We start from the raw sequence: 461,373 nt of genomic DNA, 5'->3' as shown, positions 1-461,373 counted from the left end.
CCCTCGACCGGTATTTAAAAGAAGCCGAGGAGTATTATTTACTTAAAGCAATGAAGATACACGATGAAAATATAACTAAAACAGCTCAGGCTCTTGGGATGAGCAGACAAAATCTGCAATACCGTTTGAGGAAATTAAAAAATGGGAGATAGGCTAATTGCCTACTCCCATTTTTGCGGATATTACGTCTAAGCTTCAGGCGGCCCTCCGCTTTTGTTTTAATACCCAGATCGATCAATCCAGTCTTTCAGTTTGTCTTTAAGTGAATTGAAACCTTCTGAATCATGCTCTTTAACTTTGTCTTGTAACGATTTTCGGGGGCGTTCGGGTTTTTGGAAATTGCTTGGCGGTTCTTGAAGTGCACGGATCGATAAACTGATTTTACCGGCAGCCTGATCGACTTCCAGTATTTTGACTTCCACTTCGTCTCCTACAGTTAGATAATCATTGATATCCCGGACGAATCCGTATGTGATTTCCGAAATATGAACAAGACCCTGTGTCTTGTCATCAAGTGCGACGAATGCGCCATATGGCTGTATGCCCGTCACTTTGCCAGTCAACTCTTCCCCCACTTCATAATTTCTTCCCATTTGAAACAGCTCCCAATCATTTTGGTATCGAATCTGCCTATACGGCCATCCGCTATTATACCATAAATAGCCCTTTCACAGCAAAATTACCGGGCGGTTAATTGGAATATTTTCCTGTATCTTGACCCTATTTATTTATCTTCCTGCAACCTTTTTCTCAACTCATTTTCTAACGTGAAATATTGGTATTTATTTAGAGTAGAAGCAGCCCATCCAGAGTTCTCCATTTCCTCGATGATCTCTTTCATCAATTGAGCAGATGGCGAGTCATCCCCGTGCGCTGCAATACTTTTCCATACTTCCCTGTATTCCTCTTTGACAGAGTCTGTTGTATCGTAAATATCGAGGTACCCGCCCATTCCAATGATCATATACATAACTGAGGTATACGAATTAAAAACCATCGAATGAAACTCGTGGCCTTCCGCTTGAAACAACCCCTTTTCAAGCTGCAACAATAAATCAGCTTGCTCCTCAACTGTCCATTCATGGATATCAACCATATCAGCCATTAAAATGGAAATATAAATGCCTACGTCTGGATGCAAATTTTCTTGAAGGGTTTTGGAAAGATTCGAATTACCAATTGCCGGATATACATATATATAACCCGCCCGCGCCGGAGCGCTCGAATCACCCTTGAATACAATGCCCAACGCTTCCATGCCATTAAGCGTTTGCTGTAGTTCTTCAGGAAGATCTGATATATTCGCATTCAAGGTATCCCAATCAAATCCTCCCTCATCATTCCTTCCACTCTCGAGAATGGACATTTCATATTGTGTTCCTATATGCATATAGGATCTTAATAAAGAACTCATTTTAACGATATACTCATCTATAAACTCTTCACTTTTCTCATGATCATTAAATAGGGGATTTTCAGATAAATTCTTCACCATTTCAGAAGGTATCAAGAGCTCCTGCATCAGTATGTCAAATTCGATTTCCACGTGTCTTTTATCGAATTTGCCTGTGCTGTCAAACTGATCCTTCAAGTCAGCGATCAACCAGTCAAATTTCCTTCTTGTATTTTCACCATACTCCTCCGAATATACGTCTCTCCTAATCACTTCGTAAGTAGGTAGACCTGCCAATTTTTTATTCCGATCTAACTCTTCGCTGAAAGCATTTGTGGATTTTTCAATGAACTTTTCCAAGGATGACTGTTGGTACGCTTCACTTTTAGTTACTGTCATAACCAACAGCATCATAGCCAATATACTAACCCCAATTCCCCATAACAGCATGGGCCTTTTCCTTTTAGGTTTGTCCTCTGTCATTTTGTTTTCAAGGGAAGTTGATTCTATATTATTCGAGTAAAATATATTCATTTCATTATGCATTGCTGGGAGTCTTTGATAGGACAAATTCAAGAACTCAATTTTCTTTTCCAAGTTAGGTTCTGATAGATAATTAAATGCTTCATTGATGGCTAACTCCACTTGTTCGTCTGTCTTTCCTACGAAATCCACTATCTCAACAGTTGACTTCCCATGGAAATTAGACAGAATGAAAGGGATTCGAAGCTCTGATGGTATGCCTATAATTCGGCGGTGCAACTTGTTGTCTTCCTCGAACGGGAACAGCCCTACCTGTTGTTCATCCGACTGAATTTCGTTGAGCTTCTGTATTGCACTTTCAAAAAGATACTTTTCCTGTATCTGATCTGTTGTCAGTTCTCCAAGATTCCGATATAAGTCTTTAAAAACAGATTCAGCTACATATCCGGCTTCTTTTTGACTAACCCCATACTGAACTGCAAAAAGTTCAATCGGACGAATTTTTATGTTCATCCATTCCTTAAATGCCTCACTATCCCCAAGTATCACCTTATCTTTCAAGTTTTCCACCCCTCCCCCTACCTCCCTATGTCACTCATTTCTTAACGGACCAGATTTCTTCCACCTTCTCACCCAACAATATCGTAATATGGGATTCAATATCATAATTAGTTGATTTCCAATTGTTTTTTTCCAATTCTCCTACGACTTCTTGCATAACTTGCATAGACGGACTTGATTCATCCATTGATGCAAAAGACTTCCAACCCTCTCTGAACTCCTGTCTTACCGAATTATTTGCATCGTATATGCCGGGATATTGATAGATTCCTAAAATGCTATAGACTAACCAACTGTACCGGGAATATAAAACATCTTTTAAAGCATCATTTGCTGTTGTCTTCGGCAATTCCTTTTCAATATAATTAAGCGCGTCAATTTTTTCTTCCATCGTTCCACTACCATACATAACACCCAAACTTTCTCCAGAAAGCAAATAAACGTAAACATCCATATCCGGATGCAAGTTTTCATTAAGATTTTTTAAAGTCTCAGGTGTGCCAAACTGCGGGTAGATCAAAACTACATCCTCAATGCCGCCTAAGAAAAAGAATTGAGTTTCCATACCCTTAATCGCGTTTTGAAGTTCAATTGGATAATCGTCGATTTTCTCAAGAAACAGGTCTCTGTCAACCACTCCATCTGCATTCAGGTCAGCCGACATAATAATATCTTCATAATTATTGTATATGACTTCCATATAGGAGCTCGACAGCTGTTCCACTTTACTCGTAAGTTCTTTCATAAATTCATGGCTTTGATCACGATCTTCCGTCAATGGATTGTTTCTTAACTCCTCAATCATTACGGAAGGCAATCTTGATTCATCCAATAGCTTTTGATAATCCTGCTCGGCGGCCTTTTTATCGATTTTCCCCGCTTTTTCAAGTTGTTCATTCAGATTTCCAATTTGCCTAGCAAACGCTCTTTGGGGCTCGTCTCCAAATAGATCAAGAACATGGTACACGGTATCTTCCGCTGGTTTCTAAACCCCATTAAGGTGTATCGGTCGTCGATCTTTTGTTCAAAGGATGCTTTCAATTCCTCGATGAATTTTTCGGAAGTTGAGTATTGGTAGGCATCACTTCTTATGACTGAAATGAATAAAAGCCCTATGAGTACGGCAACACCTGTACCCCAAAGAAGAAATGGCTTTCTTTTAATTACCTTCGTTTTCGTTTCTACAACAGAGTTAGACGGGGGCTCTATACTTTTTGGTTTGTAGATGTTGTCTTCTATGTAGATAGGCAACAGACGATGATAGGATTTATTCAAGAACTCCAGTTTCTTTTCCAAGTTTGACTCATTTAATGAGTGATTTGCCTCTTTATCGAACGTTCGACTTGCTGCTCGGGTTGGTCCAGAATTGAAGCAATTTCCGGGATGGATTTATGGTGAAAGTTGAATAGGATAAGAGGTACCCTTAGTTCCGGCGACAAGTTGACTATATGGCTGTGCAATTCATTGTCTTCTTCAAAGGGGAATAAACCCTCTTTTGAATCATCAATCTGTAAGCCTTCTAACTCTATCAATGCGCTTTTGAATAAAGCATTTTCGTCTAACTGATCCTCAGTTAAATCTTCAAGGCTATGATACAAGGTCCTGAATACAGTTTCAGTCACTGCTCCTGCTTCTTTTAAAGTAACCCCAAAGGAAATCGAAAAACGCTCAATCGGCCGTATGTATACATCCATCCACTCTCTGAAAGCATCTTGATTCCCTTGTAAGATTCTATGTTTTAAGTCTTCCAATTCCATCCCTACTTCCATTCGCAAAATAAAACTCCCTTAAGTATACCAAATTGACAGAAAAAAGACTGCCGTAATTGGCAGTCTTTTTAGTCTCCATAGTTATTCAAAAGGATTGAACTTCACACGCCAGCCTTCTTCCGTCCAAAACATATGGAGTTTCATTTCTGAAGGAAGATTAGGGTATAACTCTGTATCGACTGTAAGCGTTGCAACACCTGGCCAGTTCCCATTTTCGTCTTGTTCCAGACCTTGGAACGAAGCTTTTACATACATTCCATCTTCATAAGGTGGGGATTGAGAATATTTTTCTGGATTTTCCAAGTAAGTTTCCTTCTCGACTATTTCCGACCCTTCTCCTTGGAAAAATAATTTGTATTGAACTTCATAGTTACCCCTACTTAACGCATAGAAATATGCACCGACCATATCCAATGCACCTATTCCGTTTAAATACTTCATATCGTAATTTGGATTGTTTATTGATCTGTGTGTATACTCCCCGGAGTTTAATAAATCCCTGAATCCAATTTCAGGGCTCATTTGATAGGACGGTAGGGTTTCCATAAACCCTGAGTACACTTCCCAAATGCCTTCTTCATTAAAAATCATTTGCACTTCCCTATCAGAGCCGGTAAAGGAAAGATGGCTACGAAATTTCAAACCCTCGCGATAGACAGTATTTTGATCAAACCTGACTTCTGTAGCGTTTCGGAAGTGGGAGAACCCTTTGCGCCAATTTTGCACATAGTCATCGAGTTCGATTTCTCCATAGTTACTATACATTACACTTTCACTATACAAATGATACATCGTTTCCGGATCATCCATTTCGTTTGCGTAATCGAAAATCCCTAACACGTGAATCGGCGATGCTCCTTTTAATACAGACTTGTCATATGATTTCTTAAAGTCCTCATACAATGCATAAACTTCATTCCAAAATGACTCATTCGGGAATTGAATCGTTTCACTCTTGAAATCAGGTCTTTCCCCATACATGTAATACTCCAATTGACCTTCACGAGCCAGGGTAATAGCATCTTTTAATGCATCGTACGAAAGTGAATTCCAGCTCTCAGATTCCCTCCAACCCGATGCCTCCATCTCTTTGACGATTGGTTGCATAACATAGGTTAGGGGACTCACATCACCAGTCGCCGCCATTCCGCGCCAAACATCCTGATAATCCGGAAGAAGAATACCATCTTCGTCGAAGATTTTCGTATATTCGCTGCCTTTCACCAAGTCATTGAAAATGGTGAGGTAATACGATTCCAATACAGGATATAAAGAGTGGTCCTGTTCCACATTTATGAGTGTTTGTTCCATCCTTCCTAACTTATATGCCATTTCATTAAGCGGATATTGAAGTATCGGGCCATACATATATGGCTCTTCAACCATCATTTGAATATAAGCGTCTGTATGATGATGCAAATTGAAAGCTAAATCAGAATAATAAAAATAGTAATTGTTATGCCGGGTCCTAATTTCCCCGGAATATTTCTCTGTATGCAGTCGAATCGACTGATCCCGCATTGTTCCGATAATATTTTGGAGTTGCTCTGGGAAACTTTTGGTGCTTAATAACATGATCTCGGCTTTATCGACATGTGGTCCTACTTCATATGCATCAATAGCTTCTTTATTCTCTTTTAGGATTTGATCATAGATTTCAATGAGCATCTGAATTTTTCTGCGATACTCACCCAAAAAGGTGATGCTTCCCTGTTCATCGTTATTAAGGCTGTTTGCTTTCAAATCCTTCAGCATTTCTGAAGGTAACTTCAATTCCTCTATTGCACGATTATAAGTCTCTTCAAGAGGTGTTTTTTCCGTTCCTTCGCTTACCATTTCAAGATAACTTTCGTTTTTCAATAAGTTAATCGTGCTATCTGCGAAGCTAGCATAATGCTTAAAGAAAACTTCATCCAACTTCACCATTTCCCGGCGTTTTTCACGTTCTTCTTCGTATTGCTTTAACAAACTCTCGATATATTCATCCGTAACCGGTGTTTGGATAACTTCCTCATCGGATTTCTGTTTCTGATCTAATACATATCCTGCTCCAATGATTCCTATAATGAATATGCTTGCGATGCCCATTGCCCAGATTGTGAGATGCTGCCTAAACCCGCCATTGGAGGATTTTTGCTTATTGGATTGCGGGACCTTCTCTTCATCAATCTTCTTGAAAACTTCATTCGGATCAAAAGAGGAAGGAACACGATCATATGACTTTTTCAAAAAATCCATTCGTTTTTCAAACTGATCATTGTCCATGCGGCACACCCCCATTCAAGCTCATTTCTTTTTTCAAGGCGTCTTTCGCTCTGAATATCCGGGTCTTTACTGTCGATAAGGTTAAATTCAATACGTCTGCAATTTGTTGGTAAGATAATTCTTGGAAATAAAATAGGATAAGAGGAATCCTGTATTTCTCATCAAGCCTGAGAATTGATTCATGCAATTCACGGTCTTCTTCAAAAAGGAGGACCTGATGCTCGGCCGATTGATTACCAGTCTGCTTCCCTTCCCTTTTTAACCGCTCCTCTTTCGCTGTTTCCCTTCCCTCTTTACGGTAATAATCCCGTGCTGTATTTAACGTGATTTTATATAACCAAGTCGTAAAACGTTGTTGATTGAACTGTGGCAGGAACCTGTAAAGTTTTATAAACACTTCCTGCGTAACATCCGGAATATCATCAATACGCACACCACATTGGTACGCGAATTTCGACAGTCCGATAATGTATATCCATCAATTGCGCAAATGCAGCCCGATCCCCATTTTGTGCGCTCGTTATCAAATCCGCCTCATCCATTTCTCACCCTCGCCCTCTATTCCCTTCTGATGATGATACGATAGGTACCTCTTAAATGTTTCAGATAAAAAAACCGAATCTACAAGTTCGTAGATTCGGCACTGTTCAGACGATGTATTTCGCCTCGTATTTTACGGCTAATAATTTATATGATATTTGCATGCATTTCTCAATCGGAATCCAAATTGCGTAGGAATGTTCATAAATATCGCGGATTCGTTTCGCAAGATCAGTAGGATGATCAAGCACTTCTAATTCCACTAGGACATTGGCTATCTCAAGCTCATACGCTTTTCTGCCAGCATTGAAAGGATCCCATTCTTCAAGTAGTGTGATTGCTTTTTTATTCATTTCAATTGTTTGCACGACAATTCACCTTATACTTATTTTTTTCTGTTGTTTCGTTTATGATAGCATAGTAATGTAAAAGAAAAAAGGAAATGAGGGTTTTTTTCATGAAAGAGTTTGAACAAGTGATTGATCGCAAACAAACACGATCCGTAAAATGGGGAAATATGGAGGCTGTTTATGGAGTAGAAGATGCTTCAGATATTTTACCTATGTGGATTGCCGATATGGATTTCAAGGCACCGAACCAGTTATCGCAGCGATGCAAGAGCGGTTGGATCACGGTGTTTTTGGTTACTCGTACATATGCAGCAAATGTAAAGATGCAGTACGATCCTGGCTATCTTCCCGCCATGGATGGGAAACAGAAAATGACTGGATGCTTTTCCATCACGGAGTAGTACCTGCAATTGCGACTGTGATTGAAACGTTTACGAAAGTAGGCGACAATATTTTAATCACTACACCGGTCTATCCGCCATTCTTCAATGTTCCAGGTCATCAAAGTCGGAATATCGTTGAATGCCAGCTGAGAGAGGATAATGGAAATTACTCAATCGACTTTGAAGCATTCGAGAAGAGCTTGCAGCAAGATGTAAAAGTGTTCATCTTATGTAATCCGCATAATCCTGCGGGTGTCATTTGGACTGAGGAAGAGTTGCGTACAATTCTTCGCCTATGTAAACAATATGACGTATTGATCCTTTCTGATGAAATCCATGCCGATATCGTTCTTCCTGGATTTAACCATATTCCGCTTGCAAAGCTTGCTGAAGAAGAAGGCGGCAAAGTCATCACTTGTGTAGCACCGACTAAAACGTTCAACTTGGCGGGTGTACAAGCTGCGATTATGATCACGAAGGAAGAAGAGTTAAGAAATGCATTGCAACAAAATGCATTTGCTCATGGACAAATGGAATTGAATGCATTTGCTGCATCCTCCCTGGTGTCCGCATACACAGAGTGTGAGCCATGGCTTGAGAACCTGCTTGAAATTATTTCTACTAATATGGATTATGTCATTGATACATTACCTGCGGCTGTTCCGGGGATTTCTATTCAAAAGCCACATTCCACTTACTTATTATGGATCGATTATCGTGGGACTGGGCTTTCTGAAGAAGAAATGATGGACAGGCTGTTGAATAAAGGAAGACTGGCACTTGAACCAGGCACGAAGTATGGTGAAGCAGGCCGTGGATTCCTACGCATGAACGTCGCTACTCCGCTTGCTATCGTTAAGGAAGGCGTTGAAAGATTTATTAAGGCAATGCAATAATACATGAAGACGGATCCCCTGTGGATTCCGTCTTTTTTTGTTTGAATGACGTCTTTCGAGCTCAAGCGGCACTTCGTTGAGCGTTAGAACAACTTTCTTGAGCGCCGAACCTCTTTCTTGAACGCCAAACCGCTTTCTTGAGCGCGAGAAACGATTTCTTGAGCGCCAAACCACATTCTTGAGCGCGAGAAATGATTTCTTGAGCGCGAAAGTTTCCAAGCACAATTAAAAAAGACATGATCCACATCGGATCATGCCTTCAAGAATTAAAGATTATCTTGTTGCTGTTCTTTTGCTTCGCGACGTTCGCGAAGGATGCGTTCTTCCAGTTCGCGTGTCTCCGCTTCCTGTTTTTTCGAGGTCCGTTTGATCCACATAAATGTGAATGCAAGAAGAATCATGAAAAAGACAAAGGAAATTGCTGCTGGAATATACTCGGATTTATCTTCTGGAAAGTAAAGGAACGGCATTAATATAACGTTCATTTACGTACACTTCCTTACTTATCTAATTATTCCCGGTCTAATTATTTCTGGATGATTTCGATTGATTCGATTGAAATTTCTTCAACAGGCTTGTCTCCGCGAGTTTCCGCATTGGCAATTTTGTCAACTACGTCCATACCTTCAATCACTTGGCCGAATACTGTATGTTTTTGGTCAAGATGAGGTGTACCACCATTTTTTTCATACGCTTCAGCAATTTCTTCTGGCCATCCGCCTTGTGTCAATTGAGCGGCTGACGCAGGTGGATTGGAAGCTTGTACGATAAAGAATTGGCTGCCGTTCGTATTTGGACCAGCATTAGCCATTGATAAAGCTCCTCTTAGATTGAAAAGGTCCATCGTGAATTCATCTTCGAATGAATTTCCGTAGATGCTTTCCCCGCCCATTCCTGTTCCAGTCGGGTCTCCACCTTGGATCATGAAATCTTTAATAACACGGTGGAAAATGATTCCGTCATAATAACCGTTTTCAGCGTGTGTCAAGAAATTCTCAACTGTTTTTGGTGCTTTTTCAGGGAATAGCTTAATCTTGATTGGACCCATAGTCGTATTCATAACGACAAGTGCTTCGTTTGCAGCAACTTCATTAGATAATTGTGGATACATAATTGTGTCCTCCTCTTGACCTTTATCGCTTTGATTACAAGCAACGAGCATGAGAGCCGAGAAGATTGTAAGCAAAGCAAGTGTGATCTTTTTCATTTTCATTCACCCTGAAACAGTTTACCATATCCATATTTTTTTTTCGATTGATAAGCACACCACTTCCTTCGTCACTCGAAATGTTCTATAATAGAAAATTATACAAGGAATCACATCCTTCTAAAGCGATCAAGCAATTGCCAGCATCACGGTATATAAAAGAAAGCAGGTTTCTTAGATGAATATTCAAAAACGAAATTTCATTATCATATGGCTTGCCAACTTTTTAGTTGCCGGTACGATGACAATGATCATGCCTTTCCTCTCTTTATACATAGAGACATTCGGGGATCATTCCGATGCCTATGTCCAAAAATGGGCCGGACTCATTTTTGGTGCAACGTTCATTACGGCATTAATCATGTCGCCGATTTGGGGTCGAATTGCAGATAAATATGGCTTTAAGCCGATATTGCTTATTAATGGATTCGGGATTGCCACGTCCGTATTCTTAATGGGATTTGTCGATTCAGTGGAAACATTCTTTCTTTTACGCCTCCTAAATGGTGTAGTTACAGGCTTCATCCCTACTTCACTTGCATTCGTATCTTCACAAACAGCAAGAGAAGAAGCTGGCAAGAAGTTAGGAACTTTGCAAATGGGAAGTGTGACAGGGACGTTATTCGGTCCGGTGTTAGGCGGATTGATGGCGGATGCATTCGGTTTTCAATATACATTCATCATTACATCATTTTCAGTTGCCGTAGCGGCGCTGATTGTCCTATTTGGAATTAAAGAGCAAAAGAAAGTAAAGAATACGCGAGTAATCCAATATTCCCGTAAAGCGATTTTAAGCGGACTTCTTCATCACCGATTGATGTTTAACGTCATGATTGTGACAGCATTGATCCAAATCGGGAACTTTAGCATTCAGCCACTTCTATCCCTTTACGTAGCTGGTTTAACGGATTCGAATGATGTTGCCTTCCTTGCTGGACTAACATTTAGTGCTGCGGGTGTTGGAAATCTCCTGTTCGCAAGGAAGTGGGGGAAGATGGGAGATGAAATTGGATATGAAAAAGTGCTTGGTGCACTCCTCCTCCTCTCTTTCATCTTCATTATTCCACAGGCGTTTGTCTCATCCATTTGGCAACTGATGATTTGCCGGCTATTATTTGGTATTGCAGTTGGGGGGATGATCCCAATTACCACTGCTTTAGTCAGACGTGAAGCCCCGATTGATATCCAAGGAGAAGTAATGGGTTACAATACAAGCTTCCGTTTCCTTGGCAATATCATTGGACCAATGTTTGGTGGGATTATTAGTGGTTACATCGGAATATCGTCCGTCTTCTTCCTTACAGGCGCGCTATTCTTAATAGGCTTTGGTTTCCTATACTATGCAATAAAAAAACCAGTCCAGGACTTCGAGGATTTTCTCGCAGATGAGGCAAAGAAAACGAATCTATAATATCAGCACATTTCCCAAGCGGAAATGTGCTATATTTTTTTATAGGGGGGATCTTATGAAACAATTCACTGGCTTCTTATTTATAATTGTACTGATTCCCCTACTATTGGGCATTCAGCAAGCCATTGCAAAAGAATGGGACAAATCACATCACTTGAAAGATAAAGTAAATGAATCGATTGAACTCACTGAACCCACCTTAAAAATGCCGATATCGATAACGGATCGGAATGGATTGGTCTTTGCGGAAGAGTATGTCGAATGGAGATATCCACTTGCGTTGAACCAGATACCTGACTTTTTAGTAGATTTATTTTTGGAAAGTGAAGATAAAGGCTTTTTTGAACATAGAGGCTATGACGTGGCTGCAATTGTAAGGGCTTTTGCGGTGAATACAGCTAATGACGACTTGCAACAAGGTGGTTCAACAATCACACAGCAACTTATTAGGATCAGATTCCTGACGACTGAAAAAACATATGAACGTAAATTCAAGGAATTACTTTATGCAGCAGAATTGGAAAAACAGTCGACGAAAGATGAAATTCTCGAAATGTATTTAAACGAAATGTTCTTTGGCAATCAAGTTTATGGAATCGGGGCCGCCGCCACTTATTATTTCAATCGCCCCCTCGATGAATTGAGTCAAGCAGAAATGGCATTCATCGCAGCGATTCCAAACAATCCATCCCGATATAACCCGATAGTGTATTTTGATAGAACAAAAAAGCGGCAAGAGCTTCTTTGTCACAGCTTGCTAAAAGCGGTGCAATAACAGAAAAAGAGGCGGAATTATGTAAGAGTGAGACCATTACGCTTGATTTGAAGGAAAAGCCAAATCGATTTTCAATGTATAGCTCTTATGTGCTTAACGAACTTGAGGAATTAGTCGGCAGATCAGAAGGTTTTTGGGAATCTATTGAACTTGCGGAGAGCCTCGAAGAAAAACAAGTGCAGATGAATGCTTTAAAAAAGCGTACCGCAGAAGTTGTTGCGAAAGGAGTCCGTATTGAAACGGCTCTTGATTCACAAAAACAAAAGCATAATGAAATTTCGCTTTCTTCCCTTCTGACAACGAAGGGAATACAAGCGGAGCGGTTGTGATCGATAATGAAACAAGAGAAATTGTAAGTATATATGGAGGGAAAGGATACCAGAAGGCCGATTTCAACCGAGCATTCCAAGCGGTGCGTCAACCAGGTTCCGCGATAAAACCATTGCTCGTCTATGCACCATTTCTTGAAAGTGGACCTTACAACGAACACACACAAATTGATAGCAGTAACCTTTGCATCGCTTCCTATTGTCCGAAAAATATTGGGGGCTTCAGATATGGTATGACAACGGTAAAAGAAGCATTCCGTTACAGCCATAACACAGCAGCTGTCAGGGTGTTCAGTACAGTCGGGATCGAAAATGCCTTCGCCTATTTAAAACCAATTGAATTTAACCATGTGAACGAGGCAGACCACACATATCCAGCAGCACTTGGCGGTTTTCAAAGAGGCGTGACTCCACTTGAGCTTGCTTCCGCCTATACAAGTTTCATCGATGGGACATACGAAAAGCCCCATGCCATAAGAAGGGTTGTAGATCGCGATGGAAACACTCTTTATACATGGGAGAATAAAGCAGAGAAAGTCTGGTCACCCTCAACCGTTTCCACAATCCGTAACCTATTGGAGGATGTTGTTTTAAACGGAACAGGTCAAGGCATCACCTACAGAAGCAACTACACAGGTGCCAAAACTGGAACAACCGACCACTATAAGGATTTATGGGTCGCAGGCATGAACGACCACTACACAACAGCCGTATGGATTGGCTACGACAAACCAGCCTCCATCCAACGCCTAAGCAACCAAAAAATCCATTTGAAGGCATTTAATGAGTTAATGAGAGAGTAATCAAAGGCCGTTCTATTTGAGCGGCTTTTCTACATAACAGGCAAACTCGCAAGAATCCCATTATATAATTTTAAAAGGATATAAATAATAACTGACAATAAAGTCCCCCACACAATTATCTCAAAAAACAACAAACCTACCGTACGCGAGAGGGTCATGAATTTACTAAGTTTAAAAACCATATATACAAAATAAACAAATGTCGTCAAAAGAAAGATGATCAAAAGCACCTGAATCGATTGAACTCCTGCCACCGAAGCGAGCGCACCAAAAAAATAAATTAAATTACCGCTTTTTGCTTCACTATACGACTCCCCCACTGCATCCTTTGAAAAAAACAGCATTGCCGTCTCATGAATCGTCTCCGCAATTAACTTCAACGCCGAGAAAATCATAAAAAAAGCAAGCGAATAAATGACAAGAAGAAATAACCTTAGCTGTGAATCGGTTAAAAACTCCCTCATCCCAGCATAAAGTCCAATTTCCCCAAAAAGTTTAATAGATGTACCAACCATAAAGACACCGAAAGTCAAACTGAAAAGGGTAATCGTCAAAAATGGCAAATACCCAAACAGGTATGGATTCCTCATTTGGCACCCCGAATGTAAATATTTTATCATTCCCTATAATATAGGAAGTGAAACCAAATTCGCAACAAAACTAGTTTGTTACCTATGCATTCCCTGTGATTTTACGTTATACTTTTAAACAATGTGTAGAATAATGATTCTTTTATTGGAAGGAGGATTTACTTGGAATTTGTATTTTTGATTTTCCTGCCGATCTTGGCGGCCTTATTTATCCCCACACTTTATAAAAGGATAAAAGGCATACATACTGGTTGGTTCGTACTTCTTGTACCTGTTCTGTTATTCGCTTACTATACAACGTTTATCAGAACCACAATGGAAGGTGGACATGCAGTTTCCGAAGTGCAATGGATTCCTTCCCTCGGCATCTCTTTTGTTTCTTATATCGATGGATTAAGCTTACTGTTTTCGTTGCTTATTACAGGGATCGGGGCATTGGTAGTCCTGTATTCCATCTTTTATCTCGATAAAAACAAAGAGAAGTTAGGGAACTTTTACGTCTATCTTCTACTGTTCATGAGCGCGATGTTAGGTGTTGTTCAATCGGATAATGTCATTTCGCTCTATCTATTTTGGGAATTGACATCCATTTCATCATTTTTACTTATTGGTTATTGGTTCACTCGTGACGGTTCACGGTTCGGCGCATTGAAATCGATGATGATAACTGTGTTCGGTGGGTTGATGATGCTTGGGGGATTCATCCTTCTTGGCATTATGGAGGAACGTTCTCCATCCGAGAGCTCATTGCAAGCTCATCCACATTTGTCGGACATGAGTTTTTCACTCTAGCACTTGTCCTCGTTTTACTTGGAGCGTTCACGAAATCTGCACAATTCCCGTTCTACATCTGGCTTCCGGACGCGATGGAAGCGCCTACACCAGTCAGCGCTTACTTGCACTCGGCCACGATGGTAAAAGCGGGACTTTATCTTGTAGCGCGTTTCACGCCGATTTTCGCTGCTTCTGAAGTTTGGATTTGGCTTGTGACGGGCATTGGATTGCTTACGTTGTTCTGGGGATCCATATTCGCTGTCAAGCAGACGGATTTAAAAGCTATTTTAGCCTTCTCCACTGTCAGTCAATTAGGGTTGATCATGTCACTGTTAGGTGCAGGGGCCATCACAATGCACACGAATGAAGACATCTTCACCTTTGCGATGTTTGCAGCAATCTTCCATTTGATCAACCATGCGACATTTAAAGGTAGTCTCTTCATGATTGCCGGTATCGTCGATCATGAAACTGGACAAGGGATATCCGGAAGCTTGGTGGGTTGATGAGCATTATGCCAGTAAGCTTTACCGTCGCTTTCATCGGCTCGATGTCAATGGCGGGTCTTCCACCATTTAACGGTTTCCTAAGTAAAGAAATGTTCTTACAATCCATGTTGGCAATCCGCCATTTTGAACTCTTCAATTTTGCGACTTGGGGAGTGATCTTCCCGGTTATCGCGTGGATTGCAAGTGTATTCACTTTCATTTACAGTTTCTATTTTGTATTTAAGACCTTCGCTGGAAAGAGGAAAGACGCACCGCTTCCACATGAGCCTCATGAAGCACCGGTTGGGATGCTTATCTCCCCTGTGATTCTTGCTACACTCGTTGTCGCTATCTTCTTCATTCCGAATGTTGTTGGGAAATGGCTTGTAAAACCGGCTGTTATGGCAATTCAGCCTTATCAATATTCCCATCCATCGGAAGTGGGCATTCATGTCTCCGCTTGGCACGGTTTTGCTTCGGTCGAGTTATGGATGACGGTTGGAATTATTATTATCGGTGGACTTCTCTTTTTATCTTTATCGAAATGGCAGAAGGTTTACGCTATCCAGCCTGAATACTTATCATTGAATTCACTATATGATGCATCAATGATCTTCAGCGAAAAAGGGATGAATCGACTGTCACGGTTCTATATGACTGGCCTCATCCGTACGTATTTTCTATATATTTTTGCGTTTATATCCGTTACGACAATAGCAGTCCTTTTTATTCAAGATGCATTTGTCGTTGACATGAACAGTTTTTCAAAGGTCAGTGCATATGGGGTAGTTAACGCCATCATCCTTTTACTCGCTGTCGTTTTCGTTTTACTTTCAAAAACAAGGCTCGGTGCAATCATTTCGCTTGGGGCTGTAGGCTATTCGGTCGCTCTGTTCTTCGTCATATTCAAAGCGCCTGATTTAGCACTTACACAATTGGTCATTGAAACAGTATCGGTTGCTTTGTTCCTTCTTGCGTTTCAGCATTTGCCAAAGCTTTCAGACCACGGTGAGAAGAAAAGCAATAAAGTAGTGAACGCGATTATCGCTCTTGGAATTGGTGTCACTGTAACATTGGTCGCATTGTCTTCCCACTCCAATAAGCTCGTTGCTTCGATATCACAGTATTATAAGGATACTGTCGCGACTGAAGCTGGAGGGGGCAATATCGTCAACGTTATTTTAGTGGATTACCGTGGTTTTGATACATTATTTGAAATTGCTGTTTTGGCAATTGCGGGGATCGGCGTCTTAGGCATGATTAAACTGCGACTTGCAAGAAAGGAGAATCCAGATGAAAACAAATGATGTCATTTTACAGACGACAACTAAAGTGGTGTTTTTCATCATCTTCTTGTTCTCCATTCATATCTTTTTTGCAGGTCATTACACTCCTGGCGGCGGCTTCGTCGGGGGCTTGCTGACGACGGGGGCAATCGTTCTCCTATTGCTTGCATTCGATTTGAAGACGGTACAAAAAGCATTGCCTTTCAATTTTACAATCATGACTGGAATCGGCTTGCTTTTAGCCCTTGGAACTGCGGCGGGGGCAATATTTTTCAATGTCCCGTTTTTCACGCATGCATTTGATTACTTCACCCTTCCTTTATTCGGTGAAACCTCCTTGCATACAGCGATGGTGTTTGACGCTGGAGTCTTTCTTGTCGTAGTTGGATCAGCGATCACAATCATCCAATCGATTGGAGGAGATTCGTAATGGAATTGTTAATGGCCATCTTAATCGGGGTACTGTTTACCGCTGCTGTTTATTTGATCCTATCAAGAAGTCTTTTGAAAATTGTCATCGGTACCGGGTTATTAAGCCATGGTGCCCATCTTCTTATTCTAACGATGGGTGGTCTCGGTGGAGTCTCCCCTCCAGTATTAGCCGATGGAGTTACAGATTTTGCTGATCCATTACCGCAAGCACTCATCTTGACGGCAATCGTTATCAGTTTTGGAGTGACGGCCTTCATTCTTGTTGTGGCTTATAGAGCTTATGCAGTCCTTAAAACTGGTGACCTGAATCATATGAAAGGAAATGACGAACATGATTAACCTACTATTATTCCCAATCATTATTCCTTTCCTTTTCGCGATTCTATTATTGTTTTTCAAAGAAAACGTAGGGATTCAACGAATTTTGACGGTAATCGGTGTCGTTCTTGGATTGATCTCATCATTCTATCTGATGTTAACCGTCAAGACTGAGGGTGTCCAAGCTATTACACTCGGAAGCTGGCCTGCACCATTCGGTATTTCAATGGTGTCCGATATGCTTTCAGCGTTACTTGTGACGACAACCCTATTAATTACACTATTTGTCGTATTATACAGCTTTACATCGATTGGAAAGGAACGGGAACGCTTCTTCTACTATCCAGGAATCCTATTCATGGTGACCGGTGTGAATGGTGCTTTTACAACAGGTGATATTTTTAATATGTTTGTCTTTTTCGAGGTGTTGCTCATTGCTTCATACCTTCTTATCGTCCTTGGTGGTGAGAAAAAGCAATTACGCGAATCTATCAAGTACATACTTGTTAACGTCGTTTCCTCTGCATTATTCGTAATTACAGTCGCTTATCTATACTCCGTCGTCGGAACGTTGAACATGGCGGATATTTCGGTGAAAATAACGGAAATCGGGCAACCGGGCATAGTAACCGTCATTGCAGTTCTTATGCTTATCGTCTTTGGAATAAAGGGATCGATTTTCCCTCTTTATTTCTGGCTTCCGGGTTCTTATGCAGCACCCCCTATTCCCGTGCTTGCCTTGTTCGGTGCTTTGCTTACGAAAGTCGGAGTATATGCTATTATGCGGACATACACTTTGTTTTTCACTCATAACACGGGCTTCACCCATGAAATTCTGATGGTTTTATCCATCCTTACAGTTATCGTCGGGTGCATCGGAGCACTCGCCTATTTCGACTTGAAACAGATCATCATATACAACATAGTGATTGCCGTAGGTGTTATTCTTTACGGAGCTGCCCAAATGAATGAAGCAGGTATTTCCGGAGCCATTTACTACCTCATTCATGACATGCTCATTAAAGGGGCTTTGTTCCTTTTGATAGGAATCATCATTTATGTAACAGGCACATCCAATTTGCGTAAAATGGGTGGATTGATGAAAACGCATGCTTCTTTAGGGTGGTTTTACTTGATTGCCGCATTTGGTTTAGCCGGCATCCCCCACTGAGTGGATTCATTGGTAAACTTTTAATTGTACAAGGTGCATTCCAAGCAGGAAACGTTTGGGGCAGTATCATCATTCTTGCTTCCAGCCTAATCGTGTTGCTATCTGTCATGAGGATTTTCATCTATGCGTTTTGGGGAAAGCCTGTGGAGTTGCCTCGAACCAATCAAAAGTCTTATGCACGAATGATGGTTCCTGCAATCGTATTAGTCCTGTCAATCTTCTATGGGGTAGGCACAGAATGGCTTGTCCCTTACATGACAGACGCTACAGACGTATTATTAAACCCATCCATCTATATTGATGCGGTCTTAAAGGAGTGAGCTCAATGGCATTTCAAATTTTATTGAACTTTTTCATCGCCGTCATTTGGATGTTCATGAACTCCTCATTGACCGCGACTACGTTTATCATCGGGTATTTGATAGGTTTGATTTTAATCATCATTACACGTCGTTTCTTCAACTCAAGGCTCTATGTCTGGCGGCTATGGTCGGCGGTTAAGCTGGCTCTTCTTTTCTTGAAAGAGTTATTGCTTTCTAATATTTCGGTACTACTCCTTGTCCTACGTCCGAAATTGAACCTCCGTCCATGATATTCGCATTGCCGACAGAATTGGAGCATGAATGGGAAATAACGTTATTATCAAGCTTAATCACATTGACACCGGGAACAATCGTGCTTCACGTATCTAACGATCAGCGGATTCTTTATATTCACGCGATCGATGTAGAAGATGTTGATGAAGCCATCGATTCAATTAAAAATTCATTTGAAAAAGCAATTTTGGAGGTGAGCCGCGCATGATGACTTTCATATGGGTCAGTCTGATCCTCGTAGTCTTATCAATGGTCGGAATCATGTATCGTGTATTCCGTGGTCCTTCGATACCTGACCGACTTATCGCGCTTGACGGGATCGGCGTCATGCTCATTTCAGCAATTGCGCTACTTTCAATTCTTTTTGAAACAACCTTTTTCATCGATGTTATTTTGCTGATTGCAGTCATGTCATTTATCGGTACTGTATCATTCTCCAAGTTCATCGAGAGAGGAGAGATCATTGAACGTGATCGTAATCGCTAATATTCTCATCGTCACAACAATCGTTGTCGGTATCATTTTCACAATCGTTACAATGATTGGCATTCTCCGTTTACCGGATGTGTATACACGAGCACATGCAGCTTCTAAAAGTGCTACACTCGGTGTTCTAAGCATATTGCTTGGTGTTTTCTTGCACTTTTGGTTGAAGGAAGGGCATTTCAGTATCCAGCTTCTATTAGGGATTCTATTTTTATTTATCACATCACCGGTCGGCGGCCATTTAATGGGACGCGCTGCGTATATGTCGGTGTCAAACCTACTGATGAGACTGTCGATAATGATTTGAAGGAAGCTGTCGAAGAAGCAAAGAAGAAGAACTTGCAACGATTGAAAGATTAACATAAAAAACACACCCGGCATTTTCCATTTAGGATTGCCGGGTGTGTTTTTTAATACGGAAATCCGTATGGAGGATAGCCGTAATACGGAGGGTAACCGTAACCGCCACCATAACCAAATGGATAAGAATTTGGATAAAACGGCTGGTTATATCCATAAGACGGGGAAAGCGCACCTCCAAGGAAACCTCCAACTAACCCCCCTAAAAATGGTGCACCAAAACCAAAACCAAATCCTGGACCAAAAAAGCCAACATGTCGTCCAAACCCTCTTTGTCGTGACATCTTTATCCCCCTTTCTCACCTATCCTATTCAAGACGGGCGAAGTGTCGGGGATGAATGCCTATTATTCGCTTAAACCTTCATTATCCGCCATTCGTTCAACGATTGTCGCAAGTGTACGAACCATTACACCCGTAGCACCTTTCGGACCAAGATCATGAGCTGCAGATGCATCAGAAGTTCCCGCGATATCGAGGTGGATCCACGGTGTGTCTTCAGCAAATTCCCCAACAAATCCTCCACCGAAAATCATATGCCCATCACGGCCCGGTGAATTGTTAAGATCAGCTACATCACTTTTTCGGATACGTTTTTTATCACTTTCTGTCAAAGGAAGTCTCCAAACGAATTCTCCAGTTTCCATTGAAGCTTGCATGAACTCTTCAAAGAATTCCTCATTATTCGTCAATGCTCCTGTCTTATCATTACCTAAAGCGACGATAACACCACCCGTAAGCGTTGCAACATCAATTAGATAGTTTGCTCCGGATTGCTTCGCATACGTTACAGCATCGGCAAGAACGAGTCGTCCTTCAGCATCCGTGTTCAACACTTCAATCGTTTTTCCGCTAAGCGATGTAATCACATCATCCGGTTTGAAAGCTTCACCCGACACCATATTGTCTGTCGCGCCAATAACAGCGACGACATTTTTCGCTGGACGTAGCTCACCGATAATGTTCATTGCGCCTAGCACTGCTGCAGCGCCACCCATGTCGCCTTTCATACCAACCATACCCTCACGCGGTTTCAGTGAATAGCCGCCAGTGTCGTATGTGACACCCTTTCCGACTAAACCGACAACGTCTTCCCACTGATCAGTACCAGCGTATTTCAATACAATCAACCGAGGCTCTTCAACGGAACCTTTATTGACAGCAAGAATGGCACCCATTCCTAACTCTTCCATCTCTTTTTTACCTAATACTTCAATTTCAAAATCGTATTTCTCGGCAAGTTCTTTTGCGTAGTCAGCCATTTTAGTTGCTGTCAGCATATTCGGTGGCATATTGACGAGATTACGGGCTTCATTCACTGCATTCGAGTAGACACTTCCTACTTCGAACGCTGCCTTCAATTCTTCTTCTTCGGCTTTTGATAAGAATGCCACCGACTCTAATGCAACATCTCGCTCGTTTGAATCTGTACGGAATCCTTCGAATTTATAAGATCCCATACCGATACCTTCTGCCGCAGCGAAGACGACATCATCGCAAGATAGGTCTTCATTTGTAAATGGTGCTGTCCAAATGCTTACAGAAGATACTTTTGAAGCTTTCAGTTCTTTCCCTACCGCAGCGAAGACTTGGCGCAGACGGTCTTCAGTCAATTTTTTAGTGTTTCCTAAACCGATGAAAAATGCTCGCTCATATGTACCTTCGTTGAGTGCAGGCATTTTCACGATTGTTTTGAAATCCGACTTGATATCCCCTGACTTAATCCAATCCATCAGACGTGGGCTGAAAGAATTTGCAAGGGTATCCCATCCTTCAACATTTTCGGGTGATCTGGAACCCCAACTAATAGTACTTCACTTTTTAGATTATTAAATTCAGGTTCAATAAATGATGCTTTCATTTGACTACCTCCCTGTTTTCATACATCCTCTATTATATACTAACAAGCCCTATAGCCAATAATAATAATTCGAATTCCGTATTATCTATTATCCAAATCGCTTGTTATGGTATACTAACAATACATTTTCATTTTTTAGAAAAGGAGTGGACTTCATGGCCCTATTGCAAAACACTCCGCTCCTTGCGGCATTATTTGCGATATTTTTCGCTCAGTTTGTGAAGATCCCGATTCATTTTCTTTTTACAGGGAAGTTGGATTGGAAATTGATGACGTCGACAGGCGGGATGCCAAGCTCCCATTCAGCCGCAGTATCGGCATTAACTACGGCAATCGCCTATGAAGTTGGGTTGGGATCACCATTATTTGCAGTATCCGCCATCTTTGCTGTCATCGTCATGTTCGATGCGACTGGAATTCGTTATCAAGCCGGGCAGCAAGCTTTGATCATTAATCAGATGCGAGTGGACTTTCAGACTTTCGTCACAGAAATGAAAGGCTGGCCCCAAAAAGATGGACAGCAGAAGATAATGGAATTGAAAACACTGTTAGGCCATAAACCGAGTGAAGTATTTGCAGGATTAGTGACAGGGATTCTTATTTCAGTCGTCACTTACTCATTTATCGTCTAACAAGAAAGCATAACTATTCACTTTTGGAATAGTTATGCCTTTTTCTATTTTCTATCCTTGCTATGTTTTAATGTACACAACAAATGAGCATTAGATTTAGGTGTATTAATTCGCAAACTGCTCTTTAATACTTACTACAAAACCGTCTTTAACTTCAACCCAGAATACAACTCTATTAGTTCCCACGCTGTCTAAGAATTCCATGAATTCTTCTTTTTTTTGTTGTACTGTAATTTCTATCTTCTCCTTCTTTATAAAATGAAAGAGATTCAAGTTTCACAAAACTATATTCAGTGTCTTCAGCTATCTTATAAGATACTGTGTCTGTGCTTGGATTATTTATATAATATCCATTCGGCATGTCAGATCGAGACAATTTTAACTCTTTTATTCGGTCTTGGTTTTCATCTGTTATCCATTCAACCTCATCTAAATAAAGTATATCTTCCTCAATGTCTATGTGACCGATATACAAATCCGGATTGGTGTTATTCACATCGGTCTGATTACAAGAGAATAATACCAAACTTACTAAACCTAAAGTTAATAGAAGAAATACTTTTTTCATTTTCTTACCTCCACTATTTTATTTTTTCTGAATATTAATATTAAAAATAAGGTACGAAAATCGGTGTGATTTCGTACCTAATTTATGTTGCTAATTCATTTTTTGTGATTCAAACGGGAACGTCACCACCCCCGCTTTAGTTTAAAACATTCGATAACCTTGTTTTCGCAGTAGTTTCATAACAAACCCAGAAATGATTGCGCCTACTAGTCCACTGGCAAGGATAATAATATCTGCAGCATGCAAGGATACGAGTTTATCGCCTAAGAGTCCGAATGCATAGCCTGGTTTCGTAAAGTACTCGAAGAATCTCACTTCATCGATAATAAGTATTACGACGATTGGGTAAATGATAGCCATTAGCCAAGTCATACGAAGTAACATATTCAATAGGAAGCCGATCCCAAAAACATTACCATAAAAATTATTATAGATAAAACGAAATGCGTTAATGTCATTGTTCCCAAATTGTATACCCCCATTTTCCATTAATCATTTTACAGGAATGGATACAAGCTTTCAATAATATAAGGCCATTTCAACAATTTGTTGGAATTGCGTTCCTTGAAAAAACACCTGCCATGATTGGCAGGTGTTTACTTTTGTTCTAGGGTGTTAATTATTTAAGTAAATTGAATTTACCTTTTTTAAGTGTTAGTCCAACGCCGCCAATCATGAATAGGGAACGGTTATCAACCACTTTTTTCATGAATGAAGCTTTTTTACCCATCAATTTTTTGCCGAAAGCGACACCGATTGCATCGTCATCCCCTAAAGAAGCAATGCTTCCTTTAATATCAGGAGTAAATTCAGCCGTTGGTTGGCCTTTCATCAATGCAATGATGTTATTCGCACACATATCACCTTGCTGCATAGCAATTTGTGCAGTCGGTGGGTATGGACGGTTGACTTCTTCATTGATCATCAATGCGCAGTCGCCGACGATGAATACGTCTTTTTGTCCAGGAGCACGAAGATCTTTATCTACTTTAACACGCGCACGCATGTTTTCAATTCCAGTTTGTTCGATTAGACGGTTGCCTCGTACACCTGCCGCCCAAACAACAGTACCAGCTTTGATGAATTCAAATTCATCTTCGCCTTTTTTAATCTTAACGCCTTCTGGAGTTGCTTCAACAACTGGCGTACCAATTGAGAATTCGATTCCTTTTGCTTTCAATTGTCTAACAGCATAGTCAACAAGCTCAGGATCGAAGCCTGGTAATACCATAGGAGCAGCTTCTACGCAAATGACGCGTACTTTTTCAGCGGGTACATCATATTCCTTACAAAGTTCTGGTACACGGTTTCCAAGTTCACCAAGGAATTCAATTCCAGTGAATCCTGCGCCACCAACAACAATTGTCAATCTGCTATCGTCTCTTTCTTCATCAAGTGACCATGAAGCGAATTGATATTCAATATGATCACGGATATGACGTGCAGCATCTACGTTAGCAATAGACAATGCGTATTTGTCCAAACCTGTAATGCCAAATGTTTCACCTTCGAAACCTAATGCAATTACAAGATAGTCATAAGTATGCGTACCGACATTTGTTGTGACAACCTTGCCTTCAATATCGATTGCTTGAACTTCAGCTTTAACAAATTTAACTTTTCCTGGATTGATGACATCTTTAATGTCATAACGGACTTGCTCAGGAGAAAGTGTTCCTGCAGCCGCTTCATGCAACCAAGTGGACTCATAATGGTAATCATTCTTGTTGATAAGTACGATATCAGCCTCGTCAGCGCCAATGGATTTCTGCAAGTTGACAACTGTGGATAAGCCACCGTAACCCGCACCTAATACTAAGATTGTCGGTCTTTTCACGAAAATCGAAACCACCTTTGAATTTATTATGTGCCGGGTCCGATGTAAATCGGGTCAAACGTCGATTTGCTCAGTCCTGGCATTTGTCTCTATTTCGACAAACTTCTACTATACAATAGTAGCCCTTTTGATAAGGCTTTTCAATACTTTTTTATAATATATTTCAATGCAAATAATAATAAAGACCCTCTTTCAGCCAAGTGAACAATTTAGTTCAAACGGATGAAAGAGAGTGCTGAAAATCAATCACATGATTGAGGTGTCCCAACTTTTTTAGCAGTTCGGAATGACGTCCCGCAACCGCAAGAAGCAATGGCGTTTGGATTATCAATTGTAAAACCGCCGCCCATCAGAGATTCCTTATAGTCGACTTTAGTTCCCTCTAAAATTCCAGCATCGTCTTTCGCTACGACAACTTGAATTCCATGCTGGGACATTAGGAAATCGTCTTCGGATTTCACTTCCTCAAATCCTAAACCGTATGTCAGTCCGCTGCATCCCCCGCCGTTGACGGCGACACGTAGGAATGATCCTTCCTCACCATTATGCTTCATCATTTCCTTAACGCGATACGCCGCAGCTTCAGTAATTTCAACGTATTGTGTCATTTACATCCACCTTCCCGCTTTTTAACTATTATATCAATGTTTTTACCACTAACGCAATCTTATTTACTTGGTTCGGATCGAAATAGGGTATACTTTAAACAAAAAGGGGTGACACGAAGTGGAAGTAAGTTCCTCGTTTGTTAGAGAAATGGTGTGCTTGAATTGTAAAGAGAAATTCACTACAACAAAAATCCGATCACGCTATGTTCGTGTTGTGAAGCACGAAAGCGACTTCAAACCTATCTATCAAGACCTATCGGCGTATCCGATTTTATATAATGCAGCGGTTTGTCCACATTGCGGATTTGCATTTACGGATGACTTTTCCCCATATTTTGCAGATGGAGTTAAAGATGAAATTAAAGAGTCCATCACGTCACGTTGGAACAGTCGTTCATTTGGTGAGGAGAGGACAATTGAAGAGGCGATTGAAGCGTATAAGCTTGCATATATAAGCGCTTCGATTAAGAAAGAGAAATCATTGACGATTGCAGGGATAACTCTTAGAATCGCATGGCTTTACAACGACTTGAAAGATGTTGAATCCGAAATGCGGTTTAAAAAAATCGCACGTGATTTATATACGCAGTCCTATACAGAAGGTGATTATGTTGGAACGCAAATGTCCGAAACACGAGTAATATACTTAATGGCAGAGCTGTCACATCAAATTGGTGATAATGAGGGTGCTGTCCGGAATTTTTCACGTGTCATCGAAAGACAGCGGACTTCAATTGAGCCAAAACTTATTGAAATGGCGAAGGAAAGATGGCAGGAGATCAGGGAACAAAATCAGCAAGAAAAAGTTAGAGCGGACTGAATATCTTCAGCCCGCTCCTCTTTTGCAGTATCCATTAAAAGACTTGCTCTACTTCAACTACTCCTGGTACTTCTTCAAGCAATGCTCTTTCAATACCGGCTTTCAATGTGATTGTCGAACTTGGGCACGTACCGCAAGCACCTAAAAGACGAAGTTTTACGACTCCCTCATCAATATCAACAAGTTCACAGTCTCCCCCATCACGTAGGAGGAATGGTCGCAATTTATTTAAAACTTCTTGTACGGGTTCCATCATAGCTGTATCTGTCATTGTTTATTTCTCCCCTTTCTTTATACTTATTATAAGGTAAGTGCTACTCATAACACAAATGAATTATACCCGAATAACGTTTTCCTCTATTATCGAACCGTTTCATTCATCTATATCAACATGCTTATCACCACTGTTATTTCCCGACCGTATTTCCATCATTTCTGAGATAGTCACAAATCTAAAACCCCGTTCCTGAAGTACAGGCAATATGTTCGCCAATGCTTTTACAGTTTGTTCACGATTTCCGCCACCATCATGGAAAAGCACAACATTGCCTTCCTTTGCCCCGTCTAAAACGAATTTAGTTATTTTATCTACACCGGGACTTTTCCAATCCATTGTATCCAAATGCCAAGACCACATGATGACCTTATAGCCCTCATTTACGACAGCATCTATCATATCGTCAGTATAGTTGCCCTCGACCGGTCTAAATAATTTTGTTGACTGTCCTGTAATTGAAAATATGGTATCATCGGTCTGCTTGATTTCCTCCAGTAAATTCGGTACGTTCTTCTTCTTGTGGTGACTGTATGTATGATTTGCCAATTCATGTCCTTCTTCATACATACGTAAAACAACTTCCGGATTCTTCTCGGCATTCGCTCCGAGGATGAAGAACGTTGCCTTCGCGTCGTACCTATTCAATAAATCCAGTATTTCGCGAGTATACTTTCTGTGAGGTCCATCATCAAATGTAAGTGCAATCACCTTTTCTTCGGTATTTATATCCCATAATATTTGCCCGGATTGCTCATAATATTTTCTGCCCCTATCGGCAAACGTATGTTCAAGTATAACAAACAGAAGTACAACAAATATAAGTAGTGAAATATACTTCTTCATGGATAGACACACTCCTTGGGCAGTTCTTGTTTTACCATATTGTTTGTTGTTTTTCGATAAAGATGTATGCATAAATGTTTTTTGTTCTGATTGCAAAACTAGTGAATATTGATAAACTGATAGGTAGCGGGTTTAATGTAAAACCTCATCGAGAATGGGAAGGAGTTATGATCATGGAAAAGCAGAAACAAAAGGTAAAAATCGAAATTTACGGGGCAGATATCGTTTGCGCTAGCTGTGTCAATGCACCATCTTCAAAAGATACATACGAATGGTTGCAAGCTGCGATTACGAGGAAATATCCAGGACAGCCTTTTGACATTGATTATATTGACATTGAATCTGAAATTGCGGATTCCGAACAGAAAGACATCGCCGAACAAATATTGAATGATGAGTATTTTTACCCTCTGGTACGTATCGAGGATGAAGTAATTGGTGAAGGCTATATTCAGTTGAAACCTGTTTTTAGCGCACTTGAAAAGCGCGGATATGTGGAGCAAGCATAATTCCTATTGATAATATTTTAATGTAAATGAGAAAAAATTCCCTTCCCCGATGAATTCGAGGGAGGGATTTTTCTTTATCATCCAGCTTCGGGCGGCAACTGCTCGGGTCATAAGTCAAAGATACTACGTGGCAAAGACCGCCACTTCGTATCTTCGCCTTATGCCTGTCGCAGTTAGACGCCACCCTACGCTTTTGAATTACCCATTATGCCATTTGTACATCCAGAGTACTCCTGATTTCAATAAACGGGCTATCCGGCCTGTTACGGTTCGATCCGCAAGATAGGCAAATCCTTGTTTTTTTCCTAAGGAACCCATGAAGCCCTTCAATTTGATTTCCGGCATTTCTTTCGGCAATGGTTCTTTACTCCATACAAGGCGTAGTACCCGTACAATCTGTTCTGCCTGTTCTTCAGCAAGTTGTGCACTTGGTGCGTGTGGCAATGCAGCAATATCTCCAACAACGTACACGTCTTCGTAATCTGGGATTTGATGGTATTGATTCAACACGACGCGACCTCTATTTTTCTCTACATCCAATTCACGTACAATAGACACTGCTTGAATTCCAGCGGTCCAAACTACTGCGTCGACTTGAATACTTTCTTCATGATTGTAAAGGATATTTTCTTCGACCTTCGTAATGTTTGAATTGGAAATAACATCAACTTCGTGCTTGTCAAACCAATCCTTTACATAATTGCTCAGTCTTTCAGGGAAATCTTTTAAGATCCGTGGTCCACGATCAAATAATTTAATCTTCAAGTCTGGACGGCTTTCGCGCAATTCACTTGCCAGTTCAATACCGCTCAATCCAGCACCGACAATACCGACCGTCGCCCCTCCTCCAAGACCTTGAAGCAACTTGTATGTGCTACGTGACTTACCGATTGTCTGGATGCTGCTTGTGTATTCCGCAGCCCCAGGAACGTCATGATAATTATCTTCACAACCAAGACCAATTACAAGTTCATCATAAGGAACTTCTTCGCCATTACCAAGGCTGATTACCTTATCATCCAATTTAATGGCCGAAATTTCACCTTCTACGATATTTAGTCGTTCATGGGATGGTAATGCAACACGGATTTCCGAATCTGGAACCGTCCCTGCAGCCAATGCATAGAATTCCGTCTTCAAGCTGTGAAATGGAGTCCTGTCCACTAATGTAATTTCTACGTCGCTTGGCAGTTCTTTGTTTAGTAGACGAAGCAAAATTCGCATATTACCATACCCTGCACCTAATAAGACAAGTTTTCTCATTATTTTCTCCTTTTAAGCAACCATTTTCCGACATGTTCTCACTAAGATTATATCAGTTTGTGAGATTTTTCACAATAAGACATCCCAATTGACGGCGGGTGAAAAAGAGAGTAGCATGCCATGTAGGGTGAGGTGATCGCAGTGAATCCGATCGTAGAATTCTGCATGAGTAATCTTGCAAACGGTTCACAGAAAACATTGGAAGCATTAGAAAAGGATCCAAATATAGATGTTCTTGAATATGGTTGTCTTAGTTATTGCACATTATGCGCTCGAGGCTTATACGCTTTAGTTAATGGAGAAGTCGTTGAGGCGGACACGCCTGAGGAATTGACGGAAAAAATTTATCAGTTTATTGAGGAGAATCCGTTGTTTTAAAGCACAAAAGGGCTGTACAGAAAGTCAGTAAAACTGACCGTCTGTGACAGCCTTTTCAAATTACAAAATGAACAGTTTAAAACCGTTGATTTGCGTTCCAGCCGGACGCTTTCCGGAGGGCGTGCGGTGAACCAACCCGTTTGCAATTTATAGCGAATATCTTCTATTCCAGTCACTTAAATTCTTAAATAGGTAAGTCGGTTGCTGGGCTTGTTCCTTCACCACATCAGCGCTTGTCACTCCACCCTCAACATGGGCTGTGTCGATTCCGAAACGAATGCCTGCTTGGATGTCTGTGCCGTAATTATCACCGATCATGATTATTTCTTCTTTTCGAAAGCCCTTTTGTTGGATGAAATGAAGCAAATGCGGTTCTGGCTTTCCTACATATGTAGCTACTTTATCTGTCGTCGTTTCAAGAAGTTTAACAAAAGAACCATTCCCCGGGACAAGTCCTTTTTCCGTCGGGAATGCTTTATCCCCATTCGTTGCGATAAATTCTGCGCCAGCGCGTAGTGCCAAACTGGCCTCCGCCAATTTTTCGTAGGTGATTCCACGGTCGATACCGACGACTACAACGTCCGGACTTTCCGTTGTCAGTTTAAACCCTTCCGCCATTAGTGCAGCCTGAAGCCCCTCTTCACCGATCATCATTACGGATGCCCCGTCAAAATGTACCTTGCAATATTTCGCCGCTGCGATTGCAGATGTCATTATTGAATCAGTTCCCGTTTCAATGCCAAGTTGAAGCAGTTTCATTTGGAACTGCTTTGGTGTTGCGGAGGAATTATTCGTAACATAGAAAGGTTCAATCCCTCTACTTTGAAGGTCATGAATAAAGTCTAATGTCTCTGGTATTACTTCGTTCCCCTATATACCGTTCCATCAAGGTCAAGGCAAATCGCCTTATATCGATCCTTTGTCATTACTCCGTAGGGCTGAACGCTGAAACCGGGCCGAGTTCATTCTCCAAGTAATAACGGACCTTTTCTGGGAATGCTCTAATGGCTTCTTTTGTTTCATTCAATACCGTCTCAACTTCTTCATTGTCAACTTCAACAAACTCACGTACAATCATCGTTCTAAGTCCAAGAACCTTTTTAAGCGGCTCGGACATTTCAGCTGTAATGACTTTCTCGTCTTCCATAATATCGATAATATCATCGTAGCTACCAGGATCCCGCATGATGAATCCGTCAATCATTGAGTTTCCGACATCAATGATCGACTCAACCACTGTATGGGCAATGCGTTGGAGAGCCAATTCATAGACTTTGTCAGTATTCCATTTTTGATGCCCTTCAAATAACTCCAAAAGGCTTTCCATGTATGATAATGCTTCGTTGATTTTATTGCGATCGATAAAGTACAAATTCGTTCCCTCCCGATTCTAAACTACCAATCCATCATATCATAATGTGCATACAAATGAACCGCCAAGTATACACGATTGTGTACACTTGGCGGCTCGATTTCCTATTCCTGTTCAGAGGGCTGATTTTTCACCTTGCCCACTTTCCGTAAGACAAAATAGGCACATCCGAAATTACAGTATTCATAAATATAATCTTGCAATGTACTTATTTTCGTTTCATATGTCGCTTTTGAATTACGATCCTCAAAAAAACCTTTCAACCGAAGTTGACCATATCCCCAGTCACCTAAAATATAATCGTATTTTGACAACACGTCACTATACCTAGCAATTAAGGCTTCTTCATTGAAACCGTCACGGTATTCCTTCACCATTTCATATTCATATTCATTGATTGTTATCATCAACATCACCGCCATTTCAACTTTTACAGATAACTAATCTATATGCAGGAAAGTAAGCTCATTCATTCTTAAAATCAAAACAATCGCTTCTGCCAATGTATCATATATTCTGACTTCCAACAACTATTGATTCGCCTAGTTCAGTCAGCCCTGTCTAAAAAAACCCAAAAGAAAAGCAACCATTTAAGGTCGCTTTTCTAAGGAATTAAATTAACGGTTCTCTAACGTTAGGCTCTGCTTCTTGATTTGGACACTGCCCAAAATATGCTTCCCGCTAATCCTCCCCAAATGATGAGGATTCCTACTACCATCATGAATATCGCTCCACCGCTCATATTGAATCCTCCTTATCGATTGTCATAGTCTGTTGAATCCGATGTTTTTTTATTCCATTTCAGTGCAGTGAAGATGACGGCCATAACGATTGCGAATAGGGCGACCATCCAACCCGTTGACATGATGAAGGCATCTGAATACCCTTCGTAGTTTCCAATTACGTTCCCTGCCGCATCTTTATGCTGTTTGAAAAGGTTGATGCGTAAAAGGTCGAACATCATATAACCAAGAACAGCAGGTGTGATGAACCTCAAGCACACTTTCCAAAGTGTTCCAACTTGTATATCGGAGATCTCATTTGCATGCTCTCCAAATACATCAAGCTTCTTGAAGACCCATACGATAAGGACTACTTCTACTAAGCCGATTGCAGCTACCCCGAATTGGTTGATGAAGTAGTCAGCTACGTCTAAGAAGTACAATCCTCCCGCGTTGCGAAAAGCAAAGAGATGACAGCAGCAAGCCCGACTCCAAATAAAACTGATTTTGTTCTGGAGATATTGAATTTCTCTGATAACCCTGCGATATATGTCTCACAGATTGAAATGAGCGATGTAAGCCCTGCGAGAACAAGGGATAGGAAGAACAAGGCCCCGAATATACCATTCATTCCTGGCATTTCATTAATGATTTGCGGGAACACAACGAATGCCAAACCGACACCAGCCGAAGCAACATCCGAAACAGCTTCACCTGCTTGTGTCGCCATGAATCCAAGCGCTGCAAAAATTCCAATACCAGCCAATAACTCAAATCCTGAGTTTGCAAAACCAGTTATGAAAGCGTTGTTCGTAATATCCGATTTTTTTGGTAGATAGCTCGAATACGTGATCATAATAGCAAACGCGATCGATAGACTGAAGAAAATATGCCCATATGCTGCTACCCAGACCGTGGAATCCGCCAACTTGCTTAAATCCGGTTTAAAGAAGGCATCCAACCCAAGCGCCGCACCTTCAAGTGTTACAGCACGTATAACAACAAGCAGGAATACAATGACAAGCAAAGGGATGAAAATTCTATTCGCCAATTCAATTCCTCGTTTTACCCCTGCTAAAAGAATGATAAACGCAATCGCCCAAACAAGGACTAACGGAATGAGTACACCTGGGACGAGCCCACCGACATCTCCTGGATTATCGGCTAAATTCAATACTGTTCCAAACAGGAATCCTCCTGTATCATCACCCCACGCCAAATTGAAGGAGTAAACCGTGTACTTGACGGCCCAAGCGATGATAACTGCATAGTACGTAGAAATTACGAATGATACGAAAATCCCCCCAGCCAGCCCAACCATTCAGCACCTTTTCCTTTCATCCGGAAAAATGATAGAGGTGCCGAACCACGATACTTGTGACCTATCGTGAATTCCAAGATTAAGATCGGGATACCGGCAGTTAAAAGTGCAAATAAATACGGAATGAAAAATGCCCCGCCACCGTTTTCATACGCAACATAAGGAAAACGCCAGATGTTTCCCAAACCAACAGCCGAACCAACCGCAGCCATCACGAACCCGGCCCTTGTACCCCACTGCGAACGCTGTCCCATAACAAATCCCCCTTCACATGTATTCTATGAATCTTTACCACTTTCAGACTATTATAATCTTATAAATCAGTATAACCGCTCAGAACTAGAGCGATATCCTAATAGTTATAATAATCAGTAATATAAATTATGTTTGTTAAACTCGCTTTATACTTGTTTGGAGAATACAAAAAAAACAGGTGAAGGAAAAAATCCTTCACCTGTTTTTTACTTTGTTAAAGAAGTCATGTTCACGTCTGATTTACCACGTTTTGATGCCCAAAAAATGAATAACGCGGCTGTTACGATAATAACAGTACCTAATCCGATCCAAACCGATCCTGTAAGTCCAAGGATGAAATAACCGATTATAGAAATCCCTGCAGCAATCAGTGCATATGGAAGCTGAGTGGAAACATGATCTATATGATTTGAACCCGCTCCGGTCGATGATAAAATTGTCGTATCTGAAATCGGTGAACAATGATCGCCGAATACAGAACCCGCAAGGACAGCCGACAATGCAGGAAGAAGTAACTCAGGCTCGGCATTGATCATAATCGTTCCTGCAATCGGTAAAAGGATACCGAATGAGCCCCATGATGTTCCTGTCGAAAAAGCCATTAAACCTGCTAAAACAAACATAATTACTGGTAGAAAATGTACTGGTACATTCGACTGTTCAACGGCATTTGATAAAAAGAGTCCTGTTTCGAGAATTCCAATCAAATGAGTTAATGCCCAAGCAAATATTAAAATGAGAATGGCTGGCATCATCGCTTTCATACCGCTGACAAATGCCTTGCCAAGCAATCCATAAGAAGCCGTCTCATTTTTCCCCATTTGGGACAAATAAAGAATTGCTGCTAAAACAGATGCGGTAATACCGCCTGTCATTAATGACAACGGAACATCTGTATTTTCGAAAATCGTCCAAACGCTCATGGAACCGCCAATACGGAAGCCAGTCCAAATCATCATGCCTAAAGTCACGACAACAAGTGTAATAATTGGAGCAATCAAATCCACAACACTTCCGTATGAGTGAACCGGGAAATCCTCTTTCAACTGACCTGGAATCTCTTTTTCGGATCAAATAATTGACCTGATTCCTGTGCAATCGTTTCATGCTTTTTCATCTCAAAGAAATCAATGTTCGACCAAGCGAAGAAAAATACCATGGCCAATGTTGCAACTACATAGAAATTCATCGGTGCCATCATTAAAAATGCAGATAAAGGCGAATAGCTAACTGCCGCAGTCGTACTAAAAATTAAAGCGAGTTGGCCAATCAGGAATGCTCCCCAACTTGAAATAGGTGATATCACGCAAATTGGAGCGGATGTTGAATCGATGAAGTATGCTAACTTCGCTCGTGAAATGCGATGCTGGTCCGTGATTGGACGTGCAATTTGGCCAACAGCCAATGCATTAAAATAATCATCGACAAAAATTAGTATACCTAAGAACACTGTCAGAAGCTTTGCGCCTCGTCGCGTTTTAATGCGGCGTGTTGCCCATTCAGCGAACGCCCTGCTTCCTCCAGACAAACTGACAAGTGCTGTAATGATCCCAAGTAGCAGAATGAATACCATTATATAAATATTATAGGTATTCAATTCACCATCTGCCCAAAATGAAACAATCATGGCTGTCCAAAGATTTTTTAACGTCTCAATCGGTGTAAAACTTGCTACTAATAATGCTGCCGTCAAAATTCCCGACCCAAGTGATATAAGAACCCTTTTTGTAACCAATACCATAATAATTGCCACGAGTGGCGGTAAAATTGAAACCCAAGTGCCTATCATACTAACTTCCTCCAATTTTTTTGAATTGAAGAACAAGGTAACGAGCAAAAGCGAAGGGCGCACACGTAAGTCTATGGTGAAACTGTTTAACGGCGCTCTATGCCGTATAGCATAACCAATTTATGACTTTTGTAGTTAGCGCCCCAGCTAAAGTAAAAAAAACCGACAGCCTATATACACTTTGAAAGTGTGAAAGGCGCCGGCTTATTCTACGATTCGTTTGAAAGATAATCTAAGATGTTTTATCTAACGTACGATCTGTAGCTCATCATGCAATTTCGCATGACAGTGCCATTCCTATTCGAAATGACCCAGCAGAAGTGGATCGGCAATCCAGTTTCTACTTCGGCAAAACTTCCTTTCACGGGCGGTCATTGATGCCAATCTAACGTCCGTTACTAATAAGTCTTGCAGCCTCTACCCAATCGGTGTTCCTCTTGTTTTACAAGCTTAACAGCTTGACGAGATCTTTTCAAGGACTTTTTATTGGCCTCCTCCCTTACCTGGGAAAGGAATCTCTATTTGTGGGGGATTTCCGCTTCCACCGTTATAGATTTGCGGGATAGGACTTTGAAGCAATCCGATTGCCACTGGAATCCTTTGCTGCACTACAGTTCTTTGAGTAGCCAATGGGACTATGATTTGGACATTTACCGTTACTAATACATTCACTTCGACGATTGCGTTATTAATGCCAAATTCTGTAACTAATGTCTCTACATCTGTCTGAACCTCTCCAATGACATGAAACTTGATCGGAATTTTTGGTCCGAAGTTTCCAAGCATTGGCATATCCAATGCCTGACCTAACGGAACAAAGAATACTACTCCACCATCTTTCTCCATCTTATCGGGGTCGTATTCGATATCTTCACTGAGTGGCAGCATTTCCAAATTTCCGTTTTCCGCCATTTCTAAATGGGACTCGATTAACCCTTGTATTTCGGCCATTGTTCTTCTGATGATTTCGGTATTCAATGTATTCGTCACCATTCCAGAAGATTCAGTTGGAACATTTTGTATGATTTCATTCGTATCATAGATAACTGTTGAACGTGATTTGATAGCCTGTGTTATGACATGTGCAGCTATTCTTTCAGTTTGAGTTTCCGCATATAAAGTATAAATCGGAGTGAGCTTTGAATTGACGTAGTAAACAAAGAGGACGATAGTGAGTACAATTGCCGGCAAAATAATCGGAAACCATCTGCGTTTCCGCCGTGGACCACCACGATGTTGTGGAGTTCGGTGACGATTTCTCCTATAGTATTTGTGAGGCGCTTGCCCATAAAATCTCAAAACGACCCCTCCTACATGATATTATGCAGTTTAGGGGCCGTTCATGCTTGACTAAGATTCATTTTGATGGTCCGTCATGCTCAATTTATCTGACGCTTTCTGCTTTCCATACCAGCTTACAAGATCTCGGATCAACTCTGGCATATAATATTCCTTTTCTGCTTGTTGCAATGACGGAAAGAAGAAACCAAACGTGAACATATCAAGGGTTGCAAGCTTGTATGTTTCGCCGGAGACTACTTGCCTATTGCCAGCAAAGAGTTCACCTTCGTTGTTTTTGTATAATCTTTCAAAAATCATCTTCCCCATAAGAGTACCTCGGAAACCAAGGCCCTTAATTTCCATCTTTGGCCAATCTGCGTTTTGGGCAAGGTTGTAAATCTCAAGTACTTCACTTCCGTCAAGTGTGATTACACACGGATTGATCGGATGGGGTAGCATTGAATGCAACTTGCGCTTCGTCACCCATCCCTTTTCAAGGCTACTTAAAAAAATACCCGCATTGAACATGGCGCAATCCGCATCCGTATATTCAATCATTGCTCTGCCAAAAAATGATGAAAGGGAGCTTGCTTTGAGTAACTGCTGTTTTAGAGGTTCGGCATTGTAAAACACCTTTTCCTCCATCGCCTCGTTTCCAGCATTGATCAACGCATTGACGTCTTTTATATCCTCTTGTCGTCGCTCCATCTTATTGACATGAATGACTTCTGCCTTTTTTCCAATGACGCATTTAGATTCGTCCAAGGATATTGTAATATGGCCTACATATTCCGCAAATTTTCCAGTTGCCGCGAGTAGCGTTTCATTCACAAGCTCGCCTTCCATAAATAAATGATGGGTGTGCGCCCCTAATATGATATCAATTTGTTCGCACTCTTCAGCTAACAATCTATCCTCATATACCCCTAAATGGGATAAGCAGATGATGACATCCGTTTCATCTTGGATTTGATGTACAATCTTCCGAACTGATTGTCTGGGCTCATCAATCTGCCAGCCAAGGCGCCGATAGAATTCCGAATACATCGCTGTAGCACCTATAACTCCAATTCGGATACCTTTTTCAGTTTCATAAATATGATAAGGCTCCAACCATTTTGGAGTCGAACCATCCGTTTCCTTCAAATTGCATAGGATTACGTCAAAATCCGCGCCTTCATAAAGATTGGTTAATGCCTTTTTTGACATCGTAATCCCTTCATTGTTACCAATTGTCACTGCATCGTATCCCGCATGGTTCAATAAAGCAATATTCCCTTTGCCAATCGTTCCTTCCGTGAAAGGATGGGAACGGTCAACATGGTCACCAATATCAAATAGATAATAAGCTTCATTCTCCGCTTCATGCTTTTCCCTCGCAGACCGGAGAAATCTACTAATTTGAGGCCAACTATCGAAATGGCTGTGGACATCATTCGTATGATAAATATGAATTGTCTCCAAAGAGTTTTGCATTGTTTATCCCCAAATTCCTTCAATAATCGATCTTATTCCGAATAACAATAGCATGATCCTTAAAACGAGAACTAATGTATCTGAATTCATCTTCTTATTTAACTTCGTTCCAATCATTCCGCCGATATAAGCGCCCGGTATGACCGGAAGAGCATAGAGCCAAGGGACATGCCCTAAGGAAATATGGGTGGCGGAGTTCGCGATCGCTGATAGGAATACGATGAACATTGACGTCCCCACTGCAACATGTGGCGGGAATAAAAACAATAGAATCAGTGCAGGTACAATCATCGTTCCTCCACCAATGCCGAATAGGCCAGAAGCGAAACCGATGATAAATGTTAGGATTAGGGCAAACCAGATTGGATACCCATACACATGAGAATCTCCATTCTTATCGATAAACGTAATCGGTTTGCCGTGTTCTACAAACCATTTGATCGGTTTCAAATATTTACGGGATAGCAACAGGATGGAAAGGACTATAAGCAAAATGCCGAAGTATAGATTAAATGATTGCAAATTAATTCCTTTATTCACAAACGCCCCGATTATTAAACCTGGTATAGAACCAGCGAAAAAGATCCATCCCGTCCGGAAGTCGACCGTCTTCCCTTTCATATGCGAAAGGGTTGAAGAAAGGCCGTTGAATATCATCATAATAACCGAGATCCCGACTACGCTTTGCGGAGTGATGCCTGGAATCCAACCAAGGTTAATACCAACTAATAATGTCAACGGAACGAGAATCGTACCGCCCCCAAGCCCGACAATCGAACCCATTATGCCCGATATCGCACCAATAATAGCCAACAATACATACGCCATACTTATTCCTCCTCAAAAAAGTCAAGCTGCTTAGGTGTAAGTGCTTGGAAATCAATGCCCATCATTTTTTGAAAACGTTTGGCGTTCTCAGCTGCATGGCCACCAGAATTATTATTGAAGACGACAAATACATTCTTCGCTTCATTCTTTAATTTATTGACTGCCTGACGGATTTCATCCAATTCACTATCTGAATAATTATAGAGATACCGGACTTTGCGCCAAGCCTCATTATCTCCTGTCGTGTTGCGCCAGCCATTTACATTTCTTCCATGCAGGCGGATAAGCACTTTATCGTTGCGAGTTGTTTCTGCAACAAGAGGAATACTGCCAATTCCTGATTGCGGCTCATCACAAACGGAATGAATGAAATTAAGCTCTTTAAGAAAGTCAAGCGTCTTTTCCTGCATGGATGGCACGTACCATGATTGATGGCGGAACTCGATTGCCACGTCGTACCCTTCCAATTGGGTTCGAATGTATCTGATTTGGTTTACATTTTCTCTTATGCAATCAAACCAAGGTGGAAATTGTACGAGAATCATAGCAAGCTTTTTAGAAGCCCTCATCGGATTGATGGAAAGCTTGAACTGCTTGAACATTTCTTCAGGATTGGCGTATGGCAGTCTTCCCGTTGATGCCCCGTCATCCCTTGATACGCTTTTACGATGAATTGAAAGTCATCGGGAGTTTCATCAATCCATTTACGGATATTACGCTCGGGTTGAATGGCGTAAAAAGATGCGTCTAACTCAACGATTGGAAAATGGGAGCTATAATCAATCAGTTTTTCACTTTTCTTGGAGGTCGGCGAGTAAACGTCCGGATGGTCGCCCCATCCTGTTAAACCGACTTGTATCATATAATCCCTCTTTTCCTTTCGCAGATGAATATTTTCATCATATCATATGTCTTAGGCGCGAATCTGCCATTTTGCATCATGGTTTTGTAGAGGGGGAATGCTTTGAGCGTGTGGGGGGTTTACTTGAGCGCGGGGCACGCCTTCTTGGGCGCGGGGCATGCTTTCTTGGGCGCGGGGCACGAGTTCTTGGGCGCGGGCCATGCTTTCTTAGGCGCGGGGCATGCTTTCTTGGGCGCGGGGCACGAGTTCTTGGGCGCGGGCCATGCTTTCTTAGGCGCGGGGCACGAGTTCTTGGGCGCGGGGCATGCTTTCTTGGGCGCGGGACATACTACTTTGATCAAACAAAAAGGCAGCCAAAGTTGGCTGCCTCATAATGGAGAGTATTACATTTCTCCGCTTAATTTCACTAAAATCTTTGCTTGCGTTTTATCATTCGTCAGAGCTTCGAAGCCTTTATCAACGATATCTTCCAACTCAATTTCAGAAGTGATAACGCCATGTGGATTCAACTGCCCTGTACCGATTAAGTCAACTGTTTGTTGAAATGTAGTTGGCGTATAAGCAATGGTTGATGTCACTTTAACACCCGTGTTCGTCAACTGCATTGGATTCCATTCAATCGGACGAGCAAAGATCGATACGATCACCATTGTACCGCGAGCACGTGTTGCGTCGATTGCTTGTTTGAATGTCGGTGCAACACCGGCAACTTCGAAGGACACATCCACGCCATCAGGTACAACGTCTTTAATAGCTTGTACAGGATCAACTTGTCCTGAATTGAAAACATGTGTTGCGCCAAGTTCTTTAGCTTTTTGCAAGCGGTCTTCAGATAGATCGAATGCGAAGATCTTACTTGCACCCGCTGCTTTAGCCGCAATAATTGTCAACAATCCAATCGGGCCAGCACCAAATACTGCTACTGTATCCCCGAATTGCATATTACCTTCTTTAACTGCTTGTACAGCTACTGCCGTAGGTTCAACTAATGCACCATCTTGCAACGTCATTCCTTCTGGCAATTTATAAATAAAGCTTTCACCTGCGTTTACATATGTAGCAAAACCACCGTCTGACCCTAAACCGATAAATTGGAAGCCATCATATGCATCCACATCTTCATGTTTATTACCAAATGTGTACATTGGGTTTACAGCAACACGATCTCCTACTTTGACCGAAGTTACGTCTTTCCCTACCTTTTCGACAACACCAGCAAATTCATGCCCCATTGTGAGGGGTGCTTGTTGTCCTGTTAATTGATGAGGTTCATTAACCGGAATAAACACCGGGCCCTCTTGATATTCATGTAAATCTGAACCACAAATACCTGCCCATGCTACGCGCACTGTCACCTCATTGTCTTGCAAGGGTTTCAGTTCACGTTCTTCCACACGGATATCTTTCTCGCCATACCATACTGCTGCTTTCATACTTCATACCTCCTATTTTTTGGTGAAAAATCTACTGCGATGTTTCTAAAATAGAAATTGAAGAACCGAATTAAAATATCTTTAATTCAAGATAATTATATCAATTAATCTATAACAATACAAAGAATATGATTTTAGGAAAGTAGTCTATTTTATGGAAGCTATTATGAAATTTTAACAGTATGTAAATAAAAAAACCGCCTGCAATGAGGCGGTTTGATTGTTTCTTTATTATCCGATAGAACCTTCCATTTCGAACTTGATAAGGCGGTTCATCTCTACTGCGTATTCCATTGGCAATTCTTTTGTGAATGGCTCGATGAAGCCCATGACGATCATTTCAGTAGCTTCAAGCTCAGGAATTCCACGGCTCATCAAGTAGAAGAGCTGCTCTTCCGATACTTTCGAAACTTTCGCTTCGTGCTCGAGTGAAATGTTATCATTCAGGATTTCGTTGTATGGGATTGTGTCAGATGTCGACAATTTATCCATGATCAGCGTGTCACACTCGATGTTTGCACGTGCACCATCTGCGCGGCGGCCGAAGTGAACGATACCACGGTATGTTACTTTACCACCATGTTGAGAGATTGACTTCGAAACAATTGTTGATGAAGTATTCGGTGCCAAGTGCATCATTTTCGCACCAGCGTCCTGATGTTGTCCTTTACCAGCAAGCGCGATGGACAATGTCATTCCACGTGCGCCTTCGCCTTTAAGGATACAAGCCGGATATTTCATCGTCAATTTCGAACCGATGTTACCGTCAATCCATTCCATTGTAGCATTCGCTTCACAAACCGCACGTTTCGTAACAAGGTTATAGACGTTGTTTGCCCAGTTTTGAATCGTAGTGTAACGGCAGTAAGCATCTTTTTTGATGATGATTTCAACGACTGCACTATGAAGGGAGTTCGTCGTGTAAACTGGTGCTGTACATCCCTCAACATAGTGAACGCTTGCGCCTTCGTCAACAACGATTAGCGTACGTTCGAATTGACCCATGTTTTCCGAGTTGATACGGAAGTAAGCTTGAAGCGGTGTGTCCAATTTGACGCCAGGTGGTACATAGATGAATGAACCTCCAGACCAAACTGCAGAGTTCAACGCAGCAAACTTATTGTCTGTATTCGGAATGACAGTTCCCCAATACTTTTTGAACAGCTCCTCGTTTTCACGTAATGCTGAGTCTGTATCTTTAAAGACGATTCCCATGTCTGTGAGTTCTTCTTTCATGTTGTGGTAAACAACTTCGGATTCGTACTGTGCAGAAACACCAGCGAGATATTTTTGCTCAGCTTCAGGAATACCCAATTTGTCAAAAGTGCGCTTGATTTCTTCAGGCACTTCATCCCACGAACGCTCTGTCGCTTCGGAAGGTTTTACGTAATATGTGATCTCATCGAAGTTCAATGAACCTAAATCTCCGCCCCATTGAGGCATCGGTTTGCTGTAGAAGATTTCAAGGGATTTTAGACGGTAGTCCAACATCCATTGAGGCTCTTCTTTCATGTTCGAGATTTCTTCAACAATTTCACGTGTCAAACCACGTTCCGAACGGAAAACAGATACGTCCTTATCATGGAAACCATATTTGTAATCACCAATTTCAGGCATTTTTTTAGCCATCATTATTCCTCCGTTCTTACATTTGTCTTACCCGGCCAAATCGCTTTGCATTAACCGACAATCGATTTCAGAATCATTGTTCGGATTCTTCCGTGACCCCTTTTTCCATTGCCTTCCATGCGAGCGTTGCACATTTGATGCGTGCAGGGAATTTAGCGACACCAGAAAGTGCCTCGATATCGCCAAGATCCATCGAATCATCGATTTCTTTCCCGAGCATCATATTTGAAAACAGTTGTGCATACTTTTTCGCCGTGTCCAGGTCTTTGTTCTTGACGATCTGCGTCATCATCGAAGCGGATGCCATCGAAATAGAACATCCTTCCCCTTCAAACTTCGCATCGCGTACAATGCCATCCTCCACTTTTAGTGTCAAATGGATGACATCCCCGCACGTCGGGTTATTCATGTCGATTGTGACATTGTTTTCTTCCAGTACACCTTTGTTCCGTGGATTCTTGTAATGATCCATGATGACTGAGCGGTATAGCTGATCTAATTTATTAGTTGACATTACTCAAAATACTCCTTTGCAATGCGGAGTCCTTCTACGAGACGGTCTACGTCTTCTTCTGTGTTATAAACATAGAAGCTTGCTCGGGCCGTTGCAGAACATTCAAGTCGTTTCATCAAAGGCTGTGCGCAATGATGTCCGGCGCGAACTGCAATTCCATTCATATCAAGAACCGTAGCCACATCATGAGGATGGACATTGCCAAGATTGAATGTAACGATTCCTGCACGTGCTCCGGGATCTTTAGGACCATATATTGTTAGTCCTTCGATTGCCGACATTTTTTCCATTGCAATTGCTGCAAGTTCGTGTTCATGCCGTTCAATCTGATCCAAGCCGATCTCTTCTAAAAAGTCGATGGCGGCTCCGAGACCAATAGCACCAGCTATAATCGGAGTGCCTCCTTCGAATTTCCACGGAAGTTCTTTCCACGTAGATTCGTAAAGGCCTACGAAGTCGATCATTTCTCCACCGAATTCAACAGGCTCCATTTTATTCAACAACTCTTTTTTACCATATAGGACACCGATTCCAGTTGGCCCACACATTTTATGGCCGGAAAAAGCGAGGAAGTCACAATTCAATTCTTGAACGTCAAGCTTCAAATGAGGTGCAGCTTGCGCACCATCGACAACCATGACTGCACCATGCGCATGAGCAATCTCCGTAATTTCCTTAATCGGATTCATTGTGCCAAGCACATTGGATACGTACATGATTGAGACGATTTTCGTGCGATCAGTGACTGCTTCACGCACTTTATCAAGTGAAATAGTGCCGTCCTCTTCAAGATCGACATATTTCAAAACTGCGCCTTTTTCCTTTGCCAATTGCTGCCACGGGATGATATTGGAATGGTGTTCCATATGTGTGATGACGATTTCGTCACCTTCGCCAACATTCGCGCGTCCATAGCTTTGGGCAACCATATTGAGGGCAGTTGTTGTGCCTCGCATGAAAATGATTTCCTGCGTCGATTTCGCATTGATGAATTTACGGACCTTTTCACGAGCCCCTTCATAATGATCTGTCGCTCGGTTGCCTAATGTATGAACACCGCGATGGACGTTAGCGTTATCCCATTTGTAATAGTCATTGAGAGCATCAATGACTTGCTGCGGCTTCTGAGAAGTCGCAGCACTATCTAAATAAACGAGCGGGTGCCCGTTGATTTCCTGGTCAAGTATCGGGAAATGTTTGCGGATGTCTTTGCTGAGCATTAGCGCACTTTCCTTTCAATTACCTCCGTCAATTGCTTCTTAACACCTTCGATTGGCAATTTGCTTACTACTGGTGCAAGGAAACCATGGATGACGAGGCGTTCAGCTTCTTGTTGTGAAATTCCTCGGCTCATCAGGTAGAACAATTGAAGAGGATCTACACGGCCAACTGATGCCGCGTGTCCTGCTGTAACATCATCCTCGTCGATCAAGAGGATTGGGTTCGCGTCTCCGCGAGCTTTTTCACTAAGCATCAAGATACGAGATTCTTGAACGGCGTTCGATCTTGTAGCGCCTTTAGCAATTCTGCCGATACCATTGAAAATTGAAGAAGCTGCTTCTTTCATGACGCCATGCTTTAGAATGAATCCATCTGTATCAAGTCCCCAGTGGACGATTTCAGATGTGAAGTTCTGTTTCTGGTTGCCTCGGCCTACAACAACTGTTTTCAAGTCGCTTGAAGAACCGTTTCCGACAAGATGAGTGATGTTTTCTGAAATTGTATCACTGTCATTCATCAAGCCCAATGCCCATTCAATGCGGCTGTTCGGCCCAGTGATGCCTCGGCGGTTTACGTAAGTCGTAACCCCTTTAGCAAGAACGTCCACAGCACCATAGATGACTTTCGCATTGTCCTCCGTAAATACTTCAGCGATGATGTTTGCTTGTCCAACAGCTTCGTCAACAGTAGACAGGTAGTTTTCCACGTATGTAACAGAGCTGTTAGCATCTGCAACGATGATAACGTGGTTGAAAAGTGATGCTTGTGCATCGTCATGCAAGAATAGAACTTGTAGGGTTCTTCTACAACTACATTTTTCGGAACGTAGACGAATACACCGCCGTTCATCAATGCTGCGTGTAGTGCAGTAAGTCTATGTTCATCAACCTTAACGCCGTCCGACATGTAGTATTTCTTCAATAGGTCAGCGTGGTCGCGAGTAGCCGTGAAAATATCTGTTAATACAACACCTTTTGCTTTCAATTCATCTGAAAGTGAAATGAATGCCGGTGTATTATTATGTTGAACATAAATGTTCTTTTGGTCATCACCGACAAGTTCTTTCGCTTCATCCGGCAGTTCCGATAATGAAGAGAAAGTTGAACTTTCCACTGCATGTACAGGGAACTCAATGAAATTCCATTTGTCGATCTTTGTTTTATCTGGTTTTGGCATAGGAAGCTGTTCCACTTTCGCTAACGCATTCGTGCGGAATTCTGCCATCCAATCGGCTTCATTCATGTTTGCGGAGAAAGAGCGGACGTCCTGTTCGGTCAATGCCATTTTTGTTTCAACCGTCATTTTGAATCGTCCCCTTTCTTAAGCTTCTTGTCCAACTGTTTCGTCTTCGATTCCAAGTTCTTCTTTAATCCAGTCATAACCGCTCTCTTCAAGTTGTTTAGCAAGCTCAGCTCCGCCTGATTTAACAACTTTACCTTGCATCATTACATGTACAAAGTCCGGTGTGATGTAGTTTAGAAGACGTTGGTAGTGAGTGATGATTAGGCAACCGAAGCCTTCACCGCGCATTTCATTGATTCCCTTTGAAACAACTTTCAATGCATCGATATCAAGACCGGAGTCGATTTCATCAAGTACTGCAAATTTTGGTTTCAACATCATCAGTTGAAGGATTTCATTACGCTTCTTCTCTCCGCCTGAGAACCCTTCGTTCAAATAACGTGTTGCCATATCTTGATCCATTTCAAGGACTTCCATTTTGTTGTCCAATTCACGGATGAATTTCATTAATGAGATTTCGTCGCCCTCTTCACGTCGAGCATTGACTGCTGAACGCATGAAGTCAGCGTTTGTTACACCTGTGATTTCACTTGGGTATTGCATCGCAAGGAAAAGGCCTGCCTTCGCACGCTCATCAACTTCCATTTCAAGAACATCTTCGCCGTCAAGCGTAACAGATCCAGAAGTGACTTCGTATTTAGGGTGACCCATGATTGCGGATGCGAGAGTTGATTTACCTGTTCCGTTAGGACCCATAATCGCGTGAATTTCACCTGTATTAATAGTTAAATTGACGCCTTTCAATATTTCCTTACCTTCAATTTCTACGTGAAGGTCTTTGATTTCCAAAGTTGCCATTCCAATACCTCCAATATGATAAAGATGAACGGTTTTTTCCATTCTCTAATTAGTATCATTCTAATTTTAGCTCATTCAGGGCAACCTTGCAAATAATTAAGAACGATTATCATTTATATAGGGGTTCAACCTATTACCTACTGTTCTTATTGAATAGAAAATGAATCTTCTATTTTCAATTATATCCAATTCATTGAGAATCAAATACGCACTCTTAATTGAAAATGCCGCCACATAAGGTGACGGCATTTCATTTATCATTTTTCCGTTTTTGGCGTGAATCGGTCTACAATCATTGCCAATGCCCCGTCACCTGTGACGTTTGTAGCCGTTCCGAAACTATCTTGCGCCATATACAAAGCAATCATTAAAGCTACCATTGACTCGTCAAATCCAAGCATTGTGCTAAGAAGTCCGACCGCGGCCATGACGGCACCCCCTGGAACTCCTGGTGCTGCAATCATCGTGACTCCAAGCATAAGGATGAACGGGAAATAGCTGGACAAGCTGATATCCATGCCATTCATGAGCATAACACCGATGGAACATGAGACTAGTGTGATCGTACTCCCAGAAAGATGTATAGTTGCAAATAGTGGAACCGTGAAATCAGTAACGCGTTCAGACGCTCCTGTCTTTTTCGCCTGTCTTAATGTGACCGGAATCGTAGCTGCAGAAGATTGCGTTCCGATGGCCGTCATATAGGCTGGTGCCATTGTTTTCATCAGCATGAAAGGATTTTTCTTTGTAAGAAACCCGCCACTGTATATTGAATAGTCAACATAAGCAAATGCAAGGCGATGATCATGATGAAAACAACTGAGAATACGGAAAGAACCTTCGCAACTTCTCCACTGTATGTCATATTGAGGAATATACCGAAAATGTGAAACGGCAATAATGGAATGATGACGAACGAAATTACTTTTTCAATTAATACATGGAGTTCTTCAAAGAATGAGAGCATCGATTTGCTGTTGATGGAGGCCATTCCTATTCCAAATACGAATGCTAACAACAACGCTGACATAACCCCCATCACTGGAGTCATTTCCAGATCAAAGAAAGATATCGCCTGGGCCTTTCCAACATTTTCAACGGATTTTGCCCCAAACCCGTTAATGAAATTCGGCAGAAGTGTCTTTGCTGCAAAAAACGCAAGAATTCCCGCAAAGACTGTGGAAGCATATGCAAATACTGTTGCTAATCCCAATAACTTCCCTGACCCACTTCCAAGTTTCGCGATACCAGGAGCGATGAATGCAATAATAATCAATGGAACAACAAAGTTAAGAAATCCTCCAAAAATCATATTAAACGTCGCCGCTAGACGGACAAACCAATGAGCGAAACCTTCGTGTATTGCTGGAAGCAACATTCCCAAACCTATTGCAAGCCCTATGGCTATAATGATTCGCCATATGAGTCCTATTTTTCTATTCATCCAATGTCCTCCTCAAAAACACATTTGTGTTCTAAAATAATAAAACTACTTTAACATAATAGAGAAGGAATAGGAATGTATTTTTATTAAAAAATAAAAAAAGACTGGCAGTCATCCATAGGGATTTGCCAGTCTTTGTTAGTTATTTATTTTACAGGTACGACAGAGCCGGACCATTCTTTCAACATGAACTCCTGGATTTCTTCGGACGTCAACACTTCGACGAGTGCTTTGATTGCAGGATTGTTTTCATCACCAGAACGAACCGTAATGACGTTTACGTAGGGTGAATCCGTTTTTTCAATAGCAATTGAATCTTCAAGAGGGTTCAAGCCCGCATCGATTGCATAGTTAGAGTTGATCAAAACAGCATCGCCTTCATTATTATTGTAAAGAGTTGGAAGTAATGCTGCTTCGTAATCCGGCTCAAACAGTAGGTTTTTCGGATTGTCCACAATATCTGTAAGTTCCGCTTTCACTTTATCAACACCCTCAGCAAGTGTGATCAAGCCATTTTCCTCAAGCATTTCAAGCACACGACCATGATCCGAAACTGAGTTGCTCATAAGGATCGTCGCACCGTCCGGCAATTCAGCTAATGATTTATATTTCTTCGAATAAACACCCATCGGTTCGATATGGATTTCTCCCGCATTGACAAAGTCGTAGCCGAAATCAGCCATTTGACTGTCCAAGTAAGGGATGGTTTGGAAATAGTTCGCATCCAATAGACCCGATTCCAAGTCCTTGTTCGGCAATATATATTCCTGATATGTTTCGATTTCCAAGTCGAAGCCTTTTTCTTTTAATAACGGCTTCACTTTTTCCAAAATAACGGCATGTGGTGTATTGGAAGCGCCGACGACGATTTTCGTCTTCACCTTTTCTTTATCTTTCGCTCCGCATGCTGCCAGAGCGAGCACGAGAACCGTTAATAATAATGCGGATAATATCTTTTTCATTATTCTTCTCTCCATTCTTAGATGTTTTTTATAATTATCAGGCCAAGCCCGCAAATTAACGTTTGTCCAATTTCTTCACGGCGAAGTCGCCAATTATTTGGATGATAAATACGATAATCAAAATAATAACTGTTGCAACAATCATCACATCAGTGCGGCTTCGCTGGAACCCTTCGTAATATGCGAGATTTCCGAGCCCGCCTGCGCCGATAACTCCAGCCATCGCCGTATATCCGACAAGCGCAATCGCAGTTACCGTAATTCCGGATATGAGGGCAGGCATCGATTCGGGAAGCAATACTTTGAAGATAATCGTGCTTGTTTTTGCACCCATCGATCTTGCAGCTTCGATAACGCCCCTATCAATTTCACGCAAGCCAATCATGACCATTCGCGCATAAAACGGTGCAGCCCCGATAACAAGTGCCGGGATGGCCGCTTCCGGACCGCGCATCGTCCCAACGAAAAGTGTTGTGAATGGAATCAGTAGAATGATCAAAATGATGAAAGGAATCGATCGGAAAATATTGACGAACGCTCCCGTGATGCCATACACCAATTTATTTTTCCAAAGCTGGCCAGGGCTCGATAAGAATAGAAGTACGCCAAGTAAGAGCCCGAATATGAACGTATATAAAGTGGAGATTCCGGTCATATATAACGTTTCAACTGTTGCCTCCCACATTTTATCCCAGTTAACGTGTTGAAATAAATTTTCATTCATTGGTGATCACCTCTGTCTGCACACCTAATTCATGGAGATAGGCAATCGCCATATCAACATCCTTTTCATTACCTAAAAGCTGTAAAATAAGCGTGCCATAAGCGCCGCCTTTAGTCTGGGATATATTCCCTTGTACGATATTCACGTCAATGTCGAATTTCCGAATCAAGCTTGCCAACACAGGATGCTCTGTCTTCTCTCCGACAAATGCAAGTTTGATGAGCGTGCCTCCCGGTATATGTGCGAGTACCTGTTCAGTACCAACAGGCTCGGTCACTTGGGAAACAAACCGTTTTGTAATTGGCTCCTTCGGTGATTGGAAAACTTCAAGAACAGATCCAGTTTCAACGACATTACCTGCTTCCATGACAGCTACTCGATGGCAAATTTTCCGGATGACATGCATTTCATGTGTGATTAATACAATTGTCAATCCAAGCCGTTCATTGATGCTTGTCAATAAATCAAGGATAGAATCTGTCGTTTCGGGATCAAGTGCGGAAGTAGCTTCGTCGCAGAGAAGAACTTCAGGGTCATTTGCCAATGCTCTTGCAATGCCCACTCGTTGCTTTTGCCCACCGGATAATTCGGAAGGGTAGGCATTCTCTCTTCCCTTTAAACCGACCAAATCAATTAACTCATTCACTCTTCTTTCACGTTCAGCCTTTTTAATTCCCGCGATTTCAAGTGGGAAGGAAATGTTCTGTTTGACAGTGCGAGACCAAAGTAAATTGAAGTGCTGAAAGATCATGCTGATTTTCTTCCTTGCATTCCTTAGCTCCCGGGCATTTACGGAAGACATTTCATAACCTGCAATCTTCACCGTTCCTGAGGAAGGCTTTTCGAGTCCGTTCAGAAGTCGGATCAAAGTACTCTTTCCCGCTCCGCTATACCCGATGATGCCGAAGATTTCACCTTCCGCGATATCCAAATTCACTTTATCAACAGCGATAATAGCATTCGAGCCATTGCCGAATTGTTTATTTACACCCTGTAAATGAATCATGTTTTCACCTCTATATAATCTTAACCAAAAATAAAAGCCTTTCTGCAGACAAGCAGAAAGGCATAACGTTATATTAAAAGTAAACGTTCATCCAATCTCTCATCTATCAAAGCAAACGCTTTGCGTGACTTGGCACCATTTCACTTTCGTGACGGTTGCCGGGCTTCATAGGGCACTTCCCTCCACCTCTCTTAATAAGAGCGACGATATTCAGTTAAGTTAATAGATATATTTATAACATGGACGACTAATAGGGTCAACCTATTTGTTCAAGAAGATAGGGAACGGATTGGAATGCGTAGATTTTATGGGTCACTTTTCCATTCTCTTGAATCAATAGACAAGGTACGCTTTCTATTTCGTAATCAATGGCAAGGTCTTCTATAAAGTTCAAGTCTGCTTTGCCAATTGGCAGGTCCGGTTTCATAGCGGATATGACTTCGACCATAATGGAAGCGACCATGCAAGTTCCACACATTGGTGTATATAGATAAAACACGGATTTAGAGGATTCTTTTTTACTTTTTTCCCATTGTTCGATTGTCCAATTTTCGATAGTTGACATGTTTTCACCTTCAAAGTAAGAATTCGGGATGCACTTCAAAGTTTTCAGCGATAAGAATCGCGGCGAGAGTGCGGTAAGGGGTTGTTTCGACTTGGCGGTAGACACGTTCTGTGTAGAGATGGATTGCTTCAGGATATGCCCTTTTGAATAGTGTTCGGATTTTCTCTCCGGATTCGTCAGCGTCAAAAAAGATGTATAGGTCGCAGTCTTCATACGGCATGAGCATTTCTTCGATGCGATAGGGGCTGACTGTACCATTTGTGCAAATGATGTCTATCGGTTCTGCCAATACTCGTTGAAGTCTTTTTCGGTCTGATCCACCTTCGACTATTATGACTTTATTTGAATCCATCTCCTCACCGCCTTCTATAATAGTTTATCCACATCCCTTTAAATTATTGAATCAAAAAAAGCGCTGTATGGCCAGCGCTTTGGGAAATTACTCTCCATCAGTCATTTTTTCATAGTCTTCAGCTGACATTAACGCGTCAAGTTCTGAGTCGTTAGAAGCTTCGACTACGATCATCCAAGCGCCTTCATATGGAGATTCGTTCACCAATTCAGGGCTATCTTCTAATTCTTCGTTCACTTCAACTACTTTACCGCTAATCGGAGCATACAATTCAGAGACAGTTTTAACGGATTCAACGCTGCCGAATGGTTCGTCCGCTTTTACTTCATCTCCAACTTGTGGTAGTTCAACGAAAACGATATCGCCAAGCTCAGCTTGTGCAAAATGCGTAATACCGATACGATATTTACCGCTTTCATCTTTTACCCATTCATGTTCCTCGGAATAACGTAAATCTTTAGGTGTGCTCATCCCGTACCCCTCCATAAATATACATTTCGTTAGTTGTTTCTTTCTACTCAATTCTCACATATTTCAATGATAAAGACAAGTGAGTTATTTCGTACTCCATACATCCCCAAACTGTGCTTCATTAAAGCCTACAGTCACTTTGGAACCGTCTGTTACAATCGGTCTTTTAATGAGCATTCCATCTGTGGATAAGAGTTGAATTTTTTCATCATCTGTCATGTTGGAAAGTTTGTCCTTCAAATTCAATTCTCTATATTTCATCCCACTGACATTAAAAAACTTTTTAATGTCCAGGTCTGAATTTCCGATCATAGTTCGAAGCTCTTCTTCAGTTGGTGGATTCTCGGCAATATTAATATCTTCGAATTCCAATCCGTTGGTTTCCAACCACTTTTTTGCTTTTCTACAAGTCCCGCATTTCGGATAACCGTAATAAGTTATTGTCATATCGTAACACCTCCACATTTTCTCCAGTATAACAGAGAATCCACCCAGGGATGAAACCCCTGGGTGGGTTGGAATCATACGATATATTTTTCAGCGTCGATCAATTTGACAGATGCTTCGCGTTTCTTCGCGATGATATTGTAAGGATTTGAACGAGTCAATTTACGAAGCGCCGACAGCATCATACGTTGGTTATCCCCATCTACGGAAGCAAGAAGAGTTTCCTTTGCATCCTTTTCGATTGCTTCGAATGCCTCTTGGCAGAAAATTTCTGTATAAAGGATTTTTTGTTGTTCCTTCTCTTCGCCGTTTTTGGCAATTGCTTTTTCCGTACGCAATAGTGCGGATTCCATTGCAAAGACATTGTTTGCGATGTCAGCAATATTTACAAGAACTTCTTGTTCTTTGTCGAGGCTCGTGCCGAAACGTTGTGCTGCCATTCCAGCTGCAAGTAAGCCGATCTTCTTCGCGTTTTTCACAAGTACCTTTTCTTGTGCAAGTGCTTCGTCGCCAATTTCTTCAGGCATCATCATGAGAAGTTCTTCTTGTAGGCTTTGCGCTTTTTCAAGTAAAGGCAATTCGCCTTTCATCGCTTTTTTCAAGAAAGTTCCCGGGACGATCATGCGGTTGATTTCATTTGTTCCTTCAAAGATGCGGTTAATACGGGAATCGCGGTAAGCACGCTCAACTTCGTATTCTTGCATAAAACCGTAACCGCCATGCAATTGGACCGCTTCGTCCACAACATAGTCAAGCACTTCGGAACCGACAACTTTGTTGATGGAGCATTCGATAGCGTATTCAGCGATCGATGCCGCAACTGCTTTACCGTCTTTTTGTTGTTCAGCAGTCATTTGGCTATTGCGCTCTTCGAAATAACCGACCGTACGGTAAATCAAGCTTTTCAGCCGCATAGATTTTCGATGCCATTGTCGAAAGCTTTTCTTTTGTAAGGTTGAATGAAGAGATCGGTGTTTTAAACTGTTGGCGCTGATTCGCATACGTAACCGCCAATTCAAATGCACGTTTCGAACCGCCGACTGTTCCTACGCCCAATTTGTAACGGCCGATATTCAAAATGTTGAATGCGATAATATGCCCTCTGCCGATTTCTCCAAGTAAGTTTTCAACAGGAACTTGTGCATCTTGAAGGATCAACGTACGTGTGGAGGATGATTTGATCCCCATCTTCTTCTCTTCTGCGCCGACAGAAACGCCAGGGAATTCTTTTTCAACGATGAAGGCAGTGAATTTGTCGCCATCTACTTTCGCATAGACAACGAATACATCCGCGAATCCAGCGTTCGTGATCCATTGTTTTTCGCCGTTCAATACGTAGTGAGTACCTGCTTCGTTCAATTTTGCTGTTGTTTTCGCACCAAGTGCGTCTGATCCGGATCCTGGCTCAGTCAATGCGTAAGCAGAGATTTTGTCGCCTGTGACGGAGTTCGGCAAGTACTTTTTCTTTTGTTCTTCGTTTCCGAATAGGACGATCGGGAGTGTGCCGATTCCTACGTGTGCACCGTGAGTGATGGAGAAGCCGCCCGCTACGGACATCTTTTCAGAGATCAGGGCTGAAGAAATCTTGTCGAGGCCTAAGCCGTCGTATTCTTCAGGTACGTCTGCTCCAAGAAGTCCAAGGTCTCCAGCCGATTTTAGTAGTCTGACAGAGTGTTCGAATTCATGGTTTTCGAGCTTTTCGACGACAGGGAGTACTTCGTTTTTGACGTAGTCCTCTGTTGTTTTAGAAATCATTTTTTGTTCGTCGGAGAAGTCCTCGGGTGTGAATACGCGTGATGCATCGATGTCTTCGATGAGGAATGCTCCTCCACGGATAAAATCTTTTGTTTGTAATTCAGTCATTGAAATTCCTCCTTTGATAAAATAAAATTCCTATTCTTATAGCATTTCAAATACGCCCGCCGCTCCCATTCCGCCGCCGATACACATTGTGACGACGCCGAATTGTTTGCCTTGGCGTTTTAGTTCGTTCATTAGACGAAGTGTCAATACTGAACCTGTTGCGCCTAATGGGTGGCCGAGGGCGATGGCTCCGCCGTTGACGTTTACTTTATCTATGTCGAGGCCTAAGTGACGTATGACTTGTAGGGATTGGGATGCGAATGCTTCGTTTAATTCCCAAAGGTCGATGTCGTCGATTGATAGTCCCGCAAGCTTTAATGCTTTTGGAACGGCTTCGATTGGGCCGATTCCCATTACTTCAGGTGGTACGCCGCCTACTGCGAATGAACGGAATTTGGCGATTGGCTTCAGGCCTTTTCCTTCAGCGACTTCGCGGTCCATGACGAGGACTGCTGCCGCGCCGTCGGATGTTTGGGAAGCGTTGCCCGCAGTTACGGATCCTTTCACTGAGAAAGCAGGGCGCAATTTCGCCAATACTTCCATTGATGTGCCGTGGCGGACGCCTTCGTCCATTTCGAATGTGAATGTTTTTTCCTCGTATTTTCCTTTTTCATTCACAAAACGTTTTACGACTTCGACAGGGACGATTTCGTCGACGAATTTGCCTGCTGCAATTGCGGCTGCCGCTTTTTCATGTGAGCGTACAGCGAAAGCGTCTTGGTCTTCGCGGCTTACGCCGTATTTCATCGCCACTTGTTCAGCTGTATGACCCATCCCCATGTAATATTGCGGTGCTGTTTCGGCCAATTTGAAGTTTGGTCTAATCGTGTTCCCCATCATTGGAACCATACTCATTGACTCGACCCCACCAGCAATGATTGCTTCGGAATGTCCTAACATGACCCGCTCAGCTGCATAGGCGATTGATTGAAGGCCTGATGAACAGAAGCGGTTTACCGTAATAGCGGGTGTTGTGTCTGGCAACCCAGCGAGGGCACCGATATTACGCGCGATGTTCATTCCCTGTTCCGCTTCGGGCATTGCACAACCCATTATTAAGTCATCTATTGGTCCATCATATCCATTTGCACGTTTCAAAGTTTCTTTAATCGCGAGTGCCCCTAAATCGTCCGGGCGCACGGTCGCAAGGCTTCCGCGTCCCGCTTTTCCGACCGGTGTTCTCGCACCTGCTACAATTACTGCTTCACGCATTCGACTTCCTCCTTTTTTGCTATCTATCTAAATCTGTGGCAAATCAGTTGCGCAATGGCTTCCCTTTAAGGAGCATATGCTGCATCCGCTGTTGGGATTTCGGTTCCTGTACAAGGCTTAAGAACGCTTCACGTTCAAGATCCAACATATATTGTTCATCGACAAGTGTTCCAAAAGGCACTTTCCCGCCAGATAAAACAAATGCAAGCTTTTTAGCTATTTTCAAGTCATGGTCGCTAATGTACCCGGATAGGTACATGCCTTCCGCTCCAAGGAGCATCGTTGCATAACCGGAATCACCTGTGACTGGGATTTTTGCTTTTTTAGGCGGTGTGTAGCCGCTTTCGTACAATGCAAGTGCCGCTTGTTTCGCGTCATAGATTAGATGATCTGGATTGACACTGATGCCATCTGCGAAATCGAGGAAGTTATTCTCTATCGCTTCTTCAGCGGATGTTGAAACTTTTGCCATCGCAATCGTTTCAAACACTTTATTTGCAACAAACTGGTAGTCTACTTGGACACCGTTCGGCAAACCTTTCAGATGCTTGGAATAAAGATTGACGTTTCCGCCACCCCCAGGAATGAGACCAACGCCCGCTTCAACCAAACCGATATACGTTTCCATTGACGCTTGAATATGGGCTGCAGGCAAGCAGACTTCAGCACCACCGCCAAGTGTCATTTGGAACAGTGCAGCAACAACCGGTTTACGGCTATATTTGATTTTCATCATTGAATTTTGGAAGGAACGGATAATGAAATCAAGTTCAAAGATATTATCGTCTTGTGCTTCCATCAAAATCATGCCAAGGTTTGCACCTACACAGAAGTTCTTACCTTGATTCCCGATGACGAGACCTTTGTAATTCTTCTCCACTTCGTCAATTGCAAAATTGATCATCTGGATGATATCCGGGCCGATTGCATTCGATTGGGAATGGAACTCAAGCAGCGCAATTCCATCGCCAAGATCGATAAGACTTGCGCCAGAATTTTTCTTAATGACGCCGTGCTTCTTCTTATAACGTTTCAAGTCAATCGCTTTTTCATTGACAGGCACAGACATATATCCGTCACCGTCGTAGAAATAAAGCTCTCCCTCTTCTTCTTTATAGAAAGATTCAAAACCGTTATCGAGCATGGTTTGAAGGAATGCAGGGATTGTATCCCCTTCTTCCTTCATCTTTTCAACCGATTTTGCAACGCCGATCGCATCCCAAACCTCGAACGGACCTTGCTGCCAGCCGAAGCCCCATTTCATCGCATTGTCGATCGCAACGATATCATCTGCAATTTCACCGATTAGACCTGCTGAATAGCGGAGTGTCGGTGAAAGGATGCTCCAAAGGATTTCCCCTGTACGGTCTTTTGCATAGACAAGCGTCTTCACTTTGTTCGCAAGTCCCTTTTGCTGTTTCGCCATTTCAATTGAAGGCGTTTTCATTTTTTTCGTCGGACTGTATTCGAAAGTCTTTGGATCGAGTTCAAGAATCTCTTTGCTTTCCTTCAGGTAGAATCCTTGCTTCGATTTCGCACCAAGCCATCCGTTATCGATCATTTTCTTCATGAATTCCGGAAGCTCGAATACTTTTTGTTCCTCGCCTTCCGTCTTGTCGTATGCGTTTTTAGCGACATGCATGAACGTGTCAAGTCCGACAACATCAAGTGTACGGAATGTTGCTGATTTTGGACGGCCGATCAGAGTCCCTGTTACCGAGTCGACTTCACCGATCGAGTAGCCACGTTTCTCCATTTCACGTAGTGTGACAAGTAAACCGTACGTTCCGATTCTGTTTGCAATGAAGTTCGGAGTGTCTTTTGCTACAACAACTCCCTTGCCTAATCGATTTTCACCGAATTGAAGCATGAAGTTCAGTACTTCCGCATCCGTCTTTTTCGTTGGAATCACTTCAAGCAATTTCAAATAACGCGGTGGGTTAAAGAAATGTGTACCAAGGAAGTGCTTTTGGAAATCCTCGGAACGGCCTTCCGCCATTGCTTCGATGCTGATTCCTGAAGTGTTCGAAGTAATAATTGTGCCCGGTGTACGGACCGCATCTATTTTTTCATATAACGCTTTTTTGATTTCAAGATTTTCAACGACAACTTCGATGATCCAGTCAACGTCTTTTAATCTTTCCAAGTCATCTTCAAAGTTGCCTGCTTCAATGAGCGTTAGGTTCTTTTTCGTTGTTAATGGAGCTGGCTTCTGTTTCAAAAGCTTTTCCATTGCAGTCATTGCGAATTTATTACGCACCGACTTATCATTCAACGTAAGACCTTTTGCTTCTTCCTGCTCAGTCAATTTGTTTGGAACGATATCCAACAGAAGTACAGGAATTCCGATATTCGCGAGATGGGCTGCAATACCAGATCCCATTACGCCTGAGCCTAATACTGCCGCTTTCTTAATTTGATATGACACTTTAGAAGCCTCCCTTTTCGTCTTGAATGAACACTCATTCATTTTATAGGTAAAAAAAATAGAACCTCTCTATCTATTAGTCTAAAACATTCCAGTCGTTTCTGCAATATTAAAATGTTGCGAAAATGGTTTTTTTATAGTTAATAATCTGTCCCGGGCATTTAATTACCCTAAAGTCACGATATAATTGTAAACTAAATATGTGGAATTACGAACTACACGCTAAAAATATAGCAGCAAAAGGAGTGCAATTAAATTGAAATCAATTAAGACTGTAGAGCAATTCAACGAAGTTATTAACGGAGAAGGCAAAGCACTTATCAAATTCCAGGCTGGCTGGTGTCCTGACTGCACGCGTATGGACATGTTCATTGACCCGATTGTTAAGGAATACGATATGTATACATGGTATGACGTGAATCGTGATGAATTGCCTGAAATCGCGGAGAAATATGATGTAATGGGAATTCCAAGCTTATTGATTTTCGAAAATGGCGAGAAGAAAGCTCATTTGCATAGTGCAAACGCGAAAACTCCAGATCAAGTAACGGATTTTCTTGAGACTGTAGAATAAAGAAATGCGGAAGGCGCTTGATCAGATGCGACAGGCATAAGGCGAAGATGCGGAGTGGCGTTTTTTGCCACATAGCAGCTTTGACTTATGACCCGAGCTTCTAACGCCTGTAGCTGGACAACGCCGAGTCTGGAGTGCAGCAAATGAGTTCTATTAAAGGATTTCAAGGAAAATCCCAATACGACAATGACATTGATGTACGTTTTCGCCCTTCTGCTTGTGGCCCTGTAACAGCATATACGATTCTTCGCTACCATAAAAACGAAACGACAAATGACAGTATCGATCATCTCTATCGCTTACTTGGCGGGACGAAAATTGGACTGTTCAAATGGCGGTTCGTTAGACGGTTGCGCAAGTTGCTTGGTCCTGAGTGGATTGTTGTAGATTGTGGTATCGAGGGGCTCAAGAAAGAAATTGACGAAGGTCGCCCAGTCGCAGCCAAATTCGATAAATGGTTTTCATTCCATTGGTTCGGCAAATTTGTTTTCGATTATCACTGGGTGCCTGTCATCGGTTTTAAGGAAACTGCAAATGGCATCATGCTGATTGTCCATGATAATGGTGGGCGGAATCGGGATAGTCGGGTTCGTGAGATTGCCTATGAATCGCATAAAGACATTCTTTCGTTTGTAAAAATAGAGAAAACCACTGTCGCTTAGACAGTGGTTTTTGTTTGTTCAGGAAAAAGTGAATTCAGTTGTCGAAGGATCATTGAATAGCCATGTTGTTCCAACTCCTCTCTTAATTCAGAAGAAGAGAAATCAGGCAAATTCAGTGCTTCTATCGGATCCTCGAAGTCTAATTCGCAATGGATTTGGGCTAATTTTTTCGAAAGGTGAAGCATTTCGAGATCGGCTTCAATCTTTTTCCTCATACCTGGTGCGAGTTCATGTAAGGATTCAACGACTTTTTCGACAGTCTCGTACTCTTTGATCAGCTTTAAGGCTGTTTTAGGACCGATGCCTTTTACGCCCGGATACCCATCACTCGCATCCCCTGTAAATGCTTTTATCTCGACGAAGCGATGTGGAGGAATTTCATATTCTTCGATAAAACGCTGTTCATCATAAATATCATAAACATTATAGCCTTTTTCATGAATGCAATCTTCACACCAGGCCGGAGCAGTTGTAGCAGATCCTTATCACCTGTAACGATAGTGATATCCGCCTTCCCTTCCCACTCGCAAACAAGCGAACCGATCAGATCATCCGCTTCCATCCCTTTTATTCCATAATTCTTCCAACCAATCAATTCGGATAAATCACGCGTCATATCGAACTGTGGCAGAAGTTCCGGCGCCGGTTCAGGACGGTTCGCTTTATACCCATCGAATAAGTCATTTCTAAATGTATGTGCACTCATATCCCAACAAACCGCAATATGCGTTGGGTTGAAAATAGAAGCGGCCGTCAATGCATGACGTCCAAATCCTTGCACGCCATTCGTCGGAACACCATCCGCGTTCGGGAAGAAATGTCCCATTGCGGAAGTCGCGAAGAACGATCTGAATAAAACGGCCATGCCATCGATGAGCAATATATGTGGCTTATTGTCCAATATTTTGTCCTCCCTCTCGTTATCTCTTATATCCACGTGCATTCCAATAATCTAATCATATCAAAATTCATGTGTGGAATGAACAGATACTCTTGGATTTGTTGAATGAGAAGTATTTCCATAGTAATAGTTGAATACCAGTTAAACAAAACTCTTCAATTGTTCTACTAAAAACTCTAAATCCTCAGGATAGACGTGGTGAATAGTTTTTATTTCTGATAATGACTTCCAATCAGCTTCGACAATAATTTCATCAGGATCATTAATTCCACTGCTTTCACCGATCTTTTCCACCCTAAAATAATATGTCTTTACCTTTATATCTTTAATGGTTGTTTCTTTAACTCTTAATTGTTCGATGACTTTCACGTCATATCCTGTTTCTTCTTTAACTTCTCGAACGCAACATTCCTCTGGACTCTCGCCTTCTTCAATACCACCAGAAGGTATTGCCCATCCCTCTGACTCGAAACTTTTGACCATTAGTATTTCCTTGTGTTCATTGATACAAATACCAGCTGATCCTGACCAGCTTTTCATTCTTATACTCCCCCATCTGAAAACTTTATTCAACTAACCTACCGCGTTAGTTGAATAAGAAAAAAGTGTAGTTTAAGCTGCTCAATGTTCTTCAAGTAAAGCACCCGTTACTTAGGATAATCATTACATCATATTTGGAATAAATACTTTCATAAATAGGAAGTAGCCTAGAGCACCAACGACTAAGGCAATAAGGATTATTACAATCGGTAAAGTTTTAGTTTTCATGGTTTCCACCTAATATAATTTTAGTTTAACAAGAAAAAATATCCTTCTAAACAGCTTAATAATCTTCAAGTAAAGCACCCGTTAGTTTAAGATGGTCCTCTATTTTACACTCTCTTTAATTGCTTAAATGCATAAAACTTCATGATACTTTAACTGATGAACTAGGGTTTTTCACTAAACTTTTCACCTTGTGAATACTCCAAAGGGCTAAGGTTACCGTTATAGCTGAAATTATGTATTGCAGATAGGTCGCCATTTCTTGTGTACCTTGTGAGTTAGGGTTCGGTGTATACATTAGTGTTAAAATAACTCCTTGTAACACATCAGCTACCCCTATTGAAATCAGTACAACAATGAATATCCCAATAATTTTCTTCATTTTTTCTTCCTCCTATTCATTAAGCTTACGCGGAAACTTGAGTTTTTCTACAAAATTGTAAGGAACGTCATTTTGAATAATACTCTTAATAAGATCATTATAAGGAGCACTAGTTCCATTCGCATGAACTTGAGTATTATATACTTTTACATTCTCGATATCTAAATATTTATTTGAAATTGTCATATGAGAAATGATTTTTTTTGTATGTTTAATAATTCTCTCGTTGTCTTGACTTACTCCTTCTATTAAATGAATTAAGTTCAATTGTTCAAGCTCTTTATCAAGCTCATGTCTGTAAAAATAGTTAAATACCCTAATAATTTAGTCTCTCTTCCGTCCCAATAGTCAGTAAAGTTTTCCTGATTGTTAACCCCACCAATTAAGAAAAATTCAATGTTTTCATTCCTGAATGTTCTATTAAAGAAAAAAGACTCATACTCCCTCATAAATGACACTCCTTATAAATCTTGGGTAATTGCTTAGCTGATGATCGGTCCTATATTATACGAATGACAAATAAAACGGTTTCACAATCTTGGGACCCTCTTCAACTAACCTGCACCGTTAGTTCAATAAAATTACTTACTATTATTATGCAGTTCAAATGACTCTTCAAAGTCATCCCATTTACATGTACTTTGATAACTGCATCTTCATGTACTTTTCCCCCGCCTATCCAACTTCCTGAAGCCGAAAATATTCCTGACAATGGGGGTTCCGTGAACACTTCTGTGCCACTCCCATGACCACTATTGGTTTCGTAGTAGTATTCAAGTTTTTGTAATGAAGACAACTCTTCTAAAGAACCTTTGTATTTTAATATAAACCTAAAGTCATGTTCGTTCGAGTAAGTCCTTTGCCCGTCTTTTTCTCCCCATGTTTCTTTTCCATTGTAGGTGTATTCTGCTTCCCAATGCTTACTTTCCCCACTAAATAAATAATCGTTGTGCGTAGTCTCTGAACAAGCTGTTAAAATCAGTATTGAAAATATTAATAAAATGCATATTTTCTTCAACTTAACACCCCCCAAAAAAATTGTGCTGTATTAATAACTATTTCGACACATCTCCAAAAACACCTCGCTCTTAAACTAACCTGCCCCGTTAGTTCAAGAAGAAAAGCTTTACTCCTTCTTGAAGTAAAGCTACCCGTTAGTTGAAAAAGACAGCCCTACAAATCAAAGATTAATTCTCTGATATCAATCTTACAAATTCAGCGTAACTTGGGAGAGAGTCCGAATCAGGAATTTCGTTATAGTAATAGTTTTTGAAGACTCCAACTATCTCTAGTTGACCATCCTCAGGTAACGTATCTAATTGGTCACCTAATGCTTTTCTTAACTCTTCACCATTGTTAATATCAAAGAAAATACTTCCTCTTTCAAATTCCCAGAGTGTATGTGGCATGGACTCCAAATTCTCATTGACCATAAAGGAATAATCATTACCCTGACGAATTATGGTGCCTTTAACTTCAAATTCACCCGTGAATTTAATAAAATAAGCTATCGCGTCATTAATTGCCTCCGTTTTTATATCTGATACGATTAAACCAGCGATTTGGTTATTAACTTTTACTTGATCGGGTGAAAAGATGTTTGCTGTATCAGAGATGGTACGAGTATTCGAAACGGGAAATTTTAATACCCTCTGATAACGATTAATTAATTCTTTTTGCCTTTCATTATCGAATTGTAATGAAGTTATTTTATTAGTTAATTGATCAACCTTCCTAGATCCTTCTAACCCAGCTATCTTCAAATCTAATTCTAATTCCTCGTTAACTTCCGATAATCTTGCTATTTCTTGCTGTAATTCTTCATTTTCTACCTTTAATTCTTCATTTTCTTGTTTTAGATTATTATCAGATCCGTTATTAGAACATCCACTGATGATCAATATAGAAAGTAAGATAATCGTATATCTATATTTCATGGACAACCCTCCCAGTTTAAAAAAATTCCATTATCCATTCGTGTGGCTTGTAAAAGTACCGTTTCCAGCTTCCCCTTCTGCATATTCAATCGAATAATAGACCTTGTAATATTTCCTTATTCAACTAAACTGCTCCGTTAGTTGAATAAGACAAAGGTGCGGTCAAAGCTCAACGATCTTCAAGTAAAGCTACCCGTTAGTTTAATAAGAAAACAACTAAATTCTTTTTCTTTTCCCCAATCTTCTTATATAAAGAGATGCGAGAATATAAAACCGATAGGGATAGTAACCCAAATTAAAAAGTTGTTCAATTTAATTTTAAAAAAAGAAGTATTTTCTAATTTTACTTTGGAAAGATTCTCCACAGCAATAGTACCCCAATAGCGCAAATCGGTAAGATTAAAAGGAATTCTGGATGTGATGAAGTCAGATGCACTTTGAATATATCGTTACAAAATAGACATAAAATATAGAATTCAGAATAATATGCATATGATACACTGAGTTTATAAGGACCAATTTACAAGAAAGAGGGATTTTATATGTCCGAAAGCAAACGATTTATAAAAGATGTTCCTGTTAGGGATGTGAAATTTTCCGTTATAATACCTGCTCACAATGAAGAAAAGTACTTAGGGGAATGCCTAGAATCAATTGCAAAGGCCGCACAACCATATAAAAATCAAGTTGAAGTGATTGTTGTGCTAAATCGTTGTACGGATAAAACAGAGGAAATTGCAAAGTCATACAATTGCGTGACATTGGAAAATTACGATAAGAATTTATCCAAAATTAGAAATGCAGGGGCCGCACTAGGAAAAGGTGAAATCCTGATTACAATTGATGCTGATACTCGAATGACAGAACATTTGTTATCTGTGGTTGAAAAGCATTTAGCATCCAATCAATACATTGGGGGAGGCGTGAATGGAAATCTCGAAAGAATATCCATAGGTATAGTGGTTTCTACCATGCTACTAATTGTTCCCTTACTGTTCAAGTATGGTTTTATCTCTGTAGGAATTTTTTGGTGCTATAAAAAAGATTTTCAGGCAATTAAAGGTTTTAACGAGAATATGCTAATGGCAGAAGATGCTGATTTTGCAAAGCGATTAAAACAATGGGGTAAGAAAAATGGTAAAAAATATGGAACGATTAAGAATGGAATGATTACTTCGTGCAGACGATTTGACCATTATGGGGACTGGGTTTTACTTAAACGACCTGATATGATTTTAGCTTATCTCAAGGGCAATAATCACAAGGCAGCTAATGAAGCCTATTATGAAGATCAAGCAAGATGATAATGAAGTAAACTCAATTGCTTATATTCCAGATAATAATTCTCTGCTTGAAGGCAAGATAACGCAAACAAAAAGCAGATAATAAAACAGACGACAAATATAGTTGTCTGTTTTTTATTGTGTCCATTTTTATATCGTTCTTCGTCTGCTATTCGGTGTATTTTTTTATCTCGTTTTTTATCTTTTGTCATTCCTTTCCTCCTTAATCCAGTAGTTTTAAGTTGTATTTTTGCACATATTTCATTTTCTCATCAAATCTTCTTATTGAACTAACCTGCTCCGTTAGTTGAATAAGACCTATCTTCTAATTTATATAATCTCTTAACTTAATGGACCGTAAATTTCAATGAATTTCCCGCTGTAAGCATCTATAACTACGGTAGGTTCTTTTCCATTATATATAACCGTGATTTCCCATTTATATCTATTAAAAAAACGACCTTCACGTTTAATTAAGTTAGCGATAATATTTTCTGGAGTAACTTTCAATCCTACATCTAGATTTGCCTTTTCCCAACCTTCTGGTGGATTTTTAAGGATTTCTTCAGCTCTTTTTGTTGCTTCATACGTTGTCAGAATGGGTTTTTCATAAAAAAATGTAAAAGTCACCACTGACAATAGTAATATTAGTAAAGCATATATCAAGATATTCTTTTTCATGAAATAGCTCTCTCCTTTTTAGTCATAGAACTTCCCTAACACAACATCCCTTTGGACTTCAATACCACCAGAAGATACTAACTGTCCCCTGACTCGAAACTTTTAACCGTAAGCATTTAGCTAAGCCCCCTTTAATTAATAACTGCTTATTCAACTAAACTGCTGCGTTAGTTCAATAAGCACATTGTGCCTTCTTAGGAGCCCAACAATCCCAAAAAAGTATACTACCAGCAGTTAAGAAACTATCAGTAAAGACCGTCAGTTTAAACAACTCTTGTGAATAGATATACTTTCTGCTTTACTTATATTACTTTCTTTATTATTCGAACTAAGTATTTCGCACCAAAGTATGATAAAGGAATACCTAAAAACAAGACAAGATAGCTCATAAAATGACTATTAAAAAAGTAAAAAAGTATTCATTTGACAAGTAAGCAGCTAGTTTAAAATATTGAAGAAAAAGTATGATTACTAATGCTACAAAACCTGCTTCTCTCATCATTAATTTATTTTCGTTAACCTTCCCCTTGTTATTCCAGTTTTCTTCCATAACCGAAACCACTCCCATTCCGAATGATTCTACCCGCACTAACTTCCGTTCGTTGTAAAAACAGCACTAACATCTATACGTTCTTCACGCAGAATAAGTTTCATTAATCAGAAATCTTAAATAACAACAAAAAAGTGTTCAAGTCGATGATCACTTTTTGGAATTTGCAAGTTTTTCAAGTCTGCGTAATTTCGATAGGTACAGCAAATATTTTTTCATCATTTTCATTATATAAAACTGTATTGAATGAGTGATGTAGTACCTAAAACAGACCAGCACATATGTAACATGGTAAACCTTTTTGGACACCTTAAGTGTTGTTAGGATAGGTATTTAAGTTTCACATGGTAAACTAATTGCAACTTGACAGTTGGAGGAGTCATCATGTCACCGAAGCACCGTTTTGAAAATTTAGATCACGTGAAAACGACGAAGTCATTCGCGGACTTTTGGCGTTGGCAGAAGGAACGCTGGGCGAAGAAAATAGTAAAGGATCTAAGCCTCCAAATCGAGCAAGCGCCCTACAAGGAAATTGAAAAACTAAACAGCAATCGGAAGGATATGTCCATCACATGGATCGGGCACGCTACATTTTTAATACAGATGAACGGCCTCAATATGTTGACGGATCCAGTCTGGGCGAACCGTTTGGGCTTTCAGAAACGACTGACAGCACCAGGAATCGCATTACAAGATCTGCCTGAAATCGACGTCGTTTTCATCTCCCATGGGCATTATGATCACTCCATCTATTTCGTCGGGGACACAGGCTATTTCCGTGGATTCAAAGAGATTGCCGAAAAGTTCAACATCCAAACAGTGCTCATGTCGATCGGCGCCTATGAGCCGGAGTGGTTCATGAAAGAGAGCCATATTACCCCGGAAGACGCTGTACATGCCTTCTTGGAGTTGAATGGACAGACATTCATTCCCTTGCATTATGGCGCTTATTATTTGGCGGATGACACCGGCCCGGAAGCAATGGAAAGATTGGATGCGGAGTGGAAGAGGTTACAATTGGATACTACTCAATTAAAGAAATTACTTATCGGGGAAACTTGGTGGATATGAGTGAAACCACAAAAAAGTGATCAACTTTGATCACTTTTTTTAACGTATCACAACAGTCACCATGAACATAAGATAGACGCTCATTACAAATAGACAGCTAAAAACAAAAGATACAATGATCGATGCTCTTTTGAAAAACGATAGGAGCATTAATCCGAAAAATAATATGGAGATGAAAAATAAACTTACTGTATTTACATTCACAACAAAGCCAATCGTGCTCTTGGCAGTGATGACTCCATCATGAAACAGACGAAATAACGGCGACACAGCATCCGCCGTCAAATAATTGCCGTGAGGAGGTGCTTGAAGTGAAAAAATAGCTGTAATCACAAAAATTACAAACAAGATAATACCTTCTACACGAATCCACGGAATCGGGTTAAATGCAGCATCTTTTGTAATCTTATATTTCACAATGAACCCATTCACCAATGCATAAAAAACAACTGGCAGCAGAAACAAATGCTTGATGAATAATCCCTGTCCATAATTAACCATCCACGAATCAGTGTACCCATCCACCATTGTATCCATCAAGAGCAAACCACTAAAGCCCGTCGCGAATAAACAGCCAAAAGCGACAATGGAAAACCAGCTTAGATAAGCAAGCCAGTTTTTATGATTGGCGGAGCACCAACCGACAATAAGTAATATCCCGACCCAAATGCTGACAGCCGCCAGATGGATAAAGTGGCTCGTAATTCCGACAGCAGGACGAATTGTACTTACATGACTTGACCAAGCAATCGTTACCATCAATCCAAATGTCAGTATGGCTCCTAATATTGTTAAGCTGCTCGTTTCAGTAGATCTTGCAAAAACGATTACTAGGACTAGAATAATGGATCCAAGAAGGGTAAAATCCCAGGCAGTGCCAACTGTATAAGTTGTTAACACAATTTTTAACGCTTCAACGAAACCAAGCCTTGGAGCGATAAATAACGTAATATCAAGCACAGGAATAAACGCAAAAACAGGTAGCGTCGCAGCACTAACAAGTAACAGCCGTTTTGAAATCTTTAGCTCAGGACGATATTTGCTTGGGACGAGCAGGAGTATAAAACTTCCTGCTAATACCGCAAAGCATACATATAATAATGTCTGACTAATCATCACTACGATTTCCATTTATTATTTCTTTCTTTTCGTAAGCAAGAAGAAACCACCTGCTACAATGACAACCAAAAGAACAAGTAGAATAACAGTCATAGAGGGTGATTCTTTTTCCTCGACTTCGTCCGCTGCAGCTCCACTTTCTTGCTCTTCTGTCGTTTCTTCAGCTGATTCAGTTGTTTCAGCCGGTTCTTCAGTTACTTCTTCTTCCACAGTTCCAGAAACAGGCGCATTCACTTTGAATGAAAATTCGCCTTCTAATGGATGCCCGTCTACACTAATAATACTCCAGTTCACTTGATAATCGTCATTTGGGAATGGCTCAGCAACAGTAGCTGTCAACGTCCCCTCGCCTATAATAATATCTTGTACTTCAATTGCTTCCCCACTCGTCGTTGTTACATCTATAAAACTGCCTTGTTCAATTTCACCGTCAAACTCCAGTACAATTTCCTGTAATGGCTCCGTGACAACTTCACCATCTGCTGGATTCGTTCCACTTAAATGAGAATGAGCAAACGCACTAGGAGAAATAGTCATTGCTAGTAAAAGTGCTGTTGCTGCAGTAAGAATATGCTTCAAAATAACTCCTCCTAAATTGTTAATAGCATTACTAAATTCCAACTATTATCTTACAATAATTAAGTGAGTTTGTGATGAAGTTAGTAGGGCTATATTATATATATGTATAAACAATGAACATTAAAAAACTCATCCGAACTATACGACTAGTCAATTTCGTTCAACTAAGTCTAAACAATTATCTTCTATTCCATTCAATGTTCATCCATTCTATTGTTCTCTTGAAAAGAATCACTACCTCGAAAGTAATTCTGAAATACATGAAAATTTAGAGAAGAGATAGAGATTTTGCGCTAAAATTGATTCGAGGAAGACGCAGCAATTTGTTGCATAAACGAAGAACGTAATTGTAATTTCAGCATTAGGAGGGGTTTTATTGAAAGCTGCAATCGGAACAATGGTTGGCTTCATCTTTCTTAGTCTCGTGGTTTTACAAATTATTTTTCAGTATTTCCTAGGTCCAGAAGGATGGGATTTGTTCCCGATTTATTCAGGACTAATTCTACTAGTGGGCTTATAGTTTTTTGTACAAAGATCGTGTTAGAAGAAATAGATGGATTAATACAAAAGAAAGCTGAAGAGATTTCAAAAAAGTAATAATACAGCTAATTGCTATGGAGGAAAAAGTAATTCGGCATTCATGGCACAGGTGTAATAGTAACGGGTTCGGTTGACGGGGAGGTATATTTCAAGACTGAAAAAAAATCTATTTAAAAGTAAAAACGCTCAATCTGAGCGTTTTTCAGCGTAATATTTTAATATCCTTTTTGAACTAAAGCACCTCGTTAGTTGAATAAGCAAAAGTCACTAAAACGTTTCAAAACATCATCAACTGTCATATCTGGAAGTAAATTTAACAAATGTTTTAATAAAAGCTCTGAGAACTTCACCTAGTTCATTCTTTTTACTAAGCCAAATATAGTGTTCAGCCCCTTTAATTTCGATATATCTAGAATTACTAATAAGTCTGGAAATCTGCCTAATTGACCAAGAAGGACGAATATCATTTTCTGCATAAATAAACAATGAGGGTATTTGAAGTTGTGAGATATCCTTTAGTAACAGTGGTTTTTTAATGAATGCTCTCCAAGAATTAATCAGCGAACGATGAACCATCACATTAGCCTCATACTCAAAATCTGGTTTCAATTCACCAATTTCTTCTTTTTTTCGATTATAGACATCCTTCCAGTCCCTATCATTTTGTACTCCAGTTCCCGATATGGATACATATCCTAAAATAGACTGAGGAAATACCAATGAGTAAGCTAAACCTAAATCAGCTCCCCAAGAGTGACCAATTACCACCCACTTTTTAAACCCGTACTCTTTACGAATTCTTTCCATATCTTCAAGACAAGATTCTAAATCATACCCGTTTCCATCGTAATCGGAACGACCACAACCTTTAGGATCAAACATTATAACCTCACAAATATCATCAATAAGAAAAGACAATGGTTCTAAATAATTACTAGATCCAGGTCCCCCACTTATTAAAATGACTGGAAGACTGCCTTTCCCTCTTTTTTCAGTCCATATCCTTCCATTATCAACTGTAATGTATTTTTCAACCACCAATATCACCCTTTGTTATCTGCTTTAAGAACTCTACTTAGATAAAAAGAACCCCTTCTTCAACTAAACTGCCCCTTTAGTTCAATAAGGAAAAATACTTTACTTCTTCTCTAAGTAAAGCACCCGTTAGCTTAAGAAGATTTCTTTAATTTACATTATTTTTATTGTCTATCTTGGTGGAAAACGTAGTCATCAAAACCATGAAAACAGGTAATAAACTCCATAAAAAGAATCCCCATTGGTGTGTGATTAAAGTTAATACTAAGAAGAAAGCAAGTGCTACAATTGAAATATAAACAGAACGCTTTTGGTATTTCTTCACCTTGAACACCCCTTTTTAAAAAACTTAAATATTACATATTCAATTTAACATCTCTTATTCCATTAACCCGCTTCGTTAGTTCAATAAAAGTGCCAACCCAGAATATTAGAAAATCACCCCTTCCACACAACATTTTACATATATTAAATTATTCAACAGAATCTTAAAAAAACCTTCTTATTCAACTAACCTGCCTCGTTAGTTTAATAAGAGCAAGGACGCTTTGTGCCCCGTAAATATAAAAAAATTAACCCATCCACATCGCCCAAACAAAAAATGAAAACAAAGAGATTGGCAGCCCTATTAAGGTAAATACAGTAATGCACGCAAGAAGATATACCCCTTTAAGTTTAAGGATTTTTAATACTAAAACAGGTGTAACTATATACAATGCAATACTAAGGAAAGTTACAATCGTAATAACTGTTTTTAATTCAATGGTTGGGTAACGGTTATTCAAATAATAAGATATATCTTGACCGTAAATCCCTAAAATAGTTGCAAATATAAGACTGATGATTGCACCGATAATCACCAAGGAATTATTAACCTTTACCTTCATATCCTCATTCCTTCCTTTTGAAAGCACTCCGCCAATATGAATTCATGTTAAACACCATTCTTCAACTAAACTGCCCCGTTAGTTCAATAAACAACAATTGCGCCCGTTTTGGAAAATAGGAAAGTTCATTAACCCTCTACAATTGCATAGTATTTCAAGATTTCCCCTTCTGATTCCACGAGTAAAATAGGACCTTCTTTTTCTATTGTTGAAAAAATCTTTGCACCAACAGGTAGCTTATTCGACATTTCATTTTCAAAGTTTGTATCTGTATCACTTCTTTTTTTGATTTCCCTACTTGCTCGCCTTTTGTTAAAGTTAGTTCTTCAACCCAATCAATTCCAGTCTTATAAATCACACCCTCGAACTGAAATATATCGGCTTCAGGGTCTAATGTTAAAATCTCTTTCGCATCAGGATTTCCAGTACTATGAACATCTAATTCACCTGTACCTGATGAATTAGAACATACAAAAGCAGTTAATATTATAAAAATAACCAAACTAAAAAATAGTCTTGTACTCTCACGATATCCCTCCTCATACCATTAGACCGATTAAGGCAAAATAAGTTACTGATTTATTCTAATAACCTTTTTCAATCGTTAGGATGCCTCACTTATCTTTGAATTTATCATTCCATCGATTAAAGATATCAATTAGAATATCGCCTTCTATTTTAGTAGTAAATTGTTTTAAAAAAGTCGTTGACATCTTGCTACTGGAGCTAAGATTATTAACGGGAGACTTTGGAGTTACGATGGAGGATGTTAAGAGGTTTTCGATTGTGTATCCTAGTAAAAAGGTTACTACGGCGTATCACTGAGGACATCCCATTCAAATTTTCAAAGAAGAAAATAATGCATTTCAATTTGCTTTGAATCATAACAATCACCTTTTAACATCGTTTGAGTCAGATCCAACTCAACTTCAGAATACGGAATTGGTAGATCAAGTAAAAAACCATCTGTTTCGATTGGGAGAATTCCATAACCATTATCATCGTAAAGAAAAACTCTTCTTCCCTATTTTAGAACGCTACGGACACGTTGTACCAACGAGAGCAGTATGGGAAAGGGATGACCAAATTCGCGTCCTATATCAAGGCTTAAAAGGACAGGTTGCTCAACTTCCCGATGTGATATTTTCACGAGTTCGAAAGAAATATGATGCATTTGAACAGGAATTCAAAGAAATGATTCTCTATGAGGAGGAAATCATATTACCAATCCTAGAAAAATTTAGCGAAAAAGATTGGATAGATATTAAAAACGAAAGTTATGCATTCGGCTATGCGTTAATTGAGGCTCCGAAAGAAAAATGGGTTCCTGAATCCGAAGAGTCAATTGTAGAAGCAAAATTACGTAATCAGACGGCAAGTGATGCAATTTTTAGTCAAACCTTTAAATTTGGCGGAGGTTACTTAACACCGGAAGAAGCAAATCTTATTTTGAACAGTTTGCCATTGGAAATCACATTTATTGATAAACAGGGATTGTTTAAATACTTTAATGAAATGACGGAAGCATCGGAAATGATGCTGGTACAACCCCAAGTTCGATTGGCCGTCATGTGGCCAATTGTCATCCACCCAAAAGCTTGCGGAAAGTGATGACAGTTATCCGCGATTTAAAAACAGGGATACGGACTTCTGAAAGCATGTGGTTCAAAAAGAAAGATCAGTACATTCACCTTACTTATAAAGCGATATTTAACAAAGAAGGGGAATTTTTAGGGTATTGGAATATGTCCAAGATATTCAGCATTTCTTCGAATTGCCAAGCAAGGTGAAAACAGGACTTAGTGAGATTGATTTTGAGTAATAAAAAACATCATGTCTGCCCTCGATGAAAGGGAGACATGATGTTTTTTAGGCTTTCAAATAATCGGCTATCTTTTCAATATCCGGTCCAAAAATCCGGTCTTCATTAATCGGAGCTACAATTTCCATAAGACCATCCAATTCCCTGCGTGTGTTAGGTGCCATTTTATCAACCCCGCGGTATACGCAGCCAGTCATTGCGCATAGTGCTTCGATAGCAAGGACGTTTCTTGCATTCTTTATAATCTGCCCCGCATGTCTTGAGCCGATTGTTCCCATTGATACATGATCCTCTTGGTTGCCTGAAGACGGAATTGAATCGACGGATGCAGGATGTGCCAATGTTTTATTTTCCGAAACAAGGCTTGCTGCCGAATATTGTAAAATCATGGCACCCGATTGCAAACCTGGTTGCGGGCTAAGGAACGGTGGCAATCCTTCATTTAATTGTGGATTTACGAGACGCTCAATGCGGCGTTCAGAAATATTCGCAAGTTCTGCCATGCCGATTTTCAGGAAATCCATTGCGAATGCAATTGGCTGTCCATGGAAGTTTCCACCGGACACTACGACGTCCCCGTCTTCAAAAATAAGTGGATTATCCGTTGCAGCATTCATTTCAATCTCTAATTTTTCTTTTACGTATGACAATACTTGCCAACTTGCCCCGTGAACTTGTGGGATGCAACGGATGGAATAGGCGTCCTGGACACGTTTTTCACCTTGAGTAGTCGTCAGTTCGCTTCCCTCTAACCAATTCAATACGCGGGCAGCAACATCTACTTGCTCCTTATAACCGCGCGCCTCATGGATAGCAGGATGGAAGGCATCCGTAATTCCGTGCAAAGCTTCCATTGTCATGGCGGCAATCCATTCGCTATCATACGCGAGTTTTTCCGCTTCCAAGTAATTCACTACGCCTTGAGCAGTCATCGCTTGTGTTCCGTTAATCAATGCGAGGCCCTCTTTTGCCTCAAGGATAATTGGGTTAATACCTAACTCCTTCCAAACCAATTCGGCGGGAATTTGTGCGCCATCTTGCCAAACGAACCCTTCTCCTAATAGGACTAAGGCCAAATGAGATAGCGGGGCAAGATCCCCAGAAGCTCCAAGCGATCCTTGCTGAGGGATAACCGAATGGATTCCATTATTTACCATAAATGCAAAACGCTCAAGCACTTCGACACGAATTCCGGAAAATCCTTTCAACAGCGCATTTAGACGTAAAACGATCATTGCCCGGGAAACTATTTCAGAAAATGGCTCCCCTACCCCGCATGCATGAGAGCGAATAAGGTGAAGCTGCAACGCTTTCGTATCCTTTTCATCAATCTTCACATCACTGAATTTACCGAAACCAGTATTGATACCGTATACAGTTTTGTCATTTTCTACAATTCTTTCAACCGCTTCCCTGCTCTTTTTCACGCGTTCCAATGCATCCGTATTTAATACCACTTTTTCCCTTTTATATAGAATTGCTTCCATCTGTTCGAGAGTAAGAGAAGCTCCTGTTAATTCGATCATACCAACCATCCTTCCGCCTCTAAAAATACGCTTACTATGTTCATCGTACACGAAAAGGAAACGAGTTTGTCGATTTTTACGAAATTTGTTCTATGGTAATGTGCTGTTGTTTTAGTGTGATGACGTGTTGAAAAATGGTGAAACTATATATTCCGGAAAGAGTTGCTTTGGACGCGAAAGAACATACTTTGGACGTGGACCGGTGAACTTTGGACGGAGGGGGACTCACTTTGGACGCTGACTGATAAAAAGGGGCCATCCAGACAACATCCTGGCAGGCCTCTATAAGTTATTTGATTTTGATTTTTACGTCTCCTTTAATATAGGAAGGATACGCGTGCAAAGGAAATGTCAAAGGGTTTTTAAATTCCACGTCTGGAAGCTCCAGTCCAAAGTAATTAACATCGTCAGAGCCGGGACGATAGGTTCCGGACATCTGAGAAAGCGCTTTGCCTTCTGCGTCATAAAAAGTTGAAAACGGATCATGATAGTACCCTTTTCCGCCTTTCAGTTCAATTTCCAAATGCGAGCCATGGATTTTTAAGTTACTGAATCTCTTATCATTCGGTTGTTTCAAAATTTCTTTTGTTTCAGTGTCGATGATCAATTCAGCTTCGTCTTTATCCATCGCCATCAGCTTGTTGAACTGGAGGTAAAGATGCTCGGTATCTCTGAAATAATTACTTTGCAAGAAGTAGCTAATAACAGCGGAATCCTCACTCCAGCTTGCCGTTGATCCGTTTTTGATAGCACTCCATACTTCACCTTTTTCATCCAAAATGCGCAAGTCTTCGAATCCGAAAATTTTCTTTGTATTCTTCGCATCATATTCTACTTCGACAGCTGTTTTTATAGGTCCAATCGTTATTGAGTGGATGTGGATTTTTTGTCCATCGACGACAACCGTTTTGTTAACCGCATAATGTTCTTTTTTAACGGGCTTCAATTCCACTTTGAATGGAATTTGTATTGTATCTATTACCTGTTCACCGTTAAACTCCCCAGTAATTTCATATTCCAAAATCATTTCTTCGGTCGGTACTGGACTCTCAAATTTTATCTCAGTCGTATTGGTCGCTAACAAGTCATTTTTTTGATTCCACACCGTACTAAAGAATTGCCCATTTGGAATCTCTTTCCCATTGCTATCCAGTATCCGATATCCACTTAGATAACTCTTAGGGTACTTTTTATTATTTTCGATTTTGGAAAAGACGATTAAACTCGTTTCATCGGTAATAATGCCTTCGAGTGTCACTTTCATGCTGTCTGTTTCGCCGGTCGTTCCGATCATTTGGTAATGCTCATTTTCAATTGCCATTTGAATCCCTTTATTATCTTGAATTAGTTCAATGATCCCTGACAGTCCGGGGATTGACGACAGAGCATTTGCAAAGGCGGGTGATACTCGGATAGATGTGACAAAAGCGAGAATGAGAACCGCGGCGATAGCTGTAGACCATATACTACGTTTCATGAAGCCACGTTTTTTGTTTGTATGATTCCGTTTAGCTGCTTCAAACCCGATTTGTATAGCTTGATCTAATCGATCAGCAGGGACTTCCCTTTTCTCAACTTCCTCTTTCCACTTCTTCAATTTTCTTTCCTCTTCCATCAAGTTGATTCCCCTCCTTCCCATCAAAAAATGTACGCAATAATTTGACCGCCTTGTATAATCTTGTTTTCACGGTTCCCTCCGGAGTTGACGTCATATCGGCAATGTCTTTTATTTTAATGTCATGCAAATATTTGAGATGCACTAATTGCCGATCTTTTTCCGATAAATGACTAAGCGCCTCTTCCACTTCCATATAAGTGAAGTCATCGCTGATTCCTTTTAATTCGCCGATGCTTTCATCGAACACATAACGTTTCCTTTTTTGAAGGACGTCATGGCAATGGTTCATCATGATCCGGATAAGCCATGTCTTAGCATATTCAGGCATACGTAAAGTTTTTATTTTTTCATAGGCACGATATGTCACTTCTTGTACCGCTTCAAGCGTATCTTCTTCATTTTTCAAGTAGGCGAGCGCTGTTCGATATAGCGACTCTTTATGAATGGAGATTAATTGTAAAAACGCTCATCATCCCCATGTATTGCTTTTTCAGCAAGTTCTATCTCTGTCAATTCCCCACCTCCAATTGCCCTCTATACATTAGACCCTTAAACACAAAAAAAGTTTTCATACCCAAGAGTCCAACCCATTTCTTTTATTGTGACATAGGATATGGGGAAGTGCGTGAAAGGAGAGAAATAATGACGAATAGTCACGAAGATGAGTTATGGTACCCAAAATTACCTGAAGGATATACGGGAGGGGCACAAGATATGAATGGATATGGAATGGACGGATGGATGCCTGGAGCTGGAATGCCGAATTATGGAATGGGCGGAATGCCAGGGATGGGAATGCCCAATTATGGAATGGGCGGAATGCCAGGGATGGGGATGCCGAGTTATGGAATGGGCGGAATGACAGAGATGGGGATGCCGAGTTATGGAATGGGCGGAATGCCAGAGATGGGGATGCCGAGTTATGGAATGGGCGGAATGCCAGGGATGGGGATGCCGAGTTACGGTAATGAGTGGAGTCAAGGAAACAGCAGCGCATTTCAGCCAATGCCAGGATTTCCAGGTGGCGGGTTTCCTGGAGGTGGATTGCCTGGAGGTGGATTGCCTGGAGGTGGATTCCCTGGGGGTGGATTCCCTGGAGGTGGATTCCCTGGAGGCGGATTCCCTGGAGGCGGATTCCCGGGGCAAGGTGGAGGGCATCAGCAATCACCAACTTCACCACCGCCGGGCCATACACCGGCCTACCCAAGTGCATCGCTTTTAAGGGTTGACCCAGGTGCAATTAGAGGCTGCCTATTTAGATATACGTATGTATGGACGTCCAGAAGAAATGGTTTCTGGTATTACCCAACATTCGTAGGTCGTACTTCGGTCGCGGGATACCGTTGGAGCCCAAGCCGAAGAAGATGGGAATTCTTTGGAATTGACTTAAATCGTATCGATCAGTTTACTTGTTTTTGATGAATGAAAAAGGAATCCTTTCTAATGAAGGATTCCTTTTTCTTTTTATTTCACCCGAATGCCACGTCTAAGATCATCATGACTGCAAAACCGATCATTAGGCAAATTGAAGCGAGGTCTTTATTCCCGTTTTCCTGAGAACCTGGAATGACCTCTTCGACTACGACAAAGATCATCGCTCCAGCTGCAAAACTTAGGGCAAATGGAAGTAGTGGTTGCATCGTTGTAACGGCTAAGACGCCTATCACAGCTGAAAAAGGCTCAACCGCGCCTGACAACTGTCCATAGAAAAAGCTTTTCCTGCGAGACATACCATCCCTGCGAAGCGGCATGGATACTGCTGTCCCTTCCGGAAGGTTTTGGATTCCAATGCCGACAGCCAATGCGATTGCCGCAGCGATTGTAGCCGATGGCATTCCGGCCGCCACTGCACCGAAGGCAACTCCGACCGCAAGCCCTTCGGGAATATTATGAAGCGTAATAGCAAAGACAAGAAGCGTGCTACGTCTTCTGCCTGCGGGATTTATCCCCTCTGCATCTTTCATGGAAGAGCCTGGGTGTAAGTGCGGAATAATCGCATCCGCCAGCCATAGAAATAGGCCGCCCAATAAAAAACCAGCTGTTGCCGGAAACCAGGATGGAAATGGTCCATTTTCCGCCATTTCAATCGAAGGTGAAAGCAATGACCAAAAACTTGCTGCGATCATGACACCGCCTGCAAAGCCTAACATCCCATCCATAAACTTTTGATTGACTTTCTTTGTTGTAAACACCAAGGCTGCCCCGATAGCGGTCATTCCCCAGGTGAATAAGGTGGCAATTATTGCCTGTTTAATTGGACTAAGTCCTATAAAATAATCTATCATCATGATTCTCCTTATTTCTACAAGGTTCTATATATTATAGCTATTATATGTGTGATGTTTCCCTTGTGCAATATTTTAATCAAAAAATAAAATATTGCAGTGGAATGAATGGGAAGTTTTTGGGCGGGAACGAGAACTATCTTGGCGTAAGGAGAACTCTTTGGGAGAGAATGAGAACACTCTTGACGAAAAGGAGAACTCTTTGGGAGAGATTGAGAACACTCTTGACGAAAAGGAGAATTCTTTGGGAGAGAACGAGAACTCTTTTGGCGTTAATGAGAACTTATCGCATAAGAACGAGAACTCTCTTGACGAAAAGGAGAACTCACCACGGTCGGAGTTTCAGTTCACAAAATTAAAACCGCGTATTTACATCCCAAATATTATTTCTCCAAAACGTTCCATGGTATTATTAAGAAATGAACGTTTCATAGAGAATGATCCTTAAGGAGTGAAGTATTTTGGATAAAAAAGAGAGACAACTCTTTAATTACTATTACAATAAATTTGCAGAAAGACACTTTGACGAAAAGGACGTCTTGAGCTTTTTATTATTTGTAAAAAATGATGTACAAGATAATAAAGTGATGAAGGAACTTGGAGATTTTATCGTACATAGGGAAAATAATACGGGGTATATCAAAGAGTTTTTCGAGGACTGCAAGGAGATCATTAACAATCTTGGAAAAGGAAAGCCTAAAAAGATTGAAACGATGTTCTCTTTTAAAGAGATACGAAACGGTTTCAACAATTTATTCATCGAACATGGGTTAGAAAAGCTATCACATGATGTCATTAACGATCTTCTTTTATGCATTATTTCGTTGCTTCAAAACGTTAAATTGGTATCAGGAAGCTTACAGAAAGAAGTAGGTCATCTAAGTTTTGCGGCATCCAGCAAGGAATTATTTTTAATGGGCAATATGAAGGTCTTGCATAAAGGACGTTTCATACCAGTGACATTCCCTGTTTTGTCAGTGAAAAACATGTATGAGAAAGTCAAACCGCAAGACGAGAAAGACACCCCGTATCTATTTGATGACCAAATTATTGATGTTATCAACAGTGATGGAGAAATGATAATCACATTTCCTACATTATAATACCGTTAGGGAGCCAATTTGATTGGCTTCCTTTTTGTTTGTAAAGGTACCTGTGCACGACACATTTATGACAATTCTATATAATGTATAAAAATACTTAAAGTTGACATGCAAACGGCATAAAATCAGTCTTTCCATTTCTTTTTTATACACTTTCAGTGAATTTTCTTGATTGTGTTTGGCACAGGTACCTTAACATCGGTACCTTAACATCAGCATGTATACATTCGGTAGAATATGAGGGAATTCTCTATATTTGTCGGGAGTCAGGCATGCATTAATGGTAGACTGAATATACAAAATAAATGCGAGTTTGCTATATGGGAGGTGAAACGTTGAAAATCGTTATTGCGGGTGGCACCGGTTTTATTGGGAATAAATTAATAGACTTATTTCTACAGGAAGGCCATGAAGTGATTGTTCTAACGAGGAAAGTAAGACCCTCATCAAACAATTTGTCATATGTAGTTTGGCTTGAAGACAATACAAGTCCTGAAAAGGAAATTGGAAATGCCGATGTGTTCATTAACTTGGCTGGCGTTTCGATAAATGACGGAAGATGGACGGAGAAACATCAAAAGCAGATCTATGACAGCAGGATGGTCGCGACATATGAGCTGCTGAGGATCATTTCCGAAATGCCTCAGAAACCATCCGTATTTATAAACGCCAGTGCAATTGGCATTTACCCTGTATCTCTCAATAATGTGTATACGGAAGATTCGACTGACATGCCTGATGACTTTTTAGGCAGAACAGTTCATGATTGGGAGAAAAAGGCGAAGCGCGCAGAGGAATTCGGGATACGCACGGTCTTCATGAGATTCGGAGTCGTGTTAGGAAATGACGGCGGCGCACTGCCTCTCATGGCATTGCCGTATAAACTATTTGCGGGCGGGACGGTTGGATCGGGAAAACAGTGGGTTTCATGGATACATGTCGTTGATGTGGTCCGCGCGATTTTGTTCGCGGTTAGAAGTGAACGGTTGCGAGGTCCCGTAAATGTCACAGCCCCCTTCCCTCTAAGAATGAAAGAATTCGGCAAAACGATTGGCAGCGTATTAGGCCGGCCACATTGGATTCCCGCACCATCAATCGCTATGAGAATGGCATTGGGACAAAAGAGCAAATTGGTCCTTGAAGGTCAAAAAGTATTGCCGAAAGTGTTACTTGAAAAGGGATTTGATTTTGAATTTCCAAAGTTAGAGTCAGCTTTGAGGGATTTATTGACGTAAAATTGTAAAGTACCTGTGAAGGGGGAACGCCCCCTTCTTCTTTTCATACTGAAAGAAACCACCAAAAATCAGAAAGTCTTCGTCATAAAAACCTGCGATACTGGCGTGTTTTCGAAACCGTTTGAAACCAAAAATGAAACTACACGGCCATCCCCTTTTAGGAAGTTGTAAGTTGTACGGGTAATCGGTTGATCATATTCCAATGCGTGAGCAAGAAGTTTGTTGAAAGCATCTTCATTCCCATTTTCCTTTACCTGAAACAACGTAATGCCTTCCGCTTCATTCCCAAACACAGATTTCTTACGGATCAAACAAGCAGCCTGCACAGCTCCATTCTTTGTAATCAATACAGCTTCCCCACCTATTTTCGGTGTGCCACTGACATCGGTTTGCCAAGGGACAATGCCAGGAAATAAATCTGAGCCAATAGCTTGAGCCGATGGAATTCTTATCATTTCATAACCGTCAAGGCTTGGTAACTGGCTGTTTACAACACCGTTTGAACGTAAAAAGAGCAATTCATCCTCTATTTTGTAGCCACACTTTTCATACAAAGAAATGGCTGGCTTATTTTCAGAAAGCGCTTCTAAAGTCGCTATAGAAACATCACATTCGTTTAGACGTTTTTCCGCTTCCTCCATTAAGGGGTAACCAAGCCCCCTCCCCTGTATTCCGGGATAATGCCCGTTCCACCATTCCAGGAAATCTTTTGACCATCCACTTCTCTTATTCCTTGAAGCACGAAGCCGATTGGGTCCGCTCCGTCATATGCAACGACGGATAACGCCGGAGATAAGCCATCATTACCAAAACGGCCTACGAATGTATCCAAAGATAAATTCATTGGCATTATATATCCTTCAAACCCACGATTAAACAGGTCATGCGCTTTTTCAAAGCTTAACGAAGAAATCAATTTATACGAGATGTTCATGGCTTCCCCAGATTTTTTTATTTTCAAAACGAAGTTAAACATACCGGCTTTGTAGTAGGCATAAACCACCGATCCAACTGTTTTGCCGGCCAATTATTCACTTCCACTTTTCCATATTGGACTAACTGCTCCATGCTGACACAGCCCATCCACCAGGAACTTAAATCTGAAACAGCAATGCTCAAGTCAACGTCTTCAATAGAATCGAAGGATTTTTCAATGCTCCAAGTATCTTCACTGAATGTTAACTGGTACCTACCGTTTTGCTCCTGAATAAACGAATCCTTGAGAAATATGGAAATGGTTACAGGGCTTTCAGGTCGATTCAATGAATTAAAGTTAGTTTGTTGTACAAATGACTCGATTGAGCTAATTCTATACATGATTCCCGTACCAACAGTTCCGATTTCATGATACACACTTGGAATCAAACGATTGCTATCGTTTCGAGGATCATCAAAATGATAGATAAGTGATTCATCATGCGTCCGAACATACACACGATCCACTTGATCCTGTTGTGAATGAATCCAAGTACACATATCGACGAAAGCACTTGGCTTCGTCCATACCCATTCAAGGATATTCATATCATGGTGAAGAAAATGACTATCTTTCACAGGTTGCAACGTATATGCAAGTGCACCAACTAATGCATCCCCTTCATACACTCCTGCATAATGGGAAACTTTTTTCTTAATTACGTTTCGTTCATGCCAAGTCCGCTCCATCATTCCATGATGCATAGATACAAATTCATTGTAGACAGCAACAATCTTTTCTTCTTCGGCCGCAGACAACATGACCACTTTTTTTCGATCACCACTGTTTGGGAAACTTGCAGGCTTCAATTTATATTGGTAGCGAGTTGGTCCATATCCGTATCCCATCTTTTGATAAAAAGAAGTATTAAAAGGGTATAACGATACAATCCCGACATTTTCTTGCCTTGCAAGCTCGTGAAAATGTTGCAACAACTGTTTCGCTATACCTTCTTTCTTATGGAAAAAATGAACCGCTACCATGCCAATTCCCCAAATACGAACAATTTCTCCGTTAACATTCCCATTAAGTTTATGAAGTTTGTATAACCCTAACAACTCATTTTGTTCATTAAATAACCCGTAGAATTTCAAGTTATTTTGAGATTCAATTTCGATAGTAAGACGCTCAATAAATGCTTTCTGAGCTTCCTCACCCGATAGTTGCATCCCTGGATAAGCCATTGCCACGAGAGAAGCCGCTTGTTCTAAATCACTTTTAGTTAATAAACGAATCACATACATCCCCCTTCTAAAATTATAAATCTTAGAATTGTGCGAGTAAACAGCTTTAGCTAAAGAGTCGGGTTAGTTGAAGAAACACGTTTTAGCAAATCTGGTCAAATTGTTGAATAACACCGGAATAACGCCGGGGGAAGAAATACAGATGCTTATTAATCACTCCTCATAAATTTGTCCCTATTGAACAAAATATATTACGGGACCAGTGCTACTTAGAACATAGCACTTCACCATAAAAAAACGAGGGAGTGAAATTAAGTGACTGATTTTAACAAACGCAAACCTAACGATAACGATACTGGCAAGGCAGCAGGAACAGGTGTAGGTGCATTTACTGGGGATACTATGGCTACTGCTCTTGATCCATTTGGTACTGCTGCTGTTTCTGATTCTGACAAAGCGCCGGACAACAAGGCGAGGGAAGGTAACGTCGATGACAATAAAGATGGCCCCAAAACCAGAGATAAATATTAAGTAAAGTCATCCTTTAACCGTGGATCATGGTATGTGCAACGGACTTCCTAAATGGGAGTCCGTTTGTAAAGGTATCTGTGCATGACACATTTATGACAATTCGAAGAAATGCATAAAAATACCCGATGTAACTATAGCGTTATTGTCATTTCGGGATTTCCATTTCTTCCTTATGCATTTTCGTTGAATTTTCTCTATTGTGTATTACACAGGCACCTTTACAAATTGTATAAAAATACCCGATGCAGCTATGAAGTCATTGCTACATCGGGATTTACATTTCTATTTTCATTCAATGCACTGTTCAGCAATCAATTGATATGATTTATGCTTATCTTTCGGAGAATAAGTAATGGTAACGATCATGATTTCATCTGCAAGCACACGGGATTTGATCTCCATAAGTTTGCTTTTCACTTTTTCCGGATTCCCGATAATCATTTTACTTTTCGCTCTTTCAATTGACTCCTGATCACCCATGTTTAATTGAAATTCTTTTGCTTTTTCGATAGAAGGAACACCTTGTTTCCCTTCGCCATTCTCTCTTTGCAGGCCCCAAACAATAGAGCTTAAAGCAATGTCTTCTGCTTCTTGTGTAGTTTCTGCGCAAATTACTGTTAAGGTCATAATGACATAAGGTTTCTGGCCATTTTTTCTAGGTTGAAATGAATCACGATAGTGTTGAATGATTTCTTCACCGTTATCATCGCTCATAAATTGTCCGAAGCAATAGGCTAAACCATTTTCCGCTGCAAAACTTGCACTTTTTTTACTGGTCCCTAACATCCAAAGTTCAGGACTAATTTCCGGCAATGGAGAAGCCTGTAATATGGCGTCTTCATTATCTACGTATTTAATTAATTCCTTTACTAAATCAGGCATTTTATAAACATGTTGTAAATAATTGTCGGATAATGCATTTGATGCTTCAGCCGGGCCGCCCGGTGCCCTCCGATCCCCACATCAATCCGATTTGGAAAGAGGATGGATAACAAGTTATACGTTTCTGCTACTTTATACGGTTTATAATAGGGCAATAACACAGCTCCGGAGCCAATTCGTATACGTTTTGTATTTGCACCTATATACCCTAACATCACTTCCGGTACGGAACACGCAAGTCCCGGCAATGCATGATGTTCAGCAATCCAATAACGTGAATATCCGAGTGTATCCCCGAGCCGTGCTAAATTCATGGATTCTTGAAGTGCCTCTTGGGCAGTTTGATTTGTCGATATAGGAGATTGATCTAAAATGCTTAATTTCATAATATGAACCTCTCCTTTTTTAGTTCTCCACTTCTTTTAATGTTAGTTTATATTCACCAACATTTCCTTTTTCATATAAATTTGTTATGGATGTTGAATATTGTTGGATCGTTCCACGGAATTCAATCTGTTTCTCTGGCACCTTAACATCAAATGTTCCTTTATAAAGGAGTGTTGTAATATCATGATACTCTTCATTTGTCACATTAAAAGTTACTGAAATCCAGATTTTATTTTCTTTCTTTTTCTTTTCAAAATGTGAAATTTTGATTATCGTATCATTTAGTCGAATTTCCTGAACCACTTCATCAAACTCCTTTAATCCATAAACGCGCCCACTCTATGAATTTCGATTGATTCATTTAATTTCACGGTACCATTCAAAGAATTACCCCTGAAAAACTCCCTTTTAATACTTCTATCCCTTCCTGGTTTGTGCATATAAAGAACGTACTTATAGACGTTCGGTTTTTATTTTCCTGCCATTCGTATTCCTCGATTTCCACTTCACACTTGATTGTATCACCTGTAAATACAGGTCTTAAAAACTCAAAATTCATCGTCCGGGCTAACACGTTTGCATCTCCACCAATTTTCGTCGGTAACGTTGCTGTAAGTAGCCCTTGGATTACAAGTCTTCCTTGTTCATCCGGGGTAATGTGATGTTCCCCTTCATCACAGGAAACTTCCGTGAATAATTCAACATCCCTCACTGTAAAAGTACGTTCAAACGTGATGATATCCCCTATTTTTAATGACATATATCTCCCCCCTATTCAAGGCCGTCGTTCCTCGAAAAGAACTCAAACAATAAATTCCAAAGGTCCGATGATTGTAATAATTATAACGCAAGTTGTCACAATTGCCATAACTCAAAAAGAGCAACCCGCTTACCTTCAAAAGGTATTTCGGGTTGCTCTTTTCATATTTAATGCGGCAGAAATGCCAATTGATAAAAGAATAGAACTGCGAACACATATACCAGAGGATGGACGACACGCCATTTCCCTGTTACAACCTTCAAGATCGGATAAGAGATGAATCCTAACGCAATCCCTGTTGCAATACTTGACGTAAGCGGCATGCTTAAAATGATCAAAAATGCAGGGAAAGCTTCATCGATTTCATCCCATTTAATCCTCGCAATGGCCCCCATCATTAAACTACCTACGATAATCAATGCAGGTGCGGTAATTGATGATAAACCTGAAACCGCACTAACAAGTGGTCCGAAAAACGCTGCAACGATGAAAAGAATCGCGACAGTCACCGTAGTGAGCCCAGTTCGCCCTCCTGCAGCAACACCTGCTGAAGATTCAATATAAGCGCTTGTAGGAGTCGTTCCGAACATAGAACCAGCAGTAGCTGCCACAGAGTCTGCAAGGAGTGCTTGTCGAGCTCTCGGCATTTTATTATTCTTCATTAACCCTGCTTGCTGTGCAACACCGATCATCGTTCCAGTCGTATCAAAAATCGTCACCATTAGGAATGAAAAGACGACCGGGAACAGCATATGTTGCCATACATCCGTGAAGGCAGTGAATGGATTGGAAATAATGAGCCCTTCCGGAAGTGACGGCATTTGAACGAACCCTTGGTCGAACGAAAGATGTCCTGTGAAAAAGGCGACCACTGCCGTAATGATCATTCCAAGGAACAATGCCCCGTGCACCCTCAATGCCATCAGAATAAGCGTTACAGTAAGTCCAAGCAAAGCAAAAAGCACAGTTGGTGAATGAAGATCGCCTAACGCAACAAGATTGGATGGATGAGCTACGATCATTCCAGCTTGTCTCATTCCTATAAAGGCGATAAACAAGCCAATCCCAGCGGTAATACCATGCTTTAAGTTCTCAGGAATGGCTTCTATCAATACTTTCCTAAAAGGAGTCAACGATAAAATAACAAAAATGAGACCCGCCACGAAAACTGCTGAGAACGCTGTTTGATATGTAAGTCCATTCGTTCCGACGACAGAATACGCAAAATACGCATTCATGCCCATTCCCGGCGCAATCGCAATCGGATAGTTAGCAGCAAGTGCCATCCATAAAGTCCCGATGACAGTTGCGATAATTGTCGCAGTGAACACCTGATCGAATGGGACACCAGCGTCTTTTAATATGATTGGGTTGACAATCACTATATAGACCATCGTAAAAAAGGTCGTGAAGCCTGCAAGGACTTCCGTTTTTACAGTTGTATTGTTTTCTTGTAATTTAAACACAGAGAAACTCCCCCAAAGACGAACATTATTTAATTACATTCATATATTATTCGTTTTTGAAGGATTTGGCAAGTGTTTTATTTGAAAAGGTAAAAAGACTGTAGCAAACATAAAATGTTTGCCTACAGTCTATTTTTTATTAACTCCAACTTTGGAGTTCTGTTACCCTTCTCTTTTTAGATGTAAGAAATCACTAACTACCTTTACAAATTCATCTCTTGGATACTTCTTATATAAGTCGCTTGCTAATCGAATCGGGTCGCCAAAAAAGTATCTCTCATATTGGGTTTGCCTTGTTCCAAATGAACTCATTGTCAGATCCCAAGCTAAACGAAATATTTGTACTCGTTCCTCCGCTGTCTTCGTTGCCCCTTTAAGATAAGAATTTAGGTCCTTTCTAATACTAGAATGAAATGATTTTTCGGTTGGCAATGCAATCATTCCACTCGCTCCAAGCAGCTGGATAATTTCAGTAAAACGAGGGTAGATTTTAGGAAAGATGTTACCAGCAACTTGAAGCGGGAAAATTTCTGGCCTCATAAACCCCCATTCATCTAATTCCGCGTTATTCTCCGCTTTCTCCAATAAGGCTTTCATCGTTTCTAAACCAATGATGATTTCCGACATCTTTTCTTGGATATGTTGATATCCGCTAATATTAATCGTTTCGATAAGAAGTTCAGCAATCCCTAAGATGAACTCTGTTTTTACAATTTGTCTAGTCAACACTTGGTGCTTAGCAAAAGGATGGAACGAGCTTTGAATAGGGAATTCTTCGGCTACCTCCGCATTGTTGTAATAAAATACCCTGCTCCAAGGTACCAATACATTGTCAAAGACAACGATAGAATCCATTTCTTCAAACCGCGAGCTTAATGGATGATCAAAAGAAGATTGGCCTCCGATGAATGTATCCCGACAAATAAACTTTATTCCTTTCGTGTTAGAGGGGATAGAAAAAGCAAAAGCTTCATCTTCATTAAATAGAAATTTACCTACACTAAATACTAAAACTTCATCTGTTAGCCCCCCTTGCGTAGCTAGAAGGCGGGCGCCTTTAACGAAAATTCCTTCTTCATTTGTAGCAACAATTTTTGCAGCGATTGGCTCATCGGTATTTTCAATGTAAATTTGAGAACGGTTCACTTGCGGCGAAATAAATGTATGTGTAAACGACAAGTCATTTTCCCTGGCAAATTCATAAAAAGCTTGTAGATTATTTGGAAAACAATTTTCCTTATTTTTTAAAAAGGGTACTGAAGAAGCAAAGCTCGTCAAAACTGTGTTCAAATAATCTGGACTTCTTCCCATGGTACCCATTGAATACTTAGCCCAATGTTCAGTCATTTTTCTTCTTCTAATTAAGTCCTCTTTTGTTTTCGGCTGCAAATAGGAAAGACCAATCATTTCTCCTGAAACTGGAGAGATGAATGTCATTTCATCTTTTATTTCCGGGTCATGCTGCAAGTCATAAAGAGCCGCTTTCGACTGAATAAGTCCCTTAAAGGCAGGATATTCAGAGAGCGGCCCCTCAATTTTTTCACCGTCATACCAAATTTCATTATTTAGCAGATTTAATCGGGTAATATAGTCATTTCCATTAATAGCGCCCATGTTTCACTCCCCAATGTTAATCGATATGTAATAAGAAGTGTTCGATCATAGAATTACTGTATGTGAAGTGAGCATGCTAATATTCCTTCTTTGACGAATGGCCAACCATGAGAAGTTCAATGACCTTTTCTTCAATTAGACAAGGTCCAAAATAGGAGGGTTGCCCATAGACTAAGAGTGGAGGTGAAAAAAGAGTGAATCAAAGTTCCATGCAGACTTCTACGAGTACAGAAGTCTTAAATGAAATATTAAAAGCGATCGATGGTGAGTACACTGCAATTGCCTGCTATGAGTTATTAGCGAACCAAGCTCCAAATGACGAGATGAAAAAACGCATTCTTGAAATCAGAAATGATGAAATTAGACACTACACAACCTTTTGGTATCTTTATATTTCGTTAACAGGTAAGCAACCTTCTCCCAAAATGACAAGACAATGTCCTTCCGATTTCAAAAGCGGAGTTCTGCTGCATTCAAAGATGAACAAGAAACCGTTGACTTCTATCACGAAGTCGCGAGAAGTACCGATAACCCAATTGTTAGACGCTTTTACACATGCCTCAGCCGATCAACAAAATCATGCGGTTTGGTTTTTATACTTTCTGAATAACCTGTAATACCGATAGCTAGCCGAATTTCATGTCGACTAGCTTTTTTCTTAATTCTTTAATGGAAAAAGCATGCAAGGAGTCCTCTTTTGATTTTTGATAGTCCGAAATAAATAAAAAATGAAAGTCGACAACTGTTGTTTAGTCGACTTTCATTTTTTTGTCTCTTTATATTTCTCTTCTATTATTACTTTTTAGACCTAACCGCTAACGGCGCATTTCGCATAATCGGATATGTGATTAACAATGCAATCAGACTAATCGTAACCACAAAAAAGAATATCGCTGAGTCACTCAGATCCTGGGCAACTACCCATTTCCAAAATGAAAAGTTGATCAGTCCGCTGTATTGCAAAAGCGTACTGACGATTATCAATACAGTCATCCAAATGACACTTCTTTTCAAACCGAGTCGATGATAGATTGCATAAAACAGAAAAGCGAAGGAGAAAAGAAAAATTCCTACCATGAAATCCATTAAAAAATAGGATAGAAAAGTATACTCCCGATGTAAAAAGGTTCCTGGATGCAGGATGTGAGCCGCTACATTCCATCTCTCATAAAATGTTAAGAGAATCCATTGAAAGACATTTAAAATAAAGGTGACAACAAGGACACTTGCCAACCCTATTGCATAAAACGTTTTCAGCAAATTGGTCCTTGTACTTCCCATTCCGATTGCGACAGGGAAAATGGTTTTGAAGCTATTCACGGCAAACAGCATAATGAAAAAATAGGTTGGTCCTGAGATAGCAGCGATCACCTCTTCACCTAAGTTAAAGAAATATCCAACGGTTAACCAGACTAATAATATAGGGATTGTAATATACAAAATCAGCAGCTGTGCGAAGGCAAATCGTGCATCTTCATAAACAATCCTGAATGTCCCGCTGTTTATGTTCATTGGGCCACCTCAATTCGTTTTTCTGTTCGATTTACTAAATAATCATGCAGGGAGGCTGGTTCAATCGTTAGACCATTGGCCATTGCAAAATGCTTCCATTCACTCGTAAACGGCTCATCAAGCATGACTTTCATTTTCGTACCTATTACTTGTTGCTCCAACACAGTATGCGACTGGATAATCGTTGAAAAAGCATCCTTCTCCCCGCTTAACCATATGCCTTTTTCCCGCATCGTTTCCATTGGTTCATGGAAGAGAACGTTGCCATCATGAATCACGACCAGCGCTTCACATAGCGTTTGAATTTCTTCGATATTATGTGAGGATAATAAAATAAGCCTTGGATTCTCTTCATAACTATCCAATAATACTTTGTTAAATTTCTTTTGCATCGCAATATCTAACCCGTTTGTAGGTTCGTCAAGTATCGTGATATCTGCATTGCTGGCCATACCGATGATGAATTGCAGCGCCGATTTCATACCTTTAGATAGCCCAGACACATGTTTCTTTTCATTCAAATTAAAAATGGATAACAGCTTTTTCGCAAAATCCATATCAAAATTCGGATTGTAATAATTACCAAAACGTAATGCATCTTTTACTTTCCACATCTTACTGAATGGATGATCTTCTTGCATATAACATAGATGATTATTTGTTCGATCATCGTTATAAGGGGTAAATCCTTGTATATTGATCTCACCCTGATTTGGTTTTAAATGGCCGGCTAACAACTTCATGAGGGTTGTTTTCCCAGAACCGTTCCGCCCCCAAAGTCCAACGATGACTTTCTCATGCTCTATCAAAGAAAAGTCATGCAATACGTCGGTTGTATGATATCTGAAATGAACTTGATTGACTTCTATCATGATTGTGCCTCCTTTTCAATTAATTGGATGATTTTTGGACATCCATCCCCAAGCGAGCCCCTTCCTCTAACAAAGGGGTTATATAATTCTGTCGAAATTGTTTCTGGCGTTCCTCTACTATTTTCTGATAAGCTCCTTCACTTACAAACATACCGATACCTCTTTGTTTATAAATAAAAGCATCATCCACTAAAGTTTGAAGCCCTTTTCTCACGGTTGCACGATTAATAGTGTAAAAGCTGGATAATTCATTTTCAGAGGGCAATTGTTCTCCTTCTTTTATATGACCTTCCACGATTTCATTTAATATAATTTGTGCAATTTGTAGAAAAAGTGGTTGATTTTCATCTAATGATGGCTTCAACGTTTCACCTCCAGATTCATCGGCATGGTTACTTGTATACTCGACTATACAAGTATATTATATGTCAATCTTGTTGTAAAGATACACAAAAATAGCCCTGTGAATTCGATTGAATTCACAGGGCCATTTTTCTTTCTCCACATATCTTCGACTCATAACCATAACGAAAGCCTTCTAAAATTTCTCCAATCCCTCTCCTTGCCCATCTATAACCCCCCTTACCTTAGCCGTCCAATTCACCATGAAGATGCCGATGAATATACATACACCGCCAAGTAATACGTTCCACTTCATCGTTTCATCCAAAAATAACGACCCTGTAAGAACGCCGAAAAATGGGGCTAAAAAACAAGAATGCACTTGTTTTGCCAGGGTCGCCTTTTTGGAGAAGGTAAAACCACACTGCAAATTGTACAATGGAAGCCATTAATGCCAGCCATAAAAGAATAGTGATCGATATGGCGTTAATTTGAAACGAAGGCTTCTCCAATAGAAAACTTCCGACGAACAGAATCAGACCACCAATCAACATTTGATAAGCCGTTAAAATCCACGTATTGATTTGAGGCCCCCACTTTTTAATCAGCAGCGTGCCAATAGCCCATGAAATGGCTGACAGTATACCAAAAAGAGTTCCTATTTGAACGTCCATTTGCGCGCCTAAAGTAATGAATACGCCTACAAAACCCAAAATAACACCGGTCCATTGCCGCCAATTATACGTCATTTTCATGAAAAACGTTCCAAATATGACAACCAAAAGTGGGTTCGTAAATGTTAATATAGATGATTGCCCCGCTGTGATTGTTCGCAAACTGACGAAAATACATCCCATGACACATGCTGTTTGAAAGAAACCGATCAGCGCTATTTTTATCCAATCCGACAACTGCTTAGGATGAACGATTCTTAAAGATTTCACAATAACCGCCATAATGACCCCTGCTATAAGGAACCGTAGTGCAACCAACATGATTGGTGTAGCATATATCAATCCGATCTTTCCGATTGTAAAGGCTGAGCCCATTAAAGATGTTGTTAAGATGACAAAAAATCCAAAAAGCCACTTATTCATAAGGGCAGTCTCCTTCGTCCCTCATTGCTGAAAATTGGTAAAGTTCTTAAATCGAGTATAACACTTTAGGCCGTCTGAAGTCCCGCACTCAAATTATCGGTCGCTCACCGTTAACGAGAAGATACTCAATTTCTTTAATTTCTAGTCCGAAACCTCAATAACAATGTATACTTTTAGAAAGGAGAAGTGATGTTGTCATGTGTTTGATTAATTTCCATGTCCATGATCATCCGATCTACCACTTGGTCGTGGCTGCGAACCGGGACGAGTTTTACGAGCGACCGACTGCACCGGCGCATTTTTGGGTGGATAAGCCTGATTTATTGGCGGGCAGGGACTTATCGCAAAAAGGAACATGGCTCGGCATTACTAAATATGGACGATTTGCTGCACTGACCAATTATAGAGATCCTTCTGAACAGAAGAAGGACGTTCGGTCTCGCGGTGAAATCGTGACTGATTTTCTCGAATCCGATATAACAGCCGCTGAGTTTCTGAAATCTTTACAACAGAAGCGTTCGGAGTATGCGGGTTTCAACGTGATTGCCGGTACTGCGGATGAGTTGTTTTATTACTCGAATATCGAAAATGATGTGAAGAAGATATCACCTGGGACACATGGGTTGTGCAATCATTTTCTCGACACGCCATGGCCGAAAGTCGTAAAAGGGAAAGCGAATCTACGGAAGCTTGTTGAACAAAATCGTGTAATTCAACCTAATGAACTGTTTGATTTACTGCAAGATGCCGAGCCGTTTCCGGAAGAGCAACTTCCAAATACGGGGGTCGGTGAACAACTGGAACGGGTGCTATCTCCCTATTCATCAAATCCGAAGGGTATGGCACTCGCTCCTCAACAGTCCTGCTCATTGATCATGAAAATAACATCACTTTCGTCGAACGGACGTATCGAGAAGGAGAATTCGTGGAAGACCGTACGTTCAAGTTTTAAATAGACCTTTGCAGGGAAAGAATGGACCCTTGCGAGAAAGAATGGACCCTGACAGGGAAAGAATGGGCCCTTGCGAGAAAGAATGGACCCTTGCGGTGAATGAATGAGCTCTTACCGCAAATAAACGATCCCTCCGAATAATAAAAGATTTCGCGGTATAAGGTAGTTTTTTTTAGGAATGTATCAGTGCATTAGGCTATAAAAAGTGATACTATTTGATGAGCAAAGGATTTTCCATGCAACAGGAGGATACAAAATGAGTAACGAAGATAATTTTTGGCTTGATCTACCGAAGCCGTTTTTCATATTAGCACCAATGGAAGATGTCACAGACGTCGTGTTCCGTCACGTCATCAGTGAAGCAGGACGACCTGATGTATTTTTCACCGAGTTTACGAATACAGAAAGCTATTACCATCCTAACGGAAGAGAAAGTGTTCGCGGCCGTTTGATGTTCACAGAGGATGAACAGCCAATTGTCGCTCATATTTGGGGCGATAAACCTGAGTACTATAAACAGATGAGCATCGATATGAAAAAACTTGGTTTCCGCGGCATCGATCTCAATATGGGCTGCCCGGTACAAAACGTAGCGGCAAACGGAAAAGGTGCCGGATTAATTCGACGCCCCGAAGTTGCAGCTGAAATCATCCAAGCTGCTAAAGCAGGTGGATTGCCGGTTAGTGTCAAAACAAGGCTCGGCTATATTGAAATCGACGAATGGCGCGATTGGTTACGACATATCTTGGAGCAAGACATTGCAAACCTGTCCATTCACCTTCGCACAAGAAAAGAAATGAGCAAAGTGGATGCACACTGGGAACTGATTCCTGAAATTAAAAAGTTACGGGATGAAGTCGCTCCAAATACTTTGTTAACGATCAACGGCGATATCCCTGACCGTGCAACAGGGTTAAAATTAGTGGAGCAATACGGCGTTGACGGTGTCATGATCGGCCGTGGCGTTTTCACAAATCCTTTTGCTTTTGAAAAAGAACCAAAGGAACATAGTGTGAAAGAATATCTCGATTTACTGCTATTGCAATTGGACTTGCATGATAAATATTCAACTGAAGCAGAACCACGTCCATTCAAACCACTTCTACGCTTCTTTAAAATCTATATTCGTGGATTTAGAGGCGCTGCTGAGTTGAGAAACGATTTGATGAATACGAAAACGACGGATGAGGTCCGACGCATGTTGAAGGAAGTTATGGAGAAGGAACTGGATTTAAATTGATCATAAAAAAGAGGTTGAAAAATGAGTTCATTTTTCAACCTCTTTTACTTTTTCTTTGTAAAGGTACCTGTGCACGACGCATTTATGACAATTCAACACATTGTATAAAAACATCTGAACTAACTACACAAAGATTGATACACGTGTATTTCCACTTCTTTTTCATGTATATTCGATGAATTTTCTTGATTGTGTGTAGCACAGGTACCTTTACATTTTTCGACAAAGAAAGCCCTGCACATCTTATTTGATGTGCAAGGCCAGTTTAGTTCTTAACTATATTTATATCTCGTCCATTTTCTTACATCACCAGCAATTACGTCTGCGATTAACTTCCCTGCATCGGCATCTAAAGTCGTTATTACGGTTAATATCTCTGTCTCGATCAACTTCATTGCGACGCATAAAATCGTTGAATCGATCAATATCATTGCGTCGACCAAATTCATTACGACGATCAAATTCATTGTCAAATCTGTTATCCCGTTCAGACCTTACTCTACGGCACTCACAAATTAAATCTACATCTCGTCTGCGTCTATTATTGTCAAAGCACATATGTTTTCACCCCAATCATCGCATAATAAGCTGGCCAGCTCTTACCTTAATATATGGATGAGTGAATCAATTGGAATGGACAAACAATATAGTTATAGAATCTTTATTTAAATTGTATTGTAAAGGTGCCTGCGCACTACACACAAAAACCCACCATTCTTTGATAAAATGTAATTAGTTCTTAATTGAAATGATGTGAAGGATTAATTAATTTGGGTACCTGTTTTGGGGTACCTATTTTATTTACCACAAAATAATACAGGAGGTATTCATGATATGCCTAACACCTTAAGCAACACCCTTTTTACGGTTCCACCACCTTCAAGAACATCGTACCGATACGTTCAGGTAATCTTCTTCGACCACTTATTGACGGGGAACCCGCATTTCGCCGTGTTTGTGAGGCAATCGAACAAGCAAAGCAGAGTGTTTGGGTTACCGTCACTTTCATGTGGGCAACATGCCAGATGCCTGACGGTAGAGGCACTCCGCTCGATGTTCTGAATCGGGCAGCTGACCGCGGATTGGATGTGCGTGTAATCTTTTGGCGTCCTGACGCTGAGACCGCATCATTGAAAACAAATGCATTCTGGGGAGCTCCGGGGCATTTTGATAAGTTAATTGAAAGCGATTCATCAATCCGAATTCGCTGGGATCGAGCGCAGCCCGGCTATTGTCAACATCAGAAAAGCTGGCTGATTGACGCAGGCACTTCATCGGAGACGGCATTTTTAGGAGGCATTAATCTGAATCCGAATTCTGTAGTCTCCCCCGGCCATCAAGGCAAAGGGCAAAACCACGATGTATACGTGGAACTTAAGGGGCCTTCGTGTGTCGATGTCCACCATAATTTCGTACAGCGTTGGAATGAATCAAGCGAAAGAAATCTGACTGACGGACATTGGAAGGCTGATCGCAATCACGATCTACCCTTCCCTACCGCTATTCCTGAGGAAAAAGGAAAGGCACTCGTTCAGATTCAACGGACGATTCATAGCGGCCGGTATGTGAATGGGCAAGCTTCACCTAACGCAAATGATTTTGACATCGAGGCCGGTGAACAATCGAATTTCGAACAATATTGCACTGCGATTAAAGCTGCACGCAGCTCGATCTATATGGAGCATCAACATATCGACGTTCCTGAAATCGTCTCGCACTTGCGAGATGCCTTACAACGTGGCGTAGAAGTAGTAGTGGTCTTGCCCGCTGAAGGAACAATGACTGAGGAATTGGCCTCCCTTACCGCTTTCAATAACTTTACAATGGCGGGCATCGCTGGATTAGGTGATGACGGCAAGAGGCACCCGGTTTGGATTCACTCCAAACTGATGCTTGTTGACGGTGAATGGGGAACTGTTGGCTCATGCAACCTCCACCGTTTTTCGCTTTTCGGCAACTGCGAGATGAATGTTGCTTTTTGGGATCAAGAGATGGCGCAGACACTACTTTCCGAACTGCTTCAAGAGCATATAGATTACGATGTTTCCGAACTGGACCATCTCACCGCATTGTGGCTTTTCGCAAAGACAGTCCATGACAATCGACGACTCTATGAAGAAGGAAATTTGAGCTATCAAGGGATTGCCTTTCAACTGCTTCCAACAGCTTCGGATGACCCCGTACATAATAAACTGATTTATAGGGATAGAACGGTGTTTGAATAAATTTAATGCGAATTGCCCTGAAGGGTTTTATCAATGGAAACTCGAAATTATTACTATAGTAAGCCATTAATAAACTTGGGGGGAAATGTATGAAGGTGCTTATTTTGGGAGGAACTCGTTTTTTAGGTAGAGCTTTGGTTGAAGAGGCTTTGAAACGAGGACATGAGGTCACTTTGTTTAATCGCGGGAACAACTCTGACGTGTTTCCTAATGTGGAGCAGTTGACCGGGGATCGAAATGGGGATGTGTCGCAACTTGAAAATCGAAAATGGGATGTCGTTATGGACACATGTGGAATGACCCCGATTCAAATCAAAAAAATTGCTGATGTGCTTAAGGATAACGTCGAGCATTTGACGTATATCTCAAGCATCTCCGTTTATCCAGATTGGATTCCCCTCAATATTGCGGAGGATTATCATGTGCATTCCATTCCGCCGGAAGATGTTTTGAAGAAAATCGAAAAGGGAGCCGTATCCCCTTACGAATATTACGGTGGGGATGAAAGTGGCTTGCGAAGTGGAAACCGAAAAGCATTGGCCAAATCAGGTTTTGAATGTGCGAGCCGGGTTGTTAGTCGGTTCATATGACTATACGGATCGTCTCCCCTACTGGGTTCAGCGTGTAGCGCAAGGCGGAACTGTGTTGGTCCCGGGCCGTCCGGATCGTGCTGTACAATTCATTGATGTAAAAGATATGGCGGCGTGGGCGTTAACTATGGCGGAAAATAGGAAATCGGGAACGTTCAATGTTACGGGGCCAGGTTATGAATTAACGATGGAAGAGTTTCTGAATACATGCAAAGCCGTCACAGGAAGTGATGCCGAATTCGTCTGGGCAGATGAACAATTCATGATGGATCAAAAGGTGCAACCATGGACGGAAATGCCTTTATGGATTCCCGAGGAATTCGCGTTAGGAGGTGCATCCGAACCGTGGAAAGGCAGTTCATTTATCAGTATAAAGAAAGCTGTCGAGGATGGACTTTCCTTCCGCCCACTTGAAGATACAATCTCCGATATTTACCAATGTGTGCAAGCAAGACAGGACGAAGATTGGAAAGCTGGAATTTCACGGGAACGGGAGCAGGAACTCCTTGAGGCTTGGCAACCTGCTAACAAACAATCGGAAGTATTCTAAAAAGTCAGTTGCAAACCCTCCTCCCCCTGTGTACAATGGTGGCGAGAGGAGCGATTGCATAATGGGCATAAGGAATTTAAAGCACCACCTGTAATGAAATAAAAATTACAGGAGGAATTTACATGACGACAAACCAATGGGTCATCCCCTTTTACCAAAAACAATTTGAATGGTTACAAGATATAGAAGATGAAATGACAGGCTACATGCAAAAAGAAGCTGATACGATTGAAGAGCAAATCGGAGTAAAATTCAAATCGATGCTCGATATTGGAGCTGGCATCGGCAGTATCGCACGGACTTTAGACGCGCGGGGCATTGCAATGACGACGCTGGAATTAGTTCCTGAATTGGTCGAAGCAGCTAAACGTCGTTCATCAAAAACAATTGATATTCATTTAGGCGATTTCTACACACACGAGTTTGCCAAGCAATTCGACGTCGTGAGCTATTTCGATGGCTTCGGCATTGGTTCAGACGACGATCAACTTACACTTCTGAAACGAATGAAAAACTGGGTGACAGATGACGGCACCATAATCATCGATATTTACAACCCGAATTACTGGCGTAACATTGCAGCTGGTAAAGCAATGAAAATCGATGTTGCAGAGAGGATCTATTCATTCGACGAAGTTGGCTGCCGAATGGTGGATAGCTGGTGGCACAAGGAGAAGCCCGATGAAATTGTCACACAATCGCTTCGTTGTTATACAATCGATGAAATAAGCACTATGTGCAATAAAGCAGGATTAACAATCATCGGTATCTTTCCAGGCGGAGCCATGGATTTCGACAATGGGGCATACGTGGAAACAGCAACGTTGTCCACTTGTCTTTCCTATCGGATTAAATTAAAAAAGAACCTTTAACCTGGCGCATTAAGTGATTGAAATCTGCAGGTTCCCTAACGGGGCAATAATCCATCCGATTCGAATTAACACCTCGGGGATGGATTATTTTTTATGTTTTTTTCGGGGTACCTTAAGGTTTCACCGTTTTTTATATGCAAGAACTGTAAATATTTTCGATTGTTTGTTACACAGCCTTCACAATTATAATTCCCTGAAAAACAAGGATTTCCCTTATCAATAATAGAAATATGTAGGTATACAAAAATAAGAGATATGAAGATTTACACCTTCTAAAAGACAGGAGTGTTTATCAGTTGGCAATTTTGAATTCAAATTCCCAATACATAAGAGCCGTGCGCCTGAAGCACGAAGGGATACCGCACGGAATATTTCCGTTCACCCTTCCATTCGTCCGTAACTTGCACGAATTAGAGCTTCATCCGAACATCACATATGTAATAGGTGAAAACGGGATGGGTAAGTCTACGTTGCTGGAGGGAATCGCGATTGCTTATGGATTTAATCCTGAAGGTGGGACATTGAATTTTAACTTCTCAAGTTTTAATTCCCACTCGAAACTCGATGAGCATATTCGTCTTGTCAAGGGGACGGAACGGGCGAGGGATCATTTTTTCTTCCGAGCAGAGACGTTTTATAATGTGGCTACGAATATCGAGGAGCTTGACCAGCAACCCGCATATGGACCGAGGATCATTGATTCGTTCGGAGGTGTATCCCTTCACGAGCAATCTCACGGTGAGTCCTTTTTGCTGTGTTCCGGGAACGGTTTAGGGGGAACGGCTTATATATTTTGGATGAACCCAAGGCTGCACTGTCCCCTTTTCGGCAAATCGCATTGCTTGCGCGGATCAATGAACTTGTAACGGAAGGGTCCCAGTTCATTATATCCACTCATTCACCCATTATCATGGCCCACCCACTCTCCAAAATTATTCAGATTACAAAGGACGGAATTGATGAAACGAAGTTGGAGGAAACGGAGCATTACTCCATCATGAAGCAGTTTTTCGACGACCGGGACCGTTTGTTGTATCATCTTTTTCAAAATGAGTAATGGAAATGTGGCTGTTGCTCCCTGACATTTTCTCGAAAGTAACAATCCTGCTTACTCGGACGTTAGCAGTGAATTGTTACTTTTTTTACTGCAATGGTTTTATTGTCCGGAATGTTCTACTTTTAATTAAGATAAAAATAGTTATTCAAACCTTAACGTTACCAATTCTCATAGATTGTGTCTAAGTAGTAGTAGATAAAGAGAGGTGAGCGATTTGTCCGGTGAGAGTTGGTTTAATGAATATGTTGACGCCGTCTACAGCTATATCCTGATGCTTGTGAAGGATTCCCATACCGCTGAAGACCTGACTCAGGAAACATTTGTGAAAGTACTTGCAAATGAACAGCAGTTCAAGGGGGACTCCTCCGTCAAAACATGGATTTTCCGGATTGCATACACAACAACGATGAACCATTTTAGAAAGAAGAATCCTTTGACGTATTACTTCGATGTGCACGTACTTGATTCCCAGAGGCATAATGCTTCCGCAGAAGAAACCGTACTTCTGAATACACAGCATAAACAATTTTACGAGGCGCTCAATCGATTGAAAAAGAGCTATCAGCAAGTAATTATTTTGCGGAAAATCCAAGGGTTTTCCACGAAAGAGGCATCATCCATCCTCAATTGGTCGGAAGGAAAAGTGAAGATGAGTTTACTAAGGGCACTACAAGCATTCAAAAAGGAATTGGAGAAAGGTGGTTTTTCGATTGAAACATTTATCAGATGAGAATATCTCAAAAGAATTGGAACAGCTTGGCGAAGCATTTCGGCCTTCTTCCGTGCAAAAAGAAAAAATGCACCGGTATATTTCCACTCAGACACGTCCGAAGAAACCGTTTCATGTTCGTAAATTGCTTCCGACTCTTCTCTCGGTTATCGTTTTATTTTCGGTAGGCTTCGGTCTGTATATCGGTCTTGGGGAATCCGAGTCGGCGAATGTTACGTCCTCTTGGGATCAATTAGCAATGCAACAATTAAGCCACACGAGTGCCACAAATTACACACTAATATTTGACGGATCTACGCTGACGATTGAGGATTATTATATTAATAATCCCGAATTAGCGGCAATGTTTACTTTTAAATTTAAGGAACCCCTATTAGTGGCTGGCACGTACGAAAATTACACCGTAAAGCAAAAAGGGGATACGTTTACAATCAAGGTCAGTGGAGAAGGTGGATTCACTTACAAATTGGAGAAAAAGGGTCCACGAATCTTCGTCGGTGAAGACGGTATTGAATTCCATACCTGGAGATATTTGGAAGAAGTAATTAATGATATGACCACCCCTGAACGTTTGGATATTGCGACACAGTCAGAACACACATTTTTAATTGAATGGGGCTCGGATACAATGGATCGAGGAGACCATGACTTCGAAACCCACGAACACGGTAAGCTTGTCGTTTCAACCGATTTCAGCGAACTTAAGCGTGGGCAGCCGGTCTACTATCATATGCCCCCTTCTGAAATTGCAAAAAACTCGGCTATTCCCGAAATGTATATCGGTAGAGTTGTCGGTTTACCAGGTGAAACTGTAGAAATTAAAGGCGGTCAAGTGTATATTGACGGGAAAAAGCTCGATACGTTTTACGGAAAAGCAACAGTGCGGGGCATGGGTGAAGAAGAATATTTTAGGACGGCTCCTAAAAGAAACCTTGCACAGTCCTGGAGGGACTATTTCAATATGGATGTGGCAGCTGTCACTGTGCAGGAAAACACAGTCTACCTCTTAGTTGATCATTGGTGGCGCGGCACGGATAGCCGTGACTTCGGACCTTTGCCGATCGAGAAAATTGAGGGTATCATACTTGGGTATGAAAAGTGAATTTTTGTCGGTACCTTAATGATTCCGACACGACTTTCATATAGTAGAAAAAGTCTTGTAGGAAAAGAGGCACCTGATTGATAGAAAAAGCATTGTTAATGATTATTGCTTTACGGATTTTCTCCGGCAGTGTGGATATCGCCGCCGCCCTGTTGATGTACAAGTTCAATGATTTGGAAAAGGCTTTTTACATCAACACATTATTGGCTCTTGTCGGACCTTGTATATTGATCATCACCACCGCCATCGCATTATTCGGTCTTGCTGAAAAAATCTCTCTCACACGGATGATTTGTCTTTTTGCTGGAATCACGCTAATTCTTATCAGTTTGAAATCTGACTAAAAACCTATTAAAAACAGCCATTGGAATGAATATTGTTCCAATGGCTGTTTTTAATCGTATTATTAATATTTTCGAAAAAAAGTTATTTTACGACAAATCAAATTACGTGGTAAAATAAATTGAATTTAATTCCAAAAGGAAGTGTAAACCCTACAACAAGAACCGTTAACAATTAAACCCATTACCCAAAACCGTATTTGTTTTGAAAATTAAACAGTTTAAGAGGTGTTTTAAGTTGATAACGGAGTATAAAGACCAAACTATATTTAATCACGTTGGAAGTAAGATTATTACAGATAGAGAGATTGACATAGTCGCTAGATTAGAGGAGCCATTGATAGTTGTTTTAGGAAATGTGTTAAGTGCCGAAGAGTGCGATGAACTGATCAACTTATCTAAGGACAAAATGGACCGTTCAAAGATTGGAACGACACGCGAAGAAAATGAGGTAAGAACAAGTAGCAGCATGTTTATTGAGGAAAGCGAAAACGAATTTGTTGTTAGAGTCGAAAATAGAATCTCAATTATTATGAATATACCTATTGAGCATGGAGAAGGCCTTCAAACCTTCGGTATACTCCAGGCCAACAGTATAAAGCTCATTATGATTTCTTTTCATCAACAAACAAAGTGATAAACAATAATAGAATTAGTACGCTCGTTATGTACTTAAATGATGTTGAGGAAGGTGGAGAAACCTTCTTCCCCAAGATGAATTTTTCAGTATCACCTAAAAAAGGTATGGCAGTCTACTTCGAGTACTTTTACAACGATCAAAATTTAAACGAATTAACTTTACATGGTGGAGCGCCAGTTATAAAAGGAGAAAAGTGGGTCGCAACACAGTGGATGAGAAAACAAAAAGTAAGGTGAAATAGTAAAAACTCCAGTGCCTTTATGCTGCACTGGAGTTTTTTATACTTACAAATACGTATCCAAAAATTCTCGGATGGCGCGATAGCCTTTAATTTGGTTTTCGCGTTTTGTAAAGCCATGTCCTTCATCTTCAAAAATGATGTACTCAACAGGAACGCCATTTTCCTTTACCTTTTCGACGATATCATCAGACTCGACTTGCAACACTCGCGGGTCATTTGCGCCTTGCAAAACGATGAGTGGCTTGTTAATCTTTTCAGCATGGAAAAGAGGCGAAATACTACGGATATATTCGGTCTGCTCATATGGATCGCCAATCTTTTTGTATAACAATTCACGCGCCGCTTCCCACCATGGTGGAATGCTCTTCAGCGTTCGCTCCCAGTTGGATACCCCAAATATATTGACCCGACTTCGAACGAATCAGGTTGGAATGCAAGTGCAGCAAGCGTCATAAAACCGCCGTAACTTCCCCCGATAATCCCGATTCGATTTTCATCGATCCGCCCTGTCCCAATTAAAAACTTCTTCCCTTCAATACAATCGGCCAAGTCCACTTCACCATGTTTCAAATCGGCTGCCTTGAAAAATGTTTTCCCGTAACCAGAACTCCCCCGGTTATTTACTGCAAGTACCGCATAGCCGTGGTTCACCAAATACTGGATCATCGGGCTGAAATCGACTGTCGACTGGCCACCTGGACCACCGTGCACCCAAATAAGTGCGGGCGCCTTTTCACCATCTTCAAGATGAGGCTCATAATAAATTGCAGGGATTTCAAGTCCGTCGAATGAAGGGTAATGAACAACCTTCGCATTCACAAGGTCATTCTCGTCAATTTCAGGATTAAGAGTATCCGTTAAGCAACTTAATTCCTTTGCTTCAAAATCGTAGACATACAGATTAGCTGGAGCTGTTGAGCGGTTTACTAAAAACGCCATATACCGTTCGCTTTTGGAAATGGACAACCCGCTAATTTGGCCTTCCGGGAAATTTGCTATCTCAACAGACTCCCCTGTTTCCGATTCGATAACTTTCACTTCGATTTTCCCGTCATTATTTACATAATAGTAAAGGTATTTATGATTAGGGGAAAAGCGGGCAGTTAAGATATCCCAGTTTTCTTTCGCGACAACCTCGCTGTTTCCTGACGTGAGGCAAAGTCGTTTTACGTACTGAAACTCATGGTCTTCATCTGTCAGATAGTATAAATGAGCAGAATCCAAGTCAAATGCGACTGGTTGATATTGAACATCACCATCATGTTCCGATAAATGTTTTACACCATCTTCTTCTGTGTAGATAAACATATCCGAATCATTCGATGTCCGCGGCTTGTGTAAGGCAATATATTTTTATCATGTGAAATCGCTGAAACATAATAGCCTTCTTCATTTTTAAACAATAAAGTTGGTTTTAGCGATTCAATATCCATTTCATACAAATCCATAAAACGCGGATCCCTTACATTTGATTCATAGAAAAAATGCTTATCATCCCGGCTCCAACGTTGAAACTCCGCTTTTTCTTCTTTGCCTGGAGTAAGATCGACACTTGTCCCATCTTCTGCTTGCATATATAGATGTGTTATTTCATTCCCGCCTTGATCACTTCTGTACATAAAATTACGTCCATCGGGAAAATAACCAACCGGTATCATAAAATTATCCTGTGAGTTCGTTAATTGTTCGACATCGTTTCCTGTACGGGATACTGCATACGTATTGTAGACACCCGAGCTATCACTACCAACTAAAATCTTTTCGTCATCCGGGGATATCGATACCCCTACAAGCCTTTCACAACTGATGAATTGTTCAATAGAATACTTTTTCTTTACACCAATCATTTCTTCGCCCCTTTTCCCTTTTTCAAACTACACCCCACTAATATAGTAAACTATTTAGACTACTATGACAAATTTCAGTACAAGTCATTAGCATTAATTATCTGCATTTATCTACGCAAATTGATGCTTACAATTTCATTATTCGTTCCAACTCGCATCGGCATCCCCCAGGTCCCGACGCCCGATGATACGATAACATGCGGACTGGTTGCGTTCTTTTGATAATGTCCATAATCTACTTCAAAAATTGCATTTGTTATTAAGCTGCCGGAAATAGTTGCCCTCTATGCGTATGACCGGCAAGCAATAGATCGATTTTGTCTTCATATAATTCAAGTTTGGATGGTGTGTGATCCATAACAATAATAGGTAAATCTATATCATTAATCGACGTTAAAATTTCCATTATATCTTTCCGTTGTAACCCACCGAAACCTCCTATTGGCGATGGATCTACCCTTCCGACCAATATAAATTTGTCATCAATAATCACATGTTCATCATTAAGAAGCGTTATATTGCTTTTCTCAAGGAAGCGAACCATTTCATCAAAGGTATCTCCCCATCATGATTTCCCAAGCTAACATATACACCATATTTTGTCTTAATATTTTTTAGTAATTCAATGGCTTTTTCAGGATTTTTAATTGCGTTATAATCGTCGTTAAATAGATCTCCAGCTATCGTAACAATCTCGGGTTCAAGTAAATTTATATTCTCAACTATGCTTTCAAGACGTTTTTCGGAATTAACAGCACCGAGATGCAGATCGCTTATCAAGACCATATTGATGTCTTCCGGTAAACGATCCCCTTCCATTTGAATATCGTAGGAAACATGTTTAATCTGAGTTGCATTATAGATGCCATAGCTGACGATGCTTGTAGTAAGTAAAAACACCGCCAAGCCCGCATAAAGATGGATACTTCGCGGCATAGGTTTTGGAATTAATTTCAACAGACTTCCAATAAATAAAATCAAGTTGGCCATGAGAATAAATAGGAGGAGATATGCAAAAACCCCCATCCAATAAGCGCTAATCCAACCTAATACACTCTTAATGCCTGAAGGTAACGGTAAAAAAGCGAGTATGATAGAAGAAGCGATGAATATGTAAATACCTGTGTACAGCTTTGGCTTTATATTAGGAAAAACCAAACGAAGCCATTGATAGGTTTTTCTTGCGATATAATAATTTGCACTTCCATAGATAGAAATAATAATGATAAAAGCGAAAACCACACCAACCATAGCAGCACTCCCCTTCCGTACAACATTTTTCCTCTAATTTCATATCCCATTTTAACAATTTTTTCTTTATTCTGCCAAGTAATCTTACTTTCCAGCCTTATAGTATATATAATTGAAATAAACAAGAAATTTTAATCTGATGGACGGTATAGATAATGCCTTATCTGGAAGGGGGAAAAGTCATGTTTATGAAAAAAATGTATTTACTCTTCGTTTTGTTAGTGTTAGTCGCCTGCTCAAATGATCCGCCAATTGGTGAAGTGAAACATACAGAAGAGAACAAACAACATATTGATGTGGATGAAGACGCGTGGGAAAATGACTTCACATATACTCCGGAAGGTCAGGAGGCAGGATTATCAATTCTTATACCGACTACAAGTATGTTAAACGCTAGTCGGACGTTTACACTTACTGGAATGGTTGATCCTGCCAAGATTAAACATGAGGAGATTTTGATCGAACTCAAGAAGGATGGGTACCTTTGGAAGGATGTCCTTTTAGTTGTAAACGGTGAATTCACGTATGATATCCCTCTATTTTTCGGTAAAGGTATTCATGACTTGGTTGTCTATGTTCCAGATAAGGAGTATGACGATTATTTTCAAGTCGGAACTTCAATGCAAATCGACAATGGCTCCGACTATTGGGACGACATCCATTATAGCCCGACTTATGTTACGCGCGGTATCAATTTTGAATCCCCTTCCACTGGAGGCAACGAAGCCAACTTAACTTATCGTATTAAAGGATCCATAGATATGGATGCGCAAGCTGCAAAAGAGACAACCCATTTAGTAGTAACAACAAGTAAAAATGACGATTATGCGGATTACATTATTCCCGTCGAGGATTATAAATTTGATGATGAAATCTATTTACGATTTGGACCGGGAAAATACTTTGTGACTGTGGGTGTCGCAAAAAAAGAGGAAACAAATCGTGCAATCCCTGTATATAATCAGGTTGCACAATTCATAGTGGAAAACACTTCCGCCGAAGATCTCCGTGATTTATTGCCATCTAGAGGAGTTCAATCCGATGCACCTGAAATCATTGCCCTTTCAAATGAACTCATAAAGGATTCAATGTCGGATCGTGAAAAGGCAAAAGCGGTTTACGAATATACAGCGAAAACAATTTCTTATAATACCGGGAAACTATATTTCATTGGCAATCAATGGGACGATAGCGCCTTAAAAACGTTAAAATTCAAAACAGGGATTTGTGTAGATTTTGCTTACCTTGCCATTGCCCTACTTCGTGCAGCCGAGATGGAAGCAAGGTATGTAGTAGGAACTGCAGGATTCGGAGATGATCGTGAAGGACACGCTTGGGTGGAAGTAAAAGTGGATGGTGAATGGCTAACAATGGATCCTACATGGGGCTCTGGATATATCGACTACGGCCGTTTCGAGCCCGAGTATACGGAGGATTATTTTGATCCTACAGAAGAAGTATTCAGCAGTCATGTAAAAGAAGGTGTGGCTTATTAAGTGATAGTTTCGTTAGGAGGGATTCGTATTAAAAGATATATTCCTATTTTGTTATTACTGCTTTCTGCATTCGTCTCTGCATGTAGTCAAAACGTAGAGGATACGGAAGAGTATTACGGGTTTATTGGCGGTGGCAAAGCAATGGGTTATGAGTTCACCATTACAAAAGAAGAACTTGGCTCCTTCCTTTGGGAGATTGGTTATAAAGGTGATCTAATTGTACTTGAAGAAGACGAAAGTAATATTGACGATTTGCTAAGTTATGCGAATGCTATACATGATGTGGAAGCAACGTACTCAACAGTCTTTTATTCAGTAATCTACTTTTTGCTTGTTGCGGCGATTTTCTTGTTTCTTTTCGTGAAGAATAGAAAAGTCCTAAAAAGTGGAGGTGCCATCGCTATTGTTCTTGCAGGCGGAATTTCATTGTATTTTGCACTTGATACATCAATAGACTTGAACAGAGCAATGCAAGAAGCAAAACTTTATTATTTGAGGTTAGTTGAGTGAGTGTGAAGAAAGCGGGCGGTGTATGTCAATCAAAAAGAGGTTGAAAAACGATATCATTTTTCAACCTCTTCGAGTTGTTGTAGTTGAATTCCAGCTTATTTATTGTTTTTGATATAATCCATGCCTTGATCTGTGATTGCTAAAATTAGATGGTCCGTGCCTTGCCCGCTATCTGTCGCATACCCCGCTTCAAGAAGGTGATCAATCGCTAACTTGCTGTTTAGATCAGCATTCAACATTGCTTTCGGTAAGTTATAACTTCCACCGTTAGTGGCAAAGTGATAGTCATAAAGACTTTGCAAAAGTACATCTGATAGTTTCTTTACTTCTTCATTCATCAAACAAATCTCCCCTTTCTATTCCCCATTCTTCAAAAAGCTGCAATATCCCTCTATTATTTCGCTTTTGTTAAGGTACCTGTGCATGAAACATTCATGTTTATTCAGACAATATGTATGAGTATGCGTAAAAAAATTATAAAGAGCGATATAGAAGGTTTTCAATTTAATATTTATACAATTGTAGTGAATAAACTAAATAGTGCCCTGCACAGGTACCAAAAAAACCATTACCAAATATTACCACGTTGCCTATAGTACTGAATAAAAGTATACTATGTCACGTGACATGAATTATCAAATCAATTAAACTATTAAAACTGAATTGCGGGGATCCGGGAAACAAGTTATACTATTATCTATCGGTGATGGGCAAACACTTCAGATTTACGATTAATTGCCGATAAGAGAATGGATAAAGTAAAATCTATTACGAAGGAAGCTAAATCACAATGAAATATTTAAAACATCATCTTACGGTCATACATATAGGGGCAGAAAAATGAAAAATACGTCTTTATTACAAGAAGAAAAAAGAGCTACTGTTATATTCTTATGGTTATTTTATATTGTATTTTTCTTATATGATATTTTTTATTACAATCTTTTTCCTTTATTACCATGGATGGCGGATGCCGTACCTGATACAGTATGGTATTTTTTAAGTTTCATTAAGCATTTAATCATGATCAGCTTGATCCCTGTTACGATCTATTTCTTTAGAAAAGGCAATCCAGGGAAGGCAAAATATATTGTCGTCATTGCTTATTTAGTAACGAACCTTGTATCGGATATATATTATTACTTTGGCAAGGCAGAATCCTATTCAAGTGGGAACCTCGTAGAATTAATTATTATATTATTTTCACCTATTTTCATTAATAAACGATTTTTTTATCTCGTTACATCTGGAGTAATCCTAAAATACATATTGGTAGGCTTATTCATACAAGATCCTGTCATATTATTTCCAGTTATCATTGTCATCGTATTATCAGGGATTGCTTACATCCTTCTTTCTCGAATCTTAAATTACGTGAAAGCATTAAAGTTCTCCTATGACGAGCAACTGGTTGGAATGGTAAAGGGAGTTATCGCCACATTGGAGTTAAAAGATCCTTATACGCGCGGACATAGTGAGCGTGTGGCTGAATATGCAATGAGTCTTGCAAAGGCAACGGGGAAAGTAAATGAATCCGAATTAAATTCATTTTATTATGCATGTTTATTACATGATATAGGAAAAGTTAATATTCCTGATGCAATACTGGCGAAACATGGTAAACTAACAGTGGAAGAATATGATGTTATTAAAACCCATCCAGTTGTTGGGGCAAAAGCAATTGAAGATGTCGAAGGAATTGCTGATCATATCGCCGTCGTTTATCACCACCATGAAAGATGGGATGGCAAGGGCTATCCAGCAGGACTCGTAGGGGAAGAAACACCTTTTGTTGCCAGGATTACAGCTGTTGCTGATGCCTTCGATGCAATGACTTCAACAAGGTCCTATCGACCGGCGCTTCCTTATGAAGAAGCTTATAAGCGAATTTTGGATGGAAAAGGATCCCAGTTCGATCCTGAATTGGTGGAAGTTTTTAAACAAGTGTTTCCAGATTGGATAACAATCTCTAAACAATATTTTAAAAATCATACACCAAAGGAGGGGCACAAACATGAAAATCCGTAAACTTAAACAAGTTAAAGTAACATGCTGGTGGTGTTTCCTATTTCCAAAATATTAAGGAATCCGACAAATGGGATGCTATCGTGAATAGCATCCTATTTTCATTTTAATAGGCGGTGGTGTTTGGTTTGAAGATAACGTTACAATCACAATTCACGCTTTATCCTTTAACCATTCGAATAGATAAGAAGAATTATATCGTTGAAGAACCTGTTTCTGGTGATTTTTTTGAAATGCCAGCGATTTGTATTGATGCAATTGAAAGGATAAATAGTGGCCAAACTTTAGGTGAAATCGAACTAATTCTACGGGAAAACTATCCGGATGAAGACGTCGATATGATGGAATTTGGCGGACAGCTTATCGATTTAGGTTTAGTTCAAGAGGTAGATGGAGAGAAAATCCCTCAGAAAAAGGAAATCCAGAAAACAGGTGGATTTACGTGGATCCCTTCATCTGTTGGACGATTCTTTTTCAATGGGTTTTCGAATAAAATTTATATCATTTTATTATTAATCAATATTTCACTTATCGTGTGGAATCCTAAGCTATTCCCCCATTATCAAGATATATTTTTATTCGATTCGATGATGTTGAATATCATCACATACATGCTGATATCCCTCGTATTAATCATCATTCATGAGTTCGGACATATTTTGGCGATACGATCCTATGATTTACCGGCAAAATTAGGTATTGGCAACAGGCTTATCTTTGTCGTTTTTGAAACAGACTTAACTGCTGCTTGGAAACTGAAGCCAAGGCAAAGAAATATCTTATATTTTGCTGGAATGTCTTTTGAACAACTATGTATGTTAATCGCACTTTCAATACAACTTCTCTTTCCAGAAGCGAATGCTATTGTTATAGGTATTTTAGGTATAGTTGTCTTCGATATTTTCATAAAAACCTTATACCAATGCTGTTTCTACATGAAAACGGATGTCTATTATTTTGTTGAAAATAGTACAGGATGCTATAACTTGATGGAAAATGGGAAACAGTATTTAAGCAAATGGCTGCCATTTTTGAGAAGTGATTCGACTGATACAGAGGCTTTCGATGGAGAGCAAAGAGTTGTTCGTATGTATAGCGTATTTTATCTCATTGGCATTTTATTAACGCTTAGTCTGATTGTCTTTTACTTCCTACCCCAGGCTTATTATGCGTATTCACAAGTATTCTCGAATTTGCTTTGGTCTACGACTCCATCAGCCTTTTGGGATGCCATAGCATTTCTTGGACAAACAGTCATTCTGTTAGGGTTATTCATATACTCTAAATTTAATAAAGGATGAAGTATCCACCACTTGAGTGAATACTTCATCTTTTTTTGTGTTTTTGGAGATCGGGACATTCATCCACTGCACTAAAGCCCATCCCCTTACATATTAATAGATATGGTGGGCTAAAAATCAGTTGAAAGGGGATTTCATGGAAAGAGGTAACAATCCAAAGGAAGAGCAGCTTGAACAGTTCAAGGTCAATAACTATGGAAAGAAAATGACAACAAACCAAGGGTTGAAAGTTTCTGATGATGAAAATTCTTTGAAGGCAGGCGTACGTGGGCCGACATTGTTAGAGGATTTCCATCTTCGTGAGAAGATTACCCATTTCGACCATGAGCGGATTCCAGAAAGGGTTGTCCATGCGAGGGGCTTTGCTGCTCACGGCGAATTTGAGTTGTTAAGATCCATGAAGGAATTTACAAGGGCGAAATTCCTTCAGGACGTTGGATCCAAAACTCCAATATTCATCCGTTTCTCAACCGTTGTCGGCAGCAAAGGATCCGCTGATACGGTAAGGGACGTACGCGGGTTTGCCATTAAGTTTTATACGGAGGAAGGAAACTTCGACCTCGTCGGAAATAATATTCCCATCTTTTTCATTCAGGATGCGATCAAGTTCCCGGATTTCGTGCATGCCGTGAAGCCTGAACCGCATAATGAAATTCCGCAAGCTTCATCTGCCCATGATACTCTCTGGGATTTTGTAGCAAATAATCAAGAAACTGCCCATATGATGATGTGGCTTATGTCAGATCGGGCCATCCCAAGAAGTTTCAGGATGATGCAAGGTTTTGGTGTCCATACATTCCGCTTTGTCAATGAGGACGGGAAAGCGAAATTCATAAAATTTCACATCAAGCCGCTTTTAGGTGTCCATTCGCTCGTCTGGGATGAAGCGCAAAAGATTGCCGGGAAGATCCGGATTTCCATCGACGTGACCTTTGGGAAAACATAGAGCATGGAAATGTCGTTGAGTATGGAATCGGTGTACAGATGATCGATGAAAAAGATGAGTTCATGTTTGACTTTGATATTTTAGATGCGACGAAGATTTGGCCAGAGGAAATAGTGCCCGTCCAGATGTTTGGCAAAATCACTTTAGATCGGAATGTATCAAATGTCTTTGCAGAAACGGAACAAGTCGCAATGCATCTTGGCAATATCGTGCCAGGCATCGATTTCACGAACGACCCGCTCCTGCAAGGAAGATTGTTCTCATATTTGGATACCCAACTGCTTCGTCTTGGAGGACCAAATTTCGCCGAAATTCCAATCAATCGCCCGGTATGTCCGTTCCATAATAATCAGCGGGATGGGTTCAGTCGCCAACGAATCGATGTCGGGCAGGTCGCCTACCATAAAAATTCACTCGCTGGAAATACTCCGTCTACTTCCAGTTGGAAAGAAGGGGGCTTTGTCCATTACGCCGAGAAGGTTGAGGGACGCGTCATTCAAGCGCGAAGCGATTCATTCCAAGACCATTTTTCGCAAGCTCGTCTTTTTTGGAACAGCATGACGAAGCCGGAAAAGGAACATATTACAGATGCCTTCATTTTCGAAGTCGGGAAAGTGAATTCGGCAGATGTCAGGCAGCAAGTTGTCGATATGTTCGTCAATGTGGATGTGGGATTGGCAACGGCAATTGCTGATGCGGTTGGTGTCAATCGCCCAAAGGTCAGCAAGTAAATGTTACAGCATCCTCTCCAGCCCTTAGCCAATCAAATACGCCAAGATATCCATACACACTCAGAGTCGGAGTGTTAATTGGCAGCGGGTTCAACGGTAATGAAGTGAAAGCAGTCGTCAATACATTATTTGAGAATGGCGTCGCAGTCGACATTGTCGGTGAGCATTTAGGCAGCCTTATGGGTGCCGATGGAGTGAAAGTCGTGTTAAATAAAACTTTCCTAACGACTTCGCCCGTCCTTTTCGATTCGTTATATGTTGTCGGCGGAAACGCTAAGAATCAAGCGAAATTCAAAAGCGATATTGAAGAATTTATCAATGAAGCATACCGTCATTACAAACCGATTGGTGTAGCTTCGACTGGGGAACCCATTTTCAACCAATCGATTGCGAAAATAGGACCTGGCATCGTAATCGCATCTCAGGCTGGAGCTAATTTCCCTGCTGATTTCATCCAAGCGATCACACAGCAGCGCTTTTGGGACCGTAATATCTATACCGAATGAAGGATTGAGCCATTAATGTAAAGTCTGTTTTTTATTCCAACCTTTTTGATCCAATCGATAGATCACCGCTGCCAATTGGGCTCTGGAAATAGGGTCATTGATTCCAAATCTTCCATCGCCGAATCCAGCCATAATTCCTTCTTGCCTCATTGTCTCGATTGCTATATAGGCCCAGTAGTCTTTGCGGACATCACTGAATGATTTCAGATTATTAGCTGCCGGCTCGGAATAAAAACCGGCATTGTAGAATATTTGTGCCATCTGTGCCCTCGTTGCATCCATTTTAGGCGAGAAATAGTCACTGCCTGTACCATTCATGAGTTTGTGTTGTGCAACCAAGACGACTGAATCATGTCCCCAAAAGCTTGTAGGTACATCTTTAAAGTGGATTGGTTCAGTTGTTTTGGTCAATCCTAAGAAATTACCAATAATTTTGGCTGCTTGCGCTCTTGTCAGACTATCGTTCGGTTTGAAAGTTCCATCATTGAATCCGTCAATCCAACCATTCTCTGACAAAAACTCAATCTCTTTTTGTGCCCAATGACCATGGATATCTTTGAACGTTCTTTCGTCATGCTCGTACAAATTCCATTCATCCATGATTTTGCCAACTGCGTTTCGATAGTAATCCCCACCAAGATGATTGTAACCTGCAGTCGCAATATCATATATGTATTGTTTGGATGCGCGTTCGTAATTCCAGCCTTTGTTTAAATTGTTTTCATAGTTTGTTTTCGCAAACCCGTATCTTTTATTTAGAAGAAATGTTCCCCCTAAGTAATCAACCGCTTCTTTACGGCTTGAAAACATGCGATACCAGTTATCTACTCTATTTGTTTCGTCATAGATAATCCGATCCACTCCAAAGTCGGATAACACTGGGACTGTCCCATTGTTTTCATCAGGTTGACCTTTCAGTTGCCACCCTTTATTGGGATTCGTTACCCATATTTTTATTCCAAAAATATTATTCGCATTGACTGCGATTCTCGTCGTCCCATATCCGCTCTCAATCACTGCCATTCCGATTATCGCGCTTGCAGGAATGCCCCATTTGGCACTAACTTCCTTTGCGTAATTCGAAATTTCATTGATAAAATTCACCCGGTCATTCATAGACGGATTGTATGTCGGCATGTAAGCATTGCTGTTTCTACCCGCTTCCTTATTTTCGAAAGGTAAGAAATTATTCGGTTTCGGAGTTGGAGTTGGATTCGTACTCGGAGCCGTGCCCGGTTCTGCAATCACCATCGCCGCGTTGATCGACAAAAATAGTAGAATGCCAATCAAAATTTTTACGATTCTTTTTGTCATTAACACAATACTCTCCTTACTGCTATTCTCGGAAATGCAAAATATATATATCTATTGTTTCCTGCGTCCCTATTATAATAGAAACACAGTCGCTTCCGAGCCGTTAAATAAAACCAGTGCCGGGTAGATATTCCAGTATGGTTTGGAGGTACCTGTTTTTTGAAGGGATATGAAGGTACCTGTGCAATAAACATTTATGTTTATTCAGTCAATTTGTATGAATATACACCCATGTTTTACAAAAGTTAATTTAAGAACATTTGTGTTTTATGTTTATACATTTGTAGTGAATAAACGGAATAGTTCCCTGCACAGGTACCTTTACAATTCCTTTACAATTACAAAAGGCCTTCCCGCTGAAAACGGGAAGGCCTTATTTTATTTACTATAGATAACTTCTGTTGCAGGGTTTCTATCGTTGGATAGGATTTTGTTATTATTTTTATCTCTGAATATCTTATATTCATTGAATCCTCTTGGCAGTTCGACTCGGACGTCAAGGGTGTCTGCCCAGAACATTGGATCGACTTTGATGCTATCTCTTTGATTTGGCTTTTTATAGATAATATTGTTGGTCTGTTTGGAAGAAGTGTACGTTATTTTTGCTTCTTTTGCGTGAATCGTTACTCCGTTCGTTGCTCCGACTCCACCCAATACATTGTTAGTAAAGGCAATATTTCCATCGAGGATCAGTTTTTCTTTTGTTTCTTTTTTAACGGGATTCCCTACATAGATTGCGGCTAAGGTGGAGTCTGTGAGTGTTGAGTTTGATAGTGCCAATGAAGCTCCGTTTCCGTTCACTTCGATTAGGTGATCGTTCATGTCTTTTCCTGCGGTGAAGTTCAGGTTGTCAATGACTACAGTTGAGCTGATCAAAAGTCCTTCAGCATTCTTTTTCGGGTCCCCTTTTGAGTTAAGGGTGATCGTTTTCCCATTCCCGTTAATGGAGACGGCAGCATTCAAATGGAATGGTTTATTCGTTGTGAAGTTATTGGCTATGTTCATCTTTGGAGTATACTTATCTGTTATTGTTTTACTAAGTTCCGTGAAGGCGTAAGTTAGCTCCAGGTCATTGTCAATGTGGTAATAGCTGTTTTGTATTTTCGTATATAGATTAAAATCGGAAAGTTTGAAATCAAAGTTCCCTTTCCCCTCGGTCCAAAATGCAGGGGCTGGTACACCTTTAAATTGATCATTATGCTGATTACTTTTACCATTAATAATAATTTTGCTATTAACCCGATCCGCAATGAGATGTATGCCGCCAAGTTGATTATTCACTGTGTCAACGTTTGTTAAATTAACGGTTGTCGGGGAGGAAGTTTTAGATGTATATACTTGCAAGCCGCCTTTAGTCGAATTGGCTAATTTCACTTTATTCAACGTAACGAGAGACGAATTGTCTGTTACGATATTGTAGCCTGCGAAGTCCGTAACTTCGGTATTCTCAAACGTAACAGAATCCGAATTGACAAGAACTCCATGACCTCGTGTACCGGAATGTCCGACCAACTTCACATTCTGCAATTTTGCATTCTTAGCATTTTCATCAAATGTAATCGCAGCTTCTTCAGCTTTGTATCTAAATCCATCGGCAACTTTAATCGTCGCTCCATTGATCGCTTGAATCTTTACATTTGGATAGTTTATATTCACGGATTTCGTGATCGTGATATCTCTACTAATCAATATTTCTGGTACCTTCAAAGAGATTGCTCTCTGTAATTCGGTTTCATTCGTCACGTTGCCTGTAGGAACGGAAATCTTCGACCCCGCAATGGATGTATACGTTCCCTTAGCTCCTGACACTGACAATGTCGAGTTGTTCAAGAAAGTTAATGTATCGTCAGTGAAATCAGTATCTACTTCCAAGCCCAAGCTACTGACTCGGTAAGTGATTTCAAATACTTTGTTCTTTAAGCGGATATCTTCATAGAATGTAACCGTCTTGTAGTTGCCGCTCGAAGTGACTGTCGAGTAGGCGGTGGAATAGTTGTTCCTTCCTTCACTCCATGAGAAAGTCCCCGCTTGACCGTTCGTGTAGGTGCCGTTATTGATCGACAGATTTGTCAGTTCGAGTGTTTGGTTTGTCTTGACGTCCCCGTCGTACATCGGAGTTTTCGTTGTCATCTTATACTTCGTAGGGTTTTGGTCAAATGTCATGGAGATGAATCCATTGCCGTCCATAGTTGCGGTTCGAATCGTAATGTCATAGACGACTGGCGGCACATAAGGAGGCGTGCGATCCGGATTTAAGACCCCGTTAATTCGTTCTATTCGGTACATTGCTGAATCATAGTTACGGATGACATTTCTAATAGATGTGTTCCAAGGAATGAGGACATTGGACACCCAAGTTTGCGTGCCTACGTTCACATAGCCGTCTCGTGGAATGTCTAACACCGAGATGGTACCTGATGCATTAATTGTCACAAGGCGGTTTGTCAGGATGTTGACACTTGTAAACATGCCTGCTCCATTCAATGTCACGTCCCTTGTCGTTGCGACTGAAACCTTAGGGACATTTGAGTAGATTGCCGCTTCTGATACTGAGCCTTCTACTGAAACCTCATTGACCCGAGCAGTATCATTTGTTCTGAGCGTACCATTTGCCTTCATTGTGAAGGATTGTGCGAATGATCTGTTCGAGAGTATGAAGTTCGTGTTGGATTTGGATAGCAGTACTGTATTCAAAGTGGAGTTATTGAAAGTGAAGTTTAGAGTGCGATTAGTGGGTGTGGTGTAGTCGTTAAATGTCGTGGAGCCTTTAATGTACAATGAATCTCCAGTGAAATAATTTTGCGTTCCGGAATTGAAGCTGACGTTTTTATTAACAATCAAATCCCTGACATTGAGGTAATCGGCATTGATAATCAGATTGCCATCCAAGGTTGCAGTGTTTCCGTACAATGTGATCATGTTAGATGAAGTTCCTGAGTTCCTGAGTTCAATTGTTGTGATGGACGTGATGGTACCTTTATCATGCTCAAAAGTAACTTTTGCGTTTTTTAAGGCATTGGAGTTTTGGGATGAAAAGAAGTTGCGTAAAGTTGTTGGAATGTCGTAATAGCCCTTATCCGTTTGCAGCGTATACCCATTGAACGTTGAAATCGTCGCATTCACAGTTTCCGTCCGCTTCTTGGCCAATTCGCTTCGGTGTACAAACATCGCCATTTGCCCGCGATCTACATTTTGGTTTGGTGCAAATCGGGTCGGCGTGATTCCGAACGTGATTTTATTGTCAATTAAGGACTGTAAATAAACAGCGTAATAGGCATTTGCAGAGACATCAGAGAATTTCGCTGTACGTAGTGGTTGCTTTTCAAACCCATATGCAATAGCCAAGATCTTCGCCATCTGTCCACGGGTCAACGGGTCATTCACCCCGAAATTACCATTCGAGTACCCATCAATGACGCCTGCCTCGTGAAGTGCCGCAACGTACTTGTAAAATCCGTGCGTTGTCGGGACGTCATGGAAACGCGGATTCTTCACATTCTTTAGATCCAAGTCCAATGAAGTCGCCAAAATCTTCGCGGCCTGGCCGCGGGTCACCATTGCCGAAGGTCTGAACGTCCCATCATCAAACCCGTGAATAATACCTTTTCCTGATAGATACATAATAGACTCATAAGCGACATGATTTGTTGGGACATCCTTAAACGACGTCGGTGCAGCAGAAACGACAACAGGTGCAACAATAGCACTCGTCACCACAGCCGCTGACGTCAACAGTTTAAAATTTTTATGGTTACTGACCAAACAGTTACCTCCTCATTTGTTCAATTCACAGATTAGACGACGGCAGGAAGTAAAAGTTTCGGGAGGTTTTCTCTATCTTTATGGAATGTATCGTAAGTATTAGAGGACTCTTTCTATGGGAAGTCGGCGCGGTTCTAAGGGAACTCCGGCACCTTCTATGGGAAGTCAACGCGGTTCTATGGGAAGTCAACGCAGTTCTATGGGAACTCTTGCACCTTCTATGGAGGTTGGCGCGGTTCTATGGGAACTCTTGCACCTTCTATGGGAGGTTGGCGCGGTTCTATGGGAACTCTTGCCTCTCCTATGAGAAGTCAGCGCGGTTCTATGGGAACTCCTGCCCATTCTATGGGAAGTCAGCGCAGTTCTATGGGAACTCCAGCACCTCTATGGGAAGTTGGCGCGGTTCTATGGGAACTCTTGCCTCTCCTATGGGAAGTCAGCGCAGTTCTATGGGAACCCCTGCACCTTCTACGGGAACTCCTGCCCCTTCTATGGGAAGTCAGCGCAGTTCTATGGGAACTCTGCCCCTTCTATGGGAACTTCGGTGCCTTCTACGGAGGTCAGTCAATCTTGGGCAATCCTTTTCACCTGTGTACTCAATACTTTTGTATGTTCATCGCGTCCACCACCAAAAAGGGGCTAACCAAATAAAGTTATTTGGTTAGCCCCTTTTTAAATTAATGGATATTACGTTTACCGAAATTTCCTCCTCGTACTTCAGCGACTTCATAAACAGTAACGAAGGATTTCGGATCAATTTCGAGAATGATTTCTTTCATCTTACTATCTTCCAATCGGTTGATAATACATGTGATTTCCTTGAACTGTTCACTGGAATACGCACCTTGAACGATGCTTATAGTCGAACTACGACCAAGGCGGTCACGTATGGTTTCCACCATTTCTTCCGGCTCGCTCGTAATGATTTTATACATTTTGGAACCGCTCAAACCTTCCTCAACGATACTGATCACTTTCGTAGCAATATAGTAAGCAATTGCGGACAGGAAAGCCCCTTGAAGGCCGAAAACAATCGAGACAATGGCAAAAACAAAAACATTCAAAAACAGGATTAAGTCGCTTGTTCCAAACGGCATTCTGCGCGAAATCAAGACAGCTAACATATCAATACCGTCAAGTGCGCCCCCGTTACGCAGCGCTATCCCCATTCCGAGACCGAGGATAATTCCACCGACTACCGTGACTAATAGCGTATCCCCTTGAATAATTGTAGGTACGTGGTGCATCATGCTCGTGCTGACTGCGAGGGTTGCAATTCCCAACACAGAGTAGAGTGCAAAGCTTTTTCCAATCTGTTTATAGCCTAAAAAGACAAAAGGAATATTTAGAATCGCGATGAGAATTCCTAATGGAAAACCGAATAATTGCGAACCAACGATGCTAAGACCTGTTACGCCTCCGTCGGATACTTTATTTGGGATGAGCACAGATTCTAATCCGTAAGCAGCAATGATTGCACCAATCATAACCATTGCACCTCTGAAAAGAACCCTTAAGATTGTTGTTTTTTGTTGTGGTTTATTCATATAGTGTATCCTCTTCTTGGTCGTTTGCTCTATTCTACACTATTCATTATTCCATTGTCAGTTCATTTCCCTTGAACGCTTTCAATGATACCTTTACAACAATAGTGAATGAGCGGAATAGTTTATCGCTCCAACTATTCTTTTGATATCAAATAATTACTCCCCGCCATTTGTTTGCACTGCTTTTTTACTTTACTTCCTTCCTTCGCTAACTCATATGTAGATTGAAAATGACTTTTGAAAATAACTGCGATTGAAATAGTCATTAAAGGAAACAATTCATCTTTTCCATGTCGATTTTTAGAACCAATCCATCCAACCTCTACATCATCCTGCGTGTAAAAGCGAGTGATCGTAGCATCGAACTGTTCAATAATTTGTTCACTATACGGAACACACTTTTCTGACGATGCAACAATAATAAAATCATCGCCTCCAATATGTCCTATGAAATCGTGGGGGACACGATTTCCTCCAATAGATGAGCAAGATGCATGAGCACTTGATCACCGTTTTCAAAACCGTAAACATCATTGTACGGTTTGAAATTATCGAGGTCCAAATAGAGGATACCGTAACGATCCGTCGAATCAATACAGAGTTGTAGCTGTTGTTCAATCAATACATTTCCAGGCAACTCAGTTAAGGGATTCATATGTTTTGCAACATTAATTTCGATTTCCATCGACTTTTCCAGTAATTCCTTAACTGTTACAATTCCATAATACTGTCCATCTTTCGTTATCGTAATGAAATCATAAAGACGGTTCGAATCCCTCATCATTGCAAGTTTAGCAACCATATGAATTGGGGTATTCCTATCCACTTGTAAGAAATTCGTATCCATGATTTCATGTATCTTCCTTTTATTGTATAAACTATACCCATATGTACCACTAATTTTATAATGCAATTGATTTCTGGTAATCACACCAACCAATCGATTTTGATCAACAATGCAACAGCCTGGTAATGTACTATCTTGATCCATCGTTGACTTTACTTCGTCAACTAATGTTGTGACACCAAGAGTTGGCAAAGGGGTAGAAATATTGCCGACAGATGTATCCGTTTTTCGATTCAATGATATATACCGTTTACACTTGTTTTCCACTACAATGATTTCAACTAAGTCATCCCTTATCGGCAGAAGGACAGATTTAGGCTTCTGAATGAAATACCCTTGTCCATATTCGACACCTAAATCGATTAACTTGCATAATTCCTCTTTCGTTTCAATTCCCTCTGCAATAATACTTATTTGAGAAAGATCTGCAAACTCACATAAACTCTTCACAAGCGACTGTTTTATTGCATCGCTGTCTATTTGTCTTATTAACTTCATATCCAGTTTCATGAAGTGGGGATGGATATCTGTAATGATATTCAAGCCTGAATACCCTGAACCTACATCATCGATTGCGATTTGGTAAAGTTGTTCTTTGTAATGATCTACAGTTTTTTTAAAATGGAATAACTTTGAAACCGCTTCTTTCTCTGTGATTTCGAAAACGATTTTATTAGCTTCGAATTTATAACGACTTAAATATTCTCTTGTAAACCCTTGTCTGAACTTCGGGTCACTCATAATATTAGGATTTACATTTAAGAACAATTTGCCTTGCGAGTGAAGCATATGGGCAGATTCCAATGCTTTCGCACGGCATAGAAATTCCAATTCCCAAAGCTGATCATATTCCATTGCATAGGAAAATAACTTCTCAGGATTTTGCAATGGTGTATTTGAGGGACCCCGACTAAGCGCTTCATACCCTAATAGTTCTCCGTCCTTCAAAGAAATAATCGGTTGGAACACTGTTTGGATGTCCTCGTTTTTAATGGTACGGTTAAACAATTCTCTCAAATGCTCTTCCTTTAACCTGATCAACAGTATTCTCTCCATTCAATAGTTCATTACTATCATTATAGTTCAAGTGAATAGTTCTATTATCCGAGAGAAGTAAAATAATTGTAAATTCTTTGTAAAGGTAGCATTTAATATAGCGTTATATTTCATATAAAAGATCAAGCCCTGAAGTTTCTATACGTAAACTTCAGGGCTTGATTAAAAATTTCTATGGAATTAAAACACCTTAATATGATAAGCATCCAATACGAATTGCGGGATTAAAAATCTTGCGGTCATTAACGGATCCACCACCTGACTAATTTGTGCCTGTCCCACAGCACTCATCAGCATAGCTGCCTCTTCAAGGCTTAAATCCGTGTGGCGCTCAAGGAAATGGACCGCCTGCTTCGTTGACTCTTTTACAGCCTCGTCCAAAATCTCTTTTGAAACAATGAATGAAAGTCCTTCTGCATATTTAACGATTGGATGTTCAATCGTTTGTTCCTTCACAACCTCAACTTTCAGAACGGCCGAACCAGCAATCTCGACCCCCGTGCCGCTAATTTCCCCATCTCCCATTGCTCCGTGAAAATCACCTAAGGCAAGTAACGCACCATCGACAAATACCGGTAAGTATAAGACGGATCCTTCTTTGATAACGGTCGTATCCATATTCCCGCCATGCGATTCCGGCGTACCACATGGAATGTCTACATGTTCAGGTGCAACACCAATTACGCCAATCATTTTAGTGATAGGAAATGAAAGTTTATCATTAAAAACGACTTGATCATCTTTGATTTGAACAATTTTCTTCGTCATTTCAGTGAACTCATCGCCCAACATTCCGAGATCCGGCCCCGCAAGAAGTACTCCTTGGTCGTCAATATTGATCTTTTCAATCGTAACCTTCAGCGTATCCCCTTTCCTTGCCTCATTCACGTAAATAGGACCCGTTGCCGGATTGATATGATTCCAATCAATTCCCGAAATCATATCTTCTTCCCGCGGATTTGATTGGATAAAGCATCCAACGTTTCAACTTCAATCGTTTCGCCGCTGTCAATAAAAAGAGCTGGTTTGTTATTCTTGGAAAACGCAAATATCGTATTATTTTTTGCCGATAGTTTTTTCATCAATCTCCCTACTTTCCTAAACGGTATTGTAATTCATGGCAAAACGCCAATAATATAAACGGACCTTCTAAATTCATTTCGAACTGAATGCCGGTTGTCAGCTAAACAAGTCAAAATGAGAAGTATCATTAAATTTATTCACAACGTTTTGCTGATAACTATTTTGACTCAGAACAGTAATACCACCTACAGACGAGGAGAAATATGCATTCACAATCATTTCTGGTTCGAATTTCATCCACCAAGCAAGTATGTATCCTAAAGTTCCCCCATGCGTGACAATCACGAGGTTTTTATCCTTTTCCGACTCATATATCCTATCCATGCAAGCGCAAACTCTGGTATAAAACTCTCGCCAGCTCTCGCCGTCTTGAAACTCGCGATAATCTAAATCAAAACCACTCTTCGTTCGCGGGTTTTTATTCGCTCTTGCCCAATCCTTAGTTTTACCTGCTGCGACACCTGTATTTATTTCTCGAAGTCCTTGATCATGAATGACCTCTCCCCTAACTGCGATCCGACTATCTCCGCGGTTTGAGAGGCTCTCAATAAGTCAGATGAATACAGGTTAAAATCGTTTTTATCGACCACTTCTTTTAATTTCTTCCCAATCATTTCTGCTTGTTTTCTCCCCAATTCAGTTAAAGGAGTATCTGTCCAACCACCTGACATATTATTTACATGATGCTCCGATTGGCAATGCTGAATCAAGATTATCTCGCTCATTCCCATTTCCCCCTATAAATCATTTATCACGCCTTTTATGGAAGCCAGTTTCCATTTAATATACTTAACGGCTCACCTACATCAGAGGCGCAATACGGTTATTGGCTCGTTGTCGCAGATTTCGCCGTTGTCACGGAAGCCAAAGCTTTCATAAAACTGCTTGGCGGCGAAGTTATCAAACCCATATGGGATCCAGCAGTAACTTGCAGGCCCAGCAGGAAAGGTACGGATAAATTCCAAGATTTTTTTCATAGCTTCCCTACCGTAGCCCTGCTTCTGATATTGCTTGTCAATCATCAATCGTAAGATGCAATAGCTGTCATCTGCAATTGACGGGAGTTCATATCCGGTGATTCCATAAGTTATCATAACAAAACCGACCGGCTGCTCATCCGCGTAAATGGCGAACGGAAATGGATGTCCCCCATTGAGTGCGAGGACATAACAGGAAGCCACGCTTGAAAGATTGGACGCAACGAAGCGGCGTTGTTCTTCTGAAACTTCTAGATTAAACACAGCACGACGGTTTTCCAACGTAATTTTTCTAAGTGTTATCATACAGGACTTCACCCTTCTGAAGTTTATTTCAATTGCAATTCTAAAACTTGTAATGTCCCCATAAGGTTCTTTAATAAACCTATCCTTTAATTTTGAAGCACTACGTTGTAGGCAGTTACGTCAATGTATCTATTTTTCAACTATTACAATAATATCACACAACATAAAAAAGGTTCCTTTATTTTAGAAAGATTACTATTTATCCATTCGCTGCCCCAACCCGTATGCTAAAATAAATAAAATTGTTAGTTAAAGGAGAACCCCCCCATGCCTGTCTACAACAAACTTGTACGTGACTTGATTCCAAATGTAATAGCATTAGATGGTAAAACATGTGTCACTTATAGATTGGACGACCCGCAGTATATTACAGAAGTGAACAAAAAAATGCATGAGGAATTAGCGGAATACGAAGGAGCTATGACATCTGATGACGCTGTTGAAGAATTGGCTGATTTGTTGGAATTGATTCACTCGGCGGCGAAGTTTCACGGCGTGACGGTGGAAGAACTGGAAGCAGTTCGTGCGGAGAAAGCAGTTAGACGCGGTGGTTTTGAGGAACGGATCTTTTTGGTGGAAGTAGAAGATGAATACGTTTGAAAAAAATCCATCCTAACTGAGCTCTGACTCAAGGATGGATTTTTAGGTATGAACGTAAAGTTGACAACGATTAATGTTGGGACTAAGAATCAAAGATTTTCCTTCTTTACTATCTTCTCAAGCTCAATTTGGAACTTTTTTGTTTCTTCCGGGTTGTTTACTACTTTCTCAATATCCGTTTGTTCCACAAGGTTCCTTACTGAATAATTCAGCCGGATTAAAGCACTATTGTACTTCTCCTTGAACCATGACTCTTTACGTAGTATCTTAAATTTCTTGATAACTGTTCTATTTTTCTTAGTTGGAATTGACATTACAATTCCTTCAAGCAAACTACCAATTAATTCTGCCATTTACTTTTCCCCTCTTTACACTGACTCTCTTTATTGTAACAAGTATTAAACTAAAAAAGACACCTAATGCATTATTGGTGAAGGTAACAGATTCCGGAATAATTCTAAATTCAATGAGTACCTGACACCACATCGGTTAGGTCTATAAGTTCCTTATCGTCTGGTGGCATGAAAAAGTTTGCGGGGACAACATAATCATCTTGTAGTTCCGTAACAATCGATTGGGAAATTAAATCCCCATTTAAATAAACCTCCACTTTCATTTCCACTTTCGTCTTAACATCGATCCAATACTTGCTTACATAACTATCAGAACCACTGAATTCCCGTTCGTAATAGTAAGTGACTCTTCCGTTAAAATCAATGATTTCGGAGACTGTTAGTGTATCCACTTCCAACAGCAGTTTTGGATCCATTTCATATGTACCATCTTCACGTGGTTCATATTGGATGAAGTGACATACGGGTGATTCTTCCGAATATGTGTAAATAATTTTATCTTTATCATCAAAAACAGTAATTGAAGTTTCATTGTTTTGCGTGTAGAATTCTTTGAAATCACCGTTGGAATAATACTTAGTTATCTCCTGAACCCCGGCCATATTTTCAGCAACCATCTTAAACATATACCTGTCTTCAAACTTCGGCAGCATAATTGCATTATATAAATTAGCTCCGGTCAAGCCATCCAACGGGTCGGTTACGGTGGATTCTGGTGTTTTTTTCGTAGTTTGTGTCGTTGTGGGATCTGTGGTCTCATGATCAATAGGTAAACTTCCCGAATTACAACCAGGTATCAAAACCATTGTCATGATTAACAGTAATAGGATGAATCGTACTCTTTGCATTTTCATAAATGCACCCCTTTTTTCGAACTCTGGACTAACAAACATACTATTATTGTATGTCATGAAGGGTACCATCGTCTTAAACAATTAAGACCCTGGTATTTTGATTATACTTCCCATAGGGATACTGTGACTTCCCATAGAACGCTGCCGACTTCCCATAGACCTGCCGCGTGTTCCCATAGAACGCTGCCGACTTCCCATAGACCCGCCGCGACTTCCCATAGAACGCCGCCGACTTCCCATAGACCCGCCGCGACTTCCCATAGAACATTACCAACTTCCCGTAGACTGCTATTACCATAGATCCCCACGTATCCCCATAGAACACATCCTACCTCCCACGGCCTCACATGAAAAATCCCATAGAAAGACTCATTGAAGTTTAATTGAATAGTGTGATAAATTATATATAAGACTTTTCTGAAACTTGTACTTCAGAAAAGACCGGGTGATGTGCGGAAACACAGCACCCGTACCCAATATACAAATCAATTCAAAATTTGATTAGACACTAATACATTACATATAAAAATAATCCATTCTATTTGAGTATTACTCAAGGATGGATTATTTTTCTGTTTTAATATAAATCTTGCATGAATGTGGACTCAATTAGATAAATGGGTATCTAAAATACCGGCCAATTTCTCTTTAACCGTTTCGGTCGTTACGATGCAGTAGGCACTTGATAACTTGGTCTTGATTTTCAACTCATACCCGCTGTTCACTTTAGGAGAGTAGCCCATAAAATAGCGAACTCTATTAAAATTAATTCCATTTAGTCCAAGCTCTTCCTTCTAAACTGCATACTTTAAAGCATTAAGTTAAGGAGGTGATTATAGTGATTAAGGTAATTGATTACCAAGCAGCACAACCCTTTCGTAGGTTTACTCCAAGTAGACCAACTACGATTCCTCGTTCACCATTAAGGCTTTCATTGGCAACTATTCGAATTAGGATTCCCAGTGGTGCAACTATTAATCGTGTAGAATTAATTGCGACAGTAGGCGTGCATGGGGTTACAGGCACATCCCAAATTTTGTTTAGAATCTTCAGGGACGGAAGAGAAATCTTCAATACCCAAGTAGGGATAGAATCTGATTCTGAATCAGAAGTAAACTATGTAGAAACATTCCAAGCAATAGATTTTAATGTTGGACAAGGTACACATGTTTATCAAGTAACTGCACAAAATTTGACTAGTGGGACAGAGCTGCAGTTGTAGGCCCTGTTTCCTTTAGTGGCTTAGCAACTACTCATAAGGGGTAATGCTATTGTTAGGGTGTACTTGGCCTTAAAGTAGGCCAAGCACACCTTTTGATATCTTTTGTGTGATAAAATAATCCATCCTTGAGTTAGTCACTCAAGGTTGGATTATTTGTGGTTCCTATTACTTTTTCAATACCTCTAATGAATTAATATAATTAGAATTGGAAATAATGAGTAGAAAGTTAAGGAGCTGATACTCATGGTAAGTAGGTATTTTGAAGATAAAAAAGTATATTGCTATATCTGTCGCAAGATCACCTCTTTCACTCAAAAAGACTTACATAATAATAGTGGAGTCGAAAGTCATTGCAGTGAGTGCTTAGAGGTTTGGTTTGAATGGCAAAACAAAGCGGTCGAGAGAGAGATGATCAAGTGGATTAACTATAATAGCACCAAGTTTTCTCTTAAGAGATTAATGAATGCGGAAAAGTAAATGCTGTAAGTCAATAGCTGATGGGTCTTAAGTCCCTAAATGACAATATATCTCGGGAAATGATCGATATATGCTGGGAAATGATCGATATCCTTCTGAAAGTGATCGATATAACGCGGGAAATGATTGATAACCCTTAGGAAATGATCGATATAAATTTCTATATGGTGAATCGACAAGTATTTCGAATGAATCAATAATAAACTTACAATATAATGTTTGTGAGCTTCCACTCAAGGATGGATTATTAATGGTTTACACAAAAACTCCAACTGAAAAGGACCACCTAATGCGCTAACATTAGGTAGTCTGTAAATTGAGGATTATTTTATTAGCGCTTCCTAATTCATTTCAAAATCACCATCTATAAAAATAGTGTGGTGATATAGACAATCAGCGGAATGGTGATCAATGAAAACATAGTAGAATAAACGGTTGTCATAACCGCAGTCTCTTCATCATGGTCATAACGAGCAAATAAAATGGTTGCCAACATAAATGTAGGCATTGATACCTGAACTAAAGCCACAAGTTTAAGATCCTCGGTGATTGGAATCACTTGCAAGACAATAATCATCATGAGAGGGAAAACCAACAACTTCATCAGTAAAGAAATACTGATAAACCGTAGAGATATTGCCTTCTTTTTCTTTGAAAGTGTAGCTATTAATAGACCTATATATATCATGGCTAACGGAGCAGCTAAACCCGCGAATGTTGCTATTAGGTTTTTCACGAGTAAAGGAGGTTCATATCCGGTTATAGCAATGGCTATTCCAACTACGATAGCAATGATCGGTAAATTGATGATTGCTTTAAGCCCTTTTAAAGTAAATCCTCCATTTTTATTCAGCAACACAACGACCAGCGTAAAAACAATTACATCAAGCCCAGCATCAAATATCGCTGCCAATAGTCCACCCGTTGGTCCAAACAATGTTGCACAAAGAGGGATACCGATGAAACCGGTGTTGCCTAATCCCGCGAGGATAGCTATCAATTTTGCATTCATCTCACGAAAACCTAATAGAACTGCACTTATCCAGCCTAATCCGATACCTAACGCATTAAAAATTATGGACATAATAAATATAGTTAGCATTTTCGAAAGTAACAGATCGTTCATTTCAATAGAAAATATTCCATTTAAAATGATTGAAGGCAGCGCGATATTGAGAATAATAATGACTAACAATTGTTTTGATTCAACTGTAACCCTGGTTACCTTCCCGATTATCGCTCCAATACCTACAATGATTGCCATCATGCCGACTGAAGATAGAACAGTTGTAACCTCCATGGCGAACCCCCTCTTCAAGAGATATTATCACTTTTTATGTACCCTGACCAAACGCTATAAAAAGAAAAAGGAAAGCAATTTGACTTGCTTTCCCCAAGAGATTTTCCACTTCTGAAAAATTTTTAGCATATCTATTTGTTTTTTTCAGCTACTTCACATCAAGCAAATCGCTCTAAAATTTGGGAGCTTTCGGCAATGCGATCGACTACGGCATTTCCAATTTGAATCGATGCAGTTGCAGCAGGTGATGGTGCGTTGCAGACATGAAGCGAGTTTGTGCCTGCAAAGATCGCAAAATCGTCTACCATGCTTCCGTCTTGCATGAGAGCTTGCGCCCGCACTCCGGCATGTGTTGGAACGATATCTTCTCGGTCAATTCTGGAATTAGTCGTTGTAGGCTATGCAAAAATGCCTTTTTGCTGAAGGAACGTACGTATTCTTTCATCCCTTCTTTCATATTCGGCATTGCCATCTTCCAGAAGCCCGGATAGGTCAACACTTCAGCTAAATCCTTAACATTAATATCCGTCTTGTTATATCCTTCACGTTTGAAAGCCAATACGGCGTTTGGTCCTGCATGGACGCCACCGTTTATCATTCGGGTAAAGTGTACTCCAAGGAATGGGAAATCCGGATTCGGTACAGGATATATCAAATGTTTCACGAGATGATGTTTTTCCGGTGTTAGCTCGTAATACTCACCACGGAACGGCACTATTTTCATACCTGTTTTCATGCCGGTCATTTTCGCCACACGGTCGCTTTGCAAACCGGCGCAGTTGATGAGAAAACGGGCATTTATCGTTCCACGGTTCGTCTCAATCGTGACACCATCCGTTTTCTCGACGACATTTTCCACTTTCGTTTCAAGACGGAACTCTCCGCCGCCCTCCTGAACGATATCGGCAAACTTCCGTGCAACGCCTTTGTAATCGGCGATGCCGCAGATTGGAACACGGACCGCCCCCAATCCATTAACATGGGGTTCGATTTCCTTCAACTCTTCTTTACTGATCCTCACAACGTCCAAATCGTTCTCGAGGCCTCGTTTATACAGATTCTCCATTAGCGGTATTTCTTTTTGTTCGGTAGCGACGATTACTTTTCCGCATACATCATATGCAATGCCGTGCTCCTTGCAAAACTCCACCATCGATTCGTTGCCTTCGCGTGCAAATTTCGCTTTAAAACTACCTGGCTTATAATAGATGCCGGAGTGAATAACCCCACTGTTATTTCCTGTTTGATGATGAGCCCAGTCTTTTTCCTTCTCGATCATCACAATTTTTGCACCCGGATACCTTTTTGTCAGTGCCATTCCAGTGGATAAACCTACAATTCCACCACCTACAATTGCAAAGTCATACATAATATCCCTCATTTACATTATTTTGTTATAATAAATTAAAGAACGTCTATCTTGATAAATAGGTAAAAGCAACAGCAAGCACTGTTGCTCTACCTTTACTTTATTTCGTTTCAAAACCCATGGAGATAAACTTCTCCTCCAAGTATTCGTTTAAGCCTTGATGTCCGCCTTCACGGCCCATTCCACTCTCTTTAATACCACCAAATGGAGCTTGGGCAACTGTAGGAATCGCATCATTCATACCGATAATCCCGAACTTCAGGGCTTCCGAAACTCTAATGGATCGGCTAATATTTTGTGTATAGAAGTAAGCTGCTAATCCAAACTCCGTACTATTGGCAAGCTCGATTACTTCTTCCTCTGTATCAAATGGGATGATTGGAGCTACTGGTCCAAACGTTTCCTCTTTGTAATGATCATATCTGAATTGACTCCGCCTAAAACGGTAGGTTCGTAGAATAAACCATCAGCCAATTCCCCTTCAATTCTTTGTCCTCCGCAAAGTAGTTCCGCGCCCTTCGACAATGCATCCTGTACATGCGCTTCTGCCTTCAACAGGCCTTCATTGTTTACAAGCGGTCCTACTTGAACCGTCGGATCGACGCTATTTCCTACTTTAAGCGCTTTTACTTTCTCGACAAAAATTTGAGAGAATTTATCGATGACCGAACGATGAACATAGATCCGATTCGCACAAACGCATGTCTGTCCCGTATTTCTAAATTTACTTTGTAAAGCACCTTCAGCGGCTGCCTCTAAATCAGCATCCTCAAAAACGATAAACGGTGCATGTCCGCCAAGCTCAAGGGACAATTTCTTCAATTGTGCAGCTGATTTCGTTACAAACAATTTCCCCACTTCTGTAGATCCAGTGAAAGAGACTTTTCTAACGATAGGATTTTCAAATATCTCATCGGAAATCGGTCCGGATTGTCCTGTAACAATGCTTACAACACCTGCAGGGATACCAGCCATTTCTACTAATTTACCGAACGCTAAAGCACTAATCGGAGACTGACCCGCAGGCTTCACAATAGCCGTACATCCTGCAGCCATTGCTGGACCAACTTTTCGTGTCATCATCGCCAATGGGAAATTCCACGGAGTAATGGAAGCTACCACGCCGATAGGTTGGCGGATCACCATTATCCGTTTATTTACCGCCGAGGCCGGAATTGTTTCCCCATACACACGGCGTCCTTCTTCCGCAAACCACTCCAGGTAGCTTGCAGCAAAATTCACTTCCCCTTGAGCTTCTGTAAATGGTTTCCCCATCTCTAAACTCATGATCTCAGCCAATTCATCTTTGTATTCGTGCATTAGATGGAATAGCTTTGTAAGATATTTAGCACGATCGCCCGCAGTCAATTTCGACCAAGATTTGAGGGCTTCATCAGCCGCTGCAATTGCCTGCTTTGTTTCTTGACGGCCTCCCTTAGGAACTTCGGCTACTACTTTACCTGTCGAAGGATTCACAACAGAAAAAGTTTCACCACTCTCCGCTGCTTTCCATTCGCCGTTCACGTACATTTTTAGTTCATTCAAATCAAGTAAATTACTTATCTTCGTCATGATAAAATCTCCTTTCAGCTATGGATGATTAAACTCCTTAAGCTTTAATTCCTTTTCCGAAATCCTCGTCAATCGAAATTCTCTCATTCTTAAGTACGAACAGATAGCCGACAGAGGCAACGAGACAAATGATTACCGGAATGATCAATGCGATATCAAAGTTATTCAGCTTAGCTACTAAAACCCCTGTTGCGACTGGAGCGATCCAACCTGCGAGGTTCCCAATGAAGTTCTGTAGTCCAGCCAATTTTCCTTCCGCACCCTTTGGAGCAACATCCGACACAGTTGCCCATAGGATTCCTGCTGCTATTCCCTCACCGCCAATTGCAATCGAGATATACACAATCGCCATTACTGCGCTTTCTGCAAAGATCGTAGGAATAAGCAATAGCGGGAATAGCATACCGATTCCTAAAATAGTCTTTCTTGCTTTAATCGAATTCCAACCACGTTTGATTAAACCATCTGATAAAAAGCCGCCTAAGATGTTTCCGAAGAAGGACATGATCCAAGGAAGCATCGTGAAAAACCCGGCATTTATAAGGTTCATATCTCTTTCGGTTACGAGATAGATAGGCAACCAAGTCATCATTAAATACGTAAGGTAGTTATGTGCGAATAATCCATATAACAGTGGATATACATTTTTGAATTTCAATAATTTAAATGGCGATATATTAAGAGCAGGTGCTTTTTCTGTTTCAGATTCATCAGCCTTGATATAAGCTACCTCAGCTTCATTTGCCAAGGTGCTGTCCTTTGGCTGGTTTTTGAAATAGATCAACCAGAATGCAAGCCATATAAAACCGATTGCTCCAACTACCACAAATGCTGCTTGCCATCCCCAATTTTGAATGACCCAAGCAAGTAACGGTGTCGACATTCCAATCCCAATCGCCGTTCCGGAGTTAAAAATCCCGTTTGCGATGCCCCGTTCATGTGATGGCAGCCAATCTGATATAACACGGGTATTAGTTGGAAACGCAGGAGCTTCCCCGATTCCCATCAGAACACGAATACCGATCAACGCTCCAAGAGAGCGACCAAATCCTGTGAAAATTGTACATAAGGACCACCAAACAATAGCAATTGAATACGTCAAACGAGCCCCTAACCTGTCGACAATCATACCGACCGGGATTTGCATTAAAGCATAGGACCAGAAAAACGCTGAACCTAACAATCCAAATTGAACAGGTGTTAGTGAAAGGTCCTCCATCATTGCAGGACCCGCGACTCCAAGGATCGCTCTATCCATGTAGTTGATTGTTGTAGCTACAAAAAGAAGTGCTACGACAAGCCACCTCGCATTTGTCTTTTTCATAAATTCACCCCATTAAAGTAATTATTTCCGGACGCAGAATTAAAAGCTTGTTAAATCTCCCTCATACGCTTTTTCAATAATCATTTGGATGTCAGCAGGCTTTGTAAGTCGAGGGTTTACAAATACGTTTCCACTTCTCATGGAATCCTCCACTAATTTCGGCAATACATCCAATGTAACACCCAACTCTTTAATATTAAGAGGAATATTCATGCTTCGGTTTAGCTCGATAACCGTTTCAATCGCTTCGTTGGCTGCTTCCATTACTGATAAACCGCTTACATCACGTCCTAAAGCAATCGCGATTTCCTTATATTGCTCGGCACACGCTGGTAAGTTGAATTTCATTACGAAAGGCAATAGTGCTGCATTCGCAATTCCATGGGGTATATTGAAAACGCCTCCAAAAGTATGCGAAATGGCATGAACGTTACCTAAACGGGATTGTGAAAACGCTGCCCCTGCTAATAGAGAAGCTTCAAGCATATTTTTTCTGCTTTCCAAATCCGTTCCGACAAAGTAACAGTTTGTTAAGTTTTTGCTGATCATTTTAATCGCCTGCATCGCGAAGGCCTGGCTAATCGGATTTGCCGTCTTAGACGTATAGGATTCAATCGCATGCGTTAACGCATCCATTCCTGTCGCTGCTGTAATTCCCTGTGGGAGTCCCAACGTAAGTACAGGGTCAAGTATCGCTAAATCTGGGAATAATAACGGGCTCAGTACGCCTAATTTAAAGTGTGTCTCCTTATTCGTGACAACTGTTGAATTCGTCACTTCACTGCCTGTTCCGGAAGTAGTCGGGATTGCAATGATTGGAAGTGGAGAATTCGTAAGCTTTCCAACACCTTCATAATCAAAAATATGGCCGGAATTCGTTGCCATCGCCGCAATTCCCTTGGCTGTGTCTATACTACTACCACCGCCTACAGCAAGTACAGCTTCAAATTTATGTTCTTTCAGTAGATCTGTCCCCCGGTGAATTGTTTCAGCGGATGGGTTTGGCTCTACTTCATCGTAAATTTCATAATTCAAGTCAGCCGCAGAGATCGATTTGATAATCCCCTCTAAAAGGCCGGCATCCCTTACCCCTTTATCTGTTACGACTAATACACTTGACACCCCTAAGGTTTTAGCTATTTCCCTGTTTTTTCGGAAACTCCGTTACCGGATTCGACTCGTGTTGGCAAATAATATGAAAAAGACATATCGCAACTTCCTCCCAGTTTACTTTTCTATTTTTCTTATTTTTATAAATCCCTGATCACCTTTTGACAAACAGTAGATTCATCAAAATAATATACAATTTCGAATAAAATATAGCACATTGTATATTGTTTTGTAAATAACAAAAAATATAATGATTTTATACGATTCTAAAAAACCTTATTAAATCAACGTTTACGAGACTTTCAATATTGAATTGATTGAATAAATAAATTAATAAAGGTAATAAATTGTATATGAAATAAAACGAAAATACATTTTTAGTATATAGTTTTGTTGGGAATTATAGTATCTAATAGAAAAATTCACACCTGATCAATTGTTCATTCTGCTACAATAAGAGATATAGTCTATTTTTCATCTAAAAAACAACAATCCAATTGGATTTTTAAGATAGGAGCATTTCAATGATATCCGGGAAAGAAAGAGGAGAAATGACAGAGTTTGTCTACAATTTATTGAAAAAAATGATATTTGAATGGAGCCTAACACCTGGTCAAAAGATAAATATTAGCCATTTAACAAGGGAATTCAACGTAAGTGCAATCCCTTTAAGAGAGGCTTTATCTCGCCTTAGTTCCGAAAAGTTAGTGATTTTGGAACCAAATAAGGGGTATAGTGTGAGTGGGATTTTAGATGAGGAAAGCATTACAAAAATGTTGGAAGCTCGTATTTTATTAGAAACCCACGCCATTCGGAATATTATCCGTTCGAATAACTTAGGCGTAATTGAAGAATTGTCTGAACTGACAGAGCAAATGTTTTCCGTTTCAGGTTCGATCAATAAAAAAATACTTGATTTCACCCATTTAGATCAGGAATTTCATCGTTCGATTCTTAAGGCTGGCGAAAACTCTTTTCTGTTGGAAGCGTACGAGGGTATGCATTGCCATCTACATATAGGTCGTTTTTATCATATAAAAGGCGAACTGGACCAAAAGGATGCTCCGACCGAACACTTGGAAATTATCGAGGCCATACGCACAAGAGATGTTTACAAAGCCGAGCAAATCCTTACCAATCACATCCAAGACTCGACCAACCGCTTGTTAGGAAAACAGAACTAACTTCTCGATTTTGTTTATCATGATGCCGCCTTCAAACGATTGCCCTAACAATAAAAAAACGAGGAACCTATCAACGTCTCGGTTGATTTGGTTCCTCGTTTAAATTGGAAAGGCGGTGTTCATCATAAATGATCTTACAAAACACCCGCCATACCACCGTCAATATTCACAGAAGTACCAGTGACATAAGATGCGGCATCTGATACAAGGAAGGTAATCACTTTCGCTGCCTCGTCCGTATTTCCAATGCGTCCTAACGGAATTTGATGTTGTTTACTTGAATACTCTTCCCATGTTAGTTCAGGGTTCTCATTTTTCCATTTTTTCTCAATCTGTTCACTGCGAATTAAACCAATACACACGGTATTCACCCGAATATTATCTGGTCCAAGATCTTTACTCATTGCCTTTGTTAAAGCCATTCCCGCTGCTCTGCTCACTGAAGTGGGCAATGATGCTGCAGGGGGTCTTTCCAATAGCAGCTGTCACGTTGATGATTGCGCCCCACCCACTTTCCGCATAAATGGCACAGCATTTCGGGAACAACGAATGGCCCCGAACAGTTTCAAGTCAAGATCTTGCTGCCAAAGTTCCGTTCCTACTTCATCAAAGGGATGGGCTTGAGAAGTACCAGCATTATTAACCAAAATATCTAAACGTCCATATTTTTTAACTGTATCCGAAACGATTCTTTCACAATCCGCTTCCTTTGTAACATCTGCTTCTATAATTAATACTTCTCTACCTGTTTGTTCAAGGATATAGGCCGCTGCCTCTTCCAATCTCTTTTCATTTCTTGCACAAATCGTTACCTCCGCGCCTTCTTTCACTAAGTAAAGAGCTGTTTCCAAGCCAATTCCCCTACTTGAACCTGTAATGAGCGCGACTTTTCCTGTTAACCCTAATTCCATTGTAATCCCCCTTCTCTGAAAAGTAGAATTGTTCATCTAATCCTATTATAGCTTTTATCCTTGGCTTGTACGAGTTTGCAGGGCTGTTATACGGGACGGAACCGGGTTCTGTTCGTTCATCTATTCTTATTTTACCGCTTGGGCATGAGTTGCATGGATTGCAGCTGATTTACCGGCTAATTTACCAAATACAGATCCTGACATTAGCCCAGATCCGCCTGGGTAGTTTTCATAGAAAATGCCACCAATCATTTCACCAGCTGCGAAAAGGCCTTGGATTTTTTCACCATTTTTGTGTAAAACTTCACCATTCGGAGTCGTGGCTATACCACCAAACGCAAACGTAATCCCGCATGTTATTGGGTATGCATAAAACGGACCTTCACTAATTGTTTGTGCCCAGTTCGATTTGGGTAGTGTAATGCCTGTTGTTCCTTTGCCATCTTTAACAGAAGGGTTAAACTCCCCGTCTTGTACAGCTGCATTGTATTCTTCAATGGTTTGTAAAAACTGCTCTTTTTGGATATCAATTTTTAAAGCGAGTTCTTCCAACGTTGCCGCCTCAAAAACAGTAGCCTCGTCTAAATTATATTCTTCACGTACGATTGGTCGAACTTTTGCGTCAAAAACTTGGTACGCCATATTTTTTGGTTGTTTCAACACTTCTTTCCCGTATTTCGCATACGTGTAGTTACGGAAATCAGCGCCTTCATCAACGAAGCGGTACCCATCTACGTTGACCATTACGGTATACGGATAGGAGTGCTTCTTGAAGATATCCCCAGGTTTTTGGAAGTCACCAACTCGTGGTGCATTTGCATCTGTTCCGATTGCGTGACATCCGTCGTATTGACCAAACTTCTGTGCACCAACCAGAGCGGCCATATCGATCCCATCACCCGTGTTAAACTCTGTTCCACGGACTAATGCCGCACCCCATTCCTCACCTAAGGCCTCTACACGTTTCTTCTTGTCAGCCTCAAAACTTCCACAAGCAAGCACAACATTTTGGCAATCAATCGTTTTTGTACCCTCTTTTGTCTTTACCTCTATCCCTGTTACCCCGTTATTTTCCGTAAGGATCTTCGAAGCTGCAGCTTCATACCAAACATCAATCCCTAATTCTTCACAGCGATTGAATAAGCTTCGCATTAAGCCAATCCCTTTATCGACTGTTTTAATCGGAAGGCCTCCCAAAATTGAATTCTACCTTCTTTTTCAAAAGATTGATTGGCAAAGTTCAATTCGAATTCGACGCCATGGGATTTCATCCACTCAATCGTTGGGAGTGATTGCGTGACAAGTTGTTGAATCAGTTCTGGTTTACTTTGATTTTTTGAAACGCGCATAATATCATCGTAAAAGTCTTGAGGAGAATACTCCGGCATATCAATTTTATTGGTTGTTTCTTCATCTAACTCAATAAAGTTTCTCATCGCATCAAAGTTGCCATAGCCTACACGAATCGCACCATCCGTGAAGAATGAGTTCCCTCCACGTTTCTCACTTGGACCTTTTTCTAATACCAATACACGACTCCCTTGTTCCTTTGCAGAAATTGCAGCACATAAAGCTGCATTTCCAGCACCAACAATGATTACATCATACCTCGACATTGTACAGATCCCCTTTACTTCATTGATACATCAAGCATAGTTTACTTTTCGAAATAAATAAAATACAATAATTTCAAGGTTAGCTATAAATTTTTTTTATTTCAAAATAAATATCGGGGTGAAGATTTCAATGAATCTAAATGATTGTCGTCTCTTAGTCGATTTACGCAAAACCCAAAATATTACACATACAGCTGCAAATCTTTATATTTCCCAGCCAGCATTAACGTATCGTATTAAGCAATTAGAAAAAAAATATCAAGTTCCCTTATCGTCCGGGGCTCAAAAGGGATTGAATTTACAGAAGAAGGCAGGATTTTACATGAACACGCATTAACAATTCTCCAAAATGAAGAATTAGTTATGGAGAAACTTGCGAAAGTTTCTGGTGAAATAAGAGGAACGATTAAGATCGGTGCTTCAGGGCTCTTCTCCCTCTATAAACTGCCGAAAATACTTAATGCGTTTAACAATAAGTACCCTACGATCGATATTCAATTGAAAACGGGTTGGAGTAGAGATATTAAAGAGGCACTCACTCAAGAAGAAATTCATGTAGCTATTATTCGAGGAAATTATCTCATCAACTCAGAGAAATGCTTGTTAGATAAAGAGGAGTTATATGTTGTATCTAAAACTCCATTCACAAAGGCGGACATACCAACTTTGCAATGGATTACATATGAAACGGATTTATCATTAAGCCAAATGATCGATAAATGGTGGCGAACGAATTTTGACCAACCGATTAAACCATCAATCGAAACCGACCAGGCCGCAACATGCAAAGAAATGGTCAAGTTCGGGATGGGGATTGCCGTCCTACCTGCAACAAGCATTGAAGGCGAGGATCTATATAAAATTTCGCTTAATGCGTTTGGTGACGAAAATTATTTTCGGGAGACGATTTTATACTACAACAAGTACGTCCAAGACCTTCGCCATGTGAATTTGTTTATTAATTTTATTAAAGACTGGTACCCAACAAAAGCAGATTGAAAAAAATAATCGAGTGATTTTTTCCCACTATAAACAACAACCTATTTTTTTTTTTAAAAAACCCTTATCTTTATAAAAAATTGGGGAACAATAATTTTTATTAGAATTAGCCTCGAAAGGCGGTCTTATCTATTGTGGGTAAATTAAAGAAAGCCAAGTTATGGACAAACCAATACGTAATCATTATTTTATTGTCTTTAGTCATGTTCTCTGCTTTTTATATGATTACGGCAGGTTTCCCAATTTTTGTATCAACGGTTAGTAATAATCCAGCGATTGCAGGAATTATGACCACCACTCTCATGTTGGCCTCCCTCATTACGCGCTTCTTTGCAAGTGTCATTATCCAAAAAGTGAATATGAAATTGCTCCTTATTCTTTCCATCGTTTATTTTTTGGGAACCATCGCTCTGACATTTGTAAATCAGTCCATCGGATTTTTAATTTTCATTCGTGCATTACAAGGGATTGGATTTAGTATGCTTACGATTTTAGTTTTTACGATATCGAGTAATATTGTTCCAAAATCCCGGTTAGGTGAAGGTATTGTTTATTTCGCAATGTCTACAAGCGTTGGAACGACACTCGGGCCACTCATCGCTATTGCTTATCTTGCGAGGTTTTCATTCCAGTCGATGATGATGTTGACCCTGGGCCTTATGTCTTTTTCATTACTGTGCAGTTTTTTCACGAAAAATAATAAGGTTACACAGGACAAGGAAAGTTCTAAGGCGACAACTAAAGAACCGTTCTATAAGTACATGTACGATAAACGTGTCCTTCTTCCGTGTATTTTGGTGGCGTTGAATTATGTAGCCATTGCAGGAACTGTAAACTTTATCGGGGCGTTTGGTAAAGAGATTCATGTGGGTGGTCGTATTTCTCAGTTTTTTATCGCACAAGGGATTGCTATGGTAATCGTTCGTGCATTCTCAGGTAAAATCTTCGATCGATTCGGGCACCGGATTCTTATTATTCCTGCCGCTATTTCAGGGGCTGGCGGGTTGGTTCTTTTAGGGTTCTCTAAGAACATGTTGATGGTTATTATTTCAGGGGTATTGTTCGGAATCGCTTTTGCCATCATCCATCCAACACTCCAAGCTTGGGCGTTACAGCTTGTTCCAGAAGAGAAAAAGGCAACAGCCAATTCAATGCTTCTGATCTTTATTGACGCTGGTTTGGCTCTTGGATCAGTGGGACTTGGATTCTTAGCAAAAAGTGTCGGGTACGGCATGACCTTTAGTTATTCTGCAGTTACTATGATTATTATTTTGGTGTTGTATCTACTGGGGAGCAAGAAAACGGTAGCAATGGCAGCGAATAAGGAAAAGGTATCCTAACCGTTGAACGGATAGATCTTGTCATTCCACATATCCTACTCGTGTTTAGGAGGTGAAATGTAATGGCTAACCAGCAAAATGGGGAAAATGAACAAACTAAAAGTGTCGCGGAAAACATTAAGAATACAGCTGGATCTGCATTCGAAACAACAGGAATTATTGCATTGTATACTGTAGACGCTGCTAAAAACGCCGCAAAGAAATTAACAGGAAACATAAAAAACAATCAAGATAATCAATAATGTATATTAAACGCCATTTTCTGGCGTTTTTCTTTTTATGCATTGTGGTCAATTCCTCAATGCTGGATCAGTGGGACTTGGCTTCTTAGCGAAAAGCGTTGGGTACGGCATGACCTTTAGCTATTCTGCAGCTACAATGATTATTATTTTGGTGTTGTATCTTATGGGGAGCAAGAAAACGGTGGCAATGGCAGCGAATAAGGAAAAGGTATCCTAACCGTTGAACGATAGATCTTGTCATTCCACATATCCTACTCGTGTTTAGGAGGTGAAACGTAATGGCTAATTACAAAAATCAGAATGGTAAAAGTGTCGCAGAGGACGTGAAAAACACAGCTGGATCTGCATTTGAAACAGCTCACAATGCTTTAGAAACAACGGAAAACATTGCAATGAAGACTGTAGATGCAGCTACTGATGCCGCGAAGAAAGTTACCGAAAACATGAAAAACAAAACAAGGTAAATAATGATTATATTAAACGCCATCTTTTCTGGCGTTTTTTTGTGGAGTTAGGAACCGTCTCTTGTAAGACGGTCTTCCAAGGATTCGATTGCAAGTGTAAGTGCAGTTAAGCGACGCTCATTGAGCAGGAAAAACAGTTGGGATTTTAAAACAAGTTTATTTGCAGTATCTCCGAACGCCAAAACTTGATGTATGCTAATAAAGCATCCTATTCAGTTCCAGTTATAGGTATTTAGAATCATTTTAGATTATTCCCCATTCCTATTATCCTTTTCGCCTTTTCACATCTATATAGAGAGTGTAGGGGGAGATCATAATGATACACTACTTGAAAGAATACGCACGGTTCGCAACGATTGAAGAAATGGACGCTGCTGCCGAGCAGCATGTTATGCGCCATTGGGATGAAATGACGAAATCGGATCGCCAAGTTTTAGACACGATTCGCCGCTATTCAGTAAAATACGGGGCAGTACATTTGAAACATGCAACAATTGAAAGCATCATCGGGAAATCGAACGTGACAGTTAGACGCGCAATCCGCAAGCTGATTAGCCTTGGAATTATCGAGAAAGTCCACTACATACGCCCAGTTATGAGCGGTCTCGGCGCCAACATCTACATCATTTTACCTTTCGATGACCAGGCGAAATTGACCAATCCGGAAGATACCGACAAAGCCCATGACAACAAGGACGACGAGCAAATTCTCAGGGATGAAGCTCTTTCCTCTAAATCTATAAAATCTAAAGATCTTAACTACACGTCTCTACAAGAATCGTCAAAGTACTCCACAAGTCTGTTCAGTCGGATGAAAAACCTTCTTTCCGGCACAATTGGAGACGCAAAAAAAGCCCGTGAACTATTCGGAATCCACAAAGCCATTTCTGAAAGAATGTTAAAGTTTGAGATTTATAAAGACGATCGCCATGTATTTGAAGACCTCGCCTACCGTGCTTTGATGATTACAGTCATGGCAACGAAGAAGAAAGTAATCCGCAACTTGCCCGGTATTTTAAAGGTGTGCTTGATAAGTTGGTTGAAGAGACGTATTTCAAGGATATGTTCATGCTGTTTGATGTGCCTATTGAAGGGTTTCGACTTTGAAAGGAAGCTATGAATAAACCAGGCACCCGTGCAATTTGAAAATGTCCGTGTGCCACGACTATTTTTGGAAATCGAACTGACAAAATTCCTTGCTCGTCTTTTGGTTATTGTTTACTTTTATTCATTTGATAGTAAGCTTCAAAAAGATCTTCTACAGGAACATTATCTATTTTCATGCCAGTCAAATCACTCTTTTGTATTTCCACGTTCCTAAGATTACTGTTACAAAATTTACTACCTTCAAGATCACATCTTTCAAATGAGATTGGAATATTTTCATCTCCAAGATTTGTATCACTGAAACGAACCCCACCTAAAGTGACAAATATCATTTCACTGTTTGAAAGATTTAAATCGGCATAGAGTGAATTTCTTAAATTTATATTTTGGAACTTTGAGTGACTCAGATTACAATTGCTAATATGACTATTCATTAAGTTGCTGTTACTGAAAGAACTTCCTTCTAAATTCACATCATAATAATCCGTATTTGCCATTTCACAATTCACGTATTGGATACTTGAAATGTTTTTATTTTCAACTAAGCTTTCTTCTGTTGGGGTTCCTATTTTCTTTTGAAAACCATATTCATCTTCAGATTCAAAGGTTGTTCTATACCCCATCTTTTCATAAAAATAATGATTGTTAATTTGTTTACTTGATGTTTCAAGGTCCCAAGTCCTTACATAAGGAAATGCTTCCTCTATAAAATTTATCGCTTTAGAACCAATCCCTTTACCTTGGTAGTTAGGGTCAACGAAAATACGGTCTATCCTCCCAAAGCTCTTACCGGAAATCGTTATAATAATTCCGCCGATAACTTCATTATCATGCAAGACTTTAAAATACTCCAATTCTCTAATCATATACTTTGTCATTTCGTTAGAAGAATATCCTGGCGGGAGAATATTGTAATCACTTACAATATCTTTCTTTGGAAGCCACTTTCTCGCTTCTTCATCAAAAGTCTTTTTCATAATTTCTGTTAGTTTTTCAGCATCCGCAATGGTTGCTTTCTCAATTGTTATAAATGACATAAAGCATCCCCCTTAGTATTACCCCTTATTTTACCATATAGGTAAAATTGTGTCTGAATTATAAATAATAAGGAAATAGTGCCAGGTTCTAAAACAATTTAAAATTCAATAAGAACCTGGTACTTCTAATCAATTATCACAACATCTAAAAATCATATTCCAATTTCACGCATTTTTACTGTAACTTCTTCGACACGGTTTTCGATATTTTTCCCATCAAACTTCGGAAGTTTTAGCTCGCTTACGATCTTGCCGTCGCGCATAAACATAATGCGTTCGGTTCTTGCAGCTACTTTTGCGTCGTGAGTTACAAGCATAACTGCAGTACCTTCTGCGGTGATATCAGAAAAAATGTCCATAATCTCTTCTGCAGATTTAGAGTTAAGCGCACCAGTAGGCTCGTCACCGAAAATGATTTTAGGGTTGTTCATAATCGCTCGGCATATCCCAGCTCGTTGAAGCTGGCCTCCCGAAACCTGTGTAATATCACGATTTTCAAGCTCCGCAATCCCTACCCTTTTCATAAGATTTCTTGCCTTCTCTGAAATTTTTACAACATTTTTCTGTTGTCACGCATTGACGGAAGTATGATGTTATCGATTATATTTAAATTTTTCAACATAGTCGGTTGCTGAAAAACAAATCCTATTTTATTTCTACGTATATCTGACAGCTCATTCTCCGAAACCGCTGATAAATCCTCACCTTCAAAAAGAACCTTTCCACTAGTAACGCAATCCGTTCCACTTAGTGCAAACATCAACGTCGATTTCCCTGAGCCCGAAGGTCCCATAACCGAAACGAACTCACCCTCGTTTATTTCAACAGATACTCCATCGAGAACATTACGCTGTTCATCGCCCTCACCGAAAGACTTTACTATATGTTCACCGAAAATAATCTTATTCATATGCCTCCCCCTCCTACTCTTTAATATTTTCGGAAATCTTTATTTTTCCTGCGTTTGATATACCGATCATTGTTGCGATAAGAATCACGAAGATCATCAACAATGGACTAAGCACATACGCGGTAAGCGGATTGACCGTAAAGTTAAACGTCGATGCTCCAAATGAGGAGATCATCAAGCCTGCAAGCAGCTCACCAAGAGTGTTTGCGAGAAGTGTACCAAAGATTATCCCTATAAATAGCACGAAAACCGAACGAGATACATACTGCTTTTTAATATCCAAGTTTGTAAAACCGAGTGCTTTCTTGACAGCAATTGAATTTCTATCTCTTGCAACAAGCATTTTCATGAACAACAGTGTAACCAGCACCATAATAACTAGCGCAACGGCAACTGCGGCGTAGGAAGCCATTTCAACGGAACTTATTGTCGAACCAAAGGTCTGAGATACAAATTCATCAATGTTGGAAGTCTTTGCGAAATCAAATTTGTCCCCGTACTCTAATACCTTACTTTCAACAAGAGATTCATCTGAAAGTTCAACACAGACGATGGTCCACATAACTTTTGTCGAATCGTCGGAGAATACAGCCTTTGCGGTTTTTCCGCCGTTCGTAACATCGGAATATAGTCCGCTTACCGTGAGGTCCTTCTCCTTCCCACCAATCAACAGCGTTATGACATCGCCGACCTTCTTGTTCATTTCATCTGCATTTATAGCAGAAAGTGCGATTTCGTTTTCTGAAGCAGGAGCACTGCCCTCAGAATACTCTATTGGAAATACTGAATGATCACCAAGTTCAACTTTTATATTTTCCTCTATTCCGTTACCCATTTTCACTTTGAAAATCTTAGTTGTCATAACTGCATACTTTGAAACAGCACGATCGCCATCTATCGTCTTCACAATTTCATCGGTTCCCTCAGGTTTATTCGTTTGAATACGCAAATCGTAATTTCCGATTCCCATATATTGAATGAAGCTTTTTGAGGAAATCGTGTTGTACAGGTTCTGCGGAACAAGCATGATAAATGCTGACATTACAAGGACCACAAGCATTGTGGCGTATAGTTTTTTTCTTGCGAGAACATCTTTGATACCTAAAAAAACATTCGTGCTAAACAATCTGTTTTTGACTAAGGTAAAACGCTTTGCCCCTATTTTCTTGTCCTGGGAAGTGCCAAAGCGTATAGCTTCTGCGGCAGAAATTTTCCGAAAACGTTTCAGCACACCATTGACATAGCCAGTAATTGAAAGGAAAACGAGTAGTATACCGATAATTCCTAAAGCCATAGCATAAGAAGAGTTTTCGCTTTCCCCATATATAGGCGTATATTTTCAAGAAGCACGCTTTGGAACATAAGTGAAAGAATAAACCCGATAATACTACCCACAGCCGCAATAACTGCATATTTTGCAAGATAAATCTTCTTTATGTCTGATAGGCGAAGCCCTATTGCTTTCATAACACCAATTTCACGGTAGTCGTCTTCAATTTTCGCAAGGAGCGTAAAACGTATGCTCATAAATGCGATGGTAACGACAAGTGCGCTAATCAGTAGGATCACTGCTACCATCATCCCATCTGAGATGGCGTTCATCATTTTAAAAAGCGTATATGTAACTGTTGGTCCGTTTGCTTCAAGTCCTGCGGAAGCATAAGCTGCTTCAAATTCGCCAATCACCGAAAAGTTCTTTAATCTAAACTCTATTAGATATTCGATACTTCCAAATTCCGCTATTTCTATGAAATCATCGTCGCTTACAAGAAATCGCTTTGACGCGGAGAGTGAGGAATTCATAGTCGAATCACGGAGAAATCCCGCGACAGTAAATTCCTTCCCGCTTATTATTGCCTTATCACCGATCTTTGTCGTGTTGTCCTTCAAATACGCTACAGGAACATAAAGTTCGCCGCCGGATACGTTATTGATGATGTTGCCATTAAGATCAAGGAGATAATCGAATTTCTCGTTTTGTACGCTAAGGCCGTTATCCTGAACACTATTCGCAAGTGAATTATCGCCGAAAATAAACTCAGCGCCTTCTATGCCTAGAAACTCAACTACCTGATATTCTTCGACGTTGCTATTTTGCTCTGCAAAAGATGCAAGTCGATCAGTATCAATTTCACCCAAATGCATCTGCATAAAATGCGGAGTTTTCGATTGGGTCATAAGTGTATCAAGCGCACCTGAAAGATTAACGATAAGAATAGCCGCCAACGATACAAGCATTGCCGCAACAGCAACAAATATCGTTGTTGTCAATGTAATGGCTTTGCTCTTTAAAATGTCATTACGAATTATTCTGCTATACATATGTCACCTCTGTATCTTAAGTTTTTACCCGTAAACTAATATAAACTTATCACTACAACAAAGATTTCTTATATGGCTCAAGTCTGAGATTTGGTACATCGTAAGAATGAAATTATCTATCAGTACAAGATAAATGCACTTCCCTTCAAAAACACATCAAATTAAAGACTCTGTTAAAGCACATAGTTTAACAGAGCCAAATTAAATAAGAGATGAATGTAATTCATAATTCGATTTTCACTTTAGACGAAATGCTTTCTCCGGGCACGGTTTCAATCCGAATCTATTACAGAATATCATGTGTCACACCGCTAATTGTTAAGACCTTCTAAATCTTAATAATTCTTTCACAATGCCGGCATCACAATACATCAAAAAACCCTCAGTCGACTTTTCGACTGAAGGTACATCCGTCCATGATTAGCGTGTGTAGGAAAGGACTGCATTGTGGAAGTTGCAAAGTGCTTTTACTGCCTCAACTTTTGTAGCGTACTCAAAAATCCGGAAGCTTTTCTTTTCAATACACAAAACTGATAGAAAAACTAATGAAGAGAATATATAAAAGACATAACATATTTAAATAACTAATATGTTATGTCCTTCTCTCTTATATTTCAACTTCTTTTACCAATAAAGAATTATAGACTTTTTTATGTCGGAAGTAATCTATCGTACAATTTATAGCGAAAAACAATGTCATTATCCCTACTCCAAGAAAAGCAGATCTTTCGTAAATAGTATATAGAACAATTAACACAGCGAACATGAAACTACTTATGATTATGTAAACAAGCGAGGACGACATTCTCCGTTTTTCACGTTCTCTATATGAGTCCTGGTCAGAAAAAAATATCGCTTTGCGGGTTTGAAGAGGTTGTATAAAATATATGCTTAGAATACCAACTGTTTTTTGAAAGCAAAGTCCAACCGGCATCTGTAAAAATGCCTTTGTACTCCTCGTACTCGCCCTTTTTCAACTCGCGATAATCAATTTTGTAAGTTATATTTTTATGCTCCTCATATTGTATTCGTTCGAAAACATATTGACAGTCATCCATATCCTCTGAATCATAACTTTTCAGTATCCAACCTTCGTTTAACATACTTTGCAACCATAGTTCTTCCTTAGAAAAATTAGAAAACCGTTTTGTCACTTTTTTTACCGTATTATTTTTCGCCATTTTCAATCCCCCTCTGTATGATTTTTTTTGATAGATCAATCATTCGAATATATCTCTCGTATTCCGAATGAAGTACATCTTTTCCTTGTTCCGTAATACAATAGGTTTTCTTCTTACGTTGTTCCTTCTCAACTGCTAATGTTTTGATCAGCCCTTGCTTCTCTAAATTTTTTAATACTCCATAAAGAGTCCCTGGTGCAATAATATAGTTCCCTTCACTCGCATCTTCAATTTCTTTAATGACACCATAGCCATGTAGTGGTTCTTTATAAAGGGCTAATAAAATTAAATACGTAGATTCTGATAGTGGATTTATAGAAGATACCTCCCTTGATGTATCGACTCACGATATATCGATACTCATAATTTATACTATAATATATCGACTGTCAATACATTGATGCTCGATAATATTAAATTGCACAAAAAAGAGGAACTATGCACTCATACCGAACATAGTTCCCCTTCTATTTTTATGTTTACGATGCAGTTAATAATGCGCGACGCCTTCCCTTTACCATTTTTAGATCACTCACGCATACAAAAATCTGCTTCAATACGTTCTTTCCAATTTTCTTCTATTTTACTATGTTCCCGTAAGGAACTGATTGTTTCACTGATCACATCATAGTTCAACTGTGTTCCATCACTGTCTGCATAATAATTCGTAGCCCTATCCTCTTCAATTCCGAAGAGATTTGCAGTTGCAATCGCGTCAATGTTAGCACCTAAAAATAAAAACTCCCATCCGAATTTATTCTTTTGATGCTCAATCATGTTACGTACTTTTTCATAGTTGAATTCCCGACTGGCATTTTCCATGCCATCCGTCGTAATGACGAACAGTATATTTTCCGCACGTTCTTCTTCTGCGGCAAGTTTCTGTGCATTGCTTATTTGTAAGATCGTTTTTCCGACTGCATCCAAAAGCGCAGTCGTCCCTCTTACAAAATACTCATCATCCGTCATCGGTTCAACCGTACGAAGGTTAACGCGATCATGTAGTATTTCATAGCTGTCATCAAAAAGGACAGTCGTAATCACAGCTTCCCCCTGTCCCTTTTTCTGTTTTTGCAGCATGGCATTATAACCACCGATTGTATCGGCCTCCAGACCACTCATTGAGCCGCTTCTATCTAAAATAAAAATTAGTTCAGTTAACCCTTTTTTCATATCGTTTTCCTCCCAAAATTGTTTATAGGGGAAGAATAACATTCAAAAAAGGGCATCAGGTCGCCTGCAAAGCGACACTTTTATACGCCTATCAGGTTTTGCTCAAAAGCGAACAACGCTTCATTGATCTCAAAAAGATTATAATTCTCTTCTCTGATGAAATACTCGATGATCAGGTCGAACTTGCTACTTGGCGAAAGAGCGAATCCCGCCGCTAACAATAAATCCTTCGCTTCATCTAAATTCAATTGCAAGGCGATCGCAAACGCAATTGCAGTCACTTTACTCGGTCGATAGTGGATATCATTACGGATTTTCGAAAAAAGTCTCCGATCCACATTCGCCTGTTTATAGATTTGCGCATCTGTCATCCCTTTTTCATCAATCCAACGGAGTAACCTTTGGGAAAACGTTTCATCCACTTGTCTCACAACATCTTCCAAGCTTCGGCTTTCCTCTCGAACAGTTGACTCCATTTGAAACAGTTCAGATTCAATTTCAAGTTGATGAAACACCAATTCGTCGACATAGTTATCATCGATAAATTCAGAGATGGATGACAGCAGTTTCTCCGACAGCGCCATGAAAAGTCCTCCTCTTGGTACACAAGATAAAAAGCCATCTACGACGAATTCTTCAAAATCGATTAGATGGCTTATTTCTTAATTATTTTCCCTTATTGTTCGGGTTTACGAATGACGAGTACATCACATTTTGCAGTGCGTACAATGTTTTCAGAGACACTGCCCATTACAAAACGTTCAACTGCATTTAGTCCCGTCGCACCACAGATGATTAGATCTGCATTCAGCTTGTTCGGGAGGTCTTTTGCAATCATTGCTTTTGGTGAGCCGTACTCGACAATTACATTGACGCTTTGCACACCAGCTTGTACTGCTTCCGCTTTGTAGTTATTCAGCATTTCTCCCGCATATTTATGAGCGCTTTCAGCTGCAGCACGGTCATACGTCTCAACAGAAGAATGTGATCGTGTATCGACGATATTGACTACATTCAACGTGGCATCATTTCGTTCTGCAATGGCCATTGCCTTTTTGAAAGCCCATTCCGACTCTTTTGATCCATCGACTGCGACGATTATTTGTTTATAAGTTAGTGTCATAGATTTCACTCCATTCATACTTTACTACTTCGACAGTTAAGGAGCATTTCCTCCGCCAATACCCCTTATATTTTGACATGTTTATGACAACCCTTGAGAACGGGTTTTATCCTAGGCAGCAATTTCACTTCAAACTTTCCAAATCACTCACTAACAGCTTTTTACTGTCTTCATCAATCATTTTCTCTGCACATTCATAGGCTAAATCTTTATAACTCTGGCTCTCCTCATTTCGCCCTAAGACGTTGCAAGCTCTTGCCGCAGCCTCATATCCGTATCCAATATAAAAAGGAGCAAGACTCGCCTCTTCACTCACAGCTATACAGCGTTTCGCATAATTCAACGCATTTTCTCCTTGCCCTACCACTGCATATACACGTGAAAGTTGCCAATATCCGATAGAGAGATTCGTCTCAGTACATTCTTCTGCTTGTGTCCAATGCCAGAAAGAACTATGACAAAGGTGAATCATCTGCTCTTTTTCCTCAGGTGTCCGTACTTCCTTCTCAAGAAGATCCCACACTTGATTAAAACAAGTTGCGGCTACTTGTTTATGGGATAAGGTTGGTGCTTCAGTTTCTTTCATAATAGCTCTACCTCACTTTAGTTAATGAACACTTTTCGAGCCTTTATCACAACCATTTTATCATAGTGAGATAAATATGAACATTTCACACAAAGAGTTCTTGCGACTAACCAACCTACTATTGCTCTAAGCAACCCGTTTTTCCATAAAAAAAAACACCACCCCTTCGACTTTTCGGTCGAAGGGGTAGTGTTGAAGTACTTTATATCCTAAAATTTTCAATCAAGGACTTAGTTGCCTGCGATATTTAGACACCAAGTGAAATTTTCCCAAGCGGAATACCAACCGGTGAAAATCTCGTGCGAATCATCCCAACGAACCTCAAATTTCTTATGGCCATCTATCTCAACCAAATACAACGCGAGGGTATTATCCACCTTAGAAATCGCTATTAACATGCCGTTTTGACGTTCTTCCTCAGTAAACGGTACATCTGAAACCGAACGCACTTGTCCTAGTTCAAATACTTGCTTGTTGCTGATTCTATAATTCATAATTAGCCTCCAATAAATCATTTATTCATTATATCAGTTCATCCTTCTTCTGCAAATCATAAAAGTACAGAAGTATATTACAAATACCTTTTCCTCTTTTGGTATTGAATTAGTTATAATAGAGATAGTAGAAAGAAGGTGCAAAACGATGCATCCCCAAGTAACGAGGAATGTCCGCTATGCGGAAAAACTAACAACTGTTGTAACGGAAAAGATAAATCGCTCGGCATTTGTTGGTGTAGCCAAGAAACCTTTCCAAATGGAATTTTCGAACTGATTCCTGAAAATGATATCCGTGTGAAATGCATTTGCAAAGAATGTCTGAATCGATATAAAAGCGGTACCCTTCAATAAGGTGTCAGGCAGCCGAACTTAATAGTAACACACAAAAGGGCAATAATAAGGATGAATTTTTTTTGTACTAACAGCATTATACAGGAGGACTACAAATGAATAATAATGATATATTAATTCGATTACGATATGCTTTGGATTTTAGTAATACCGAGATGGTAGATATTTTTAAACTTGGTGGCATTGAAGTGTCAAAAGAAGATGTACTTATGCTGCTTACAAAATCAAATGAAGATGAAGCTGAAAATGAATTGCAAATGAAGTGTACGAATCAAATGTTGGATTCTTTTTTAAATGGCCTTATTATCTATAAAAGAGGCAAACAAGAGCCAAAACCGGGACAACCCCAAGCTCCATCAGCATCTATCATGACGAATGAAAATGTTAATAACTTCCTACTAAAGAAAGTGAAAATAGCACTCGCGTTAACAAGTGAGGATATGCTTGAGATTTTAGAAGATGCAGGGATCACAATATCCAAAGGCGAACTAAGCGCCGTATTGAGAAAAGAAGGGCATAAGAATTATAAACCGTGCCTGGATCGATACGCGAGGAACTTCTTAAAAGGACTGGCTATAAAATATCGGAACTAATGTAAAGTGCCTGATACTAATGCAATTTAATTGCGTTTGTACCAGGCATTTTTATGGTAATAATAGGTTCCCTACAACTTTATTTTTTTCTAATAGCTGCTTCATTTTATAATCCGCACTTAGCAGAACTTGTTTTATTTGTTTAATCTGTTCTTCTTTTTCAACTATCTGTTTGTATTTATTCTCAAATACTATTTTTACTTTCTGAAGCTTTTGGATTTCTTCTTTGGTCAGTTCTTTATTTCGATCGGTATTTTGCGACAAGTCAAAAAGCAATTTAATTTCTTGAAGTGAAAACCCGGTTAGTTTTAGTTTACGGATTGTAGCAATTATTTCGATGTCTTGCTCGCTATACACTCGGTGTTTATTTATTATTTTTGGATGTAATAAATCTATTTTTTCGTAATAACGAATGGTATCTTTACTAAGGCCAGTGCATGCTGCAAATTCGCCGATTTTCATGGTTAATCACCCATTATTTTATAAATTTATAGACCAGTAAAACAAGTATACAATGGAAAAGGAATCGTACGATATGATGAGTGTACGTAAGCCGTCCATTTGATAGTACCCCTTGAACAACCGCCAATATTTGCAACAGGACAAATGCCAGAAGTAACAATACTAGCATCCAGTCTTTGTTTGGAATAAATAACATTCCAAGAATTCCGCTTGATACGACTATAAATAAGATTGATTGTACTTGAAAACCATTTTCTTTCAGTTGATGTATACCCGCTACCCCTGTTAATACAGCGTAAAACCCTATTAATCCATACGTGAAAATCTCCACTACTAACACTCCCCATCTTTTATTGTTACTCATACTTTAAAAGATGGAGTTTACTCCATGTCAACATCTAATAATAACAGCCTAAAAGGAAAGAAGAGACAACCAACCACCCTATCAATATTCGGTTGCACACAATCATTCTACCATAGCAAGATTAATAAGAACATTCTATGCAATTCATTTCAGATAAGGTAATAGGCACTGGACATAAAAACCCTTTTAAAAACTTTTTCAAAACTTTTTTCAAAAAAATACACGAAGAAAGTATCCTTTCCCTCATTTCAAGTCTATATAGTATGTGAAAGGAGGGGAAAGCAGATGGCGACAATCGAATTTAGACATGCAGTTGGAAAGGTGTATTTCGATGCTGGTATGACAGAGGATGGGAAATTGATCCGAAAATCGAAATCCTACCGTAACATCGCAGAAGGGGCGACGGCTGACAACCTATACATTGCCCTTACACAATTGGCACAGCTCTCCGAATATCCATTAATCGGAGCAGAAAGACAAGAAATAGCAGACATTATGAACTAAGTGGAAAGGCAAGAAACAGCAGACATTATGACTAAGTAGAAAGGGGTGATGAGGAATGGCGAAATCATTACAATTGAACTTCACGACTGCTGCGGGAAAACAGACATCCCTAACAGTGGACGAGCCAAAAGCTGGATTAACACCAGCTGAAGTAGAAGCAGCTATGCAGGAGATTATCGCTTCGCAAGTGTTTGAAGTGGATGGCTCTTTTCTTGCAACCGTAAGAGGCGCTCGCATTATTGGACGTACTGTAGAAGAACTTGTAAAAGCGTAATGAAAAGTGGCTCCCGGCCCCCTGGGGAGCCTTTTCATTACATTAAAAATGAAGGAGGCGGATTCAAAATGGAACAATGGTTAACTTTCATACAACAAATCGGATTTCCGATTTTTGTATCCTTTTATCTCTTGCACCGGCTTGAAACGAAACTCGAAGCCATACACAATGCGCTTGTTTCATTAAAGGTGAAGTAGTGGACGGTAGGTAATTTGGTTGTAATATCAAAAAAACTGCCCCATGAGAGGGGTATCTGCATATAATTGCTGACAATGAATAAACTAAAAAGGACCACCTATTGCGGATACAATAGACGGTCTCTAAAATCCAATAGCAGGTTCCATTCAACGGGATCAGCTAGTGGGATAAACTAATCCATCCGATATGAGCGGCCACTCAAGGATGGATTTTTTTATTGTGGAACGACAGGATTCACTTCAATTTACTCACTGTTTTTTCATTATTAAACCCTAACAAACACTCGATCATTTACCCTATTTCAAATATATAATACTGCTGTTATAGTTTCTTTCATCTAATTCTGTAACGGCAATTTTATTACCAGAAGGGCTCCATCGGATGTTAGCATTTCCGACATTCGCTGCAACTTGTACGGATTTATCAGTTACTACATCGTACAAATAGAGTCCGTTAGTGTCTACGCCGTTGATGTTAGATTTGAGTTGGTATGCGATCATCTGCTGGTTAGGAGACCAGGAAGCATCGGTCACTTCAGAACCCTCGGCGATTGTTCTTAAAACGTTTGCCTCGGCATCAGCAAGAAAAAGCCTTCTTGTGGATTCCGTTCCTTGGGTAATCAACATTTGCTTCCCATCGGGCGAGAGCGTGATTCCCTCCGCATTTTCCACCTTCAGATTCTTTTTTACTTTGGTCACGAGATCAAGCATATATAACTGGAAGGTGGGGCCATCAGTCGTTATATAATAGATTTTATCCTGTGTTTTTTTCACCGTGAACAATTGCTCCTCCTGCAGCTCGGCAATCTGAGTAAGATTCCTACTCGTATCAGCCAAATATGCACCACCGTAAAAGGAAGCACCGATTACATTTTGATCGTCAGTCCACTCGGCCGTATAAGCGATTCCAAGATTGTCCTCCGGCACGGTAGATTGTTCCACGGCGTTCATGCTCATCAGATAATAGGCGATATCTCCAATAGAGTATTCATAGTATAATAGGTGTTTTTTGTCGGGAGACAAAGTCGCCCCGCCGAGAAACATATTCTTTTGGGCTTTTACTGTTTTGTATTCTTTCGTATGCAGATTATAGAGGTATATGCTTTTAGGGTAGGATTCGGAATTCTCTAAGAGGCTCATTTTTTGAAGCTCTTCGTTTTCCTTTGAAAGGACAACAGTCTCTTCATTTAACCAATCAGTAATTTCCATTCCCTCATATTTATCGATTTTTTCAATGGAAATTGAGGGTAGGTCGGTATCAGTGGATTTGTTTCCATTAACAGTAATGCTTTCACTCGGCACTACGTTCACTGGACTATTTTCTTCCTGCCGCATGCTGCAAGCAGTAAGAGTCGATAAGACGAGCGCAGCTAATACTAAAATTTTCAACTTTTTTATGTGGATCATCCCCTTGTCTTTACTCAATCAAAAATAGCCTTCATTACAAAGTTAATTCCTTTTTCCAAGTTAACTCATTGCCTTGATCATCTTTAAATAGAAATACAACCTGGCCTTCCTGGCCCTCCATATAATCCGGATAGATGAAGCCGGAATATTGTCCGTTCCCACTAATGTAAAATCCAAATTCCCCATTAGCTCCGTTTTCAATGGCATCTTGAACCGAATCTGCAATAATAGTATGCGGGGTAATCCACTGCATTTCGGCTAGAGCGAACCCTTCTGGGACCTGTTTCACTACGAAATCAAAACTATATCCCTCCATCGGTTTTGGGGTCTGATCGATAATAATTAATATTTCATCGTCGTCGGTACTTGCTGAATCATCATCCAATGTGGTGCTGTCGTCTTGAGTACTTTCAACTGGCTGTGCGTTAACTGTATCTGTTGCGCCAGTTTGTGATTTTCCTGCACAACCGCTTATCATTAGCAGCGCGCATAGAACTGAAATGATATAGATAATCTTCTTGTTATTCATGTTGTTCTCCTCCGCTTTCATTTAAGGTAAAAGAAAATGCAACGCCTTGATAGGTATTCTCCACACCAAACTCGCTATCATGAAGTTCAAGGATATGTTTGACGATCGCGAGTCCTAAACCGGTTCCTCCAGATCTACGACCCGGGAATCTTCAACCCGGTAGAAATGGTCCCATAACCGGCTCAAATCGTTCTCTGTAATGGCTGGTCCAGTGTTCTCGATTATTATGACTACCTCTTTAGTAGATGTCCTCTCGATACGAATGGTCACGACACTGTTCTCCTCTGCATGTCGAATGGCATTACTCAATAAGTTCAGAACAACCTGTTCAATCCTTCTTGCATCTACGTTTACGAAAAGTTCTTCTTCTTTGTAAAGCTTGTATTTAAGGTTCTTGCTCTCCAACTGATGAGATAACGAATCAACTACATGTTGAATAAGGTTTGTTATGGATACGCTTCTTAATTTTAATTGAATGACCTTGGCCTCGAATTTGGAAAGCTCCAGCATATCCATGATTAACGCATTCATCCGATCGGTTTCATTCACAATGTGGCTCAGGTAGCGGTCTCTTTTGTCGTCAGCCACCCCGTCTTGCAACCCTTCCGCGAAACCTTTCACAATGCCTAAAGGGGTTTTCAATTCATGGGAGATGTTAGCAGTCAACTCTTTACGAAGTTGCTCGGATCGCTGTTTTTCTTCTATTTCCGCATGTAGTTTACCATTACTATCGGTAAGCTCTTTCAAGGTCATTTTTAAGTTCTGAGACAACGCAATTAGATTACGCGATAGCTCACCGAATTCATCTTTCGAATGGATCTCGGGCTCCACGGCAAAGTCTAACTTGGCAAGACGTGCTGCGGCGCGGTTTAGCGTTACTAACGGACGTGATACAATTCTGGAATAAATGAAAGACAGAATAATGATGAGCACGAGAATGATTGGCGTCAAATAAACAAAATACTGCATGAGTATCTCGACTGCTTCTCCGACTGGCTGCAGGGAAGTCATGACAAATAAATAACGATCATCATTTTTATTTCCTTTTAGTGATTGAATGAGAACAGCGTATTGTACACCGCTCCAATTATCTATCCATTCCACCTGAACAGGCGAACCGTTCTGCAAACGAGACTCATATTGTTCCAAATTCGGAATCAAGTCCCGGAGCGCTTCATAGATAAGTGCATCCTGATGGAGAGGGTTATACGAGCGTTTCTCAGGAAGCAATAGATCCGTTATCTTCCCCTCAACTCGGGTCAACCCTTGACCAAGGTCTTCGGTTTCCTGCTGTATGGCAATAAGTTGCATGATGGAATCATTTTCATCCATGAAGATCCCATCGACCACAAGTGTTTCACCGATTTGAATCCCATTCGGAATAGCATCTAACGTCATCGCAGGGATCAGAATTGTAACGGCCTGACTGTCTGTTTGCAACTCTAAAAAATAAGGATCTATGTTTATCTGTTCAAACTGATTATTTAAGATTGAAGTACTTGCATCATTTTCATTCATAAATGTACCGAGCAAGCTTGAAATCTGATTTTTATTGGAATCAACCTGTTTGTATTGCTCTGCAAAGTGGTTCATGTTCTCTTCAATTGTATGGATCTTGGACATTCGGTAAAACCGCTCGAAAAACAAGCCTTCTGCAAACATTACAAAGGAAAAAACAATCATAATCAGAATAGACGTTACAACGAAAAGTTTAAGGACAACGCCATGCCTTCTCATCCTTCTATCTCGAACTTATAGCCCGCGCGAATGACAGTGCGTATATATCGGCCTTCGTCCCCAAGTTTGGCTCTTAACTTTTTGATGTGGGTGTCTACTGTCCGCAAGTCTCCAAAATAATCGTACCCCCATACCGAGTCTAAAATATATTCACGGGGCAAAACCTTACCGTTGTGCTTGATGAGAAAGAGGAGCAAATCGTATTCCTTCGGCGACAGAGAAATCGTATTTCCCGACACGGAAACTGTATGAGCCAATTTGTTCACCGTTAGATTCCCACATGTAAACAGCTCTCCTTCACGCCCGGTTGTTCCTTCCGTTCTTTTCATCAATGCGGTAGCACGAGCTACTAATACCCTCGGACTAAAGGGCTTCGTCACATATTCATCGGCACCAAGCTCGAACCCCATCAAATGATCATCGTCTTCCACTCTTGCCGTGATGATAATAATAGGTATGCTGGATTTCTCTCGAATGCGCCTGCATACCGACCACCCATCCATTTCTGGCATCATGATGTCTAGAACAATTAGGTCTATCGAATTTTGTTCGAAAATCTCAAGCGCGAGTTTTCCGTTCTCCGCTTCGTACACTTCCCATTGTTCCTTTTTAAAATAATCCGTTATAAACTCACGCATAAGCATGTCATCTTCGACTAACAATATCCTTCGTTTCATGGCCGCACGCTCCACATCTATCACATTATCTACTGATTTTTTGTGCCTTTCCTAATAAGCTCAAAATAGGTGCCACCACCGGTTATAATTAATGTATTATCATCTTTTATGAAGAATGTAGCAACATGGCCATTTGAATCTGAAACATTAATTTCTGTAATAGGTGCTTTAATTCCTAAAAGATCAAAAGGGATACGATTTTGTTCTACGAAATCACTTTCTGAAATAATCGTTTCGGTGTAAATAGGATTGATAGCCACCTTTTCTATGGCTGAGGGTTGATCTCCAAAATAACTTGCTTTAATAGCTGTAAAGATTAAAGTTTTCCCTATTAAACTCTCTGCATCTTCACGACTATATGTGCCTATTCCATAAGCTTGCACCTGATTAATAATCCATTCACCAAAGTATGGCTCTGAAGCACCTTGATCAGGCTCAGTGACAACATTAGGATTAACTACCTCTTTAGGTTCAGTATCATTTTTTGCTTCGTCGTTTGTCGCAAAACTGCATCCAGTTAAGCCGATTATACCAATAAAAACCATTCCTATTATTGACAATAAGGTACTCTTCTTATTTTTTATCTTATTCATTATTATCTCCTACTAAAATTGTTTTAACTGAGTAAAATACAAATCACTAATTGGAGCTACTATGATTTTTGTTCCTTCCTCCTCGTCTATCTAATTTCAAGTTAGAGACTTAAATAGACTGAGTCCATATCTCGACTAACTACGCTTCTAAATTTAGTATAAAGTACGCCTGTGTACATCGTGTGTACGTTGTATGGATTTCAGAAGAACTTTATACACAATAAAATATGACAGCAGAAATCGTTGATCAACGCTGATCAACTGAAAGAAAGTAGCTAACGTGATATCAAAATAAATCGTAGGTGCATAGCTGTCGTTTCCATCGGTTATATTTAAGGGATTTCAGAAATATATTTTAATAGCGCAGAGGACCAGGTCCCCCAGCCCGATGTTTTCTGTCCAAGGATTTCCGAGTTGTTACAAGACTACCAAATCGAAAAGGAGTGAAAATATTGAGGAAGACAGTGAAACCATCTCTTGGCTATTCAATCATGCTTGTTCTTCTTGCAGTTTTAATGATCAGCGTCGGGATGATTGCCTTTAAAGCATCTATCCAGATCATGATGTTTATTACGATGCTTTCGATCATCCCGTTCGTTATGCGCTTGGGATACAACTATAAGCAAGTTGAAGAATTCATGTTTTCAATGATGGGAAAGGTAATGAATCCTATTCTGATCATCATGGCTGTCGGGGCTCTAATTGGCGCATGGATTTTAGCGGGTACAGTCCCGACAATGATTTTCTACGGTTTAAAGTTGGTCTCGCCTGAATTTTTCTTGCTCACTTCCCTCCTCTTTTGTTCAATTGTCTCATTGGGTACAGGAACTTCCTTCGGCACAATGGGCACTGCAGGGCTTGCTTTAATAGGGATGGGCCATGTATTAGGCGTTCCCCGGGAATGACAGCGGGTGCAATCATAAGCGGTGCTTATTTCGGGGATAAAATGTCACCCCTGTCAGACTCTACGAATATTGTGGCCGCAATGTCCGGTAGCGATTTATTTAAACATATTAAACACATGCTGTGGACCACGGTACCTGCCTATATTCTGACAGCGATTATTTTTGGGGTGATTGACTTCACCCGTGACGGTTCCGCGAACAGTTCCGACATTGACGCCATCTTAGGTTACCTGAGTGAAGGGTTTAACTTAGGTTTTGTTCCTTTAATTCCTATCCTTGTTTTAATCGTTCTGCTTGTTCTAAAAAAGCCTGCCGTAACTTCAATTTTTGTTGCAGCACTTACAGGCGGATTTATTGCTATTGTCTATCAAGGGAATACAATCTCCACCGCTTTAAATACACTTTATACTGGATATCGTTTTGAGTCGGGAATTGCTGCGATGGATTCTTTGCTGCAAAGGGGCGGCGTCTCCAGCATGTTAGGAATCGTAGCATTATTTCTCCTTGCACTGGGCTTAGGGGGGCTTCTTCAGGGCTCGGGCGCACTGAATACAATACTTGATGCGTTTGCAAGTCGCATTAAATCTGTCGGCGGATTAATCGCCACCACAGTAATCGTAAGTTATATCACTGTCGGTGCGAGCGGTGTTATTAGCTTTGCAGCCGCAATCACCGGTACTTTAATGAAACCTCTGTATAAGCAGTTTGGCGTAAGACCCAAAACCTCTCGCGAACGATTGAAGATACCGCAACGCAAAGTGCGGCATTATTTCCTTGGAGCATTAATTCTATATTTGCAGCTGCAACACTCGGAGTAAGTCCGGCAGCTTTCATTCCCTTCTGTTTCTTGGCATTCATTACTCCAGTATTCACACTCATTTACGGATTTACAGGTTTTACTATAACGAGGATCGATTCTGAAGAAATTGACATGGAATAAGTTTGAATTCGAGGATGCTGCAGTGCCCCAATATAAGATTGAAAGCATATGCCCGGCTATGGGCATATGCTTTTTCATCGTGTCTATCAAGGCTGAAGCAATTTGTCACTTATAGGGCAGCGATACGCTCACGATCGATTGCTGTTAGTTCGAAGTCAAAAATATTTAGGCTTTGTGCTTGGCGATCTTTATTATGAGACTTAGGAATGACGATCACATCACGTTCAATTTGGTAACGTAAAACAACTTGTGCGTATGTCTTTCCGTATTGGTTACCGATTTCTTCTAAAACCTGCCTAACCGTTTCATCGATACCGCGTAGTGGAGACCATGCGACAGTTGCAATATCATTACTTTTATTATAAGCAATTAATTCTTCATTCCAATTTCCGACTTGGGATTTAATTTGGTTAACAGCCGGTTTAATGTTGCCATTTTCAAGAATTATATCAAGATGTTCTTTTTCAAAGTTGGAAACACCAATTGACTTAAACACACCGCGGTTATGGTAGTCTTCGAGGATACTCCAAGCCTCCAAAATTTCAGCATGATTATCCCATGGTTTATGGATAAGGAATAAATCGATATAGTCAGTTTGTAATTTCTCTAAGCTTTTTTCAATTTCAGCATGTGCCCAGTCTGCACCACCGAAACCTTGAAATGTATTTAACTTCGTAGTGATAAAGAAATCTTCACGTGGTAGATAGGATTTTTTTAACCCATTTCCAACAACTTCTTCATTTACATATAATTGAGCAGAGTCAAAATGACGGTAGCCATTTTCAATTGCCCAGTCGATTTCTTGAGTATCTCCTCTTAAGGCACCTGAATATTGGTTTCCCTCTTTACCATACGTATTTGTACCACTACCGACGATTGGAATTTCAACTGCATTCGTTAATTTAATATACTTCATCTTAATCCCTCCTATGCTGTATTTTACCTTACCTTTGCTAAAGAATGGAATTTATACGACCAAGTTTACAAATGCAGTTTAGAATCCCCTATATAGGTAATGATTACTGTGCAGCAGATGCTACTACGATAAGAAGGTGCATAACCAATGGCCAATCAAAGAGAAGACATCATTATGTATTTTCAAAAACTAGACCGCAGCTTCTTCATGGATGAGCTTAAAGAATTCGCCTATATGGACGAAGCCATTCCAATTGGGTATGAACAAACCATTTCCCAGCCTTCCCTCGTCCTCGAAATGACATTGGCAATCGATTTGCAACCTAATTTAAAAGTGCTCGAAATTGGAACGGGCTCTGGCTTCCAAACCGCCCTACTCGCCGCCTTTTCGAGCGCTGTCTATACAATTGAACGAATTGCCGCCCTGCATGAACGGGCAAAAGAACGATTGGAAAAAGCCGGTTTCGCTAACATCCACTTCAAGTTGGATGACGGCAGCACCGGTTGGGAGGAATACGCTCCATACGACCGTATTATGGTAACAGCTGCTGCTGCCCAATTGCCTAACGAGCTTGTGGACCAGTTAACATTTGGAGGGAAAATGATTATCCCTGTTGGGACACCCCTTCTACAGGAACTCTTGCTGTTGGAGAAAAACGAGGATGGAGAAATTAATACGACCGTGTTGGATGGAGTGCGGTTTGTGCCTTTGAAGGGAAAGTATCAATGACGTTAGAATTTTATTCGTCACCTTTTGCACAACTAGACGAAATTGACGATACTCATGATAAAAAGCCATCTTTGCCGATTGGGAAAGGTTATGGAAATTGATTGGTCCATTGTACAAACTTATATGATTGCTGTGCATAAAGAGACTGGGAAGACGCTTTCCGAATTGCGGGAAGAGTATCTGAAGAGGGAGGAGGAAGAGAGTTCTCTCATAATTGATTAATCTTCAGCTGAATTTCAGCATCACAAAACGATCTTATTAATTGGTATAAGTAATTACATGAAATATTCGTTCGCTTGTGATAAACTAAGCATATAATAAGAAGAGACCAGATGCTGGAACATCTGGTCAGTGCAACGGACATACCGCAAGATGAGCGGTTGACCAGTATCGAAATAAAGTGTTACAAAGAGTAATCACCCTGCTTTCTTGGTCGTTAGCGGTGGGTGGTTACTTTTTTCTATTGGTGTATAGAGCAATCATCGCTACAACTGTTGCTACCGCTGTTGCGAGAAATATTCCAAATTGGAACATCATGTTAATTGCTTCGTATGTCACCATATAAACACCCCCTTTCCAGGGAGTGCCAACCGTCCATCCGCTATATGCCGTTGCTCCTATTATTCTACCATATTAGTATTTAATTATCGATTGAACATTATGAAATCTTTTAAAAGTCGGCAGTCTATAAAAGGCAAAGAAAAGAGTCAGAAGCACTAAGCCCCCACCCCTAATCATCACGCCATATCCTCAAATGCCTCAGGATAATCAATCGTTCCAAAAACTTCTCCAGTACTTTGATCCACCGTCTCAATTGTCATATTCAGCTTCTCTGCATCCACACCATCATATACCTGATAGAACATCCCTGACATCGCAAGACCCATAGTGAAGGGTACCAGGTTCTAAAACAATTTGAAATTCAATGAGAACCTGAAATGTTTTATTTCCCTTTTCCTTCCAATTTATTGAACTAAACTGTCCCATATGTTGAATTATAATGTACCAGTTAATTCATATATAATAAGTTTAAAATAGTAGCATTTTTTGTCTCGTCGATATTAGTGCCTTATTTGTTCTTAATTAATTCTTCAATTAGGATTCCATTAATCTTTAATCCAGTAATATCACAATCAATAATCTCCATGTGTGATAAATTACAGTTTTTAAATTGTCCTTTTGTAAGGTCACTATTTAGAAAGCTAATTGGTTTATATTGCCCGTCTGGATTAAAATTCCCTTCACCCTCAACCGGAAAAACTATATTATGAAATTCCGTCCCAAATAAATGAACATGATCTATAAATGCATTACTAAAGTTTGCATGCTGAATTCCTACCCCAGATAGATTAGCGTTAGATATTTTACTGTCACCCAAATTTACATCATTAATAGCCATTTTACTCATATTTACGTTATTAATTTTTGTATTAGCCAAACTTACATTGTCAATTTCAAGCTTCTCAGCTTTAACTTCTTGCCACTTTGAACCAGAAATATCAGCCTTTTTTAAATCAAAGTTTTTAACATTCAACATTTCAACAATCCCCCTAAATTCACTTCTTTTTCCCTTAAACAAATTCTATATTCTATCTGTTGAACCTCTCGCCACTTAACAAACTTGCAGTTTGTTTGAAGTGGAGATTCCTAAGAACACTGACGTAACCGTCAGTTATTGATTAGGCTATCCCCGCAGTCCCTACGGTTAGAAGCCTTCCGGCTTCGTTTTTAATATTTTTACTTGCGTTAATATCCCTATCGTGATGCGCACCACAAGAGGGGCAGCACCATTCGCGCAGTGCGAGATGCTTAACGTCTTTATTTTGGTATCCACAAGATGAACAAAGTTGGGAACTTGCGAATGTCTTAGAAACAGCAACAACTTGCTTGCCATACCATTTCGCTTTGTATTCAAGCATTGTTCTAAATTGGGACCAGGATGCTTCACTAATCGCTTTTGCTAATTTACGGTTCTTTAACATGTTTGATACTTGCAGATCCTCAACACCGATGACATCGTGGTTTTTGACAATCTCGGTAGAAATTTTATGCAAGTAGTCCACTCGTGTGTTTGTGATTTTTTCATGCAGGAGGGCGACTTTCCGTTTTTGTTTTTGATAGTTTTTTGCTTCATCAAGTTTACAGTTTCTCTTTAAAGCTAATCGTTGCCTTCTGGAGAGGATGCGCTGTGCATCAGCGAGCCTTTTCTCCATCGTTCGAAAAAACTTGGGGTTTTTGTATAGCGTCCCATCTGACAGGATTGCAAATTCCTTCAGACCGACATCGATGCCGATGGAAGAGCCGGTCTTTGCTAACTGCTGTATTTCCACTTCAGCCAGAATGGATACAAAATATTTCCCAGATGGATTTCGTCTGACCGTTGCATTAAGAATGCGGCCTTCAACTTCGCGACTTTTGGCAAAACGGACAAACCCAAGTTTAGGCAGTTTGATTTTATTTCCTTCAACCGCAATATTTCCATTCGTATGTTTTGTTGTATAGGATTGTACTTTATTCTTTTTCGATTTGAATCGGGGTGCTTTATTTTGCCGTTTAAAAAAGCGCCCATATGAATCTGCGAGATTCCTAAGTGAAGATTGGAGAGCAATGCTGTCAACTTCCTTTAACCACGTCAGTTCCTTTTTCAGCCATGTTAATGCGGCAGAACAGGAATTGTATGTCAATCCTTTGCCTGTTTCTTTGTAGGTGTCATTCCAACGCACCAAGAAATGATTGAATACAAAGCGTGAGCAACCGATGGTTTTAGCAATCAGTATTTCCTGTTCTTTGTTTGGATAGATACGGAATTTATACGCTTTATTGACCAGCATTGACCTCACCTCACTTCAAACCTTGATTTTCAATATACCGTTTTACTACTTCGATAGGAGAACCACCAGCGGTTAGCAAGCAAAAACTTCTTGTCCAAAACATTTCCTTCCACAGTTTTTCTCTAACATGTGGAAATTCCTTTTGATCATTCGAGAACTTGCACTCTTATAAGCATTGATGAACTTGGACATTTCTGTGTTTGGATGGGCCTTGAATAGAATATGAATATGGTCGGAATCGTGATTCCATTCAACTAATGATATATTATATTTCTCACCAAATTTTACAAACATGTCCTTTGCGTAGTCAGACATTTCATCATTGAAAACTTTTTTTCTGTATTTAACGACCAAACAAGATGATAATACAGTAAGAACACTGAATGGTTGTTGCTATCTAATTTCATTGTAGTGTCAGCCTTTCTATTGCTTAACACTAATTATACTATTAAAATACTAAGTATTCAAACAAAGTAATCTTTAGGCTTATGCCTAACCGACATTCATCTCCCACTTACTTATTGGGCTTTGCCCTTCACATTCCTTGAAGTGGGAGTCTTCTGTCGGAAATTGATAAAGTTTCGAATGTTATATATGCCATTCACGTAAATACATTTGATACCTCATCTATAGACAACCATGAAAATGTATCTATTCTTTCAACTATTACAATAATACCATATAAAAAGAAAAATTTTCCCTAACTTTAACAAGCTAATAGTTTGGAAACGTGTCACGAAGAAAGTATCCTTTTCACCTTTTCGAGTCTATATAGTACGTGAAAGGAGGGGAAAGCAAATGGCATCGATCGAATTCAGAAACGCAGTTGGAAAGGTGTATTTCGACGGCGGGATGACGCATGATGGGAAATTGATCAAAAAGTCGAAGTCCTACCGTAACATCGCAGAAGGGGTGACGGCTGACAGCCTATACATCGCCCTTACACAATTGGCACAGCTCTCCGAATATCCATTAATCGGAGCAGAACGAGTAGAAACGGCAGACATTATGAACTAATTGGAAAGGGGAGATGAAGAATGGCGAAAACGTTACAATTGAACTTCACGACTGCTGTGGGAAAACAGACATCCCTAACAGTGGACGAGCCACGCGCTGATTTGACACCAGCCGAAGTGGAAGCAGCCATGCAGGAAATTATCGATTCACAAGTTTTTGAAGTGGATGGCTCTTTTCTTGCAACCGTAAGAGGCGCTCGCATTATCGAACGTACTGTAGATGAACTGGTAAATGCATAACAAAATTGGCTCTCCAGCTTGGCTGGGGAGCCTTTACTATTATCGGAAGGAGGTTTCATTCAAAATGGAACAATGGCTAAATTTGATACAGCAAATCGGATTTCCGATTTTTGTATCCTTTTATCTCTTGCACCGGCTTGAAACGAAACTCGAGGCCATACACAATGCGCTTGTTTCTTTGAAGGTGAAGTAAAAGAAAGGTACCAGGCACCCATTCAATTCAGAACTGTTCGGGTACCTGGTACGTTATTTAATGTATTTTCAAAAACTAGACCGCAGCTTCTTCATGGATGAACTCAAAGAATTCGCCTATATGGACGAGGCCATTCCAATCGGGTATGAACAAACCATTTCCCAGCCTTCCCTCGTCCTCGAAATGACATTAGCAATCGATTTGCAACATGATGTAAAAGTGCTCGAAATTGGAACGGGCTCCGGCTTCCAAACTGCCCTCTTAGCTGCCTTTTCGAACGCTGTATATACAATTGAACGAATTGCCGCCCTGCATGAACGGGCAAAGGAACGACTAGACGAAGCCGGTTTCTCTAACATCCACTTCAAGTTAGATGACGGGAGCAACGCTTGGGAAGAATCCGCTCCATACGACCGCATTATGGTAACAGCCGCTGCTGCCCAAGTCCTCCCGAGCTCGTAGACCAATTAGCATTTGGAGGGAAAGTATCAATGACGTCGGAACTTGATTTGTAAAAGGTACCAGGTTCCAAAACAATTCAAAATCCAATGAGAACCTGGTACCAAAAAATTGTTACCTGCAGCTAAGTTGAGTATTGAATACTTCATTTTTTTTACTCGTTTAACTGATACGTGTAATTACAAGATGTGCTGAAACAGGATTTGTTCCTCCTGCGAGAGGAGTGATGGTAAGTGCCGTTGTATTTCCAGCGGGATTTCGCACGGTGAGTATTGTATTTGTGACTGACGTTTGCACAAGAGCTATTCCTACTATCTGAGAAGTACCGGTTGCCCGGCCGACTACCGTATATTCAAATTCAACAGCTCCAGCTCCTTCATCAAGAGTTAGAACCAGTTGACCAGGTTCAGTCACACTCACCTGAAAAAAGACCTGATAGGTGCCAATATCAGTCAAGTTAAATGTATCGGCACCCGTACGGAAAATTCCTCCGCCACTATTAGGCCCCTCTGCCGGAAAATCTACGTCTCCACCTGGTGGAACTGTTGCAGCATTATCTGGGGGCATCAATGCAAAAAAGTCTGCATAGTCTAGGACTAATCCTGCAGGTCCTTGAGGTCCTTGAGGTCCTTGAGCTCCCTGAATTCCTTGAGGGCCTTCTGGTCCTGTCTCACCTTGTGGTCCAGAAGGGCCCTGAAGCCCCTGAGCACCCTGAGGGCCTTGAGCTCCCTGTGGGCCAGTGGCTCCCTGAGGGCCAGTGGCTCCTGTCGCGCCTTGTGGTCCAGCAGGCCCCTGAAGTCCCTGAGCTCCTTGAGGTCCAGGAGGTCCTTGAGCTCCCTGAGTTCCAGTCTCGCCTTGGGGTCCAACAGATCCCTGAGGGCCTTGAGGGCCTGCTGGGCCGGTAGCTCCTGTATCACCTTGAGGGCCAATGGGTCCCTGAGGGCCAGTAAGGCCAGCTGGGCCGGTGGCTCCTGTCTCACCTTGAGGTCCAGGTGGGCCAGCAGGTCCTGGTGGTCCACCTGGAGTTCCAGGTGGGCCAGGTGGGCCAATGGGTCCTTGAGGTCCCTGAGGTCCAGGTGGTCCTGCTATTGGACAACAAAATGAATGGGAGCCTTTGCACACTATTGCTCTTTTAGAGCCACCTGTTACTTTATGACTCCGATAGTTACCATACTTAGACAAGCAAATACATGAATTGCTAGAATAACCGCAACCTCCACAAAATTTCAATGTAAATCACCTCCTATTTATTTCTATTACTATCTTATGAACATAATGGATAAGCTCTCTATGCTTTCAAACTAGTACGATGGTGTATTTATGCAGTTTTTTTATTAATGACAATGATTGATTGTGAAAATATTATAGATAATAGTAATTTGAGGGATGTTTAATGTTAGACCTAAATAGGTGTATGCTCTCTGGGAGACGAATGTAACTGCTAAACTAAAATGGAAGCAGTAGCTTAAGAAAAGATTATATAGGAAGAGAAAATAGCAGTTATGAGAGTGTGTTAAAAGGATATTGGGAAATTAATAGAGGGGATATAGGAATGTCCACACCCATTGTAAAAGGTACCAGGTTCCAAAACAATTCAAAATTCAATGAGAACCTGGTACCAAGTTAGCGTTTTTCAATAGTAGCCATAATCTCGGTTCCAGCCAATGCTTGGACAGCCAAACGATCTGCTTCGGAATTCTTCTTCCTTGAAACAAGCTCATACTCAGGCTGAAGTCCAAGTGCGTCCATTTTCTCTTCAATCTTTTCTGCCCAACTGTACAAGTCCTTCTCAATCACCGGCCATTCCTCAGTTAAATGATTGATGACAACCCTTGAATCACCGATAATACGGACAGGTAAATGATGGACTCCTAACAATTCAAGCTCTTGCAGGCAAAGGTGAAGTGCAGCGTATTCAGCATCGTTATTTGAAGTTAACCCAGTGATAGACGCATTTTTCCTAAGTCTATAGGACTTCCCATTTTGGTCGTAATAAATGACGCAACCTACGCCGGCCGCCTTCGTTTCCCAATCGAACCCCCCATCGAAATAGACGATGATGTTATGCGGCTCTGTTTCAATTCCTTTCAAATAACCCTTCAACTCTTTAAGTGTCCATGAACTGTCAAATCGATCGACGAAGTTCACCTGTTTTGCGCGGCCCGTCTTCGCCAAATCCTCCGCGATTAATACAGCTTGCTCCGCTGACATTTCTTCGGACCGAAAGATTGTCTCCGCTCCCTTCGGTGATCTATACGTCCATGTGAGTAAAACAATCATTTCATCACCTCCAATAAAAATAGTTTGGCTAATGGGGGACGATTTAATTGGCACCATCTCAGATTTTATTCCAAAAAGGATTCACCAAGTCTTACGGTTCTCCAAGAACAGGATTTCCATTCGAACATGCCCAAAAAATAGTGAAGGGTGTTAGGTTATAGCCAATTCGAAATTTAATGAGAACCTGGTAACGAAAAAGGCTCTCCAGCTTGGCTGGGGAGCCTTTTCATTACATTAAAATTCAATGAGAACCTAGCACTCTAAACTGAAGCTACACTATAAAAGCAAAGTATAGTATAAATAACAAACAAAGCACATACATAATGGGATGAATTTCTTTAAACCGCTTTTGTGCTATTAAACAAAGTGGATAAAGAATAAAACCAAATGCAAGACCCATTGCCACACTAGAAGTGAGGGGCATCATGATGATCGTTAAAAAGGATGGAATCACAATTTCCAGCCTGCTCCAGTCTATTTTTCTTATTTCCATTGCCATTAATGCTCCTACAATAATTAACGCAGGGGCTGTTACTTCCAATGTAATAACGGATAACAACGGTGAGAAGAACAAAGCAATCGTAAAACAAGCAGCAATAACGACAGATGTAAAGCCTGTTCTACCTCCGACTGCAATGCCGGCAGAAGATTCAACACTCGTAGCAGGTGTGGATGTTCCCAATATAGCGCCAACTGCACTAGCGGTTGAATCCGCAAGCAAGGCTCTTCCTATATTCGGCACCGTATTCCCTTTCATCATTCCCGCTTGACTGGCCAGTGCAATTAAAGCACCCGCCGTATCAAAAAAGGCAACGATTAAAAAAGTGAAAATCACTGCAAGTAATTCAGGAGTGAAAATCTGATTTAAATGGGAAAACACGACACCAAATGTGGGTTCCAAGCTTGGTATACTTCCAATAATTTCCGATGGAACATTTATTAATCCAACAATCATTCCAATAATCGTAGTAATGATCATTCCATAAAAAATTCCTCCATTTATTCCACGCACTAACATAACAATCGTAATAACCAAGCCAATAATGGCGAGTAGGGTCGTAGGGGATGTTAAGTTACCAATCGAAACAAATGTCTCCGGATTGGCAATAATAAGCCCTCCATTTTTCAACCCAATAAAGGTAATGAAGAACCCAATTCCAGCAGCGATTGCATATTTTAAATTCAAAGGGATGATCGTAATAATCTTCTCCCGGATTTTCATGACACTTAACAACATAAAAATGATGCCTGCAATAAAAACACCCGTCAAGGCGACTTCCCATTGTATGCCCATCCCAATACAGACAGAAAAAGTGAAAAATGAATTCAATCCCATACTGGGTGCAATGCCGATGGGGAAGTTCGCAAGCAACCCGATAAGGAGTGTACCGATAATCGCAGTAAGCGCGGTTGCCGTAAAGACAGCACCACTATCCATCCCAGCTTGGCTGAGGATCAGTGGATTGACGACTAATATATACGCGATGGATAGGAAGGTTGTCACGCCTGCCAGTGTTTCCTGCTTATAGGAAGTATTCCGTTCCGTAAATTTAAAAAAGTTTCTCATGGTGTAATCTCCTATTTGCTAAAGTAAAGAATGAACGAGCCAGTTCATACTATTATGCCCTATATAATAAAAAACTTTGGCCTTAGATTGGACAAAGTCTTTTCTACAAAAAGGAATATAAAATTGCATTACTTTCACATTCCTTGTAGACGAGCCATTTAGGGTAGCTGGTAGAAACTTTCAAGCCGTATTCTTGAATTTATACAAGGTCTTTCTATTCTTTTTAAATAAATAATAGATGAATGATAACAAGTTTAGGGTAGAACGTCAATAAACTATTTTTGTATATTAAAAGGCTGTTTTCGTATAGATTGTTGCTTTCTTGACCATGCTGTTAAAAGGTTGATACACTATGGTTAAGGAGGCGTTTAAGCATGTGGACAGATGTATATGAAGACTTCAGTGATTTAACCAAATCAGAGCAATTGGCGTTGTTTGAAGCGATGAAACAGGACTTGTTCCCAGATGACCCCAATAAAATTACAGCACTACTCAAAAGCATTCGTGAAGCACGTTTTGCTTCTGGTTTGGGTTGCGTTCATTGTGGAAGTACAACAGTTAAACGTAATGGCAAATATCGCTCAAGACAACGGTACCTGTGTAGTGACTGCGGGAAATCGTTCAATGATATGACAAACACGCCATTTTCAGGCTCACATTACCCGAGAAGTGGGTCAAATACATTGAACTGATGGTTGAAGGCTATACACTGCCGAAAATCGCCAAACGCCTACAAATCCATATATCTACGGCTTTTTACTGGAGACATAAAATCCTAAATGCATTAGGAAGCCAAGGCTTTAATCAACTACAAGGTATCGTAGAAAGTGATGAAACCTTCTTTCGTGAGTCTATGAAAGGAAAGGAAATCACTCACAGGAAAGCGAAAAAACGTGGGGAGAAAGACGAAAAGCGTGGAATATCCAACCTCAAAATTGCCGTTGTGGTCGCACAAGACCGAAATGGAAGTGTGATTGCCCGCATTGCGGGAAGAGGTCGCCCCAAAGCCGAAGAGATTGACACGGTGATAGGTGAATACATTCACCCGTCTGCTTTGTTATGTACAGATACAGCCACGAATTACAAGAAGTTCGCCAAAATAAAGGGACTCAAGCACGAAACGGTAAATGAACGTCAAAAACAACGTGTTAAGAAGGGTATCTATCACATCCAACACGTCAACAACTTCCACAATCGTTTAAAGGCTTGGATGGTACGTTTTCAAGGAGTTGCTACTAAGTATCTTGACAACTACCTCTACTGGTTCCGTTGGCTTGACCTCGGCAAGAATTCATCATTTGAAAATCGGGTAGAGCAAATGCTTATTTCAGCGTGTCAAAAATCGAATAAAACAACTGTGGAGATACTCAGAAGTGCATAAAAAAAGACCAATAAAAGGTCTCTTTTGTAGCATTTTTTTCACCTGTTGCACCCAGTTAGGTGTAGATGGCTATTTCTTTATTGTGCGAAATAGGAAATAGTAAACAATACCATTACAACTAAACCTACAACTGCAAAAACTAAATATATTCCACTGACAGAGAAAAAAATCATTTTTAAAAACTTACCGAATCCTTTTTTATTCATCTTCAAATCTATCTAGCCCCTAATTAATCGTACTGACAAGAGATACTTTGACCCAAAGTAAGTACCTCTAAAATAGTATTGCAAATTCTTATTATATAAACCTTTCCCGTTAATTGAACAATAATATCCATAATATTAAAACGTTCTTAATGAGTGATAAGTTTCATTTTCGACAGGGATATTTAACAAAGCGTTTTCAAAAGCAACAAACTTTGAGAAAACAGCCTATTAAAATAGGTATTAGGTTCTGAAACAATTCGTAATTCAATGAGAACTTGTTTCCGATAAGTCGTTTTCTTGCTTTGAATCACACTGTTCAATCTATATAGGCCAATAGTAACAAAACGACAATATAGCACGGGAAATGATCGATATATTTTGGGAAATGAACGATATCCTTCGTCAAATGATCGATAACTTCCGGGAAATGAACGATAAACCGTGGGAAATAATCGATTCCATTTTAGATAGCCCAACCTTTCTTCCCCTTATCTATTCGCAGCGTAGCAAATTCCAAAAACCCTATGTATATTGCAATTGAACAAAAATGAAAACCTTGCGTTAAAAATACAACTTGTATAGGTGGTAATGTAGATGAAAAAGGTTATTTTTTGTATCTGTAGGGGGCGCGAAATGGTTTGGGTGGAGGCGTATGAGAAAGTAAAGGAACTTGATAAAATCGCACAGATGCGACGTGCGATTGTTGCGGATTTGGCGGCTGAAGGAATGTCGAAAGAGCGCATTAAGGAGTTTGTTTCAGATTTTGGGTTGTAGATATCATTATATATGGTACATTCAAATTACCAAAACGCCCCAATTCCATAAGGAGGAATCCGCCATGTACAAAATTTCCAATACCAACGTAGAAAAAGTAGAACAGACGACTTTCTCCAACTTTGAGTTTTGGTACCAGGTTCTGAAACAATTCGAAATTCAACGAGAACCTGGTACCTGAAATGCATTAGGGTCCATTCTTGCAGGGACAAAAGAATTTATCGAAAAGGCAAAATTAAACCGCCAAAGACTTGGCGGTGGCATGAGACAAGCCGGAATAATTGCTGCTCCAGGAATATACGCTTTGGAAAATATGATTGAACGATTAAAAGATGACAACGACAAGGCTAAACAATTGGCGGAGAAGCTATCTTCAATAGAAGGTCTATTCATTAACTTGATTGATGTACCAACAAATATTATATCAGTCACTATACATCATAATGAAATGGATGCCGATAAACTAATCAATGAACTTAGAGGAAAAAGAATAAAAGTGAAAAAGATAGGGACAAAAAAGATTCGAATGATTGTTCATTATTTGATTACAAATGAACATATTGATTATGTCGTCAGTAGGTTTAGGGAACTATTGGAGGGAAAGGGATAACGAAAGATATCATACAAATGATTTAAGATCTTTTAACTTCTCTTGAAGGTTTATTTTTGGTATAATAGGAATATAATAAAAGAGAGAAGCGCAAGCTACTTCTCCCTGCAACCTCTACCGTCAGGGTGGTGGTTGTCAAAGAATTTTTATTTACTTCGAAAACCACCCTTTTGCTTGCGACGGCGCTGGGTGGTTTTCTTGTATTTATAGAATGTGTATCCGAAAGATATGTGCGCTTATTGCGCGAACCATTCCCTTCAGGACTTCCCGTAGAAATTCAAGAAATGTTTCCATGATTATCACCTCCCTTCCAAAAAGGAAAGAAGAGGGACAACCAACCACCCTAACAATATCTGGTTGCACACAATCATTCTACCATAGTAAGATTAATATGAACATTAAGTTACATATAAAAAAAGGGGGTTCAATTAGTCACCCATACAGACTTCAACTCATTGATAGTAACATGTGCAGACCCCGAGACCTTCCTTCTATCCACTATTTCTGTCGCTTAAACTGATCTAAGGTACTTCCAATCTCATCCTTCCACTCTTTCCACCCATTTGCTCTTCTTGCCAAGACTACACCATCAGCCGCACTTAGTGAATGTATCAGGTTCCTAAACAAATTGAAATTCAATTAGTGAAGGGTACAAGGTTCTTATACAATTCAAAATTCAATGTGAGCCTGGTACCAAAAATTTTGTCCAGCTGCCTTTGCAATAATGTAAGACCTTCATCTAATAATGGTGGGTGCATTGTCAGTACATTTTCAATTTGTTTTAGATAGCAAGTCATCCCTTCTCCGTATACCGACACACCGGAAACCCGCCGCACCCATAAAACTTCCCATTTCGTCCTGCTTTCAAAGTCATAGCTGCCCCGCATTTCGGACACTCCTTGGTTGTCGAAGATGAATGTGAAGTGACAGGGCTAACAGCTTTGGCTACCGGGATACGACTCTTTCCTTGCCTGCTTCCCGTTGCATTTCTTGTCGTGTCTCTATGCTTTTTCTTCAGTGCTTTCTTCTCTTTATTATCTGTGACATTCAGCTGCTCGATTTTCTTGCCAATATCTTTCAATTCCGCTTCGCCAATGGACTTCTCCCTATTTTGAAAAAATCGCTGGAAGTTCAAAAGGTACCATGTTTTAAAACAATTCAAAATTCAATGAGAACCTGGTACTCGAAATTAGGCTCCTCATCCTGCAATGTCAAAAACACCGGGATGATTTTATATCCAGCATAAGCCGTTCGAACAAACTCGATGTATTCTTCAAGCTGCCCTTCAGATTCGGTGGACCAAAACTTGTTTTCAATCAAAACCGCCACTTGATGCAAGTGGGAAACAGCTAATAAATCGATTCGCTTCCGATTAGATGTCGCCAACTCTTTAAATACAACAAGGTCATGGTAAGAATGACGGCTCAGTTGAAGTACATCATAATTAGCAATCTTGTCTTCATCCTCATAATTAGCAGGATTGACAAAAACTTTTGCCATAAGCTTCTTAATGAAATATGAACCCAAATCATGATTCTGGCCCGGATCCATCAACCACGCCAATACATTGGAATGTCGGATTTCATAATTATCTACTTGCAGAACTTTAAATGGATTAAAACGGTTGAAGTGGTTATGTAAATAAGTGAATTGTTTGGAAAGGGAATTGGTTGTAAAGACCAAGAAATATCTCTATACTAAAGATAACAGGCATATAATTGGTTTCAATAACCAATCTAAAAAGGACCGCCTAATGCTGTGAACATTAAGCGGTCTGTAATAGCAGGTTCCCTTCAAGGGGGATCAGCCCGAGGTGAAATAATCCATCCTATGCGAGCTAGACACTCAAGGATGGATTATTTTTTATGGGTTAAACGACAATATAGCTACAATCAATGCTGCGAGTGTAAACGTGCGAGGTACCAGGTTCTAAAACAATTCGAAATTCAATGAGAACCTGGTACGTGAAATGTTGCAAACTAAGAAAACGCTGCACCAATCGCCTATCATTTAATACTTATACATTTTTTTGTGATTTGGCAAATATTTTTTCGCACAGCTTCCCATTTTACAAGTATCTACTTACTTTTCCATAAATTTCTCCAACTCTTCACATGATAGTTGATCAGGAGTTATTCCTCGTTGTTCACAATAGTTAAATAGGGCCCTAACCTTAATACGCGGCTCGTCGTTATCCTTCGGAATTGCAAATACTCCGTCAGGGAATTGACCTTCAAAATTTTCGTCGTCTTTTCGTAACATTTTATCATTCACCTTTTCAAGAGTATTCCCTTGTCCACCCGCTTAAAGATGAAGGTTACCCCTCATCCTCCAAGACTCGCTACGGGCAAATGGCTAATTCTTACCCGGCGGGAATCCCACCCGCTATATGCTGCAACTTTGCTCGGTCGCTCAACCTGGTACCTGAAATCTAATCTTTGCCATATATTTTTCATACGCCATGTCACCTTTTTTAGTATTACACGTTAAACAAGCACAAACGCAGTTTGCAATCGTGCTAAGCCCGCCTTTTGACCTTGGCAGCTTATGATCAATAGTATCTCCATACTTTCCACAATAGTGGCATGTAAGTTGATCACGTTCTAAAATAATCGACTTTAGGAGTCTTCTATGATAAAAATGATGAATGAGCGTACTATGATAGATTCCCGCAGCGCCCTCTTCCACTAACCTCTTTGCTTTTTCATAGCTTACGACACTTTTATATTTACGATTATTCAAGTCACGACCTCGGATCGTGATGTCACTGCTTTCATCGAGCGCAGATGTGTCATAACTATATGTCTGAAGGGGTTCAATAGTCCTTTCATGCCTGCGCTCTTTGCAATCATAGCAGTACGACTTTCTTTTTCCGCCGCTTTTCTTTCTTCCGCCTCCTGATGGGAATTTCATCTTATGTTTAAGTTCATTGCATATTTTGCATTGTTTATAGAGAGTGCAGAAGTCGCCTACGGAAACCCCCACTTCATCACCTCCGGCCTGGTTTTTATTAAAATAAAAATGTAGGGTAATAACTACTTATACGGAATACACGTCTTACAAACCAAGTGATTGCGATGCACCGATAAAAGGTATAAAGATAGGTCTTAAAAAACGAAGTGTGCCAGGTACTAAAATAATTCGAAACTCAATGAAAACCTGGTACACCAAATGCACTCTATTTTAAAATACAGAGTATTAATCAAAGTAGATCTCATAGTTTTTCACAATAAACATTTTAACGCTGGCTTTAATATCAATTTCTCGTAAATCACTTGAACTCATCAACTCAAACAATCTTAATCGATTCAAGAAGGGTTGAAGTTTCTCCGTCCTCAACAATTCAACTATTAATTTAACTTGCTCTCTCTTCTTCCTGCTTTCGCAATCTGGATTTTCAAGGATGGTTCTAACAATTCCCAGTAAAATATCAGTAAGTTCCACCCCAATTTCTTCGCCTTTCTTCCTGTAACCACATTCGTGAACGTAGAATGGCTCGCCGCGATAAAGAGCATGAATATTTAATTGTAACTTCATACTCTCTGCCAAATTTAAGGATACATATTCATTTGCATGTTCAATATATAAAGTAGATCGGATTGGACTTGAAGGGTCATACCCCTTAGTAATCCATACATGATTCTTTCAGGTAATTTCGTGCATAACATATTCGTCATTATCTCATTGCCCTTCTTATCTGGATCAAATGTGCTAAACTTTTTTTCTTGAATAATTAGGTTCTGTCGGGAATAACGAATGATATTAAGCTGTCCAAATGGCGCAAGGGAAGATGCGATATCGAAAAGCAGCAGAATACCCTCCCTCTGCTTATAGTCCCCTTTGTACTCAGACCAGTGGTATCTGTAGGATTCATTTAATCGATGTAAAGAGAGAAATTGATTACTAAAGTAGATTCTACTTGGCAAAGATGGCCACCCATTAGTTGGATTTTATCAGTTTTCGTTTTTCCGCTTTCATCAAAAAATATAGTCAAATCGGTGTAGTTTTCAAATTGTTTGTCCAAAAATTCTTACCCCCTTGACACAAATACATAATTCATTCATAATTAGGGTACGTTAAATAAGGAATGTATCTACTCGTGGCGCTTAGTTCACGCGTAATACACTCTACGTAAGGAACTGACGGCGTTTAGCTCGTCCGTTCCTTTTTATTTGTTTCTCACCCTGTTTTTTTGAAATTCTTTCAAGAACTGTCCAAATTCCATTAGTCTGCGCTATATCTTTACTAAAACCATCACTTATCCAAATTATCGATAGCATAGTCAGCCTCTTCTTTAGTGAATTTTTCCCCATATGGAGAAGTCAGTTGATCCCTTATAGCTTCAGGAGACATATTCATCGTATCTTGATATGTCTTAGCTTTTTCTAAGGCATTTTTGTTGTAATCTGATATCAAGTTATCGATTGCAAATTGGGCCTCTTCATCAGTAAACTTTTCGCCATATTCTGAAGCAAGCTGGTCATAAATCCCTTGCTTTGACATATGCATTGTTTTTGAATAAGTTGCGGCTTTCTTTAATGCATTACTTTTCCAATCATACTCAAAATTATCCATTGCATATTGAGCAGCTTCCACTGAAAACTTCTCTCCAAATTCTGAAGTCAACTGCTCGTAAATTGAGTCTTTGGACATGCTCATGGTTTTAGCATAAGACTCTGCTTTACTTAACGCTGACTTAAACTCTTTAGGAACATCATCTTGGACTTCTGAAACTTCGTCTGCCTCTTCCAGTTCTTCCTCTTTTTCTACCTTCTCTTCTTCCGGCTTTTCTTTCTTATCTCCTACACTAACAGCTACTTTCTCTTCTTCTTTTTTTGCATTTGATTCAAGTTTATCCTCCTCGCCGCCGCCAGTAGTAATAGCTATGACAAAGATAATTGCAATTATCCAAACCCACCACTTCTTGTAAAAAGGTTTTTTCATTCTTTTCTGCTCTTTCATCTCCCATACCTCCTAAATTTGTTTTCCTAAAGCTTTAAAAATGGAACTAGCATTGAATCAACGCAACCATTTGAATCTACTTTTTCCACATTATTCCCACTAATTCAATAGTATCATACCGCATGTAATATATCCTATATAAATGAGTAATATTACTTATTTGGTAATTATTCAAACTCCTCCAATTTCCCCACTATGTTAAACAATAAGAGAACACACAAAAGGAGAGACACCACATGCCAATATACAATAAACTTGTATGCGACCTAACCCCACAAATCATCGAACGGGATTGAGAAGACGTGTGTGACATAACTGGATGACGTGAAATACATAGAAGAAGTCAACCGGAAGAGGCAGTAGAGGAGCTGGCCGATTTGCTGGAGGTACTTGCGGCTGCGAAGTTCCACGAAAAGACTGTCAAGGATTTAGAAGCCGTGCGTGGGGAGATGGCGGCGAAACGTGGAGGATTTGAAGAGCGCATTACATGGTGGAAGTGAACGATGACTAAGCCGCGGCTGGTGACCCGGAATCTGTTAGCTGATTTGAAGCGCCTAACGGCTGAAGTCGACACGATTTACTGGATGACCGCATTTGTCATGAAATCCGGTGTGAAGGAAGTGCTCCCCACTCTCAAGGAAAGGGTACCGGGTTCTCCAAGACGTACCATTTTGTTGACGTCAACAAGTTGGTCTAAAACCCCATTACCGCTGGTTTTACAAGCAGATTTTGCTTTTTCAATAACTTTAATGAAGTTTCTCCATTCTTTGTACCGAAGAACAATTTGCAAATCCCTTGCAAACCAAAAATCCTCACCATACTCAATTACATGCTTGTATTGCTCAAAGGTATGTTCACTATCTTTTCAATGTCTGCCATACAAAATCCCCCTTATGTTTATAGCAGTCGTTAATATATTGACTAAATTTTAACACAATTAGAACATATGTTCAAGCAAGCATACATGTCCTTTAGTAACCAAGCATATAGTCTATTGTACGCAGTACCATACATTAGATAGGGGGAGAGTATATGAAGTTTGGTCTTATTCCGAAATTGTTGCTTGGTCTTGGTATCGGTATTTTGATAGGAATCTTTGGCCCTGACTGGATGATCCGATTTACGGAAACCGGAAGTATGCTATTGGGTAACCTCATTAAATTCTTTATTCCTTTAATCATTTTTGCGTTTGTTGCGGCAAGTATTGCAGAATTTGAGACAAAGGCTGGAAAGCTATTAAGTTTCACGATCGGGATTTCATATTTGGATACGATAATAGCTTGTGGACTTGCTGCAGCGGCAGCCTATTTAATTATCCCGAATTTTGCTATACAGGCTGGCCAGGTCGTTGAAAGCATTGCAATTGGTGCACCTTTTGTCACCCTCGATATCCCGCCACTGATGAACATTATTTCGGCTTTGGTATTGGCGATTATTATCGGAATGGCTTCTACATGGGGGAAAGCACCAATCCTTTCTGGTGCTGTAATTGAATTTAGAAACGTAGTCGAGCGTGTCATTCAAAAATTCATCATTCCAGTTCTCCCTATTTTTATTGCTTGTATTTTTGCAGGTATCGCTGCGAAGGGTGCATTGTTTGGAACGATTTCGGTCTTCGGTAAAATGCTTGTCTTAATTGTAATCATGCAAGTTATTTGGCTGATCATTGAGTATACGCTGGCAGGAATGATTTCCAAGCAGAATCCGTTGGTTGTTTTTAAAGCAATGCTACCTGCCTATTTCACGGCATTTGGAACAATGTCGAGTGCTGTTACAATGCCAGTTTCCCTTAGACAAGCACGGACAATTCCGTTCATCAATAAAAAGATTGCAGATTTTGTTATGCCACTGACAGCAAACGTTCACCTTTCAGGCGCTGCAATGACGTTAACTATAAGTGCAATCACAGTAACTCTCTTAACAGGTGGCGAGCTACCCCAGTCGGACTGATCATCTCTTTCATTCTAATTCTTGGTGTAATTGAGGTTGGGGCTGTAGGTGTGCCAGGTGGATCTGCTTTGGCTGCAATCGGAATATTACAGTCCACCCTTGGATTCGGTGATGAAGCGATTGGCCTAATGTTAGCGCTGTTCATGATTCAAGATAGCTTCGGGACAGCTACAAATATTACAGGTGACGGCTCAATCCTTATGATCATCAACCGATTTTTCGGAAAGGAAAAAAACGGAAGTCAGGAATCTACAAGTTCAACTGACATCGAGAGTGAAACCGTATGATCGTTGAGGAAATTGATCTTCGAAGTGATACCGTTACCCTACCGAAACCCCAAATGATGGAGGCAATCGCAAACGCTACACTTGGGGACGACATTATGGGGAAGATATTACGGTAAATGAATTAGAAAGAAAAGCCGCCGACCTATTAGGCATGGAGGACGCAATGCTCGTCCTATCCGGCACCATGGCAAATCAGATTGCGATAATGGGATTTTCAACAAGGGGGCAGGAAATTATCCTTGGAAGCGAATCTCATATCTACAATTTAGAAGGAGCCGCAATATCAGCGTTATCACAAGTGCAAGCAAGGCCTATTCATGTAGAGAATGGATATTTCGATCCCGAGCTTGTAGAGTCCTCTATTTTTAGGGGCGATATCCAAAGGGCTAAAACAGCATTAATTTCTTTGGAAAATACGTACAACTTAAACCTTGGACAAATTGTTACCCTTGAAAACATGAAAGAGATTCAAGAAGTCGCGAAGCAATACGGGTTACCTGTGTATCTTGACGGAGCGAGAATTTTTAACGCTTCAGTAGAGTTAGGAGTACAACCGTCAGTGTTATGCAAGTATGTAGATGCCGCTCAATTTTGCCTCACAAAAGGATTAGGTTGTCCATTAGGATCCATTCTTGTAGGGACAAAAGAATTTATCGAAAAGGCAAAAATAAACCGCCAAAGACTTGGCGGCGGCATGAGACAAGCCGGAATAATCGCAGCTCCCGGGATTTACGCTTTGGAAAATATGATTGATCGATTAAAAGAGGACAACGATAAGGCAAAACAATTGGCGGAGAAGCTATCTTCCATAGAGGGGCTCTTCATTAATTTGAATGATGTACAAACGAATATTATCTCGGTTACTATACTTCAAAGTGAAATGGATGCCGATAAACTAATTAATGATCTTAAAGAAAAAAGGATAAAAGTGAAAAAGATAGGGTCGAAAAAGATTCGGATAATTGTCCATTATTTGATTTCAGATGATCAGATAGATTATGTCGTTAGTACTTTTAGGGAACTACTTGAGGGAAAAAGATAAGGAAAGATGCCACATAATTATATATTGTGTTGTGCACGGTGGTGGAACATAAAATTGATGGGAACCTGGTATTTAAATTGAAAATAGTACCAGGTTCTTAAACAATTCGAAATTCAATAAGAACCTGGTACCAAAAATTATGTAGTTAGTACTTTTAGGGAACTAATGGAGCGTGAGGGTAAAGAAAGGTGCCGCACAATTATATAATTCTATGTGTTGTGCACGGTTATGGAATTATTTTAAAATTGCTGGGATTCTGGTATTGAAATGGTGAATGGTGCCGGGTTCTGGAATAATTCGAAAACATGGGACTCAAATGATTTATAATCTTTTCACTTCTCTTAAGGGTTTATTTTAGGTATAATAGGAATATAATAAAAGAGAGAAGTGCAAGCAACTTCTCCCGCAACCATAACCGTCAGGATGTTGGTTGTCAAATTAAGTTATTTTCTTCGAAAACCACCCTTTGGCTTGCTACGGCGTAGGGTGGTTTTCTTGTGTTCTGAAAACGTGTATGCGAAAGAAATATGCGCTTATAGCACGCACCACTCCCTTCAGGACTTCTCGTAGAAATTCAAGAAATGTTTCCATGATTATCACCTCCTTTCCGAAAAGGAAAGAAGAGAGACAACCAACCACCCTAACAATATCCGGTTGCACACAATCATTCTACCATAGTAAGATTAATAAGAACATTAAGTTACTAACGAAATGAAAATTAGGGAACCAGATTCTAAAACAATTTGAAATTCAATGAGAACCTGGTACCCGGAAATGATTGTATTAAATCAAGTTATTATTTTTAATCTTTATCAAAAAGGGGTAAAAGAAATGTCTATGATTATGCAAAAGTATATTGATTTATCTCCTACTGCTGATTTCCTTACAGATAAGGTGATATTGTCTCAGGCTTGGAAAAAATCAAATTCTTATATTCGGAGAGCAAATTGGTATGCCGATATTCTAGAGCTTGATAAAACAACCATTCAGATTGAACGTTTGCTAGGCGAGTGGGGATCTTCTTTAAATGATGACTTTACGACACATCCTTTAAAATGTATACCTGCACCCAAAAACCAAGAATGGCATTTTGTCAAAATGCCTTCAGACAGCCAGGAATTGTGGAAGATAAAAGATAAGGATTCAAAAAAGGATGAATCAGACTATTTAAGACCTTTAGCCCATGTTTCTATACGAGACCAAACTCTTTCCACTGCAGTGATGATGACCATGGCGAATTTAATAGAAACTGCTCAAGGGTTTTCGGAAGAGCAAGACTTTTTAAAGGCACAGAAGAAGAATGTATATAGCTACGGAAACCGTTTACACTGCAATTGGACCACCGATCAAGAAGAAAAGGATATAGCAATATTTTCATGGGGAAACTCTAAAACATACAGACAATACTTCGAAGACTATAAATTGTTCCTAAAAAGGCCAAGGCAAATATGTGAATTCTATTCTTCTTTAGGTACTTCCGATGAAGAGTTGTACATAATAACTTTTGATATTAAATCGTTCTTCACTGTTATTGATACTGACGCATTAGTAAACATATTACATAAGATAGCAGAAGAAGCCAACATGCAATTTGATAAAGATTTAGTTAGTAAGATATTTACTTGGAAATGGGAGAACACTAATGGAACAGTAACAGAACAATCTTTGGGTTTACCACAAGGTCTAGTAGCGAGTGGCTTTCTTTCCAATGCCTACTTATTGAATTTTGATATTTCAATGGGGAAATGATTAATAATGATGAACTAAATGCAAATTTAAAAATACGAGATTACTGTCGATATGTTGATGATTTGTCATTTGTAGTTGAGTCTTCCGAGGAAGCAGATTATCTTAAGAAGCTATTGAGAGAAATAATTTCCGATAAATTGTTGGCTCACGTTAAGAATATTGGAACAACAAAGGAATTAGAGCTAAATGATAAAGTTACAATCACGAATTACGCTCAAGCATCGACATTATCTAGTCTATCAATTATTATGGAAGATACTCAAAGAGCTATCAGTGTTACACCGACGGTTGAATCGCTAAAAAGTGCATTTGATAGTTTACAAAGCCTATTGGAGCTCTCATTGCAATTAACCCCCAATTCTGAAGTGCATAATGAACTTGAATTGTCATTTATTTCAAAGCCGAAGCTTGATGTGAGAGATGATACTATGCAACGCTTCGTTGCAACTCGCATGGATAAAGTGCTGAGAATGCAACAATCGATGGTCACTGAATTGAAACCAGCTCAACAGGACCATGAATTCGAGGCTACTGCACGCAGATTGATTGCATGCTGGGCAAAAAACCCTTCATTACACAATCTACTTAAGATTGCTTTGGATCTGTATCCTGACCCTAAGTTGCTTGTACCTGTCCTGGACGCTATACGCTTGAAATTGAATAACAAAAAGGAATCCCCGACAGTGAAAATTACGTAGCAAAGTATATAGCAGCAGATTTATTATTCGCTGCTGCTAGGTACTTAGGAAAAAATAGCCGTAGCTATTATCCGCTCAAGGCGGATGTTAACGACTTCCAAGAAGAGTTGGCAGTCTTTGCTAAAGAGGTCTTAGATAATCATGAAGATTGCTGGTACATGGCACAATCAGCAGTTATCTATTTGATTTCAGTTGGTCATAATGATATCAATTTGAAAAACGAAGATAAAATGATTGAATATAAATGTCTAATTGATTGTGCGAATTACAGAATCCCTAGTACCAATACAACTAGTATACACGATCAGCTTTCAATGGCTTTAATTATTCAGCACATTAAGTCCTCGCCTAAGAGGTTTAACTCATGGTTTGTCAAATGGATAAACAACATTGAAGAAGAGTTTCATGAAGAGATATACAATTTATTATTAATAACGGATGCAAATATGTTGCACAATTTATATACCTCAATCCAATCTAAGAGATTGCTTATTAAAATTGATAATATCATGTCGAAAAGCGCTACTACGTTCTTAAAGAATCTTTCAAAGAAAGAAATTAATCTGGTACGAAATAAACCCATCAGCCTGCTAAGAGTAATTATGTCTGACAATAATCCTTTTGAACAAGAGAATGCTCTTCTATTATTAATAAAGGAACTCTTGCAACCTAAAAATATTAAAGCTATACAAGATGGAGCAGGCGTTATTGATTTCAATATAAGTTGCACAGATTGGAGGAATATTAATCTTGAAAGCAATATAAAGATTGAACTTGGTAATGACAAGTTCACAATAGAAAAAAGCATCCCTGAGTGGGTGCCTAAAGAAAGAATGTGGATTTATTCACTTGGGAAAATACTTAGATCTTGTTTAACAGGTGAGTATGATTATACAACAACCCAATTTCTAATTCAGGAAGAGCAAGACAGCTATCGTGGTATTCGTTCAACAAGCTATACTAGAAGGTTCGGCATTAATAATATGCCAAAAGGTTTATTCGATGATCACTTTCCTGTCACTCCATGGTTATCAGAGTTGCTCTTAAAATTACTTCAGTGGCCGGGTATCGAACTAATAGATAGGTCTATTTCGCAAGCGTCCATAGAAACTGCTGCAAGTCTCAATAAGCTGATTAATAAACGAATTAAATTTCAAAGAGAGATTTTCGGTAAGTTATCAAATACACCTAGTTACGTTATCCCAGTTAATAGTGATCCTGATAAAGCGGGTGATTCCCTTAAAATAGCAATCGCACAAACGCTATTTCCTAAAATAACGGATATAAATACTAAAGATCCGGAAAATTGGTCGAAAAATGATCGAAAAACACACCGAAGACACTTAGCTGCTATGTGTAATTTAATTCGCGCTCAAGCATCAACAACCAATCTAACCGATAATGAAATCACAAAAAATAAAATTGATTTAATTATCTTCCCTGAGCTATCTATACATTTGGATGATCTTGATTTGTTGGAGAGTTTATCACAAGAAACAGGGGCTTGTATCTTTGCAGGTCTAACTTTCATAAGTGATAAAAAGTCGGGTGAACTGAGAAATCAAGCTCTATGGCTTTTGCGGGATGATAGAAAAAGCGGAAGACAATTTAATTATATTTATCAAGGAAAAGCAAACGTGACTGAGGCAGAATCTCAGATGAATATAAAGGGACACCGCCCCTACCAGATACTTATTGAAATGACAGACGGTAATAATAATAAAATACGAATTTCTGGGGCAATATGTTATGATGCAACAGATTTGGCATTAGTCTCTGATTTACGAGATATATCCGATATCTTTGTAGTATCTGCTTTGAATAAGGATATTCAAACTTTTGACAATATGGTTGCTGCATTGCAATATCACATGTATCAACCTGTAATCTTAGCTAATTCAGGTGAGTTTGGTGGCTCAACAGCACAAGCCCCATATACGAAACATAATAACATCATCGCCCACTTGCATGGAAATCAACAAGTTGGTATCAGTATTTTTGATTTAGATGCTAGTTCTTTTAAAACAATAAAAAGTAGGAAGTTAAGTATGGAAGTAAAAACACATCCGGCAGGCTATAAGGGAAGGCTATGGGACATGACTTAGGGTATTTTTATTATCATAAAAAGCAGCAGCCATCACTTTAGATGGCTGCTGCTTTTTATCTTTACTTCCTCACCCAACCCCCAAAGCCTTAAACACCGCATCAATCGGATCGGCATAAAACACCGGCTGCACTTTGACCAATAAATCAGGTGGAACTGTCTGCAAGTCCATTACAGATGAAGCAGGAATCAAAACTTTCTTCGCCCCTGCATCGACACATACTTGCAATACGTTCGCAAACTCTTCTACTTTTGCAATCGTACCGCCGACGGTCATATTGCCAATCACAACGGTGCTTTCTTGAACAGGCTTATCCAATGCCCCCGAACATAGCCCGATTAGTTCAGCAATCGCCAGTTCGTCCGTCAGTCCAATACCTTGAAGGTCACTGATATGCATGAGGTAATCTTTAGTTTTCGTACTAATTGCATTGCTGATACTTTTGCTGTTCGCTGTGAAGTAACGGAATGCCGTATCCAGGCTTTCCCTTGCCTCACGGGAGGAACTGACCCCAGACTTATCGAACTTCCCTGTTCCACTCACAACCTGGTTTTCAAGCTTGTACACGCCAATCATGCCTGAGTTGCCATGTCCGACCACATAGACATGTCCTGGCTTGCCCATGCCTTCTGGGATAAGTTTTCCGCCCCCTTGTTCTGGGACAGACATATTCTTCTTGTAATGATTCCTTATCAATATAAGAGAACATGACATCGTAAAACTCCATACCACCTATCTTCTTAAGCTGTTCTTTGACACGACGGCGACCTTCCATTGCGTACTGGATGATTTCTTCGATGTCTTCTTTCGTGTATTCTCCGTTTGGATAAATGAGCTTTACCATACCCGATACCGTCTTGCGAACAGCTACTGTATCCCGTTGATTCAAGTTGTTGCCAAGCTTGAAATACTTATCAATGGAATCCGCAAAGGACCGTTTCCTCATCTCCCTGAAATATTCAGCGATATAATCGACGATGAATCCGTACTTGTCCGTAAAGAAGTCGGGTCTCATTTTCGGAATTTCCCAACCTGGCATATAGTAATGCATCCGATCGAAGAACGCCGTATCATTTGCCATTTCCTCTGGGAACGGGGCAAATAGATGGGATGTTTTTAGCAATACATCCACGCTTTGGTTAATGTTTCCGACAAACACCATGGATGCAGAAGCATTTTTCTCTTCTTTTCCCCTCGCAAATGAACCTGATGCCATATAGTCCTTCATAATTTGGATGCCATCTTTATCTTTAAAGCGGATACCCGCTACTTCATCAAAGGCGACGCAATCCCACATACCGACAAGTCCAATCTTTCGTGTAGACATGTTGTAGAAAAGATTAGCAACGGTAGACTGACCACCTGACACTAAAATAGAGTTCGGCGAAATCTCTTTGTACACATGCGATTTCCCTGTCCCACGAGGTCCAAGTTCACACATGTTATAGTTATTTTCGACAAGCGGAACAAGTCGTAGCAAAAGATGCCACTTCACCCGTTCCTCCAATTGCGTCGGTTCCATCCCGGTCGAACGGATTAACACATCAATCCACTCATCCTTCGTAAACTGTCTTCTACCTTCAAACACCTCATTGATATCCATATTGGGCATTTGAATCGGCTGCAGGCTACCTACACTAAATGGATTCATTACCCGCACTTCTTCATCATAAAAGTAATCAATCTTTACCATGCACCAAATGCCGCCAACTAAAAGCTTGTCGTACTCTTTTACAAAATTTGAAGCGATTGGAACACCTTTTAGTCCAAGATTCGAAAACTCTGCTTCATACGTATCTATTTTCGGATTCAAAGCGACTGTAACTTTGTCTATTATGGTGTACTGGCCCAACTCACGAATTCGCGACTTAATTTTTTCCGCCTCATCTGGCCGGACAAAGTTATCTGAAAGGATTTTCTTAACACGCTCAACACCTTCTTGGATACTATCTTCATCATCCGTAGCTGCATACATGCCAAGCAAATATTCAAGGACGTAGACAGGGACGTTCGCCCCTTCTTTAATCAGCTTTGTCAAGTCTTTACGGACGACACGACCTGCAAATGCTTCATTCAACTTTTTATCGAGATCCAACGTCAGAGTCCCCTCTAATCGTTCTTCCATGCTTACACCCCCTCACTCAAAAATCAAAATCACTTACAATTCCTAAGTTGATGGAAAACGGAACTTTTTCCGTAATAACACCTGTTTCTGTATCTTTTACAATTAAGTAATAGGTTTTGTTACGATCGTATGAAATATTTTTCAATACAAATTGAATTCTAAATGTCCGTTCGGCTGGATTATCAAATGAACGATCCCCAATAATTCTTTCTTCATTTGACAGCACATTTCCTTTGTCGTCTGCCATACAAATTACAACTGTACGAGGAATCCTCTTATCTTCCACTTTTTCCGTTTGGAAGAAATCTAAGTTGAAAATGCTATTCGTAATTTTGCGTGTCGTGCTTGTAAGCTTAACATCAACCTTTTGAATAGCTTGCGAACCTTTTTGTCCCGCCCGCTTATTTTTGAATGAAACTAACGGAACAACAACTTCCTGCAAGCTTGCCCCACCATGCACAAAGTTCACGCCAGTGCCTTGTATTCGATTACGAATCGTTCCATTCGGTACATACGCCGTTAAGCCATGTTCGTTTTTCACAACGGAAGATAAGTTAATCGCCAGTTGTCCTGAAACATCACGTTTTTCTTGTGACAACACATAACGACGTTTCACTTCAACCGCATCCACTATTTCATTGCCAATCTTATCGCTCTCTTCCAGTGCATCTCGCTGATAAAGGAAACCATGATCGGCAGTAATATAAATGTTCGTTCCACTCAAATCATCCCGAATGATTTTCACCAAATCGTACAATTGATTTAAAGCTGTTTCCACCGCATTAAACGTGTACATTTCTGTTGAAGCCTTGTCGCCCATCGCATCAATCGTGTCATGATAAATATAAACAAGCTTCTTCCCTTTAAACGTCTCACGTCTGCCTGCCTTATTCATTGCAAGCACGTCTTGGAAATGAACAGCGATGCTTTCGTCTACAAATGACTCAATGATTTTCTTACGATTTTCAAGCCCTGCTGAATCTTTTCCATCAACAAGCACCCGACCATTTGCATCAAAATCTAAACTACGGTGTGGAAGCAATGAGGCCATTCCAAGCTTAGTGACTGATGGCACAACCCCAAGAATCGTCTGCATGTCACAGACACCCATCGTTTCAGAGTTCAACCGCTCTGCAAGTTCAACTCCCACTTCATATCTCATCGCATCCGATATGATTACAAAGACACGATCGCCATTTCGAATATGCGGTGCGACGATGGATGAATAAAATGCTTGTTGATTTTGTACACCAGGAAGCGACCATTCCTCGGTCATTTCTGCTTTCACCGCTTGCGACCAGTGCGAACTCAACTCTCCCATAAACCAATTCGTATACAGATATTCCACAAGCTCTTTCAACTTCTTCAATAATTCGTGGTTGCTTTCCTCATCGTACGCAATGTAAAACTTGCGGTAGTATGTATCCATGACGTGATATTCCTTACGATACTCTTCGTACAGGTCGAATGCCCGCACTTGTGGAATGCCTTGCTGATGTTCTTTATGGAATTCATGCATCATAACCGTATAATAGAGGGCTTCGTATACGGATGCATATTGATTGTAGTAATGTTTCGCCCGTCTTAACTTAATAAGTTTTGTATATTCCTCATAATCTTCCAGCTTCTCCATCAAGCTATTGGCAATGTGAATGATGATCGCTTTGTCGATATATGGGAATGTATCAGCCTGCTTGAATTCATCAATAGGGACAGATTGCAATATACTTGGAAGTTGGATTTCTCGTTCAACCATTTCTGCGTTTTCATCAAAAATCGTGTAATCCGTTTTGTGGTGCATCCAATGGTCAATGAACACCAATGCATTCGCTTTATTCCGCTTGGCAATAAAATCTTGCACAGACGTTAAATACTCTTCACCCACAGAATGATTGAACGCCGTCACAGTTAAATGAAAGAACAGCGTCTTCAACGTCTTCGTTTCACGCTCATACCCATAATGATTCGCCACATACGTCCAAAATACGTCAATATCAAAGAATCGCTCCATAAGCGACAAATACTTGTTGTCGTTATCATCCAGCGTATCCATTAGCACTGTTTTTAACACTGCTTCAAAATCAGTTGTATTCACGTTGCAAAGAACACTCATGATTGCCAATTCAATCGTTTCCTCTGTATAAGATTCGATGCCAAATGCCTTAAATTTTCGGAACCGCTCTTTATTATTAAAGAATCGTTCATGCTCTTTAACAGTCGCCCTAAGTGATGGGTCAATGTGAAGCTCACTCAAAAGAAGTGACACTCGATCCGCAAAAAACGTCTTTGAATACAACACCGTATCCGCCAGCCAGTTATCCTCTACACCTAACTCCACATTCGTATAGATTAAATAAGAAGAAGTCGGATCTTCTTCCTCTAATAAATGCTTCATGTAGAATTGGTTATTATCAGATAATGTTTCGACATTAACTCCAGCAATCGCCAATTGCTCGATTTCTTCAATAAATTCTTCGTCCTTGTCCACCCAGAAGACGATTTTTCGCTGTTCTCCGTCTTTTAGCGGTTCATTGAAAATGTCTTTTAGTGCGGATTCAATTTGTCCCATGTTCATTACAATCACCTACTCTCTACAGCTATAATAAAACTAAGATTCACCAGTGAATGAAGATATATCTTTGAGGCTAATTAGTATTTCGTCAATTACAACTTATTTAAGTTTCATAGTATCCACTTAGACTTCTTCAACTTCGTATATCTGTACTATTTTTCTTATAACTTCTTTTAAATCTTCTATTACTTCTTGCGATTTGAATATTATTTCTTCTCTTAGCTCATACTTTCTTATCTTTTGTGTGTCTGCATTAAATATTTTAAAAAAGTCATAATTAAGAGCCATGTACTCAGCAGGCGACATACCTAATTCTTTTTTTAGTGGAGGTAATTGATTACTTACACCATTAATAGTTGCATGTAAAACAGAATTGTATACATGTACTAATTCTCCATATATCGGAACAAAAATATTATTATTTTCATCCACACAAACTTCACTATCATACAATTCTTCATTATTAAGGAGATTAATAATAGATTTTTTGAAATCAGTTCTTCGAATTAATTCAACTGGTAAAGCTAAATGCTCAACCTCCCATTCATTCCCATCCCTGTCCTTATTATTACTGATTCCATCAATTATACTTCCAAATATTTCTCTATATCCACTTTCAAATATCCCTACAATTTTATTTTGAGCAACAGATACTAAGTTGATTTTATTAAATTGTTGTATTAGTGAATATAATTGATTACACTTTTCTTGTAACTCCGTTGACAATCCGTACTTATATTCATTTGTAACAACTTCCTTCAAAATAGAAGCTTCTTCATTTTTAAAAACATTTAATTCAAAATTACTTATTGGATTCAGTTCATCCAGTAATGGCTGGTATATCATGTTTTTCCTTTCGATTGCTAATACTGATTTCTTTTTTCCACGAAAGTATCCAAAAAGTCCGCCACCTACTGCTCCAATTATAAGCACTGCACTACCAGACAAAACATCTGTAAGAACTGTTTCCCATTCGATTATTCCCATTAATTATTCACCCAATTTCAGTAGCTCTTACATCAAAATAAGTAACGATTACCCGATTGTCACTCTAAATATGAATGAAAGAGAAGCAAGTCCATGAACAGAAACCGCTTCTCATTCTAAGGTTATATCTTCGCCACTAACCCCTTAAACTTCTCATAATTCACTTTCACACCGTCATCCAAGTCAATCTCAATTTGCATATCCGCCATATGATGCAACAACTCATCATACGCTTTCAACTCATCAATTTTCTTATCGAGCGATTTCAATTCTTTTTTTGCATTACTGATTTCCTTAGTTGTGGAATCCCCTTCAATAATTTCAAGTAAGTCCTTCTTCTCCGCATCCAAGCGAATCTGAACTTCATGCAAATAATCAGTCCGAATACGGGAAAGCGTCGTTTTATCGTAACGGTGCATATAAATAAGACAATTAAATGCCTTTTCCTTTCCTGACGTGAACAGCCAGTAAATTGGTCGCTTCTTATATACTTGCACATGATCTTTATAGAATTCATTCAAGAAATAACGACGCAATGCTTCCCTTGCTGTTTCATTCTTTCTACGCCCAATTGCATTCGCTACAAAATCAAGATTTTCTTCAAGTGTTTCTTCACCAAACGTCACCCGAACGAAATCTACGAATCTCGTTACGATGTCATCTTCGAAATAAGCACCTTGTAAGATTGGAAGGATGTTGTCTTCGTCTGCTGGGAATGTTTTATAACGGGAGGCATTGAATTCCCCGCCAGCGTAAGTGAGACCTTCTTCATCAAGTGAATATCTACCATACGAGCAACCAATAGCATAGGAGATGAAACTTTTTATATCCTTTTCCATATCAGCCTTTCGAATCGTTACATATTTATCGTCAACTTCGGAAGCCAATTCATGCTGTAAGCCATAAATTTCTATAAAAACTTGATTTAACTTTTCTTCATTTTGCTTAAGTTCTATAAACTGATTATCAGTTTGACTTTTCCAATTTTCAAATGCGTTTTCAATTGTAAATATTTTTTCATTATTCTTTAACAAAGCATGCTGTTCAAAATCCCATGATGTTTCGTAATTATCCCAATCTCCCTTGCTAATTTGATGGTTACTAGTTGCCAATAAATCAACTATTTCATTTTGTTGAGGATTTGCTTTTATTACTGGGAACTTCGCAATTTCTCCTGATTGGAAATTTAATGTAGGATTAATTTCGGCTAAAATATATTTAAATACCGATGAATTTAATAATGCTAAAAAGTAATTTCTTTGATTTTCTTCAGTAAATAAACAACAACCACCATTATCAAATATAAATCCATCTTCGAATTTTCTTATACTAAAATTCGAAGATGTAACTGTAGACCACGTTAAGCCTGGTTTCATAAAATAATCATAATTTGCAATTACAGCAGTTGGAATTTTCCTTATTTCTTCCGCATCATTTTTCCAATCAATTATATACTCGTTATTACCGTACCATTTTCTATATTGTCCCCCTTTATTATAAGGGAACCACCTTTTACTTATTGTTTCCTCTCGAACGATTTTCTTTTTATTAATATTTAGCTTATCAAATTCAACTTCATACCATAATCTTAAAAAAAGATTATTATTTGACGTGGAATTACCTTTTCTTGGTGCCGCAATTTCACCAAGTTTAATGTTAGATTCAAAAACTTCCCTAATCTTATCGCTAAGCCAATATGCAATGGGACTCCCTGGAATTTTATTAAAATCTACTACTTTCGAACTTTTATACCTTTCATTTATTACTGGAAATGTTAGGGGTACCCCCTCCTCATTAATTTCATTAAATCTTATACACATATTCTGATTTCTGTAATTTTTAACATGGTGATTATTAATAACTACAGCAGAAGTTCCAAAATTTATTCCTAAACTGGTTCTTCCTCTGCCCTGGTACGGCATGTGAATTAATCGGGAAATAGTTTTTTCTTCTATTATTTTTCTCTCAACTTCTCGTAACTTGATAGAAACATCCAACTTTCCATAGTAATCATGGAAATATATCCGTACTCTGTAGCAAGTTTGTAAGATCTTTCAATAAAAGCCGCAAATAGGTCTGCTTTTGATTCTTTATAATACTTATCGAGGTATTGCGTAAGCTTTGCATTCATGCCACTTCTCCCCATGTAGGGTGGATTAGTACACACAACATCATAATTTCGGCTTAATAATAGTGATTGCTTAAGTAGTAGTGGTAGTTTTTCTTCTACTATTTGTTTGTCAACCATCTCAACGAGATCAGCCTGTTCCCCTTTATAATCTATAAATCGCTGTTCAATAAATCCATACTCTACTAGTCCCACACTTAATAATGAGCCATACTCTTTTGCGTCTAAAAATGTGTTTTGAATAGTTTGAAGTGCATCTTTAATTTCATTGTTATTACCAGATATATTCTTAATCATCTCGTCTGTTAGCCAATTGCTTTCTTGCACTGCACAAATATTTGGTTGAATTGCTTGTCTAAAAATCCTTCGAGATTTCTCTCTTGCTTTCATCATGACTGCAAATGATGATAATTGAACTGCACGATCATCAACATCCAATCCGAAGAGATTTTTTTCTAAAATTAGTTGAGGGATTTCATTTTCCATATAACCTTTTTCAAGATACATGTCGTAGAAAACATCAAACGCATATACAAGAATATGCCCACTTCCACAACAAGGATCAAGGAACGTAATTTCTTCGGGATTTACATTTTTATATCTTATTTCATCGAGTTGCTTGATAACCTCTTCTTCTTGCCCCGCTTCATCTAAATAATATTTCCATTCAGATTTCAATTGACTTTCAGGATAACTATCAAGCCAAATGCGTCCCAATGAGTTTTCTACCATGTATCGAACAATCCAATTCGGTGTAAAAAGCTGTGTGGCCGCAGGTAGTGTATCTTTCGTAATTTTGATATTCTTTTTCAGATTAGCAAATACTTCATCTTTTTCTTCCGAAATATAATATTGATAAAGCCACCCGATAATCTCAACCTTTTCCCAATTACTCTCTGGAATAACTTCCATATCCGTCATTTTACGAACGAAAGAATCCGTTCCAAGCAATCCTTCTGGAAAGAGGATTTCCGTATAATCCTCAATTGTCTCGAACATGAATGGCATGTAGCGGTTTAAATCGTTACAATGCATTTTGATCAGATATTTGAAAAGCTCGTCTGTCTCATTATTCATTTTCAAGTCGTAAACTTTTTCTTTATCTAAGTCAAGATCCAGTGATAATGCTTCTTTCATCATATCTGGCTCGGCACTGCCTGAATTTGAAGAAAGGACACGCACTTTTGTAGGAAGATAGTCGTTTACTTCCATGTATCTTAATGCGATGAAACGGTTGAACCAAGTGTATGCCGTTTCTTCCATAACACGGGCAAAGCCAATTTCATTGATTCGAGCAATGAGTTTGTTTCGTTGCCTTCTTTCTGTATCAGAAAGCTGTTTGCCGCCTATAAAGACGGCATCTGAGCTTTCGACATTTGCTTTTTGAATGGATTCGGCTGTAATGCCAAGTTTTCTTGCTTGTAGCTCTACTTTTTCCAGCAACTCTACTCGTGCCTCAGTTGCGAATTTTTTCAGGGCTGTTTTGTTCAAATTAGTCACTCCTTTGAATAGGGTGCCAGGCACGGCCACAATTCGCGGTAGGACGCGAATGGATGTCCATGTCTGGCACCCGTTGGTATGTTACTCGATAAACTCGATTTGTTTATTCGATTTGATGATTTGTTTTAATTTATGGGATAACGTATTAATGTATTTATCAACATCGTCTTCTGATGTTAAAGTTGTAACAGGGACAAGATTAGTGACTTTTACACTTTGTTTCTGAACTACAGGTTCTTTTACTGGTGGATCTACGACTTTTCCACCTTTCTGTTCGTTGTGTTCTTCAGCTTTTTTCCGTTTCCATTCAGCAATTTCACGGCGAATTTCCGTAGTTGTTCTTTCTTTGTAACTATTACTTTGTGAGATGGTTGCATCTACTTTGAATATATCTGTAAACGAATCGAGACTGTTTTTTAGTCCGTCATAATAGTAATCGACTCGCTGCTTTGTTTGATTGAATACTCCGTATTGTTTCGCCAGGATTGACAACTCATCATAATCCATTTTTAACTTTTGTTGAGCATTGTCTTTTTTCTCGACAAGGATAACCTTGATTTCTTTTTCTAATGTATGAACCAATTCTGGGATATCTTTGATTTTCCGATAGGGAATAGGATCTTGGATAATAGAAAGAAGTTTGCCCATAGCATCCATCACTTCTTGATGAGAGAGATATGCTTTGTTCTCCTCATATTTAGTGATTCCAGCCAAACCTTGATCAAAAATGTCTTTCTGATTCGTGCCAAAGAAGCTTTTCACATAAACGATGTCTTCTTCCCAATCTGCCAGATCATCTTCCAGTTCGTTTAACTTTTTAAAGAAAGAAGCATTATCGAGTTTGCTGTCAAATTGCTCGAAGTATTCAAGGCCTTTGTCAAGCAAGCTCATCCCTGGATATTTTCTGCCTTCATAACGGGCTTTGTAGCCTCTGATTTCAGCAATTTGTTTGTCTATCAATCCAAGGATATCTTTGACAAGGCCATCCTCATCATCCGCTAAATCCGTCGTGTTAAAGATTTCCCTACACACACGTTTCGCAGTACTTATAAGCCCTTCATCAACTTTCACACGTTTAACGATAATTCCTTTATCTGCTTCAGATACTTTCTCGAATACCGTCATTAACTTGTTCGTATCTGTATCCGGCTCCAAATACTCAGCGTTATAACGAATACGGATACGTTGCTCCATCAATAGCTCTGCAATCAGTCCTGCAATGTCAAGCTGCTTCCAACCGAAAGGCTTGTCCTGAAAACGATCGTAGACAACTTTTACTCGATTTTGTTTTTGGATTTGATTTTGCATCTCAATGAATTCATAAATTTCCCGTTTTGCCAATTCATTTGGGTTTTTACCGATTTGTTCATCAAATGATATTTGCCCTTCATTTGAAAGCAATATGGATTTCAAGTCTTGTGCGCTAACCAAATGTTCTTTAACATAGCCTAACTTCGTATAAACATTGTCAACCAATTGTTTGAAAGCAGAATTGATTTTCTCCTTTACAGAAGAACCTTTGATATCCATTTTGTCGCCGTTGACGAAGAATGTTCCGTCTTTGATGGCATCATCTAACAGTTCCCGTACTCTGCGTCTACGCTCACGCACTTCTGCTTGCTTGTTGTTCAAGATGTTTTGTATGTTTTCAGGAAGCTGAGTGATGTTCTTCTTCCTGCGATACTCTTCGATTCGTAACGCTTCTTCCATTTCCTCGACATATGCCTCATTGCCACCAAGCTTGATGATCATTTCACCACTGCCAGAAGTCATCATCATCATTTCCTGATCCGACTTGTGATAATGGTCTGATAGTGGAGACAGAATTTGCAACCCGATGCTTGATGTTTGGTTTCCGTAGGTTTTCTCATCCATAATCTGATTGTAGGAGAATGCATATTCCTTGGAATAATTGAATCGTTTATCATCATATAAGTCTTGGAAAATATAGTTTGCCAATTCCCGCTTGACGATATCTTCATCAATGTTCATCTGTTTGATTTCACGGTTAATATCCTGCTCATCATCCGTTAAGAACAAGTAATAATCACCGTTCTTTTGAATCAATGTTTGCGCAATCAATTTACGAAGGGAACCTTTGATTTTTTCTTTTAGCTGTAGCTTGTCTTCATCAATATTCGTCACCATAAGTGTGGCAATATTGTCGATGTTTGCTGGCAGTTCTTTAATGTATTTGATCATGAATAATACTTTTAGTAAGTCCATGTTGAATGGATCATCTTTTAATGCTGGGTTTTCATTTGCCCCTTCAATGACCCGTGATATAGATGGGTTAAGGAATTCCTTAATCGTATCGTAAAACGCATGGAAAGGAATGAGCATGCCTTCTTCATCATCTTTAAAGCGAAGCCCTGCTTCCTTAAACGCTGAGAGCATCGAACGTTCCCCTTCTGATAAGTGCTTCCCTGATGAACCATGCTTCCTTACTTGTTCAAACACGTTTTGTAGTAGTTTGAATTGGTACGGGACAAATGGATAGACATCCGCAAATTCCTGTTCGTTGTCAAAACCTCTAAGATCCGCCGTACTTTCTCGGAAGCTAATCAAGTTTTTCAAGATGGCACTTTTTTCAGGGTAGAGAACTTTTAGCTTATCATTGACATGCGAGTGTTTTTCCAAAATACGTTTCTTAATAACCTCATCCACTGAAATAGATGACAGGGATAGTCTTGTATCGAAACGCCCTTGAATACGAGAGAAGTCATCGCCCTTCACTTTGACAATCGAGTCAATGCTTTCCTGCGATGTCACCATAATCCATACTTTACCGTGAGCATGCGTCCCTAAATCCTCTGCAAGCGTCTGCAAGTTGAGCATTAGGTTACGGCTGTCTCCGATATATTGGCCAATTTCATCAACAAGGAAAACTAAATGGAAGTTCGGGCCTTTTTCGTCAATGTATTCTTTCACGTCTTTTGAGAATTTCTCGATACTAATTTCGAAGTTATTAACCCCGTTTTCGAACCAATTGCGTGCCGATTCCTCTGACATGTCGGTCACTTTTGTCAATGCTCCGATAACGAAGTCTGCGTCGAAATAGAAGCTGTTGCGACGTTCTTCCCAAGGTTCGCCCGCTAACGCCTGAAACTCATGTTTAAACGCTCCGTAGACACCTTGCTTGTCCAAATACTTCTCCATCTCTGCAACGCCTGGAATGTCCCCGTAATAGCCTCTATGTTCGTAAAACACCTTCATAAAGACACGCAAAATCGCATCTTCTTTTGATTTGTTATCAAGCGAGCTTTTCGAATCGATGTTGAAAAGAATTGTTTCTGTAGCCACGTCAGCCGTTCGCTTCATATTAGCGTAAACAAGTGGATCTTTGACTTTTTCTTCAAAGAAATCGACTGGCTTCTTTCCTTTTACTGCTTTGTTTTCTAACAAGTAAGCAAGAATTTTCAGGAAATGAGATTTACCAGATCCAAAGAAACCCGAAATCCACACTCCCATTTTGTCCGTCTTGCCATCAATTCCTCTTTGGTAATTGTCGTAGAACTTGGAGAGATGCTTATGTAATTCTTGGGTGACTACATATTCGTCCAATTCCTGATAAATATCAGCTTCGTTTGTTTGGGCGACTTTAATTACCCCACGGATGTCACGTTCAATGTCCTTTAAATACATGTCTTTTAGTATCATCTGTAATCCCCCTTTTTCTACTCAACCAAGCGAAATGCTCTATAGTAATTATCATCTTTAAACTTGCTGAACAATTGTAGTGATTGACCATCGTATTGCCCTGGAAAGAACATGATGACTGGTGTTTTATCTAACACTTCTTGCAAGTTGTTCAAGATATTATGTGATCTTACAAACGGATAAACTTTTCCAACACCTGTAAGGAATACTACATTGTGATCACCCATTTGTTCCTTAATTTTCTGTAGGAATACTTCAGGTTTTGCAAAAGTCGTCATCGCCTTGAAAAGGGCATCTTTCCCTTGTCGCTCTTCCATCTGAAAAATTCGGTCAAAAATTGTTTTTCTTTGGTTATCTCAATTAATAACTTATAAAGGTCAAACTCAATGATTTTCCTGTCCGTCCCTTCATAAGTGAAGTATTTCTTAATATGTTCTACATAATCTCGAACTATGAGCTCTGCTTGAGGCTCATAGTCAAATACATAAAAACTAATTTCATTGCCAAGTCCACGTCCGTCTATGAACTTGTCCTCTTTAATTTTTGGTATGATTTTATCCAAACGTCCGTAAATATTACTCATTTAATCACCTGCTCTCTCCAATCACTTGTAAATAACGGCCATCACCAATAGCATGTAAATGATTCTTGATTTGCTCATCAACAATCAACCGGTTCAACTCGCCTGTTCGATAGTTTGTTAAAATTCCCGATTCATAAAGAATTTTACGAAAGACTGATTGAAGTTTTTCGACAGTAGAATCCGACCAACTTGCAACGGCCGTGTCTTGTTCTGATTTAATTGCAAAGTAGGAATTTATATCTTTCTTTTCCAAGGTGTAATTATGCGTGCTTAACTTCTCTTGCATCACTTCACTCATGAACTCAAAGAAAAGCCTGTCCGTTTTCATAATCGCGTACAGGTTTACAAGTTTACTTGACTCCAGTGTTTCTTGGAGAACATACTTGCGTAAATAGTCATCAAGAGCATTTACTCTTTGCAAAATATAAGGAAGTCCTCTCTTTAAACTTGATAACTTTTCATATTGAAATAAGTTTTCCGTCAAAACTTTGTGCCGTATTTCATCATCTGACAAACCATTTTCTTTTAGAGTTGCAATTTGCTTAAACTCAAAAAGCATGAATGACGCGCCAGTAAGGGCCGCACTGTACTTTAATTCCATTGTCATATAATTCCACCTTTTCCGCAATACTAAATGCCTAAATACTTATATTTTCAACATATTATTAAAATGATAACAAAAACATTAATCTTACCTCTTATTCTACTGGTGTTTATGTAATATATCCAGATACTTCGGCTACCATTCGATTGGTGTCGGCAAAGGTCTTAAAGTCCTATTGTTCCTACAACGAATCTATCCCCATTACTCATTGGAATTAGTGGTGGCCTACCCTTAACCAATTCATTTTGTTCGAGCTGATCCAATAATCCGAAGTCTATGCGTTTAAATTGTCTACACACGATTTTACGATGTACCAGCTTTCATAAACAATTATTTCTCAAAACAAAAGTACTTCCCTTCACATTTATAGAAGTACTAATACAAGAATGGAGATAATAATCTTGGACTTCTAAGCAGTATTTTTAGACAGGGATGGAACTATCGGGGCCAGTGACAGTGTTATTTATCCCGGGGGGTTTAAGCTTCCCCCGTGTTGCAGATTCAATCCAGCAACCTGAAAAAGCAGGGATTTTTTTTTATTCACAAACCAACCATGTATTTCAAAGGGCGACGCATCCTACCAATGTTTCTAAGATGAGCTCATCAGATTCAACTTCGATAAATTTATCTTTGTCCGCATGGGCATACAGATGGATGTACCTGTAGAAAGCCTTCGCCTAAAACGCTACTTATAGCCACAAAAGGGAATAACTTGAATTGAGAGCAGTGTGTTGTCATCGGGGACAGATGGACTGATTTGCTGGCTGCGGATGAGGTTGAGTGTAAAAAGATATTGGTGAAAACGGGGACCGGGAAGGATGCATATTACAAATATAGTATTGGTGAGTTTTTTAGTAGGTAGAAAGATGTTACACATGATTTGATTGCAGAGGATGTGAATGAAGCTGTAAATTGGTTGTTGGCTTAAATATTTCTATGCAAATAGAAAACCCTTTCCAAGTCAATTGACTTGAAAAAGGCCAATACTTCAGTTATCCCTTTCAGTATGTTTATTATGCATGTTAGGAATAACTATTTTCTTAGGTGTACGCACTACTTTCATATCCCAAAATTCAACTAGCTTTGGTGAAATTTTTAACAATATGATTTTTACTATCGAGCGTTTTTGATTTCTATTATAAGTAGTTGATTTCAGTATTAACAGAAATCCAAATAGAGTAACCACGAGTGAAAGTATATCGATTGATATATAATATAGTTCTTCAGGATAAAGTTTGGCGTTATACTTATCCCATAAGCATAAGTAAACGAAAAGCAATGCCGATATAACACTGAATTTTGAAGTCTGAAATGAAATATGAATAAGTTCATTCCAAAATCTAATAAATGGATTAGATGTTAATGTCTTTTGAAACCACCTATATTCACCGTACAGCGCATTAAAGTTCTCCCAGTATTCATCAGAGATAATCTTATCAAGAAAATATAATGATTCCCAGAATTCTTTCCAATCCTTTGCATTTCTACTTTTTTTAAACTTCACAAATAAAATTTCACTTTTTATAAATTCCTCGATTGCATCTTTATTACCTAACTTTGATATATTAGAATTTGTCGAATTAAAGTTACCGAAAAATTCAATCAAGTAATCTTCTCTGTTTTCATAATTATTTTCTCCAAATATGCGTCTAAGATGGAAATACATTGGACCGCATAATCCATTTAAATTATCATCTAATTGTCGATAAAATCGTTCAATCTTATTACTCCTTTGTCCAAATAAATATCCCAAGCAAGCGACGATTATTCCTATAACTATTGGTAAATACGATAGATAATCATTAATAATTAATATCCCCCCTATATGTTCAGTTAAATAGATTATGTTTACTGACTTCACCCAAAATCTTATAAAGGACTTCTCAATGTTAATGTTCATCCTTACTTTCGCCCAATTTTTATTCCAATTTCATAGATTCCCTTGTTGTTGAAAAAAGTTACAGTTTTTCTATCCTTATGAAGTTAATTTGTCCAAAAACTCAACCTGAATATATTTAGGTAATATTTACATAGTTGACTTAATAATAATTAATAAAGCGGACAATTTCAATAGGAGCTGAAAGAGTGGAAAAGAACTCAAAAAGGATTTGGATTTCCAGTGAAATTTTTTATTGGGACTCTTCTTCAACCGGTGGCACAGTACTCTCCCAAGAACCTATTTCAAGAGCTTATAGCATTTGGGAGCATGCGAAAACATTAATTGAGGGAAATAATAGCAAGTTCGCACTTGCAGATGGAGTCACTAATTTAAAAAGGTCCTACAATCATAGATTGAATCATATTGAAACTCTTTATTCTTTTAGAATCATAAATATCAAGAATAAACCTAAAGGTTATTTAGAGTTATTAGAAAGTTTTCAAATAGTAAGGCCTTATATAATGGATAATCTCCGTCTTATTCGCAATGCCATCGAGCATAACGATGCCCCACCACCCGATATCAATAGGTGTAAAGAATTACTTGACGTTGTGTGGTATTTTTTAAAGTCAACGGACAAATTAGTTCAACTACTACAAGAAACTTGTTTTGAATTAGAGAATGAGGATAGTCATGGAGAAGCAAAATATTGGTTTGAGCCAACTATAAACTATGGAAATCCTTTTAGTATTTTAATACGTGGAAATTTCCCTCGAGACTTGGTTTCATACGAAGAAAAGATAGGTTTTTTTATGATAGATAAAAAAAATCCGATTAGCGAAGAACAAAAACGTTTTCCATTCCATATAAAAGAGTATGGCTCCTGTTTTTCTATATTTGGGCCTGTTAAATTGGAAACAATTGAAATAGAGAAACTGGTGTCCAAAGTAATTACAGCATATTAGCGATTGCCGATTGTAGAGGGAGGGATAACACTCCCTGATTCGATTTCGCCTGAAAAGATGCAGATTGATCCAGGTTTTTGCTCTACATCACTGTTTCGAATCTACGTCGAACACGTGTCGATTTATATGTAAGCAACGAAGCCAACTGTAATCATACGATTGGCTTCATTGTATTAATTCACCCTACCTCCCCAAAACCTCCCCCACATAATAAGGAAATTTAACCGCCTCCCACTTTGAAAAAGGTACCAGGTTCTAACACAATTCGAAATTCAATGAGAACCTAATACTCGAAATGAATGTGCAGGGCGATGCTAATTTTCCTTCCAACTAATAGGATAAGAAACCATACATTTAAGTCGAATATGATACAATCGAAAAAAACTAACAAATGAGGCGAACGATATGTGCCGTAACATTAAAACACTGTTTAATTTTCACCCTCCAGCTACGACGGACGAAATTTATGCAGCGTCGCTCCAATATGTTCGGAAGGTTTCTGGTTTTAGTAAGCCATCCAAGGCGAACGAAGACGCTATTAATCGTGCTGTTGAGGAAGTGTTTATTGCTACACAGAATTTACTTAACACATTAGTAACGAATGCCGAACCCCGTAATCGAGAAGTAGAAGCTGAACGGGCTAAAGCCCGTAATGCAAAAAGATTTGGATTGGAAAATAGGGATTAATCTGTGGTGCCTGTGCAATACACATTTATGACAATTCTATAAAAGTTATCTATATGCATGAAGTAAGCCACTAATTGTTTATTTAGTTGGCTTTTTTCTTTATTTTACGCAATTTTAGTGTATTGCCTGAATAGCGTGTAGCACTGACACCCAATTACTACCTCCCCAAAACCTCCCCCGGTTAACAATTAAAAGTAAGTAATTTGTCAAACACACTCTCAACTCAATTTGTTACGATTAATCAATACAACAAGCAACCACATAACGGAGTTGATAGGAAATGATATGGACGATTATTTCGATCGTAATCGGTACACTTTGTATATTTATATCGAGTCCACAAGTAGACTTGTGGAGTGGTTAATGAATCGATTTGCAATTCATTCAAAGATTGACCCAAACGATATTACTGTAACTTTTAACGGAAAGCGCTTGGAAGAGGAAGATAAAAATCGTTTAAGTGACTATTTTAATGAGGCTCAATTCGTAAAGAGAAATCATATATTTCCCGGGACTGAGGAATCGTTTCTGCATCCAGAGACTGCTGTTATTCCGTTTATTATCAACGTTCAAAGCAGGAAAAAGGAAATGAATTTCTATCTTTACCCTTATGACGATCATGTTGATGTCGTCAAGCAATGGAAGAAAAAAATTATATCATTTACTCTGAGTTCCGAGCCTCTTCAAAACTTCAGTATTTCTGAAAAAGCCTAAAAAAGAAGCATGATTCCTCATTTCATAGGATTCATGCTTCTTTTTTAGTGTTATTGGATCTAACTCATTTATAAAATAGATTTCCCTTTTTTTTTCGAGAAATAGTTTACTATCCTTATTGATCTAAGCACCCATAGTTTAAGTGCAAGAATTCACAATGACTTTCATTTTTTTAGTAATTTTAAGTAGAATTCAGGTAGTTCGTTACCTTTTAATTTATACCATTCAATTACATCGATATCGTTTACGTCTTAATTTGTTCTTATAACTGCTTATAATAGCCTATCGATGGATAATAACGGTCATATTCAATTTTATCTATCGCTTCTAACGTATAAACCTCATAAATCCCTTCAGTTATTACATAATCACAAGGCTTTCCTTTTTCATCTTGTGCATAAATCCGTCCATCCTTTATTTCTATCGATATTGGTGAACGTAACCCTTTTTCAATACCAAACACGTCGTAATACTCTACTTTTTTTTCAAAGCCTAATTTTTTATAAAAGTTATTCGCAGGTTCATCCCCACGTGTATAGAGTTCAATAAATGTCACATTAAAGCTTTTAAGTTTAGTAAGGGCTTCTACATATAATTTTTGTCCAATTCCTTTGTATTGATGGTCTGGATGGACAGCAATTACTTGTAAAAAAGCACCTAACCCCTCACCTAATGAGGTTGTTTTTAGTGTTTCATCATCGAGTATCATATCTAAAATCCCTACAACCTCGCCATTTTCTATTGCTATAACTCAATAGAGGGTCTACCTTCAAAAGTAGGCTTCTTCGTTACAACATCCTCATACATTGATGTATGTAAATAAGCTAACACTCTACAACGTAACCAACCTTCTTCATACTCATCTCGAAAATTAATAATCTCCAATATTACGCCCCATTTCACTATTTCCAAACTTTTTTAAACCAATAATATAGATTCGATACAATTCAAGATATACCTTCTTATTCCAATACTATAACCTCATATTTTCTCTACAAGAGGATTGCTCTGAATAACATTACCAAATTTCTGCTTCTAACCATATAAAATGTACGATTGTTCTAACGGAAATGTACAAGCTGCTTCATTTCCCTTTCATAAAATACATTTCGATTCCCTCGAGTCCTCTTTTTACTTTTTCAATAATCTCATTTGACACGAAGAATCCCCCAATCTCACACTCATTTATCCCCTTGATATTACCATAAAACTTCATCTCTTTATTGCACTAAACTGCCCCGTTAGCCATCCATGCAGCAAAAAACGCTGCACCACAGAGGATGAAAATTGTTTCAGAACGGGTATAGATTAGTATGGCTGGCGAAGAAGGTCGATCAACTATGGTGCCATTGAGCCCATCCGTTAGTCTGACTCCAACGACCACGGTGCATCACAGACTGTCGCACTCTATATGAGTAGCACTCATGGGAGATTAATCCTACTCTGGTTATTGCACCAGCCTGCCTTTATTCAAGGAAGAATGGAGTTGTTGGTTCCTGATCTATCTTCCAACTCAATATACAATCTGAAGGCTCAGCCTTTTTTTAAAAAAGCTTTTTCTGAGTCTCTTTTGTTATGCAATTTTATAGATTTTGAGCGTTTTTTAATTTTCATGGGAGTTGAATAAAAAATTCTGTATTATACTTCAGCTTTGACTTCGAATGATAGTGCCTTATTTATTGCAGAATCCCCAAATTCAGTCGCTAATGCTTCCATAAAGATAACATCCCATAGACGGCCTCCAATAAAGTGTGATTGTCTTCTACGACCACATTCAACAAACCCTGCTTTTTTATAAGCTCGAATTGCATTTTCATTAAACTCATATACTTTCAAAAAAACATTGTGTAGTCCAGAAATGTTAAAAGCATAATCAAGAATAAGTAGTGCTACCTCCGTTCCATAGCCCTTTCCACGACTATCTTTTTCACCGATAACAATATTAAATTCAGCATTACGGTTTTTATAATCTATGTCCGATAAATATGTATTCCCTATTGGTAGCAATGTTTCTTTCTCATAAATTGTAAAAAATATATAATCCCTCGATTTAGCTACTTGTTCGAAAACCGAAACTTCTTCCTCCAAAATAACAGGTCTTGTAGAAGCAAGTGTTTTAGTAGTTTGAAAATCATTATTCCAGCGATTGTAATAAGAAACTAAATCACTTCGTAGGGGTCCTAAAGATACCAAACTACCAGAAAAGTTAATAATTATTTGATTATCTTTAACATTTATCAAATATGACACCTCTTTTTTAAGTTCTTTTATTAATAGTTCTATTAAAAAGAATAATTACCTCTAAAAACATGAAATATTAATCCCTTATTAAACTAACCTGCCTCGTTAGTTCAATAAGGAAAAATGCTTTACTCCTTCTTGAAGTAAAGCAATTTTACATTTTAGGTAATATTGTTGTTAGTTCAATTAAGTCATCTATTACCAAATCAGCCTGTGCGAGTTCATCTTCTTGTGCAAAATCAAAATTACATCCAATTGCAATTAAACCATTGTTTAAAAATATTATTATTTATTTCACTAAACTGTTTCTACGTTTAGTCCTTAACACCTTTGAATATGTAGCTAACAATGAATTGTAATTACTTATTTTGTTTCCCGCTTCAGATCTAAAATTTAACAATTCCATACATATTCATCCCTGAATTTATTTTACATAAAACCTGCCCTATTTATTTAATTCAACAAAAGACAGCAGCGCTTCTCCTTCCTTTGAAGATACACACCCGTTTATTCTTTAATGTTTTCGAACAAGAGCATCTAATCTACCACCTATTTCAAAAGTTTCACATTTTACAAGACAGTAGGTAAATTCTAACGTATGATTAATAATAGCTACTAGTCTTATTGTTTCAAATTGAAAGGAGAAAATTATGAAACCACCTACAGCAAAGCAAATTCCATATAAACACCGAATACACGGGGATATCCGGGAAGATCATTATTATTGGCTGAAAGATCGCGACAACAAGGATGTCATCAACTACTTGGAAGAAGAAAACCAATACTATGACCACATCTTGGAACCGCTGAAAGAACAAACCGACGAAATCTTCGAAAGTATGGTACAGCGTATTCCGGAGACAGAAGAAAGAGTGCCTGTCCAGCGGGGGCCTTACTTCTATTATTCCCGATTGGAAAAGAGAAACAATATCCGATATTCGCGCGGAAGATTGCAGCAAACCGGGAACAGCTGGATAAAGCAAAGGAAGAAATTGTGATCGATGTCAACGAACTCGCACATGAAGATGAATATTTAAATGTAACAGAGAGGCGGATTACTGCTGACCACCGCCTGCTTGCCTATTTGGAAAACCGGGACGGATCCGACCGTTACACACTCTACATAAAAGATTTGGAAACAGGGAGTCTCTTGGAAGATCAGATTCCGAACGTCTATTTATTCGGAAGTATCGAGTGGAGCCGGTCTGGTCAATATATTTTTTACATCATCATGGATGAAAATCAGCGGCCATATCAGCTATGGCGCCACCGTTTAAGTACAAGCAATACTGATGATGAACTTATTTACGAAGAAACCGATCCAACATTCACCTTATTTATTAATACATCACAGAGCGGAAAATTTATCTTTATTCAATCCCATTCAACAGAAACGACAGAATTCCGCCTGCTAGACACGGATCTACCAGAAGACCCGCCAAAGCTCGTGGATGAACGCAAGCATGGAGTCACCTATGATGTCGAACATTGGGAAGATGATTTACTTATCTTAACGAATGAAAATGCACTCAATTTCCAGTTGCTGCGGTGTCCGCTTGATAATCCCGGTTTGCGCGAGCCTGTAATCAATTACGATGGGAAACGCTTCCTTCAAGCGGTTTACCCTTTCCGTGATGCACTGCTTATTTTTGGACGCGAGAAAGGAATGACACAGATTTGGAGATTTCACGATGGAAAACTCGAGCAATTTGCATGGGATGAACCGATTTACACGGTGTCTGTAGTCGGTAATCAAAGTTATACAACAACAGAAGTGCTGATTGAGTATCAATCGTTACTTACACCGCGAACAACTTTTGCTGTTGATTTATTTTCAGGTAACAAGCAGCAGCTACAAGTTGCTCCGGTTAGTGGAAATTATGACCCTTCCTCCTACCGGCAAAAACAAGTGTGGGCCACTGCAGAAGATGGCGTGAATATACCAATGATTATGGTCTACCACAAAGATGCCTTCCTTTCTGGACCAGCTCCATTGATTCTTGAAGGATATGGTTCCTATGGCGCCAATAGTGATCCTTATTTTAATCCGTACAGCATCCCGCTCTTGGATAAAGGAATTGTCTTTGTGACAGCACATATCCGTGGCGGTTCGGAAATGGGTCGAAGCTGGTATGAAGATGGAAAGATGCAGAAAAAGCGGAACTCGTTCACCGATTTCATCGCAGCTGCGACCTATCTCATAGACGAGAAATATACAACCTCCAGTCAATTAGCAGCACGCGGCGGGAGTGCGGGAGGCTTGCTTGTCGGAGCTGTAGCAAACGTGGCTGGTGAACTCTTTGAGGTAATTGTTCCGGAAGTGCCTTTTGTTGACGTTGTAACAACGATGCTTGACGATACGATTCCATTAACGACATTGGAATGGGAAGAATGGGGGAATCCTCAAAAACCGGAAGACTATTTCTATATGAAATCTTATAGTCCTTACGATAATGTGGAGAAGAAAGAGTACCCACATCTGTATGTTACAGCCGGGCTTAATGATCCCCGTGTCGGTTATTTCGAACCGGCCAAGTGGGTCGCACGGCTTCGAGAAAAGAAGACCGATGACAATACACTTGTACTGAAAACAAACATGGGCGCCGGGCACTTTGGGGCATCCGGACGTTTCAATCAGCTAAAAGAAGAATCGGCATGCTTAGCGTTTATTCTGGATAAGATAGTCGTTGACTGAGATTGAGGAATGATAGAAGAAAAGTAAACAAATCCTCTAAGACTGATTGAATCACATTACACAGGTAAAAGATGACTAAAATAGAATCCTGATGTCTAAGAAGAAATCCCAGATAATTGTATAAGAGCAACGCCATAATTGTGCGTTGCTCTTATTAAACTTTTGCACCTGTTAACGGAACTAAAATGGCAGGCTTTGAATAAGTGTAATCGTTATCACTAATGCAGATAAAGATCCTGCAGACAATAATGTTATCATTTTGCCCCACTTTATCTCTTTTGAAGGTTTTACAGCCTCATGGGAAACTGCAATCCATATAGCCATAGATACTATAACTAAGATGAAAATAACTTCTTTAGACACATTTTACACCTCCAAAACTATATTAATCTCGGTACTTATATACGAACTAGAAAAATTAAAGTTCACTATTACCAAAATACCTAAGACAAGGCGTGTATATTCTTCAATCAAACTCCTCATTCCTTCTTCAACTAAACTGCTCCGTTAGTTGAATAAGAAAAAAGAGCCGTCTAAGCAGCCACATGATCCTTCACTAAAGCACCCGTTAGCTCAATAAAGATGTTTATTCAATACTCATTTTAAAGAAACCCTCTGGATACAAATAGTCATCTTCAACATCTACATCTGGGTACCGAGTAAAAACAGACTCAAACTTATCATTTTCGATAAGGTAGTCAATAACTTCATAAATTCGTTCTTTACTTACAATATCTATTAGAACCATATCGCTTGACCAAAGATACGCACCTTTCATACATTCCCCTGTTTTTGCATTCTTCTCTCTCAATGTTTGTATGTTTTTGTAGGTGAAAAAACTCGCAATCCATTTAGAACGGTTAGAAAGTTACGATGACATCAAGGTTGTCATCTTCAACATTCCATTCACCTTCAGCCCATTCTTCAGCTTCTATCCATACGCTTCTGTTGTTTGTTTCTTTCAAAGGAACACCGCCTTAAATCAGATATATTACAGCTTTATTCTCTAATATTTGTTGAACTAAACTGCTCTTTTAGTTCAATAAGTTCAACAAAAATGACATCAATCCCTTCTTGGATCAACGCCCCGTTAGCTGAAGAGTAAATACAAAACTAAGATTTTTATTCACTCCACCAATTTGGGTGTTCTTTCCACCAAACCTCAGCTCTATCTAATGATTTTTGAATATCTTTCGCAACTTCCTCAGTAGTGTAAACACTGAATTCAAAGCCTTCTCCAATACGATGCCTATCATTAAAAGAATTACCAACAACCTGATATACCTTAATTTTATTTACAGGTATTTGTTCTTCTTTATAACCCGTCCTTCCGCTAAGTGGACACTTTGAGATTTCTACGTAAAGAGTACCTTCCCACTGACTAAACTGAAACATTAACAAGTCCGTTTGATTTTCCAAATTCCTATAAAAATGTGGAAACGAGCCTTTAAAACTTTTATCTCTTAATGTTGGGATAACAATTTGTTTCAATGAATTAACCATTGCATCTCGTTCTACTGACAAAATCAAAACCTCCGGATAACAAATTACTCGGTGCAGACTCTTGTTATTTGTTAAATTCAAGACACCATGCTATAGCATAAGCAACACTTGATGCAATAATTATTGCCGCGAATAAATAGATAGGGAAAGAAGGATGATGATAAGTGTAATTTGTAGTGGCAAACATAACCAACATTGCAATTACTGCAGCCAATGAGAGGGTAACATGCGAAGCTCTGGTTGCTTTATTAGTGATGAGTAGTTCCCGTTCATCTGAATCTTGAAATTCTCCAAATTTCATTAGTAAATCTAACTTCTTTCTCGGTTTTAATTTCTTTGACATCACCATATAAACGAGGATCAGAAGGAAACATAATGCAAATGGGAACAAGTTAAATTCCACGTCAACTGGCATGAATTGACCTTCAGCCAATGCTCGATCGAATTCATCGATTAACCAAACGTTTTCATAAGCAAATGCCACCGCATACGCAAATACACCTATAATAATGATTTTGCTAACACTTTCAAATATCACGACCTTCACTTGCCATCCTCCTTGAAAAAGACATTTTCTATTGGCTCCTCAAATACATCCGCAACATTCATCGCAAGTAATAGCGATGGTACATAGGTTCCTTTCTCCAACGATATGATGGTCTGTCGTGTTACACCTACTTTCTCAGACAAGTCCTTTTGCGTAAGGTTTGACCTTGCCCTCAGCTCTTTTATTCGATTCTTAATCTCCATTTCTTTCCTCCTTTATCTCTATCTCAAATGTAAAGAACTTCTTACAAAAAGAAAGCCCTTTTTACATTTTAAGTGTTAGGAATATGAAATACAATAAAACACTCATAGAGAATAAACGCTATGACAAAGATAATGGTTGATTTAAAATGCACATAAAAAAATGAGCTGGAAAATGTCTCCACGCTCATTTTACTTCGGTGTTTTTTTACTAAAGCACCCGTTAGTTGAACAAGATACTAAAAGATATTAATTATTATAGGCACAATAAATACATTATTTCATAACTCTCTCTAATATCTCACTAACAAATTTAGTTTTACCCTCAGTGTAAGTTGCTCTGTCTATCGCAATCTTTGCCAAATATTTCTTTAACTGTTCATACTCAGCAACTGCCTCTGTATTGTTACGAAGATAATTTCTAAATGCTAAATGTCTGGCTAGTTCTTTACTATCTTTATTGCACACATATAAATGATGTTCAATCCAATTTGTATCTTTTTCATTCCACGGAACAAATGTATCCTTTCTTCCAAAGGCTTCTCTACCCTCAAAATTCCAATTTTCTTGATGATAGTAACCTATCTTTTCTAGACCTTCTATAACAGCAGGCAAAACACAATAATCTTCTATTACTACATCTATATCTAGAATTGGTTTGGCACTAAGCCCTTTAACTGATGTGCTTCCAACGTGTTCCACACATATTATTAAATCACCTAAAGTTTTTTTTAGGAAATCTTCTAATAATATGAAGGATTTTTCCCATTTTTCATTGTATGTAACTATTTCAATACCAGACTGATTATTCTCTTTTACTGACATCTTATCCCTCCACTCGTTTCACAATTACTAAAAAAATCATTTTACACTTCTAAAAGTAATAAAGAATGTCCTTCTTAAACTAAACTGCTTCGTTAGTTCAATAACTCATAAATCGTTTTTGCTGAACTTTTTGACAGGGTATAGATGGTATGAGTATCGTTTAAATTCATTATCGTGCCTCTTTCTTCATTTATCCAAAGAAAATAGCATTCTTCACCAATTTCAACTTTATACTCAGGATCGGCCATATTAACTATACCAGGCATTTTTACAGCGTTGTTGAACGCTTTCACAAAATCATTAACAACTTTGGGGTCTGTAAAGGAGGTCAATGAATCTTTTTTGATATCCGAAAAACTTTCCATTTCGTAAACAACTACTTTTTGATTGTTTTTAGAGGAACATCCACTAACGAAAAACAAAGTGAAAACCCCAGCTATCAATAACAGTGACAACCTTTTCAAAGAAGCACCTCCCTCCCTCTAAATAATTAGACAAAATTAAACAAATAAAGTTTCACATTTATCAAACCACAAGGATTTTCCTTCCCATTTAGAGAATGATGTAATGATACATGAATGGAGGCAATTAATCTTGCGCATTCAAGCAGTATTTTTAGATAGGGATGGAACTATTGGGGGCAGTGATCGTGTTATTTATCCTAAGGAGTTTACGCTGTTCCCCGGCGTTGCTGATTCGATAAAGCAACTGAAAAAAGCGGGGATTTTAATATATTCATTCACAAACCAACCAGGTATTTCAAAGGGCGAAGTGTCCTTTATAAGCTTTGAAGAAGAGCTCACTGTTTTCGGCTTCGATAAGATTTACCTTTGTCCGCACAGGTCTACAGATGGATGTACTTGCAGAAAGCCTTCTCCCGAAATGCTACTTACAGCCGCAAAGGAGAATAACTTGAATCTGCAGCAGTGTGTAGTCATTGGAGACAGGTGGACTGATTTGATGGCTGCGGATGAGGTTGGGTGTAAGAAGATATTGGTGAAAACAGGGAGCGGGATGGATGCGTATAACAAATACATAAATGGAGAGTTTTTTGGACGGTGGAAAGATGTTACTCCTGATTTCATCGCAGAGGATGTGAATGAAGCGGTGAATTGGTTGTTGGCATGAATGCTTACCATAATGGTCAAAAACTCATGGAATCCTGGTTCTCCCCCGCAATCCTCTTCTTTCGAATCGCTCATCATTTCCTCGTTCAATACGTTTCATCACCCCTGTATTAATGAGTACATCGAAATCCAACTCACCACCTAACTGTCAAATTGTTATCTGAGTAGTAAATCAATTTACTTGTTTATTGCGAACATTTATTTTATTATTTGTATAACGAATATGGGGGTGTCTATGTTGGTCGCTTTGGTAAAAGAGGAGTCCGCAGGATACGATTTGGAATTACTGGAACTTCGAAATGATTTTGTATTCAAATCCTTTTTCACGGATGAACGGAATAACGGTTTGCTTTTACATTTTGTCAATTCGATTTTAGGGGGAGCATTCAGTCATTACAGGTAATCGACCCCACGAACAAGCAGGAACATAATGACGATAAATACTCCGTCTTGGACTTGCGGGCAACGACAGATCGTGGGGAACGGATCAATATTGAGGTACAGCTGCAACGGCATCCCGCTTTCAATGAGCGAGTACTTTACTATTGGGCGAAAACTTATACTGCCCAGTTTAAGAGCAGTGATCCCTACACGAAGCTGAAGAAGGTCATCCAGATTATCATCACCGATTTTGAACTGTTGCCTTCAAGCGGGATTCATAGTACATTCCTATTAATAGAACCATCGTCCGGCGTGATCTTCTCAAACCACTTGGAAATCCACGCATTACAAATGGAAAACAGGGAGAAAAACCAGTAACCGACATGGATGACTTGGAAAAATGGCTGTTGTTTTTTAAAGGAGACCAAAAAGCAAAGGAGGAAGTCGGTATGGAAAGTTCCACTTTTAAAGAAGCCTTCGAGGAAATTCGCAGACTTAGTATGGATCCGGAAACTGTCGATTTAGCCATTAGTCGGGAAATTGCATTACGTGATCATCTTACACGGTTGGAAGAGGCGGAGATTCGGGGGAAGAATCAAGGAAAGGAACAAACAATCAAAGAGTTTGTTTTAAAGATGTATGATGAATCGCTTCCTTTGGATCTAATCTGTAAGCTTGCAGATTTATCGAAAGAAGAGGTTCACTTGATTATCAATGGTAAAGCGAATAATTGACCCTAAGATGACAACGACCCTGTTAACAAATTAGCACAGGGTCGTTTTTCATTTCACCTTCCCTACCTCCCCAAAAACTCCCCGCATAATACGGAAACTTCACCGCCTCCCGCTTCAACTCACGGAACGACCGGGAAAGGCCCGTCTCTTCGCCGTAAAGCGCCACGTCCATCTTATTGCTTATGTCGATGATGCGCTGTGCGAGCTGACCGTAGATTTTGTGGTGCTTGGCTCTTGAAGGGTACCAGGTTCTAAAACAATTCGAAATTCAATGGGAACCTGGTACTCGAAATTCCATGAGCCGGTTTTTGTTTGTTGATTCATCTGTTAGAAATCCGTATTTTTCAAATCGCTTCAAAGCTGTTCGAACGTTCTGCACGGTTATGTATTTGCCGCTTTCTTCAGCAAGTTTAGATAGGGATGTCAAGACTTGTCCCGGCTGTAAATCATATTTCTGCCCTCTCCACTCCCATTCACTTGCTTCATAGTTCACCATCATGAGCAATGTCACAAGAATTACCTGCTGTTCAGGTGTCGACGTCTTCCAAATCGCCTTGTCCTTCAGTTCCCGATGTAATTTCAACCATCCCTTATTCATATCCATTCCTCCCATTCGTGATCGGATAGGTCCGTTCACTAACTATATAGAGATGAACAGGGGAAAAGGATACTCGATTGGGAAAATATTTTTTTTCGGTGCCTAAGACTCCCCAAAATTCAAAAAGCATGATTCCTCATTTCAAAGGATTCATGCTTCTTTTTTAATGTCATTGGATATAGCTCTTTCATAAAAAGTTTTCCTTTATTTTCTAAGGAATATTTCACTATCCTTATTGAAGTAAAGCACACCGTTAGTTGAAGAGTGTTGTCATCCATTTTTCATTAAATAAATAATACTATCTCGTCTTTCAACTTGAAAATTCAAATCATCATCAAAACTAAGCATAGAAGCAGAAGTTAATCTGGTATCACTTCCACTATTAAAAAAATAAATTCCATATCCATTATTCGCAGGATATCCATATAAATAACAAACCACTTTCTCATCTTTCATAAAAACTAATTGATTCATACCTTCACTTACTGATTCACTGATAGTATCCCACTTATAGCCAACGGTTTTATAGATTGTATCTTTAGAAGTATACGGGTGAAAAGAATACATTATATCCCATTCAAATGGAGTTACATTGGATAAATTCACTGATTCTACGGATTCTCCAATGTTCAACACCTCTTGTTTCAATAGCTCTTCATTAACTTCCCATAAATCTTTTTTAAATACTTTTATTGAAATAATAGTGAACAGTATTACGATAGCTATTATCATAATTTTTTTCCGTGTCATACTAATATTCCCCCATTCCCAAATCTGATAAATTCTTCATTAAAAATTCAAACGAATTCTGTTTGAAAAAGTTTCAAACCTTGTTACTAACCTACCCCGTTAGTTTATGAAGAAATCTAATTCATCAATATTATGGAATTGAGTAAAAAATTTTTATAAAGCTAACCAGTCCATCTTTTACTTCAAATTGCAAATAACTATAATCCATAATGTCTTCATTATTAAGAGCGTAAGTACAGTTATTAGGATCTGTTCTACCGTCAAGGGCTATTGATATATTTGGATAGGCATCTTTTATTTCATCTACGGTATTTCCAATCTCAATTCCCTTAGAAGTTTTGTACCCTTTTTTGCTGATGTCAATAGTCATTATCCAAAATTCCTTACCATTTTGCATTGGAGAGAAAAGTTCAAACTGAAGTCCGTCATACTCAATTTTCTTAATAAAGGAACCCGTAAGCTGACCTGCTCCTTCAATTTCTTCAATTTCTTGTGAAGTAGGTGCTCCCAATAATTCTTCTATATTTGCCTCGTAATCCCAATCCTTAAGATTAATAAATGTATCATTGATACTTAATGCGAAATTATTAATTTCTTCTTTTTCGATGGTTTGCTCGTTGGTTTGTTCATTGGATTCCTCATTGATTTGCTCATTAGCTTGTTCAGTTATATCCTCAGGAATCTCCTCTTCATTAGATACAACTACATTGTTCTTTAATTCCATACATCCACTAAGCACAGTGACTACGGTAAGGATAATAACGATTATGAAAGCGCTTGTCTTCACAATATTTTCCTCCTTCATTCATTTTAATGCTTGCTGCACTGCCAGCTATAAAAGAGAAGATGATGATGTTCAGTGAGGAATGGTGATTGTTCATTTTTTCACTAATAGATTCTACACCGAATAAAAGATATGTCACTAAAAACACTAAACTGCCCCGTTAGTGAAAAAAGACTTACTTAACTTCAATTACAAAAACATAACTCGAACTTCCCTTTTCCCAACGTGCGGAAACACTATAAATATAAACGCCTTTTTCTTTTGGTACTAATATTACATCGTCATTTAATGGGACATTTTCTACTTCATCGTTACTAAACCATATAGATGCGACCAACGTATTTTCTTGTGGTTTACGATTAAATTTTATTTTCAATTCAGCTCCAGGAGATACTGCAACAGGTTTAAGTTCGTGATGTTTAATAAGTTCCGGTGGGGAAATCATATCAACACATTGCCCCTTAATAAGCCCACCCCAACAATAAGAACCTTGTGCCACTTCTACTGTATTATTTTCAATAGTTATAGTTGGTTTAGGTGGTGTATGGTTAAATACAAAATAAATCCCGGTTACTAACACAACTACTGCTAATAAAGAAATTAAAACCTTTTTCATATACTTCCCCCTCATTGTTTCTAAAGACAACCTATTCCACTAAACTGCCACGTTAGTTCAATAACTCATTAATTTTTTTTGCTGAACTTTTTGAAAGGGTATAAATGGTATGAGTATCGTTTAAATTCATTATCGTGCCTCTTTCTTCATTTATCCAAAGAAAATAGGATTCTTCACCAATTTCAACTTTATACTCAGGATCGGCCATATTAACTATACCTATCATTTTTACTGCGTTGTTGAACGCTTTCACAAAATCATTAACAACTTCGGGGTCTGTAAAGGAGGTCAATGAATCTTTTTTGATATCCGAAAAACTTTCCATTTCGTAAACAACTACTTTTTGATTGTTTTTAGAGGAACATCCACTAACGAAAAACAAAGTGAAAACCCCAGCTATCAATAACAGTGGCAACCTTTTCAAAGAAGCACCTCCCTCCCTCTATAAAATAATTAGACAGAATTAAACAAATAAAGTTTCACATTTATCAAAACACAAGGATTTCCCTTACCATTTAGAGAATGATGTAATGATACATGAATAAAGGTAATTAATCTTGAGCATTCAAGCAGTATTTTTAGATAGGGATGGAACTATCGGGGCAGTGACAGTGTTATTTATCCTAAGGAGTTTACGCTGTTCCCTGGTGTTGCAGATTCGATTCAGAAACTGAAAAAAGCAGGGATCTTAATTTGTTCATTCACGAACCAACCAGGTATATCAAAGGGCGAAGCAACCTATCAAAGTTTCGAAGAAGAGCTCATCAGTTTCGGCTTCGATAAGATTTACCTTTGTCCGCACAGGTCTACAGATAGATGTACTTGTAGAAAGCCTTCACCTGAAATGCTACTTACAGCCGCTAAAGAGAATAACTTGAATCTGCAGCGAAGTGTAGTCATTGGAGACAGGTGGACTGATTTGTTGGCTGCGGATGAAGTTGGGTGTAAGAAGATATTGGTGAAAACAGGGAGTGGGAAGGATGCGTATAACAAATACATAAATGGAGAGTTTTTTGGTAGATGGAAAGATGTTACACCTGATTTGATTGCAGAGGATTTGAATGAAGCAGTAAATTGGTTGTTGGCATGAATACTTCTATGCACCTAAAAAACCCTCTCCAAATCAATAGACTTGAAAAGGGTCAATGTCGTTCTTCTTCTCTTCCTTATTGTGTTTACTATTCACTTCACTTGGTAGAAGCCTCTGCAAAACACCGAGTTATTTGGTTTTGCTAAAATCAATATTGAATTCACAATATCGGATGCTGAAATTATTAAATTAAACCAACTGATGAATAAAAGGAGTTCTTTAATTTCACCTAACACAAAAAACGAAGCTATGGCCGGCAGTACTGATAATCCGATAAAAGGCAAGCTCATGAAGATCCAAAATCTCATTTTAGATAGAATTGCATTTGTATTGAGCCAAAAATGGACTCCTTTAATCGTCAAGCTTATATCGCCTTTCCTGTATATGACAAGAATATGAAGAGCTTCATGAATTACAAAAACCGCAATAATAATTAACAGTACTGGAAAGTATGTCATCTGAGTGAAACTTGCCTTGATAAGCCAATAAGGAACCGAAAAAAAAGTAACCATTAACAGGTATATAAACTTCATGTAATGTTTTCGAAACGATTCATTTTCAATGAAAGGTTTCCATTCATGCAAATTCAGATTTCGCTGTGGCAAATGCCGAAACCACAATATCATTACTGTTCCTACCTTTCCTATGAACTAATTTCACCCCTCTTAGCCTAAAAGCTATTTATTCTTTTCCACTCTTCTTTGGTAAGGGTGTAATGAAAATGTATTTGTCCTTCAATTTCGGTCTCTCCATTCAAACGAAAGCCACATTTTTGACTAACTTTATTTGAGCTTCCATTGCGGGGGAGAACAACTGTATTAAGTCGATCTACATCTGTATACTGAAACAAAAAGTTCACTAACCCTTTTACTGCTGTTGTTGTGTATCCACGATTTCTATACTGTTTTGAAATCGCATAAGCAATTTCCCGGTTTGGTTCACTCAGCTCTTCTTTAATGCCTGTCGTACAGAAACCTATGAATTCACCAGTTTCTTTTAATATAATTCCCAGTTTCAAATAATTCTGGTTGCCGATCATAGGTACGGCTGCAAGGAACTCTTTATTGGCTGGAATCTCATAATTTGTCAGCCAGTTTAACCGTTGCTCTTTTGTGGATCGCCAATCTGGCAGAAACTCATAAACTTCAGGTTGTGACGTGATTTCAAAAATATGATCCACATCGTCACTTGTAAACTCTCTCAGTATGATTTCACCGCAATCTATCGTAAATAAATTGCTATCCCACACCTCTCTTTTCCCTGTTCTATTGCTGCTTGAATCTCCACTTCATTCCCCAATTATATAGCCTCCTGTTTTCTTCCTCTTCACTACAAGATGATGATTGCTTACCTAAACTTTATCCAAACACGAAGCGGGCCAATTGAAGTCCAACCGGATGCATGTGCAGCCGAGAGGGATTCGCCCTGTTCATACCCAACAAGTGGGACGCCGGGAAATTCTTTGGATACCGCTTGAGGGATTGAACGCCACAGGCCGGTGATGTCCATGTCGCTTGAAAAGACATTGGATATCCCGATAACGTTTGCTGCTTTATTTACAATAAAAGCCGCGAATTTAGACGGACAATCTATGAAGAAAAAATTCACTCCGTCTATTTCTAACAGTCTTGAGGGTATTTCCAACCCTGTTAGGTTCTTCCAATGTTCAAATTCCTTCTCGGTACGGACGATATTCCACTCATATTGGTCTGGTTTATATTCATTCAAGGTGGGATAGCAGATCCATTCAGCTTCAAATAGCATTTGATATCCATAAGACGCCAATTGAAGTGTTGCATAGCTATCTTTAACGCTGCTGATATGATTTAGATTCAAGAATTCAAGAATATCCGTGTCTTTGGTTTTTCTATTCATAGTAATCAATTCTGGATAGTATGTAGGTGCTTCCGAAGTAAGGGCCCATACCTTTTCTGTTGTGTCTGAGCGCTTGCCATATGCTTCACAAATCAATTTGCACCAGGCGATATTATTTTCCACAGCTTGATCGACATTGATTTCACAATCACGCATTTATTCACAGCCTTCATTTGAAGTAATGACTCTCTAACATCCTATTCTATTATTTATTGAACATTCGAACACTGTCAATCGATATTTATTTAATTCCACCCTTCATGCTTCTTTGGTGCCTGTGCAGAAATTAGGTACCCAAATTAATAACATGAAATATCTGTTTGATTGCGGTAAACTAAACATATAATAAGAAAAGTCCGGATGCTGTGACATCCGGTTAGCGCAACTGACATCCGCATGAAGAGCGGTTGGCCAAGAGCGAATAGTTAGTGTTAAAAAAAGAGTAACTACCCTGCTTTCTTGCCAGTCAGCGGTGGGTGGTTACTTTTTTCTTTGCGGATGAAGGTTCTAAGACATCAAATATTGGGTGTAGGAAGATATTGGTGAAAACAGAGTTTATGAAACAATAACGAGCATCCTACAGGTTGTTTTTTGCTTGAAGGATTTTCACCTTTCTTGGCGAATGGTCTCAGTGGGGGTGTGATAAATGATATCTACATTAACAAAGGGACAGTATATCGGAGAATTCACTTTAGGGTCCTGCATTCTGAGTGTAAAATCTGGTATAGAGGGAATTGTATGGAACTGCAAAAGAGAAAAAGGAACTCAAGAAGTCGAAATCCATCAGGTTCTATGGTGCGGTGAAAACAAGTACGCGGTCATTCTAAACTATTATAAAGAGACAAAGACTACTATTTATTAAGCACTCAAATCTTTGAGTGCTTTTTCTATACCTAAAAATCAAAGAGTGCGGGAAAATGAATATAGGCATGCACCTAAAAAACCCTCTCCAAGTCAGTAGACTCGAAAAGGGTCAAATTAATTTACTTTATCTTATCCTTCCACTCATTTCGAATTCGGTCGTAGTTTTCATTCACCCAGTCCATGTCAAGAATAGCTGCGTGTGATTTAATATCCGCTAAATTCAATGGAGTTTTTGATTTATAGTTTGATGGTCTGAATGAGAACCTCACCTAAATAAGAGCCAACTGCTTTAATGCGGTTGGCTCTTTCAAATATGTTTTCAATAACAAATAACGATTATTGTAGAGGGTGTTGTTTGAGCTGGAATGCTTCTTGTAGAAGTACTATAGATGACTATCAGATCTCGGTTTCCTATATTTCCGTTGAAATCTTGGCCGTTTTCGAGAACGATTTCTGTTTGCCTCGATGGATTTAATTGTAAAGTGCCGTCGCTGCTTAGTAATTGGCTGTTAAAGAAACTCACTGTTACAAGGTAATCACTGTGGACCTTCGCCATCACGATCGCCGGATACTGAGGAGGGTATATTAACGGCGCTGGCGCATTCGCATCGTAATATCCTGTTACAATATCACCGACCCTCACTTTCTCATGTCTAACAAAATAAGTGGCAGGCCCAACAACAAAATTTACAGTCGAACCGTCCATGTCTGTCAATGTAAATAATTTGTAACAGCCTACATTTGGATCGTTTGTCATGATCGGAAAATTCTCATCCCCATCACTCTACCGGTAAAAGATAGAAAGTTTGTCAATTGCATACCTCCATCATTGAGATGTTCTATACATAGTATGCAAATACATTATTAGGTGACGTCTTAAAGGGTAAAAGATGTTAGGCTGCATCGAACAGATAGAAAACCCCTTCCAAGTCAACTGACTCATTGCATAGTTGAATTTATGACAGCGTATACTCTATTGGGTTTATTTCTATACCCGAAATATATTAAACCAATGGGGGGGTATTATGAAAAGCCTAAAGAAACCGGTCGTTTGGGCAGTAATTTCCTTGGTGTTAATTTTAATCGGTAGTATAACGGCCTCACAGTTTAACAGTTCCGCTGGAGACGTGGATGTATCAAGAATTTATTTCGAAACGCCAAGAGGAGAACTTTCGGGTCTTTTGTATAAACCGAAGGATGCCGCTCAGCACCCTAAACCGACACTTATCACAACGCATGGCTATTTGAACTCTGCTGAAATGCAAGATGCCCAGGCGATTGAGATGTCGAAGAGAGGGTATGTCGTGTTGGCGTTGGATCAATACGATCATGGCCATTCGACAGGGACGATGGAAAAGCCGATACCGTTTTTCTCGTTTTGGCCACATGCTATCTATGATGCTGTTCAATATATGTATGAACAGGATTATGTATTGAAAGATGAAAATGGAAATGGGATTATCGCGGTTTCGGGTCACTCCATGGGTGGTTTTTCTTCTACTCATGCTGTCATGTTGGATGAAGGTGATTTTCAGGAATCAGGAGTTCGGAAGATTTATAGTTCACTGACCATGGGATCCGATTATCAATGGGTGAAGACGTTAGGATATAGCGCGGAGGATATTAACAATTCTTATGGCCCAAGAACATCTGGCATGGTTGCTGCGCAGTATGACGAATTCTTCTTTGGTGCGTCGGCAGGTGGTACAGTTGTAAAGAAGAATTATGTTGGAACGGAGGAGGGCCAAGGATTCCTTGGTAATCCTGAGACTTCTAAAACCGGGGAGTTTTACGATGTTAATGGTGGCAAAAGAGTAATGTATCAACCAAATGAGACGCATCCATGGAACCATTTTTCGAAACAGTCGACCGCATATGCAATCGGTTTTTATGATATGGCATTTGCGGATTATAACGACCTTGTGAAGGTTGGCAAGGATGGACAGTCATGGATGTTTAAAGAGTTTGCTTCATTTATCGCATTGATTGGGTTCTTCATGCTTGTAGTACCAGTTACATCGTTATTATCCAAACTGCCATTCTTCGCTTGGATTTACACTAAAAAGCCAGCCCTACTGCCTGAACCGGCAACAAATGGGTCAAAACTCGCAAGATATTTAATCATTGTATTTGTTGGATTGTACCCTGCCCTGTTCTTCTCCGCATTGTATGGTGGCGATGTTTCAGGAATGAGATTGTTACGGCAAATAAGTATGATCTTTATCGTACTATCGGCTATTGTTTTCATTCTCTCCTGGATCAGAAAATTAGATAGGAATATCAAAACAGGTTCCTTTGTTTTATTTGTTTTAAGCGGTATTCAATATATTATTTTAAGAGAGCAAAGTAGATTCTTTGCGACAACCGAGAATTTCGGAGCACCGGTTGTGAATTCGATTGTCTATTGGGCAATAATGTGGCGATTGTAATGCTTTTGGTCACGGTTTGCTATCACTTTGTTTCTAAGAAACCTGCAGGCGCGACGATCGAGAACTACGGAGTAAAGGTGAACATAAAATCGATTGTGGCTTCATTCGTAACAGCTGTTGTAACAGTTGCGATCGGCTATGGTGTCCTGTATGCGGTTGATGCAGTTTTCAAGGTCGACTTCCGACTTTGGACATTTGCGGTTAAAACATTCGAGCTTCATCACTTAATCGCCATGCTTAAATACGCACCCCTTTTCTTCATTTTCTACTTCATCATAGGGATGACGGTGAATATCAATACAGCCGGTGCAAAGTATGACGGAATAAAAGGCTATCTAATTTCTATTCTGCATTTCGTGGGTGGCTTGGTTCTGTACCTGATCTATCAATATGGATTATTATTCACAACAGGAACAGCGGGATATCCAAGTGAATCACTCTCCTCCATTATTGTAATCGGTCTTGTGCCTGTATTAATCATAGCCGCCATATTCAATCGTTATCTCTATAGGAAAACGGGGAATGTATATGTAGCAGCTTTTATTAATACATTGCTAATGACAATGGTAACGGTCGCTAATACTACACTTTATACGATATTTTAGCGTGAAGGTTTGTATGGTTCAGAAACAAAAGAAGAATTCATTTTGAACCAGATACCAAAGATAATAAATTATCAACAACGTAAAAAGCCACCCCTCTTGAGTAACGGGTTCGGTTGTTGGGAAGAAAACATTAAAAAAAACAGTATTTTGGGACACAGTTCGCATATGAATTGGTGTCCCTGTTTTTGTTGTTATATCAACATTCGGATGCTTTTTATGGTCGAATTGGCACAACAATTGGCACAGGAATTAGCACCAGTGCATAAATTTATATGCTTTGTTAATTCGATTGTTTAAACACTTGCTAATTGGATATTTGAATGAATATTTTTTTGAAGGAATATGAGGAAACTATGCTAAAATAAATTAAAGATTTTGAAATGATGCCCTTCAACTAACGGGGCAGGTTTGTTGAACAAGGAAATGTTTGACAAAGTCAATTTTCAATAAGGGGAACTTTGATATGGTATCTTTGATTAAATCTCAATTAAGCGATTTAGATGAAATAGTGAATATCGATAGAGAAGTAATTGGTAGTGATGGCAGACGAAAATACATAAAAAAAGCTATTGAGGAAGAAAGATGTATAGCTATTAAAAACGAGTTCTCATTTGTAGGATTTTTAATCTATGATATTCATTTTTTTGATTGTAGTTTTATATCCCTGATAATAGTTAAACCGACTGAAAGAAGAAAAGGATATGCAACCTGCCTTATAGATTATTTTATAAGCATATCGCCTACTAAGAAAATATTCTCTTCAACCAATCAATCAAATAAAAGAATGCAGGAAGTATTTAAAGAAAATGGATTTATACAAAGTGGATATGTTGAAAATTTAGACGACGGAGATCCAGAGATAATTTACTTTAAATCAACATAGTTTTGGTCTTCCATGAACGGGTGCTTTCCTTCTATAAGGAGTAAAGCTTTTTAACTAACGTGGCATTTAGTTTGAATAAGGAGTTTGTTACAAAACTAAACTGAAACATAAGGTCGGGTGTATATGATAAGAATGCGAATAATGACTGGAGCTTATCTTTTTCATGGCAATAAAATTTTGATGTTGAAACGATCCAAAGATAGAGCATTAGCATCTAATTTATGGACTGGAATTGGTGGACATGTGGAAGCTAATGAACATAATAGTCCTGAAGAGTCTTGTTTAAGGGAGATTTTCGAAGAGACAGGAATTAGAAGGAATGAAATAGAACAATTTAAACTTCGTTATATATTAATGCGTAGAAGCGAGGATGAAATTCGCCAACACTATATTTATTTCGGAAATACATCAAAGAAGAATTTAATAAACACAGATGAAGGTGTTCTGCATTGGATAGACCATTCGAAAGTTTTAAACTTAAAAATGCCTTTGACCGTAAATCATATGCTTAAACACTTTTTAAATAATCCTGATCAAAAATCATTGTTTATAGGGTCAGTTAATCAATCAAAAATGGAATGGTCTTGTTTGGCTGAATAAGCTTCACTTTTCTTAGGGGCATAGTCAACTCATTTCTTCTTATTGAACAACGGAGCAGGTTAGTTGAAGGGTGTTGAAATATTAAAAGAAATTATATCAACCAAAAGGAGGTCAGATAATGGGTCATATCATTCATGAAATACTTCATTTTTCCGTTGGAGCTTGTATTACATATTTACTACTTAATAAATATAATAATTCAATGCCTAAGGTAATTTTGATTTTGCTTACAGGTGGTATCGCTGGAATTACACCAGACATAACAAAGTTTTTTGGTGATTTATATGGACATTCATTATTTTTAGTTCTGGTTTTAGGACTGGTCATAATGTTAATAACAAGAAAACTTTTTTTGGAGATATCAGTTGTTAAATTGTGGCTTGTGCTATCATTCTCTGTTTTAAGCCATATATTTATTGATTTCATAGGGAATGGAGTAGCATTATTTTATCCATTTATTACAAAAGAGTATGATTTTCACGTAATTCAAGATGATCTATTTATATATATTCTTTCGATAGCAACAATAATCGCAGTTTTTTATCGGAAAGGAAAGTTAGTGATTTTATCATCATTATTAATAGTGGCATTATATCTTGGTGTATTAACCTATTCAAAAATACAACTTCAACAAACATTAAAAAGCGAGTATAAAGAGGATGACATTACGTTACTGTTGGTTTATCCAAGATGGGATTATAGGTGGGAATTCATAATTAGAACAAATAAACATTCTATTAGTGGGTCTTCTCCTATTTTTGGAACGGATATTCAGATAGAAAGAGAAAATGAGTGGAACGATTAATACTTTTCATCTCCAAGTTATATTGTCCGAATATTTTAAAATTACGGCTGTTCATATGCTATAATATAGAAAAAAGTTAAGGGGTATTGTACGATGACTGTTAAACTTCAAGAAGTTTTGGAATCGGAAAAATCTATCTTGCGTAACTTTTACTCATTGTATCTTCACGAGCTTTCGAATTTCACCACGAATTTGGATATTGCAGAAGATGGTGTTTTTCATTTTGAGGAATTGGATAAATTCTGGGAAGTAGATGGATTATCGCCCTATTTTATAATGTTGGATGATAAAATTATCGGTTTTATATTACTATTAGAGCGTCCATTCTTGAAAAAAAGCAATGATTTTGGAATAAATGACTTGTTCATACTTAATAAGTACAAAGGTAAAGGATTGGCTGTGCAGGTTGTAAGAAAATTTCTTGAAGATAAACCAGGGCAATATTTTGTCATGCAAGTTGTTGAAAATAAGCGAGCGGTTGCATTTTGGAAAAAAGTTTATAATGGATTAAATATTGAAATTCAAGAAAGACAAGACCTAATTGATGATGAGCTATGTCTAATTCAAACATTTAAGGTTTAATTAACTACGACGCTTTATACGATATTTTAGCGTGAAAATATATACAGTTTTAACCCTTTGATTTTTGCATGCCGCCATTGTTGAGATGTTCTATAAATAGTATGCATATAGATTGTTAGGTGATGGCCTTCAGGGTAAAGAATGTTAGGTCCTGAAGATGAATGAATTAAGTAAAAATATGCAAACTCCGTTTGGTTGAGGTAAAATGAGCATATATTAAGAAAAGACCAGATGCTCTAATATCCGGTCAATGCAACTGACATTCCGCATGAAGAGCGGTTGGCCAGTAATAAGGATTTTTTTACAGAAAGTAACTACCCTGCTTACTTGGTCGTTAGCGGAGGGTGGTTGCTTTTTTCTTTTGGCACATAGGGGAATGGTGAAATACCACTATCTTCATTTATATATTCAAAATGACAGAAATACAGGAAATAGAACAACGTAAAAAGCCAACCTTTGAGGGTAACGGGTTCGGTTGATAGGGAGAAAACAATAAATAACACAGCATTTGGGGACACAATTCGCATATGAATTGATGTCCCCATTTTTGTTGTTATTTCAACGTTTAGAAGATTTATATAGACGAACTGGAACCGCAATTAGCACAGGGATTAACAAGAGCACATAAATTTATGTGCCTTTGCTAATTCGCTTGTTTAATCACTTGCTGATTGGATTTTGGAACGATAGATATAGAAGGAAGAAGAGAAATCTATGTTAAAATATATTGAAGATTATGAAATGACGTTCTTCAACTAACGGGGCAGGTTTGTTCAATAAGAACTTGTGTAGGTTTTTAACACAATCTATTATTTCTTAAACACATATTATAAAAGAAATGAGGAGGTGAAATTATGTCCGAAAAAAAGAAAATCGCTAAAATAGAAACTTTCGGATGTTGCCCACCGGTTACTTACACAGCACTTAATAGTGGCTGTCCTCCTGAAAACCCACCTTGTTTGAGTCTTTGTGACTGTTGTGTTTCTCCACTTCAGTCCGTCTTACAACAACTTGTTGGGCAAAGTGTAATTCTTGCCACTATTGCAGACCAACCAAATACACTTCCTTTCTTTTATTTAGTCACTATTACTAAAGTGAATGATTTTTTAGTTACTGTGACAGATGGAGTGAATACCTATGTGGTAAATATATCTGATATAATAGCGGTGGCATTTTTACCACCAGGACCTACTATCAACTTGTTGCCCCCTGTTAATTCTGGGTGCGAATGTGATTGTCGTGAACGACCAATTAGACAATTGCTGAATACACTTATTGGTTCTACAGTGAATATTTTAGTAAGTAATGGTTCTATTGCAATGAATTTTAACGTGGAACAAACGGGTCTTGGCATAGTGTTAGGAACTTTACCAATAAATGCTGATATATTTAGAATTGCAATTTCAATTTGCAAAATTACGGCTGTGCAGACTAATTGAAGAAGGGATCATGTTAAAAACAAATATTTAGTGAGAAAGTAGTTATTAATAATTACTCAACTTTCGCATCGAATAAATTAGCGTTATAGGTTCCTAGCTTGGCTTTAGTCCCGATACTATATATATCTTGACAGTTTTAATTGTAAAGGTACCTGTGCGCGATGCTTTTATGACAATTCACCGTTATGGGTAATTATACAACAAATGATTACGAAAGGACCATAAGTAAGCCATTCACAATTACATTTTATACATTTTTGATGAATATTCACGATTGTGTGGTGCACAGGTACCTTCACAACAACATCCCTTCCCTATCACCATCAAGAAATTAATCCGAAACCATTCCCTTCTAAATCCATACATTGAATAAGCGATAACCATTTAGGGGTGAATTAGCATGAATAAAAGGCAAAAGAAGAAGGTGGGTACTCGATATCACCTCTTGCGGCAAGCACAAAGGCAGGCGCAAAAGCGTAAGGGGGAAAAGTGTATAGCATACGAAATCGTCGAGATAGGTAAGAGCGACATGGTTCACAAAGACGGCTTTGGAACGGAATACGCCTATGGAACCCATTGGATTGTTAAGGTGCTCCATCGCAAGAGTGTATACTTTGGGAAGGAACACACTCCCTATCAGACTATCGTTTACCCGTGTACAAGCCATGGTACCGGAGATTCAAATGCCGCCTTACATGTTATTTTTCATTGGAGGGAAAAATCTGGGGACATGATTCCTTTTTTCGAACGAATCGTGGACGACATGAAACAGGATCGGTATTGGGAAGCCGATTACTGAATCCTGCCGTGAATGTGAAGTGCACCCTAAAAGTTAGATTTGACTCTAACTTTTGGGGTGCACTGAATAGCAAAATTCCAATGGCTGTTTATTATCTATAAATCTTTTATTTATTTTTTAAATAGCTTTCTTAACAAACACTTACTATTTACTGATTCCAATAGTTATTGGCAAAAGCAACAGTTTGGAAATGTATGGCGACAACTTGTGAGGTTGCTATTAAGCTATCCGCATTTGTTGAATAAACAGGACGCAACATTTTTCTGATTTCTTCAGAAGGTTGTGTAAGTACTATCCCCTTTTGCGCAAGCTTAACTGCTAATTGATAACCTTCTTCCGGATTTTTTGTGCGCAGCGTTTGCAGCTGGTCGTTCGGCATGTCTTTCACTTCCTTTGCACAGATTCTAATGTTATCGTATGCAAACCGATGATTGATTGTTTTACACTCCGAAAACCACTAACCATTGCCGCCATCACACAGGAACCTAAAATTTAACCCGATGAAATGATCTTGTTTCTGCAAATGGTTCGAATCCGATAGACTTGTAAAATGCATGTGTTTTAGGGGAAGTACAAACAACAACGGCAGTGGTTGCCCCCTTATCACGCAAGGCATTGAGAGCAAGCTTACAAACGGAACTGCCTAACCCCATTCTCCAAAATTTCGGATCCGCCCCCACTGGCTCCAGTAAACCGACCTTATTTACTTCATCAAACCAAATTAAACAACATGCTGCGAACTCACCATCAGGGGATTCTATTACCCAATCAAGAGAAGAATCGTATGGATAGGCATTCATGACATTCCGGTAGCTTTCTTCCGTGACTCTTGAATGCGGGAAGGCAGCCTTTTGAATTGCCACACGTTTTGTTACATCCCCCTCCCCAAAAGATGTCGCGCTTTAAATCCATCTGGCAAATTAATAGATAAAGGACCATCTTCCAATGAAACTTTTGCAAGTACTTCGGGAGTTTCTTCTACTATTTTGAATCGGGAATCTTTTAGGGCTGAAATAAGGTGAGACTCCGTTTCAAGAACGATTACCTTTTGTTCATTGATTTCCGTTATTTTATCAAACCAATCAATGACATCCTTGGCTAATTCACCGAAATCAGGGTCAACTTGAACCATTAAACTGTCCGGTAGTTTTGCCCATCCCCATGCCACTGGTTTATCCTCCACTTCCCAGATTGCAGTAATCCATTCATCCTCGCGCCCGGCGTGTCGATAGCGTTGCCATGCCAAATCGCCAATATGGTAATTCGATTCAAGTGACCATATGGCTTGTGTAAGTTTCTGCATCCGTATTAAATCACTTGAATCTTTATAAGTTCGAATTACGGGTTTACTCATTTATTAACCCCCTCTATTTTTCTTGGTATTGTAACGATCTTCTTTGAACTATTAACAGAATAATAGTATAGTTTAAGCGAAGTGTAAAATATTGTCTTGTTCAAGTAACGAGCGGTAAGGAGGAATGTCATCGTGATCAATTACAACGTAAAGTTAGTTTTTCATATGATCACCTCTTTCATAGGGTTCCTCAGTGTTATCTTACATATCGTCTATTCTCCTGCTCCTTGGATCTCGATAACAAAATTCACCATACAATCGAACCTTCTTGTATCGGTCACTTTCTTACTGAGTGTTTTCGCAATAAGATCAAGAAAGCAGCACCTGACTCCCTTATTGGATTTCTTTAAGAATTGCTCTATCATTTATATGTTCATCGTCATTACCACTTATCATTTCCTCCTTGCAAGCGGAGGAGAATATGTTGGGACTCGGATTATCACGAACTTTACCCTTCATTACTTACTGCCAATCTTTGTATTTATGAATTGGATCGTTTTTGAGGTCAAGAAAAAATTTAGCTATAAGCATATCTTCTTGTGGATGCTCTTCCCTTTGCTTTATTGTGTTGTTTCATTGTTACGTGGATTGGTTGATGGTTTTTATCCTTATTTCTTTCTGAATCCTACTGGAGTAATTCCGGAGGGTGTTGGAAGTTATGCAAATGTGGCGGTGTTCATAATCGCGTATTTGTGCGTTTATATTATTTTGGGCATTGTATTGATCCTCTTAAATAGGATATTTCTTCACTTCAAAACGTTAAATACAGCCACTTCATCATCTTGAACACATTGCGAAGGAACCTAAACCATCATTGGTTTGGGTTCTTTTTTTCCCTAAATTGCAATTTTGACAACCTTTTCCTCTTGAGCTCCGTTAACATTATGAAGAGGCGGTGATGACATGGATCAGGATGAATTGGCAAAGATCATGAATGCGCATGGCGAGCATTTATTGAAAATGGCGTTCTTTTATGTGCGAGATCGCGAGTTGGCGAAGGATATCGTGCAGGAAGTCTTCATTTCCTTTAATGCATCAACAAACTATGAGGAACGGGGTACGTTGCGCGCGTATCTTACAAAACTGACCGTCAACCGATGTAAGGACCATCTGCGTAGCTGGTCGTTTCGAAATTTGCTGTTTACTGATGATTGGGTAGAGACGATACATAGGCAACAGGATCCGCTTGTTTTAAAAGAAGAACGAACGGAACTTGCCATTTCGATTATGAAGTTGCCTCTGAAATATCGGGAGGTTCTCATTTTTTATTACTACGAAGGTTATAAAATCAAAGAAATCGCCGCTTTTTTAGGGTTGTCCGAAAACACCGTGAAGGCACGAATGGTGAAGGCGCGGAAGTTATTGAGGGAAAAACTGAGATCTGAAGATTGGGAGGTGCTTTCCAATGAATGAAGTGAAGAAGAGCTTAGATGCCGTGTCCGGGTTTACTTCGGAAGACATGGATGAAGTGAAACAACGGATTATTAGCGGCAAGCGCAAACATAAAAAGCGGAATCCGCTGCCAGCGGCCATCACTGCTCTTGTTGCGGCAGCCGTACTGTTTTTTGCATTCAATGTGCTACAGGACAGTTTCTCCACTGCGGATGAAGAAGATTATGACATTAATGAACTGATCTATGACTTTATGCTGAGGAAAGAAGTGGTTGGCAATGGAGATGGAGGCGAGGTTAGTGACGAGATGAGGCAGGCTACCTTGCAGACCATGTTGCAAATTGACGCTTTGATTGATTATGCCAAAACGAATGGGTACAGGGAAGACATGGAAGCAATCGATAAAAAGGTGGCTGAACAGCGCGATGGTTTCTATGCGGATTTGGATAAAGAAGGCGAAGATAAAAAGAATAGTATCCTCAAAACACAAGAGAATATGTTCGGTATATCGTATGATGAGTATTTCAAGTTCGGTATTTCGTATGATGAGTATTTCAACGTCCTGCAAAAGTGGACAGTCCAAGCTGAGGCCGCCAACAACTGGCTCGTTCAACATCTTCCGGAAGATCCTATAACGAGGGGCGAAGTGCTTGGTTTATTCAAGAATAAAAACGAACATGTCATAGCCGATTTCATGGAACAAAAGTCGATTCCATCTTTCGACATGACTGTAAAGTACGAAGAACATGAAGGGACAGTTGCCTCCATTGAGGGTGACCGAGTCCTTGTAACAAATGAATTCATGGATGATGCGGAGTTATGGGTAGATGTACTGATCAAGCATAATTCAGCCTCCTACTTTCTAATCGATGATTCTTTGGAAGGGATTGTTTCTGGAATGAAAATAAGAGTGGTTTACGATGCATTGTCCTTCCCTGTCGCAACCGAAGGAAATCCAGTTGTTTACGAGAAGGTGAAGGAATGGGAAAGACTTGGGTCTAACAATGAGCCCGAATATGTAGCTAAACATGAGAGATATTATCTGAAGAGGATATCGAAACGGCTTATGAAATGGGTGTGAGAGTGCTCACTGACTATTATAAAGCCGTATGGAACGGTACGGCGATTGACTTGGAACGATTTATTGAAAATGAAAACCTGAAACAATATATCGAAACGAAAGTGCAATCCCAACATGATAAGTACGGACATTTTAATGATAAGGTGAAACATATTGAGATTAGAGACGATTGGGAAGCGAAATTTACGGATGATGAGGACGGCGGATTTCTCTACTTGAGCTTGCCTGTTGCGATTACTAAATATCATGGCGGCGGATATGGGGAAGGTACTGAATTTCTTATCCGTAATGTAAATGGTAAGTTAGTCATCGTTGATTGGTACACAGGTGGAAAAGATACGTATGACTTCATGGTGCGTGGTGATAATGTGACGGTTGACAATCCGGACATTTGGAATGATAGTGAATGGGTGAAGACGTTGGATAATAAAATAGATTGAAGGGCAGTAACGGTTCCGCGGCGTGTCCACAGGGCCGTTACCTTTTTTTCATTGCCGCCCATCGTTAAGGGATATGGATGCCAGTCAATAGATGTAAACGTGCATACAATAAAACAACAGCGATGGGGGGGAGGTTGGAAAAAAAGACGGGCTGACTAGGCCCGTTTTCTTATTTATAAAACTCTCTTTCCCCTGCCACGTAGAGGTAAAGAAGCAGGATAATCGCCATTACGTTTAATTACCATTGCAAATTGCTTCCCAAGTGTTGATAATTGATATAGAATCCCTACATCCCTGTGTAAGGGAATAATAAAGGAGTTTAATGCATGAAAACAAATGTCACTGTCACTCTAAATGATTACGAAATGAAGAAACTCAAACTTGTCGCAGAAATGAATGGGAAGAACGTTTCAGCAGTCGCGAAATTAGGCGTACAGCTTTACCTTGATCGATTTATCGATTTCGTATTAGATGAATTCGAAGAAGAACAAGAAAGATCTTCCATTGTGCATTAACATACTACATAAGAAGTTTAGTGTCCTCGACTAACGGGATGCTTTCATTTTAAATCAATGGACTGCTCTTTTTTCTTAACATATTGAATATTGAACTCTGCTTTACTTCAAATAGAAGTAAAGCCTTTTTATTTACTAGTAAAAGACATGATGGAATACATGAAACCTCTCTCCCCATCTTCACTTAATAATGCGCAAGCAATCCTTTTTCATAGCAATTCGTTCACAATAAATGAAAAATAGAAGGCCTAATGTAAGATACACAATCGCATTAAATCCAAGAATTAAAAAATCCACCACTGTAAACTGACTTAATGAGTAACCGTGAATCATCACTTGGCGGACAAGATCTACGCCTTTTACAAATGGAAGAAACGCAAAAAATGGTGCCACTGTTAACGGAATAAATGTTAGAGCCGCTAAAATAAATTGCAGTATTTGTAAAAATGCTCCTACTTGCTTCACGAGTATAGAAATTCCCGCAATCATGAACCCTACACCAAACATGCTAATGAGCGTTAAGATAAGGATGGGCATAATGGAAATGACGTCTATATTTAACCATTGACCCGTTGTCGCCATTGATAAGTAGAGCAACCCGACAATAATAAAAAAGTATATGACTGTTGTTGCAATGAGTCGTGTCGCCATAATTCGCCAGACACCCATTGGAGACATGTAAAGTTGTTCAAGCGTTCCGCGCATAGCTTCGTTCGTTATCGTCCATCCGACACTGTTCATCACCATCATCGCTAAAAACCAAAATATATAGTTGACGATCGCATATTGGATGTTTGCCTCTTGCATATTCGGATCGCCAATCAACTGAATTCCGGTAAACATTCCTAAAAAAATGAAGTAAAACGTAAAAACCATTGCAAGTGTATTTGGCAAATACCGTTTCAACTCGATATATTCTTTCCGAACATTTGCCTTCAGGAGGTTAGCCCAATACATATTCTTTTTCCCCTTTCACGATTTTCATAAAGATTTGTTCGAAATTGATCGTATCGCGGTCAATCGATTCGACCGAAGTTCCTCCCATTTTGAGCATGTCAAATAACTCGTAAATTTCATCGCTTTTCGTCAGATGAATTTGGATAATAGGCTGCATGGAATCTGCAACATAAGTATAGTCCGGGAATTTTTGTTGCAACAATTTTTGTTGGTGCTCACTCAAAGCGTCCCCGATTGTTATTGAATAGGCACGAACTTCAAATAGCTTCATTAAATTTTCCACTTTATCGTCTACAATGACTCTACCGTCATTAATGATTACTGTTCGATCACATAATTCTTGAATGACGTTCATGTCATGCGAGCTAATGATGATGGTTCGGTTGTATTCATCGACAATCGTTCGTAACAATTCGCGCACTTCATACCCTGTTTCCACGTCCAATCCAAGAGTTGGTTCATCCAATAATATGACATCACTATCCGCAAGCATTGCGACGGCAATCGCAAGTTTTTGCTGCATGCCACGTGAAAGCCGATTGACGAGTTCATTTTCCTTCTCTTTTAAATGAAAGCTTGTTAACAAGACTTCGATTTGATGAGCAACATCTTTTCGTGAAGCACCTCGGTTCCCAGCAAAATACTCAAGATTTTCCCGAACCGTCAATCGCCAGTACAAATTCCGATTCCCTTCCAACACTGCACTAATATGCCGCAATGCCCCGAGGCGTTTCTCGCGATTGTCCATCCCGTTAATCGTAATGGTTCCAGCATCAGGAATGAGTAAACCACAAATCATTTTAATGGTCGTGGTCTTCCCAGCACCGTTAGGCCCTAGTAACCCAAGAATTTCGCCTTTATTCACTGTAAAAGAAATGTCATTAACCGCTTGAATGTATTCCTTCGACTTTCGCTTTTTATAAGATTTCATTAAATTTCGAGCCTCAATAATTGGTTCCATGACAAGCATCCTTTCTACCAAAAAATACCTACACTACTCAACTTCTACATGACTCTATTATTTCCCTGCTTTAAACATACTCATTCTACTAAATATTGAAGTGAACCTACCCACCACTTAACGCTTCGCGTTTGAAGTGGGGCTTCTCGACTTATCGTTGCTTCTGTTAGCCAACGAAAAATGACCGAGCTAACCCTCTTGGACCAAGAGTTTTTTTGTTTAGGACAAACCTATGATCAGCTTGCCTTCATTTTTGATGTTTATGGCGGCATTCCAATCCCGATCAGACACGAACCCGCACTCACAGGAGTATGTTCGTTCCGAAAGGGATAGGGCGGCCTTCACATTTCCGCAATCCGAACACATCTTAGACGATGGAAACCATTTATCGATTTTGAGGAAACGCTTGCCCTGATCTTTTAGTTTGTATTCAAGGAACGTGCTGAACATACCCCATCCGTTGTCGGCAACGCTTTTACCGAAACGCAGGGCTTGTGACATCTCTTTCATATTGAGGTCTTCGATGACAACACAGTCATATTGATTTGCCAGTCGCCAGGATTGTTTATGCAGAAAATCCCTTCGTTGGTTTGCCACTTTTTCGTGGAGTTTGGCAACCCTAATACGCTGTTTTTCCCATCGAGAAGAACCCTTTGTTTTCTTTGATAATATCCGTTGTTCTTTCGCCAGTTTCTCTTCTGCTCGTCGATAGAACTGTGGGTAATTGGCTTTCTTACCCTCTTCACTTTCGACAAACAGGCCGTCCATGGCAAAGTCTAATCCGACTACTTGCTTGATTTCTTTTTTCTTGGGCTTGTGTTCATATTCTGTGAGTATGGAAATATGGTATTTCCCTGTGGAAGAACGGGAAATTGTGCATGACTTGATAACATGATGTGAAGGGATTTCGCGATGCTGTTTCATTCTAAGGGGTGTAAGTTTCGGTAGTTTGATGTGGGCATCCAGAATCTTGATGTTTCCGTTGACCATGTTTGTCGTGTAGGATTGCCTTGACTTACGATTCTTGAATTTCGGGTACTTAGTCTTGCCTGAGAAGAAATTGGAAAACGCTGTTTGCAGATTCAACTGGGCGTTAGCGAGTGCCAGGCTATCAACCTCCTTGAGCCACTCAAATTCTTTCTTATATTTGGCGGGCGTCGGAATCTTCTGTTTCTTCAGTAATGTCATGTTATCTTTGAGTTTTTCATAGGTTTCCTTGCGTTCCGCGAGCATTTTATTGTAGACAAATCGAACACATCCAAAAGTCTTGACCAAAAAGTCTTCTTGTTCCTTTGTCGGGTAGATTCGAAATTTGTATGCTTTATTTGCCACTCAAATCACCACATTTCAGAAGATTAGGAATACCTGTTCCTATTATACCAATCAAAAGAGGTGTTGGCTATCGCCAACCGAAATTCATCTCCCTCTTACCGTTGGGCTTCACCCTTCACACGCTTGAAGAGGGAGACTTCTTTCGGAGAATTGTTAAAAGTTTTTTAGAGATGGAATTTAATACACTTCATTTTTTGAAAAATACAAGTACGCCGGCTAAGGACGTTGTTGTGCTAAGATTTATGAGGAGTACTTTACATATGAAGGAGATATCTGAATGACAGTAAGGAAAAATGATAAATTTATCATATTAGCTGTGTCGTTAGGCGTTATTCTAAATCCATTAAATACGACAATGATTACAGTCGCATTGCCAGCAATTCAAAAGGACTTCCAGTTGAGCTCCACTAATATTTCATGGTTAATTGCTTCTTATTTCATTATTAGTGCGATTTTCACACCTTTAATTGGGAAATTGAGTGATATTTATGGAAGGAAATTAATCTTTTTAATTGGACTTGGATTAGTTGTGGTGTCATCCATTCTTGCACCGTTATCCCCCAACTTGCCAATGTTACTTGTTGCACGGGGAATTCAAGCAATTGGTACCTCTGCACTCTTTCCAGCTGGAGTTGGGATTATCCGAAACACCATTCAGCACAATCAAAACCGTGTGATTGGGACATTAGCAGTTTTTGCTACAACGTCTGCTGCTTTCGGACCCACTATCGGAGGAATGCTCAGTCAGTTTGGTGGCTGGCCGGTTATTTTTTATGTGAACTTGCCGATCCTCGCAATCGGTATTGTATTAACATTAATCTTTATCCCAAAAGATCAGAAAAACAAGGCTACATCATATAAGTTAGATGGAATAGGAATCTTGTTATTTAGTTCATTTATTACATGTTGGATGATCTTCTTACTTGGACTCGAGCAACGTGTTCAAATCGGAACATTGATACTCTCGATTGTCCTAACGGTTATTTTCTACATGTATGAGAAAGGTAAAGATGAACCATTTATCAACGTTAACTTCTTCCGGAAGAACTTGAATATCGCAGTGATCTTTGGTCAGTATATTCTTTCAACCGTCATCTTCTTTGCAGTGCTGTTAAGCTTCCCGACATTTATCCAAACTGTGTTAGGCGCAAGCTCTCAAATGGCTGGAATCGCGATGCTGTCGCTTTCCATATTCGCAATGATTATGACACCGATTGCTACTAGGTGGATGGAGCGGGCAGGATTTCGAATTCCATTGCTGACTAGTGTACTCGTCGGATTAGTCGGTGTGATTTTGTTATTTACCGTTAAGGATCAATCTCCATTAGTCTGGATTGGAGTTGTGCTTGCGGTTACGGGGATCAGTAATGGGATTCAGAATATCGGACTGCAAAACTTGTTGTATAAATTTATTCGTGTTGAGGAAAGCGGAATCGCGTCTGGACTTCTAATGACGTCGAGGTTTATCGGAAATATTTTGGCTTCAAGTATTTATGGAGTGGCGTTTGCTACAGGAATGAACGTAGGAAATATGAGTATGATGGCAATTGTACTTTCAGTTGTTGCCATAGTGTTAATCCCAGGCATGCTCTTTGTCACAGTGCACGAGAAGAAAAAAATAGGTTAACTTACCAAGTTAAGTGCCTGTGCACCATACATTTATGTAACTTCAATTTTTTAAAGGGAATTAGTATAATTTTCCCCGCCTTATTCGTTATACATATGAATGAACTAAAGGGGGCTATACATTGGGTGAGCAGAAAGTTAATCAGCTTATTGAGCTGTCGCGGGAATTTCAACAGGAATTCGAAACAGTCATTGCGGATTTGGGAGATGGATTATGGAAGTATTGTCGCTATTTAACGAGATCTCCGTGGGATGGTGAGGATCTTTATCAGGAAACGATGTTAAAGACGATGGGAAGTTTATATCAACGGTGGCATGTTACAAATCTCAAATCATATCTTTATCGTATTGCGACAAATACATGGATTGACCATTGTCGTAGAGAAAAGCGAAACCTCGGAACGTTGTCTGAAGATGAATTGCCTACAGCCGATTTTTCTGATCATCTTGAACTTGAAGAGGCCTTGGAACAGCTGTTTTACCTTTTCACGCCTAAGCAAACTGCTGTCTTTCTCTTAAAGGAAATCTTCCAATTCAATGCAGACGAAGTGGCAAGTATCATAAAAACAACACCTAATGCTGTGTATGCTACAACAAGAAGGATGAAGAATAAGCTAAAGGATATGCCTGAGGGAACAAGGTCGAAAACGGAGCCTACTGAAAGTGAACATCAAGTCATCCAGACATATTTAAAGGCAATAGCTAATGGCGATGTGGAAGGTCTTCTTGAATTATTCAGCGACCAGCCCCATTATGAAGCTTCCCTTGGTTTCCTTGAAACTACAAAGGATGAAATTCGAAATGGGTCATTACAATTTGGACTTCCTGGTCACGAAGCGAAACAATATATACTATGGGGTAGGCCAGTCATCGTTGTTCTATCAAAATCAGAAAATGGCTCACTTATCCATGATATTCAGTACCAAGAGGTTGAAAACGGAAAAATTGTTATGAGTAGAAGTTACTTTTTTAGGAGAGAATTTATCTTTGCCGCATCAAAGGAGTTAGGCATTCCTCCGCAACTCAATAAGCCGCCTGTGAATTGGGAGAAGGCATAATAGTAGAGTGATGAATAATTCTTGATGCGAATACTTTGCAATTTATTTAAGTGTAGTTTTCGCCCAATGGAATTTTAGGTTTATTATATTGGTGGAAGTCAATCATAGGTAACGTAGAACTAAATACTTTTAAAGGTGGAGACATATGGGAGCAATTGAGGAAATCACAATTGAAGCATCTATTCAGGCACTGGTGGAAAAGGTCTGGGAATATTGGACAGATCCAAACCATATTAAAAAATGGAACAGTGCATCAGATGACTGGCACACACCATTTGCTGAGAATGATCTAAGACCATGTGGGAAATTCACTTCAAGAATGGAAGCAAAAGATGGTAGTATGGGGTTTGACTTTGGCGGAGTCTACGATGATGTAAAATTACATGAAGTTATTTCTTATACCTTAGGTGACGGAAGAAAAGTAAAAATCACCTTTAGAAGTCAAGGAAACGAAACTGAGGTAATTGAAACGTTTGAGGCTGAAACTGAAAATCCAATCGATTTTCAACGACAAGGATGGCAGGCGATTTTAGATAATTTTAAACACTACGCAGAACAAACAAGTAAATCCTAGTAAACCTAAATGGCGGGATCTGTGGTTATTCGAAACCCACAGATACCGTCTTTTTAAAGATGCTCATTCATTTGAAGGGATTTTTGCAAGCGGATGATCTCTTTCTGTATACTTGGGAACGATTCGATTTCGGGAACGTTTTTAATCGTCGGCGACTGTTGTCGACCTGCAGCAATTGCCATCGTTTCACATACGTACAGCAGTTGGGCAAGCTGTTCCTCTGAAAGAATTAGGCGCTTTTCGACTTTGGAGCAGTTGCCTAATAAATACCCTAATCGCTCGATGGAAAAAAGGACTGGCCAATACTCATCCACCGCCTTTAGATTGACCGGAATCTCCCCTGCCGCAGTTTTATAAAGGGTTTGTAAGTTCGTCATGTTAATTTGCATTTTTTTGCTTTCACTACTTTCCTCGACATTCCCTCTTGCTCCATGCTCCGAGAATAGAAGTAATAACAACTGTCCTTGACTGCGAATCGTTTTGGTCACTAACTGAGGTAAGCGGCTCGATGCAGACCTTCTCCCTACAAACCATACGCCGATTAAGCCAATCGCACTCCCAATAACTACATCGATGATCCTCGCTGAAGCAAAATAAGAAAAACTGAAGCTTCCATGGCTTGTGCTTTCAACCATCAATAACGCACTCGGTGTGAAGAACAGTGCAGCTAACCCGTAATTTTTCACAATGAAGAGCTCTGTAATGAACGTCAATACAAGAATGAAAAGCGCAATGAGGTATCCAGATGGATGTATCGCAAGAAGGATGCCTGCAAGGAGAATCCCAACAATTGTACCAATACCTCTTTGTATCGCTCGATGAAATGTCGCTACAATGGTTGCTCCCGACAAAACGGCAACACAAGATAAAGGCACCCAATAGGAGCGTGCTAAATTAAATTCATAAGCGATGATTGCCGCGATAATTGTGATGACACCGAATCGTACTGCTGAAATAAAAACAATTGAATTTTTGTCAAATGCTTCCGCAAAAATCATTCGAATGGATGGTTTTGAGATCCTTATCTCTTTCGTAATGGATGTTGTTTGTTCATTCATGATTGCGTAAGCATCATTTATTTTCCTGTATAATGCAGTAACCTTTTCATCCAACTCTTCTGGCCCTAAGGTTTTATTGCGAATCTGTTTACTTTTGTCCTTATGATCCAGTGAATCTGATAGTCCCGGATGGCTTGTCCTAGTTCCGAGGGGAGTTTTGAATGATCTTCTGAAAAGTTTTCAAGCACATACAAAAATAGCTTGTTTGCATGTTCATTACAGACATACAGTCGATTAAAAACCTCTGTTTTCCTCCAAGTAATATACCCTGCTGCAAGTGTAGACTCTGCTTCTTTTAGAACGGACATGACTCGATTTTTCGACTCATGAAATTTATCCGTACCAATGGCGTCAACAAATGCCGCAAGCTCTCCATATACTCTTTTCACTACAGTTGTCTCAGGCCCGTGTGGATTAAAAAACCAACTACTCATGGCAAGGATATACGATAATGTCGCACCTAAAAAAACGAGGCCAGCCCGTACTAGGCACAAGTTCTGGATTGACAGGCATCCCTGTCGTCAACGCAAAGACGAGGACAAAAAAGATGGCAGATGGCCCAGCAATTCGCAAGGCTCCAAAAATAAAAATACCTGTCGCTCCGATAACCCCCATCAAAATAGCGGATGCGAGCGGGTACGGTGCAGATAGCGTCCCGAGTGCGGAAGCGAACGTCATTCCAATGACAACAAAAAATAGCTTTTTAGCATTTTGGGCATGCGGGATATTGAAAAAGTAGAGGAATGTGAATCCTCCCATCCCCGCGATCAACCCATACTCTAAATTGCCAAACAATAACCCGATCAAGACTGGCAAAGATGCAGCGACCCCTGCAAAAAAAGCTTTCACCCAAGGAAACGGCCTTCTGTTCACACTCATTGCCTGTTTAAAAAGAGTTGGGGCTTTATTTGTGTCTTTCATACGATGGCTCCTTTTCGATATGGCTAACTATGAACCGCTGTCTATTACTATTAAGTATCGTAACCAATACGCACACGACTTATAATGGATTCCTTACACATAAAACCCCTCCAAAGCCTTTTTACGGTCTTTATCATAAGAAGATAGATAGTCATGCGCCATTTCCATTGCACCGGTAATAGTCGATGCGATGTTAAAACCGCATAAATCCCTATTCTTGCGCATAAACTCACGCAATTCCTCATAAATGAAAAATAACGCGCATAAATGCCTGGAAAACCGCATAAACCCCATTTTTCACGCATAAAAGTCTTTACTTACGCATAAAGTACAGTTCGCAATGAAAAAAGCGTTAGACGCCCGCATCAACGGATCTAACGCTCTTTCTCTAATTCATTTTATCGATTATCAATATTCTCCGGATACATATCATTCTGCATGAGCCGGTTCATCGCCATTTGTTCGAACATCGTGCCTGGGTTTCCGTAATTGCAATACGGGTCAAATTGCTGGGTCTCAATCGTAAACCCGATTGGATAGGATACGCCAATTTTATTGTAGAAAACGTCGGTACCTAAGGTTGAACTTTATAATTATAGCAAACCACCGATTCTTCCTTTTTAAATCCTTCTTTAGTATAAAGATTAACTGCTCGTTCGTTTTCAGCATTGGCGCTTAAAACCGTCTTTGGAAGCCCGATACTATTTCCAAATTCAAGTGCTTTTCTCAATAACTGACGTCCTAATCCTTTCCCTTGATATTCAGGGATGAGAGCTAAAGTACCGATGTTCAGCACAAATTCATTATTGTAAAACTCTCTAGATGAGCGTACGACCCAACCGGCTTTTCTTGGTGATAAAGAAGAGAGATTCCACCTTCTAAATAATCTTCTTTATTCTCCATGTTCTTAACGTCTTCGACTGTCAGCGGCGTCTCCGAACCTTTAAGTGTTGCAAAACCAGTGTTTCGCACATAAAGATAGTCTACCTCATCTTTATTAAATTCAAAGGTTTTAAATGAGTAGTCCTTTGGTAAGTTTGGTTGTGCGATATCTATGGCTTCTCTTGTTAGAAAATAGGCGTAACGTTCAATAGTAAACTGCATGGAATGAAAAATATCCCGGACGATAAAATTGTCTTCTTGAATAAAAAGATAGACATCGTTTATTTCTGTTATGTGGGGCTTTATACTCTCGAGCATAAGCTTGTAAATATTTAGGTTAGGTTCTATGGAGTGAAAGATCCGCCAGCGTCCCTTTTTTCCTTTCTTAAAATATGAATCCTGGATGAGAAAACCCCGGCAATAATTTTTGATTGGTCATCTAAAACTATATACGTTGGATTGTCCTGATCAGACTGAAAGATTTTTAGGTCTTCCTCATAAAGATAAGAATCATCTACCTCATTCCTGCATTTTCTACAGAAATCTATAAAATCTGAATGTCTAGCTTCAGATAAATATTCAATACTCATAAATCGCCCCTCCTACACTTTGACTAATAATGTTTCCATACTCGCGACACAAAACATTCAGTCATCACAACATATATGTTGTGATTCCAAAAAATATGTTTTATTATCCGTGATTATCTATAAGGTATAGAGTGGTAAAGGTACATCTCATTGGCTGTATTCAGATAGCGTTACTTACTTTCCCTTCAACTGCACAAACAACTTCTCCACAGTCCCAATCCAAACACTCTCATACTTCGCCAACATCACCAATTCCTTCGCGTGAAAAACTCCACCTATGGCATAACAAAAGGGTAGGAAATCAAATCGATTTCCTACCCTTTTTCTACAGTATAAGCATCCATAATTTGGATTGACGTTTTGTTTGTTTACATCGAACGAATTAAAATATCTCTAACACTTTCTCGATCTAATTCTTTATACAAACCAACGCCTGGTTTGATAAATGTTTTATCGATAATCAACTCGATATCTCTGTCATCGATATCATAGTCACTCAAACGACTTGGGGCACCGAGTGAATTCCAGAACGCACGTAGAGCTTTGGCTCCTTCTTTTGCGACTTCAATATCACTTTTCCCTTCATCCGAAATGCCGAAAACATTCATTGCCAACATTTTCACACGAGATGGATCTTCTTCAAGTACATGCTCTAACCAGTTCGGGAACAAGATAGCGAGTCCTCCACCGTGTGGAATGTCATAAACAGCAGAAAGGGCATGTTCAATTCGATGAGATCCCCAATCCCCACCGTCTGTTCCATTCAATAACGTTTCATTAAATGCGATTGTACTTAGGTACATCATTGTTTCACGATGGTCATATGACGTTAAATCCTCAAGTAATTTTGGCGCTGTTTGAATCGCTGTTCGAAGGAGTGATTCAATGAATGCGTCAATCAATGGTGTGTTTTTTGTGCGATGGAAGTAACTTTCAAGCGCATGAGACATACTATCTACAATTCCATACACCGTTTGTTTGTGAGACACTGAGAACGTATACGTAGGATCTAAGATAGAAAAACGTGGGAATACAAGAGGTGAGCCCCATCCAAGTTTATCTTTTGTTTCCCAGTTGGAAATAACTGAAATTGGATTCATTTCAGAGCCAGTTGCAGCTAACGTAAGTACAGTTCCGATTGGAAGCGCTGATTCAATCGGAGCTTTTCGTGTGATTAACTCCCAAACATCCCCATCATATTTTGCACCAATTGCAATCGCTTTCGTACAATCAATGACACTTCCGCCACCTACGGCTAAAAGTATGTCGATTCCTTCTGATTTACAAATTTCAACGCCTCGGTAAACGGTTGTTAACCGTGGATTTGGTTCAACGCCAGGTAATTTAAAAATGGTGGCTTCTACTTTTTTGAGTTCATTTATCACGTCTTCATATACACCATTTTGCTTAATGCTTCCTCCGCCATATACAAGAAGGACTTTCATTTGACGGACTTCTGTTGATAATTGACTAATTTGCCCTTTTCCAAAATATAATTTTGTCGGGTTGTGTTGTGTAAATATATTCATCTTTGCACCTCATTTAATCGTATTGTTTGAATAGTACTGATAGACAACATGGGCCCGATTAACTATTCATTTACTGTATTCATAAAATCAATGTACGTATAACTAACAACAATCATTCGACTTACAGTTCAGTTGTTACTGTATCACGATAATTGTTTATCCGTCACGGAGGATGAATTGAAATGATGCCGGTAACAAATACCATTCAATAATGTAAAGGTACCTGTTCAATACACATTTATGATAATTCAATACATTACATATAAATACATAATAATGATTTGCAAACAACATAAACACAACGATAACAATTTCCAACTATGCATTTTAGGTGAATATTCTCGATTGTGTGACGCACAGGTACCTTCACAAAGCCTTCACAATGTCGATGGAATACGAACTATGACCGCAAGCATAGGATGATACCGGAGATTGGACAACCTATTAAGTTCTATTGAATATGGTTTTTCAACTGAAGGGGGAATCGAATGTTAGCCTATCACCGACTATCTGCGGATGAGGTCATGAAATCATTGGAGGTGACTTCGCTTGGCTTGAATGATGATGATGTGGAAATGAGACGGGACAAGTATGGCTACAATGAGTTGACGGAAGGAAAAAGGACAAGTTCGATTGCCGTTTTCTTTGGCCAGTTCACCGACTTATTAGTCATCATTTTACTGGTCGCCGCTATCGTTTCATTTCTATTAGGTGAAGTCGAAAGCACGATTGTCATACTGCTTGTTGTTATCGTAAACGCAATTTTGGGCACTGTTCAGCATGCGAAGGCGGAACAGTCATTGGAGAATTTAAAGGCGTTGTCCTCCCCACTGCAAAAGTGATGCGGAACAACCAACTCATTGAGATTGATTCGGAAGATATCATTGTTGGGGATTTACTAATCCTAGAGGCAGGCGATTTCATAAGCGCCGATGGACGAGTGATTGAAAGCTTTAATTTGCATATTAATGAAAGTTCATTAACAGGTGAATCACTTGCTGTGGCAAAAAGCTCCGCGCCTCTTGGTGAAGCTCATGAAACGATAGCCGATCAGAACAATATGGTGTTCGGAGGTAGCTTTGTCACAAACGGTCGCGGACTTGTCGCTGTGACAGCAATTGGGATGGAGACCGAAATTGGGAAGATCGCGAATTTATTAGATACTGCAAAGGAGAAGAAAACTCCTCTGCAAATTAGCTTGGACCGCTTCGGGGAAAAGTTGGCACTCGGGATTACGATGATTTGCGTAGTAATTTTCTCGATTGACCTCGTTCGGGGCCGCGAACTGGTCGAATCGTTCATGTTCGCCGTTTCTCTCGCAGTGGCGGCGATTCCGGAAGCATTGAGTTCGATTGTGACGATTGTGTTAGCGTTCGGGACCCGCAAAATGGCGAAGGAAAACGCGATTATCCGAAAGTTGTATGCTGTCGAAAGTCTGGGCAGCGTATCGGTCATTTGTTCTGATAAAACCGGAACGTTAACCGAGAATAAAATGCAAGTTCAGCAAGTGTATGTAGACCAAAAAGTCATTCCCCACGATCGACTACATCCGGAACATCCGGTTCAAAAGAAACTACTCTTGCAAGCAATACTCTGTAACGACGCGTTAAGTCAGAATGAAAAGAGATCGGTGACCCTACCGAAATGGCGCTCGTGAAATTAGGGAGACAGTTTCTTTTTGATGAACTACTTGTCAGGAAGCATTATCCGAGAGTAGCGGAACTTCCTTTTGATTCCGATAGAAAGCTAATGAGTACTGTGAATGAAACTGGTAATCAAACCGTCATGATTACAAAAGGAGCAGTCGATGTCCTCCTGCCGAAAATCGTAAAAATCGAGACTTCTAAAGGAATCTTGACGATGACGGATGAACACCGCAGAAAAATCGAAGAAGTTAACCAATCCTTTTCCGAGAATGGTTTACGGGTGTTGGCGATTGCCTACAAGGAACGAAGGGGCAACCATCCCATCGATGCCAAGGATGAAAGTGGGCTAACATTTGTAGGCTTAATCGCCATGATGGATCCACCAAGAAAAGAATCGCGGGCTGCGGTTGAAAGCTGCATTCAAGCTGGGATTAAACCTGTCATGATTACCGGTGACCATAAAATAACGGCAATGTCCATAGCAAGGCAAATCGGGATCTTAAAGGATCCGTCCGAAGCGATCGAAGGCCATGAAATCGAAAAATTGACGGACGATGAGCTTGAGGAACGGATTGAAGACCTTGCCGTTTTTGCCCGTGTCACACCTGAGCATAAGATGCGGATTGTGAATGCCTATCAGGAAAAAGGACATGTCGTCGCAATGACTGGGGACGGCGTGAATGATGGGCCTGCCTTGAAGAAAGCTGATATCGGGGTGGCGATGGGAATCACCGGAACGGAAGTGGCAAAAGACGCATCCTCGATGGTATTGACGGATGATAACTTTTCAACGATTGTTAAAGCAATTTCGAATGGACGAGGCATTTACACGAATATCAAAAACTCCATTCTCTTTTTATTGCTGTCAGGGAATGCAGGGGCTATTTTTGTCGTTCTTTACGCAACGGTGCTTGCTTTACCCGTCCCCTTTGCGCCAGTCCATCTCTTATTCATCAACTTGCTGACCGACAGCCTACCCGCAATTGCAATTGGATTTGAGCCGCATCATCCGAAAGCAATGAAGGACAAGCCAAGGGATATCCATAAACCTTTATTAACTAAAATGTTTACGACAAGGGTTGTCCTTGAGGGGATCCTTATCGCAATCGCCACCATCATCGCATTCCGGACGGGACTCGAAACAGGAGATGTGGTTACGGCAAGCACAATGGCATTCGCAACGTTATGTCTTTCCCGATTGGTACATGGGTTCAACTCCAGATCGAAGGAATCCATCTTTACAATCGGCGTGTTTTCAAACAAGTACACATGGTTAGCGTTTTTCATCGGATTCTTAAGTTTGCACGCCGTCCTGCTCATCCCGTCACTCTCAGGCGTTTTCAAAGTCGCCACATTAAGCAGCACAATTTCTGCTCATTTATAGTTTGGCAATCATGCCGTTCATCGTGATTCAGTGGTTTAAACTGTTATTTGTGAGGAGATAGTGGACGGTTTGAAGGTACCTGTGTTTTTGCAGGTACCTCTTTTTGTTTTTGAAGGCACCATTCCCATTTTTGAAGGTACCTCGATTGTGTGGCGCACAGGTACCTTTACAATTCCCGTCACAATTAAAAAAACCCTTTCCAAGTCAATTGACTCGAAAAGGGTAACTGTCCTTCATTCTTTAACTATAGACACTATCACATGTTCCTGCTACTGGTTCATAGAAACAATGATTTTTGAATTGACCGGTAAAAGGTTGGCCGTACCAGGTTGGCGGACAAGGACCGAATGGATTGAAGTACCAAAGGGAGTATTTCGCCGGATGTTGTCTCCAACGCTCCAAATTCTGTCTTGCTAATCTTTTCTCAGATTCCCTTGCTCTTTGGTAGAATAAATTCCCCTTTTGAACAGCTTCAAAAGAATAATTTCCGCCTTGCACTTGATAAATGACATCGTTAATCGTTCTTACATCTTGAAAGTCTAAACAATCTGCTACGGCACGGTTAACAATTACATTTCCAACGTATAACATACCTTGGTTTCCTTCACCCTCGGCTTCCGCCCTCATCATCCTCGCCATTAGATTAACATCATTTTCAATGTATTTGACTCTTGGCATTTTTCCACCCCAAATATATTGTATGAATAAAAGTCAGTATTCATGACAATTTCCCAAATAAGAATGAGGTAGTGTTTCTTCTTTCCCTTCTATAGCTTTTTGACCAAAGAATTGCCAACATCAAAAACATCCCTGCCCCTCCCCAGTAAACGTAAGAGATTCCGTTTGTTAGACCAAAAACCATGAAACTGATAAATGGACCTACAGATGCACCTAAATCCTGAGCTACTGTATAGGTTGTAAGAAATGAAACTACATTCGTGTTTTTTGATAAGTCCAGGGCAATTGCATCAACAATGGTTGTAAGAGAAGTAGCTGCAATCATCACTAGGAACGTAAAGAAAATCATAAGAACGAGTGGAAGATCATATGAAATGCTTCCGAATGTCAAACTCGCAAATAGTAATGACAGAACGAGTACTGGCACCCTTCCTTTAACTCCATCTGACCAAACCCCAAATTTTGCTCCTAAAAACGGCTCCCATAGCCATCGTACCGACAAAAGAATACCAGCAAGGAAGGAAGCACTAATCACGGATCCAAACAAGGTGACACGTTCTCCATGGAAATGCTCGATTACAGAGCTTAGCGTTGAGATGAAAATTCCTTGTATTAAAAGCGTAATACAGAAACCGGTGAAAATAATCATTCCCCTGCCCTGTTTAAGTCTATCTACAATTCTTTCTTTGACAATAACAACCTTGTAATCCTGCTTATTTTCCATCAAAGAATTTGTTTTAACATACAATAAAATCAGTGGTAGCCCTAACAATGTAAGACATCCAAAAATAATCGAAACGGCACTTAACCCTAAAATAGGCACCAACAGGCCCCCTATGAGCATGCCAAACAAGCTCCCTAATCGATGCAGTCCATTGTAAAGTCCAATTGACTTCCCCCTATTATTTTCTTCCGTATTAAAGGCCACAACGGATAAACCACCAATTCTGAAGAACGACCAAGCAATTCCCCAAACACTACGTAAAATAATCCAGGCAATAAACCCGGTAAATAATCCATAGCCTAAGGTCGTTATGCTACCTAAAATAATTGCAATAATTAACCCCGTTTTAAGGGTAATCTTATTATAAAGCCATCCAACAAGCGGGTTGAAAGGCAATCTGATAAAGCGGTTAATGGATAAAAGTATACCGACTTGCCAAATGGAGTCGAGACCTGCTTCTTTCCAATATAAAGGCAACACAATATATAACATTGAATCTCCTAAGAGACTTATAGCAGTAACCAATGCAACTATAACGATTATAGGAGTTTTACTTTCCTCTTTATTTGAAGCTGACAATGCCTATCACTCCTTGTTGAGCATCGGTTTAAACTTACATCTAATTTAGTATATTTGTCCAGATGATTATCAAAATAGGCTGAATTGTAGGTTCCTAACAAAAAAAGAAGCATAAATCTCCGAGTCGGAAATTTATACTTCTTTTCGTGTTACTGACTTATATATGATTTTTACTCAAACACCGTCGTCCACTCAGCCCGCTTATCCAACATCTTTTTCGCCGCTTCCTTCGCGCCCTCAAGACTATGGCTCGCAGCCCATCCGCATTGAACTTCATTGCACGCGGGCACTTCATCCGCAGTCAAAACATCCTTCAATGTCTTTTCCAATAAATCAAGGACATCTTCGTAATCGTCGTGGTTGATGAGCGCCATATAATAACCCGTCTGGCATCCCATCGGACTGATGTCCACGATTTTGTCCGAATGATTCCTGCTGAACTCCGCCATCATATGCTCCAATGAATGAATCGCGGGCATTTCAAGATGCTCCTGATTCGGCTGGCAAAAGCGGATGTCATACTTCCGGATGACATCGCCATTGACACCTTCCTTAACCCCTGCAAGTCGCACAAACGGTGCTTTCACTTTCGTATGATCCAAATTGAAGCTTTCCACATTCATCTTTTTTTCGCTAATAGACATGAAAATCTCTCCTTTATATTCAATCAAACAAAACCTATTGACTTAATAAGATTTAAATATAGAATATCAAAATTCTGAATAGCTTACAAGTTAGGATGAACTTTTTTCAGATTTTACTTGCATTTGAATCTCTTGCTGTATATAGTGTATATAACGTGTATATACACTATTGCAAGAAAGAGGTCGTTCTATGCAAATTATAATTTCCAATACATCAAAAGATCCCATCTATGAGCAGATTTATGTGCAAATTAAAAAACATATTTTGACGAATGAATTACGGGCGGGAGAAGCGTTGCCATCCATGCGCCAGTTAGCTAAAGACTTGGATATAAGCGTCATCACGACAAAACGGGCGTATGAGGAGCTTGAGAAAAACGGCTTTATTTACTCAATCGTTGGTAAAGGATCGTTCGTGTCGGAACAAAATAATGAAATGATTCTTGAGCGAAAAATGAAAGTAATCGAAGAACAATTACTGTCTGCGATTGTAAATAGCAAAGAAATTGGGGTCGAGTTAGCTGAATTACAAGAATTACTTACCTTGTTATATAAGGAGGAGAAATGATGGAAAACGTAATTGAATTGCGAAATGTAAATAGGACGTTCAAAGGGTTTGAGCTGAAAGACTTTTCGCTCTCAGTTAAGAAAGGCTTTGTTACAGGGTTCATCGGTGGAAATGGAGTGGGAAAATCCACAACTATCAAGTTGATCATGAATTTATTGCAACCGGACAGCGGAGAGATCTCGCTATTTGGTTTGAATTACAAAAACCATGAAAAAGAAATTAAACAACGAATCGGATTTGTATATGATAACAATATTCTTTACGAGAATATTACGTTGGCAGAAATGAAAAAAATCATAAAACCAGCCTATAAAAATTGGGATGATACCCTTTTTCAACACTATATTAACCTATTTGAATTGCCGATGAAAAAACAAATAAAGACTTTCTCAAAAGGAATGATGATGAAAGCTTCCTTGACCTTTGCGTTATCCCACCATGCAGAGTTAATCATTATGGACGAACCGACATCTGGATTAGACCCAATATTCCGCAGGGAGCTGTTAGACATACTCCATGATCTTATGCAGGATGATGAAAAGACTATTTTCTTTTCGACGCATATTACGACGGACTTGGATCGAATTGCTGATTATATAACGTTCATCCATAACGGCCAGCATATTTTCACTAAAGAGCATTATAAAATCGAGGAAGACTATGCGATTGTGAAAGGCGAAATGAATTTATTGGATCGTGATACTGAACAAGAATTTATAGGCATTCGAAGATCCAATCATGGTTTTGAGGCATTGACGATGAACAAACATCGTACAGAGGGCATTTTCGGAGGGACAGTCATTTTTGAAAGACCTACACTTGAAGATATTATGCTGTACACAAAGAAAGGAATTGATCACTATGCTGCATCTCATTCGTAAAGATATTGTTTTGCAGAAATATACATTACTAATTTTGTTGCCCATCTTATTTCTCGATGTATTTTTTGATGGTTCTAGGATCTACGTTGGAATTTTATTTTCTATCGCCATCATTATGCAAAGCTTTTTAACGGATGAAAAATCGTCTGTCCATTACTTACTGAATTCTTTGCCTTATACGCGGAAAGAAATTGTTAGCTCCAAATACGCGGTTGCATGTGTGTTCATTTTCCTTGTCTTACTAACGATTTTCATCGGGAATTTGGTTATTCATAATGAGCTAGTTCCTTGGGGGCAATTATTATTTATAGCAGGATTTGTAGCTGTTTTTATCTCCCTTGCTTTTCCATTTTCATATCTTTTCAAAAGCCAGTATTTGATGATTGCTTCTATTGTTTTATTTGTCCTTTACTTTATTACTATTAGCACATTCATACCTGATTTGAATGATAGAATCCGGGGTATTGTCCAAACGCTCCTTTCTCTCGATGACGCTCTGTTGTATGGAGGAGCGATATTCTCAGTAATTCTTCTGTATTGCTTCTCTTGGATGCTGTCTGTGCGGATTTATCATCGGAAGGTTTTTTAATAAATTCAAGGAACAAGTGCCATTGTGTAACCCGTTCAGTTGAGTGGTACAAAACTTTAAATAACGCCGCAAATAACTAAATTAAAGTACAAATTAGCATTGCTTTTAGCAGTGCTTTTTATATATTTATCGAAGTATTCCAGTAGTAAAAGGAAACAAACTATTAATGTGGTACTATTATTGAAAGATGAAGAATTAAAATTCCGAATATTGTTAGTGAGCATTTATTTAACTAACACGGCAGATTAGTATTAATTAAATTGTAAGGGCTGATATCTGCGCAAAGAAAGTTATCCTTAAGTATTATTTTTTTAGTTGCATCAATTATCTTATTTACTTTCTCACCCTGGATTACAAAAGATATTGCTGAAAAAAGAGCAATTACGGGATTTCAAAACAAACAAAAAGGCATTGTAGATGGTTGTGGATTTAATTGTGATGGGTGTGGTGTAGTAACATCCGAGAAAGTTTTGTTTGGTTATACTGTTCGAATTGAATATGCTTGTGGACTAATATCAGAAGACATTAAGGAAAATCATCAAATTAAAAATGTATTTGTTTCTTTTTTGAGGACTGTACATTGAAGGAGGAAATCATGAGTTATATACAAACAATGCGTAAATTAATTGGAAATGAAATGCTAATGACTGTAGGTTGTGGAATTATTATTGAAAAGAGAAACAGATCTTACTTCAACATAGAAAAGATCGGGATATATGGGGAATACCAGGGGGAGTCATGGAGCCTGGGGAAACGTTTCTTGAAACTGCTGTGCGCGAAACATTCGAGGAAACGGGATTGACGGCTGAACAATTAATTATTTGGACTTTACTCGGGTGAAAAAGGTTTTTCAGAATATCCAAATGGAGATAAAATGTATAGCGTCCAAATTATTTTCCTTTCTAATAGGTTTTCAGGAAACTTAATTCATAACACTGATGAAAGTCATGAACATCGATTCTTTTCCCGTAACAACCTACCTAATTTGCTTCCGAATCAAGAGCCATTTATTCAGGATTGGGTAAACCAAGTAAATCTGCCAGTAATAAAATAACTCTGACTGAAATATCTCGATAGTAAAATTATGCAAAAAGACGGTGTCAATTCACTTAGAATTTTTTAGGCTATGTGTGGAAGTGGCTTGTCTTATAAGAGGAGATAAACAAATGATTGAATTACGAAAGATAACCCGGGATAACATAGATGAAGTAATAGCACTTGAAGTTGAAGAAAACCAGAAAGAATTCATACTAAAAACTACTAACCTTAGATGCTTCGCAGACGCTCATATGTTGAACACAGATGGTATACCAGCTTCTCCATTAGCTATTTATGCGAATGATACGATGGTTGGATTTTTGATGTATATTTATGATACGTTAGATCATGAATCATTTGAAAACGAACTTTTCTATGGCAAGAAAAGTTATTTTATTTGGCATAATATGATTGATAAAAGTTACCAAGGAAAAGGATATGGCAAACTTGCTTTTGAAAAAATGTTAACGGAAATTGAAAATATGCCATATGGAGAAGCAGAATTTGTAACCCTCTTTTATCATACAAGTAATGTCAAAGCTAAAACTTTATACGCTTCATTTGGTTTCGTAGATACAGGAATCATTCAGGATAATTCGATGTTGGCGATTAAAAATCTTAATGGGGAAATAACAGAATCCTTAGTAGAATAGGATTTCCAAAATAGGTGCGTTATAGGCAAAGGGAAAGAGTCCAATTCATATGCGAATTAGGACTCTTTTTGTGTGTTTAAATTAGATTTTGCACCTCTGAACTGAACGGGTTAGCTATTGTGCATTTGTTCTTTTTTATCCCCGTCCCCCTTTTTCGATCTTCTTCAAAATTGCAATCAATTGATTTAATTCCTGATCGTTTAACATTGAAAATTGATCGGCCTGGAAGTGTTCTTGCTCAGAAACAACTTCGTTTCGCAGTTTAATTCCTTCTTCTGTAAGTGAGATAAACTTATTTTTCCATTCACGTTCACGTCGTATTAAACCATTGTCCTCAAGCTTTTTTAGTATTTGCGTCACATTCGACTCGGTGACAACGAGCCTACTTGCTAAATCACACTGCGTAATTCTTTCATTTGGTTTAATATGACTAAGGACATCAAATTGGCCAGTTTTCATCCCCATTTGGATAAATGTTGGTTTGTACATTTAACATTTCGATTATAAAAACGTGCATATCGCAGCCAAACTATATAACTAAGTCGAATTCTTCTTAATGTATATTTCATACGTGGGCCCCCTATTACTTTGCATATTAAGTGATGTGTATACAATTTGCAAATGTTGGTGAGAGTAATACCAAGCAATGTAATTGACTTCCATATCACTTAATATATAAACTGATGAATGGGAGGAAGCTTTCCCAATTTACTAACATAAAGGACAGGTGATTAAAACATGGTTAAAGTAGCATTGATCAGTGGTAGTTTAAGAAAAGAATCGTTTTCAACAAAAATCGCTAAAAGTGTAGGAGAATTATTCCCAGACGGTTACGAAACACAATTCGTCGAAATTGGAAATCTTCCTCTATACAATGAAGATATTGATACAGAAAGCAATGTACCTGGAGAATATACGGCATTCCGTAACTCCATTAAAGAAGTTGACGCTGTACTCTTTGTAACACCTGAGTATAACCGTTCAATCTCTGGCGCATTAAAAAACGCATTGGATGTTGGTTCACGTCCTTATGGACAAAGTGCTTGGAACGGTAAACCTGCAGCGGTTATCAGTCAATCCATGGGGAATTTAAGTGGATTTGGTGCGAACCACCATTTACGCCAAAGCCTTGTATTCTTAAATATGCCAGTCGTACAGCAGCCTGAAGCGTACCTTGCAAATTCTCCTCAATTATTTGACGAGAACGGAAAGTTGAATGAAGGAACAACAGAGTTTTTACAGTCCTTCGTAGATGCTTTCGTTGATTTGATCAATAGACATAATCGATAATTAAAAAAGTTGGAGCATTAGGCAGAGCGAATCTGACCTAATCTCCAACTTTCAAGTTATATACTCAATTTCCGATGTTGGTTCCGCAAAATTATTATGTTGATGATTCTCCATTCAGAGTATCCCCTTTTTTCGCATCAATTCCCCGATGATTGACGTGTTTCTAACTTTAAGTATTGCCAATTTATCAAACCACTACATTAAGATCCAAGTTACTGAGTAAACTCCTTCAACTTGTTTATTTCTCAAATCCATGCTATGTTTATTTAACATTAAAAACTAATGAGTGATAACTATGTGTCATCTTTCAATTTGCCCAAATTATATTTTAAATCCCTAACCCTTGACTGGAAACAGTCGAGGGTTTTTTGTTGCTCAAGGGAAAACTTTGCTACTTCAGACGCTAAAGTCAAATTCATGAATAGTAAATTGAGGGAGGTAAAATACATGGACAAGATCAAGTATAATAATCTTAAATTAGGTGAACGTGGAGCAATCGTTAGCATTATTGCTTATCTTTTGCTTTCAATAATAAAGTTGTGCATTGGATATATGAGTAACTCTGCTGCATTGAAAGCTGATGGTTTAAACAATACAACCGATATTATTGCATCCGTCGCTGTTCTTATCGGACTAAGACTTTCTCAAAGACCTCCGGACAAAGATCATGGCTATGGCCATTGGAAGAGTGAAACAATCGCTTCAATGGTTGCATCATTTATTATGTTAGCGGTCGGTATTCAAGTATTAAATGATGCTATCTCTTCTATGTTTCAAAGTGGAAAAGAGTCACCCCATATCGGGGCTGCTTATGTCGGCATTTTTTCTGCAATAGTTATGTATTTTGTCTATCGTTACAATAGGAAGATAGCAAAGAAAATAAATAGTACAGCAGTCATGGCAGCTGCAAAAGATAATATTTCAGATGCTTGGGTAAGTATAGGAACAGCAATAGGTATATTTGGTTCTCAATTAGGAATGCCCTGGCTTGATACGCTAACTGCGCTCATCGTGGGACTATTAATTTGTAAAACAGCTTGGGATATTTTCAAACAAGCTTCCCACGAACTTTCGGATGGTTTTGACGTTGATAAAATTAAACTTTATCGTAATGTGATCACAAAAGTGGATGGAGTTAAAGGAATAAAAGATATAAAAGGTAGATACTACGGAAATAACGAGGTAATCGATGTTGTAATTCTTGTAAATTCGATGCTAAATATCACAGAAGCCCATAATATCGCGACACAAGTGGAAAAGATAATAATCAATGACTATGGAGTATATGATGTGCACGTCCATGTGGAACCGAATTAGTATCTCTTCCACATATTTATTATAAGGATGGCCGTGATTTGAGTCACGGCCAGTTTTACTTTGTTAAGGTACCTGTGCAAGAAACATCCATGATAATTCAACCGATTTGCATAAATATCCAATCAATTAGCATTGTCACAGTCTTTTTAATGTATTTTTATACAATTGTATTTAATTAATTGAATAGTTCGACGCACAGGTACCTTTACAATATTAATAGATTCACCATGACCAAGTCCTAAATGGCTACAACGAGCATTTATAGCTTTCTTCATAACCATCATCCTCTTTTAAACATATATACAATCATTTAGTCATGTTTCATTTATAGCCAAATAGTATTATTTTTGTATTAATAATAGAGTTTACAGTTTCATAATATTTATATAATACTATCTTAACAATCTACTATTATGATGATGAAGGAGTTAGATTTTAATAAACCATTGGAGGTCTACTGTTATGAACAAAAAAAAGGTAATTATTCCACTGTTAAGTGCAGCACTTCTATTCCCAACTGCGGTCAATGTATTTGCGCAACCGCATAAACCTATAGAAGGCGTAAAATCTGTTGAATTTATTGGCATGCCTGTACCTGCCACTAATGAGGAAAAATCAACAATGTACAGTGATGCCAAAGTAAAGGTGACATTAAAAGACGGAACTCAAAAAACAGTAGAGTTGGATTATACTTCGTTAGCAAAGCCTGGTGATGTCATTAACGGAAAAATTGTCGGAGCTGCAGTCGACATCAACGGCAATCTCATAACAAATAAAAAGGGTGAGCCTTTAGTTTCCCCTTCACCGGATGCAAACTCACTCCTTAGTGTAAATGGAAAAAGCGGCAAGCTATATATGATCAATCATTTTGAAAGTATGCCAAATAATGAATTTGGTACTGTGCCAAGAGCGTTATATTTAAATACTGTCCAACAAGATAAGAAAACAGGCGAACTCAAAATTACTGATATTGAAGCAATTGATTTTTCGAAGTATGGCGGTGTTTGGACTCCATGTGCTGGTATCTTGTCCCCTTGGAACACTCATTTAGGCAGTGAAGAATATGAACCAAATGCTCGTGCCCATGAAGCAAATCCTGAAAAATCATCCGTTACACAATTTGCACGAAATTATTATCAAGATGCAACTGCAATTGGAAACCCTTATTTATACGGTTATACAACAGAAGTATCCGTTCATCCGAATGGTGAAGCAAAAGCAGTCAAACACCACAGCATGGGGCGGTTATCTTTTGAAAATGTAACAGTGGCACCTGATAACCGTACAGTTTACTATGGAGATGACGGCGGCTATGTAATGTCCTTTATGTACATTGCTGACAAAGCAAAAGATTTATCTGCCGGGACACTATATGCTGCAAAATTTGAGCAAACGAGTGCCGAAAACGGTGGTGCTGGGAATTTAAAATGGATTAATTTAGGACATGCAAACGACCAAGAAATTAAAGAATTAGCTGAAACCCTGACATTCAGTGATATCTTTGAAACGACAAATGATGCTGAGTATGCAGCAGCAAATGGATTCAGCCATATTAAGACTTCAGCTGGCGAAGAATATTTGAAAATCAAAATAGGTATGGAAAAAGCGGCTGCTTTCTTAGAATCCCGCCGATATGGAGCTATGCTTGGAGCAACTTCAGAGTTTAACAAGATGGAAACCGTCACATTCAACAAAGCCGATAACAAAGTCTATATGGCTATGTCCACGATTGCAAAAGGCATGGAGGAAAATCCAAATGATCCTGTAGATGATATTCGACTGCCAAAAATCAATGCAGGCGGCATTTATGAAATGAGCCTAGCTGAAAGACAAACAGATCGTGAAGGCAACCGTATTGATAGCGATTATGTACCAACTAAAATGGAAGCTATTATAGTCGGTGAAGACATTCCACAAGATGAAGAAGGCAACAGAGCTCATCTCGATAAAATCGCCAATCCGGACAACATTGTATACTCTGAAAACCTAAGAACGTTATTTATTGCTGAAGACACGGGCAATCATGTAAATAATGTTGGCTGGGCTTATAATGTTGATACAAAAGAACTTTCTCGTATCGTTTCTGCACCAGATGGCGGTGAAGTAACTGGAATACAAGCGATTGATAATTTAAATGGGTATTCTTACTTAATGGTTGGTTCTCAAAATCCAGGGAACATCGGTTATATACAGTTACCTCCTGTTAATAAAAAATAAGATAGATAAGTGAAAAGACAGGCGTCCAATTCGTGGATGCCTGTCTTTTGGTTTAAAATGTAAATAATAATCGCTTATTCACCAGCTTTAGCGAAGTGTTCAATCCTTGCCCCTATTTCATCTCGTACACGCTGGAAAAATGCCCATTTTTCTTCATCAGTTCCTTCTGCTTTGGCAGGGTCGTCAAATCCCCAATGAGCACGTTTAACATGTGGAGGTGTCATTGGGCACTTATCAGCCGCATCTCCACAAAGTGTGACGACGAGATCTGCATTATTCAGGATTTGCGTATCAATAATATCTGAAGTTTGATTTGAAATATCGACGCCAACTTCATTCATCGCTTTAATAGCGTTTGGATTGACTCCGTGTGCTTCAATTCCTGCACTGAGAACTTGCCATTCCTCACCAAGGACTTTTTTTCCCCATCCTTCAGCCATTTGGCTACGGCATGAGTTACCCGTACATAAGAAATACAGTGTTTTTTTCGGCATATTTAATCCCGTCCTTTAGAGTTTTAATGTATGAGTGAAAGCCATAGATATAGTCCAATTAGTGTAATCAAGAGCGTAGGCACTGTTAAGAGTATACCGGTTTTAAAATATGTACCCCAAGATATTTTCACACCTTTTTGTGATAAGACATGCAGCCATAATAACGTAGCCAATGAACCGATTGGTGTAATTTTAGGACCTAAATCTGAACCGATGACATTTGCATAAATCAATGCTTCACGAATCGAACCTGTAGTATTCGTATCCGCAATAGCCAAGGCGTTGATCATGACAGTCGGCATATTATTCATGATTGAAGACAAAATTGCAGCAATGAAGCCCATTGAAATCGTGCCTATAAACAAGCCTTGATCTGCTGCCAATTGAATAAGATCGCCAAGCGCGCTTGTCAGACCGACATTTCGCAATCCATAAACGACAACGTACATCCCAATAGAAAAGAATACAATGGACCAAGGTGCGCCCTTAACCACTTTCTTTGTATGAACGGCAGGACTTCTTTGTGCCATGATCATAAAGAATATCGCCATGATTCCAGCAACTATTGAAACAGGAAGCCCCGTAACACCACTCGTGAAATACCCGACAAGCAAAATGCTTAATACGACCCAAGATAGCCGAAACATCTTACCATCTTTTACGGCCTCCTTCGGTTCTTTTAACTCTGATACGTTATAGTCTTTCGGGATGCTCTTCCGGAAGAATAAAAACAACACTAAAATACTCGCAACAAGTGAAAACAAATTGGGTACGATCATCCGGGATGCATATTCGACAAATCCGATGCCGAAAAAGTCGGCTGAAACGATATTAACCAAGTTACTCACAACTAATGGCAACGAAGTCGTATCCGCTATAAACCCGCTCGCAATGATGAATGGAAAAACCATCTTTTCACTGAATTTCAAATTTCGTACCATCGCTAGCACGATTGGAGTTAAAATAAGTGCTGCCCCATCGTTTGCGAACAAGGCTGCAACGATTGCACCTAAAATACTGACATAAACAAACATCCGAATACCGCTACCTTTGGCCAATCTCGCCATATGTAAAGCAGACCACTCAAAGAAACCGATTTCGTCTAAGATTAATGAGATGATAATGATGGCGACGAAGGCAAGAGTAGCATTCCAAACAATCCCCGTTACATCAAGTACATCTTGAAAATCCACGACTCCTACCAACAAAGCAACCAATGCACCTATACAAGCAGACCATCCGATTGATAAATTTTTAGGCTGCCAAATAACAAAAATAAGTGTAATTATGAAAATCAATGATGCGATAATAACTGAACCCAACGCGTTTTCTCCTCCTTATTGACAACAAACACGAAGCCCTTGTGCCTCTAACTCAGTAATTGATTCACTCTGCTCCGGAAGATGCTCAAGTACACTTTGAATAAACGGAAAATCTTCATGACGTTCGTTTATCGAAAAGAAAACCCATTGCCCTCTACGTTCTTCCTTAACTAATTCAATATCCCTTAGTTTTCGCAAGTGTTGGCTGATTGCCGGCTGACTCATGTTAAAGATTTCGACAAATTCACACACACAACATTCATGTGACTGGAGTAATTTCATCATCGTTAAACGAGTTTGATCTCCAAGCAATTTCAATAGCTGTGATGCTCTCTGCATATCAATCGTCACTTCCGTATTCATATGCACTCTCCACCTTTCCGGAATAATTATATAAGCATATGCTTATATAAGCAAGTGCAAGTTTTTTAAATTTCCTGTTCCACAAAAAAGGACCGCCATTAGACAGTCCTTTTAATAGGTACGTTGAATAGAGTATTGAATGATTCGCTCATTACCGGATGGTTATATATTTGATCCCTTAACAACGTATAAGGGGCATCCAAATCCATTGCAAGTTTCACAAGGTTAATCAATTCTGGTGACTCAGGACCAAACAGACTGGCACCTAAAATTTTTTTCGTTTTTTTATCGATGAAAACTTTAAATAATCCTCGAAGATCATTGATGACATGCGCGCGTGGATGGGATGCAACCAACATTTTCCCTTCAGCAAATTCATAACCCTTTTCTTCCGCTTCCTTAGCAGTTAGCCCTACTCGGGATAAAGGTGGGTCAATAAACATGGTATAAGGAATATTTTTACGGCTGTCGAGAGAATATCCTAAATCACCAAATAAATAATTCTCAACAATTCGGTAGTCATCCAAGGAAATATACGTAAATTGCATACCGCCTTTCACATCACCGAGAGCCCATACATTTCGCACCGTTGTTTCAAGATGCTCATTCACCTTTATAGCGCCATCCTCTGTAAGTTCAATTGACGTATTTTCAAGACCTAGATGCTCTATATTCGGTTTTCTACCTGTAGCAAGAAGCACTGCATTTGCATTTACAGTTTCGCCATTAGATAGAGACAACGACACCTCGTCTTCATTTACCTCTTTAATCTCCTGCGCTCTCGCTCCGAATATAAAACGAACGCCTTTTTCTGTCATTATCTTCTGAACTTCTGCAGCAATTTCACGATCTTCACGAGGCAGTAGTTCCTCTTCAGGTGTAATCACGGTGACTTCCGCTCCAAAGGTTCGATACATAGAGGCAAATTCCATCCCGATATAGCCTCCGCCTATTATCGCCAAGTGCTGTGGCAGTTTCTTACGATCCATCAAAGACGTACTTGTATAGACCTTGTTTGAAGTAAGGTCACCTTTTAACGGAGGAATATTGCTTATTGCACCTGTATTGATAAAAATATGTTCGGCAGTTAACACTTCTTTTTTTCCATCTATTTGTATCTCTACTCTTTATTTGCAATGAACCTTGCTTCCGAATTGTAAATGGTGACATTTTCATTGTCAGCTAAACTTTTGTAGTTTTTCTCCCGTAGCTTTTCCACTACCCTATCTTTTCTTTCAATGGCGTCTGTATAGGGAATGCCTTTCAACCCATCATGGACAAGCACCTTTGTAGGGATGCATGCAATGTTAATACAAGTTCCTCCATACATATTTGGATCTTTTTCAATCATTGCTACGTTCCAATTTTCGTCTGCAAGCCGCCCAGCTAATGTTTTCCCCGCCTTGCCAAATCCTATAATGAGTGCGTCATAAGTTAGCATATACATTCTCCAATCTTTTTCGTGATGGTTCAAACAAGCCATCCAATAAAAAAATTAAATTCCTATTTACTATAACCTTTAATTTTACTACCAAAACACCTATCTCATAATGTCAAAAAGCGGCCCTAAAAAGTTAGACAAAACTTACTTTTTAGGGCCGCTACATTATTTACTTGAAACCGCAAGTCGTATCGCCATCCGTACTGCTGTTGCTGGATTCGCCGATTGGTTTACATCGCCTACAAAAAACAGATCCTTCTCAGGATAATAAAAAGCAAAGGAACCTGTTGAGCCCGAATGTCCAATCAATTCTCCCTTACCTATAAAAAACATTGTAAATCCACCTAATGGGATTCGCATATAGCCGCCGCCATATTGAATGGGATAAAAGCTGATTTGTAACTTCATATACTTCTCCAATTCGCGGAAGATTTCTTTATTAAATAAATCTCCTCCAAAAAATGCTTTAATAAAGACCATCATTTCGCGGGCAGTGGTAATCGCCCCTCCACTCGCACGACAACTTTTAATGTATTTCGGAAGGGAAAGCGCGTTATTTTTAAAATAAATACTGGGAATAAAATCATCCTCATCTATAACTAAATATGTTTTCTCAAGCCCCAAAGGTTCAAAAATGAAAGACGTAAAGACACCTTCCAATGAGGAATTCGCAACGGATTCAATAATCTGTCCAAGGATATAAAAGTTGATATCCGCATAATGTGATCGATTCATTGTGTTGGGTGCAAAGAGTGGTTTCATCTTTTTAGTCAATGCTATCAATTCATCAATTGTAATGTTCATATCTTCATGGAGTACACGTTTTCTAAGATTATTTTTACCTTCCTCAGATACATCCGGTAACCCACTTGTCTGAAACAACAAATGAGCGATTGTCAATTTCGCGGTATACTCCTGTCCTTTATAAAGATGGAGCCCATTAAGTTTTCCATTATCGAAAAAACGTGTCACTTTATCATCTAATGACAGTTTACCTTGCTCCAGCAATATTAAAATGCATGTAGTTGTAAACAACTTAGTGATACTTGCCATGAGTAATGGTGCATCTATGCTCTTGCCCCCATACTCATTTTTGTATGAAAAATCCCCATTTCTGTTTTGGATAAATAGAACAGACTCATGTATTTGCTTTGATTTCACTATTCGGCTAAATATCTTGTCGTATTGTTTAGTCACCATTAGTTCCTAACCTCCCTTCTTGCACACTATTGGATTATATTAGTTGATGCCTATTTGCATGCAGGGAAAAAGAAGGCTTCTCAAAAGTTCATCGAACTAATGGGAAACCTTCCTAAAAGCTAATTCTGTTAGTTTACCAATTCTTGGGCTGTACGACTTTTAAAGCGTCTCGTCCAATTTCTGAATCTGTGAGTTGGAGATTAAAAAAACATTGCCAAAAACATCGATTTTGTCTCCCTTTACACGTACAGCGCAATCTTTATTCGAAGCATAAATATCTATTTCTTCCGATAGGAATATCAGCAACCCATTTTTCGTTAATTGTCGTAGTTTCAAAATCCTGTTCCAATAAATTATCGCGTTCTTCTATTTGGCTATTCGATGATGCTGGACGGTATTTCTTTGTGATGGTAGATCGGATTCCTTCTGCCTTCATAATGCGCTGGACTCGTTTTAAGCTGACTGTGAAACCTTCCTTTTCAAGAAAGTGATGAATTTTAGGCGCGCCGTAGCGGCCTTTACTCTCCGCATGAATAATTTTTATGCGCTCTAAAATCGCTTCGTTTTCAATTTCAGACGAAGATTTTACTTTATGAAATGATTGATAATACGTGCTTCTTGGCATATCGAGCACTTCACACAAAACTTGAACAGGATGGTTTTCCTTTTCTAAATTGATGTGGTCAATAATCTCTTGGTCGGTCACTTTTTCGCGAATATGGTCATAGCCTTTTTTAGGATTTCTACCTCCTGTTGAAGACGAAGGTTTTCCTTTTGAATTTCCGCAATTTCAGCGGGTGTTAAGCCCCCACCATTTTCAATTGGGGAATGGGCTTTAATCCATTTATAGATTGTTACTTCAGATACACCATATTCACGGTTGAGATCACTCACAGATGTGCCAGATCTGTAGAGTTCGACGATTGTTTGTTTGAATTCCTGGTTATAACGTTTTTGTTTCATTCCGGACACGTCCTCTCTATTTATTAGGATAGAGACTTAACTTACTTGTGTCCATACATCTATACTAACTCCATGATCTTTAAGTAAAGCACCCGTTACTTTAATTAGAACTATTTCTTCCTTGTTTTTTAATTAACCGATATTGTATAAATCCTAAAATTCCACCAACAAACCCTACTATTACTTGAGGTACTCCAAATAAAAATTCATTATTGAATAATCGTACAACACCACCTAACCCTATTAAGACTGCACTGATACTCATCATTACTATTACAAATGGATCTACGTAAGATTTATTATTTTTATTCAATTTGTATCACTCTTTCATTATCTTCTGTACCTATCTTCTAAAGGTCAAATGGATTTCCCATTCTCTTTTTCTTGAAAACCATATGTAAAACTATTAAAAGAATAATTCCACCACCTATTTGCATAGCACCTATTAAAATTGACAAAGTACTTTGTTCATAAAAAGTTAGTGTCAGAACACCATTACCAAAACCTAATATAGCAAGAAGCAACCATGCAAATTTTTGAACATTTTTATTAGCCAATGAGAGAAGCCTCCCTAATATTTACTAACTTGGTCTGATATGACTTTTTCTACGAATTCTTCAATAGTACCAATACATTTATGGACTTCTGAAAGATGGTTTTCAAGTTCGAGTGTAATGTCTAATTCAATTCCTTTTAGAGCGTTTCATCCAATTTCCGAATCTTTGAGTTCGAAATTAAAAAAACATTGCCAAAAACATCGATTTTGTCTCCCTTTACACGTACAGCGCAATCTTTGTTCGAAGCATAAATATGTATTTCTTCCGATAGGGGAGATAGTTCGCTTTGAACCAGTTCAATGTTATTTTCAAGGTCAAAATGAGACAGGACGGAAAAATTGTCAAGACCGATTCCCTCGTAAACAGAATTCATTACAACTTCATCTCCAAAGTTTTTCGAGCATAAAAATTTAGCGGACATGTTGATTGCTCCAGCGCTTGCTCCCATCACAACGGCGTTGCATTTTTTAATCAGATCCGATAATTCATACTCCATCAAAAAACTATTTTGATTAAGAATATTGCCACCCAATAAGAAAATGACTGAAGCGTTTTGAATTATCGTTTGGGCATCTTCCTTCTGTACGCGATAATTAATTAAATGATATTCATCAAACATTATGCCGGCCTGGTCAAGCCACGAGCGTTCAGTACCACCATCATCTTCATAATTAGATGGATTCGAGCTAATCATAGCAAGCGATTTTCTATCAGTTATATCCTCCTGTATCACCCTACCTAAATTCTCTGGAAATAAATTATTAAACCAACCTAAATAATAGTGAATTTTCATAAGTACCTCCAAGCAAAGTGTCACTCATTTAGCAATAAAACACTCTCAAACTGGCCAGATTATTGATTTTCTTTCATCCATTTTTTCATTTCCTCAAAACGCTCGTCTATATGTTCTTTAATAAGCTTATAGAAGATAAATAATAATATCCAAATCACTATAATAGGTCCTAAAATTACAATCCAAGGTATTTGCATAACTACTTTTCCCCTTTCAGTTGAACAAGAAATAGAGCAGCTTAACAAACTAAACGATCTTCAAATAAAGTAATCTACTATGTACAGTCAATTTAAGCACTCCTTATGATAACTAAATTAGGAACGTTTATTCTTAGATGAACAACGTTAAACCTTTACGTCTTTAATATTTCGACAGTCTTTAAAATATACCTTCTTATTCAACTATCCTGCTCCTTTCGTATTAAAAGTCAGCCAGATATTGGTAATCGAGAAACAACTTGAAATGAGTAGTTCTTGATGAAGAAATCCCCTCCAGAGCCGTGAAAAGGATTTAGAGGGGATTTGAAATGTTGAGCTGTATTTACGACCAATTAAGCTACCTAATCGCATGCAAACAGTTGTCCCATATAACAAAAAAGGATCGATTCATTAAACTACTGTTACCAATTCTACAGCTTCTACAATTAATGGAGTTCTAGGAGGTATACTGCCAGTGACACCATTAAAGGTCAATTCTGTTGCAGTTATTGTATACGAATCGCCCTCTTGTAGTACACCGTTTAAATAGAGGTTATAGTAACCATTCGTTACAACTGGAAAAGCAGTTGCAGCATTTCCACTGTCATCCAAAAATGCAGATGCAAGTACGGTTGTCCCATCGACGACAGGTAAAGTTGCTGCTAGTACATTGAAAAACCTTGTCGAAATGCCTGTGACGTTCACATTAATATTAATAAGGGAAAGCGCCATTTGATTCACCTCCTATCTTCTCCATAATAGTAAATGCGAGATATTGAGAAATGTCAGGGCTGTCCAAATGGTTTTTTGGTGCCTGTGCGAACTGTTCAGCAAAAAACTACAATTGCAAAGGTAAAAGGAAACAAGGAACAGAGCAACGAAAAATGTTGTATGATTATTCGTCCGCAAGAGATGAAGTTCGAAAGTCATTCGAACGATTCGAGAAGGAAGCGCAAAAGTCTAAATAGCATCGGTTTCATGAGGAGACTGTAAAAGAATGGTATTCGCGTATGCGGTGGGAGAAAAACGAACACATCATGTCGACTTACAATGCTATTCGATATGGTTCACATACGCCTTCGGAGAGTGAGCAAAACAATTTTATGATGGGACTTGAAAATATAAAAAGAAGTTATTTTAGAAAAAAGGGTAGGGAATTTTAATAACGGGTTCGGTTGATAGGGAGAAAATCGCAATTAACAAAGTAAATAACAGGTTAATCAGCATATATTTCAACAGTGAAATATCTATATAAAAAACAAATAAAAACGCTCAAATTGAGTGTTTTTTGGTGAAATATTTTACTGTCCTTATTGAACTAAACCCGTTGAAGTAGAATCTTTCACAATCTCTAGATTTATTTTGTATATTTTATCAATCCTTTTATATTCAAAGTATAAGTAATTATTTACTAGCTCTTCTTTTATGTACAATACCATTTATTAATAATACAATCATCAATATTATAGACATATTAAATGTTGTTTTGGAAATTTCTGTATTTACAAAAAGGGCTGTAAAGTTATTTAATAAGATAACAGCACAGATAATAAACGATAGATTAGCAATAGAATTATTGTTCATATGTCTACACGCTCCATATCTTTTGATTTGGATTATTGTACAATATTAAAAGAAAAAGAGTCATCAAATCAATCTTTTAATTTTCGGTAGTTTCATTTGAAGGAGCTTTACTAATAAGATTCAACGTACTTCTTACGAATTCATCAAATTGGTCTTCTTCCTCAAAAAATGGATAATGATTGCTATGTTCGAATGAAGTGAATGTCGCGTTCGGAAGGCATTCCGCTATTTCAATGCCGAATTTATGCGGGCATTGTGCATCATGCTTGCCTGCATATACAAAAGCCGGCACGAAAACACTCTTCAACTCTTCCCTGACATCATACGTCTTGCAGTCCACTTTCCTGAAATACGTCAATCGATCCCCAACTGTCTTGCCGCTATTTGGCTTCTTAAAAGCCGACTCCATTTCTCCTCAGAATGAAAAGACATCAAATTCCATTCACGGCCTAAAGCTTTTCTTTCCTCCAATGACACGTCTGGTGTATCCATTCGATTCATTATTTCAATAATCCGTTCGAAGTTCGGGTTTTCATGGCAATAAATACTGCCTGGATCTGCACTATATTCAACACTTGCTGCAGCTCCACCAGCAATGATTTTCGTTAATGATTCCTCTCTCATCACAGCATACACAAGAGCTAACATGCCCCCTGTCGAATGTCCCGCAAAGCCCCATTTTGGTAAGTTTAGTCCTTCCCGTATCGCTTCCAAGTCCAATACGGATTCTTTCATGCTATATTGCTCTTCTGTTTGCGCACCTATCGATTTCCCGGTCCCTCGCAAATTGATGAGGTAGACATGATGATGTTCCGTGAATGGATTTGCGAACGCATTTCCCCGTTCATCGAATTCACTGTATAGATGAGTGACGGCTAACGGCTCTCCTTCCCCTTTTTCAAAAACCTCGAAACTTCCTCGTGCTGTTTCGATAAAACGTTGTACCCACATATCCAAGCCCCCATGTTTTGTTATTTTCTATAATTAACGCTACGGTTTATAAAAGAATCAAAGAAAGGACTAAGCTTTTGATTTGCTTAGCCGTGATTCTTAATTTAACAACCTTTTTGAGCATTCCCGTAAAACGGGTTGTTAAATTTATAGTTAATATCTTCTTTAGTAATCTGTACCCCTACCGATTGAAAAGCATTTACGGCATCTTCGTAACCGCGTTCAATATGCTCAACACCGGTAATGTAGGTAGTACCTTCTGCAACCATTCCCGCAAGGATCAATGAAATACCAGCACGAATATCTGAAGCAGAAACGGTAGTACCTATCAGATTGCTTTTTCCTTTAACAAAAGCAACTCCTGATCGCACTCGAATGTCCGCTCCATTTTTCTCAGTTGACCGACATGCTGAAAACGATTCGGATAGATTTTTTCCGCTAATACTTTTCCCTGAAGCTTGAGTAAATAAGGTTGTCATTGGTTGCTGTAAATCTGTTGCAAAACTTGGGTACATACCCGTTCGAATTCGTGACGCAAAGAGTTTTCCTGTTGAACTTGCAGTAACGGAGTTATCCCGAACATCAATCTCCAATCCGATTTCTTCGAGCTTCGCAATGCAGGATCCAAGATGCTCCGGGATGACATCTGTCACCGTTACACTCCCCCCGCTACACCAGCGGCAATTAAGAATGAACCCGCTATTAGCCGATCCGGAATTACACGATGGGTTCCACCAGTTAACTGATTTACACCAATGATACGAATCGTATCCGTTCCAGCCCCACTTATATTCGCACCAATTGTTTTTAGAAAAATTGCTGTATCAATTACCTCTGGATCACGCGCAGCATTTAACAGCACCGTCTTACCTTTTGCCCTTACAGCAGCTAACATTGCATTTATCGTTGCACCAGAAGTAATCGTATCAAAATAAATAGTTGCACCATGCAATTCCTTAGCCTCAACTTCATAGTAGTCTTTATGATACGTAAACTTAGCCCCCATCATTTCTAAAGCCTTTATATGCTGATCGATTGGCCGGCTGACGAAATTATCACCACCAGGATACCCTACTGACACTTTTCCGTATTTCGCAAGTAATGCACCTACAAAATAATAAGCAGTCCTGAATGAAGAAGACTTTTCGGAATCGAAATCGGTTGAAGATATCGACCTCGGATCAATGGAAACATCCCCAGTTAGATCACGTTTAATTGTCAGTCCAACTTCTTCTCCCATTTCACAAATTACGCGGAAATCAGCTATATTTGGTATGCCTTTAAAGGTTATCGTTTCATCAGAAAGACAAGCTGCTGCAAGTAGAGCCAATGAGCTATTTTTGGAACCTGGAATTTGTACAACACCGTTTATGTTCGGTGAATAATCCACACGAATCGCTTTCAATCTTTTCACTCCTTATCTAACAATTCACCTTCTACTATAATATCAAGTAAAAGCCTAAATTGCAGTTAATTTACGAATTTAAAATATATATAAAATACTTCTTAGGAATAAGGTTAGTATATTTATTGAATCGTCCTACTTGTCCCTAAAAAAGAAGCATAAATCCTCCATACCGGAAAATTCATGCTTCTTTTTCGCGTAAAAAACATTTTTTGTTTTTTAGTTAAACCTTTTCAAATTCACCCCGAACTACTCGACTCATATCAATAACCTTAATCATCTCATTATATAGTTCTTCAATTCGATAATCAGAGTCGACTTTCTCCATAACGATATCATGATGATGTTTATTATTGAACGTAGATACTGAGCACATCAAAATTTCATTTTCCTGCAGTTCCACCGATGACCCTATCCCTTTACAACCGTACATTGCATTAATAAAAGTGCTTTGGTAAGTATCATCTTCAATCGCACCATATTCTTTATAAATAATAGATGCCTTTTTATTAATTTCTATAAACCGATCCTTTTTCTGTTTTAAGACTGGATATAAATATAACACATTGTACATAAAATCCCCCTTTGTTCCATAGTTGCTGGATAGTTACTTAATGAATTAGTGAAGGGTACCAGGTTCTAAAACAATTCGAAATTCAACTATAACCTATTTTGTAACACTTAAAATAAAACTATTTTAAGTATATCTTCTCTCGAAAATAAAATTAAGTATATCTTTGCTATAGAGAAAAGACATCAGAAATCATAGTCAAAATAACTTTCCACGAATTTAGACATGCGGTTTTTGTCATTTAGCTCACCAATTTTGTCCAAATCAAAATCATAGAAATACAAATACGCGATGCGTTGATGTTCATCGGAAGTGCCAACCATCCCGAAGGATTTCGGATAACCATTTCCCTCCAACACTCGGAATACATAGCTGTTAAGTGAGAACTCAACATTCGGATTACTATTATCACCGCTTGTTTCAGACGCGGCTTTTTGGTTGGAGATAATATAGTCTTCTTCAAGTTTCCCTTTTTCGCTTTCATAGGTTTGCATGTCATATTCGACCACAAGTGCTACCGAATTGGCTTCGAAGAGGAATATCTTTTTTTGCGTATGTCGGTAATCGATGTCCCTGTATGCTGGCAACTCGTCAAGAGCGGGCATCACGTCTTTAGCTTCCGCGTCCATTGCGGTACCCGTGTTCAGATACTCTTCGATATCCGTACTTGTCTTGCTGCAGCCCGTCAGTAGGAGTACAATGGTCATCATTACCGAGAGTTTAATAAGCAAAACTTGTTGTCGTTTCAAGAAAACCCACTTCTTATGTGTAATTAAGGTATATGTATGCATAACTATTATTCCCCTTCAATACGTACTTCTCACAAATTCATTCCTCCAATGATACCAAGCCTTCCGCTTTTTTTTAACTGAACCTACATGTGTTTACCCTTGAGCAAATTATCGGGTATATAGAGACATCTGTTAATTAGGGCGTTATAGAGATAAAGAAGTTGCAATCAAAAAGTAACAATGCAATATTAACTATGTATTGTTTGTGCGCTCTGGGGCATTAAATAAATTGACTGTCTTCCATGCGTGTGTACCAAGCAAAAAAACAGTTCAAATCATTTTTCTTAATGATTTGAACTGGTTTTGTAGTTTTCTTTCATCGAAGCTTCTTTATTTTAGACAGTGTCATGGTCCAAGCCACTACTGCTTTTCCGTTAAAATCATTTCTCTTTTCGGAGTCCATTCTTCCACCTCAAGATAAATACTCATAAGCCCCTCTTACTAAATCTAATATTTCCTACATGTCCATTGAAAGTAGATATTCCAAGAAGTTAAACAATTTTCTAATGTGCATGATGCTAGGTATACAATTAAGGATTAACTCCTATACCACTTGGACTTGTGCCAACTGGAATTGTAGCTACGATTGAAAAAGTAATTCCGTTAATTACGGAGACACTATTAGTTCCCGCAATCGCTACATAAATTGCGTTAGTCAAAGGATTTGTTGCAACACCAACTGGAAGACTACCAACTGGTACAGTAGCTATTACTGTATTTGAAGCCCCGTCAATAACAGAGACAGTGTTAGAGAGTATGTTTGTAACATAAATTCTATCTGTAGTAGAATTCACACTAATATTAAGCGGACCTGGGTCTACTGCAACAGTGGTTACGACCGTATTTGAAGTCCCGTCAATAACAGAGACATTACTATTAGCATTGTTTGCCACGTAAATTGCGTTGGTTGAAAGGTTCACTGCAACACCAATTGGATCTGATCCTACTCCAACCGTACTTATGACCGTATTTGAGATCCCGTCAATAACAGAGACATTGTTACTACCACTGTTTACAACGTAAATTCGGTTCGTGATCGGATTCACAGCGACTCCAACTGGATTTGTGTTTACCGGAATAGTAGCTATGACTGTATTTGTAATCCCGTCAATAACAGAGACAGTTTCACTAACACTGTTGGTTGCGTAAATTCTGTTGGTTAAAAGATTCACAGCGACACCAAATGGACCTGAGTCTACTGGAACGGTAGCTACGACTGTATTTGAAGTCCCGTCAATAACAGAGACACTATCACTACCACTGTCTGCCGTGTAAATTCGGTTCGTGATAGGATTCACTGCGACTCCTGATGGACCTGCCCCTACTGGAACAGTTGCTATGACTGTACTTGTAAATCCGTCAATAACGTAGACATCGTTGCTGCCTTGGTTTGCTACATAAATTCGGTTAACAGAAGTAGGAATAGTAGCCCCCGAAGGTCCTGTAGGTCCTGTAGGTCCAGCAGGTCCTATTGGTCCAGGTGGTCCGGGAGGTCCAGAGGGACAGCTGGAAACTTTAAACGTAGGATAGCATCTTATTATCCTTTTTTCACATGACAAATTTGACACCTCCTTTATCATTCTAAAAATATTATATGTTTTCAATCACATATTTGGTTGGACAAAAAAGAGGCTTATTCTGTGTATTCCTTGTGCTGATAATCGCCCAATTGGAGAATTACTTATTAAAAAGACGGCTCATGCACTTCTATCTGAACTGCTTTGCGAGCATATTGATCATGATATTTCCGAGTTAAATCATCTTGCTGCGCTACAACGCTTCGCAAAGACGACCCGTGACAATCGTTTGCTTTTAGAGAACGGCGACATGAATTGGAGAGGGATTACGTTCCAACTTCGGCCGGTGGTTTCAGTAGATTCTGTACATAGTAAACTTATTTACAGGGATAGTGCGACATTTTTATAAATCACTTTTTTTCCTGTACTTTATGAATAGACTTCTACGCTGAGTTCAAAAAACCGACTCCAATCATTTTCCCTATATGACTGGAGTCGGTTTTATAGCTTTCGTTATACACCTCAGGTAATAAACAATCCAATGGATGATAAAACAATAATTTTGGTAAAAAAGAGGACCTCCCTAAAATGCAGGGATTGTCCTCTCAGAGCTTGGGTTATGCTTGGTGCGACAAAAAGCGAAGGAATTCGATCAATCGAATTATTTTCTGAAAATTAAAATTTTATCTATATCAAAATATTCATACCACAAGGCAAATAAACTAGTAAGAACAAAATAATGGCTTGCAAATAACAGGAAGAATTAAAGCTGAAATTCGTGATATAACATTATGAATGAACAACAGGAAGTCAGTCAGTTACGAATGCTAATGGTTACTTGGCACTGCAATTAACTAATTCTGCAGGCTGAACCACTAGCGAGTCGAAATCCTCATCTAAAGGAGGTGATAGTTATGGTTGAGATAATCCTACCCAATTTCCAGTGTACTTCTCAATCTATTACAGCAGCTCAAAACGGGAATTATTATGAATTAACAACAGGAAGTCAGGCAATTACGGATGCAAATGGATACTTGGCACTGCAATTAACTAATCCCGCTGGGTCAGGCAAAACCGTATATATAAATACTGTTCAAGCTACGTCTTCTGTAGCCACAATTATAAGTACCTATAAGAATGCGACTCTTAATATAACTGGTACGCCTGCGATCCCCCACAACACCAATTGGGCATATTCTGACGCGAGTGTAGTTACTGGTCGCTGGGTCGCACAAACTTCTGATCCAACGTCCGGAGGTGTGCTATTACAACAGATTAACCAAATTGGAGGTGCAACGGAGTATAATCTCGAAGGACTGCGAGTCATCCCAAGCCTCACAACAAATCAGACTTATTACATTTTGTTGCAGAATACTGCAGCGAATTCTAATCTGTCAATTAATGTGGAGTGGTGGGAATCTTAAAGTTAAAGAGAAACATGCTGACGTTTGTCTACCGGACTTTCTAAAGTAATTTATTCTTCGGAGGCGATTTGATGATCGTTCAAAATCCAAATTCAGGGGTTGCAGTTGATATACCTCTGTCTGCTTTCAATGACTTGCGAACCATTGACCTTCTTCCAGTAGCTGGATGGCAATTTAACTATAACATCAACAGCGATTTGATAAATACGACATTAACTGGAAGCGGTTCAGCAACAGCATCGAATGCCAAGGGTGTACTCCAAACTGGCGCTACTGCAAACTCTTCGGCAACCATTCAGACAGTTAAAGCTGTCCGCCATATACCGGGCTTGGGGAAAACAATTCGTTTTACTGGCATCTTTACTGCTGGCGTTCCTAACAGTACACAAGTTATTGGAATTGGAGATAGTACCGATGGTTATTTCTTCGGCTATAATGGAGCAAGTTTTGGGTATTGAGAAGGCAAAACGGAGTCGACAATTGGATTTCGCAGTCTTCGTGGAATTATGACGCGATGACTGGTTCAGGTCCGAGCAAAATGACGCTTAATCCAACTTTAGGGAATGTCTATGAAATTCGCTTTCAATGGCTTGGATTTGGAGTCATTACCTTTTGGGTCTACAATTCTGTTTCAGGAGCAGCATCGTTAGTCCATACTATTCAATATCCAAATACCGCTACCGTTCCGTCTACCTACAATCCAACACTTCCACTCATAGCGCAAGTGAAAAACACAGCAAACACGAGTAATCTAACCCTTCAAACATCATCAGCAATGGGGTTCGTTGAAGGAAATGGAAATACCAATGCCATGGTGACACGCAATTCATTTTCAAATGCGAAAACAGGAATCTCAACAACTCCAACCAGCATATTTACGCTACTAAATAAAAATACGTTTCAAGGTAAAACAAATCGGATTCGGATCCAGTTTGATTATGTGTCACTTCAGACAGACTCGGGGGGAAATGCACCTGCGACATGCCGTTTGGTGAAGAATGGTACACTCGGAGGGGCACCGGTATTTAACGATATTTCTACAAATACGAGTGTCATGGCAGTGGATACCTCTGGCACAACGGTTACGGGTGGTTCCAACGTGTTGACATTTGGGATTAATACAAGGGACTCAGTTCGTGAAATTTTAACGGATTTAGACATTCAACTAGAACCTGGAAGTACGTTCTCATTAGTTTGTTTTTCCTCTAGCGGAAGTCAGAATTTCAATATCGCTGCATCATGGAAAGAATTATGGTGAACCTTCCAAAAAGCGCTCCAATCATTTTGCTTTAATGATTGGAGCGCTTTTTGTAGTGTTCACTATATGGAGATACCCTTTTGCAACACAGATCGGTGGGAGTCGTCCATGATTATGCCTTCTCTATTTATCTTTATCTTTATCTTTATCTTTTTCCCGTTTCTTCTTTTCTTTCTCTTTTTCTTCTCCTCTTTTCCCTTTCCTTCTCTTTCTTTTTCCGTTCTTTCTCTCTTTCCTTCTTGTCCTTCTTCTCTCTCTTTTTCTGTTCCTTCTCTTTATTCTTTTCCTGTTTCCTCTTCTCTTCTGCTTTTTCTGTTCTTCCTTCTTCAACTTCTCTTTCTGTTCTTCGAGCTCTTTTTGCTTTTTCGCGATTAATGGTAATTCGAATTTCTTTGTAGGTAATTCACTGATCGACCTTGATAGGACTTGCCCGAAAATTGGTGGCACTGTGAAACTACTAGTTGATGTTAAGTAATGTTCGGCATCCGTTTTATCATAGCCTAACCAAACAGCACCCACGATGTCTAGTGTATATCCGACGAACCAATGGTAAGAGATGACCGCTTCAATCAACTCTTTTGGAATTTGATCAGACGAACTCCTTCAATGTTGGAATTCGAAATTTCACTAACGACCTCTCCGTTTTGATCGTAAATAAACGTCGGTCTCGGTTCAGGTACTTCTAGTTTACTCACATCACTTGATGCAATTAAATGATTCAACACTACCTAGTCCGCTAATAACCACGACTAGCATGATGACTAATGTATTCGGATTGGCTTTTTTACGTTGGACCATTTCTTTCGTATAGTTAATCTTCTCTGTTGCTGCTTATGTTCCATTCTTCCCAAATGAATTCCACACTTTTCATTGCCTTTCGAACTTTCAAGTTTAGCATACCTGAAAACAGAAACCTACAGTCTAATTCCCCCTGGGAGCGATGAAAAAACCACTTTTGCGTAAGCACAAAGTGGTTTTTGGCAAATGAAAAATATCTCATTATTCCCACGAATAACACTCAATGAAAACCAAATAAAAAAGGAGCCAACCAAATACTGACATGATTGGCTTCTAATTAAGGCAGCCTATCCCCATGCTCCGCTCCTAACGCTTCGCTTTTAGAAACTGCTATTTCGGCAGGAGTAATCGTTTGGATGCCTGGTACCCAACCAATTGTCCCTTAACAACGCTGTCGCTACTGCAACTGCCTGATTAGTAAAGCTAGGTAACTTTAATTAAAACTTATAATTTAACGAAAATGAAACTTTGACTCTTGCTGTTCCTAGTCCCGCTCCAACAATTCCGATCGAATTAATATCATTCATCGTGATGGATCGGGCTTCACCTGGTCCGATAACAAAGCCGCCGACTGGAGCTCCATTTACAGTGAGAGCTGCAGTAGGTGAAGCTCCAATAATACCATTGTTTTCTACCATGATTGTTCCATTTATGATATAAGAAGTAACATCACTCCAAATGACTAAAGGGTCACCACCAGTGTCATCTAAAACAATATTAAAACATACGGAATCATTTACGACCCCCAAATCGTCACTACCACAACTTCCTAATTGCGCCAAAATATTTCCTCCTAACTTTTTTATCATGTACTTATGTTCTTGGGTTACCTGGTACCCATCACTTGTCCCATAATTAATCTGTCGTTGCCGCAACTGCCTAATTAGTCAAGCTATTAAACATTAATCAAAACTTATAATTTAAAGAAAATGAAACTTTGACTCTTGCTGTTCCTGTTCCAGCTCCAATGATTCCGATCGAACCAATATCATTCATAGTGATGGATCTGGCCTCACCTGGTCCGACAAGAAAGCCTCCGACTGCGACTCCATTTACAACGAGACTTGCAGTAGGTGAAGCTCCGATTATGCCATCGTTTTCTACCATGATTGTTCCATTTATAATAAAAGAAGTAGCATCATCCCAAATGGGTAAAGCGACACCACCCGTGTCTTCTAAAAGAATCGTAAAACATACGGCGTCATTTACAACTCCCAACTGGTCGCTACAACAACTTCCTAATTGCGCCAATATATTTCCTCCTAACTTTATTTAATTGTATTTATGTTGTTATATTATGTGAAATTGTCTTCATAGCTTGGACTTTTGTATTTTTTCTTTTTGATTGTCGTTAGCTTAATATTTGAACCTTTCGGCTTCTCCGTTCGTAAAATAAGAGAACTACACTTTTCTAGCTAAGGAATAGATAATATGACGGATAAATTTTGCGTACAGGTCCCTAAAGTATATGATTGGGTCACAAAAGAAGTTGAATTTCAGACATGCTTAAGTTTCCTAGAATGCTATACGATTACAGACCAAATCTGCAATAATTTCACGTTAGAATGCTCTTCTGATATAACAAGCCTATGGGTAGCTAATGGTGACAATCATCCACGTGCTGGCACAATCTCTGTTTCCTTTAATGAAGGATGTGGAGATGAGCTTGCCGTATTCGTTAACGGTAACTTGGCCTTTTCAGTTGGAAAAGGAAAAACGAGGGTACAAACTGTTGAATCCTTGCGGTCAGTAGAAGTGAGTTGTTCAAATGGAAGAGGCATTTGTAGGGGTGAATACGCCTTGAGTATTCACAATAAATTCCAACATACTTGTCTTCCTGACCCAAGCGAAAGCATAGAGTGTTATTTGTCCGATCCAGGCGGAAACAGAATCTGTCCTTTATTACCCGATGCAATTGAATGTGTTGAAATTCCTCAAGCAAACGGTAGACAGAATAAAAATGTTGTAATGCCAAATGGGCAAATTGTTACCTATCAAAAAATTAATATACTCAAAAAAGGCTGCATTGGCGTCGAATATAAGAGAAATGGGAAGTTATGCAAGAGGTTAGTGCCGTTCGAGTTCACAGAGGAATTGTTAATATGTGCTCCTACAGGTACAAGGGTGAAATGTGACATCATTGCTTTTGATTGTATGGCTATGATACTCGAAAATGATTCGTGCACTTGGATCGAGGTGTTTATCCATGTGGGGCAATGCATACAAAGTCAAGCAGACGTTACCGTTGCTTTAGAAGGTAAGTTTTGCAGCCCTAGAATAGATTTAAGTTCTAGTAGATGTTAAGGAGGTTTAAATGAAGACCATGAAATTTAAATGTACCAGGCACCCGGTTGACTCTAAGTCATTTGGGTGCCAGGTACTTTTGATTCTTTTTTGGACAAGAATTAGTTGTTTCTCGCCTCAGATATTTTCGTAACATACTGGTGCGCTAAGTTAGTAAGCTTGTCCCATTCATAGTTGGAGTCTTAGACAGATCTAATCTGAACTAATCTCCAACAAAACTATTAACGATCCAACTTCTTAATATCCTCAATCAGTTTTTCAACATGTTCCTTTTTTGTAGCCCAACTCGTACAAAATCTCACAACACTTTGCGTATCATCAACTTTTTCCCAAAAGGAAAAAGAATAGTTCTTGCTCAATTCACTCAACACATCATTCGGTAAAATGGGAAACTGTTGATTTGTCTTGGAATCATATCTTAATGAATAGCCTTTTTCAACAAACGCCTCCCGAATCATCATCGCCAAGTCCACCGCATGCCTGGAAATTTCAAAGTATAAGCCATCTTCAAACAAGGTTTCAAACTGAATCCCTAATAATCTTCCCTTGGCTAACAACCCGCCTTTTTGTTTGATCATATACCGAAAGTCTTTTTTAAGGTCATCATTTGTGATAACAACAGCTTCTCCAAACAATGCTCCGAGTTTCGTTCCACCGATATAGAACACATCACAAAGTCTTGCGATATCCGCTAAAGTTAGGTCGTTGTCTTTTGCAGCCAGGCCATACCCTAATCGAGCTCCATCCATAAATAAAGGAAAACCACATTCCCGGCAAACTTTGCTCAATTCCTCCAATTCGGATTTACTGTATGTCGTCCCATTTTCGGAAGGGTGAGATATGTAAACCAAACCAGGCTGTACCATATGTTCATGAGTGACATCGTTCCAATGGGCATCATATAATTCTTTTACTTGTCTCGCAGTAATTTTCCCATCATCACTCGGCAAAGTAAGCACTTTATGTCCAGAAGCTTCAATTGCTCCCGATTCATGTCCCGCAATATGGCCCGTAATTGCAGAAACTGCTCCTTGATGCGGGCGCAATATGGATGAAATAATCGTAGTATTTGCTTGTGTTCCTCCAACTAAAAAGTGTACATCTGCATTCTCCATATCACACGCTTTTCTAATATAACCCCTGGCCCTTTCACAAAATTCATCCATACCATATCCAGGCGTCTGTACTTCATTGGTTTTTAGTAGTCGATTCAGTATTTGTTCATGTGCACCTTCTAAATAATCACTTTCGAAACGTATCATTTATCATCCATCCACCCTTGCAGTAATTTTGAACCTATTTTTAAGTATATCTTGTCCTGAAAATAAAATTAAGTATATCTTTGCCAGAGACAAAGATATACTTAACGACACACTTTACGGAAAGAAAGGCTGTCCGGATAAGTCATTTTCATCGACTTTCTGGGCAGCACTTTCAATTTAAGCACCTCTTCAATAATTATTGGACATACATCGACAAGCGTACAAGCAAATACAAATTATTTGAGTAAGTTACTAGTAAACGTGAAAAAAGAAGGTGTTTTTTTGAGTACACGTAAAAATAAATGTTCTTGCCGCTGTTGTAAAAAGTGCAAACATTACAAGCCATGCGCTGTTATTCCATTATCAAAAGCACTCAAAGCAGTAGATAGTAGTCAAATACAGCGAGTTATGTCTTTTGCTTATGTAGCAAATAACGATGATGGTACAGTCACGGTAATAAATACGGCTACCAACACGGTCATCGGTTTCCCGATTTCTGTTGGGAGATCCCCTCAAAGTATCGCGATTACGCCCGATGGTGCGCGTGCGTATGTAACAAATGCCGGTGATGATACAGTCTCCGTAATAAATACGGCTACCAACACAGTCATCGGTTCCCCGATTTCTGTTGGGAATCTCCCTATAGGGATCGCGATTACGCCCGATGGTACGCGTGTGTATGTAACAAATGGCTTTGATAATACAGTCTCCGTAATAAATACGGCCACCAACACGGTCATCGGTTCCCCGATTTCTGTTGGGAATTTCCCTCAAGGGATTGCGATTACGCCCAATGGTACGCGTGCTTATGTAGCAAATGCAGGTGATGATACAGTCTCCGTAATAAATACGGCTACCAACACGGTCATCGGTTTCCCCATTTCTGTTGGAAATGCCCCTCAATTTATCGCAATTACGCCCGATAGTGCACGTGTGTATGTAACAATTGGCGGTTTTAATACAGTCACCGTAATAGATACGGCCACCAACACAGTCAACGGGCCCCCGATTATTGTTGGGGATTTCCCTGTAGGGATTGCGATTACGCCCGATAGTGCGCGTGCGTATGTAGCAAATGCCGGTGATGTCACAGTCTCCGTAATAAATACGGCCACCAACACAGTCATCGGTTCCCCGATAACTGTTGGGGGTGGCCCTTATGGGATTGCGTTTACGTCCGATGGTACGCGTGCGTATGTAACAAATGAAGGTCATAATACAGTCTCCGTAATAAATACCGCCACCAACACAGTCATCGGTTCCCCGATTTCTGTCGGGAATGACCCTAGAGGGATCGCAATTACACCCATTATCATTTAAATAGAGTTTCTTTTGATATTATAAATCTATCAAGTAAGGATCTCATTGAAAAAAGAAGATATTATCACTTTGATTCAAATAGAAGTAGCGAAAATCCACAAGCAACTGCATAAAGCCAACCGGGAAATTTACGGTTGACTTTTTCATTTATTAAATTACTGCCTTGCTTCTTGAACTAAAGCACCGTTGGTAAACTATCCAGCCTTTGATGCGTTTGTTGAAGGTGTATCATTTCACAATAAATCGATGAAATCCACTTGATATTTCGGACGGAAAACAGACTACCGAAATGATGGTCTTGTTAAACTAACGAACCCGGTAGTCATAACCTCATGAATCATACCTACTTCAAAGAGCCTGCCCTACAGCCGTAATTTTGCAAGTTGAAATTGCAAATATAGGATTCATTGTATCTATTGGTAAAGTACCTAACACTATACCAAGTCCTGTTTGTTCCACGGTAAAATTCATTGCAGTAGAACCGTTACTTACCAATATATTCACTGTTGCACCGACAAGTGTATTCAGCAATTGTCTCATTGGTCGTTCACGACAATCACATTCACACCCGGAATCAACAGGTGGCAACAAGCTAATAGGAGGTCCTGGTGGTAAAAAACCTACCCCTATAACATCAGAAATATTTACCGTATAGATTGACACTCCATCTGTCACTGTAACTAAAAAATCATTCACGTTAGTAATTGTGACTAGAAAAAAGAATGGAGGTGTATTTGGTGCGTCTGCAATCGTGGCAAGAATGACAGTTTGCCCAATAAGTTGTTGTAAGACGGACTGCATAGGAGTAACACAACAGTCACAAAGACACGAAGAAGTCGGTAGCGGAGCACAACAAGCATCAAATGCGGTGTACTTTACCGGCGGACAACACTCACTAGGCTTTATTCTACTAATTACCTTTTTTTCTGACATAATTCCCCTCCAATCGTTTCTTATTAGAATATGCTCTTAAGAAATATGAGATTGGATTTAGACCTACTCTGCCTTTTGAGCAAACCGTTTAAAATAGTCGTGACCGGATAAATCACGCCTGTCTGTGACAGGAACGTCTGATGAGGCATTTGCAGCAATTCAGAGATTCGGTGCCTGTCCAACACACATTTATGACAATTCATTATGTTTATATAAGCGCACAAGTAAACCTCCCGGATGTTGATATGGTTGGCTTCTACATTTTTTTCAACATGCTGCTCAAACATAAATTATTGAACACACATCGACAAGAGTACAAGCAGATACTAATAATTTGAGTAAGTTACTAGTAAAAACGAGAAAACATCCGTTGTAAATCATGTAGTATTCTAATATCAAAAATACTAATAGAAATAGATATTTCTATAATACCTCTATAGCATTTTCACCGAAGCGTTTTATTAATACGTTTAGTGAGGCATCGGGTTCTCAAGAAAGCGTAAAAGCTTATAGCAGACAAGCAAAAAAAGATTATTAAAATATGGTATTAGTAAACATAAGAAGGGAGGTATTTCATTGAATCCTTGTAAAAAAAATAAATTTGGAAGTTGATGCAATACTCCCGAAAATAATTGCTGATATAGTAGCTGTGATATTGAAAATAATACGGAATTTAATATTTTTATTCTGTAGATAAAACATAATAATCGGAAAAGAAATGCTGGCAATAACTAATAAAATCTTCAAAAGGTCACTCCTTTCGTACGTATAACTAATTATCACCTGAAATACAGGCGGCTAAACGAAGGAGAAATATTACTTAACAAGTAGAGAAGATGTTGTGATTTAATTACGGATAAATTGGAAGTTGCGTAGTTCGACCAATAGTGAAGATAAAGGAGTTGATAAATTTGTCATGTGAAATATGGAAAATTAGATACTATCCTCCGTTTAGAGCTTCCAACGGTCCTCTTTCTAATCCATCTGGACAACCGGGAGACCCTGGATCAGGCATTAGCCCGGATATTACCCCAGTTTATGGTTCACTGTATTCTAATCCTAGTTATTCTGCTGCAAGTGGTGCAAACGTTTTTTTTGACACGACTGGGCCCTCTAAAGGAATAACGTTAAATACCGCCGATGATTCGATTACCATAAATAGCTCAGGTGTATATGCAATTTCGTTTTCAATTATCATTAATGCAAGTGAGGTTGAAGGAGCAACGAACTCAATTGATTTTATGCTCTCTATAAACGGGACTCCTATCACAAATTATTTACTCTCACATCAAACTCTCATTGCTTTTAAAAATGAAATCGATACATTATCAAGAACAGACCAATTCATGTTAAATCAAGGTGATGTTATACGAGTTTCCATAGGTTCTGTAAATGGGACATTTTCATACAATAATGCTGCATTGGTTATAACAAAGGCTGGATAGTTTCCGAAAACCAATAAGGGGAAGATTTAGAGGTTGTAGATTTAGAAGGAAATAACGTTGGTATCGATGAGATCAAGATAGGAGATATTATTTATCTTGATTTTAATTTCCCAAATAGAAAAGACGAGTTTAAAGGTGGAGAAGCTACAATTGAGACTGAAATGCTTATTGTAGAAAAAATTATGCGATAAATAAATCGTAGCTTATCTTTGACTAAACGGAATAGAGTGATGGGTTCTGATTGTGTTGATGCAAAAAAGAAGCATGTCCTCTCTGCCTGGAGAGAACATGCTTTTTCTACTGGGATAGATCATTCGTCTTTAGTGTAGTTATACTGAGAAGGATCGACAGGAGTATACCCTTTCGGTGTATAAAATCTCAATAAGTCGCCATTCACGACTTTATCGGAAAGCTCCAATTTATAATCCACTTCTTTTTTCAAATTGTAAAGGTACCTGTGCAAGAAACATTCATGATAATTCAACCAATTTGTATAAAAATTCATTCCCACCGCATATAAAATGGCTGTTTTTTGAATTTTTATACATTTGTAGTGAATTTATTGAATAGTTTGCTGCACAGGACCTGTTACAATTCCCTTGATATTACCATAAAACATTATCACTATGAGGAAGTCATTAAATTGTCGGAATTCGTGTTCCATACCTTATATGTAATGCTATACTGGACTAAACTGGTGTTTCTGAATAATTTTGCAGTTTACTATATTAAGGACATCGAAAAAATAGGTACTACAAGGAGTGGCATCATGTCTACAAGTTCATTAGTCAGTTTAAGTAATACAGCATTATATATTTCATTTTTTATCTACTTAATAGCAATTATACCTTTGGGCTTATCAGTAGGTTCGAAGAGAAGTTTTTTTTCAAGACTCGGAATAACATTTACATCGGCAGGTTTTATTTTGCAAATCATCTATTTTATATCAAGATGGCCGTTGCTGGACATGCCCCAGTCAGCAACTTGTATGAATTCTTGACGTTCTTCGCCATTATGCTCGTTGGAAGTTCCCTGATTATGTATTATTTATATCGTCAAAGTGTAATTGGACTCTTCGCCCTTCCGATTGTACTCATAATTCTGGGCTATGCTAATGCATTTTCGAAAGAAATCACGCCTCTTATACCAGCGTTACAAAGTAATTGGTTAGCAATTCATGTACTTACAGTAGCCTTTTCCAGTGCAGTGTTATCAATTGCCTTTGTTTCAGGTATTATCTATCTTTTAAAAACAGTTAATCCTGCCCAAAAGAGCAAGAATACATTCTTTTTGGAGCTTGTCATGTATTTTTTGGTTGTAGTGGTCGGTTTCATTGCAACGACAAGTACATTCGGTGCGATGGCTTATAATAAAAATCTCCAATTTGAAAATTATGAATCAAAGATTGATGTTTCCAACTATAAATTACCGACTATTATCGTTCCTAAAGATTCTAAAGTTGTCCAATCAGTTGATGCTAATTCTTACAAGGTCGTCGATCAAAAAAATGGACTGATAGAGATTCCCAACTCAATTGATGCACACCAATTGAATACAATAATATGGTCTTTTCTCGTAGGAACTGTGCTTTATATACTGATACGTCTCCTTACGAAACGAAAAGTCATCGCTCTACTCAAACCCCTTACTCATAAAGTGAATGCTGGTACAATGGATGAGATATCCTACCGAGCAGTCGTAATTGGTTTTCCTTTGTTCACACTTGGCGGCCTAATCTTCGCAATGATATGGGCACAATATGCTTGGAGCCGATTCTGGGGTTGGGATCCAAAAGAAGTTTGGGCATTGATCACCTTCTTATTTTATGCTGCAATGTTACATTTAAGGATTGGAAACGGCTGGGAAGGAGAAAGAACTGCTTGGATGGCAATCATCGGCTTCGGTCTTATTTTGTTCAACCAGATCTTTGTTAATCTTGTAATTGCAGGACTACATTCCTATGCATAGGGAATGTAAAACAAGTAGATTTGAAAAAAGAAGAGGGATTTACGAGGGCACTGAAAAAGTCCGATTAAAGTGAAAAAGAAGCTAATCGCCTACTACATATAGGTTATTAGCTTCTTTTATTTTCTGTATGTTGATGAAAATCTTCGATGCTTTCAAAAAGCTTTACTTTTTGAGTGGCTTCCGATAAAGGGCGGCTCTTTTATTATGCTCTACGGGGCTTGTAATGCTTTTAATTAGGTATACCCATTGCCGAATGAATTGGTTTCTGATGTTACGGCAGAGTTTACCCTTCTTCGCTCCGCACAAAATTTTTCTGAAAATACCATGTGAGGGCATTCCTCCCAAAATGCATTAAGCTATCTGGCAGGATAGTTGAAACGTTCCTCGAATATTTTATCAGTTGGATAATCTAATGAAATTTGTTAAAATAAGGTTGTCTGAATGAAACGCAAATCTTATAGATAAGGGTGATTCATGTGAAGCAAGGACTCATTGTGTTTTTGAACGGAACGTCAAGTTCTGGAAAGACCTCCATATCGACTGAACTGATAAATCAGAAAGAGATTCCTTTTTATCATTTATCAATTGACGATTTTTTTAATAATTACAATGATTTTGTTAATAACAAATTTCCAGATGAACCTCCAAGAAGAATAGATCATCAAGTTGTCTCACAAATAGTTGATGATTCCATATTCTCAGTGTACCATTCGACAATTAAATTGTTATCAGAACTAGGTTTTAATGTAATAGTAGATACCATAATCGCAAATGACAAGTCGTTTAATGATTTTTATGATTTACTTGTTGATCATCCTATATTGTTTGTAGGCGTACGATGCTCAAAAGAAGAACTCACAAGAAGAGAGCAGAGTAGGGGAGATCGATTAATTGGACTAGCACATTCCCAGTTCGACAGAGTATATTCCTATAATGAATATGATCTTGAAGTAAATACGGAAAAGTTGAGTCCAACCGAATGTGCCGATAAAATATTAAGTTTTATTAAGTCCGATCAGGGTTACTCTGCATTTAAGAAATTAAGTAAAAGAGAGATTAGTGTTTCATAGTAGGCAAATCCATCAGATAACAACATATTCAAGCATTGGGGCTATTGCGAAAAATTAATGAGTTGATTGACTTTTCATTTGTGTATGACGAACTTAAGGACAAATATTGCCATGATAACGGTCGAAATGCCATCGACCCTATTCGTATGTTCAAATATCTATTGTTGAAGTCTATAAGGAAAGCTCGACAAGGTAAAAAAGGGGTCGCCGTTAATCAAACGGACACCTATTATTTTGATGTGGAAAAATGTAAACACTGTCCGTTTAAAGAAGGGTGTTATAAAGAAGGAGCTAAAAGTAAGAGTTATTCGGTAAGTATTAAATCCAATGTACATACCGAACAGATCGAATTTCAAGAAAGCGAGTATTTTAAAGAAAAATCGAAAGAACGATATAAAATAGAGGCGAAAAATAGCGAATTAAAACACAGACACGGGTATGATGTTGCAAAATCCTCGGGTCTAATTGGCATGGAAATGCAAGGTACCATGCCAATTTTCACCGTAAATTTGAAAAGAATATTGAAATCAATGAGTTAAATAACGAGGGAATTTCGGAGTACATAGATAAAAAAGACGATTTCCCATTCAAAATGGAATGAGAAATCGTCTTTTTAAATGGCACTGCTTACCCACTAAAAAAATTCCGTTTTTCAGTGACCTCGGACTTACTCCTTCTTCTTTTTGATTTGCTCTGGTAACTTTTCGAGTTGAATATCGATAGGGGGGCTTATCAATATAGAGAGTAGTTAACAACCATAAACAGATAGTTCATCGCTTTCCGATTGATAGTTAATGCATTATCTATTCGATTGCGGTATAAATATTATATTTTACTAAGACAGAGTTAAAAAAATCGGTTTTTCCTTCTGGATATTTGTGTTTATTATGGGTCAAAACGTTGATAGCTTTCATTTATTTCCGAGAGATCCTATTCTACTACGGCTTCTGTTATTTTCCCATCTAAATTTCTAATCGCATGCACCGAATTATCCTGAATGATGCCTGTTTCTACAAAACCTAATGAAGCGTATAATTCTTTAGCTATGACATTACTTTTATGATAAAAGAGATCTACATTTTCTGCTTCCCCATAAGGCATAGTTTCAATATCCGCCAACATTTTTTCAAAGGCAAGTTTGCCATATCCTTTCCTCTGATAACTCTTATCAATCATAAAATGCCAAATGAAATAGGTCTTCTTCCCGTAAAATACTTCATTTTGAAATGATTCATGATCCGTCGTATCATAAATATACATCAAAAATCCAACCATCGTATCATTCGCATAAATAGCTAATGGAGAAGCTGGTATACCATCTGTGTTCAACATATGAGCGTCTGCGAAGCATCTAAGGTTAGTAGTTTCTAATATAAATTCTTTCTGGTTTTCTTCAACATCAAGCGCTATTACTTCATCTATGTTATCCCCTGTTATCTTTCGTAATTCAATCATTTTTTCATCTCCTCTCTTAAGACAAGCCACTTCCACACACGGCCTAAAACATTCCAATAATTCATTTTTTTCTTTAGTTTTTCCTCGTTCAATACCTCTTTCTCTTCAAAAAGTGCTCATTTAATTAATCATTCGGCATCCCACTTAGTAATACCTGCTTGTGCAACTAAACTGCCGCTTCAGTAAAGAAAAAAAAAAAGAGACGCATATTAAAAAATCGCCCCGTTTATGAAAAATACTTAGATATTTTTGCTGCTGTATTCGTTGCAAGAATTGTTAACACCAAAGAAGAAATAACAAATGGCACCCAGTAACCATTATTATAAATCGCTAAAATCAGCCCAGTGACCGCTAACAAAATAGATGTTAACTGTAAAACCCGCCATTTTGTGTCTTTTATTACTTTCTTATTAATCCTAATTACCATCCTTTCTATAGGCAACCTTTCTCCATTTAATGGTCTGTTTGCTGTACACTGTTCAACTATCTTACTCCGTTATTTGAATAGGAAGAAGGTGGTACTTTTTGTAATTTCTCATTTTAATAACCTTTTCTTTGACAAAAGATAAAGTGATCCTCAGTCTTCCAAACGTGCAGATCCTCAGCAATATATCCACGTAACCACAATACACCATTAATTTTTCTAAGGTAAAAGCCTTTCGGAAAATCATCATCTTCACTAATTATCTCTGATGCTATTGTGATGGACCCTGAAGGAGCTTGTCCTCGTGGAAGATTCCCTGTACTACCTTCAGGTTGATTTAAATACGCTAGTCTTAAGTGAGGTCCTACCTCAAGTGGACACAAATCCAAACCAAGTTCTTCAGCTCGATTAAAAATCTGGGGCATAGTGGCTCCTTCAGGAAAGCCAAGGTTCCTAATGGTTAGTTCAACGGTCTTCAGGTTGTACTTTGTTTTAGAAGTAGTAAATTTATCGTTAGAAAATAGTCTCTCTGCATACTCATTTAAAGAGATAGATTGTTGTTGCAATTTTCGAGTAAGCTGTAATTTTGTCAGCCCACCTATCTCTATTGTTTTAGAAATAGCTTGGAAGTCAGGATACATTTTCACGTGGAGTCACTCCTTACTAATCGGGTAAAGAAATTAAAACAGTAGACAATTTGCCATACGTTTCTTATTCAACTCACTCGGAAAAAAACCTTCTTCTTCCTTCAACTAACCTGCCCCGTTAGTTTAATAAGAAAAAGAGCCGTTTAAGCAGCTCAACGATCTTCAAGTAAAGCACTCCGTTAGTTTAAGAAGAAAAGCGACGTTTACTCCACAATCGCACCCAATTATTGTACAGTTTAGTACTTACTTTTTAGGCATAGTGTATGTCATAGAAAAACCATTGCTTTCTTCAATTTTCGTAAATATTTCATTAAGAATTTCTAATGACCTTTCATTTGATTCGTACTTACCTAAAATTTTACTCCAGTGATGCATAGCACCACCTTCAATTACTCCTTCTATTTTCTTTCCGTCTACTGTAATCTCTTTTGCGTTTATCAAACTTTTATCATCTTGTGTTGCAATCCATAACATAACTAATCATCCTTGTCGTTTATTTTTTTATATTTGTTAATACAACAATCTGGTATCTATACGATAATAGTAACAAAAAGTTCCAATCTACTTAATTGTTAGCAGTCCTTATTCAACTAAACTGCCCCTTTAGTTGAACAAGAAAAAAGAGCCTTCTAAGCAAATTAATAATACTCCAGAAAGTACTCACCTTCGTATATTGAGTCTTAGGCAAAAAAGCAGTACATTGGATTCCCGCCCATTGTTTAATTGCATTACTTTACATTGAACATGTTAATAGTGACTTGTCATTAAGCAATTACTTGTTTTAATTATCTTTCAATTATATATTTATGATAATGCTGTATATTAACTTTAGGAAACAAATCACAAAATAATTCATTGTAAAGGTTGGGTAAAAATGGCGGAGTTTAAGGAAGTTACAGTAAATGCAACTGTTCAGGCACCAGTGGAAAAAGTATGGGAATTTTGGACAGAACCAGATCATATTAAAAAATGGAATAGTGCTTCGGATGAGTGGCACACACCATTTGCAGAGAATGATCTTAGAGCAGGTGGGAAATTGTTTTCAAGAATGGAAGCAAGAGATGGAAGTATGGGGTTTGATTTTGGTGGAACCTACGATGAGGTAAAATTACATGAGGTGATTTCTTATACAATGGGAGATGGAAGAAAAGTTAAAATCACCTTTAAAGGGCAAGGAAACGAAACTGAAGTAATTGAAACGTTTGACGCTGAAACTGAACATCCAATTGAGTTTCAGCAACAGGGATGGCAGGCCATTTTAGATAATTTCAAACAATACACAGAGCAAACAAATAAATAAACAGTTATTTATTCATAAAACTAACTAAATAACATGTCACTGCAACACTAACTTAAATAAATTCAAAAGAGCTGTTCAATGCTCTTCCAATTTGAACAGCCCTTTTCTTGGCTCAGCTTTCGCACTAGTATTTACCTAATACTCCTTTATCCCTGATTAGAGGATACATAATTTGTTTTCAAGGCTTTTGTTCTCCAATCTTTTATAAAAAGAACAGATGCAACAATCACTGTACCAAGCCATACGAGCAACAAAATGCCTGAAATAATAGGCAGTGTGGTTAATTCGAATACAGTTCGATCTAATAACGTTTGGAAACCTATTAGTAGAATCGATAGCGTCCAAGAGATACTTCCATAATGGATCAGCAATTTTTTTATACGACCATTAAATTGAACTTTTTCCAAAAGCCATCCAAGAAAGATTAATGTCTGTAATGCATGAAAGCCTATTCCATGTAGTACGATTATATTTCCCGTATCTCCTGTAAATCGATCTTGAAGCAAAATCATCCATATTCCAGCAATATTGGCTATCAGAATTGATATGAATGCATAGCGAATCCCTGTCATCAACAAAGGACGTTCAATCGGATATTTTATTCGAAAAAACTGTATAGCAAGCAGTAACGCTAATATCACAAGTACTAGCGAAACAACCCCAAATACCATTCCGCCGATTATATCGACAACGGATCCTTCACGAGAAAACCTTGGATCGAATCCCCGAAAGTTCTGGATCGTTTCGATTGCATAACCATATAAGGCCGAGATTATAAAAAGCCATCTGAAAGCCTTCCTCTTCCGAGCTTCAAGTCTAGCTAAAGGTAAAATTGCAGCTATTGAAAGGATATAAATACCGATTGCCGCATTAAAGGAGAAAGCATCTCCTAAATTGCCTTCGGGTAAAATAATGCGCCCTTGAAAAAAGATAATGAAAGCAATGCCTGCGGCAAGAATAAATCCAAGAATACCAGTAATGACAAGCCATCTTTCTCCTTCAAATAGCTTCACAGACGGTTCCACAAATTCATTTCGACTTGACAAGAATAATCCCTCCACGCGATTTTCTGTGAATTCAAATTTAGCTTGAAGAGTTTTCATTGATACCTATCATTCAGGTTAAAAAAACCGCTTCGTAATTTCAAGGACCTCATCATAACAACCTTCATTTGCTAAAATCCAGTCACCACCTGTCGCATAATCAACAGGGCCTCCATTAAATGTTGACGTCTTCAGTCCCAGCTCTTTAGCAAAGATTAATTGGGCTGCTAAATCCCACGGACCGGACTTAGAATTCACAAAGGCTGCAAATTTTCCGTTAAACACATGAATCGAATCGATCCCGCCGCAGCCAAAATAGCGAATATCAAAACTCTTCTGTAATAACTCTTGAAAAATATCTTTCTTACTCCAGGATGAAATGTTTGCAGAAACTAATCCTTCACTTAGCGTTATCTCTTTTGGCTTTTCTAATCGTTGACCATTTAAATACGCACCTTGGCCATTCATTGCATAGTAAAAATCATCGTTCATCACATCATATAAAATAAGCTAACTCACCGATATCCTTTTCATAATAAGAGACGAGAACACAAAAATAATCCTTTTGCTTGACGAAATTTGTGGTGCCATCAATTGGATCAATCACCCAGATTGAATCAAATGACCCTTTCACTCCTTCATACCCATGCTCTTCTCCAATGATTCCGTGAGTCGGATATGTCTCCTGAATTTTAGCCCGGAAATGAGATTCAACGGCTTTATCAACATTTGTGACAAGATCATTCGCACTGCTTTTTGTATCCACCGTCAACTTCGTCAAAATGGATTCCTTTATAAATGGAATAATTTCTTCCACCCATTTTTTCGCCTGTTCATGAATTTCGATTAAATGTTCCTTCATATCCATTTCCTTTCTTCGTATCCTTATTTACATCACTTAGCAATCTTTCAATCTTATGACATTTTTCTAAGCATAACAAAAGATGGAGGGAAGCAAAGTTATTTAATCTGATCTCTATAAACTCTTAATACTATTTACAACTTGTTTACAATTCGCGATTTTTTATGAATCTATATAGTGATGTTGCGACAACTTTAAACACGTACATCAAACGCTACCTCAAATGGATATGTATTTGCTGCGTCGAATACTTCCTGACGTTCACGTGTTAAGAAAAACATCGTCCCACTCCTTTTTTTCAGTAAAGTGGCAATACTAAAAGGATTATTACCAACTTAATAGAATGATAGACATAAGGAGATTTTTTTACTAATGGTGCAACTGTTAAAAAAACGGATTCGACAGAGTAGATTTTTATATGCATTCAAATAAAAAAACGGAGGAGTTATTTATGTTCATCAAAAAAATAATTATGATTTGCGCAGTGTTTTTAGCATTAGTAATTGCGGGCTGTAATAACGAAAAGCCAATAAAAGAAGAAGTTATTCAACACAATTGGAATGAAAGTCCTCTCTTTAAATCAGGAAGTTTCACAATGATCGGGGAAGAAGGTCGTTTGGGTTTTATTTACGATGATAGCGAAGTAGTTAGATTTTATCCAGACAAAGTACAAAAGTATATGTGGCACTTTTGGGGAAATAATGATGAGTTAATTGGTAATTTTAAGGTTTTAGGAACTCACGAAAACAGTGATGAGGAAATAATTGTTGTACCCACAATAGGGAATTCTTTTCCAACCCCTCATAATGGTGCAGATCAACATTTCCCAACAAATATGATGCTCCCTAAAAGTGGAATGTGGAAGTTAGATGCTTATTTTGGAGATGAACTATTTGGAAGCGTTTATGTAAAAGTTCATAAGAAATAAATCGTTATTGAACTAACGCAGCAAGATAGTTTAGTATAAAAAGCCTCGATCTCCTTAAAAATAAGGAATTCGAGGCTTTTTCGTAAAATCATTTTTTCCCCATCCCTCAGCGAATTGGCCTCGGCATGAGTTACCTGCACATAAGAAATCTGGGGTACTATCAATAACGATCCAAATTCTTAATATCCTCAATCAGTTTTTCAACATTTTCCTTTTTGTAGCCCAACTCGTACAAAATCTCACAACACTTTGCGTATCATCGACTTTCTCCCAATAGGAAAAGAGTACTTCTTGCTCAATTCACTTAACACATCATTCGGCAAAATGGGAAACTGTTGATTTGTCTTGGAATCATATCTTAATGAATAGCCTTTTTCAACAAACGCCTCCCGAATCATCATCGCCAAGTCCACAGCATGCTTCGAAATCTCATCATATAAGCCATCTTCAAACAAGGTTTCAAACTGGATCCCTAATAATCTCCCCTTAGCAAGCAATCCGCCTTTTTGTTTGATCATATAGCGAAAGTCTTTCTTAAGATCATCATTTGTGATAACAACAGCTTCTCCAAACAATGCTCCGAGTTTCGTTCCACCGATATAGAACACATCACAAAGTCTTGCGATATCCCCTAACGATAGATCATTGTCTTTTGCAGCGAGACCATACCCTAATCGAGCTCCATCCATAAATAATGGCAAACCGCATTCCCGGCAAACTTTGCTCAATTCCTCCAATTCGGATTTACTATAGGTCGTCCCATTCTCGGAAGGGTGAGATATGTAAACCAAACCAGGCTGTACCATATGTTCATGAGTGACATCGTTCCAATGGGCATCATATAATTCTTTTACTTGTCTCGCAGTAATTTTCCCATCATCACTCGGCAACGTAAGCACTTTATGTCCAGTGGCTTCAATTGCTCTCGATTCATGTCCTGCAATATGACCCGTAATTGCAGAAACTGCTCCTTGATGCGGGCGCAATATGGAAGAGATAATCGTAGTATTTGCTTGTGTTCCGCCAACCAAGAAGTGTACATCTGCATTCTCTACATCACACGCTTCTCTAATATAACTTCTTGCCCTTTCACAATATTCATTCATTCCATATCCAGGCGTTTGTTCTTCATTGGTTTCCAGTAGTCGTTTCAGAATTCGTGTATGAGCACCTTCTGCATAATCACTTTCAAAACGTATCATTTATCATCCATCCACCCTTGCTGTAATTTTGAATCTTTTTTAAGTATATCTTGTCCTGAAAATAAAATTAAGTATATCTTTGCCATAGAGACAAAGATATACTTATAGTCACGCTTTTCTGTTTTATATTAATTTATCTTCTTCACTTTCCCATCGAAGGTAGTGCCTTCGTATATTAAATCTTTAAATGGCTCCTCGCTATAATGGTAGAATACAAATCCATTGTCGGATGCGAGCCTATTCAAATGAATAGGTCCACTGTTTGAAGAATGGGCAATGACCGTATTAAAATAATTGTCTTTGTCCATAACAAAAACTAAATACAGGCTTTTATTATCCTTAAATTGTAAAGTACGTTCCGTTATTTCGAATGACTTGTTCTGTTTATCCGAAATTGACAGTTCGTCTGTGACCGACCAACCCCAAAACCCTTTAGACACAGCATATACGTTGAATCCTTCTTCATAAGGTTTTATGGCTATCTCCTGATTTTTGTTTATTACAAAACCCACGCCCGGCTGCCCTTCTACATCATCCAATGCGGCAGATGCCGTATTATTCACTATGTATTCATCCCAAATAAAGGATTTAAATATAAAGATTCCAATTAGAAGTACGAAGCCGAGAGCGCTTGTATTTAGCCTTTTATTGCGCTTTTGCTCTGCCATCCGGGGAACCCCCTTTCCTTTTCCTTTAATTTTCTATGGGATATCCAATTTTCTTAATCATTAATAAGACAATTTTGTTTTCCTTGAATCCAATTTCTAAATTAATCATATTTTCTTTATCAAAATATCCAATTGTATCTAATCCACTTTCAACTCTTTCATAAAAGTTTTCTCCATATGCTTGAATTACATTTTCTTTTGTATCGCCTGTTTTAATTCCTAATGTAGTTTGATAATTGTTGTTGAAATAATAGCTGATTACTTTATCTTCAATAATCCCAAATTCAATTCCTTCATAAACTAGATATTTTGATTTTGGGTTTGCTACAATATTAACTTCAATTGGTTTACCAAAAGCCCCTGTAACGTCATTTGCAGTTGAGTTTAATGCAACTGAATTTACACTTTCTTCTGAGAGGTTAGTACTTTTTGTACTATCATAGAATTCCGTTTTGCTCTTAGCGAAGGGATCACACCCCATTAACAATAAAAGCATAAATAAACTAAACACTAGTGTTCCGTATTTCATTTTACTCTTCAATATAAAACTCCACCTTAATTTTTTATCAAGATTCTACAATATTTAACGAAAACAGTTCGTGAAAGTTCCAACGAACCTGCTGCGTTTGTTAAGGTACCTGTGCAAGAAACATTCATGATAATTCAACCAATTTGTATAAATATTCAACAGACTTGTATCACTATGCGATTCGCATTGAATTTATTGAATAGTTTGCTGCACAGGTACCTAAGAAACAAACGCAAAAAAAAGAAGCACGCCCTCACCATTCGGAGAGAACATGCTTCTACTGTTGCGATATTTCATTCGTCTTTAGTGTAGTTATACTGAGAAGGATCGACAGGGGTATAGCCTTTTGGCGTATAAAATCTTAATAAGTCACCATTCACGACTTTATCGGAAAGCTCCAATTTATAAGCCACTTCTTTTTTCAAAGAATTGGCGTTCTCCATTTGACGATCGTCGAGTGGTAAGCCTGTTTGATTATCATAAAATTTTTCATTAATTGAAACAATAGTCGGGCTGATAAAATCACCATTTCGAAATGGGACAACTTCATTATGCTCTTCAGAGAATAAATCAGAACCGAATTGAACAAAGTTTTTCGTATCAATTCCAAGCAAATGCAACAACGTCGGAAGAAGATCTGCCTGACCGCCATACGTGTGGTTGATGCCGCCTTTCATTTTAGGAACATGTATAAATAAAGGGACGCGCTGCAAGTTCGCACTTTCATAAGGAGTAATGTCTTTCCCTATGATTTTGCCCATCGCTTTTTTATGATTCTCGGAAATACCATAATGATCGCCATATAGAACAATGACCGAGTTATCATATAAACCTGATTCCTTTAATCGAGTAAAGACTTTTTCAATCGCTTCGTCTGCATACCGTGCAGTTTGGAAATAAGCGTCCACACTGCTGTCCCCAGTCTTGGCTTTATCGATTGTCCAAGTCTTGATTCATATCATACGGATAGTGATTTCCAACCGTAATGAATTTCGTATAAAAAGGTTGCGGCAGTGAACTCAACAGAGCTTCAGATTGTTCAAAGAACGGTTTGTCCAACAAGCCGTATTCTGCCATGTCGATGGAGTTACTCGTATCATAATAACTCGCATCAAAGAAATGGTCGAATCCAAATTCTTTATAAATCGTATTTCGATTCCAGAAGCTTCCGTTATTACCGTGGAATACAGCGGATGTATAGCCGTAATCCTTTAAAATACTTGGGGCGGCTTGGTACGTATTTTGTGCTTTCGTTATAAAAGCCGATCCTTGCGGCAGCCCAAATAAGGAGTTCTCCAACATGAATTCCGCATCGGCTGTTTTACCTTGGCCTGTTTGGTGGAAGAAGTTATCGAAATACGCTGTATTCTTATCTTTGGTTAATGAATTTAAAAACGGTGTAACTTCTTCTCCGTTCAATTTGTAGTTTATCAAAAAGTTTTGGAATGATTCTAAATGCAAATAGATAACGTTCATTCCTTTGGCAGCTCCAAAATAGTCTGGATTCGGTTCGGCGTAAGTAGATTGTGTATAGTTCATCACTTCTGTGACATCACTGCTATCCGCCAAAGCTCTTTGCGATGTCGCAGCCATCGTTTCCACCGAGTCATAAATCGAATAATTATATATCCCTAAATATTTCACAATATAATTTCTATCAAAACCGCGAGTCAACAGTTGCGGGCGACTCATTTCAGCGAGTCCTAAATTGATAATAGAAATTATTAAGGCGCTAACAATAATCGCAGCGGCTTTTTTAGTTCCAATCCTATTTGTTTCTATTTGCACCTTATGTGAAAATCGAAGATACAACATGACGAATACATCCACAAAGAACAGAATATCAAAAGGGTCTAACAGGGACTGAATACTTCCGCCCAAATCCCCGAAGTTCTGCGTTTGGAAAAGGGTAGGCAATGTAATAAAATCACTGAAAAACCGGTAATAGACGACATTCGCATATAAATAAATCGACATAAGCGTGTACATAACGACGAGCACTGTATATTTTTTCTTACCTTTAAACAAAAAAGAAATTCCTAAAAATAGCAATGCAGAGCCAAGAGGATTTAGCAGTAAAAGGAACTGCTGAAGTGGTCCTTCTACCCCTAATTCAAATTGTGTGGTTTGAGCAATATATGTTTTCATCCATAACATCAATACAGCTACTGCATATATCCCTAAAAAGTTGTGTAAAAGAAAATCTTTCAAATTCCATTGTTTTCCATGTAAACACCAACCTTTTATTTTTTATTTAACCTTTAATCTGCGGAAAACATTATTTTAAAGTAACATTTTTAGCAACTAAAATATAATACTCCCCTTTAGCTTTTTCGTCAAGCCCGGCATTTAGATAAAAAAACGGTATCAGTTTCCAATACAATTCAAAATTGTATTGGAAACTGATACCTTAAATTAATGGTAGCTCCTATTGAAAAGGAGTAAGATGCTATCTCTCGGCCATTGTCAAAATCAGCAGTCTATAAACGATGAATACACCAAGATAAGCTCCAGTGATCAGGAAAAAAAGATTAAGAAAAATGGCGTGAATTGCAGTCATAAATACAGTATTGTCGATTAGGATTTGGAATATGGAAGTTGATGCAATACTTCCGAAAACAATTGCTGATATAACAGCTGTGATATTAAAAGTAATTCGGAACTTAATGTTTTTATTCTGAAGATAAAACATAATAATAGGAAAAGTAATGCTTGCAATAACCAATAAAACCTTCAAGTGGTCACTCCTTTCGTACGTATAACTAATTATCACCTGAATTACAGGCGGCTAAACGAAGGCGAAATATTACTTAACAAGTAGAGAAGATGTTGTGATTTAATTGCGGATTAATTGGAAGTTTCGTAGTTCGACCAATAAGTGCAATAAGGACTGTGCGAAAAGAATAGCGGACAGTAATCGGACTGATAATAGAAGAATCTTTTGTCGAAGTAGATTCATCTGTTCTTTTAACTGCACCAGATAACCACAGAAGCTTACCTCTCCACAAATCACTGGGGGTGGTTGAATAAAGACAATTATAGCTGAAATAAAAAGCCTGTATCTTAGATCACTTAGTGATCATAGAAACAGGCTTCTTGGTTATTATTAGTGATGGATGCCAGGTTCTGGAACAATTCAATATTCAATGAGAACCTATTACTCAAATTGGTCTTCTATTTCTTTTCCTTTTTTTTATCTCTTTTCTTCTTTTCCTTCTCTTTTCCTTCTTGTCTTTCTTCTCTCTTTTTTTCTTTTCCTTCTCTTCTTTCTTCTTCTGTTTTCCTTTCTCTTTTTCTTTCTCTTTTTCTTGCTTTTGTTCTTTCTCCTTCAACTTTTCTTTCTGTTCTTCTAAATCTTTTTTCATTTTCGCGATTAATGGTAAATCAAATTTCTTTGTAGGCAATTCACTGATCGATCTTGATAGGACTTGCTCGAAAATTGGTGGTACTGTGAAACTACTCGTTGATGTTAAGTAATGTTCGGCATCTGTTTTATCATAGCCCAACCAAACTGCACCGACGATGTCTGGTGTATATCCGACGAACCAATGATCCTTCGATCCATCCACACCCGTGAATGGCAGCTGGGTGGTGCCTGTTTTACCGGCTACTTCCATCCCAGAAATTTGAGCTTTCTTGGCCGTTCCAACTTCTACAGCACCTTTTAGCATATAGGTCATTTGCTGGGCAACTTCCGCTTCTGTTACTTTTAGGGACTGTTCACGCCATTTTCCAATGACTTCGCCTTCCGAATCCTTTATTTCCAATATAGCATGGGCTTCCATCATGACCCCATCATTCGCAAATGTGGAAAAAGCTTGAGCCATACGCAGGGGTGAAGTACCTTTATGCAAGCCCCCTAATGCCAGGCCAAGATTATGATCCTGTTCTTCCAATGGGATTCCGAACCGTTCCACAGTGCGAACGCCTTCTTCAATACCAATGTTATTTAGGAGCCAGACGGGAGGGATATTATACGATTGAGTGACTGCATCGTACATTGTCACTTGCCCTCTAAATTGCTTATCAAAATTCTTCGGTGAATATCCATTAATGTTGATTGGTTCATCAACGAGCAGATCCGAAATTTGATAGCCTTGCTCGAGCGCAGGTGTGTAGGCCGCAATGGGTTTCAAGGTCGATCCTGGTTGTCTAACGAGCTGGGTCGCATTATTAAAGCGACCATACGTGTATTCTCCTCTGCCCCCAACCAATGCACTAATTCCACCAGTTTTAGGATCCAAGAAGACAGAACCGCTTTGAATGAGTTGATCTAACTTACTCTCTGGAAAATTACGATCATCCTGATAGACTTCTTCAAGGGCATCTTGGATGACAGGATTTAACGCTGTATGAATATGTAATCCTCCAGCTAACACTTCATTTTTCGTTAGCCCGTACTTGTTGACCGCCTCGTCAATGATTTGGTCAATATAATATGGATACTTCCCTTCATAATTCGGCATTGTTGGATCGGCTAACACAATTTCTTGTCCGATTGCTTCATCGTACTCCGCTTGACTAATATACTTTTCATCTTTCATTAACGATAAAACAATATCGCGTCGCTGCACCGACTTTTCCATGCTTTTATAAGGAGATAAATGGGTAGGTGCTTTAATTAATCCCGCTAATGTAGCAGATTCACTTAACGTTAATTCGCTTACATCTTTTCCAAAGTAGATTTGCGCAGCCCGTTGAACACCCATGCCCCTTCGCCGAAATAGATTTGGTTGAGATAGCGTTCCATGATGTCATCTTTTGAATACGTTCTTTCAATATTCTTCGCTATAAGCAATTCTTTAAATTTACGGGAGTATGTACGGTCCTGAGTTAAAAACACATTTTTTGAAAGCTGTTGCGTGATTGTACTCCCACCAGCAACGACTTCACCTTGTAACATGTTTTGGGTAAATGCCCGGGCAATCCCGAAATAATTAACCCCACCATGTTTGTAAAATTGTTGATCCTCAACAGAGATGACTGCTTCAATCAGCTCTTTCGGAATTTGATCCAAAGCAACTCCTTCAATATTGGAATTTGAAATCTTACTAACGATCTCTCCGTTTTGATCATAAATAAACGTCGGTCTCGGTTCAGTTTCTTCCAGTTTACTCACATCATTTGATGCAATTAATCGATTCAACATGACCAATCCACAAATGGCGACAACTATCATTCCGATTAATAGGATTCGGATAGGTTTTTTTAAGTTAGACCATCTCTTCTTTAATTTCGATTGTTTCTGTTGCTGCTTATGTTCCATTCTTCCCATATGTATTCCACCTTCTTCATTGCCTTTCGAACATACAAGTTTAGCATAGAAACCAAACTGAACTACAACAAGAAAATTCTACCATGCCATACTGATCTGTCATGGCGAGCTTCATTTTGTAATAGTATAGGGTACCAGGTTCTGAAACAATTCGAAATTCAACGAGAACCTAACACCCAAAGGTTAAACCGAACCCGTTCTTATATGGCAGTTTTTTTTTTCGGTACTTCCTTTTTCAACTAAACTGCCGTGTTAGTTGAAAATGAAAAAAGAGCCATCTAATCGGCTCTTTGATTTTCAACTTAAGCACCCCGTTCGTGGAATAGCTATAATATAAAGTGGAAAACAACTTTTTCAAACAACCCATTCATAAATACTTTTTGATAATTTTCTTGTGAGATATTTTATATAAACTTTTTACTATAAAATTAATTGTCAAATAAAATCCGTTAAATAATATTGTAAAAATAATACCTCGAACTATCACTAATAACACATAATACTGTTTGTCCATATAAAAATCTCTATCTAACCCTTCAATAGAATAAGCTGGATAGTAGTACACTGCAGAACTTATAAAAGCATACAAGGTTAGTATTATCATTACCAATATCATTGTATTTATCTTCATTTTTGATGTATTTTTCAGAACAATAATCTCCTTTATAAAAACCTTTAATAAATAGTGCAGGGTACCATGTTCTGAAACAATTCGAAATTTAACGAGAACCTAACACCCAAGATGATGTTACTCAGTATTGTTTACCATAATGTTGATTGTACATATTCAATTTATCTCCGTCAGTCTCCATGGTTGATTGCCTTTTTTCTCGTATTTAGAGACGTACTCTTCATCAACCTGTAAGTTTTCCCATAAAATTTCACTATCAACGAAAAGCTTAAATGCTTCCTCTTTTGTTTGATTGTTTGGGTCATATGCTTTAATCCAATACTCTTTGTCGCTTGTATTACCTTTTTCAGTTACAACTAACATTGAAGCTGAGTAAGTTGAAGGGACATAACCACAAGAACTTAGCAACAATAAAACGAATATCATTAATAGACTATGAGTTCTTTTCATCGTTTCACCCCATTCATAATGATCAATATTGAAGTGCGGGTTCCAGGTTCTGAAACAATTCGAAATTTAACGAGAACCTAACACCCAAGGATGACTAAAATACCAATCTTTCTACTCATAAGTTTCCCCCTCATATCGGGCGGGTACTCAAATTTAAGTAGTTATTGATTCCGTTCCCTTATTAGATCATGTGTATTCTTCGTATGATTGTGGTAAACTGAATATATAGTAAAAGAGACTGGGTGCGCTTAGACCCAGTCAGTCAGCTAACATCCGCATGAAGTGCGGTCGGCCATTAGTACGAGAGTTTTTACAAGAGTAACTGCCCTGCTTACTTGCCGGTTAGCGGAGGGTAGTTACTTTTTTCTTTTGGTGTATAGTGTAATCATCGCTACAATGGTCGTTGCCGTTGCTACAAGAAACATTCCAAACTGAAACATCAGTGTCATTGCTTGGTATGTCACCATATAACACCCCTTACTCCAGAGTGCCAACCGCCCATCCGCCGTATGCCGCTGTACCTTCCATTCTATCACTTTATTCTCAAAATTGCGAACAGGATTTCTGAATCTATCTTACAAAAAGAAGTACAAGTCTAAATAGAGAGAATTCGATCTTCTTTTTGTTGCTTTCATCACCTTAATACCATAAAGTAAATTCCTTCAAGCTTTTGCCTTCGCACATTCGGAGCCCATTCTTCCTTCTCAATATAATACTCGTAAGCCTCTTTAACTAAATCTAAACCTGCTCCAGTTCCATTGAAAGTAGATCATCTAAAGGGTCATGTCCATTAAACATTCCCACTTAATACAGTAATTAGAGATACCAAAAATCTCCATACGGAAAAAGGCAAGTGAAATTTAAACTTGAACTTGAATACAGGATGTTGCAAAATAACAGGAACATAGGAGGTATGGAAATTGAAGATCAAAAAATTAGATCATGTGGGTGTTATTGTTAATGATCTTTCTGCCGCGAAAGAGTTTTTTCTCGATTTTGGACTTGCGGTGAAAGGAGAATGGGAATTGGAAGGAGAGTTGATGGGATATGCAGTTGGGCTTAATGACGCTAAAGTATCGTGTGTAGGACTGGTACGCCAGACGGTCAGACATGGATAGAGCTTATCAAATTTATCAAACCAGCAGATGAAAAGGATATTCAGGAAACCTTTGCAAATACACTGGGGATCCGGCATATTGCATTTTCTGTTGAAGATCTTGAAGCTATCGTTGCCAAATTGAAAAAGAAGGGTACGGAAATCTTCAGTGAGATACAGCAATATGAAGAGAGTTATAAATTATGCTATGTTCGTGGTCCAGAGGGAATTATCTTAGAATTGGCTGAGGAAATCAAATAAGGTATGGGAAGATAAGTGCAGGGTGTTAGGTTCTATAACATTTCAAAATCTACTAAAACCTAACACCTAACACTCAACTAAAAATTATATGAGGCTTCTTTTTCTTCCCGGATTTTTGCATACGTTTCAGTTAACGTTGCCGTATCTTCAACTAACCGATCAAGGCGGAATAATACATCATCATTGACGATTTCTTTCCTGAGAAAATCTTTTTCCTCAATGAATACATACGTTTGCACGATTTGTGCCTTCATATACGAGAGGATTGGTTTTAGTTGTTGCTCCGCAATTAAATAATGTTTGGATGTGCCAGCTGTAACGAACAAGCTTACGACTTTATCAAGGAATGCATTCACAGGCAGTAGGTCGAAAATATTCTTTAATGTTGCAGGGATGGATGCTTGGAAGATAGGCGTCCCTATAATGATTGCATCCGCATCCATCAGCGTTCGAAGTACATGCGCTGTATCGCCTTCGTATTCCAAGAAATTACGTCCATCACTGAATGGAATTGTGTAATCCGCTAAATCGAGGAGTGTCCATTCTGCCTCTGGGTACTTTTCAGTTATTTTCTTTTCAACATAATTCATCGCCGTCCTTGTTTTAGAACCAACGATGGAACCTGATATCCCAACAACTTTCACTATGTTTCCCTCCTATTATTTCGCTGTATGCTTTTTAATTGCTGGTAAAATTTCATTGCCAATGAACTCAATGTTTTTCATTAGTTTTTCAAACGGCACTCCACCAAAGTCCATTTGTGCAATATACCGTTGGTGACCAAATAGTTCATGTTGGTATAGGATTTTCTCGACCACTTGCTGCGGACTACCGACATTCAAAACATCACGATTGTCTGCCCCTTGCGCAAAGCCCCGTTTTGAATAGCTTTGACCGTTTATGAGCTCCATTCCTAAATTGACGTGTGGGTATACTTCTTTTTGAGCTTGTTGTGTTGTTTCCGCTACATAGAAAAACCCGGCAGTGGCAACAGGTAAAGTCGACGGATCATGTCCATACTCTTGAGCTGCTTGTCGGTAAGCGTCAACTGAATACTTAAAGTTAGCAGCTGGGCCACCTAACATTGCAATTTGCATCGGCACACCCGCAATCCCTGCTTTAATCGCACTTGCAGCATGGCCACCGACAGCACGCCATATCGGAAGTGAACCGTTTAAAGGACGAGGAATAACCTTTGCATCTCTCAGAGGCGCACGGAATTTCCCGCTCCAGTTCACAATCTCTTCTTCATTTATTTTCACTAATAAATCAAATTTCTCTTCATATAACTCTTCATAATCCCTTAGATCATATCCGAGCAAATCAAATAACCCGACACGCGATGCACGGCCAGCAATAATTTCAGCACGTCCATTTGAAATCAAATCAATCGTCGCAAAATCTTCATATACGCGAACAGGATCCAAAGTACTAATGATTGTCGAAGCACTCGACAGCTTAATAGTCTTTGTCGCTTGTGCAATCGCGGCTAAAACGACTGAATGTGCTTGGGTTGTAAAGAACTCTTGATGACTTTCTCCGACGCTAAAGAAGTTGATGCCCGCTTGCTCTGCTAAAGTTGCCAGTTCAATAATCTCTTGGATACGTTGTTGTGCAGGGATTCTCTCCCCGGTATGTGGATTCGGAATATGATCTCCGAGTGTATATAAGCCGAACTCTAATCCGTTTTTGGGATCTATACGATATTTTTCCATATTCGTTCATCCTTTCGGAAAACAATATTTTATTTCCTATCTCTAATAGTACGCTAATAGCACTTTATGTGAAGTACGCACTTGAAAGTGGTATAGTATACTAAAAGATACTAATGGAGTTTCGGGAGGAATTTACGTGAAGATTGAGCCGGAATTATGTCGTGTTGATGACGCATTGGATATATTAGTAGGAAAGTGGAAACCCTTAATCTTATTGCATTTAATGAAAGAAGGAACGCAGCGTTTTAGTGAGTTGAAGCGAAGTCTGCCAGAAATCACACAAAAAATGCTGACAAAGCAATTAAGGGAATTGGAAGAAGAGGATATTGTCGAACGTAAAGTGTACGCACAAGTACCGCCTAAAGTGGAATATACCGTAACCGAATACGGAAGAAGTTTAGAGTCGATTTTAGTTGCTATGCATGAATGGGGCTTGAATCATCAAAAGCATAAATTGCAAAGGCAAATGGAAAAAGCATCGGCAGCTGAATAGTCGATGCTTTTGTTGTATTGCAGGGTCCATCTGGAGCCTAAACAGTTTTGATGCAATGGTATCAAGAGGAATAATTGATTTCCTCTAAGAACTACCTAAGATTACTCGTCTGTTTTTGTAACACCACTTTTAGCTTTTTCCTGAATTTATTCCGATACGAATTTTTCCACATCTTTTCAATGTCTATTTTACCAATGACATGTCGCACCTTGTCATTTTCGAGGATCAACTTATTGGTGTGTACATCATCTATAAATGCTTGAAACCATTCGTATTGTTCAAGAAACCCGATATTCTTGTTAATTTCTTCTTCAGTAACATCTTTCATAGAAGAGAAAATAAGTGTCCCAATTGAACCTATCAGTTCGAGTAAAATCCCCATTATATCTTCTCCTTATAACGAATAACGAAGCCAAGACGGTGGGGCTAAACCCCCGTCCCTATCATTTAGCTTTCTATGCAATTTGAATTTTAGGTACTTATTGAATTTTGAATTGTTACAGAATCTAACACCTTAAACTGAAGATTGCTATGTCTATCCTATTTCTCCTTTTATAGAAGTTATAAAATATAATTATACACGAAGAAAAACATAGGGAGATTTTAGTCTTCCTATGTTTTCATTACTATTATTTATCTGTTTGTTTTTGCTTTTTTTCCAAATACTCGGCACGCATTTTTTCAAGATGCTGCTTTTTATCAAACTTGGCGGGCTTGTTTTTTTCATGATATTTAGTCACTGCCGATTTGCCTTTGTTATCCAATTGGTATTTCCCCATCTTGTTCACCTACTTTTCTTTTCTCGTCTTTAAGAGAACCTATTCAACAACTATAATGCACCTTTTTTTATCAAGTATACCCTTTAACCGCTTCGTAGTGACAGTGTACCAAGTACTCGTTTAGTTCTGAATGGTTTGAGCCTGGTACTAAAAACTAAGGAATTAGAATCCGTTCACTCTTTTTGAATAAATAATTCTCTTTCGTCAAAAATAACAATGGTGATAATAAATCGTCCCTGTTATGGAATAAAAAAGGAGATGAATGGATGCAAGTTCGAATATTCAAGTGGTTGTTGGTGTCGGGGTTTTTATTTTGTTTGCATTTAACAGAAGTCTTGACTGTTTATGCGAATGTCGAACCCTTGGTAAATGTATCGCAGGAATGGTCGAAAGCAGTCATACAAGATGATCAGGTAGAAGATTTACCTGACCTTGACGGAGGACCTGAAAATTCTGGGCGGGATCCTCAGCAGCCTGTTGACCTAAGAATTTTACAACAACGGTATCCAGATATTTTTTTCTTACAAGGTCCTACTGATCAAAAACGAGTTGCTTTAACTTTTGATGATGGTCCTGACCCGCGTTTTTCAAATGATGTATTAGATGTATTGAAACAGTACAATGTGCCAGCAACATTTTTCGTGTTAGGTTCAAGGGCCGTTGCGAATCCTGAAATTGTCAAGCGATATCAAAACGAGGGGCATGTAATCGGAAACCATACGTACTCCCATCCTAACCTTGTCAAAGAATCCGATCTCAAAACCTTAGAGCAAGAAGTAACTAAAACGGAAGATGCTCTTAACGGCATTATTGGTTACCGGACAAAATTATTTAGACCACCATATGGCTTCTTATACAATGAATTGGTCGAAAAGCTTCGCGACATGAACTATTACGTGATTGCCTGGTCGGTTGATTCGTTGGATTGGCAGGAAGACCCGCCGGAAGTTATTGCTTCAAAGGTGTTAGACAATATTCATCCAGGCGCGATTATTCTCATGCACGATGGAGCAGAATCGGGTGGAGATGAACCAATACAATTGAATCGCTTCACCTAATTATCCCGGCACTTCAAGAGCAAGGGTACGAATTTGTCACAGTTCCTGAATTGTTAAATATTCCATATAAGAAATAGAAGGTCTCTCTTCTATTTCTTTATGAAATACACTTCAGATCAGATCAATAGTGCTGTTAGTAAAAGGTGATCGCCTAAAAAAGAAGCATACATTCTCCTATTGGAAAATGTATGCTTCTTTTCCGTTCTATTATTCCATAATTTCTATGGAGACGGCGGGAGTCGAACCCTCTTCTTACAAGAATGCTGTTAGGACGCGGATTAAGGGCGGTTTTCTTACCCTAAAAACATCTTTGACTATGGTTTTGACTATGTTCCTGCCCCTTGGCTCGCCCTTACAAATAATTTACTTAACATCCTTCTTTTATTATCTACTTTTTAGACAGTTATCTTCATCTGTTGGATAAACAACATATCTGCATTTCTATCGATATATTAATCCATTTACTCCTGCTACGATAAGGTTACATAGCAAATGCAAAACAAAAAAGGAGTGATAGAAAATGGAAAAAATTTATGATGTAGCAATCATCGGTGCTGGTCCTGCTGGAATGACAGCAGCTGTCTATGCTTCTCGAGCCAACTTATCAACCGTCATGATTGAACGTGGTATGCCAGGTGGCCAGATGGCCAATACCGAATTGGTGGAAAACTACCCTGGATACGAATCCATTACCGGTCCGGACTTATCTCATACAATGTTTGAACATGCTAAAAAGTTCGGAGCTGAATATGCTTACGGGGATATTAAGGAAATTGTTAATGAGGAAAAGTACAAAATAATTAAGACAGGAAACAAAGAAATACTGGCGAGAGCCATTATTATTGCTACTGGTGCTGAATATAAAAAACTCGGAGTACCAGGTGAATCAGAACTAGTAGGACGAGGGGTTTCCTTTTGCGCCGTTTGTGATGGAGCATTCTTTAAAGACCGTGAATTAGTTGTTATTGGAGGCGGGGATTCAGCTGTCGAAGAAGGGGTGTTTTTAACCCGATATGCTAGGAAAGTAACCATCATACACCGACGCGATAAGCTTCGCGCCCAAAAAATCTTACAAGACCGTGCATTTGTAAATGAAAAGGTAGATTTTATTTGGAATCATACCATTAAAGAAATCCACGGTGAAGATGGAAAAGTAAGTAGTGTCACATTAGTCAATACCATTGACGGGACCGAACGCAAATTCCAAACGGGTGGTATTTTTGTATACATTGGTATGGTTCCATTGACCAAGCCATTTCTCAATTTAGGAATTACTAATGGAAAGGGTTATATTGTTACAAACGAAAATATGGAAACAAGCATCCCGGGAATATTCGCTGCTGGAGATGTTCGGGAAAAGACGCTTCGCCAAATTGTCACAGCAACTGGCGATGGTAGTATAGCTGCTGAAAGTGCACAGAAATATTTAGAGGGATTGAAAGAAACTTTACTAGAGGTTGTTCATCAATAAGGAGGGGATAAAATGATTAAAATTAAGGCATGGACTGATTATGTATGTCAATTTTGCTACATTGCAAAACGTGAATTAGAGAACGCCATTAAAGAATCGGGTTTAGAAGACCAAGTGGAAATCGAATATAAAGCTTATGAATTGGTACCAGATGCACCAAGCAAACCTACTATTACAACAATAGAGGGATTAAGTCATCGGACTGGAAAATCAAAGGAAGAAGTACGTGACATGTTACAAGGTACCATAGAGAGAGCAAAAGGTTTAGGGCTTGAATACAATTATGACAATATGATGTGGCAAAAAACCTTAAATGCACATCGTGTAGCAAAATTTGCCCATGAGGTTGGAAAAGAGCGTGAATACCAAGAGCGTATTTTCCATGCCGTATTCACTGAGAATAAATTCCTACCAGACAATGAACAACTAATTTCCTTGGCAAGAGAAGTTGACTTAGATGTTAACATCGTCCGAACCATTTTAGAAGATCATAATGCTTATTTAGATGAGGTTGAAGCAGACAAAGCGGAAGCAATGGCTTTACGTATTACTGGGGTTCCCTTCTTTTTATTTAATGATAAATATGCTGTAACCGGCGGACAACCAGGAGAAGTTTTTAGAAATGTATTAAAAAAAGTTGCAGAAGAAGTAGGTATCACCCCTAAGTATGAGACATTTGGGGAAATTAATGAAGGTGTTTGTGGTCCAGATGGTTGTTTAATATGACGGTAAGTGGAATATATTGGGACCCTTTAAATGTTATTCTTTAAAAAGCTCTAAAACGGTCATTGGATATAGTTGACTTGGAAGCACGTCAGCCCGAACCATTAAACAAATGGTTGGAAAAGTAGGATATTATTTTCGCAAAAGAAATTGAAGTAATGTACGAGTTGTTTTTAGGAACCGTTATTTCTTTTATTGAAAGTACACTTGAGCAAGATGATTATCAATTAACAGCCTTCCTATAAACTTACTATATTAAACGAGTATCCAAAATAGTAAAGGATGATGAAAAATGAATTTTGAATTTGCAAAACGGCTAATGGATAATTTTACTTACGAGAGACAGGCGGATGCCTTAGATATGTTTACAGAAGATGGCATCTTTGAGGACTTTACGTATGACTTTCGAGTGGAAGGCATGGAACAACTAATTAATCTCTTTCAAAAATTCTTTGATCCCTCTAAGTCTAAGTTTAAATTTACGGCTCAAAGCTATATTGGTGACGAAACTGGTGGAGCTATTGAATATACTTCGGAAATGCAAATCATGATGGGCGAAGGAAAAGGACAACAGGTTAAGGTTAGAGGAGCTGCAGTTATCAAGCTTCGTGACGGTAAAATTACTAGATTCAGTGATTACTGGGATCAAGCTGGTGTGCTACGTCAAATAGGTATACTTAAGTAAGGGGCAAAATAATGCCCCTTTTTTGTAGCATTTTTAATTATCATGGGAGTTTAATAACTATTTTTTTTATCTCGTAACGTATAAGCGATGTAGTGCAGGGTACCAATTCGAAATTCAATGAGAACCTGGCACCCAAAGGAACATATTTTTTTAGTTCTTCGTAACTATAAGTCGTATAGATAGGTTCTTTAGTATCAAACAAAATAAATGCTGGTGACTTTTCTAAATTCAATCCTGAATGACTCTTATTGAACTCCTCTACTGAATCTATGTCGTTATTTTGTGCAATTTAGACACGTCAAGCTCATCTTTAATTTCTTCACTAGACATATCAAATTCTCCAACTATCAACAAGGCTAACAACTTCAAAATTCTCATGGCTAATAATGGCTTCATGATGATTTTCTATAAAGAACTGATCCTTTTCACCCTTGTTCGTGCGTCTGGTGAAGTTGCCATCAGTGTAGGTTTTCTGAAGGAGAACATCTCCTATGTATTTCTCATTACCTAAAATGCCCCGGGTAGTAGTTCCTGTCCACTGACCACCTCTTTTGGTAGATATCCCTTCGCCATTTAACCCTTGGGCGATTCTCTGAGTGCCTATTCCGGATAACGCATGCGCAAATATCCGTTTAACAACCTTTTCCTGATCTTTGTGTACAACAATGTTTCCACCAACATAACCATATCCATAGGGAGGATAAGAAAGTTTGTATGTTCCATTTCTAAACCGTCTTTGAATGGACCACTTATTGTTCTCTGAAATAGAAATCGATTCATTTTCGGCAAGACTACTTAAGATTGTCAGCATAAGCTCACTATCCATCGACTGCGTATTGATGTTCTCTTTCTCGAAATAAATTTATACCCCAAGATTGACCAGCTTTCTTACAAGTTCCAAATACTCTTTAAAAATTCGTTCATATGGTTTACTGATTTTAATAAGCGTTTATAAAATGATTTTCATACTTTTTCAAACGCATGAATTGACTTGTATCGGACAGGTTTTAAAAGTACACCTTTATAAACGAAATGAATCCCAAAGATTTGAGTGTTGAATTACAATAAAATCACTCCACAATCGGACCAGATTGTAGATCAACTTGTGAAATTATTTACTTATAGTAACAGGGTTATGAATAGAACTGAAAAAGGGTCATTAGTATGTTTGACAAAAAGCATGAGAATAGTTAGAACCTATCACACTTTTTACAATTAAGGCCTGGAAATTGAAAAGCAAGATTCCGGATGAAAGTCCGCAATGTTTTATCGTAAAATAAGTTTGAGGAGGTATGAAGAACCAATGAGTTTATTAATAGATGATGAAATGTGGGATGCAGTGAATTCATGCGATAGTAAATATGATGGTCTCTTTTTTTACGCTGTAAAAACAACGAAAATTTTTTGTAGACCTTCTTGTAAATCAAGACCCCCTCTTCGTGAAAATACTGTTTTCTTTCCTGTGTCATCAATGGCGATTAAGGAAGGATTCCGCCATGTAAAAGATGTAGACCCGACTTAATAGAAGCGCCAAATGAAGATTCAATTGTTGAATTGGCACAAAAAGTTATTGAGGAAAGATATACATATTCTATTACTTTAGATACATTGGCTAAGGAAGTGTGGATGAGCAAGTATCATTTACAACGGTTATTCAAAAAGAATACAGGTCTTACACCACAGGAATATCTCACGAAAGTAAGAATGTTACATTCCAAGCATTTAATCGAAAACACCAATGACAGTATAACGCATATTGCACATTTATCCGGTTATACAAGTTCAGCTTACTTCTCTGAAATTTTTTATCGTTATTTCGGATGTACACCTACAGATTTTAGAAAAAGAACAAGGAGAGATGGTCCATGAAGGCGAAAGACATCGCAGCATTATTTGGATTAGCTGCTTTATGGGGAGCATCATTTTTATTTATTCGGATAGCATCTCCTGCAATCGGTCCATTTCTAACCATTCAAGGGCGTGTAACCATAGCAGCAATTGCATTATTGATTTATATTTTTATGATTGGGAAATCAACTGGATGGGGACAGCTTTGGAAACAATATTTGATTATCGGTGCGCTAAATGCTGCGATTCCATTTACACTGATTGCAACGGCATCTATTCACTTGAGTGCTTCGATGCTGGCAATTATTAATTCCTTGACACCTCTATTTACTGCTCTTGTTGTTTGGGGTTGGATGAAAGAAAAGTTAAGCACTCAAAAGTGGGTAGGTATTTTCGTTGGCATCATTGGGGTTATCATCCTGGTTGGATGGAGTCCTATATCATTTACATCAGAAGTAATTATTGCTATTGTGCTTTCTATACTTTCAACTGTGTTCTATGGATTTGCTGGCGTTTATGCGAAAAAGGTTTTTGATAGCGTACCACCTTTGTCAGTCGCTTTTGGACAACAAATGGGAGCAACTTTACTTCTTATTCCATTCACTCTATTCAATTTACCGAAATCAACATCGGTTATTACACCTATCGTTGGATTATCCGTCGTTGGTGTCGCTCTTTTATGTACCGCCATTGGGTATCTCCTTTATTTTTACTTAATTACAAATGTAGGTCCCACTAAAACATTAAGTGTGACGTTCATCATTCCCCTGTTCGGTATGATATGGGGGTGTGTTTTTCTAAATGAACAAATTACTACAGGAATGGTTGCTGGTTTACTTGTTATTTTAAGTAGCATCTTCTTGATTTCGGATAAACGAATAAAAAAGCAGCATCATAGAAACTAAAAAACTATGGGATTATGCTTTTACAATACGAAAATGCCTTATTGAAAAGGTTCCAAAAGGATTTTCGGAAGAGTACATTATCTAAATAGGTTTATGCTGGAAATATGCAATTTTAATGTACTCTCGTTTGAATCCCTTATTATAGTAATGGGTGCTAAAGTTCAATAGGTGCAAGCCATCTTTAGCTGCCATAAGTGCAGGCGCGCCAAGTCGGTAAGTTTGGCGTCCTGCGTGCTAACCTAAAAATCTCTTACGGCTGACTCAGGTAGCACCAGCCGGCGTATCATAAATTAAATTAGAGGCTTCATTATTCTTTGTCTTTTTTCAAAGGTTGCGATTTCTTGCACGCCTTTTTCCAAAAGCATGTTTTTAATTTCATTAGAATAGATTCCTATGTCATTCGGAAAATGCGAATCAGAGGACGTTGTAAATTTAACACCCTTAGCAATTAATATATCTAAAAAATGAGAACTTGGACACATTTCTTTAACTGGATAACGGTAAAACAAACCAGGGTTGATTTCCGTAGCAACATCGTTTTTAACTAATATATCAGCAACTTCTTTGTACATACCCAATAAAGAGGCCTCATCCGGACGGTAGTTAAAGACTTTCAAATTATCGAGATGCGCAATAAAATTAAACATTTTACTCTCAGCTGCTTTTTTTACAGTTTCAAAGTGATTCTTGTAAAGCTCAAGCAAATCATACTCGAGGAATTTCCGCTGAAGATCCGGATTATCAAAACCCCATCCATTATTGAAATGGACAGACCCGATAATATAATCAAAGTCATACCCTTCTAACAGTGACTGGAGTTCCGCTTCACCGCCAACAAAATAGTCGGCCTCCATCCCAAGTTTGAGCTGTACTCCTTTTGATGCCCAATGTTCTTTTTGTGATTGTATAAACTTCACGAAATCAGGGAGGCTTCTAACCATGACTTGATCAAGCCAACGCGCCTGCTTTATCCCCATTTCACTTGATGAAACATCCATATATTTTGTGAAATAGGCTTTTGTTTCCTTGAATCGATATAAATGATCAACGATGCCTACTTCTTTTAATCCTTTATTGATCGCTTCTTCAAGATAAAAGTCCAGCCACCATCTTGAGTATTCCCCTTCTTCTAACCGCTTGCTCATTTTGGCAATATTTTTTTCCAACCAATTCTTTGAGTGGCGCACTTCTTTATTTGGTTCAAAATGCTCCATTGCATTTAGGCTTTTTTCAACAAATGAAAGCGAATAGGGTCCTTCTTCTAAATGTATATGGTAATCTACTTTCATTTTTTTCGACCTTTCCTATTTAGTGGTTAACGGAAATCCATTTAAAATCACCAAGACTTCTTATTCGTCAATTGCGACAATATTATCTTGATGAATATACAAATCTTCTATTTGATGCAAATTCTCACTGTTTATATCATTGTTTATTGAATCAACCGTCAGCTTAGATGGACCCACTTGAAAAAAACAGCGAATTGTACTTCCAAGAATGATGGAATGGTCAAACTTACCTTTGAAGTGCAGAACACGGTCATGGTCACTATGGATCGGTTTCAATTGAATCGCTTCAGAGCGGATGGCATACTTATTTTTATCATTTTTCGGAGTAAAGGCAGAGTCTAATTGCTTTAATTCATCCGTTGATAGAATATTATAATTCCCGATGAAGCTTGCAACAAAATGGCTTTTCGGTTTAGAGTAAAGTTCCGCCGGTGATGCTTGCTGCTCAATGATTCCGGCATTCATCACAAAAATCCGGTCGGACAAAATCATTGCTTCTTCTTGATCATGTGTGACAAAAATCATTGTGATGCCTAACTTTTTCTGAAGCATAAGAATGTCCATTTGCAGCTGTTTTCTGATTTTTGCATCCAAGGCACTTAACGGCTCATCCAATAAAAGGACTTTAGGTTCCGTGACAAGCGAACGGGCTAAAGAAACCCGTTGCTGCTGCCCTCCTGACAGCTGGTCAGGATAATGGTCCGCCTTTTCTTGCAGGTTGACCAAGGCCAAAGCAGTGTTTACTTTTTCTTTAATCTCTTGTTTTGGCAGCTTTTTAATCGATAAACCGAAAGCAATATTCTCGAAAACGGTCATATTCGGGAAAAGCGCGTAAGATTGAAAAACCATACCGACATTACGATCCTTCGGTGCCACTTCACTGATGTCCTCACCGTCCAGATACACGTCGCCTTCTTGGAACGTTTCCAATCCAGCCAGCACACGGAGCAATGTCGACTTTCCACATCCGCTTGGGCCTAATAGCGTTATTAATTCACCTTTCTCAATTGAAAAGGAAAGATCTTTTAATACTCTATTTTGACCAAAGCTTAGGGATAAGTTATCAATCGTGATATAGCTCATATATTTTGCCTCTCTTCGTGTATTGACTTCTGTGTTTACAGATAATGTTTACAAATTTGGCGTTAAAGGAACATCTTCTGGATTTTGTACCGGCGTTTCCTTGATTTTCTCTTTTTTGCGCGTTCGTCTTTTAGAAGAGGTAATATACGTAATCAGTAAACTGATCAAAATTAATAAAATAAAGTACGCAACCATAACAGCACTTGCTAAATGCCCGTTTTCATTCATTCTTCTCAGCATATAAATACGGATTGTTTCATATCTGCCTCCGATCAATAAATTCGTCAGGACAAACTCCCCGAAAAATCCTGAGAAGATTAATAACGTAGTAATTAACAACCCTAAGCGAATATTAGGCAAAATGATTTTCAGAAAAGATGTAAACCTATTTGCACCCAATATTTCGGCTGCTTCCATTAACTTTTTCGATTGAATACTATCCAGACTATTTCGAACCCCCTGATACATAAATGGCAAAGAACCGATGAACAAACCTCCTACTAATACTGAATACATCGGAATTGCGGCACCTGAATACATTCTGAGCAATCCGGTCGCCAAAATAACACCTGGAATTGCAAATGGCATAAGGACAAGGCCTTTCATAAAGTTATCCACTTTAGGAAAGTACATATACACGAGAAATACCGTAGGAACCATCACAACAAGAACAACTGCCAATGTCGTAAGTGTTAAGGTGATCGACCTTAGAACAGCCGATACAAAATTTGGATCCTGCACCAGTTCAACAAACCATTGGAACGTAAAATCCGAAGGTATAATCGTGTTGGACCACTCCGTCGAGGTTGCATAAAAGAAGGTAGAGGCAAACGGGAAAATCATATATAACCCAAAAACAACGAGTATCAAGAAACTCCCTAAATGTCTTCTCTTTGTTTTCATGCTAAATCTCTCCTTACCTTCTTTAGCATCACTTGGGATATAAAGAGGATTGCAATCATGATGATGGCAAAAATCACAGCTAACGTACTTCCGATAATTGGGCGGGCATAGATGTCACCGGAAACAAGCGAAGCGATCTGGATTGTCACTAAATTGACATTGCTGCCAGTCAAGGCATATGCTGTTTCATAAGTTCCCATCCCATTAGCAAACATAATGACGAACGTTCCTGCGATGCTGGGCATAATGCTCGGCAATCCGACTTTTCTCCAGTAGAACCAGTGGGATGCTCCCAACATAAAAGCCGCTTCTTTCCATTCTTTTCTAATTTTTTTCAAAGAAGGGTATATAAAGAGGATGCCTAAAGGGATTTGAAAGTATAAGTAAGTGATTGCCAGCCCTTGCCATGAATAGAGGTTAAATTTACTCAGAAATGGCAAGTTCATGTTTTCAATGAAAAGAGTAAATACTCCTGAATTTCCTAACAGGATAATAAAAGCAAAAGCTAATGGAACCCCCGCAAAATTGGCTGCAACATTAATATATACAGTCAGTTTATCCTGGATTTTTCCAGGAAGATTTGTCATTGCATAAGATACAATGATTGCAAAAATAATACCTACCACAGCAGAAAAGAGAGAAATTATTCCACTATTTAGGAACGATTGAGAATAAAATCGATTTGTAAACACTTCTACATAATTATCTAATGTAAAAGCTCCCGTTACTTCACTTGTGAAACTGGAGGTCACCATTAATACCATTGGGATTACTAAAAACAAAACGGTAATAAGAAGAAATGGGACCAATAAAATTAAACTCCTATTTGATTTCTCCCTCTTCAATCATGTTCACCCTTTCAGGACTTCCCAATCAATTTCCTCCATCTTTTGCCCCTTATCAATGCCAAGCATATAGCAGACAATAGGAGCTAATTGAAGCTGATCAATGACCCCTGTTCCAATATGCGGAGGAAAACCATCAGAAAAAATGAATAATGGTACTTCCCGATGCTCCCACATTGTACCGCCATGGTTACCAAAGTCATCCATACCGTGATCGGAGGTGACTACTATTTGATATCCATCTCAATCCAGCGAGGAATATAAATCGCCAAAATTGTATCGATCCGATTTACTGCACGACGGTATTCGATTGAATTTCCGGTGAATTTATGCCCTTCATCATCGATATTCATTGAATGCACGTACATAAAATCAGGGTGATAGGTGCTAATTAAATGATGGGCATCCTGAAATAAATGCGAATCAGGATAGGTGTCTTCCGAATAAAAAATCCCGTGTTGAATATTTTTTGTACTATCATGCTGGATACGGTCTTCGAACATTGAGAACGGCGCTCGATTGTAGAGCTCGCTTACCCAATGATAAGCGGCAGCGGCAGTCGTTTTCCCTGCCTCCTTCGCCAGTGAAAAAATACTTTCTTCTTTCGATCGTTGTACGGAGTAATTCGAATAAATTCCGTTTTCAAAAGTAGGCACACCTGTCAATAAAACTTCATATAAGGGTCTGGAGTTGCTTGGAGATTCTGAAAGGACTTTAAAACGGCTTGCCAATTTTTTCTCGACGAAATGATTTAAAAATCCTAATTGCTGGATGGCTATGTCATATCGACAGCCATCCAGAGTGATCATCACTACTTTTTTATCGGGCATTTACTAACACCTCTTGTTGCCATAATCGAGGTAATTCAATAGCTGTTTTATCCCATGCTTCATGGTTTTTCACCTGTCTGACATTCCTGTAAGCTTCATCAGGTAGAAGTTTAGCTTTTACTTCTTCAGGCAGCTTAACATCACGAATAGGACGGGCATACCCTTTTGCTAAATTGATTTGACCTTCATCAGATAAAATATATTCCCTTACTAATTTTGCGGCATTCGGGTGTGGAGCATTTTTGTTTATAACAGTTGTATAACCGCTCATCACTGAACCATCGGTTGGGATTGTAACTTCAAAACGATCAGGATTGATTTGATCCCGATAATTTAAGCCATTGAAGTCCCAAACGATTGCAACATCGATTTCTCCTTTTTCCAAATTGGCAATAGTAGCATCAACCGCAGTCAATCGGCCTTTCTTGGCAATTTCATTAAAATAATCAATACCTGGCTGTATATTCGCTTCATCTCCGCCGTTTGCAATCGCAGCTGCTAAGACTCCGAACTGTGCTTGAGTCGCTTTCATAACATCCCCAACTGAAACTCTGTAATCACCATTTGCAAGCTCTGCCCATGAAGTTGGCGCCTTTTCTACATTTTGCTTATCCGTAATAAAAGCAATAGTACCTGTATAACTTAGTACCCAATCTCCGGCATCATCTTTTGCCCAATCGGGAATTTCATCCCAATAGGACGTTTTGTACTTCAAAGTCAAACCTCTTTGTTTTGCTAATGGTCCAAAGTTAATGCCAACATCACCAATATCTGCTGTTCCGTTCTTGCCTTCAGATTCAAATTTCGCCAGTTCTTCTGCACTTGACATATCAGTGTCAGATTGTTTAATTCCATATTTTGCTTCAATATTATCCCAAGTTTCTACCCAGTTCGCCCATGTATCAGGCATTCCAACACTCGCGATTTGTCCTTCTGCTTTTGCTTTTTCAACAATCGTCTGAAGTGGATCATTTTCATTTACTGTTGATACAGTGCTTTTCTTGGTATTTGTTCCGCATCCAGCTAATACTATCGAGAGGATACCCAAACCAATTGCAGTTTTTAATTTGCTTATTTTCATTTCAATTTCTCCTTGTACTTAATTTTCTTATTAGGATTGTAGTATTACCTAAAGTTGTTTACTTATGACAGAAATATGATTAAACATTCCTATGAGTCCTCCTTTCCATAGGAAACTTTAAATAAAGGTTCTAAATCAAATGTTGGGGTGATGTGATTTGCACACCACCCTTTAACTTAAATTATGCTATGAGAATGTTGATTTGCGCTACAGGCGGACGCTTTCCGCCGGCATGGCTTCAGCCGCTTCCCTCGCTTTGCTCAGTCCAGGGTCTTCAGCTCATGCTATTCCGGCAGGAGTCGCCGCCTTTCGCTCCAATCAAAGAATCTCTTTTAAACCTATAACGCCGTAAAGAAATCCTATCCTTAACCTAAATGAGTACCGATTTCTTTATATCGAATGTTTAATAATATCTTTGCCTTAAAGTGATCGAAGCGTCTAAAACCATAGGCATTGCGCTTCATCACTTTTGTTTTATTATTAATTCCCTCTAGAAAACCGTTGGAATACTTGAAGCCGAAACTATTCAAGATCTCAACTTGCCAGTTTCTAAATGTTTGAATGGCTTTTGAAAACGCCGGAATACCAGCTTCCTCTACCTTGCGGTAAAAGTCCTCTAGTCGGCTCTTCACTTCTGCCATATCCTCAGCGGTCTTCGCCCAGTCAAACCACTCACAGTACGCCTCTTTCAGTTCATATGCCTTTTTCAATTCATCAGACATGCCTAAATACCGATTTAAATACCAACGGTTTTTTTCCGTTAATTTATCGTTACGCTTATATAATACATGTCGCATTCTTTTACATTTCTTGCGGTCATATGCATGCCATTCCTTCTGCACTTTCCGGCGAACTTCATCAATCGCCCAGTAGATATACCGACAATAATGGAATCGGTCTGCGACAATGACGGGCGTCCCAAGGCCTTTTTCACAGCTGCCTTAAAGCTCGGATTCATATCCATGACCACTAATTCAACGTCAGCTCCGTGTTGGCGGAGATAATCTTGAATCGTTTCTTTTCTGCGGTTTGGCAAGATATCCAGAGGTTCGTGTGTTTCTGCGTTCGCTATAATCAACTGGTACGTACCGGCATCCGTATCGCCTTTGTATTCATCCATCGCAATGGCTTTTGGTAACCGGACGCCATTGGTCATCTGCTCTTTCGCCACTTCCTTGAACCGTCGGATCACGGTCGAGCTGGAGGTGCCGAGTACCTCTCCTGCTTCTTTAAATGTTTTGGCCTTGACTGATCGGATACGCACGACTTGATTCCACTCTTTAGTGTAGCGTTGATACTTATCCACGAAAGGGGATGTCTCAGAGAAACGCTTTCCACAAGAACAGGCATACCTCCTACGTCTATAGAAAAGAACCGTTAAACGCTCAAACCACTTGAGATGCTTAATCTTCTGTATCCGGTAATCGTGGGTCTTCGTTGTCATTGACCCACACGCAGGGCATTTGTGAGGTTGCTTGGGAAGCGAAACATGAAGTGCAGTCCGATCCCCAATCTCCTCTATCTTTTCAATGTTTACATCTTTTAATCCTGGAATATTCATGGTAGAATTCATGTGCACGTATCACCTTTCGTTTACTTGTTTCTCGACAATTCAAGTATAAAAGAAACGGTGATTACGTGCATTTTTTTGTTTAATTTGCGTGAACACCCCAACAAATATTATAGAACCTAAATAAAAAACGCCTAAAATCCTTGAATATCAAGGATTTTAGGCGTTGTATAAAGTAGAGTACCAGGGAATTAAATTAATCAGAGTCCAATAACTAATTTTCTTTACCTAACTTATTTACTATAATTGATTTATTGGATTAAAAAAATCTTATTAAATCAATCATATTTAACCATAACCAATTCAGTTTAACCAATGTTTTAAGTATACTCCTGCCAAAAATAAAATTAAGTATATCCTTGCCAATGCGGCAAAAATATACTTAAAGTCACATTCTTATCTTTACTGTTTTCCATAATAACTATGCAGACGGCGGGAGTCGAACCCGCGTCTAAAGGCTCCAATACTTCAGCGTCTACGCGTGTAGATTGACTACTTGGATTCGCGAGCACGTTTGCCGTCAATCAAGGCTATCCGTGTGCGCTATCCTGTTTAAACTCTTGCAACGGCCTCAGGAGGCGACCGTGACCGTATCTCACTAATAGGTGAGCCTAACAGTGCCACATGGGGCGATGGAACTGTTAGGCAGATTCAGCAACTATTAAGCTGCGAATGTTAGGTTGTTGTTTGTTTTGCCAGTTATTATTAACTGCCGTTTTTGACGGAGAAGAGCCCTCGTTAAGATCATTCAGCAATAGATGACTCTTGAGGATAATAAAGATTTTTACGCAAACAAACATCCTTGTGCCTCAGTGTTTCCCCTTCGAATCTTAACCAAATCTCATCATCCGCCATGACGCCATGGGTTTTCCTTACAATGCCCCAGCGATTATATGCTTGCATGCCAAGACTCTCCAATAGTTCCTCGGCATTCGCACGGGTAGGAGGAAACGTGCGCCATTTCAACCATTTCTCCAGTTCGTCAATCGTAATATGTCCCTCCATATTCGGGAAAACTGCTTGTTGAAGTCACTAATATAATTAATAACGTATGGAGTCCGCCATTCGCTGGTTTTAAGTTTACAGACGCAATGACTTCATCCATCCACATCACATCAAACTTCATATAATCAATCATCGGTATCACTTCCTTCGAGGAACAGATGGGCAAAATTAGTGTCATTCATTTGCGAAAGGAGTACTTGTTTCGCTCGGCCAAAATCAATATCCGTTGTTTCAAGATGATGTAGCAGCTTGGTTTTATCGATAAACGCCGGTCCCTTATATAAAGCAAGTTGTCTGGAAAAACTTGAATTGAATGGCTTTGCTTTCACTTTTCTTATTAAAATCGTTAGTGGTTTGTTAGGGGCGTAATCTTTTTCATCAGATAATAAGCTAAGTCCGTTATCAAAGATCGGAGCGATTTGCCAGGTCTTTTCAACTGGATCATATAAAAATAGGATATTATTTGTATGGCGATCTTCATTTAAAATGAGCGCATCAAATGCAAGCAATCGGGTAATTTCATCACGGGCATCAAGCCCTGTAAATGCCTCAATTCGTTGCATAAGCTGTTCAAATTTTTCTTTTGTCGATAATGCTTTATCGTTTAAGATGGAGTCAGTCGAGGTGAAATTCGCTTCGAATAAACGTTCAAGTGTGACTTCTTGTAATTTACCCCGAAAGTCATAGGAATAACAGCCAATGGATGTTTCACCAGTAGGTAAAAGGATTTTACAAGGTTTGTAGGTGACATATTGTTGCTTCGTTAATGTTGAGCAAGATAGGATGAGTGATGCAAGTACCTCAGCAAGCCCTTCATATCCCCGTGTATTTTGTTTGATCCATTTATCACCGTCATGCCATTTTGATTGATCGCCTTTACTTGAGGTGCTGATTATACGTACTGCTTCTTTAGGAATCTTTATTATTTCCATACAAATCACATCCCCACTCACAAACATTTTTATATATGAAAAAAGATATTGCCCAGAAGTCTATCCTCTGTACAATATCTTTATTCTTTAAACCATTGATACTACCGTATTTATTCCATAAAAACTATGGAGACGGCGGAGTCGAACCCGCGTCCAAAGGCTCTGCTACTTCAGCGTCTACGCGTGTAGATTGACTACTTGGATTCGCGCGCACGTTTGCCGTCAATCAAGGCTATCCGTGAGCGCTATCCTGATAATCTCTTGCAACGGCCTCAGGAGGCGACCGCTACCGTATCCCACTTAAGTTGAGCCTAACAATGCCACATGGGCGATGGAACTGCTAGGCAGATTCATCAGCTTACGCTGCGAATGCTAAGTTGTTGTTTGTTTTGCCAGTTATTATTAACTGCCGTTTCTGACGGAGACGAGCCCTCCGACGCGCAGCTCAAGCCCAGACCACCCCTGTCGAATCCGTAACGTCCCCGTTATAAAAGGTTGTTACACCTTTAAAGGGATGTCAGGAATGCCTGTTGAAAGGCTTCTGAACTATATCACTACTATCATCTTACTACATTTTGACGTAAAAATCAATACTGCTGTTTCGCCTTGAAGGCACGTTCCACTTCACGTTTTGCTTCCTTCTTCTTCAGATCTTCACGTTTATCATAGTTCTTTTTCCCTTTACCTATACCAATCAACACTTTCGCAAAGCCATCTTTCAAGTACATCTTCAATGGCACAATTGCGAAGCCTTCCTGCTTTGTCTGCCCGAGCAACGTTGCAATCTGTTTCTTATGGAGCAGCAGCTTTCGAGAACGTAGTGGATCGTGGTTGAATTGATTTCCCTGTTCGTACGGACTGATATGCATATTGGAAATCCATGCTTCATTGTTACGGATCAGCACGAATGCGTCACGAAGTTGGACTTTGCCGTTACGGATTGACTTGATTTCAGTTCCTTGCAAGACGATTCCTGCCTCAATCGTTTCTTCTATCGCAAAGTCGTGATTCGCTTTTTTATTGATTGCCAGAACTTTGCCTTGACCTTTTGCCATTCTTTTCTCCCCTAACTACATCAAAATGCCACGGCACTCGCGTTAACGAATGCCGTTAGCCTTTATTTTCTCTTTCTTGGAGCTTGTTTCTTCTTATTTTTTGCAACACCTTCATAGAACTTCTTCTTAGAATTAGATGTTGTATTTCCTTTTTCTTATCGGTAGATTTCGACTTTCCGGAGTCACCCCGGCCACCACTTGACGGCTTCTTCGCATGGATAACTTTCGGCGTTTCCTTCCGATTACGGTGGAACGACTGCTTCATGCCCGAAATTTCGAAGTCGATTGCAGATTCCTCCGGCTTAACAGATACGACGCGGATCGTAACTTCATCACCGATTCGGAACTGTTTTCCAGTATGCTCACCAAGCATCATCATTTGGCGGTCATCGAATCGGTAGTAATCATCCGTCATATAGCTAACGTGGACTAACCCTTCGACCGTGTTCTCGAGTTCCACGAACATACCGAAGTTCGTGACCGAAGAAATGACGCCGTCGAATTCCTCACCAATCTTATCAAGCATATACTGTGCCTTTTTCAAGGCATCCGTATCACGTTCAGCATCGACAGCACGGCGTTCGCGTTCCGATGTATGCTCCGCAATTTCACCCATATTGGCATTCCAATGAGCAATCGTCTCGGACGAAAGATCTTTTTTGATTAAATACGTGCGGATCAATCGGTGAACGATCAAATCCGGATATCGTCTAATCGGGGATGTGAAATGTGTATAGAAATCCGCCGACAACCCGAAGTGGCCCAAGCTTTCAGGGAAATACTTCGCCTGTTGCATCGAACGAAGAAGCATTGTTGAAATGACAGTCTCCTCCGGCATTCCTTCAATCGACTCGACAATTTCCTGTAAAGCTCTTGGATGCACTTTATTCCCAGTACCTTTCACTACGATTCCGAAATTCGTCAGGAACTCGAAGAAGCGTTGCAGTTTCTCGGCCTTCGGATCTTCGTGTATACGGTAAAGGAATGGCACTTGCAGCCAATGGAAATGCTCTGCAACTGTTTCATTCGCTGCAAGCATGAATTCTTCGATCAGTCTTTCGGAAGCAGTTCGTTCCCTTATGACGATATCTGTCGGCCACCCTTTTTCATCGACAATGACTTTCGATTCCTTGAAATCGAAATCGATGGCGCCTCTATCGATCCTCTTCTGTCTTAATATCGAGGCAAGTTCAGCCATATCATTCAACATCGGAACGATATGGGCATACTTCTCCATAAGCTCTTCGTCTTTTTCTTCGATGATCTTAAAGACATCCGTGTATGTCATCCGCTCTTTCGATTTGATGACACTTTCAAAGATTTGATGGTCAATCGTTTTTCCGTTACGATCGATTTTCATCGAACAGGAAAGCGTCAACCGATCCACATGCGGGTTCAATGAACAGATTCCGTTCGACAACTTATGCGGAAGCATCGGAATAACCCTATCCGTCAAATAGACGCTCGTCGCACGTTCAAACGCTTCATCGTCAAGCGCTGTATTCTCTCTGACGTAATGGCTGACGTCCGCGATATGAACAGACAAAGTGAATGTGCCGTCTTCATTTTTCGTAAGCGAAATCGCATCATCCAAGTCCTTCGCATCTGCTCCGTCAATTGTGATGACAAGATCGTCCCTCAGGTCTTTACGCTTGAATAAATCCTGTTCCTTCACTTCGTCAGGTGTTCGATTCGCCTCATCCATCACTTCTTGAGGAAACTCGACTTCGATGCCATGCTTATGGATGATCGATAAAATATCGACGCCAGGATCGTTTTTATGTCCAAGAATTTGTACGACCATTCCAGTCGCTGATTTCAAATCACTTGGCCAATCCGTGATTTCCACGACAACCTTATGCCCTTCTACAGCATCGAGGGAATTTCCTTTTCCGATAAAAATGTCCATCGGAAGCTTTTTATCGTCAGGAATGACGAATCCGAACCCGCGATTATCTTGGTACGTCCCGACAACCTTCGTCGTTTTCCGCTCGGCAATTCGGATGATCGTCCCTTCGCGGCGTCCACCGTAGTCATCACCTTTCGAAACACGGACAAGCACGATATCACCGTTCATCGCCCCGTTTACTTCCGGCGGCGGGATGAAAATATCATCCATCCCTTCCGTTTCAGGTGTAACGAACCCGAACCCTTTGGCATGCCCAATGAACTTGCCTCGTATAAGGTTCATGCGTTCTGGAACACCGTAACGGTTCGTACGCGATCGGATGATTTCACCTTTCTGCTCCAGATGTACAAGCATCTTTACGAGCTCTTTGAATTCGGCCGCCCCTTCAATACCTAACGCTTCCTGGATTTCTTGAACGGTTAGCGGCTTATACGATTCTTCTCTCATAAAAGAGATCAACCTATTTTTTAATTCTTCATCTATAAAGTCCAATTACATCCCTCCATTCTTCACTATCGTCAACTATTTCCATTTTCACACGTTCCAGCTTAGTGATTCAAGAAATTGATATATATCCTCATGCAGCTGCTCTTTTTCCGGTCCCAATGTAATGACATGCGTCGACTCTTTATAGAACTCGATTATTTTATCTGACGACGCTGTGTTATTAAAGATGATCTTGGCGGAATTCACGTCAATCACTTCATCATTGCTTGATTGGACAACGAAAAGAGGTGCTTTGATGGATGGAAGCTGTTCCCAACGGAATCGACGAGCGTCGTTAATTCGCTTAAGGAAGGCATTGTTTGCCCACGCAATGCGTCCACTTCTTCTTCGATTTCCTGTTTGGATTTTCCTTCATATCGTTTGTATTCTGAAGCGTATTTTAACACGCCTTCATACATTTTATCCGTGTGTTTAATCGACATCGGGGCACACATCGTTACAATACCCTTAACTTTCATTTTAACCCCTATTTTCAATGAAAATACTCCACCAAGTGATAATCCACAAACTGCGATTTCTTTGTATCCAGCGTCGATTAATTGCTGGTATCCAGCTTCAACGTCTTCCCACCATTCGTCGGGACCTGTTTTAATAAGTTCCTCAGGTGGGACGCCGTGCCCGCGGTAATGCGGCGCGAGTGATGTATAGCCTTTCTTTTCAAGGAAACGGCCTAACATTCTGACGTCTGCTGATGTGCCTGTGAAGCCGTGTAATAAGAGTACCGCTCGTTTCCCATGTTCAAAAAAGAATGGTTTCGGTTGTGCAATTCTCATGTCGTTCATCCTTTCACTTGCTGACAAAAAAGCGTATGTATTTTATTATTCCCATGCATTATGGAAAAAAACGCCCGACCATACGGGTGGCCAGGCGTTTGTTTATATGCTCTATTGAGTTTCAAATCGGAATTTCCAATCAGACTTTTACGATGGCAAGTGCCAAAATGAAAAATAAAATTGAAAGGATAATTGTCACTCTTTGGAGTATCAAGTCCAATCCACGTGCTTTTTGTTTACCAAAAAGCTGTTCAGCACCACCGGAGATGGCTCCAGATAGACCTGCACTTTTTCCAGATTGCAATAATACAACAACGATTAACGCCAATGATACGATTACTAGTAATGTCATTAACAAAGCATGCACTTTGTTCCACCTCCTGCATCGAACATAACAATACTTATATTCTATCAAATACTTTAAATTGTTACAACAAGTTTTGAATGTACAGTGTTGATTAAAAAACTTACAGCCGGCTAGTGCCGGCTGTTTTGATGATTTATTTTTTTAGGTTATAGAATGTTTTTGCGCCAAGGTAGACGGATGTTTCGTCCAATTGGTCTTCGATGCGAAGCAATTGGTTGTATTTTGCAACGCGGTCTGTACGTGACGGTGCGCCTGTTTTGATTTGGCCAGCGTTTGTTGCTACCGCGATGTCAGCGATTGTTGTGTCTTCTGATTCACCTGAACGGTGGGAGATGACTGCTGTGTATCCTGCGCGTTTTGCCATTTCGATTGCGTCGAATGTTTCTGTCAGTGTACCGATTTGGTTCACTTTGATAAGAATTGAGTTGCCGACGCCTTCTTCGATACCGCGTTCCAATTTCTCAGTGTTTGTAACGAATAGATCGTCTCCGACTAACTGAACCTTTTTGCCAAGACGTTCTGTCAATAGCTTGTGGCCTGCCCAGTCGTTTTCATCAAGACCGTCTTCAATTGAAACGATTGGGTATTTATTGCAAAGCTCTTCGTACCAGTCAACCATTTGCTCCGAAGTTTTTGTGATGCCTTCGCCTGCCAAGTTGTATGTGTTTGCTTCTTTATCGTAGAACTCGGAAGATGCAACGTCCATAGCAAGCAAGATTTCTTCTCCTGCTTTGTAGCCCGCATTTTCAATCGCTTCCATGATTGTTGAAAGTGCTTCTTCGTTTGACGCCAAGTTCGGAGCGAATCCACCTTCGTCACCAACAGCTGTGTTAAGTCCTTTTGACTTTAGAACGTCTTTTAGGCTGTGGAAGATTTCAGCTCCATGCGAATTCCGTGACGGAATGATTCTGCGCCTACTGGCATGATCATGAATTCTTGGATGTCGACGTTGTTGTCGGCATGCTCGCCGCCGTTAAGGATGTTCATCATTGGTACAGGCAATTGCTTCGCATTGACGCCGCCAAGGTATTGGTAGAGTGGAAGGTCCAAGTAATCCGCTGCAGCATGTGCTACTGCCATTGAAACACCAAGGATTGCGTTAGCACCAAGCTTACCTTTGTTTTTTGTTCCGTCTAATTCGATTAGAGCTTTGTCGATGACGACTTGGTCTAATACGGAGTAGTTGTCGACGATTTCCTCAGCGATAACTTCGTTTACGTGGTCGACTGCGCGTAAAACGCCTTTTCCAAGGTAGCGGGATACGTCGCCGTCACGTAGTTCGACTGCTTCGTATTCGCCTGTGGAGGCGCCTGAAGGGACGATTGCACGGCCGAATGCACCGCTCTCTGTGAATACTTCGACTTCAACTGTTGGGTTTCCGCGTGAATCAAGTACTTCTCTTGCTTGGATGTGGGTAATGATAGGCATTACAATCTCTCCCTTTTATTAAAATAATGGTGTTCCGGACATTTCTTTTGGTTGTTCGATACCTAATAGTTTTAACATTGTCGGGGCGAGGTCGGCGAGGATGCCGCCTTCTCGCAATTGTATATCATCTTTTGTGATGATGACAGGAACAGGGTTTGTTGTATGTGCGGTCATTGGTTTTCCTTCGAGTGTTAGCACTTCGTCGGAATTTCCGTGATCCGCTGTGATGATTGCTGTACCGCCCTTTAGCATGAGTGCATCGATGATTTGACCTAAGCATACGTCGACTGTTTCGATTGCTTTTATCGTTGGTTCAAGCATACCGCTATGGCCGACCATGTCGGGATTTGCGAAGTTAAGGATGATGGCATCCTGGCGCTCTTCTCCAATTTCCTTTAGCAAAGCTTCGGTTACTTCAATTGCGCTCATTTCAGGTTTCAAATCATAGGTCGCTACTTTCGGGCTTGCGATTAAGATCCTCGTTTCGCCTTCAAATTCTTCTTCTCTACCGCCACTCATGAAAAATGTAACATGTGGATATTTTTCAGTTTCGGCGATTCGAAGCTGGCGTAGTCCGTTGCTTGAAATGACTTCACCAATTGTATTATCCAAGTTTTGGCTGCCGAAGACAATATCGGCTTGTACATCTTCACTATAATGAGTGAATGTTACGAACTTCAAGTTATCGTAGTTTTTCGGTCCTGTATGGAATCCATCGAATTTCGGATCCGTAAAAGCGCGGGATAATTGGATTGCGCGATCCGGTCTGAAGTTAAAGAATACGACCGCATCCCCATCTTCGATCTTCGCAATCGGTTTGCCGTCCTTTTCGATGATAAACGGCTTCACGAATTCATCATACACTTCTTCCTCATAGGATGAAAGGATACCAGCAGTGGCTGATGCAAAGGCATCCCCTTGCCCGTCTACCAATGCGCGGTAAGTTAGGTCCACGCGGTCCCATCTTTTATCTCGATCCATCGCGTAATAGCGACCGGAAACGGTTGCGATCTTACCGATTCCAAGACCTTCCATCACTTTTTCGGTCTGCTCTACGTAACCTGCAGCGGTTCGTTGACCGACATCCCTTCCATCAAGGAATGCATGAACATATACCTTTTTAGTCCGTTCAACTTTGCGAGTCGAAGGAGGGCGAAAAGATGTTCATAATGACTATGTACCCCGCCGTCAGAGAGTAGGCCCATCAAATGCAGGGAAGAGCCTTGTTTTTTCGCGTGCTCCACAGCTTCAAGAAGGGCTGTGTTTGTCATAAAATCCCCGTCTTTGATGGATTTGTTAATACGCGTCAAGCTTTGATAGACAATCCGGCCGGCACCAATATTCAAGTGACCTACTTCCGAATTACCCATCTGTCCATCCGGAAGGCCTACAGCTTCTCCACATGCGGTTAATGTCGAATGTGGATAGTTATTCCAAAGGATGTCGAAATTCGGTGTGTTCGCTTGTGCAACCGCATTGCCGAATTTCTCATCCCTTAACCCAAATCCATCCAGGATGATCAATGCGACCGGTGCTTTATTCATTAGCTGCCAGCTCAACTAATTTTAGAAATGAATCTGCGACGAGGCTTGCCCCGCCGACAAGTGCTCCGTCAATATGTTCCATGGACAGGAGCTCGGCAATGTTTTCTGGTTTCACACTTCCACCGTATTGGATGCGGACTGCAGCTGCAGTGCTTTCATCATAAAGCTTGCTGATCTCTTGGCGGATTTCTTTACAAACTTCATTCGCATCTTCAGAAGTCGCCGTCTTTCCAGTGCCAATCGCCCAAATCGGTTCGTAAGCGATGATCGCCGCTTTTGCCTGATCTGCACTGATGCCGTTGAACGCTTTTTCCACTTGGGATGAAACGCGTTCAACTGTTTTGCCTTCTTCGCGTTCTTCAAGGCTTTCACCTACGCAGACGATAGGCGTCAATTGATGTGCAAATGCAGCATGCACTTTCTTATTGACGGATTCATCTGTTTCATTGAAATACTGACGACGCTCAGAATGGCCAAGGATGACGTATTCAACATTCATATCCGCAAGCATGCTTGGACTAACTTCACCCGTGAATGCACCTTCTTCGACGTCGTGCATCGTTTGGGCACCGATTTTTAGTGACGTGCCTTCGGATTCATTCACAAGCTCCGACAAATATGGCGAGGGTGGACAAATTACCATTTCGACCTTGGCAGTGATCGGTAAACGCCCTTTTACTTCCGCAATGAAAGCTTTTGCTTCGCCCATTTTTTTATACATTTTCCAGTTTCCCGCAATGATTCGTTTACGCAACGTTAACCCCTCCAATCATTTATCTAACAAAACAGTTACGCCAGGCAGTTCTTTACCTTCCATGAACTCAAGAGAAGCGCCGCCGCCTGTAGAGACGTGATCCATTTTATCCGCAACGTCGAATTTTTCAACAGCCGCAGCTGAATCGCCACCACCTATAACTGTATAGGCTTCTGTTTCAGCCATTGCCATTGCAACCTGCTTCGTGCCGTTTGCGAATGGAGCCATTTCAAATACACCCATCGGACCGTTCCAAATGATCAGTTTCGAGTTATTAATGACATCCGCATACATTTCCGCTGTTGCCGGACCAATATCAAGTCCCATCCAGCCTTCAGGGATTTCATTAATCTTAACCGTTTTTACACTTGCCGATTCAGAAAAAGTATCTGCAACTACCGCATCAACCGGCAAATAAAGCTTTACGTTTTTCTCTTTCGCTTTTTGAATGAATGACTGAGCGAGTTCGATTTTATCTTCCTCAACAAGTGAGTTTCCAGTCTCATATCCTTCAGCTTTCGTAAATGTGTAGGACAATCCTCCGCCAATCAATAAATTGTCGACGTTGTCTAAAAGGTTATCGATGACACCAATCTTATCCTTCACTTTCGCACCGCCGATAATTGCGGTGAACGGACGCTCTGGATTAGACAATGCTTTCCCAAGGACATCCAATTCTTTCTCCATTAGGAATCCGCTTACACCCGGGATGAATTCTGCAATCCCGGCAGTCGATGCATGCGCGCGATGGGCAGCTCCGAATGCGTCGTTGACGAATACATCAGCAAGTGCAGCAAATTGTTTCGCAAGTTCCGCGTCGTTCTTCTCTTCTCCGGCGTGGAATCGAACGTTTTCAAGAAGGAGGATCTCTCCGTTTTGCATTTCAGAAACTGCTTTTTCTACGTTTTCACCAATTGATTCATCAAGTTTTTTTACGTCTCTTTGAAGGAGTTCAGCCAATCGTTCACCTGCTGCAGTAAGTCGTAGTTCATCTTTCACTTCGCCTTTCGGTCTACCAAGATGACTAGCGAGTATCACTTTTGCTCCTTTTTCTGTCATGTATTCGATTGTCGGTATTGCTGCACGGATTCTTGTGTCGTCCGATACGTTTCCATTTTCCATCGGCACGTTGAAGTCCACACGGCAAAATACACGTTTTCCGTTCAGGTCGATATCCTTGATTGTTTGTTTAGCTTTCATAAAACCTGCACACCTCCAAGAATTAAAGCGAAGGAAATTGGGAGTTAGTTGAAACCCCTTTATTTTCCAACGTATTTATACAAAAAAAGGAACGGGGTTTCTCCGTTCCTCCTACCCATCACTATTATAATGGGTTGCCACTATAATGGCTATGTTTTATATACCTTTGTTGTACATATATAGGGCTAAATCGATGCATCGGGCTGAATAGCCGGATTCATTGTCATACCATGAAATGATTTTCACCATATTATTGTCCAACACCATCGTTGACAAGCCATCAACTGTAGAAGAAGCTGTGTTGCCGTTGTAGTCGCGTGAGACTAATGGGATTTCATTATAGAACAAGATGTCCTTCAGTTCATTTTCTGATGCGTTCTTCAATGCAGCATTCACATCTTCAACTGTCACTTCTTTTGAAAGTTCAGTGACAAAGTCGACGAGTGAAACGTTCGGAGTTGGTACACGGACAGCCATGCCGTCCAATTTTCCTTTTAGTTCTGGAATGACTTTGGTTACGGCTGATGCAGCGCCAGTCGTCGTCGGGATCATTGATTCTCCTGCTGCACGAGCGCGGCGGTAGTCGGAATGCGGTAAATCCAAAATGTTTTGGTCGTTTGTATACGAGTGCACTGTTGTCATCATGCCTCGTTTGATACCGAATTTGTCGTTAAGCACTTTTACGACAGGTGCAAGGCAGTTTGTAGTACAAGATGCATTTGAAACGACTTTATCTTGAGTTGCATCATACGAATCTTCATTGACACCCATAACGAGTGTTTTGACGTCGCCTTTTGCAGGTGCGGATAAGATAACCTTTTTAGCGCCCGCTTCGATATGTTTCATGAGACCTTTTTCGTCTCTAAACACGCCTGTTGATTCGATGACGATATCGATACCCAAATCGCCCCATGGCAATTGCGCTGGGTCTTTTTCAGCGTACACTTTAATCTTTTTCCCGTTGACGACAAGGTGATTGTCTTCGGATCCAACCTCAGCATCAAAAATTCCATGGACTGAATCGTATTTTAATAAATGCGCCAACATCGGAGCATCCGTTAAATCATTGACAGCGACTACCTCAATTTCTTCATTTTTCTGTGCTTCCCTGAAAACAAGTCTCCCAATACGGCCGAATCCATTGATCGCTATTTTTAACGTCATTTCCATTACCTCCAGATAGGTTTATTGTTTATCTTCCAGTTTCTCCAAAATCGCATGTGCCGCCCCTTCATCCGTCACCAAAATCGTTTGGCGGGGAGCGCTTTCCATATAAGATAAAATCGCATCGGCTTTGCTTACTCCACCTGCAACGGCAATGATCAGCGGAACCTGTTCAAGCTGTTCTGTTTGTATGCCGACTGTTCGGATACGGTGGACAACTTCCCCGTTTTCATCGAAATAATAGCCGAACGCTTCGCCCTTCGCCTCTTTTTCTCGGATCAGTTGCTTTTCATTCTCAGGCGTATTGCGTAATTCCGCCATTCGTTCTGCATCGCCAATTCCATGCAAGACACAATCTGTTTGCGCGTATTGCTCCATCATTTGAATGACAGATGGTTCACGTTTGAAAATTTCATGCGCTTCTTGGCTAAGGGATTCAGGATAATAAAATGTGCTATATGTTCCTCCGCTCGCCTCGGCGAAAGATGCAGCAATGACATTCGCCTGCAGCCCGATATCATCTCCAACTCCGCCCCTCGCGGCGATAAAATGAAGCTGTTCAGGATTATCAATTGAGTGGATATGTTGCGGAATTGCTGCAACCGAGCTTCCACCTGTAACAGCGATGACTTTACCATTTTCAATCTTTTGCATGAAAACGGTTGCCGCTTCTTTCCCAATCAAGCTTTTCACCGTCGGATTCACATCACAATTTCCGGGACGATTTGTACACTGCGAATTTTAAGGAGAGCACTCAATTTGCTGGCAATCAAGCTTTGCCCCGTCCATTCCTCAATACTTGGCGCAAGAAGTTCAAGGACCTTGGATCCCTCATATGTGATTGTGGCCCCTTCTTTCGCAATTCGAATGAGCTCCTCGTTTCGTAATGCCTCCATTAAGTTTCTGCATTCTCGCTCGGAAATATCCGCTTGAATGCTTAATGGTCTTCTGCCAATCGGACCGGAAACCCCGATGAACTTCAAAAGCCTGTATCTTTGGTGAAGAATCTCCATCATTTCCGGCACAAGCTTTCGTTGTGCCTCGAGTAAATTCGGGTTCAAGGAAAGCCCTTCTTTCTATAAGGGACAAAATACGCCCACCTGTTCTATAATTGTCCCACCTAATATAAAAAAATATAATTCATACTCTTATTCTATACCTCTTTGTATTGCAATTCAAACATAAATGCCTCAAAAAAGGTCAATTAAATCGGCATAGCCAATTTGCCCATACAATAGAACTTCGCCGTCCTTTTCGATGACAGGAATCATGAGCATATATTTTTCATGGCTTACATCGTCTGATTCGATGTTTACCGTGGACCATGTCAGTGGAAAGTCTTCTTGGACAAGCTTCATCATTGCTTCGGCATCATCGCATAGATGACATCCCGGTTTTGTGTAAAATGTTACGTGCATGTTGTCCCACCTCAAGTTGTTTTTTCTTAAGTATAAGGGAAAAAGGATGTTCTGCAAAAGATTTGCAGAACATCCTTGTGGATTCTTGCCGAATATCTGGTGTTTTCAACTTGTCTCCAATTTTATCGGTCATTTCCCGGGGTTTATCGATCATTTCCCAAGAGTTATTGATCAATTCGGTTGAATTATTGATTATTTCCAGTATTTATCGATCATTTCCCGAGTTTTATGGTCATTTTGTGACCTTGGAACTATTCCAACAAAGACTTTCTAACGTCACCAGCTTCTACCGCCGCCGCCGCCACCACCGGATCCACCTCCGCCGGTAAAGCCGCCTCCGCCACCGAAGCCACCGCCGCCTCCGAATCCTCCTCCGCCCCCAAAGGAGCCAGGGAAAAAGATCATACCGCGTCCTCTTCCTCTTCTGCCACCCGATCCGCCACCACGACCACCACGACCTCCACGGCCACCGCCGCCTATAAAACGGAACAGCAGATAAATGACGATGAAAATAATTATTGGCGTCGGGATGCCAAAGCCATCGCCGCCTTGACCGGCGAGAGTATTCACTTCGGCAACTTCCCCATTCCAACCATATTCAGCTGCGATTTCATTGTAATAGGATTTGTATGCTTCCATAATAGCTAAATCGGGTTGTTCGTTCCTCAAATACGGTACTGCCACTTCATCCATGATCCTTCCGACTTTCCCGTCTGGCAGTGCGCCCTCGAGGCCATAGCCGACACTCAACTCAAAGTGCCGATCCCCAGATGAATTCGGTCTCGTCGTGACAACAAGCAAAGCACCATTGTCTTCGCCTTGTTTTCCAAGTCCATACGCTCGCAACGCATCGACTGCATATTGCTCAACCGGATCGTCACCTATACTTGGGATTGTGAGGACCGCCAATTCCGCTCCCGTCGCCTGTTCCAAGTTTTTCCCGAGTCGGTTCAGCTCTTCTTTTTGTTCATTCGATAAAATTCGGGCATGGTCTTGGATGAAATAGTCGAATTTATTCCAAGCGGGGATTTCGGCTGCCGACACCCCGAATGGTATGCACATGAATAGTAAACATGCGACCGTGAGCGATCGAACGATTTTCCGAATCACTATTTCCCATCTCCAAAGTCTACTTTAGGTGCTTCTTTTGCAGCCTCATTCGCTTGGAAATACTCTTTTCATCGAACCCAAAAATCGAAGCGACTAATTTCCCCGGAAACCTTTTCACTTGTCGATTGAATTGGGAAACGACGTCATTATAATCTTTCCTCGCGACACCAATCCGGTTCTCGGTGCCAGCCAACTCATCCATGAGCTGGGTGAAGTTTTGATTCGCCTTCAAATCCGGATAATTTTCCACTACAACCAATAGACGTCCTAATGCATTGGATAATTCGGTATCCGCGGCCGCCTGTTCTGCAGGTCCAGTTGCACCCGATAATTTCGCGCGCGCATCGGATATTTCTGCAATTACTTCTTTTTCATGGCTTGCGTACCCTTTCACGGTGCTTACCAAATTCGGAATTAGGTCAAGCCGGCGTTGCAATTGGTTTTCGACTTGCGCATACGACGCATCAACATCTTCCTCCAAATTTACAAATTTGTTGTAACTTGGTACAAACACAATACCAAGTATTACAAGAAGAACAATAATGATAGTAAGTGGTCCTAATAGTTTTTTCATTCATTCTCACTCCTATTCTGAATACTAACGGATACCCTTTGGGAAACACGATTCAAACTTGAGTCCGTATTCTATTTATCGTATGTCGCCGAAAAGGTTTCAAACATTTTGGAATAAATTAAAAAACCGACTCCATATAAAGAAGTCGGTTTTCAAAGCAATACTTATTTTTTCAAGTCTTTCATGTCGCTGCGTGTGATAATATGGTCAATCAAACCATATTCTTTCGCACGTTCAGCAGTCATGAAATTATCACGATCTGTGTCTTTCGCAATAACGTCAACTGGCTGGCCAGTACGCTCGGAAAGAATCGTATTCAATTTCTCACGTAGGAAAAGAATGCGTTTTGCAGCAATTTCAATTTCAGTTGCCTGACCTTGTGCACCGCCAAGTGGTTGGTGAATCATCACTTCTGCATTAGGAAGCGCATAACGTTTTCCTTTTGTTCCTGCAGTTAATAGGAAAGATCCCATTGATGCAGCCATACCGATACAAATTGTTTGAATGTCCGGTTTGATGAATTGCATTGTGTCATAGATTGCCATACCAGCAGTAATGCTTCCGCCTGGGCTATTAATGTAAATGGAAACGTCTTTTTCAGGATCTTCCGCTTCAAGGAATAGCAATTGCGCAACAATCGAGTTGGCAACATTATCATCGATTGCGCTGCCCAACATGATAATCCGGTCTTTCAATAGACGAGAATAAATATCATAAGCACGTTCGCCCCGATTTGTTTGTTCGATGACTGTAGGTATTAGATTCATGGTATTTCCTCCTTTTAGGTGGTTCAAATTTGTCGACCTGCTGAAACCATTTGTTTCAACTGTACACCTATCATACATATTATGGTCAATTAAGGTCAAATATAACGCATTTAATTTTACTATTGCATTCTTATGGCTTTATTTGTATAATGAGTGTTGTCTGTTACCATCAGACTCTATATTTCGTCCTCGTGGTGCAATGGATAGCACGCAAGCCTCCGAAGCTTGAAATGTGGGTTCGACTCCCGCCGAGGGCATATAAGCTGTATAAAGAAGCCTGTAAACATTCATGTTTACGGCTTTTTTTTATTCAAAGCAATTTGTACTCTTGTTTACGTTTAGCTCTGGGCACTAGATGCTCGGGTCATAATCAAATCTACTACGTAGCAAAAACCGCCATTCCGTATCTTCGTCTTATACCTGAGGCCGGCAGGATGCCGGTCATGCAGTCGTTGCCGCAGGACGCGGCGTACGTAGACTGCAAACCTTTGCTAAGTTAGTACCCTCGGCTAATGGATGTTAATTCTCTTTTTCAACAAGCAAAGCGAGTGTGCTGATTGCTTGCTCTTCATCCACACCATCCGCCATTAGCGTTACTGAAACACCTTTTGCAATCGCAAGGCTCATGACACCCATAATGCTTTTTGCATTTACTTGGCGATCGTCTTTTTTCAAAAACACGTCTGATAAAAACTTATTCGCTTCCTGGACAAATAATGCAGCTTGTCTTGCCTGCAAGCCAGTTTTCAGCTTCACTTCTACTGTTTTTTCTGCCATACTTATTCGTCTCCTTTCCTACCTCGTCTAGTTCTTAACGAAGTGCAATTCCGCCACTTCGAAGGTTTTCTGCAATCTCTTCTATTTTTCTCAATCGATGATTCACGCCGGATTTACTGACGGTTCCGCCGGTCACCATTTCACCAAGCTCTTTTAACGTTATATCCTGATGTTCAATCCGTAGCTGGGCGATTTCCTGCAAACGATCGGGTAATTGATCTAATCCAATCGTATTTTGGATAAATTTGATATTCTCGACTTGCCTTTGCGCAGCGCTGATTGTTTTATTCATATTCGCTGTTTCACAATTCACGAGTCGGTTAACGCTATTTCGCATATCCCTTATGATCCGCACATCTTCGAATTTCATCAATGAAACATGTGCGCCGACTATGCCAAGGAAGTCAGATATTTTTTCCGCTTCTTTTAAATATGCGATATAACCTTTTTTTCGTTCAATCGACTTTGCATTTAGCATCGATTTATTCATCAACTCAACCAAGGCCTCACTATGTTCCTTGTAAAACGAGAATATTTCCAAATGATACGAAGACGTCTCGGGATTATTGACTGATCCCCCAGCCAAAAATGCGCCCCTTAAATAAGACCTCTCACAGCATTCATCTTTCACCAATTCCGGTACAATCTCATTTTTGAATTGAAACGTTCCTGTTAATATATATAAGTCCTCCAATAAATGCTTAGCGCCGTCACGGATCCTACATATGTAGACGTTATTCTTTTTCAAACGCATTTTCTTGCGGACCAATAATTCAACTTTATATGGGTAAAGACGTTTTATGTTGGAATATAGCCTTCTTGCGATTGCAGCATTTTCCGTCTGAACATCCAAGCTTAATTGTTTATTCGAGAAAGAAACTGCTCCGTTCATCCTTATAAAGGCGGCTATTTCTGATTTTACACAGCAATCATCTGATTCTATATTGGTTAATTCCTTTTTACTTCTGATGCAAAAGACATGACTGTCCCCCCTCTCTCGGCGATGATCAAGTCTCCTTGTTTACATCCTTGCCTTTCATATACTCCTTAACCCATGAAGCAACCTTATTCGCATCATGGATGATACGGCCCTCGGAAACTGTCGAAATATCTCCAAGGACGATGTTAGGCACAAGCAATTTCAAAGCTTCTATATCATTCTCAACGGGTAATTGAACTTCAGGCGATTCATTCCCCTGTAATAATGTTTCGAAATCAGTATCGTTCAACAGAACCGTATCGAGAAAAGCGCTGCCAGCGTGATCATACAGCGCTTGCACATGCTCTGATGCTGTATACTGATACGTTTCTCCTTCTTGAGTTGTCAGGTTATTGATATATACCTTTTTAGCTTTGCTTACGAGTACCGCGTCTCATGCCCCTTACAAGGATTGTCGGCAGGATGCTTGTGTATAGGCTTCCTGGTCCGAATATGATTAAATCCGCTTCTTCAATGGATCGTACTGTTTCAGGCAATGGTTCAACCTCTTGTGGTGAAACATATACTCTTCGTATTTTACGGCCGTATACCGGAATTTTAGATTCGCCGGTTACAATTGTGCCATCATCAAGCTCTGCATGCAAGGTGATCTTTTGATTTGCGGCAGGTAAAATTTTACCTTTAATGTTCAAAACCTGCCCCATTTTCTCAACCGCTCGTGCAAAATCACCCGTTATATCCGTCAATGCAGCAAGCATGAGATTGCCTAATGAATGCCCTCTCAAATCATCCGAAGTGGTAAACCTGTACTGGAACATTCTTTCTATTAACGGCTCTACATCCGAAAGAGCTGCCATCACTTGCCGGATATCGCCTGGAGGTGGGATGTTGTATTGATCTAACAACCTTCCTGAGCTGCCACCGTCATCCGCTACAGTTACAACTGCGGTGAGCTCAACGGGATAATTTTTCAATCCCCTCAGCATAGTGGACAACCCGGTCCCGCCTCCGAAAACGACGATTTTCTTCATTCTTCCGGATTGCAGCATTGTGTCAACCCTTTCTCTTTTCCACATCCCGATGTGTGATTAGTGTTTTATATTCGTCTTTTAATCGGTTTCCGAAGTATTCCGCCAACGTCACAGAACGATGTTGGCCCCCGTACAACCGAAGGCTACGACGACTTGTGATTTACCTTCGTTTTTATATTGCGGTATGATGAATTTGAAAAGATCCGTCAATTTTTCGATCAACACTTGTGAATCGTTCCACTTTAAAACATAATCGTATACTTCCTTATCCAGTCCAGACATCGGTCTTAGATCTTCAAGATAGTATGGATTTGGCAAAAAGCGTACATCAAAAACGACATCTGCATCTATCGGCATCCCATGCTTAAATCCGAAAGACATGAAGTTCAATGTGAAAGCGGTGTCGCCTTTGGAAGAGAATGTGGACATGATTTTTTCGCGTAATTCCCTTGGTTTAAGTTCGGAAGTATTGTAGATGAAGCGAGCTCTGCCTCTTAACTCGGAAAGCAATGTCCGCTCTTTGCGAATACCGGTAAGCGGAAGTCCACCCTCTGCGAGTGGATGCGATCTTCTCGTTTCCTTATACCGTCTTACAAGTGTTTCATCATCCGCATCTAAAAACAGAAGCTTGGTGGATACCCCTTCCATTTGCAACAAATTGTCCAATGCTCCGATCAACGCATCAAAAAGGTCACCGCCTCTTGTATCCATGACTGCCGCAATCCGTCTCATCTTGTTCTCGGACTTCATCATCAAGTCTAAAAATGTGACCAAAAGCTCTGGAGGTAAATTATCAATACAATAGAAGCCCATGTCTTCAAAGCTTTGCATCGCCACTGTTTTACCAGCACCAGACATCCCGGTAATAATGACTAATTCAACGTCGCTGTTTGGTAATTCATTTTCCATTATAGTAGATCGCCCTCCATCGAGTTTTGTAGTCGCTCTTCTAACAGTTCAAACTCTTCTGTATAATAAAATGTACCATACTGGACACCGTTTTTGGAGACGGCAAATGATAAATTGGATCTATCGCCTTCAGCCATTGGCAACGTTTTCAATTTTTCGATACCGTGCCATTCGAGCAACCCTTCCCGATTCGACTCATACGGCGTGCCGATCAAATCTTTGGCGACGAATGTGTACAACATCCATTCGTCGATCAATTCCTTCGTGTCTGGATTTAGTATCATCATCGTGTAAATCCCTTTAACTTGCGGATTTACTGGTGTCGCGCCAGTTTCCTCTTCGAATTCACGGATGGCTGCCTCGTATATCGATTCCCCTGAATCCATCTTTCCCCCGGGAGCCACGTACCAATCCCGCCTCGGCTTTTTCAATAAAAGTACCTGATTGTCTTTTACGACAAGTAAGTTAGCAATTCTCTGCATCTGAATTCCTCGCTTTTTAAAACATGCATGCATCTATTATACAATGTTTACGTTGCAAACAACAAAAAAAGAAGACCACCTACGATTTGCATCAGTAGGTCGTCTTAAAGTGTTGCTATATTAAAAAGGGGGGTCAATTACTATTCTTATGTTACCCCTAATGTGTTGCATTAGAGTTACAGTAATATTAAGGTTGCATTAATAATTTTGGACGGGCTTTTGATTTCCGTTTCAGGCGGACGCTTTCTATGGGAAGTCACAACGCTTCTATGGGAACTCAGCCGCATTCTACGGGAAGTCACGGCACTTCTATGGGAACTCAGCCGCATTCTATGGGAAGTCACGGCACTTCTATGGGAACTCAGCCGCATTCTATGGGAAGTCACGGCACTTCTATGGGAACTCAGTCGCTTTCTATCGGAAGTCACAACGCCTCTATGGGAACTCAGCCGCAGTCTATGGGAAATCGACCGCATTGCATTCTACCGGAAGTCACGGTGCTCTATGGGAGGTCCGCATCCATATAAAAAAGAGACCCATACTCGGGCCTCTCACTATAATCAAACTTCCGCAGATAGTTTCTCCGCAAGTTCTTCAATATATTTTTGACAAGCTTGTGCAGCGATGCTTCCGTCGCCTGTTGCCGTTACGACTTGGCGAAGTGTTTTTTGACGCACATCTCCTGCTGCGTAGATTCCTGGAACTTTCGTTTCCATTTCTTCATTGGTCACGATATATCCGTGGTCATCCAAGATATCCAAGTTTTTAAATGGTGCAGTTAATGGATCCATACCGATGTAGACGAACATACCCTGAGTCTCCATCTCTCTTTCCGTACCATCCACAGTGGAAACAAGCGTTACAGAACTGATTTTTCCATCCTGTCCGTTAACTTGCTTAACTGTAGATTCCAGATAAAATCGATTTTTTCATTCGCAAATGCGCGATCTTGCAAGATTTTTTGCGCGCGCAATTCGTCACGTCTATGAATGATCGTTACCTTGTCTGCGAATCGAGTGAGGTATGCACCTTCTTCAACCGCTGAGTCTCCACCGCCGATAACAACGATTTCTCTCCCTTTGAAAAAGGCACCGTCACAAACAGCACAATAGCTGACGCCGCGGCCAGTAAGGTCTGCTTCGCCTGGTACGCCCATTTTTTTATATTCAGCACCAGTGGTAATGATAATGGCACGTGCTTTATATTCTTTTTTACCGGAAATAATCGTTTTATAGCTAACACCATCGATGATTTCGTTTACGTCACCGTATGCGTATTCAGCACCGAATGATTTGGCGTGGTCGAACATTTTCTGGGAGAGATCTGGTCCCAAGATCGATTCAAAACCAGGATAGTTTTCAATCTCTTCCGTGTTCGCCATTTGTCCACCCGGAATTCCGCGCTCTAACATCAAGGTCGACAAGTTTGCTCTGGAAGTGTAAACAGCTGCAGTCATTCCTGCCGGGCCCGCACCAATAATAATGACGTCATATATTTTCTCTGTTGTCATTGGTTTTTCCTCCTCCTACATAACATAACACTGACCAAATCGTATAAGATTTGATGTGTCCAATCAATCTATTTGCTCGCGGGAGTGGTTGCCTAACATTTATCACTCACTAAATTGTGGTAGAAACTCCATTAATGTATGAACATATTTAGTTAGCGTTGGTACCGAAATGCCATAACTTTTTGCAATGGCCGTTTTGGTAACTCCTTTATAACGTGATGATTGGAACATATAATCAGCTGCTGCAGCGAGGGCATCCGGATTCCTGAAATCATATGATCGAGTTAATGCCACCTCGCAAAGGGTGAACCACATTTGAAAAAGATGTGTCCCTTGCTTATCGAGCGGCTTGTAATTCTTGTAAATGATATCGGTCGTTTCCAAAGCCCGCATAAAGGAATGATCGAAATCAGTTTCCAATGTAAATTCATAATCGAGGCTATGGGCTAAAAATAACTGTTCAATGCTACTCAGCTTTTCCAAATCAATATATTTCGGATGCGAAATAATTTCTTGTTTATGAGCCGATTTGCCCAATAAATAAAAGCCTAACAGTCGCTCGCTTCGGTATTTATTCATGATTTTACTTAGTAGGAATTCACGATCCTGTTCAAATGAATCCGCCCGCGATGTCTCTTGCACGCTTTTCCAAGGCTCTAACCCGGCCTTGCTTGGGTCAAGCTCGACTAACTTTTCATATGCTTCCTTCGCGGCTGTCTCATTTCCTGAAAAGTAAGCAGAATGGGCAAGCCAGAAATAATAGCCTGCATCCCCTTCAAATCCCCTTTTCTTTAGGCTTCTGAGCCAACCATATGCTTCTTTATGTTTCCCAACCAATGCAAATGTTGCCCCTAATTTATATCGATGTATGAATTGATAAGGTTTTATCTTCAACAGAAGGTCAAGCAATGCATCCAATTCCTCTTTGTCTTTCTGGTAATAATAAAAGACAGCGAGATTGCATAATGCATGGATATTCCCTTTGTTCTTATCAAGTACATCGTAAAGCAATTCCTTCGCCTGATCGATTTTGCCGACGTAGAAATAGGCGAGAGCCAAATTATTATATGCCGCCCAAAACTCAGGATAATCTACGATGATTGCCTCAAGGATTTCGATGGCTTCGTCAAACAAGCCGCCTTCCATCAATCTCCTTGCCTTCTCCTGAAGGAAATACACTTCACCATCCGGCATTTCCTCATCGTCAAATATATCTTCTTCTTGTTCAGCAAAATCGATAATTTCCATCGAATCATCAACAAGAGGTCCGTCTGGAGATAGCGCAATATATTTTTCAGCATAGACTTTTGCATCTCGAAGAAGACCGAGATGTGCATGGACTTCCGCCAAATAGAAGATGATATCCTCTTCCTCTGGGTCAATGCCATGTGCAGCCGCAAGGATCTCGTAGGCCTCCTCAAACATGCCCTCTTCCATAATAAGAATGCCGTATTGCATAAGAATGAGCGGATCACTCGGGCTTAACTCAACAGCACGTTGCAAATATTTATGGGCATCATCGTATCGTTCACGTTGCATCGCTTTAATGCCCTTCTGATAATAAAATTCACCATCAGGGATAAAAGAAATTATTTTTTTATCTATATTCCTATGCTTTTTATCCAATCAAATTTCCTCCGATAGAAAATAGAAAGGAACGTATTAGACGTTCCTCCAATAAAAATTATAACATAACTTCTCTACCCGTCATTCACTATTTTGACACATTCTTAGGATTACTTCGCCTTTCGCTCCGCCAACTGTTCCGCGGTATAAATGATTCGAACGGGATTGCCGCCGGCAAACGCACCTGCAGGAATATCACGATTTACGAGTGATGCAGCCGAAACAATTGCCCCATCTCCGATTTCAACACCCGGAAGGATCGTCGTATTGGCCCCGATCATCACACGGTCCCCGATCACCACATCGCCAACCCGGTACTCTTCGATTAGATACTCATGCGCAAGAATCGTTGTATTGAAGCCGATAATCGAATTATTGCCGACAGTAATTCGTTCGGGGAACATCGTATCTGGCATCACCATAAGGGCAAACGATGTTTTTTTCCCTATTTTCATCCCTAAAAATGTACGATAAATGAAATTCTTCATGGGGATAAAAGGTGTATATCTCCCCAACTGGATGAAAATGAAATTCTTAGCCACTTTTAAAAATGAGACCGTTTTGTAAATATGCCAAAGGGAGTTCGCATTTCCTTTAGCCGGAAAACGTTCTGTCCTTCTCAATCGTTCTCTCCCGCAGTAATCTCAAGGAGGTCTGAAATATGGTGCAGCATAAAATCAGGCTCCAATTCACGCATGAATTGTTCCCCTTTTAATGACCAAGCCACCCCTGCTGTGCGAACTCCTGCATTTTTTCCACCGTGTATATCATGGGAGTTATCCCCGATCATTAAAGTTTCCTCCGGTGAGGAATTCAATCTTTCCATTGCCAACAGTATCGGTTCAGGATCTGGCTTTGCATTTTGCACATCATCCAACCCAATCACCGTATCAAATACATTATTAGCTGAAATAAGCTCCAAGCCTTTCATGATCATATCATTCCGCTTCGTGGAGACAATCGCCATCTTGAAGCCCTTGCTTTTCAATTGCCTCAATGTTTCAGAAACGCCATCAAATTCAGTTGCCAATAGATCATGATTCGCGTAATTCCATTCACGATATTCGCTTATAAGTTGGTCAGACATTATCGGATCTACACTATCCATTGTCTCTTTCAATGTCGGTCCAAGGAATGGAATGATATCCGCTCTTACATATTTTCCAGGATAATGCGCACCAAGGACGGTTTGAAACGTTTGGACGATCAATTCATTCGTATCAAGCAATGTTCCGTCGAAGTCGAATAATAATGTTGTGATTTTATTAGCCATTTAAAACGGTTGCCTCCTTTCCCTTCTCCGCCCGCTTTGCTTCCAGAAATAAGCGACAGCTATCGTCAAAACGAACGCAGTTACGAGTCGAATGATTAGCAATGGTAATACCGGTATCCCTAAAGGCATGAAGATAAGCGTATCCTCTACAACCGCGTGACAGGCGATAAGGAAGATGAAAGCGAGTGTCGCATCTTCTTGCTTACGCCATCTTCTTCAACTGCTTGGATCATTACACCGGCTCCATAAGCCAACCCGATAACAAGACCTGCAACAAGCGTCATTGAAGCATTCGGTTTAACACCGATGACTTTCGTGAACGGCGCAAGCTTCTCGGAGAATTTCTGTAAATAATGATGGTCCTTTAAATATTGAACTATAATCATCAATGGAATGACAATTAGCGCAAGCTGTAACACACCAAAGGAAGCTTTTTGCAATCCTAAAAGACCGATTTCGAGCCATCCTTCAGGTATTGCAGCGATTTCCGGAGCCATGCCGTATTTCGCAATCTCACTTCCGCCACTCCAAAACACGTTTATAATTACAGCAGAGAATGCCGCTAAACCGAATCGAACAAGTAAGACAACCCATAATTTAACGCCGACCTTCAGCGCAACCCCTGTCTCGATAAAGAGATTATGCGAAAAACTGAGCATTACAGCGAGGATGAAAACTTCCTTCACTGTCAGATCAAGCGAAAGAATCCCGGCGATACCAGCGTATAAGTTCAATGCATTGCCAAGCACCAACGGAATGGCTGCTTCCCCACTTAGTCCAAACAGCCCCATGAAAGGTGAGACAAGTTTTACAACCCAAGGTAAAATCGGGGTGTGTTGCAGGATCACAACAAGAATCGTAATAGGAAAAATGATTTTCCCTAACGTCCACGTCGTCTTCAAGCCTGCTTTCAACCCATTTTTTAATGTCTGCATTTCCTATCCCTCTTTTATTTATCTAGATAGTTTACTTTCACTTTCTTGATGAACCTTCTATACACGAACATTGAGGCACCAAAAAGGATTGCGAGAATCGAGACGATTTGTGCGGCACGAAGATCGCCGCCATACAAGCTGTCTGTTCTCATCCCTTCGATGAAGTACCTTCCAATTGAATACCATATTAGATAAAAGAAGAAGATCTCTCCGCGCTTCAATCGCACTCTTCTTAAGATCAAGACAATAATTAGGCCGACTACATTCCAAAGGGATTCATACAGGAATGTCGGATGGTATGTAACTCCTTCAATTGTCATTTGATTCATAATCCAATTGGGAATCCATGTGTTTTCAAGGAACTGCTCCGAAACTGGACCACCATGTGCTTCCTGGTTGATAAAGTTCCCCCATCTACCAATGATTTGGCCGATCAGAATACCCGGAACTGCAATGTCCACAACTTTCCAAAATGAAATGCCACGTTTCTTAGTGAAAAAGTATGTTGTTAAAAAGGCACCAATCAAAGCACCGTGAATCGCAATGCCGCCTTCCCAAATTTTAAAGATATCGGCGGGGTTATCCCTATACGAATCCCATGAGAAAATAACATAATAAATCCGTGCACTTATAATAGAAATTGGTACTGCCCAAATGAGCAGGTCCGTTAAAAAGTCCGGATGCATTCCTCTTTTCACCATTTCTTTTTGAACGACTAAGAATGCAAGGATAATTCCTGTAGTAATTAAAATCCCATACCATCGGACCGAGATGGGGCCTATTTCAAAGGCTGTTGGGTTAATCGTTAGAAAATCGAACATATTTTTATTCTATCCCCTTTTCATTGCTATTTTGGATAGCCAAATCGAGTCTTCTCGAAAATGTCTCTGCCGCATTAATGCCTAATCTTTTCATGCGATAATCCATTGCAGCTACTTCAATAATAACCGATAAATTTCGTCCCGGTCTTACGGGTACTGTAAGTTTCGTCACATCGGAATCCATGATCTTCGCTTTTTCTTCATCAATCCCCAAGCGGTCATACAATTTGTCTGGGTCCCATACTTCGAGATCAATGACCATTAGGACACGCTTGTCATCTTTCACTGCACTTGCACCGAAAAGTGTCATCATATCAATGATCCCGACCCCACGTATTTCAAGCATATGATTTAATAGTTTCGGGGCGTTACCGATTAGAACGTTTTTGGCGACTTGCCTGATTTCCACAGCATCATCCGCGACGAGTCCATGTCCCCTTTTCACAAGTTCCAAAGCAGTTTCACTTTTACCTACTCCACTTTTCCCTGTGATTAATACGCCTATTCCATATACGTCGACAAGCACGCCATGTACGGTTGTCATCGGGGCTAACTGCCCTTCCAGGTAGTTTGTCAACATGCTTGAAAACCTTGTTGTTGGGTGTTCCGTCTGAAGGACGGCGATATTCCGTACATCTGCCAATTCTTTTAACTCATCAGGACATTGCATATTATGTGCAATGATAAAAGCTGGTGTTTCAGCTGTACAAAGACGATCCATGCGATCCATTCGTTCTACTGGACCAAGTTTATTGAAAAAGGAAACTTCTGTCTTTCCAAGCAACTGAACACGTGTTGATGTGTAAAAATCAAAGTAACCTGCCATTTCAAGTCCTGGGCGTGAAATGTCACTCATTGTGATCGTTCGCTCGATACCATCTTTGCCGGCAAGAAGTTCGAGTCCGAATTGGTTTTGAACATCTTTTACTGTTACAACAGACAATTACACCCATCCTTTCCTTTACCGTTAAACCTATGTTCCATTTTACCATGAACTTCAATCAACACAACTTAGCTATATCTAAATACAATTAAAAAACTGTAGACTTCCGATTTCTCGGTTGTCTACAGTCCAAGGGGTATTTAATCATGTTTTACTGTATAGCAAACGATGACGGAGCCTGTTTAGCCTCACCATGAATATATAGAGGCGTTGCGCCGTTCTCTCCTGTTTTCGAGAAGCTGATGCTTCGTTGGAGGAACTGCTCTTGTTCGCTTGATTTAGTGACATCTTTCAGTTGAAGGTCCAAACGTCCCATATTGGTAGAGATTTCACCGTGTAACGGAATGTCGGATGGAATGTATACCTCTACTGTTCCGCTTACTGTTTTTGCATCTATTCTTTGTGCAGCAGTGTCATTTGTCGTGACAATTACATTGCCGTTCAGAGATTTTGCTTCCACATCTTTTAACTGACCGGATAAATATACGCGGCCATTGATCGTTTCCGCTTCAAGTAGCTCCCCAGAACTTTTCGTTAAGTCGAATTGACCCGTTACCTGCCTCGATTTCCGCCTCTTTAAAGTCAATGCGCTCAAGGTCCACTTTTCCGTTTGCCGTTTTCGTGTAAAATCTATCAACAGTTATATCATTCATCGAAAAATGGCCATTAAGAAGTCTTGCAGAGATTTTTTTGTAATCTTGTTTTGGGATAAAAAGGTCTACATTCACTTGGATTAATTTTAAATCACTTAGTAAACGCAGCTTCCCTTCATCTACCAAGAAGATCAACTTATCAAGGAATTCCTTCCTCGAATCTTCTTCCGACTTACCACCATATGCCTTCACGACGAAATCTGCTTTTATTTCGGTTGCATCTGTCGCATGAACGGATATATTCCCGTTGTCGACATCGATAAGGATTTCTTCTAAATCATCCGCTTCTTTTACAATGGAATGATGGAATGTAGTGCTTCCACCAAATGGTTTGTCGAAGTCGAAGCCTTTCATTTTATCCACCGCGGTTTGCATGAATTGCATGAAACGATCTCCGACAGTTACAAAGTCTTTCTTTATGTCTTCGATGAATTCATCCATAGAAGGATCTTTCCTATTTTTTGAATAGGATTGATCATTGCCTTGGTCGGATTTGTTTTCATTAAAGACTACTTCGTCCGCTTGGTTGTAATTATCTTTAGCTGTTTTCTCCATCGCTTCCAGAAGAGTTAAGGCTTCATCCATTGAAATTGTACCATTTTCCAGCATTGTCAAGATACGTTTGCGTTCGTTTTGCATCTGTCTGCCTCCTTGTAATTTCAACTTCAGCAAGAGTCCTTATTTCACTCTTACTTTCCAATAGTATATATACGAATGATCATTCATAAGGTTTCACTATCTTTTGAGTGCAACCTTTTCGATTTTGTCTTTCATTCTCTGACGGTCTCTTTCAAGGATTGGTTTCAAATAGTGGCCCGTGTATGATTTTGCAACTTTAGCCACTTCTTCAGGAGTGCCTGTCGCGATGATTTGACCACCTTTGTCCCCGCCTTCAGGACCTAAATCGATAATATGATCAACTGTTTTAATCACATCAAGATTATGTTCAATGACAAGCACTGTATTGCCGCTATCCACCAAACGTTGTAGGACAAGGAGGAGTTTTTCAATGTCATGGACATGCAATCCTGTCGTTGGCTCGTCCAATATATAAAACGATTTGCCGTTTGAACGCTTATGCAATTCGGACGCTAACTTGACCCGCTGCGCTTCACCGCCCGATAACGTTGTAGCCGGCTGGCCAAGTTGGACATAACCGAGACCGACATCGGCAATCGTTTGCAGTTTCCTGCTGATCTTAGGAATATTTTCGAAGAAGATCAATGCATCCTCGACAGTCATCGCAAGGACATCCGCAATATTCTTCCCTTTATACGTCACTTCAAGTGTTTCCCGATTGTATCGCTTTCCGTGACAAACTTCACAAGGCACATAGACGTCTGGGAGAAAATGCATTTCGATTTTGATAATGCCGTCGCCACGGCATGCTTCACAACGTCCGCCTTTCACATTAAAACTGAATCGACCTTTTTTGTATCCTCGAACTTTTGCTTCGTTTGTCATTGCGAACACATCACGTACATCGTCGAATAACCCGGTATACGTTGCCGGATTCGACCTTGGTGTCCTTCCTATAGGGGACTGGTCGATTTCGATCACTTTTTCCAGTTCCTCAATTCCGGAGATGGATGTAAAACGGCCCGGCTTTTGTTTCGAGCGATTCAACTTTTGAGCAAGCACTTTATGCAATACTTCGTTTATAAGCGTACTTTTTCCTGAACCCGAGACACCAGTAACTGCGATGAACTGTCCTAACGGGAAATCCGCGTTGACATTTTTCAAGTTGTTTTCGGATGCACCTTTAATCGAAACAACCCGGCCGTCCGATTTACGTCTCTCCATCGGCAGTGGAATGAATTTCTTACCACTTAAGTATTGACCAGTTAAAGATTTAGGGTCATTCATCACTTCTTCAGGCGTGCCTGCCGAAACGATTTGACCGCCCTCTTGACCAGCACCCGGACCGATATCGATCAAGTAATCCGCTGCAATCATCGTATCTTCATCATGTTCGACAACTATGAGCGTATTTCCGATATCGCGCATGCTTTGCAGCGTCTCGATCAGACGGTCATTATCCCTTTGATGAAGCCCAATAGAAGGCTCATCCAAGATGTATAGGACCCCTGTCAATCTGGATCCGATCTGCGTTGCAAGCCTGATTCGCTGTGCCTCACCGCCCGATAATGTCCCTGCAGCCCTTGATAATGACAAATAATCAAGACCAACATTGACGAGGAAACCAAGTCTTTCTTCGATTTCACGAAGGATTAAGTTTGCAATTTGGGCATCTTTCTCGGATAGAACGAGGGTTTTGAAGAATTGGTCGGCTTCAGTAATGGATAATTCGGTTACTTTTCCGATATGTGATCCATTCACTTTGACTGCCAACGTTTCCTCTTTCAATCGATAACCCTTACAAGTCGGGCAAGCACGGCTCGCCATATATTTCTCCATTTGCTCTCTAATATAATCAGAAGATGTTTCCTTAAATCTACGTTCAACGTTGGCTAAGACGCCTTCGAAGTAAATATTATTGACACGCGTATTCCCGAATTCATTCGTATATTGGAATTTGACCATCTGATCCTTCGAACCGTAAAGAATAATATTCAGATCCTCATCCGAAAGATCCTGTACCGGTACATCCATCGGAATTTTAAAGTGATGGCAGATAGTCTTCAATAGTTCAGGATAATATTGTGAACTTGTCGGTACCCATGGTGCAATTGCGTCTTCATTCAATGAAAGAGTAGCGTCCGGGATGACCAACTCCGGGTCAACCTCTAATTTAGTCCCTAAACCATCACACTCGCCGCAAGCTCCGAACGGACTGTTGAATGAAAACATCCTTGGCTCTAATTCACCTATGGAAAAACCACAAAGCGGACAAGCATGATGCTCACTAAACAGCAATTCTTCAACGTCGATTACGTCGACTAAAACTGTTCCTTCAGCTAGGCGTAGGGCGGACTCCAAAGAATCACTTAAGCGGGCTTCGATTCCCTCTTTAACAACAATCCGGTCGATTACGACTTCAATAGTATGTTTTTTATTTTTGTTCAGCTCAATATTATCGTCGAGATCCATTACGTCCCCATTCACTCGAATCCTGACATATCCTTGCTTTTTAATGTCTTCGATCAATTTTGCATGGGTTCCCTTTCTACCCGAAACGACTGGTGCAAGAATTTGCAGTCTTGAACGCTCAGGCAGCTGCATGATTCGGTCGACCATCTGCTCAATTGTCTGCGAGGTGATCTCGATACCATGATTCGGACAGATCGGCTTGCCGACCCGTGCATAAAGCAACCGTAAATAATCGTATATTTCCGTTACCGTTCCGACCGTCGAACGGGGATTACGGCTCGTTGTTTTCTGGTCAATGGAAATCGCCGGCGACAGTCCTTCTATGACATCCACGTCGGGTTTATCCATCTGGCCTAAAAACTGACGGGCATACGCCGAAAGGGATTCGACGTATCGTCTTTGTCCTTCAGCGTAAATCGTGTCAAATGCGAGTGATGATTTTCCTGATCCGGACAATCCAGTTATTACGACCATTTGATCACGTGGAATATTGATGTTAATGTTTTTCAGATTATGGGCTCTTGCCCCTTGAATGACGATCTCTTTATTTTTCATCGCGTCTTCACCCCTCAGCCTTCAATTCTAATATACTATCGCGAAGCTCAGCCGCCCTTTCGAAATCAAGCGCCTTTGCTGCTTCCTTCATTTCTTTTTCAAGTGTCACAAGAAGTTTCGCCTTATCTTCCTTCGTTAACTTCCTGCCTTGCGTTACTTTTTCGAGAGCTGTCGTATTATCCTCAGCAACTTGGGTCGCCCTGATGACATCACGAATTTCTTTTTTAATTGTCGTCGGTGTGATGCCATGCTTTTCATTGTAAGCCTTTTGGATTTCTCGCCGTCTTTCTGTTTCATCGATTGCCTTTTTCATCGAATCCGTAAAGCGGTCCGCATACATATAATTACCCGGCCCTCGGAGTTCCGTGCTGCTCGTCCGATTGTCTGGATGAGTGCACGCTCGGACCTTAGGAATCCTTCCTTATCTGCATCCAAAATGGTGACAAGGGAAACTTCCGGAATATCAAGCCCTTCCCTTAAGAGGTTGATACCTATTAATACATCGTAAGTGCCTAATCGTAACTCCCGGATGATTTCAATCCTTTCAAGCGTTTTCACATCTGAATGCAAGTATTGGACTTTAATGCCGATATCTTTCAAGTAATCCGTAAGATCTTCTGACATTTTTTTCGTTAGTGTTGTTATCAATACCCGTTCATTCCGCTTTGTACGCTCATTTATTTCATCGATTAGATCATCGATTTGCCCTTCGATAGGACGCACTTCGATTATTGGGTCAAGCAATCCTGTTGGCCTGATAATCTGTTCCACCATTTCGGGCGTATGCTCGATTTCATAAGGGCCTGGAGTTGCAGAAACGTATATTGCTTGATGTACATAGTTCTCGAATTCTTGGAACATAAGCGGTCTATTGTCTAATGCTGAAGGTAGGCGGAATCCGTGGTCGACCAATACTTGCTTACGCGCTTGGTCGCCATTGTACATTCCCGGATTTGGGGTAAAGTGACGTGACTTTCATCGATGACAATTAGGAAATCGTCTGGAAAATAATCCAAAAGTGTATAAGGTGTCGCCCAGCAGGTCGTAGGGTCAGATGCCTTGAATAGTTTTCAATTCCTGAACAGAATCCCATTTCTCTCATCATTTCGAGGTCATAGCGTGTTCTTTGTTCAAGTCGTTGCGCTTCAAGCAGTTTGTCTTCTTTTCTCAACAATGTAAGGCGTTCATCCAGTTCCGTTTCGATATTCGCGATGGCCTTCACCATTTTTTCTTCGCCGGTAACAAAGTGGGATGCCGGGAAAATGGCACATGTTCCCGGTCGCCTAAAATTTCTCCGGTCAACGCATCGACTTCACGGATTCGGTCGATTTCATCTCCGAAAAATTCGATACGAATACAATGTTCGTCTTGGGACGCCGGGAAAATTTCGACAACGTCTCCCCTTACGCGGAATGTTCCACGGGTGAAATTGATGTCATTCCTGGAGTATTGGATGTCGACAAATCGCCTTAGCAATTCGTTTCTTCCAATTTCCATGCCTGTCCGAAGGGAGACAACATGCTTTCCATATTCCTCCGGCGATCCGAGCCCGTAAATGCAGGAAACGGATGCGACAATTAGCACATCATTGCGTTCGAACAGGGCTGATGTGGCCGAGTGTCGAAGCTTGTCGATCTCATCGTTGATGGTTGCGTCTTTTTCTATATAAGTATCCGTGTGCGGTACGTATGCTTCCGGCTGATAAAAGTCGTAGAAGCTTACAAAATACTCCACCGCATTGTTCGGAAAGAATTCCTTGAATTCGCTGTAAAGCTGCCCAGCAAGTGTTTTATTATGTGCAATCACAAGTGTCGGTTTATTGACTTCCGTTACAACGTTTGAAACTGTGAATGTTTTTCCTGTCCCTGTTGCCCCTAAAAGAGTTTGATGCTTTTTCCCTTCATTTATGCCTCCGACAAGCTTTGTAATAGCAGCAGGTTGGTCGCCTAAAGGGACGTAAGGAGCGTGTAAATGGAATTTTTGGACCATAGCAAGTCCTCCCCAAAATTGAATTACTTTCATCTTAACATAGAATGAAGTCAGACTAAAAGAAAAAGGGAACGTGTGTTTTAAATATATTAAAGGGGGCTATGGGAAGTCGATGGCAGTCTATGGGAAGTCATGGTACTTCTATGGGAAGTCGAAGTACTTCTATGGGAAGTCGAAGCACTTCTATGGGAAGTTGAAGCACTTCTACGGGAAGTCGAAGCACTTCTACGGGAAGTCGAAGCACTTCTACGGGAAGTCACCACACTTCTATGGGAAGTCGAAGCACTTCTACGGGAAGTCGCAGCACTTCTACGGGAAGTCGAAGCACTTCTACGGGAAGTCGAAGCACTTCTACGGGAAGTCGACACACTTCTATGGGAAGTCGAAGCACTTCTACGGGAAGTCGCAGCCATTCTTAGAAAATCACCGCAAACAAAAAGCGGGCCTGCCGGTAGTCGATGTACGACTTCAGGCAGACCCGCAAAACTATAGTTAATTATCTTCGACTTTCATCAATTCATCAGTCAGTCTGTTGAAAGTCGACTCGTCTTCTCGTCGAGCGCGATATCGATCAATTCCCAGAGACGTTTTTTTGTTTGCTCCCGGTGGATATGGCTCAGGAAAAGATCCATATAAATATCATTTAATAATCGCTCCGCTTGTGCAGAAGAACTATTTTTTCCCACGGCTTTTAAGAACTCGGCATATGAATAATTATTTTCTATTTCCCTCACCCCTGATGCCTTTTTTTTATTATACCTAATTCACAGGTCCAGTTGCAAGGTTTTTGAGAATATTCTATTTTATTTTTTCTTGAAGGATTAGATCATCAGTCCGTATTTTTTTCATTTGAAAAACGAATTGTTGCAGTAGAGACGAGTACAACAATGATTGCCATAATGATAGGCGTCACAGAAATGCCTCCAACAAGAAATCCTGTGATAAGGATAAATAGTGCCTGTAATAATTGAATCGAGCTTACCGTTTTGCGGATTGCGGGTGTCCGAGTGTTTGTTGCTTCCGGGAAAAGCATATCCATTCGGAAGTCATTTCCAGCACGTAAGGCGTGAACAAGCTGGATCGATGAGGCGAAAGCCAAAGCACCGATAAAGATGTAGACCACAATCGTGAACGGAATTAGGACGACTCCAAGAATGGAAAGTCCCGTCAATCTTACCCATAGCCAAAACGTATCGTCTGTCCGGATAAGTGTCCTCTGCAACAGATAGCGCTGCGGTGAAGTCTGTCCAAACTTCCCAGGACGCATAAGAAAACCAAGCCAAGCACGTCGACTGATTGAGCCTTTCAAATGGGGCACATCCGTGAAATAGTTGGCGAAACGATAGAAACGCATCATCCGATTTTGTTCAAGTGTGATGAAATGCTGGTATGGAAATGGTTTGGCCGCGCTTTTTTTCTTATAGTTCAAATAATATAAAGCAATGATCAAACCAATCACTGGGATAAACAGCGGATACCCTGCAAGCATCACATAGATGAGCGAGGCTGAGAGGATAAACCGAACAAGTCGATCTATCAAGATTCCTTCGCCGTCATTTGCACGTCGATAATGGTACTCCGTTTCAACATAAATCCATTTAACAAGTAAGATAATAATGGCAGTAAGCAGGAACTGTGGCTTCCCCGCGACATTCGTCGCCGCCAATAACGGCATCATGACAATCAATAGGATAAAGGGAATCGGCAATTGTGATAACAATGAGTACCGTAATGATCTATTTAAATAGTCTTCAAGCTTCTTTTCCATTGGAAGGAAAAAGACACTATCAGCCGGCTTAAGCAATGTTACGGGAGCCCCGAAAACAAGTGCCAATCCTATAAGGACAGAGGCGATGATCGCGGATGGAAAGTTCGTTGGCACTTCCTTCAACCATTCGCTATATGCATAGCCCCCCGCCCCTATCGTGAACAGAAGTACAATCGCCAGATGGCCAGTAAACACGAATTTCATGTATTTTTGCAGTTCGGTCATATAATGGACAAATCGTTTTGCCCATATTTCACGCAAACTATTCATTGTCTTGATCCTCTGTCATGGATATATAAAGTTCATCCAATGAGGCTTTTGGACGGTTAAAAGCTTTCCTTAAATCATCCATCGTTCCATGTGCCCTGACCCGCCCTTCATGAAGGACGATTATCCGATCACAATATTTTTCCGCAGTGGACAGAACATGCGTTGACATTAAAACGGATGCGCCATTCGCTTTACGCTCCGATATCTGTTCTAACAATGAACGGATTCCTATCGGATCAAGACCGACAAACGGTTCATCGATAATGTACAGTGAAGGCTCCACAAGAAAAGCACACATGATCATTACTTTTTGACGCATCCCTTTCGAGAAATGCGCGGGGAACCAATTTAAACGCTTCTCCATCATGAATTCTTTCAGTAGCATCTCCGAACGGGCTTCAAACACTTCCCTATCAAGACCATATGCCATCGCTGTCAGCTCAAGATGTTCTTTCAACGTAAGTTCTTCATACAAAATCGGTGTTTCCGGTATATATGTGAACGCCTTTCGATATGCTTCGGGATCTTCTTCAAATGTGACACCGTCCACGATTATTTCGCCATTATGAGGATTCATGAGTCCGATAATATGTTTAATGGTTGTACTTTTCCCAGCCCCATTCAAACCAATTAATCCGACCAATTCGCCCTCACCAATTTCGAATGACAAATCATGTAAAACTGGCTTTCGTGTATATCCGCCTGTCACATCTTTCACTTCAAGAATTGTCATAGCCATCCTCCATTCTTATATGTATTTTACCAAACATTGCCCAGGAATGCTTTGTCCATCTTTCACGTATTAACAGAAAATATGCTACACTATGGGCAATCATGAATATGTATTTAGCGATCACAAACAGAAAGGATGAAATAAAAAATGACATCATGTGTTTTTTGTAAAATTGTAGAAGGTTCTTTACCAAGTGAAAAGATTTATGAGGACGAGCATGTCGTTGCATTTATGAATATCATGCCTGTAACGAAAGGGCATGTTTTATTGATTCCTAAAAACCATCGGGAAAACATTTATGATATGACAGAAGAAGAAGCATCCAACTTATTTGCAGTCGCACCAAAAATCGCAAATATCCTAAAGGAAGAATTCAACCCTGCCGGCATGAACCTACTGCAAAACAATGGCTCTCATGCAGATCAATCTGTCTTTCATTTCCATCTTCACTTCATCCCGCGTTTTGACGAGACGGACGGCTATAGTTCCAACTGGAATCCTAAAGTGGAAGAGTTCACACAAGATAGGATCAAAGAAATCGCAGTACAAATCCGTAATCGATTTGGGCAGGAATAAACTATCCATTGATTAGTTAGAAAAATAAGCGTACAATTACAGATAAGTTTTCGCTGCCGATCACGAGGATACGTCAGGAAAACCCCAAAATAATAGTTGAGTTGAGGAGAGATGAGAAATGAATACGAAACAACTTACGCTGATGGCATTATTAGTAGCCGTCGGTGCCGCTTTGTACTTGGTCATACCAGGATACGGCGAGGGCATGAAGCCTGACTTTATGTTGACGATGATGATCATCGGGATTTTACTATTCCCGGATGTCCGAAGCGTCTTTTTACTTGGGGCTACAACTGGGGTCCTTTCTGGGATATTTACAAGTTTCCCTGGTGGATTCATCCCGAATATTATCGATAAGCCGATTACAGCATTTGTCGTTTACGCCGTAATTCTATTGCTAAAGAAAACTGTAAACCATTTGGCCGTATCAACAGCCATCACCTGCGCCGGAACAATACTTTCCGGAAGTATCTTCCTATTAGTTGCAATCTATGTGATGGGAGCAACTGTACCTTTCGGACTCCTATTCGTTACTGTCGTTTTACCTACAGTCGCAATGAATGGTATTGTATTTTTCATCATTTATCCAATCATCAAAGGATTGCTTAAGCGCACATCCTTCAAAACAGCATTATCCAATTGAAATAAAGGTAACTATAAGAATCCAGGCAAAGGTTTTTCTTTAACGGGTTCGGTTGGTGGGAAGAAAAAAACTAATAGCAAGTAAAATAACAACCGTTTCAGCATATATTTTAAACATAGATTAACAATAAAAAAGCAAGAAAAACCGCACAGATTATTATGCCTGTGTGGTTTTTTAATTACAAAATTTCCTAATGAAATTTTGTGTTAGTTGTTCAACTATCGCACTCTCTTTTCTGGAATGGCATTAACACCATAAAACACCATTAAGTTCACTTCCTGCTTATTGCATTCATTGCGGTTTCTCTAAAATTAGGTAATCCTTTGTTTTGGAAATCGGTATTTCATTGGCAGTAGCAAAATCAAATAAATCATTAAATATATTCCCTTGATTGAAATTAGTGATACGAAGATTAAATCCTTTCTGTGTCTGTACAATTGCACACTTGTCTTTCCAATAATATTATCATCTGCTATCAAAATACCTTCATTTTCAGTTCCTGTAATATACCAGATGTAATCATCTTCTGTTGCAATCTCTACTATCTTCCCATCTGAGCTTTTTAGTTTTTCAATTGCTTCTTTTGCTGATAAATTATCTATCGGCAATGAAGGATAATATAATTTATTTACTAATATAAAAACTACCACAACAATTACTACTATGCCTAAGATAATTCCAACCCGTTTAAAGTGCAGTCCTTGCCGTAACTGCGCCCGTTTGCAGGACAATTAATCGCTTCTAATTTGTAGCGTTTATTAATGCTCCCATTAATTCCGTTAGGTTACGAAGGTAGCTAACAATACGGAAACTATTAAGTGCAAGAATTAATAATGAAATGGCGATTATAAACTTTAATAGTTTTTCCATGTGATACTCCTTTTGAAAACAAAATGTTATTATTCGAAGGATGTTAATTTGCAGTGCAGCAGTTATACATTAATGCGCCCGATTATGGAAATGGGTTCCATCTTCATATGCTCAGACATATTTTTCTGGTATGTACAACCGCATATAAAGATAACCATTCTCCATATCGTCTGTTATTTCAAAGCCTATGTTACTCCAAAATTTCTGTGCGGTTATATTTTCTAAATTAACTGGTATGGAAATTCTACTTGCACTGTATTCTTTACACAAATATTCAACACAAAGCCTAGCTGCTGCTGATCCATAACCTCTTTTTTGAAAACGGCTGTCTATCATAAAATTTATGATTTGGGGATTATTTTCGCCAATATACATTAAAACATAGCCCACCATCACATTATCGGCATAAATTGCAAAAGGACGTGAATCATCATAAAGCACCCACGCTTCTGCTAAAGACCACGCTACAGGGTCTACAAAGTCCACATTGGTATCAGTTGTTTGCAAGTTTAAACATTCCTCATAATTGTCACTATTAATCGTTCTTAACTCCACCAAAGAAATATCTCCTTCCAAACATAGCCAAGGATGTTTAATGTAAATAATTCAACTTTTGAAAAGTGGAATTGGCAAATAAATTTTAATACAACATTGAAATCCTAAAACTTAATGCTCCAATTGATTTTGAATCAGTTCTCCTTGATAATAGTCATTCATATAGTCGCATTGCATCACTTTATTATTATAACTCTATGCCACATAATGGCCCGATTGCTGAAAGACATCTTCTTGTAAATCTATTTTAGCACAAAACTCATTGTATCTTCCGACATTTCCAATTAATCCAGAATTACATTCAAGGAAGCCATTCCACTAACCAATTAGTAAACATTGTAACAATGCAATTATAGTGCGATTTAATATCGTTAATTGACTTAAACGATGATACAACAACAAAATGGGACATCGATTCAAGTCTGGATTGCGTCACCATATGTTATGCTTTTTACCGATTTCTCCTGGTGTACCGAGGTATCCATGTAAAAAGCAGATATCAGTTGATTGTAGCGGAAGGAGGCGACTCCTGCGGGGGTTAGCGCGAATGGTGAGACCCCGCAGAAGCGAAGCGACGAGGAGGCTCACCCGCGCCCCGCGGAAAGCGTCCGCCTGTAGCGCAAATCAACGGTGTATTAGATTGTACTTTTTTTATTTGCCGGAAACTTCTTACCATGTTTTAATTATAGTATAGAAGGAATACTATTTATTGAAAGGAGTGTAATCCATGAAAACATCTACATTTTTAGTAGGATTACTTGCAGGTTCAGTGACGGCTGCTGTCACTGTGTTATTTTCCACTCCACAGACGGGAAGCGAAATACGCTCGTCCGTTAAAAGCGCTTCAACTGACATGAAGCATAAATTGAATGACGTTAAAGTCAAAATTTCCGAGTTAAAGACTTCCATCTCGCATATGACGAAGGAAGCAAAAGAATTGGTGCCTGAAACAGTTCAGGATATCAAAGGATCAATTGAACAATGGCAACATTCCACTGAATCAAACAAACAGCGACTTGAAAAGAAAATACAAGCGATCCAGTCCTCTCTCGAAGAACTGGAACAAACAATTTCAAACCACCAGAAATAAGCAAAAAAGTTATCCGATCTCACTATCGGATAACTTTTTTTGTTTAGCTTGTAACGAAAAGCAACATTTATTTCTCACAAATAAGTATTTTTGCAATTCCAACTTTTTTATTTGAAGTTTTCCTGCTATAATGAAAATAAACACACTATTTAATCTTGGAGGTATTTTATGTCTGAACAAAAGTTTTCGCAAAAAGAGGCGATGATTTATAGTCAGCGTGTTGCCCAAATGTCAAAGGCCTTATGGAAGGCCGTCGAAAAAGACTGGCAACAATGGATAAAACCTTATGACTTGAATATTAATGAACACCATATCCTTTGGATCGCTTACCACCTCCAAGGGGCTACAATTTCAGACGTCGCTAAATTTGGTGTCATGCACGTATCCACTGCGTTTAACTTCTCAAAGAAACTGGAAGAACGGGGTTACCTCGAATTCTTTAAAAAAGAAGACGATCGTCGGAATACATACATCGCTGTCACAGAAGAAGGTGAAGTGGTCCTTCAAGAAATGAATGAAAACTACTATGATTCCAATCATGGAATTCTTGAAGGTTCACTCCCTATTAAAAGTATATACGGTAAATTCCCTGAATTTTTAGAAGTGATGTCGGTTATACGGAATATTTACGGTGAAGATTTCATGGAAATCTTCGAACAAGGATTTAAGCGAATCGACAGTGCTTTTGACGAAACAGATGGAGAATTAATTTCTGTAACAAAGAGGGAGCCAGAATTACAAGCTGTCGATGAAAAATAATGTCATTTTCGTTTGGCGTCTGCTATTATTAAAGAAGCGTTGAAGAGGAGGAATGGATTTGATCCTTGTCATTACAGTTCTATTTTCATTATTTTACTTATTTCAAATAAACAAAATGACATTTGCATTATGCCAATCTAGAGAAATTCCAGAAGAAAAGCAACCTAAAATATATCGAACGGTCAACATCCTAGTTACTATTTTAATACTGTCGTTCTATTTAGAGGTTCTATTGAAAGTATAATAAAAGTCCAACTCCCCTATTGGGAAGTTGGACTTTTCATCTTAGTACAAAAATGCAGCCCCTACAATAATCAACAAAATAAACAATACTACGATTAACGCAAACCCGGAAGCTCCTTGCCCATGGCTGAATCCACTCATTCGAGCACCTCCTCTCTATATGTATCCTATGCTGAGCAGATTTCGCGTTATAGGCAAACCGGAAAGAACCATTTTGTTTTATCTTCATGTTGTTTATATGATATAGTATCAACTGTCGTACACAAAAGTTAGGAGAGAATAGATATGAAAAAAACAGTCCTTGCAATGACGATGGCGGCTTCGGTTTTAGCCCTCGCTGCATGTAACAACGAAAAAGCAACTGATGATGAGGTTTTCGCAACAACAAAGTCCGGGACAATCACTAAAGAGGACCTCTATGAAGAAATGAAGGGTGCGATTGGCGCAACAGTATTCGAAAACCTTCTGCTTCAGCAAGCTTTGGAGAATGAATATAAAATTTCCGACAAGGAATTGAAAGATGAAATCAAAAAACAAAAAGAAGGATACGGCGAAAACTTCGAATTATTCCTTCAATCAAAAGGTATCAATGAAAGATTCTTCGAAAACCAAGTGAAGGCTGAAATGCTTCAAGGTAAATTGATTGAGTCGTTGACAGTAGATGAAGAAGAACTTGCAAAAGGCTTGGAACGCGCAAAAACTGAAGTCCACGCCCGCCATATTCTTGTGGAAGATGAAAAGAAAGCCCAAGAAATCATCAAAAAGTTAAATGAAGGCGGAGATTTCGAAGCGTTAGCGAAGGAATTTTCAACTGAACCAATTGCTCAACAAACAGGTGGCGATTTAGGTTGGTTCGGCCCAGGTAAGATGCTTCAAGAATTTGAAGATGCGACATACGCTCTTAAAGTTGGAGAAATCAGTGAGCCTGTGAAGACAAGCTATGGTTACCACATTATCGAATTGCTTGAAACACGTCCTGCTGAAACCGACAAAACTGAAGAAGAAATAAAAGCAGAACTTGAAAATCTTCAAAAAGGTGCTCAATTCGAAGCAAAACTTGAAGAATTGATCAAAGCTGCAGATATCGACATTAAAGCTGACGAGTTCAAACATGTACTTGATATGTACTTGCCGAACAAAGAAAATAAATAATAGTAAAAGAGCTCCAGATAAGTCTTTGACTTTCTGGAGCTCTTTTTTAGTGTCTAACTTCGGGTATCAGTCTAAGTTTGGCTTATAAAATGATCGATTATCGAGCGCGAAAACTCGCTCCGTAAATTCGCCATTTGCGGTTTTTGACATCACTCGATTGAGCATATTCATTTTCGCATCGATATTATCGATATAATGGAGCACTTCCGCCTCCATAAGCATTGGACGTTTCGGGCTTCCCCACTCCTCTTTACCGTGATGGGAGAGGACCATATGTTGAAGTAGCATTACTTCTTCACCGATTATTTCCAATTCTTCGGCCGCTTTTGAGATTTCATTGACCATAATGGTGATGTGACCAAGCAAATTTCCTTCGACTGTATATTGTGTTCCGATTGGTCCTGAAAGCTCAATCACTTTACCAATATCATGCAAAATGATACCTGCGTAAAGAAGGTCTTTATTCAAGGTAGGATACAATTCGGCAATTGCCTTTCCAAGCTTCAACATCGACACGACATGATCCAATAACCCGGATACGTAATCATGATGATTTCTTGTCGCTGCCGGATACACAAGAAAATCGGATTGATGTTTTTTCAATAAATGTCTGGTAATCCGTTGAATTTGCGGATTTTTCATCTCAAAGAAATACTGCATTAGTTCCTCATAAAGGGCTTCCTTGCTTTTTGCAGCTGAAGGGACTAAGTCGGATATTGACACGCCTTCATCTTCTTTTACCGGGCGGATGCTTTTAATACGAAGTTGGTTTTTGCCCCGGTACTCATGGACTTCTCCGCCAATTTTCACGATTGTCGCAGCTGCATATAATTTCTCATGATCATCGCCAGTATCCCAAAGCTTCGCTTCTATATCACCGCTCTTATCTTGTAAAATGAGGGTCATGAAAGGACTGCCCTGTTGTGTGATTCCTTTCGTCGATTGTTTAATGAGTAAAAAAATATCGACAGTCTCGCCGACTTGGTGTTCCATGATTTTTTTCATTTTATGATCGCCCCCTTGACGCTTCCGATATTGGAAACGGTAATAACTTTATCGTTTGTCCATTCTTCTACTATCTTATCATGACAAGTGAAGTAGATGAACTGATGCTTTATGCTTAACTGCTCCACAATTTTTTTCATGCGGGAAAGTCTTAATTCGTCAAAGTGGACAAATGGGTCATCCATAATGATTGGAAATGGTGCTGTCCTTTCCATTTCCACCGCCAACGATAGCCTTAACGAGATATATGCCTGTTCCTTTGTCGCCTGGCTAAGCTCGATAATCGGGTATCGCATTCCATCCCGTGATACCGCCTGGAAAAGGCCATTCTCCAGTATGGTAAGGGAAACATATTCCTCCCCGGTCAGTTCACGGAAAAGGCTTTCGGCCCCTGACAATACTTTAGGAAGTTTTTTATCCTTCAGATCTTTCATCATGCCTTTTATAGCCGTCACGGCCGTTTGACGAACAGCCCATTTTTTCGCAAGCTCGGCGAACTCAGCTTTCTTCAATTCGAAGACCTGCTGTTTTTGCTGGTAAGCATCATCCGTCAACAATTTTTCCGTCTCGATTTTCAATGTCGTCTTTTCCTGCACGAACTGATCCAGTCGGGCTTCTAATTCAAAAAGTTCTTTTTCCGCGTCCCTGATCTTCATCTTCAGCTCTTCCTCGGATAGGTCATAATCTCCCACTCGTTCTTCATGAACTCCTAATTGGGAATCCGTGTCTTCTAATTGCTTACCTAACCGGGCCTTCTCCTCAAAGTCAGTGTACGCCTGATAATATTGCTCTTCCGTATCAACACAAGCTTCTTTGAATAAATGATTTCGTTGTTCTTGCAATGACTCAATGATTGCATTTAGATCATTTCGTTCTGTAAGTACTATTTCCAATCGCTTAGATATTGTCGTGAAGGTTTGCATATCAGATTTTCTTCGAATGAACTCACTTCTTAACTTGTCATAAAGAGTATCTTCAGGTACTTCCAATCCAATAATGGATTCAATTTGTTCCCGTCTTTCCTGGATTTGATCTATCAATTGACCGTGTTTATCATTCAGTTCAAAGGATTCCCGATTAATTTCTTGTATCATCCGAGCCATCCCGAAGAATTCATGAAGAATACCCGAATTCGGAATCTTACGCATGCCATACGCAATGAAAAATCCACTTAAAGCTTCCTCAAGATTCTCCTTCTTACGTGAAAGATTTTCAAATTCAGTTTCAATTCCACTCATCTGCCGCTCATAAGTACGAGCGGTTTCGGTTAATTGACTATCCCTCTGACGGTAGGCAGCAATTTTTTCAGTTAGTCCCCTCATTTGATTCTCGTAGGCTGAATACGTGTCAACAAACTTTTGCATTTCTACCGTTTTCGAATCATCGGGTTGCTTTTTATTCCCAAATCCTAAAATAACAGCCGCTCCTGCGATACAGATGCCAATAATAACAAACAACCATTGCTTATCCATTAGACCGAACCCAATTGCCAAAATCGCAACGATGAACATTAATAGGAAAGGAAGGGAGTTCCCGCTCGTGCTCTTAGATTGGCTGAATTGAAGATAGGCTTTTGCTTCAGATAGGCGACTTTCGATCGATGGCCATTCATCCACCCGTTTCTGTTCTTCATCAGACGGGGGATTTTTCTTTAAGGCAAGCTGATCGTTTCTCACTTCACCAAGGGCATTCTCCAGTTGGGTAAGCTGTCGGTCGATATAGCCAAGCTGCCTATCAAACTCCGCAATTGTTTGCAGCTGATCGTATAAACTTTCTTCCTGATGGATGGATACATCTGCTTCAAGGATTAAATCATCCGTATCCAGACCAAGGCGGTCGAGCAACTGAAGCCTCTTTTCCTTTAAATGCCTTATTTGCTCACGGATCGTGCCTAACTCAGTGCGCCATTTATGCCACTCGGGTTCCCTGTTGAGTAATCCATCGATAGTCATGACTGTTTGATTGTCCGGACGATCTAACAATTGTTTATTCAAACCCTCGATTTCATCATTAAGTCCCCGCATCTTCGCTTCCATTTCAGTCAACTTACTTTTGACCGTTTCAAAACGTCTAATTCCATCTGCCGGAAAAACAACTTCCCCCAGACGATCCAGCTTGGTTAAAAGTGTCTGTTTTTGTTCGTGTAAAGGTAATAACTGCAGTTGGAGACCAAGCAACTGTTTCTGTTCACGAACTCTATCATATGCCTCTTTAGCATCCGTCCATTCATGCTCAATTTCGCGAATCCTCTTTACTTTAGGTGAGTAGTCAGATACACTTTCCTGTTCCTTTTTTAAATCAGCTTCCAAATCCTTTAATTCTTGAAGCCGTACGTTCATCTCCGGATTTCGTCCAGTCTTTTTGAATAAATCACCGATTTCCTTTTCCAACTTTCTTTCCACACTTAACAGTGAATCGATTCCGGTTGTTCCGGAAGCCAATAGCGTACGGCTTAACTCGATCTCGTCCATCCGTTCAAATCCTTGTAGTTGTAGAAGAGAGAATGAGAATACCGATTCAAATGAAGCACGGTCATACTGCCTGAGCAAGTTCTGCAACGCTTCTTCTCCGCCCTGTGATCCATCTTCGAAAATCACCGTCACATCTCCGGATGATTTCCCACGAACCCGTTCAATGATGCAATCACCGTAAACCTCGTCATGTAAATGGACTTGTCCCCATATTTCCCACCGGATTTCGGCTCATATCGTAGCTGTGCACTATTTTTTTGCGGATAGCCGAAAAGCGTCTGAACGATAAATTGCTGGATTGTCGTCTTGCCGGCTTCATTTTGTCCATAGATCACATTGACCCCGTCATCAAAGTCTATCGTTTTATTCTCATGCTTGCCGAAGCCATAAATAACGATCTTTTTGATCTTCACGATTTTCACCTCATTTCGCCGATGGTAACTCCTTTAACAGTAGCTGTTCAACATCCTCTTGTAATTCAGAGAGATCCTCTTCAGTAAACGCATCAAGATAGCGGATTGCCCGTACATGCTGGTATAGGTCTCCAAGTATATGATTCCATTCGTCGGATGACCAGTTCTCGACTTGACCGAGGACGGCTTCAAGAAGATTATTGCTGCTTTCTGAACGAACCAAGTTCTTAATTGTAATACGCTGCACCCAGACAAATGGCTCCTTGCCGTCGAACATTTCACGGATTGCCTCGAGCCATATTTCATCAGGGGACTGTGCAAAGAAGTCGGCTGTTTCCACGTCCATGATCATTATTGTCAGATCGACGATGGACGGCCCTTTATCTGAGGTGTATTCATTCAGAGCTTCTTCCGATTGGCGAAGCCATTCATTCGCATGGCGGATTCCACTGCATGGTATCTCAAGTTGTCCGAAATGGACAGCCGATGTTGGGATAAACGAAAGCGTAGTATCCGTTTTACTTAACTCGACCTCGTAAAACCCTTTTTCGCCCGTTTCATTTCGATGGCGGCCTTGGATATTCCCCGGATAGACAACGGGCGGATCAACGCTTAACTGCTGCCGGGTATGGATATGCCCGAGTGCCCAGTAATCATAATGCTTCGACTGTAGGTCTGATAGCGTGAAAGGCGCGTATACTGCATGCGATTCATTCCCCGCAACGCTTCCGTGCAACAGTCCGATATGGAAGGCGTGAGGATCCGTAGCGACAGGAAAATGATTCACCATTTCCTCACGCACATGCCGTTTAGGATAACTGAATCCATGTAGGATGACTTCCTGCCCCTGACGCTTAACGACACTTCTTCGATATTCTCCTTGAACTCGAAAACATTCGGAGGCATCTCAAACCGTGTCCAATTCCCGCCAAGATGATCATGGTTGCCGTATGTGATGAACACCGGAATTTCAGCTTCGTTCAGCCTCTCCATCCCCTCCCGGAATTTCTGCTGTGCGCGCAAGCTTCGATCCTCCCCATCATACAAATCACCTACTATGAGGATGAAATCCGGGTGGGTTTGCAAGGCGTGATCAATGAGCCGATTGAATGCTGTAAATGTACTTTCTCGCAGTTCATTCAAACGCTTTGGTGGTAGCCCCGTCATCCCTTTAAATGGGCTGTCCAGATGCAAATCCGCCGCATGTATAAATCGGATTGTCGACAACTTAAATGGCCTCCTTTCAAAACGAATATTTGTTCTAATTCTACCATATGGGGGAGGTTTATAGAAATAATCAAACGTGGGTGTGGGGGGGTTGCGGGGAAGCGAGACAAAGGTCCTAAAATGACAATATATCTTGGGAAATGATCAATATAATACGGGAAATGATCGATATCTTCTCCCAATTGATCGATATATCTCGGGAAATAACCGATAAAATCCGGGAAATGATCGATATCCTCGCCGATGACCGATAACTTCCCCGGAGTGACCGATAACTTTTAAATGCCATAAAAAAACCGCCCCGGCGTTGTTTTCATCAACGCGAAGCGGCTTTAATTTTATTCTTTCCCTAATTGAATCGCTTTTTTAATATCCTTTAATGAGCGAGATGGGCCATACATGAGGACTCCCCACGATAGACTCTTGCTCCGAACCACCCAAGGATGAAAATGGTAAATAGCATGATAGCAATCGCAAGTACTGGTTCCCACATCGGCAAACCTAAAACTCCTACCCGCAAGAACATGACAAACGGGGCGAAGAAAGGGAAAAATGATGTATATTGCACATAGGCTGCTTCAGGGTTGTTAAGACCAGTTGCAGCGATGATGAATCCAATTACGATAAGCACCGTCATCGGCATGATCATTTGCTGAACATCTTCCGTTCTGCTCACCAATGACCCCAATAATGCAGCAAGTGTCGCATATAGGAAATAACCTAAGACGAAGAAAATTGCTGCGTACACCAATGTACTCGGACTTACATTTTTCAAGCTGAAGATTTCTGAAAACCCTCCTGGTACTTCAGTTGCAGACGTTTTGAAAGCGATGAAACCTGTAATTCCGTAGATGATGATTTGCAAGATTCCAAGTGACCCGATGCCTAATACTTTCGCAAACATATGCTTTACAGGAGATACGCTTGAAATCATGATTTCCATTACTCTTGATGACTTTTCATTCGCAACATCCATCGCGATCATAGTCGAATACATAATAACAGAAATGTATATAACGAACATCAGGATGTAGACAAGTATTTGTGCAGTGATCAACTCTTCTTCCGATTTTGCAGAAGGTGAGACATTTTGCTGTTCAAATTGAATGGGTGTGAACAGTGTTTGGACTTCTGCGCTGGATAAAGCGAGCTCATCTGCTTTCATTTGAGTCTGTATCGATTGCAAAGCATCTTGAATGCGAGCTGGTAAATTGAAAACTATTAAGCTCATCGTTGTATAATTTGCATGGATAATGCCTTGTTCATCCAATGATAAGGAAAGGAAGGAATCGATATTCTTTGCATTTAATTCATCAGTAAGCTCAGCCACCGATTTTCCAGTCGCCTCGACATTGACTCCGCTTCCCCCCGCCTCAAGTTGCACCTTCAACTTGTCGACAAGTACTCCGCTTGAGTCAATGACTTGAAGGATTTCTTTCTCATCCTCACCTGACATATGTTGTACGGTATCTATAATTTTCGGCATGTTCGCAAGCAAGAAAATTGCCGCCATCATAATCAGAGTTGTGATAATGAAAGACTTCGCCTTAGCCTTCGTTGTAAATGATTGTTTGAAGATAATCCAGAATTCACGCATGTTCTTTCCCCACCTTTGCGATGAAAATGTCTTGCAAGGAAGGCTCTTCTATTTCAAAATGACGGATTGGCCCTTCCTTCAATGCTGCAGTCAATAATTGATTGGCCACACTTTCCTCTTCGATTTGGAAGACGGCCCCTTCCACTGAATGAGCTACCGAAATGACTCCTCGGGTGCGATCAAGACTTGTCAAATCATAATCAGATCGGATTCGCACATTTTGCCTTCCGAATGAACGCTTCACTTCACGCAATGATCCACTCACAATTTGTTCTCCTTTATGAATGATGCTTAGCTGTTCACATAGCTCCTCCACATGGTCCATCCGGTGGCTCGAGAAGAGGATAGTAGCCCCATTATTTCTAAAATCCACAATCGCTTTCTTCAACATTTCCACATTGACCGGGTCGAGTCCGGAAAACGGTTCGTCAAGGATGAGAAGTTTCGGATCATGCATCAGGGAAGCAATCACTTGAATCTTTTGCTGATTTCCCTTTGATAATTCTTCTACTTTTTTATTCAAATACTGTGGTACTTCAAATCTCTCAATCCAATACTTGATTGCTTTCTTGGCGTCCGCTTTACTCATTCCCCTCAGTTCACCAAGGAAGATGAGTTGCTCTTCCACTTTCATCTTCGGATAAAGACCGCGTTCTTCCGGCAAATAGCCGATTTCAGGACTTGTCGCGTATGAAATCGTTTTGCCATTCCAGGCGATCTGTCCTTTGTTTGCATTCAACAATCCAAGGATCATCCGAAACGTTGTCGTTTTACCGGCACCATTCGCCCCTAAGAAACCGTACATTGTACCTTTATCAACCGTTAAATTCAAATTATCAACGGCAGTAAAATTCCCGAACCGCTTTGTTACGTTTTCAAGTTGTAAAGCCATTATAAATCCCCTTTCCTATTTCCCACTATTTTGTACTACGTGATTACTTGACAAATAGTTTCATCAAATTCTTCTATTGTAAATCATCGCACCGATACCATATGAAATGAGCATCACCCCATATGCAGTTGCCAATAGGATAAATGCCAAATTCGGACCGTCAAAAATGAGGACCCAACCCACATGAACAACAGTGTAAGTAGTGTTATCGTCCAGGAGACCGTTCTCGCTTTTCCATGGACCTCCTGGTATCTTTCATCGAAGCGGCGTTCTTTGCTTCCCTTTTTGAAATAAAGGAAGGCAATCAGCAGTACGATTCCCGCACCTGTAATAAACCCCGATATGCTTTCGATTGATGGAATCATAGATATTCTTCCTTTCCGATTAATGATGTTTATTGACGATTGCTGCTCCTATCGCCCAGGAGAGCATATGAATGACCCATAGCGCAGTTAGAATGAAAAACGCCAATTTGGCCCCTTCGACAATCATCACGATGAACCACGCGATTATAATTGCACCGGTCATCACCTTCCAGGAGATTGACCTTGCGTGTCGATGGAGATTTGTATACCTTTCGTCAAACAGGCGCTCTTTCTTCGCTTTTTTCCTTACAAAAAACCAGACGATTGCCCATATGACCAATCCTAATGGTAAGCCAAGTAAAAAAGCCCAAATATCGAATCCTTCGTACATCTCTTCACTCCTCCTCCGGTTGGAATATATCCTCAATTGTGCAGTTAAATAGTTTTGCAATTTTAAACGCTAAGATCAGTGACGGATTGTATCTACCTTTTTCGAGCGAGATGATTGTCTGCCTTGAGACTTCCAGCTTTTCCGCAAGGTCATCCTGCGTCAATCCCATCTCGGTTCGCATATCTTTAATTTGGTTTTTCAGTTAAATTAACCTCCTTACATTGTAAAGGTCGCTTTACGTAAAGGTTACTTTACTATATGCAGAATGTCAAGCAACCTTTACAAATATTTTTTGTTAATTAAATGAATGACTATTCATTGATTATGGTTTCGTAGTATAATGGAGAAAACGTTCAAGGGGATGAATGGCTTGGGAACTTATAAATTGACTGCATATGAAAAAAATGGGGAATTGATTACCGAGGAAACTTTTACTGCAGAGAATGATGATTTGGCAAAAGAAAAAGGCCTTGCAATGCTTACAGATAAAAATCTTCTTGAGCAAACTCATCGCCTTGCTTCTCCTGCAGGAAAGTTATTATTGTTTCATAGCTGAGGAAATTCGAGTGGAAAATTTGGCTGCGCTTCGGACCTTGTGATACCCTTTAGATGTACAACATGATTGGGAGGCGCTGCCTGTGAAAATTGCACTCATAGCACATGACAAGAAAAAAGATGAAATGGTGAATTTCACGATTGCTTATGAGCATATCTTTTCCAAATACGAACTTTATGCAACTGGAACAACAGGTACACGCATCATGCAAGAAACAGGACTTCAAGTCCATCGTATGATGTCTGGACCATTAGGCGGGGATCAGCAAATTGGTTCGATGATTGCGACAGGCAAGATGGACTTGATCATTTTCTTCCGCGATCCATTGACAGCGCAACCGCATGAGCCGGATGTCAGTGCACTATTACGACTTTGTGATGTTTACGGAATACCGCTTGCAACGAATATCGCCACTGCTGAGTTATTGATTAAATCAGTCGAGAAAGGTTATTTCTCATGGCGCAATACTGCGGAAAAATACAAATCAAAAGGACCGGATCCCTCGTGAGGGAGCAGGTCCTTTTTTTCGTTGATCGATATGGATTATTCTGTGCGAAAGAATGGACCTTGAATCGAGAAGAATGGACCTTTAGCTCAAGAGAATGGACCTTAAATCGGGAAGAATAGACCTTTACGCAAAAGAATGGACCTTGGCGCGAAAGAATGGACCTTAAATCGGGAAGAATGGACCTTTACGCAAAAGAATGGACCTTGGCGCGAAAGAATGGACCTTAGCGCGAAAGAATGGCCTTGAATCGAGAACTCTTTCTGCATTAATGAGAACTCTTGCTGCATTAACGAGAAATCTTTCTGCATTAAAGAGAACTCTTCCAACATTAATGAGAACTCTTTCACTTTAAACGAGAACTCTTACCGCAATAACAGGAAGTCTCCCACATTTAATGAGAACTCGTTTACTTCCCTGCAAACTCCGGTTTCCGCTTCTCGACAAATGCCTTGATGCCTTCCAGATGATCTTCCGTCTGACGCATGGCGACTTGCTGTTCGCTTTCCATGCGTAAGACATTCTCCAGCTCGCCAATCTTTTGTTCATGCAGAATCTTCTTTGAAGCAAGCATAGCTGCAATTGGCGCCGATAAGAATTTCGCCGCAAGCCCCTCTGCAGCTTGACCGACAGCTCCGTCAGGAACGATTTGGTCGACAAGCCCTTTCTCCTTCGCTGCTTGACCGTTCAACACTTCTCCGGCCCAAATAAGTTGTTTTGCCAGTGGCACGCCGATTCTCTCTTTCAAGAAGAAATGGCCTGCACCGTCAGGAATAAGGCCAATTCCAATGAAATTCATCGCAAGTTTGCTATTTTCTTCTGCAAGAATGACATCGCATCCGAGCGCCATGCTGAAGCCGAGTCCAGCTGAAGCACCGTGGATTGCGGCAATTGTAATTTGCGGTAGTTCGTATAGCGCCTTTGCAAGACGTGATACATCGACCATGATCTTACCGATATCCATTGGCGACTCGGGATCGACCATTTTCTTAATATCGCCTCCCGCTGAAAATATCTTTCCCTCTCCTTGAATGATCAGCACTTGAGCTTCCGTATCCGATTTTAATGCTTCAAAAGCATCTGCCAATTCCTTCATCATCACGTCATCCATAGCATTCATGGCTGCAGGTCGATTCAACTTCAAACGAGCAAGCCTGCCTTCTTTCGTCAGTTCAATTGTAGAATACATATCGTTACACCCCTTCAATAAATGAATAGTCATTCACTTGATACTATTCGATGAAAGTCATGTAACTCCTTCTTTTGAAAAGAAAAACCTTGGCAGGTCGATCTGCCAAGGCGTACTCTCCACGATTATTCAACTTTAACAGCTTCCGGAAAAATCCTTTCCAAATGCTCGATCTTCTTCTCGATATATTCCTCGAACGTTAAAATATAAGCAGCTGGGTCTTTCGGATTTTGAAACTGAGTGATTTTACCGGTTGCCGACTCCATGAATTTACTTGAAGCACCACAGCCAATGCCGATAATCGTCTGAACTTCTTCCATGATGATAATATTGTACAAGCTCTCTTCACCCGGTTTTGCGTAGCCGACATTTTCCAAGTTTCCAAGGATGTTTTTTTGGCGGTACAAATAATAAGGCACATAGCCATTTTGCTTCGTCCACTCTTCGCCCAATTGCATCATCTGCTCAACCGTCTTCCGGTCAGCAACTTTATATTTATTTTTATTCCTTGTCATTTCAGATGCCCTTTTGAATGATAGGGCGTGGACCGTCAGTGATTCCGGTTGCATTTTCTCGGTTTCATTTAATGAATGCTGGAATTCTTCAAGCCCTTCATTAGGCAATCCGATAATTAAATCCATATTGATATTTTTCATGCCCATGTTTCGGGACAGCCAGAACTTGTCGATTGTTTCTTGAACGGAATGATGACGCCCGATTGCCTTCAACGTTTCATCCGTGTATGATTGCGGATTAACGCTGATTCGGTCAATTCCCCATTTTTTCAGGACATCGATTTTAGCTGGGTAATCGTATCGGGGCGACCTGCCTCGACCGTCACTTCCCGGACTTCCTTCATATAGGGGAATGAATCGTACATCGTCTGGTAAAGGGCGTCCATTTCTTCCGCCTCGATTGAAGTCGGGGTTCCACCGCCAAAATAGATTGTCGTGATCTTTATATCACGCTTCGTTAACCAACTCCCGATTTCGCGGATTTCTTCATGTAACCCATCCAAGAATGATTCAACACGTCCGTTTTTACGATGGATCGCATATGCCGGAAATGTGCAATAAGCGCATTTGGTCGGACAGAAAGGGATGCCGATATAAATGCTTACTTCATCCTTTAATTCATGTAAATCCGGGATGGCCCCTAACTGTACGCGTTCAATCGTCTCCAAAAGCTCGCTCTTCTCTTCTGAAATCCGATGCTTGTCCATTAAAAGCTGCTTGACCGTTTCACGATCATTCCCCATCTGACGGTATTTATGATAAAGCTTCATCGGTCGGATTCCAGTGAGGATTCCCCATGACTGTTTCATGCCAGTAAACTGCTCCAAAACCTCAAGGAATACATGTGAATAAATCCTTTTCAGCTGGCGGTTTTCAGTTTCTGAACCATCGCTTGTCTCCTGCTCAGTGAATGTGGCGCTGTATTCATTGTCGTCTTGTTTAAGAGTTGCGTTCCCGCGCAATAATCCGTCTTCATCCTTGTCGACGGATATATCAATATGAATCCCCTCTTCAGCGGGGTCGTTAATTACTTTTGATTGCTCAAAGAAAAGATTGGCGAGATGCGTGAACATCCTTATCCAATCTTGTTCGAAAGGTTTATCTACTATTATCTTTTGCATGTTTAACTCCATCTTCTATTTTAATTAAATAAAATATAACATAAAAAAACCGGCTGGGCCGGTTTTTCATCACATTTGCTCATATAACTCTTGTACAGGTCTCATCAATACGCGGTTCACTTCTTCGATCATTCCACTCAATCCCATTTCAGCTTGAAGCATTTGCATAATTTTTTCATTTTGTTGTGCAAGTTGTGCTGTTTTTTGAGCGTATTCTAATTCTTCACCCGCAATTTCCTCACCTTGCATCTGTTTTTCTTGAAGCGTCATTTGGATTTTCCGGAAGCTTTTGAACAGTTCCAATGCCTGCTCATCATTCTTTACAGCTTCAATCGCTTGTTGCACTTGAGCAAATTCATTGGTCTTTCGAAGTGTAGCTTCCAATTTGTTTAAGTCATCATAAATATTAACAGTCATCATTAATTCCCCCTACGATAAGTTTGTGAAAAAGACGATCAATCCTTGTACAATCCCAATTATACCGCCTAATAATGCACCAAGCACGGTAATCATTTTAAATTCTCTTCTTGAAATGCCAAGGACAAGATCTTCAAGAACGGAAACCGGGAACGTATCGACCTGTTCCTTGACGATTTCATCCAGTTTCAACTTCTTAAGCGACAACTCAAGTTGCTTTTCCGCTTGATTAAAACCGAAATCGATAAGCTTCGGAGTTAGATTTTCTGAAGTCCATTCGGATCCTTGTGGCCAATAGTCTTGGATTGTTTTATCCAATCTCGATTCAAGCGCCAGTTCCTTTTTAGCATATGCTTTGACAGAAGTGAACAGTCCTTCCCAGTTAAAATCGGAGAGCAATTCAGCTGTCGGCGTTTTTGAAGCTTCGTGAATTCTTTATCAATCAATGAATGGAGAAGATTAAAAGTTCCTGGAGCATTAATGAATTTCAACGCTTCCTTTTGCACCTTCTCAACGAGTGAATTCGAATCGCCGAAGAACATGCCCAAGACGCCTCCAAATGTTCCTTTCGACTCCAAGAAGTCATTGATCATTTTTTGAAACATCACTTTTCCTTCGGGGGAGTCAATATATTGCTCCGCACGATTAAGGATATATGACGTAACAGTCGGGATTTTTTCCTTCACTTGCTCTTGCCAGATCTTCGGGACGACTTCTTCAATTGTACCCGTCGTCAACTTGGCGCGTACATTCATGAGTTGCGTGTCGATGATTGCTTCCATTTTATTCTCGACGTTTTGCGCTAAATTGGAAACTCCAGCCAATTGCAACCAATCATTCAATGTCTTGTCCGAATGAAGAACTTGTTCCTCAATCTTGTTTTGAAGAAATGCCGTCGCCTTTTTTTCATTTTCAGGCGTAAGTAATTTGTTCCGGAACATATCAGGCGTTAATAAATAATTTGTGACGGTTTTCCCTAATTGTACGGCGAGTTCATCTCGGCGTTTTGGAATCAGCCCGGGTGTAAAAGGCAGCCGCCATTTACCGATATATTTTGCTTCATGAGGCCTGAATAGCATTTTAATCGCAAGGTGATTCGTAAATCCTCCGATCAATGCTCCGATAAAGGCCATAAATAGCAATGTCCATATAAAATCCAATCGCTTCACCTGATTTCTCATTCGTTCGGTTCCAATTATAACAGAATGTGATCATTTGGAAAAAGTATTCGTTGTGGTTATGAAACAGAGCATTAGTTTCAACTTATTGTTTTGTATACTTAATCTTACGAGTACGACGTAAAAAAGTTTCGAATAGAGCTATTTATTCTTTTTTCTTAAAACTTTCACCAAAGTTGTAAGTCTAATGGTGAAGGATTGCGGCAGTTACTATGGACCATGAACTCCGTTTAATGAATTTAGTTATTCTAATAATAAGAAGTTTGATTTCCACTTCAATAACAGAGTTACCTAAAACCAGGACACTTCATAATCAAAGCCGATTACTGTTAGGAGTAATCGGCTTAAACGGTATATAGTTCATTCAAAAAAATCATCAATAATTTCCACGACTTCAATCTTTCCGTTTATCAATAGCTCAGGAAGAGTGTTATGTTCATTGCCATGCCAATATTCCCTTGCTTGTTCTATTTTTTTTGAGAAAGGAACGCCGTCTTCTTTTGGTAGTAGATCCCCATCCCCTTCGAAATAACTTCCGGTAACCTTAAGCTTAACAATCTGCAAGACTTTGCGATTGAATGAATCAAATACTTGCCTCCACTTAAGGACATCCTCATAACTTTTCGCCGCATATAGGCAGGATAACCGTGATGGATATTCAGGGAATTCCTCAAGCCGTACCATTTCCACTATCACTTCCCGAATAGCTCTACTCGTTTGCCCTATAGACATAATGGCAACATCTGCATCTTCTTTTGTTAGATTCAGACCCTCACGTGTGTAGTGGCTATGAAGGATGTGTACATAATCTTCACCTCTGGAATTCACTATCTCCTTTTCAAAGAAGAAGCGGTATAAGGTGTTTTTTTGATTATCATCGAAATGGATGATCTGTCCAAGGTACATTTTATTTCTTGTTACAAGATGATACGCATAAAATTGTTTTTCCCCACTTTATTTGCCCCCATTTTCAGAAAGTCTTTTGTTAGCAGTCATGAAAATAATTATACTTCTCTAAACTTTGTTTTTAACAAAGTACTGCATTTTACAGTGTTTAAAGAAGTATCTAAAGAAACTCCCCTTTTCTTAGCTTCTTTTATTGGAATTCTATCTGGTTCAAGTAACGTATTATCCAATTTTAATTTTTCAGCCATCCTTAAAGAAAAGGTATAATAGCTTTCTTTTGTTTTTGGACCAACATGCAAAAATCCCGTGTAGTCAATAGACAACAGTTCAATTATCGCATTTGCAAGGTCTTCAACATAAACAAATGTTTTAAAAAGATTATCAGCTCTTTTATAAGGTTTATTGGCTAACAAAGCGGATTGTAAAGCCAATACCCTTGAATCCCAATTCCCCTTACTATCTTGACCGTACAATGGACCAGTTCGAACAACAATATAATTTTGATGTTCTTTCTGAATCATTTTTTCACCGTCTAATTTAGCATTTGTATAGCTTGATAGTGGGTTTTGGGTATCAAGATAAGAAGGTGCAGCACATTCATCAAAACAACCTTCCCCACTTGAAAATATTCCATCCGTCGAAACGTAAATCAACTTTGTATGTTGATCCATCATATTTAACAGTTGTTTTAAACCCGTATGTATTAATGTCTCTTCGTTAACAGTACCCATCACAGTCCAAATGACAAAATCAGGGTTATAATTCCTGTAAATTTCACCAAACTTTTTCTCATCATTAATATCAATATTGTATAAACTTTCTATTTCTGATGATTTGCTTGTCCCCAATATCTCCTTGAATCGATTATCTTTTAATAGATTATGATAAACATGACCACCAAGAAAACCACTTGCTCCTAAGACAAGAACCTTCATAATTCCCCCCTCAACTTCCACAATTATTTTGACGATTCTATTTATAGAAGGTTGCATGGCACACAGTTAGATTGAAGAAACTAAAACTTTACTCTTGATAATCTATCAATAATAAGAGTCTTCATGACTTTCACCTCACGAAGATAATCCTTTTGACGTTGTGCCCTGCCAATTCACAAAATTCTTACGTATGTTAATAAAGGTAAATAAATAAAATTAAAGCAGACCCAAGGTAGGGGATAGTCATGAAGAAAACGACCAAATTAAAAAGTTTACTGAATTCACCACAACTTGAGTACTTAATGGAGGCTCATAACGGTTTATCTGCAAAAATTGTAGAGGAAGCCGGGTTTAGAGGGATCTGGGCTAGTGGACTTTCGATATCGGCGTCCATGGGTGTTCGTGATAATAATGAAGTTTCATGGACGCAAGTAGTAGATATTCTTGGGTTTATGAGTGATGCAACGACAATTCCTATTCTCTTGGATGGGGATACAGGCTACGGAAATTTCAACAACGCCCGAAGGTTAGTTATGAAGCTCGAACAAATCGATATAGCCGGTGTATGCATTGAAGATAAACTATTTCCAAAAACAAACTCTTTTATAAACGGAACAGCTCAGCCCCTTGCACCGATTGAAGAGTTCTGCGGGAAAATAAAAGCGATGAAAGACACTCAATTGGATGATGATTTTGTAGTTGTCGCGAGGGTTGAAGCTTTTATCGCAGGTTGGGGAGTAGAAGAAGCCCTTGCTCGGGCGGAGGCCTATAGGCAAGCTGGAGCCGATGCGGTTCTTATTCATAGTAAAGATTCCGACTTTGCCCAAATTGAAGATTTTATGAAAGTGTGGAAGAATAGGCATCCAGTTGTGATTGTTCCTACAAAATATTATTCGACGCCAACTTCTGAATTCGTAAAAGCAGGAGTGAATGCAATCATTTGGGCGAACCAAAACTTACGAGCATCGATTACGGCTATGCAGGACATTTCAAAGCAAATCCATAAAGACGAGAGTCTTATGCAAGTTGAGAATTCAATTGTAAATGTTGATGAAGTTTTTAGACTACAAAATGCAGAAGAACTTCAAATAGCGGAAAAGAAATATTTGCCTTCCGCTACTCACCCATCACAACCGGAGACGGAGTGATTTTTTTGTTGAACACAAGTGCATTTGGAAACGAATTGAAAAAACTTGGTTTTGACTTTTACAGTGGAGTCCCCTGTTCATTTTTAAAAAGTCTTATTAACTACGCTATCAATGAGTGTAACTATGTTGCTGCTGCGAATGAAGGCGATGCTGTCGCGATTTGTTCGGGGGCGTACTTAGGAGGACATAAATCAGTTGTTCTCATGCAAAACTCGGGACTTGCGAATGCTGTTTCCCCTCTTACCTCTTTAACCTTTCCATTTCAACTACCCGTGCTTGGGTTTGTTAGTCTGCGAGGAGAACCCGGTTTGATCGATGAACCTCAGCATGAATTAATGGGACAAATCACACCTCAATTGTTAGACCTCATGCAAATCAAATGGCAGTATCTATCAAGTGATTTTAACGATGCAAAGGCACAGCTTGAAATAGCTAATGAGTGGATCGAGAAACAACAACCATTTTTCTTTGTAGTTAAAAAAGATACATTTGAAAAGGAAAACATGAAACTTGAGGAACATTCCAACCATAAAAATAAGATTAAAATCGAAAAAACCTCCTCAGATGAACTACCAAGTCGAATGGAAACGTTGAACGTGATCAATCGATGCAAAGATGAGAAGACCGTGCAGTTAGCCACAACTGGTAAAACGGGCAGAGAACTGTATGAAGTGGAAGATGCCCTGAACAACCTGTACATGGTTGGTTCCATGGGGTGTGTCAGTTCACTTGGATTGGGATTAGCTCTTACACGAAAAGAACTCAATGTAGTTGTCATGGATGGAGATGGTTCATTGCTGATGCGAATGGGAAGTCTAGCAACAAACGGTGCCTATCAACCCGAAAATATGCTACACATCCTTTTAGATAATCAAACCCATGATTCAACTGGAGGGCAAAGTACCGTTTCTCACAATGTAAACTTTGTAGACATTGCGGCCGCTTGCGGGTACGAAAAATCAATTTATATTCATAGTATAGAAGAACTCGAAAATGAAATACAAGAATGGAAAAAGACAAAAGGTCTCTCTTTTTTTATATTAAAATTGCAAAAGGATCTAAACAAAACTTAGGTCGCCCAAACGTTACGCCTCGTGAAGTGAAAGCACGACTTCAAAGATTTATAAATGAAAAAGGATGAGCAGCATGCGAAAAGTGAAGAGAAACATTTTATTAAATCCCGGTCCCGCCACGACAACCGATACGGTTAAATTTGCACAAATCGTCCCAGATATTTGCCCCCGTGAAAAGGAATTCGGTGAGATTATGCGATTCATATCTTCCGAACTTACGAGCATCGTTGCAGATACGGAGGACTATACAACCATCTTGTTCGGCGGTTCCGGTACTGCTGCAGTGGAGTCAATCTTGAGTTCAGTCATGAATGACGGGGTCATCATCATCATTAATAACGGAGCATATGGAAAACGAATGTGTGCAATTGCAGAAGCATACGGACTAGATTGGGTTGAGTATGTAAGCCCATTAGATCAACCGATTCAACTCGATCAATTTCAATTATTCATTCAAAAATTAGCGCAACCTGCCTCCTATCTTGCTGTTGTGCACAATGAAACAACAACAGGCTTATTAAATGATATTGAATCACTTGGGGCAATTTGTAAGGAAAACAAGATGACAATGATGGTAGATGCCATGAGCTCGTTCTCTGCGATTCCAATTGAAATGAGTAAAATGAACATCAGTTACCTAGCAGCGAGTTCCAATAAAAACTTGCAAGGTATGGCAGGTGTCTCTTTTGTTGTAGCAAAAAGAGATGAAGTAGAGAAAGAGAAAAAGACAAAGCCAACGAATTATTACTTAAATCTATATGCGCAATATAAACATTTCAAGCAAACAGGTCAAATGCGGTTCACCCCGCCTGTTCAGACAATGTATGCGTTAAAACAAGCGATCCAAGAAGTAAAAGAAGAAGGCGTAAAAGAAAGATACGAACGCTATTCTCAATGTTGGGAAACGCTAATCGCTGGCATCAAGAAACTTGGATTACATCATCTTGTCGCTGCCGAGCACCATTCAAAAATTATTACCGCAATCGTCGAGCCTGCATGTGAGGCATATGATTTTGATAGCATGCATGATTATTTATACAGAAACGGCATAACGATCTATCCTGGAAAGCATGCCAATTTGAATTCCTTTAGGGTGGCCAATATAGGTGATTTAACGAAAAAAGATATTGAGCATTTCCTAACCTTATTGGAAACGTATCTTCAACATATAGGTTATTCTGCGAACTAATTGGATAAAAACACAAATGACCTCCGAACAAAGGAGGTCATTTGGCTGGTTGGAGTTTTATATAGACAAGCGCCTAAGTATCCCCCTCCTCTTCATACAACCTTTCCTAGATATCCAGAAACAATTATTCCGTATGCATAGAATAGAAAAGAGCAGGGAAACAACAGCGGCCACCTAAAAGGAGATTGGTTGGACAATCAGGACGAACGAAAAAGCAAAAAAAACTACGAAATGAGGTGGTTTATATGAAGAGAGCAATGGGGAAATGGGAGCAAAATGTATTATTACAGCAATATCCATTTGTCGCAAAACATATTCCGGAAACGCTTCTTTACAGTGAAAGCAATTTGGATTATTGTTTAAAACGCTATCAGTCTGTCTACGTGAAACATGATACGACGGGCCAAGGCAGAGCAATTTTAAAGATTCACAAAAGTATCTATGGGAACTACTACGTAAATGGAACTACAATTCAAGGAACACCCATACGAAAATCCCTTCCAAAGGTTAACGAAATTCAGCAGCTTCTTCATCCATTTATAAAGCTTGGCAGAGAAAGCGGTCTCTATATTATTCAAGAAAATATCCATAGCTACAACCAAAATGGACAGCCTTTTATTATTCGGGTTCATGTTCAAAAACTGAAAGGCAATTGGGTGATTGGCGGATGTACGGAGCAATCAGCACCACCCAAACCGGCCTAACGACAGAAAACGGGATTGTGAATACCCATAGGGGCGCAAACGTAGTGACCGTTTCCGAAATATTATCAGATACACCAATCAAACTTCAAAAGGAAATAGTAAAGAAAATAGAAGAGATTGCAATCCAAGCAGCGATGGTAATCCATTCCGCTTTGCCCAATAGAGAGTATGGAATTGACTTCGGGGTCAATCAAGAGGGGACACCTATATTTGGAAGTGAATACGACACCAAGTATCCGCTCATTTGCGCGAATTGAGGATAAGGTAATTTGGAATCGAATTGTCAAGATACGAAAAATGCAAAATGAATCAGGTGAAACTTGAAAGTGTTAAAAGTATGCCGTCGGCAAATGGGCGCTATGAAACAGCATTAACAGTGTGCTTCCTTAAGGAGATAAATTTTCCACAAGGAAGCACAACTCTATTAACCCTATCTATAATAGGTATTTCACGAGTTGAGAAGGTCCTTATTTGTCCTCATTTTCAGAAATATTTTCGCTTCCAGAAATGAGCATTATTTTCTTTTCGATTTCGTCCACAATCGTATTCGTATCTGCATCTCCATAATAACGGACGAAGATGACTCCTTTTCCTTTGGAAGCAAAGATTTTCTTCATATCCGCTTCTTCATAGACAATTAGCCGATCAAGATTAGGATGGTTCATCTCCACGTAATCCTCTTTATTTTCATCAAATTGATACCACTTCACCAAGTCAGCGATGAGACTGTCTGCCATCGTTGGAATCGTTAACTGATAGACCTTTGTATGTACACTTGGTGAATATCGTCCGCTGCCATCGCTCCACATTTTTCCTGGGACAAGTCCGCCTTCATCTGTCTCATATTGCACTGGCGCAAATGGACCCCACTTAAAAGTATATCGATTCCCCAGTCGACTCCATCATCCATGTATCCTAACTCGTCACGAATTAAATCTGGATTTCGTTCAATGTCCGCCAACCTGACAATAGGCAAGTCAATATTCTCTTCAGGCAATGTTTCAGTCGTATTTTTAACGAGTTGAACAATGGGGATCACCGCGCTTAATCCGATAATAATTGTAAAAACTACAACGAAAGCAGAACGCAGGCGATCGCTACTTTTCCAAGTTGCATGACGGTTAATCGGCTTTCCTTCCATGAGATTCTTTCGTAATGTACGAATGGAGAAAGATGCCCGAAGAGAAGTGTAAGCTGTATATCCGATGAAAGCTGCGAGAATGGTTTGTTGAATTGCCCAACCTTCTATAAGAACATAAATCGGTGTTCCTTCCAAAAACCAAATCGCACTCAGCATTCCAATCATAAGGATTGTTGCCACACCCGTGAAAAAGGCATTGCCCGCTAATTTGTTGTCCAGTTTCTCTATCGTATATGATTGTTCCGCGGAATCTGTATGTAGTTCTGGTGCGTTTACCTCTACTGGTGAAGAAAAAACGTAAAAGAATTTATCCCGCGTTACATAATCCCATCCACTTTCAGCATACATTTCCAACTGATCATCAGAAATTTTCCGGTCGATTGAGATGTCAATCCGATATTTCATTTGTTTCGGTTCACCTTTTTTGAAAGAAATGAACATTCTCCCCAACTTTTTTAAATGAAGACCTGCTGCAGCCATCTCTTCAAACCAGTTTTCATGCTCTCCGATCCGCCAATAATCATTTGGTCGAACTTTGTAAACCGACTTACCCATTTTCATACTCACCTTCTTCTATCATTTTTCCGTCCGCGATTTGAGACTTTAGACGATTGAACTCCACCCGTAAGGCAACTTTTCCTTCTTGTGTAATCTCATACGTTTTTCTTCTTCCATCCTCTTCCGCCAAAGAAATCAGACCGTCTTTTTGCATGCGCGAAAGCACGCCATATAGTGTTCCGGCCCCATTTTTATTCTCCCGTCAGAAACTTCACTAATTGAATGCATTAATTGATAACCATGGTTAGGATTCAATAATGCAAGAAGTACATAGTACATCGCTTCAGTCATCGGTCCTCCTGTATATGTCACATCTTGCCCTCCTTTCTGAAGCTATTACGTATCACGATATATCGTATGACATAATAGTATCTATATTACTTGTTTTTGTAAATAGAAAAATCCGGCACTTTGGCAAATTAAAAACAGGTGAGAACGTACAGACACAATGATCTGTTCGTTTTCACCTGTTAGGCTTCTATTTGAATTCCCACAGCAACTCTTGAATTGGCTCTCCATTATTTTTATTCCATTCCACAATATTTTCAAATGTTGGTTCCTCTAAATCGGCGATTGCAGCCTTTAAAGCATTATTCTTCCACTCAATCCGTGCGATTGGGTATTCAAAGGATTCCAATACTTCGAGTTGCGGTGGTGGCGAGACTTTTATGAACTCCTTTACGTTCAATAGTGCAACTTGATTTCTTACGACTGCAACCCCCTCGTTCCTCCCAAATAGGAGCGCCAAATGGTCCTCTTGTAGTTTTACATCTTGAAGGAGGCTCGATTCTGATACCACAATTGATTGAACTTCATCTTTACTACTATGCTCTACCAATAGTTGATCGCAAAGCTTCACACCACAATTGAAACTCACGAGAAAGTAATCCTTGTCTTGATGTGTAAGAATAAAGGTACTCTGCAATCTGCTCATTTCTAATTCCAGATTGTCACTTTGAGTTAAATAGGACAGTAAAACAGGAAGCTTTTCAATTTTTAGGTGAATATCTTCCCTGCCGGATTGCTCTAAAACAAGGGTTAAATCGTTTCCATCGCTTATTTTAGAGTCATCCATAGACGTGATATCTTCTTTTTCATATTCATTATTGTTAGATCCTTTAGACAGGAACTTCAACCTTATGACATCTTGTTGATCATTGAATTTTATCTTGATTTTATATTTATCCTCTTTATATGTTTCATTATTAACGGTACCAACTAAAAATGAAATGACGTTATCTTTAATTTTTGTTACCATACCTCCCACATTTCCTGTAATTACCCCATCTCTACCTTCAAACTCAATGTCAATATTATTTAAGTCTTCCAGTGACAGTTCTGAATCTTGCAATTCAATTTCAACCCAATTTACCTTTTTTTCATCATACATTTCCGGATTGTAAATATACCTTACATTCCAATGTGCACCTTCGCCATAGAAGATAATCGCATCCGCCCCTATGGAAATGGTTAAATCTTCATCCGTGATATCTTCATTTCCATTAAACGTTATACGCGTAACATACTCGATGGTTTTAAAGATAGCTGAAAACGAAACTTTATTGTTTTCATTACTTGGCTCGTACGTCCATGTCATTTCCTCTCCGTCGATAGTCAATAGGTATCCGGTAGCAAAGTAATTATGATTAGGAATCTCAGCAGCTTCCTCATATTCTAAATTCTCATCGATAAATGGATAAGCACCTTTGTTTGAATCAATGAAGAAAAAAGGGATATGGGAGTCTGTGAAAATTTTGGTATACTGCTTTTCAGCAGCAGTTGATAAACTTTCCTTCATCACAAAAACCGCATCAAAATTCCTCACTTCTTCTATCGTAAATTGGTCAAAACTAATTTCCTGGAAAGCGATTTGTTTTTCGTTGACCTCTGGTATGGCTCCTATAACCCCAATCTTTAAATATTTTCCTTTATATAAGCTGTTATGCTGATCTTCACCGTTCATAAAGCCTAATAGGGTGGTATTCCCTATGGAAATCCCATTCGGGTTATTGATGAAGGAAATACTAATAAAGATGAATAAACTTGCCGCTGCTGCCAATACAGTCCAATACACAGGGTTGAATCTTATGGCCCTTTTCTCTTTTGGTGCGATTCGATCCCGTATTCGTTCGCCCTCTTCATGTGTAAACCGGATATTTCTTTTTAGGAAATCATCCACTTCTTTTTTTATTTCCTTTTCAAAGCGTTCCATTATAATTGCTCCCTTCCAAATTTTTCAGAAGTGCATTTTTGCCCCGTAACAACCGATTTTACCGTATTGTGATTAATGCCAAGTGTTTCACTTATTTCCTGCATCGTCATCTCATTGAAGTAATACAAAATCAACACTTCTTTAAACTTGTGAGAAAGCAACGAAATCTGTTTTAATATTTCTTTCGAATTCTCGCTATGTATATATTGTTCTTCTGCTGAACCTTCTGTCTTTACAAGTTGTTTCAATGGCATGTAAATAAGGTTTCTTATGCTCCAAAGCCGTTGGTGGTCTTTACATTTATTGATGGTGATTCGGGTTAACCAAGTTTCGTAATTCGACTCGTTTCTAAACTTGGACAAGTTCCGATAGCAACTGATAAAGACTTCCTGAATGATATCTTCACATTCTGAATGGTCATTCGTATAAAGATAGGCAATTCTTTTAAGTTTGGTGGCGTATTCTTTCATTAAATAATTCAAAAGTATTTCATCAGGATCGACAACTTGACTTGTTTCGTCTGCATTTGAAAGATTTTGCTTATTGATTTCCAATTCGAACTACAACTCCTTTCATACATTAGACGGATGCCGACGCAAGTTTGACCCCTTAAAATTTTAATTTCTCAGTTCCAACATAAAGAAAAGCAAAAAAGAGCAGCATCGTGGCTCTTTTTTGCTTTTCTTTATGGCAGAATCCCGGCCTTTTGTCCAAATTCTTTTTCAAGAAATGAGCGCGATAATTAATGTATGATCCACTTACCCGTTACTGCTTTTTGTTTAATTATTTAGCTTATCAATCTTCTTTTCAATTCTATCGAGTTGATGTTTCCGCTTATTAATAGTTCTGAGCAATAGCACAACCACGAAGATAATCAGTACTATAAATCCAATTGAAAACAGAGTGAATGCTATATCTCCAATGTTAACTGAACTATTTACCAACTCTAAATTAATCTTCCTCTCCTCCTTTGCAACTGCTGATTATTTAACTTCCAATACGAACGCATAGAATGCATCACCGTGAGATAAATTCTCATCTTCTTCATCCATCCACCAGACACTATAAGCATAAAAATAAGTACCTTTTTCGTCTGGAGCCATAAATTGATTATTATTCAACTCAATTTCCGTTCTCTTATCATTCATTATCTGTGAAAGATGAATTTCGTTAGGCTTTGGTTTGTAATCCATTATCACTGTAACTTTCTCGCCAACTTGTACTTGTATTGGTTCTTTATCTTCAAGCAGTTCTACTGGGCCAGCAGTATCAGCACATATTGCCGTTCCACTAGAATCCGGACCCCAACAATATGAGCCCAGTATCGTTACATATGTTTCACCGTCAATCTCTATAATGACTTCTGGGGGAACATCTCCAGATAATTCCTTATTCGTTTTATTACAGCCACTTAAAACTATAGCGGATAAAAAAACCGCTAAAATTATATACTTCTTCATTTTAACACTCCCCCTTGAATTGGTGTTTTCCTTTGTAGTGTTTCATTACCAAAAATATTGAAGTATCAACTGATATATTGCTATGCAAAGTCCTAAAATACTTGCTTTTATTTTTGATGGATGATATTTTTTGCTGCCATACAGATAAGCCATAATAAAAATAAATCCTACAGGAAGCCACAACTCAAAAACACCATCTTTTGTATTTTGAGAATAAATAGGAGCGATGTACGTGCTAATCAAAAAGTAAAAGAAAATAGTAAAACGGCGTGTTTTTAGCTGTTTACTCCATCTTATTAATAAAATAATAATTATAATTGCTATAATCGTAGTGTGTAGTGAAGGTAGTACAATAGCACCGCCACCAAGCTTGAACTCCATTCCCTCCAACACCTCCACTGCCCTTTTTGTGTTTTTCTTTTATTTAATTGTAAAACTAAATTAGAAATCACTTGCAATTCAGGTTCATAATATTCTTCTTGTACTTTTATTTCATCCAAAATTACAAATGTGCTTAAAATCCCTGTATTCCCCTTTATAATTGTAGCTGTAGAACAAATATCCTTCCAAAAATCACCTTAATATTCATACGTTAAAGAGTGATTAGTTTCATGAATTCATAATGTAAAAACGGCTGCCTCCACTTCTACTATTTTTGCATCTGATTCTATGGCAGAATAATCACCAACTGATGAAAAATTGGTAAAATTATGTACTTTAAGTATCAACTATTGTAAACTTACGAAGAGTTGAACAAAAGGGAGTTGGAGAATTGAAACAAGGCATTCACATTAAGATTCAAGACCGTTCAGGATTGAGTGAGCGGGAGAAAGACATTCTACATACGGGTATTCTGAACACGTTAGCTTTCGCTGGTTACATAGTAGTCATCAGCAAAGGGGAAGGCGGAGAGGGGACGGCTTTTAATCCGATTGAGGATTATTTTATCGGATTAACGATGATTTATCAAAAGCCGATTCCCAATGAAATGGCAGAGGAATTGGTTGAATCCATTACAAAAAGACTGAACACGTTCTTTAGTATGAGTAAAATTGAAATGGATCTACAAGTGGAGTTGGCATACTGATATAAAACGCTCTCCGTGAGCGTTTTTCATTGTCCTATATTTAATTTTATCTCTTTGGTAACAGGGAATCCTAAATACTTGTACTTAATAGTGATGGATTCAATTGGTTCTTCATAGTCCTTAATTCTAATACCATAGTGTATAGGGGTCATTTCTTTTTTATTGATAATACCTAATATTTCTTCGCTCGTTATCTTGGGATCTACGTATTCTTTATCTAATTCACCAAACACGATTAGGTTGTTATCCGTCCCACTTTGAACAATTTGCAAAGTGTCATAGCTTACCCCTAATTCCACCTTACTGTTAACTCGTTTATTTATTAATACTTCTTTCAACAGTACCCTACTAATTCCTTCGTTGTAAAAATGAATTACAATATCTTTTTCTCCGCTCATATCTTCATAAGTTGAATAACTTCCGTTCATAACAATAGGATTACTAATGTAAATGAAACCAAGAAATACAACGAGTAACCCAAATAAAATAATCGATGTTACTAAAGTGAGTTTTTTCATATACTTCCTCCATTAAAAGTATAAACCCAATAAAAGTTGCCCGATTTTCAATCAGGAAAATGGTTATCACCGCTTAAGCACACTTTATCACCACTTAGAGCATGTTTATCACCACTTAAAGGACGGTTATCACCGCTTAGACGAGGTTTATCACCACTTAGCATTAAAAAATCAATCTTTACATGTAGTTTTTCTATTCAATCCCTTTGTAACTAATAAAAATTTCCTCTTTGATACTGACGCTTTCCGCGTATTCGTTTGCACCAGAATTTAATCACCGAATATTCATAATCTAATATAATCGAGATAGTTTATTGGAATAAATACGGACAAAAAAAGTGAAAAATCATTAAGAAGGGGCAGGGAGCAAAAGTGGAAGGGGTATATGTCTATCGCAATTGACATAATTTAGCCCTAAAATGGGGGAGAAAGAGTGGATATTAATGTATGGATTATATCTTTCTTAATCATATTTATGCTTCATAACTTGGAAGAAATTATTATGGTTGAAAAATGGATCAAAAAAACATATCCTCGTGTTCGTGATAAAATTCCTTCGTCTATGCAAAAAGAACTTAATCACTATAACGATATTACGTCTGTACAGTTTGCTGTCATAGTTTTCGTGTTTTCTATTTTTGCATCTATATTGATATTGATAGCTGTAGTGACACAACATTATTATTTGTTTTTGGGGGTAAACTTATTTTTTGCTTTAAACATCTTCACCCACCCATTACAGGCTTTGTACTTACGGTGCTACACTCCAGGACTCTTGACATCACTATTATTGATCATTCCTTATTATAGTTTATTCTTCTACCGTTTCTATAACACGGATATGTTATCCTTGAATTCGATCCTTGGTGCAATAGCTGTTATGATCATCTTTATACCGTTATTTTTACTGAGTCATAAAATTGGAAAGAAGTGGAATTAATTATTTTAAACCTTTTTCCACAAACATAGGCTTTTGCTCCATCAATCAACCTGTTACCAATAAACGCCAATCTCTTATTCGAGAAATGGTGTTTTTTGTTAGGCCACCAGGGAGTACAATTAATCCCACTAATCGACAACTTTAAAGTCTATTATTGTTTGTCTGATGGGGTGAGCCACAACCTGAAACAATAAGGACAAAAATCGTTACAAGTACTATGGATTGTTTTTTAATCGTGAGTTCCCCTTTCTCCCAATCTAAATTTCGCCTCCAAATATAGTAAAAAGGAATAAAACATATAAAACGCCCAATGCAATAGAAATTATTGAGATATATTTTAGAAACCCCTGTTCCTTCTTTAAAAAGGCGTTTATCCCAAGTATTACACCTGTTAAGTAGATGGCAAAACCAATCGGTATGGCTACCATAGACCACTTTCCAAATGTTATATTGAAAGGCGGAAAAATCATATACGCAACAAAGATCCCAACGACAACTAAAATTACGGAGTACTTACTATACTTCCTTTCCATTTCACACATCCCCATATTGAACTTAGTGGAATTTATAGACAAAACCCACTTTTTTCACCGATACCCCTTGAACAATGGTCTCGTTCTTCAGCAGATTCTATATACCAATATCCATTCTCTTTTTTCATCTTTAATTTGGTATCATAGCCAGCAGTTGAATCATCAAAAAAGCCATAACTCATGATATAGCCTAATGCATTATTCTCATCCAGAAATTCGATTCGTGTATTGACCTCCCAAATTTCTTGACCTAAGTAATTGCTAACTTCTACATCAGTCATGAATGCTAACAATAGTTTTCCTGGATTTTCCCAAGTTTGATTAGGTGATGAGAGCGATTTATCAAATTCATCCTCTACTTTTCTCCAATTTGTAATTTCTTGCTTATAACCCAATTCTTCAGAAAGGGAGAAGTCCATCACATACTTCCATAGTTGAACATCAGCATCACTCCAAAGTTTTGGAGCATTATCTTTTGAAATTTTGATATACTCCTGTTCTTCTGCCTCTACAGGTTGAACTGCTTTCTCGGAAACTTTCACGACGTTCGCTTCTGGTTTTGCTCTTTCATCCGTTATTGTTTCCGCTGAACAAGCAGCCAAGAAAAGAATGCTCACCATTATACTTAATTTCTTCAAACCTATCCTCTCCTTCTTAGCTTTATAAGAGTTAGACGGAGTGAAACAACATTTTGTTTCAACGAAGGGACTATTCAGCAAACTATTCATTTCATACTCTTCACACCGACTATTTTGTTATGTTCAACAAAAATACACCTCACACGAACCCTGAGGGCCGGTGTAAGGTGCGCTTATTTTATTTCAAGACGATTCAAAGCTCCAAAAGGAAAGCCTATTCGTCCGTTTGCCGTATTCTATCTGCCTAAAAATCCACCTTCGGATTTGATAACTTGACCAGTAATCCATGCAGATTCATCACTCGCTAAAAATTTTACTAACCTTGCAGCATCATCCGGCGTTCCAACATTTCCTGTAGGAAAAAGTTGTGATAAAGACGCTTTTGTTGATTTATCCATCCAACCCGAATCAGTCGGTCCTGGGTCAACTGAATTTACAGTAATACCAATAGGAGCAAGTCCAACTGATAGTGGTTCAGTAAGTGCAATGATCATACCTTTCGAAGCAATATAGGCTAAATTGTTGGGATCTGGTCCTTTTGAGACCAGGTTAATGATTCTTCCACCACTTTTTCCTGGGAAGGCTTTTTCAAACCTTTTAGCAAATTCTGTGCTCAGCAAAATGGGTCCACTGTTGTTTATTTGATAATGTCTATCAAGCACTTCCGCGGTTAAGGTACGGAAGTCAACTAACTTTTCATAGGTTGCATTATTTACTAACACACTTGCAACGCCAAGAGTTTCTTCAGTACGATTCAAAATGTTTGTTGGTGCATCTAACTTAGACAAATCAATCTCCATATGATGGCAACGTACTCCCATGTTTTTTATCTGGTTACTTAAAACTGTTGGATAACCTTCATCTACTCCAACACCTTCGTTTTCATCATAATTGCTCCAATGTGTAAAAAAAATATCGGCGCCCGCTTCTGCAAGCCTCAAACAAATTGCAGAGCCAATACCCTGGGAACGACTTGCTCCAGTTACAATTGCTATTTTCCCCTTTAAAATCCCCATATTTCCCCCTTTACGATTGCTCGGCACTGTGCTTTTTTTTTGAACGCTTTAGATCGGCAATCAAGCCATTTAGCTGAACAATGTCTATTTCGCTTCATTTATGTAATTTATTACCTTATCAATATAGCTCTCTAAGGGTTTGCCAGTATCTACTATTAGGCACTTACATCCTGTAGGTTTTTTGCTATTTTCTAAAGTGTATATAAAATCCTCTTCAGAATTTATCCCACTTATTTGACTTACCATTCTTACTCGGTTTTTTAATCTATTATTAACCTCATCGAAATCGTTAAGGTAGCACTCAACGTATTTGTATTTCACATTATACTTTTTAGACAATTCCAACCCTTTATCAACCATTTCTTGATAAAAGCAGGGACTATCAAATACTACATTCTGTCCTTGAGATAAATAAAATTCAATTAAAGACCAATCAATATTATAAGATATCTTACCAGCGAATTTTGCATCAATTGAACTATCGTCTATTGAATTTAATAAAGCAGATTTTACAATGTCATGGTCTATTATGACCGCACCGGTTCTCTTAGCAATTTGTCGGGATAGTGTGGACTTTCCCAGCCAGGAAAGCCGGACATTTGAACAAAAAACATGTTTAACACCAAACCTTTTTTCCAATTATTCTTGACCAAGCCCTCATAGGCTTACTGTTCGATTATGGAATAAGAAAATCTAATTTCCTTAATACATTTAGTTATAGAAACGTTTATGAAAAATCCAACCGGAACCTGGTACCAAGCAAAGCCAGCATTATGCCGGCTTTTTCCTTTTACATCATATTTTTAAGGTATGGAATCTTTCGCCATACAAAATGACTTATCAAGAAACTTAGAATGATCCCTAAAAATGTCGTTATAAGAAATTTCGTCCATACCGGGAGTGGTAGGTCATTCAACGAATATTGAAGGAAGACTACTACTGGGACATGGATGAAATAAACAACAAATACATTGTTTGATAACGTCCTTGACCAACGACTAGTGCCGTTAATTTTTTCTCTAAATAAAATTAGTAGACCGATTACAAGCGAAATACACAATAACGTCTCGATAAATGATCGGGTCAACGAACCGAAGTATGGTCCACCTTTTAAAAGAAAAGGATAGACTGAATTCCCTCCAAAATACAAAAGGGCAACTAGTAATAGACCAATAGCAAGCCACATATATCCCGCTTTTGCACTCAACGTTAAAAACCATTTACGACGATAAGCCATTATGCCTAAAAAAAAGAAGCTCGCATACTGTGGTACATGTGCAAATTCAGTTTGAATAAATCCTAAGAAAGCTGTCCAATGATCAATAGGAAACCATATCCTTGTAATGAAAGTCGCTAAACTAACGACAACCATAGAGTCAAGATCTGAGAAACCTTAATTTCCCCATCCGATATATGTGTGGATTTCTTAGATGTAAAGATCGTCCATACTGAATACACAACCGCATACACAAGTAAATGCTGCAAAAACCATAAATGGCCAAATTGCATATCTGGCCATGATGGTCCAGTCCAATTCGCAGGTTGATTACCAAGTCCAAAAAAAATGTTTAGATAGTAAGAAAAAAATGAAATGGGTCCATAATCTCTGAAATTAATGTAATATAAATACATTAGAATAGGAATCATTACAAGAAACCCTAATAGTAATGGAATACCAATTCTTATAAACCGTTCTTTTAAAAACAGTTTCGGTCCTTTCCTCGCGATTGATGGCGGGAGAAAGTAGGCGGATAATAAGAAAAACATACTCATAAAAAATGCTGCATTAACAGAGAAGAATTTGCCCAACCAGTTAATAGATTCATCATCCAAATAGTACCACCAACCGCCAGGTCCATAGGCTTGTCCTGCGTGGTGGGCTACTACGAGCATAATTAAAGCTATTTTTATATTATCGATGAAATATAAACGATTACGTTCTTTTATCACCTATAAACCCCTTTCCACTAAAGTTGCACTATAATGTTAGGTTCTCAAATAACTCAAAATTCAACAAGAACCTAACACCAAGCACGATATGCAAAACTGGCACCGTCACTATGCCGTTTGCGCCCGATTGTTTAATACTATTCTTTTATAAGGGAATAAACATTTGTATCATATGATTTTCCATCTTGGTACATATAATTTCTTAAAACTCCCTCTTTTTGAAAACCTACTTTTTTTAGTAATTTATTCGAGGCTTCATTTTCAATAAATACGACTGCACCTATGCGAGTTAAACCCATAGCATCAAAGCCATAAGAAAGAACTTCAGAAACAGCTTCTGAGGTATATCCCTTTCTCCATTGATGCGGGTGAATTTCGTAACCAATTTCAGCTCGTTTATGTTTTGACAACCAATTGTTAAAGCCAATTGTCCCAATTATACCTTTGGTTTCTTTTCGCTCAATTCCCCAACGTATACCTCTTTTTTCAATATAGCTTTTCGAAAAGAAATCCACGATTTTTTTAGCTTCTTCAATACTTTTTAATGTTTCTTGTCCGTAAAAACGTGTTACATCGTCGTTTGAAAAACAAGCAAAAATACCTTCTGCATCCTCATTTGTTAATTCTCGTAATATTAACCTATCTGTCTCTAATGTAGGAAACATTAAATCTCCCCCTGATTATTCCAACCGTTATTACTACGGTCTTCTTGTTCACCACACACTTAACTCAATCCTTTATATTATTTTCTTAATCACCTTAACCAAATATTTTGCCGCTAAGTAACATAAAGGAATCCCCAAAATCAAGATAAGAAGGCCCTTAAATGGACTGTTAAAAAAAATTGATTCTCCAAGTAAGCGGCAAATTTAAAGTATTGAAGAAAAAGTATGATCACTAATACTACAAAGCCCGCTTCTCTCATCATTAATTTTTTCTCGTCCAACTTTTTCTTCTCATTCATATATTCTTCTTCCATTACTACTCCCCTCCTCTTACCCCTACCATTCTATAACTCCAATTTACCTTCACTATCCAATTTGATAACTACATCATTCCATGTCATTTCAAGCGGGAATGTTACTGCGGTTTTTTTTGAAAAATACCATTTGCGCCCTGGTGGGACAAGTACAATCAATTTGTCACCCCGACCAAGGAAATTCAGTTCATGAGGGTCTACTTCCGTTCCACTTCGTAATGGAATCCCAAGGTCTTGCAACTGTTCACCCACCTCAACGACATGGGGGGTTGTGATGCTAATTTCACTAATATTAAGGAATGACTCTTTTGTCAGGTCACCGAATAAGTCGCGTTTTCGCCTACCTATCAATTCAACGATATTCCCCGTAGGATCTTCGAAATACATTGAATCCGCATCGAAGCTTGGGAAGTACACTTCATCCCGCCCCTCTCTTCCGATTCAATGTGACGCGGTCTGTTATCCAATACTTCATCATCGAAAATTGGTTACCAGGAATATTGATTGCAAAGTGGTAGAATGCAGGTTGGTCTGTATGTTTGAACGTCAGAAGGGATTCCCCGATCCTGACTGTGAACTGTTCTGGTGCAGATTCTGTAATATCCAATTCCAGCACATTGCCGTAAAACCGTCTTAACGCTTTTACATTATTCGTGTATAGTGTCGCTGATTTAAACATATTCACTTTTCCCCTATCTCGTATTCTTTAAGTAGACAAATTATTCTATAATCTATTTTACCATAGTTGAACAAAATGTAGCGACTCATCCGGCTGACTTTTCTGTAAGTTAACGATAGAATGAGAGAAAGACTATTTTGAGGGGGAGCAAGACCATGCCAATTTCATTTCGAAAACATGAGGAGTTCTTTACATTCCATGACCCGATGCAAGACGAGAAGTTGATTGACCGAAAGACAGAAATTCGTTTCGACCCATTGACTGGGGAAACTTCACGGATTATTTTCGACCCAGGTGCACCGTTCATCCCGAAGGATTATTCTCAGCTTGCGAAAGAGACGGAAGGAGTTAAATGCCCTTTCTGTGCCGAAAACGTCTCGAAAATCACTCCACGTTTTCCCGATGAATTGGTCGAAGGTGGGCGGTTTATCGCCAGGGAAGCGATTGTATTCCCGAATCTATTTCCGTACAGCAAGCATAATGCGGTCGTCAGAATGTCCAATCAACATTATGTGAAGCCTGAAGAATTTACGGAGGAACTCATTGCGGATTCATTTAAAGCCGCCCATCAGTATATTGAAAAGGTATTGGAGTTTGACAATCAAACAGAATATGTCTCCATCAATTGGAACTACTTGCCGCCTTCAGGAGGAAGTATTTTGCATCCGCATATCCAAGTGTTGGCGTCGGAACAGCCGACGAATTATCAGTCGGCCATCACGACGAATAGCCATTCCTTCTATGAAAAGAGGGAGAAAATTACTTAACTTCCCTTGTCTCTGAAGAACGTAATCTTGGAGAACGTTGGATTGGGCACGTTGGCTCGATTAGTTGGCTACATGCCTATGCTCCGAAAAGTCATTATGATTTCATCGGGATTTTCGAGGCCGCTTCTTTCGATGAACTTGGTAGTGGGAATTACGAGGATCTTGCAAAAAGCATGCTTCGTTTCTTCCTTTATTTCAAAGAACAGGGAGTGGAAAGCTTTAATGCAGTCATGCATATCCCCGTGAAAAAGCACGCTGCAGAACAAGTCCATTTCCGTCTCGTTCCACGCATGACAATCGGGATGCTTGAAACGAGCGATATGAACGTGTTCAACTTTTTACAGGGCGAGCCGTTATCCTTAAAATCTCCTGAAACTGTAGCGAAGGAAGTAGGAAAGTTTTTTAATGAAGGGAAGTGATTCAACTTTGAATAAAACAGTAGTCGATCGGGTCGGTCGAAGCGTCACGTATCACTATCCGCCAAAACGGATTGTCTCTTTATGTCCAGGCATTACGGATACGCTTCTTTCACTTGGATTGGAAGAGAAAATCGTCGGCAGGACTCGTTTTTGCATTCATCCGAAGGGAATCGTTGAACGTATCCCTGCCGTTGCGGGCACAAAAGACATTAAGCTTGAGGCAATCATAGACGTAAAACCCGATTTAATCATCGTTGAAAAAGAAGAGAATACAAAAGAAATCGTGGAAGAGTTAGAGAAGCATATCCCTGTCTATGTAGCAGAAGTGCAGTCTGTGGATGAAGCTTTCCAGATGATAGAAGACATGGGTGATTTGACAGATCAGAAAGAAGCAGCTGTCAAATTAGTCAGCACCATTCAGCAAGAATTCGATTCATTGCCAAAAGCGCTCGGAAAACGCATCGCCTATGTCATATGGCGGAAACCATATATGGTAGTCGGGAAGGATACATACATCAACTCGCTTCTTAATAAGATGGGATTCACCAACCCTTTTACAGAAGCCGACGGAAGATATCCGCCGTTACAGCAGAAGTTTTCCAAAAAGCGAATCTCGATTACGTATTCTTAGCATCAGAGCCCTTCCCATTTAAAGAAAAGCATTTAAACGAGTTCACAGCAATAATGCCCAATACCAAACCAATCCTCGTAGACGGCGAAATGTTCTGGTATGGGCCAAGAATGTTAGAGGCTGCACAATATTTTAAACAGTTATTCTGTGATGAATTGGGATTTATAGTTGATTGAAGCGAAAGGTGGCGACTCCGAGGGAGCGGGAAGTAGTTAGCCCCTGCCTTAATTTCTGCAAAAGGCGCAGAAATTAAGGCAAATGAACTCTTCGTGGTTCGATTGGAAAGCGTCCGCCTGCAGCGCAAATCAACGGTTTTTATACACAAAAAAACACGGGAACATCAAAAAGATGGTCTCTTGTCTTCAATCACTTCAATGAATTATAAATCGTCGACATCCGAATCGCATGCTCCATCTCATCATGCATCGCAATGAAAATTGGATTATATGCCTGCTGAAACGGAACCATCAACAACAACTCCTTATATGTCTCTACCGAATCCAACGCATCAACAAGCGCCTGCTTAGCACATTCTTTAAAATTGTAACAAGGAATCGGTTTCTTTGGATTTTGTACAAACGTCCCGGTCATCATATAATAGACTTGCTGCAACATTTCATAATGACTTTTTTCATCCTCATACGCATGCTGGATGAAATCCCGCCAAAGCGCATCATCGGTTTTCTCATACATCGACTTATAGAAATAATAGTCCTTGTATTCATCCTCAATCGCTTGTTTTAATTTATCGACAAACACGTCAGCACCCTTTCGTATCTTTTGTTTAACTTTATGCGGATGGGCGCGCATCTATGAAAGGAGAGATTTGATGCTACAGCATTTCAGCTATAAACCAATGTTCGCAGGAGTTAATTTACCTGGCTGGACATTTTCATTCTTCTATCAAAATCAACGATACTCCGGAGATTACATGCCTCACGGTACCATCAATTGGGATGGTGAAACACCTTCTGACGAAGAAAAGGTCAAAAAAATGATTCACGAACTGATGACATTCCATGTGTATGAATGAAGGAAAATTTTCCGACCATACTATCCCTCGATAAGGAGGCGACGTATATGGCGAAGGATAACGAAAAGACCCCTGAGCAATTGTACAAAGAAAAGGAACAATTGAAAATCCAAAATCAGAAAACCGAAAACGTCTTCGAGGATAAAAGCAGAGTGCCAGACGAGCAAAATGCTTGGAAGGAAACGCAGTATCAAAGAGGCGAATAAAGAATAGCGGAGGGTGGCGGTTAGATGCGACAGGCGTAAGGCAGATCCACGAAATGGCGCTCTTCGCCATGTAGGGGAGCTGACTTATGACCCGAGTATCTGCCACCCGGAGCTGGACAATAAAGAAAAGCGGAGGGTGGCTGTAAACGCACCCCTCCGCTTTTGTTTTATTCTCCTGCCAATTTCCTTCTTCCAAAAATAAAATAATAATAAGTAGATGAAATGATATAAAGTCCAGCAGTTATCGTGAATGCATATGCATATCCCCAATAATTCCCGTGAGTGACGACAAGTCCTGTCGCGACCGTTCCCATAATTGCCCATCCAAGGGAAAAAACCATCTGGTTCATGGAATTGGCAAGCCCTTTGTACTTATCCGACACAACTTCCATCGCAACCGCACTTTGTATCGGATTGCCCGCATTCATAAGCGCCTGTCTAAGAAGGAATCCGAGCGAAGCCAACCATAATGATGTCGTGTATGCCGTCAATAATAGGAAAGGGATTGATAGGACTTGGAATAAAATTAACGCCTTCACCTTGCCGACTTTCCTTGAAAGTGCTGGGCCGATCATTGCCGCCACTGCCGTCATCGCAGAACCTAACGAAAGAACAAAACCAATATAAGAATTTGTCGCGTCAAAGCGATTCGCGAAATACAAGTTCAAATAGGGAACTACTAAACCCGAACCAAAGCCTATCAATAAGCTTGCAAAGGAAAAATGGAAAATGACAATTAAATTTCGCTTGAAACTATCATCCAATGCAGGGGCTTCCTGAGAGGTTGGTTGCGGTTTCGCCTTTTTCTCTTCGCGGGCTTTTCTTGCAGTTTGAATAACGGGATTAATCCCAATGTGTAAATCGATGCTCCAACCATCAATGCATATCGGATTGCTTCAGCCGCACTGATCTTCAATACGGTTTCCAACACATCCGCAATAATTCCACCGGATAAACTACCAATGACGTTCGCAATCGTGATGATTGCAAAGTTGACACTGAAAAGTTTAACTCTCTCCGTAGGGGAAGAGTTTTCCGCAAGAAACGGGATTCCCGACACTTGGACGAATGCCATGAATAACCCCGTTAAAAATGCAGCAGTGATTATTGGAGTTTCTGAAACTGCAATTCCCCGATAGAATAACGTCGTCACCGCAAGTAGTGCTCCGCCAACAATCATCCATTTCCGCCCAAATTTATCACTTAAAAATCCTGCGGGTACAAGCATGATTGCAGATGCCATCGCAGTCATGGAAATCACCTTTCCATTCACCGTTTCCGGCATCCCTAACTCCCGTATGTATAAATTGTACATGACCATGAAAACACCCATCCCTACTTGGAGAAGCGCGTTTCCAATTATAAAAAGTCTTACATTTCGATTAAAAGAAAAGAATTTATGTTTCCACTCACCGACGCGTATCATCTGCATTTCCAACTTTCCGCTCTAAGATGCTTCGATACTCTAAATATACGTGTTTACGAAACATTTCGCAACGGAATTTTCATTCTACTCAAACCTCGAAAGAAGGATTTGCTATTTTGGTAGTCGAAATATGCATAAATGTGCCAATAAACGCATAAACACTGTGAAAAACGCATATATCCCTCCAAAAACGCATAAACACAATAAATGATGCATAAATCCCAATATATACGCATAAACACCAAAAATGCAGCATAACTCCCCTGACAGGCACATTAATCACTAAAAAAACGCAAAAAAAAAAGAAGTCTGTTGAGTCGACTTCAAATTTCCCACAGAATACTTTATTTAATTTTAAAGAATGACTTTAAGACTGATGCGTCAGATTGAAAATCTCACGTTCATGTTGAATGATTTTGAAATCAAAAAACTCCAAGTCTTTTTTAGTCGCCAACTGTTCAAAACGCTCAGTTGTCTCCGTACGAAATTCAGTCAAATGTGCCGTTTGATCATAAATCAGTTGCTGTTTCTCCTCTAAATTGGATAATCTCTCATTCGTCAGTTTCAGTTCATCCTTAATCCCCTTTATTTCACCTGTCATCTCCGCCTTGAATTCCGTCATTTCCGCCTTGAATTCTTTCATCTCCGCTTTGAATTCTGTCATTTCCGCCTTGAATTCTGCCATCTCCGCTTTGAATTCTGTCATTTCCGCCTTAATACCTTGAAGCTCAGCTAAAATTTGTTTTGCGATATCTCCATTCACCAATATTCACCCTCTTTCCAATATAAATAATTACTCACTTGTCCACAATTATATCACATAAAGCTTCGACAAAAAACAACAACAATCCTCGATTATACATCGACATTCCTCACCATTGCGTGCAGACTTCACACCGTTGCGGGGACACTTTCCTACGTTAAGGACACACTTTAACGGTTTGCGAGGACACTTTCCTACATTGCGGGCACACTTCAACGATTTGCGAGGACACCCGCGCGTTGCGGGGAGACTTCGATGATTTGCGGGGAGACTTGCACCGTTGAGGGCACACTTCAACGAATTGCGGGGACACTTTCCTACATTGCGGGCACACTTTAACGATTTGCGGGGAGACTTGCACCGTTGAGGGCACACTTTAACGGTTTGCGAGGACACCTGCTTTTTACAAGGAGACTCCTATGAATCCAGCAAAAAAGGGACTCCATTTAAGAAGTCCCTTCCCTCAACAAACTTACCCCGCACTCAATCCATTCCCTGCCTGCAGTTTATACATCTGTGCATATTGTCCACCAAGCGCAAGCAATTCGTCATGATTGCCTTGCTCGACGATTTCCCCACGGTCCAGCACTAATATCCGGTCCGCATTCTTAATCGTCGATAGTCGGTGCGCGATGATGAACGTGGTACGCCCTTTCTTCAACACATCCATCGCATGCTGGATGATTTCCTCGGTTTCCGTATCAATATTGGACGTTGCTTCGTCCAATATCAAAATCGCGGGGTCAAAAGCAAGCGCACGTGCGAATGAAATCAATTGCCGCTGCCCGGAAGAAAGCGTGCTCCCCTTCTCTACGACTGGCTCATCAATCCCACCTGGTAAATGCTTCAACACCCGGTCTCCGCCGACTGCATCAAGCGCATTTTGAACTTTCTCCCGTGTAATCCTTGTATCACCGAGGCTAATATTCGACTCGACAGTTCCGCTGAATAAATACGGATCCTGTAAGACGATTCCCATATGATCACGGATTGTCTGACGTGACATTTCCCAATATTCATGTCGTCAATTGTGATTTTCCCTTTCGATACATCATAAAAACGGAACAACAAGTTCATAATTGAACTCTTCCCCAGCCCGTATGGCCGACAAGCGCCACCGTTTCCCCTTGCTTCGCTTCAAATGAAATATCTTTCAACACGTATTCTTTATCCTTGTAAGCGAACCACACGTCTTCAAATCGGACATTCCCACGGTAACGTGCGATTTTCACATCACTGACCGCCTCCCCAGGACGGTCCATCAATCCGAAGACACGTTCAGCTGCTACAAGTGAATGCTCAAGTCGCGCGAACTGGTTGACGACCCCGTAATCGGGTTGAACAACCTTGTAATATAGTCGACGAATGCGTAAAGCATACCGACTGAAACGACGCTCTCCGCGGTTAACGAAGCCCCACCAAAATACCAAATCAAGAAAACAAACGCCAATGAACGGATAATATCGACGAGGTTATGTGAAGTCGCAGCTTCAACTTTCAAAAGCTTGCTTTGATACGTATAATGCTCGTCGTTTATCGCATTGAATTCCCCGTCCATCTGTTTTTCACGGCGGAATGCCTGGATGATCGTCATTCCATTGATGGATTCATTGATCATCGCATTCATTTCACTGTTTTTGCTTCGGATGATGTGATTCACTTTAGAGGCGAACCTTCTATACAACTTCATCCAAACGTAAAGGACAGGCAAGACGAAAAGCGTAATGGCTCCCATCTTTGGATCTAAAAAGAACAATGCGATGAAAATCCCAAGCATATACATGCCGCTAATCGCAAATTGCGACACGACCGTAACGTATAAATTTCGGATCGCTTCTGTATCATTCGTAATCCGCGCAACAACCTTTCCAGCAGGCAAATTATCAAAATAGCGGATTGGCAATGTTTGAATATGCGCGTACAATTCATTCCGCAATTTCTGAATGATTCTGTTTGCCGCCTTTTGTAACAATAAATATTGAAAATACCTTAGAATCGCTGTCACTACCGCAAGCCCGAAAAATACGGCTAACAGCTTAGCGATTGGTGTAAAATTAATTGATTTGTCAATCGACGTTGCAATATGGTCATCAATGATCCGTTTTGCAATCATCGGTCCCATCAAATCCGCCGCAACCGCTATTGCGAGAAGAAACAATCCTGTAATTAATAACTTTTTATAATCAAGTGCATACTGCACTAAACGTTTTCCGGTACCCATCTTATTCAACCTCCCCAATTTGCTGGCGGTCGAATTGCTCTTTATACCATCCGTTATTCGCAAGCAAGTCTTCATGTCTTCCTTCTTCAATGACACTGCCATCGTCAAGCACGATAATCCAATCCGCATGTTGGATAGCAGATAGACGATGTGTCGTAATAATCGTCGTTTTGCCTGAACGTTCCGATTGGATGTTCTCGATGATTTTCGCTTCCGTTTTGGCATCGACTGCTGATAGCGAGTCATCTAAGATAAGGATTTCAGGATTTTTCACGAGAGCACGTGCAATTGAAATCCGTTGCTTCTGGCCTCCCGATAACGCAACACCCTTTCACCTACAAGTGTATCCAGTCCAGACGGCAGCATTTGCAAATCCTTTTCAAAATAGGAAAGTCTGATGGATTCCGCAATATCGTCTTCCGTAGCTTCCGGCCGTCCGAACAGGATATTATCCCGTACAGACCTTGAGAAGAGAACATGGTCTTGCGGTACATAGCCGATCCAATCACGTACCTGGTCTTTCTTCAAAGATTGCAAGGCAACACCAGAAAAGGCGATTTCCCCTTCTCCTGCTGGGTATTCACGCAATAGCTGTTTTACAAAAGTCGTTTTCCCGCTACCGGTTTTTCCGACTATTCCAAGCGTCTGACCCCTATCCAACTTCAGTTCGATTTTATCCAAATTCACTGAGTGCGACATTGGATAAGTGAAGCTAACATCATTGAAACCGACATTTTCAGGCTTTTCAAGATCAACAGGCTGTTCAGGATCCTTGACGTCTTCCTCGTAATTCAACGTCTCCATGACGCGGTCAAGCGAGGCATTTCCTCGTTGTAAAACGTTGATCAGCTCTCCGATTGCAAACATCGGCCAGACAATCATCCCTAAATACACATTGAATGTAACAAGATTTCCTAACGTCATCTCGCCAGTCGATACTAAAAACGCACCATATCCAAGACCGATCATATACGTCAAAGCCGTCAGCGTTTTTGAAAATGGCATGAATAATGCGTCAATCTTTTCGACATGCATATTTTTCTTGTACACATCTTCTGTCATATCTGCGAACCGCTTCTCAGAAGCACGTTCTTGCACGTAGGCACGGACGACACGGACGCCAGCAACCGCTTCAAGGACTTCATCATTCAAATCGCCGAATGCCTGTTGGGCAGTCATATACCGTTCATGGATTTTCTTCCCCAAGTACTGGAGAATAAAAGCCAATATAGGCAACGGGATAATTGCCGCTAATGTCAACTTCCATGAGACGACAAAGCCCATCGTAATAATAAGTGTCCCTAAATACACTGTCGAATCGACGAGGGTCATTATTCCGAAACCGGCTGTTTCCGAAATTGCGCGCAAGTCATTTGTGGAGCGCGCCATCAGATCCCCTGTCTTATTCTTTTCATAAAATGTCGGAGTCATTTTAAGGAAATGCCTCATGAGCCGCGATCTTAATTGCCGCTCAATGACATAAGCACCGCCGAATAACTGATACTGCCATATAAAGTTTCCGAAATACGAAAAGAGCATGATCAGTAACATTGCTCCAATAAACAGCGCCAACAGTTTTGCCGTCATCGACTGTGTATAAATCGCATCAATCGCCTGCCCTATGATCCATGGTGGCAAAATCACAAGGATATTTGCGACCATTAATAGGACGAGTGCTATTGTATACCTTTTACGATTCTCTTTAAAAAACCATTTTAATTTAAATAAAACTGAAAACATTTTTCAACCTTCTTCCTTCTTCTCTATCGACTATCCACTTTCAAGAGAGTCCTTTTTCAATAGTTTCCGTTGCTGATTCATGACATTCATCATCAGCGCCCCTTTCCTGTTTTTTTATATGCAATCACACTAAAAGTGAAAACACCATTTTTGTTTATCAGAAAAGACAAAAAAGCACACGCCTCCTATGGATAAGCGTGTGCTCATTATAAAGGAACGGCAATTCAAGCCGTCTTGGTATCATTTCAAATAATAGATAAAGACCAATACGGCACGGAACTATGAAATTGTTGTTTGATTAGATTTACTTTTTTCATTTCCCGCACCTCCCTTACTATTTTGACTTTCGGATAATTCTACAATACATTTCCAATTTTCATTTGTCAATACATTTCGAGCAATTGTTTTATTTTAGTACAATTTCAGCATTTTTCACTGTATGTAAATGAACATCTGAATATTCATCCCAACACCATATGTGATAATGCTCCTAAAATCGCCGTAACCAATACGACTATCCACGGGGATAATTTATAATACTGCAATAGTCCAAATGCTATTAGTGCAATTGCAAAATCAGATGGATGCAAGATGGCACTTGTGAATACGGGATTATAGAGCGCTGCAAGTAAAATGCCGACAACACCAGCGTTCACTCCCTTAAGAGCCGCTTGGATCCCTTTCTTTGAGCGGATCGCCGACCAAAACGGCAACGTTCCGATAACCAGTAAGAATGACGGCAAAAACATGGCGACTACCGCAACTGCCGCCCCCGCCGGCCCATTCATCAACTGCCCTAAATAGCCGGATAATGTAAATAATGGTCCGGGCACCGCTTGTGCTGCACCATATCCCGCGATGAACGTCTCCGCGTCCATCCAACCTGCTGGTACTACTTCCCGTTCAAGCATTGGCAATACGACATGCCCACCACCGAAGACGATTGACCCAACACGATAGAAAATATCAAAGATAGCAATAGTTGCGTTGTGGAAATACGCTCGAATTGCAGGTATTCCGATGAGCAATATAAAGAATATCGTCCATGCCGCAACACCCGTCTTTCTTCCAAATGAAAGATGAATAGCTGTTGGCTTAGGGGCATCGTCTTTCCGGTAAAGACCGTATCCGAACAGTCCTGCTCCTGCAATAATAGCAATCTGTCCAATTGCTGTAGGTATTAATAGTGTCAAAATCGCCGCGGCTATTGCAATCGTAATCCTTGTCCGATCAGGAGTCAGTGACTTGCCCATTCCAAGCAAGGCATGTGCAACTACAGCGACTGCAACAATCTTCAATCCTTTTATCCAACCAATATCGAATGATCCAGAAGAGGAAATTAGCCATGCGAATCCCATAAGAAGCAGGACGGATGGCAACGTGAATCCGATCCACGACAAAATACCGCCAAGCAAACCTCCACGCATTAACCCGATTGCAATGCCCACTTGAGAACTTGCCGGCCCCGGTAGAAACTGGCATAATGCCACGATATCGGCATACATCTTATCATCCAACCACTTCTTTTTCTTCACATACTCCTCACGGAAATAGCCGATGTGAGCAGCCGGACCCCCAAATGAAGTTAGCCCTAAAAGTAATGATGTCTTTAAAATTTCTGTTGACTGTCTTAGATTTTTCAATTCCGCACCTCCATAAACATTTCATCTATTATACAAGACTTAGGCAAAACTATTTGTAATTTCCTTGTAAATAAATTATTATTAACTTAACTAACGATTTTAACCTTACAGGAGGTGTGCACTTTGTTCTACCCCTCATTCGGGTGCGGGGCAAAGTAAACTTATTTGGAAATTGCCATACGATTGGCAGCCTTTGCTGCCTTGATCGCATTCACCGCATTTTTTGTTGCGAGTGAATTTGCAATAGTGAAAGTACGAACAACAAGGATCAATCAGCTCGTCGCGGAAGGGAATCGTCGTGCCCTTACTGCTAAAAAGGTCATCAGCAACTTAGATGAATATTTATCGGCTTGTCAATTAGGGATTACGATAACCGCTCTCGGATTAGGTATGTTAGGTGAACCGACCGTGAAATTGATATTAAATCCGGTTTTTGCTCATTTTGAACTGGAGCCGCGTGCAGCTACGATTCTGTCTTTCATCATTGCATTTACAATCGTAACATTTCTACACGTTGTTGTAGGTGAGTTGGCGCCTAAGACCATCGCTATTCAGCGGGCTGAAGCCATTACCTTATCAGCTGCAAAACCGCTCATTATTTTTTACTTCATAATGTACCCTGTTATAAAAGGGATGAACGGTTCCGCACGTCTCATCATTCGCCTATTCGGTTTCAAGCCCGTTTCGGAAACGGACGTGGCCCATTCTGAAGATGAATTGAGAATGATCCTTTCCGATAGCTTAAAAGGCGGCGAAATCAATCAATCCGAATATAAATTCGTCAATAAGATATTCGAATTCGATGATCGTATTGCCAAAGAGATTATGGTGCCTCGGACAGAAATGATGACGATTGAAAAGGATATGACTTTGCGTGATGTATTTGAGATGATGGGTGTTGAACAATTTACAAGATACCCCGTCACAGATGGCGATAAAGACCATGTCATCGGCTTGGTCAATATGAAAAACCTATTGACGGCATTCATCAAGGATCCGACAACGGGTGAACAACCAGTTAGCGAGTATATGCAGCCAATCATCAGAGTTATCGAAACGGTAGCAATAGGGGATCTCCTTCTTAAAATTCAACGGGAACGGATCCATATGACCGTTTTGATGGATGAATACGGTGGAACTGCGGGGCTCGTTACAATTGAAGATATTTTGGAAGAGATTGTCGGAGAAATCCAGGATGAGTTCGATATAGACGAAGTACCAGAAGTACAGAAGATTAATGAAAACCATTATATATTCGATGCAAAAATGTTAATTGAAAATGTTAATGACGTCCTTGATATTGATATTGAAGAGGAAGATATCGATACAATCGGTGGTTGGTTCATGTCTGAACGATTTGAGGCAGTGCCTGGCGAGAAGATTATTGAACAAGGGTATGAATTTACCGTGAAGGATGTTGAAGGTCATCATATCCTTTATCTTGAGGCAATGAAGCACAAGGCTGAAAAATCAAGTGGAGTGACAGATATTCCGGTTGAGTCATAATAAAACGGCATCCCTATTCCAATGGGATGCCGTTTTTATTGTGATTAATTAGCGACTGCCTACCAGATTTCCGCTTCAGGCGGACGCTTTCCAATCGAACCACGAGAGAGTTCGATTTGCCGTATTTCTGCGCCTTTTGCAGAAATTAAGGCAGCCATCTTGGCATTCCTGCTCGCTTAGGGTCGCAATAAACATTGCTCGCAACGCCGTTCTTAGTTGCGGCGTTCGCTTCAATCTACAAAAAAAATTTCGGACTAAACCTCAATCCTTCTTATATTCCACGTGATAGATATCATGACGGCGGTCTTTCAATTGTTTTACTGTCCCGTCCTGACGCTGTCTGCGTAAAATCTCAAGATCCACATCACCAATCAATACCATTTCGAGATTCGCATTCGTCTCTCCTACAATTCCGTCGCGGGCGAATTCGAAATCGGATGGAGAGAAAATGGCGGACTGTGCGTATTGGATATCCATGTTTTCCGTTTGCGGCAAATTACCCACGGTGCCGGAAATAACGGTGTAAATCTGATTTTCAATCGCCCTTGCCTGCGCACAATACCGTACTCTCAAGTAGCCTTGGCGATCTTCTGTACAAAAAGGAGTGAAGATAATATTTGCTCCTTTATCCGTCGCGATTCGCGCAAGCTCTGGAAATTCAATATCATAACAGATTTGAATGGCAATCTTTCCACAATCCGTATCAAATACACGGACTGAATCACCTTGGCTGATTCCCACCATTTCCGCTCATTCGGCGTAATATGAAGCTTGTATTGCTTTTCGATTGATCCATCCCGTCTGAATAGATAGGCAATGTTATAAACTTCCTCATCCTCTTCTTCAACGAAATGGGAACCTCCGATAATGTTCACATTATAACGTACAGCAAGATTCGTAAACAGTTCGATGTATTGTGGTGTATATTCTGTCATCTTCCGGACAGCCCGACTCGGTGATGGTTCATCCAGGAACGACATTAACTGTGTCGTAAATATTTCAGGGAATACAACGAAGTCTGAGTTTGAGTCAGAACCAACATCCACAAAATACTCGCATTGATGTGCCAACTCTTCGAAGCATGATATTTTTCGCATCAAATATTGCACAACGCAGATCCGCACAGGATAGCTTGTCTTATAATGGCGTTTCGTCGTCGCTTTATAATCGACATTATTCCATTCCATTAAGGTAGCATACTTTTTTGAGGCTTTATCATCAGGCAAATAATTCGGATTGATCCTCATCAAAGTAAAGTCATTCAATAATTGAAATGTCAGTACTGGATCATAGATTTTATGTCTCGTTACCGCCTCAACGTATTCCCTCGCAGACATTTCGGAAGCAAATCGATGGTAGTTTGGAATCCTGCCACCGATAATAATCGACTTCAAATTCAGTCTTTGCACTAACTCTTTACGGGCTTCATACAATCGTTGGCCTACCTTCATCCTTCGATAGTCTGGATGGACCATCACTTCAATTCCGTATAAGTTATACCCTTCCGGATTATGATTCGTAATATAACCGTTGTCGGAAATATCATCCCATGTATGCCTGTCATCATACTCATCGAAATTGATGATCAGGCCCGAGCAGGAACCTATTATTTCTCCATCCAACTCGGCAACGAACTGTCCCTCAGGAAAAATGGATAAATGACTTTCCAAATGCCCCACTTCCCACGGATCCATACCCGGGAAACAGACCTTCTGCATTTGCAAAATCTTTTCAATATCATCCTCTTCCATCTCTCGGATGATCATGCTCATTTCAAATGACGATAAATCAATTTCTTCGCTCATCCTCAGTTCACCCTTTCTTCATATTTTATACCCATAATTAACGAAGAAAAATCATGTGATTCCGATTATTTTACTTGCATTCAACAGCACCGTATAATCAATCATGGGAGTCTATAAATAGGAGTTGAGGCAATGCAGAAAAGGTTGGAGAATGGCCTAATTTTCATTTTCACTACTTCCCTCATCGCGACGCTTGGTTCCTTGTATTATTCGGAGGTCCGAGGGTTTGAACCTTGCACGTTTTGCTGGTATCAGCGAATCCTTATGTATCCGATTGTCTTAATTTCGGGAATCGCTTTGTATCAAAAAAATGCCAAAATCGCTTTGACGACAGCAATATTTTCAATTGTGGGCGGTTCCATATCAATTTATCATTACGGCCTACAAAAGTTAACGTTCTTGCATGACAGCGCTCCCGCGTGTGGAAATGTCCCTTGTACAGGGCAGTATGTAAATTATCTTGGATTCATCACGATTCCGTTCATGGCTTTGACGGCATTCGTGTTAATCCTCATTACAAGCCTTTTCTTGATAAAATGGCAGAAGGAGTCTAATTGAATTGAAAAAATTATTTATTATTGGTGGCGTCATTATCGCTATCTTCGCATTGATCGTTGTGTTATCCAACCAATCTGATAAGGAGAAGTTGAAAAACAATCCTTATGGAAAAGACGATCTGAAGAAGCCGACTATTGCACTTATTGGTAATGAAAATTACAGCAATATCGTACTTCCTGATGAATTATACGATAAGGTAAGTTCCGGCGAGTCCGTCACAGCCTACTTCTTTCATCCAGAATGCCAATATTGTATGGCGATGACACCTCTCTTAATGCCAGTTGCAAAAGAAGAAAACATCCATGTTTATCAATTCAATATGTTGGAATTCGGTGATCAATCTCAACCCTATGGGATCCAATCTTGGCCTGCCCTTATCCATTACAAGGATGGCAAAGAAGTGAAACGCATGGTTGGTTTGCCTGAAGGAAGCGATGAGGATGTCAAAGAAACAATTCGCACGTTCTTTGATGAGTACGATGAAAAGTGATGGAGAGCAACATGATTTCATTTCACTATAAAACAAGCAGCGACGGAGTAACAATTGAAGAACTTCTACGGAATGAATGGCAAGCAGGTAAAAAAACCGTCCATCAAATGAGGATGGACAAGGCAGTTACAGATAAAGCAGGGGTTCCATTGGATTGGCGTACTCCCCTCACAGATGGGACAGAGCTGCTGTTTCACTTCAAAGACGCAATGTCTTCCTACAAACCTGATGAGGAAAGAAACGTTACAATACTTTTCGAGGATGAACATCTTATCGCCGCCACAAAGCCGGCAGAAATGGCAACGCATCCCGATGAGAACGATAAGGGCCATACTTTCATGAATGCGGTCATGGCTCATGTCGTTAAAAACGGCGGTACATACGCCGAACATGTCCATCGCCTTGATAAAGGCACGGAAGGCATCGTACTTGTTGCAAAACATCCTATTGCGAAAGCACTTTTCGACCGGATGATAGAGGAACGCTTGATCACACGGATCTACCAAGCTGAAGTGGATGGTAGGTTGAAACGAGTGAGGGGAACGCTTCAATATCCCATTGGACGCGACCGGCACCATCCAACACGACGACGAGTCTCACCGGGCGGACAAGATGCCGTCACACGTTTTAAGATTATTGAACGGTTCGATGCTTCAACACTCGTTGAAGCAAGCCTTGAAACTGGACGAACGCATCAGATTCGCGTACATTTTTCCCATATTGGACATCCTGTCAAAGGGGACACATTATACGGGGGCAGCGAAACTGAAGATGGTAAGTATCGTTTGACAGCAAAGAAAGTACAATTCTTACATCCATTTACGGGTGAACAAACCAATATAGAAATTTAGTAAAAAAAAACCGGAGTAGATGATTACCATCCTCCGGTTTTTTCTTATATTATGCCTCATCAAATTTATGGTTCTATAATATTTGTTGGGGTGTTCACGCAAATTAAACAAAAAAATGCACGTAATCACCGTTTCTTTTATACTTGAATTGTCGAGAAACAAGTAAACGAAAGGTGATACGTGCACATGAATTCTACCATGAATATTCCAGGATTAAAAGATGTAAACATTGAAAAGATAGAGGAGATTGGGGATCGGACTGCACTTCATGTTTCGCTTCCCAAGCAACCTCACAAATGCCCTGCGTGTGGGTCAATGACAACGAAGACCCACGATTACCGGATACAGAAGATTAAGCATCTCAAGTGGTTTGAGCGTTTAACGGTTCTTTTCTATAGACGTAGGAGGTATGCCTGTTCTTGTGGAAAGCGTTTCTCTGAGACATCCCCTTTCGTGGATAAGTATCAACGCTACACTAAAGAGTGGAATCAAGTCGTGCGTATCCGATCAGTCAAGGCCAAAACATTTAAAGAAGCAGGAGAGGTACTCGGCACCTCCAGCTCGACCGTGATCCGACGGTTCAAGGAAGTGGCGAAAGAGCAGATGACCAATGGCGTCCGGTTACCAAAAGCCATTGCGATGGATGAATACAAAGGCGATACGGATGCCGGTACGTACCAGTTGATTATAGCGAACGCAGAAACACACGAACCTCTGGATATCTTGCCAAACCGCAGAAAAGAAACGATTCAAGATTATCTCCGCCAACACGGAGCTGACGTTGAATTAGTGGTCATGGATATGAATCCGAGCTTTAAGGCAGCTGTGAAAAAGGCCTTGGGACGCCCCGTCATTGTCGCAGACCGATTCCATTATTGTCGGTATATCTACTGGGCGATTGATGAAGTTCGCCGGAAAGTGCAGAAGGAATGGCATGCATATGACCGCAAGAAATGTAAAAGAATGCGACATGTATTATATAAGCGTAACGATAAATTAACGGAAAAAAACCGTTGGTATTTAAATCGGTATTTAGGCATGTCTGATGAATTGAAAAAGGCATATGAACTGAAAGAGGCGTACTGTGAGTGGTTTGACTGGGCGAAGACCGCTGAGGATATGGCAGAAGTGAAGAGCCGACTAGAGGACTTTTACCGCAAGGTAGAGGAAGCTGGTATTCCGGCGTTTTCAAAAGCCATTCAAACATTTAGAAACTGGCAAGTTGAGATCTTGAATAGTTTCGGCTTCAAGTATTCCAACGGTTTTCTAGAGGGAATTAATAATAAAACAAAAGTGATGAAGCGCAATGCCTATGGTTTTAGACGCTTCGATCACTTTAAGGCAAAGATATTATTAAACATTCGATATAAAGAAATCGGTACTCATTTAGGTTAAGGATAGGATTTCTTTACGGCGTTATAGGTTTAAAAGAGATTCTTTGATTGGAGCGAAAGGCGGCGACTCCTGCCGGAATAGCATGAGCTGAAGACCCTGGACTGAGCAAAGCGAGGGAAGCGGCTGAAGCCATGCCGGCGGAAAGCGTCCGCCTGTAGCGCAAATCAACATTCTCATAGCATAATTTAAGTTAAAGGGTGGTGTGCAAATCACATCACCCCAACATTTGATTTAGAACCAAATTTATCTGGGTTTGTTCCTCTTCGTTCATCCTTGTTTAGTGAATCAATCTTCATCATATCTTCTGGTGCCAATTCGAAATCCTTAACTTCAATATTGGATTTTATACGTTCTGGCGTCACCGATTTAGGAATGACGATTAACCCGTGTTGTAAATGCCATTTTATAATTACCTGCGCCGGGGATTTCCCGTATTTCAATCCTATTTCGGTTAATAATGGGCTGTCCAGAAGCGCGCCCCTTGCCAATGGCGACCATGAGGTGACCGCAATTTCATGCTCACGACAGAAGTTCCGTAAAGTCTCTTGTGAAAGGTTTGGATGCAATTCAATTTGATTTACCATCGGCTTCACATTCGCCACATTGAAAATCTTCTCCAAATGATGAATATGGTGATTGGAAACGCCTGTCGAACGAATAAGCTTTTCATCATAAAGTCGCTCGATTGCTCGATACGTATCGACATATTTATTAGCAACCGGCCAATGTGTTAAATACAAATCCAAATAATCCATCCCAAGTCGTTCAAGTGAAGCCTCGAAAGCCCTTAACGTTTCGTCATAGCCTTGATCATCATTCCAAACTTTTGAAGTGATGAACAATTCCTCTCGTGGAATACCCGATTGTCGGACGGCTTCGCCAGTTTCCCTTTCGTTGTTATAGATAGCAGCTGTGTCAATGGCTCTATAGCCGTTTTGCAATGCATAAGTAATCGCTTCAAACGTTTCCTCAGGATTAGTCATCTTATATACGCCTAAACCAAGCTGAGGCATTTCAACGCCATTCACAAGTGTGATTTTGTCATCGAAGTTTTTCATTATCCTTCCCCCTCGAGTATATTTACTACCATTGTATCGCTAAATGAGCTTTTACCGAAGTACGGTGCTCTTTGTTAATGAAACTGACACAATTTTTAATGTCAGTCATTACAATCACATTTGTTTTAGGGTATACTGTATGAAGGACTAATGATTTTACAGGAGGTACATCTGATGAAACTAATCCTTATCATGGGCGTATGCTTTGCATTCCTATCTGCTATCCTAACAGGTGGCTATGAAGACAAGCCTGGTAAAGTAAAAAAATAAGAATTTGAAAACGGGACATGCCATAAATGGCTGTCCCGTTTTTTATTAGCTTAGTTCCAAAAAAGATTGTTGCCTTAATGCTTCATATATAAGAATTGCAGCCGTGTTAGATAAATTCAGGGAGCGGATATTCTCATTCATCGGAATCCGTAAGCAAGTCTCCTTGTTATTCTCAATCACTTCATCCGGTAATCCAGTCGTCTCTTTTCCAAAAACGAAAAATATGTCTTTCGTTTGATCCGAAAAGTCGAAGTTTGAATACGTCTTTTCGCCGAACTTTGTGATGAAATAGAATGTAGCCTCAGGAAATGCATCAAAGAATTCCTGTATGCCTTCATGATAAGTAATATCGACGTATTGCCAATAATCTAAGCCCGCACGTTTTAACATTTTATCATCCGTCGAAAATCCGAGGGGCTTGATCAAATGAAGCTTCGTTCCTGTCCCGGCACATGTACGTGCAATATTTCCAGTATTCGCTGGTATTAATGGTTCGAATAACGCGACATGTATCGCCATTTCAGCACTTCCCTTCCCTTATATAGTTTCCAATACTTTTTCCATTTCCATCCGGACGTCCGGATCTTGCTCGGTCATTAACGCATTTTCAATAGCCGACAACCCTTCGCTTGAACCAATTTCGCCAAGCGCCCAGGCAGCTGTGCCTCGAATTAGCGGCCGTGGATCCTTCACTATCAGTTCGGACAATGCCGGAACAGATGCCTCATCTTTAAAATGGGCAAGAGCAATGATTGCATTCCGCTGAATTGGGTTCTTCCCTCTCCATGAGCCAGACACATGGCCATAAGTCTCCTTAAATTCCCGATTGGACAAATTTAACATAGGAACCAATAGAGGTTTCGCCAATTCCGGTTCAGGCTGGAAAGCAGATTGGTGCAAATTATACATTCCTTTATTTTTAGGACAGACGGTCTGACACGTATCACAACCGTATATCCGGTTACCAATTTTTGCCCTGAACTCCTCTGGTATCGGCTTTTTTGTCTGTGTTAAAAACGCGATGCATCGTTGAGCGTTTAACTGTCCACCTTGGATCAAGGCACCGGTTGGGCACGCGTCTAAACAAAGCGTGCAATCACCACATTGATCCTCCATAGGGACATCCGGTTCAAACGGTATATTCGTGATCATTTCACCTAAATAGACATACGACCCAAATTCAGGGGTAATAACTGCACAGTTTTTGGCAGACCAACCGATACCAGCACGCTGTGCAACAGCACGATCTGAAAGTTCACCTGTATCCACCATTGAGCGCATTTTGGCATCGGGCACCCGCTCAGATATATATTGTTCCAATAGCTGCAGCTTCTCACGAAGAACATGATGATAATCAATTCCCCAAGAGGCCCTGCAAAAAATCCCGCGTCGTTCTCCCTTTTTACCTTTAGGTGAGTTTTGCATTTTTGAAGGGTATGCAATGGCTATGGCCAGAATGCTTTCAGCACGATCAAGCAATAAAGCGGGTTCAGTACGTTTTTCAATATCGCTTTCCTCAAAACCAGATTGATAACCTAACTCCTGTTGGCGCCTTAAGCGATTTTTCAATTCAAGAAAAGGCGCTGCGGTCGTAAAGCCAATTTTATCAATGCCGATAGAAGCTGCATATTCTTTTATCGAGTTCTGCAATTGGACGACATTCACAACATTACGCCTCCTATATGATAAGATTGATGAAAAGTAATCGAGGGTGATAACTATGAAGATTAAATTAGACAATGAACTTTTTAAAATTGTTCCCGAGTTGAAATTGGGCATTAACCATTATACCAAAATTACAGTGTCAGAATCCCCTCAAATGCTAAAAGGGAGATTACAATTATTTCAAGAACAGCTTTTCTTTGAATTAGAGAAAAAGCCTCTCACTGATTTCCCGAACATAAAAGCTTGGCGAGCGATATGGAAAGCTTTTGGCGCAGACCCAAATCGATATCGTCCTTCTGCAGAGGCACTTTTTCGAAGGATACAAAAACAAAATTATTTGCATTCCTACCATAGCGCTGTAGATTTGAATACATTCTTTTCTTTGCAATATGAAATTCCTTCAGGCATCTATGATTTAGATAAGATTGTTGGAAATGTCCATTTGTCAGTAGGTGGCGAAAAGGACGGATATGACGGCTTAAACGGCCGTTTCAACTCCCTAACAAACATTCTATTACTTAGAGATGATTACAGCCCCTTCGGCAGCCCAACTGTTGACTCTGTACGAACAGCAGTTACCGAAGAGACGACATCAGCATTGCATGTTCTTTTTATGAACCCTTCCATGTCTGAAGAGGAGGCGTTGAAACTTGTTTCAGCATGCGGAAGTATGTTTACAAGCATCAGTGGCGGAGATTCATCCTCATTTGTTTTATCCGCCGAACGACCATCTATCGTATTGGATTGAAAGGAATTGGTGTAGTTCTTTCTTTCCATTAAAAATGCTCCTTTCCGCGAAAGCGGAAGGAGCATTTTTAAAATTTCACGAGGAATTAAGTAAACATCCATGGCATGGATACCCAAGGCCGGACTTGAACCGGCACGCCTTGCGGCATCGCATTTTGAGTGCGACGTGTCTGCCATTCCACCACTTAGGCATAACAAATGATTTTGAAAAGCAAAAAGATACAACATAGGTTGTATCTTTTTGACTTGGATACCCGAGGCCGGACTTGAACCGGCACGCCTCGCGGCATCGCATTTTGAGTGCGACGTGTCTGCCATTCCACCACTCGGGCATAATACGTATTCAACTTACAGCATACATAAAGTATGGAGGCGGCAACCGGAATCGAACCGGTGGTAAGGGTGTTGCAGACCCGTGCCTTACCGCTTGGCTATGCCGCCGTAAGTAAGTTTTGGAGCGGAAGACGGGATTCGAACCCGCGACCCCGACCTTGGCAAGGTCGTATTCTACCACTGAACTACTTCCGCGAAACTGGGGTAGCTGGATTCGAACCAACGAATGACGGAGTCAAAGTCCGTTGCCTTACCGCTTGGCTATACCCCAAAAGTAAATGGGGCGACTGAGGGGAATCGAACCCCCGAATGTCGGAACCACAATCCGATGCGTTAACCACTTCGCCACAATCGCCATAATAACTACTTAGATCATCCAAGAAGAATGCAAAGAATGGGGCGGACGAGGGGAATCGAACCCCCGAGTGTCGGAACCACAATCCGATGCGTTAACCACTTCGCCACGACCGCCATAATATTAATTTGAAACAGAAATGGCAGGGGCAGTAGGAATCGAACCCACACCAAAGGTTTTGGAGACCTCTATTCTACCGTTAAACTATGCCCTATGTAAATGGTGGTGGGGGACGGATTCGAACCGCCGAACCCGGAGGGAGCGGATTTACAGTCCGCCGCGTTTAGCCACTTCGCTACCCCACCAAGGGAAAAATGGTGCCGGCGATAGGAGTCGAACCCACGACCTACTGATTACAAGTCAGTTGCTCTACCAACTGAGCTACACCGGCAACATAATTAAATTAAAATGGTGGCTCAGGACGGAATCGAACCGCCGACACAAGGATTTTCAGTCCTTTGCTCTACCGACTGAGCTACTGAGCCACATAAATGGCGGTCCCGACCGGGATCGAACCGGCGATCTCCTGCGTGACAGGCAGGCATGTTAACCGCTACACCACGGGACCTTTGGTTGCGGGGGCAGGATTTGAACCTGCGACCTTCGGGTTATGAGCCCGACGAGCTGCCACTGCTCCACCCCGCGATAATGTTAGTTGTAAGACTTTTATATCCTACGCTTACTGTCTTGCTTTAGGACTTAACTATAATTTCCTTTCAGGAAATTATACAAATCGCATTCTGCGTGATGCGACTTGCTCCACCCCGCGATAATGTTAGTTGTAAGACTTTTATATCCTACGCTTACTGTCTTGCTTTAGGACTTAACTATAATTTCCTTTCAGGAAATTATACAAATCGCATTCTGCGTGATGCGACTTGCTCCACCCCGCGATAATGTTAGTTGTAGGAAATTTAAATCCTACGCATGTTGTTTTGCTTTGAGACTTAGTTGTAATATCCTTTTAGGAAAGTACGTAAATTGGTTGCGGAGGCAGGATTTGAACCTGCGACCTTCGGGTTATGAGCCCGACGAGCTGCCACTGCTCCACCCCGCGATAGTGTTAGATATAGGAAATTTAAATCCTACGCATGTTGTTTTGCTTTGGGACTTAGTTGTAATTTCCTTTTAGGAAATTACACAAATCTCATTCTGCGTGATGAGATTTGCTCCACCCCGCGATAATAATAATTGAATCAATTTGTTCTAATTTCAGTTTAATAAATTATGGTGGAGGATGACGGGTTCGAACCGCCGACCCCCTGCTTGTAAGGCAGGTGCTCTCCCAGCTGAGCTAATCCTCCAGGTTAAAATTGCGATAAGCTTCGCATTACTGCGTCAGCTTCATTCGTTCAGTCAGTCACGTACTGTTGTACGCTCCTTCCCTCTCTCAATCGCTTCCTTGTCCTGCTTGCTTCTCCCAATTTTAACGAGAGCTGCAAACTAATTGAAAAGGCTGTTAGTAAAAATGGTGACCCCTACGGGATTCGAACCCGTGTTACCGCCGTGAAAGGGCGGTGTCTTAACCGCTTGACCAAGGGGCCATATTTAGAATTTAAAACTGGCGGAGAGCAAGGGATTTGAACCCTTGATACGCGGTTAGCGTATACACGATTTCCAATCGTGCTCCTTCGGCCACTCGGACAGCTCTCCAATTGGCTCCGCAGGTAGGACTCGAACCTACGACCGATCGGTTAACAGCCGATTGCTCTACCACTGAGCTACTGCGGAATAATACGATAACTATTGTTTTACAGTTTGTTATGTCGTTTTAGAAATAACAGCCCAGCGACGTCTTACTCTCACAGGGGGAAGCCCCCTACTACCATCAGCGCTGAAGAGCTTAACTTCCGTGTTCGGTATGGGAACGGGTGTGACCTCTTCGCCATCATCACTGGACTATTTTCACAGGACAAGATTTATTATACCATATCTGGTGAAAACTTCAAGCGTTTTTTCAAAATAAATTATTTTGTTCGCTCAAAACCGGATAAAAGAGACATTGTTGCTACTACAAGTTCAACCATACTTTATAACTTAAGGTTAAGTCCTCGATCGATTAGTATCCGTCAGCTGCACGTGTCGCCACGCTTCCACCCGGACCTATCCACCTCATCATCTTTGAGGATCTTACTTACAAATGTAATGGGAAATCTCATCTTGAGGGGGGCTTCATGCTTAGATGCTTTCAGCATTTATCCCGTCCACACATAGCTACCCAGCGATGCCTTTGGCAAGACAACTGGTACACCAGCGGTGTGTCCATCCCGGTCCTCTCGTACTAAGGACAGCTCCTCTCAAATTTCCTGCGCCCGCGACGGATAGGGACCGAACTGTCTCACGACGTTCTGAACCCAGCTCGCGTACCGCTTTAATGGGCGAACAGCCCAACCCTTGGGACCGACTACAGCCCCAGGATGCGATGAGCCGACATCGAGGTGCCAAACCTCCCCGTCGATGTGGACTCTTGGGGGAGATAAGCCTGTTATCCCCGGGGTAGCTTTTATCCGTTGAGCGATGGCCCTTCCATGCGGAACCACCGGATCACTAAGCCCGTCTTTCGACCCTGCTCGACTTGTAGGTCTCGCAGTCAAGCTCCCTTATGCCTTTGCACTCTACGAATGATGTCCAACCATTCTGAGGGAACCTTTGGGCGCCTCCGTTACACTTTAGGAGGCGACCGCCCCAGTCAAACTGCCCACCTGACACTGTCTCCTGCCGGATCACGGGCAAGGGTTAGAAGTCCAATACAGCCAGGGTAGTATCCCACCATTGCCTCCTCCGAAGCTGGCGCTCCGGATTCCAAGGCTCCTACCTATCCTGTACAGGCTGCACCGGAATTCAATATCAGGCTACAGTAAAGCTCCACGGGGTCTTTCCGTCCTGTCGCGGGTAATGCGCATCTTCACGCATATTATAATTTCACCGAGTCTCTCGTTGAGACAGTGCCCAGATCGTTACGCCTTTCGTGCGGGTCGGAACTTACCCGACAAGGAATTTCGCTACCTTAGGACCGTTATAGTTACGGCCGCCGTTTACTGGGGCTTCAATTCAAAGCTTCGCTTGCGCTGACCTCTCCTCTTAACCTTCCAGCACCGGGCAGGCGTCAGCCCCTATACGTCACCTTACGGTTTTGCAGAGACCTGTGTTTTTGCTAAACAGTCGCCTGGGCCTATTCACTGCGGCTCTCTCGGGCTTTAACACCCTACCAGAGCACCCCTCTCCCGAAGTTACGGGGTCATTTTGCCGAGTTCCTTAACGAGAGTTCTCTCGATCACCTTAGGATTCTCTCCTCGCCTACCTGTGTCGGTTTGCGGTACGGGCACCTCCCGCCTCGCTAGAGGCTTTTCTTGGCAGTGTGAAATCAGGGACTCCGGGATAATTCCCCTCGCTATCACAGCTCAATGTTATAGGAACGGGATTTGCCTCGTTCCACACCTCACTGCTTAGACGCGCATGACCAACAGCGCGCTCACCCTATCCTTCTGCGTCCCCCATTGCTGATAACGGCGGGGAGGTGGTACAGGAATATCAACCTGTTATCCATCGTCTACGCCTTTCGGCCTCGACTTAGGTCCCGACTAACCCTGAGCGGACGAGCCTTCCTCAGGAAACCTTAGGCATTCGGTGGAAGGGATTCTCACCCTTCTTTCGCTACTCATACCGGCATTCTCACTTCCAAGCGCTCCACCAGTCCTTACGGTCTAGCTTCAACGCCCTTGGAACGCTCTCCTACCACTGACATCAAAGATGTCAATCCGCAGTTTCGGTGATCCGTTTAGCCCCGGTACATTTTCGGCGCAGCGCCACTCGACCAGTGAGCTATTACGCACTCTTTAAATGGTGGCTGCTTCTAAGCCAACATCCTGGTTGTCTGGGCAGCGCCACATCCTTTTCCACTTAACGGATACTTGGGGACCTTAACTGGCGGTCTGGGCTGTTTCCCTCTCGACTACGGATCTTATCACCCGCAGTCTGACTCCCAAACATAAATCATCGGCATTCGGAGTTTGTCTGAATTCGGTAACCCGGGATGGGCCCCTCGTCCAAACAGTGCTCTACCTCCGAGATTCTTTCGTTTGAGGCTAGCCCTAAAGCTATTTCGGAGAGAACCAGCTATCTCCAGGTTCGATTGGAATTTCACCGCTACCCACACCTCATCCCCGCACTTTTCAACGTACGTGGGTTCGGGCCTCCAGTAAGTGTTACCTTACCTTCACCCTGGACATGGGTAGATCACCTGGTTTCGGGTCTACGACCCCATACTCATTCGCCCTATTCAGACTCGCTTTCGCTGCGGCTCCGCATTCTCTGCTTAACCTTGCATGGAATCGTAACTCGCCGGTTCATTCTACAAAAGGCACGCCATCACCCATTAACGGGCTCTGACAACTTGTAGGCACACGGTTTCAGGATCTATTTCACTCCCCTTCCGGGGTGCTTTTCACCTTTCCCTCACGGTACTGGTTCACTATCGGTCACTAGAGAGTATTTAGCCTTGGGAGATGGTCCTCCCGGATTCCGACGGAATTTCACGTGTTCCGCCGTACTCAGGATCCACTCTGGAGAGGATGGACTTTCGACTACGGGGCTTTTACCCGCTATGGCAGACCTTTCCAGGTCGCTTCGTCTAATCCATCCCTTTGTAACTCCGTATAGAGTGTCCTACAACCCCAGGAAGCAAGCTTCCTGGTTTGGGCTCTTCCCGTTTCGCTCGCCGCTACTAAGGGAATCGATTTTTCTTTCTCTTCCTCCGGGTACTTAGATGTTTCAGTTCTCCGGGTGTGCCTCGTTCACGCTATGTATTCACGTGAACGTACTGCCCCATTACGGGCAGTGGGTTTCCCCATTCGGAAATCTTCGGATCATAGCTTACTTACAGCTCCCCGAAGCATATCGGTGTTAGTGCCGTCCTTCATAGGCTTCTAGTGCCAAGGCATCCGCCGTGCGCCCTTTCTAACTTAACCTTTATACGGCTTTCGACACATTAAATGCGTCTAAGTACCGTTGGTTGATTACCATTGTATAGCGATATACGTTGGTAATCGTTAAAAAAGTATAAATCAATCACAAAAGTGATCGACTCGGTTGATTACTTGATGTTTTGTCCAGCCTCAGCAGCCAGGTGCTCGGGTCATAAGCCATATTGGCTACGCGGCAAAAAGCGCCGCTACACCAATCTGTCTTATGCCTGTCGCACCTAAAATGGCTGCTTTGGCTTTTCTATGTTGCTTCAATGTCGTTTTATCCAGTTTTCAATGAACAATGTACTTTATTAATATAAAGTTGGTGGAGCCTAGCGGGATCGAACCGCTGACCTCCTGCGTGCAAGGCAGGCGCTCTCCCAGCTGAGCTAAGGCCCCGGAGTATTAATGGTGGGCCTAAGTGGACTCGAACCACCGACCTCACGCTTATCAGGCGTGCGCTCTAACCAGCTGAGCTATAGGCCCCTTCCGGGATATATGAAGTTTCATTAATTAAAATGACCCTTCAAAACTGAACGCAAAACGTTAACGTATGAACCCAAGGTTCATATTCCGTAATTATCCTTAGAAAGGAGGTGATCCAGCCGCACCTTCCGATACGGCTACCTTGTTACGACTTCACCCCAATCATCTGTCCCACCTTCGGCGGCTGGCTCCCGTAAGGGTTACCCCACCGACTTCGGGTGTTACAAACTCTCGTGGTGTGACGGGCGGTGTGTACAAGACCCGGGAACGTATTCACCGTGGCATGCTGATCCACGATTACTAGCGATTCCGGCTTCATGCAGGCGAGTTGCAGCCTGCAATCCGAACTGGGAACGATTTTATGGGATTGGCTCCCCTCGCGGGTTCGCAGCCCTTTGTATCGTCCATTGTAGCACGTGTGTAGCCCAGGTCATAAGGGGCATGATGATTTGACGTCATCCCCACCTTCCTCCGGTTTGTCACCGGCAGTCACCTTAGAGTGCCCAACTGAATGCTGGCAACTAAGATCAAGGGTTGCGCTCGTTGCGGGACTTAACCCAACATCTCACGACACGAGCTGACGACAACCATGCACCACCTGTCACCGCTGTCCCCGAAGGGAAAGACATGTCTCCATGCCGGTCAGCGGGATGTCAAGACCTGGTAAGGTTCTTCGCGTTGCTTCGAATTAAACCACATGCTCCACCGCTTGTGCGGGTCCCCGTCAATTCCTTTGAGTTTCAGCCTTGCGGCCGTACTCCCCAGGCGGAGTGCTTAATGCGTTAGCTGCAGCACTAAGGGGCGGAAACCCCCTAACACTTAGCACTCATCGTTTACGGCGTGGACTACCAGGGTATCTAATCCTGTTTGCTCCCCACGCTTTCGCGCCTCAACGTCAGTTACAGACCAGAAAGTCGCCTTCGCCACTGGTGTTCCTCCACATCTCTACGCATTTCACCGCTACACGTGGAATTCCACTTTCCTCTTCTGTACTCAAGTCCTCCAGTTTCCAATGACCCTCCACGGTTGAGCCGTGGGCTTTCACATCAGACTTAAAGGACCGTCTGCGCGCGCTTTACGCCCAATAATTCCGGACAACGCTTGCCACCTACGTATTACCGCGGCTGCTGGCACGTAGTTAGCCGTGGCTTTCTAACGAGGTACCGTCAAGGTACGGGCAGTTACTCCCGTACTTGTTCTTCCCTCGCAACAGAGCTTTACGATCCGAAAACCTTCTTCGCTCACGCGGCGTTGCTCCATCAGACTTTCGTCCATTGTGGAAGATTCCCTACTGCTGCCTCCCGTAGGAGTCTGGGCCGTGTCTCAGTCCCAGTGTGGCCGATCACCCTCTCAGGTCGGCTACGCATCGTCGCCTTGGTAGGCCATTACCCCACCAACAAGCTAATGCGCCGCGGGCCCATCCTGCAGTGACAGCCGAAACCGTCTTTCAGAGTTCTTCCATGCGGAAGAACCGATTATTCGGTATTAGCCCCGGTTTCCCGGAGTTATCCCCATCTGCAGGGCAGGTTGCCCACGTGTTACTCACCCGTCCGCCGCTAATATCAGGGAGCAAGCTCCATCAATTCGCTCGACTTGCATGTATTAGGCACGCCGCCAGCGTTCGTCCTGAGCCAGGATCAAACTCTCCATAAAAGAGAAATTCGAATAGCTCGAGTTTCTTGCTGACTTCGAATCCGAAGATTCGTTTTGTTCTTTTCACCGACAGGGTCGGCTTCAGAACTTTATTTGTTAACGTTTTGCTGTTCAGTTTTCAAGGTTCATTTGTTTGCAGCTCCGTTAGAAGCAACTCTTATATAATATCACGCTGTGGTTAGAGTGTCAAACACTTTTTTAAAATAGTTTTTCAAGCCTTTTCGAAGCTTGGTAACTAACTCCCTCAGCGACGATTACTATAATAGCATGGGCTGATTTCGTATGTCAACATCAAAAATGCAAAAGGACGAATAAATCGTCCTCAGCCATTGATTAGTACCCTACACTGTAATCTCTATGGAAGACATACTCATTTTTCGAATCACTTTCCACTATCTTAATAAACCCTTTTTCAATCAAAAATTCAATCAACACTTCAAGATTAATCGAATACATACGTAACTCCTCGTGTTCGTGAAGTTCCTGTATGGTCCATGTTTCCTTCTCCGACATGACATCCATAATATGTCGCGCACCATCCAGTGTCCGATTATGAATAAAGAATTCACTTGCAAGGAAAAGGAGTTCAAGTCTCTTCTCAATAGGTTCCTCACTCATGATTAGTTCCTCATATAGTTTATAAATTGCAGGATCAATCTTTTTCACTTGGGTCCATACGGTGACCTCGGGTGCATAACCCTTTTCAATCACAGTCAGTCTCGCGAGATGATGAAGAGATTGGATTGCATAATGATAAGCATCCATATAGTTCAGTTGTTCGAAAAACATTTTCCCTTCCATATAGACCCTGACTAACCGTGAAAGCTCAATCCCCATTTTCAATTTCCGTCCATAAAACGGATACTCCCTTAACTCTTTTTTCAACCCTTCTACAAACTCATTGCGGTCAAAGAAGATTTTTCCGTAGAAAAGCCAGTCGACCACTTTTCGTCTCGTCCCTAATAGAAGCCATTTCCTCAGTTGCTTTTCACTGATAACATGCATTGCCGCTTTTCCGCTTCCATCTGAATAGTGTTTTGTATATATAGGAGTTTCTTCATTCGAAGTTATGATTAACATGATTTCATCAAATGTGTCTGTTATCGGATCCCCCCTGCCTCTTTTTTCAACAAGAATAACACCTAATGTTTCGGGTGAGCTTGCGCGTTCCTGATAAATTGGTCTAAGAACTTGTTCCATATTGACACCTCCACACCTATTTCTTCGACAGTACTTCCACAAAACCCTTCAACAAAATATGATGTATATCGATTTTATGCTATATTGATTGAGGAACGTTTTGCGTTTCTTACTTTATACGTTTCAGTTAATAATATCTACACTTAAGGAGGATTACGATTGAAACCTTATAAGAATAAAATAAACCGAATCCGTTCATTTGCGCTATCCCTAATTTTCCTTGGGGTTATCATAATGTACCTCGGGATTTTCTTCAGACAGAATGAAATCATCATGCTGATTTTCATGGTTCTTGGACTTCTTTCTATTATCGGCAGTACAATTGTTTACGCTTGGATCGGTACTTTGTCAACGAGGGCCGTTCAAATCATTTGTCCGAATTGCGGCAAGGCAACTAAAATGCTTGGTAGAGTTGATATGTGCGGACATTGTAGAGAACCATTAACTTTGGATCCTTCGCTGGAAGGTAAGGAATTTGACGAATCTTATAACCGCCCAACTAAAAACAAGAATTCAGTAAACAAATAAAAAAAACCGGTTCCCCGACAATATCGGAACCGGTTTTTCTGTTTTTATATCCACTGTACAGTTAAGATGCACATTCAGGACATGTACCATATACTTCGAGTCGGTGGGAATTCACTTTGAATCCTGTAACATGGGAAGCAAGGTGTTCAACTTCCTCCAAGCCAGGATGATGAAAATCGACGATTCGTCCGCAGACGTCACAAATGATATGGTAATGATCATGTGTTACAAAATCGAAACGGCTTGATGAATCACCGTAAGTAAGTTCCTTAACAAGCCCTGCATTACGGAAAACCCGTAGATTATTATAAACAGTCGCGACACTCATATTCGGGAAATCAGCTTCAAGTGCTTTATATATTTCATCTGCTGTAGGATGCGTCTCAGAAGAAATAAGAAATTCTAAAATAGCATGCCTTTGTGGTGTAATCCGAACACCACTTTCCTTCAATGTGACAAGCGCGTCTTTCAAGAATACTTCAGACATCGCCAACACTCCAATCCATAAAGATTACTTATTTATAATCATTATAATTAGTTTACTGAAGAAGATGCTGTTTTGTCAATAAATACAATGCGCACTTTCAACTAAAGTGATCATTTTCTCACTTTAATACCCTTTTTTCGGGTCGACTAAATTTACTAACTCTCCATCACCGTTTTGCCACTTCTCCAGGTTTTCTATAAAAAATTCCAATGCTCTTTCAATATACTTCCCGGAATGGCTGGATACATGCGGGGAAATCGACACATTCGATAAATTCCAGAGTTCGCTATCAACTAATATAGGCTCTTTTTCAAAAACGTCTAAAACGGCATGACCTATTTCGCCATTTTTCAACGCGTCAACTAAAATTGACTCCTTCACCAAATCTCCTCTTCCAAAATTCATGAATGTTGCTGTCGGTTTCATCGCCTTGAAATACCTTTCATCTAATAGGCCTTTTGTTTCTGCAGTGCTTGGTAAAATTGAGATGACATAATCGGCGTCCGGTAATCTATCTATAAGATTATCGAACTGAATTGTTTCATCCATGCTTTCTGCTGGTCTGCCAGACTGGTTGCAACCGATTGTCCGTACACCGAATGCTTGGAGCAGGCGTCCGATTTCCGAACCTATCGCACCTGGACCAAGGATGATTGCTGTTGATCCCCGCAACTCTGTCTGTTTGACTCTTGTATTCCATTCTTTCCTCTTTTGCTGGTCATATAATGAAGGTAAAGCTCTTGTTAGTGATAAAATATGCCCGATCACTGATTCAGCCATAGGGGTTTTATGAATCCCACGGACGTTACTGATGACAATTCCTCTCTCAGCAATTTCAGATAGAGGCATCTTTTCCACTCCAGCTGAAGCTACCATTAACCATTTAAGGGATGTCGCCTTCTCAAGCACACTAGTATTGATATCCTCCCCGTATGTAACAATTACTTCGAATTTATCAATTGGGGATTCATCGAGTTCTTTATTATATTCAAAATGAACTTCCGGAAACCTTGACTGCAAGTTTTTTAGTTGCTCATCTTTAATTTTAAAAGTGAATAATACATTCATCATTCCCACCGCCATTTCCTTATGCTTTCGTCAACTGTTCCAAAGTTGCAAACGCTTCTTCAATATGACCCGCCACTTTCACTTTCCGCCATTCCTTGACAACTGTACCTGTCGGATCGATCAGGAAAGTAGAACGCTCAATGCCCATGTATTCTTTGCCGAACATTTTCTTCAATTTCCAGACGCCGTATTTCTCCGCCACTTCATGCTTTTCATCGACTAATAAGGAAAACGGAAGACCTTGTTTTTCGATGAATCGCTGATGAGATGCTTCATTATCAGGACTCACTCCCAATATGACCGCATTCAAATTGCTGAAGTCTTGATAAGCATCTCTAAAATCACATGCCTGTGTTGTACAACCTGGTGTGGCGTCTTTCGGATAGAAATAAAGAATTACATATTTCTTCCCTTCGAAATCACTTAAAGAAACTTTTTCGCCTTTTTCATTTGGTAATGTGAATTGTGGTGCTTGCAACCCTTCTAACTTTTCCATGTACAATCCCTCCCTATTACTTTACTACATCGTACCGGACTGCCGGCCCGGTTTCAATTTCTTTGGCGTATCGGCGTTATTTTGTTTAAAATAGGAAATGTACGTGATTTGAACGGAGGAATTGTAAATGAAAAGAACGAAGTCAGAACAAATCTATCAAGAAGCTTGCGAACATATCGTAGGAGGGGTAAACAGCCCTTCCCGTAGCTATAAAGCAGTTGGTGGTGGAGCACCTACAGTTATGGAGCGTGCACAAGGTGCCTATTTTTGGGATGTCGATGGCAATAAATATATCGATTATTTGGGGGCTTATGGACCGATCATTACGGGACACGCTCATCCCCATATCACAGAAGCCATTACAAAAGCTGCTACTACAGGGGTTCTATATGGAACACCGACACCACATGAAGTGAAATTCGCAAAAATGCTTAAGGAAGCAATCCCTACTATGGACAAAGTACGCTTCGTCAATTCAGGGACCGAAGCGGTCATGACGACAATCCGTGTTGCGAGAGCTTATACTAATAGAACAAAGGTGATGAAGTTTGCAGGTTGCTACCATGGGCATTCGGATCTTGTTTTAGTAGCGGCCGGTTCAGGTCCCGCTACACTCGGGACTCCCGATTCAGCAGGTGTTCCAGCATCTATTGCACAAGAAGTGATTACAATCCCATTTAATGATCCAGAAGGTTACAAACAGGCTATGGATAAATGGGGTGACCAATTGGCTTGTATTTTAGTCGAGCCGATTGTCGGTAATTTCGGTATCGTCGAACCAAATGAAGGATTCCTTGAATTGGTCCATGAAATCGCAAATGAAAAAGGTGCGCTCATTATTTATGATGAAGTGATTACCGCTTTCCGTTTCCACTATGGCGCTGCTCAAACAATGTTAGGCACGACTCCCGATTTAACTGCATTCGGAAAAATTATCGGCGGCGGTTTACCAATTGGGGCTTACGGCGGAAGAAAAGAAATTATGGATACAGTTGCCCCGCTCGGCCCTGCGTACCAAGCCGGAACAATGGCCGGTAACCCTGCTTCTATGCTATCAGGTATTGCTTGCTTGGAAGTATTGCAGCAACCCGGCATTTATGAAGAGATGGACCGTTTAGGTGGATTGCTCGAGGAAGGTATCCTTCAATCCGCAGAAAAACACGGCATCACAATGACGATTAACCGTCTTGGTGGCGCATTAACATTGTTCTTCACAGATGTGAAAGTAGAAAATTATGAGCAGGCTGAACAGACGGATGGTGAAATCTTCGGTAAGTTTTTCAAATTGATGTTGGAAAAAGGCATAAATCTTGCCCCTTCAAAATATGAAGCTTGGTTTCTAACAATCGCGCATAATGAGGATGACGTGAATCATACATTAGATGCGGTTGATGAATCTTTTAAAGAGCTCAAACGTCTATTAAACAGTTGACCAATTTGAACAGTTAAGGTAAAGTCGCGGGAAATGTGTAACATATTATTTTTCTATAAGAAAGGATAATCCCATGAAACTTGGTGCCCGCATCTTTAAAACGGGTATTGCAATCGTTTTTGCATTGTTTATCGCAGATGTACTGAGTTTACCGAATCCTGTTTTCGCTGGGATTGCGGCCATCTTCGCGATTCAGCCTACCATTTATCGTTCTTATTTGACGATAGTAGAGCAAATACAAGGTAATCTTATCGGAGCGATTACAGCAGTCATTTTTGTATTAGTGTTTGGACATCAAATCGTGACTGTCGGTTTTGCCGCTGTCATCATTATATTGGTGATGTTAAAATTAGGGCTCGAAAAATCAGTTTCACTTGCGCTTGTGACGATGATTGCAATTATGGAGATCAAAGGAGATGCTTTCCTCTCTTTTGCAACCCTTCGATTTGTAACAATCGTCATCGGAGTCCTATCAGCATTTATCGTAAACTTGCTTTTCATGCCTCCCAAATACGAAACGAAATTATTCCAGGCGATTCATCAGGCACAAGACGAAATTATCCGATGGATCCGTCTTGCAGGGAGGCAGGCTTCCGAGCATGTTGCGACTAAGAAATCTTTGGATAAGTTGAAGGAGCGCCTTACAAACGTTAATCAGCTTTATACTTTATTCAAAGAGGAACGAAGCTATTTTAAGAGAAATACGATGGTGAAAGCTCGAAAACTTGTCATTTACAGACAAATGATTGCCGCTTCAGAGAGCAGTCACGAAGTACTTTTCCGACTTCATAAATTTGAAAATGAATTGCTGAACCTTCCAGAGCATTTCCGAATGATGATACAGGAACGACTCGATTCCCTACTAACGTATCATGAGCAAATCCATTTGAAATTTGTAGGTAAGTTAAAATCCGGGAAATTGACAGAGAGCTTAAACGAGGACTATATACAGCGTCAAGAAGTGATGGACATTTTTGCAAAAGAAATTGCCCTTACAAAGGAAGAAGAGGAATTTTCCGCATACCACCTCCTGCATGTGCTGTCCGCATTGTTGAATTATGATGAACAACTTGAGCATCTCGATCGCTTAATCGTCTCCAATCAACGCAGGCACGGACATGAGCTGAGCAATGAGCTTCGCGAAGAAATATTTTAAACCTCCTTGGGTCCAAGTGGCCCAAGGAGGTTTTTTTTAACTTTTCATCTTCGGATCAAGTGCATCACGCAAGCCGTCCCCATTAGGTTAAAACCTAAAACAGTTAACATGATGGAAAGCCCCGGGAAAATCATTGTCCATGGAGCAGATTGCAAATATGCTTTTGAATCCGCCAACATTTTTCCCCATTCCGGTTGAGGCGCCTGGGCGCCTAAGCCAAGAAAACCTAAAGCCGCAGCTTCGAGAATGGCGGTTGCCACTGCAAGTGTTCCTTGAACAATGACAGGAGCCATGGAATTGGGTAGAATATGCGAATATAAAATTCGGGCATCTTTCATCCCAATCGCTTTTGCTGCCATAATATACTCGTCCTCTTTAATGCTAAGCACTTTAGATCGTATCAACCTTCCGAAATTCGGAACGTTAATAATGGCAATGGCTATCAATGCATTTTCAAGCCCGGGTCCTAATACCGAAACAATTGCGATGGCTAACAGGATCGAAGGGAAGGCAAGCATAATATCAAAGACCCTGGATATGATTGTATCTGTCCATCTGCCATAATACCCCGCTACGATTCCCAAAAAGCTGCCTACGATAACCGATGCAATAACGGATAAAAATCCAACCGAAAGCGATATCCTTGAACCATGGATGATGCGGGACAAAATCCCTTCCAAAGTCATCTGTTCCGAGCCAGTATTCTGAGGATGGCGGCTGAAATCTGTCCGGTGCGAACTGTTCATTAATGCCCTCTTTTGCGATAAGGGGACCAAACAGAGCTAACAATATGAAAAATATGATGATGATCATACCAGCAACAGCCGATTTACTCTTTCTGAAGCTTCTCCATGCCTCTCGCCACGGGCCATTCGTCTTTTCTTTTTCATCTTCAATGATTCCGTCCAGTTTAGGCGTTTTTCCAGACATCCGCAATCCCCCTCGCTTAGTCATATTTAATCCTTGAATCGATCAGGCCGTATAATAAATCGACGACCAAGTTAATCATGACAAATATAAAGGCGATTACGAGAATGCTCGATTGAATTACCGGGTAATCCCTGAAGTTAATGGCGTCATAAATGTACCTTCCAATGCCCGGCCAAGCAAAAATCGTCTCAGTCAAAATGGCACCGCCAAGCAACATGCCCATTTGGAGCCCGATAACCGTCAAAACCGGAATAACAGCATTTTTAAACGCATGTTTATAAACTACCCAAAACATTTTTTGCCCTTTCGCCCTTGCTGTCCGAATATAATCGGAGCGCATCACTTCCAGCATACTGGAACGGGTCATTCTTGCAATGATCGCCATGGGTATAGTGGCTAATGCAACTCCTGGTAGGATAAGATGCCTCATGACTTGCCACAATTGATCGAACCTCCCTTGTATCATCGTATCTATGATATAGAGATTCGTAATTGCGTGGACAGGATCCCTCACCTGCTCTCTTCCAGTCGTCGGTAGCCAGGAAAATTCAATCGCAAACACCCATTGACCTAATAACCCTAACCAAAAAATTGGCATCGACACACCGACAAGCGCCAAAATCATAGCTATGTAGTCAAACCATGAATTTTGGAACCAAGCTGAAATGATACCAGCATTTATGCCAATAATGATAGCTATAATAATTGCAAAGAATGCGAGTTCTATCGTCGCAGCCAAATGTGGCCATATTTCGTCTGCAACCGGTAGGCGTGTCCGCATGGATTCCCCAAGGTCACCTTGCAAAATACCACCCAAGTACTTAAAAAATTGCGTATACCATGGTTGATCCAACCCTAATTTCGCATTCATAGTGGCAATCGCTTCAGCTGTTGCTTGCTGACCTAAAATGAGCTGGGCAGGATTTCCGGGTATAGCCCGAATCATCATGAAAACAATGAAGACCATACCAAGTAACACGGGTACAAGCTGCATGATCCTTCTTCCAATGTAGCTAAGCATCACCTTCACCTCGTAAGCACAAAGTATCTTTCGTAGTCCCAATATCTAAAAAGGAGGAAATCTATTGATCTCCCCCTTTTTTGACTCATTCAGAAGTGGAGAGTGAATTCATCACTTAAATTCGACATTTGATAATAAATCAGAGCCAGTTGGGTGCGGTAAGAAGCCCGTCAATCCTTTCTTGGCAGCTAACAATGGTGTCGAGTGGGCAAGTGGAACCCAAGGTGCTTCGTCGTGAATAATAACTTGAGCTTTCTTATAAAGCTCGACTCGCTTATCTTCGTCTACCTCTGTTTGTGCTTCGATGAACAAATCATGCATTTTGGTATTTTTGAAATAAGTGTAGTTGTTGCTGCCAATATTATCTTCATCCAATAAAACATATAGGAAGTTATCAGCATCCCCGTTATCACCCGTCCAACCTAACATGAACGCATCCGCTTCCCCTTTACTTGCCTTGTCTAAATAAGTTCCCCATTCATACGACACGATTTTTGCTTTAATACCGATATCAGCCAAATTGCTTTGGATGACCTCAGCAACCTTCGCTCCATCTGGCATATATGGGCGCGGAACAGGCATTGCCCAAAGTTCCATTTCAAATCCGTCCGGATATCCAGCTTTTGCCAATAATTCCTTCGCTTTTTCAGGGTTGTATTCATACGGTTCAATGTCGTCGTTATAACCTGAGATAGATGGTGGCATTGGATTTTTCGCTGCGTTCGCTTGCCCTTCGAAGAACGAATTAATAATCGTTTCCTTATCAATTGCATGGTTCAACGCCTGACGGACTTCTTTTTTATCGAAAGGAGGGCGTGTTACCGTTAAACCAAGATAACCGACGTTCATGGATGGGCGTTTAATCAGTTGGAGTTTGTCATCCCCTTCGATTTTCTCAGCATCAGATGGATTAATCCCATCCGCAAGATCAATTTCCCCGGCAATCAATGCATTCAGCCTTGCAGAGTTATCCGGAATTGATCTGAATACGACTTTGTTCAACTTTGGTAACCCTTTCTGCCAATACCCATCGAATTTTTGAATTGTAATGGACTCATTCGCTTTCCATTCAACAAATTCGAAAGGACCTGTACCGACTGGATTTCTTTCGAATTGATCATCACCTTTTTCAAATGCAGTAGGGCTTGCAATTGCGAACATGCTCATCGCGATGTTTTTCAAGAAAGGTGCTTGTGGACGTTTCAATTTGATGATGACAGTGTACTCTCCGTCTGCCGTAACAGATTCAATTACATGTCCTTCATCACCTTTGAAACCGCCAAACATCGAGTTGTAATAAGGGAATTTATCCGCATCCCCGTTAGCCCAACGCTCGAAGTTTGCAACTACTGCATCGGCGTTGAAATCAGTTCCGTCATGGAACTTTACGCCTTCCTCCAAATTGAATGTGTACGTTAAGCCGTCATCCGTATTCCATTCCTTGGCAAGTCCAGGTTGAATTGTTGTGTCTTGCTCTCCAAAGTTCAATAATGTCTCAAATAGATTTACTGTAACTTTGAATGTTTCACCTTCAGTCACCCTTGACGGATCCAGTGAAGTGGAGTCACCACCACGACCGAAGACTAATGTATCCTCCTTACTGCTGGAACTTCCCTTTCCGCAGGCGGCAAGTGCAGTTGACAGGACCAACAGTAACATCAGAGCAACTGACCATATTCTCTTTCTACTCATAGAGACCCCTCCATTTGTTTTATATCATTGTCAACCTTACTATCGTAAAGATGGCAGGCGACAGAATGACCTAAAGATTGTTCATTGAGCTGTGGTGTGACTTTTGTACAACTATCCATTTTAAAAGGGCAGCGTGTATGGAATGTGCAACCAGTGGGTGGGTCGGCAGGACTCGGGATATCACCTTCTATGATGATCTGTTCTTTCTGAAAATCCGGGTCCGGCACGGAACAGCCGAAAGTAAGGCTCGCGTATAAGGGTGTAAAGGCCTTTCGTAAAGCTGTTCACTTTCTGCAATTTCAACAATCTTCCCTAAATACATTACGGCGACGCGGTCACTAATATGCCGCACTACCCCAAGATCATGAGCGATAAAAATATAGGTAAGGTTGAAGTCTTTTTGTAAGTCTTGCATGAGATTCAGCACCTGCGCTTGAATGGAAACGTCCAAGGCAGAGACTGGTTCATCCGCGATTATCAATTTTGGATTTGTCATCAGTGCACGCGCAATTCCAATGCGTTGTCTTTGACCGCCACTGAACTGATGTGGATAGCGCTTTGCGTGATATTCATTCAACCCCACAACTTCCAAGAATTCTTTCACTTTCTTTTTTCTCTCTATTTGGTCCAAAACCCCATGAACAATTAAAGGTTCCTCCAGTATTTTCCCTATCGTATGTCGTGGATTCAAAGAAGCATATGGGTCTTGGAAAACCATCTGTATGTCACGACGGGTAATCCTCATCTCTTCTTGTGTTAAAGACGTCAATTCTTTACCGTCGAATTCAACTACTCCCTCAGTCGGCTCTAACAAGCGCATTAGCAAGCGTCCTGTCGTCGATTTCCCGCAGCCGCTTTCACCGACAATACCAAGCGTCTCTCCTTCATTCACATGAAATGATAGATCATCGACGGCCTTTACGAAGCCTACGGTCCTTCCAAATAATCCTTTTTTCAACGGGAAGTATTTCTTCAGATTTTCAACTTTCAATAATGGCTTTGTGCTCATCCACAGTCACCCTTTCCTCGTCGTATAAGAAACATCGGGTTTGATGAACATCTGCAGTGCTGTACAGTTCAGGGTTTTCATGCAAGCATCGATCAAATGCAAATTCACAACGTGCGGCAAATCTGCAACCGCTTTTTATGGAGCCAGGCTTCGGGACATTTCCGGGAATGGAGTGTAGCCGGTCCTTTTTAAATCGCATATCGGGTACGGACTGAATCAGCCCCTTCGTATAAGGATGCTGTGGGTTTTCAAAAATGAGCTTAGTCGGCGCCTCTTCAATTATTTGTCCCGCGTACATGACGATGACCCTCTCGCAAGTTTCCGCTACAACGCCTAAATCATGTGTGATTAACAAAATGGCAGTCCCTAAACGGACATTCAATTCTTTCATCAGTTTCAATATTTGCGCCTGAATTGTCACGTCAAGCGCGGTTGTCGGCTCATCAGCTATTAGTATTTTAGGATTGCAAACGAGTGCCATCGCAATCATCACCCTTTGCCGCATTCCTCCGGATAACTGATGGGGGTACTCTTTCATTAGTCCATCTGCACGGGCAAGCCTACAAGCTTTAATATCTCGATTGCTCTTTCTTCCGCCTTTTTCTTCGACCAACCTTTTTCGTGGATCAATATCGCTTCGATCATCTGATTGCCGATTGTGAATAAAGGATTGAGTGAAGTCATCGGCTCCTGAAAGATCATCGCAATTTCATTTCCACGAATTTTCCGCATTTCTTTTTCCGATAATCTTGTTAAATTTAGAGAGTCATAAAGGATCTCTCCGCCGACAATTTTTCCGGGCGGACTGGGTATTAGCCCCATGATAGAAAGGGAGGTGACACTTTTCCCACATCCCGATTCTCCAACGATGCCTAAAATCTCGCCATCATGTAGATGAAAATCAATATGATCGACAGCCGGAATCTCTCCGGAATCTGTGAAAAAGGTTGTCTGTAAGTCATTCACAGTAAGAACTCGATTACGATTATTCATCAGATCACCTTTTCGTTTTAATACTTTCTATTAATAGATAGTGTATTGATCTACACGCGAAAAAATGCTCAATAAACCATCAACCTAGGGTTTTAATAAAATAAAAAAGCCACCGAAGTAATCGGTAGCTTTGCTTTATATATCATATTGATTGAACTTGAAACAGATTGTAATAGATGCCTTTTTTATCCATTAGCTCTGAGTGGTTCCCCACTTCTTTTAACTCCCCATGATCAATAACAAAAATCTTATCCGCATGGGTGATTGTTGATAATCTGTGGGCAACGATTAACGTTGTCCGATCACTGGCCAGTCGTTCAAGGGATTCTTGAATTAACGCTTCACTTTCCAAATCCAAAGCGGAAGTTGCTTCGTCAAGAATCAGCAAAGGAGGATTTTTTAGAAATACCCGCGCAATGGCGATCCGCTGCTTCTGTCCGCCAGACAGCTTTACTCCTCGTTCGCCGACTGTTGTATCATACCCTTCCGGCAATGATTCGATGAAATCATGGGCATTTGCCGCTTTAGCGGCAGCAAATACTTCCTCATCAGTCGCATCCGGATTTCCCATTAAAATATTGCTTTTCACAGAATCACTGAAAAGAATGCTATCCTGCAGGACAATCCCGATCTGGTCACGTAACGTTTTCAGTTGGACATCCCGAAGGTCTTGGCCGTCAATTCGAATTGATCCTTCAGTCACATCGTAAAACCGTGGTATTAAACTGACGATTGTAGATTTACCGCCGCCACTCATTCCGACCAGTGCCACAGTCTCCCCTGGTTTAATAGTAAAGTTAACGTCCCGAAGCACCGGATCGTCTTCCTCACTATACGTGAAACTGACATTCTCAAATTGGATTTCTCCACTGATTTGCCGTAATGCTTTTGCACCTTCTTTATTCTTAATATCATATGGCTCTTCCATCAGTTCAAAAACCCGGTCCATAGAAGCGAATGATTGAGTTAATGATGTAGATGCATTCACTAATCGTCTAAGTGGATTATAAAGTCGATCGATGTAGGCGATGAAAGCAACCATTACACCGACTGATAAATCATCGTTAATCACTTGATAACCGGCATATGTAATTACCAATAAAGGAGCAACGTCTGTAATCGTGTTTACAACAGCGAACGCTTTCGCATTCCATCTTGTATGATCCAGTGCCTTATCAAGGAAATTGCCATTCGTTTCATCAAAACGTTTCTGTTCTTTTTCCTCTAATGCGAAGCTTTTAATGACACTAATCCCAGAAACCCTCTCATGTAAATAACTTTGGACATCCGCAAGGGCTTGTGACCGCTTCCTTGTTAAGGTCCTTAGTTTTCCAAAAAAGTGCTTTACACTATAAGCATAAAACGGGAATGCCAATAACGTAACAAGCGTTAGCGGTACATCCATTGATAGCATAATAATTACTGCAATGATGATTGTCGCAAAGTCTAACCAAACATTCATTAACCCGATCATAACAAAGTTCTTCGTCTGCTCAACGTCATTGATAATACGGGAAATGACTTCACCCGCCCGTATTGGAGTAAAAACGAAGGCCCAACTTTTGAATGTGGTCATACAGACTTTCACGGATATCGTACAGGATTTTGTTGCTGACATATTGTGCATAATATTGTCGATAATACTCAACAGGCGGTCTAATGATAAAAAATACCAACGCCGTTCCGCCAAGCCATATGAATAGCTGTTTCGTCTTTTCCGCATCGCTCAGCAATTCCGCCCCGATAATATCGTCAATGACGATTTTAATAAGATACGGAATGAATAAAGGAATTGCAAATTTAATGACACCGATTAAAACCGTAAAAAGAATAAGCCAGTTATATGGCTTTACAAACTTAAGATATCGTTTAATACTTTCCCCCAATTTATCTTTCCCCTAAAAAAGCATTATAAAAAGCCTAACTGCTGTGGAATGCAGACAGGCTTTTATTCTTCACTCTTTTTTACCTGTTTGTAAAACCGATACCTCGAAGTCCAAACTTCAATAAAATCGGGTGCGAATGGTCCTTTGCGCTGTTTTATCCACATAAGCAGCTTATCAAGGTTACGCTTTAAAATTTGATCAATCACTTCCGGGTAATTCATCTTCTTTTTATGCTCCGCATATTCATCTTCATCAAGGATCAGATAAGTCATGTCAGGAAACACCTTTACATCCAAATCATAATCAATGTATTTCAATGAATGATGATCATAGACGAACGGCGAGCTCATATTGACATAATAGTAAACCCCATCTTCACGAAGCATGCAAATTATATTGAACCAATGTTCAGCATGGAAATAGCAGATGGACGGTTCTCTTGTTAACCATGTCCGACCGTCTGCTTCCGTCACAAGCGTTCTTTCATTTGCACCAATCACAATATTACGTGTTCCTTTTAAGACGGTCGTCTCCTGCCAAACGCGGTGAATGTTTCCGTCATGTTTATAACTGTGTACTTGTATCGTTTCTCCTTCTTTAGGTATTGTCATCAGTAAAACCACCTTTAAAATTCGCAAAACTTAATATTCGTATATTATACCAATTGAAGTGATAAAATTGAAACGATTTACCTTAAAACGTAATCACATTTCGAATACAATTTAAAAACCGGCAGCTAAAGCTGCCGGCTTTTGAGATGTAAATCCATTATTTAGACTGATTTTCCGAACCGAAAGCACCACCTGATGTCTTGTTCATTTCTGACTGTTGGTTTTGCTTACGTACTTCGTTCACGTCAGTCTCAGCTCCAAACTCTTCAGCCATGATTTCCTGCTTCACTTTGTTTGCGTTTGTAAATGAAGCTTGTGGCGCTTGTTTACCGAAGTTTTTTTGATTTTTGTTTGGCATGGATTTTTCACCTCCGTGACCAATATGATATGCAAATCAGTTTTTTTTATCCTTTGGTATTTTTTTCTTTAACTCCTCCCAGATTTTTAAAACCGGGACCGCTTTTGGCAATGCTTCCACTTCATCTGTCGAAAAGAAGCGGTATCCAGATAAAGCATTGTCGTTCGCTGTCGCCAAATAACTTTCCACTTCCCAAACGAGATGGGAAAAAACATGTTTGTATTGGATTAAAGATTCAAAGCCTTCGAATTTCATCCCTAAATTCATCTTCAGAAATTCTTCCGGAGATGCCACGCCTGTATTTTCCGCCATAGGAAACTCCCACATATCCGCCAATAAGCCTGTAGATGGCCGTTGCTTCATCAACCATTTTCCTTCAGGATTTCGAATAGCAAAAGCAAAAAGCGGTATCGTTTTTGTTTTCGTCTTTTTACTTTTCACAGGAAGACTTTCCTGTCTTCCTTCGTGAAATGCTTGGCAAAAATCCCGAACTGGACAAAGAAGGCATCTTGGTCGCGGCGTACAAATTGTCGCTCCTAATTCCATCAGACCCTGATTAAATGAGGACGGATCCTTTTCGTCAATCAGTTCCATTACAACTTCCTCAAAAATCTTCCTGTTTCGAGGAATTGCAATATCATCCTCAATAAGAAGAAGGCGTGAAAAAACCCGCATGACATTCCCATCTACTGCATGTTCAGGAACTCCAAATGCAATACTTAAAACAGCACCTGCAGTATAAGGTCCGACACCTTTTAACTTGGATATCTCTTTTCGGTTCCTCGGAATTTCACTTCCATATTCAGCTACGACTTCTTTCACTCCGGATTGCAAATTTTTCACCCGTGAATAATAGCCCAAACCTTCCCACATCTTAAGGACATCCTCTTCCTTTGCATTAGCAAGATCAGATAGTGTTGGGAATTTTTTGATAAACCGTTCATAATACGGGATGACAGTGTCAACACGGGTTTGCTGCAACATCACTTCTGACACCCATATATAATAGGGATTACTTGTCCTTCTCCAAGGCAAATCCCGCTTTTCTCTTGATACCATGATAGTAATGCTTTTCTAAATTCGTCTTTTCTTTCAAACAGTTGCATGATATCCTCCATATTGCATATGCTTTTCGTTAATGAAAAATAGGGTATATAATGAATAAAGATAGTTAAAACATTCCACATCCATTGTCTAAGCAACGTAAGGGAGTGATTATTTGGATACAGGAACACATATTGTTATGGGTGCCGCCATTTGCGGTTTAACATTGGCAGACCCCGTCGTGGCATCCGATTCAGTTACAATGACAGCGGTTTTTATTGGAGTAGTGTCCGGCTCTTTGATTCCTGACGTAGATACTGTACTTAAATTGAGGAATAATGCAGTTTATATACGAAATCACCGAGGAATTACACATTCAATTCCTGCTGTACTGTTATGGCCGCTTGTCATTTCGATTATTTTGTCTTTCCTTATACCCGGAACCGAATTCTACCATCTATGGGCATGGACGTTTTTAGCCGTGTTTGTCCATGTGTTCGTTGATATTTTTAATGCATATGGTACGCAAGCATTAAGACCTTTTTCAGATCAATGGGTAGCGATCGGAGTCATAAATACGTTCGACCCGATCATATTCGCACTGCATATCGCTGCGCTTGCCGCCTGGATGTTCGGTGCCGAACCGGTTCTTACGTTTGTGATTCTTTATGTTGTGATTTTCTTCTATTATTTACTACGCTTCGCATTGAAGTCAGCAGTAAAGCGTGCTGTCCAAGTAACCATTCCGGATGCTGATGATATATTCATCGCACCGACAATGCATTTTTTCCAATGGAGAGTTGCCGCTTCTAATAAGGAATGTCACTTCGTAGGACGAGCCTATGGACGTTCTGTTAATATTTATGACCGTTTCGAACGTGAAGCGATGCCGAAATCTCCTTATATCGATGCAGCGATGGAAGACCGAAATATACAGGCTTTCGTTTCATTTTCACCAATTTACAGATGGTCCGTCTCCCATGTCGGGGATCTATGCGAAGTAAGGCTTATAGACCTGCGCTACCGAAGCAAAGGCTATTACCCGTTCGTCGCAGTCGCCCATATCAATAACGAAATGGAAGTCATCAATTCATACACCGGTTGGATTTTTCAGAAGACAAGCTTCTTAAGAAACTTAACTTCGTCCCCAATTCTTAACAAAAGCGAAGGGCGCTCCCCTTCGCTTTTACTTATAATCCCTTTTTCACTGATTGCAGCATCGCAATCGGCAATGCTTCTTCTGCACGTTCTCCACCTAATCGGTATCCCCATGCAAAACGGCCCTTTAAATAATCAACATGGAAAAAGACCCCTTCATCGCCTTCAATTCGATATATTTCCCCTTTGGTGATCGTTTTTGGATCGATCATATAGGATTTCGCCATTAACGCTTTGCGCTGGTAAACAGCAAACTCATTAATCATGCCCATTTGTTCAGCTTTTCGTGCTTTTTCCATGAGACTTCCGATTTCTGAACGTAATTCATGCTCATTCATTTCGCTATACTTTTTACTGTTCTCCATCTTCTTCGTTCTCCTTTTTTTCGATGAATCTCTCAATCCGATCAAGCGGAATCCCTTTTTGATACATCGATTGTTTGACACGATTCTTTAATTCGTATCCGGAATACTTTGAATGATACCTTCGCCACGCCTTTTCACCAACGGAATTGCAAATTGAATCCCATTCATCCTCTTCCCTGCCAAAGTCGATTTCTTCCAACACACTGCTTATCAAACCAAAGGAAAATCCTTTTCGAGCGAGCGCATTCTGGATCTTCTGTTTTAATTGTGATGGTGCAACAGATCTATTTGAGAAGGCTGCTTTTTCAGCCAACTTTTTTGCTACCTTGAATTGTTCCTCTTCTGAAGTTTCCAAGGACTTGTTCCTGCAGCTCCACTCCAACTCCCTTTTTATGCAACTCCTGTTTAATTGCTTTCGGACCTTGGCTCGATGCATTTTTTTTAGTTTGCAGTAAAGACTCGGAAAATGCTTTATCATCTAAAAAGCCAAGTCTTCTCAGCTTCACAATTGCCTCCATGATAACCGCTTCTCCATACTCAAGATCCAGCAATTTCTTTTTCACTTCAAACTCGCTTCGCATTCTAAACGACAAGAAGTGTAAAGCACGATTAAAGGCCTTTTCAATCTGATCCTCATAAGCAATTTCATCCATCGCAAAATCGTCAAGTTGCATTCCTTTTGTCAATCCGAACTTTACTAAGACCGATTCGTGAACGCTAAATGCATATTTATCATCTATGAATATATTATAACGCTCGGTATCACGCTTTTGTTGTGTTATTTTCGTCAATACAGGCAAGAACGCTCAACCTCCCCGCTTTTATATTAGTATACATGTTCTGATAAAACCGAGGACTACGCACAACCTACGAAAAAAGGAGATGTGAGTATGGTTGAAGAACATGGTCCTGGTATTCTAATGGCCGCATTCATCATTGTCGTCGGGATACTATTTAATCCATTTGCAGCAAAAGCTGAGGAATTCCATTGGGGTTTCAAGAAATCGGTAAACGGAATTCCGCCTGATGCTGGGGCAGCTCTTAATGAAATGCTTGAAAAACACGGGGCTATCTATAAAGGAAAGCCGGATGAAAAAGTTGCCTATTTATCATTTGATAACGGTTACGAGAACGGCTACACAGAAAATATATTAGACACACTAAAAAAAGAAAATGTACCAGCTACCTTTTTCCTGACCGGTCACTATTTAAAAAGTGCCGCCCCACTTGTCCATCGTATGGTGAAAGATGGACATGGAATCGGCAACCACTCATTTGACCATCCAAATATGGCCAACCTTACTGAAGAAAGAATGGAAGAGGAATGGAAGAAATTTGATGAACTACTCTATAAAACGACAGGTGTAAAACGGACCGTTTACGCAAGGCCACCCGAAGGGATTTTCAATGATACTGTTTTAAGAAAGGGAAATGAATTAGGGTATCGTCATATATTTTGGTCCGTCGCATTCATAGATTGGCATGCCAATAAACCACGCGGAAAGGCTTATGCTTATAAAGAGTTGATGAATCAGCTTCACCCGGGTGCTGTTATCCTGATGCATACTGTGTCTCCTGATAACGCCGAGGCACTCCCGGACTTCATACGAGATGCCAAAAAGCAAGGCTATGAATTCCGGACACTCGACGATCTTGTTCTTGAATATGAAAATGTCGATGCAATCCTAAGATGATTAGAGAAGCATCCCTTAAGATGGGATGCTTCTCTTCGGTTTACCGAACAAAGAAACAAGGAATATAAGACCGAATAACACCGAGATGATCAACAGATAGCTGACATTCTGTACAAACTCAAGGAATAGTCCACCCGCAAAAGGCCCAGTCAAGCTACCGATGCTAAAGAAAATTCCACATAACAGATTCCCCGTCGGCAAAAGATCTTTCTGGGTCAAATCCGACATATACGAGATGCCAAGGGAAAAAATTGAACCAACGAATAGTCCTGCGATGAAGATTGTCAGGATTATCAATGGAACTGAATTACCCATCATACTTGCCGACCAAAATGCGACTGCCCCGCCTCCATATGCAATGAGGACAACGGAATGCCTACCGATTCGATCAGACAACATCCCTAGTGGTATTTGTGACACAATGCCACCGATTGAAAATGTCGCAAGGATTATAGAGACCGAAGTGAGTTCCATTCCATTTCGTAAAGCGTATACTGGATACATCGCATTTAAGGAAGATTCCAGGAATCCGTATCCGAATGGACCCAAAAATGCAATCCACGCAACACCAATCGTGATCTTTGCACGTTTCATAAAACTTTCGGTTCCGACATTTCCCTTTAACAATTCAGGTCGATCATTTTTTAATAAGAATACCAACAGCCAGGCAGTCATGCATAGCAGCCCTGAAACGATGAAAGGCAAGCCCTCAAAAATAGTAACAAGTGGGGCAAATAAAGGACCTGCTGCAAATCCAACACTAAACGAAACACCATAGATCGCAATATTCCTACCTAACCTCGCTTGCGTGGAAGTACTCGTTATCCAAGTTTGTGTCGAAAAATGGATAGCATGGTCCCCAATACCAATCAACAACCTTAATATGAACCAAAAGAAAACATTCTTCCACAGCGGGAAAAGAAGCAAAGACGAAAAGACGAGTATCCCACCTAAAATAATGACAGGTTTATATCCATATTTCCGTAGCGGCGCTTCCATAAATGGTGAAATCAGAAGCGTACCTATGTACAACCCTGTTGCATTCAGCCCGTTCAGAGCACTTGATAACCCATCACGCTCAAAGATGGCTGATATAAGTGGCAAGAGCATGCCTTGTGAAAACCCTGATATCGAAACGATGATCACCAATATCCAAAACCTTCGTTGTTCAGGTCTATTTAAAATATTCATTTGTAATACGCTCCTTAAAATCTCATGAATCATCTATAATCTTAGCATAAGGAGGTTTGATATTAATGAAATTCGAAATGACTGAAAATGGCTTTGAAACGGAGACATCATATGGAAAACTGCAGATTTCTGCGAATGATGAGTTCGGATTCAGACCGTATCAATTGCTTGTCTCTTCTATTGCGGTATGCAGTGGAGGTGTGTTGCGCAAGATTCTCGAAAGGAAGCGCATCCCTGCAAATCATATTGCGATTGAGGTTAAGGAAGTTAAGCGTAATGAGGCAGTTGCAAACAGAGTTGAAAAGATCCACTTGCATTTCATCATTGACGGTACGAAAATCGAAGATGATAAGATGGAGAAGATTATGGAAGTAACCGAGAAGAACTGCTCAATGTTCCAGTCGGTCAAAGACTCCATTGAAGTAGTAAGCACATTTGAGTTTATAAACTAATAAAAGCCCAGTCCATATCTGATTTTACAGTTCAGATTTCGGCTGGGCTTTTACGTATGAATAGAACCTTCACTATCATTTTGCATATAAATCGTAGGCGTCGAACGGGTTAGCCGTTAAACGTTCACGGATCCCCTCCTTTAATTAGGATTCGATTCGTCTCTACTCTACGGCCTCCTTTTCTTATTGGTTATATATAGTATACCACGATATCCGCCTATTGCAAATGTTTTGTTTAGGTGAATATTCCATCGATTCAATTTAGTCACTCTAACATTGAAAAATCGCCATTAATCATATACGATGATACTGATGAAAAGAGGTGTACTTCTTGGAAAAACGACAAAGTGGACAAGTTGATGAATTAAAAAATCGCCTACATCAATTTCTGGAAAAACTTGAGTCAATCGAGCCGGAAACAACAGATATCGATGAAATCGATCAACTGATTCGTTTAATCGATGAGTTGGAAGAACAAATGAATAAAATAAAAAAAGATCAATGATTCCTTAGGGGGAAATGAAAATGTACATAGAACAAGTTGAGAAAAGCATGATTGAAACACTTGAGAAAAGTATGTATGACCTCGTATGTGAAACATCGACGAACCTACCAAAAGACGTCCGTCGTGCTGTCAAAGCAGCGCGCGAAAAGGAAGACGCTGGAACTCGCGCGGCAATGAGTCTTGATACGATTGCGAAGAACATCAATATGGCAGACGATAAACTATCTCCAATTTGCCAGGATACAGGATTGCCAACGTTTAAAATTAAGACGCCTATCGGTGTCAATCAGCTTGAAATTAAAGCGGCTATTAAACGTGCTCTTGTCCAGGCTACAAAAGACGGAAAACTAAGACCGAACTCTGTTGACTCATTAACAGGTGAAAACAGTGGCGATAATCTTGGCGAAGGTCTTCCAGTCATTAAATTCGACCAATGGGAAAACGATCATATCGAAGTAAGGCTCATCCTAAAGGGTGGCGGCTGCGAGAATAAAAACATCCAATACAGTCTACCAACTGAACTCGAAGGTCTTGGAAGAGCGGGACGCGATTTAGATGGTATCCGAAAATGTATCCTCCACTCCGTCTATCAAGCTCAAGGACAAGGTTGTTCAGCAGGTTTCATCGGTGTCGGAATCGGTGGCGATCGTGCCTCAGGTTATGATCTTGCGAAAGAACAGCTTTTCCGTGATGTGGAAGATGTAAATCCAAATTCTGATCTTGCAAAACTGGAAGCTTATATTTTAGAATCGGCAAATAAATTAGGCATTGGTACAATGGGCTTCGGTGGAGAAGCAACGTTATTAGGTTGTAAAGTTGGAGTTATGCACAGAATTCCAGCAAGCTTTTACGTATCTGTAGCATATAATTGCTGGGCATACCGCCGTATGGCAGTAGACATTAATCCTGAAACAGGCGAAGTAACAAAATGGCATTATGACAATGGCGAAAAGCTTAAGTTCGATCAAGACGATCAACAGGAAGAAGTAAAACAGTCATCACGAACTGTTGAATTGACTGCCCCAATTACAGAAGAACAGATCCGCGATTTACGAGTGGGAGATGTTGTTAAGATTAGCGGCCGGATGTATACAGGTCGTGATGCAATCCATAAGCATCTATCTGAAAACGATTCACCTGTCGACTTGAACGGTCAAATCATCTATCATTGCGGTCCTGTCGTTCTGAAAAACGAAGATGGCGGTTACGAGATCAAAGCTGCGGGCCCTACGACTTCCATTCGAGAAGAACCGTATCAAGGCGATATTATGAAGAAATTCGGCATCCGGGCTGTCATCGGAAAAGGTGGAATGGGACCAAAAACCCTTGCTGCCCTTGAAGAGCATGGTGGAGTCTATTTGAATGCAATAGGTGGAGCCGCTCAATATTACGCAGATTGTATTAAAGCTGTAGAAGGTGTTGACCTTCTACAATTCGGTATTCCCGAAGCGATGTGGCATTTAAGAGTCGAGGGCTTCACTGCTGTCGTTACAATGGATTCACACGGAAACAGCCTACATGCAGATGTAGACAAATCATCCCTTGAAAAATTAGCCCAATTCAAAGAAAAAGTATTCAACTAAAACCATTAAAAGTAGAGTGAGAGAATCCCTAAATTCTCTCCTCTATTTTTTTATTTATCTTTCGACAAACTTCGAGTGTCACTTTTCCCAACAACATGATATACTATTAATTAGAATAATTATCACATCGGAATGACTATCGAGATTTCAATAAACAGCCATAGAATCAACTTCATGATAGACAACACGAATTGAAGATGATATTCATTCTCAATTAGGAGGGACTTAAATGACAACAGAAACGAAAGAGATTCAACAAGAACCGATGAAGTGGTTAACACATATCGAGCTTTTTGCGGCGATTCTTTCAGGGATTTTGATTTTGGCGGCTTGGCTAATTGGAAAAGACGGATCGCAATCGGTTTCCATAGCCCTCTACATTATCGCTTTTCTAATTGGCGGCTTTGCAAAGGCGAAGGAAGGAATCGAGGATACAATTGCTGATCGGCAGCTAAATGTCGAGATGCTAATGGTATTTGCTGCAATTGGTTCAGCTGTTATTGGCTACTGGGCAGAAGGTGCAATTCTAATATTCATCTTTGCAATTAGTGGAGCACTTGAAACGTACACTTTAAATAAAAGTCATAAGGAAATCTCCGCACTTATGGAATTGCAACCTGAAGTCGCATGGCTTATCAACGAAGATGGATCTACAGTAAGTGTAGCCACATCTTCCCTTTCAGTCGGTGCAAAGATCCTTGTTAAACCGGGTGAGCGCGTTCCTGTCGATGGGGTTATTATACAGGGCACGACTGCAATCGACATGTCAGCGATCAATGGTGAGTCAGTTCCTGTAACAAAAGGCTTGAATGATGAATTATTTGCAGGCACTGTCAATATAAGCGGCGCCATCCAAATGGAAATGACGAAACCGAGTTCGGAGACTTTATTCCAAAAGATTATTACACTCGTCCAAAATGCACAAAGCGAAAAATCACCTTCTCAGCAATTCATCGAAAGATTTGAAGGAACGTATGTTAAAATTGTCATTTTCGCTGTCATCGTAATGATGTTCCTTCCCCATTTTTTATTTGGGTGGGACTGGACAACGACGTTCTATCGGGCAATCGTCTTGTTAGTTGTAGCCTCCCCTTGTGCACTTGTCGCATCCATTATGCCTGCGACATTGGCAGCTGTTTCGAACGGTGCAAAGCGAGGAGTCCTTTTTAAAGGAGGGGTCCATCTTGAGCATCTTGGATCATTAAAAGCAATTGCCTTTGACAAGACGGGCACATTGACTTCCGGGAAACCGGTTGTAACTGATTTTATAGTCCGCGATGGCGAGGATGTTAACAGTTCACTTGCCTTACTAGGAAGTATAGAATCTCAATCGAACCATCCACTCGCAATTGCGATTGTAAAACATGCTGAGGAACATGGAATTGTAAATCGTGATAATCCGCAAATTGAGGATGTGCCAGGATACGGTATTCGGGCATTTACTGATACTGGTGAAGTATTAGTCGGCAATCCACGATTTGTCGGTAAAGAATTGATTGACGACTTCCATGAAGGGATTGTTCAAAAGCTTTCCGATGAAGGAAAAACTGTAGTTTTCATGAAAGATTCAAACGGTATACTTGCAGCTATCGCATTAAAAGATACGTTACGCCCAGAAGCTGTTCAGGCGATAAAGGATTTGAAGAATTTAGGAATCCAGTCCATCATGCTAACAGGTGACAATGACAAGACGGCCAAAGCCATTGCGAAAGAGGCTGGACTCGATAAGTTCGTGGCTGAATGTCTTCCGGAAAAGAAGGTTGAGGAATTAAAGAGGCTCAAAACGGAATATGGAGAAGTAGGTATGGTCGGGGACGGCATTAACGATGCCCCTGCACTTGCGACAGCCACATCCGGAATTGCGATGGGTGAAGGAACCGATGTCGCTTTAGAAACAGCGGACGTTGTACTTATGCAAAATGATTTGACACGTATTTCATACGCGGTCAAAGTGTCCAGGAAAATGCAAAGGATCGTAAAGCAAAACGTCTTCTTCTCAATTGCGGTCATTGTAGTACTTATTATTTCAAACTTTATGCAAGTCGTGGACCTTCCCCTTGGAGTCATCGGTCACGAAGGAAGCACAATCCTTGTCATATTGAACGGATTGCGTTTATTAAATAATGTGAAATGATTTCAAGTTAAAAACGCTCAGAGGCTAATCTGAGCGTTTTTTAGTGTGAACTTTTATCGAAAGAGTGTGAGGAAACCGTTGATTTCCGTTTCAGGCGGACGCTTTCCGCCGGCATGGCTTGAGCCAATCGAACCACGAAGAGTTCGATTTGCCGTATTTCTGCGCTTTTTGCAGAAATTAAGGCATCCTTAGGTTTCTAAATGGCAAACAATTTGGCTATGTTAAAAGAAAAGGTAAAGTAGATAGTGACACCTATCCAAAAAAAGGATTTTTTATGCTACTCGTAAATCGACATAATGCCCGATTAAACACAAGTTAAACATCTCTCTTCGACTAACCTGCACCCGTTAGTTTAAGTGTCAACCTTCACAATATAGTTCTTACTTTAACATAAATAACCTAATAGAATGAATGTCATGTAGATAACAAGTTTTTTCAGATTCCAGTTATACATTTTAAAAGAGGTAAATAATATACACGTGGCCCTATGAATGATAACAGCACAGGAGGTAATACGATGAATCATTTACGAGTTATTATTTACATTTGTATATTAGGAATTTTGATATATCCCCAAATGTTATTTGCTAAAACAGAAGAAGGAGTACCATTTTTAATTAACAATGGGAAATGTCCTAACACGCAAAATTTCGGGCCTGTGAGTTCAGATGAAGGCCTTATAAATGCATTGAATACGATTATTCCTGAGGTTTATAAAGATTCAAATTACAAAGGTTGGAAAGTGGAAACCATAGCACATCTTCCAAAGTCACCGCATCCAGAAGCTTATTATGAAATGGCTAAAAATTATTGCGGAGAAGAATTAGCTAATAATTCTTGGTTTGTAGAAGTATTATTTCCACAATATTTACCAGCATATGATGCATCACATAGGCAAATTTTTGTTACAAAAAACAAACAGGGGCAATGGTTTGCTTGGTTTAGATTTCATTAATGTCTGTTCAATAATCGGGAGAGATTGTTGAATAAACCGTCACTTTTCTTCTTCAACGAACGGGTGATTTAGTAAAAATGGACTTGGATTAGGGATTTCCGTTGCTTGGAGTGTAAGGCGGCGACGTGCAAAGATGTGCTCTCAACGCTTCGCTTTTGTTCGCAAAAGCTGTTCTTCGTAACAGTTTTTCCTGCGGGAATAGCATGAGCTGAAGACCCCGCAACGAAGCGAAGCGTAGTGAGGAGGCTGAAGCCGTGCCCGCGGAAAGCGTCCGCCTGCAATGCAAAGCAACAGTTTATATCACTATAATTAATCAATAAATTATTTTCGTGCAAAAAAAGCAATGCCGGTTTACCCTACGGCATTGCTTTTTTCTTTTGCAGATTTCAATTGTTGTCGTTCCGTCATAACAGCATTCAGCTGACCGCCAAGCATTAGTATGATTGCGGAAAAGTAAAGCCAAAGCATAAGCACAATAATGGCTCCGATACTACCATACATTTTGGAAAAATTTGCAAAACTGCCAACATAATACGAGAAAGCTAATGATGTAAGAATCCAGCCCGCAGTGGCAAAAATCGCACCTGGAATTGCACTTTTCAACCGGATCTTTAAATTAGGAACAGCCCAGTAAAGGACTGTAAAAACAAGAAAGATAAGAACTGGGGGAATGCTCCAGCGTAAGTTTCCCCATAATTTCATAAATCCTTCTTCCATACCAAAGTAAGAGAAAGCCAAATATCCAATTTGCTCACCGAAAATAGGTAAAAGTAGAGCAATAACTAGGACGCCTATCAAGGCTATCGTGAAAACGACGGACATTGACCTTGCAATGATGAACGAACGTGACTCTTCAACAAAATAGGAATGGTTCAGCGCCTTTGTCAGTGCATTCATACCTTTAGAGGCAGACCAAATTGTCGCCACGGCACCAATGGACAACAGTCCCCCATTCCGATTTGCTAGTATCTCCTGAAGAGTATCTTGGATAAGTCTAAAAACACTTTCGGGTGCATAATCCCGTATGAATAGGAACACTTGATTTTCGTCTATATTTAAAAACGGTAAAAGCGTTATCATAAAGATTAATAGAGGAAACATTGATAATAGGAAAAAGAAGGCCAGTTGTGATCCTAAACCGGTAATATCCACTTTCTTTATCCTGACAAGCAGCTCTTTCCAAAATCCTGTTGTCGTTGTAACATCAAACTTCTCAAGGTCGCCGTTATTCACATCATCAATGAATCTCATGATGGATGAATTCTTTATAAAACCGCCCATTTTCCCGTCAGTCGTTTTCGTTTCTTTCTCGTCATTTCCCATTTGTGACTGCATCGTTTTCGGAGTAAACTGGTCCTTGTTGCTCACATTAGACTCACTCCTTTCGGTACTTATATCTTTTTTGTTTCCATGCCCTCTTTTTGTTCGTTAACAATTTCTTTGTATTCCTCTTTCGACTCAACAAATGCCTCTTTTGTATCAACAACTAACTCTTTTACTTGAGGAGTCAGTGCTTTCAATTCGGCCACCTGGTTTTTAATATATGTTGCATCACCCGAGATTTGCTCATAAATCGACATGTATTTATCTTTTTGTTGCTGAAGCTTCTCTTTTAACACATCCGGATTTTTTGAATAATACTTTACCTGGGAAGCCATCTTTTCTGTATTTCCCTTTAATTGGCGGCGAGTGCTTTTGTCGCACAAACTTATAGCCCCACCTAAGATTGCCCCTAAAATAATAAATTTACCAAATTTGCTATTTCCCACAGAAAAACCCTCCATAACTTTCTAATTTGCTTATATTATTATACCCCTCTAAAAAATAAAACAAACAATATTGCTGAAAATGAAAATTAGGTCTTGACTAAAGTGTGAAAGTTTCGGAATATTAACAATAACACTATTGATTCTCAATAGTCTAACCTATTAGGTAGAAAGGCGGGATTATGTAAGCAGGAATAGGGAAAGGGAGATTGGGACAAAGAACAAATTTAGGGGGTAGTAGGATGGATGCAATTACTGGCTTTTTAGACACGGTAGGTGGATATGTTTGGGGACCACCTCTTCTTATTCTGTTAGTGGGAACGGGTATCTATTTGACAGTTCGACTCGGATTCTTACAAATACGGTTATTACCTTATTCATTAAAACAAGTTTTTTCTCGTAAACATGATAAAAAAGCGGATGGGGATATTTCGCAGTTCCAAGCATTGATGACCGCGATGGCGGCTACCGTCGGTGTCGGAAACATCGTCGGTGTCGCCACTGCTGTATACATGGGTGGACCAGGAGCAGTCTTCTGGATGTGGCTCGCTGGATTTTTCGGGATGGCTACAAAATATGGGGAAGCCATCCTTGCAGTAAAATACCGTGTAAAGGATTCCAAGGGCGAAATGGCCGGTGGACCAATGTATTATTTGGAACATGGCTTGAAACAAAAATGGCTTGGTGTTGCATTCGCTATATTTGGTGCCCTCGCTGCATTCGGTATCGGGAACGGTACACAGTCGAAGGCCGTTGCGGACGTCATGAATAGCACATTCAACGTCCCTCATTGGGTTTCAGGGCTTGCACTTCTAATTTTTGGTGGACTTGTAATCCTTGGAGGCATCAAATCGATCGGACGAGTTACTGCATTCTTCGTACCGATCATGGCACTCTTCTACTTCATTGCAGGTGCAATCGTTATGGTGATGAATATCCATTTAGTACCTGAAGCTTTTGCAACGATTTTCAAATTCGCATTTACAGGGGAAGCTGCAGCAGGTGGAGCAATCGGGGCGGCTATCCGTTTCGGTGTTGCCCGGGTCTCTTCTCAAACGAAGCTGGACTTGGGTCAGCTCCAATCGCGGCTGCGGCAGCAAGAACAGACATGCCTGGTCGTCAGGCACTCATTTCCATGACGCAAGTTTTCTTTGACACACTTGTCATCTGTTCTATTACGGGAATCACAATTGTCATGTCTGGCCAATGGAAAGATAAATCAATTGAAGCTGGTTCTTTGACTGCGCAAGCTTTCGGGGAATTCTTAGGTGGAGCTGGGCCGATCATCGTTGCAATTGGTATCATTTTCTTCGCTTCATCCACCATCCTTGGATGGGGTTATTATGGTGAAAAATGTTTCCAATACCTCTTCCCTAAAAATGGAGCAGTCTTAGGATACCGTATTGCATTTGTTGCATTCATTATTGTAGGTTCTTTAGTACCTTTAAACGTAGTCTGGGCTCTTGCAGACGTCTTGAACGGCTTGATGGCTATTCCTAACTTGATTGGCCTTCTTGGATTGTCTGGTGTCATCATATTGGAAACTAAACGATTCAAAGCGAAGATGGACGAAGAGAAGGAAGCTGAAAAGCTTGGAAAAGCGGTTGACACTACAGCTAAATAATGCAATGATAAGTCCGATGATAGCGAAGGGCGGACGAAATCAATGGATTTAACTCAACCAACAGCCGAAAATGTTTCGTATATGATTGATAAGATCAAAGAGAAACTGCGGATGGTAAACGTAGATGCTATGAAGGCGGATAACTTCGATACAGAACGTTATGAAGACTTGGTTTACATGTATGAGATGGTCATGAAAAGGGATAAGATCACTCCTAACGAAATGCAAGCCATTGCCGCTGAACTTGGTTCACTTAGAAAAGCGTAGGGCGGCGTTTAGCCTCGACAGGCGATGGAGGCCTTGAAAAAAAGGCGGTCTTTGCCTTTTCTTCAAGACCGAAGCGACCCGAGAGGCTGCCGCCCGCAGCTGGACACTAAGGAAATAACGAAAAGCGGAGGGCGCTTGCCTAAGTGGCCTCAGCTATACACAAGAAAAGCCGATGCAACAGGGTATCCCCTAAAGCATCGGCTTTTTATTTATCTTATTCAACAGATGTCCCGTCTTCAAGGACAAGGGGTTGAATAAGCACTTCTACACGACGGTTCTTACTTCTTCCCTCTGCTGTATCGTTTGATGCAACTGGCTTGTTTTCACCATAGCCTTTTACACTGAAAAGTTGCGGGTCAAGATTATTCGTATCGATTAACACCTTTAAAAAATTGAGAGCACGCATCATACTGAGTTCCCAGTTCGATGGAAATTCAGCATTATTAATCGGAACATTATCCGTATGCCCCGTAACGACAATTTGCCTTGGTTTTTCAAATTTGAGGAGATTGCCAATATCCTTCGCTAAATTAGTGTACTCCGCTTTGATCGTCGCTTTCCCTGATTCAAAGAGAATGCTATCACGTATCGTAACTAAAAGGCCTTCTTCAGTTAACTTGGTTTGAAATTGGTTTTCCAGTTCATTTACTGCTATATAGTCATCTAATGATGACCTGATTTCCTCAAGTGTTTGCTGATCCTCCAAGTAGGCTGGGTTGGCATTTCCTTGTATCCCTTTTGTGTTATAAGAAGGAACCGGTGTTGGGGATGTATTTTGCATAGCGCCTGTCCCCCATCGAATATCTCACTGAAAACAGACGACATCCGACTTAACTTTCTTTCATCGACCGAACTTGATGCAAATAAAACGATAAATAATGCTAAAAGTAGAGTGAGTAAATCCGAGTACGGCAAAAGCCAAGATTCATCAACATGACCGTCGTCTCGTTTTTTCTTACGCTTCCTCGACAAGCTCGCCCTCCCCCTTGTCGCTATTATTTTCTTTAAAGAACTTACGACGTTCTTCCATTGAAAGATAGGAAACCAGTTTTTGCTCGATAGTCCGAGGTGCTTCACCTTCAAGAACAGAAAGGATTCCCTCAATCATCATCATCTTCTGTCGGACCTCTTCCTTTGATTTTCGTTTTAATTTATTTGCAAACGGATGCCAAAGAACATATCCGGTGAAAATCCCAACAATGTCGCGACAAATGCTGCCGAAATGGCATATCCGAGTGCTTCAATATCGTTCATATCCTTTAGTGCAGCAATTAAACCCACAACTGCCCCTAAAACACCCAATGTAGGGGCATATGTACCCGCTTGACTGAAAATAAGGGCACCAGCCGAGTGCCTTTCTTCCATTGCCTCCACTTCTTCGGTAAGGACGTCACGTATATAATCAGCGTTTTGACCGTCTATGGCTAGGTCAAGTCCATTTTTCAAAAAAGGGTCTGCAATTTCATCAGTTTGTGCTTCCAATGATAATAAGCCTTCACGTCTTGCAATATCGGCCCATTTGGAAAACATCCTTATCAAATCCGAATCGGAATTCAAATTCTGTTCTTTAAATAGAATGCCGAATAACTTTGGTACACGTTTAATTTCCTTCATTGGAAATGCAATGACAACAGCAGCAATTGTACCTGCAATGATAATAAGAATCGCAGCTGGATTAAGTAAATTATCTGGTGTTACGCCTTTCATCGCCATACCAACAAATAATGCGACTATGCCAAGAATAAGTCCAACAATGGTTGATAAATCCATAATAGTACCCCCGTCTTCTCTTCTTCTTCTTATTTCGACATAATCATACAATTCTTTAGTTCTTTAATGATAAATCCCATTAATAATAAAAAGAATTTAAACAAAGATAGACAAAGTCATTGTTTAATTATCCTTTGCCTGTTTTATTACACTGGAGTACTATTAATACATAAAGATGAAGGAGGTTTTTTATTTGTTGTCATTCGAGCAAAAATTGGAGAATTATGCAAGTTTAATTGCAGAGGTAGGAGCGAATATCCAAAAGGATCAAACACTTTTCATCAGTGCATCCATTGAAACAGTGGAACTTGTAAGGAAAGTTGCTGACAAAGCGTACTCTTTAGGGGCACGTCAAGTTATCGTAGATTGGGCGGATGAGGAGTTAGTAAAACTACGCTATGAAAAGGCACCTGCAGAATCCTTCTCTGATTTCCCTGAGTGGAAAGTGATGGAACGTGAAAAGTTGGCTGAAGGTGGAGCTGCATTTGTCAGTGTCGTATCCCAAAGTCCGGATTTACTGAAGGGTATTGAACCTTCACGCATTGCCAATGCTCAAAAAGCGGCAGGCAAAGCACTTAGCAATTACCGAAAAATGTTGCAAGCCGACCGATTCAGCTGGTCTGTCGTTGCAGCACCTTCAAAAGCATGGGCTGCGAAAATGTTCCCTGAACTTGAGGAAACAGAACAAGTCCCTGCATTATGGGAAGCCATCTTCAGTGCGGTGCGAGCGGATGTGGCAGATCCAGTTGCAGCATGGAAAGAGCTTGACAAAACATTAAATGAAAAAGCCGATTACTTGAATAAAAAAGCGTACGCAACTTTGCAATACAGAGCTCCAGGTACTAATCTGACAATCGATTTGCCAAAAGGCCATATTTGGTGCGGTGGAGGTAGTGTCAACGTAGACTAATGCATTCATGGCAAATATGCCGACTGAAGAAGTATTCACGGTTCCACATAAGGACGGAGTGAATGGCTATGTTAAGAACACGAAGCCACTTAGCTACGGCGGAAATATTATCGATGATTTCACAGTGACTTTCGAAGATGGTCGAATTACGGAAATCAGTGCTGGACAAGGCGAAGAGGTTCTTCAACGTCTAATCGATACAGATGAAGGTGCTAAGCATCTTGGTGAAGTGGCCCTTGTTCCACATGCTTCCCCAATTTCCGAGTCCGGATTGCTTTTCTACAATACATTGTTCGATGAAAATGCATCCAATCACCTTGCCATCGGAAGTGCATATTCATTCTGTTTAGAAGGCGGAAAAACAATGTCTACAGAAGACTTGGAGAAACATGGTCTAAACCAAAGTATTACACATGTCGATTTCATGATTGGTTCTGCTGAAATGGATATTGATGGTGTTTTACCAGATGGAACTGTTGAACCTGTATTCCGTAATGGAAATTGGGCATTCTAATATCCGTCACAATTACTAAAAACATTTCAATCTACTCTTTAATTATTTCTGATTTATAGTATAATGGGTGTATATTAAACAATCGTTGTAGAGAGGGGTCTCACTATGGGCTTAATGTACACTACAGTTATCGGTTACGCTGTTATCCTTGGTATTTCAGCTTATTTTACAATGCACTATTTGAGTAAAGCTCTTAATTCTTCCGATGCAGTAACAATCGATCCTAAACCGGAAGTAAAATAATCTATGAAAAGGGTTGCCGCTTGGCAGTCCTTTTTTTTTATGTAAACTATGTTAAAGGCTACTATTTGGAGGTGTATTTATGACGATTTTATCTGAAATCATTGATTTCAATAAAGAATTTGTCCAAAATGAAGAATTTAAAGAATATGAAACAACGAAATTTCCCGATAAGCGAATCGTTGTGCTGACTTGTATGGATACAAGGCTGACAGAGCTACTTCCAAAGGCAATGAACTTAAAAAACGGCGATGCCAAAATCATTAAAAGTGCAGGTGCCATTGTTACCCACCCATTCGGTAGTGTAATGAGAAGCATCTTAATTGCCATCTATGAATTAAAGGCTGATGAAGTTTACATTATTGGACACCATGACTGCGGTATGAGTTCAATCGATACAGATAGTATTATTGAAAGTATGGTAGGACGTGGAATTGATAATAATCTTTTCACCACGTTAAAGTACTCCGGAATTGATATGAAGGATTGGTTGCGTGGCTTTAATGATGTCACGCAAAGCGTGAAGAGTAGTGTTGATCAAGTACGTAATCACCCGCTCATGGACCGAAAAGTACCTGTACATGGTCTCGTAGCCCATCCACACACTGGTCAATTAGATATTATTACCAATGGATATGAGTATCTTGTCGGAAAATGACATTCCATATTTCCCGGGGAATCTAAATATTTCCTATGGATAGACAAATACGAAGGACGTTAGCTGCCAAGTGGCGACAGGTCTTTCCTATTTATAGACAAAAGCCGATTCTTCACCCCTAGAAGAATCGGCTTTTCATTTTAGCTAATAGTTTCCGCCAGGCGGCCTTACCCTTTCAATAATCATCGGCCAGGCTTGCGTACATAAAGTGATCCTCCCAGGACCCATTAATGTACAATAGCTTTCTAAGCAAGCCTTCGCGGACATAACCTGCATTTTCAAGGACTTTGACAGAGCCGATATTGTTCGGGGAAACGAAAGCTTCAACCCGATGCAATGAAACGGTTTCGAACGCGAATCTTGTCACAATTTGAACCGCTTCCGTTGCAAGGCCCCTACCCGTTTCCCGTTCATCGATTGAATATCCGACAAAGCCGCTTGAGAATGGAAGCCTTTTGATGCTGTAAAGAGAAATATGGCCAATTAACCTGCTTGTTTCGGCGTCAAATATCCCAAAGTTATATTCACGCCGGTCTCTCATTTGATAGAGGGATTCCCTAATTTTATTTCGCTGGACAGAAACCGT

Annotated in this window: 450 protein-coding genes, 21 tRNA genes, 3 rRNA genes, 2 other RNA genes, 77 pseudogenes and 3 riboswitches (2 of these 556 running past the window's edge); of the genes and pseudogenes, 179 read left to right on the top strand and 374 right to left on the bottom strand. The window is 40.0% G+C overall.

The window, feature by feature from the left end:
* Both QNH10_RS09940 and QNH10_RS21130 read left to right on the top strand, forming a co-directional pair.
* Positions 1–18, top strand: the 3' end of a protein-coding gene (locus QNH10_RS09940) for an AAA-type ATPase lid domain-containing protein (protein ID WP_347178031.1). The gene continues 1,161 nt to the left of window position 1, outside the view; the window shows 18 of its 1,179 coding nt (coding positions 1,162–1,179); its start codon lies off the left edge, out of view; it ends in the stop codon at positions 16–18.
* A gap of 32 nt (positions 19–50) precedes the next feature.
* Positions 51–152, top strand: coding sequence for a helix-turn-helix domain-containing protein (locus QNH10_RS21130; protein ID WP_430541104.1), 102 nt, complete (start codon positions 51–53; stop codon positions 150–152).
* 66 nt (positions 153–218) lie between these two features.
* Here the strand turns inward: QNH10_RS21130 and yugI are convergent, their stop codons facing one another.
* From yugI to QNH10_RS09900, 8 genes are all read right to left on the bottom strand, one after another.
* Positions 219–593, bottom strand: a complete 375-nt coding sequence (gene yugI / locus QNH10_RS09935) for a S1 domain-containing post-transcriptional regulator GSP13 (RefSeq protein ID WP_283734469.1) — start codon at positions 591–593, stop codon at positions 219–221.
* A gap of 131 nt (positions 594–724) precedes the next feature.
* Positions 725–2,446 (bottom strand): hypothetical protein, encoded by a 1,722-nt coding sequence (locus QNH10_RS09930; protein ID WP_283734468.1) that lies wholly within the window; start codon positions 2,444–2,446, stop codon positions 725–727.
* A gap of 25 nt (positions 2,447–2,471) precedes the next feature.
* The gene (locus QNH10_RS09925) at positions 2,472–3,404 is read right to left on the bottom strand and encodes a hypothetical protein (protein WP_283734467.1); all 933 of its coding nucleotides are present in this window, start codon (positions 3,402–3,404) and stop codon (positions 2,472–2,474) included.
* Positions 3,335–3,733 (bottom strand): hypothetical protein, encoded by a 399-nt coding sequence (locus QNH10_RS09920; RefSeq protein WP_283734466.1) that lies wholly within the window; start codon positions 3,731–3,733, stop codon positions 3,335–3,337. Before QNH10_RS09920 ends, QNH10_RS09925 begins: the two co-directional genes overlap by 70 nt.
* Before the next feature lie 11 nt (positions 3,734–3,744).
* A complete protein-coding gene (locus QNH10_RS09915) occupies positions 3,745–4,212 on the bottom strand; it encodes an RNA polymerase sigma factor (protein ID WP_283734465.1) in 468 nt (155 codons plus the stop codon).
* Between the two features lie 75 nt (positions 4,213–4,287).
* On the bottom strand, positions 4,288–6,471 hold the full coding sequence (locus QNH10_RS09910; protein WP_283734464.1) for a hypothetical protein: 2,184 nt from the start codon (positions 6,469–6,471) through the stop codon (positions 4,288–4,290).
* On the bottom strand, positions 6,461–6,904 hold the full coding sequence (locus tag QNH10_RS09905) for an RNA polymerase sigma factor (RefSeq protein ID WP_347178030.1): 444 nt from the start codon (positions 6,902–6,904) through the stop codon (positions 6,461–6,463). The genes QNH10_RS09910 and QNH10_RS09905 overlap by 11 nt, the downstream gene beginning before the upstream one ends.
* A 214-nt stretch (positions 6,905–7,118) precedes the next feature.
* The gene (locus QNH10_RS09900; RefSeq protein ID WP_283734463.1) at positions 7,119–7,379 is read right to left on the bottom strand and encodes a DUF1871 family protein; all 261 of its coding nucleotides are present in this window, start codon (positions 7,377–7,379) and stop codon (positions 7,119–7,121) included.
* 139 nt (positions 7,380–7,518) lie between these two features.
* Between QNH10_RS09900 and QNH10_RS09895 the strand changes: the two genes are divergently transcribed.
* On the top strand, positions 7,519–8,640 hold the full coding sequence (locus QNH10_RS09895) for a MalY/PatB family protein (protein ID WP_347178029.1): 1,122 nt from the start codon (positions 7,519–7,521) through the stop codon (positions 8,638–8,640).
* Between the two features lie 266 nt (positions 8,641–8,906).
* Here QNH10_RS09895 and QNH10_RS09890 read toward each other — a convergent pair whose 3' ends face one another.
* Together QNH10_RS09890 and QNH10_RS09885 are read right to left on the bottom strand one after the other, a co-directional pair.
* Complete coding sequence (locus tag QNH10_RS09890; RefSeq protein ID WP_283734462.1) at positions 8,907–9,125, bottom strand: hypothetical protein; 219 nt, start codon at positions 9,123–9,125, stop codon at positions 8,907–8,909.
* 41 nt (positions 9,126–9,166) lie between these two features.
* The gene (locus tag QNH10_RS09885) at positions 9,167–9,751 is read right to left on the bottom strand and encodes a peptidylprolyl isomerase (protein WP_283734609.1); all 585 of its coding nucleotides are present in this window, start codon (positions 9,749–9,751) and stop codon (positions 9,167–9,169) included.
* A 274-nt stretch (positions 9,752–10,025) separates the two neighbouring features.
* Between QNH10_RS09885 and QNH10_RS09880 the strand changes: the two genes are divergently transcribed.
* The 4 genes from QNH10_RS09880 to QNH10_RS09865 are packed head-to-tail and all read left to right on the top strand — an operon-like array spanning position 10,026 to position 13,165.
* Positions 10,026–11,258 (top strand): MFS transporter, encoded by a 1,233-nt coding sequence (locus QNH10_RS09880; protein ID WP_283734461.1) that lies wholly within the window; start codon positions 10,026–10,028, stop codon positions 11,256–11,258.
* A 55-nt stretch (positions 11,259–11,313) separates the two neighbouring features.
* On the top strand, positions 11,314–12,033 hold the full coding sequence (locus tag QNH10_RS09875; RefSeq protein ID WP_283734460.1) for a transglycosylase domain-containing protein: 720 nt from the start codon (positions 11,314–11,316) through the stop codon (positions 12,031–12,033).
* Entirely contained in the window at positions 12,003–12,362 is a 360-nt protein-coding gene (locus tag QNH10_RS09870; RefSeq protein WP_283734459.1) for a hypothetical protein, read from the top strand. The genes QNH10_RS09875 and QNH10_RS09870 overlap by 31 nt, the downstream gene beginning before the upstream one ends.
* The gene (locus QNH10_RS09865; RefSeq protein ID WP_283734458.1) at positions 12,359–13,165 is read left to right on the top strand and encodes a transglycosylase domain-containing protein; all 807 of its coding nucleotides are present in this window, start codon (positions 12,359–12,361) and stop codon (positions 13,163–13,165) included. Before QNH10_RS09870 ends, QNH10_RS09865 begins: the two co-directional genes overlap by 4 nt.
* A gap of 29 nt (positions 13,166–13,194) precedes the next feature.
* On the opposite strand, the gene QNH10_RS09860 is transcribed toward QNH10_RS09865, so the two are convergent.
* A complete protein-coding gene (locus tag QNH10_RS09860; RefSeq protein WP_283734457.1) occupies positions 13,195–13,755 on the bottom strand; it encodes a DUF5366 family protein in 561 nt (186 codons plus the stop codon).
* A gap of 162 nt (positions 13,756–13,917) precedes the next feature.
* Here QNH10_RS09860 and QNH10_RS09855 point away from each other — a divergent pair.
* From QNH10_RS09855 to mnhG, 7 genes and pseudogenes are all read left to right on the top strand, one after another.
* Positions 13,918–16,324 (top strand): annotated as a pseudogene (locus tag QNH10_RS09855) (Na+/H+ antiporter subunit A).
* Positions 16,311–16,733, top strand: a complete 423-nt coding sequence (locus QNH10_RS09850; RefSeq protein WP_283734456.1) for a Na(+)/H(+) antiporter subunit B — start codon at positions 16,311–16,313, stop codon at positions 16,731–16,733. The pseudogene QNH10_RS09855 and the gene QNH10_RS09850 overlap by 14 nt, the downstream one beginning before the upstream one ends.
* Positions 16,733–17,074, top strand: a complete 342-nt coding sequence (locus QNH10_RS09845) for a Na(+)/H(+) antiporter subunit C (RefSeq protein WP_283734455.1) — start codon at positions 16,733–16,735, stop codon at positions 17,072–17,074. The genes QNH10_RS09850 and QNH10_RS09845 overlap by 1 nt, the downstream gene beginning before the upstream one ends.
* Positions 17,067–18,544, top strand: a pseudogene (locus QNH10_RS09840) (Na+/H+ antiporter subunit D). The gene QNH10_RS09845 and the pseudogene QNH10_RS09840 overlap by 8 nt, the downstream one beginning before the upstream one ends.
* Before the next feature lie 5 nt (positions 18,545–18,549).
* Positions 18,550–19,028: pseudogene (locus QNH10_RS09835) on the top strand (Na+/H+ antiporter subunit E).
* A complete protein-coding gene (locus QNH10_RS09830) occupies positions 19,025–19,306 on the top strand; it encodes a Na(+)/H(+) antiporter subunit F1 (protein ID WP_283734454.1) in 282 nt (93 codons plus the stop codon). The pseudogene QNH10_RS09835 and the gene QNH10_RS09830 overlap by 4 nt, the downstream one beginning before the upstream one ends.
* Positions 19,290–19,613, top strand: a complete 324-nt coding sequence (gene mnhG, locus QNH10_RS09825) for a monovalent cation/H(+) antiporter subunit G (protein WP_347178054.1) — start codon at positions 19,290–19,292, stop codon at positions 19,611–19,613. Before QNH10_RS09830 ends, mnhG begins: the two co-directional genes overlap by 17 nt.
* Before the next feature lie 103 nt (positions 19,614–19,716).
* Here the strand turns inward: mnhG and QNH10_RS09820 are convergent, their stop codons facing one another.
* Both QNH10_RS09820 and QNH10_RS09815 read right to left on the bottom strand, forming a co-directional pair.
* The gene (locus QNH10_RS09820) at positions 19,717–19,950 is read right to left on the bottom strand and encodes a hypothetical protein (RefSeq protein ID WP_317940836.1); all 234 of its coding nucleotides are present in this window, start codon (positions 19,948–19,950) and stop codon (positions 19,717–19,719) included.
* Between the two features lie 62 nt (positions 19,951–20,012).
* Positions 20,013–21,526: pseudogene (locus QNH10_RS09815) on the bottom strand (leucyl aminopeptidase).
* A gap of 155 nt (positions 21,527–21,681) precedes the next feature.
* On the opposite strand from QNH10_RS09815, the gene QNH10_RS09810 reads away from it, so the two are divergent.
* Positions 21,682–22,158, top strand: a complete 477-nt coding sequence (locus tag QNH10_RS09810; protein ID WP_283734453.1) for a divergent PAP2 family protein — start codon at positions 21,682–21,684, stop codon at positions 22,156–22,158.
* A gap of 175 nt (positions 22,159–22,333) precedes the next feature.
* On the opposite strand, the gene QNH10_RS09805 is transcribed toward QNH10_RS09810, so the two are convergent.
* From QNH10_RS09805 to QNH10_RS09790, 4 genes and pseudogenes are all read right to left on the bottom strand, one after another.
* Complete coding sequence (locus tag QNH10_RS09805; RefSeq protein WP_283734452.1) at positions 22,334–22,726, bottom strand: hypothetical protein; 393 nt, start codon at positions 22,724–22,726, stop codon at positions 22,334–22,336.
* Between the two features lie 141 nt (positions 22,727–22,867).
* Positions 22,868–23,184: pseudogene (locus QNH10_RS09800) on the bottom strand (YuiB family protein).
* 161 nt (positions 23,185–23,345) lie between these two features.
* On the bottom strand, positions 23,346–24,563 hold the full coding sequence (locus QNH10_RS09795) for an NAD(P)/FAD-dependent oxidoreductase (RefSeq protein ID WP_283734451.1): 1,218 nt from the start codon (positions 24,561–24,563) through the stop codon (positions 23,346–23,348).
* Positions 24,564–24,805: 242 nt separating this feature from the next.
* Positions 24,806–25,171, bottom strand: coding sequence for a HesB/IscA family protein (locus tag QNH10_RS09790; protein ID WP_283734450.1), 366 nt, complete (start codon positions 25,169–25,171; stop codon positions 24,806–24,808).
* Positions 25,172–25,289: 118 nt separating this feature from the next.
* Between QNH10_RS09790 and QNH10_RS09785 the strand changes: the two genes are divergently transcribed.
* The gene (locus QNH10_RS09785) at positions 25,290–25,991 is read left to right on the top strand and encodes a DUF2225 domain-containing protein (protein ID WP_283734449.1); all 702 of its coding nucleotides are present in this window, start codon (positions 25,290–25,292) and stop codon (positions 25,989–25,991) included.
* Between the two features lie 34 nt (positions 25,992–26,025).
* Here QNH10_RS09785 and QNH10_RS09780 read toward each other — a convergent pair whose 3' ends face one another.
* Complete coding sequence (locus QNH10_RS09780; protein ID WP_283734448.1) at positions 26,026–26,262, bottom strand: NifU family protein; 237 nt, start codon at positions 26,260–26,262, stop codon at positions 26,026–26,028.
* Between the two features lie 102 nt (positions 26,263–26,364).
* On the bottom strand, positions 26,365–27,111 hold the full coding sequence (locus QNH10_RS09775) for a polysaccharide deacetylase family protein (RefSeq protein WP_283734447.1): 747 nt from the start codon (positions 27,109–27,111) through the stop codon (positions 26,365–26,367).
* Between the two features lie 173 nt (positions 27,112–27,284).
* Here QNH10_RS09775 and QNH10_RS09770 point away from each other — a divergent pair, with 173 nt between their 5' ends.
* The gene (locus tag QNH10_RS09770; protein WP_283734446.1) at positions 27,285–27,620 is read left to right on the top strand and encodes a YuzD family protein; all 336 of its coding nucleotides are present in this window, start codon (positions 27,285–27,287) and stop codon (positions 27,618–27,620) included.
* 198 nt (positions 27,621–27,818) lie between these two features.
* Here QNH10_RS09770 and QNH10_RS09765 read toward each other — a convergent pair whose 3' ends face one another.
* Positions 27,819–28,883: an NAD(P)/FAD-dependent oxidoreductase gene (locus tag QNH10_RS09765; protein ID WP_283734445.1), complete on the bottom strand. Its 1,065-nt coding sequence runs from the start codon at positions 28,881–28,883 to the stop codon at positions 27,819–27,821.
* A gap of 141 nt (positions 28,884–29,024) precedes the next feature.
* On the opposite strand from QNH10_RS09765, the gene QNH10_RS09760 reads away from it, so the two are divergent.
* Entirely contained in the window at positions 29,025–29,261 is a 237-nt protein-coding gene (locus QNH10_RS09760) for a YuzB family protein (protein ID WP_283734444.1), read from the top strand.
* 147 nt (positions 29,262–29,408) lie between these two features.
* On the opposite strand, the gene QNH10_RS09755 is transcribed toward QNH10_RS09760, so the two are convergent.
* From QNH10_RS09755 to QNH10_RS09620, 29 genes and pseudogenes are all read right to left on the bottom strand, one after another.
* Positions 29,409–30,074 (bottom strand): HAD-IIA family hydrolase, encoded by a 666-nt coding sequence (locus tag QNH10_RS09755; RefSeq protein WP_347178053.1) that lies wholly within the window; start codon positions 30,072–30,074, stop codon positions 29,409–29,411.
* Between the two features lie 112 nt (positions 30,075–30,186).
* Positions 30,187–30,633, bottom strand: coding sequence for a DUF86 domain-containing protein (locus QNH10_RS09750; RefSeq protein WP_283734443.1), 447 nt, complete (start codon positions 30,631–30,633; stop codon positions 30,187–30,189).
* Positions 30,634–30,737: 104 nt separating this feature from the next.
* Positions 30,738–31,040 (bottom strand): YutD family protein, encoded by a 303-nt coding sequence (locus QNH10_RS09745; RefSeq protein ID WP_283734442.1) that lies wholly within the window; start codon positions 31,038–31,040, stop codon positions 30,738–30,740.
* A 227-nt stretch (positions 31,041–31,267) separates the two neighbouring features.
* Complete coding sequence (locus QNH10_RS09740; protein ID WP_283734441.1) at positions 31,268–31,375, bottom strand: MetS family NSS transporter small subunit; 108 nt, start codon at positions 31,373–31,375, stop codon at positions 31,268–31,270.
* Positions 31,376–31,387: 12 nt separating this feature from the next.
* Positions 31,388–32,676, bottom strand: a pseudogene (locus tag QNH10_RS09735) (sodium-dependent transporter).
* Complete coding sequence (locus QNH10_RS09730; protein ID WP_283734440.1) at positions 32,637–32,930, bottom strand: hypothetical protein; 294 nt, start codon at positions 32,928–32,930, stop codon at positions 32,637–32,639. Before QNH10_RS09730 ends, QNH10_RS09735 begins: the two are co-directional and overlap by 40 nt.
* A gap of 207 nt (positions 32,931–33,137) precedes the next feature.
* On the bottom strand, positions 33,138–33,977 hold the full coding sequence (locus QNH10_RS20595; RefSeq protein ID WP_347178028.1) for a Na+/H+ antiporter NhaC family protein: 840 nt from the start codon (positions 33,975–33,977) through the stop codon (positions 33,138–33,140).
* Entirely contained in the window at positions 33,974–34,720 is a 747-nt protein-coding gene (locus QNH10_RS20590; RefSeq protein WP_347178027.1) for a Na+/H+ antiporter NhaC family protein, read from the bottom strand. The genes QNH10_RS20595 and QNH10_RS20590 overlap by 4 nt, the downstream gene beginning before the upstream one ends.
* A 253-nt stretch (positions 34,721–34,973) precedes the next feature.
* Positions 34,974–35,148: riboswitch (Lysine riboswitch) on the bottom strand.
* A gap of 55 nt (positions 35,149–35,203) precedes the next feature.
* Positions 35,204–36,019, bottom strand: coding sequence for a sporulation protein YunB (yunB, locus tag QNH10_RS09720; protein WP_283734439.1), 816 nt, complete (start codon positions 36,017–36,019; stop codon positions 35,204–35,206).
* Positions 36,020–36,070: 51 nt separating this feature from the next.
* Positions 36,071–37,477: a bifunctional metallophosphatase/5'-nucleotidase gene (locus tag QNH10_RS09715; protein WP_283734438.1), complete on the bottom strand. Its 1,407-nt coding sequence runs from the start codon at positions 37,475–37,477 to the stop codon at positions 36,071–36,073.
* 3 nt (positions 37,478–37,480) lie between these two features.
* Positions 37,481–38,305 (bottom strand): sulfite exporter TauE/SafE family protein, encoded by an 825-nt coding sequence (locus QNH10_RS09710; RefSeq protein WP_283734437.1) that lies wholly within the window; start codon positions 38,303–38,305, stop codon positions 37,481–37,483.
* A 2-nt stretch (positions 38,306–38,307) separates the two neighbouring features.
* A pseudogene (locus QNH10_RS09705) lies at positions 38,308–39,167 on the bottom strand (DUF72 domain-containing protein).
* A gap of 383 nt (positions 39,168–39,550) precedes the next feature.
* Positions 39,551–40,600: a 2,3-butanediol dehydrogenase gene (locus QNH10_RS09700; protein WP_283734436.1), complete on the bottom strand. Its 1,050-nt coding sequence runs from the start codon at positions 40,598–40,600 to the stop codon at positions 39,551–39,553.
* A gap of 231 nt (positions 40,601–40,831) precedes the next feature.
* Entirely contained in the window at positions 40,832–42,229 is a 1,398-nt protein-coding gene (gene sufB, locus QNH10_RS09695; RefSeq protein WP_283734608.1) for a Fe-S cluster assembly protein SufB, read from the bottom strand.
* 73 nt (positions 42,230–42,302) lie between these two features.
* The gene (gene sufU / locus QNH10_RS09690; RefSeq protein ID WP_283734435.1) at positions 42,303–42,743 is read right to left on the bottom strand and encodes a Fe-S cluster assembly sulfur transfer protein SufU; all 441 of its coding nucleotides are present in this window, start codon (positions 42,741–42,743) and stop codon (positions 42,303–42,305) included.
* Positions 42,743–43,963 carry a cysteine desulfurase gene (locus QNH10_RS09685; protein ID WP_283734434.1) on the bottom strand — a complete coding sequence of 407 codons (1,221 nt, stop codon included), beginning with the start codon at positions 43,961–43,963 and terminating at the stop codon, positions 42,743–42,745. Before QNH10_RS09685 ends, sufU begins: the two co-directional genes overlap by 1 nt.
* Positions 43,963–45,266, bottom strand: a pseudogene (gene sufD, locus QNH10_RS09680) (Fe-S cluster assembly protein SufD). The gene QNH10_RS09685 and the pseudogene sufD overlap by 1 nt, the downstream one beginning before the upstream one ends.
* 18 nt (positions 45,267–45,284) lie before the next feature.
* Positions 45,285–46,064 (bottom strand): Fe-S cluster assembly ATPase SufC, encoded by a 780-nt coding sequence (gene sufC / locus QNH10_RS09675; RefSeq protein ID WP_381427775.1) that lies wholly within the window; start codon positions 46,062–46,064, stop codon positions 45,285–45,287.
* 257 nt (positions 46,065–46,321) lie between these two features.
* Positions 46,322–47,508, bottom strand: a pseudogene (locus tag QNH10_RS09670) (dicarboxylate/amino acid:cation symporter).
* 146 nt (positions 47,509–47,654) lie between these two features.
* Positions 47,655–48,470, bottom strand: a complete 816-nt coding sequence (locus QNH10_RS09665; RefSeq protein ID WP_283734433.1) for a MetQ/NlpA family ABC transporter substrate-binding protein — start codon at positions 48,468–48,470, stop codon at positions 47,655–47,657.
* 55 nt (positions 48,471–48,525) lie between these two features.
* Positions 48,526–49,194 (bottom strand): methionine ABC transporter permease, encoded by a 669-nt coding sequence (locus tag QNH10_RS09660; protein ID WP_283734432.1) that lies wholly within the window; start codon positions 49,192–49,194, stop codon positions 48,526–48,528.
* Positions 49,187–50,200, bottom strand: coding sequence for a methionine ABC transporter ATP-binding protein (locus QNH10_RS09655; RefSeq protein ID WP_283734431.1), 1,014 nt, complete (start codon positions 50,198–50,200; stop codon positions 49,187–49,189). The genes QNH10_RS09660 and QNH10_RS09655 overlap by 8 nt, the downstream gene beginning before the upstream one ends.
* Positions 50,201–50,296: 96 nt before the next feature.
* Positions 50,297–50,401: riboswitch (SAM riboswitch) on the bottom strand.
* A 55-nt stretch (positions 50,402–50,456) separates the two neighbouring features.
* Entirely contained in the window at positions 50,457–50,756 is a 300-nt protein-coding gene (locus QNH10_RS09650) for a thioredoxin family protein (RefSeq protein ID WP_283734606.1), read from the bottom strand.
* Positions 50,757–50,775: 19 nt separating this feature from the next.
* Positions 50,776–51,117: a toprim domain-containing protein gene (locus tag QNH10_RS09645; protein ID WP_283734430.1), complete on the bottom strand. Its 342-nt coding sequence runs from the start codon at positions 51,115–51,117 to the stop codon at positions 50,776–50,778.
* Between the two features lie 87 nt (positions 51,118–51,204).
* Complete coding sequence (gene gcvH / locus QNH10_RS09640) at positions 51,205–51,588, bottom strand: glycine cleavage system protein GcvH (protein WP_283734429.1); 384 nt, start codon at positions 51,586–51,588, stop codon at positions 51,205–51,207.
* 84 nt (positions 51,589–51,672) lie between these two features.
* Positions 51,673–52,035: an arsenate reductase family protein gene (locus QNH10_RS09635; RefSeq protein WP_283734428.1), complete on the bottom strand. Its 363-nt coding sequence runs from the start codon at positions 52,033–52,035 to the stop codon at positions 51,673–51,675.
* Positions 52,036–52,109: 74 nt separating this feature from the next.
* Positions 52,110–53,898: pseudogene (locus tag QNH10_RS09630) on the bottom strand (acyl-CoA dehydrogenase family protein).
* A 36-nt stretch (positions 53,899–53,934) separates the two neighbouring features.
* Positions 53,935–55,110 carry an acetyl-CoA C-acetyltransferase gene (locus QNH10_RS09625; protein WP_283734427.1) on the bottom strand — a complete coding sequence of 392 codons (1,176 nt, stop codon included), beginning with the start codon at positions 55,108–55,110 and terminating at the stop codon, positions 53,935–53,937.
* A 43-nt stretch (positions 55,111–55,153) separates the two neighbouring features.
* Positions 55,154–57,538, bottom strand: coding sequence for a 3-hydroxyacyl-CoA dehydrogenase/enoyl-CoA hydratase family protein (locus QNH10_RS09620; RefSeq protein WP_283734426.1), 2,385 nt, complete (start codon positions 57,536–57,538; stop codon positions 55,154–55,156).
* 256 nt (positions 57,539–57,794) lie between these two features.
* On the opposite strand from QNH10_RS09620, the gene QNH10_RS09615 reads away from it, so the two are divergent.
* Together QNH10_RS09615 and QNH10_RS09610 are read left to right on the top strand one after the other, a co-directional pair.
* Positions 57,795–58,112 carry a thioredoxin family protein gene (locus tag QNH10_RS09615; protein WP_283734425.1) on the top strand — a complete coding sequence of 106 codons (318 nt, stop codon included), beginning with the start codon at positions 57,795–57,797 and terminating at the stop codon, positions 58,110–58,112.
* Between the two features lie 143 nt (positions 58,113–58,255).
* The gene (locus tag QNH10_RS09610; protein WP_283734424.1) at positions 58,256–58,774 is read left to right on the top strand and encodes a cysteine peptidase family C39 domain-containing protein; all 519 of its coding nucleotides are present in this window, start codon (positions 58,256–58,258) and stop codon (positions 58,772–58,774) included.
* Here QNH10_RS09610 and QNH10_RS09605 read toward each other — a convergent pair.
* From QNH10_RS09605 to QNH10_RS09580, 6 genes and pseudogenes are all read right to left on the bottom strand, one after another.
* Positions 58,771–59,717 (bottom strand): annotated as a pseudogene (locus QNH10_RS09605) (5'-3' exonuclease). The gene QNH10_RS09610 and the pseudogene QNH10_RS09605 overlap by 4 nt on opposite strands.
* A 99-nt stretch (positions 59,718–59,816) precedes the next feature.
* Complete coding sequence (locus QNH10_RS09600) at positions 59,817–60,215, bottom strand: NUDIX hydrolase (protein WP_283734423.1); 399 nt, start codon at positions 60,213–60,215, stop codon at positions 59,817–59,819.
* A gap of 367 nt (positions 60,216–60,582) precedes the next feature.
* Complete coding sequence (locus tag QNH10_RS09595) at positions 60,583–60,822, bottom strand: hypothetical protein (RefSeq protein ID WP_283734422.1); 240 nt, start codon at positions 60,820–60,822, stop codon at positions 60,583–60,585.
* A 263-nt stretch (positions 60,823–61,085) separates the two neighbouring features.
* Positions 61,086–61,271: a hypothetical protein gene (locus QNH10_RS09590; RefSeq protein ID WP_283734421.1), complete on the bottom strand. Its 186-nt coding sequence runs from the start codon at positions 61,269–61,271 to the stop codon at positions 61,086–61,088.
* A 101-nt stretch (positions 61,272–61,372) separates the two neighbouring features.
* A complete protein-coding gene (locus QNH10_RS09585; RefSeq protein WP_283734420.1) occupies positions 61,373–61,840 on the bottom strand; it encodes a hypothetical protein in 468 nt (155 codons plus the stop codon).
* Positions 61,841–62,009: 169 nt separating this feature from the next.
* The gene (locus QNH10_RS09580) at positions 62,010–62,759 is read right to left on the bottom strand and encodes a hypothetical protein (RefSeq protein ID WP_283734419.1); all 750 of its coding nucleotides are present in this window, start codon (positions 62,757–62,759) and stop codon (positions 62,010–62,012) included.
* 542 nt (positions 62,760–63,301) lie between these two features.
* Between QNH10_RS09580 and QNH10_RS09575 the strand changes: the two genes are divergently transcribed.
* Entirely contained in the window at positions 63,302–64,063 is a 762-nt protein-coding gene (locus QNH10_RS09575) for a glycosyltransferase (protein ID WP_283734418.1), read from the top strand.
* Here the strand turns inward: QNH10_RS09575 and QNH10_RS09570 are convergent.
* The 3 genes from QNH10_RS09570 to QNH10_RS09560 all read right to left on the bottom strand — a co-directional run bounded on the left by QNH10_RS09570 (position 64,051) and on the right by QNH10_RS09560 (position 65,273).
* Positions 64,051–64,254 (bottom strand): hypothetical protein, encoded by a 204-nt coding sequence (locus QNH10_RS09570; protein WP_283734417.1) that lies wholly within the window; start codon positions 64,252–64,254, stop codon positions 64,051–64,053. The genes QNH10_RS09575 and QNH10_RS09570 overlap by 13 nt on opposite strands.
* 130 nt (positions 64,255–64,384) lie before the next feature.
* The gene (locus QNH10_RS09565; protein WP_283734416.1) at positions 64,385–64,723 is read right to left on the bottom strand and encodes a PepSY domain-containing protein; all 339 of its coding nucleotides are present in this window, start codon (positions 64,721–64,723) and stop codon (positions 64,385–64,387) included.
* Positions 64,724–65,108: 385 nt separating this feature from the next.
* A complete protein-coding gene (locus QNH10_RS09560; RefSeq protein WP_283734415.1) occupies positions 65,109–65,273 on the bottom strand; it encodes a hypothetical protein in 165 nt (54 codons plus the stop codon).
* A 384-nt stretch (positions 65,274–65,657) separates the two neighbouring features.
* Between QNH10_RS09560 and QNH10_RS09555 the strand changes: the two genes are divergently transcribed.
* Positions 65,658–66,344, top strand: a complete 687-nt coding sequence (locus QNH10_RS09555; protein WP_283734414.1) for an MBL fold metallo-hydrolase — start codon at positions 65,658–65,660, stop codon at positions 66,342–66,344.
* Between the two features lie 39 nt (positions 66,345–66,383).
* On the opposite strand, the gene QNH10_RS09550 is transcribed toward QNH10_RS09555, so the two are convergent.
* From QNH10_RS09550 to QNH10_RS09525, 6 genes are all read right to left on the bottom strand, one after another.
* Complete coding sequence (locus QNH10_RS09550; RefSeq protein WP_283734413.1) at positions 66,384–67,475, bottom strand: copper resistance D family protein; 1,092 nt, start codon at positions 67,473–67,475, stop codon at positions 66,384–66,386.
* 3 nt (positions 67,476–67,478) lie between these two features.
* On the bottom strand, positions 67,479–68,042 hold the full coding sequence (locus QNH10_RS09545; protein WP_283734412.1) for a copper resistance CopC family protein: 564 nt from the start codon (positions 68,040–68,042) through the stop codon (positions 67,479–67,481).
* Between the two features lie 828 nt (positions 68,043–68,870).
* Positions 68,871–69,620, bottom strand: coding sequence for an alpha/beta fold hydrolase (locus QNH10_RS09540; protein WP_283734411.1), 750 nt, complete (start codon positions 69,618–69,620; stop codon positions 68,871–68,873).
* Positions 69,621–69,765: 145 nt separating this feature from the next.
* Entirely contained in the window at positions 69,766–69,942 is a 177-nt protein-coding gene (locus QNH10_RS09535) for a hypothetical protein (protein ID WP_283734410.1), read from the bottom strand.
* Between the two features lie 247 nt (positions 69,943–70,189).
* Positions 70,190–70,504 carry a hypothetical protein gene (locus QNH10_RS09530; protein ID WP_283734409.1) on the bottom strand — a complete coding sequence of 105 codons (315 nt, stop codon included), beginning with the start codon at positions 70,502–70,504 and terminating at the stop codon, positions 70,190–70,192.
* A gap of 202 nt (positions 70,505–70,706) precedes the next feature.
* On the bottom strand, positions 70,707–71,006 hold the full coding sequence (locus tag QNH10_RS09525) for a hypothetical protein (RefSeq protein WP_283734408.1): 300 nt from the start codon (positions 71,004–71,006) through the stop codon (positions 70,707–70,709).
* A 374-nt stretch (positions 71,007–71,380) separates the two neighbouring features.
* Here QNH10_RS09525 and QNH10_RS09520 point away from each other — a divergent pair, with 374 nt between their 5' ends.
* Both QNH10_RS09520 and QNH10_RS21125 read left to right on the top strand, forming a co-directional pair.
* The gene (locus QNH10_RS09520) at positions 71,381–72,115 is read left to right on the top strand and encodes a hemerythrin domain-containing protein (RefSeq protein WP_283734407.1); all 735 of its coding nucleotides are present in this window, start codon (positions 71,381–71,383) and stop codon (positions 72,113–72,115) included.
* Positions 72,076–72,294, top strand: a complete 219-nt coding sequence (locus QNH10_RS21125) for a PAS domain-containing protein (protein WP_430541103.1) — start codon at positions 72,076–72,078, stop codon at positions 72,292–72,294. The genes QNH10_RS09520 and QNH10_RS21125 overlap by 40 nt, the downstream gene beginning before the upstream one ends.
* A 79-nt stretch (positions 72,295–72,373) precedes the next feature.
* Here the strand turns inward: QNH10_RS21125 and hutH are convergent, their stop codons facing one another.
* The 3 genes from hutH to QNH10_RS09505 form a co-directional block, all read right to left on the bottom strand.
* Positions 72,374–73,852, bottom strand: coding sequence for a histidine ammonia-lyase (gene hutH / locus QNH10_RS09515; protein ID WP_283734406.1), 1,479 nt, complete (start codon positions 73,850–73,852; stop codon positions 72,374–72,376).
* A gap of 289 nt (positions 73,853–74,141) precedes the next feature.
* Entirely contained in the window at positions 74,142–75,467 is a 1,326-nt protein-coding gene (locus QNH10_RS09510; protein ID WP_283734405.1) for a DUF4179 domain-containing protein, read from the bottom strand.
* Positions 75,424–75,876 (bottom strand): sigma-70 family RNA polymerase sigma factor, encoded by a 453-nt coding sequence (locus QNH10_RS09505; RefSeq protein WP_283734404.1) that lies wholly within the window; start codon positions 75,874–75,876, stop codon positions 75,424–75,426. The genes QNH10_RS09510 and QNH10_RS09505 overlap by 44 nt, the downstream gene beginning before the upstream one ends.
* A 236-nt stretch (positions 75,877–76,112) precedes the next feature.
* Between QNH10_RS09505 and QNH10_RS09500 the strand changes: the two genes are divergently transcribed.
* Positions 76,113–76,889, top strand: coding sequence for a hypothetical protein (locus tag QNH10_RS09500; RefSeq protein ID WP_283734403.1), 777 nt, complete (start codon positions 76,113–76,115; stop codon positions 76,887–76,889).
* A gap of 50 nt (positions 76,890–76,939) precedes the next feature.
* Here QNH10_RS09500 and QNH10_RS09495 read toward each other — a convergent pair whose 3' ends face one another.
* Positions 76,940–77,755 (bottom strand): ZIP family metal transporter, encoded by an 816-nt coding sequence (locus tag QNH10_RS09495; RefSeq protein WP_283734605.1) that lies wholly within the window; start codon positions 77,753–77,755, stop codon positions 76,940–76,942.
* A gap of 160 nt (positions 77,756–77,915) precedes the next feature.
* Here QNH10_RS09495 and QNH10_RS09490 point away from each other — a divergent pair, with 160 nt between their 5' ends.
* The 3 genes from QNH10_RS09490 (at position 77,916) to QNH10_RS09480 (ending at position 80,093) form a co-directional block, all read left to right on the top strand.
* The gene (locus QNH10_RS09490) at positions 77,916–78,203 is read left to right on the top strand and encodes a hypothetical protein (protein WP_283734402.1); all 288 of its coding nucleotides are present in this window, start codon (positions 77,916–77,918) and stop codon (positions 78,201–78,203) included.
* A gap of 13 nt (positions 78,204–78,216) precedes the next feature.
* Positions 78,217–78,858, top strand: a complete 642-nt coding sequence (locus QNH10_RS09485) for a hypothetical protein (RefSeq protein WP_283734401.1) — start codon at positions 78,217–78,219, stop codon at positions 78,856–78,858.
* 335 nt (positions 78,859–79,193) lie between these two features.
* Entirely contained in the window at positions 79,194–80,093 is a 900-nt protein-coding gene (locus QNH10_RS09480; protein ID WP_283734400.1) for a TIGR01777 family oxidoreductase, read from the top strand.
* 68 nt (positions 80,094–80,161) lie between these two features.
* Here the strand turns inward: QNH10_RS09480 and QNH10_RS09475 are convergent, their stop codons facing one another.
* The 3 genes from QNH10_RS09475 to QNH10_RS09465 are packed head-to-tail and all read right to left on the bottom strand — an operon-like array spanning position 80,162 to position 82,307.
* Complete coding sequence (locus QNH10_RS09475) at positions 80,162–80,734, bottom strand: GNAT family N-acetyltransferase (RefSeq protein WP_283734399.1); 573 nt, start codon at positions 80,732–80,734, stop codon at positions 80,162–80,164.
* The gene (locus QNH10_RS09470; RefSeq protein ID WP_283734398.1) at positions 80,734–81,027 is read right to left on the bottom strand and encodes a hypothetical protein; all 294 of its coding nucleotides are present in this window, start codon (positions 81,025–81,027) and stop codon (positions 80,734–80,736) included. The genes QNH10_RS09475 and QNH10_RS09470 overlap by 1 nt, the downstream gene beginning before the upstream one ends.
* Positions 81,028–81,050: 23 nt before the next feature.
* The gene (locus QNH10_RS09465) at positions 81,051–82,307 is read right to left on the bottom strand and encodes a GNAT family N-acetyltransferase (protein WP_283734397.1); all 1,257 of its coding nucleotides are present in this window, start codon (positions 82,305–82,307) and stop codon (positions 81,051–81,053) included.
* A gap of 261 nt (positions 82,308–82,568) precedes the next feature.
* On the opposite strand from QNH10_RS09465, the gene QNH10_RS09460 reads away from it, so the two are divergent.
* The gene (locus QNH10_RS09460; RefSeq protein ID WP_283734396.1) at positions 82,569–82,784 is read left to right on the top strand and encodes a hypothetical protein; all 216 of its coding nucleotides are present in this window, start codon (positions 82,569–82,571) and stop codon (positions 82,782–82,784) included.
* Positions 82,785–83,072: 288 nt separating this feature from the next.
* Here QNH10_RS09460 and QNH10_RS09455 read toward each other — a convergent pair.
* The 5 genes and pseudogenes from QNH10_RS09455 to hpaB all read right to left on the bottom strand — a co-directional run bounded on the left by QNH10_RS09455 (position 83,073) and on the right by hpaB (position 87,893).
* Positions 83,073–84,052, bottom strand: a pseudogene (locus QNH10_RS09455) (LLM class flavin-dependent oxidoreductase).
* Between the two features lie 19 nt (positions 84,053–84,071).
* Entirely contained in the window at positions 84,072–84,356 is a 285-nt protein-coding gene (locus QNH10_RS09450; RefSeq protein ID WP_283734395.1) for a DUF3219 family protein, read from the bottom strand.
* Positions 84,357–84,432: 76 nt separating this feature from the next.
* Entirely contained in the window at positions 84,433–84,813 is a 381-nt protein-coding gene (locus QNH10_RS09445) for a hotdog family protein (RefSeq protein WP_283734394.1), read from the bottom strand.
* 167 nt (positions 84,814–84,980) lie between these two features.
* Entirely contained in the window at positions 84,981–86,279 is a 1,299-nt protein-coding gene (locus QNH10_RS09440) for an NCS2 family permease (RefSeq protein ID WP_283734393.1), read from the bottom strand.
* A 162-nt stretch (positions 86,280–86,441) separates the two neighbouring features.
* Positions 86,442–87,893: a 4-hydroxyphenylacetate 3-monooxygenase, oxygenase component gene (hpaB, locus tag QNH10_RS09435; RefSeq protein WP_283734392.1), complete on the bottom strand. Its 1,452-nt coding sequence runs from the start codon at positions 87,891–87,893 to the stop codon at positions 86,442–86,444.
* 209 nt (positions 87,894–88,102) lie between these two features.
* Here hpaB and QNH10_RS09430 point away from each other — a divergent pair.
* Positions 88,103–88,510 (top strand): annotated as a pseudogene (locus QNH10_RS09430) (ferritin-like domain-containing protein).
* Positions 88,511–88,688: 178 nt separating this feature from the next.
* On the opposite strand, the gene QNH10_RS09425 reads toward QNH10_RS09430, so the two are convergent.
* From QNH10_RS09425 to QNH10_RS09410, 4 genes and pseudogenes are all read right to left on the bottom strand, one after another.
* Complete coding sequence (locus QNH10_RS09425; protein ID WP_283734391.1) at positions 88,689–89,405, bottom strand: hypothetical protein; 717 nt, start codon at positions 89,403–89,405, stop codon at positions 88,689–88,691.
* Positions 89,402–90,277 carry an ATP-binding cassette domain-containing protein gene (locus QNH10_RS09420; protein WP_283734390.1) on the bottom strand — a complete coding sequence of 292 codons (876 nt, stop codon included), beginning with the start codon at positions 90,275–90,277 and terminating at the stop codon, positions 89,402–89,404. The genes QNH10_RS09425 and QNH10_RS09420 overlap by 4 nt, the downstream gene beginning before the upstream one ends.
* A 19-nt stretch (positions 90,278–90,296) precedes the next feature.
* A complete protein-coding gene (locus QNH10_RS09415; protein WP_283734389.1) occupies positions 90,297–90,641 on the bottom strand; it encodes a GntR family transcriptional regulator in 345 nt (114 codons plus the stop codon).
* Between the two features lie 174 nt (positions 90,642–90,815).
* Positions 90,816–91,716 (bottom strand): annotated as a pseudogene (locus tag QNH10_RS09410) (DMT family transporter).
* Positions 91,717–91,913: 197 nt separating this feature from the next.
* Between QNH10_RS09410 and QNH10_RS09405 the strand changes: the two are divergent.
* Together QNH10_RS09405 and QNH10_RS09400 are read left to right on the top strand one after the other, a co-directional pair.
* Complete coding sequence (locus tag QNH10_RS09405) at positions 91,914–92,672, top strand: NRDE family protein (RefSeq protein ID WP_430541102.1); 759 nt, start codon at positions 91,914–91,916, stop codon at positions 92,670–92,672.
* A 252-nt stretch (positions 92,673–92,924) separates the two neighbouring features.
* Complete coding sequence (locus tag QNH10_RS09400) at positions 92,925–93,908, top strand: tRNA dihydrouridine synthase (protein ID WP_283734388.1); 984 nt, start codon at positions 92,925–92,927, stop codon at positions 93,906–93,908.
* Positions 93,909–94,180: 272 nt separating this feature from the next.
* Here the strand turns inward: QNH10_RS09400 and QNH10_RS09395 are convergent, their stop codons facing one another.
* A complete protein-coding gene (locus tag QNH10_RS09395) occupies positions 94,181–94,381 on the bottom strand; it encodes a hypothetical protein (protein ID WP_283734387.1) in 201 nt (66 codons plus the stop codon).
* A 534-nt stretch (positions 94,382–94,915) separates the two neighbouring features.
* Here QNH10_RS09395 and QNH10_RS09390 point away from each other — a divergent pair.
* From QNH10_RS09390 to QNH10_RS09355, 8 genes and pseudogenes are all read left to right on the top strand, one after another.
* Entirely contained in the window at positions 94,916–96,133 is a 1,218-nt protein-coding gene (locus QNH10_RS09390; protein WP_283734386.1) for a phospholipase D-like domain-containing protein, read from the top strand.
* Between the two features lie 89 nt (positions 96,134–96,222).
* Positions 96,223–97,273: pseudogene (locus QNH10_RS09385) on the top strand (SDR family oxidoreductase).
* 122 nt (positions 97,274–97,395) lie between these two features.
* Positions 97,396–98,145, top strand: coding sequence for a class I SAM-dependent methyltransferase (locus QNH10_RS09380; protein WP_283734385.1), 750 nt, complete (start codon positions 97,396–97,398; stop codon positions 98,143–98,145).
* A gap of 302 nt (positions 98,146–98,447) precedes the next feature.
* Positions 98,448–99,202, top strand: a pseudogene (locus QNH10_RS09375) (AAA family ATPase).
* Positions 99,203–99,416: 214 nt separating this feature from the next.
* A complete protein-coding gene (locus QNH10_RS09370; RefSeq protein ID WP_283734384.1) occupies positions 99,417–99,932 on the top strand; it encodes an RNA polymerase sigma factor in 516 nt (171 codons plus the stop codon).
* The gene (gene lepB / locus QNH10_RS09365; RefSeq protein WP_283734383.1) at positions 99,913–101,034 is read left to right on the top strand and encodes a signal peptidase I; all 1,122 of its coding nucleotides are present in this window, start codon (positions 99,913–99,915) and stop codon (positions 101,032–101,034) included. Before QNH10_RS09370 ends, lepB begins: the two co-directional genes overlap by 20 nt.
* Before the next feature lie 98 nt (positions 101,035–101,132).
* The gene (locus QNH10_RS09360; protein WP_283734604.1) at positions 101,133–101,378 is read left to right on the top strand and encodes a YqhV family protein; all 246 of its coding nucleotides are present in this window, start codon (positions 101,133–101,135) and stop codon (positions 101,376–101,378) included.
* 235 nt (positions 101,379–101,613) lie between these two features.
* A pseudogene (locus QNH10_RS09355) lies at positions 101,614–102,251 on the top strand (2OG-Fe(II) oxygenase).
* A gap of 48 nt (positions 102,252–102,299) precedes the next feature.
* Here QNH10_RS09355 and QNH10_RS09350 read toward each other — a convergent pair.
* The 5 genes from QNH10_RS09350 to QNH10_RS09330 all read right to left on the bottom strand — a co-directional run bounded on the left by QNH10_RS09350 (position 102,300) and on the right by QNH10_RS09330 (position 105,354).
* Positions 102,300–102,617 (bottom strand): alpha/beta hydrolase family protein, encoded by a 318-nt coding sequence (locus QNH10_RS09350; RefSeq protein ID WP_347178051.1) that lies wholly within the window; start codon positions 102,615–102,617, stop codon positions 102,300–102,302.
* Between the two features lie 5 nt (positions 102,618–102,622).
* Entirely contained in the window at positions 102,623–103,564 is a 942-nt protein-coding gene (locus QNH10_RS09345; protein ID WP_283734381.1) for an alpha/beta hydrolase family protein, read from the bottom strand.
* Positions 103,534–104,103, bottom strand: a complete 570-nt coding sequence (locus QNH10_RS09340) for a TolB family protein (RefSeq protein WP_283734380.1) — start codon at positions 104,101–104,103, stop codon at positions 103,534–103,536. The genes QNH10_RS09345 and QNH10_RS09340 overlap by 31 nt, the downstream gene beginning before the upstream one ends.
* A gap of 259 nt (positions 104,104–104,362) precedes the next feature.
* Positions 104,363–104,647, bottom strand: coding sequence for a metallophosphoesterase family protein (locus QNH10_RS09335; protein WP_283734379.1), 285 nt, complete (start codon positions 104,645–104,647; stop codon positions 104,363–104,365).
* The gene (locus QNH10_RS09330; protein WP_283734378.1) at positions 104,617–105,354 is read right to left on the bottom strand and encodes a metallophosphoesterase; all 738 of its coding nucleotides are present in this window, start codon (positions 105,352–105,354) and stop codon (positions 104,617–104,619) included. Before QNH10_RS09330 ends, QNH10_RS09335 begins: the two co-directional genes overlap by 31 nt.
* Before the next feature lie 182 nt (positions 105,355–105,536).
* On the opposite strand from QNH10_RS09330, the gene QNH10_RS09325 reads away from it, so the two are divergent.
* On the top strand, positions 105,537–106,850 hold the full coding sequence (locus tag QNH10_RS09325; RefSeq protein ID WP_283734377.1) for a transglutaminase domain-containing protein: 1,314 nt from the start codon (positions 105,537–105,539) through the stop codon (positions 106,848–106,850).
* A complete protein-coding gene (locus tag QNH10_RS09320) occupies positions 106,851–107,360 on the top strand; it encodes a hypothetical protein (protein WP_283734376.1) in 510 nt (169 codons plus the stop codon).
* 95 nt (positions 107,361–107,455) lie between these two features.
* Here QNH10_RS09320 and QNH10_RS09315 read toward each other — a convergent pair whose 3' ends face one another.
* Positions 107,456–107,698, bottom strand: coding sequence for a hypothetical protein (locus tag QNH10_RS09315; protein WP_283734375.1), 243 nt, complete (start codon positions 107,696–107,698; stop codon positions 107,456–107,458).
* Between the two features lie 502 nt (positions 107,699–108,200).
* On the opposite strand from QNH10_RS09315, the gene QNH10_RS09310 reads away from it, so the two are divergent.
* The 3 genes and pseudogenes from QNH10_RS09310 (at position 108,201) to QNH10_RS09300 (ending at position 112,869) form a co-directional block, all read left to right on the top strand.
* Positions 108,201–109,388: an HD-GYP domain-containing protein gene (locus QNH10_RS09310; protein ID WP_283734374.1), complete on the top strand. Its 1,188-nt coding sequence runs from the start codon at positions 108,201–108,203 to the stop codon at positions 109,386–109,388.
* Between the two features lie 125 nt (positions 109,389–109,513).
* Positions 109,514–110,686: a peptidase gene (locus tag QNH10_RS09305; protein ID WP_283734373.1), complete on the top strand. Its 1,173-nt coding sequence runs from the start codon at positions 109,514–109,516 to the stop codon at positions 110,684–110,686.
* A gap of 121 nt (positions 110,687–110,807) precedes the next feature.
* Positions 110,808–112,869 (top strand): annotated as a pseudogene (locus tag QNH10_RS09300) (catalase).
* 12 nt (positions 112,870–112,881) lie between these two features.
* On the opposite strand, the gene QNH10_RS09295 reads toward QNH10_RS09300, so the two are convergent.
* From QNH10_RS09295 to QNH10_RS09265, 8 genes and pseudogenes are all read right to left on the bottom strand, one after another.
* Positions 112,882–114,183 carry an S-layer homology domain-containing protein gene (locus tag QNH10_RS09295; protein ID WP_283734372.1) on the bottom strand — a complete coding sequence of 434 codons (1,302 nt, stop codon included), beginning with the start codon at positions 114,181–114,183 and terminating at the stop codon, positions 112,882–112,884.
* Between the two features lie 378 nt (positions 114,184–114,561).
* Complete coding sequence (locus QNH10_RS09290; RefSeq protein WP_283734371.1) at positions 114,562–117,945, bottom strand: S-layer homology domain-containing protein; 3,384 nt, start codon at positions 117,943–117,945, stop codon at positions 114,562–114,564.
* A 677-nt stretch (positions 117,946–118,622) separates the two neighbouring features.
* Positions 118,623–119,492 carry a YitT family protein gene (locus tag QNH10_RS09285; RefSeq protein ID WP_283734370.1) on the bottom strand — a complete coding sequence of 290 codons (870 nt, stop codon included), beginning with the start codon at positions 119,490–119,492 and terminating at the stop codon, positions 118,623–118,625.
* Positions 119,493–119,937: 445 nt separating this feature from the next.
* Entirely contained in the window at positions 119,938–121,380 is a 1,443-nt protein-coding gene (locus tag QNH10_RS09280; RefSeq protein ID WP_283734369.1) for a GGDEF domain-containing protein, read from the bottom strand.
* A 195-nt stretch (positions 121,381–121,575) separates the two neighbouring features.
* Positions 121,576–122,337: an acetamidase/formamidase family protein gene (locus QNH10_RS09275; protein ID WP_347178026.1), complete on the bottom strand. Its 762-nt coding sequence runs from the start codon at positions 122,335–122,337 to the stop codon at positions 121,576–121,578.
* On the bottom strand, positions 122,334–122,477 hold the full coding sequence (locus tag QNH10_RS20580; protein ID WP_347178025.1) for a hypothetical protein: 144 nt from the start codon (positions 122,475–122,477) through the stop codon (positions 122,334–122,336). The genes QNH10_RS09275 and QNH10_RS20580 overlap by 4 nt, the downstream gene beginning before the upstream one ends.
* Positions 122,478–122,574: 97 nt before the next feature.
* Positions 122,575–123,149: pseudogene (locus QNH10_RS09270) on the bottom strand (histidine phosphatase family protein).
* Between the two features lie 135 nt (positions 123,150–123,284).
* The gene (locus QNH10_RS09265; protein ID WP_283734368.1) at positions 123,285–123,761 is read right to left on the bottom strand and encodes a GNAT family N-acetyltransferase; all 477 of its coding nucleotides are present in this window, start codon (positions 123,759–123,761) and stop codon (positions 123,285–123,287) included.
* Between the two features lie 267 nt (positions 123,762–124,028).
* Here QNH10_RS09265 and QNH10_RS09260 point away from each other — a divergent pair, with 267 nt between their 5' ends.
* Positions 124,029–124,361 carry a nucleoside triphosphate pyrophosphohydrolase gene (locus tag QNH10_RS09260; RefSeq protein ID WP_283734367.1) on the top strand — a complete coding sequence of 111 codons (333 nt, stop codon included), beginning with the start codon at positions 124,029–124,031 and terminating at the stop codon, positions 124,359–124,361.
* Between the two features lie 89 nt (positions 124,362–124,450).
* Here QNH10_RS09260 and QNH10_RS09255 read toward each other — a convergent pair whose 3' ends face one another.
* The 3 genes from QNH10_RS09255 to QNH10_RS09245 form a co-directional block, all read right to left on the bottom strand.
* Positions 124,451–124,714, bottom strand: coding sequence for a hypothetical protein (locus QNH10_RS09255; RefSeq protein WP_283734366.1), 264 nt, complete (start codon positions 124,712–124,714; stop codon positions 124,451–124,453).
* 110 nt (positions 124,715–124,824) lie between these two features.
* Positions 124,825–125,568, bottom strand: coding sequence for a hypothetical protein (locus QNH10_RS09250; RefSeq protein ID WP_283734365.1), 744 nt, complete (start codon positions 125,566–125,568; stop codon positions 124,825–124,827).
* Between the two features lie 101 nt (positions 125,569–125,669).
* The gene (locus QNH10_RS09245; RefSeq protein ID WP_283734364.1) at positions 125,670–125,876 is read right to left on the bottom strand and encodes a hypothetical protein; all 207 of its coding nucleotides are present in this window, start codon (positions 125,874–125,876) and stop codon (positions 125,670–125,672) included.
* A 530-nt stretch (positions 125,877–126,406) separates the two neighbouring features.
* Between QNH10_RS09245 and QNH10_RS09240 the strand changes: the two are divergent.
* A pseudogene (locus QNH10_RS09240) lies at positions 126,407–126,834 on the top strand (exosporium protein C).
* Between the two features lie 797 nt (positions 126,835–127,631).
* Here QNH10_RS09240 and QNH10_RS09235 read toward each other — a convergent pair.
* The 5 genes and pseudogenes from QNH10_RS09235 to QNH10_RS09215 all read right to left on the bottom strand — a co-directional run bounded on the left by QNH10_RS09235 (position 127,632) and on the right by QNH10_RS09215 (position 133,954).
* Complete coding sequence (locus tag QNH10_RS09235; RefSeq protein ID WP_283734363.1) at positions 127,632–128,567, bottom strand: AEC family transporter; 936 nt, start codon at positions 128,565–128,567, stop codon at positions 127,632–127,634.
* A 158-nt stretch (positions 128,568–128,725) separates the two neighbouring features.
* Positions 128,726–129,936 (bottom strand): annotated as a pseudogene (gene lhgO, locus QNH10_RS09230) (L-2-hydroxyglutarate oxidase).
* Positions 129,937–130,036: 100 nt separating this feature from the next.
* Positions 130,037–131,466: pseudogene (locus QNH10_RS09225) on the bottom strand (NAD-dependent succinate-semialdehyde dehydrogenase).
* A gap of 79 nt (positions 131,467–131,545) precedes the next feature.
* The gene (locus QNH10_RS09220; RefSeq protein ID WP_283734362.1) at positions 131,546–132,832 is read right to left on the bottom strand and encodes an MFS transporter; all 1,287 of its coding nucleotides are present in this window, start codon (positions 132,830–132,832) and stop codon (positions 131,546–131,548) included.
* Between the two features lie 39 nt (positions 132,833–132,871).
* On the bottom strand, positions 132,872–133,954 hold the full coding sequence (locus QNH10_RS09215; protein WP_283734361.1) for an iron-containing alcohol dehydrogenase: 1,083 nt from the start codon (positions 133,952–133,954) through the stop codon (positions 132,872–132,874).
* Between the two features lie 512 nt (positions 133,955–134,466).
* Between QNH10_RS09215 and QNH10_RS09210 the strand changes: the two genes are divergently transcribed.
* Positions 134,467–135,126, top strand: coding sequence for a GntR family transcriptional regulator (locus QNH10_RS09210; RefSeq protein ID WP_283734360.1), 660 nt, complete (start codon positions 134,467–134,469; stop codon positions 135,124–135,126).
* A gap of 134 nt (positions 135,127–135,260) precedes the next feature.
* Here the strand turns inward: QNH10_RS09210 and QNH10_RS09205 are convergent.
* Positions 135,261–136,037: pseudogene (locus QNH10_RS09205) on the bottom strand (SDR family NAD(P)-dependent oxidoreductase).
* A 126-nt stretch (positions 136,038–136,163) separates the two neighbouring features.
* Positions 136,164–137,653, bottom strand: a pseudogene (gene tcuA / locus QNH10_RS09200) (FAD-dependent tricarballylate dehydrogenase TcuA).
* 130 nt (positions 137,654–137,783) lie between these two features.
* Here tcuA and QNH10_RS09195 point away from each other — a divergent pair.
* The 6 genes from QNH10_RS09195 (at position 137,784) to QNH10_RS09170 (ending at position 140,698) form a co-directional block, all read left to right on the top strand.
* Complete coding sequence (locus tag QNH10_RS09195) at positions 137,784–137,990, top strand: helix-turn-helix domain-containing protein (RefSeq protein ID WP_283734359.1); 207 nt, start codon at positions 137,784–137,786, stop codon at positions 137,988–137,990.
* Positions 137,991–138,016: 26 nt separating this feature from the next.
* Entirely contained in the window at positions 138,017–138,652 is a 636-nt protein-coding gene (locus QNH10_RS09190; protein ID WP_283734358.1) for a LysR family transcriptional regulator substrate-binding protein, read from the top strand.
* Between the two features lie 134 nt (positions 138,653–138,786).
* Complete coding sequence (locus tag QNH10_RS09185; RefSeq protein WP_283734357.1) at positions 138,787–139,992, top strand: MFS transporter; 1,206 nt, start codon at positions 138,787–138,789, stop codon at positions 139,990–139,992.
* A gap of 62 nt (positions 139,993–140,054) precedes the next feature.
* Positions 140,055–140,234 (top strand): hypothetical protein, encoded by a 180-nt coding sequence (locus QNH10_RS09180; protein WP_283734356.1) that lies wholly within the window; start codon positions 140,055–140,057, stop codon positions 140,232–140,234.
* Between the two features lie 37 nt (positions 140,235–140,271).
* Entirely contained in the window at positions 140,272–140,451 is a 180-nt protein-coding gene (locus tag QNH10_RS09175; protein WP_283734355.1) for a hypothetical protein, read from the top strand.
* A 61-nt stretch (positions 140,452–140,512) separates the two neighbouring features.
* Positions 140,513–140,698: a hypothetical protein gene (locus tag QNH10_RS09170; RefSeq protein WP_283734354.1), complete on the top strand. Its 186-nt coding sequence runs from the start codon at positions 140,513–140,515 to the stop codon at positions 140,696–140,698.
* 47 nt (positions 140,699–140,745) lie between these two features.
* Here the strand turns inward: QNH10_RS09170 and QNH10_RS09165 are convergent, their stop codons facing one another.
* Positions 140,746–140,880: a hypothetical protein gene (locus tag QNH10_RS09165; RefSeq protein WP_283734353.1), complete on the bottom strand. Its 135-nt coding sequence runs from the start codon at positions 140,878–140,880 to the stop codon at positions 140,746–140,748.
* A 134-nt stretch (positions 140,881–141,014) separates the two neighbouring features.
* Between QNH10_RS09165 and QNH10_RS09160 the strand changes: the two genes are divergently transcribed.
* Complete coding sequence (locus QNH10_RS09160; RefSeq protein ID WP_283734352.1) at positions 141,015–141,818, top strand: helix-turn-helix domain-containing protein; 804 nt, start codon at positions 141,015–141,017, stop codon at positions 141,816–141,818.
* Positions 141,819–141,909: 91 nt separating this feature from the next.
* Here the strand turns inward: QNH10_RS09160 and QNH10_RS09155 are convergent, their stop codons facing one another.
* The 10 genes and pseudogenes from QNH10_RS09155 to QNH10_RS09115 all read right to left on the bottom strand — a co-directional run bounded on the left by QNH10_RS09155 (position 141,910) and on the right by QNH10_RS09115 (position 150,631).
* Positions 141,910–142,842 (bottom strand): GNAT family N-acetyltransferase, encoded by a 933-nt coding sequence (locus QNH10_RS09155; protein ID WP_283734351.1) that lies wholly within the window; start codon positions 142,840–142,842, stop codon positions 141,910–141,912.
* A 152-nt stretch (positions 142,843–142,994) separates the two neighbouring features.
* Positions 142,995–143,752, bottom strand: a pseudogene (locus tag QNH10_RS09150) (ABC transporter ATP-binding protein).
* Positions 143,753–143,765: 13 nt separating this feature from the next.
* Positions 143,766–146,074, bottom strand: a pseudogene (locus QNH10_RS09145) (ABC transporter permease).
* An 839-nt stretch (positions 146,075–146,913) separates the two neighbouring features.
* Positions 146,914–147,255 (bottom strand): DUF2812 domain-containing protein, encoded by a 342-nt coding sequence (locus QNH10_RS09140; protein WP_283734350.1) that lies wholly within the window; start codon positions 147,253–147,255, stop codon positions 146,914–146,916.
* Positions 147,242–147,487, bottom strand: coding sequence for a PadR family transcriptional regulator (locus tag QNH10_RS21120; RefSeq protein WP_430541115.1), 246 nt, complete (start codon positions 147,485–147,487; stop codon positions 147,242–147,244). Before QNH10_RS21120 ends, QNH10_RS09140 begins: the two co-directional genes overlap by 14 nt.
* Before the next feature lie 296 nt (positions 147,488–147,783).
* A complete protein-coding gene (locus tag QNH10_RS09135; protein ID WP_283734349.1) occupies positions 147,784–148,428 on the bottom strand; it encodes a vWA domain-containing protein in 645 nt (214 codons plus the stop codon).
* Positions 148,429–148,508: 80 nt separating this feature from the next.
* On the bottom strand, positions 148,509–149,012 hold the full coding sequence (locus QNH10_RS09130; protein WP_283734348.1) for a hypothetical protein: 504 nt from the start codon (positions 149,010–149,012) through the stop codon (positions 148,509–148,511).
* Between the two features lie 92 nt (positions 149,013–149,104).
* On the bottom strand, positions 149,105–149,551 hold the full coding sequence (locus QNH10_RS09125) for a universal stress protein (RefSeq protein WP_283734347.1): 447 nt from the start codon (positions 149,549–149,551) through the stop codon (positions 149,105–149,107).
* Between the two features lie 124 nt (positions 149,552–149,675).
* On the bottom strand, positions 149,676–150,137 hold the full coding sequence (locus QNH10_RS09120; RefSeq protein ID WP_283734346.1) for a hypothetical protein: 462 nt from the start codon (positions 150,135–150,137) through the stop codon (positions 149,676–149,678).
* Between the two features lie 230 nt (positions 150,138–150,367).
* Positions 150,368–150,631 (bottom strand): hypothetical protein, encoded by a 264-nt coding sequence (locus QNH10_RS09115; protein WP_283734345.1) that lies wholly within the window; start codon positions 150,629–150,631, stop codon positions 150,368–150,370.
* A 148-nt stretch (positions 150,632–150,779) separates the two neighbouring features.
* Here QNH10_RS09115 and QNH10_RS09110 point away from each other — a divergent pair, with 148 nt between their 5' ends.
* The 3 genes from QNH10_RS09110 (at position 150,780) to QNH10_RS09100 (ending at position 151,578) form a co-directional block, all read left to right on the top strand.
* Complete coding sequence (locus tag QNH10_RS09110; protein WP_283734719.1) at positions 150,780–150,908, top strand: hypothetical protein; 129 nt, start codon at positions 150,780–150,782, stop codon at positions 150,906–150,908.
* Positions 150,860–150,985 (top strand): cysteine-rich CWC family protein, encoded by a 126-nt coding sequence (locus QNH10_RS09105; RefSeq protein ID WP_283734603.1) that lies wholly within the window; start codon positions 150,860–150,862, stop codon positions 150,983–150,985. Before QNH10_RS09110 ends, QNH10_RS09105 begins: the two co-directional genes overlap by 49 nt.
* A gap of 95 nt (positions 150,986–151,080) precedes the next feature.
* Positions 151,081–151,578, top strand: coding sequence for a YehS family protein (locus QNH10_RS09100; protein ID WP_283734344.1), 498 nt, complete (start codon positions 151,081–151,083; stop codon positions 151,576–151,578).
* 51 nt (positions 151,579–151,629) lie between these two features.
* On the opposite strand, the gene QNH10_RS09095 is transcribed toward QNH10_RS09100, so the two are convergent.
* Positions 151,630–152,040, bottom strand: coding sequence for a helix-turn-helix domain-containing protein (locus tag QNH10_RS09095; RefSeq protein WP_283734343.1), 411 nt, complete (start codon positions 152,038–152,040; stop codon positions 151,630–151,632).
* 13 nt (positions 152,041–152,053) lie between these two features.
* Positions 152,054–152,371 carry a hypothetical protein gene (locus QNH10_RS09090; RefSeq protein WP_283734342.1) on the bottom strand — a complete coding sequence of 106 codons (318 nt, stop codon included), beginning with the start codon at positions 152,369–152,371 and terminating at the stop codon, positions 152,054–152,056.
* Positions 152,372–152,689: 318 nt separating this feature from the next.
* Here QNH10_RS09090 and QNH10_RS09085 point away from each other — a divergent pair, with 318 nt between their 5' ends.
* The 3 genes from QNH10_RS09085 (at position 152,690) to QNH10_RS09075 (ending at position 153,379) form a co-directional block, all read left to right on the top strand.
* Positions 152,690–152,908, top strand: coding sequence for a DUF1659 domain-containing protein (locus tag QNH10_RS09085; protein WP_283734341.1), 219 nt, complete (start codon positions 152,690–152,692; stop codon positions 152,906–152,908).
* Positions 152,909–152,963: 55 nt separating this feature from the next.
* The gene (locus QNH10_RS09080) at positions 152,964–153,182 is read left to right on the top strand and encodes a DUF2922 domain-containing protein (RefSeq protein WP_283734340.1); all 219 of its coding nucleotides are present in this window, start codon (positions 152,964–152,966) and stop codon (positions 153,180–153,182) included.
* A 68-nt stretch (positions 153,183–153,250) separates the two neighbouring features.
* Positions 153,251–153,379, top strand: coding sequence for a YvrJ family protein (locus tag QNH10_RS09075; RefSeq protein WP_283732055.1), 129 nt, complete (start codon positions 153,251–153,253; stop codon positions 153,377–153,379).
* Positions 153,380–153,676: 297 nt separating this feature from the next.
* Here the strand turns inward: QNH10_RS09075 and QNH10_RS09070 are convergent, their stop codons facing one another.
* From QNH10_RS09070 to QNH10_RS09050, 6 genes are read right to left on the bottom strand one after another with little or no spacing between them, the layout of a single operon-like run.
* Positions 153,677–154,804, bottom strand: coding sequence for a TolB family protein (locus QNH10_RS09070; protein ID WP_283734339.1), 1,128 nt, complete (start codon positions 154,802–154,804; stop codon positions 153,677–153,679).
* 16 nt (positions 154,805–154,820) lie between these two features.
* Positions 154,821–155,315: a hypothetical protein gene (locus QNH10_RS09065; protein WP_283734338.1), complete on the bottom strand. Its 495-nt coding sequence runs from the start codon at positions 155,313–155,315 to the stop codon at positions 154,821–154,823.
* Entirely contained in the window at positions 155,308–155,409 is a 102-nt protein-coding gene (locus QNH10_RS20575; protein ID WP_347178050.1) for a hypothetical protein, read from the bottom strand. The genes QNH10_RS09065 and QNH10_RS20575 overlap by 8 nt, the downstream gene beginning before the upstream one ends.
* A gap of 20 nt (positions 155,410–155,429) precedes the next feature.
* Positions 155,430–157,052 carry a sensor histidine kinase gene (locus QNH10_RS09060; protein WP_283734337.1) on the bottom strand — a complete coding sequence of 541 codons (1,623 nt, stop codon included), beginning with the start codon at positions 157,050–157,052 and terminating at the stop codon, positions 155,430–155,432.
* On the bottom strand, positions 157,049–157,729 hold the full coding sequence (locus QNH10_RS09055; RefSeq protein WP_283734336.1) for a response regulator transcription factor: 681 nt from the start codon (positions 157,727–157,729) through the stop codon (positions 157,049–157,051). Before QNH10_RS09055 ends, QNH10_RS09060 begins: the two co-directional genes overlap by 4 nt.
* A 29-nt stretch (positions 157,730–157,758) precedes the next feature.
* Positions 157,759–158,322: a hypothetical protein gene (locus QNH10_RS09050; RefSeq protein WP_283734335.1), complete on the bottom strand. Its 564-nt coding sequence runs from the start codon at positions 158,320–158,322 to the stop codon at positions 157,759–157,761.
* A 452-nt stretch (positions 158,323–158,774) separates the two neighbouring features.
* Between QNH10_RS09050 and QNH10_RS09045 the strand changes: the two genes are divergently transcribed.
* Together QNH10_RS09045 and QNH10_RS09040 are read left to right on the top strand one after the other, a co-directional pair.
* The gene (locus QNH10_RS09045; protein ID WP_283734334.1) at positions 158,775–159,227 is read left to right on the top strand and encodes a Na+/H+ antiporter NhaC family protein; all 453 of its coding nucleotides are present in this window, start codon (positions 158,775–158,777) and stop codon (positions 159,225–159,227) included.
* Positions 159,224–160,167: pseudogene (locus QNH10_RS09040) on the top strand (Na+/H+ antiporter NhaC family protein). Before QNH10_RS09045 ends, QNH10_RS09040 begins: the two are co-directional and overlap by 4 nt.
* A 109-nt stretch (positions 160,168–160,276) precedes the next feature.
* Here QNH10_RS09040 and QNH10_RS09030 read toward each other — a convergent pair.
* Positions 160,277–161,083, bottom strand: a complete 807-nt coding sequence (locus tag QNH10_RS09030) for an aldo/keto reductase family protein (RefSeq protein ID WP_283734332.1) — start codon at positions 161,081–161,083, stop codon at positions 160,277–160,279.
* A gap of 147 nt (positions 161,084–161,230) precedes the next feature.
* Here QNH10_RS09030 and QNH10_RS09025 point away from each other — a divergent pair, with 147 nt between their 5' ends.
* On the top strand, positions 161,231–161,812 hold the full coding sequence (locus QNH10_RS09025) for a protein-L-isoaspartate(D-aspartate) O-methyltransferase (RefSeq protein WP_283734331.1): 582 nt from the start codon (positions 161,231–161,233) through the stop codon (positions 161,810–161,812).
* 450 nt (positions 161,813–162,262) lie between these two features.
* Here QNH10_RS09025 and QNH10_RS09020 read toward each other — a convergent pair whose 3' ends face one another.
* The 5 genes and pseudogenes from QNH10_RS09020 to tnpA all read right to left on the bottom strand — a co-directional run bounded on the left by QNH10_RS09020 (position 162,263) and on the right by tnpA (position 165,050).
* Entirely contained in the window at positions 162,263–162,373 is a 111-nt protein-coding gene (locus tag QNH10_RS09020) for a putative holin-like toxin (RefSeq protein WP_283734330.1), read from the bottom strand.
* Positions 162,374–162,549: 176 nt separating this feature from the next.
* The gene (locus QNH10_RS09015; protein WP_283734329.1) at positions 162,550–162,687 is read right to left on the bottom strand and encodes a hypothetical protein; all 138 of its coding nucleotides are present in this window, start codon (positions 162,685–162,687) and stop codon (positions 162,550–162,552) included.
* 194 nt (positions 162,688–162,881) lie between these two features.
* Positions 162,882–163,349, bottom strand: coding sequence for a pentapeptide repeat-containing protein (locus QNH10_RS09010; RefSeq protein ID WP_283734328.1), 468 nt, complete (start codon positions 163,347–163,349; stop codon positions 162,882–162,884).
* A 142-nt stretch (positions 163,350–163,491) separates the two neighbouring features.
* A complete protein-coding gene (gene tnpB / locus QNH10_RS09005; RefSeq protein WP_283734327.1) occupies positions 163,492–164,643 on the bottom strand; it encodes an IS200/IS605 family element RNA-guided endonuclease TnpB in 1,152 nt (383 codons plus the stop codon).
* A 10-nt stretch (positions 164,644–164,653) separates the two neighbouring features.
* Positions 164,654–165,050, bottom strand: a pseudogene (tnpA, locus tag QNH10_RS09000) (IS200/IS605 family transposase).
* A 391-nt stretch (positions 165,051–165,441) separates the two neighbouring features.
* Between tnpA and QNH10_RS08995 the strand changes: the two are divergent.
* The 4 genes from QNH10_RS08995 (at position 165,442) to QNH10_RS08980 (ending at position 166,554) form a co-directional block, all read left to right on the top strand.
* Positions 165,442–165,660, top strand: coding sequence for a DUF1659 domain-containing protein (locus QNH10_RS08995; RefSeq protein ID WP_283734326.1), 219 nt, complete (start codon positions 165,442–165,444; stop codon positions 165,658–165,660).
* Positions 165,661–165,680: 20 nt separating this feature from the next.
* Positions 165,681–165,899 carry a DUF2922 domain-containing protein gene (locus QNH10_RS08990; RefSeq protein ID WP_283734325.1) on the top strand — a complete coding sequence of 73 codons (219 nt, stop codon included), beginning with the start codon at positions 165,681–165,683 and terminating at the stop codon, positions 165,897–165,899.
* A 64-nt stretch (positions 165,900–165,963) separates the two neighbouring features.
* Positions 165,964–166,092, top strand: coding sequence for a YvrJ family protein (locus QNH10_RS08985; protein ID WP_283734324.1), 129 nt, complete (start codon positions 165,964–165,966; stop codon positions 166,090–166,092).
* Between the two features lie 93 nt (positions 166,093–166,185).
* The gene (locus tag QNH10_RS08980; RefSeq protein ID WP_283734323.1) at positions 166,186–166,554 is read left to right on the top strand and encodes a protein-L-isoaspartate O-methyltransferase family protein; all 369 of its coding nucleotides are present in this window, start codon (positions 166,186–166,188) and stop codon (positions 166,552–166,554) included.
* A gap of 159 nt (positions 166,555–166,713) precedes the next feature.
* Here QNH10_RS08980 and QNH10_RS08975 read toward each other — a convergent pair whose 3' ends face one another.
* The 4 genes from QNH10_RS08975 to QNH10_RS08960 form a co-directional block, all read right to left on the bottom strand.
* Entirely contained in the window at positions 166,714–167,121 is a 408-nt protein-coding gene (locus tag QNH10_RS08975) for a hypothetical protein (protein WP_283734322.1), read from the bottom strand.
* A gap of 26 nt (positions 167,122–167,147) precedes the next feature.
* A complete protein-coding gene (locus QNH10_RS08970; RefSeq protein ID WP_283734321.1) occupies positions 167,148–167,600 on the bottom strand; it encodes a hypothetical protein in 453 nt (150 codons plus the stop codon).
* Between the two features lie 574 nt (positions 167,601–168,174).
* On the bottom strand, positions 168,175–168,831 hold the full coding sequence (locus tag QNH10_RS08965; protein ID WP_283734320.1) for a reverse transcriptase-like protein: 657 nt from the start codon (positions 168,829–168,831) through the stop codon (positions 168,175–168,177).
* A gap of 271 nt (positions 168,832–169,102) precedes the next feature.
* Positions 169,103–170,398, bottom strand: coding sequence for an NCS2 family permease (locus QNH10_RS08960; protein WP_283734319.1), 1,296 nt, complete (start codon positions 170,396–170,398; stop codon positions 169,103–169,105).
* Positions 170,399–170,524: 126 nt separating this feature from the next.
* A riboswitch (purine riboswitch) is annotated at positions 170,525–170,625 on the bottom strand.
* Between the two features lie 147 nt (positions 170,626–170,772).
* On the opposite strand from QNH10_RS08960, the pseudogene QNH10_RS08955 reads away from it, so the two are divergent.
* The 3 genes and pseudogenes from QNH10_RS08955 to QNH10_RS08945 all read left to right on the top strand — a co-directional run bounded on the left by QNH10_RS08955 (position 170,773) and on the right by QNH10_RS08945 (position 173,369).
* Positions 170,773–171,779: pseudogene (locus tag QNH10_RS08955) on the top strand (IS1595 family transposase).
* 839 nt (positions 171,780–172,618) lie between these two features.
* Positions 172,619–172,759 carry a hypothetical protein gene (locus tag QNH10_RS08950; RefSeq protein ID WP_283734318.1) on the top strand — a complete coding sequence of 47 codons (141 nt, stop codon included), beginning with the start codon at positions 172,619–172,621 and terminating at the stop codon, positions 172,757–172,759.
* A gap of 196 nt (positions 172,760–172,955) precedes the next feature.
* Positions 172,956–173,369: a beta-eliminating lyase-related protein gene (locus QNH10_RS08945; RefSeq protein WP_317941318.1), complete on the top strand. Its 414-nt coding sequence runs from the start codon at positions 172,956–172,958 to the stop codon at positions 173,367–173,369.
* Between the two features lie 498 nt (positions 173,370–173,867).
* Here the strand turns inward: QNH10_RS08945 and QNH10_RS21360 are convergent, their stop codons facing one another.
* The 8 genes from QNH10_RS21360 to QNH10_RS08910 all read right to left on the bottom strand — a co-directional run bounded on the left by QNH10_RS21360 (position 173,868) and on the right by QNH10_RS08910 (position 178,331).
* Positions 173,868–173,948 carry a hypothetical protein gene (locus QNH10_RS21360; protein ID WP_488199567.1) on the bottom strand — a complete coding sequence of 27 codons (81 nt, stop codon included), beginning with the start codon at positions 173,946–173,948 and terminating at the stop codon, positions 173,868–173,870.
* Positions 173,949–174,162: 214 nt separating this feature from the next.
* Positions 174,163–174,450 carry a topoisomerase DNA-binding C4 zinc finger domain-containing protein gene (locus QNH10_RS08940; protein ID WP_283734317.1) on the bottom strand — a complete coding sequence of 96 codons (288 nt, stop codon included), beginning with the start codon at positions 174,448–174,450 and terminating at the stop codon, positions 174,163–174,165.
* Positions 174,451–174,527: 77 nt separating this feature from the next.
* The gene (locus tag QNH10_RS08935) at positions 174,528–175,052 is read right to left on the bottom strand and encodes a PDDEXK-like family protein (RefSeq protein ID WP_283734316.1); all 525 of its coding nucleotides are present in this window, start codon (positions 175,050–175,052) and stop codon (positions 174,528–174,530) included.
* Positions 175,053–175,451: 399 nt separating this feature from the next.
* Positions 175,452–175,631, bottom strand: coding sequence for a hypothetical protein (locus QNH10_RS08930; protein ID WP_283734315.1), 180 nt, complete (start codon positions 175,629–175,631; stop codon positions 175,452–175,454).
* Between the two features lie 150 nt (positions 175,632–175,781).
* A complete protein-coding gene (locus QNH10_RS08925; RefSeq protein WP_283734314.1) occupies positions 175,782–176,354 on the bottom strand; it encodes an HNH endonuclease in 573 nt (190 codons plus the stop codon).
* A 213-nt stretch (positions 176,355–176,567) separates the two neighbouring features.
* Complete coding sequence (locus QNH10_RS08920; protein WP_283734313.1) at positions 176,568–176,906, bottom strand: hypothetical protein; 339 nt, start codon at positions 176,904–176,906, stop codon at positions 176,568–176,570.
* A 14-nt stretch (positions 176,907–176,920) separates the two neighbouring features.
* Positions 176,921–177,295: a hypothetical protein gene (locus tag QNH10_RS08915; protein WP_283734312.1), complete on the bottom strand. Its 375-nt coding sequence runs from the start codon at positions 177,293–177,295 to the stop codon at positions 176,921–176,923.
* A gap of 328 nt (positions 177,296–177,623) precedes the next feature.
* Entirely contained in the window at positions 177,624–178,331 is a 708-nt protein-coding gene (locus QNH10_RS08910) for an Ltp family lipoprotein (RefSeq protein WP_283734311.1), read from the bottom strand.
* A gap of 377 nt (positions 178,332–178,708) precedes the next feature.
* Between QNH10_RS08910 and QNH10_RS08905 the strand changes: the two genes are divergently transcribed.
* From QNH10_RS08905 to QNH10_RS08870, 7 genes and pseudogenes are all read left to right on the top strand, one after another.
* Positions 178,709–178,831, top strand: coding sequence for a nucleoside triphosphate pyrophosphohydrolase family protein (locus QNH10_RS08905; protein WP_283734310.1), 123 nt, complete (start codon positions 178,709–178,711; stop codon positions 178,829–178,831).
* Between the two features lie 532 nt (positions 178,832–179,363).
* Entirely contained in the window at positions 179,364–180,281 is a 918-nt protein-coding gene (locus QNH10_RS08900) for a cation:dicarboxylate symporter family transporter (protein WP_283734309.1), read from the top strand.
* 50 nt (positions 180,282–180,331) lie between these two features.
* Positions 180,332–180,568 carry a cation:dicarboxylate symporter family transporter gene (locus QNH10_RS08895; RefSeq protein WP_283734308.1) on the top strand — a complete coding sequence of 79 codons (237 nt, stop codon included), beginning with the start codon at positions 180,332–180,334 and terminating at the stop codon, positions 180,566–180,568.
* Positions 180,565–181,610 (top strand): annotated as a pseudogene (locus QNH10_RS08885) (threonine aldolase family protein). Before QNH10_RS08895 ends, QNH10_RS08885 begins: the two are co-directional and overlap by 4 nt.
* Before the next feature lie 831 nt (positions 181,611–182,441).
* Positions 182,442–183,359, top strand: coding sequence for an RNA-dependent RNA polymerase family protein (locus tag QNH10_RS08880; protein ID WP_283734306.1), 918 nt, complete (start codon positions 182,442–182,444; stop codon positions 183,357–183,359).
* Positions 183,356–184,057, top strand: coding sequence for an RNA-dependent RNA polymerase family protein (locus QNH10_RS08875; protein ID WP_283734305.1), 702 nt, complete (start codon positions 183,356–183,358; stop codon positions 184,055–184,057). The genes QNH10_RS08880 and QNH10_RS08875 overlap by 4 nt, the downstream gene beginning before the upstream one ends.
* A 158-nt stretch (positions 184,058–184,215) precedes the next feature.
* Positions 184,216–186,162 (top strand): hypothetical protein, encoded by a 1,947-nt coding sequence (locus tag QNH10_RS08870; protein WP_283734304.1) that lies wholly within the window; start codon positions 184,216–184,218, stop codon positions 186,160–186,162.
* 69 nt (positions 186,163–186,231) lie between these two features.
* On the opposite strand, the pseudogene brxL reads toward QNH10_RS08870, so the two are convergent.
* The 8 genes and pseudogenes from brxL to QNH10_RS08830 all read right to left on the bottom strand — a co-directional run bounded on the left by brxL (position 186,232) and on the right by QNH10_RS08830 (position 200,324).
* A pseudogene (gene brxL, locus QNH10_RS08865) lies at positions 186,232–188,287 on the bottom strand (protease Lon-related BREX system protein BrxL).
* A 16-nt stretch (positions 188,288–188,303) separates the two neighbouring features.
* Positions 188,304–190,862: a BREX-1 system phosphatase PglZ type A gene (gene pglZ, locus QNH10_RS08860; protein ID WP_283734303.1), complete on the bottom strand. Its 2,559-nt coding sequence runs from the start codon at positions 190,860–190,862 to the stop codon at positions 188,304–188,306.
* Between the two features lie 120 nt (positions 190,863–190,982).
* Complete coding sequence (locus QNH10_RS08855) at positions 190,983–191,846, bottom strand: hypothetical protein (RefSeq protein WP_283734302.1); 864 nt, start codon at positions 191,844–191,846, stop codon at positions 190,983–190,985.
* 122 nt (positions 191,847–191,968) lie between these two features.
* Positions 191,969–195,474: pseudogene (pglX, locus tag QNH10_RS08850) on the bottom strand (BREX-1 system adenine-specific DNA-methyltransferase PglX).
* A gap of 81 nt (positions 195,475–195,555) precedes the next feature.
* Positions 195,556–199,134 (bottom strand): BREX system P-loop protein BrxC, encoded by a 3,579-nt coding sequence (gene brxC / locus QNH10_RS08845; protein ID WP_283734301.1) that lies wholly within the window; start codon positions 199,132–199,134, stop codon positions 195,556–195,558.
* Between the two features lie 17 nt (positions 199,135–199,151).
* Complete coding sequence (locus QNH10_RS08840) at positions 199,152–199,451, bottom strand: DUF1788 domain-containing protein (protein ID WP_283734300.1); 300 nt, start codon at positions 199,449–199,451, stop codon at positions 199,152–199,154.
* Positions 199,409–199,717 carry a hypothetical protein gene (locus QNH10_RS08835; RefSeq protein ID WP_283734299.1) on the bottom strand — a complete coding sequence of 103 codons (309 nt, stop codon included), beginning with the start codon at positions 199,715–199,717 and terminating at the stop codon, positions 199,409–199,411. The genes QNH10_RS08840 and QNH10_RS08835 overlap by 43 nt, the downstream gene beginning before the upstream one ends.
* A gap of 4 nt (positions 199,718–199,721) precedes the next feature.
* Positions 199,722–200,324, bottom strand: coding sequence for a DUF1819 family protein (locus tag QNH10_RS08830; RefSeq protein ID WP_283734298.1), 603 nt, complete (start codon positions 200,322–200,324; stop codon positions 199,722–199,724).
* A 754-nt stretch (positions 200,325–201,078) separates the two neighbouring features.
* On the opposite strand from QNH10_RS08830, the gene QNH10_RS08825 reads away from it, so the two are divergent.
* Positions 201,079–201,183, top strand: a complete 105-nt coding sequence (locus QNH10_RS08825) for a hypothetical protein (protein ID WP_283734297.1) — start codon at positions 201,079–201,081, stop codon at positions 201,181–201,183.
* A 126-nt stretch (positions 201,184–201,309) separates the two neighbouring features.
* Here the strand turns inward: QNH10_RS08825 and QNH10_RS08820 are convergent, their stop codons facing one another.
* Positions 201,310–202,221 (bottom strand): hypothetical protein, encoded by a 912-nt coding sequence (locus QNH10_RS08820; protein WP_283734296.1) that lies wholly within the window; start codon positions 202,219–202,221, stop codon positions 201,310–201,312.
* A 185-nt stretch (positions 202,222–202,406) separates the two neighbouring features.
* Here QNH10_RS08820 and QNH10_RS08815 point away from each other — a divergent pair, with 185 nt between their 5' ends.
* The 3 genes from QNH10_RS08815 (at position 202,407) to QNH10_RS08805 (ending at position 204,566) form a co-directional block, all read left to right on the top strand.
* Positions 202,407–203,165: a hypothetical protein gene (locus QNH10_RS08815; RefSeq protein WP_283734295.1), complete on the top strand. Its 759-nt coding sequence runs from the start codon at positions 202,407–202,409 to the stop codon at positions 203,163–203,165.
* 405 nt (positions 203,166–203,570) lie between these two features.
* Positions 203,571–203,852: a DUF2277 domain-containing protein gene (locus QNH10_RS08810; protein WP_283734294.1), complete on the top strand. Its 282-nt coding sequence runs from the start codon at positions 203,571–203,573 to the stop codon at positions 203,850–203,852.
* Between the two features lie 285 nt (positions 203,853–204,137).
* The gene (locus QNH10_RS08805) at positions 204,138–204,566 is read left to right on the top strand and encodes a YfmQ family protein (protein WP_283734293.1); all 429 of its coding nucleotides are present in this window, start codon (positions 204,138–204,140) and stop codon (positions 204,564–204,566) included.
* Between the two features lie 262 nt (positions 204,567–204,828).
* Here the strand turns inward: QNH10_RS08805 and QNH10_RS08800 are convergent, their stop codons facing one another.
* The 3 genes and pseudogenes from QNH10_RS08800 to QNH10_RS08790 form a co-directional block, all read right to left on the bottom strand.
* Positions 204,829–205,275, bottom strand: a complete 447-nt coding sequence (locus QNH10_RS08800) for a GNAT family N-acetyltransferase (RefSeq protein ID WP_283734292.1) — start codon at positions 205,273–205,275, stop codon at positions 204,829–204,831.
* A 929-nt stretch (positions 205,276–206,204) separates the two neighbouring features.
* Entirely contained in the window at positions 206,205–206,807 is a 603-nt protein-coding gene (locus QNH10_RS08795) for a GNAT family N-acetyltransferase (RefSeq protein WP_283734291.1), read from the bottom strand.
* 154 nt (positions 206,808–206,961) lie between these two features.
* Positions 206,962–207,081 (bottom strand): annotated as a pseudogene (locus QNH10_RS08790) (nucleosidase); the annotation flags it as partial.
* A gap of 376 nt (positions 207,082–207,457) precedes the next feature.
* Between QNH10_RS08790 and QNH10_RS21110 the strand changes: the two are divergent.
* Positions 207,458–208,605 (top strand): annotated as a pseudogene (locus tag QNH10_RS21110) (S9 family peptidase); the annotation flags it as partial.
* A gap of 147 nt (positions 208,606–208,752) precedes the next feature.
* The gene (locus QNH10_RS21105) at positions 208,753–209,502 is read left to right on the top strand and encodes a prolyl oligopeptidase family serine peptidase (RefSeq protein ID WP_430541114.1); all 750 of its coding nucleotides are present in this window, start codon (positions 208,753–208,755) and stop codon (positions 209,500–209,502) included.
* A 180-nt stretch (positions 209,503–209,682) separates the two neighbouring features.
* Here the strand turns inward: QNH10_RS21105 and QNH10_RS08775 are convergent, their stop codons facing one another.
* The 7 genes from QNH10_RS08775 to QNH10_RS08745 form a co-directional block, all read right to left on the bottom strand.
* Positions 209,683–209,865: a hypothetical protein gene (locus QNH10_RS08775; protein ID WP_283734289.1), complete on the bottom strand. Its 183-nt coding sequence runs from the start codon at positions 209,863–209,865 to the stop codon at positions 209,683–209,685.
* 223 nt (positions 209,866–210,088) lie between these two features.
* Positions 210,089–210,280, bottom strand: a complete 192-nt coding sequence (locus QNH10_RS20570) for a hypothetical protein (RefSeq protein WP_347178024.1) — start codon at positions 210,278–210,280, stop codon at positions 210,089–210,091.
* A gap of 344 nt (positions 210,281–210,624) precedes the next feature.
* Positions 210,625–211,026 carry a DUF4304 domain-containing protein gene (locus tag QNH10_RS08765; protein WP_283734288.1) on the bottom strand — a complete coding sequence of 134 codons (402 nt, stop codon included), beginning with the start codon at positions 211,024–211,026 and terminating at the stop codon, positions 210,625–210,627.
* A gap of 43 nt (positions 211,027–211,069) precedes the next feature.
* A complete protein-coding gene (locus tag QNH10_RS08760; RefSeq protein ID WP_283734287.1) occupies positions 211,070–211,552 on the bottom strand; it encodes a hypothetical protein in 483 nt (160 codons plus the stop codon).
* Positions 211,549–211,755 carry a helix-turn-helix transcriptional regulator gene (locus tag QNH10_RS08755; RefSeq protein WP_283734286.1) on the bottom strand — a complete coding sequence of 69 codons (207 nt, stop codon included), beginning with the start codon at positions 211,753–211,755 and terminating at the stop codon, positions 211,549–211,551. Before QNH10_RS08755 ends, QNH10_RS08760 begins: the two co-directional genes overlap by 4 nt.
* 273 nt (positions 211,756–212,028) lie before the next feature.
* Positions 212,029–212,577, bottom strand: a complete 549-nt coding sequence (locus QNH10_RS08750; RefSeq protein ID WP_283734285.1) for a GrpB family protein — start codon at positions 212,575–212,577, stop codon at positions 212,029–212,031.
* Positions 212,578–212,669: 92 nt separating this feature from the next.
* A complete protein-coding gene (locus QNH10_RS08745; protein WP_283734284.1) occupies positions 212,670–213,041 on the bottom strand; it encodes a YhfM domain-containing protein in 372 nt (123 codons plus the stop codon).
* Positions 213,042–213,168: 127 nt separating this feature from the next.
* Between QNH10_RS08745 and QNH10_RS08740 the strand changes: the two genes are divergently transcribed.
* The 4 genes from QNH10_RS08740 to QNH10_RS08725 all read left to right on the top strand — a co-directional run bounded on the left by QNH10_RS08740 (position 213,169) and on the right by QNH10_RS08725 (position 214,819).
* On the top strand, positions 213,169–213,705 hold the full coding sequence (locus tag QNH10_RS08740) for an HAD-IIIA family hydrolase (RefSeq protein ID WP_283734598.1): 537 nt from the start codon (positions 213,169–213,171) through the stop codon (positions 213,703–213,705).
* A gap of 234 nt (positions 213,706–213,939) precedes the next feature.
* Positions 213,940–214,107 (top strand): hypothetical protein, encoded by a 168-nt coding sequence (locus QNH10_RS08735; protein WP_283734283.1) that lies wholly within the window; start codon positions 213,940–213,942, stop codon positions 214,105–214,107.
* Entirely contained in the window at positions 214,089–214,463 is a 375-nt protein-coding gene (locus QNH10_RS08730; RefSeq protein ID WP_347178048.1) for an Rpn family recombination-promoting nuclease/putative transposase, read from the top strand. Before QNH10_RS08735 ends, QNH10_RS08730 begins: the two co-directional genes overlap by 19 nt.
* 5 nt (positions 214,464–214,468) lie before the next feature.
* A complete protein-coding gene (locus tag QNH10_RS08725) occupies positions 214,469–214,819 on the top strand; it encodes a hypothetical protein (protein ID WP_283734282.1) in 351 nt (116 codons plus the stop codon).
* Between the two features lie 268 nt (positions 214,820–215,087).
* On the opposite strand, the gene QNH10_RS08720 is transcribed toward QNH10_RS08725, so the two are convergent.
* The 5 genes from QNH10_RS08720 to QNH10_RS08700 form a co-directional block, all read right to left on the bottom strand.
* Entirely contained in the window at positions 215,088–215,417 is a 330-nt protein-coding gene (locus QNH10_RS08720) for a hypothetical protein (protein WP_283734281.1), read from the bottom strand.
* 270 nt (positions 215,418–215,687) lie between these two features.
* The gene (locus QNH10_RS08715; RefSeq protein ID WP_283734280.1) at positions 215,688–216,167 is read right to left on the bottom strand and encodes a hypothetical protein; all 480 of its coding nucleotides are present in this window, start codon (positions 216,165–216,167) and stop codon (positions 215,688–215,690) included.
* Between the two features lie 130 nt (positions 216,168–216,297).
* Positions 216,298–216,954: a hypothetical protein gene (locus QNH10_RS08710; protein ID WP_283734279.1), complete on the bottom strand. Its 657-nt coding sequence runs from the start codon at positions 216,952–216,954 to the stop codon at positions 216,298–216,300.
* A gap of 172 nt (positions 216,955–217,126) precedes the next feature.
* Positions 217,127–217,567, bottom strand: a complete 441-nt coding sequence (locus QNH10_RS08705) for a hypothetical protein (RefSeq protein WP_283734278.1) — start codon at positions 217,565–217,567, stop codon at positions 217,127–217,129.
* 52 nt (positions 217,568–217,619) lie between these two features.
* Positions 217,620–217,991: a YhfM domain-containing protein gene (locus tag QNH10_RS08700; protein WP_283734277.1), complete on the bottom strand. Its 372-nt coding sequence runs from the start codon at positions 217,989–217,991 to the stop codon at positions 217,620–217,622.
* Positions 217,992–218,183: 192 nt separating this feature from the next.
* Between QNH10_RS08700 and QNH10_RS08695 the strand changes: the two genes are divergently transcribed.
* Entirely contained in the window at positions 218,184–218,657 is a 474-nt protein-coding gene (locus QNH10_RS08695; protein WP_347178047.1) for an HAD-IIIA family hydrolase, read from the top strand.
* 92 nt (positions 218,658–218,749) lie between these two features.
* On the opposite strand, the gene QNH10_RS08690 is transcribed toward QNH10_RS08695, so the two are convergent.
* The 3 genes from QNH10_RS08690 to QNH10_RS08680 all read right to left on the bottom strand — a co-directional run bounded on the left by QNH10_RS08690 (position 218,750) and on the right by QNH10_RS08680 (position 220,688).
* Positions 218,750–219,283, bottom strand: coding sequence for a DUF3267 domain-containing protein (locus tag QNH10_RS08690; protein WP_283734276.1), 534 nt, complete (start codon positions 219,281–219,283; stop codon positions 218,750–218,752).
* Positions 219,284–219,327: 44 nt separating this feature from the next.
* Positions 219,328–219,906, bottom strand: coding sequence for a GNAT family N-acetyltransferase (locus QNH10_RS08685; RefSeq protein WP_283734275.1), 579 nt, complete (start codon positions 219,904–219,906; stop codon positions 219,328–219,330).
* A gap of 98 nt (positions 219,907–220,004) precedes the next feature.
* Positions 220,005–220,688 carry a hypothetical protein gene (locus tag QNH10_RS08680; protein ID WP_283734274.1) on the bottom strand — a complete coding sequence of 228 codons (684 nt, stop codon included), beginning with the start codon at positions 220,686–220,688 and terminating at the stop codon, positions 220,005–220,007.
* A 490-nt stretch (positions 220,689–221,178) separates the two neighbouring features.
* Between QNH10_RS08680 and QNH10_RS08675 the strand changes: the two genes are divergently transcribed.
* Entirely contained in the window at positions 221,179–221,394 is a 216-nt protein-coding gene (locus tag QNH10_RS08675; protein WP_283734273.1) for a hypothetical protein, read from the top strand.
* Positions 221,395–221,715: 321 nt separating this feature from the next.
* On the opposite strand, the gene QNH10_RS08670 is transcribed toward QNH10_RS08675, so the two are convergent.
* Positions 221,716–222,153, bottom strand: coding sequence for a hypothetical protein (locus QNH10_RS08670; RefSeq protein WP_347178023.1), 438 nt, complete (start codon positions 222,151–222,153; stop codon positions 221,716–221,718).
* A gap of 268 nt (positions 222,154–222,421) precedes the next feature.
* Between QNH10_RS08670 and QNH10_RS08665 the strand changes: the two genes are divergently transcribed.
* The 8 genes and pseudogenes from QNH10_RS08665 to QNH10_RS08630 all read left to right on the top strand — a co-directional run bounded on the left by QNH10_RS08665 (position 222,422) and on the right by QNH10_RS08630 (position 229,538).
* On the top strand, positions 222,422–223,825 hold the full coding sequence (locus QNH10_RS08665; RefSeq protein WP_283734272.1) for an alpha/beta fold hydrolase: 1,404 nt from the start codon (positions 222,422–222,424) through the stop codon (positions 223,823–223,825).
* Positions 223,825–224,430 carry a hypothetical protein gene (locus QNH10_RS08660; protein WP_283734271.1) on the top strand — a complete coding sequence of 202 codons (606 nt, stop codon included), beginning with the start codon at positions 223,825–223,827 and terminating at the stop codon, positions 224,428–224,430. The genes QNH10_RS08665 and QNH10_RS08660 overlap by 1 nt, the downstream gene beginning before the upstream one ends.
* Before the next feature lie 463 nt (positions 224,431–224,893).
* Positions 224,894–225,313 (top strand): GNAT family N-acetyltransferase, encoded by a 420-nt coding sequence (locus tag QNH10_RS08655; RefSeq protein ID WP_283734270.1) that lies wholly within the window; start codon positions 224,894–224,896, stop codon positions 225,311–225,313.
* A 141-nt stretch (positions 225,314–225,454) separates the two neighbouring features.
* The gene (locus QNH10_RS08650; protein ID WP_283734269.1) at positions 225,455–225,913 is read left to right on the top strand and encodes an NUDIX domain-containing protein; all 459 of its coding nucleotides are present in this window, start codon (positions 225,455–225,457) and stop codon (positions 225,911–225,913) included.
* A 118-nt stretch (positions 225,914–226,031) separates the two neighbouring features.
* Positions 226,032–226,718 carry a metal-dependent hydrolase gene (locus tag QNH10_RS08645; protein ID WP_283734268.1) on the top strand — a complete coding sequence of 229 codons (687 nt, stop codon included), beginning with the start codon at positions 226,032–226,034 and terminating at the stop codon, positions 226,716–226,718.
* A 93-nt stretch (positions 226,719–226,811) separates the two neighbouring features.
* Positions 226,812–227,300, top strand: a complete 489-nt coding sequence (locus tag QNH10_RS08640) for a GNAT family N-acetyltransferase (RefSeq protein ID WP_283734267.1) — start codon at positions 226,812–226,814, stop codon at positions 227,298–227,300.
* Between the two features lie 965 nt (positions 227,301–228,265).
* A pseudogene (locus QNH10_RS08635) lies at positions 228,266–228,739 on the top strand (hypothetical protein); the annotation flags it as partial.
* 400 nt (positions 228,740–229,139) lie between these two features.
* Positions 229,140–229,538 (top strand): hypothetical protein, encoded by a 399-nt coding sequence (locus QNH10_RS08630; RefSeq protein WP_283734266.1) that lies wholly within the window; start codon positions 229,140–229,142, stop codon positions 229,536–229,538.
* Between the two features lie 148 nt (positions 229,539–229,686).
* On the opposite strand, the gene QNH10_RS08625 is transcribed toward QNH10_RS08630, so the two are convergent.
* The 3 genes from QNH10_RS08625 to QNH10_RS08615 form a co-directional block, all read right to left on the bottom strand.
* Positions 229,687–229,917 (bottom strand): hexameric tyrosine-coordinated heme protein, encoded by a 231-nt coding sequence (locus QNH10_RS08625; RefSeq protein WP_283734265.1) that lies wholly within the window; start codon positions 229,915–229,917, stop codon positions 229,687–229,689.
* A gap of 106 nt (positions 229,918–230,023) precedes the next feature.
* Positions 230,024–230,401: a GNAT family N-acetyltransferase gene (locus QNH10_RS08620; protein ID WP_283734264.1), complete on the bottom strand. Its 378-nt coding sequence runs from the start codon at positions 230,399–230,401 to the stop codon at positions 230,024–230,026.
* 8 nt (positions 230,402–230,409) lie between these two features.
* Positions 230,410–230,892, bottom strand: a complete 483-nt coding sequence (locus QNH10_RS08615) for a hypothetical protein (protein WP_283734263.1) — start codon at positions 230,890–230,892, stop codon at positions 230,410–230,412.
* A gap of 165 nt (positions 230,893–231,057) precedes the next feature.
* Between QNH10_RS08615 and QNH10_RS21100 the strand changes: the two genes are divergently transcribed.
* The 5 genes from QNH10_RS21100 (at position 231,058) to QNH10_RS08595 (ending at position 234,320) form a co-directional block, all read left to right on the top strand.
* Positions 231,058–231,678 carry a Pr6Pr family membrane protein gene (locus QNH10_RS21100; RefSeq protein WP_381428218.1) on the top strand — a complete coding sequence of 207 codons (621 nt, stop codon included), beginning with the start codon at positions 231,058–231,060 and terminating at the stop codon, positions 231,676–231,678.
* Positions 231,679–231,795: 117 nt separating this feature from the next.
* On the top strand, positions 231,796–232,305 hold the full coding sequence (locus QNH10_RS08610; protein ID WP_283734262.1) for a sigma-70 family RNA polymerase sigma factor: 510 nt from the start codon (positions 231,796–231,798) through the stop codon (positions 232,303–232,305).
* Positions 232,298–233,365 (top strand): hypothetical protein, encoded by a 1,068-nt coding sequence (locus tag QNH10_RS08605; protein ID WP_283734261.1) that lies wholly within the window; start codon positions 232,298–232,300, stop codon positions 233,363–233,365. Before QNH10_RS08610 ends, QNH10_RS08605 begins: the two co-directional genes overlap by 8 nt.
* A 2-nt stretch (positions 233,366–233,367) precedes the next feature.
* A complete protein-coding gene (locus QNH10_RS08600) occupies positions 233,368–233,805 on the top strand; it encodes a hypothetical protein (protein WP_283734260.1) in 438 nt (145 codons plus the stop codon).
* Positions 233,806–234,131: 326 nt separating this feature from the next.
* Positions 234,132–234,320, top strand: coding sequence for a hypothetical protein (locus QNH10_RS08595; RefSeq protein WP_283734259.1), 189 nt, complete (start codon positions 234,132–234,134; stop codon positions 234,318–234,320).
* Between the two features lie 180 nt (positions 234,321–234,500).
* Here the strand turns inward: QNH10_RS08595 and QNH10_RS08590 are convergent, their stop codons facing one another.
* The 3 genes from QNH10_RS08590 to QNH10_RS08580 all read right to left on the bottom strand — a co-directional run bounded on the left by QNH10_RS08590 (position 234,501) and on the right by QNH10_RS08580 (position 237,570).
* A complete protein-coding gene (locus tag QNH10_RS08590; protein ID WP_283734258.1) occupies positions 234,501–235,277 on the bottom strand; it encodes an ABC transporter permease in 777 nt (258 codons plus the stop codon).
* A complete protein-coding gene (locus tag QNH10_RS08585; RefSeq protein ID WP_283734257.1) occupies positions 235,264–236,238 on the bottom strand; it encodes an ABC transporter ATP-binding protein in 975 nt (324 codons plus the stop codon). Before QNH10_RS08585 ends, QNH10_RS08590 begins: the two co-directional genes overlap by 14 nt.
* A gap of 219 nt (positions 236,239–236,457) precedes the next feature.
* Positions 236,458–237,570: an RNA-guided endonuclease TnpB family protein gene (locus QNH10_RS08580; protein ID WP_283734256.1), complete on the bottom strand. Its 1,113-nt coding sequence runs from the start codon at positions 237,568–237,570 to the stop codon at positions 236,458–236,460.
* 277 nt (positions 237,571–237,847) lie between these two features.
* Here QNH10_RS08580 and QNH10_RS08575 point away from each other — a divergent pair, with 277 nt between their 5' ends.
* From QNH10_RS08575 to QNH10_RS08565, 3 genes are all read left to right on the top strand, one after another.
* A complete protein-coding gene (locus tag QNH10_RS08575; RefSeq protein ID WP_283734255.1) occupies positions 237,848–239,197 on the top strand; it encodes an MFS transporter in 1,350 nt (449 codons plus the stop codon).
* A gap of 121 nt (positions 239,198–239,318) precedes the next feature.
* On the top strand, positions 239,319–240,254 hold the full coding sequence (locus QNH10_RS08570) for an RNA polymerase sigma factor (protein WP_283734254.1): 936 nt from the start codon (positions 239,319–239,321) through the stop codon (positions 240,252–240,254).
* 145 nt (positions 240,255–240,399) lie between these two features.
* Positions 240,400–240,828 (top strand): SRPBCC family protein, encoded by a 429-nt coding sequence (locus QNH10_RS08565; RefSeq protein ID WP_283734253.1) that lies wholly within the window; start codon positions 240,400–240,402, stop codon positions 240,826–240,828.
* A gap of 53 nt (positions 240,829–240,881) precedes the next feature.
* Here the strand turns inward: QNH10_RS08565 and QNH10_RS08560 are convergent, their stop codons facing one another.
* From QNH10_RS08560 to QNH10_RS08520, 9 genes and pseudogenes are all read right to left on the bottom strand, one after another.
* Positions 240,882–241,940, bottom strand: coding sequence for an FUSC family protein (locus tag QNH10_RS08560; RefSeq protein WP_283734252.1), 1,059 nt, complete (start codon positions 241,938–241,940; stop codon positions 240,882–240,884).
* Between the two features lie 11 nt (positions 241,941–241,951).
* Positions 241,952–242,275, bottom strand: a complete 324-nt coding sequence (locus QNH10_RS08555; protein ID WP_283734251.1) for a hypothetical protein — start codon at positions 242,273–242,275, stop codon at positions 241,952–241,954.
* 37 nt (positions 242,276–242,312) lie between these two features.
* Positions 242,313–242,807: a hypothetical protein gene (locus tag QNH10_RS08550; RefSeq protein WP_283734250.1), complete on the bottom strand. Its 495-nt coding sequence runs from the start codon at positions 242,805–242,807 to the stop codon at positions 242,313–242,315.
* Positions 242,808–242,900: 93 nt separating this feature from the next.
* The gene (locus tag QNH10_RS08545; protein ID WP_283734249.1) at positions 242,901–243,032 is read right to left on the bottom strand and encodes a hypothetical protein; all 132 of its coding nucleotides are present in this window, start codon (positions 243,030–243,032) and stop codon (positions 242,901–242,903) included.
* A gap of 173 nt (positions 243,033–243,205) precedes the next feature.
* Positions 243,206–243,310 (bottom strand): annotated as a pseudogene (locus tag QNH10_RS08540) (preQ(1) synthase); the annotation flags it as partial.
* Between the two features lie 71 nt (positions 243,311–243,381).
* Complete coding sequence (locus tag QNH10_RS08535; RefSeq protein ID WP_283734248.1) at positions 243,382–243,603, bottom strand: GNAT family N-acetyltransferase; 222 nt, start codon at positions 243,601–243,603, stop codon at positions 243,382–243,384.
* Positions 243,597–243,911 carry a hypothetical protein gene (locus QNH10_RS08530; protein ID WP_283734247.1) on the bottom strand — a complete coding sequence of 105 codons (315 nt, stop codon included), beginning with the start codon at positions 243,909–243,911 and terminating at the stop codon, positions 243,597–243,599. Before QNH10_RS08530 ends, QNH10_RS08535 begins: the two co-directional genes overlap by 7 nt.
* A 122-nt stretch (positions 243,912–244,033) precedes the next feature.
* Positions 244,034–244,279, bottom strand: coding sequence for a hypothetical protein (locus tag QNH10_RS08525; protein ID WP_283734246.1), 246 nt, complete (start codon positions 244,277–244,279; stop codon positions 244,034–244,036).
* Between the two features lie 368 nt (positions 244,280–244,647).
* The gene (locus QNH10_RS08520) at positions 244,648–245,808 is read right to left on the bottom strand and encodes an iron-containing alcohol dehydrogenase (RefSeq protein WP_283734245.1); all 1,161 of its coding nucleotides are present in this window, start codon (positions 245,806–245,808) and stop codon (positions 244,648–244,650) included.
* Between the two features lie 488 nt (positions 245,809–246,296).
* Here QNH10_RS08520 and QNH10_RS08515 point away from each other — a divergent pair.
* A pseudogene (locus tag QNH10_RS08515) lies at positions 246,297–248,899 on the top strand (cation-translocating P-type ATPase).
* 179 nt (positions 248,900–249,078) lie between these two features.
* Here QNH10_RS08515 and QNH10_RS08510 read toward each other — a convergent pair.
* From QNH10_RS08510 to QNH10_RS08500, 3 genes are all read right to left on the bottom strand, one after another.
* The gene (locus QNH10_RS08510; protein WP_283734244.1) at positions 249,079–249,516 is read right to left on the bottom strand and encodes a cell wall hydrolase; all 438 of its coding nucleotides are present in this window, start codon (positions 249,514–249,516) and stop codon (positions 249,079–249,081) included.
* Positions 249,517–249,556: 40 nt separating this feature from the next.
* Positions 249,557–250,819, bottom strand: coding sequence for an MFS transporter (locus QNH10_RS08505; RefSeq protein WP_283734243.1), 1,263 nt, complete (start codon positions 250,817–250,819; stop codon positions 249,557–249,559).
* Positions 250,820–250,989: 170 nt separating this feature from the next.
* Positions 250,990–251,463: an S-ribosylhomocysteine lyase gene (locus QNH10_RS08500; protein WP_283734242.1), complete on the bottom strand. Its 474-nt coding sequence runs from the start codon at positions 251,461–251,463 to the stop codon at positions 250,990–250,992.
* Between the two features lie 190 nt (positions 251,464–251,653).
* Between QNH10_RS08500 and QNH10_RS08495 the strand changes: the two genes are divergently transcribed.
* The 5 genes from QNH10_RS08495 to QNH10_RS08475 all read left to right on the top strand — a co-directional run bounded on the left by QNH10_RS08495 (position 251,654) and on the right by QNH10_RS08475 (position 255,192).
* Positions 251,654–252,031: a GntR family transcriptional regulator gene (locus QNH10_RS08495; RefSeq protein WP_283734241.1), complete on the top strand. Its 378-nt coding sequence runs from the start codon at positions 251,654–251,656 to the stop codon at positions 252,029–252,031.
* A complete protein-coding gene (locus tag QNH10_RS08490; protein ID WP_283734596.1) occupies positions 252,031–252,912 on the top strand; it encodes an ABC transporter ATP-binding protein in 882 nt (293 codons plus the stop codon). The genes QNH10_RS08495 and QNH10_RS08490 overlap by 1 nt, the downstream gene beginning before the upstream one ends.
* Positions 252,893–253,501: an ABC-2 transporter permease gene (locus tag QNH10_RS08485; RefSeq protein ID WP_283734240.1), complete on the top strand. Its 609-nt coding sequence runs from the start codon at positions 252,893–252,895 to the stop codon at positions 253,499–253,501. Before QNH10_RS08490 ends, QNH10_RS08485 begins: the two co-directional genes overlap by 20 nt.
* 684 nt (positions 253,502–254,185) lie before the next feature.
* Positions 254,186–254,341: an NUDIX domain-containing protein gene (locus QNH10_RS20565; protein ID WP_347178046.1), complete on the top strand. Its 156-nt coding sequence runs from the start codon at positions 254,186–254,188 to the stop codon at positions 254,339–254,341.
* A gap of 326 nt (positions 254,342–254,667) precedes the next feature.
* Positions 254,668–255,192, top strand: a complete 525-nt coding sequence (locus tag QNH10_RS08475; protein ID WP_283734239.1) for a GNAT family N-acetyltransferase — start codon at positions 254,668–254,670, stop codon at positions 255,190–255,192.
* Between the two features lie 135 nt (positions 255,193–255,327).
* On the opposite strand, the gene QNH10_RS08470 is transcribed toward QNH10_RS08475, so the two are convergent.
* Positions 255,328–255,651 carry a MarR family winged helix-turn-helix transcriptional regulator gene (locus QNH10_RS08470; protein WP_283734238.1) on the bottom strand — a complete coding sequence of 108 codons (324 nt, stop codon included), beginning with the start codon at positions 255,649–255,651 and terminating at the stop codon, positions 255,328–255,330.
* 279 nt (positions 255,652–255,930) lie between these two features.
* Between QNH10_RS08470 and QNH10_RS08465 the strand changes: the two genes are divergently transcribed.
* The 3 genes from QNH10_RS08465 to QNH10_RS08455 all read left to right on the top strand — a co-directional run bounded on the left by QNH10_RS08465 (position 255,931) and on the right by QNH10_RS08455 (position 260,016).
* Positions 255,931–256,482 carry an NADPH-dependent FMN reductase gene (locus QNH10_RS08465; RefSeq protein ID WP_283734237.1) on the top strand — a complete coding sequence of 184 codons (552 nt, stop codon included), beginning with the start codon at positions 255,931–255,933 and terminating at the stop codon, positions 256,480–256,482.
* Positions 256,483–256,929: 447 nt separating this feature from the next.
* Positions 256,930–257,799 carry a cation diffusion facilitator family transporter gene (locus QNH10_RS08460; protein WP_283734236.1) on the top strand — a complete coding sequence of 290 codons (870 nt, stop codon included), beginning with the start codon at positions 256,930–256,932 and terminating at the stop codon, positions 257,797–257,799.
* Between the two features lie 462 nt (positions 257,800–258,261).
* Positions 258,262–260,016 (top strand): PhoX family protein, encoded by a 1,755-nt coding sequence (locus QNH10_RS08455; protein ID WP_283734235.1) that lies wholly within the window; start codon positions 258,262–258,264, stop codon positions 260,014–260,016.
* Positions 260,017–260,090: 74 nt separating this feature from the next.
* Here QNH10_RS08455 and arsC read toward each other — a convergent pair whose 3' ends face one another.
* The 17 genes and pseudogenes from arsC to QNH10_RS08370 form a co-directional block, all read right to left on the bottom strand.
* Entirely contained in the window at positions 260,091–260,510 is a 420-nt protein-coding gene (gene arsC / locus QNH10_RS08450) for an arsenate reductase (thioredoxin) (RefSeq protein WP_283734234.1), read from the bottom strand.
* Between the two features lie 23 nt (positions 260,511–260,533).
* Complete coding sequence (locus QNH10_RS08445; RefSeq protein WP_283734233.1) at positions 260,534–261,832, bottom strand: arsenic transporter; 1,299 nt, start codon at positions 261,830–261,832, stop codon at positions 260,534–260,536.
* Between the two features lie 15 nt (positions 261,833–261,847).
* Entirely contained in the window at positions 261,848–262,195 is a 348-nt protein-coding gene (locus QNH10_RS08440; RefSeq protein WP_283734232.1) for an ArsR/SmtB family transcription factor, read from the bottom strand.
* Positions 262,196–262,293: 98 nt separating this feature from the next.
* A pseudogene (locus QNH10_RS08435) lies at positions 262,294–263,636 on the bottom strand (FAD-containing oxidoreductase).
* A gap of 165 nt (positions 263,637–263,801) precedes the next feature.
* Positions 263,802–264,836 (bottom strand): serine hydrolase domain-containing protein, encoded by a 1,035-nt coding sequence (locus QNH10_RS08430; protein WP_283734231.1) that lies wholly within the window; start codon positions 264,834–264,836, stop codon positions 263,802–263,804.
* Between the two features lie 159 nt (positions 264,837–264,995).
* Positions 264,996–265,130, bottom strand: a pseudogene (locus QNH10_RS08425) (cyanophycinase); the annotation flags it as partial.
* Positions 265,096–265,461: an IS3 family transposase gene (locus QNH10_RS08420; protein WP_283734230.1), complete on the bottom strand. Its 366-nt coding sequence runs from the start codon at positions 265,459–265,461 to the stop codon at positions 265,096–265,098. The pseudogene QNH10_RS08425 and the gene QNH10_RS08420, both read right to left, overlap by 35 nt.
* Before the next feature lie 77 nt (positions 265,462–265,538).
* Complete coding sequence (locus tag QNH10_RS08415) at positions 265,539–265,799, bottom strand: transposase (RefSeq protein ID WP_283734229.1); 261 nt, start codon at positions 265,797–265,799, stop codon at positions 265,539–265,541.
* Between the two features lie 100 nt (positions 265,800–265,899).
* On the bottom strand, positions 265,900–266,112 hold the full coding sequence (locus tag QNH10_RS08410; protein WP_283734228.1) for a hypothetical protein: 213 nt from the start codon (positions 266,110–266,112) through the stop codon (positions 265,900–265,902).
* Positions 266,113–266,149: 37 nt separating this feature from the next.
* The gene (locus QNH10_RS08405) at positions 266,150–266,356 is read right to left on the bottom strand and encodes a hypothetical protein (RefSeq protein WP_283734227.1); all 207 of its coding nucleotides are present in this window, start codon (positions 266,354–266,356) and stop codon (positions 266,150–266,152) included.
* A gap of 136 nt (positions 266,357–266,492) precedes the next feature.
* Positions 266,493–267,149 carry a Type 1 glutamine amidotransferase-like domain-containing protein gene (locus tag QNH10_RS08400; RefSeq protein ID WP_283734226.1) on the bottom strand — a complete coding sequence of 219 codons (657 nt, stop codon included), beginning with the start codon at positions 267,147–267,149 and terminating at the stop codon, positions 266,493–266,495.
* A gap of 608 nt (positions 267,150–267,757) precedes the next feature.
* The gene (locus QNH10_RS08395) at positions 267,758–268,078 is read right to left on the bottom strand and encodes a DUF4183 domain-containing protein (protein WP_283734225.1); all 321 of its coding nucleotides are present in this window, start codon (positions 268,076–268,078) and stop codon (positions 267,758–267,760) included.
* Between the two features lie 928 nt (positions 268,079–269,006).
* Positions 269,007–269,881 (bottom strand): annotated as a pseudogene (locus tag QNH10_RS08390) (alpha/beta fold hydrolase).
* A gap of 104 nt (positions 269,882–269,985) precedes the next feature.
* Positions 269,986–271,271: pseudogene (gene murA / locus QNH10_RS08385) on the bottom strand (UDP-N-acetylglucosamine 1-carboxyvinyltransferase).
* A gap of 238 nt (positions 271,272–271,509) precedes the next feature.
* Positions 271,510–271,860 (bottom strand): DUF1428 family protein, encoded by a 351-nt coding sequence (locus QNH10_RS08380; RefSeq protein WP_283734224.1) that lies wholly within the window; start codon positions 271,858–271,860, stop codon positions 271,510–271,512.
* A 182-nt stretch (positions 271,861–272,042) separates the two neighbouring features.
* Positions 272,043–272,648: a hypothetical protein gene (locus tag QNH10_RS08375; protein WP_283734223.1), complete on the bottom strand. Its 606-nt coding sequence runs from the start codon at positions 272,646–272,648 to the stop codon at positions 272,043–272,045.
* A gap of 530 nt (positions 272,649–273,178) precedes the next feature.
* Positions 273,179–274,207, bottom strand: a complete 1,029-nt coding sequence (locus QNH10_RS08370; protein ID WP_283734222.1) for a YncE family protein — start codon at positions 274,205–274,207, stop codon at positions 273,179–273,181.
* An 872-nt stretch (positions 274,208–275,079) separates the two neighbouring features.
* On the opposite strand from QNH10_RS08370, the gene QNH10_RS08365 reads away from it, so the two are divergent.
* The 3 genes from QNH10_RS08365 to QNH10_RS08355 all read left to right on the top strand — a co-directional run bounded on the left by QNH10_RS08365 (position 275,080) and on the right by QNH10_RS08355 (position 276,847).
* Positions 275,080–275,589 (top strand): hypothetical protein, encoded by a 510-nt coding sequence (locus QNH10_RS08365; protein ID WP_283734221.1) that lies wholly within the window; start codon positions 275,080–275,082, stop codon positions 275,587–275,589.
* 71 nt (positions 275,590–275,660) lie between these two features.
* Positions 275,661–276,047: a hypothetical protein gene (locus QNH10_RS08360; protein WP_283734220.1), complete on the top strand. Its 387-nt coding sequence runs from the start codon at positions 275,661–275,663 to the stop codon at positions 276,045–276,047.
* Positions 276,044–276,847: a hypothetical protein gene (locus QNH10_RS08355; RefSeq protein ID WP_283734219.1), complete on the top strand. Its 804-nt coding sequence runs from the start codon at positions 276,044–276,046 to the stop codon at positions 276,845–276,847. Before QNH10_RS08360 ends, QNH10_RS08355 begins: the two co-directional genes overlap by 4 nt.
* A gap of 123 nt (positions 276,848–276,970) precedes the next feature.
* Here the strand turns inward: QNH10_RS08355 and QNH10_RS08350 are convergent, their stop codons facing one another.
* The 4 genes from QNH10_RS08350 to QNH10_RS08335 form a co-directional block, all read right to left on the bottom strand.
* On the bottom strand, positions 276,971–277,420 hold the full coding sequence (locus tag QNH10_RS08350; protein WP_283734218.1) for a hypothetical protein: 450 nt from the start codon (positions 277,418–277,420) through the stop codon (positions 276,971–276,973).
* A complete protein-coding gene (locus QNH10_RS08345; protein WP_283734217.1) occupies positions 277,417–277,572 on the bottom strand; it encodes a hypothetical protein in 156 nt (51 codons plus the stop codon). Before QNH10_RS08345 ends, QNH10_RS08350 begins: the two co-directional genes overlap by 4 nt.
* A gap of 510 nt (positions 277,573–278,082) precedes the next feature.
* A complete protein-coding gene (locus tag QNH10_RS08340) occupies positions 278,083–278,427 on the bottom strand; it encodes a DUF3992 domain-containing protein (protein ID WP_283734216.1) in 345 nt (114 codons plus the stop codon).
* Between the two features lie 124 nt (positions 278,428–278,551).
* A complete protein-coding gene (locus QNH10_RS08335) occupies positions 278,552–278,896 on the bottom strand; it encodes a DUF3992 domain-containing protein (protein WP_283734215.1) in 345 nt (114 codons plus the stop codon).
* Positions 278,897–279,076: 180 nt separating this feature from the next.
* Between QNH10_RS08335 and QNH10_RS08330 the strand changes: the two genes are divergently transcribed.
* Positions 279,077–279,949: a BMQ_0737 family morphogenetic spore coat protein gene (locus QNH10_RS08330; protein ID WP_283734214.1), complete on the top strand. Its 873-nt coding sequence runs from the start codon at positions 279,077–279,079 to the stop codon at positions 279,947–279,949.
* 221 nt (positions 279,950–280,170) lie between these two features.
* On the opposite strand, the gene QNH10_RS08325 is transcribed toward QNH10_RS08330, so the two are convergent.
* Positions 280,171–281,211: a threonine aldolase family protein gene (locus tag QNH10_RS08325; protein WP_283734213.1), complete on the bottom strand. Its 1,041-nt coding sequence runs from the start codon at positions 281,209–281,211 to the stop codon at positions 280,171–280,173.
* Between the two features lie 282 nt (positions 281,212–281,493).
* Here QNH10_RS08325 and QNH10_RS08320 point away from each other — a divergent pair, with 282 nt between their 5' ends.
* A complete protein-coding gene (locus QNH10_RS08320; protein WP_283734212.1) occupies positions 281,494–282,531 on the top strand; it encodes a beta-propeller fold lactonase family protein in 1,038 nt (345 codons plus the stop codon).
* Between the two features lie 348 nt (positions 282,532–282,879).
* On the opposite strand, the pseudogene QNH10_RS08315 reads toward QNH10_RS08320, so the two are convergent.
* Positions 282,880–283,368 (bottom strand): annotated as a pseudogene (locus QNH10_RS08315) (hypothetical protein); the annotation flags it as partial.
* A gap of 1,007 nt (positions 283,369–284,375) precedes the next feature.
* Between QNH10_RS08315 and QNH10_RS08310 the strand changes: the two are divergent.
* The 5 genes and pseudogenes from QNH10_RS08310 to QNH10_RS08295 form a co-directional block, all read left to right on the top strand.
* The gene (locus QNH10_RS08310) at positions 284,376–284,909 is read left to right on the top strand and encodes a hypothetical protein (protein ID WP_283734211.1); all 534 of its coding nucleotides are present in this window, start codon (positions 284,376–284,378) and stop codon (positions 284,907–284,909) included.
* A gap of 769 nt (positions 284,910–285,678) precedes the next feature.
* Positions 285,679–286,877, top strand: a pseudogene (gene ccsB, locus QNH10_RS08305) (c-type cytochrome biogenesis protein CcsB).
* A gap of 476 nt (positions 286,878–287,353) precedes the next feature.
* Positions 287,354–287,947, top strand: coding sequence for a chloramphenicol phosphotransferase CPT family protein (locus QNH10_RS08300; protein WP_283734210.1), 594 nt, complete (start codon positions 287,354–287,356; stop codon positions 287,945–287,947).
* Between the two features lie 80 nt (positions 287,948–288,027).
* Positions 288,028–288,078: pseudogene (locus tag QNH10_RS21355) on the top strand (hypothetical protein); the annotation flags it as partial.
* A 39-nt stretch (positions 288,079–288,117) separates the two neighbouring features.
* A pseudogene (locus QNH10_RS08295) lies at positions 288,118–288,486 on the top strand (transposase); the annotation flags it as partial.
* 391 nt (positions 288,487–288,877) lie between these two features.
* Here QNH10_RS08295 and QNH10_RS08290 read toward each other — a convergent pair.
* The 3 genes from QNH10_RS08290 to QNH10_RS08280 form a co-directional block, all read right to left on the bottom strand.
* Entirely contained in the window at positions 288,878–289,402 is a 525-nt protein-coding gene (locus QNH10_RS08290; RefSeq protein ID WP_283734209.1) for a GNAT family N-acetyltransferase, read from the bottom strand.
* 540 nt (positions 289,403–289,942) lie between these two features.
* Positions 289,943–290,473, bottom strand: a complete 531-nt coding sequence (locus tag QNH10_RS08285; RefSeq protein ID WP_283734208.1) for a helicase — start codon at positions 290,471–290,473, stop codon at positions 289,943–289,945.
* A 243-nt stretch (positions 290,474–290,716) separates the two neighbouring features.
* The gene (locus tag QNH10_RS08280; RefSeq protein WP_283734207.1) at positions 290,717–290,947 is read right to left on the bottom strand and encodes a hypothetical protein; all 231 of its coding nucleotides are present in this window, start codon (positions 290,945–290,947) and stop codon (positions 290,717–290,719) included.
* Positions 290,948–291,347: 400 nt separating this feature from the next.
* Between QNH10_RS08280 and QNH10_RS08275 the strand changes: the two genes are divergently transcribed.
* Positions 291,348–291,773, top strand: a complete 426-nt coding sequence (locus QNH10_RS08275) for an SRPBCC family protein (protein ID WP_283734206.1) — start codon at positions 291,348–291,350, stop codon at positions 291,771–291,773.
* Positions 291,774–291,919: 146 nt separating this feature from the next.
* Here QNH10_RS08275 and QNH10_RS08270 read toward each other — a convergent pair whose 3' ends face one another.
* The 3 genes from QNH10_RS08270 to QNH10_RS08260 all read right to left on the bottom strand — a co-directional run bounded on the left by QNH10_RS08270 (position 291,920) and on the right by QNH10_RS08260 (position 293,684).
* Positions 291,920–292,819: a hypothetical protein gene (locus QNH10_RS08270; protein ID WP_283734205.1), complete on the bottom strand. Its 900-nt coding sequence runs from the start codon at positions 292,817–292,819 to the stop codon at positions 291,920–291,922.
* Positions 292,820–292,894: 75 nt separating this feature from the next.
* Complete coding sequence (locus QNH10_RS08265; protein ID WP_283734204.1) at positions 292,895–293,308, bottom strand: inositol monophosphatase family protein; 414 nt, start codon at positions 293,306–293,308, stop codon at positions 292,895–292,897.
* Between the two features lie 4 nt (positions 293,309–293,312).
* Positions 293,313–293,684, bottom strand: a complete 372-nt coding sequence (locus tag QNH10_RS08260) for an inositol monophosphatase family protein (protein ID WP_283734203.1) — start codon at positions 293,682–293,684, stop codon at positions 293,313–293,315.
* Positions 293,685–294,129: 445 nt separating this feature from the next.
* Here QNH10_RS08260 and QNH10_RS08255 point away from each other — a divergent pair, with 445 nt between their 5' ends.
* On the top strand, positions 294,130–294,606 hold the full coding sequence (locus QNH10_RS08255; protein ID WP_283734202.1) for a DUF4871 domain-containing protein: 477 nt from the start codon (positions 294,130–294,132) through the stop codon (positions 294,604–294,606).
* Positions 294,607–294,766: 160 nt separating this feature from the next.
* Here QNH10_RS08255 and QNH10_RS08250 read toward each other — a convergent pair.
* The 9 genes and pseudogenes from QNH10_RS08250 to QNH10_RS08210 all read right to left on the bottom strand — a co-directional run bounded on the left by QNH10_RS08250 (position 294,767) and on the right by QNH10_RS08210 (position 303,828).
* Positions 294,767–295,808 (bottom strand): annotated as a pseudogene (locus QNH10_RS08250) (threonine aldolase family protein).
* 128 nt (positions 295,809–295,936) lie between these two features.
* The gene (locus QNH10_RS08245) at positions 295,937–296,476 is read right to left on the bottom strand and encodes a hypothetical protein (protein WP_283734201.1); all 540 of its coding nucleotides are present in this window, start codon (positions 296,474–296,476) and stop codon (positions 295,937–295,939) included.
* Positions 296,477–296,501: 25 nt separating this feature from the next.
* Entirely contained in the window at positions 296,502–297,017 is a 516-nt protein-coding gene (locus tag QNH10_RS08240; protein WP_283734200.1) for a hypothetical protein, read from the bottom strand.
* Between the two features lie 281 nt (positions 297,018–297,298).
* Positions 297,299–299,216: pseudogene (gene ltaS, locus QNH10_RS08235) on the bottom strand (lipoteichoic acid synthase).
* A 238-nt stretch (positions 299,217–299,454) separates the two neighbouring features.
* A complete protein-coding gene (locus QNH10_RS08230; protein ID WP_283734199.1) occupies positions 299,455–299,742 on the bottom strand; it encodes a transposase in 288 nt (95 codons plus the stop codon).
* Between the two features lie 424 nt (positions 299,743–300,166).
* Positions 300,167–301,471: a transglycosylase domain-containing protein gene (locus QNH10_RS08225; protein WP_283734595.1), complete on the bottom strand. Its 1,305-nt coding sequence runs from the start codon at positions 301,469–301,471 to the stop codon at positions 300,167–300,169.
* A 135-nt stretch (positions 301,472–301,606) separates the two neighbouring features.
* Positions 301,607–302,154, bottom strand: a pseudogene (locus QNH10_RS08220) (transglycosylase domain-containing protein); the annotation flags it as partial.
* Positions 302,155–303,067: 913 nt separating this feature from the next.
* Entirely contained in the window at positions 303,068–303,361 is a 294-nt protein-coding gene (locus QNH10_RS08215; protein WP_283734198.1) for a hypothetical protein, read from the bottom strand.
* 356 nt (positions 303,362–303,717) lie between these two features.
* Complete coding sequence (locus tag QNH10_RS08210; RefSeq protein ID WP_283734197.1) at positions 303,718–303,828, bottom strand: putative holin-like toxin; 111 nt, start codon at positions 303,826–303,828, stop codon at positions 303,718–303,720.
* A gap of 453 nt (positions 303,829–304,281) precedes the next feature.
* Between QNH10_RS08210 and QNH10_RS08205 the strand changes: the two are divergent.
* Positions 304,282–304,718 (top strand): annotated as a pseudogene (locus tag QNH10_RS08205) (VOC family protein).
* A 77-nt stretch (positions 304,719–304,795) separates the two neighbouring features.
* On the opposite strand, the gene QNH10_RS08200 reads toward QNH10_RS08205, so the two are convergent.
* Together QNH10_RS08200 and QNH10_RS08195 are read right to left on the bottom strand one after the other, a co-directional pair.
* Positions 304,796–305,362, bottom strand: coding sequence for an NADPH-dependent FMN reductase (locus QNH10_RS08200; protein WP_283734196.1), 567 nt, complete (start codon positions 305,360–305,362; stop codon positions 304,796–304,798).
* Between the two features lie 15 nt (positions 305,363–305,377).
* A complete protein-coding gene (locus tag QNH10_RS08195) occupies positions 305,378–306,433 on the bottom strand; it encodes an LLM class flavin-dependent oxidoreductase (RefSeq protein WP_283734195.1) in 1,056 nt (351 codons plus the stop codon).
* A 136-nt stretch (positions 306,434–306,569) separates the two neighbouring features.
* Between QNH10_RS08195 and QNH10_RS08190 the strand changes: the two genes are divergently transcribed.
* The gene (locus tag QNH10_RS08190; RefSeq protein ID WP_283734194.1) at positions 306,570–306,926 is read left to right on the top strand and encodes a winged helix-turn-helix transcriptional regulator; all 357 of its coding nucleotides are present in this window, start codon (positions 306,570–306,572) and stop codon (positions 306,924–306,926) included.
* Between the two features lie 91 nt (positions 306,927–307,017).
* On the opposite strand, the gene QNH10_RS08185 is transcribed toward QNH10_RS08190, so the two are convergent.
* Positions 307,018–307,308: a hypothetical protein gene (locus QNH10_RS08185; protein ID WP_283734193.1), complete on the bottom strand. Its 291-nt coding sequence runs from the start codon at positions 307,306–307,308 to the stop codon at positions 307,018–307,020.
* A 247-nt stretch (positions 307,309–307,555) separates the two neighbouring features.
* Positions 307,556–307,705 carry a hypothetical protein gene (locus tag QNH10_RS08180; protein ID WP_283734192.1) on the bottom strand — a complete coding sequence of 50 codons (150 nt, stop codon included), beginning with the start codon at positions 307,703–307,705 and terminating at the stop codon, positions 307,556–307,558.
* A gap of 266 nt (positions 307,706–307,971) precedes the next feature.
* Between QNH10_RS08180 and QNH10_RS08175 the strand changes: the two are divergent.
* From QNH10_RS08175 to QNH10_RS08160, 4 genes and pseudogenes are all read left to right on the top strand, one after another.
* Positions 307,972–308,840, top strand: a pseudogene (locus QNH10_RS08175) (polysaccharide deacetylase family protein).
* A gap of 443 nt (positions 308,841–309,283) precedes the next feature.
* On the top strand, positions 309,284–310,234 hold the full coding sequence (gene trxB / locus QNH10_RS08170; protein ID WP_283734191.1) for a thioredoxin-disulfide reductase: 951 nt from the start codon (positions 309,284–309,286) through the stop codon (positions 310,232–310,234).
* A 12-nt stretch (positions 310,235–310,246) separates the two neighbouring features.
* A complete protein-coding gene (locus QNH10_RS08165; RefSeq protein WP_283734190.1) occupies positions 310,247–310,960 on the top strand; it encodes a DsbA family oxidoreductase in 714 nt (237 codons plus the stop codon).
* A 289-nt stretch (positions 310,961–311,249) separates the two neighbouring features.
* Positions 311,250–311,642 (top strand): nuclear transport factor 2 family protein, encoded by a 393-nt coding sequence (locus QNH10_RS08160; protein ID WP_283734189.1) that lies wholly within the window; start codon positions 311,250–311,252, stop codon positions 311,640–311,642.
* Between the two features lie 331 nt (positions 311,643–311,973).
* On the opposite strand, the gene QNH10_RS08155 is transcribed toward QNH10_RS08160, so the two are convergent.
* A complete protein-coding gene (locus tag QNH10_RS08155; RefSeq protein ID WP_283734188.1) occupies positions 311,974–312,453 on the bottom strand; it encodes a recombinase family protein in 480 nt (159 codons plus the stop codon).
* Positions 312,454–312,945: 492 nt separating this feature from the next.
* Between QNH10_RS08155 and QNH10_RS08150 the strand changes: the two genes are divergently transcribed.
* From QNH10_RS08150 to QNH10_RS08140, 3 genes are all read left to right on the top strand, one after another.
* On the top strand, positions 312,946–313,164 hold the full coding sequence (locus tag QNH10_RS08150; protein WP_283734187.1) for an Ada metal-binding domain-containing protein: 219 nt from the start codon (positions 312,946–312,948) through the stop codon (positions 313,162–313,164).
* Between the two features lie 104 nt (positions 313,165–313,268).
* Positions 313,269–313,511, top strand: a complete 243-nt coding sequence (locus QNH10_RS08145) for a helix-turn-helix transcriptional regulator (RefSeq protein WP_283734186.1) — start codon at positions 313,269–313,271, stop codon at positions 313,509–313,511.
* Positions 313,508–314,395, top strand: a complete 888-nt coding sequence (locus tag QNH10_RS08140) for a DMT family transporter (RefSeq protein ID WP_283734185.1) — start codon at positions 313,508–313,510, stop codon at positions 314,393–314,395. Before QNH10_RS08145 ends, QNH10_RS08140 begins: the two co-directional genes overlap by 4 nt.
* A 290-nt stretch (positions 314,396–314,685) precedes the next feature.
* Here the strand turns inward: QNH10_RS08140 and QNH10_RS08135 are convergent, their stop codons facing one another.
* The 27 genes and pseudogenes from QNH10_RS08135 to clpP form a co-directional block, all read right to left on the bottom strand.
* Positions 314,686–315,684 carry a histidinol phosphate phosphatase domain-containing protein gene (locus tag QNH10_RS08135; protein ID WP_283734184.1) on the bottom strand — a complete coding sequence of 333 codons (999 nt, stop codon included), beginning with the start codon at positions 315,682–315,684 and terminating at the stop codon, positions 314,686–314,688.
* Between the two features lie 60 nt (positions 315,685–315,744).
* Positions 315,745–316,767: an ABC transporter ATP-binding protein gene (locus QNH10_RS08130; protein ID WP_283734183.1), complete on the bottom strand. Its 1,023-nt coding sequence runs from the start codon at positions 316,765–316,767 to the stop codon at positions 315,745–315,747.
* A 48-nt stretch (positions 316,768–316,815) separates the two neighbouring features.
* Positions 316,816–317,670 (bottom strand): ABC transporter permease, encoded by an 855-nt coding sequence (locus QNH10_RS08125; protein ID WP_283734182.1) that lies wholly within the window; start codon positions 317,668–317,670, stop codon positions 316,816–316,818.
* Positions 317,667–318,479, bottom strand: a complete 813-nt coding sequence (locus QNH10_RS08120; RefSeq protein WP_283734181.1) for an ABC transporter permease — start codon at positions 318,477–318,479, stop codon at positions 317,667–317,669. Before QNH10_RS08120 ends, QNH10_RS08125 begins: the two co-directional genes overlap by 4 nt.
* 42 nt (positions 318,480–318,521) lie before the next feature.
* Positions 318,522–319,345 (bottom strand): annotated as a pseudogene (locus QNH10_RS08115) (alkaline phosphatase family protein).
* Complete coding sequence (locus QNH10_RS08110) at positions 319,335–320,426, bottom strand: ABC transporter substrate-binding protein (protein WP_283734180.1); 1,092 nt, start codon at positions 320,424–320,426, stop codon at positions 319,335–319,337. Before QNH10_RS08110 ends, QNH10_RS08115 begins: the two are co-directional and overlap by 11 nt.
* A gap of 365 nt (positions 320,427–320,791) precedes the next feature.
* Positions 320,792–322,005 (bottom strand): annotated as a pseudogene (locus QNH10_RS08105) (ISL3 family transposase).
* Positions 322,006–322,427: 422 nt separating this feature from the next.
* Positions 322,428–322,762, bottom strand: a transfer-messenger RNA (tmRNA) gene (gene ssrA, locus QNH10_RS08100).
* Complete coding sequence (locus QNH10_RS08095; RefSeq protein ID WP_283734179.1) at positions 322,741–323,001, bottom strand: hypothetical protein; 261 nt, start codon at positions 322,999–323,001, stop codon at positions 322,741–322,743. Before QNH10_RS08095 ends, ssrA (QNH10_RS08100) begins: the two co-directional genes overlap by 22 nt.
* On the bottom strand, positions 322,979–323,134 hold the full coding sequence (locus QNH10_RS08090) for a hypothetical protein (protein ID WP_283734178.1): 156 nt from the start codon (positions 323,132–323,134) through the stop codon (positions 322,979–322,981). Before QNH10_RS08090 ends, QNH10_RS08095 begins: the two co-directional genes overlap by 23 nt.
* Positions 323,127–323,933 (bottom strand): HipA domain-containing protein, encoded by an 807-nt coding sequence (locus QNH10_RS08085; RefSeq protein WP_283734177.1) that lies wholly within the window; start codon positions 323,931–323,933, stop codon positions 323,127–323,129. The genes QNH10_RS08090 and QNH10_RS08085 overlap by 8 nt, the downstream gene beginning before the upstream one ends.
* 124 nt (positions 323,934–324,057) lie before the next feature.
* Positions 324,058–324,417, bottom strand: a transfer-messenger RNA (tmRNA) gene (gene ssrA, locus QNH10_RS08080).
* A gap of 103 nt (positions 324,418–324,520) precedes the next feature.
* A complete protein-coding gene (gene smpB / locus QNH10_RS08075; RefSeq protein WP_283734176.1) occupies positions 324,521–324,988 on the bottom strand; it encodes an SsrA-binding protein SmpB in 468 nt (155 codons plus the stop codon).
* A gap of 55 nt (positions 324,989–325,043) precedes the next feature.
* Positions 325,044–327,344: a ribonuclease R gene (gene rnr / locus QNH10_RS08070; RefSeq protein WP_430541113.1), complete on the bottom strand. Its 2,301-nt coding sequence runs from the start codon at positions 327,342–327,344 to the stop codon at positions 325,044–325,046.
* A gap of 87 nt (positions 327,345–327,431) precedes the next feature.
* Positions 327,432–328,177 (bottom strand): annotated as a pseudogene (locus QNH10_RS08065) (alpha/beta hydrolase).
* 139 nt (positions 328,178–328,316) lie between these two features.
* Positions 328,317–328,544 carry a preprotein translocase subunit SecG gene (gene secG / locus QNH10_RS08060; RefSeq protein ID WP_283734175.1) on the bottom strand — a complete coding sequence of 76 codons (228 nt, stop codon included), beginning with the start codon at positions 328,542–328,544 and terminating at the stop codon, positions 328,317–328,319.
* A 133-nt stretch (positions 328,545–328,677) separates the two neighbouring features.
* Positions 328,678–329,972, bottom strand: a pseudogene (eno, locus tag QNH10_RS08055) (phosphopyruvate hydratase).
* Between the two features lie 18 nt (positions 329,973–329,990).
* Positions 329,991–331,516: pseudogene (gene gpmI, locus QNH10_RS08050) on the bottom strand (2,3-bisphosphoglycerate-independent phosphoglycerate mutase).
* Positions 331,509–332,270, bottom strand: a complete 762-nt coding sequence (gene tpiA / locus QNH10_RS08045) for a triose-phosphate isomerase (protein ID WP_283734174.1) — start codon at positions 332,268–332,270, stop codon at positions 331,509–331,511. Before tpiA ends, gpmI begins: the two are co-directional and overlap by 8 nt.
* A 15-nt stretch (positions 332,271–332,285) precedes the next feature.
* Positions 332,286–333,470, bottom strand: a complete 1,185-nt coding sequence (locus QNH10_RS08040) for a phosphoglycerate kinase (RefSeq protein ID WP_283734173.1) — start codon at positions 333,468–333,470, stop codon at positions 332,286–332,288.
* Between the two features lie 156 nt (positions 333,471–333,626).
* The gene (gap, locus tag QNH10_RS08035; protein WP_283734172.1) at positions 333,627–334,634 is read right to left on the bottom strand and encodes a type I glyceraldehyde-3-phosphate dehydrogenase; all 1,008 of its coding nucleotides are present in this window, start codon (positions 334,632–334,634) and stop codon (positions 333,627–333,629) included.
* Between the two features lie 21 nt (positions 334,635–334,655).
* On the bottom strand, positions 334,656–335,327 hold the full coding sequence (locus QNH10_RS08030; protein WP_283734171.1) for a sugar-binding transcriptional regulator: 672 nt from the start codon (positions 335,325–335,327) through the stop codon (positions 334,656–334,658).
* A gap of 8 nt (positions 335,328–335,335) precedes the next feature.
* Entirely contained in the window at positions 335,336–335,695 is a 360-nt protein-coding gene (locus tag QNH10_RS08025) for a hypothetical protein (RefSeq protein WP_283734170.1), read from the bottom strand.
* A 129-nt stretch (positions 335,696–335,824) separates the two neighbouring features.
* Complete coding sequence (locus tag QNH10_RS08020) at positions 335,825–336,052, bottom strand: glutaredoxin family protein (protein ID WP_283734169.1); 228 nt, start codon at positions 336,050–336,052, stop codon at positions 335,825–335,827.
* 276 nt (positions 336,053–336,328) lie between these two features.
* On the bottom strand, positions 336,329–337,162 hold the full coding sequence (locus QNH10_RS08015; protein ID WP_283734168.1) for a TPM domain-containing protein: 834 nt from the start codon (positions 337,160–337,162) through the stop codon (positions 336,329–336,331).
* Positions 337,162–337,736 (bottom strand): annotated as a pseudogene (locus QNH10_RS08010) (LemA family protein). Before QNH10_RS08010 ends, QNH10_RS08015 begins: the two are co-directional and overlap by 1 nt.
* Before the next feature lie 164 nt (positions 337,737–337,900).
* The gene (clpP, locus tag QNH10_RS08005) at positions 337,901–338,503 is read right to left on the bottom strand and encodes an ATP-dependent Clp endopeptidase proteolytic subunit ClpP (protein ID WP_283734167.1); all 603 of its coding nucleotides are present in this window, start codon (positions 338,501–338,503) and stop codon (positions 337,901–337,903) included.
* Positions 338,504–338,688: 185 nt separating this feature from the next.
* On the opposite strand from clpP, the gene QNH10_RS08000 reads away from it, so the two are divergent.
* Positions 338,689–338,760: transfer RNA gene (locus tag QNH10_RS08000), tRNA-Arg, on the top strand.
* 262 nt (positions 338,761–339,022) lie between these two features.
* On the opposite strand, the gene QNH10_RS07995 is transcribed toward QNH10_RS08000, so the two are convergent.
* From QNH10_RS07995 to uvrB, 16 genes and pseudogenes are all read right to left on the bottom strand, one after another.
* A complete protein-coding gene (locus QNH10_RS07995; protein ID WP_283734166.1) occupies positions 339,023–339,280 on the bottom strand; it encodes an HPr family phosphocarrier protein in 258 nt (85 codons plus the stop codon).
* 34 nt (positions 339,281–339,314) lie between these two features.
* Positions 339,315–340,261, bottom strand: a pseudogene (gene whiA, locus QNH10_RS07990) (DNA-binding protein WhiA).
* 26 nt (positions 340,262–340,287) lie between these two features.
* A pseudogene (locus tag QNH10_RS07985) lies at positions 340,288–341,269 on the bottom strand (gluconeogenesis factor YvcK family protein).
* 4 nt (positions 341,270–341,273) lie between these two features.
* Positions 341,274–342,160, bottom strand: a pseudogene (gene rapZ, locus QNH10_RS07980) (RNase adapter RapZ).
* On the bottom strand, positions 342,160–342,642 hold the full coding sequence (locus tag QNH10_RS07975; protein ID WP_283734165.1) for an NUDIX domain-containing protein: 483 nt from the start codon (positions 342,640–342,642) through the stop codon (positions 342,160–342,162). The pseudogene rapZ and the gene QNH10_RS07975 overlap by 1 nt, the downstream one beginning before the upstream one ends.
* Before the next feature lie 560 nt (positions 342,643–343,202).
* Positions 343,203–344,152, bottom strand: a pseudogene (trxB, locus tag QNH10_RS07970) (thioredoxin-disulfide reductase).
* A gap of 102 nt (positions 344,153–344,254) precedes the next feature.
* Positions 344,255–345,778 carry a tetratricopeptide repeat protein gene (locus QNH10_RS07965; protein WP_283734164.1) on the bottom strand — a complete coding sequence of 508 codons (1,524 nt, stop codon included), beginning with the start codon at positions 345,776–345,778 and terminating at the stop codon, positions 344,255–344,257.
* 110 nt (positions 345,779–345,888) lie between these two features.
* Positions 345,889–346,401 carry an acyltransferase gene (locus QNH10_RS07960; RefSeq protein ID WP_283734163.1) on the bottom strand — a complete coding sequence of 171 codons (513 nt, stop codon included), beginning with the start codon at positions 346,399–346,401 and terminating at the stop codon, positions 345,889–345,891.
* Positions 346,398–347,051, bottom strand: coding sequence for a pyrophosphatase PpaX (gene ppaX / locus QNH10_RS07955; protein ID WP_283734162.1), 654 nt, complete (start codon positions 347,049–347,051; stop codon positions 346,398–346,400). Before ppaX ends, QNH10_RS07960 begins: the two co-directional genes overlap by 4 nt.
* Positions 347,052–347,986: pseudogene (locus tag QNH10_RS07950) on the bottom strand (nucleoside recognition domain-containing protein). It abuts the gene before it with no gap.
* Between the two features lie 14 nt (positions 347,987–348,000).
* A complete protein-coding gene (lgt, locus tag QNH10_RS07945; RefSeq protein ID WP_283734161.1) occupies positions 348,001–348,807 on the bottom strand; it encodes a prolipoprotein diacylglyceryl transferase in 807 nt (268 codons plus the stop codon).
* 4 nt (positions 348,808–348,811) lie between these two features.
* Positions 348,812–349,750 carry an HPr(Ser) kinase/phosphatase gene (gene hprK, locus QNH10_RS07940; RefSeq protein ID WP_283734160.1) on the bottom strand — a complete coding sequence of 313 codons (939 nt, stop codon included), beginning with the start codon at positions 349,748–349,750 and terminating at the stop codon, positions 348,812–348,814.
* 151 nt (positions 349,751–349,901) lie between these two features.
* Positions 349,902–350,210, bottom strand: coding sequence for a DUF4097 family beta strand repeat-containing protein (locus QNH10_RS07935; protein WP_283734159.1), 309 nt, complete (start codon positions 350,208–350,210; stop codon positions 349,902–349,904).
* A 49-nt stretch (positions 350,211–350,259) separates the two neighbouring features.
* A complete protein-coding gene (locus QNH10_RS07930; RefSeq protein ID WP_283734158.1) occupies positions 350,260–351,042 on the bottom strand; it encodes an SHOCT-like domain-containing protein in 783 nt (260 codons plus the stop codon).
* A 96-nt stretch (positions 351,043–351,138) separates the two neighbouring features.
* Positions 351,139–354,009 (bottom strand): excinuclease ABC subunit UvrA, encoded by a 2,871-nt coding sequence (uvrA, locus tag QNH10_RS07925; RefSeq protein ID WP_283734157.1) that lies wholly within the window; start codon positions 354,007–354,009, stop codon positions 351,139–351,141.
* Positions 354,010–354,016: 7 nt separating this feature from the next.
* Positions 354,017–355,998, bottom strand: a pseudogene (uvrB, locus tag QNH10_RS07920) (excinuclease ABC subunit UvrB).
* Between the two features lie 132 nt (positions 355,999–356,130).
* Between uvrB and QNH10_RS07915 the strand changes: the two are divergent.
* Complete coding sequence (locus tag QNH10_RS07915) at positions 356,131–356,490, top strand: coiled-coil domain-containing protein (protein WP_283734156.1); 360 nt, start codon at positions 356,131–356,133, stop codon at positions 356,488–356,490.
* A gap of 32 nt (positions 356,491–356,522) precedes the next feature.
* Here the strand turns inward: QNH10_RS07915 and QNH10_RS07910 are convergent, their stop codons facing one another.
* The 3 genes from QNH10_RS07910 to QNH10_RS07900 form a co-directional block, all read right to left on the bottom strand.
* Positions 356,523–356,732, bottom strand: a complete 210-nt coding sequence (locus QNH10_RS07910) for an IDEAL domain protein (protein WP_283734155.1) — start codon at positions 356,730–356,732, stop codon at positions 356,523–356,525.
* Positions 356,733–356,827: 95 nt separating this feature from the next.
* Positions 356,828–358,036, bottom strand: coding sequence for an ABC transporter permease (locus tag QNH10_RS07905; protein ID WP_283734154.1), 1,209 nt, complete (start codon positions 358,034–358,036; stop codon positions 356,828–356,830).
* Positions 358,029–358,769 (bottom strand): ABC transporter ATP-binding protein, encoded by a 741-nt coding sequence (locus QNH10_RS07900; RefSeq protein ID WP_283734153.1) that lies wholly within the window; start codon positions 358,767–358,769, stop codon positions 358,029–358,031. Before QNH10_RS07900 ends, QNH10_RS07905 begins: the two co-directional genes overlap by 8 nt.
* Before the next feature lie 147 nt (positions 358,770–358,916).
* Here QNH10_RS07900 and QNH10_RS07895 point away from each other — a divergent pair, with 147 nt between their 5' ends.
* On the top strand, positions 358,917–359,345 hold the full coding sequence (locus QNH10_RS07895; RefSeq protein ID WP_283734152.1) for an HIT family protein: 429 nt from the start codon (positions 358,917–358,919) through the stop codon (positions 359,343–359,345).
* A 118-nt stretch (positions 359,346–359,463) separates the two neighbouring features.
* Positions 359,464–359,988: a tryptophan transporter gene (locus QNH10_RS07890; protein WP_283734151.1), complete on the top strand. Its 525-nt coding sequence runs from the start codon at positions 359,464–359,466 to the stop codon at positions 359,986–359,988.
* A 311-nt stretch (positions 359,989–360,299) separates the two neighbouring features.
* Here the strand turns inward: QNH10_RS07890 and QNH10_RS07885 are convergent, their stop codons facing one another.
* Positions 360,300–360,638: a hypothetical protein gene (locus QNH10_RS07885; protein ID WP_283734150.1), complete on the bottom strand. Its 339-nt coding sequence runs from the start codon at positions 360,636–360,638 to the stop codon at positions 360,300–360,302.
* 331 nt (positions 360,639–360,969) lie between these two features.
* The gene (locus QNH10_RS07880) at positions 360,970–361,413 is read right to left on the bottom strand and encodes a GNAT family N-acetyltransferase (RefSeq protein WP_283734593.1); all 444 of its coding nucleotides are present in this window, start codon (positions 361,411–361,413) and stop codon (positions 360,970–360,972) included.
* A gap of 727 nt (positions 361,414–362,140) precedes the next feature.
* Here QNH10_RS07880 and QNH10_RS07875 point away from each other — a divergent pair.
* From QNH10_RS07875 to QNH10_RS07865, 3 genes are all read left to right on the top strand, one after another.
* Positions 362,141–362,503 (top strand): YtxH domain-containing protein, encoded by a 363-nt coding sequence (locus QNH10_RS07875; protein WP_283734149.1) that lies wholly within the window; start codon positions 362,141–362,143, stop codon positions 362,501–362,503.
* A 168-nt stretch (positions 362,504–362,671) separates the two neighbouring features.
* Positions 362,672–363,262: an HTH-type transcriptional regulator Hpr gene (locus QNH10_RS07870; protein ID WP_283734148.1), complete on the top strand. Its 591-nt coding sequence runs from the start codon at positions 362,672–362,674 to the stop codon at positions 363,260–363,262.
* A gap of 52 nt (positions 363,263–363,314) precedes the next feature.
* Positions 363,315–363,506, top strand: coding sequence for a hypothetical protein (locus QNH10_RS07865; protein ID WP_381428048.1), 192 nt, complete (start codon positions 363,315–363,317; stop codon positions 363,504–363,506).
* Between the two features lie 41 nt (positions 363,507–363,547).
* On the opposite strand, the gene QNH10_RS07860 is transcribed toward QNH10_RS07865, so the two are convergent.
* On the bottom strand, positions 363,548–363,646 hold the full coding sequence (locus QNH10_RS07860) for a YjcZ family sporulation protein (protein ID WP_283734147.1): 99 nt from the start codon (positions 363,644–363,646) through the stop codon (positions 363,548–363,550).
* 144 nt (positions 363,647–363,790) lie between these two features.
* Here QNH10_RS07860 and QNH10_RS07855 point away from each other — a divergent pair, with 144 nt between their 5' ends.
* Entirely contained in the window at positions 363,791–364,657 is an 867-nt protein-coding gene (locus QNH10_RS07855) for a peptidylprolyl isomerase (RefSeq protein ID WP_283734146.1), read from the top strand.
* Positions 364,658–364,723: 66 nt separating this feature from the next.
* On the opposite strand, the gene yhaM is transcribed toward QNH10_RS07855, so the two are convergent.
* The 10 genes from yhaM to QNH10_RS07805 all read right to left on the bottom strand — a co-directional run bounded on the left by yhaM (position 364,724) and on the right by QNH10_RS07805 (position 373,160).
* Positions 364,724–365,662, bottom strand: coding sequence for a 3'-5' exoribonuclease YhaM (gene yhaM / locus QNH10_RS07850; protein ID WP_283734145.1), 939 nt, complete (start codon positions 365,660–365,662; stop codon positions 364,724–364,726).
* The gene (locus tag QNH10_RS07845; RefSeq protein ID WP_283734144.1) at positions 365,659–368,259 is read right to left on the bottom strand and encodes an ATP-binding protein; all 2,601 of its coding nucleotides are present in this window, start codon (positions 368,257–368,259) and stop codon (positions 365,659–365,661) included. The genes yhaM and QNH10_RS07845 overlap by 4 nt, the downstream gene beginning before the upstream one ends.
* Before the next feature lie 2 nt (positions 368,260–368,261).
* A complete protein-coding gene (locus QNH10_RS07840; RefSeq protein WP_283734143.1) occupies positions 368,262–368,546 on the bottom strand; it encodes an ATP-binding protein in 285 nt (94 codons plus the stop codon).
* 10 nt (positions 368,547–368,556) lie between these two features.
* Complete coding sequence (locus QNH10_RS07835) at positions 368,557–369,336, bottom strand: metallophosphoesterase family protein (RefSeq protein ID WP_283734142.1); 780 nt, start codon at positions 369,334–369,336, stop codon at positions 368,557–368,559.
* The gene (locus QNH10_RS07830; protein WP_283734141.1) at positions 369,330–369,773 is read right to left on the bottom strand and encodes a metallophosphoesterase family protein; all 444 of its coding nucleotides are present in this window, start codon (positions 369,771–369,773) and stop codon (positions 369,330–369,332) included. The genes QNH10_RS07835 and QNH10_RS07830 overlap by 7 nt, the downstream gene beginning before the upstream one ends.
* Before the next feature lie 376 nt (positions 369,774–370,149).
* A complete protein-coding gene (locus QNH10_RS07825; RefSeq protein WP_347178022.1) occupies positions 370,150–371,370 on the bottom strand; it encodes an ABC transporter permease in 1,221 nt (406 codons plus the stop codon).
* Positions 371,363–372,262: an ABC transporter ATP-binding protein gene (locus tag QNH10_RS07820; protein WP_283734140.1), complete on the bottom strand. Its 900-nt coding sequence runs from the start codon at positions 372,260–372,262 to the stop codon at positions 371,363–371,365. Before QNH10_RS07820 ends, QNH10_RS07825 begins: the two co-directional genes overlap by 8 nt.
* 113 nt (positions 372,263–372,375) lie before the next feature.
* Positions 372,376–372,627 (bottom strand): DUF2178 domain-containing protein, encoded by a 252-nt coding sequence (locus QNH10_RS07815; protein ID WP_283734139.1) that lies wholly within the window; start codon positions 372,625–372,627, stop codon positions 372,376–372,378.
* Positions 372,628–372,646: 19 nt separating this feature from the next.
* Positions 372,647–372,958, bottom strand: coding sequence for a hypothetical protein (locus QNH10_RS07810; protein ID WP_283734138.1), 312 nt, complete (start codon positions 372,956–372,958; stop codon positions 372,647–372,649).
* Positions 372,959–372,962: 4 nt separating this feature from the next.
* On the bottom strand, positions 372,963–373,160 hold the full coding sequence (locus QNH10_RS07805) for a helix-turn-helix transcriptional regulator (RefSeq protein WP_283734591.1): 198 nt from the start codon (positions 373,158–373,160) through the stop codon (positions 372,963–372,965).
* Positions 373,161–373,328: 168 nt separating this feature from the next.
* On the opposite strand from QNH10_RS07805, the gene QNH10_RS07800 reads away from it, so the two are divergent.
* Together QNH10_RS07800 and mgsA are read left to right on the top strand one after the other, a co-directional pair.
* Positions 373,329–373,514, top strand: a complete 186-nt coding sequence (locus QNH10_RS07800; RefSeq protein WP_283734137.1) for a YhzD family protein — start codon at positions 373,329–373,331, stop codon at positions 373,512–373,514.
* A gap of 124 nt (positions 373,515–373,638) precedes the next feature.
* Positions 373,639–374,022: a methylglyoxal synthase gene (mgsA, locus tag QNH10_RS07795; protein ID WP_283734590.1), complete on the top strand. Its 384-nt coding sequence runs from the start codon at positions 373,639–373,641 to the stop codon at positions 374,020–374,022.
* A gap of 406 nt (positions 374,023–374,428) precedes the next feature.
* Here the strand turns inward: mgsA and QNH10_RS07790 are convergent, their stop codons facing one another.
* The 7 genes and pseudogenes from QNH10_RS07790 to QNH10_RS07765 form a co-directional block, all read right to left on the bottom strand.
* Complete coding sequence (locus QNH10_RS07790) at positions 374,429–375,208, bottom strand: enoyl-CoA hydratase (protein WP_283734136.1); 780 nt, start codon at positions 375,206–375,208, stop codon at positions 374,429–374,431.
* Positions 375,209–375,333: 125 nt separating this feature from the next.
* Positions 375,334–376,844 (bottom strand): annotated as a pseudogene (locus QNH10_RS07785) (coproporphyrinogen III oxidase).
* A gap of 69 nt (positions 376,845–376,913) precedes the next feature.
* Positions 376,914–377,261, bottom strand: coding sequence for a YlbF family regulator (locus QNH10_RS07780; RefSeq protein ID WP_283734589.1), 348 nt, complete (start codon positions 377,259–377,261; stop codon positions 376,914–376,916).
* A 12-nt stretch (positions 377,262–377,273) separates the two neighbouring features.
* Complete coding sequence (locus QNH10_RS20560; RefSeq protein WP_347178045.1) at positions 377,274–377,633, bottom strand: DUF445 family protein; 360 nt, start codon at positions 377,631–377,633, stop codon at positions 377,274–377,276.
* Positions 377,519–378,421: a DUF445 domain-containing protein gene (locus QNH10_RS07775; protein ID WP_347178021.1), complete on the bottom strand. Its 903-nt coding sequence runs from the start codon at positions 378,419–378,421 to the stop codon at positions 377,519–377,521. Before QNH10_RS07775 ends, QNH10_RS20560 begins: the two co-directional genes overlap by 115 nt.
* A gap of 378 nt (positions 378,422–378,799) precedes the next feature.
* On the bottom strand, positions 378,800–379,345 hold the full coding sequence (locus QNH10_RS07770) for a DUF2441 domain-containing protein (protein WP_283734135.1): 546 nt from the start codon (positions 379,343–379,345) through the stop codon (positions 378,800–378,802).
* A 98-nt stretch (positions 379,346–379,443) separates the two neighbouring features.
* Positions 379,444–380,280, bottom strand: coding sequence for a sugar nucleotide-binding protein (locus QNH10_RS07765; RefSeq protein ID WP_283734134.1), 837 nt, complete (start codon positions 380,278–380,280; stop codon positions 379,444–379,446).
* Between the two features lie 245 nt (positions 380,281–380,525).
* On the opposite strand from QNH10_RS07765, the gene aepX reads away from it, so the two are divergent.
* The 5 genes and pseudogenes from aepX to QNH10_RS07740 all read left to right on the top strand — a co-directional run bounded on the left by aepX (position 380,526) and on the right by QNH10_RS07740 (position 384,651).
* Entirely contained in the window at positions 380,526–381,428 is a 903-nt protein-coding gene (aepX, locus tag QNH10_RS07760; RefSeq protein WP_283734133.1) for a phosphoenolpyruvate mutase, read from the top strand.
* 5 nt (positions 381,429–381,433) lie between these two features.
* A pseudogene (gene aepY / locus QNH10_RS07755) lies at positions 381,434–382,569 on the top strand (phosphonopyruvate decarboxylase).
* Between the two features lie 5 nt (positions 382,570–382,574).
* Positions 382,575–383,690 carry a 2-aminoethylphosphonate aminotransferase gene (locus QNH10_RS07750; protein ID WP_381428023.1) on the top strand — a complete coding sequence of 372 codons (1,116 nt, stop codon included), beginning with the start codon at positions 382,575–382,577 and terminating at the stop codon, positions 383,688–383,690.
* Positions 383,691–383,935: 245 nt separating this feature from the next.
* Positions 383,936–384,394 (top strand): YheC/YheD family protein, encoded by a 459-nt coding sequence (locus tag QNH10_RS07745; RefSeq protein ID WP_283734131.1) that lies wholly within the window; start codon positions 383,936–383,938, stop codon positions 384,392–384,394.
* Positions 384,358–384,651: a YheC/YheD family protein gene (locus QNH10_RS07740; RefSeq protein WP_283734130.1), complete on the top strand. Its 294-nt coding sequence runs from the start codon at positions 384,358–384,360 to the stop codon at positions 384,649–384,651. Before QNH10_RS07745 ends, QNH10_RS07740 begins: the two co-directional genes overlap by 37 nt.
* Positions 384,652–384,861: 210 nt before the next feature.
* Here the strand turns inward: QNH10_RS07740 and QNH10_RS07735 are convergent, their stop codons facing one another.
* From QNH10_RS07735 to QNH10_RS07700, 8 genes are all read right to left on the bottom strand, one after another.
* Positions 384,862–385,131, bottom strand: a complete 270-nt coding sequence (locus QNH10_RS07735; protein WP_283734129.1) for a hypothetical protein — start codon at positions 385,129–385,131, stop codon at positions 384,862–384,864.
* A gap of 11 nt (positions 385,132–385,142) precedes the next feature.
* On the bottom strand, positions 385,143–386,090 hold the full coding sequence (locus tag QNH10_RS07730) for a DUF2812 domain-containing protein (RefSeq protein ID WP_283734128.1): 948 nt from the start codon (positions 386,088–386,090) through the stop codon (positions 385,143–385,145).
* A complete protein-coding gene (locus QNH10_RS07725; protein WP_283734127.1) occupies positions 386,083–386,247 on the bottom strand; it encodes a hypothetical protein in 165 nt (54 codons plus the stop codon). The genes QNH10_RS07730 and QNH10_RS07725 overlap by 8 nt, the downstream gene beginning before the upstream one ends.
* The gene (locus QNH10_RS07720) at positions 386,229–386,405 is read right to left on the bottom strand and encodes a hypothetical protein (RefSeq protein WP_283734126.1); all 177 of its coding nucleotides are present in this window, start codon (positions 386,403–386,405) and stop codon (positions 386,229–386,231) included. The genes QNH10_RS07725 and QNH10_RS07720 overlap by 19 nt, the downstream gene beginning before the upstream one ends.
* A gap of 166 nt (positions 386,406–386,571) precedes the next feature.
* On the bottom strand, positions 386,572–388,305 hold the full coding sequence (locus QNH10_RS07715; protein WP_283734125.1) for a hypothetical protein: 1,734 nt from the start codon (positions 388,303–388,305) through the stop codon (positions 386,572–386,574).
* On the bottom strand, positions 388,305–388,859 hold the full coding sequence (locus tag QNH10_RS07710) for an RNA polymerase sigma factor (RefSeq protein ID WP_283734124.1): 555 nt from the start codon (positions 388,857–388,859) through the stop codon (positions 388,305–388,307). The genes QNH10_RS07715 and QNH10_RS07710 overlap by 1 nt, the downstream gene beginning before the upstream one ends.
* A 429-nt stretch (positions 388,860–389,288) precedes the next feature.
* A complete protein-coding gene (locus QNH10_RS07705) occupies positions 389,289–389,765 on the bottom strand; it encodes a hypothetical protein (protein ID WP_283734123.1) in 477 nt (158 codons plus the stop codon).
* Between the two features lie 45 nt (positions 389,766–389,810).
* Entirely contained in the window at positions 389,811–390,146 is a 336-nt protein-coding gene (locus tag QNH10_RS07700) for a hypothetical protein (RefSeq protein ID WP_283734122.1), read from the bottom strand.
* A gap of 391 nt (positions 390,147–390,537) precedes the next feature.
* Between QNH10_RS07700 and QNH10_RS07695 the strand changes: the two genes are divergently transcribed.
* Positions 390,538–390,852, top strand: coding sequence for a hypothetical protein (locus tag QNH10_RS07695; RefSeq protein WP_283734121.1), 315 nt, complete (start codon positions 390,538–390,540; stop codon positions 390,850–390,852).
* 26 nt (positions 390,853–390,878) lie between these two features.
* Here the strand turns inward: QNH10_RS07695 and QNH10_RS07690 are convergent, their stop codons facing one another.
* A complete protein-coding gene (locus QNH10_RS07690; RefSeq protein ID WP_283734120.1) occupies positions 390,879–391,370 on the bottom strand; it encodes a hypothetical protein in 492 nt (163 codons plus the stop codon).
* Positions 391,371–391,803: 433 nt separating this feature from the next.
* On the opposite strand from QNH10_RS07690, the gene QNH10_RS07685 reads away from it, so the two are divergent.
* The gene (locus QNH10_RS07685; RefSeq protein WP_283734119.1) at positions 391,804–392,310 is read left to right on the top strand and encodes an HXXEE domain-containing protein; all 507 of its coding nucleotides are present in this window, start codon (positions 391,804–391,806) and stop codon (positions 392,308–392,310) included.
* A gap of 257 nt (positions 392,311–392,567) precedes the next feature.
* Here QNH10_RS07685 and QNH10_RS07680 read toward each other — a convergent pair whose 3' ends face one another.
* The 10 genes and pseudogenes from QNH10_RS07680 to QNH10_RS07635 form a co-directional block, all read right to left on the bottom strand.
* Positions 392,568–392,843 (bottom strand): hypothetical protein, encoded by a 276-nt coding sequence (locus QNH10_RS07680; protein ID WP_283734118.1) that lies wholly within the window; start codon positions 392,841–392,843, stop codon positions 392,568–392,570.
* 32 nt (positions 392,844–392,875) lie between these two features.
* A complete protein-coding gene (locus QNH10_RS07675; RefSeq protein ID WP_283734117.1) occupies positions 392,876–393,481 on the bottom strand; it encodes a hypothetical protein in 606 nt (201 codons plus the stop codon).
* Between the two features lie 236 nt (positions 393,482–393,717).
* Positions 393,718–394,497 (bottom strand): SDR family oxidoreductase, encoded by a 780-nt coding sequence (locus QNH10_RS07670; RefSeq protein ID WP_283734116.1) that lies wholly within the window; start codon positions 394,495–394,497, stop codon positions 393,718–393,720.
* Positions 394,498–394,581: 84 nt separating this feature from the next.
* A pseudogene (locus tag QNH10_RS07665) lies at positions 394,582–395,111 on the bottom strand (P-loop nucleotide/nucleoside kinase family protein).
* 176 nt (positions 395,112–395,287) lie between these two features.
* Positions 395,288–395,869, bottom strand: a complete 582-nt coding sequence (locus QNH10_RS07660; protein ID WP_283734115.1) for an acyltransferase family protein — start codon at positions 395,867–395,869, stop codon at positions 395,288–395,290.
* Complete coding sequence (locus tag QNH10_RS07655; protein ID WP_283734114.1) at positions 395,851–396,447, bottom strand: acyltransferase family protein; 597 nt, start codon at positions 396,445–396,447, stop codon at positions 395,851–395,853. The genes QNH10_RS07660 and QNH10_RS07655 overlap by 19 nt, the downstream gene beginning before the upstream one ends.
* Positions 396,448–396,584: 137 nt before the next feature.
* Positions 396,585–397,112, bottom strand: coding sequence for a GNAT family N-acetyltransferase (locus tag QNH10_RS07650; RefSeq protein ID WP_283734113.1), 528 nt, complete (start codon positions 397,110–397,112; stop codon positions 396,585–396,587).
* Between the two features lie 140 nt (positions 397,113–397,252).
* On the bottom strand, positions 397,253–397,426 hold the full coding sequence (locus QNH10_RS07645) for a hypothetical protein (RefSeq protein WP_283734112.1): 174 nt from the start codon (positions 397,424–397,426) through the stop codon (positions 397,253–397,255).
* Between the two features lie 30 nt (positions 397,427–397,456).
* Positions 397,457–397,843 carry a hypothetical protein gene (locus QNH10_RS07640; protein WP_283734111.1) on the bottom strand — a complete coding sequence of 129 codons (387 nt, stop codon included), beginning with the start codon at positions 397,841–397,843 and terminating at the stop codon, positions 397,457–397,459.
* 1 nt (position 397,844) lies between these two features.
* On the bottom strand, positions 397,845–398,105 hold the full coding sequence (locus tag QNH10_RS07635) for a VOC family protein (RefSeq protein WP_283734110.1): 261 nt from the start codon (positions 398,103–398,105) through the stop codon (positions 397,845–397,847).
* Between the two features lie 155 nt (positions 398,106–398,260).
* Here QNH10_RS07635 and QNH10_RS07630 point away from each other — a divergent pair, with 155 nt between their 5' ends.
* The 3 genes from QNH10_RS07630 (at position 398,261) to QNH10_RS07620 (ending at position 399,922) form a co-directional block, all read left to right on the top strand.
* Positions 398,261–398,872 carry a hypothetical protein gene (locus QNH10_RS07630; protein ID WP_283734109.1) on the top strand — a complete coding sequence of 204 codons (612 nt, stop codon included), beginning with the start codon at positions 398,261–398,263 and terminating at the stop codon, positions 398,870–398,872.
* Positions 398,873–399,045: 173 nt separating this feature from the next.
* Positions 399,046–399,291, top strand: coding sequence for a hypothetical protein (locus tag QNH10_RS07625; RefSeq protein WP_283734108.1), 246 nt, complete (start codon positions 399,046–399,048; stop codon positions 399,289–399,291).
* The gene (locus QNH10_RS07620) at positions 399,278–399,922 is read left to right on the top strand and encodes an ABC transporter substrate-binding protein (RefSeq protein ID WP_283734107.1); all 645 of its coding nucleotides are present in this window, start codon (positions 399,278–399,280) and stop codon (positions 399,920–399,922) included. Before QNH10_RS07625 ends, QNH10_RS07620 begins: the two co-directional genes overlap by 14 nt.
* Before the next feature lie 366 nt (positions 399,923–400,288).
* Here the strand turns inward: QNH10_RS07620 and QNH10_RS07615 are convergent, their stop codons facing one another.
* Positions 400,289–400,681, bottom strand: a complete 393-nt coding sequence (locus QNH10_RS07615; protein ID WP_283734106.1) for a ferritin-like domain-containing protein — start codon at positions 400,679–400,681, stop codon at positions 400,289–400,291.
* A 70-nt stretch (positions 400,682–400,751) separates the two neighbouring features.
* On the opposite strand from QNH10_RS07615, the gene QNH10_RS07610 reads away from it, so the two are divergent.
* Both QNH10_RS07610 and QNH10_RS07605 read left to right on the top strand, forming a co-directional pair.
* Positions 400,752–400,955, top strand: a complete 204-nt coding sequence (locus QNH10_RS07610) for a YheE family protein (protein ID WP_283734105.1) — start codon at positions 400,752–400,754, stop codon at positions 400,953–400,955.
* 47 nt (positions 400,956–401,002) lie between these two features.
* Positions 401,003–401,161, top strand: a complete 159-nt coding sequence (locus tag QNH10_RS07605) for a hypothetical protein (protein ID WP_283734104.1) — start codon at positions 401,003–401,005, stop codon at positions 401,159–401,161.
* Between the two features lie 167 nt (positions 401,162–401,328).
* Here QNH10_RS07605 and QNH10_RS07600 read toward each other — a convergent pair whose 3' ends face one another.
* The 6 genes and pseudogenes from QNH10_RS07600 to chrA all read right to left on the bottom strand — a co-directional run bounded on the left by QNH10_RS07600 (position 401,329) and on the right by chrA (position 408,954).
* Positions 401,329–401,925: an MFS transporter gene (locus tag QNH10_RS07600; RefSeq protein WP_283734103.1), complete on the bottom strand. Its 597-nt coding sequence runs from the start codon at positions 401,923–401,925 to the stop codon at positions 401,329–401,331.
* Entirely contained in the window at positions 401,898–402,593 is a 696-nt protein-coding gene (locus QNH10_RS07595; protein WP_283734102.1) for an MFS transporter, read from the bottom strand. Before QNH10_RS07595 ends, QNH10_RS07600 begins: the two co-directional genes overlap by 28 nt.
* 361 nt (positions 402,594–402,954) lie before the next feature.
* On the bottom strand, positions 402,955–403,353 hold the full coding sequence (locus tag QNH10_RS07590) for a hypothetical protein (RefSeq protein ID WP_283734101.1): 399 nt from the start codon (positions 403,351–403,353) through the stop codon (positions 402,955–402,957).
* Positions 403,354–403,822: 469 nt separating this feature from the next.
* Positions 403,823–405,571: pseudogene (locus QNH10_RS07585) on the bottom strand (ABC transporter ATP-binding protein).
* Between the two features lies 1 nt (position 405,572).
* A pseudogene (locus QNH10_RS07580) lies at positions 405,573–407,311 on the bottom strand (ABC transporter ATP-binding protein).
* A gap of 461 nt (positions 407,312–407,772) precedes the next feature.
* Complete coding sequence (gene chrA / locus QNH10_RS07575; protein WP_283734100.1) at positions 407,773–408,954, bottom strand: chromate efflux transporter; 1,182 nt, start codon at positions 408,952–408,954, stop codon at positions 407,773–407,775.
* 165 nt (positions 408,955–409,119) lie between these two features.
* Between chrA and QNH10_RS07570 the strand changes: the two genes are divergently transcribed.
* The gene (locus QNH10_RS07570; RefSeq protein ID WP_283734099.1) at positions 409,120–410,460 is read left to right on the top strand and encodes a hemolysin family protein; all 1,341 of its coding nucleotides are present in this window, start codon (positions 409,120–409,122) and stop codon (positions 410,458–410,460) included.
* Positions 410,461–410,721: 261 nt separating this feature from the next.
* Here QNH10_RS07570 and QNH10_RS07565 read toward each other — a convergent pair.
* Positions 410,722–412,265 (bottom strand): annotated as a pseudogene (locus tag QNH10_RS07565) (GNAT family N-acetyltransferase).
* A 132-nt stretch (positions 412,266–412,397) separates the two neighbouring features.
* Here QNH10_RS07565 and QNH10_RS07560 point away from each other — a divergent pair.
* The 4 genes from QNH10_RS07560 (at position 412,398) to QNH10_RS07545 (ending at position 415,559) form a co-directional block, all read left to right on the top strand.
* Positions 412,398–412,823, top strand: a complete 426-nt coding sequence (locus QNH10_RS07560; RefSeq protein ID WP_283734098.1) for a disulfide oxidoreductase — start codon at positions 412,398–412,400, stop codon at positions 412,821–412,823.
* Position 412,824: 1 nt separating this feature from the next.
* Positions 412,825–413,313, top strand: coding sequence for a thioredoxin family protein (locus QNH10_RS07555; protein WP_283734097.1), 489 nt, complete (start codon positions 412,825–412,827; stop codon positions 413,311–413,313).
* Positions 413,314–413,324: 11 nt separating this feature from the next.
* Positions 413,325–414,164, top strand: coding sequence for an RluA family pseudouridine synthase (locus QNH10_RS07550; protein WP_283734096.1), 840 nt, complete (start codon positions 413,325–413,327; stop codon positions 414,162–414,164).
* A gap of 180 nt (positions 414,165–414,344) precedes the next feature.
* Positions 414,345–415,559 carry an ISL3 family transposase gene (locus QNH10_RS07545; protein WP_283734095.1) on the top strand — a complete coding sequence of 405 codons (1,215 nt, stop codon included), beginning with the start codon at positions 414,345–414,347 and terminating at the stop codon, positions 415,557–415,559.
* Between the two features lie 209 nt (positions 415,560–415,768).
* Here QNH10_RS07545 and QNH10_RS07540 read toward each other — a convergent pair whose 3' ends face one another.
* The 3 genes from QNH10_RS07540 to queG form a co-directional block, all read right to left on the bottom strand.
* Positions 415,769–416,617 (bottom strand): aldo/keto reductase, encoded by an 849-nt coding sequence (locus tag QNH10_RS07540; RefSeq protein WP_283734094.1) that lies wholly within the window; start codon positions 416,615–416,617, stop codon positions 415,769–415,771.
* Between the two features lie 315 nt (positions 416,618–416,932).
* Positions 416,933–417,406, bottom strand: coding sequence for a tRNA (uridine(34)/cytosine(34)/5-carboxymethylaminomethyluridine(34)-2'-O)-methyltransferase TrmL (gene trmL / locus QNH10_RS07535; RefSeq protein ID WP_283734093.1), 474 nt, complete (start codon positions 417,404–417,406; stop codon positions 416,933–416,935).
* Positions 417,407–417,424: 18 nt separating this feature from the next.
* A complete protein-coding gene (gene queG / locus QNH10_RS07530; protein ID WP_283734092.1) occupies positions 417,425–418,552 on the bottom strand; it encodes a tRNA epoxyqueuosine(34) reductase QueG in 1,128 nt (375 codons plus the stop codon).
* Positions 418,553–418,607: 55 nt separating this feature from the next.
* On the opposite strand from queG, the gene QNH10_RS07525 reads away from it, so the two are divergent.
* On the top strand, positions 418,608–419,300 hold the full coding sequence (locus QNH10_RS07525; RefSeq protein WP_283734091.1) for a B3/B4 domain-containing protein: 693 nt from the start codon (positions 418,608–418,610) through the stop codon (positions 419,298–419,300).
* A 109-nt stretch (positions 419,301–419,409) separates the two neighbouring features.
* Here QNH10_RS07525 and QNH10_RS07520 read toward each other — a convergent pair.
* From QNH10_RS07520 to QNH10_RS07405, 24 genes are all read right to left on the bottom strand, one after another.
* Positions 419,410–419,490: transfer RNA gene (locus QNH10_RS07520), tRNA-Leu, on the bottom strand.
* Positions 419,491–419,550: 60 nt separating this feature from the next.
* A tRNA-Leu gene (locus tag QNH10_RS07515) sits at positions 419,551–419,631 on the bottom strand.
* Between the two features lie 35 nt (positions 419,632–419,666).
* A tRNA-Cys gene (locus QNH10_RS07510) sits at positions 419,667–419,740 on the bottom strand.
* 12 nt (positions 419,741–419,752) lie between these two features.
* Positions 419,753–419,827, bottom strand: a tRNA-Gly gene (locus QNH10_RS07505).
* 4 nt (positions 419,828–419,831) lie between these two features.
* Positions 419,832–419,903, bottom strand: a tRNA-Gln gene (locus QNH10_RS07500).
* 8 nt (positions 419,904–419,911) lie between these two features.
* Positions 419,912–419,987, bottom strand: a tRNA-His gene (locus QNH10_RS07495).
* 40 nt (positions 419,988–420,027) lie between these two features.
* Positions 420,028–420,103, bottom strand: a tRNA-His gene (locus tag QNH10_RS07490).
* Between the two features lie 24 nt (positions 420,104–420,127).
* Positions 420,128–420,200, bottom strand: a tRNA-Trp gene (locus tag QNH10_RS07485).
* Positions 420,201–420,207: 7 nt separating this feature from the next.
* Positions 420,208–420,292 (bottom strand) — tRNA-Tyr (locus QNH10_RS07480).
* A gap of 10 nt (positions 420,293–420,302) precedes the next feature.
* A tRNA-Thr gene (locus tag QNH10_RS07475) sits at positions 420,303–420,378 on the bottom strand.
* A gap of 18 nt (positions 420,379–420,396) precedes the next feature.
* Positions 420,397–420,472, bottom strand: a tRNA-Phe gene (locus QNH10_RS07470).
* A 7-nt stretch (positions 420,473–420,479) separates the two neighbouring features.
* Positions 420,480–420,555: transfer RNA gene (locus QNH10_RS07465), tRNA-Asp, on the bottom strand.
* Between the two features lie 2 nt (positions 420,556–420,557).
* A tRNA-Met gene (locus tag QNH10_RS07460) sits at positions 420,558–420,632 on the bottom strand.
* A gap of 337 nt (positions 420,633–420,969) precedes the next feature.
* Positions 420,970–421,044 (bottom strand) — tRNA-Met (locus QNH10_RS07455).
* A gap of 171 nt (positions 421,045–421,215) precedes the next feature.
* A tRNA-Val gene (locus QNH10_RS07450) sits at positions 421,216–421,291 on the bottom strand.
* Positions 421,292–421,456: 165 nt separating this feature from the next.
* Positions 421,457–421,531 (bottom strand) — tRNA-Glu (locus tag QNH10_RS07445).
* An 18-nt stretch (positions 421,532–421,549) separates the two neighbouring features.
* Positions 421,550–421,640: transfer RNA gene (locus tag QNH10_RS07440), tRNA-Ser, on the bottom strand.
* A 3-nt stretch (positions 421,641–421,643) separates the two neighbouring features.
* A tRNA-Asn gene (locus QNH10_RS07435) sits at positions 421,644–421,718 on the bottom strand.
* Positions 421,719–421,770: 52 nt separating this feature from the next.
* A 5S ribosomal RNA gene (gene rrf, locus QNH10_RS07430) occupies positions 421,771–421,886 on the bottom strand.
* 140 nt (positions 421,887–422,026) lie between these two features.
* Positions 422,027–424,954 (bottom strand): 23S ribosomal RNA (locus QNH10_RS07425).
* Positions 424,955–425,274: 320 nt separating this feature from the next.
* A tRNA-Ala gene (locus QNH10_RS07420) sits at positions 425,275–425,350 on the bottom strand.
* A gap of 10 nt (positions 425,351–425,360) precedes the next feature.
* A tRNA-Ile gene (locus QNH10_RS07415) sits at positions 425,361–425,437 on the bottom strand.
* A gap of 103 nt (positions 425,438–425,540) precedes the next feature.
* Positions 425,541–427,090: ribosomal RNA gene (locus QNH10_RS07410) — 16S ribosomal RNA — on the bottom strand.
* Together the 16S, 23S and 5S rRNA genes with 20 tRNA genes alongside form the textbook arrangement of a ribosomal RNA operon.
* Before the next feature lie 333 nt (positions 427,091–427,423).
* The gene (locus QNH10_RS07405) at positions 427,424–428,290 is read right to left on the bottom strand and encodes a nucleotidyltransferase-like protein (RefSeq protein ID WP_283734090.1); all 867 of its coding nucleotides are present in this window, start codon (positions 428,288–428,290) and stop codon (positions 427,424–427,426) included.
* Between the two features lie 159 nt (positions 428,291–428,449).
* On the opposite strand from QNH10_RS07405, the gene QNH10_RS07400 reads away from it, so the two are divergent.
* Positions 428,450–428,818, top strand: a complete 369-nt coding sequence (locus QNH10_RS07400) for a YgzB family protein (RefSeq protein WP_283734089.1) — start codon at positions 428,450–428,452, stop codon at positions 428,816–428,818.
* A gap of 61 nt (positions 428,819–428,879) precedes the next feature.
* Here QNH10_RS07400 and perR read toward each other — a convergent pair whose 3' ends face one another.
* The 3 genes from perR to bcp all read right to left on the bottom strand — a co-directional run bounded on the left by perR (position 428,880) and on the right by bcp (position 430,869).
* The gene (gene perR / locus QNH10_RS07395; protein ID WP_283734088.1) at positions 428,880–429,305 is read right to left on the bottom strand and encodes a peroxide-responsive transcriptional repressor PerR; all 426 of its coding nucleotides are present in this window, start codon (positions 429,303–429,305) and stop codon (positions 428,880–428,882) included.
* A 123-nt stretch (positions 429,306–429,428) separates the two neighbouring features.
* Positions 429,429–430,373, bottom strand: coding sequence for a D-2-hydroxyacid dehydrogenase (locus QNH10_RS07390; RefSeq protein ID WP_283734588.1), 945 nt, complete (start codon positions 430,371–430,373; stop codon positions 429,429–429,431).
* A 19-nt stretch (positions 430,374–430,392) separates the two neighbouring features.
* Positions 430,393–430,869, bottom strand: coding sequence for a thioredoxin-dependent thiol peroxidase (gene bcp / locus QNH10_RS07385; RefSeq protein ID WP_283734087.1), 477 nt, complete (start codon positions 430,867–430,869; stop codon positions 430,393–430,395).
* A 127-nt stretch (positions 430,870–430,996) separates the two neighbouring features.
* On the opposite strand from bcp, the gene QNH10_RS07380 reads away from it, so the two are divergent.
* Together QNH10_RS07380 and QNH10_RS07375 are read left to right on the top strand one after the other, a co-directional pair.
* The gene (locus QNH10_RS07380; protein WP_283734086.1) at positions 430,997–432,301 is read left to right on the top strand and encodes a glutamate-1-semialdehyde 2,1-aminomutase; all 1,305 of its coding nucleotides are present in this window, start codon (positions 430,997–430,999) and stop codon (positions 432,299–432,301) included.
* Between the two features lie 73 nt (positions 432,302–432,374).
* Positions 432,375–433,457, top strand: a complete 1,083-nt coding sequence (locus QNH10_RS07375; RefSeq protein ID WP_283734085.1) for an FUSC family protein — start codon at positions 432,375–432,377, stop codon at positions 433,455–433,457.
* A gap of 36 nt (positions 433,458–433,493) precedes the next feature.
* On the opposite strand, the pseudogene QNH10_RS07370 reads toward QNH10_RS07375, so the two are convergent.
* The 10 genes and pseudogenes from QNH10_RS07370 to mutY form a co-directional block, all read right to left on the bottom strand.
* Positions 433,494–434,387, bottom strand: a pseudogene (locus QNH10_RS07370) (ABC transporter permease).
* 16 nt (positions 434,388–434,403) lie between these two features.
* A complete protein-coding gene (locus QNH10_RS07365; protein ID WP_283734084.1) occupies positions 434,404–435,408 on the bottom strand; it encodes an ABC transporter permease in 1,005 nt (334 codons plus the stop codon).
* 111 nt (positions 435,409–435,519) lie between these two features.
* Entirely contained in the window at positions 435,520–437,100 is a 1,581-nt protein-coding gene (locus QNH10_RS07360; protein ID WP_283734083.1) for an ABC transporter substrate-binding protein, read from the bottom strand.
* A pseudogene (locus QNH10_RS07355) lies at positions 437,097–438,109 on the bottom strand (ABC transporter ATP-binding protein). The gene QNH10_RS07360 and the pseudogene QNH10_RS07355 overlap by 4 nt, the downstream one beginning before the upstream one ends.
* On the bottom strand, positions 438,081–438,407 hold the full coding sequence (locus tag QNH10_RS21095) for an oligopeptide/dipeptide ABC transporter ATP-binding protein (RefSeq protein ID WP_283734587.1): 327 nt from the start codon (positions 438,405–438,407) through the stop codon (positions 438,081–438,083). The pseudogene QNH10_RS07355 and the gene QNH10_RS21095 overlap by 29 nt, the downstream one beginning before the upstream one ends.
* Positions 438,408–438,494: 87 nt before the next feature.
* Positions 438,495–439,102, bottom strand: a pseudogene (locus QNH10_RS07345) (ABC transporter ATP-binding protein); the annotation flags it as partial.
* 142 nt (positions 439,103–439,244) lie between these two features.
* A pseudogene (locus QNH10_RS07340) lies at positions 439,245–440,988 on the bottom strand (ABC transporter ATP-binding protein).
* A gap of 62 nt (positions 440,989–441,050) precedes the next feature.
* Positions 441,051–441,599 carry a nucleoside tri-diphosphate phosphatase gene (gene ntdP / locus QNH10_RS07335; protein ID WP_283734082.1) on the bottom strand — a complete coding sequence of 183 codons (549 nt, stop codon included), beginning with the start codon at positions 441,597–441,599 and terminating at the stop codon, positions 441,051–441,053.
* Between the two features lie 157 nt (positions 441,600–441,756).
* Positions 441,757–441,957, bottom strand: a complete 201-nt coding sequence (locus tag QNH10_RS07330) for a gamma-type small acid-soluble spore protein (RefSeq protein ID WP_283734081.1) — start codon at positions 441,955–441,957, stop codon at positions 441,757–441,759.
* Between the two features lie 36 nt (positions 441,958–441,993).
* The gene (gene mutY / locus QNH10_RS07325) at positions 441,994–443,016 is read right to left on the bottom strand and encodes an A/G-specific adenine glycosylase (protein WP_347178018.1); all 1,023 of its coding nucleotides are present in this window, start codon (positions 443,014–443,016) and stop codon (positions 441,994–441,996) included.
* A gap of 160 nt (positions 443,017–443,176) precedes the next feature.
* On the opposite strand from mutY, the pseudogene QNH10_RS07320 reads away from it, so the two are divergent.
* Positions 443,177–444,159 (top strand): annotated as a pseudogene (locus QNH10_RS07320) (metal-dependent hydrolase).
* 32 nt (positions 444,160–444,191) lie between these two features.
* On the opposite strand, the gene QNH10_RS07315 reads toward QNH10_RS07320, so the two are convergent.
* The 3 genes from QNH10_RS07315 to QNH10_RS21085 are packed head-to-tail and all read right to left on the bottom strand — an operon-like array spanning position 444,192 to position 445,324.
* A complete protein-coding gene (locus QNH10_RS07315) occupies positions 444,192–444,524 on the bottom strand; it encodes a YfhH family protein (RefSeq protein WP_283734080.1) in 333 nt (110 codons plus the stop codon).
* On the bottom strand, positions 444,511–444,837 hold the full coding sequence (locus tag QNH10_RS21090) for a regulatory protein RecX (RefSeq protein WP_430541100.1): 327 nt from the start codon (positions 444,835–444,837) through the stop codon (positions 444,511–444,513). The genes QNH10_RS07315 and QNH10_RS21090 overlap by 14 nt, the downstream gene beginning before the upstream one ends.
* The gene (locus QNH10_RS21085; protein ID WP_430541099.1) at positions 444,830–445,324 is read right to left on the bottom strand and encodes a RecX family transcriptional regulator; all 495 of its coding nucleotides are present in this window, start codon (positions 445,322–445,324) and stop codon (positions 444,830–444,832) included. The genes QNH10_RS21090 and QNH10_RS21085 overlap by 8 nt, the downstream gene beginning before the upstream one ends.
* Positions 445,325–445,414: 90 nt before the next feature.
* On the opposite strand from QNH10_RS21085, the gene QNH10_RS07305 reads away from it, so the two are divergent.
* Positions 445,415–446,218, top strand: a complete 804-nt coding sequence (locus QNH10_RS07305) for a polysaccharide deacetylase family protein (RefSeq protein ID WP_283734079.1) — start codon at positions 445,415–445,417, stop codon at positions 446,216–446,218.
* Positions 446,219–446,233: 15 nt separating this feature from the next.
* Here the strand turns inward: QNH10_RS07305 and QNH10_RS07300 are convergent, their stop codons facing one another.
* A complete protein-coding gene (locus tag QNH10_RS07300; RefSeq protein WP_283734078.1) occupies positions 446,234–447,409 on the bottom strand; it encodes an MFS transporter in 1,176 nt (391 codons plus the stop codon).
* A 65-nt stretch (positions 447,410–447,474) separates the two neighbouring features.
* Here QNH10_RS07300 and QNH10_RS07295 point away from each other — a divergent pair, with 65 nt between their 5' ends.
* From QNH10_RS07295 to QNH10_RS07275, 5 genes are all read left to right on the top strand, one after another.
* Positions 447,475–447,861, top strand: a complete 387-nt coding sequence (locus tag QNH10_RS07295; RefSeq protein ID WP_283734077.1) for an OsmC family protein — start codon at positions 447,475–447,477, stop codon at positions 447,859–447,861.
* Positions 447,862–448,192: 331 nt separating this feature from the next.
* Positions 448,193–448,366 carry an SE1561 family protein gene (locus tag QNH10_RS07290; RefSeq protein WP_283734076.1) on the top strand — a complete coding sequence of 58 codons (174 nt, stop codon included), beginning with the start codon at positions 448,193–448,195 and terminating at the stop codon, positions 448,364–448,366.
* Positions 448,367–448,386: 20 nt separating this feature from the next.
* On the top strand, positions 448,387–449,949 hold the full coding sequence (locus QNH10_RS07285) for a fumarate hydratase (protein ID WP_283734075.1): 1,563 nt from the start codon (positions 448,387–448,389) through the stop codon (positions 449,947–449,949).
* A gap of 229 nt (positions 449,950–450,178) precedes the next feature.
* Complete coding sequence (locus QNH10_RS07280; protein WP_283734074.1) at positions 450,179–452,083, top strand: heavy metal translocating P-type ATPase; 1,905 nt, start codon at positions 450,179–450,181, stop codon at positions 452,081–452,083.
* 517 nt (positions 452,084–452,600) lie between these two features.
* On the top strand, positions 452,601–453,038 hold the full coding sequence (locus QNH10_RS07275; protein ID WP_283734073.1) for a hypothetical protein: 438 nt from the start codon (positions 452,601–452,603) through the stop codon (positions 453,036–453,038).
* A 351-nt stretch (positions 453,039–453,389) separates the two neighbouring features.
* On the opposite strand, the gene QNH10_RS07270 is transcribed toward QNH10_RS07275, so the two are convergent.
* The gene (locus QNH10_RS07270) at positions 453,390–454,406 is read right to left on the bottom strand and encodes a YihY/virulence factor BrkB family protein (protein ID WP_317940948.1); all 1,017 of its coding nucleotides are present in this window, start codon (positions 454,404–454,406) and stop codon (positions 453,390–453,392) included.
* Between the two features lie 23 nt (positions 454,407–454,429).
* Positions 454,430–454,807, bottom strand: coding sequence for a YtxH domain-containing protein (locus QNH10_RS07265; RefSeq protein WP_283734072.1), 378 nt, complete (start codon positions 454,805–454,807; stop codon positions 454,430–454,432).
* Positions 454,808–455,046: 239 nt separating this feature from the next.
* Between QNH10_RS07265 and QNH10_RS07260 the strand changes: the two are divergent.
* Both QNH10_RS07260 and QNH10_RS07255 read left to right on the top strand, forming a co-directional pair.
* Positions 455,047–456,428: pseudogene (locus tag QNH10_RS07260) on the top strand (alanine/glycine:cation symporter family protein).
* Between the two features lie 42 nt (positions 456,429–456,470).
* Complete coding sequence (locus QNH10_RS07255) at positions 456,471–456,695, top strand: DUF1128 domain-containing protein (protein ID WP_283734071.1); 225 nt, start codon at positions 456,471–456,473, stop codon at positions 456,693–456,695.
* Positions 456,696–456,909: 214 nt separating this feature from the next.
* On the opposite strand, the pseudogene motB reads toward QNH10_RS07255, so the two are convergent.
* Together motB and motA are read right to left on the bottom strand one after the other, a co-directional pair.
* Positions 456,910–457,667: pseudogene (gene motB / locus QNH10_RS07250) on the bottom strand (flagellar motor protein MotB).
* Positions 457,651–458,465 (bottom strand): annotated as a pseudogene (motA, locus tag QNH10_RS07245) (flagellar motor stator protein MotA). The pseudogenes motB and motA overlap by 17 nt, the downstream one beginning before the upstream one ends.
* 193 nt (positions 458,466–458,658) lie before the next feature.
* Here motA and QNH10_RS07240 point away from each other — a divergent pair.
* From QNH10_RS07240 to QNH10_RS07230, 3 genes and pseudogenes are all read left to right on the top strand, one after another.
* Positions 458,659–459,889: pseudogene (locus QNH10_RS07240) on the top strand (aminopeptidase).
* Between the two features lie 105 nt (positions 459,890–459,994).
* A complete protein-coding gene (locus QNH10_RS07235) occupies positions 459,995–460,132 on the top strand; it encodes a hypothetical protein (protein WP_283734070.1) in 138 nt (45 codons plus the stop codon).
* Positions 460,133–460,211: 79 nt separating this feature from the next.
* Positions 460,212–460,787 (top strand): beta-class carbonic anhydrase, encoded by a 576-nt coding sequence (locus QNH10_RS07230; RefSeq protein ID WP_283734069.1) that lies wholly within the window; start codon positions 460,212–460,214, stop codon positions 460,785–460,787.
* Between the two features lie 175 nt (positions 460,788–460,962).
* On the opposite strand, the gene QNH10_RS07225 is transcribed toward QNH10_RS07230, so the two are convergent.
* Positions 460,963–461,373: the 3' portion of a GNAT family N-acetyltransferase gene (locus QNH10_RS07225; RefSeq protein ID WP_283734068.1), read on the bottom strand. It continues 135 nt past the right edge of the window; only the last 411 of its 546 coding nucleotides appear in the window; the start codon falls outside the window, past its right edge — the gene reads right to left on this strand; it ends in the stop codon at positions 460,963–460,965.

Source organism: Sporosarcina thermotolerans, assembly GCF_030067815.1.
Taxonomy (GTDB): domain Bacteria; phylum Bacillota; class Bacilli; order Bacillales_A; family Planococcaceae; genus Sporosarcina; species Sporosarcina thermotolerans.
The sequence above is the reverse complement of the archived record's forward strand: the minus strand, read 5'-3'. Positions and strand labels throughout refer to the sequence as shown.

Coding starts and splice junctions, on each gene's coding strand:
- QNH10_RS08275 (WP_283734206.1), top strand. CDS start 291,348: ATGGCGGAGTTTAAGGAAGTTACAGTAAATGCAACTGTTCAGGCACCA.
- QNH10_RS08645 (WP_283734268.1), top strand. CDS start 226,032: ATGGGTCATATCATTCATGAAATACTTCATTTTTCCGTTGGAGCTTGT.
- tnpB (WP_283734327.1), bottom strand. CDS start 164,643: ATGCTGGTCAATAAAGCGTATAAATTCCGTATCTATCCAAACAAAGAA.
- QNH10_RS07375 (WP_283734085.1), top strand. CDS start 432,375: ATGAAACTTGGTGCCCGCATCTTTAAAACGGGTATTGCAATCGTTTTT.
- QNH10_RS08460 (WP_283734236.1), top strand. CDS start 256,930: ATGGACAAGATCAAGTATAATAATCTTAAATTAGGTGAACGTGGAGCA.
- QNH10_RS09255 (WP_283734366.1), bottom strand. CDS start 124,714: ATGGCAGAATTAATTGGTAGTTTGCTTGAAGGAATTGTAATGTCAATT.
- QNH10_RS07315 (WP_283734080.1), bottom strand. CDS start 444,524: ATGGAGAACAGTAAAAAGTATAGCGAAATGAATGAGCATGAATTACGT.
- QNH10_RS08490 (WP_283734596.1), top strand. CDS start 252,031: ATGGAAAACGTAATTGAATTGCGAAATGTAAATAGGACGTTCAAAGGG.
- QNH10_RS09600 (WP_283734423.1), bottom strand. CDS start 60,215: ATGAAAAGCTGGTCAGGATCAGCTGGTATTTGTATCAATGAACACAAG.
- QNH10_RS09425 (WP_283734391.1), bottom strand. CDS start 89,405: ATGAACATAAACAGCGGGACATTCAGGATTGTTTATGAAGATGCACGA.
- QNH10_RS07765 (WP_283734134.1), bottom strand. CDS start 380,280: ATGAAGGTTCTTGTCTTAGGAGCAAGTGGTTTTCTTGGTGGTCATGTT.
- QNH10_RS08225 (WP_283734595.1), bottom strand. CDS start 301,471: ATGCCGAATTATGAAGGGAAGTATCCATATTATATTGACCAAATCATT.
- lgt (WP_283734161.1), bottom strand. CDS start 348,807: ATGTTCGATTTTCTAACGATTAACCCAACAGCCTTTGAAATAGGCCCC.
- QNH10_RS07860 (WP_283734147.1), bottom strand. CDS start 363,646: ATGAGTGGATTCAGCCATGGGCAAGGAGCTTCCGGGTTTGCGTTAATC.
- QNH10_RS08715 (WP_283734280.1), bottom strand. CDS start 216,167: ATGACACGGAAAAAAATTATGATAATAGCTATCGTAATACTGTTCACT.
- QNH10_RS09250 (WP_283734365.1), bottom strand. CDS start 125,568: ATGAAAATGCAAAGAGTACGATTCATCCTATTACTGTTAATCATGACA.
- QNH10_RS09475 (WP_283734399.1), bottom strand. CDS start 80,734: ATGGAGGAAGCGGAAAAACGTCTAAACGAATGTGATGTTTCTATAGCG.
- QNH10_RS09260 (WP_283734367.1), top strand. CDS start 124,029: ATGCCTGTCTACAACAAACTTGTACGTGACTTGATTCCAAATGTAATA.
- QNH10_RS07295 (WP_283734077.1), top strand. CDS start 447,475: ATGAAATTCGAAATGACTGAAAATGGCTTTGAAACGGAGACATCATAT.
- QNH10_RS07275 (WP_283734073.1), top strand. CDS start 452,601: ATGAATCATTTACGAGTTATTATTTACATTTGTATATTAGGAATTTTG.
- QNH10_RS09635 (WP_283734428.1), bottom strand. CDS start 52,035: ATGACAATAACTTATTACGGTTATCCGAAATGCGGGACTTGTAGAAAA.
- QNH10_RS08455 (WP_283734235.1), top strand. CDS start 258,262: ATGAACAAAAAAAAGGTAATTATTCCACTGTTAAGTGCAGCACTTCTA.
- QNH10_RS07890 (WP_283734151.1), top strand. CDS start 359,464: ATGAATACGAAACAACTTACGCTGATGGCATTATTAGTAGCCGTCGGT.
- QNH10_RS09175 (WP_283734355.1), top strand. CDS start 140,272: ATGCATTGTGGTCAATTCCTCAATGCTGGATCAGTGGGACTTGGCTTC.
- ppaX (WP_283734162.1), bottom strand. CDS start 347,051: ATGGCTAATAAAATCACAACATTATTATTCGACTTCGACGGAACATTG.
- brxC (WP_283734301.1), bottom strand. CDS start 199,134: ATGATACTAAAAGACATGTATTTAAAGGACATTGAACGTGACATCCGT.
- QNH10_RS07715 (WP_283734125.1), bottom strand. CDS start 388,305: ATGGAACGCTTTGAAAAGGAAATAAAAAAAGAAGTGGATGATTTCCTA.
- QNH10_RS07390 (WP_283734588.1), bottom strand. CDS start 430,373: ATGAATGTATTATTCACTTTTAAAATTAAAGATGAGCAACTAAAAAAC.
- QNH10_RS07875 (WP_283734149.1), top strand. CDS start 362,141: ATGAAAACATCTACATTTTTAGTAGGATTACTTGCAGGTTCAGTGACG.
- QNH10_RS08500 (WP_283734242.1), bottom strand. CDS start 251,463: ATGTCTATTAGCGAAAAAAAGATGAATGTGGAAAGCTTCAATTTGGAT.
- QNH10_RS07825 (WP_347178022.1), bottom strand. CDS start 371,370: ATGCGTGAATTCTGGATTATCTTCAAACAATCATTTACAACGAAGGCT.
- QNH10_RS09155 (WP_283734351.1), bottom strand. CDS start 142,842: ATGTCATTTATAACAATTGAGAAAGCAACCATTGCGGATGCTGAAAAA.
- QNH10_RS07365 (WP_283734084.1), bottom strand. CDS start 435,408: ATGCTTAGCTACATTGGAAGAAGGATCATGCAGCTTGTACCCGTGTTA.
- QNH10_RS07820 (WP_283734140.1), bottom strand. CDS start 372,262: ATGGCTTTACAACTTGAAAACGTAACAAAGCGGTTCGGGAATTTTACT.
- QNH10_RS09700 (WP_283734436.1), bottom strand. CDS start 40,600: ATGAAAGCAGCAGTATGGTATGGCGAGAAAGATATCCGTGTGGAAGAA.
- QNH10_RS09170 (WP_283734354.1), top strand. CDS start 140,513: ATGGCTAATTACAAAAATCAGAATGGTAAAAGTGTCGCAGAGGACGTG.
- QNH10_RS08900 (WP_283734309.1), top strand. CDS start 179,364: ATGAAGTTTGGTCTTATTCCGAAATTGTTGCTTGGTCTTGGTATCGGT.
- QNH10_RS08655 (WP_283734270.1), top strand. CDS start 224,894: ATGGTATCTTTGATTAAATCTCAATTAAGCGATTTAGATGAAATAGTG.
- QNH10_RS08180 (WP_283734192.1), bottom strand. CDS start 307,705: ATGGGGAAATACCAATTGGATAACAAAGGCAAATCGGCAGTGACTAAA.
- QNH10_RS08430 (WP_283734231.1), bottom strand. CDS start 264,836: ATGGTGACTAAACAATACGACAAGATATTTAGCCGAATAGTGAAATCA.
- QNH10_RS08255 (WP_283734202.1), top strand. CDS start 294,130: ATGTTCATCAAAAAAATAATTATGATTTGCGCAGTGTTTTTAGCATTA.
- QNH10_RS08630 (WP_283734266.1), top strand. CDS start 229,140: ATGAATAAAAGGCAAAAGAAGAAGGTGGGTACTCGATATCACCTCTTG.
- QNH10_RS08165 (WP_283734190.1), top strand. CDS start 310,247: ATGATTAAAATTAAGGCATGGACTGATTATGTATGTCAATTTTGCTAC.
- QNH10_RS07835 (WP_283734142.1), bottom strand. CDS start 369,336: ATGGTGAATCATTTTCCTGTCGCTACGGATCCTCACGCCTTCCATATC.
- QNH10_RS07235 (WP_283734070.1), top strand. CDS start 459,995: ATGGGCTTAATGTACACTACAGTTATCGGTTACGCTGTTATCCTTGGT.
- QNH10_RS09050 (WP_283734335.1), bottom strand. CDS start 158,322: ATGAATAAGATAAAAAATAAGAAGAGTACCTTATTGTCAATAATAGGA.
- QNH10_RS08985 (WP_283734324.1), top strand. CDS start 165,964: ATGGAACAATGGCTAAATTTGATACAGCAAATCGGATTTCCGATTTTT.
- QNH10_RS08130 (WP_283734183.1), bottom strand. CDS start 316,767: ATGAGCTATATCACGATTGATAACTTATCCCTAAGCTTTGGTCAAAAT.
- QNH10_RS09340 (WP_283734380.1), bottom strand. CDS start 104,103: ATGATTGGTGTAAAGAAAAAGTATTCTATTGAACAATTCATCAGTTGT.
- gcvH (WP_283734429.1), bottom strand. CDS start 51,588: ATGAGCACACCTAAAGATTTACGTTATTCCGAGGAACATGAATGGGTA.
- QNH10_RS09590 (WP_283734421.1), bottom strand. CDS start 61,271: ATGAGGGAGTATGAGTCTTTTTTCTTTAATAGAACATTCAGGAATGAA.
- QNH10_RS09885 (WP_283734609.1), bottom strand. CDS start 9,751: ATGTATCCACAATTATCTAATGAAGTTGCTGCAAACGAAGCACTTGTC.
- QNH10_RS07285 (WP_283734075.1), top strand. CDS start 448,387: ATGTACATAGAACAAGTTGAGAAAAGCATGATTGAAACACTTGAGAAA.
- QNH10_RS09405 (WP_430541102.1), top strand. CDS start 91,914: ATGTGTTTGATTAATTTCCATGTCCATGATCATCCGATCTACCACTTG.
- QNH10_RS08395 (WP_283734225.1), bottom strand. CDS start 268,078: ATGGCGCTTTCCCTTATTAATATTAATGTGAACGTCACAGGCATTTCG.
- QNH10_RS08420 (WP_283734230.1), bottom strand. CDS start 265,461: ATGCCAAGAAGCACGTATTATCAATCATTTCATAAAGTAAAATCTTCG.
- QNH10_RS07525 (WP_283734091.1), top strand. CDS start 418,608: ATGAAGATTAAATTAGACAATGAACTTTTTAAAATTGTTCCCGAGTTG.
- QNH10_RS09580 (WP_283734419.1), bottom strand. CDS start 62,759: ATGAAATATAGATATACGATTATCTTACTTTCTATATTGATCATCAGT.
- QNH10_RS07635 (WP_283734110.1), bottom strand. CDS start 398,105: ATGTTTAAATCAGCGACACTATACACGAATAATGTAAAAGCGTTAAGA.
- QNH10_RS08525 (WP_283734246.1), bottom strand. CDS start 244,279: ATGAGTATTGAATATTTATCTGAAGCTAGACATTCAGATTTTATAGAT.
- QNH10_RS09115 (WP_283734345.1), bottom strand. CDS start 150,631: ATGAATTATAGAATCAGCAACAAGCAAGTATTTGAACTAGGACAAGTG.
- QNH10_RS09400 (WP_283734388.1), top strand. CDS start 92,925: ATGAGTAACGAAGATAATTTTTGGCTTGATCTACCGAAGCCGTTTTTC.
- QNH10_RS07930 (WP_283734158.1), bottom strand. CDS start 351,042: ATGCAAAACGAACGCAAACGTATCTTGACAATGCTGGAAAATGGTACA.
- QNH10_RS09025 (WP_283734331.1), top strand. CDS start 161,231: ATGGCCAATCAAAGAGAAGACATCATTATGTATTTTCAAAAACTAGAC.
- QNH10_RS08875 (WP_283734305.1), top strand. CDS start 183,356: ATGATTAATAATGATGAACTAAATGCAAATTTAAAAATACGAGATTAC.
- QNH10_RS08575 (WP_283734255.1), top strand. CDS start 237,848: ATGACAGTAAGGAAAAATGATAAATTTATCATATTAGCTGTGTCGTTA.
- QNH10_RS09820 (WP_317940836.1), bottom strand. CDS start 19,950: ATGTCACGACAAAGAGGGTTTGGACGACATGTTGGCTTTTTTGGTCCA.
- QNH10_RS09610 (WP_283734424.1), top strand. CDS start 58,256: ATGAGTTCTATTAAAGGATTTCAAGGAAAATCCCAATACGACAATGAC.
- QNH10_RS08720 (WP_283734281.1), bottom strand. CDS start 215,417: ATGAATAAGGGATGGTTGAAATTACATCGGGAACTGAAGGACAAGGCG.
- QNH10_RS08530 (WP_283734247.1), bottom strand. CDS start 243,911: ATGCAGTTTACTATTGAACGTTACGCCTATTTTCTAACAAGAGAAGCC.
- QNH10_RS09895 (WP_347178029.1), top strand. CDS start 7,519: ATGGGGAAATATGGAGGCTGTTTATGGAGTAGAAGATGCTTCAGATAT.
- QNH10_RS07975 (WP_283734165.1), bottom strand. CDS start 342,642: ATGCAGAGAATTGCTAACTTACTTGTCGTAAAAGACAATCAGGTACTT.
- trmL (WP_283734093.1), bottom strand. CDS start 417,406: ATGGCGATACATGTCGCGTTATTCGAACCATTAATACCAGCGAATACT.
- QNH10_RS07610 (WP_283734105.1), top strand. CDS start 400,752: ATGCTACAGCATTTCAGCTATAAACCAATGTTCGCAGGAGTTAATTTA.
- QNH10_RS09420 (WP_283734390.1), bottom strand. CDS start 90,277: ATGATAGAAGTCAATCAAGTTCATTTCAGATATCATACAACCGACGTA.
- QNH10_RS09745 (WP_283734442.1), bottom strand. CDS start 31,040: ATGATAACAATCAATGAATATGAATATGAAATGGTGAAGGAATACCGT.
- QNH10_RS07750 (WP_381428023.1), top strand. CDS start 382,575: ATGCGAAAAGTGAAGAGAAACATTTTATTAAATCCCGGTCCCGCCACG.
- QNH10_RS09645 (WP_283734430.1), bottom strand. CDS start 51,117: ATGGATTCAAATAAAGTCATAATAGTCGAAGGTGGATCAGACCGAAAA.
- QNH10_RS07915 (WP_283734156.1), top strand. CDS start 356,131: ATGGTACTTCTATGGGAAGTCGAAGTACTTCTATGGGAAGTCGAAGCA.
- QNH10_RS20590 (WP_347178027.1), bottom strand. CDS start 34,720: ATGATAGGCACTTGGGTTTCAATTTTACCGCCACTCGTGGCAATTATT.
- QNH10_RS09625 (WP_283734427.1), bottom strand. CDS start 55,110: ATGCGTGAAGCAGTAATTGTAGCAGGTGCGAGAACACCGGTCGGAAAA.
- QNH10_RS08280 (WP_283734207.1), bottom strand. CDS start 290,947: ATGTTATGGATTGCAACACAAGATGATAAAAGTTTGATAAACGCAAAA.
- perR (WP_283734088.1), bottom strand. CDS start 429,305: ATGTCTGAAGTATTCTTGAAAGACGCGCTTGTCACATTGAAGGAAAGT.
- QNH10_RS09345 (WP_283734381.1), bottom strand. CDS start 103,564: ATGTTTATCTACACAGAAGAAGATGGTGTAAAACATTTATCGGAACAT.
- QNH10_RS08840 (WP_283734300.1), bottom strand. CDS start 199,451: ATGGAAGAGCGACAAGGGAAAGATGCCCTTTTCAAGGCGATGACGACT.
- QNH10_RS08610 (WP_283734262.1), top strand. CDS start 231,796: ATGGATCAGGATGAATTGGCAAAGATCATGAATGCGCATGGCGAGCAT.
- QNH10_RS08810 (WP_283734294.1), top strand. CDS start 203,571: ATGTGCCGTAACATTAAAACACTGTTTAATTTTCACCCTCCAGCTACG.
- hpaB (WP_283734392.1), bottom strand. CDS start 87,893: ATGGGCGCTATTAATGGAAATGACTATATTACCCGATTAAATCTGCTA.
- sufB (WP_283734608.1), bottom strand. CDS start 42,229: ATGGCTAAAAAAATGCCTGAAATTGGTGATTACAAATATGGTTTCCAT.
- QNH10_RS09850 (WP_283734456.1), top strand. CDS start 16,311: ATGAAAACAAATGATGTCATTTTACAGACGACAACTAAAGTGGTGTTT.
- QNH10_RS09020 (WP_283734330.1), bottom strand. CDS start 162,373: ATGGTGACATACGAAGCAATTAACATGATGTTCCAATTTGGAATATTT.
- hutH (WP_283734406.1), bottom strand. CDS start 73,852: ATGATCGAATTAACAGGAGCTTCTCTTACTCTCGAACAGATGGAAGCA.
- QNH10_RS07735 (WP_283734129.1), bottom strand. CDS start 385,131: ATGGCAGACAGTCTCATCGCTGACTTGGTGAAGTGGTATCAATTTGAT.
- QNH10_RS08465 (WP_283734237.1), top strand. CDS start 255,931: ATGGTTAAAGTAGCATTGATCAGTGGTAGTTTAAGAAAAGAATCGTTT.
- QNH10_RS07790 (WP_283734136.1), bottom strand. CDS start 375,208: ATGTATTCTACAATTGAACTGACGAAAGAAGGCAGGCTTGCTCGTTTG.
- QNH10_RS09740 (WP_283734441.1), bottom strand. CDS start 31,375: ATGAGCGGTGGAGCGATATTCATGATGGTAGTAGGAATCCTCATCATT.
- QNH10_RS07230 (WP_283734069.1), top strand. CDS start 460,212: ATGACGATTTTATCTGAAATCATTGATTTCAATAAAGAATTTGTCCAA.
- QNH10_RS08705 (WP_283734278.1), bottom strand. CDS start 217,567: ATGAAAAAGGTTTTAATTTCTTTATTAGCAGTAGTTGTGTTAGTAACC.
- QNH10_RS08835 (WP_283734299.1), bottom strand. CDS start 199,717: ATGAGTAATATTTACGGACGTTTGGATAAAATCATACCAAAAATTAAA.
- QNH10_RS09660 (WP_283734432.1), bottom strand. CDS start 49,194: ATGAATGAAAATTTATTTCAACACGTTAACTGGGATAAAATGTGGGAG.
- smpB (WP_283734176.1), bottom strand. CDS start 324,988: ATGGCAAAAGGTCAAGGCAAAGTTCTGGCAATCAATAAAAAAGCGAAT.
- QNH10_RS09810 (WP_283734453.1), top strand. CDS start 21,682: ATGGCCCTATTGCAAAACACTCCGCTCCTTGCGGCATTATTTGCGATA.
- QNH10_RS07625 (WP_283734108.1), top strand. CDS start 399,046: ATGCTTCGTTTCTTCCTTTATTTCAAAGAACAGGGAGTGGAAAGCTTT.
- QNH10_RS09160 (WP_283734352.1), top strand. CDS start 141,015: ATGATACACTACTTGAAAGAATACGCACGGTTCGCAACGATTGAAGAA.
- QNH10_RS09710 (WP_283734437.1), bottom strand. CDS start 38,305: ATGGCGTATGTATTGTTGGCTATTATTGGTGCGATATCGGGCATAATG.
- QNH10_RS09470 (WP_283734398.1), bottom strand. CDS start 81,027: ATGAACATCTCGTATAAATTGATTTCTTCGTTAAGCTTTGAAAAAGCG.
- QNH10_RS08090 (WP_283734178.1), bottom strand. CDS start 323,134: ATGATTGATTATATGAAGTTTGATGTGATGTGGATGGATGAAGTCATT.
- QNH10_RS07905 (WP_283734154.1), bottom strand. CDS start 358,036: ATGAATAGTTTGCGTGAAATATGGGCAAAACGATTTGTCCATTATATG.
- QNH10_RS07560 (WP_283734098.1), top strand. CDS start 412,398: ATGCAGAAAAGGTTGGAGAATGGCCTAATTTTCATTTTCACTACTTCC.
- QNH10_RS08155 (WP_283734188.1), bottom strand. CDS start 312,453: ATGCTGACAATCTTAAGTAGTCTTGCCGAAAATGAATCGATTTCTATT.
- QNH10_RS08750 (WP_283734285.1), bottom strand. CDS start 212,577: ATGTCAGTAAAAGAGAATAATCAGTCTGGTATTGAAATAGTTACATAC.
- QNH10_RS08365 (WP_283734221.1), top strand. CDS start 275,080: ATGGTTGAGATAATCCTACCCAATTTCCAGTGTACTTCTCAATCTATT.
- QNH10_RS08290 (WP_283734209.1), bottom strand. CDS start 289,402: ATGATTGAATTACGAAAGATAACAGGGGATAACATAGATGAAGTAATA.
- QNH10_RS07865 (WP_381428048.1), top strand. CDS start 363,315: ATGGATTTGATCCTTGTCATTACAGTTCTATTTTCATTATTTTACTTA.
- QNH10_RS09390 (WP_283734386.1), top strand. CDS start 94,916: ATGTGGGCAACATGCCAGATGCCTGACGGTAGAGGCACTCCGCTCGAT.
- QNH10_RS08675 (WP_283734273.1), top strand. CDS start 221,179: ATGATATCTACATTAACAAAGGGACAGTATATCGGAGAATTCACTTTA.
- QNH10_RS09880 (WP_283734461.1), top strand. CDS start 10,026: ATGAATATTCAAAAACGAAATTTCATTATCATATGGCTTGCCAACTTT.
- QNH10_RS08920 (WP_283734313.1), bottom strand. CDS start 176,906: ATGAAGTTACAATTAAATATTCATGCTCTTTATCGCGGCGAGCCATTC.
- QNH10_RS08495 (WP_283734241.1), top strand. CDS start 251,654: ATGCAAATTATAATTTCCAATACATCAAAAGATCCCATCTATGAGCAG.
- QNH10_RS09235 (WP_283734363.1), bottom strand. CDS start 128,567: ATGGAGGTTACAACTGTTCTATCTTCAGTCGGCATGATGGCAATCATT.
- QNH10_RS08020 (WP_283734169.1), bottom strand. CDS start 336,052: ATGCACGTAACATTTTACACAAAACCGGGATGTCATCTATGCGATGAT.
- QNH10_RS07405 (WP_283734090.1), bottom strand. CDS start 428,290: ATGGAACAAGTTCTTAGACCAATTTATCAGGAACGCGCAAGCTCACCC.
- QNH10_RS09330 (WP_283734378.1), bottom strand. CDS start 105,354: ATGGTTGGTGTGGTTTTCGCTTTTATCATTATTATTTCTATCTATGGA.
- QNH10_RS08590 (WP_283734258.1), bottom strand. CDS start 235,277: ATGTATTGGGCTAACCTCCTGAAGGCAAATGTTCGGAAAGAATATATC.
- sufC (WP_381427775.1), bottom strand. CDS start 46,064: ATGGCAACTTTGGAAATCAAAGACCTTCACGTAGAAATTGAAGGTAAG.
- QNH10_RS09595 (WP_283734422.1), bottom strand. CDS start 60,822: ATGAAGAAAATTATTGGGATATTCATTGTTGTACTGATTTCAATAGGG.
- QNH10_RS09100 (WP_283734344.1), top strand. CDS start 151,081: ATGAATAATAATGATATATTAATTCGATTACGATATGCTTTGGATTTT.
- QNH10_RS07700 (WP_283734122.1), bottom strand. CDS start 390,146: ATGGAGTTCAAGCTTGGTGGCGGTGCTATTGTACTACCTTCACTACAC.
- mutY (WP_347178018.1), bottom strand. CDS start 443,016: ATGGTATCAAGAGAAAAGCGGGATTTGCCTTGGAGAAGGACAAGTAAT.
- QNH10_RS09120 (WP_283734346.1), bottom strand. CDS start 150,137: ATGAAAGAAACTGAAGCACCAACCTTATCCCATAAACAAGTAGCCGCA.
- QNH10_RS07620 (WP_283734107.1), top strand. CDS start 399,278: ATGAAGGGAAGTGATTCAACTTTGAATAAAACAGTAGTCGATCGGGTC.
- QNH10_RS08140 (WP_283734185.1), top strand. CDS start 313,508: ATGAAGGCGAAAGACATCGCAGCATTATTTGGATTAGCTGCTTTATGG.
- QNH10_RS09530 (WP_283734409.1), bottom strand. CDS start 70,504: ATGAAGGTAAAGGTTAATAATTCCTTGGTGATTATCGGTGCAATCATC.
- clpP (WP_283734167.1), bottom strand. CDS start 338,503: ATGAATCTAATACCTACAGTCATCGAACAAACAAATCGGGGCGAACGT.
- QNH10_RS09265 (WP_283734368.1), bottom strand. CDS start 123,761: ATGATAACACTTAGAAAAATTACGTTGGAAAACCGTCGTGCTGTGTTT.
- QNH10_RS08330 (WP_283734214.1), top strand. CDS start 279,077: ATGACGGATAAATTTTGCGTACAGGTCCCTAAAGTATATGATTGGGTC.
- QNH10_RS08930 (WP_283734315.1), bottom strand. CDS start 175,631: ATGTTACGAAAAGACGACGAAAATTTTGAAGGTCAATTCCCTGACGGA.
- QNH10_RS07690 (WP_283734120.1), bottom strand. CDS start 391,370: ATGAAAAAACTCACTTTAGTAACATCGATTATTTTATTTGGGTTACTC.
- QNH10_RS09360 (WP_283734604.1), top strand. CDS start 101,133: ATGATTATTGCTTTACGGATTTTCTCCGGCAGTGTGGATATCGCCGCC.
- QNH10_RS08800 (WP_283734292.1), bottom strand. CDS start 205,275: ATGATACTCGATGATGAAACACTAAAAACAACCTCATTAGGTGAGGGG.
- QNH10_RS09285 (WP_283734370.1), bottom strand. CDS start 119,492: ATGAATAAACCACAACAAAAAACAACAATCTTAAGGGTTCTTTTCAGA.
- QNH10_RS07255 (WP_283734071.1), top strand. CDS start 456,471: ATGGATTTAACTCAACCAACAGCCGAAAATGTTTCGTATATGATTGAT.
- QNH10_RS09560 (WP_283734415.1), bottom strand. CDS start 65,273: ATGGAAGAAAACTGGAATAACAAGGGGAAGGTTAACGAAAATAAATTA.
- QNH10_RS07815 (WP_283734139.1), bottom strand. CDS start 372,627: ATGATTCCATCAATCGAAAGCATATCGGGGTTTATTACAGGTGCGGGA.
- QNH10_RS09015 (WP_283734329.1), bottom strand. CDS start 162,687: ATGTCAGGGATGTTCTATCAGGTATATGATGGTGTGGATGCAGAGAAG.
- QNH10_RS08960 (WP_283734319.1), bottom strand. CDS start 170,398: ATGAGAAACTTTTTTAAATTTACGGAACGGAATACTTCCTATAAGCAG.
- QNH10_RS09130 (WP_283734348.1), bottom strand. CDS start 149,012: ATGGCGCTGTCGGAGAAACTGCTGTCATCCATCTCTGAATTTATCGAT.
- QNH10_RS08880 (WP_283734306.1), top strand. CDS start 182,442: ATGTCTATGATTATGCAAAAGTATATTGATTTATCTCCTACTGCTGAT.
- QNH10_RS09500 (WP_283734403.1), top strand. CDS start 76,113: ATGACGAATAGTCACGAAGATGAGTTATGGTACCCAAAATTACCTGAA.
- QNH10_RS07900 (WP_283734153.1), bottom strand. CDS start 358,769: ATGACAATTCTTGAAGTGAAAGATGTGACAGGCGGATATACACGAAAG.
- QNH10_RS07670 (WP_283734116.1), bottom strand. CDS start 394,497: ATGGGGATTTTAAAGGGGAAAATAGCAATTGTAACTGGAGCAAGTCGT.
- QNH10_RS08325 (WP_283734213.1), bottom strand. CDS start 281,211: ATGATACGTTTCGAAAGTGATTATTTAGAAGGTGCACATGAACAAATA.
- QNH10_RS08145 (WP_283734186.1), top strand. CDS start 313,269: ATGAGCAAGTATCATTTACAACGGTTATTCAAAAAGAATACAGGTCTT.
- QNH10_RS09325 (WP_283734377.1), top strand. CDS start 105,537: ATGTTTATGAAAAAAATGTATTTACTCTTCGTTTTGTTAGTGTTAGTC.
- QNH10_RS08095 (WP_283734179.1), bottom strand. CDS start 323,001: ATGGAGGGACATATTACGATTGACGAACTGGAGAAATGGTTGAAATGG.
- QNH10_RS09380 (WP_283734385.1), top strand. CDS start 97,396: ATGACGACAAACCAATGGGTCATCCCCTTTTACCAAAAACAATTTGAA.
- QNH10_RS08440 (WP_283734232.1), bottom strand. CDS start 262,195: ATGAATACGGAAGTGACGATTGATATGCAGAGAGCATCACAGCTATTG.
- QNH10_RS09715 (WP_283734438.1), bottom strand. CDS start 37,477: ATGCAAAACTCTTTGGAGACAATTCATATTTATCATACGAATGATGTC.
- QNH10_RS09110 (WP_283734719.1), top strand. CDS start 150,780: ATGCATCCCCAAGTAACGAGGAATGTCCGCTATGCGGAAAAACTAACA.
- QNH10_RS09765 (WP_283734445.1), bottom strand. CDS start 28,883: ATGAGAAAACTTGTCTTATTAGGTGCAGGGTATGGTAATATGCGAATT.
- bcp (WP_283734087.1), bottom strand. CDS start 430,869: ATGGAAAAGTTAGAAGGGTTGCAAGCACCACAATTCACATTACCAAAT.
- QNH10_RS09550 (WP_283734413.1), bottom strand. CDS start 67,475: ATGGAAATCGTAGTGATGATTAGTCAGACATTATTATATGTATGCTTT.
- QNH10_RS09085 (WP_283734341.1), top strand. CDS start 152,690: ATGGCGACAATCGAATTTAGACATGCAGTTGGAAAGGTGTATTTCGAT.
- QNH10_RS07725 (WP_283734127.1), bottom strand. CDS start 386,247: ATGCAAAAAGACGGTCTGATTTCTTTGGCGGAAGAGGATGGAAGAAGA.
- QNH10_RS08265 (WP_283734204.1), bottom strand. CDS start 293,308: ATGAACGATGATTTTTACTATGCAATGAATGGCCAAGGTGCGTATTTA.
- QNH10_RS08085 (WP_283734177.1), bottom strand. CDS start 323,933: ATGGAAATAATAAAGATTCCTAAAGAAGCAGTACGTATAATCAGCACC.
- QNH10_RS09445 (WP_283734394.1), bottom strand. CDS start 84,813: ATGTCATTAAAAATAGGGGATATCATCACGTTTGAACGTACTTTTACA.
- uvrA (WP_283734157.1), bottom strand. CDS start 354,009: ATGAAAAATAAAGAGATCGTCATTCAAGGGGCAAGAGCCCATAATCTG.
- QNH10_RS08185 (WP_283734193.1), bottom strand. CDS start 307,308: ATGGGGATTTTACTCGAACTGATAGGTTCAATTGGGACACTTATTTTC.
- QNH10_RS09135 (WP_283734349.1), bottom strand. CDS start 148,428: ATGAAAAAAGGGTTAACTGAACTAATTTTTATTTTAGATAGAAGCGGC.
- QNH10_RS07780 (WP_283734589.1), bottom strand. CDS start 377,261: ATGACTGTTAATATTTATGATGACTTAAACAAATTGGAAGCTACACTT.
- QNH10_RS08565 (WP_283734253.1), top strand. CDS start 240,400: ATGGGAGCAATTGAGGAAATCACAATTGAAGCATCTATTCAGGCACTG.
- pglZ (WP_283734303.1), bottom strand. CDS start 190,862: ATGAACATGGGACAAATTGAATCCGCACTAAAAGACATTTTCAATGAA.
- QNH10_RS09295 (WP_283734372.1), bottom strand. CDS start 114,183: ATGACAAAAAGAATCGTAAAAATTTTGATTGGCATTCTACTATTTTTG.
- QNH10_RS09665 (WP_283734433.1), bottom strand. CDS start 48,470: ATGAAAAAGATATTATCCGCATTATTATTAACGGTTCTCGTGCTCGCT.
- QNH10_RS09780 (WP_283734448.1), bottom strand. CDS start 26,262: ATGACAGATACAGCTATGATGGAACCCGTACAAGAAGTTTTAAATAAA.
- QNH10_RS09315 (WP_283734375.1), bottom strand. CDS start 107,698: ATGAATGAAGAAGTAAAGAAACTATCAGATGTACTTTTGCAAAGTCTT.
- QNH10_RS09875 (WP_283734460.1), top strand. CDS start 11,314: ATGAAACAATTCACTGGCTTCTTATTTATAATTGTACTGATTCCCCTA.
- QNH10_RS07745 (WP_283734131.1), top strand. CDS start 383,936: ATGAAGAGAGCAATGGGGAAATGGGAGCAAAATGTATTATTACAGCAA.
- QNH10_RS21130 (WP_430541104.1), top strand. CDS start 51: ATGAAGATACACGATGAAAATATAACTAAAACAGCTCAGGCTCTTGGG.
- QNH10_RS07360 (WP_283734083.1), bottom strand. CDS start 437,100: ATGAGTAGAAAGAGAATATGGTCAGTTGCTCTGATGTTACTGTTGGTC.
- QNH10_RS07595 (WP_283734102.1), bottom strand. CDS start 402,593: ATGCAGATGATACGCGTCGGTGAGTGGAAACATAAATTCTTTTCTTTT.
- QNH10_RS08135 (WP_283734184.1), bottom strand. CDS start 315,684: ATGAAAGTAGATTACCATATACATTTAGAAGAAGGACCCTATTCGCTT.
- QNH10_RS20580 (WP_347178025.1), bottom strand. CDS start 122,477: ATGAAAAAACTATCGGCAAAAAATAATACGATATTTGCGTTTTCCAAG.
- QNH10_RS09730 (WP_283734440.1), bottom strand. CDS start 32,930: ATGGGACAGCGTTCGCAGTGGGGTACAAGGGCCGGGTTCGTGATGGCT.
- QNH10_RS07300 (WP_283734078.1), bottom strand. CDS start 447,409: ATGAATATTTTAAATAGACCTGAACAACGAAGGTTTTGGATATTGGTG.
- QNH10_RS09075 (WP_283732055.1), top strand. CDS start 153,251: ATGGAACAATGGTTAACTTTCATACAACAAATCGGATTTCCGATTTTT.
- QNH10_RS07330 (WP_283734081.1), bottom strand. CDS start 441,957: ATGCCAAACAAAAATCAAAAAAACTTCGGTAAACAAGCGCCACAAGCT.
- QNH10_RS08125 (WP_283734182.1), bottom strand. CDS start 317,670: ATGAAAACAAAGAGAAGACATTTAGGGAGTTTCTTGATACTCGTTGTT.
- QNH10_RS08360 (WP_283734220.1), top strand. CDS start 275,661: ATGATCGTTCAAAATCCAAATTCAGGGGTTGCAGTTGATATACCTCTG.
- aepX (WP_283734133.1), top strand. CDS start 380,526: ATGAAGAAAACGACCAAATTAAAAAGTTTACTGAATTCACCACAACTT.
- QNH10_RS08545 (WP_283734249.1), bottom strand. CDS start 243,032: ATGCGCAAGAATAGGGATTTATGCGGTTTTAACATCGCATCGACTATT.
- QNH10_RS09180 (WP_283734356.1), top strand. CDS start 140,055: ATGGCTAACCAGCAAAATGGGGAAAATGAACAAACTAAAAGTGTCGCG.
- QNH10_RS07630 (WP_283734109.1), top strand. CDS start 398,261: ATGCCAATTTCATTTCGAAAACATGAGGAGTTCTTTACATTCCATGAC.
- QNH10_RS08195 (WP_283734195.1), bottom strand. CDS start 306,433: ATGGAAAAATATCGTATAGATCCCAAAAACGGATTAGAGTTCGGCTTA.
- QNH10_RS08690 (WP_283734276.1), bottom strand. CDS start 219,283: ATGATATTGTGGTTTCGGCATTTGCCACAGCGAAATCTGAATTTGCAT.
- QNH10_RS07645 (WP_283734112.1), bottom strand. CDS start 397,426: ATGGAAGAAGAATATATGAATGAGAAGAAAAAGTTGGACGAGAAAAAA.
- QNH10_RS09080 (WP_283734340.1), top strand. CDS start 152,964: ATGGCGAAATCATTACAATTGAACTTCACGACTGCTGCGGGAAAACAG.
- QNH10_RS09140 (WP_283734350.1), bottom strand. CDS start 147,255: ATGGCGAAAAATAATACGGTAAAAAAAGTGACAAAACGGTTTTCTAAT.
- QNH10_RS08595 (WP_283734259.1), top strand. CDS start 234,132: ATGAAAACAAATGTCACTGTCACTCTAAATGATTACGAAATGAAGAAA.
- QNH10_RS09065 (WP_283734338.1), bottom strand. CDS start 155,315: ATGAATAACAAGAAGATTATCTATATCATTTCAGTTCTATGCGCGCTG.
- QNH10_RS08585 (WP_283734257.1), bottom strand. CDS start 236,238: ATGGAACCAATTATTGAGGCTCGAAATTTAATGAAATCTTATAAAAAG.
- QNH10_RS08965 (WP_283734320.1), bottom strand. CDS start 168,831: ATGATTGTTTTACTCACATGGACGTATAGATCACCGAAGGGAGCGGAG.
- QNH10_RS08660 (WP_283734271.1), top strand. CDS start 223,825: ATGCTTTTGGTCACGGTTTGCTATCACTTTGTTTCTAAGAAACCTGCA.
- QNH10_RS21095 (WP_283734587.1), bottom strand. CDS start 438,407: ATGTACGCGGGACAAATAATTGAAGAGGCGCCGACTAAGCTCATTTTT.
- QNH10_RS08215 (WP_283734198.1), bottom strand. CDS start 303,361: ATGAAAAGAACTCATAGTCTATTAATGATATTCGTTTTATTGTTGCTA.
- QNH10_RS08830 (WP_283734298.1), bottom strand. CDS start 200,324: ATGACAATGGAATTAAAGTACAGTGCGGCCCTTACTGGCGCGTCATTC.
- QNH10_RS09030 (WP_283734332.1), bottom strand. CDS start 161,083: ATGAAGTATATTAAATTAACGAATGCAGTTGAAATTCCAATCGTCGGT.
- QNH10_RS07995 (WP_283734166.1), bottom strand. CDS start 339,280: ATGGCAGAAAAAACAGTAGAAGTGAAGCTGAAAACTGGCTTGCAGGCA.
- QNH10_RS08805 (WP_283734293.1), top strand. CDS start 204,138: ATGGACGATTATTTCGATCGTAATCGGTACACTTTGTATATTTATATC.
- QNH10_RS08040 (WP_283734173.1), bottom strand. CDS start 333,470: ATGAAAGCTAAACAAACAATCAAGGATATCGACCTGAACGGAAAACGT.
- QNH10_RS09890 (WP_283734462.1), bottom strand. CDS start 9,125: ATGAACGTTATATTAATGCCGTTCCTTTACTTTCCAGAAGATAAATCC.
- QNH10_RS08245 (WP_283734201.1), bottom strand. CDS start 296,476: ATGGCAGAGCAAAAGCGCAATAAAAGGCTAAATACAAGCGCTCTCGGC.
- QNH10_RS08110 (WP_283734180.1), bottom strand. CDS start 320,426: ATGAAAATAAGCAAATTAAAAACTGCAATTGGTTTGGGTATCCTCTCG.
- QNH10_RS09570 (WP_283734417.1), bottom strand. CDS start 64,254: ATGACAAAAGATAAAAAACGAGATAAAAAAATACACCGAATAGCAGAC.
- QNH10_RS07870 (WP_283734148.1), top strand. CDS start 362,672: ATGTCTGAACAAAAGTTTTCGCAAAAAGAGGCGATGATTTATAGTCAG.
- QNH10_RS08950 (WP_283734318.1), top strand. CDS start 172,619: ATGGTTTGGGTGGAGGCGTATGAGAAAGTAAAGGAACTTGATAAAATC.
- QNH10_RS08680 (WP_283734274.1), bottom strand. CDS start 220,688: ATGCGTGATTGTGAAATCAATGTCGATCAAGCTGTGGAAAATAATATC.
- yhaM (WP_283734145.1), bottom strand. CDS start 365,662: ATGAAAAAAATCATGGAACACCAAGTCGGCGAGACTGTCGATATTTTT.
- QNH10_RS09060 (WP_283734337.1), bottom strand. CDS start 157,052: ATGAGAAGGCATGGCGTTGTCCTTAAACTTTTCGTTGTAACGTCTATT.
- QNH10_RS07650 (WP_283734113.1), bottom strand. CDS start 397,112: ATGTTTCCTACATTAGAGACAGATAGGTTAATATTACGAGAATTAACA.
- QNH10_RS09335 (WP_283734379.1), bottom strand. CDS start 104,647: ATGGTTCGCTTCCTTGAGAAAAGCAATATAACGCTTCTTAATGATGAA.
- QNH10_RS09860 (WP_283734457.1), bottom strand. CDS start 13,755: ATGAGGAATCCATACCTGTTTGGGTATTTGCCATTTTTGACGATTACC.
- QNH10_RS07705 (WP_283734123.1), bottom strand. CDS start 389,765: ATGAAGAAGTATATAATTTTAGCGGTTTTTTTATCCGCTATAGTTTTA.
- yugI (WP_283734469.1), bottom strand. CDS start 593: ATGGGAAGAAATTATGAAGTGGGGGAAGAGTTGACTGGCAAAGTGACG.
- QNH10_RS08375 (WP_283734223.1), bottom strand. CDS start 272,648: ATGCATACATATACCTTAATTACACATAAGAAGTGGGTTTTCTTGAAA.
- QNH10_RS09495 (WP_283734605.1), bottom strand. CDS start 77,755: ATGATAGATTATTTTATAGGACTTAGTCCAATTAAACAGGCAATAATT.
- QNH10_RS09845 (WP_283734455.1), top strand. CDS start 16,733: ATGGAATTGTTAATGGCCATCTTAATCGGGGTACTGTTTACCGCTGCT.
- QNH10_RS09770 (WP_283734446.1), top strand. CDS start 27,285: ATGGAAAAGCAGAAACAAAAGGTAAAAATCGAAATTTACGGGGCAGAT.
- QNH10_RS09275 (WP_347178026.1), bottom strand. CDS start 122,337: ATGATTTCGGGAATTGATTGGAATCATATCAATCCGGCAACGGGTCCT.
- QNH10_RS08990 (WP_283734325.1), top strand. CDS start 165,681: ATGGCGAAAACGTTACAATTGAACTTCACGACTGCTGTGGGAAAACAG.
- trxB (WP_283734191.1), top strand. CDS start 309,284: ATGGAAAAAATTTATGATGTAGCAATCATCGGTGCTGGTCCTGCTGGA.
- QNH10_RS09830 (WP_283734454.1), top strand. CDS start 19,025: ATGATGACTTTCATATGGGTCAGTCTGATCCTCGTAGTCTTATCAATG.
- QNH10_RS08755 (WP_283734286.1), bottom strand. CDS start 211,755: ATGGAGATTAAGAATCGAATAAAAGAGCTGAGGGCAAGGTCAAACCTT.
- QNH10_RS07540 (WP_283734094.1), bottom strand. CDS start 416,617: ATGAAAAACTTCGATGACAAAATCACACTTGTGAATGGCGTTGAAATG.
- QNH10_RS08210 (WP_283734197.1), bottom strand. CDS start 303,828: ATGGTGACATACCAAGCAATGACACTGATGTTTCAGTTTGGAATGTTT.
- QNH10_RS07605 (WP_283734104.1), top strand. CDS start 401,003: ATGGCGAAGGATAACGAAAAGACCCCTGAGCAATTGTACAAAGAAAAG.
- QNH10_RS09310 (WP_283734374.1), top strand. CDS start 108,201: ATGAAAAATACGTCTTTATTACAAGAAGAAAAAAGAGCTACTGTTATA.
- QNH10_RS09125 (WP_283734347.1), bottom strand. CDS start 149,551: ATGACACTAACTTATAAACAAATAATCGTCGCAGTCGATGGATCAAAA.
- QNH10_RS08160 (WP_283734189.1), top strand. CDS start 311,250: ATGAATTTTGAATTTGCAAAACGGCTAATGGATAATTTTACTTACGAG.
- rnr (WP_430541113.1), bottom strand. CDS start 327,344: ATGAGAGAAGAATCGTATAAGCCGCTAACCGTTCAAGAAATCCAGGAA.
- QNH10_RS07810 (WP_283734138.1), bottom strand. CDS start 372,958: ATGTACGAAGGATTCGATATTTGGGCTTTTTTACTTGGCTTACCATTA.
- QNH10_RS07550 (WP_283734096.1), top strand. CDS start 413,325: ATGATTTCATTTCACTATAAAACAAGCAGCGACGGAGTAACAATTGAA.
- QNH10_RS08870 (WP_283734304.1), top strand. CDS start 184,216: ATGGCACAATCAGCAGTTATCTATTTGATTTCAGTTGGTCATAATGAT.
- QNH10_RS08980 (WP_283734323.1), top strand. CDS start 166,186: ATGGATGAACTCAAAGAATTCGCCTATATGGACGAGGCCATTCCAATC.
- QNH10_RS08605 (WP_283734261.1), top strand. CDS start 232,298: ATGAATGAAGTGAAGAAGAGCTTAGATGCCGTGTCCGGGTTTACTTCG.
- QNH10_RS08150 (WP_283734187.1), top strand. CDS start 312,946: ATGAGTTTATTAATAGATGATGAAATGTGGGATGCAGTGAATTCATGC.
- QNH10_RS07730 (WP_283734128.1), bottom strand. CDS start 386,090: ATGGGTAAGTCGGTTTACAAAGTTCGACCAAATGATTATTGGCGGATC.
- QNH10_RS09685 (WP_283734434.1), bottom strand. CDS start 43,963: ATGCTCAGCAAAGACATCCGCAAACATTTCCCGATACTTGACCAGGAA.
- QNH10_RS07305 (WP_283734079.1), top strand. CDS start 445,415: ATGGTTGAAGAACATGGTCCTGGTATTCTAATGGCCGCATTCATCATT.
- QNH10_RS09790 (WP_283734450.1), bottom strand. CDS start 25,171: ATGACACAATACGTTGAAATTACTGAAGCTGCGGCGTATCGCGTTAAG.
- QNH10_RS08520 (WP_283734245.1), bottom strand. CDS start 245,808: ATGAATATATTTACACAACACAACCCGACAAAATTATATTTTGGAAAA.
- QNH10_RS09910 (WP_283734464.1), bottom strand. CDS start 6,471: ATGGACAATGATCAGTTTGAAAAACGAATGGATTTTTTGAAAAAGTCA.
- QNH10_RS09565 (WP_283734416.1), bottom strand. CDS start 64,723: ATGAAAAAGAATATCTTGATATATGCTTTACTAATATTACTATTGTCA.
- QNH10_RS07660 (WP_283734115.1), bottom strand. CDS start 395,869: ATGGTTGTCGTTAGTTTAGCGACTTTCATTACAAGGATATGGTTTCCT.
- sufU (WP_283734435.1), bottom strand. CDS start 42,743: ATGTCAACTAATAAATTAGATCAGCTATACCGCTCAGTCATCATGGAT.
- QNH10_RS07855 (WP_283734146.1), top strand. CDS start 363,791: ATGAAAAAAACAGTCCTTGCAATGACGATGGCGGCTTCGGTTTTAGCC.
- QNH10_RS08820 (WP_283734296.1), bottom strand. CDS start 202,221: ATGAACATTAACATTGAGAAGTCCTTTATAAGATTTTGGGTGAAGTCA.
- QNH10_RS09775 (WP_283734447.1), bottom strand. CDS start 27,111: ATGAAGAAGTATATTTCACTACTTATATTTGTTGTACTTCTGTTTGTT.
- QNH10_RS09055 (WP_283734336.1), bottom strand. CDS start 157,729: ATGAAACGAAGGATATTGTTAGTCGAAGATGACATGCTTATGCGTGAG.
- QNH10_RS08995 (WP_283734326.1), top strand. CDS start 165,442: ATGGCATCGATCGAATTCAGAAACGCAGTTGGAAAGGTGTATTTCGAC.
- QNH10_RS08380 (WP_283734224.1), bottom strand. CDS start 271,860: ATGTACAATGTGTTATATTTATATCCAGTCTTAAAACAGAAAAAGGAT.
- QNH10_RS09220 (WP_283734362.1), bottom strand. CDS start 132,832: ATGAAAAAGACAAATGCGAGGTGGCTTGTCGTAGCACTTCTTTTTGTA.
- QNH10_RS07380 (WP_283734086.1), top strand. CDS start 430,997: ATGAAAAGAACGAAGTCAGAACAAATCTATCAAGAAGCTTGCGAACAT.
- QNH10_RS08855 (WP_283734302.1), bottom strand. CDS start 191,846: ATGGGAATAATCGAATGGGAAACAGTTCTTACAGATGTTTTGTCTGGT.
- QNH10_RS09010 (WP_283734328.1), bottom strand. CDS start 163,349: ATGTTGAATGTTAAAAACTTTGATTTAAAAAAGGCTGATATTTCTGGT.
- QNH10_RS08670 (WP_347178023.1), bottom strand. CDS start 222,153: ATGACAAACGATCCAAATGTAGGCTGTTACAAATTATTTACATTGACA.
- QNH10_RS09190 (WP_283734358.1), top strand. CDS start 138,017: ATGGAGAAACTTGCGAAAGTTTCTGGTGAAATAAGAGGAACGATTAAG.
- QNH10_RS08735 (WP_283734283.1), top strand. CDS start 213,940: ATGTTGGTCGCTTTGGTAAAAGAGGAGTCCGCAGGATACGATTTGGAA.
- QNH10_RS08725 (WP_283734282.1), top strand. CDS start 214,469: ATGGATGACTTGGAAAAATGGCTGTTGTTTTTTAAAGGAGACCAAAAA.
- QNH10_RS09575 (WP_283734418.1), top strand. CDS start 63,302: ATGTCCGAAAGCAAACGATTTATAAAAGATGTTCCTGTTAGGGATGTG.
- QNH10_RS09555 (WP_283734414.1), top strand. CDS start 65,658: ATGTCACCGAAGCACCGTTTTGAAAATTTAGATCACGTGAAAACGACG.
- QNH10_RS09805 (WP_283734452.1), bottom strand. CDS start 22,726: ATGAAAAAAGTATTTCTTCTATTAACTTTAGGTTTAGTAAGTTTGGTA.
- QNH10_RS08510 (WP_283734244.1), bottom strand. CDS start 249,516: ATGCCAAGAGTCAAATACATTGAAAATGATGTTAATCTAATGGCGAGG.
- QNH10_RS07740 (WP_283734130.1), top strand. CDS start 384,358: ATGTACGGAGCAATCAGCACCACCCAAACCGGCCTAACGACAGAAAAC.
- QNH10_RS07895 (WP_283734152.1), top strand. CDS start 358,917: ATGACATCATGTGTTTTTTGTAAAATTGTAGAAGGTTCTTTACCAAGT.
- QNH10_RS08615 (WP_283734263.1), bottom strand. CDS start 230,892: ATGAGTAAACCCGTAATTCGAACTTATAAAGATTCAAGTGATTTAATA.
- gap (WP_283734172.1), bottom strand. CDS start 334,634: ATGACGTTAAAAATAGCGATCAATGGATTCGGCCGTATTGGGAGACTT.
- QNH10_RS08400 (WP_283734226.1), bottom strand. CDS start 267,149: ATGAAAATTCACTATTATTTAGGTTGGTTTAATAATTTATTTCCAGAG.
- QNH10_RS09210 (WP_283734360.1), top strand. CDS start 134,467: ATGATATCCGGGAAAGAAAGAGGAGAAATGACAGAGTTTGTCTACAAT.
- QNH10_RS07280 (WP_283734074.1), top strand. CDS start 450,179: ATGACAACAGAAACGAAAGAGATTCAACAAGAACCGATGAAGTGGTTA.
- QNH10_RS08640 (WP_283734267.1), top strand. CDS start 226,812: ATGACTGTTAAACTTCAAGAAGTTTTGGAATCGGAAAAATCTATCTTG.
- QNH10_RS08625 (WP_283734265.1), bottom strand. CDS start 229,917: ATGCCGAACGACCAGCTGCAAACGCTGCGCACAAAAAATCCGGAAGAA.
- arsC (WP_283734234.1), bottom strand. CDS start 260,510: ATGCCGAAAAAAACACTGTATTTCTTATGTACGGGTAACTCATGCCGT.
- QNH10_RS09095 (WP_283734343.1), bottom strand. CDS start 152,040: ATGAAAATCGGCGAATTTGCAGCATGCACTGGCCTTAGTAAAGATACC.
- QNH10_RS20570 (WP_347178024.1), bottom strand. CDS start 210,280: ATGAAAGGTGCGTATCTTTGGTCAAGCGATATGGTTCTAATAGATATT.
- mgsA (WP_283734590.1), top strand. CDS start 373,639: ATGGTGAATTTCACGATTGCTTATGAGCATATCTTTTCCAAATACGAA.
- QNH10_RS07770 (WP_283734135.1), bottom strand. CDS start 379,345: ATGTACCTTGGACAGATCATCCATTTCGATGATAATCAAAAAAACACC.
- QNH10_RS08260 (WP_283734203.1), bottom strand. CDS start 293,684: ATGGATATGAAGGAACATTTAATCGAAATTCATGAACAGGCGAAAAAA.
- QNH10_RS08665 (WP_283734272.1), top strand. CDS start 222,422: ATGAAAAGCCTAAAGAAACCGGTCGTTTGGGCAGTAATTTCCTTGGTG.
- QNH10_RS21100 (WP_381428218.1), top strand. CDS start 231,058: ATGATCACCTCTTTCATAGGGTTCCTCAGTGTTATCTTACATATCGTC.
- QNH10_RS08475 (WP_283734239.1), top strand. CDS start 254,668: ATGATTGAATTACGAAAGATAACCCGGGATAACATAGATGAAGTAATA.
- QNH10_RS07680 (WP_283734118.1), bottom strand. CDS start 392,843: ATGGAAAGGAAGTATAGTAAGTACTCCGTAATTTTAGTTGTCGTTGGG.
- QNH10_RS08470 (WP_283734238.1), bottom strand. CDS start 255,651: ATGAAAACTGGCCAATTTGATGTCCTTAGTCATATTAAACCAAATGAA.
- QNH10_RS09195 (WP_283734359.1), top strand. CDS start 137,784: ATGAATCTAAATGATTGTCGTCTCTTAGTCGATTTACGCAAAACCCAA.
- QNH10_RS08415 (WP_283734229.1), bottom strand. CDS start 265,799: ATGAAACAAAAACGTTATAACCAGGAATTCAAACAAACAATCGTCGAA.
- ntdP (WP_283734082.1), bottom strand. CDS start 441,599: ATGACAATACCTAAAGAAGGAGAAACGATACAAGTACACAGTTATAAA.
- QNH10_RS08910 (WP_283734311.1), bottom strand. CDS start 178,331: ATGAAAGAGCAGAAAAGAATGAAAAAACCTTTTTACAAGAAGTGGTGG.
- QNH10_RS21105 (WP_430541114.1), top strand. CDS start 208,753: ATGATTATGGTCTACCACAAAGATGCCTTCCTTTCTGGACCAGCTCCA.
- QNH10_RS09510 (WP_283734405.1), bottom strand. CDS start 75,467: ATGGAAGAGGAAAGAAAATTGAAGAAGTGGAAAGAGGAAGTTGAGAAA.
- QNH10_RS08650 (WP_283734269.1), top strand. CDS start 225,455: ATGACTGGAGCTTATCTTTTTCATGGCAATAAAATTTTGATGTTGAAA.
- QNH10_RS08485 (WP_283734240.1), top strand. CDS start 252,893: ATGCTGCATCTCATTCGTAAAGATATTGTTTTGCAGAAATATACATTA.
- QNH10_RS08550 (WP_283734250.1), bottom strand. CDS start 242,807: ATGAAAGACACAAATAAAGCCCCAACTCTTTTTAAACAGGCAATGAGT.
- QNH10_RS09655 (WP_283734431.1), bottom strand. CDS start 50,200: ATGATTCATTTACAGGGTGTAAATAAACAATTCGGCAATGGCTCGAAT.